General features: G+C 35.0%; 439 protein-coding genes, 9 tRNA genes, 1 other RNA gene and 30 pseudogenes (2 of these 479 cut by a window edge). 208 read left to right on the forward strand and 271 right to left on the reverse strand.

Features of this window, described 5'->3' with window-relative positions:
* Nucleotides 1-1,164, forward strand: partial view of an acetyl-CoA carboxylase biotin carboxylase subunit gene (locus tag ABWU74_RS02505; RefSeq protein WP_353289382.1) — the 3' portion only. Its footprint begins 912 nt before the window's first position; only the last 1,164 of its 2,076 coding nucleotides appear in the window; the start codon falls outside the window, past its left edge; it ends in the stop codon at nucleotides 1,162-1,164.
* Here the strand turns inward: ABWU74_RS02505 and ABWU74_RS02510 are convergent.
* The 6 genes and pseudogenes from ABWU74_RS02510 to ABWU74_RS02535 form a co-directional block, all read right to left on the reverse strand.
* A complete protein-coding gene (locus ABWU74_RS02510) occupies nucleotides 1,113-2,387 on the reverse strand; it encodes a COX15/CtaA family protein (protein ID WP_244663076.1) in 1,275 nt (424 codons plus the stop codon). The two genes, ABWU74_RS02505 and ABWU74_RS02510, sit on opposite strands and share 52 nt — an antisense overlap.
* Nucleotides 2,345-3,943, reverse strand: a pseudogene (locus ABWU74_RS02515) (glycosyltransferase family 2 protein). The gene ABWU74_RS02510 and the pseudogene ABWU74_RS02515 overlap by 43 nt, the downstream one beginning before the upstream one ends.
* Before the next feature lie 14 nt (nucleotides 3,944-3,957).
* Nucleotides 3,958-4,434, reverse strand: a complete 477-nt coding sequence (locus tag ABWU74_RS02520) for a hypothetical protein (RefSeq protein WP_065094793.1) — start codon at nucleotides 4,432-4,434, stop codon at nucleotides 3,958-3,960.
* A gap of 8 nt (nucleotides 4,435-4,442) precedes the next feature.
* On the reverse strand, nucleotides 4,443-4,922 hold the full coding sequence (locus ABWU74_RS02525; protein ID WP_010962584.1) for an ATP synthase F0 subunit B: 480 nt from the start codon (nucleotides 4,920-4,922) through the stop codon (nucleotides 4,443-4,445).
* Nucleotides 4,923-4,925: 3 nt separating this feature from the next.
* Nucleotides 4,926-5,153 (reverse strand): F0F1 ATP synthase subunit C, encoded by a 228-nt coding sequence (locus ABWU74_RS02530; protein WP_006014985.1) that lies wholly within the window; start codon nucleotides 5,151-5,153, stop codon nucleotides 4,926-4,928.
* A gap of 59 nt (nucleotides 5,154-5,212) precedes the next feature.
* On the reverse strand, nucleotides 5,213-5,938 hold the full coding sequence (locus ABWU74_RS02535) for a F0F1 ATP synthase subunit A (protein WP_155968396.1): 726 nt from the start codon (nucleotides 5,936-5,938) through the stop codon (nucleotides 5,213-5,215).
* 229 nt (nucleotides 5,939-6,167) lie between these two features.
* Here ABWU74_RS02535 and ABWU74_RS02540 point away from each other — a divergent pair, with 229 nt between their 5' ends.
* Together ABWU74_RS02540 and pheT are read left to right on the forward strand one after the other, a co-directional pair.
* Nucleotides 6,168-6,431, forward strand: coding sequence for a hypothetical protein (locus ABWU74_RS02540; RefSeq protein ID WP_010962582.1), 264 nt, complete (start codon nucleotides 6,168-6,170; stop codon nucleotides 6,429-6,431).
* A gap of 111 nt (nucleotides 6,432-6,542) precedes the next feature.
* Nucleotides 6,543-8,882 carry a phenylalanine--tRNA ligase subunit beta gene (pheT, locus tag ABWU74_RS02545; RefSeq protein ID WP_353289383.1) on the forward strand — a complete coding sequence of 780 codons (2,340 nt, stop codon included), beginning with the start codon at nucleotides 6,543-6,545 and terminating at the stop codon, nucleotides 8,880-8,882.
* Here the strand turns inward: pheT and ABWU74_RS02550 are convergent.
* Together ABWU74_RS02550 and ABWU74_RS02555 are read right to left on the reverse strand one after the other, a co-directional pair.
* Nucleotides 8,873-11,620 (reverse strand): hypothetical protein, encoded by a 2,748-nt coding sequence (locus ABWU74_RS02550; protein ID WP_209472909.1) that lies wholly within the window; start codon nucleotides 11,618-11,620, stop codon nucleotides 8,873-8,875. The two genes, pheT and ABWU74_RS02550, sit on opposite strands and share 10 nt — an antisense overlap.
* Before the next feature lie 58 nt (nucleotides 11,621-11,678).
* On the reverse strand, nucleotides 11,679-15,080 hold the full coding sequence (locus ABWU74_RS02555; RefSeq protein WP_353289384.1) for a class I tRNA ligase family protein: 3,402 nt from the start codon (nucleotides 15,078-15,080) through the stop codon (nucleotides 11,679-11,681).
* Nucleotides 15,081-15,256: 176 nt separating this feature from the next.
* On the opposite strand from ABWU74_RS02555, the gene ABWU74_RS02560 reads away from it, so the two are divergent.
* On the forward strand, nucleotides 15,257-16,723 hold the full coding sequence (locus tag ABWU74_RS02560) for a peptide MFS transporter (RefSeq protein WP_007548626.1): 1,467 nt from the start codon (nucleotides 15,257-15,259) through the stop codon (nucleotides 16,721-16,723).
* Nucleotides 16,724-16,862: 139 nt separating this feature from the next.
* Here ABWU74_RS02560 and miaB read toward each other — a convergent pair whose 3' ends face one another.
* The 3 genes from miaB to hemJ all read right to left on the reverse strand — a co-directional run bounded on the left by miaB (nucleotide 16,863) and on the right by hemJ (nucleotide 19,513).
* Nucleotides 16,863-18,182 carry a tRNA (N6-isopentenyl adenosine(37)-C2)-methylthiotransferase MiaB gene (miaB, locus tag ABWU74_RS02565; RefSeq protein WP_010962578.1) on the reverse strand — a complete coding sequence of 440 codons (1,320 nt, stop codon included), beginning with the start codon at nucleotides 18,180-18,182 and terminating at the stop codon, nucleotides 16,863-16,865.
* Between the two features lie 600 nt (nucleotides 18,183-18,782).
* Complete coding sequence (locus ABWU74_RS02575) at nucleotides 18,783-19,031, reverse strand: hypothetical protein (RefSeq protein ID WP_317586155.1); 249 nt, start codon at nucleotides 19,029-19,031, stop codon at nucleotides 18,783-18,785.
* Nucleotides 19,032-19,084: 53 nt separating this feature from the next.
* Nucleotides 19,085-19,513, reverse strand: a complete 429-nt coding sequence (hemJ, locus tag ABWU74_RS02580; protein ID WP_010082641.1) for a protoporphyrinogen oxidase HemJ — start codon at nucleotides 19,511-19,513, stop codon at nucleotides 19,085-19,087.
* A gap of 55 nt (nucleotides 19,514-19,568) precedes the next feature.
* Between hemJ and pdhA the strand changes: the two genes are divergently transcribed.
* Both pdhA and ABWU74_RS02590 read left to right on the forward strand, forming a co-directional pair.
* Nucleotides 19,569-20,549 (forward strand): pyruvate dehydrogenase (acetyl-transferring) E1 component subunit alpha, encoded by a 981-nt coding sequence (gene pdhA / locus ABWU74_RS02585; protein WP_006279887.1) that lies wholly within the window; start codon nucleotides 19,569-19,571, stop codon nucleotides 20,547-20,549.
* Nucleotides 20,550-20,957: 408 nt separating this feature from the next.
* Entirely contained in the window at nucleotides 20,958-21,881 is a 924-nt protein-coding gene (locus tag ABWU74_RS02590) for an RluA family pseudouridine synthase (protein ID WP_006279888.1), read from the forward strand.
* A gap of 7 nt (nucleotides 21,882-21,888) precedes the next feature.
* Here ABWU74_RS02590 and ABWU74_RS02595 read toward each other — a convergent pair whose 3' ends face one another.
* Together ABWU74_RS02595 and aspS are read right to left on the reverse strand one after the other, a co-directional pair.
* Nucleotides 21,889-23,151: an MFS transporter gene (locus tag ABWU74_RS02595; protein WP_006280528.1), complete on the reverse strand. Its 1,263-nt coding sequence runs from the start codon at nucleotides 23,149-23,151 to the stop codon at nucleotides 21,889-21,891.
* Nucleotides 23,152-23,212: 61 nt separating this feature from the next.
* A complete protein-coding gene (aspS, locus tag ABWU74_RS02600) occupies nucleotides 23,213-25,015 on the reverse strand; it encodes an aspartate--tRNA ligase (protein WP_209472897.1) in 1,803 nt (600 codons plus the stop codon).
* A 195-nt stretch (nucleotides 25,016-25,210) separates the two neighbouring features.
* On the opposite strand from aspS, the gene ABWU74_RS02605 reads away from it, so the two are divergent.
* The 3 genes from ABWU74_RS02605 (at nucleotide 25,211) to ABWU74_RS02615 (ending at nucleotide 28,593) form a co-directional block, all read left to right on the forward strand.
* Nucleotides 25,211-25,642, forward strand: coding sequence for a hypothetical protein (locus ABWU74_RS02605; protein WP_174515653.1), 432 nt, complete (start codon nucleotides 25,211-25,213; stop codon nucleotides 25,640-25,642).
* Nucleotides 25,643-25,645: 3 nt separating this feature from the next.
* Complete coding sequence (gene ccmA / locus ABWU74_RS02610; RefSeq protein WP_007548816.1) at nucleotides 25,646-26,269, forward strand: heme ABC exporter ATP-binding protein CcmA; 624 nt, start codon at nucleotides 25,646-25,648, stop codon at nucleotides 26,267-26,269.
* 1,028 nt (nucleotides 26,270-27,297) lie between these two features.
* A complete protein-coding gene (locus ABWU74_RS02615; RefSeq protein ID WP_353289385.1) occupies nucleotides 27,298-28,593 on the forward strand; it encodes a Na+/H+ antiporter NhaC family protein in 1,296 nt (431 codons plus the stop codon).
* A 519-nt stretch (nucleotides 28,594-29,112) separates the two neighbouring features.
* Here the strand turns inward: ABWU74_RS02615 and ABWU74_RS02620 are convergent.
* The 6 genes from ABWU74_RS02620 to ABWU74_RS02645 all read right to left on the reverse strand — a co-directional run bounded on the left by ABWU74_RS02620 (nucleotide 29,113) and on the right by ABWU74_RS02645 (nucleotide 34,114).
* Nucleotides 29,113-29,268, reverse strand: coding sequence for a hypothetical protein (locus ABWU74_RS02620; protein ID WP_167513690.1), 156 nt, complete (start codon nucleotides 29,266-29,268; stop codon nucleotides 29,113-29,115).
* A 326-nt stretch (nucleotides 29,269-29,594) separates the two neighbouring features.
* Nucleotides 29,595-29,897: a type II toxin-antitoxin system RelE family toxin gene (locus ABWU74_RS02625; RefSeq protein WP_233395579.1), complete on the reverse strand. Its 303-nt coding sequence runs from the start codon at nucleotides 29,895-29,897 to the stop codon at nucleotides 29,595-29,597.
* Complete coding sequence (locus ABWU74_RS02630; RefSeq protein WP_010962565.1) at nucleotides 29,875-30,099, reverse strand: hypothetical protein; 225 nt, start codon at nucleotides 30,097-30,099, stop codon at nucleotides 29,875-29,877. The genes ABWU74_RS02625 and ABWU74_RS02630 overlap by 23 nt, the downstream gene beginning before the upstream one ends.
* A gap of 94 nt (nucleotides 30,100-30,193) precedes the next feature.
* Complete coding sequence (gene argS, locus ABWU74_RS02635) at nucleotides 30,194-31,900, reverse strand: arginine--tRNA ligase (protein WP_010962564.1); 1,707 nt, start codon at nucleotides 31,898-31,900, stop codon at nucleotides 30,194-30,196.
* Between the two features lie 93 nt (nucleotides 31,901-31,993).
* A complete protein-coding gene (locus ABWU74_RS02640) occupies nucleotides 31,994-32,212 on the reverse strand; it encodes a hypothetical protein (protein WP_010962563.1) in 219 nt (72 codons plus the stop codon).
* A 195-nt stretch (nucleotides 32,213-32,407) separates the two neighbouring features.
* A complete protein-coding gene (locus ABWU74_RS02645; protein WP_209472893.1) occupies nucleotides 32,408-34,114 on the reverse strand; it encodes an ABC transporter ATP-binding protein in 1,707 nt (568 codons plus the stop codon).
* A gap of 1,115 nt (nucleotides 34,115-35,229) precedes the next feature.
* Here ABWU74_RS02645 and ABWU74_RS02650 point away from each other — a divergent pair.
* Nucleotides 35,230-36,093: an Rpn family recombination-promoting nuclease/putative transposase gene (locus ABWU74_RS02650; protein WP_265023279.1), complete on the forward strand. Its 864-nt coding sequence runs from the start codon at nucleotides 35,230-35,232 to the stop codon at nucleotides 36,091-36,093.
* 194 nt (nucleotides 36,094-36,287) lie between these two features.
* Here ABWU74_RS02650 and ABWU74_RS02655 read toward each other — a convergent pair whose 3' ends face one another.
* The 8 genes from ABWU74_RS02655 to rpsD form a co-directional block, all read right to left on the reverse strand.
* A complete protein-coding gene (locus ABWU74_RS02655) occupies nucleotides 36,288-37,403 on the reverse strand; it encodes an FtsW/RodA/SpoVE family cell cycle protein (protein WP_209472889.1) in 1,116 nt (371 codons plus the stop codon).
* Nucleotides 37,400-38,116 (reverse strand): bifunctional demethylmenaquinone methyltransferase/2-methoxy-6-polyprenyl-1,4-benzoquinol methylase UbiE, encoded by a 717-nt coding sequence (gene ubiE, locus ABWU74_RS02660; RefSeq protein WP_209472888.1) that lies wholly within the window; start codon nucleotides 38,114-38,116, stop codon nucleotides 37,400-37,402. Before ubiE ends, ABWU74_RS02655 begins: the two co-directional genes overlap by 4 nt.
* 53 nt (nucleotides 38,117-38,169) lie before the next feature.
* Entirely contained in the window at nucleotides 38,170-39,033 is an 864-nt protein-coding gene (gene lipA, locus ABWU74_RS02665; protein ID WP_209472886.1) for a lipoyl synthase, read from the reverse strand.
* On the reverse strand, nucleotides 39,026-39,340 hold the full coding sequence (gene rpmB / locus ABWU74_RS02670; protein ID WP_006279619.1) for a 50S ribosomal protein L28: 315 nt from the start codon (nucleotides 39,338-39,340) through the stop codon (nucleotides 39,026-39,028). Before rpmB ends, lipA begins: the two co-directional genes overlap by 8 nt.
* A gap of 37 nt (nucleotides 39,341-39,377) precedes the next feature.
* Entirely contained in the window at nucleotides 39,378-39,719 is a 342-nt protein-coding gene (locus ABWU74_RS02675; RefSeq protein ID WP_010082513.1) for a DUF721 domain-containing protein, read from the reverse strand.
* A gap of 455 nt (nucleotides 39,720-40,174) precedes the next feature.
* Nucleotides 40,175-40,375 carry a Fe-S cluster assembly protein IscX gene (gene iscX / locus ABWU74_RS02680; RefSeq protein WP_007552114.1) on the reverse strand — a complete coding sequence of 67 codons (201 nt, stop codon included), beginning with the start codon at nucleotides 40,373-40,375 and terminating at the stop codon, nucleotides 40,175-40,177.
* Nucleotides 40,376-40,405: 30 nt separating this feature from the next.
* Nucleotides 40,406-40,492: transfer RNA gene (locus tag ABWU74_RS02685), tRNA-Leu, on the reverse strand.
* Nucleotides 40,493-40,501: 9 nt separating this feature from the next.
* Entirely contained in the window at nucleotides 40,502-41,116 is a 615-nt protein-coding gene (gene rpsD, locus ABWU74_RS02690; protein WP_010962555.1) for a 30S ribosomal protein S4, read from the reverse strand.
* 113 nt (nucleotides 41,117-41,229) lie between these two features.
* On the opposite strand from rpsD, the gene tkt reads away from it, so the two are divergent.
* On the forward strand, nucleotides 41,230-43,302 hold the full coding sequence (gene tkt, locus ABWU74_RS02695) for a transketolase (RefSeq protein ID WP_353289386.1): 2,073 nt from the start codon (nucleotides 41,230-41,232) through the stop codon (nucleotides 43,300-43,302).
* 215 nt (nucleotides 43,303-43,517) lie between these two features.
* Nucleotides 43,518-43,769, forward strand: a complete 252-nt coding sequence (locus tag ABWU74_RS06690; RefSeq protein ID WP_264373793.1) for a hypothetical protein — start codon at nucleotides 43,518-43,520, stop codon at nucleotides 43,767-43,769.
* A 351-nt stretch (nucleotides 43,770-44,120) separates the two neighbouring features.
* Here the strand turns inward: ABWU74_RS06690 and ABWU74_RS02705 are convergent, their stop codons facing one another.
* The 7 genes from ABWU74_RS02705 to ABWU74_RS02735 all read right to left on the reverse strand — a co-directional run bounded on the left by ABWU74_RS02705 (nucleotide 44,121) and on the right by ABWU74_RS02735 (nucleotide 53,140).
* Complete coding sequence (locus ABWU74_RS02705; RefSeq protein ID WP_353289387.1) at nucleotides 44,121-44,294, reverse strand: hypothetical protein; 174 nt, start codon at nucleotides 44,292-44,294, stop codon at nucleotides 44,121-44,123.
* Between the two features lie 77 nt (nucleotides 44,295-44,371).
* Nucleotides 44,372-45,805 (reverse strand): ankyrin repeat domain-containing protein, encoded by a 1,434-nt coding sequence (locus ABWU74_RS02710; protein ID WP_353289388.1) that lies wholly within the window; start codon nucleotides 45,803-45,805, stop codon nucleotides 44,372-44,374.
* A gap of 142 nt (nucleotides 45,806-45,947) precedes the next feature.
* Nucleotides 45,948-46,737, reverse strand: a protein-coding gene (locus ABWU74_RS02715) for an IS5 family transposase (protein ID WP_353289218.1) whose coding sequence is annotated in 2 segments (ribosomal slippage) — nucleotides 45,948-46,475 and nucleotides 46,477-46,737 — 789 coding nt in all. Because the reading frame shifts where the segments join, the coding sequence is not laid out codon by codon here.
* 30 nt (nucleotides 46,738-46,767) lie between these two features.
* Entirely contained in the window at nucleotides 46,768-47,232 is a 465-nt protein-coding gene (locus ABWU74_RS02720; protein WP_353289389.1) for an ankyrin repeat domain-containing protein, read from the reverse strand.
* A 132-nt stretch (nucleotides 47,233-47,364) separates the two neighbouring features.
* Complete coding sequence (locus ABWU74_RS02725; RefSeq protein WP_353289443.1) at nucleotides 47,365-48,528, reverse strand: multidrug effflux MFS transporter; 1,164 nt, start codon at nucleotides 48,526-48,528, stop codon at nucleotides 47,365-47,367.
* A 394-nt stretch (nucleotides 48,529-48,922) separates the two neighbouring features.
* Nucleotides 48,923-49,738 carry a hypothetical protein gene (locus ABWU74_RS02730; protein ID WP_022626257.1) on the reverse strand — a complete coding sequence of 272 codons (816 nt, stop codon included), beginning with the start codon at nucleotides 49,736-49,738 and terminating at the stop codon, nucleotides 48,923-48,925.
* A 57-nt stretch (nucleotides 49,739-49,795) separates the two neighbouring features.
* Nucleotides 49,796-53,140, reverse strand: a complete 3,345-nt coding sequence (locus ABWU74_RS02735) for a glycoside hydrolase TIM-barrel-like domain-containing protein (RefSeq protein ID WP_353286384.1) — start codon at nucleotides 53,138-53,140, stop codon at nucleotides 49,796-49,798.
* A 281-nt stretch (nucleotides 53,141-53,421) separates the two neighbouring features.
* On the opposite strand from ABWU74_RS02735, the gene ABWU74_RS02740 reads away from it, so the two are divergent.
* The gene (locus ABWU74_RS02740) at nucleotides 53,422-54,432 is read left to right on the forward strand and encodes a hypothetical protein (protein WP_316658771.1); all 1,011 of its coding nucleotides are present in this window, start codon (nucleotides 53,422-53,424) and stop codon (nucleotides 54,430-54,432) included.
* On the opposite strand, the gene dcd is transcribed toward ABWU74_RS02740, so the two are convergent.
* On the reverse strand, nucleotides 54,433-54,990 hold the full coding sequence (dcd, locus tag ABWU74_RS02745) for a dCTP deaminase (protein WP_006280485.1): 558 nt from the start codon (nucleotides 54,988-54,990) through the stop codon (nucleotides 54,433-54,435).
* Between the two features lie 141 nt (nucleotides 54,991-55,131).
* Here dcd and ABWU74_RS02750 point away from each other — a divergent pair, with 141 nt between their 5' ends.
* Nucleotides 55,132-56,148, forward strand: a complete 1,017-nt coding sequence (locus tag ABWU74_RS02750; RefSeq protein WP_353289390.1) for a substrate-binding domain-containing protein — start codon at nucleotides 55,132-55,134, stop codon at nucleotides 56,146-56,148.
* 48 nt (nucleotides 56,149-56,196) lie between these two features.
* Here the strand turns inward: ABWU74_RS02750 and ABWU74_RS02755 are convergent, their stop codons facing one another.
* A complete protein-coding gene (locus tag ABWU74_RS02755) occupies nucleotides 56,197-57,411 on the reverse strand; it encodes a hypothetical protein (RefSeq protein ID WP_353289391.1) in 1,215 nt (404 codons plus the stop codon).
* Between the two features lie 141 nt (nucleotides 57,412-57,552).
* On the opposite strand from ABWU74_RS02755, the gene ABWU74_RS02760 reads away from it, so the two are divergent.
* Both ABWU74_RS02760 and ABWU74_RS02765 read left to right on the forward strand, forming a co-directional pair.
* Nucleotides 57,553-58,488, forward strand: coding sequence for a TrkH family potassium uptake protein (locus ABWU74_RS02760; protein WP_353289392.1), 936 nt, complete (start codon nucleotides 57,553-57,555; stop codon nucleotides 58,486-58,488).
* Nucleotides 58,461-59,012: a potassium transporter TrkG gene (locus ABWU74_RS02765; RefSeq protein ID WP_353289393.1), complete on the forward strand. Its 552-nt coding sequence runs from the start codon at nucleotides 58,461-58,463 to the stop codon at nucleotides 59,010-59,012. Before ABWU74_RS02760 ends, ABWU74_RS02765 begins: the two co-directional genes overlap by 28 nt.
* Nucleotides 59,013-59,275: 263 nt before the next feature.
* Here the strand turns inward: ABWU74_RS02765 and mgtE are convergent, their stop codons facing one another.
* Nucleotides 59,276-60,646 carry a magnesium transporter gene (gene mgtE / locus ABWU74_RS02770; protein ID WP_006280192.1) on the reverse strand — a complete coding sequence of 457 codons (1,371 nt, stop codon included), beginning with the start codon at nucleotides 60,644-60,646 and terminating at the stop codon, nucleotides 59,276-59,278.
* Nucleotides 60,647-60,799: 153 nt separating this feature from the next.
* Here mgtE and prfB point away from each other — a divergent pair.
* Nucleotides 60,800-61,904 (forward strand): peptide chain release factor 2 gene (gene prfB, locus ABWU74_RS02775; protein WP_151808105.1). Its coding sequence is split into 2 segments (ribosomal slippage): nucleotides 60,800-60,874 and nucleotides 60,876-61,904, totalling 1,104 coding nucleotides; the frame shifts between segments, so codons are not numbered across the junction.
* A 179-nt stretch (nucleotides 61,905-62,083) separates the two neighbouring features.
* Here prfB and ABWU74_RS02780 read toward each other — a convergent pair.
* The 8 genes and pseudogenes from ABWU74_RS02780 to ABWU74_RS02815 form a co-directional block, all read right to left on the reverse strand.
* On the reverse strand, nucleotides 62,084-62,248 hold the full coding sequence (locus ABWU74_RS02780) for an IS3 family transposase (RefSeq protein WP_080717614.1): 165 nt from the start codon (nucleotides 62,246-62,248) through the stop codon (nucleotides 62,084-62,086).
* Nucleotides 62,238-62,450, reverse strand: coding sequence for a DDE-type integrase/transposase/recombinase (locus ABWU74_RS02785; RefSeq protein WP_167347179.1), 213 nt, complete (start codon nucleotides 62,448-62,450; stop codon nucleotides 62,238-62,240). Before ABWU74_RS02785 ends, ABWU74_RS02780 begins: the two co-directional genes overlap by 11 nt.
* Complete coding sequence (locus ABWU74_RS02790; protein WP_353289456.1) at nucleotides 62,383-62,619, reverse strand: transposase; 237 nt, start codon at nucleotides 62,617-62,619, stop codon at nucleotides 62,383-62,385. Before ABWU74_RS02790 ends, ABWU74_RS02785 begins: the two co-directional genes overlap by 68 nt.
* A gap of 18 nt (nucleotides 62,620-62,637) precedes the next feature.
* Nucleotides 62,638-62,856: pseudogene (locus ABWU74_RS02795) on the reverse strand (IS3 family transposase); the annotation flags it as partial.
* Nucleotides 62,841-63,143 carry a transposase gene (locus tag ABWU74_RS02800; protein ID WP_209472831.1) on the reverse strand — a complete coding sequence of 101 codons (303 nt, stop codon included), beginning with the start codon at nucleotides 63,141-63,143 and terminating at the stop codon, nucleotides 62,841-62,843. The gene ABWU74_RS02800 and the pseudogene ABWU74_RS02795, both read right to left, overlap by 16 nt.
* Nucleotides 63,144-63,221: 78 nt before the next feature.
* A complete protein-coding gene (gene pstB / locus ABWU74_RS02805; protein WP_006280935.1) occupies nucleotides 63,222-63,980 on the reverse strand; it encodes a phosphate ABC transporter ATP-binding protein PstB in 759 nt (252 codons plus the stop codon).
* On the reverse strand, nucleotides 63,977-64,762 hold the full coding sequence (gene dapB, locus ABWU74_RS02810; protein WP_209472857.1) for a 4-hydroxy-tetrahydrodipicolinate reductase: 786 nt from the start codon (nucleotides 64,760-64,762) through the stop codon (nucleotides 63,977-63,979). The genes pstB and dapB overlap by 4 nt, the downstream gene beginning before the upstream one ends.
* A gap of 475 nt (nucleotides 64,763-65,237) precedes the next feature.
* The gene (locus ABWU74_RS02815; RefSeq protein ID WP_353289394.1) at nucleotides 65,238-66,872 is read right to left on the reverse strand and encodes a recombinase family protein; all 1,635 of its coding nucleotides are present in this window, start codon (nucleotides 66,870-66,872) and stop codon (nucleotides 65,238-65,240) included.
* A gap of 305 nt (nucleotides 66,873-67,177) precedes the next feature.
* Here ABWU74_RS02815 and ABWU74_RS02820 point away from each other — a divergent pair, with 305 nt between their 5' ends.
* From ABWU74_RS02820 to ABWU74_RS02840, 5 genes and pseudogenes are all read left to right on the forward strand, one after another.
* On the forward strand, nucleotides 67,178-67,573 hold the full coding sequence (locus tag ABWU74_RS02820; RefSeq protein ID WP_353289258.1) for a hypothetical protein: 396 nt from the start codon (nucleotides 67,178-67,180) through the stop codon (nucleotides 67,571-67,573).
* A gap of 37 nt (nucleotides 67,574-67,610) precedes the next feature.
* Nucleotides 67,611-68,443, forward strand: a pseudogene (locus tag ABWU74_RS02825) (IS5 family transposase).
* Nucleotides 68,444-68,682: 239 nt separating this feature from the next.
* Nucleotides 68,683-68,814 carry an ankyrin repeat domain-containing protein gene (locus ABWU74_RS02830; RefSeq protein WP_007551899.1) on the forward strand — a complete coding sequence of 44 codons (132 nt, stop codon included), beginning with the start codon at nucleotides 68,683-68,685 and terminating at the stop codon, nucleotides 68,812-68,814.
* A gap of 9 nt (nucleotides 68,815-68,823) precedes the next feature.
* Nucleotides 68,824-69,030, forward strand: a complete 207-nt coding sequence (locus tag ABWU74_RS02835) for an ankyrin repeat domain-containing protein (protein ID WP_353289444.1) — start codon at nucleotides 68,824-68,826, stop codon at nucleotides 69,028-69,030.
* 8 nt (nucleotides 69,031-69,038) lie between these two features.
* On the forward strand, nucleotides 69,039-69,164 hold the full coding sequence (locus ABWU74_RS02840; protein ID WP_410542102.1) for a hypothetical protein: 126 nt from the start codon (nucleotides 69,039-69,041) through the stop codon (nucleotides 69,162-69,164).
* Here ABWU74_RS02840 and ABWU74_RS02845 read toward each other — a convergent pair.
* Nucleotides 69,147-69,936 (reverse strand): IS5 family transposase gene (locus tag ABWU74_RS02845; protein ID WP_353289218.1). Its coding sequence is split into 2 segments (ribosomal slippage): nucleotides 69,147-69,674 and nucleotides 69,676-69,936, totalling 789 coding nucleotides; the frame shifts between segments, so codons are not numbered across the junction. The genes ABWU74_RS02840 and ABWU74_RS02845 overlap by 18 nt on opposite strands.
* Nucleotides 69,937-70,180: 244 nt before the next feature.
* On the opposite strand from ABWU74_RS02845, the pseudogene ABWU74_RS02850 reads away from it, so the two are divergent.
* Nucleotides 70,181-70,315 (forward strand): annotated as a pseudogene (locus ABWU74_RS02850) (recombinase); the annotation flags it as partial.
* Nucleotides 70,316-70,802: 487 nt separating this feature from the next.
* Here ABWU74_RS02850 and ABWU74_RS02855 read toward each other — a convergent pair.
* From ABWU74_RS02855 to ABWU74_RS02870, 4 genes are all read right to left on the reverse strand, one after another.
* Nucleotides 70,803-72,122, reverse strand: a complete 1,320-nt coding sequence (locus ABWU74_RS02855; protein ID WP_353289395.1) for a hypothetical protein — start codon at nucleotides 72,120-72,122, stop codon at nucleotides 70,803-70,805.
* Nucleotides 72,123-72,500: 378 nt separating this feature from the next.
* Nucleotides 72,501-72,815 (reverse strand): hypothetical protein, encoded by a 315-nt coding sequence (locus ABWU74_RS02860; RefSeq protein ID WP_187297709.1) that lies wholly within the window; start codon nucleotides 72,813-72,815, stop codon nucleotides 72,501-72,503.
* 789 nt (nucleotides 72,816-73,604) lie between these two features.
* Nucleotides 73,605-73,796, reverse strand: a complete 192-nt coding sequence (locus ABWU74_RS02865) for a hypothetical protein (RefSeq protein ID WP_353289396.1) — start codon at nucleotides 73,794-73,796, stop codon at nucleotides 73,605-73,607.
* A gap of 370 nt (nucleotides 73,797-74,166) precedes the next feature.
* Nucleotides 74,167-75,381, reverse strand: a complete 1,215-nt coding sequence (locus tag ABWU74_RS02870) for a hypothetical protein (protein WP_353289397.1) — start codon at nucleotides 75,379-75,381, stop codon at nucleotides 74,167-74,169.
* Nucleotides 75,382-75,458: 77 nt separating this feature from the next.
* Between ABWU74_RS02870 and ABWU74_RS02875 the strand changes: the two genes are divergently transcribed.
* Nucleotides 75,459-76,470, forward strand: a protein-coding gene (locus ABWU74_RS02875; RefSeq protein WP_094745768.1) for an IS630 family transposase whose coding sequence is annotated in 2 segments (ribosomal slippage) — nucleotides 75,459-75,920 and nucleotides 75,922-76,470 — 1,011 coding nt in all. Because the reading frame shifts where the segments join, the coding sequence is not laid out codon by codon here.
* A 2,632-nt stretch (nucleotides 76,471-79,102) separates the two neighbouring features.
* Here ABWU74_RS02875 and ABWU74_RS02880 read toward each other — a convergent pair.
* The 4 genes and pseudogenes from ABWU74_RS02880 to ABWU74_RS02895 form a co-directional block, all read right to left on the reverse strand.
* Nucleotides 79,103-79,892 (reverse strand): IS5 family transposase gene (locus ABWU74_RS02880; RefSeq protein WP_353289218.1). Its coding sequence is split into 2 segments (ribosomal slippage): nucleotides 79,103-79,630 and nucleotides 79,632-79,892, totalling 789 coding nucleotides; the frame shifts between segments, so codons are not numbered across the junction.
* A gap of 52 nt (nucleotides 79,893-79,944) precedes the next feature.
* Nucleotides 79,945-80,508 carry a hypothetical protein gene (locus ABWU74_RS02885; protein ID WP_353289398.1) on the reverse strand — a complete coding sequence of 188 codons (564 nt, stop codon included), beginning with the start codon at nucleotides 80,506-80,508 and terminating at the stop codon, nucleotides 79,945-79,947.
* A 63-nt stretch (nucleotides 80,509-80,571) separates the two neighbouring features.
* A complete protein-coding gene (locus ABWU74_RS02890) occupies nucleotides 80,572-82,029 on the reverse strand; it encodes a cytoplasmic incompatibility factor CifA (RefSeq protein ID WP_353289399.1) in 1,458 nt (485 codons plus the stop codon).
* A 153-nt stretch (nucleotides 82,030-82,182) separates the two neighbouring features.
* Nucleotides 82,183-82,299: pseudogene (locus ABWU74_RS02895) on the reverse strand (IS5/IS1182 family transposase); the annotation flags it as partial.
* Between the two features lie 51 nt (nucleotides 82,300-82,350).
* On the opposite strand from ABWU74_RS02895, the pseudogene ABWU74_RS02900 reads away from it, so the two are divergent.
* The 4 genes and pseudogenes from ABWU74_RS02900 to ABWU74_RS02915 all read left to right on the forward strand — a co-directional run.
* Nucleotides 82,351-83,176 (forward strand): annotated as a pseudogene (locus ABWU74_RS02900) (IS5 family transposase).
* A gap of 264 nt (nucleotides 83,177-83,440) precedes the next feature.
* A complete protein-coding gene (locus ABWU74_RS02905; RefSeq protein ID WP_353289400.1) occupies nucleotides 83,441-85,804 on the forward strand; it encodes a hypothetical protein in 2,364 nt (787 codons plus the stop codon).
* 513 nt (nucleotides 85,805-86,317) lie between these two features.
* Nucleotides 86,318-87,176: pseudogene (locus ABWU74_RS02910) on the forward strand (IS630 family transposase).
* A 28-nt stretch (nucleotides 87,177-87,204) separates the two neighbouring features.
* A pseudogene (locus ABWU74_RS02915) lies at nucleotides 87,205-87,403 on the forward strand (hypothetical protein); the annotation flags it as partial.
* A 723-nt stretch (nucleotides 87,404-88,126) separates the two neighbouring features.
* On the opposite strand, the gene ABWU74_RS02920 reads toward ABWU74_RS02915, so the two are convergent.
* Together ABWU74_RS02920 and ABWU74_RS02925 are read right to left on the reverse strand one after the other, a co-directional pair.
* Complete coding sequence (locus ABWU74_RS02920) at nucleotides 88,127-90,490, reverse strand: hypothetical protein (RefSeq protein WP_353289400.1); 2,364 nt, start codon at nucleotides 90,488-90,490, stop codon at nucleotides 88,127-88,129.
* 98 nt (nucleotides 90,491-90,588) lie between these two features.
* Nucleotides 90,589-91,421 (reverse strand): IS5 family transposase gene (locus ABWU74_RS02925; protein WP_353289402.1). Its coding sequence is split into 2 segments (ribosomal slippage): nucleotides 90,589-91,052 and nucleotides 91,052-91,421, totalling 834 coding nucleotides; the frame shifts between segments, so codons are not numbered across the junction.
* A 148-nt stretch (nucleotides 91,422-91,569) separates the two neighbouring features.
* Here ABWU74_RS02925 and ABWU74_RS02930 point away from each other — a divergent pair.
* The 3 genes and pseudogenes from ABWU74_RS02930 to ABWU74_RS06695 form a co-directional block, all read left to right on the forward strand.
* On the forward strand, nucleotides 91,570-95,898 hold the full coding sequence (locus ABWU74_RS02930; RefSeq protein ID WP_353289403.1) for a hypothetical protein: 4,329 nt from the start codon (nucleotides 91,570-91,572) through the stop codon (nucleotides 95,896-95,898).
* Nucleotides 95,899-96,784: 886 nt separating this feature from the next.
* Complete coding sequence (locus ABWU74_RS02935) at nucleotides 96,785-97,684, forward strand: hypothetical protein (protein WP_353289404.1); 900 nt, start codon at nucleotides 96,785-96,787, stop codon at nucleotides 97,682-97,684.
* 536 nt (nucleotides 97,685-98,220) lie between these two features.
* Nucleotides 98,221-98,475, forward strand: a pseudogene (locus ABWU74_RS06695) (AAA family ATPase); the annotation flags it as partial.
* A gap of 71 nt (nucleotides 98,476-98,546) precedes the next feature.
* On the opposite strand, the gene ABWU74_RS02945 reads toward ABWU74_RS06695, so the two are convergent.
* The 24 genes and pseudogenes from ABWU74_RS02945 to ABWU74_RS03060 all read right to left on the reverse strand — a co-directional run bounded on the left by ABWU74_RS02945 (nucleotide 98,547) and on the right by ABWU74_RS03060 (nucleotide 118,159).
* Nucleotides 98,547-99,563, reverse strand: a complete 1,017-nt coding sequence (locus tag ABWU74_RS02945) for a hypothetical protein (protein WP_353289406.1) — start codon at nucleotides 99,561-99,563, stop codon at nucleotides 98,547-98,549.
* A gap of 66 nt (nucleotides 99,564-99,629) precedes the next feature.
* Nucleotides 99,630-101,114 (reverse strand): recombinase family protein, encoded by a 1,485-nt coding sequence (locus ABWU74_RS02950; protein WP_353289407.1) that lies wholly within the window; start codon nucleotides 101,112-101,114, stop codon nucleotides 99,630-99,632.
* A 2-nt stretch (nucleotides 101,115-101,116) separates the two neighbouring features.
* Nucleotides 101,117-101,548 carry a DUF2924 domain-containing protein gene (locus ABWU74_RS02955; RefSeq protein ID WP_353289408.1) on the reverse strand — a complete coding sequence of 144 codons (432 nt, stop codon included), beginning with the start codon at nucleotides 101,546-101,548 and terminating at the stop codon, nucleotides 101,117-101,119.
* Nucleotides 101,549-101,552: 4 nt separating this feature from the next.
* On the reverse strand, nucleotides 101,553-102,017 hold the full coding sequence (locus tag ABWU74_RS02960; RefSeq protein WP_353289409.1) for an ankyrin repeat domain-containing protein: 465 nt from the start codon (nucleotides 102,015-102,017) through the stop codon (nucleotides 101,553-101,555).
* 33 nt (nucleotides 102,018-102,050) lie between these two features.
* Complete coding sequence (locus ABWU74_RS02965) at nucleotides 102,051-102,776, reverse strand: ankyrin repeat domain-containing protein (RefSeq protein WP_353289410.1); 726 nt, start codon at nucleotides 102,774-102,776, stop codon at nucleotides 102,051-102,053.
* A gap of 168 nt (nucleotides 102,777-102,944) precedes the next feature.
* Nucleotides 102,945-104,102 carry a phage tail protein gene (locus ABWU74_RS02970; protein WP_353289411.1) on the reverse strand — a complete coding sequence of 386 codons (1,158 nt, stop codon included), beginning with the start codon at nucleotides 104,100-104,102 and terminating at the stop codon, nucleotides 102,945-102,947.
* A complete protein-coding gene (locus ABWU74_RS02975; RefSeq protein ID WP_353289412.1) occupies nucleotides 104,102-104,896 on the reverse strand; it encodes a baseplate J/gp47 family protein in 795 nt (264 codons plus the stop codon). Before ABWU74_RS02975 ends, ABWU74_RS02970 begins: the two co-directional genes overlap by 1 nt.
* A gap of 2 nt (nucleotides 104,897-104,898) precedes the next feature.
* Nucleotides 104,899-105,234, reverse strand: coding sequence for a GPW/gp25 family protein (locus ABWU74_RS02980; RefSeq protein ID WP_353289413.1), 336 nt, complete (start codon nucleotides 105,232-105,234; stop codon nucleotides 104,899-104,901).
* 2 nt (nucleotides 105,235-105,236) lie between these two features.
* Complete coding sequence (locus ABWU74_RS02985) at nucleotides 105,237-105,491, reverse strand: PAAR domain-containing protein (RefSeq protein WP_353289414.1); 255 nt, start codon at nucleotides 105,489-105,491, stop codon at nucleotides 105,237-105,239.
* A gap of 8 nt (nucleotides 105,492-105,499) precedes the next feature.
* Nucleotides 105,500-105,964: a phage baseplate assembly protein V gene (locus ABWU74_RS02990; RefSeq protein ID WP_353289415.1), complete on the reverse strand. Its 465-nt coding sequence runs from the start codon at nucleotides 105,962-105,964 to the stop codon at nucleotides 105,500-105,502.
* The gene (locus ABWU74_RS02995) at nucleotides 105,951-106,430 is read right to left on the reverse strand and encodes a hypothetical protein (protein ID WP_353289416.1); all 480 of its coding nucleotides are present in this window, start codon (nucleotides 106,428-106,430) and stop codon (nucleotides 105,951-105,953) included. Before ABWU74_RS02995 ends, ABWU74_RS02990 begins: the two co-directional genes overlap by 14 nt.
* On the reverse strand, nucleotides 106,427-106,933 hold the full coding sequence (locus ABWU74_RS03000; RefSeq protein WP_353289417.1) for a phage tail protein: 507 nt from the start codon (nucleotides 106,931-106,933) through the stop codon (nucleotides 106,427-106,429). The genes ABWU74_RS02995 and ABWU74_RS03000 overlap by 4 nt, the downstream gene beginning before the upstream one ends.
* A gap of 1 nt (nucleotide 106,934) precedes the next feature.
* Nucleotides 106,935-107,240, reverse strand: coding sequence for a hypothetical protein (locus ABWU74_RS03005; RefSeq protein ID WP_353289418.1), 306 nt, complete (start codon nucleotides 107,238-107,240; stop codon nucleotides 106,935-106,937).
* 82 nt (nucleotides 107,241-107,322) lie between these two features.
* A complete protein-coding gene (locus tag ABWU74_RS03010; RefSeq protein WP_353289419.1) occupies nucleotides 107,323-108,327 on the reverse strand; it encodes a major capsid protein in 1,005 nt (334 codons plus the stop codon).
* A gap of 43 nt (nucleotides 108,328-108,370) precedes the next feature.
* Nucleotides 108,371-108,739 carry a head decoration protein gene (locus ABWU74_RS03015; RefSeq protein ID WP_353289420.1) on the reverse strand — a complete coding sequence of 123 codons (369 nt, stop codon included), beginning with the start codon at nucleotides 108,737-108,739 and terminating at the stop codon, nucleotides 108,371-108,373.
* 74 nt (nucleotides 108,740-108,813) lie between these two features.
* Nucleotides 108,814-109,858 (reverse strand): annotated as a pseudogene (locus ABWU74_RS03020) (S49 family peptidase).
* Nucleotides 109,855-111,273: a phage portal protein gene (locus ABWU74_RS03025; RefSeq protein ID WP_353289421.1), complete on the reverse strand. Its 1,419-nt coding sequence runs from the start codon at nucleotides 111,271-111,273 to the stop codon at nucleotides 109,855-109,857. Before ABWU74_RS03025 ends, ABWU74_RS03020 begins: the two are co-directional and overlap by 4 nt.
* Nucleotides 111,270-111,914, reverse strand: coding sequence for a glycoside hydrolase family 25 protein (locus ABWU74_RS03030; protein ID WP_353289422.1), 645 nt, complete (start codon nucleotides 111,912-111,914; stop codon nucleotides 111,270-111,272). Before ABWU74_RS03030 ends, ABWU74_RS03025 begins: the two co-directional genes overlap by 4 nt.
* 1 nt (nucleotide 111,915) lies before the next feature.
* Complete coding sequence (locus ABWU74_RS03035; RefSeq protein WP_353289423.1) at nucleotides 111,916-112,140, reverse strand: gpW family head-tail joining protein; 225 nt, start codon at nucleotides 112,138-112,140, stop codon at nucleotides 111,916-111,918.
* A gap of 13 nt (nucleotides 112,141-112,153) precedes the next feature.
* Nucleotides 112,154-113,497: an IS110 family transposase gene (locus tag ABWU74_RS03040; protein WP_262986668.1), complete on the reverse strand. Its 1,344-nt coding sequence runs from the start codon at nucleotides 113,495-113,497 to the stop codon at nucleotides 112,154-112,156.
* A gap of 244 nt (nucleotides 113,498-113,741) precedes the next feature.
* Nucleotides 113,742-115,585: pseudogene (locus ABWU74_RS03045) on the reverse strand (phage terminase large subunit family protein).
* Complete coding sequence (locus ABWU74_RS03050) at nucleotides 115,582-117,066, reverse strand: ankyrin repeat domain-containing protein (RefSeq protein WP_353289424.1); 1,485 nt, start codon at nucleotides 117,064-117,066, stop codon at nucleotides 115,582-115,584. The pseudogene ABWU74_RS03045 and the gene ABWU74_RS03050 overlap by 4 nt, the downstream one beginning before the upstream one ends.
* A gap of 19 nt (nucleotides 117,067-117,085) precedes the next feature.
* Nucleotides 117,086-117,556, reverse strand: a complete 471-nt coding sequence (locus ABWU74_RS03055) for a hypothetical protein (RefSeq protein WP_007549853.1) — start codon at nucleotides 117,554-117,556, stop codon at nucleotides 117,086-117,088.
* Nucleotides 117,557-117,688: 132 nt separating this feature from the next.
* On the reverse strand, nucleotides 117,689-118,159 hold the full coding sequence (locus tag ABWU74_RS03060; RefSeq protein ID WP_353289425.1) for a Holliday junction resolvase: 471 nt from the start codon (nucleotides 118,157-118,159) through the stop codon (nucleotides 117,689-117,691).
* Nucleotides 118,160-119,027: 868 nt separating this feature from the next.
* On the opposite strand from ABWU74_RS03060, the gene ABWU74_RS03065 reads away from it, so the two are divergent.
* The 6 genes and pseudogenes from ABWU74_RS03065 (at nucleotide 119,028) to ABWU74_RS03090 (ending at nucleotide 124,127) form a co-directional block, all read left to right on the forward strand.
* Complete coding sequence (locus ABWU74_RS03065; RefSeq protein ID WP_353289426.1) at nucleotides 119,028-119,519, forward strand: sigma-70 family RNA polymerase sigma factor; 492 nt, start codon at nucleotides 119,028-119,030, stop codon at nucleotides 119,517-119,519.
* A gap of 51 nt (nucleotides 119,520-119,570) precedes the next feature.
* Nucleotides 119,571-120,367: pseudogene (locus tag ABWU74_RS03070) on the forward strand (ATP-binding protein).
* Between the two features lie 23 nt (nucleotides 120,368-120,390).
* Nucleotides 120,391-120,879: a hypothetical protein gene (locus tag ABWU74_RS03075; protein ID WP_264375552.1), complete on the forward strand. Its 489-nt coding sequence runs from the start codon at nucleotides 120,391-120,393 to the stop codon at nucleotides 120,877-120,879.
* Nucleotides 120,876-121,442 carry a hypothetical protein gene (locus ABWU74_RS03080; RefSeq protein WP_353289427.1) on the forward strand — a complete coding sequence of 189 codons (567 nt, stop codon included), beginning with the start codon at nucleotides 120,876-120,878 and terminating at the stop codon, nucleotides 121,440-121,442. The genes ABWU74_RS03075 and ABWU74_RS03080 overlap by 4 nt, the downstream gene beginning before the upstream one ends.
* Nucleotides 121,443-121,489: 47 nt before the next feature.
* Nucleotides 121,490-122,089: a hypothetical protein gene (locus ABWU74_RS03085; RefSeq protein ID WP_353289428.1), complete on the forward strand. Its 600-nt coding sequence runs from the start codon at nucleotides 121,490-121,492 to the stop codon at nucleotides 122,087-122,089.
* 22 nt (nucleotides 122,090-122,111) lie between these two features.
* The gene (locus ABWU74_RS03090) at nucleotides 122,112-124,127 is read left to right on the forward strand and encodes an AAA family ATPase (protein WP_353289429.1); all 2,016 of its coding nucleotides are present in this window, start codon (nucleotides 122,112-122,114) and stop codon (nucleotides 124,125-124,127) included.
* Nucleotides 124,128-124,139: 12 nt separating this feature from the next.
* On the opposite strand, the gene ABWU74_RS03095 is transcribed toward ABWU74_RS03090, so the two are convergent.
* The 3 genes from ABWU74_RS03095 to ABWU74_RS03105 form a co-directional block, all read right to left on the reverse strand.
* Entirely contained in the window at nucleotides 124,140-125,126 is a 987-nt protein-coding gene (locus ABWU74_RS03095) for a hypothetical protein (protein ID WP_353289430.1), read from the reverse strand.
* Nucleotides 125,127-125,214: 88 nt separating this feature from the next.
* Entirely contained in the window at nucleotides 125,215-125,883 is a 669-nt protein-coding gene (locus tag ABWU74_RS03100) for a hypothetical protein (RefSeq protein ID WP_353289431.1), read from the reverse strand.
* Between the two features lie 166 nt (nucleotides 125,884-126,049).
* A protein-coding gene (locus ABWU74_RS03105) for an IS630 family transposase (RefSeq protein ID WP_094745768.1) occupies nucleotides 126,050-127,061 on the reverse strand; the annotation gives its coding sequence in 2 pieces (ribosomal slippage) (nucleotides 126,050-126,598 and nucleotides 126,600-127,061; 1,011 coding nt in all).
* Between the two features lie 145 nt (nucleotides 127,062-127,206).
* On the opposite strand from ABWU74_RS03105, the pseudogene ABWU74_RS03110 reads away from it, so the two are divergent.
* Nucleotides 127,207-128,039: pseudogene (locus ABWU74_RS03110) on the forward strand (IS5 family transposase).
* Nucleotides 128,040-128,448: 409 nt separating this feature from the next.
* Nucleotides 128,449-129,288, forward strand: coding sequence for a peptide chain release factor N(5)-glutamine methyltransferase (prmC, locus tag ABWU74_RS03115; protein WP_010962305.1), 840 nt, complete (start codon nucleotides 128,449-128,451; stop codon nucleotides 129,286-129,288).
* A 164-nt stretch (nucleotides 129,289-129,452) separates the two neighbouring features.
* On the opposite strand, the pseudogene ABWU74_RS03120 reads toward prmC, so the two are convergent.
* The 8 genes and pseudogenes from ABWU74_RS03120 to ABWU74_RS03155 form a co-directional block, all read right to left on the reverse strand.
* A pseudogene (locus ABWU74_RS03120) lies at nucleotides 129,453-130,300 on the reverse strand (P44/Msp2 family outer membrane protein).
* A 121-nt stretch (nucleotides 130,301-130,421) separates the two neighbouring features.
* A complete protein-coding gene (locus ABWU74_RS03125) occupies nucleotides 130,422-132,425 on the reverse strand; it encodes a type IV secretory system conjugative DNA transfer family protein (RefSeq protein WP_077188467.1) in 2,004 nt (667 codons plus the stop codon).
* Nucleotides 132,426-132,455: 30 nt separating this feature from the next.
* Entirely contained in the window at nucleotides 132,456-133,448 is a 993-nt protein-coding gene (gene virB11 / locus ABWU74_RS03130) for a P-type DNA transfer ATPase VirB11 (RefSeq protein WP_010962302.1), read from the reverse strand.
* 1 nt (nucleotide 133,449) lies between these two features.
* Entirely contained in the window at nucleotides 133,450-134,910 is a 1,461-nt protein-coding gene (locus ABWU74_RS03135; RefSeq protein WP_010962301.1) for a TrbI/VirB10 family protein, read from the reverse strand.
* A gap of 16 nt (nucleotides 134,911-134,926) precedes the next feature.
* Nucleotides 134,927-135,727 carry a P-type conjugative transfer protein VirB9 gene (gene virB9 / locus ABWU74_RS03140; protein WP_174515708.1) on the reverse strand — a complete coding sequence of 267 codons (801 nt, stop codon included), beginning with the start codon at nucleotides 135,725-135,727 and terminating at the stop codon, nucleotides 134,927-134,929.
* Nucleotides 135,714-136,394, reverse strand: coding sequence for a virB8 family protein (locus ABWU74_RS03145; RefSeq protein ID WP_151807683.1), 681 nt, complete (start codon nucleotides 136,392-136,394; stop codon nucleotides 135,714-135,716). Before ABWU74_RS03145 ends, virB9 begins: the two co-directional genes overlap by 14 nt.
* Before the next feature lie 72 nt (nucleotides 136,395-136,466).
* Nucleotides 136,467-137,549, reverse strand: coding sequence for a GTP cyclohydrolase II (locus ABWU74_RS03150; RefSeq protein ID WP_353289432.1), 1,083 nt, complete (start codon nucleotides 137,547-137,549; stop codon nucleotides 136,467-136,469).
* 29 nt (nucleotides 137,550-137,578) lie between these two features.
* A tRNA-Leu gene (locus tag ABWU74_RS03155) sits at nucleotides 137,579-137,666 on the reverse strand.
* A 190-nt stretch (nucleotides 137,667-137,856) separates the two neighbouring features.
* Here ABWU74_RS03155 and ABWU74_RS03160 point away from each other — a divergent pair.
* Nucleotides 137,857-139,131: a metallophosphoesterase gene (locus tag ABWU74_RS03160; protein ID WP_209473146.1), complete on the forward strand. Its 1,275-nt coding sequence runs from the start codon at nucleotides 137,857-137,859 to the stop codon at nucleotides 139,129-139,131.
* Between the two features lie 27 nt (nucleotides 139,132-139,158).
* On the opposite strand, the gene dnaA is transcribed toward ABWU74_RS03160, so the two are convergent.
* On the reverse strand, nucleotides 139,159-140,541 hold the full coding sequence (gene dnaA, locus ABWU74_RS03165) for a chromosomal replication initiator protein DnaA (protein WP_010962298.1): 1,383 nt from the start codon (nucleotides 140,539-140,541) through the stop codon (nucleotides 139,159-139,161).
* 326 nt (nucleotides 140,542-140,867) lie between these two features.
* On the opposite strand from dnaA, the gene ABWU74_RS03170 reads away from it, so the two are divergent.
* The gene (locus ABWU74_RS03170) at nucleotides 140,868-141,605 is read left to right on the forward strand and encodes a glutamine synthetase (protein ID WP_010963182.1); all 738 of its coding nucleotides are present in this window, start codon (nucleotides 140,868-140,870) and stop codon (nucleotides 141,603-141,605) included.
* A 3-nt stretch (nucleotides 141,606-141,608) separates the two neighbouring features.
* Here ABWU74_RS03170 and ABWU74_RS03175 read toward each other — a convergent pair whose 3' ends face one another.
* A complete protein-coding gene (locus ABWU74_RS03175) occupies nucleotides 141,609-142,331 on the reverse strand; it encodes a hypothetical protein (RefSeq protein ID WP_138264854.1) in 723 nt (240 codons plus the stop codon).
* Between the two features lie 175 nt (nucleotides 142,332-142,506).
* Here ABWU74_RS03175 and ABWU74_RS03180 point away from each other — a divergent pair, with 175 nt between their 5' ends.
* From ABWU74_RS03180 to ubiA, 5 genes are all read left to right on the forward strand, one after another.
* Nucleotides 142,507-145,581, forward strand: a complete 3,075-nt coding sequence (locus tag ABWU74_RS03180; RefSeq protein WP_208571588.1) for an efflux RND transporter permease subunit — start codon at nucleotides 142,507-142,509, stop codon at nucleotides 145,579-145,581.
* A gap of 88 nt (nucleotides 145,582-145,669) precedes the next feature.
* Nucleotides 145,670-147,232: a transcription termination factor NusA gene (nusA, locus tag ABWU74_RS03185; RefSeq protein ID WP_070357032.1), complete on the forward strand. Its 1,563-nt coding sequence runs from the start codon at nucleotides 145,670-145,672 to the stop codon at nucleotides 147,230-147,232.
* A 9-nt stretch (nucleotides 147,233-147,241) separates the two neighbouring features.
* Nucleotides 147,242-149,566, forward strand: a complete 2,325-nt coding sequence (gene infB, locus ABWU74_RS03190) for a translation initiation factor IF-2 (RefSeq protein WP_264705815.1) — start codon at nucleotides 147,242-147,244, stop codon at nucleotides 149,564-149,566.
* A 9-nt stretch (nucleotides 149,567-149,575) separates the two neighbouring features.
* A complete protein-coding gene (locus ABWU74_RS03195) occupies nucleotides 149,576-149,974 on the forward strand; it encodes a ribosome-binding factor A (protein ID WP_353289433.1) in 399 nt (132 codons plus the stop codon).
* Nucleotides 149,975-149,977: 3 nt separating this feature from the next.
* Nucleotides 149,978-150,835 (forward strand): 4-hydroxybenzoate octaprenyltransferase, encoded by an 858-nt coding sequence (ubiA, locus tag ABWU74_RS03200; RefSeq protein ID WP_182319897.1) that lies wholly within the window; start codon nucleotides 149,978-149,980, stop codon nucleotides 150,833-150,835.
* Between the two features lie 318 nt (nucleotides 150,836-151,153).
* Here ubiA and ABWU74_RS03205 read toward each other — a convergent pair whose 3' ends face one another.
* The 4 genes from ABWU74_RS03205 to ABWU74_RS03220 all read right to left on the reverse strand — a co-directional run bounded on the left by ABWU74_RS03205 (nucleotide 151,154) and on the right by ABWU74_RS03220 (nucleotide 154,357).
* Nucleotides 151,154-151,330 (reverse strand): hypothetical protein, encoded by a 177-nt coding sequence (locus tag ABWU74_RS03205; protein WP_353289434.1) that lies wholly within the window; start codon nucleotides 151,328-151,330, stop codon nucleotides 151,154-151,156.
* A gap of 210 nt (nucleotides 151,331-151,540) precedes the next feature.
* The gene (locus ABWU74_RS03210) at nucleotides 151,541-153,019 is read right to left on the reverse strand and encodes a UbiD family decarboxylase (RefSeq protein WP_209472400.1); all 1,479 of its coding nucleotides are present in this window, start codon (nucleotides 153,017-153,019) and stop codon (nucleotides 151,541-151,543) included.
* Nucleotides 153,020-153,114: 95 nt separating this feature from the next.
* Nucleotides 153,115-154,188 (reverse strand): Fic family protein, encoded by a 1,074-nt coding sequence (locus ABWU74_RS03215; RefSeq protein ID WP_259348578.1) that lies wholly within the window; start codon nucleotides 154,186-154,188, stop codon nucleotides 153,115-153,117.
* A gap of 16 nt (nucleotides 154,189-154,204) precedes the next feature.
* Nucleotides 154,205-154,357 (reverse strand): hypothetical protein, encoded by a 153-nt coding sequence (locus ABWU74_RS03220; protein ID WP_007548541.1) that lies wholly within the window; start codon nucleotides 154,355-154,357, stop codon nucleotides 154,205-154,207.
* Nucleotides 154,358-154,682: 325 nt separating this feature from the next.
* On the opposite strand from ABWU74_RS03220, the gene ABWU74_RS03225 reads away from it, so the two are divergent.
* Both ABWU74_RS03225 and ABWU74_RS03230 read left to right on the forward strand, forming a co-directional pair.
* Nucleotides 154,683-155,441, forward strand: coding sequence for a DsbA family protein (locus tag ABWU74_RS03225; RefSeq protein ID WP_010963174.1), 759 nt, complete (start codon nucleotides 154,683-154,685; stop codon nucleotides 155,439-155,441).
* A gap of 189 nt (nucleotides 155,442-155,630) precedes the next feature.
* Nucleotides 155,631-155,726: pseudogene (locus ABWU74_RS03230) on the forward strand (TIGR02217 family protein); the annotation flags it as partial.
* A 10-nt stretch (nucleotides 155,727-155,736) separates the two neighbouring features.
* Here ABWU74_RS03230 and ABWU74_RS03235 read toward each other — a convergent pair.
* Both ABWU74_RS03235 and ABWU74_RS03240 read right to left on the reverse strand, forming a co-directional pair.
* A protein-coding gene (locus ABWU74_RS03235; protein WP_209472412.1) for an IS5-like element ISWpi1 family transposase occupies nucleotides 155,737-156,569 on the reverse strand; the annotation gives its coding sequence in 2 pieces (ribosomal slippage) (nucleotides 155,737-156,200 and nucleotides 156,200-156,569; 834 coding nt in all).
* A gap of 71 nt (nucleotides 156,570-156,640) precedes the next feature.
* Nucleotides 156,641-157,652, reverse strand: a protein-coding gene (locus ABWU74_RS03240; protein ID WP_094745768.1) for an IS630 family transposase whose coding sequence is annotated in 2 segments (ribosomal slippage) — nucleotides 156,641-157,189 and nucleotides 157,191-157,652 — 1,011 coding nt in all. Because the reading frame shifts where the segments join, the coding sequence is not laid out codon by codon here.
* A gap of 145 nt (nucleotides 157,653-157,797) precedes the next feature.
* Between ABWU74_RS03240 and ABWU74_RS03245 the strand changes: the two are divergent.
* From ABWU74_RS03245 to ABWU74_RS03255, 3 genes and pseudogenes are all read left to right on the forward strand, one after another.
* Nucleotides 157,798-158,630, forward strand: a pseudogene (locus tag ABWU74_RS03245) (IS5 family transposase).
* Nucleotides 158,627-159,715 (forward strand): Fic family protein, encoded by a 1,089-nt coding sequence (locus tag ABWU74_RS03250; RefSeq protein ID WP_353289435.1) that lies wholly within the window; start codon nucleotides 158,627-158,629, stop codon nucleotides 159,713-159,715. Before ABWU74_RS03245 ends, ABWU74_RS03250 begins: the two are co-directional and overlap by 4 nt.
* Nucleotides 159,716-159,916: 201 nt before the next feature.
* Complete coding sequence (locus ABWU74_RS03255) at nucleotides 159,917-160,999, forward strand: efflux RND transporter periplasmic adaptor subunit (protein WP_174515936.1); 1,083 nt, start codon at nucleotides 159,917-159,919, stop codon at nucleotides 160,997-160,999.
* Between the two features lie 100 nt (nucleotides 161,000-161,099).
* Here the strand turns inward: ABWU74_RS03255 and ABWU74_RS03260 are convergent, their stop codons facing one another.
* The 7 genes from ABWU74_RS03260 to ABWU74_RS03295 form a co-directional block, all read right to left on the reverse strand.
* Nucleotides 161,100-161,264 carry an IS3 family transposase gene (locus ABWU74_RS03260; protein ID WP_084741697.1) on the reverse strand — a complete coding sequence of 55 codons (165 nt, stop codon included), beginning with the start codon at nucleotides 161,262-161,264 and terminating at the stop codon, nucleotides 161,100-161,102.
* Nucleotides 161,257-161,418, reverse strand: coding sequence for a DDE-type integrase/transposase/recombinase (locus ABWU74_RS03265; protein WP_010082071.1), 162 nt, complete (start codon nucleotides 161,416-161,418; stop codon nucleotides 161,257-161,259). Before ABWU74_RS03265 ends, ABWU74_RS03260 begins: the two co-directional genes overlap by 8 nt.
* 3 nt (nucleotides 161,419-161,421) lie before the next feature.
* Nucleotides 161,422-161,856: an IS3 family transposase gene (locus tag ABWU74_RS06700; RefSeq protein ID WP_144078574.1), complete on the reverse strand. Its 435-nt coding sequence runs from the start codon at nucleotides 161,854-161,856 to the stop codon at nucleotides 161,422-161,424.
* Nucleotides 161,841-162,143 (reverse strand): transposase, encoded by a 303-nt coding sequence (locus ABWU74_RS03280; protein WP_209472831.1) that lies wholly within the window; start codon nucleotides 162,141-162,143, stop codon nucleotides 161,841-161,843. The genes ABWU74_RS06700 and ABWU74_RS03280 overlap by 16 nt, the downstream gene beginning before the upstream one ends.
* A gap of 79 nt (nucleotides 162,144-162,222) precedes the next feature.
* On the reverse strand, nucleotides 162,223-162,537 hold the full coding sequence (locus tag ABWU74_RS03285; RefSeq protein WP_010962526.1) for an FtsB family cell division protein: 315 nt from the start codon (nucleotides 162,535-162,537) through the stop codon (nucleotides 162,223-162,225).
* A gap of 49 nt (nucleotides 162,538-162,586) precedes the next feature.
* Entirely contained in the window at nucleotides 162,587-162,715 is a 129-nt protein-coding gene (ykgO, locus tag ABWU74_RS03290) for a type B 50S ribosomal protein L36 (RefSeq protein ID WP_006279631.1), read from the reverse strand.
* A 49-nt stretch (nucleotides 162,716-162,764) separates the two neighbouring features.
* Nucleotides 162,765-163,595, reverse strand: coding sequence for a pyruvate, water dikinase regulatory protein (locus ABWU74_RS03295; protein ID WP_006280267.1), 831 nt, complete (start codon nucleotides 163,593-163,595; stop codon nucleotides 162,765-162,767).
* Between the two features lie 135 nt (nucleotides 163,596-163,730).
* On the opposite strand from ABWU74_RS03295, the gene ccmC reads away from it, so the two are divergent.
* Together ccmC and ABWU74_RS03305 are read left to right on the forward strand one after the other, a co-directional pair.
* Nucleotides 163,731-164,441: a heme ABC transporter permease CcmC gene (gene ccmC, locus ABWU74_RS03300; RefSeq protein WP_010962525.1), complete on the forward strand. Its 711-nt coding sequence runs from the start codon at nucleotides 163,731-163,733 to the stop codon at nucleotides 164,439-164,441.
* An 8-nt stretch (nucleotides 164,442-164,449) separates the two neighbouring features.
* Nucleotides 164,450-164,866, forward strand: coding sequence for a GNAT family N-acetyltransferase (locus ABWU74_RS03305; RefSeq protein ID WP_083250453.1), 417 nt, complete (start codon nucleotides 164,450-164,452; stop codon nucleotides 164,864-164,866).
* 51 nt (nucleotides 164,867-164,917) lie between these two features.
* On the opposite strand, the gene ABWU74_RS03310 is transcribed toward ABWU74_RS03305, so the two are convergent.
* On the reverse strand, nucleotides 164,918-166,522 hold the full coding sequence (locus tag ABWU74_RS03310; protein ID WP_174515883.1) for a hypothetical protein: 1,605 nt from the start codon (nucleotides 166,520-166,522) through the stop codon (nucleotides 164,918-164,920).
* Between the two features lie 180 nt (nucleotides 166,523-166,702).
* Here ABWU74_RS03310 and ABWU74_RS03315 point away from each other — a divergent pair, with 180 nt between their 5' ends.
* The 4 genes and pseudogenes from ABWU74_RS03315 to ABWU74_RS03330 all read left to right on the forward strand — a co-directional run.
* The gene (locus ABWU74_RS03315) at nucleotides 166,703-167,980 is read left to right on the forward strand and encodes an adenylosuccinate synthase (RefSeq protein ID WP_209473326.1); all 1,278 of its coding nucleotides are present in this window, start codon (nucleotides 166,703-166,705) and stop codon (nucleotides 167,978-167,980) included.
* A 139-nt stretch (nucleotides 167,981-168,119) separates the two neighbouring features.
* Nucleotides 168,120-168,371: a transposase gene (locus ABWU74_RS03320; RefSeq protein WP_240991954.1), complete on the forward strand. Its 252-nt coding sequence runs from the start codon at nucleotides 168,120-168,122 to the stop codon at nucleotides 168,369-168,371.
* Nucleotides 168,335-168,496, forward strand: coding sequence for a hypothetical protein (locus ABWU74_RS03325; RefSeq protein WP_156518068.1), 162 nt, complete (start codon nucleotides 168,335-168,337; stop codon nucleotides 168,494-168,496). The genes ABWU74_RS03320 and ABWU74_RS03325 overlap by 37 nt, the downstream gene beginning before the upstream one ends.
* A 19-nt stretch (nucleotides 168,497-168,515) precedes the next feature.
* Nucleotides 168,516-168,671 (forward strand): annotated as a pseudogene (locus tag ABWU74_RS03330) (IS5/IS1182 family transposase); the annotation flags it as partial.
* A gap of 48 nt (nucleotides 168,672-168,719) precedes the next feature.
* On the opposite strand, the gene ABWU74_RS03335 reads toward ABWU74_RS03330, so the two are convergent.
* A protein-coding gene (locus tag ABWU74_RS03335; RefSeq protein WP_094745768.1) for an IS630 family transposase occupies nucleotides 168,720-169,731 on the reverse strand; the annotation gives its coding sequence in 2 pieces (ribosomal slippage) (nucleotides 168,720-169,268 and nucleotides 169,270-169,731; 1,011 coding nt in all).
* An 83-nt stretch (nucleotides 169,732-169,814) separates the two neighbouring features.
* Between ABWU74_RS03335 and ABWU74_RS03340 the strand changes: the two are divergent.
* The 4 genes and pseudogenes from ABWU74_RS03340 to ABWU74_RS03360 form a co-directional block, all read left to right on the forward strand.
* A pseudogene (locus tag ABWU74_RS03340) lies at nucleotides 169,815-169,919 on the forward strand (IS5/IS1182 family transposase); the annotation flags it as partial.
* 251 nt (nucleotides 169,920-170,170) lie between these two features.
* Nucleotides 170,171-172,649, forward strand: a pseudogene (locus tag ABWU74_RS03345) (hypothetical protein).
* Nucleotides 172,650-172,761: 112 nt separating this feature from the next.
* A complete protein-coding gene (infA, locus tag ABWU74_RS03355; protein ID WP_007550159.1) occupies nucleotides 172,762-173,025 on the forward strand; it encodes a translation initiation factor IF-1 in 264 nt (87 codons plus the stop codon).
* On the forward strand, nucleotides 173,003-173,599 hold the full coding sequence (locus tag ABWU74_RS03360) for a Maf family nucleotide pyrophosphatase (RefSeq protein ID WP_010082554.1): 597 nt from the start codon (nucleotides 173,003-173,005) through the stop codon (nucleotides 173,597-173,599). Before infA ends, ABWU74_RS03360 begins: the two co-directional genes overlap by 23 nt.
* On the opposite strand, the gene ABWU74_RS03365 is transcribed toward ABWU74_RS03360, so the two are convergent.
* The 3 genes from ABWU74_RS03365 to ABWU74_RS03375 all read right to left on the reverse strand — a co-directional run bounded on the left by ABWU74_RS03365 (nucleotide 173,591) and on the right by ABWU74_RS03375 (nucleotide 177,959).
* Nucleotides 173,591-176,269: a hypothetical protein gene (locus ABWU74_RS03365; RefSeq protein WP_209472823.1), complete on the reverse strand. Its 2,679-nt coding sequence runs from the start codon at nucleotides 176,267-176,269 to the stop codon at nucleotides 173,591-173,593. The genes ABWU74_RS03360 and ABWU74_RS03365 overlap by 9 nt on opposite strands.
* 152 nt (nucleotides 176,270-176,421) lie before the next feature.
* Nucleotides 176,422-176,580 carry a hypothetical protein gene (locus ABWU74_RS03370; protein ID WP_153296804.1) on the reverse strand — a complete coding sequence of 53 codons (159 nt, stop codon included), beginning with the start codon at nucleotides 176,578-176,580 and terminating at the stop codon, nucleotides 176,422-176,424.
* A 35-nt stretch (nucleotides 176,581-176,615) separates the two neighbouring features.
* Complete coding sequence (locus ABWU74_RS03375) at nucleotides 176,616-177,959, reverse strand: alanine:cation symporter family protein (RefSeq protein ID WP_038198671.1); 1,344 nt, start codon at nucleotides 177,957-177,959, stop codon at nucleotides 176,616-176,618.
* A gap of 21 nt (nucleotides 177,960-177,980) precedes the next feature.
* On the opposite strand from ABWU74_RS03375, the gene ABWU74_RS03380 reads away from it, so the two are divergent.
* From ABWU74_RS03380 to ABWU74_RS03400, 5 genes and pseudogenes are all read left to right on the forward strand, one after another.
* The gene (locus ABWU74_RS03380; protein WP_353289181.1) at nucleotides 177,981-178,214 is read left to right on the forward strand and encodes a hypothetical protein; all 234 of its coding nucleotides are present in this window, start codon (nucleotides 177,981-177,983) and stop codon (nucleotides 178,212-178,214) included.
* 24 nt (nucleotides 178,215-178,238) lie between these two features.
* The gene (locus ABWU74_RS03385) at nucleotides 178,239-179,195 is read left to right on the forward strand and encodes an IS5 family transposase (protein WP_338482730.1); all 957 of its coding nucleotides are present in this window, start codon (nucleotides 178,239-178,241) and stop codon (nucleotides 179,193-179,195) included.
* Nucleotides 179,196-179,202: 7 nt separating this feature from the next.
* Nucleotides 179,203-179,349, forward strand: coding sequence for a hypothetical protein (locus ABWU74_RS03390; RefSeq protein WP_190321476.1), 147 nt, complete (start codon nucleotides 179,203-179,205; stop codon nucleotides 179,347-179,349).
* Nucleotides 179,350-179,528: 179 nt separating this feature from the next.
* Nucleotides 179,529-179,913 (forward strand): annotated as a pseudogene (locus ABWU74_RS03395) (IS110 family transposase); the annotation flags it as partial.
* Between the two features lie 252 nt (nucleotides 179,914-180,165).
* Nucleotides 180,166-180,489 carry a transposase gene (locus ABWU74_RS03400; RefSeq protein WP_182183164.1) on the forward strand — a complete coding sequence of 108 codons (324 nt, stop codon included), beginning with the start codon at nucleotides 180,166-180,168 and terminating at the stop codon, nucleotides 180,487-180,489.
* A 156-nt stretch (nucleotides 180,490-180,645) separates the two neighbouring features.
* On the opposite strand, the gene ABWU74_RS03405 is transcribed toward ABWU74_RS03400, so the two are convergent.
* From ABWU74_RS03405 to ABWU74_RS03415, 3 genes are all read right to left on the reverse strand, one after another.
* Complete coding sequence (locus ABWU74_RS03405; RefSeq protein WP_015589109.1) at nucleotides 180,646-181,149, reverse strand: protein-disulfide reductase DsbD domain-containing protein; 504 nt, start codon at nucleotides 181,147-181,149, stop codon at nucleotides 180,646-180,648.
* Nucleotides 181,150-181,454: 305 nt separating this feature from the next.
* Nucleotides 181,455-182,180, reverse strand: a complete 726-nt coding sequence (locus ABWU74_RS03410; protein WP_353289182.1) for a transposase — start codon at nucleotides 182,178-182,180, stop codon at nucleotides 181,455-181,457.
* Nucleotides 182,168-182,410 (reverse strand): transposase, encoded by a 243-nt coding sequence (locus ABWU74_RS03415; RefSeq protein WP_353289183.1) that lies wholly within the window; start codon nucleotides 182,408-182,410, stop codon nucleotides 182,168-182,170. Before ABWU74_RS03415 ends, ABWU74_RS03410 begins: the two co-directional genes overlap by 13 nt.
* Nucleotides 182,411-182,443: 33 nt before the next feature.
* Here ABWU74_RS03415 and ABWU74_RS03420 point away from each other — a divergent pair, with 33 nt between their 5' ends.
* Nucleotides 182,444-182,668, forward strand: coding sequence for a WPE palindromic element domain-containing protein (locus ABWU74_RS03420; protein WP_094189588.1), 225 nt, complete (start codon nucleotides 182,444-182,446; stop codon nucleotides 182,666-182,668).
* Here the strand turns inward: ABWU74_RS03420 and ABWU74_RS03425 are convergent.
* Nucleotides 182,660-184,258 carry a hypothetical protein gene (locus tag ABWU74_RS03425; RefSeq protein WP_264374374.1) on the reverse strand — a complete coding sequence of 533 codons (1,599 nt, stop codon included), beginning with the start codon at nucleotides 184,256-184,258 and terminating at the stop codon, nucleotides 182,660-182,662. The two genes, ABWU74_RS03420 and ABWU74_RS03425, sit on opposite strands and share 9 nt — an antisense overlap.
* A 302-nt stretch (nucleotides 184,259-184,560) precedes the next feature.
* On the opposite strand from ABWU74_RS03425, the pseudogene ABWU74_RS03430 reads away from it, so the two are divergent.
* The 4 genes and pseudogenes from ABWU74_RS03430 to lpdA (ABWU74_RS03445) all read left to right on the forward strand — a co-directional run bounded on the left by ABWU74_RS03430 (nucleotide 184,561) and on the right by lpdA (ABWU74_RS03445) (nucleotide 188,240).
* Nucleotides 184,561-185,393, forward strand: a pseudogene (locus tag ABWU74_RS03430) (IS5 family transposase).
* A 484-nt stretch (nucleotides 185,394-185,877) separates the two neighbouring features.
* On the forward strand, nucleotides 185,878-186,045 hold the full coding sequence (locus ABWU74_RS03435) for a hypothetical protein (protein ID WP_155968863.1): 168 nt from the start codon (nucleotides 185,878-185,880) through the stop codon (nucleotides 186,043-186,045).
* 323 nt (nucleotides 186,046-186,368) lie between these two features.
* Entirely contained in the window at nucleotides 186,369-186,791 is a 423-nt protein-coding gene (locus ABWU74_RS03440) for an IS110 family transposase (protein WP_049973639.1), read from the forward strand.
* A gap of 75 nt (nucleotides 186,792-186,866) precedes the next feature.
* Complete coding sequence (lpdA, locus tag ABWU74_RS03445) at nucleotides 186,867-188,240, forward strand: dihydrolipoyl dehydrogenase (protein WP_151807945.1); 1,374 nt, start codon at nucleotides 186,867-186,869, stop codon at nucleotides 188,238-188,240.
* A gap of 5 nt (nucleotides 188,241-188,245) precedes the next feature.
* Here lpdA (ABWU74_RS03445) and ABWU74_RS03450 read toward each other — a convergent pair whose 3' ends face one another.
* Complete coding sequence (locus ABWU74_RS03450; RefSeq protein ID WP_006279962.1) at nucleotides 188,246-188,638, reverse strand: hypothetical protein; 393 nt, start codon at nucleotides 188,636-188,638, stop codon at nucleotides 188,246-188,248.
* Between the two features lie 69 nt (nucleotides 188,639-188,707).
* On the opposite strand from ABWU74_RS03450, the gene murG reads away from it, so the two are divergent.
* On the forward strand, nucleotides 188,708-189,739 hold the full coding sequence (gene murG, locus ABWU74_RS03455; protein ID WP_007549072.1) for an undecaprenyldiphospho-muramoylpentapeptide beta-N-acetylglucosaminyltransferase: 1,032 nt from the start codon (nucleotides 188,708-188,710) through the stop codon (nucleotides 189,737-189,739).
* Here murG and gshB read toward each other — a convergent pair.
* Both gshB and ABWU74_RS03465 read right to left on the reverse strand, forming a co-directional pair.
* Nucleotides 189,724-190,653 carry a glutathione synthase gene (gshB, locus tag ABWU74_RS03460; RefSeq protein ID WP_038198626.1) on the reverse strand — a complete coding sequence of 310 codons (930 nt, stop codon included), beginning with the start codon at nucleotides 190,651-190,653 and terminating at the stop codon, nucleotides 189,724-189,726. The genes murG and gshB overlap by 16 nt on opposite strands.
* A 60-nt stretch (nucleotides 190,654-190,713) precedes the next feature.
* On the reverse strand, nucleotides 190,714-191,298 hold the full coding sequence (locus ABWU74_RS03465; RefSeq protein ID WP_209472974.1) for a BON domain-containing protein: 585 nt from the start codon (nucleotides 191,296-191,298) through the stop codon (nucleotides 190,714-190,716).
* A gap of 140 nt (nucleotides 191,299-191,438) precedes the next feature.
* Here ABWU74_RS03465 and ABWU74_RS03470 point away from each other — a divergent pair.
* The 10 genes from ABWU74_RS03470 to recJ all read left to right on the forward strand — a co-directional run bounded on the left by ABWU74_RS03470 (nucleotide 191,439) and on the right by recJ (nucleotide 203,081).
* A tRNA-Leu gene (locus tag ABWU74_RS03470) sits at nucleotides 191,439-191,520 on the forward strand.
* A 158-nt stretch (nucleotides 191,521-191,678) separates the two neighbouring features.
* Nucleotides 191,679-193,013, forward strand: coding sequence for a trigger factor (gene tig / locus ABWU74_RS03475; protein ID WP_155968869.1), 1,335 nt, complete (start codon nucleotides 191,679-191,681; stop codon nucleotides 193,011-193,013).
* Nucleotides 193,014-193,024: 11 nt separating this feature from the next.
* On the forward strand, nucleotides 193,025-193,651 hold the full coding sequence (gene clpP / locus ABWU74_RS03480) for an ATP-dependent Clp endopeptidase proteolytic subunit ClpP (RefSeq protein WP_006280254.1): 627 nt from the start codon (nucleotides 193,025-193,027) through the stop codon (nucleotides 193,649-193,651).
* Nucleotides 193,651-194,928 carry an ATP-dependent Clp protease ATP-binding subunit ClpX gene (gene clpX, locus ABWU74_RS03485; protein ID WP_006279985.1) on the forward strand — a complete coding sequence of 426 codons (1,278 nt, stop codon included), beginning with the start codon at nucleotides 193,651-193,653 and terminating at the stop codon, nucleotides 194,926-194,928. Before clpP ends, clpX begins: the two co-directional genes overlap by 1 nt.
* A gap of 15 nt (nucleotides 194,929-194,943) precedes the next feature.
* A complete protein-coding gene (lon, locus tag ABWU74_RS03490; protein ID WP_353289184.1) occupies nucleotides 194,944-197,397 on the forward strand; it encodes an endopeptidase La in 2,454 nt (817 codons plus the stop codon).
* Nucleotides 197,398-197,686: 289 nt separating this feature from the next.
* Entirely contained in the window at nucleotides 197,687-198,982 is a 1,296-nt protein-coding gene (locus ABWU74_RS03495) for a Na+/H+ antiporter NhaC family protein (RefSeq protein WP_010962510.1), read from the forward strand.
* A gap of 34 nt (nucleotides 198,983-199,016) precedes the next feature.
* Entirely contained in the window at nucleotides 199,017-200,276 is a 1,260-nt protein-coding gene (locus tag ABWU74_RS03500) for a cbb3-type cytochrome c oxidase subunit I (protein WP_010962509.1), read from the forward strand.
* A gap of 571 nt (nucleotides 200,277-200,847) precedes the next feature.
* The gene (locus tag ABWU74_RS03505) at nucleotides 200,848-201,051 is read left to right on the forward strand and encodes a hypothetical protein (protein WP_010962508.1); all 204 of its coding nucleotides are present in this window, start codon (nucleotides 200,848-200,850) and stop codon (nucleotides 201,049-201,051) included.
* A complete protein-coding gene (locus ABWU74_RS03510) occupies nucleotides 201,048-201,281 on the forward strand; it encodes a hypothetical protein (protein ID WP_010962507.1) in 234 nt (77 codons plus the stop codon). Before ABWU74_RS03505 ends, ABWU74_RS03510 begins: the two co-directional genes overlap by 4 nt.
* 60 nt (nucleotides 201,282-201,341) lie before the next feature.
* On the forward strand, nucleotides 201,342-203,081 hold the full coding sequence (recJ, locus tag ABWU74_RS03515) for a single-stranded-DNA-specific exonuclease RecJ (RefSeq protein WP_353289185.1): 1,740 nt from the start codon (nucleotides 201,342-201,344) through the stop codon (nucleotides 203,079-203,081).
* Between the two features lie 817 nt (nucleotides 203,082-203,898).
* Here the strand turns inward: recJ and ABWU74_RS03520 are convergent.
* On the reverse strand, nucleotides 203,899-204,705 hold the full coding sequence (locus ABWU74_RS03520) for a YgfZ/GcvT domain-containing protein (RefSeq protein ID WP_015589111.1): 807 nt from the start codon (nucleotides 204,703-204,705) through the stop codon (nucleotides 203,899-203,901).
* Between the two features lie 167 nt (nucleotides 204,706-204,872).
* Between ABWU74_RS03520 and ABWU74_RS03525 the strand changes: the two genes are divergently transcribed.
* Entirely contained in the window at nucleotides 204,873-205,154 is a 282-nt protein-coding gene (locus ABWU74_RS03525; protein WP_173862895.1) for a co-chaperone GroES, read from the forward strand.
* 100 nt (nucleotides 205,155-205,254) lie between these two features.
* Nucleotides 205,255-206,904 carry a chaperonin GroEL gene (gene groL, locus ABWU74_RS03530; protein WP_010962503.1) on the forward strand — a complete coding sequence of 550 codons (1,650 nt, stop codon included), beginning with the start codon at nucleotides 205,255-205,257 and terminating at the stop codon, nucleotides 206,902-206,904.
* 223 nt (nucleotides 206,905-207,127) lie between these two features.
* Here the strand turns inward: groL and ABWU74_RS03535 are convergent, their stop codons facing one another.
* From ABWU74_RS03535 to ABWU74_RS03585, 10 genes and pseudogenes are all read right to left on the reverse strand, one after another.
* On the reverse strand, nucleotides 207,128-207,250 hold the full coding sequence (locus ABWU74_RS03535) for a hypothetical protein (RefSeq protein WP_255703183.1): 123 nt from the start codon (nucleotides 207,248-207,250) through the stop codon (nucleotides 207,128-207,130).
* A gap of 216 nt (nucleotides 207,251-207,466) precedes the next feature.
* On the reverse strand, nucleotides 207,467-210,409 hold the full coding sequence (locus ABWU74_RS03540; RefSeq protein ID WP_353288482.1) for an AsmA-like C-terminal domain-containing protein: 2,943 nt from the start codon (nucleotides 210,407-210,409) through the stop codon (nucleotides 207,467-207,469).
* A complete protein-coding gene (gene rnhA, locus ABWU74_RS03545) occupies nucleotides 210,402-210,839 on the reverse strand; it encodes a ribonuclease HI (protein ID WP_151807582.1) in 438 nt (145 codons plus the stop codon). The genes ABWU74_RS03540 and rnhA overlap by 8 nt, the downstream gene beginning before the upstream one ends.
* Nucleotides 210,840-211,014: 175 nt before the next feature.
* Complete coding sequence (locus tag ABWU74_RS03550; protein ID WP_155968887.1) at nucleotides 211,015-211,902, reverse strand: heme o synthase; 888 nt, start codon at nucleotides 211,900-211,902, stop codon at nucleotides 211,015-211,017.
* A gap of 1 nt (nucleotide 211,903) precedes the next feature.
* Nucleotides 211,904-213,455 (reverse strand): annotated as a pseudogene (gene ctaD, locus ABWU74_RS03555) (cytochrome c oxidase subunit I).
* Between the two features lie 15 nt (nucleotides 213,456-213,470).
* Nucleotides 213,471-214,235, reverse strand: a complete 765-nt coding sequence (coxB, locus tag ABWU74_RS03560) for a cytochrome c oxidase subunit II (protein WP_010962498.1) — start codon at nucleotides 214,233-214,235, stop codon at nucleotides 213,471-213,473.
* An 852-nt stretch (nucleotides 214,236-215,087) separates the two neighbouring features.
* Entirely contained in the window at nucleotides 215,088-215,252 is a 165-nt protein-coding gene (locus tag ABWU74_RS03565; protein WP_084741697.1) for an IS3 family transposase, read from the reverse strand.
* Nucleotides 215,245-215,406 carry a DDE-type integrase/transposase/recombinase gene (locus ABWU74_RS03570; RefSeq protein ID WP_010082071.1) on the reverse strand — a complete coding sequence of 54 codons (162 nt, stop codon included), beginning with the start codon at nucleotides 215,404-215,406 and terminating at the stop codon, nucleotides 215,245-215,247. The genes ABWU74_RS03565 and ABWU74_RS03570 overlap by 8 nt, the downstream gene beginning before the upstream one ends.
* A 3-nt stretch (nucleotides 215,407-215,409) precedes the next feature.
* Entirely contained in the window at nucleotides 215,410-215,844 is a 435-nt protein-coding gene (locus ABWU74_RS06705) for an IS3 family transposase (RefSeq protein WP_144078574.1), read from the reverse strand.
* Complete coding sequence (locus tag ABWU74_RS03585) at nucleotides 215,829-216,131, reverse strand: transposase (RefSeq protein WP_209472831.1); 303 nt, start codon at nucleotides 216,129-216,131, stop codon at nucleotides 215,829-215,831. The genes ABWU74_RS06705 and ABWU74_RS03585 overlap by 16 nt, the downstream gene beginning before the upstream one ends.
* Nucleotides 216,132-216,711: 580 nt before the next feature.
* Between ABWU74_RS03585 and ABWU74_RS03590 the strand changes: the two genes are divergently transcribed.
* Nucleotides 216,712-217,623, forward strand: coding sequence for an Rpn family recombination-promoting nuclease/putative transposase (locus ABWU74_RS03590; RefSeq protein ID WP_015589128.1), 912 nt, complete (start codon nucleotides 216,712-216,714; stop codon nucleotides 217,621-217,623).
* A gap of 81 nt (nucleotides 217,624-217,704) precedes the next feature.
* On the opposite strand, the gene ABWU74_RS03595 is transcribed toward ABWU74_RS03590, so the two are convergent.
* The 6 genes and pseudogenes from ABWU74_RS03595 to ABWU74_RS03620 form a co-directional block, all read right to left on the reverse strand.
* Nucleotides 217,705-218,274 (reverse strand): hypothetical protein, encoded by a 570-nt coding sequence (locus ABWU74_RS03595; RefSeq protein WP_353289186.1) that lies wholly within the window; start codon nucleotides 218,272-218,274, stop codon nucleotides 217,705-217,707.
* 104 nt (nucleotides 218,275-218,378) lie between these two features.
* Complete coding sequence (locus tag ABWU74_RS03600) at nucleotides 218,379-219,239, reverse strand: ankyrin repeat domain-containing protein (protein WP_353289187.1); 861 nt, start codon at nucleotides 219,237-219,239, stop codon at nucleotides 218,379-218,381.
* Nucleotides 219,240-219,717: 478 nt separating this feature from the next.
* Nucleotides 219,718-219,937, reverse strand: a pseudogene (locus ABWU74_RS03605) (transposase); the annotation flags it as partial.
* Nucleotides 219,938-219,989: 52 nt separating this feature from the next.
* Nucleotides 219,990-222,722 (reverse strand): ankyrin repeat domain-containing protein, encoded by a 2,733-nt coding sequence (locus ABWU74_RS03610; protein WP_353289188.1) that lies wholly within the window; start codon nucleotides 222,720-222,722, stop codon nucleotides 219,990-219,992.
* A gap of 337 nt (nucleotides 222,723-223,059) precedes the next feature.
* A complete protein-coding gene (locus tag ABWU74_RS03615; RefSeq protein ID WP_353289189.1) occupies nucleotides 223,060-223,956 on the reverse strand; it encodes a hypothetical protein in 897 nt (298 codons plus the stop codon).
* Nucleotides 223,957-223,982: 26 nt separating this feature from the next.
* A complete protein-coding gene (locus ABWU74_RS03620) occupies nucleotides 223,983-224,816 on the reverse strand; it encodes a hypothetical protein (protein WP_353289190.1) in 834 nt (277 codons plus the stop codon).
* 613 nt (nucleotides 224,817-225,429) lie between these two features.
* Between ABWU74_RS03620 and ABWU74_RS03625 the strand changes: the two genes are divergently transcribed.
* The 5 genes and pseudogenes from ABWU74_RS03625 to ABWU74_RS03645 all read left to right on the forward strand — a co-directional run bounded on the left by ABWU74_RS03625 (nucleotide 225,430) and on the right by ABWU74_RS03645 (nucleotide 233,124).
* On the forward strand, nucleotides 225,430-225,903 hold the full coding sequence (locus ABWU74_RS03625) for an ankyrin repeat domain-containing protein (RefSeq protein WP_353289191.1): 474 nt from the start codon (nucleotides 225,430-225,432) through the stop codon (nucleotides 225,901-225,903).
* 16 nt (nucleotides 225,904-225,919) lie between these two features.
* Nucleotides 225,920-226,759, forward strand: coding sequence for an ankyrin repeat domain-containing protein (locus ABWU74_RS03630; RefSeq protein WP_353289192.1), 840 nt, complete (start codon nucleotides 225,920-225,922; stop codon nucleotides 226,757-226,759).
* A gap of 62 nt (nucleotides 226,760-226,821) precedes the next feature.
* Complete coding sequence (locus ABWU74_RS03635) at nucleotides 226,822-229,263, forward strand: ankyrin repeat domain-containing protein (RefSeq protein WP_353289193.1); 2,442 nt, start codon at nucleotides 226,822-226,824, stop codon at nucleotides 229,261-229,263.
* 125 nt (nucleotides 229,264-229,388) lie between these two features.
* Nucleotides 229,389-230,715, forward strand: a pseudogene (locus ABWU74_RS03640) (IS4-like element ISWosp9 family transposase).
* A gap of 615 nt (nucleotides 230,716-231,330) precedes the next feature.
* On the forward strand, nucleotides 231,331-233,124 hold the full coding sequence (locus tag ABWU74_RS03645; RefSeq protein ID WP_353289194.1) for a reverse transcriptase/maturase family protein: 1,794 nt from the start codon (nucleotides 231,331-231,333) through the stop codon (nucleotides 233,122-233,124).
* A 216-nt stretch (nucleotides 233,125-233,340) separates the two neighbouring features.
* On the opposite strand, the pseudogene ABWU74_RS03650 reads toward ABWU74_RS03645, so the two are convergent.
* The 4 genes and pseudogenes from ABWU74_RS03650 to ABWU74_RS03665 form a co-directional block, all read right to left on the reverse strand.
* A pseudogene (locus ABWU74_RS03650) lies at nucleotides 233,341-234,641 on the reverse strand (IS4 family transposase).
* Between the two features lie 182 nt (nucleotides 234,642-234,823).
* A complete protein-coding gene (locus ABWU74_RS03655; protein WP_182282559.1) occupies nucleotides 234,824-234,967 on the reverse strand; it encodes a hypothetical protein in 144 nt (47 codons plus the stop codon).
* Between the two features lie 143 nt (nucleotides 234,968-235,110).
* On the reverse strand, nucleotides 235,111-235,548 hold the full coding sequence (locus tag ABWU74_RS03660; protein ID WP_208571803.1) for a helix-turn-helix domain-containing protein: 438 nt from the start codon (nucleotides 235,546-235,548) through the stop codon (nucleotides 235,111-235,113).
* A gap of 86 nt (nucleotides 235,549-235,634) precedes the next feature.
* Nucleotides 235,635-235,834 (reverse strand): annotated as a pseudogene (locus ABWU74_RS03665) (DNA mismatch repair protein MutL); the annotation flags it as partial.
* A gap of 411 nt (nucleotides 235,835-236,245) precedes the next feature.
* Between ABWU74_RS03665 and ABWU74_RS03670 the strand changes: the two are divergent.
* Complete coding sequence (locus tag ABWU74_RS03670) at nucleotides 236,246-237,133, forward strand: Rpn family recombination-promoting nuclease/putative transposase (RefSeq protein ID WP_209473055.1); 888 nt, start codon at nucleotides 236,246-236,248, stop codon at nucleotides 237,131-237,133.
* 20 nt (nucleotides 237,134-237,153) lie between these two features.
* A complete protein-coding gene (locus tag ABWU74_RS03675) occupies nucleotides 237,154-237,699 on the forward strand; it encodes a pyrimidine dimer DNA glycosylase/endonuclease V (protein WP_007549769.1) in 546 nt (181 codons plus the stop codon).
* Between the two features lie 14 nt (nucleotides 237,700-237,713).
* Here the strand turns inward: ABWU74_RS03675 and ABWU74_RS03680 are convergent, their stop codons facing one another.
* From ABWU74_RS03680 to ABWU74_RS03695, 4 genes are all read right to left on the reverse strand, one after another.
* Nucleotides 237,714-239,258 (reverse strand): hydantoinase/oxoprolinase N-terminal domain-containing protein, encoded by a 1,545-nt coding sequence (locus ABWU74_RS03680; RefSeq protein ID WP_209473057.1) that lies wholly within the window; start codon nucleotides 239,256-239,258, stop codon nucleotides 237,714-237,716.
* 1 nt (nucleotide 239,259) lies between these two features.
* Complete coding sequence (locus ABWU74_RS03685; RefSeq protein WP_209473059.1) at nucleotides 239,260-240,309, reverse strand: DUF917 domain-containing protein; 1,050 nt, start codon at nucleotides 240,307-240,309, stop codon at nucleotides 239,260-239,262.
* 268 nt (nucleotides 240,310-240,577) lie between these two features.
* Complete coding sequence (locus tag ABWU74_RS03690) at nucleotides 240,578-241,456, reverse strand: cytosine permease (protein ID WP_353289445.1); 879 nt, start codon at nucleotides 241,454-241,456, stop codon at nucleotides 240,578-240,580.
* Nucleotides 241,457-241,550: 94 nt separating this feature from the next.
* On the reverse strand, nucleotides 241,551-243,647 hold the full coding sequence (locus ABWU74_RS03695; RefSeq protein WP_353289195.1) for a hypothetical protein: 2,097 nt from the start codon (nucleotides 243,645-243,647) through the stop codon (nucleotides 241,551-241,553).
* 590 nt (nucleotides 243,648-244,237) lie between these two features.
* On the opposite strand from ABWU74_RS03695, the gene ABWU74_RS03700 reads away from it, so the two are divergent.
* The 9 genes from ABWU74_RS03700 (at nucleotide 244,238) to ABWU74_RS03740 (ending at nucleotide 253,424) form a co-directional block, all read left to right on the forward strand.
* Nucleotides 244,238-245,026, forward strand: coding sequence for a hypothetical protein (locus tag ABWU74_RS03700; protein WP_353289196.1), 789 nt, complete (start codon nucleotides 244,238-244,240; stop codon nucleotides 245,024-245,026).
* Nucleotides 245,002-246,831 carry a lipase family protein gene (locus ABWU74_RS03705; RefSeq protein WP_353289197.1) on the forward strand — a complete coding sequence of 610 codons (1,830 nt, stop codon included), beginning with the start codon at nucleotides 245,002-245,004 and terminating at the stop codon, nucleotides 246,829-246,831. The genes ABWU74_RS03700 and ABWU74_RS03705 overlap by 25 nt, the downstream gene beginning before the upstream one ends.
* The gene (locus ABWU74_RS03710; RefSeq protein WP_353289198.1) at nucleotides 246,791-247,054 is read left to right on the forward strand and encodes a hypothetical protein; all 264 of its coding nucleotides are present in this window, start codon (nucleotides 246,791-246,793) and stop codon (nucleotides 247,052-247,054) included. Before ABWU74_RS03705 ends, ABWU74_RS03710 begins: the two co-directional genes overlap by 41 nt.
* 420 nt (nucleotides 247,055-247,474) lie before the next feature.
* Entirely contained in the window at nucleotides 247,475-248,197 is a 723-nt protein-coding gene (locus ABWU74_RS03715) for an ankyrin repeat domain-containing protein (protein WP_353289199.1), read from the forward strand.
* 54 nt (nucleotides 248,198-248,251) lie between these two features.
* Nucleotides 248,252-248,419, forward strand: coding sequence for an ankyrin repeat domain-containing protein (locus ABWU74_RS03720; RefSeq protein ID WP_353289446.1), 168 nt, complete (start codon nucleotides 248,252-248,254; stop codon nucleotides 248,417-248,419).
* A complete protein-coding gene (locus ABWU74_RS03725) occupies nucleotides 248,359-249,228 on the forward strand; it encodes an ankyrin repeat domain-containing protein (protein WP_353289447.1) in 870 nt (289 codons plus the stop codon). Before ABWU74_RS03720 ends, ABWU74_RS03725 begins: the two co-directional genes overlap by 61 nt.
* A 317-nt stretch (nucleotides 249,229-249,545) precedes the next feature.
* Nucleotides 249,546-250,565 (forward strand): ankyrin repeat domain-containing protein, encoded by a 1,020-nt coding sequence (locus tag ABWU74_RS03730; RefSeq protein WP_353289200.1) that lies wholly within the window; start codon nucleotides 249,546-249,548, stop codon nucleotides 250,563-250,565.
* A gap of 211 nt (nucleotides 250,566-250,776) precedes the next feature.
* Nucleotides 250,777-252,042 carry an ankyrin repeat domain-containing protein gene (locus tag ABWU74_RS03735; protein WP_353289201.1) on the forward strand — a complete coding sequence of 422 codons (1,266 nt, stop codon included), beginning with the start codon at nucleotides 250,777-250,779 and terminating at the stop codon, nucleotides 252,040-252,042.
* 65 nt (nucleotides 252,043-252,107) lie between these two features.
* Nucleotides 252,108-253,424, forward strand: coding sequence for a hypothetical protein (locus ABWU74_RS03740; RefSeq protein ID WP_353289202.1), 1,317 nt, complete (start codon nucleotides 252,108-252,110; stop codon nucleotides 253,422-253,424).
* Nucleotides 253,425-253,765: 341 nt separating this feature from the next.
* Here ABWU74_RS03740 and ABWU74_RS03745 read toward each other — a convergent pair whose 3' ends face one another.
* The 5 genes from ABWU74_RS03745 to ABWU74_RS03770 all read right to left on the reverse strand — a co-directional run bounded on the left by ABWU74_RS03745 (nucleotide 253,766) and on the right by ABWU74_RS03770 (nucleotide 256,472).
* Nucleotides 253,766-253,930, reverse strand: coding sequence for an IS3 family transposase (locus ABWU74_RS03745; protein WP_141456809.1), 165 nt, complete (start codon nucleotides 253,928-253,930; stop codon nucleotides 253,766-253,768).
* Entirely contained in the window at nucleotides 253,923-254,084 is a 162-nt protein-coding gene (locus ABWU74_RS03750; RefSeq protein ID WP_010082071.1) for a DDE-type integrase/transposase/recombinase, read from the reverse strand. Before ABWU74_RS03750 ends, ABWU74_RS03745 begins: the two co-directional genes overlap by 8 nt.
* A 3-nt stretch (nucleotides 254,085-254,087) precedes the next feature.
* Nucleotides 254,088-254,522 (reverse strand): IS3 family transposase, encoded by a 435-nt coding sequence (locus ABWU74_RS06710; RefSeq protein ID WP_144078574.1) that lies wholly within the window; start codon nucleotides 254,520-254,522, stop codon nucleotides 254,088-254,090.
* Nucleotides 254,507-254,809, reverse strand: a complete 303-nt coding sequence (locus ABWU74_RS03765) for a transposase (RefSeq protein ID WP_353289203.1) — start codon at nucleotides 254,807-254,809, stop codon at nucleotides 254,507-254,509. Before ABWU74_RS03765 ends, ABWU74_RS06710 begins: the two co-directional genes overlap by 16 nt.
* 142 nt (nucleotides 254,810-254,951) lie before the next feature.
* The gene (locus tag ABWU74_RS03770) at nucleotides 254,952-256,472 is read right to left on the reverse strand and encodes an HlyD family type I secretion periplasmic adaptor subunit (protein WP_353289204.1); all 1,521 of its coding nucleotides are present in this window, start codon (nucleotides 256,470-256,472) and stop codon (nucleotides 254,952-254,954) included.
* A gap of 266 nt (nucleotides 256,473-256,738) precedes the next feature.
* Between ABWU74_RS03770 and fabG the strand changes: the two genes are divergently transcribed.
* Nucleotides 256,739-257,473, forward strand: a complete 735-nt coding sequence (gene fabG / locus ABWU74_RS03775) for a 3-oxoacyl-[acyl-carrier-protein] reductase (protein ID WP_015589136.1) — start codon at nucleotides 256,739-256,741, stop codon at nucleotides 257,471-257,473.
* 88 nt (nucleotides 257,474-257,561) lie between these two features.
* On the forward strand, nucleotides 257,562-257,891 hold the full coding sequence (locus ABWU74_RS03780; protein ID WP_155968336.1) for a TrbC/VirB2 family protein: 330 nt from the start codon (nucleotides 257,562-257,564) through the stop codon (nucleotides 257,889-257,891).
* A gap of 27 nt (nucleotides 257,892-257,918) precedes the next feature.
* Here the strand turns inward: ABWU74_RS03780 and ABWU74_RS03785 are convergent, their stop codons facing one another.
* From ABWU74_RS03785 to carA, 36 genes are all read right to left on the reverse strand, one after another.
* The gene (locus ABWU74_RS03785; protein ID WP_174515763.1) at nucleotides 257,919-259,199 is read right to left on the reverse strand and encodes a M48 family metalloprotease; all 1,281 of its coding nucleotides are present in this window, start codon (nucleotides 259,197-259,199) and stop codon (nucleotides 257,919-257,921) included.
* 71 nt (nucleotides 259,200-259,270) lie between these two features.
* The gene (gene ribB / locus ABWU74_RS03790; protein ID WP_007549343.1) at nucleotides 259,271-259,915 is read right to left on the reverse strand and encodes a 3,4-dihydroxy-2-butanone-4-phosphate synthase; all 645 of its coding nucleotides are present in this window, start codon (nucleotides 259,913-259,915) and stop codon (nucleotides 259,271-259,273) included.
* A 6-nt stretch (nucleotides 259,916-259,921) separates the two neighbouring features.
* A complete protein-coding gene (gene greA, locus ABWU74_RS03795; protein WP_007549342.1) occupies nucleotides 259,922-260,416 on the reverse strand; it encodes a transcription elongation factor GreA in 495 nt (164 codons plus the stop codon).
* A gap of 9 nt (nucleotides 260,417-260,425) precedes the next feature.
* Nucleotides 260,426-261,967, reverse strand: a complete 1,542-nt coding sequence (atpA, locus tag ABWU74_RS03800; protein WP_182320407.1) for a F0F1 ATP synthase subunit alpha — start codon at nucleotides 261,965-261,967, stop codon at nucleotides 260,426-260,428.
* Nucleotides 261,964-262,524: an ATP synthase F1 subunit delta gene (atpH, locus tag ABWU74_RS03805; protein WP_010962742.1), complete on the reverse strand. Its 561-nt coding sequence runs from the start codon at nucleotides 262,522-262,524 to the stop codon at nucleotides 261,964-261,966. The genes atpA and atpH overlap by 4 nt, the downstream gene beginning before the upstream one ends.
* A 41-nt stretch (nucleotides 262,525-262,565) precedes the next feature.
* A complete protein-coding gene (locus ABWU74_RS03810) occupies nucleotides 262,566-262,916 on the reverse strand; it encodes a YraN family protein (RefSeq protein WP_012673177.1) in 351 nt (116 codons plus the stop codon).
* A 23-nt stretch (nucleotides 262,917-262,939) separates the two neighbouring features.
* The gene (gene rplQ, locus ABWU74_RS03815; protein ID WP_007550873.1) at nucleotides 262,940-263,368 is read right to left on the reverse strand and encodes a 50S ribosomal protein L17; all 429 of its coding nucleotides are present in this window, start codon (nucleotides 263,366-263,368) and stop codon (nucleotides 262,940-262,942) included.
* Nucleotides 263,369-263,375: 7 nt separating this feature from the next.
* On the reverse strand, nucleotides 263,376-264,443 hold the full coding sequence (locus ABWU74_RS03820; protein WP_012673178.1) for a DNA-directed RNA polymerase subunit alpha: 1,068 nt from the start codon (nucleotides 264,441-264,443) through the stop codon (nucleotides 263,376-263,378).
* A 21-nt stretch (nucleotides 264,444-264,464) separates the two neighbouring features.
* Nucleotides 264,465-264,851: a 30S ribosomal protein S11 gene (rpsK, locus tag ABWU74_RS03825; protein ID WP_353289205.1), complete on the reverse strand. Its 387-nt coding sequence runs from the start codon at nucleotides 264,849-264,851 to the stop codon at nucleotides 264,465-264,467.
* Nucleotides 264,852-264,875: 24 nt separating this feature from the next.
* Nucleotides 264,876-265,244: a 30S ribosomal protein S13 gene (gene rpsM, locus ABWU74_RS03830; RefSeq protein WP_010962745.1), complete on the reverse strand. Its 369-nt coding sequence runs from the start codon at nucleotides 265,242-265,244 to the stop codon at nucleotides 264,876-264,878.
* A gap of 59 nt (nucleotides 265,245-265,303) precedes the next feature.
* Nucleotides 265,304-265,945, reverse strand: a complete 642-nt coding sequence (locus tag ABWU74_RS03835; RefSeq protein WP_007550178.1) for an adenylate kinase family protein — start codon at nucleotides 265,943-265,945, stop codon at nucleotides 265,304-265,306.
* The gene (gene secY / locus ABWU74_RS03840) at nucleotides 265,942-267,270 is read right to left on the reverse strand and encodes a preprotein translocase subunit SecY (RefSeq protein ID WP_010962747.1); all 1,329 of its coding nucleotides are present in this window, start codon (nucleotides 267,268-267,270) and stop codon (nucleotides 265,942-265,944) included. Before secY ends, ABWU74_RS03835 begins: the two co-directional genes overlap by 4 nt.
* Nucleotides 267,271-267,273: 3 nt before the next feature.
* Entirely contained in the window at nucleotides 267,274-267,744 is a 471-nt protein-coding gene (gene rplO / locus ABWU74_RS03845) for a 50S ribosomal protein L15 (RefSeq protein WP_006279863.1), read from the reverse strand.
* Between the two features lie 3 nt (nucleotides 267,745-267,747).
* Entirely contained in the window at nucleotides 267,748-268,260 is a 513-nt protein-coding gene (gene rpsE, locus ABWU74_RS03850) for a 30S ribosomal protein S5 (RefSeq protein ID WP_353289206.1), read from the reverse strand.
* A gap of 12 nt (nucleotides 268,261-268,272) precedes the next feature.
* Nucleotides 268,273-268,644 carry a 50S ribosomal protein L18 gene (gene rplR / locus ABWU74_RS03855; protein WP_006279867.1) on the reverse strand — a complete coding sequence of 124 codons (372 nt, stop codon included), beginning with the start codon at nucleotides 268,642-268,644 and terminating at the stop codon, nucleotides 268,273-268,275.
* A gap of 5 nt (nucleotides 268,645-268,649) precedes the next feature.
* On the reverse strand, nucleotides 268,650-269,195 hold the full coding sequence (gene rplF / locus ABWU74_RS03860) for a 50S ribosomal protein L6 (protein WP_007551152.1): 546 nt from the start codon (nucleotides 269,193-269,195) through the stop codon (nucleotides 268,650-268,652).
* A gap of 16 nt (nucleotides 269,196-269,211) precedes the next feature.
* Entirely contained in the window at nucleotides 269,212-269,607 is a 396-nt protein-coding gene (rpsH, locus tag ABWU74_RS03865; protein WP_007551150.1) for a 30S ribosomal protein S8, read from the reverse strand.
* 21 nt (nucleotides 269,608-269,628) lie between these two features.
* On the reverse strand, nucleotides 269,629-269,937 hold the full coding sequence (gene rpsN, locus ABWU74_RS03870; RefSeq protein WP_006279345.1) for a 30S ribosomal protein S14: 309 nt from the start codon (nucleotides 269,935-269,937) through the stop codon (nucleotides 269,629-269,631).
* 16 nt (nucleotides 269,938-269,953) lie between these two features.
* Entirely contained in the window at nucleotides 269,954-270,487 is a 534-nt protein-coding gene (gene rplE / locus ABWU74_RS03875; RefSeq protein WP_010962750.1) for a 50S ribosomal protein L5, read from the reverse strand.
* 6 nt (nucleotides 270,488-270,493) lie between these two features.
* The gene (gene rplX, locus ABWU74_RS03880) at nucleotides 270,494-270,811 is read right to left on the reverse strand and encodes a 50S ribosomal protein L24 (RefSeq protein WP_410542100.1); all 318 of its coding nucleotides are present in this window, start codon (nucleotides 270,809-270,811) and stop codon (nucleotides 270,494-270,496) included.
* Nucleotides 270,811-271,170, reverse strand: coding sequence for a 50S ribosomal protein L14 (rplN, locus tag ABWU74_RS03885; protein WP_006279348.1), 360 nt, complete (start codon nucleotides 271,168-271,170; stop codon nucleotides 270,811-270,813). Before rplN ends, rplX begins: the two co-directional genes overlap by 1 nt.
* 13 nt (nucleotides 271,171-271,183) lie before the next feature.
* Nucleotides 271,184-271,420 carry a 30S ribosomal protein S17 gene (gene rpsQ, locus ABWU74_RS03890; protein WP_007549925.1) on the reverse strand — a complete coding sequence of 79 codons (237 nt, stop codon included), beginning with the start codon at nucleotides 271,418-271,420 and terminating at the stop codon, nucleotides 271,184-271,186.
* A complete protein-coding gene (gene rpmC, locus ABWU74_RS03895) occupies nucleotides 271,413-271,616 on the reverse strand; it encodes a 50S ribosomal protein L29 (RefSeq protein ID WP_006279350.1) in 204 nt (67 codons plus the stop codon). Before rpmC ends, rpsQ begins: the two co-directional genes overlap by 8 nt.
* Nucleotides 271,617-271,627: 11 nt before the next feature.
* On the reverse strand, nucleotides 271,628-272,041 hold the full coding sequence (gene rplP, locus ABWU74_RS03900; RefSeq protein WP_010962752.1) for a 50S ribosomal protein L16: 414 nt from the start codon (nucleotides 272,039-272,041) through the stop codon (nucleotides 271,628-271,630).
* 14 nt (nucleotides 272,042-272,055) lie between these two features.
* Nucleotides 272,056-272,670, reverse strand: coding sequence for a 30S ribosomal protein S3 (gene rpsC, locus ABWU74_RS03905; protein ID WP_010962753.1), 615 nt, complete (start codon nucleotides 272,668-272,670; stop codon nucleotides 272,056-272,058).
* A gap of 39 nt (nucleotides 272,671-272,709) precedes the next feature.
* On the reverse strand, nucleotides 272,710-273,057 hold the full coding sequence (rplV, locus tag ABWU74_RS03910) for a 50S ribosomal protein L22 (RefSeq protein ID WP_007549821.1): 348 nt from the start codon (nucleotides 273,055-273,057) through the stop codon (nucleotides 272,710-272,712).
* 5 nt (nucleotides 273,058-273,062) lie between these two features.
* Nucleotides 273,063-273,347, reverse strand: a complete 285-nt coding sequence (gene rpsS, locus ABWU74_RS03915) for a 30S ribosomal protein S19 (protein ID WP_006279181.1) — start codon at nucleotides 273,345-273,347, stop codon at nucleotides 273,063-273,065.
* 3 nt (nucleotides 273,348-273,350) lie between these two features.
* A complete protein-coding gene (gene rplB, locus ABWU74_RS03920) occupies nucleotides 273,351-274,175 on the reverse strand; it encodes a 50S ribosomal protein L2 (RefSeq protein WP_015589143.1) in 825 nt (274 codons plus the stop codon).
* 1 nt (nucleotide 274,176) lies between these two features.
* Complete coding sequence (locus ABWU74_RS03925; protein ID WP_209473095.1) at nucleotides 274,177-274,464, reverse strand: 50S ribosomal protein L23; 288 nt, start codon at nucleotides 274,462-274,464, stop codon at nucleotides 274,177-274,179.
* Nucleotides 274,461-275,075: a 50S ribosomal protein L4 gene (rplD, locus tag ABWU74_RS03930; protein WP_012673183.1), complete on the reverse strand. Its 615-nt coding sequence runs from the start codon at nucleotides 275,073-275,075 to the stop codon at nucleotides 274,461-274,463. Before rplD ends, ABWU74_RS03925 begins: the two co-directional genes overlap by 4 nt.
* A 2-nt stretch (nucleotides 275,076-275,077) precedes the next feature.
* A complete protein-coding gene (gene rplC, locus ABWU74_RS03935) occupies nucleotides 275,078-275,800 on the reverse strand; it encodes a 50S ribosomal protein L3 (RefSeq protein ID WP_006279218.1) in 723 nt (240 codons plus the stop codon).
* A gap of 9 nt (nucleotides 275,801-275,809) precedes the next feature.
* Complete coding sequence (gene rpsJ, locus ABWU74_RS03940) at nucleotides 275,810-276,130, reverse strand: 30S ribosomal protein S10 (RefSeq protein WP_012673184.1); 321 nt, start codon at nucleotides 276,128-276,130, stop codon at nucleotides 275,810-275,812.
* A 14-nt stretch (nucleotides 276,131-276,144) separates the two neighbouring features.
* Nucleotides 276,145-277,317, reverse strand: coding sequence for an elongation factor Tu (tuf, locus tag ABWU74_RS03945; protein ID WP_010962759.1), 1,173 nt, complete (start codon nucleotides 277,315-277,317; stop codon nucleotides 276,145-276,147).
* Between the two features lie 78 nt (nucleotides 277,318-277,395).
* A tRNA-Gly gene (locus ABWU74_RS03950) sits at nucleotides 277,396-277,466 on the reverse strand.
* Nucleotides 277,467-277,470: 4 nt separating this feature from the next.
* A tRNA-Tyr gene (locus ABWU74_RS03955) sits at nucleotides 277,471-277,553 on the reverse strand.
* A gap of 114 nt (nucleotides 277,554-277,667) precedes the next feature.
* Complete coding sequence (carA, locus tag ABWU74_RS03960) at nucleotides 277,668-278,867, reverse strand: glutamine-hydrolyzing carbamoyl-phosphate synthase small subunit (protein ID WP_264373989.1); 1,200 nt, start codon at nucleotides 278,865-278,867, stop codon at nucleotides 277,668-277,670.
* A 205-nt stretch (nucleotides 278,868-279,072) separates the two neighbouring features.
* On the opposite strand from carA, the gene ABWU74_RS03965 reads away from it, so the two are divergent.
* The gene (locus tag ABWU74_RS03965) at nucleotides 279,073-279,567 is read left to right on the forward strand and encodes a hypothetical protein (protein WP_209473104.1); all 495 of its coding nucleotides are present in this window, start codon (nucleotides 279,073-279,075) and stop codon (nucleotides 279,565-279,567) included.
* 420 nt (nucleotides 279,568-279,987) lie between these two features.
* On the opposite strand, the gene ABWU74_RS03970 is transcribed toward ABWU74_RS03965, so the two are convergent.
* Together ABWU74_RS03970 and glpX are read right to left on the reverse strand one after the other, a co-directional pair.
* Nucleotides 279,988-281,361: a hypothetical protein gene (locus tag ABWU74_RS03970; RefSeq protein WP_353289207.1), complete on the reverse strand. Its 1,374-nt coding sequence runs from the start codon at nucleotides 281,359-281,361 to the stop codon at nucleotides 279,988-279,990.
* 81 nt (nucleotides 281,362-281,442) lie between these two features.
* On the reverse strand, nucleotides 281,443-282,360 hold the full coding sequence (gene glpX / locus ABWU74_RS03975; RefSeq protein ID WP_264706164.1) for a class II fructose-bisphosphatase: 918 nt from the start codon (nucleotides 282,358-282,360) through the stop codon (nucleotides 281,443-281,445).
* Nucleotides 282,361-282,486: 126 nt separating this feature from the next.
* On the opposite strand from glpX, the gene ABWU74_RS03980 reads away from it, so the two are divergent.
* Complete coding sequence (locus ABWU74_RS03980; protein WP_353289208.1) at nucleotides 282,487-283,848, forward strand: ankyrin repeat domain-containing protein; 1,362 nt, start codon at nucleotides 282,487-282,489, stop codon at nucleotides 283,846-283,848.
* Between the two features lie 85 nt (nucleotides 283,849-283,933).
* On the opposite strand, the gene ppdK is transcribed toward ABWU74_RS03980, so the two are convergent.
* On the reverse strand, nucleotides 283,934-286,663 hold the full coding sequence (ppdK, locus tag ABWU74_RS03985; protein ID WP_353289449.1) for a pyruvate, phosphate dikinase: 2,730 nt from the start codon (nucleotides 286,661-286,663) through the stop codon (nucleotides 283,934-283,936).
* A 210-nt stretch (nucleotides 286,664-286,873) separates the two neighbouring features.
* Between ppdK and ABWU74_RS03990 the strand changes: the two genes are divergently transcribed.
* Complete coding sequence (locus ABWU74_RS03990; protein WP_015589151.1) at nucleotides 286,874-287,725, forward strand: Rpn family recombination-promoting nuclease/putative transposase; 852 nt, start codon at nucleotides 286,874-286,876, stop codon at nucleotides 287,723-287,725.
* Between the two features lie 106 nt (nucleotides 287,726-287,831).
* Here ABWU74_RS03990 and ABWU74_RS03995 read toward each other — a convergent pair whose 3' ends face one another.
* Nucleotides 287,832-289,187: a phosphomannomutase/phosphoglucomutase gene (locus ABWU74_RS03995; RefSeq protein ID WP_244663096.1), complete on the reverse strand. Its 1,356-nt coding sequence runs from the start codon at nucleotides 289,185-289,187 to the stop codon at nucleotides 287,832-287,834.
* A gap of 128 nt (nucleotides 289,188-289,315) precedes the next feature.
* Here ABWU74_RS03995 and ABWU74_RS04000 point away from each other — a divergent pair, with 128 nt between their 5' ends.
* From ABWU74_RS04000 to ABWU74_RS04010, 3 genes are all read left to right on the forward strand, one after another.
* Nucleotides 289,316-291,409 carry a hypothetical protein gene (locus ABWU74_RS04000; protein WP_353289209.1) on the forward strand — a complete coding sequence of 698 codons (2,094 nt, stop codon included), beginning with the start codon at nucleotides 289,316-289,318 and terminating at the stop codon, nucleotides 291,407-291,409.
* Between the two features lie 520 nt (nucleotides 291,410-291,929).
* Complete coding sequence (locus ABWU74_RS04005; protein WP_010081945.1) at nucleotides 291,930-292,181, forward strand: hypothetical protein; 252 nt, start codon at nucleotides 291,930-291,932, stop codon at nucleotides 292,179-292,181.
* Nucleotides 292,171-292,722, forward strand: coding sequence for a transposase (locus tag ABWU74_RS04010; protein WP_353289210.1), 552 nt, complete (start codon nucleotides 292,171-292,173; stop codon nucleotides 292,720-292,722). The genes ABWU74_RS04005 and ABWU74_RS04010 overlap by 11 nt, the downstream gene beginning before the upstream one ends.
* Before the next feature lie 315 nt (nucleotides 292,723-293,037).
* On the opposite strand, the gene tsaD is transcribed toward ABWU74_RS04010, so the two are convergent.
* The 7 genes from tsaD to ABWU74_RS04045 form a co-directional block, all read right to left on the reverse strand.
* Nucleotides 293,038-294,045, reverse strand: a complete 1,008-nt coding sequence (gene tsaD, locus ABWU74_RS04015) for a tRNA (adenosine(37)-N6)-threonylcarbamoyltransferase complex transferase subunit TsaD (RefSeq protein ID WP_209473117.1) — start codon at nucleotides 294,043-294,045, stop codon at nucleotides 293,038-293,040.
* A gap of 156 nt (nucleotides 294,046-294,201) precedes the next feature.
* A complete protein-coding gene (locus ABWU74_RS04020) occupies nucleotides 294,202-294,402 on the reverse strand; it encodes a hypothetical protein (RefSeq protein WP_209473119.1) in 201 nt (66 codons plus the stop codon).
* Between the two features lie 82 nt (nucleotides 294,403-294,484).
* Nucleotides 294,485-294,676, reverse strand: coding sequence for a hypothetical protein (locus ABWU74_RS04025; RefSeq protein WP_353289211.1), 192 nt, complete (start codon nucleotides 294,674-294,676; stop codon nucleotides 294,485-294,487).
* 54 nt (nucleotides 294,677-294,730) lie between these two features.
* Nucleotides 294,731-295,222 carry a hypothetical protein gene (locus tag ABWU74_RS04030; RefSeq protein WP_353289212.1) on the reverse strand — a complete coding sequence of 164 codons (492 nt, stop codon included), beginning with the start codon at nucleotides 295,220-295,222 and terminating at the stop codon, nucleotides 294,731-294,733.
* Nucleotides 295,223-295,573: 351 nt separating this feature from the next.
* A protein-coding gene (locus ABWU74_RS04035) for an IS630 family transposase (RefSeq protein WP_094745768.1) occupies nucleotides 295,574-296,585 on the reverse strand; the annotation gives its coding sequence in 2 pieces (ribosomal slippage) (nucleotides 295,574-296,122 and nucleotides 296,124-296,585; 1,011 coding nt in all).
* Entirely contained in the window at nucleotides 296,586-296,759 is a 174-nt protein-coding gene (locus ABWU74_RS04040; RefSeq protein ID WP_353289213.1) for a hypothetical protein, read from the reverse strand.
* Nucleotides 296,760-296,857: 98 nt separating this feature from the next.
* Nucleotides 296,858-297,994: a cysteine desulfurase family protein gene (locus tag ABWU74_RS04045; RefSeq protein WP_209473123.1), complete on the reverse strand. Its 1,137-nt coding sequence runs from the start codon at nucleotides 297,992-297,994 to the stop codon at nucleotides 296,858-296,860.
* 155 nt (nucleotides 297,995-298,149) lie between these two features.
* Here ABWU74_RS04045 and ABWU74_RS04050 point away from each other — a divergent pair, with 155 nt between their 5' ends.
* The gene (locus ABWU74_RS04050) at nucleotides 298,150-298,848 is read left to right on the forward strand and encodes an alpha/beta hydrolase (protein WP_209473125.1); all 699 of its coding nucleotides are present in this window, start codon (nucleotides 298,150-298,152) and stop codon (nucleotides 298,846-298,848) included.
* Between the two features lie 238 nt (nucleotides 298,849-299,086).
* Here the strand turns inward: ABWU74_RS04050 and ABWU74_RS04060 are convergent, their stop codons facing one another.
* Nucleotides 299,087-299,761 (reverse strand): ABC transporter ATP-binding protein, encoded by a 675-nt coding sequence (locus ABWU74_RS04060; protein WP_007549198.1) that lies wholly within the window; start codon nucleotides 299,759-299,761, stop codon nucleotides 299,087-299,089.
* Between the two features lie 39 nt (nucleotides 299,762-299,800).
* A complete protein-coding gene (locus ABWU74_RS04065; protein WP_010081891.1) occupies nucleotides 299,801-300,262 on the reverse strand; it encodes a HesB/IscA family protein in 462 nt (153 codons plus the stop codon).
* Between the two features lie 47 nt (nucleotides 300,263-300,309).
* Here ABWU74_RS04065 and ABWU74_RS04070 point away from each other — a divergent pair, with 47 nt between their 5' ends.
* The 3 genes and pseudogenes from ABWU74_RS04070 (at nucleotide 300,310) to tnpC (ending at nucleotide 304,039) form a co-directional block, all read left to right on the forward strand.
* Nucleotides 300,310-301,509: a deoxyguanosinetriphosphate triphosphohydrolase gene (locus ABWU74_RS04070; RefSeq protein WP_070356885.1), complete on the forward strand. Its 1,200-nt coding sequence runs from the start codon at nucleotides 300,310-300,312 to the stop codon at nucleotides 301,507-301,509.
* Entirely contained in the window at nucleotides 301,509-302,591 is a 1,083-nt protein-coding gene (ribD, locus tag ABWU74_RS04075) for a bifunctional diaminohydroxyphosphoribosylaminopyrimidine deaminase/5-amino-6-(5-phosphoribosylamino)uracil reductase RibD (protein ID WP_209473133.1), read from the forward strand. The genes ABWU74_RS04070 and ribD overlap by 1 nt, the downstream gene beginning before the upstream one ends.
* A gap of 111 nt (nucleotides 302,592-302,702) precedes the next feature.
* Nucleotides 302,703-304,039, forward strand: a pseudogene (gene tnpC, locus ABWU74_RS04080) (IS66 family transposase).
* A 152-nt stretch (nucleotides 304,040-304,191) separates the two neighbouring features.
* Here the strand turns inward: tnpC and rpe are convergent.
* Both rpe and ABWU74_RS04090 read right to left on the reverse strand, forming a co-directional pair.
* Entirely contained in the window at nucleotides 304,192-304,872 is a 681-nt protein-coding gene (gene rpe, locus ABWU74_RS04085) for a ribulose-phosphate 3-epimerase (RefSeq protein ID WP_264706008.1), read from the reverse strand.
* 94 nt (nucleotides 304,873-304,966) lie between these two features.
* Nucleotides 304,967-305,395, reverse strand: coding sequence for a zinc-ribbon domain-containing protein (locus ABWU74_RS04090; protein WP_010962781.1), 429 nt, complete (start codon nucleotides 305,393-305,395; stop codon nucleotides 304,967-304,969).
* A gap of 75 nt (nucleotides 305,396-305,470) precedes the next feature.
* On the opposite strand from ABWU74_RS04090, the gene dapD reads away from it, so the two are divergent.
* The gene (dapD, locus tag ABWU74_RS04095; protein WP_077188288.1) at nucleotides 305,471-306,301 is read left to right on the forward strand and encodes a 2,3,4,5-tetrahydropyridine-2,6-dicarboxylate N-succinyltransferase; all 831 of its coding nucleotides are present in this window, start codon (nucleotides 305,471-305,473) and stop codon (nucleotides 306,299-306,301) included.
* Nucleotides 306,302-306,307: 6 nt separating this feature from the next.
* Here the strand turns inward: dapD and ABWU74_RS04100 are convergent, their stop codons facing one another.
* Together ABWU74_RS04100 and ABWU74_RS04105 are read right to left on the reverse strand one after the other, a co-directional pair.
* Nucleotides 306,308-306,592, reverse strand: a complete 285-nt coding sequence (locus tag ABWU74_RS04100; RefSeq protein WP_010962783.1) for a DUF2610 domain-containing protein — start codon at nucleotides 306,590-306,592, stop codon at nucleotides 306,308-306,310.
* A complete protein-coding gene (locus ABWU74_RS04105; protein ID WP_022626336.1) occupies nucleotides 306,593-306,964 on the reverse strand; it encodes a hypothetical protein in 372 nt (123 codons plus the stop codon). It lies immediately after the preceding gene.
* Between the two features lie 101 nt (nucleotides 306,965-307,065).
* On the opposite strand from ABWU74_RS04105, the gene ABWU74_RS04110 reads away from it, so the two are divergent.
* On the forward strand, nucleotides 307,066-308,115 hold the full coding sequence (locus ABWU74_RS04110) for a class I SAM-dependent methyltransferase (RefSeq protein ID WP_209473138.1): 1,050 nt from the start codon (nucleotides 307,066-307,068) through the stop codon (nucleotides 308,113-308,115).
* Between the two features lie 192 nt (nucleotides 308,116-308,307).
* Here ABWU74_RS04110 and terL read toward each other — a convergent pair whose 3' ends face one another.
* The 3 genes from terL to ABWU74_RS04125 all read right to left on the reverse strand — a co-directional run bounded on the left by terL (nucleotide 308,308) and on the right by ABWU74_RS04125 (nucleotide 312,852).
* Complete coding sequence (gene terL, locus ABWU74_RS04115; RefSeq protein WP_353289439.1) at nucleotides 308,308-309,750, reverse strand: phage terminase large subunit; 1,443 nt, start codon at nucleotides 309,748-309,750, stop codon at nucleotides 308,308-308,310.
* Nucleotides 309,751-310,483: 733 nt separating this feature from the next.
* On the reverse strand, nucleotides 310,484-312,058 hold the full coding sequence (locus tag ABWU74_RS04120; protein WP_209472678.1) for a penicillin-binding transpeptidase domain-containing protein: 1,575 nt from the start codon (nucleotides 312,056-312,058) through the stop codon (nucleotides 310,484-310,486).
* A complete protein-coding gene (locus ABWU74_RS04125) occupies nucleotides 312,013-312,852 on the reverse strand; it encodes a polysaccharide deacetylase family protein (protein WP_264706004.1) in 840 nt (279 codons plus the stop codon). The genes ABWU74_RS04120 and ABWU74_RS04125 overlap by 46 nt, the downstream gene beginning before the upstream one ends.
* Before the next feature lie 122 nt (nucleotides 312,853-312,974).
* On the opposite strand from ABWU74_RS04125, the gene ABWU74_RS04130 reads away from it, so the two are divergent.
* The 4 genes from ABWU74_RS04130 to ABWU74_RS04145 all read left to right on the forward strand — a co-directional run bounded on the left by ABWU74_RS04130 (nucleotide 312,975) and on the right by ABWU74_RS04145 (nucleotide 316,859).
* Nucleotides 312,975-314,483 carry a YifB family Mg chelatase-like AAA ATPase gene (locus tag ABWU74_RS04130; RefSeq protein WP_353289214.1) on the forward strand — a complete coding sequence of 503 codons (1,509 nt, stop codon included), beginning with the start codon at nucleotides 312,975-312,977 and terminating at the stop codon, nucleotides 314,481-314,483.
* Between the two features lie 83 nt (nucleotides 314,484-314,566).
* Nucleotides 314,567-315,016, forward strand: a complete 450-nt coding sequence (locus ABWU74_RS04135; RefSeq protein ID WP_353289215.1) for a hypothetical protein — start codon at nucleotides 314,567-314,569, stop codon at nucleotides 315,014-315,016.
* A 248-nt stretch (nucleotides 315,017-315,264) separates the two neighbouring features.
* Entirely contained in the window at nucleotides 315,265-316,461 is a 1,197-nt protein-coding gene (ftsZ, locus tag ABWU74_RS04140) for a cell division protein FtsZ (RefSeq protein ID WP_010962790.1), read from the forward strand.
* A complete protein-coding gene (locus tag ABWU74_RS04145; RefSeq protein ID WP_007549395.1) occupies nucleotides 316,461-316,859 on the forward strand; it encodes an EVE domain-containing protein in 399 nt (132 codons plus the stop codon). The genes ftsZ and ABWU74_RS04145 overlap by 1 nt, the downstream gene beginning before the upstream one ends.
* A gap of 33 nt (nucleotides 316,860-316,892) precedes the next feature.
* On the opposite strand, the gene ABWU74_RS04150 is transcribed toward ABWU74_RS04145, so the two are convergent.
* Both ABWU74_RS04150 and ABWU74_RS06715 read right to left on the reverse strand, forming a co-directional pair.
* Nucleotides 316,893-317,072, reverse strand: a complete 180-nt coding sequence (locus tag ABWU74_RS04150; protein ID WP_022626337.1) for a hypothetical protein — start codon at nucleotides 317,070-317,072, stop codon at nucleotides 316,893-316,895.
* Nucleotides 317,073-317,087: 15 nt separating this feature from the next.
* A complete protein-coding gene (locus ABWU74_RS06715) occupies nucleotides 317,088-317,219 on the reverse strand; it encodes a hypothetical protein (RefSeq protein WP_255322244.1) in 132 nt (43 codons plus the stop codon).
* A gap of 24 nt (nucleotides 317,220-317,243) precedes the next feature.
* On the opposite strand from ABWU74_RS06715, the gene ybeY reads away from it, so the two are divergent.
* Both ybeY and ABWU74_RS04165 read left to right on the forward strand, forming a co-directional pair.
* A complete protein-coding gene (ybeY, locus tag ABWU74_RS04160; RefSeq protein WP_010082473.1) occupies nucleotides 317,244-317,696 on the forward strand; it encodes an rRNA maturation RNase YbeY in 453 nt (150 codons plus the stop codon).
* Nucleotides 317,697-317,782: 86 nt separating this feature from the next.
* Complete coding sequence (locus ABWU74_RS04165; RefSeq protein ID WP_353289216.1) at nucleotides 317,783-318,571, forward strand: succinate dehydrogenase iron-sulfur subunit; 789 nt, start codon at nucleotides 317,783-317,785, stop codon at nucleotides 318,569-318,571.
* 3 nt (nucleotides 318,572-318,574) lie between these two features.
* Here ABWU74_RS04165 and ABWU74_RS04170 read toward each other — a convergent pair whose 3' ends face one another.
* From ABWU74_RS04170 to ABWU74_RS04185, 4 genes are read right to left on the reverse strand one after another with little or no spacing between them, the layout of a single operon-like run.
* Nucleotides 318,575-319,711: a hypothetical protein gene (locus ABWU74_RS04170; RefSeq protein ID WP_010962793.1), complete on the reverse strand. Its 1,137-nt coding sequence runs from the start codon at nucleotides 319,709-319,711 to the stop codon at nucleotides 318,575-318,577.
* 42 nt (nucleotides 319,712-319,753) lie between these two features.
* Entirely contained in the window at nucleotides 319,754-320,533 is a 780-nt protein-coding gene (locus tag ABWU74_RS04175) for a GNAT family N-acetyltransferase (RefSeq protein ID WP_006280097.1), read from the reverse strand.
* Nucleotides 320,523-321,005 carry a phosphatidylglycerophosphatase A gene (locus tag ABWU74_RS04180; protein ID WP_006279290.1) on the reverse strand — a complete coding sequence of 161 codons (483 nt, stop codon included), beginning with the start codon at nucleotides 321,003-321,005 and terminating at the stop codon, nucleotides 320,523-320,525. Before ABWU74_RS04180 ends, ABWU74_RS04175 begins: the two co-directional genes overlap by 11 nt.
* A gap of 19 nt (nucleotides 321,006-321,024) precedes the next feature.
* The gene (locus tag ABWU74_RS04185) at nucleotides 321,025-322,008 is read right to left on the reverse strand and encodes an NAD(P)H-dependent glycerol-3-phosphate dehydrogenase (protein ID WP_010962796.1); all 984 of its coding nucleotides are present in this window, start codon (nucleotides 322,006-322,008) and stop codon (nucleotides 321,025-321,027) included.
* Nucleotides 322,009-322,333: 325 nt separating this feature from the next.
* On the opposite strand from ABWU74_RS04185, the gene ABWU74_RS04190 reads away from it, so the two are divergent.
* A complete protein-coding gene (locus ABWU74_RS04190; protein WP_010962797.1) occupies nucleotides 322,334-323,104 on the forward strand; it encodes a response regulator transcription factor in 771 nt (256 codons plus the stop codon).
* Between the two features lie 51 nt (nucleotides 323,105-323,155).
* Here ABWU74_RS04190 and rnpB read toward each other — a convergent pair.
* Both rnpB and ABWU74_RS04200 read right to left on the reverse strand, forming a co-directional pair.
* Nucleotides 323,156-323,505, reverse strand: an RNA gene (gene rnpB / locus ABWU74_RS04195) — RNase P RNA component class A.
* 157 nt (nucleotides 323,506-323,662) lie between these two features.
* The gene (locus ABWU74_RS04200) at nucleotides 323,663-324,253 is read right to left on the reverse strand and encodes a hypothetical protein (RefSeq protein ID WP_353289217.1); all 591 of its coding nucleotides are present in this window, start codon (nucleotides 324,251-324,253) and stop codon (nucleotides 323,663-323,665) included.
* Between the two features lie 322 nt (nucleotides 324,254-324,575).
* Between ABWU74_RS04200 and ABWU74_RS04205 the strand changes: the two genes are divergently transcribed.
* Nucleotides 324,576-325,365, forward strand: a protein-coding gene (locus ABWU74_RS04205) for an IS5 family transposase (protein WP_353289218.1) whose coding sequence is annotated in 2 segments (ribosomal slippage) — nucleotides 324,576-324,836 and nucleotides 324,838-325,365 — 789 coding nt in all. Because the reading frame shifts where the segments join, the coding sequence is not laid out codon by codon here.
* On the opposite strand, the gene ABWU74_RS04210 is transcribed toward ABWU74_RS04205, so the two are convergent.
* Both ABWU74_RS04210 and ABWU74_RS04215 read right to left on the reverse strand, forming a co-directional pair.
* Nucleotides 325,343-326,149 carry a hypothetical protein gene (locus tag ABWU74_RS04210; RefSeq protein WP_353289219.1) on the reverse strand — a complete coding sequence of 269 codons (807 nt, stop codon included), beginning with the start codon at nucleotides 326,147-326,149 and terminating at the stop codon, nucleotides 325,343-325,345. The genes ABWU74_RS04205 and ABWU74_RS04210 overlap by 23 nt on opposite strands.
* Nucleotides 326,150-326,269: 120 nt before the next feature.
* Nucleotides 326,270-326,629 (reverse strand): hypothetical protein, encoded by a 360-nt coding sequence (locus ABWU74_RS04215; protein ID WP_353289220.1) that lies wholly within the window; start codon nucleotides 326,627-326,629, stop codon nucleotides 326,270-326,272.
* Nucleotides 326,630-326,853: 224 nt separating this feature from the next.
* Here ABWU74_RS04215 and nuoE point away from each other — a divergent pair, with 224 nt between their 5' ends.
* The 3 genes from nuoE to ABWU74_RS04230 all read left to right on the forward strand — a co-directional run bounded on the left by nuoE (nucleotide 326,854) and on the right by ABWU74_RS04230 (nucleotide 329,078).
* Nucleotides 326,854-327,354, forward strand: a complete 501-nt coding sequence (gene nuoE, locus ABWU74_RS04220; protein ID WP_264329512.1) for an NADH-quinone oxidoreductase subunit NuoE — start codon at nucleotides 326,854-326,856, stop codon at nucleotides 327,352-327,354.
* Nucleotides 327,355-328,569 (forward strand): tRNA guanosine(34) transglycosylase Tgt, encoded by a 1,215-nt coding sequence (tgt, locus tag ABWU74_RS04225; protein ID WP_010082445.1) that lies wholly within the window; start codon nucleotides 327,355-327,357, stop codon nucleotides 328,567-328,569. It abuts the gene before it with no gap.
* 191 nt (nucleotides 328,570-328,760) lie between these two features.
* Nucleotides 328,761-329,078, forward strand: a complete 318-nt coding sequence (locus tag ABWU74_RS04230; RefSeq protein ID WP_010082444.1) for a hypothetical protein — start codon at nucleotides 328,761-328,763, stop codon at nucleotides 329,076-329,078.
* Nucleotides 329,079-329,084: 6 nt separating this feature from the next.
* Here ABWU74_RS04230 and ABWU74_RS04235 read toward each other — a convergent pair whose 3' ends face one another.
* The 3 genes from ABWU74_RS04235 to ABWU74_RS04245 all read right to left on the reverse strand — a co-directional run bounded on the left by ABWU74_RS04235 (nucleotide 329,085) and on the right by ABWU74_RS04245 (nucleotide 331,773).
* A complete protein-coding gene (locus ABWU74_RS04235) occupies nucleotides 329,085-330,356 on the reverse strand; it encodes a M16 family metallopeptidase (RefSeq protein ID WP_010962800.1) in 1,272 nt (423 codons plus the stop codon).
* Nucleotides 330,353-330,973 carry a superoxide dismutase gene (locus tag ABWU74_RS04240; protein ID WP_010082437.1) on the reverse strand — a complete coding sequence of 207 codons (621 nt, stop codon included), beginning with the start codon at nucleotides 330,971-330,973 and terminating at the stop codon, nucleotides 330,353-330,355. The genes ABWU74_RS04235 and ABWU74_RS04240 overlap by 4 nt, the downstream gene beginning before the upstream one ends.
* A 671-nt stretch (nucleotides 330,974-331,644) precedes the next feature.
* Nucleotides 331,645-331,773, reverse strand: coding sequence for a hypothetical protein (locus ABWU74_RS04245; RefSeq protein WP_341810278.1), 129 nt, complete (start codon nucleotides 331,771-331,773; stop codon nucleotides 331,645-331,647).
* A 227-nt stretch (nucleotides 331,774-332,000) separates the two neighbouring features.
* Between ABWU74_RS04245 and ABWU74_RS04250 the strand changes: the two genes are divergently transcribed.
* The 7 genes from ABWU74_RS04250 (at nucleotide 332,001) to ABWU74_RS04280 (ending at nucleotide 340,254) form a co-directional block, all read left to right on the forward strand.
* Nucleotides 332,001-333,407 (forward strand): cytochrome ubiquinol oxidase subunit I, encoded by a 1,407-nt coding sequence (locus ABWU74_RS04250; RefSeq protein ID WP_006280502.1) that lies wholly within the window; start codon nucleotides 332,001-332,003, stop codon nucleotides 333,405-333,407.
* Complete coding sequence (gene cydB / locus ABWU74_RS04255; RefSeq protein WP_010962802.1) at nucleotides 333,400-334,422, forward strand: cytochrome d ubiquinol oxidase subunit II; 1,023 nt, start codon at nucleotides 333,400-333,402, stop codon at nucleotides 334,420-334,422. Before ABWU74_RS04250 ends, cydB begins: the two co-directional genes overlap by 8 nt.
* Nucleotides 334,423-334,672: 250 nt before the next feature.
* Nucleotides 334,673-335,557, forward strand: coding sequence for a GTPase Era (gene era / locus ABWU74_RS04260; RefSeq protein ID WP_010082484.1), 885 nt, complete (start codon nucleotides 334,673-334,675; stop codon nucleotides 335,555-335,557).
* Nucleotides 335,550-336,371 carry a 3'-5' exonuclease gene (locus ABWU74_RS04265; RefSeq protein WP_006279435.1) on the forward strand — a complete coding sequence of 274 codons (822 nt, stop codon included), beginning with the start codon at nucleotides 335,550-335,552 and terminating at the stop codon, nucleotides 336,369-336,371. The genes era and ABWU74_RS04265 overlap by 8 nt, the downstream gene beginning before the upstream one ends.
* Before the next feature lie 207 nt (nucleotides 336,372-336,578).
* On the forward strand, nucleotides 336,579-338,558 hold the full coding sequence (locus ABWU74_RS04270; RefSeq protein ID WP_353289221.1) for a porin: 1,980 nt from the start codon (nucleotides 336,579-336,581) through the stop codon (nucleotides 338,556-338,558).
* A 771-nt stretch (nucleotides 338,559-339,329) separates the two neighbouring features.
* The gene (locus ABWU74_RS04275) at nucleotides 339,330-340,136 is read left to right on the forward strand and encodes a DUF2163 domain-containing protein (RefSeq protein WP_010962809.1); all 807 of its coding nucleotides are present in this window, start codon (nucleotides 339,330-339,332) and stop codon (nucleotides 340,134-340,136) included.
* Between the two features lie 31 nt (nucleotides 340,137-340,167).
* Nucleotides 340,168-340,254 (forward strand) — tRNA-Ser (locus ABWU74_RS04280).
* A 106-nt stretch (nucleotides 340,255-340,360) separates the two neighbouring features.
* Here the strand turns inward: ABWU74_RS04280 and ABWU74_RS04285 are convergent.
* The 3 genes from ABWU74_RS04285 to ABWU74_RS04295 form a co-directional block, all read right to left on the reverse strand.
* A complete protein-coding gene (locus tag ABWU74_RS04285; protein ID WP_022626339.1) occupies nucleotides 340,361-340,612 on the reverse strand; it encodes a hypothetical protein in 252 nt (83 codons plus the stop codon).
* Nucleotides 340,582-340,731, reverse strand: coding sequence for a hypothetical protein (locus tag ABWU74_RS04290; RefSeq protein ID WP_285520262.1), 150 nt, complete (start codon nucleotides 340,729-340,731; stop codon nucleotides 340,582-340,584). The genes ABWU74_RS04285 and ABWU74_RS04290 overlap by 31 nt, the downstream gene beginning before the upstream one ends.
* A gap of 262 nt (nucleotides 340,732-340,993) precedes the next feature.
* The gene (locus tag ABWU74_RS04295; protein ID WP_080717625.1) at nucleotides 340,994-341,287 is read right to left on the reverse strand and encodes a transposase; all 294 of its coding nucleotides are present in this window, start codon (nucleotides 341,285-341,287) and stop codon (nucleotides 340,994-340,996) included.
* A 359-nt stretch (nucleotides 341,288-341,646) separates the two neighbouring features.
* Between ABWU74_RS04295 and ABWU74_RS04300 the strand changes: the two genes are divergently transcribed.
* From ABWU74_RS04300 to ABWU74_RS04310, 3 genes are read left to right on the forward strand one after another with little or no spacing between them, the layout of a single operon-like run.
* A complete protein-coding gene (locus tag ABWU74_RS04300; protein WP_353289222.1) occupies nucleotides 341,647-342,756 on the forward strand; it encodes a PQQ-binding-like beta-propeller repeat protein in 1,110 nt (369 codons plus the stop codon).
* Nucleotides 342,749-344,137, forward strand: a complete 1,389-nt coding sequence (gene lpdA / locus ABWU74_RS04305) for a dihydrolipoyl dehydrogenase (RefSeq protein WP_353289223.1) — start codon at nucleotides 342,749-342,751, stop codon at nucleotides 344,135-344,137. The genes ABWU74_RS04300 and lpdA (ABWU74_RS04305) overlap by 8 nt, the downstream gene beginning before the upstream one ends.
* Before the next feature lie 2 nt (nucleotides 344,138-344,139).
* Complete coding sequence (locus ABWU74_RS04310; RefSeq protein ID WP_341820363.1) at nucleotides 344,140-345,060, forward strand: tyrosine recombinase XerC; 921 nt, start codon at nucleotides 344,140-344,142, stop codon at nucleotides 345,058-345,060.
* Here the strand turns inward: ABWU74_RS04310 and ABWU74_RS04315 are convergent.
* The 5 genes from ABWU74_RS04315 to grxC all read right to left on the reverse strand — a co-directional run bounded on the left by ABWU74_RS04315 (nucleotide 345,057) and on the right by grxC (nucleotide 350,362).
* Nucleotides 345,057-346,553 carry an ankyrin repeat domain-containing protein gene (locus ABWU74_RS04315; protein ID WP_353289224.1) on the reverse strand — a complete coding sequence of 499 codons (1,497 nt, stop codon included), beginning with the start codon at nucleotides 346,551-346,553 and terminating at the stop codon, nucleotides 345,057-345,059. The genes ABWU74_RS04310 and ABWU74_RS04315 overlap by 4 nt on opposite strands.
* Nucleotides 346,554-346,642: 89 nt before the next feature.
* Nucleotides 346,643-347,590 carry a thioredoxin-disulfide reductase gene (trxB, locus tag ABWU74_RS04320; protein ID WP_209472656.1) on the reverse strand — a complete coding sequence of 316 codons (948 nt, stop codon included), beginning with the start codon at nucleotides 347,588-347,590 and terminating at the stop codon, nucleotides 346,643-346,645.
* The gene (locus tag ABWU74_RS04325; RefSeq protein ID WP_012673206.1) at nucleotides 347,577-348,176 is read right to left on the reverse strand and encodes a peroxiredoxin; all 600 of its coding nucleotides are present in this window, start codon (nucleotides 348,174-348,176) and stop codon (nucleotides 347,577-347,579) included. The genes trxB and ABWU74_RS04325 overlap by 14 nt, the downstream gene beginning before the upstream one ends.
* A gap of 859 nt (nucleotides 348,177-349,035) precedes the next feature.
* On the reverse strand, nucleotides 349,036-349,908 hold the full coding sequence (locus ABWU74_RS04330) for a hypothetical protein (RefSeq protein WP_209472654.1): 873 nt from the start codon (nucleotides 349,906-349,908) through the stop codon (nucleotides 349,036-349,038).
* 115 nt (nucleotides 349,909-350,023) lie between these two features.
* Entirely contained in the window at nucleotides 350,024-350,362 is a 339-nt protein-coding gene (grxC, locus tag ABWU74_RS04335) for a glutaredoxin 3 (protein ID WP_007550037.1), read from the reverse strand.
* A 68-nt stretch (nucleotides 350,363-350,430) separates the two neighbouring features.
* On the opposite strand from grxC, the gene ribF reads away from it, so the two are divergent.
* The 4 genes and pseudogenes from ribF to ABWU74_RS04355 all read left to right on the forward strand — a co-directional run bounded on the left by ribF (nucleotide 350,431) and on the right by ABWU74_RS04355 (nucleotide 354,511).
* Nucleotides 350,431-351,363 carry a riboflavin biosynthesis protein RibF gene (gene ribF, locus ABWU74_RS04340; RefSeq protein ID WP_353289225.1) on the forward strand — a complete coding sequence of 311 codons (933 nt, stop codon included), beginning with the start codon at nucleotides 350,431-350,433 and terminating at the stop codon, nucleotides 351,361-351,363.
* A complete protein-coding gene (lspA, locus tag ABWU74_RS04345) occupies nucleotides 351,360-351,836 on the forward strand; it encodes a signal peptidase II (protein WP_006279329.1) in 477 nt (158 codons plus the stop codon). Before ribF ends, lspA begins: the two co-directional genes overlap by 4 nt.
* 29 nt (nucleotides 351,837-351,865) lie before the next feature.
* Nucleotides 351,866-353,205: pseudogene (locus ABWU74_RS04350) on the forward strand (M16 family metallopeptidase).
* A complete protein-coding gene (locus tag ABWU74_RS04355; RefSeq protein WP_353289226.1) occupies nucleotides 353,192-354,511 on the forward strand; it encodes a M16 family metallopeptidase in 1,320 nt (439 codons plus the stop codon). Before ABWU74_RS04350 ends, ABWU74_RS04355 begins: the two are co-directional and overlap by 14 nt.
* A gap of 9 nt (nucleotides 354,512-354,520) precedes the next feature.
* On the opposite strand, the gene purN is transcribed toward ABWU74_RS04355, so the two are convergent.
* On the reverse strand, nucleotides 354,521-355,081 hold the full coding sequence (gene purN / locus ABWU74_RS04360; RefSeq protein ID WP_010082490.1) for a phosphoribosylglycinamide formyltransferase: 561 nt from the start codon (nucleotides 355,079-355,081) through the stop codon (nucleotides 354,521-354,523).
* 304 nt (nucleotides 355,082-355,385) lie between these two features.
* On the opposite strand from purN, the gene ABWU74_RS04365 reads away from it, so the two are divergent.
* Nucleotides 355,386-355,802: a hypothetical protein gene (locus ABWU74_RS04365; protein ID WP_010082489.1), complete on the forward strand. Its 417-nt coding sequence runs from the start codon at nucleotides 355,386-355,388 to the stop codon at nucleotides 355,800-355,802.
* Here ABWU74_RS04365 and ABWU74_RS04370 read toward each other — a convergent pair.
* Nucleotides 355,795-356,325: a Na+/H+ antiporter subunit E gene (locus ABWU74_RS04370; RefSeq protein ID WP_010962821.1), complete on the reverse strand. Its 531-nt coding sequence runs from the start codon at nucleotides 356,323-356,325 to the stop codon at nucleotides 355,795-355,797. The two genes, ABWU74_RS04365 and ABWU74_RS04370, sit on opposite strands and share 8 nt — an antisense overlap.
* A 196-nt stretch (nucleotides 356,326-356,521) precedes the next feature.
* Here ABWU74_RS04370 and ABWU74_RS04375 point away from each other — a divergent pair, with 196 nt between their 5' ends.
* The 10 genes from ABWU74_RS04375 (at nucleotide 356,522) to dapA (ending at nucleotide 367,058) form a co-directional block, all read left to right on the forward strand.
* The gene (locus ABWU74_RS04375; RefSeq protein WP_353289227.1) at nucleotides 356,522-358,417 is read left to right on the forward strand and encodes an ankyrin repeat domain-containing protein; all 1,896 of its coding nucleotides are present in this window, start codon (nucleotides 356,522-356,524) and stop codon (nucleotides 358,415-358,417) included.
* A 120-nt stretch (nucleotides 358,418-358,537) separates the two neighbouring features.
* The gene (smpB, locus tag ABWU74_RS04380; RefSeq protein WP_007548863.1) at nucleotides 358,538-358,987 is read left to right on the forward strand and encodes an SsrA-binding protein SmpB; all 450 of its coding nucleotides are present in this window, start codon (nucleotides 358,538-358,540) and stop codon (nucleotides 358,985-358,987) included.
* Nucleotides 358,988-358,993: 6 nt separating this feature from the next.
* On the forward strand, nucleotides 358,994-359,785 hold the full coding sequence (gene lgt / locus ABWU74_RS04385) for a prolipoprotein diacylglyceryl transferase (RefSeq protein WP_010962823.1): 792 nt from the start codon (nucleotides 358,994-358,996) through the stop codon (nucleotides 359,783-359,785).
* 690 nt (nucleotides 359,786-360,475) lie between these two features.
* Nucleotides 360,476-362,221, forward strand: coding sequence for a type I secretion system permease/ATPase (locus tag ABWU74_RS04390; RefSeq protein ID WP_353289228.1), 1,746 nt, complete (start codon nucleotides 360,476-360,478; stop codon nucleotides 362,219-362,221).
* Nucleotides 362,222-362,582: 361 nt separating this feature from the next.
* A complete protein-coding gene (locus ABWU74_RS04395; protein ID WP_015589193.1) occupies nucleotides 362,583-364,022 on the forward strand; it encodes a hypothetical protein in 1,440 nt (479 codons plus the stop codon).
* Between the two features lie 4 nt (nucleotides 364,023-364,026).
* Complete coding sequence (locus tag ABWU74_RS04400) at nucleotides 364,027-364,635, forward strand: hypothetical protein (protein WP_209472644.1); 609 nt, start codon at nucleotides 364,027-364,029, stop codon at nucleotides 364,633-364,635.
* Nucleotides 364,636-364,639: 4 nt separating this feature from the next.
* Nucleotides 364,640-365,455, forward strand: coding sequence for a hypothetical protein (locus tag ABWU74_RS04405; RefSeq protein ID WP_209473389.1), 816 nt, complete (start codon nucleotides 364,640-364,642; stop codon nucleotides 365,453-365,455).
* 13 nt (nucleotides 365,456-365,468) lie between these two features.
* Nucleotides 365,469-365,542 (forward strand) — tRNA-Arg (locus ABWU74_RS04410).
* Between the two features lie 67 nt (nucleotides 365,543-365,609).
* Nucleotides 365,610-366,092: a single-stranded DNA-binding protein gene (gene ssb / locus ABWU74_RS04415; RefSeq protein ID WP_010082448.1), complete on the forward strand. Its 483-nt coding sequence runs from the start codon at nucleotides 365,610-365,612 to the stop codon at nucleotides 366,090-366,092.
* A gap of 9 nt (nucleotides 366,093-366,101) precedes the next feature.
* The gene (gene dapA / locus ABWU74_RS04420) at nucleotides 366,102-367,058 is read left to right on the forward strand and encodes a 4-hydroxy-tetrahydrodipicolinate synthase (RefSeq protein WP_209472642.1); all 957 of its coding nucleotides are present in this window, start codon (nucleotides 366,102-366,104) and stop codon (nucleotides 367,056-367,058) included.
* Nucleotides 367,059-367,096: 38 nt separating this feature from the next.
* On the opposite strand, the gene ligA is transcribed toward dapA, so the two are convergent.
* Nucleotides 367,097-369,085, reverse strand: a complete 1,989-nt coding sequence (gene ligA, locus ABWU74_RS04425; RefSeq protein WP_209472640.1) for an NAD-dependent DNA ligase LigA — start codon at nucleotides 369,083-369,085, stop codon at nucleotides 367,097-367,099.
* 214 nt (nucleotides 369,086-369,299) lie between these two features.
* Between ligA and gltX the strand changes: the two genes are divergently transcribed.
* The 8 genes from gltX to ABWU74_RS04465 all read left to right on the forward strand — a co-directional run bounded on the left by gltX (nucleotide 369,300) and on the right by ABWU74_RS04465 (nucleotide 377,888).
* Nucleotides 369,300-370,622, forward strand: coding sequence for a glutamate--tRNA ligase (gltX, locus tag ABWU74_RS04430; protein ID WP_353289229.1), 1,323 nt, complete (start codon nucleotides 369,300-369,302; stop codon nucleotides 370,620-370,622).
* A gap of 676 nt (nucleotides 370,623-371,298) precedes the next feature.
* On the forward strand, nucleotides 371,299-374,628 hold the full coding sequence (dnaE, locus tag ABWU74_RS04435) for a DNA polymerase III subunit alpha (RefSeq protein WP_353289230.1): 3,330 nt from the start codon (nucleotides 371,299-371,301) through the stop codon (nucleotides 374,626-374,628).
* A 48-nt stretch (nucleotides 374,629-374,676) separates the two neighbouring features.
* Nucleotides 374,677-375,450, forward strand: coding sequence for a 30S ribosomal protein S6 (locus ABWU74_RS04440; protein ID WP_010082465.1), 774 nt, complete (start codon nucleotides 374,677-374,679; stop codon nucleotides 375,448-375,450).
* Nucleotides 375,450-375,725, forward strand: coding sequence for a 30S ribosomal protein S18 (rpsR, locus tag ABWU74_RS04445; protein WP_007548890.1), 276 nt, complete (start codon nucleotides 375,450-375,452; stop codon nucleotides 375,723-375,725). Before ABWU74_RS04440 ends, rpsR begins: the two co-directional genes overlap by 1 nt.
* 7 nt (nucleotides 375,726-375,732) lie before the next feature.
* The gene (gene rplI, locus ABWU74_RS04450) at nucleotides 375,733-376,287 is read left to right on the forward strand and encodes a 50S ribosomal protein L9 (protein WP_006279792.1); all 555 of its coding nucleotides are present in this window, start codon (nucleotides 375,733-375,735) and stop codon (nucleotides 376,285-376,287) included.
* Nucleotides 376,288-376,329: 42 nt separating this feature from the next.
* Nucleotides 376,330-376,527, forward strand: a complete 198-nt coding sequence (locus tag ABWU74_RS04455) for a hypothetical protein (protein ID WP_236717745.1) — start codon at nucleotides 376,330-376,332, stop codon at nucleotides 376,525-376,527.
* Nucleotides 376,524-377,816, forward strand: coding sequence for an adenylosuccinate lyase (gene purB, locus ABWU74_RS04460; protein ID WP_010962833.1), 1,293 nt, complete (start codon nucleotides 376,524-376,526; stop codon nucleotides 377,814-377,816). The genes ABWU74_RS04455 and purB overlap by 4 nt, the downstream gene beginning before the upstream one ends.
* Nucleotides 377,816-377,888 (forward strand) — tRNA-Met (locus ABWU74_RS04465). The genes purB and ABWU74_RS04465 overlap by 1 nt, the downstream gene beginning before the upstream one ends.
* A gap of 170 nt (nucleotides 377,889-378,058) precedes the next feature.
* Here ABWU74_RS04465 and ABWU74_RS04470 read toward each other — a convergent pair.
* Nucleotides 378,059-379,315 carry an iron-containing alcohol dehydrogenase gene (locus ABWU74_RS04470; protein ID WP_010082501.1) on the reverse strand — a complete coding sequence of 419 codons (1,257 nt, stop codon included), beginning with the start codon at nucleotides 379,313-379,315 and terminating at the stop codon, nucleotides 378,059-378,061.
* A gap of 42 nt (nucleotides 379,316-379,357) precedes the next feature.
* On the opposite strand from ABWU74_RS04470, the gene dapE reads away from it, so the two are divergent.
* On the forward strand, nucleotides 379,358-380,554 hold the full coding sequence (gene dapE / locus ABWU74_RS04475; RefSeq protein ID WP_010082500.1) for a succinyl-diaminopimelate desuccinylase: 1,197 nt from the start codon (nucleotides 379,358-379,360) through the stop codon (nucleotides 380,552-380,554).
* Between the two features lie 117 nt (nucleotides 380,555-380,671).
* Here the strand turns inward: dapE and nth are convergent, their stop codons facing one another.
* From nth to icd, 3 genes are all read right to left on the reverse strand, one after another.
* Complete coding sequence (gene nth / locus ABWU74_RS04480; RefSeq protein WP_209472633.1) at nucleotides 380,672-381,310, reverse strand: endonuclease III; 639 nt, start codon at nucleotides 381,308-381,310, stop codon at nucleotides 380,672-380,674.
* A 21-nt stretch (nucleotides 381,311-381,331) separates the two neighbouring features.
* A complete protein-coding gene (locus tag ABWU74_RS04485) occupies nucleotides 381,332-382,588 on the reverse strand; it encodes a molecular chaperone DnaJ (RefSeq protein ID WP_265017749.1) in 1,257 nt (418 codons plus the stop codon).
* A gap of 82 nt (nucleotides 382,589-382,670) precedes the next feature.
* Nucleotides 382,671-384,089: an isocitrate dehydrogenase gene (icd, locus tag ABWU74_RS04490; protein WP_010082497.1), complete on the reverse strand. Its 1,419-nt coding sequence runs from the start codon at nucleotides 384,087-384,089 to the stop codon at nucleotides 382,671-382,673.
* A 145-nt stretch (nucleotides 384,090-384,234) separates the two neighbouring features.
* Here icd and ABWU74_RS04495 point away from each other — a divergent pair, with 145 nt between their 5' ends.
* Genes ABWU74_RS04495 through ABWU74_RS04505 form a run of 3 tightly spaced genes read left to right on the forward strand, consistent with a single transcriptional unit; the run spans nucleotide 384,235 to nucleotide 385,271 of the window.
* The gene (locus tag ABWU74_RS04495) at nucleotides 384,235-384,771 is read left to right on the forward strand and encodes an RDD family protein (protein ID WP_006279799.1); all 537 of its coding nucleotides are present in this window, start codon (nucleotides 384,235-384,237) and stop codon (nucleotides 384,769-384,771) included.
* 49 nt (nucleotides 384,772-384,820) lie between these two features.
* A complete protein-coding gene (locus ABWU74_RS04500; protein ID WP_256437794.1) occupies nucleotides 384,821-385,078 on the forward strand; it encodes an RDD family protein in 258 nt (85 codons plus the stop codon).
* A 22-nt stretch (nucleotides 385,079-385,100) separates the two neighbouring features.
* The gene (locus tag ABWU74_RS04505; RefSeq protein ID WP_256437783.1) at nucleotides 385,101-385,271 is read left to right on the forward strand and encodes a hypothetical protein; all 171 of its coding nucleotides are present in this window, start codon (nucleotides 385,101-385,103) and stop codon (nucleotides 385,269-385,271) included.
* 166 nt (nucleotides 385,272-385,437) lie between these two features.
* Here the strand turns inward: ABWU74_RS04505 and rho are convergent, their stop codons facing one another.
* Both rho and ABWU74_RS04515 read right to left on the reverse strand, forming a co-directional pair.
* On the reverse strand, nucleotides 385,438-386,841 hold the full coding sequence (gene rho / locus ABWU74_RS04510) for a transcription termination factor Rho (protein WP_007549497.1): 1,404 nt from the start codon (nucleotides 386,839-386,841) through the stop codon (nucleotides 385,438-385,440).
* Between the two features lie 199 nt (nucleotides 386,842-387,040).
* On the reverse strand, nucleotides 387,041-387,643 hold the full coding sequence (locus tag ABWU74_RS04515; RefSeq protein ID WP_010082495.1) for a cell cycle transcriptional regulator TrcR: 603 nt from the start codon (nucleotides 387,641-387,643) through the stop codon (nucleotides 387,041-387,043).
* Nucleotides 387,644-387,873: 230 nt separating this feature from the next.
* Here ABWU74_RS04515 and ABWU74_RS04520 point away from each other — a divergent pair.
* From ABWU74_RS04520 to trpS, 6 genes are all read left to right on the forward strand, one after another.
* A protein-coding gene (locus ABWU74_RS04520; RefSeq protein WP_353289218.1) for an IS5 family transposase occupies nucleotides 387,874-388,663 on the forward strand; the annotation gives its coding sequence in 2 pieces (ribosomal slippage) (nucleotides 387,874-388,134 and nucleotides 388,136-388,663; 789 coding nt in all).
* Between the two features lie 175 nt (nucleotides 388,664-388,838).
* Nucleotides 388,839-390,647 (forward strand): peptidylprolyl isomerase, encoded by a 1,809-nt coding sequence (locus ABWU74_RS04525; RefSeq protein ID WP_353289231.1) that lies wholly within the window; start codon nucleotides 388,839-388,841, stop codon nucleotides 390,645-390,647.
* Between the two features lie 401 nt (nucleotides 390,648-391,048).
* Nucleotides 391,049-391,369 carry a 30S ribosomal protein S16 gene (gene rpsP / locus ABWU74_RS04530; RefSeq protein ID WP_006279266.1) on the forward strand — a complete coding sequence of 107 codons (321 nt, stop codon included), beginning with the start codon at nucleotides 391,049-391,051 and terminating at the stop codon, nucleotides 391,367-391,369.
* A 10-nt stretch (nucleotides 391,370-391,379) separates the two neighbouring features.
* The gene (locus tag ABWU74_RS04535) at nucleotides 391,380-392,366 is read left to right on the forward strand and encodes a polyprenyl synthetase family protein (protein ID WP_010962840.1); all 987 of its coding nucleotides are present in this window, start codon (nucleotides 391,380-391,382) and stop codon (nucleotides 392,364-392,366) included.
* 61 nt (nucleotides 392,367-392,427) lie between these two features.
* Nucleotides 392,428-392,997 carry a nucleotide exchange factor GrpE gene (locus ABWU74_RS04540; protein WP_012673267.1) on the forward strand — a complete coding sequence of 190 codons (570 nt, stop codon included), beginning with the start codon at nucleotides 392,428-392,430 and terminating at the stop codon, nucleotides 392,995-392,997.
* 17 nt (nucleotides 392,998-393,014) lie between these two features.
* A complete protein-coding gene (gene trpS, locus ABWU74_RS04545) occupies nucleotides 393,015-394,013 on the forward strand; it encodes a tryptophan--tRNA ligase (RefSeq protein WP_353289232.1) in 999 nt (332 codons plus the stop codon).
* Nucleotides 394,014-394,188: 175 nt separating this feature from the next.
* Here the strand turns inward: trpS and ABWU74_RS04550 are convergent, their stop codons facing one another.
* The 3 genes and pseudogenes from ABWU74_RS04550 to ABWU74_RS04560 form a co-directional block, all read right to left on the reverse strand.
* Nucleotides 394,189-394,950, reverse strand: a complete 762-nt coding sequence (locus tag ABWU74_RS04550; protein ID WP_012673268.1) for an alpha/beta hydrolase — start codon at nucleotides 394,948-394,950, stop codon at nucleotides 394,189-394,191.
* 1 nt (nucleotide 394,951) lies between these two features.
* Nucleotides 394,952-395,479 (reverse strand): c-type cytochrome, encoded by a 528-nt coding sequence (locus ABWU74_RS04555; protein WP_010082469.1) that lies wholly within the window; start codon nucleotides 395,477-395,479, stop codon nucleotides 394,952-394,954.
* A gap of 440 nt (nucleotides 395,480-395,919) precedes the next feature.
* Nucleotides 395,920-397,175, reverse strand: a pseudogene (locus ABWU74_RS04560) (IS4 family transposase).
* 181 nt (nucleotides 397,176-397,356) lie between these two features.
* Between ABWU74_RS04560 and ABWU74_RS04565 the strand changes: the two are divergent.
* From ABWU74_RS04565 to ABWU74_RS04605, 9 genes are all read left to right on the forward strand, one after another.
* On the forward strand, nucleotides 397,357-397,521 hold the full coding sequence (locus tag ABWU74_RS04565; protein ID WP_162829040.1) for a hypothetical protein: 165 nt from the start codon (nucleotides 397,357-397,359) through the stop codon (nucleotides 397,519-397,521).
* Between the two features lie 412 nt (nucleotides 397,522-397,933).
* Nucleotides 397,934-398,587: a hypothetical protein gene (locus ABWU74_RS04570; protein ID WP_209472625.1), complete on the forward strand. Its 654-nt coding sequence runs from the start codon at nucleotides 397,934-397,936 to the stop codon at nucleotides 398,585-398,587.
* Complete coding sequence (locus tag ABWU74_RS04575) at nucleotides 398,584-398,931, forward strand: hypothetical protein (protein WP_353289233.1); 348 nt, start codon at nucleotides 398,584-398,586, stop codon at nucleotides 398,929-398,931. The genes ABWU74_RS04570 and ABWU74_RS04575 overlap by 4 nt, the downstream gene beginning before the upstream one ends.
* 102 nt (nucleotides 398,932-399,033) lie before the next feature.
* The gene (gene proS, locus ABWU74_RS04580; protein WP_022626352.1) at nucleotides 399,034-400,302 is read left to right on the forward strand and encodes a proline--tRNA ligase; all 1,269 of its coding nucleotides are present in this window, start codon (nucleotides 399,034-399,036) and stop codon (nucleotides 400,300-400,302) included.
* A complete protein-coding gene (locus ABWU74_RS04585) occupies nucleotides 400,299-400,670 on the forward strand; it encodes a holo-[acyl-carrier-protein] synthase (protein ID WP_010082456.1) in 372 nt (123 codons plus the stop codon). Before proS ends, ABWU74_RS04585 begins: the two co-directional genes overlap by 4 nt.
* 96 nt (nucleotides 400,671-400,766) lie before the next feature.
* Nucleotides 400,767-400,904: a hypothetical protein gene (locus ABWU74_RS04590; RefSeq protein ID WP_353289234.1), complete on the forward strand. Its 138-nt coding sequence runs from the start codon at nucleotides 400,767-400,769 to the stop codon at nucleotides 400,902-400,904.
* Nucleotides 400,897-401,556 carry a RadC family protein gene (locus ABWU74_RS04595; protein ID WP_236514289.1) on the forward strand — a complete coding sequence of 220 codons (660 nt, stop codon included), beginning with the start codon at nucleotides 400,897-400,899 and terminating at the stop codon, nucleotides 401,554-401,556. The genes ABWU74_RS04590 and ABWU74_RS04595 overlap by 8 nt, the downstream gene beginning before the upstream one ends.
* Nucleotides 401,557-401,659: 103 nt before the next feature.
* Nucleotides 401,660-401,995, forward strand: a complete 336-nt coding sequence (locus ABWU74_RS04600; protein ID WP_264375456.1) for a helix-turn-helix domain-containing protein — start codon at nucleotides 401,660-401,662, stop codon at nucleotides 401,993-401,995.
* A 1-nt stretch (nucleotide 401,996) separates the two neighbouring features.
* Nucleotides 401,997-402,359 carry a helix-turn-helix domain-containing protein gene (locus tag ABWU74_RS04605; RefSeq protein ID WP_353289235.1) on the forward strand — a complete coding sequence of 121 codons (363 nt, stop codon included), beginning with the start codon at nucleotides 401,997-401,999 and terminating at the stop codon, nucleotides 402,357-402,359.
* 180 nt (nucleotides 402,360-402,539) lie between these two features.
* Here the strand turns inward: ABWU74_RS04605 and ABWU74_RS04610 are convergent, their stop codons facing one another.
* Nucleotides 402,540-403,622, reverse strand: a complete 1,083-nt coding sequence (locus tag ABWU74_RS04610) for a hypothetical protein (RefSeq protein ID WP_353289236.1) — start codon at nucleotides 403,620-403,622, stop codon at nucleotides 402,540-402,542.
* Nucleotides 403,623-403,799: 177 nt separating this feature from the next.
* Here ABWU74_RS04610 and ABWU74_RS04615 point away from each other — a divergent pair, with 177 nt between their 5' ends.
* Genes ABWU74_RS04615 through ABWU74_RS04625 form a run of 3 tightly spaced genes read left to right on the forward strand, consistent with a single transcriptional unit; the run spans nucleotide 403,800 to nucleotide 405,522 of the window.
* A complete protein-coding gene (locus ABWU74_RS04615) occupies nucleotides 403,800-404,744 on the forward strand; it encodes a hypothetical protein (RefSeq protein ID WP_353289237.1) in 945 nt (314 codons plus the stop codon).
* 51 nt (nucleotides 404,745-404,795) lie between these two features.
* A complete protein-coding gene (locus ABWU74_RS04620) occupies nucleotides 404,796-405,125 on the forward strand; it encodes a helix-turn-helix domain-containing protein (protein WP_007549995.1) in 330 nt (109 codons plus the stop codon).
* Between the two features lie 22 nt (nucleotides 405,126-405,147).
* Nucleotides 405,148-405,522: a helix-turn-helix domain-containing protein gene (locus ABWU74_RS04625; RefSeq protein WP_264375450.1), complete on the forward strand. Its 375-nt coding sequence runs from the start codon at nucleotides 405,148-405,150 to the stop codon at nucleotides 405,520-405,522.
* A gap of 94 nt (nucleotides 405,523-405,616) precedes the next feature.
* On the opposite strand, the gene ABWU74_RS04630 is transcribed toward ABWU74_RS04625, so the two are convergent.
* Both ABWU74_RS04630 and ABWU74_RS04635 read right to left on the reverse strand, forming a co-directional pair.
* Nucleotides 405,617-406,628, reverse strand: a protein-coding gene (locus ABWU74_RS04630; RefSeq protein ID WP_094745768.1) for an IS630 family transposase whose coding sequence is annotated in 2 segments (ribosomal slippage) — nucleotides 405,617-406,165 and nucleotides 406,167-406,628 — 1,011 coding nt in all. Because the reading frame shifts where the segments join, the coding sequence is not laid out codon by codon here.
* 110 nt (nucleotides 406,629-406,738) lie between these two features.
* A protein-coding gene (locus ABWU74_RS04635; protein ID WP_209472412.1) for an IS5-like element ISWpi1 family transposase occupies nucleotides 406,739-407,571 on the reverse strand; the annotation gives its coding sequence in 2 pieces (ribosomal slippage) (nucleotides 406,739-407,202 and nucleotides 407,202-407,571; 834 coding nt in all).
* 91 nt (nucleotides 407,572-407,662) lie between these two features.
* Between ABWU74_RS04635 and ABWU74_RS04640 the strand changes: the two genes are divergently transcribed.
* The gene (locus ABWU74_RS04640; protein ID WP_353289450.1) at nucleotides 407,663-408,148 is read left to right on the forward strand and encodes a TIGR02217 family protein; all 486 of its coding nucleotides are present in this window, start codon (nucleotides 407,663-407,665) and stop codon (nucleotides 408,146-408,148) included.
* Nucleotides 408,149-408,278: 130 nt separating this feature from the next.
* Here the strand turns inward: ABWU74_RS04640 and ABWU74_RS04645 are convergent, their stop codons facing one another.
* Nucleotides 408,279-409,067: a hypothetical protein gene (locus ABWU74_RS04645; protein WP_209473248.1), complete on the reverse strand. Its 789-nt coding sequence runs from the start codon at nucleotides 409,065-409,067 to the stop codon at nucleotides 408,279-408,281.
* A gap of 244 nt (nucleotides 409,068-409,311) precedes the next feature.
* The gene (locus ABWU74_RS04650; RefSeq protein ID WP_209473250.1) at nucleotides 409,312-411,975 is read right to left on the reverse strand and encodes a 2-oxoglutarate dehydrogenase E1 component; all 2,664 of its coding nucleotides are present in this window, start codon (nucleotides 411,973-411,975) and stop codon (nucleotides 409,312-409,314) included.
* Nucleotides 411,976-412,102: 127 nt separating this feature from the next.
* Between ABWU74_RS04650 and ABWU74_RS04655 the strand changes: the two genes are divergently transcribed.
* The gene (locus tag ABWU74_RS04655; protein ID WP_255322263.1) at nucleotides 412,103-412,234 is read left to right on the forward strand and encodes a hypothetical protein; all 132 of its coding nucleotides are present in this window, start codon (nucleotides 412,103-412,105) and stop codon (nucleotides 412,232-412,234) included.
* Nucleotides 412,235-413,094: 860 nt separating this feature from the next.
* Here ABWU74_RS04655 and mutL read toward each other — a convergent pair.
* Nucleotides 413,095-414,913, reverse strand: a pseudogene (gene mutL, locus ABWU74_RS04660) (DNA mismatch repair endonuclease MutL).
* Between the two features lie 7 nt (nucleotides 414,914-414,920).
* A complete protein-coding gene (purE, locus tag ABWU74_RS04665; RefSeq protein WP_006280351.1) occupies nucleotides 414,921-415,412 on the reverse strand; it encodes a 5-(carboxyamino)imidazole ribonucleotide mutase in 492 nt (163 codons plus the stop codon).
* A 436-nt stretch (nucleotides 415,413-415,848) separates the two neighbouring features.
* On the opposite strand from purE, the gene ABWU74_RS04670 reads away from it, so the two are divergent.
* From ABWU74_RS04670 to ABWU74_RS04710, 9 genes are all read left to right on the forward strand, one after another.
* Nucleotides 415,849-416,145: a helix-turn-helix domain-containing protein gene (locus ABWU74_RS04670; protein WP_010081926.1), complete on the forward strand. Its 297-nt coding sequence runs from the start codon at nucleotides 415,849-415,851 to the stop codon at nucleotides 416,143-416,145.
* Between the two features lie 60 nt (nucleotides 416,146-416,205).
* Nucleotides 416,206-416,613 (forward strand): DNA-directed RNA polymerase subunit omega, encoded by a 408-nt coding sequence (gene rpoZ, locus ABWU74_RS04675; protein ID WP_264705819.1) that lies wholly within the window; start codon nucleotides 416,206-416,208, stop codon nucleotides 416,611-416,613.
* A 28-nt stretch (nucleotides 416,614-416,641) separates the two neighbouring features.
* Nucleotides 416,642-416,887 (forward strand): monovalent cation/H+ antiporter complex subunit F, encoded by a 246-nt coding sequence (locus tag ABWU74_RS04680; RefSeq protein WP_007548527.1) that lies wholly within the window; start codon nucleotides 416,642-416,644, stop codon nucleotides 416,885-416,887.
* A 6-nt stretch (nucleotides 416,888-416,893) separates the two neighbouring features.
* Complete coding sequence (mnhG, locus tag ABWU74_RS04685) at nucleotides 416,894-417,181, forward strand: monovalent cation/H(+) antiporter subunit G (RefSeq protein ID WP_006279703.1); 288 nt, start codon at nucleotides 416,894-416,896, stop codon at nucleotides 417,179-417,181.
* Nucleotide 417,182: 1 nt separating this feature from the next.
* Nucleotides 417,183-417,710, forward strand: a complete 528-nt coding sequence (locus ABWU74_RS04690; RefSeq protein WP_015589497.1) for a DUF4040 domain-containing protein — start codon at nucleotides 417,183-417,185, stop codon at nucleotides 417,708-417,710.
* Nucleotides 417,703-418,122 (forward strand): Na(+)/H(+) antiporter subunit B, encoded by a 420-nt coding sequence (locus tag ABWU74_RS04695; RefSeq protein ID WP_006279705.1) that lies wholly within the window; start codon nucleotides 417,703-417,705, stop codon nucleotides 418,120-418,122. Before ABWU74_RS04690 ends, ABWU74_RS04695 begins: the two co-directional genes overlap by 8 nt.
* The gene (locus ABWU74_RS04700) at nucleotides 418,119-418,430 is read left to right on the forward strand and encodes a cation:proton antiporter subunit C (RefSeq protein WP_006279706.1); all 312 of its coding nucleotides are present in this window, start codon (nucleotides 418,119-418,121) and stop codon (nucleotides 418,428-418,430) included. Before ABWU74_RS04695 ends, ABWU74_RS04700 begins: the two co-directional genes overlap by 4 nt.
* Nucleotides 418,431-418,568: 138 nt before the next feature.
* Nucleotides 418,569-420,518: an RNA polymerase sigma factor RpoD gene (gene rpoD, locus ABWU74_RS04705; RefSeq protein WP_353289451.1), complete on the forward strand. Its 1,950-nt coding sequence runs from the start codon at nucleotides 418,569-418,571 to the stop codon at nucleotides 420,516-420,518.
* Nucleotides 420,519-420,658: 140 nt separating this feature from the next.
* Nucleotides 420,659-421,639, forward strand: coding sequence for an SGNH/GDSL hydrolase family protein (locus ABWU74_RS04710; protein WP_010082050.1), 981 nt, complete (start codon nucleotides 420,659-420,661; stop codon nucleotides 421,637-421,639).
* Between the two features lie 174 nt (nucleotides 421,640-421,813).
* On the opposite strand, the gene ABWU74_RS04715 is transcribed toward ABWU74_RS04710, so the two are convergent.
* The 4 genes from ABWU74_RS04715 to carB all read right to left on the reverse strand — a co-directional run bounded on the left by ABWU74_RS04715 (nucleotide 421,814) and on the right by carB (nucleotide 426,240).
* Nucleotides 421,814-422,197, reverse strand: a complete 384-nt coding sequence (locus ABWU74_RS04715) for a hypothetical protein (RefSeq protein ID WP_227738615.1) — start codon at nucleotides 422,195-422,197, stop codon at nucleotides 421,814-421,816.
* On the reverse strand, nucleotides 422,148-422,408 hold the full coding sequence (locus tag ABWU74_RS04720) for an IS110 family transposase (RefSeq protein WP_010082049.1): 261 nt from the start codon (nucleotides 422,406-422,408) through the stop codon (nucleotides 422,148-422,150). The genes ABWU74_RS04715 and ABWU74_RS04720 overlap by 50 nt, the downstream gene beginning before the upstream one ends.
* A complete protein-coding gene (locus ABWU74_RS04725; RefSeq protein WP_080717592.1) occupies nucleotides 422,405-422,620 on the reverse strand; it encodes a hypothetical protein in 216 nt (71 codons plus the stop codon). Before ABWU74_RS04725 ends, ABWU74_RS04720 begins: the two co-directional genes overlap by 4 nt.
* Before the next feature lie 164 nt (nucleotides 422,621-422,784).
* Nucleotides 422,785-426,240, reverse strand: a complete 3,456-nt coding sequence (carB, locus tag ABWU74_RS04730; protein WP_209473264.1) for a carbamoyl-phosphate synthase large subunit — start codon at nucleotides 426,238-426,240, stop codon at nucleotides 422,785-422,787.
* Nucleotides 426,241-426,378: 138 nt separating this feature from the next.
* Between carB and ABWU74_RS04735 the strand changes: the two genes are divergently transcribed.
* The gene (locus ABWU74_RS04735) at nucleotides 426,379-426,552 is read left to right on the forward strand and encodes a hypothetical protein (RefSeq protein WP_167471214.1); all 174 of its coding nucleotides are present in this window, start codon (nucleotides 426,379-426,381) and stop codon (nucleotides 426,550-426,552) included.
* A 124-nt stretch (nucleotides 426,553-426,676) separates the two neighbouring features.
* Here the strand turns inward: ABWU74_RS04735 and ABWU74_RS04740 are convergent, their stop codons facing one another.
* Nucleotides 426,677-427,432, reverse strand: coding sequence for an SDR family oxidoreductase (locus ABWU74_RS04740; protein WP_012673418.1), 756 nt, complete (start codon nucleotides 427,430-427,432; stop codon nucleotides 426,677-426,679).
* A complete protein-coding gene (locus ABWU74_RS04745) occupies nucleotides 427,419-428,234 on the reverse strand; it encodes a YihY/virulence factor BrkB family protein (protein WP_209473266.1) in 816 nt (271 codons plus the stop codon). Before ABWU74_RS04745 ends, ABWU74_RS04740 begins: the two co-directional genes overlap by 14 nt.
* Before the next feature lie 134 nt (nucleotides 428,235-428,368).
* On the opposite strand from ABWU74_RS04745, the gene ABWU74_RS04750 reads away from it, so the two are divergent.
* The 4 genes from ABWU74_RS04750 (at nucleotide 428,369) to ABWU74_RS04765 (ending at nucleotide 429,988) form a co-directional block, all read left to right on the forward strand.
* Nucleotides 428,369-428,713 carry a TrbC/VirB2 family protein gene (locus tag ABWU74_RS04750; protein ID WP_209473268.1) on the forward strand — a complete coding sequence of 115 codons (345 nt, stop codon included), beginning with the start codon at nucleotides 428,369-428,371 and terminating at the stop codon, nucleotides 428,711-428,713.
* 95 nt (nucleotides 428,714-428,808) lie between these two features.
* The gene (locus ABWU74_RS04755) at nucleotides 428,809-429,138 is read left to right on the forward strand and encodes a TrbC/VirB2 family protein (protein WP_209473270.1); all 330 of its coding nucleotides are present in this window, start codon (nucleotides 428,809-428,811) and stop codon (nucleotides 429,136-429,138) included.
* A gap of 114 nt (nucleotides 429,139-429,252) precedes the next feature.
* Complete coding sequence (locus ABWU74_RS04760; protein ID WP_209473274.1) at nucleotides 429,253-429,600, forward strand: TrbC/VirB2 family protein; 348 nt, start codon at nucleotides 429,253-429,255, stop codon at nucleotides 429,598-429,600.
* A gap of 88 nt (nucleotides 429,601-429,688) precedes the next feature.
* Nucleotides 429,689-429,988 (forward strand): TrbC/VirB2 family protein, encoded by a 300-nt coding sequence (locus ABWU74_RS04765; RefSeq protein WP_209473357.1) that lies wholly within the window; start codon nucleotides 429,689-429,691, stop codon nucleotides 429,986-429,988.
* Nucleotides 429,989-430,656: 668 nt separating this feature from the next.
* Here ABWU74_RS04765 and recF read toward each other — a convergent pair.
* From recF to ABWU74_RS04780, 3 genes are all read right to left on the reverse strand, one after another.
* Nucleotides 430,657-431,754: a DNA replication/repair protein RecF gene (gene recF / locus ABWU74_RS04770; protein ID WP_264329605.1), complete on the reverse strand. Its 1,098-nt coding sequence runs from the start codon at nucleotides 431,752-431,754 to the stop codon at nucleotides 430,657-430,659.
* A gap of 16 nt (nucleotides 431,755-431,770) precedes the next feature.
* A complete protein-coding gene (gene bcp, locus ABWU74_RS04775) occupies nucleotides 431,771-432,238 on the reverse strand; it encodes a thioredoxin-dependent thiol peroxidase (RefSeq protein WP_209473278.1) in 468 nt (155 codons plus the stop codon).
* Nucleotides 432,239-432,427: 189 nt separating this feature from the next.
* Nucleotides 432,428-433,855, reverse strand: a complete 1,428-nt coding sequence (locus ABWU74_RS04780; RefSeq protein ID WP_353289238.1) for a sensor histidine kinase — start codon at nucleotides 433,853-433,855, stop codon at nucleotides 432,428-432,430.
* Nucleotides 433,856-433,920: 65 nt separating this feature from the next.
* Between ABWU74_RS04780 and ABWU74_RS04785 the strand changes: the two genes are divergently transcribed.
* From ABWU74_RS04785 to ABWU74_RS04800, 4 genes are all read left to right on the forward strand, one after another.
* Nucleotides 433,921-435,096, forward strand: a complete 1,176-nt coding sequence (locus tag ABWU74_RS04785; RefSeq protein WP_065094478.1) for an aspartate aminotransferase family protein — start codon at nucleotides 433,921-433,923, stop codon at nucleotides 435,094-435,096.
* A gap of 14 nt (nucleotides 435,097-435,110) precedes the next feature.
* Nucleotides 435,111-435,617 (forward strand): ribosome maturation factor RimM, encoded by a 507-nt coding sequence (gene rimM / locus ABWU74_RS04790; RefSeq protein WP_006279718.1) that lies wholly within the window; start codon nucleotides 435,111-435,113, stop codon nucleotides 435,615-435,617.
* 62 nt (nucleotides 435,618-435,679) lie between these two features.
* Complete coding sequence (gene efp / locus ABWU74_RS04795; RefSeq protein ID WP_006279719.1) at nucleotides 435,680-436,246, forward strand: elongation factor P; 567 nt, start codon at nucleotides 435,680-435,682, stop codon at nucleotides 436,244-436,246.
* A gap of 8 nt (nucleotides 436,247-436,254) precedes the next feature.
* On the forward strand, nucleotides 436,255-436,950 hold the full coding sequence (locus ABWU74_RS04800) for an inositol monophosphatase family protein (RefSeq protein ID WP_006279720.1): 696 nt from the start codon (nucleotides 436,255-436,257) through the stop codon (nucleotides 436,948-436,950).
* A 118-nt stretch (nucleotides 436,951-437,068) separates the two neighbouring features.
* Here the strand turns inward: ABWU74_RS04800 and hemA are convergent, their stop codons facing one another.
* The 6 genes from hemA to ispH all read right to left on the reverse strand — a co-directional run bounded on the left by hemA (nucleotide 437,069) and on the right by ispH (nucleotide 445,496).
* Entirely contained in the window at nucleotides 437,069-438,277 is a 1,209-nt protein-coding gene (gene hemA / locus ABWU74_RS04805) for a 5-aminolevulinate synthase (protein ID WP_353289239.1), read from the reverse strand.
* 64 nt (nucleotides 438,278-438,341) lie between these two features.
* Nucleotides 438,342-438,815 carry a hypothetical protein gene (locus tag ABWU74_RS04810; RefSeq protein ID WP_353288336.1) on the reverse strand — a complete coding sequence of 158 codons (474 nt, stop codon included), beginning with the start codon at nucleotides 438,813-438,815 and terminating at the stop codon, nucleotides 438,342-438,344.
* A gap of 71 nt (nucleotides 438,816-438,886) precedes the next feature.
* On the reverse strand, nucleotides 438,887-441,103 hold the full coding sequence (locus ABWU74_RS04815) for a hypothetical protein (protein WP_353289240.1): 2,217 nt from the start codon (nucleotides 441,101-441,103) through the stop codon (nucleotides 438,887-438,889).
* Between the two features lie 38 nt (nucleotides 441,104-441,141).
* Complete coding sequence (gene htpG, locus ABWU74_RS04820) at nucleotides 441,142-443,037, reverse strand: molecular chaperone HtpG (protein WP_264706182.1); 1,896 nt, start codon at nucleotides 443,035-443,037, stop codon at nucleotides 441,142-441,144.
* 607 nt (nucleotides 443,038-443,644) lie between these two features.
* Nucleotides 443,645-443,914 carry a hypothetical protein gene (locus tag ABWU74_RS06720; RefSeq protein ID WP_244663114.1) on the reverse strand — a complete coding sequence of 90 codons (270 nt, stop codon included), beginning with the start codon at nucleotides 443,912-443,914 and terminating at the stop codon, nucleotides 443,645-443,647.
* 652 nt (nucleotides 443,915-444,566) lie between these two features.
* Nucleotides 444,567-445,496, reverse strand: a complete 930-nt coding sequence (gene ispH / locus ABWU74_RS04830; protein ID WP_353289452.1) for a 4-hydroxy-3-methylbut-2-enyl diphosphate reductase — start codon at nucleotides 445,494-445,496, stop codon at nucleotides 444,567-444,569.
* Between the two features lie 20 nt (nucleotides 445,497-445,516).
* Between ispH and ABWU74_RS04835 the strand changes: the two genes are divergently transcribed.
* Nucleotides 445,517-447,064, forward strand: coding sequence for a peptidoglycan D,D-transpeptidase FtsI family protein (locus ABWU74_RS04835; protein WP_151807547.1), 1,548 nt, complete (start codon nucleotides 445,517-445,519; stop codon nucleotides 447,062-447,064).
* A gap of 2 nt (nucleotides 447,065-447,066) precedes the next feature.
* Here the strand turns inward: ABWU74_RS04835 and ABWU74_RS04840 are convergent, their stop codons facing one another.
* Both ABWU74_RS04840 and elbB read right to left on the reverse strand, forming a co-directional pair.
* Nucleotides 447,067-447,375 carry a hypothetical protein gene (locus ABWU74_RS04840; protein ID WP_010081942.1) on the reverse strand — a complete coding sequence of 103 codons (309 nt, stop codon included), beginning with the start codon at nucleotides 447,373-447,375 and terminating at the stop codon, nucleotides 447,067-447,069.
* A 175-nt stretch (nucleotides 447,376-447,550) separates the two neighbouring features.
* Nucleotides 447,551-448,258, reverse strand: a complete 708-nt coding sequence (elbB, locus tag ABWU74_RS04845; RefSeq protein WP_209473289.1) for an isoprenoid biosynthesis glyoxalase ElbB — start codon at nucleotides 448,256-448,258, stop codon at nucleotides 447,551-447,553.
* A gap of 136 nt (nucleotides 448,259-448,394) precedes the next feature.
* On the opposite strand from elbB, the gene ABWU74_RS04850 reads away from it, so the two are divergent.
* Genes ABWU74_RS04850 through ABWU74_RS04860 form a run of 3 tightly spaced genes read left to right on the forward strand, consistent with a single transcriptional unit; the run spans nucleotide 448,395 to nucleotide 449,427 of the window.
* Nucleotides 448,395-448,796: a hypothetical protein gene (locus ABWU74_RS04850; RefSeq protein ID WP_353289241.1), complete on the forward strand. Its 402-nt coding sequence runs from the start codon at nucleotides 448,395-448,397 to the stop codon at nucleotides 448,794-448,796.
* An 11-nt stretch (nucleotides 448,797-448,807) separates the two neighbouring features.
* The gene (locus ABWU74_RS04855) at nucleotides 448,808-449,053 is read left to right on the forward strand and encodes a hypothetical protein (protein WP_353289242.1); all 246 of its coding nucleotides are present in this window, start codon (nucleotides 448,808-448,810) and stop codon (nucleotides 449,051-449,053) included.
* Between the two features lie 8 nt (nucleotides 449,054-449,061).
* On the forward strand, nucleotides 449,062-449,427 hold the full coding sequence (locus ABWU74_RS04860) for a hypothetical protein (protein WP_259349223.1): 366 nt from the start codon (nucleotides 449,062-449,064) through the stop codon (nucleotides 449,425-449,427).
* A 36-nt stretch (nucleotides 449,428-449,463) separates the two neighbouring features.
* Here ABWU74_RS04860 and ABWU74_RS04865 read toward each other — a convergent pair whose 3' ends face one another.
* The 10 genes from ABWU74_RS04865 to ABWU74_RS04910 all read right to left on the reverse strand — a co-directional run bounded on the left by ABWU74_RS04865 (nucleotide 449,464) and on the right by ABWU74_RS04910 (nucleotide 458,827).
* Nucleotides 449,464-450,015, reverse strand: coding sequence for a 5-formyltetrahydrofolate cyclo-ligase (locus tag ABWU74_RS04865; protein ID WP_010963143.1), 552 nt, complete (start codon nucleotides 450,013-450,015; stop codon nucleotides 449,464-449,466).
* Nucleotides 449,999-450,619, reverse strand: coding sequence for an oxidoreductase (locus ABWU74_RS04870; RefSeq protein WP_209473291.1), 621 nt, complete (start codon nucleotides 450,617-450,619; stop codon nucleotides 449,999-450,001). Before ABWU74_RS04870 ends, ABWU74_RS04865 begins: the two co-directional genes overlap by 17 nt.
* Nucleotides 450,620-450,722: 103 nt before the next feature.
* On the reverse strand, nucleotides 450,723-451,868 hold the full coding sequence (locus tag ABWU74_RS04875; RefSeq protein ID WP_155968436.1) for a SurA N-terminal domain-containing protein: 1,146 nt from the start codon (nucleotides 451,866-451,868) through the stop codon (nucleotides 450,723-450,725).
* A gap of 159 nt (nucleotides 451,869-452,027) precedes the next feature.
* Nucleotides 452,028-452,118, reverse strand: a tRNA-Ser gene (locus ABWU74_RS04880).
* A gap of 92 nt (nucleotides 452,119-452,210) precedes the next feature.
* Nucleotides 452,211-452,372: a hypothetical protein gene (locus tag ABWU74_RS04885; protein WP_010963140.1), complete on the reverse strand. Its 162-nt coding sequence runs from the start codon at nucleotides 452,370-452,372 to the stop codon at nucleotides 452,211-452,213.
* A 35-nt stretch (nucleotides 452,373-452,407) separates the two neighbouring features.
* Entirely contained in the window at nucleotides 452,408-452,923 is a 516-nt protein-coding gene (gene ppa / locus ABWU74_RS04890; protein WP_209473293.1) for an inorganic diphosphatase, read from the reverse strand.
* Between the two features lie 69 nt (nucleotides 452,924-452,992).
* Complete coding sequence (locus tag ABWU74_RS04895; protein WP_209473295.1) at nucleotides 452,993-454,207, reverse strand: hypothetical protein; 1,215 nt, start codon at nucleotides 454,205-454,207, stop codon at nucleotides 452,993-452,995.
* 777 nt (nucleotides 454,208-454,984) lie between these two features.
* Complete coding sequence (mnmA, locus tag ABWU74_RS04900) at nucleotides 454,985-456,097, reverse strand: tRNA 2-thiouridine(34) synthase MnmA (RefSeq protein ID WP_209473297.1); 1,113 nt, start codon at nucleotides 456,095-456,097, stop codon at nucleotides 454,985-454,987.
* A gap of 202 nt (nucleotides 456,098-456,299) precedes the next feature.
* Entirely contained in the window at nucleotides 456,300-457,376 is a 1,077-nt protein-coding gene (locus tag ABWU74_RS04905; protein WP_209473299.1) for a rod shape-determining protein, read from the reverse strand.
* 23 nt (nucleotides 457,377-457,399) lie between these two features.
* Nucleotides 457,400-458,827 carry a carboxypeptidase gene (locus ABWU74_RS04910; protein WP_264339690.1) on the reverse strand — a complete coding sequence of 476 codons (1,428 nt, stop codon included), beginning with the start codon at nucleotides 458,825-458,827 and terminating at the stop codon, nucleotides 457,400-457,402.
* 275 nt (nucleotides 458,828-459,102) lie between these two features.
* Between ABWU74_RS04910 and ABWU74_RS04915 the strand changes: the two genes are divergently transcribed.
* The 3 genes from ABWU74_RS04915 to ftsH form a co-directional block, all read left to right on the forward strand.
* Complete coding sequence (locus tag ABWU74_RS04915; RefSeq protein WP_010081889.1) at nucleotides 459,103-459,582, forward strand: OmpA family protein; 480 nt, start codon at nucleotides 459,103-459,105, stop codon at nucleotides 459,580-459,582.
* A gap of 184 nt (nucleotides 459,583-459,766) precedes the next feature.
* Nucleotides 459,767-461,062, forward strand: coding sequence for a tRNA lysidine(34) synthetase TilS (tilS, locus tag ABWU74_RS04920; RefSeq protein ID WP_208571594.1), 1,296 nt, complete (start codon nucleotides 459,767-459,769; stop codon nucleotides 461,060-461,062).
* A gap of 12 nt (nucleotides 461,063-461,074) precedes the next feature.
* Nucleotides 461,075-461,373 carry the 5' end (the start) of an ATP-dependent zinc metalloprotease FtsH gene (gene ftsH, locus ABWU74_RS04925; protein ID WP_353289243.1) on the forward strand. It continues 1,543 nt past the right edge of the window, so the window shows 299 of its 1,842 coding nt (coding positions 1-299); the start codon lies at nucleotides 461,075-461,077; its stop codon lies off the right edge, out of view.

A 461,373-nucleotide genomic window follows, 5' to 3' on the forward strand; every position in this document is an offset into this window, starting at 1 on the left:
GAATTTATAACTGGAATAGACATAGTAGAAGAAATGATTAGAACTTCCTGTGGAGAGAAATTGAGATTCAATCAGGATGATATTAAACTTACTGGTTCTGCAATAGAAAGTAGAATTTGCGCTGAAGACCCATCGAAGAAATTTTTCCCTTCCAGCGGAAGAATAAAATATTACGATAAACCGGGTGAAAATGATTATGTAAGAATAGATGATGGAGTTGCTGCAGGTTCAGAAATTAGCATGTTCTATGATTCGATGATTGCCAAAGTGATAACATATGGAAAAGATAGAGTAGAAGCGATCAGCAGAATGCAAAAAGCATTGTCTGAATGCTATATAGAAGGAGTAACAAATAATATAGAATTTCTAGAATCCATCTTCCATCACCCAAATTTTATCGCAGCAAAGCTCCATACGAGATTCATTCCAGATCATTACCCTAGTGGGTTTCACGGCGATTTTGTTACAGAGGAGTATATTAAAATATTTATTTTCACTGCGTTATATGTTCATTTGGAAAATGAAGAAAGGTACCATCATAAAGCAGTGAATGAAACATCTCAGGTGTCATTCCAGTGCGTGACACTGGAATCTAGTAAAAAAGAAGGGGCACCAGTATCAGCTACTCGGATGGCAGGTGACCGTGCAAGAGATTTATTCATAGTGAATATAAATGACAATGAGTACTCCGTAAATGCAAAATACCAAGATAATATATTAATAACGGTATATAATCACAATAAATACTCCGTTATAGGCAAGTGGAAATCAAGTTATAGATTGCTATATATCACAATTAATGACGATACCAATATAGCACTTAAAATAGAAAGACAAGGCAGCAAGTACTTCATAAGGCATGCAGGCATGAAAGCTGAGTGTTGTATATTTAAGCCTCATGTAGCTGAATTAAGTAGGTTAATGCTAAATAATGAAACAGAAGGGATTTCAGCAGATGCTGTAAAATCCCCAATATCTGGTTTATTAGTTAAATTGCACGTAAATGTAGGAGATCAGGTGGAAATAGGACAACCTTTATTTGTGGTGGAGGGAATGAAAATGGAAAATATCATATGTGCTGAAGCAGCAATGGTGATAAAAAATATTCCCGTTCAAGAAGGAAAAAATGTGCAGATTGGTGATGTAGTCTGCTTTCTTAAATAACATAAGAAGTACAAACTTGACCCAAACAAGATAAATGAAAACACTTGATGAGCTATGGCAATGGCTATTGGTATGTGCAATAATAGAGTAATTACACCTAAAATGATCTGAATGACGACGGAGAGCAGCATAATATATACCGGTTTTATGCTAGCATTTTTTACTGTGAGTATTACTACCAAAGTTAGTATTAGCAATGCCAGTGCTCGATGTATAAATTGCACTGTCGCTCTGTTCTCAAAGATATTCAGCCATATAGGCTGTAAGAAAAATAAATCTTCTGGAACGATTTGTCCGTCCATTAGTGGAAAGGTATTGTAAATCAAACCAGCATTTAATCCCGCAACAAATGCGCCGAAAATTATTTGTATTACAATTAGAATCAGAATAAGTATTGTGTAATATATACTACTGTTAGTAGATTGAAATCCTGTCATCCGAGTAGCTGACACACAACTGTACGAACGCTTACTTTTGAAAATAAATTGCACAGCAAATGGTGTCATGAAAGTAGCTGACACTGGAATCCAGCTTTTACTATGCAGCCACTTATTTAAAGTTAAGTTTTCTGGATCCCAGTGTCTGGGCACTGGGATGACATCTTTCTTGGTGAAAATTACTCTTATACTGCAATGTTCGTATAGTTGTGTACGTAACACTGGGATCCATATTTGGTAATCAAAAAATTGATATGACAATAATGCAAAGATAATTAATGCTAATAATAAGTGAAGTGCAAGCCTATAGTGGCTAACATGAGGTTCAGTTACTAAACCACTTTTAACCATATACCAACCAGCAAAAGCTTGTAAAGCTCCAAATAATAATGCCACACATAGCTTTATTACTACCTTTTTAGATATTTTTCTTCTTAATATGAAATATATAAATGGCAGGACAAAAACTAAACCTGTTAGTCTTGCAACCAATCTGTGTACATATTCTATTAAGTATATAGCGCGAAACTCCTCCATACTAATACCATAGTTAAGTGCTTTATATTCAGGTGTAGCTTCGTATTTTAATTTTTCTTGTAGCCAGTCTTGTTCACTCAGTGGTGGTAATGTTCCAGTAATTGGTTTCCACTCCGTGATTGACAATCCTGCTTTTGAAAGTCTGGTAAATCCACCAATCCCTACCATGAGAATTACCATGACCGAGCAGAGAAAAAGCCAAATAGCTACAGGTTTTGCTTCCATAAACCATGCTGAGTTTTGTTCCATCGCTCAGGGTAAAGAATAAATTCCCATAAGGCAAGAAAAGCTGCAACACTATGTAGCAGACTATAGACCGGAAAAAATATCGATACTATATAAAAATAAAAAGGCATCTTTTGCTGTTTGACAGCTATTACCAAAAGAATCAGGTTAGTAACGTATACCACTACAAAGTAGTACAAAAATAATTCATTTAAAACTTTAGTTAATATCAATGAAAGCAGTAAAAATGGAGTAGTAAAAAATATAAAAGCTGCAGAGCCAACAAAAAGATTCAATAGCAAAATTCCCTTAAATCCAGTGTGTTTATAAAGTGACTTTATATTTTTTAAATGAACAATATAAGTTTGCATATAGCCTTTGATCCAGCGCGCTCTTTGCTTAATCCAAGCAAATACAGCAATTGGTGACTCTTCCAATGTTTCTGAGTCAATCATCCTGGTTTTATATCCCATTTGTGCAAGTCTCAAACCAAGGTCAGCATCTTCGGTAACACTATAAGCATCCCAGAAAAACACTTTTTTTAGAATTTTTACTGAAAAATGATTACTGCTACCACCCAAAGGCATCGGCATGTTCATTTTTTGGAATCCAGGCAATAAGTATTGAAACCAGTTCATATACTCCAGAGAAAAGAATTTTGTGAGAAAATTATAATCACAATTGTAGTAATTTAATTTCGCCTGTACACAGGCAAGCTTATCGTCGTCCTTATTAAATTCAATCAGTGCTTTTTTTAACTGCAATGGGTCTGGTTTATCGTCCGCATCATATATTACTGCATACTTTCCTCTAGCAAAGCTCATAGCATAATTGCATGACTTGGCTTTTGTTCTAGGCAAAGAATGAGGCACTTTTATTACTTCAAAATACTGCGGTAAAGTGTACTTTTCTATAGCTGCTAGCGTTTCTTGGTCATCACTTTCTACCTGAAGCTTCACATCTAATTTTGATTTTGGATAATCCAAACTTTCAATGCTTTCAACCAATTGCTCTATCACTGCACTTTCTTTAAAAGCAGGCAATAAAATAGTATATATAGGAAAATCTTCTTCACTCAGCTTACTATAATCCACTTTTTAGTTGGAGGTTTCACATAAGTTAAAAATTGTAGCTATAAACTTGAATAAATAGCTAGAACATCCGATTATAAATATCAACATCAAAGCAAAATATGTATATTTCTCTGTTAGTGTTAAAATTGAAGTTACAATAAAGAAAGAAGCAAAAAATATTGAGCTTAGTTTAATGCTTTTGGCTGAAAAATTAGGATTCTTGTAATATAAGTAGTTGCTTGCAAATTCTGAAATACCAAAGTGCGAGTTAAGAAGATTTAAAATCTGTTCGCTATCCACTTTTATTAATACATAGTCAATACCGTAATGAGCTTCGACCCAACGGTTGATATCTCGGCTTGTGTCTTCAACCATAAAAAAAGTAGTAGTATTTAATTTTTGCCAAGGAATTATATTAAATTTATAGTAAAAAAGTTTCTCTGGCTCTTTGCACAAACTAGAATCAAACTTAATTTTTTCTACATTATCAGCTTGAAGTATAGGCAATTGTTGCATTGAACCTAATGCAATTTTTTATTTAAGTCACGTGAAAATGAAGATATGACCTCGCTACTACGCTTATCATCTTTACGTTCATGCATTATTTTTTTTACAGCATCAGCAGCTATATTCGCTGTGTTAGCCTGTAAATCTCCAAGAGCTTTTTCAACTTGGTCAGTGACTTTCTTCAAGTTAGAATGGGCATTGTCATCTAATGTCTGATCTAGCTGCTGTCTATTGTGCTTAATGATACTATTAGCTTTATCAAGTGCTTCATTCATCATTTTATTAACTTCTGCATCTAATTCTTTGTATTTTTTAGAAGATTTTTTGTAATACTCCAACATATCTTTCCTGAATTTTTCAGTTTCTTCACTTGAAAATTTGCTTTTGTTACGCTTATTGTTAAGCGCATTTTTTATCACTTTCTTTAGCAATTTATACGAAAGGACAAAACTTACCAAGAAGGCAAGACCGATAATCAGTGATGTAGACATAAAAACCCCTAAAATTCTTTGGACACCAAGTCAGCAATAAATTCCTCTTCAATTTCAGAATTAGTCAATTTAGTATAATAAATTAAAGCAATACTAGTAGCCATTTGTTTTAACTGATCAGTATATTCAGATTTAAATTCTGCCACTTTTTTTTCAATAAGCTTGCTCTTTTTTTTATCTTCCTCTTCTAATATATTCTTAACATTAGCTCTCATTTCTTCTACCTGAGCAAGTGCATCATCTATGATTTTTTTTGCCTGTATTCTAGCTTGGGTTAAAGCTGCGTTATACTTGGTAATCTGATCTTCCGTAAGTCTTAAAAGATGAACAGAACTATTAAAAGAACCCAATACTTCTTTACTTCTAGTGCTTATTATTTCATCTAACTTTGGCAAAAATAAACAACTTACTACGAAAAAAAGTGAAGAGAAAAAAATTAAAAACCAAAAAACTTGAGAAAAGAAGGTTGAAACATCAAGCTGTGGCATCTGTTAAGCAGCAAATATTAATAACATTGCAAGTACAAACGCAAGCAATCCCATGATTTCAACCATGGCAGCACCAATATAAACATAACTTTTCATTTTACCTTCTGATTCAGGGTTTCTCGCAATCCCATTTAACATAGCAGAGAAGATATTAGCTATACCTAAACCAGCGCCGAGCATTCCAAACACAGCTAAACCAATTGCTATAAATTTTAAAGCTACTAAATCCATATATTACCTTTAATTATTTCTTTATAATATAATTGTAAAATATTCTACAAGGAAGTCAATTACTTTACTGCATCTGACAAATATACACATGTTAATATAGTAAATATATAAGCTTGTAAAATTGCAACAAATACTTCAAATCCTATCAATGCAATTATGAACAAAAACGGCGCAGGAGTGAAAAATATGTTCATATTTACAATAAACCCTGCTATCACTTTGATGATTGTATGACCAGCAATCATATTTGCTGCAAGCCTTATTGATAGGCTAACCGGCCTTACTAAATAAGCAAACAACTTAATAATAATTATTATAGGTGCAAGCCACGAAGGAGTTCCTTTTGGTAGCAATATGCGTAAAAATTCTACTCCCCTTTCTTTAAATCCAACAATCGTTATATAAATAAAAACCACCATCGATAAAGCGAAGGTGACTATCACATGACTTGTGACCGTGAAACTATAAGGAAGAACACCAACTAAATTACACGATAAAATGAAAATAAACACTGTAAATATCAATGGAATGTGCTGCAAGCCTTTGCTTCCAGTGTTATTTTCTATTATTGAAATAACAAAATCATATACATACTCAACTGCAGCTTGCAAATATCCTGGTATTACTGCCCCCTTCTTTATTCCAAAAAGCAAAAAGAGTATCACCAATATCACCGAAATCATCGTGAAAAGAGATGAATTGGTAAAGCTTACGTCATACCCAAATAACCTAGGTAACTCTATTACCGTATATACTTTAAACTGTTCCAGCGGATTTAATGCCATTTTAATCTGAATTATAAACAGTAAATAAAGTATGAATTTTATAGGACAAAGTCAAGAATTAAGATAAGGCTCTGTATTATTATAACATTAACATATTAACAAAATATGTAATTAGAATGTTAATTACAGTCAGCTCTGTATTTTAAAATTTACTAATCTTGTTAAATTATTCAATATCTTGACTTAATATCTTATTTTGATTATAATTTAATTTTTAGTGAGGTATATAATGAACGAAATAGATTTTATTAACACTAATCATCCTTTAAATTTGGAGCAGGAATTTGGTAACGGATACATCGAATCAGTAGATTGTTTCCTTGACGAAGATACTCGCGATTATTACATAGGACTCAACAATGCAATAATACACTTCTTTTTTGATGGTAACATTGATGAGGATGCCTGGGATTATGAAAGTCTTAAATTCTTTCTGGAGATAGATTTAAAAGGTGATATAGAAAAAATTCTTTCTCTTCGCAAGAAGATATAAAGTTACAAAAGCTTCTACATCATAAACAATGATGTAGAAGTATTCCACTACAACAAGCTTTAAAAGCACTACATTTTATATTACAATAACTTTTTGTTTCTTGTTAGATCGATGAAATTCACGTTATCTTGGTTACTGGAGTATTTAGAAACCAATGCTAGTTTAGAAGAAATTACCGATAAATTAACTCACATAGGGTTAGAAGTAGAAGATGTGATCGACAATACCAAATTAGCTGGTTTTATTGTTGCAGAAGTATTAGAGGTGATACAGCATCCAAATGCTGATAAATTAAAATTATGTAAAGTAGATGAAGGAAGTAAAATTCTACAAATAGTTTGCGGAGCAAACAATGTTAGAGAAGGTATGAAAACTGTGCTTGCATCTCTTGGTAGCACATTGCCAGAAAGTGATTTCACAATCAAGCCTACAAAAATACGAGGAGTGCTAAGTGAAGGGATGCTCTGCTCTGCTTCTGAACTTGCGTTGGTTCAAGAGGAAAGTGAAGGAATAATCGAGCTTTCCGATGATTATAAAGTAGGGGATAAATTTTTCAATTGTGACCCTGTAATTGATATAAATGTTACTCCAAACCGTGGAGATTGCTTAGGCATTTATGGAATAGCTCGCGACCTTGCTGCAACTGGAATTGGAACATTAAAGACTTTAAGCATTCCACAACTTACCAGCTCCATAAATTCACCAATCGATGTTGAAGTTACTGACGGAGAAAGTTTTATTAGTGGAATATACATCGCCAATGTAAAAAATCAAGAAAGCCCAAAGTGGCTAAAAGATAAATTGGAATCGATAGGAATGCGCTCCATTTCTACAATAGTTGATATCACGAACTATATTATGATATCTTTCAGCCGCCCAATGCACGCGTATGATGCAAAAAAAATAGAAGGAGAGCTCACAGTACGCAAAGCAAACGACGGAGAAAAATTTGCTGGTTTAAACGGTAAAGAATACTTATTAAACAAAGACATGAGCGTTATTGCAGGTGATAAAAATATTCATGGAGTTGCTGGAATTATAGGTGGAAAGTGCAGTGGATGTACACTTGAAACTACTGATATCTTTTTAGAGTCTGCTTGGTTTGACCCTATATCTATCGCTAAATCTGCAAGGCAAATAAACATCTCCACAGACGCTAGTTACAGATTTGCACGTTCTGTTGATCCCGAATTTACTTTTGATGGACTCAACCTTGCAGCTAAAATGATTCTGGATTTATGTGGTGGAGAAGCCTCAAGCGTAGTGTCTGCTGGCAGCTTAGATAGGGCTGACACCAAGGTGAGCTTTGATTACCAAGATGTAAACAAGTTTGGAAGTGTATCTGTATTGCCTGATGAAGTGTTCGATATCTTGACGAAACTAGGGTTTAATATTGATAAAAAAACCGAAGGCAATTGGAATGTACAAGTACCAAGCTGGAGACCGGACGTGACAATACCGGTTGACCTAATTGAAGAAGTAACAAGGATATACGGCTATGACAAAATAAAAGAAGAACCACTACCAAATAATGTTGAAGAAGTAGATAGTACATACGACAATTTGCGTATTTTGATGACAAACAGAGGGTTTCATGAAGTGCTAACCTGGTCGTTTATGAGTGAATCAACAGCTGAAAAATTTGGTTACTCGAATAAGTTATTTATCATCGATAATCCGTTTAACAATAACTTTAATATAATGAGACCAAGTATTATGCCAAATTTATTGCAAGTTACTGCTGATAATATTGCCCATGGAATATCTGATCTTGCAATCTTCGAAATCGGGCCGATTTACGATGGTGAAGCTCAGTCTAAACATGTTTTAAGTGGAATAAGAACAGGAAATAATTTACCGCGAAACCATTATAATACTAATAGGAAAGTAGATGTTTTTGACGCAAAGGCTGATTGCATAGCAGCTTTGGAGTTTTTTAACGTCAATTGCGATAATTTAACGATAGAGAGAGCAGAAAAAGAACATTACCACCCAGGAAAGTCAGGCACTCTCTCTTTTAAGAATAAAGTAGCAGGTTATTTTGGAGAGTTGCATCCTAATATATTAGATCTTTTTGACATCAAGCAAAAAGTTGTAGGTTTTGAGGTGATATTAGAAAATATTGAAAATTTACCTGTAAGTAGAAAGAAATTTATCGATTATAAATACCAAAGTGTAAAACGTGATTTTGCATTTATTGTAAATAAGGATGTGAAAGTAGGTAACATAATCAATGTGGTAAAAAAAAGCTCAGAGCTCATCACAGAAGTTTTAGTATTTGACGTATACCATGGAAATAATATAGAATCGAATAAGATGTCTATAGCATTGTCAGTTACTTTCTGCTCTCCAACTCACACTTTAACTGAAAAAGAGATCCAAAAAGAATCAAGTGCTATAGTTAATTTAGTATGTGAAAATACCGGAGGAACTTTGAGAACTTATCGTTGAGTCACAATCATAGTTTCCTGCCGTTGCTGTGTCACACTTACTTCATCCAATTTATTTCCAATATTGAATTCAATATCCTTGAAAAATCTATCCCACATTCCATGCAAATGCTCTTCTATTTTAGGCCACACATCATTTTTAAATGTTACCCCATCATCAGAAAATAAATTACCTAAAAAGGCTCCAACACCTTCATAATTTGACTGAAAACATTGAAGAAATGTCTCTCCTTCTTTATAAGTATTATGTGCCACATTTAACGCTTTTCTCTCTGTAGTCTCTTTATAAGCATTTGATGCTCCAATCTTTATTGCACCAAACATAACTTTACTCCAGTTCTTAACTTTCTGTATACAACCTTCACTATTTCCTGGTATATTATTTATTATATCTTTTGTCAAATTATCTATCAAAGGAGACAATAAACCTTGATAAAAGTGCTTGATATTATTTTTTGTTTTTATCACAGGACTTTTTATGCATTTTTCTGCCAAATAGTATTCAAGTTCCGCTTCCTCTAACAACTTCTTAACTGCTTCTTCGTTAAAAGTTTCACGCTCGAACTCCTTCAGTAAATCATCCTCTATTATTGCAAACTTTATTTTTTCGCGAGATTCTAGTTCTTCTATATAATCATTTTTTGTTTCTTCATTTATCAACAATCCTTTTTCTTCTAATTCTAACTGTTTTAATGCTTTGAGAATTTCTTGGTTATTTTTCAAATGCTTCTCTATTAATTTTGTACTTGGATGCTGTTCTCCTTTCCTATTTCGCTCACCTTCTAAATATTTGTTTAAATCCTCATTTTCTTCTATTACTTTCCTTAACGATATAGGTTGCTCTAAGCATTCTGCAATTTCCGCTCGGTGCGCATTAATCCTCTGTACTAAATCCGGCTCCTTTTCCTCTAACAGCTTACATGAATCCTCTATACCCTTTGCTTGGCCTTTGAGTACATTTTGTATTTTGCATTTCGTTATTTCTAAATATATCTTTGCTACAAAAGCATTTACTTTATCTGAAGCTTCTTTTAAATTCTCACTCAAAGAACCTTTTATCTCCTTTTCTAAATCCCGAAACTGGTCTATTAAGCTGAGCATGCCTAATAGGCCTAACTCACCCTTGGCTTTTTTCATTACTGATTTTACTAGCCTTTGCTCAACTTCTTGATCATCATACTCGAACTTAAAAAGACCTTCTAACCTTCTTCTTAAAACATCACCTGCTAAATTATTCTTTTTTACATCTCCATATATTTCTTTCAATTTTTCATGTATCCTAATATATCTTTTTTGTCCTTCTTTTTTTAAAAGATTAATCTCTTCTTTAGCATTACCTAGAGCTGTCTCTGTTTCTCTACTATGTATATATTTATAAACATCAATAATTGTTCTCTTAGCTATCTTCCCTTCTTCTTTAAGCCGCTTCCATTCTGCTTTAAATATAGGAAGCTCACTATCATCTAAAACATCCGGTACTTTTGCTCCTGCTTTTTTCAGATCTCTTATTATCACTTCTTTCTCACCTGGTAATTCCTTACCTTGACTCTCTAATTCCTGTCTCACTAAAGAATTTTTTATCTCATCTTCCAGTGAAAAACCTTCTTTCCGTCTATCCAGCTGAAACCTAACTGCTTGTATAAAGGCAACTTGATAGGCGTTGTATATTAAGTGAGTTGTCAACTTAAAATCTATGCTACTTACCACTTTTAACCTGAATTCGTCCAACAATTCCTTCAATTTATCATATGTAATCTCTTTCTTTTCTAGCTTTATCAGTTCTTCCATAGTCTTCGCAAATTCTTGAATAGAAGTTGCAAGCACATTCTTGATCTCATTACGTAAAGGCTTAAGACCATTTTTTAAGTGGATATTAGCTGATAATTTCAGTATGGTATTATGTTCTGAATCACGTGCAACATTAAACCAACTACCATCTTTATCTTCGTATAAATCTCTAAGTAGTTGTTTAAATTGCGGTGGAAACTTAACTTCCATATTCCACTTAATGTCTGCTTCAATAGCCTCTATCTCATGAAAAGACACCTCAATATTTTGGTGTTCATTTTGACATAACCCATTACTTATTTTAATAGCAGCAATCAAAAAATGAGATAATTTTTTATTTAAAAGATAAAAAGTAGCCAAAGCGAGTGTTGCAGGAATAAGTAATGCTGCAAGCACAGCGATATTAACAAGAATCACTATTGCAGCAAGAACACCATATGCCAATCTTTTTGCTGTACTTTCACTTACTTCACTTTTTTTTGTTTTATTCTCCTCTGAACTGATTTGTGTCTTATCATTTGTTTTTAATTTATTATATACGGCTAATCCTAACGCAGTGAAAACTATATAAGGAAACATTAAAACTGATAGAGCTAAATTTAATACTTTCTTCTCCGGGCAAGCTCGATTTACCTCTTTAAATATTCTACTTGATATATTATACCAAGAAGTAAAAAAATCAGAGTTATAATCTTTATAATGAAATATACTGAGTGGAACGTTAAAATTAGCTAACGGCTCTTGTTCTTCCACAGCATCAAAAAATTCTTCTTCCTCTTCTGAAGTAGCAAGACCTAAATCATTCCCTTCTTCTACATTAGAAACAGCTTCCATAGCATCAAAAGACTCTTCCTCTTCCAAAGTAACATTGGAAATAGATTCTACTTTACCTAAATCATCACTATTGTTATTTAAGTCAACAACTTTCTTACAATCTACAACAGCATGCATACCATAACCTTACCTCAAGTAACCTAAGTATAGCATAAACAATGACAACTTTCAACTACTAATAATTTAACCTAATACCAACTATCAAATTTTGGTACTCCTTAAAATAAAAGTTAGTTCCAATTTCTGTATTAATGTCCAAAGATAAGGTAAGGGTCTGCTCTTTTATATATTCAATCCACGTATTTATTGCTTCCTTAATTTTCTCATCTTCTGTTTTGATTATTACTCTGATTCTATCGGACATATGAAAATCAGCTTGTTTCCTGGTTTCCTGAATGAGCCTCACGACATCTCTTGCAAGCCCTTCTAGAATTAATTCATCATTTAGTTCAGTATTTAGAATGACAATCCCTTTATTGTTATCAAATACAGAGGAATATTCACTGTTTGCTTTTAACAATAGTTCATATTCGCCTTTTTCTATGATGCAATTTTCTGACTCATTACCTAAAAAAACTTGCTCATTTTCAACTTGCTTCCATTTTCCCTCTTTGACATATTGAACTAGTTTCTTAATTTTATCTGGTATTCTCTTTCCAAGCAGGGGAAAACTTAGCTTTAACTCTAGTGATGCAATATCTTCAAGTCTGTTTACTAACTCCAGTTTTTTTACATTTACCTCATCTTTTATCATCTCTTGATATTCATTCATGCTTGGTGTCATTCCAGCACTTTTTTCTTTCTGGATCCCAGTGTCAGCTACTCGGATGACAGGAGAGAACTCTGGGATGACAGGAGAGAACTCTGGGATGACGGGAGAGAGCTCTGGGATGACAGAAAACGGCTCACCTTCAAGAAAACTACAGGAAGACTGATGATAAATGATCATACTGCCAAGTGGCTGTCTGATACGTATGTTAAAAGTGTTTCTAATAGAGAGTGCAGAGTTGCATATCTCTCTCACCAAATCCATCTTGGCAATGAGCTGACTATCAAACTTCTCTAATTGTGGAAAATTAGCCAAATGAACAGATGTTTCTTCATACTTAAGCCCTTGCCATATATTCTCTGTTATAAGTGGCAACAAAGGAGCTGCAGCTCTTAGTATGTAATAAAAAACCGTATATAGAACATTATAAGCATCAGTTTTATCCTGATCCAAATCACTTTTCCAAAAACGCTCGCGACTGCGACGAATATACCAATTATTTAGCACTTCAAAAAAGTTCATTAAAATTTTGCAAGCCTCTTGGGAGTTATAGTTGTTCATAGAAGCTTGGATACCTTCTACAGCTTCAAAACACTTGGAAATCATGTAACGATCAATAGTGCTTTGATAATCCTTACAAACTTCAGCTTTAATTCCATCTGCATTTGCATACATAGTAAAAAAGTGATAACTGTTCCAAATAGGTTTTATTACGTTTTTCAGAACATCTCGTATTGAGTTTCCTTCTTTATCGAGTAGCAAATTACCACCACAAACAATAGATCCAGAAAGCATAAGAAAACGCAGTGCATCAGAACCGTATCTATCAAAAACCTCCATTGGATCTGCATAGTTATTCAAACGTTTGGACAATTTTTGCCCTTTTACATCCAAAACAACACCGTGGCATATGCAGTTCTTAAATGGTTCCCTATTAAACAAAGCAGTGGACAATACAAAGAGCGTATAAAACCACCCCCTGGTTTGCGCTATGTATTCAGTGATAAAATCCGCAGATTCAAACCACTCCTTATTTTCAAACGGATAGTGGATTTGCGCAAATGGCATCGAGCCAGATTCAAACCAGCAGTCAAACACGTCAGGTACACGGCGCATAACTGATTTTCCTGTTGGATCATCAGGATTTAGTCTTGTTAAAGTATCGATAAATGGTCTGTGCAAGTCGTCTATTTTAACATTAAAATCTCTCTCCAGTTCTTCTATTGAACCATATACATCTACTCTTGGATATCTCGCATCATCTGATTTCCATACAGGGATTGGCGTACCCCAGAATCGATTGCGTGAAATTGACCAGTCGTGTGCCCCTTCAAGCCATTTTCCAAATTGACCATCTCTAATGTGGTTTGGTATCCAATTAACTCTCTTATTTAGCTCTACCATTCTGCTTTTGAATTTTGTAACAGCAACATACCAAGAAGGCATAGTTCGATAGATCAAAGGAGTGTCAGTTCTCCAGCAGTGTGGATAATTGTGAATATATTGCTCAGTCTTAAACCAACTTCCCTGCCCTTTCAATTTTTTTATTACTGTATCATTGGCATCAAAAACATGAACCCCTGCCAAATCTGAAACTTCAGCAGTAAATTTTCCACTGTTATCAATTGGACAAATAACTGGAATATCATGGCTTTGGCAAAGGTAAAAATCTTCCTCACCAAATCCAGGAGCAGTATGCACAACGCCAGTACCGTCTTCTTCCGTCACATAATCAGCAATAAAAACGCGAAATGCATTTTTTGTGTCTTTAAAATAGTCAAACAGTGGTTTGTAAGAAAGACCTGCAAGATCATTCGCTTTAAGTTTTATATTGCAGTTTTCATATGGAATATTGTTTTGTTCAGAGTGGCTGATAAATTTCTCTAAGTAGCTTTCAGCAAAAATGTATATTTCACCATTCATTGAACTTCCTTCACTACTCCCTGTCATCCCAGTGCCCAGACACTGGGATCCAGAAATAGATTCCAGCGTCACGCGCTGGAATGACATCAAAGGGTGGACTGACACTGCACAATACTTAATATCTTTTCCTATTGCTAAAGCCAAGTTGCTCGGCAACGTCCAAGGAGTTGTAGTCCAAGCAAGTAATTTACACTTTCGTTTAACACTTTTAAATTGCTGTGGGTTTTCTAAAAGCTCAAATGCAACAGTTACAGCTTTGCTAACTTTTTCTCTATACGCGTTATCAAGCCTTGTTTCGAAATTAGATAATGGAGTTTCGCATGCCCAGCTATATGGTACAACGCGCACTGATTCATACACCAGACCCTTATCATAAAGCTGCTTGAATGCCCACATGACCGACTCCATGAATGATTTATCCATAGTCTTATAGTCATTGTGAAAGTCTACCCACCTTGCTTGCCTATTTACATACTTCTCCCACTCTGATGAAAATTTCATCACAGAAGTACGGCAATGATCGTTAAATTTATCTATACCAAACTTCTCTATCTCAGTTCTACCAGATATTCCAAGTTCTTTTTCTGCACCCATCTCAGCCGGCAATCCATGGCAATCCCAGCCAAATCTACGTTCAACCCTTTTTTGAAGCATAGTTTGATATCTTGCAAATGCGTCTTTGATGAAACCAGTGAGTAAATGTCCATAATGCGGAAGTCCATTTGCAAACGGAGGCCCATCGTAAAAGACAAAACAATTATCCTTGGAACGTTCTTCAACTGACCGCTCAAAAACTTTGTTTTCCTGCCAAAATTTTATGATTTCCTTTTCTAACGATAAAAAATCAGGACTACTTACTGTATCAGGATAATGCTTTGACTTCATGTTCGCTATGTAAAACTAAAGAATATAGGGCTTTCTGAAAAATTACAAATTCAAAAATATTTCCGTAGCTCACACCCCAACAAACTATTCTGCCGAGCTTCCAATACCTTTTTTTAAGTTTTACTTGCAGTTTTTATTGTTTTACTTAACATTAACCCAAGCTTTAGGGGTATTTTATGGATCAGAAGACAGATAAGTTTCCACAATTTTTAAAAATGTTGTGCTTTGTTGAAATGTGGGAACGTTTCTCTTACTATGGAATGAGGGCACTTTTGGTCCTATTTTTGACTTCTCACTTAGGTTTCACTGATGAGAGGGCCTTTACTATTTACTCATTATTTGCTGCAACAGGTTATGCTATACCAATACTTGGAGGTTTTTTAGCTGATAAGTTGATGGGATTCCGCAACATGGTGTTGCTTGGAGGGATAGTGATGATAGCAGGTCATGCTTGCATGTCATTGGTTAAGTTTGAACCAGGTTTATTATATTTAGGTTTATCTCTAATAGCCATAGGTACTGGTATGTTTAAAGGGAACGTAACTAACTTACTTAGTTCATGCTATGGCAAAGACGATCCTGAACGTAGCAGAGGCTTTACTTTATTTTACGTAGGTGTGAATATTGGAGCAATATTGGCTTCTATTTCATGTGGTTATGTAGCCCACTTGTTTGGCTGGCACTACGGCTTTGGTTTAGCTGGTATTGGGATGTCTATAGGGCTAATCTTTTTTCTCAAATTTCAGAATCTTTTAGGAGATAGCGGCCTTTCTCCTTATCCAGAGCTTATGAATAAGCGCATATTAGGGATTAAAATTTTTGGTATAGTATTGATAGGAAGCTTTCTGTCATCATCAATAATTGCTAAAATGCTTATACATAGTGAATTTTTTACTAATATGCTCATATTTATTGGAATAACAGCTCTGGGCATATTTATTTATATAATATCTAAATTATCAGCAGAACAAAGACGAAAATTAGTGGCATTATCTATTCTTGTGGTATTTTTCTTGTGTTTTTTTGCTTTAGAAATGCAGCTTGGCTCTTTGGTTAACTTATTCACCGAAAGAAACGTTATTAACAATGTATTAGGTATAACAATCCCAGCTTCAGTTTCTCAAGCCATAAATCCTTTGTCAATTATAATATTTGGCTTTCTTTTTGGAACATACATGAAGTTTAAGCAAAAATATGCAACTTCCATGTTTACCCTTGGCCTTCTGACAATGGCTATGTGTTTTTTCACACTGTACATAGGATGTTTAAACTCTAACATTGAAGGTAAAGTAGAATACTTATATTTAATAATTGCTATCTCCTTTATGGGACTGGGAGAATTATGTATTGCTCCATTAGTCCAAGAACAAGCAACTACACTAGCCCCCAAAAACCTTAGAGGAGTAGTGATGGGTATAGTAATGCTGTCATTAGCGTTTTCTAACCTAGCCGGAGTTGCAATATCAAAATTTATGTCAGTTCCTTCAGTAAATGGTAAAATAAATTATTTAGAATCTTTAGAAATATATAAAGAGGGTTTTTTAAAGGTGGGAATATTTAATTTAATGCTCGTTATTGTATTTTTATTCTTCTTCAATTTTATACATAAAGTTGTTACTAACTCATCTTGTACAAAAAATTGATATAGGTAAGCTCAAATTTGTAGGTTTAAGGTACCCGTTCAGCAGAGGTAGCAATTAAACTTTGTAACTTTTGAAAAAGATTATGATTGCATTTTTTCAATACTCTTTGCTTAAGATTTATATTTAACGCTGCTTAAAATCAGTGAAATGCACACCCCAGCAAACTACTCTGCCGAGCTTCCAACACTTTCACATTTACTATTTTGTCCCTGTATTTATCTTCAGAATCATCAATGCACACTGATTGCATATATGGGCTTTTACCAATAATTTGGTTTTGGTGTTTACCTTTTTTATCGCTAAATAGAACAGGTATAGTTTTACCTACCATACTCTGGTTAAACTCAAGTTGTTGCTTACTAATTAATTTCTGTAAACGAAGAAGGCGCTCTGTTTTAACCTCTTCTGGTACTTGATCTTTTCTTTCCGCTCCCGGTGTGCCTGGTCTTGGGCTGTATTTAAAACTATAAGCCTGAGCATATCTAACTTTTTCTACTAATTTCATAGTTTCTTCAAAATCTTTTTCGGTTTCTCCAGGAAAACCAACAATAAAATCAGAAGAAAATTCGATTTCAGGTTTCAATTTGCGAAATCTGTCTATTATTTCCAAATACTCCTCTGCAGTGTGTTTCCTGTTCATCGCGTGCAATATTTTATTCGAACCAGACTGCACAGGCAGGTGAACAAACGGCATGAGCTTTGGCTCTTCCGCATGTGCCAAGTAGAGAGATTCATGCATATCTCTTGGATGAGAAGTTGTATAACGAATCCTCTCTAGCTTTTCAATTTTAGCAATATGACTAATTAATTTTCCTAAATCCCACACTTCCCCTTCGCACTCCCCATGGTAAGCATTGACGTTCTGACCAAGCAAATTGATCTCATTTGCCCCATTTGCAACTAATTTCAATGCTTCACGAAATATTTCATTCACTGGCCGTGAATACTCAGCTCCACGAGTATAGGGCACTACACAAAACGTACAAAATTTATCACAACCCTCTTGTATGGCAAGAAACGCAGAAGACCCCTGGCTATTGCCATAGCATTCATCTGGCAATTTATCAAACTTTGCAACTTCAGGAAAATCAGTGTTTATTACATGACCTTTACTTCTGCTTGCTTTGACTATCAGCTCCGGTAAGGTAGCGATACTCTGCGGACCAACAACAATATCAACAAAAGGAGCCCTTCTGAACACTTCTTCTCCCTCTGCTTGCGCTACACACCCAGCCACCACTATAGTCATTTCTTTTCGTAACGAATGAATCTTCCCAAGCTCTGAGTAAAGTTTTTCTGCTGCCTTCTCTCTAATGTGACAAGTATTCAGTATCACTAAATCGGCTTTCCCTGCATCACTAACAACGTTGAACCCCAAAGGTTTAATTACATTTTCCATTAAAACGGAGTCATAAACGTTCATCTGACAGCCGTAAGTTTTAATATATAGGCCTTTCATATTTGGTATGTCTTTTTCAAAATTTCTTCACCCTACACGTAAATGTCTAACAGACCAGCGCGTGACGCTAGTGAACTTGCTAGCACAATAGATTTTGACAAAATTATACGAAAAACTGGATCCCAGTGTCAAGCACTGGGATGACAAGTTCTCGGCAACCCCTACGTCATACCATCACGGTATCTCTAGATCCCGCTAACAAGTAGCGGGATGACGGTTGTCATGGTGTCATGAAAGTAGCTAACACTGGCTTCCATCCAAGAGGGCAGTGCCCTCTTCTTGTCATCCCAGTGCTTGACACTGGGATGGCTTTGTTGCATCGCTACTTATGAAAGGCTAACTATAGTTAGGATTATAAGCAACCTATTGAAAATCTTGTTTTTTTGCAATCAATCTGATCAAATTTAAGAATAGTAATTTGTTATTTATATTAATAAATTTAATTCTATTGAAAATAGCTAAAGCATTGAAATTCTTGAATTTTAGCCGGATTGGTAAATGGTAGTGAAATTTCTTTTACTCAAATTTAGGTATTCACTGACCGTTCTTGTTATAAATACCAGAATAATAAGCTACTGATATTCTCTACCTTTTTTATCTTTATCCATCATAGCTAGCGATGCAACAAAGCCCACTGGGATCCAGGAAAAAGAATGGTGTCATCCGAGTAGCTTGACACTGGCATCCAGGAGACTTAATTGCAAGTAATGCATTGAGTTTGGTGAGTATGGGTTTTGCGTTATAGAATGAAGCACTTTTGGTGAATTTGTAAAGAAAGCTGGATCCCAGTGTCAAGCACTGGGATGACAAGAAAGGGAGCACTGGAATTTTTATTTCAGTATTGTACATTAGCCATGCATCTGAACAGATACGAGCTTTCTGCTTTTTTTGGGTAAGGTCAGTCAAAAAGGTTTTACAACAACCATAATAACTATAACTATTATCAATACTGTAACTGCTTCATTTAAAACGCGAAAATAAATATGTGACTTCTTATTCGAACCCATTGCAAAATTTTTCCTATATTTTGCAAGTAGCATATGAATAATTAACATCAAAAGTATTGCAAATGCTTTTACATGAAACCATCCTTCACGATATGCTTCCCTAATAACCATTAGTGTAATTCCAAGACCAAGTGAGAAAAGCATTGCAGGGTTTATGATATATCTAAGTAGCCTCTTTTCCATTGTTTGAAGCAAGCTATCATTTTCCGATCCCGGTTTTACAGTTGCATGGTAGACATAAAGCCTGGGTAAATAAAGCATACCTGCCATCCACATGATAACAGAGATAACGTGAAAAGCCTCAAGCCAGTGGTAATAGTTCATTAGCAAAAATTTAAAATTCCTGGTATTGTGTTAGTTTAATGAAAAAGAAATCGATATGAAAGCAGAAAATTTCACTAAAGAACAGATAATTGGATTCTACAGGAAAATGCTACTCATACGCAGATTTGAGGAAAAAGCAGGACAATTATATGGGATGGGATTAATAGGCGGGTTCTGTCACCTATCAATAGGACAAGAAGCAGTTGCAGTTGGAACTCAAGCTGCATCAAAATTAGGTGACGCTTTTATCACAAGTTATAGAGACCATGGCTTAATGCTCGCATGTGATTCTGATCCAAATGTTGTAATGGCAGAGCTTACCGGCAAAGAAACAGGATGCTCGAAAGGTAAAGGTGGTTCGATGCACGTATTTGACGTTGAAAAAAAATTCTTCGGCGGGCATGGAATAGTGGGAGCACAAGTTCCAATTGGCACAGGAATAGCATTTGCTAATAAATATAAGAAAAAAGATAATGTGGTATTTACATATTTTGGCGACGGTGCTGCAAATCAAGGACAAGTATATGAATCGTTTAATATGGCATCTTTGTGGGAGTTGCCTGTGGTTTACATCATAGAAAATAATGAATACGCAATGGGAACCTCCGTGCAAAGGTCAACTTTAGTAACAGAGTTATATAAAAGAGGAGAAAGTTTTGGTATTCCTGGAAAACAAGTTGATGGAATGGATTTTTTCTCTGTTTATGAGGCTACAAGCGAAGCAGCGGAACACACACGCAGCGGAAAAGGGCCTATCCTGCTTGAAATGAAGACATATCGATATCGCGGTCACTCAATGTCAGATCCTGCTACTTATCGCTTAAAAGAAGAAGTTGAAGATATGAAGCAAAATCATGACCCTATAAGCACTTTAAAGAAATACATGACAGATAATAAAATGGCTTCAGAAGAAGAGTGCAAAGTAATTGATAAGGAAATACGTGATTTAGTAAAAAAGTCGGAAGATTTTGCCAAAAATAGTAAAGAACCAAGCGTTGATGAGCTGTATACTGATGTTTATAAATTTGTTAGCTAATTTTTTTATCCAGAACTGTACAAACATTGTATAGTAAACGATGTCATCCAAATAGCTCCTTCTCCCGTCATCCAAGTGCCCTCCTTTTTTTGTCATCCCAGTGCTCTGACTACTTGGATCCAGCTGAGTTGGTGAGTATAAAAGTATAGCTAACGCAAGCTCTACGTCATGCCGCCGCGAACCGTCATACCGCGATTCATTCGCGGTATCTCTAGATCCCGCTAACAAGCAGCGGGATGACGGTTGTCAGGCTAGCTGTCATCTCAGTAGTCTCCTTCTCCTGTCATCCGAGTAGCTGACACTGGTTCCTTTATGACGGCAGTAGCCCCTTCGGTGTCATTCCAGTGCTTGACACTGGAATGACACCAATAATTGACATTTCACTAGATATTCATTATAAATAATGGAATGCTACAAAGTATAAAAACCATATTAATAGAAGACGATAACGTTAGGCTGGATAGGTACATCAGAAGAATCTTTCCTGATCTAAAGCAATCTGTAATTGAAAAATCTTTAAGGAAAGGATTAATCAAAGTTGATGATTGCAAAGCAAAGTCCAGTGATAGAGTAAATTCTGGGCAAACTATAACGCTGAAGCACTTGAATTATATTGAAAACGCTAATTCTGATCGCAAATATAATGAAAAGTTAGTGAATCTACTAAGAGAGAACATATTATATGAAGACGAATATATACTAGCTATAAACAAACCCGCAGGGGTCATCGTTCAAGGTGGCGTAAAAGTAAAGATTAGCATGAGTGATTTGCTTGACCAAATAAGAGAGGGAGAAACATTTAAAATTGTCCATAGGCTAGATAGAGATACGAGTGGAGTGATAATATTCGCACGCAACGCTAATGTTGCCAGATACCTTATGGAAGAATTTAAAGGACGAAGAGTAAAAAAAACTTATTTAGCATTAACTTCTGGCATACCGAGCAAGGATAGTGGAACAATAGACTATCCATTGGTGAAAAAATATGTTTCAGGTCAAGAAAAAGTGGTCGTTGATGAAAATTCACCTCAGAATGCCACTACGCATTTTTCAATTATAGCAAAATCCAAACACAATGTTGCTTATTTAAAATTACAACCAATTACCGGCAGAACCCATCAGTTACGTGCACATTTAGCTCATATAAATTGCCCTATTCTTGGTGACGGTAAATATGGTGGTAAAAAAGCTTTTATTGATGGGATAGCAAATAAAATTCACCTTCATTCGCATTCTTTATCTTTAAAACTGCCAAACAATAAAGAAATCACTATCACCGCTCCTATCACTAAACACATCGAAAAATCCATTGAAGCGCTATTTTTCGACTGAAACGATTTCACCAATCAACTTTTCTGTCTTTGGCTTTAATTTGAAGCACAGATATTAGGCTAATTAATGCGCAGGCAGTAAGATAAATGCCTGCTGCAAGTTTTGTTTCGGTTTTTTCTATAAGCCACATGCATATGTATGGAGAAAGGCCACCAAAAATTCCTGCAGATATATTATTTGCTAAGCTTACGCCAGTGCATCTTACTTTTGTTGGAAACAGTTCACAAATAACAGAACCATATATTCCAAAAGATGCACCTACTGGTATAGTAATCAATAAGTAAGTTATTATTACGACATAGTGGTTAACGGAAGATAATAATGGTAATACACATGTACCAATCAGAGATAGCATAATCAGTACAGGAATCATTACGCGTTTTCTTCCAACTTTATCAGATAAAATTGCAAAAAGTACCGCAGATGCTGCAAATACAACCTGTATTACTATCCTCATTAAATCTTTAACACTAATAGATAAAATAACTAGCTCTTTTATTGATATATTATAAAACATTATTGCTGCGTAGACAATTGCATTCTGAGCAATTCCCAGATTGATTGAAATAATAAGCGGTCTTTTATAGTTTCTTACTAGTTCTAACAATGGTGAATGTGCTAAATTATTAGCGTACTTATTAGTTTTATATGCTAAGCTTTCTTTTAATATGTACCTAGTTAAAAAACCTATTGTCCCCAAAAAAAAGCAAAAATAAAAAAGCAACTTCCATCCCCATATTTCATAGTTCTCACCTGTAACTCTTTTGCAGATAAATATCATTGTTATGCATAAGAGCGTTCCAAGGGCTCCGCTAAAGGGCTTCATACTTCCTAAGAAACCTAGATTTTTTTTATCTTTTGAATGCTCTATCGTAAATGCTGTATTAATGCTTGTTTCACCTCCTGCAGTTATTCCTTGCACTATTCTACAAAACACAAGCAATACAGGTGAAAGCAACCCTATTTCTTTATACCCAGGTATAATTCCCATAATTGTGGATGATATTGAAATTAATATTACTGAAGTAAGTAAAGTCTTTCTTCTGCCATACTTATCTCCCATATAACCAAAAATTACTGCACCAATTGGTCTAAACGCAAAACCAATTGCAAAAACACCAAGGAATTTGAGTGTACTCAAATAATGATCTTCTGATGGGAAAAAAACGTTGATGATTGTATCTGTTAATACTCCAAAAAGAGTGAGTTCATACCACACAATCATGTTACAGATCATGCCCGATAGTATTGCTTTTTGGATATTATTCATGGTCTTTCAATTTAACATAACCTAATATATCATTAACCGGTGCTCCTTGCTATAAAATTTTTCATTCAATAACCTTCAAGGATAATTCACGTAAATGCTTATCCTCCACCTTGGAAGGAGCACCCATTAGAACATCTTCACCTTGCTGGTTCATAGGAAAACAGATTACTTCACGAATATTTGGCTCATCAGCAAGCAGCATAACTATTCTATCAACTCCTGGTGCTATTCCACCATGAGGAGGAACACCAAATCTGAATGCACGTACAAGTGCACCGAATCTTGTATCAACTTCTCCCCGGCTATAACCTGCAATGGCAAAAGCTTTATACATGATATCCAGTTTGTTATTACGAATCGCCCCACTTGACAGTTCTATTCCATTGCAAACAAGATCATATTGGTAAGCAAGGATATCCAGTGGATTTTTGTCCTCTAAATCTTTCAGAGCACCGTGTGGCATGGAGAATGGGTTATGAAAGAAATCGATTTTTTTACTTTTATCGTCATATACAAAATATGGAAAATCAATGATCCAACAAAACTTGAAGATATTATCATCTATAAGACTGAGTTCTGACCCTAAAAGAGTGCGTACTTTTCCTGCAATGTTTGCCGCCTCATTCTCTTTGTCAGAAGCAAAAAATACACTATCTCCTGGCTCTATGTTTGTTGCTTCTCTTATGTGGTTTAGCCTATTTTCATCAAGAAATTTAGCAATTGGGCCTTTCGCAGTTCCATCTTTATCAAACGTTATATATCCGAGACCCTTAGCACCGAATTCTTTTTGCGCATGTTCTATCTTTTTATCAAAGAAGCTGCGTGGTTCCTCTGCTGTTTTAGGTGCAGGGATGGCTCTCACTACCATACCACGCTCAATATTGCTTTTGAAAATATTGAACCCTGAATCACGAAAAATTTCTGTAACATCGCTGATTAATAGTGGATTGCGCAGATCTGGCTTATCAGAACCATATTTAAGCATTGCTTCTTTATATGTAATACGTGGAAAATCTTTATCAACAGACTTACGAGAAAATTTAGCAAACACTCTATATAAGGTAGACTCAATAATCTGAAAGATGTCTTCTTGAGTTACAAAAGACATTTCAAGATCTAGCTGATAAAACTCTCCCGGAGAACGGTCAGCCCTTGCATCTTCATCACGAAAACACGGTGCGATTTGGAAATATTTATCAAACCCTGAGACCATGAGCAACTGTTTGAAAATCTGCGGAGCTTGTGGCAATGCATAGAACTTGCCAGGATTTAGCCTGCTTGGCACTAGGTAGTCGCGTGCTCCTTCAGGAGAGGAAGCAGTGAGTATTGGAGTTTGAATCTCTAAAAATCCTCGCTCTATCATGAGCTTGCGGAGTTCTGCAATAATTTGTGAGCGCAGAATAATATTGTTGCGGGCTTTTTCACGCCTTAAATCAAGAAAACGATATTTAAATCTCATATTTTCCGGATATTCTTGTTCGCCAGCAATGCTCGCTAATATACTTCTTTCTTCTTTCGCTATTTCTTCATCACGGTGGAACTCGACTTCCGATTCAACGTGCAAATTGCTAACTACAACCTCAATTTCCCCAGTTGCGATAGAGGTGTTTACCGTATCTTCAGTTCTAGCTTCAACTATTCCTGTAACAGTAATTATACTCTCCAATTTTAAATTTGATATCTCATCAAAAAAGTCTTTGTCATTATTCAATACTAGTTGAGTGATTCCATAGAAGTCTCTTAAATCAACAAAGATTAGGTTACCGTGATCGCGCTTACGGTATAACCATCCAGAGAGGGTAACTTCCTTTCCTACATCATTCTTCCTTAATTCATTGCACGTGTGAGTCTTGTAGCAGTTCATATTTGTTTCACTTCTAAATTCTTTAAAAAGTATAGAAATAAACCTTACTACATACAAGCCCATTCTCAGATATTTGTCCAATTTACGAAATAGAGCAGTATTACTTTTATACTGTCTTTACCCGCAAAAAAATTGCACAATTTCTATAATTATGGTATAATAGTAAGGGTATTTTTAATGAATTAGATACAGGAAATGCCACTTACACAGATCATATTATATAGCGTAACATTACTTGCTGTAGCTGCAGTATTTCTCTTTTTGAGAAAAATATACAAAAATCGCATTAGAAAAATCATATTTCCTAGAAAAGTTTTTAAAGAAGAGTGGGAAGAAGACAGAAAATTCAATGAATTATATCAAAAAAATAAGCAAAAAGAGTTGATGAAACAACAAGAAACGCTACGCGAGAAACAAAAAGATGTGCAAGTTTATAAAGAAGATCCAGAAATAGTTGACATAGCAAAACCGGTAGGTAAATGGACAAAGATGGTTATGATGGGTAATGGTTTAATGCAGCGTTTTGCACAATTGATACATAGAGAAGGCGGACAGAAAGGATTTTGGGAGCTGTTTGTAAAAGCTCAGGCTTCAACTCAAGGTAAACATAAGGGAAAGGGCAGATAATCCATGCTTGAATGTGAAAATTTATCCTGCACTCGTAATAATAAGGTACTATTTAAGAATCTCAGTTTTAAAGCTGAGCTAAAATCAAAGATTCTAATCACTGGTCCAAATGGTAGTGGTAAAACCAGCTTAATTAGAAGTTTATCTGGACTTTTACCGCCGGTATCAGGCAATATAAGGCACTGCGGAAAAGATATATATGATGATCCAAAATCCTATATATCTTCTATGGTCTATATAGGCCATAAGAATGCCTGTAAAGATAGCTTAACTGTTGCTCAAAACGTAGAATTCTGGGCAGGAATACGAAATACTAGAGAATTGATTGTGGCAGCTATTTGTTGCTTGCAGTTGCAACCTGTACTTAATATTAGATATGGCGAACTTTCTGCAGGCTGGAAAAGGAGAGTTGCGCTTGCTCGCCTCTTGATTTCTAATGCAAACGTTTGGCTGATAGATGAACCATTTTGTAATCTTGATAGTGCAACGTGTGAATTAGTGCTGAACCTAATCTCAATACGCTCTGAGCAAAATGGTATAGTAATTATTACAGGGCATAGCTCTACAGAGCAATTGTGTGATTTTACAACGATTGATATACGTAATTTCAATAGACTTCTTGTATAGTTTTTGGCAACAACCGCTAGAAATAAAAAACTTGCTTGACAAACTCCGCCAGCCCCCTTATCATAAACACTGAAGCTATTTATTTATCTTCTCTGTACAGATTAAATGACAAAAAAACTCACGTATCTGGCGTCTCATGTTTAATTTTTTGCACTATGTGCACCTTATGTCTTTATCAAACTTCTACCTACATAAGCTGAAACGCGCTTATAAAGCGTTTAAAACATAAAAAAACGCCAACTTAAAAAATGGATAGTGAATAACTAGCTACCCTAGGGTTTCTTTTGCCTTTTTTTCTGTTTAGTAAATTTCTTAAACATTTATAGCTAAGGTTAGTTGCATTTAAAAGCAGCTGAGTCGCGGTTATTAAGCGTTTAGAATAAAAAAACGCCATACTTGAAAGTATAATGTAAGTAATTAGCCAACTACGGGGCTTCTTTTGCCTTTTTTTCTGTTTAGTAAATTTCTTAAACATTTATAGCTAAACGACAACCGTCATCCCGCTGCTTGTTAGCGGCTAAGGGATACCGCGAAGGGATACTGCGAATGAATCGCGGTATGACGGTTAATTATTCTGCGGCGGTATGACGTAGAGCTCGCGTTAGCTATACTTTTATACTCACCAACTCAGTATCCAATCTGGATCCAAGTAGTCAGCTACTTGGATGACAACCTGTTGAGGCTGCGCTTACACATTCCACTTTCTATGCTCACCAAACAAATTTGCTTACTCGCAGCAAAATTTTCTGGATCCAAGTAGTCAGCTACTCGGATGACATCTTTGTGTTTGAGGCAAAACCAGCTATAACATTTCTTCGCAAACAAATGTTCGTACAGTTGTGCGCGTGATGCTGGAATCTAGACAACAATTAGATCCTATTGTCAAGCAATAAGCTACATGTGCTATTTATTTAGTAGATTAAATATGAAGTTTAAAACTCTGCTATTGACTTCCTGTAGAACTAGTGAAAACCAAACTTGCTTAAAACCACTTAATTAGTTATAGTTATAAGTTTAGGTACAGTAAAATGACAGCTTTTGTCCCCTTGATTATTTTTTTAATCTTGTATCTTGGAAGTGGTGCTTATTTTTCTTTTATCGGAACTGATAATCCACTTCATCAGGTTTCACCAGTAATCTGCTTATTACCAGCACTATTTTTTGCTGTCTCACGTGGTACAAATAAAATTCAGCATAACATCGATACTGTTATCAAGGGCATGGGTGACAAAAACACCCTTACTATGTGTTTAATTTTTTTATTTTCTGGAGCATTTTCTGCGGTGACTCAATCAATCGGTAGCGCAGACACTGTTGCTAATTTAATTCTTAATTTCCTTCCAGCAAGATTACTGCTGCCTGGAGTATTTTTGGCTTCTGCTTTTATTTCAACTGCAATTGGCACATCTATGGGAGTTGTTGCGCTGATGGTACCTATAGCTGTTAATCTGGCAAAAAGTGGAGCTTTTGGTCTCGAAATAGGAGCTGCAACTGTAGTAGGTGGTGCCGTGTTTGGCGATAACCTTTCGATGATATCTGATACCACCATTGCATCTGTTTCTTCACAGGAAGCTTCAGCAAAAGATAAACTTAAAATGAACTCTAAAGTTGCACTTATTGCCAGCATTATAACACTCATCTACCTAGCAGTTGCCTCAAATAGTACAAAAATTATTTCTATATCAAATTTAGATTATTATTCTATAATAAAAATTATTCCTTACATTTCTTTAATAATCATGGGGCTGCTTGAAGTCGCCACTTTAGTAACAATAACTATAAACATAATTATTGCTGGTGTGCTAGGAATAACTTTTTTTGACTATGCTATCATTCAATTTCCTCATGACGTGTATGACGGTTTCAAAAAAGTAAACGAAATAGTGATATTTGCTCTATTTATCGGTGGATTGAGCCATATAATGTACAAGCAAGGTCAAAAAGCGTTGCATAAACTCATCGATGAAAGCAATATCACAAAAACTAAAGCTGAATTTGTGATAGCAGGAATTGCGTCTATGTTTACTACCTTAGTTGCCAATAATACCATTGCTATTTTACTAAGTGGTGGCATTGCAAAAAGGCTTGCACAAAAACACAGTATTGCGCCACATCGCAGCGCATACTTATTAGATGTTTTTGCTTGTGCTACAAAAGGTATCTTACCTTATGGTTCCCAACTATTGCTAGCAGGTAGCATCGCCTCTGTATCACCTATTTCTTTATTAACACAGGTATATTATTGCTTTATTCTAGCGGCAGTTACAATAGGCGAAATAATCATCAACAGCAGAAAAGAGAAACATTGTGCGGCTGCAACTTAGAGTTTCTCTTTTTTTACCCATAAGGAACGGAATTACTTGACACCCTTCGCCAACCCCCCTATCATGAAACTGAAGCTATTTATTTATCTTCGCAATCTGTGCAGGTTAATGACAAAAAACTTAGGGTATTTGGCGTCTCATGTTTAATTTTTCGCACTACGTGCATCGCATGTCTTTAAAAATTTTTAGGTTTTTACCTATATAAGCCGAAACGCGCTTACAAAGCGTTTAAGACAGCAAAAAACGTCAAATTGACAAGGGAGAATTTGAATGCTAGCTACTACGGGGTTTCTTTGCCTTTTTTCCTGCTTAGTAAATTTCTTAAACACTTGCGATGTAGGTTAGTTGCAAGTTAAAAGCAGCTAAATCGCTCTTAATCAAGCGTTTTAGAATAAAAAAAACGCCGATATTTTAGTACATAGTAAATAGCCAACCACCATGGGGCTTCTTTTGCCTTTTTTTTCATTTGGTAAATTTCTTAAACATTTATAGTTGCAATTTAAGAGCCCGTAAAGGGTGTCATTCCAGTGCCCCTGTGATGTATTCCAGTGCTTGACACTGGAATACAGTTTTCCATATAATCTCATCGAAAATGTTGTAACCACTTTCCATGCTAGTTTGCTTGTTCACAAGCAAACTTTTCTGGATCCCAGTGTCTGGGCACTGGGATGACAAGAGAAGGTACTAGCCTGACACCCTGACAACCGTCATCCCGCTGCTTGTTAGCGGGATCTATGCTAATGCCCTTTTATTCTTTCAATTATGTTATTTCCATTTAAATCTGTCTGTTCCGCAACTTCAGTGAATACAGTTGAATACTCCCTAAAACTGATTGTCATAACTTTACCCTACTTTGAATAATATTTTGATCATTACATATTGTAACAAAAAAAAATCAACTCATTTCTTCTAACGGCTCTATATTAAAGATAGAAAGTCCAGAAGCAATGACGTGTGCTAAGGCTTGGACAAGTTGCAGCGGTGAGATCTTTCTTATATTTTTAATTGTGTAATCTTCTGTGTTTGTAAATGTTTTTTCTATACCCCACTGCAGTAATAAGTACTTTACGTTCTGAATGATTTATGATGTAAATTATACGGTAGTTGCTAACCCTTATCCTATATTGCCCTCTAAAGCTATGACATAAAGGCTTTCCTAGATTAAAAGGATCAACTGTAAGGCGTTTCTTTATGGCCTCCTGAACCATTAATTTAATCTTTGCCGGAAGAGCTGGAATTTCTTTTTCAATAACATTTTTTAAGAATTTTATAGTGTAAGTTTTATTTCCAGATGTTTTCATCATCCTCTACTTCTTCTTCACCTTCAGAGAGGCGATCGTCAGCTATTTTGGATAGCTCTACATCTTCTTCGAACTCTTCTTCCACTAAATCTACTAAAACTTCAGGAATAGTTTTATTTTGAGTCTCTGCCATTTCTGTAAGATACTGAGCCAATTTACTGTCAAAACTTACATTAACATTGAGCTTTTTTTGACTGTGAGCCATATATTAACCAGAAAATACTACTATAAACTATAACATTTTTACTTAATTTTGTCAACTTCTCTATTCGTTGAAAAAACAATCTTGCATAAAAAAATCAACTCATCTCTTCCAAAGGCTCTATATTGAAGATAGAAAGTCCAGAAGCGATGACGTGTGCTAAGGCCTGCACGAGAAACATTCTTGCAGCGGTGAGGTTTAAGTTGTCTTCCAGTATGAAACGCATGTTTAAATCACTCTTGCCATACCCCCATAAAACGTGAAACGCTTCTGCAACTTCAAGTAAGTAGAAAGTAATTCTGTGTGGCTCACAAAGCCTTGCTGCAATTTCTACCACATCTGGCCACTTTGCTAAGGTTTTTATGAGGAAGAGCTCTCCACCTGTCCTTAAAAGTGAAGGATCTGCTGTTGGGAGCTCTTTTGGAGCATTACGCATTAACGAATGAGCACGAGCATGCGCATATTGCACGTAAAAAATAGGGTTGTCTTTTGACTGTTCTTTAACTTTAGCAAAATCAAAGTCCAAGACCATATCATTCTTGCGTGTTAGCATTATAAAACGAGTTATGTCCCTGCCAACTTCTTCCACTACATCTCTTGCTGTTAGGAAGTTTCCTGATCTTTTGGACATCTTAACAGGTTTGCCGTTCTCGAAAAAATTCACAATATTATGCAGTTTTACCTCTATTTTTGCTTGATCATCACTGAGCGCAGAGACGACTGCTTTGAGTCTTTTGACATAACCGCCGTGGTCACTACCAAGCTCTACGATCATATTGTTAAAACCACGCGATATCTTATCAAAATGGTAAGCGATATCCGAGGCAAAATAAGTCCAACTGCCGTCCTCTTTCTTCAATGCACGGTCAACGTCATCACCAAATTTTGTAGAGCGAAATAGCATCTCTTTTCTGGAAGTCCAATTTTCGCTTTCTTTGCCTTTTGGTTTCTCCAGGTACCCTTCATACACTAGACCCTTGTCAGACAATATCTTTATACTCTCTTCAATTTTGCCACTTTTTTGTAGCTCATACTCTGAAGTAAAAACATCATGATTTACTCCAAGTAAGTTCATGTCTTCCTTTATGATTTCTAAGATAGAACTTAAAGTATAGTCTCTAATCACTTGATTATCTTGCTTTTCTAGAAGCTCTGCGCCATATTTTTTGGCCAGCCCAGTCCCTATTGGTTTTAAATATTCACCTGGGTATAAACCTTTTTCGATGCTGATTTTTTCTCCCAGAGCTTCCTTATACCGCAAATATACTGACCGAATTAGCGTATCTATCTGCGCTCCAGCATCATTAATATAGTATTCCTTAGTAACTTTATAACCAACTTTTTTCAATAAATTTGCCAGAACGTCACCAAATACTGCCCCTCTTGCATGACCAATATGCAGTGGACCAGTTGGATTTGCAGATACAAATTCAACATTAATGGCCTGATTGTTCCCTATATCTAGGGTGCCAAACTCTGTTTTTAGCTCATTTATTTGTTTTAAAATTCCATGCCACACTTCTATTTTTAAGTGCATGTTGATGAAACCAGAGCCTGCTATTTCCACTTTTGCAACTTCATCAAAAAGTTCAAATTCTTTGGCTAAAACCTCTGCAATTTCAATGGGATTCTTCTTTTCATGCTTTGCAAGCACCATAGCAACATTTGTGTAAATGTCTCCATGGACTCTATTGCTTGGAGGCTCTATGATAAAGTTTGCTGCACTTGTGCTTATAACACCCCTTTGTTTCAACTCATTCAATTTACTAAAGATTAGAGAAGAAATCTGCTTAAAAATGTTCATTCACTATATTGCTATAAAATCTATAGCAGTATAGTGAATAAGTGGGACTAGTTGAAGGTTTATCTTAACTATTTTATCTTCCTGGATCAGAGTTTATATTAAGTCGTTGCCGTAACCATGGTAAGAGAAAGCCATACCTTCGCTGTAACCATCATTACCAGCATCAGGCTCTTCAACATCATCAGTTACTACCTGATCTTCAGTTGTGATTTTATCCTTGATCGTCTCGTCTACACCCTCATCACTATAAGAAAATTTGTTAGTATATGAATAGCGATTATTGATTTTATCACTATAGTTATGTTTTAACATAGAGACCTCCTATACAGTCAAAATTGGAATTACATTAAGATAGAACAAGCTATGAATATAACGTGAATGAAAGAAACTACAGATCACGAAATTTCCGGATAACTATGGAACCATTATAAAATAATAAAATTAAAAATTTAATAATTTTAATTATAAATCTAGCATATCAACTAACGGTATGATTTAAATTTTCTTTCAATTCCACTGTATCTTCGCCAGTTTTGCATATAGCCCGTCTTTACTTATTAGAGAGTCATGAGTGCCTACTTCTTCTACTTTTCCATGATTAATTACTATAATCTTGTCAGTCTTGAGTGCGGTTGATAGCCTGTGTGTAATTACGATTGTTGTTCTGTTTTGCATTAACTTGCTCAATGCTTTTTGCACGAGGTTCTCACTTTTGTAATCAAGGGCAGAGGTTGCTTCATCCAGTATTAAAACCTGAGGATTGTTGAGTATGGCCCTTGCTATTACAATACGTTGTTTTTGTCCTTCAGAAAGTTTTAATCCTCTTTTTCCTACAAATGTATCAAATTTATCAGGCAGCTTATCAATAAATTCCATCGCATAAGCGCTGATGGCTGCTTGCTTCACTTCCTCATATTCGGCACCTGGTTTGCCATATAGTATATTTTCCATTATTGAGCAAGAGAATATCATGTGATCTTGTGGCACTAAGCCAAACAACGATCTGAGGTCATTTAGCGCAATTGACTTAATATTGTACCCATCGATAGTAATGCTACCTTTGTTTGGATCATGAAAACGGAGCAGAAGCTTTAAAATGGTGCTTTTACCACTGCCAGATGGTCCAACAATTGATACTGCTTGACCTGCCTCTATAGAAAATGATACGTTATCTAATGCTGGCTTATCAGCATAAAAAAATGTTACGCCATTAAACGAAATTCCCTTTTGAACACTACAAATTTTTATAGGATCATCGGGATCTGCTATAGAGCTTTTCATATTTTTAAATTCAAATAAACGCTCTACTATTCCAAGACCTCGTTGTAAATCACTGATATTATCGCTCAAATTATTTATAGCTCCTGCTGCGAGCGCTGAATAAAACACAAATGAGGAGAGTTCTCCAATAGTTATATTATTGCTTAAGACTTCTTTAATACCAAAAAAGAGCAAAACAACTAGTGAACCTATCACACACGTGATAACTAGAGTTACTAAAATAGCACGCAAGAGTACTAATTTTACGTATGATTTTGATACTGAGTTTAAATGTTCCTTAAAACGGATTTTTTCGTTTTCCTCGAGTACAAACGATTTGATAGTCACTATAGATCTAAAATTTTCCTCACTAAATGACGCAAGCTCACTTAATTTATCCTGAGCAAAGCGTGCATAGCTACGCACTTTTTTTCCAAGTGAGGTCATGATAATGAGTAGTATAGGTATTATTGCGGCTGCATACGCAGTTAGTTGTATATTTGTATATAATAACATAGCAACACTGCCAATCAGAATCACAAAATTTCGTAATATGGTTAGTAAGCTGCTGTTTATTATTGATTGCAGCACAGAGGTATCAGTAATTAACGCTGAGATAACATCTTGTACGCCTGTGTTCTCAAAGAAACTTGGTTGCAAGTTAGTGATACTGCTATATAAGTCATATCTGATTCTTGCGATAACTTTCTCGCTGCCAATGCCAATGAAATATAACCGAGTAAATGCAGTGAGAGAAATGGCTAAAACTATAAGTATTGCAACTAATAGTTTGGTAGTAAAATCGTGCTCTGTGCCAGAATCAATTATATTGCTTAAGCCTCTGCCAAAGAGGAGGATCGTTAAGGCTGAAAATAAAACTGCAATAAAAGCTATGATGAAATAAGATAGATTAGGCTTTATATAGTAAAATAACTGCCTAATATTAGATCGCATCTTATTTTAAAGTTTCTAAAGTTAAGTATATAGATTTTAGTTTCAGGGGAAAGGGGAAAGGTGTAGTATGAAGCAATTTAGGTTCTGCAGCTGTTGTGATTTTAGTCCACCAAGAAAGGGTAGTAGCTCGCAGAAACAAAAAACTTACTTGACAAACTCCGCCAGCTCCCTTATCATGATAGTGAAGCTATTGTATTTGCTTTCGCCAATCTGCAGATTAAAAGGTAAGGATTACTTAATGTATCGGCGTCTTATGTTCAATTTTTTGCAGTATATAGATACTGTATGTCTTTACAAAACTTCATCTACATCTAGATTTTTATCTAAATAAGCTGAACGCGCTTATAAAGAGTTACAAGACATCAAAAAATGCCAATACTCGACAGAGATAGTAAAAGACTAGCTAACTCGGGGATTCTTTGTCTTTTTTTCTGCTTAGTAAATTTCTTAAACATTTGCAGCGTAAGTTAGTTGCAATTAAAAGCAGCTGAATTTCGCTTTTCAAGCGTTTAAAACATAAAAAACGCCAATATTTTAAAGCGGATAATAACCACGGGGCTTCTTTTGCCTTTTTTTTCATTTGGTAAATTTCTTAATGTTTATGGCTAAACGACAACCGTCATCCCGCTACGTGTTAGCGGGATCTATGTTAAGGTATGACGGTTAAGTAAGGGATCTATGTTAAGAGATACCGCGGCGGTGTGACGGTTCGTGGCGGCGTGACGATAAGCTCGTCATCCCGCTACGTGTTAGCGGGATCTATGTTAAGGTATGACGGTTAAGTAAGGGATCTATGTTAAGAGATACCGCGGCGGTATGACGGTTCGTGGCGGCGTGACGATAAGCTCGTCATCCCACTACGTGTTAGCGGGATCTAAAGATACCACGGCGGTGTGACGGTTCGTGGCGGCGTGACGATAAGCTCGTCATCCCGCTACGTGTTAGCGGGATCTCTTGTTAGCGCCGCGGCGGTATGACGGTTCGTGGCGGCGTGACGATAAGCTCGTCATCCCGCTACGTGTTAGCGCCGCGGCGGTATAGCTATACTTAAAAATATGGTTGAATAGTTGTTAATAATAGTGTATAATTATTAATCTTTTCTCAGTATTTTTACTATGGCTCTTTCTAAATTTCTCGATCCAAAATTGGACCTAACATTTAAAAAAATATTTGGTACTGAGAGAAATAAGAATATTCTTATTCATTTTTTGAACGATATTTTAGGATGTACTGAAGTCAACACTATACAAGAAGTAGAATTCTTAAGCACCATTATGGACCCTGAAATTGCTTCTGATAAACAAAGCATTGTTGATGTTCTTTGCAGGGATTCTAGTGGGAACAGGTATATAATTGAGATGCAGCTCACTCGTGATAAAGGCTTTGAAAAACGTGCACAACTTTATGCTGCTAAGGCTTACTCAAGACAAGCTGATAAATCTGGTAAATACGTTGATTTAAAGAAGATTTTCTTTATCGCGATTTCAAATTGTACCTTATTCCCTGATAAGCTTGACTATATATCTAGCCATACCATAAGAGATGAGAAAACCAATGAACATGACTTAAAAGATTTTCAATTTATCTTCATAGAGCTGCCAAAATTTCCTAAGAGTAGAGCAGAACAACTAGAAAGTGTAGTAGACCGTTGGCTATTTTTTTTCAAATATGCAGATGAAACAACGGACGAAGATCTCAGAAAAATTGCGGAAAAATCACCAATAATAAAGCTAGCATATGATGAATTAGATAAGTTTCACTGGAATGAAAAAGATCTAATAGCTTATGAAGAAAGAATAATGGATCTGCGCAAAGAAGAAGCCATTCTTGAATACAGACTTGATCTTGCTAAAGAGGAAGGTAGAAAAGAGAGGGAAATTGAAGTCGCAAAGAATCTACTTAAAGCAGGTGTTTCTTTTAATATTATAGCTCAAACTACTGGTCTTTCTATGAGTGAGATCAAAGAATTGCAGAATTAAGTGTGAATGGTTACGAAAAATATAAGTTTTTGCGATAAACGACATAGTGATGTATTTGTTGTTCAGCATGTCAGTGGAATATTTTCTGAAAAATTTCCACATAACTCTTTCAGATTTCATAATATCTCTTGCCACTCATCTGAACAGATACCCATTTTGGAGGGATACCAATAATAGTTGTGAGCGGTACAAGTTTAGTCCATATACCTTCCAAGCATAACACGCTCACGAAACTTTAATGCGATAGCTTGGTTTCTACTAAAAGACAGCATTATGCCAAGTGCGATGCTCGAAGATAAAAGAGAAGAACCACCATAGCTAAGTAGTGGCAGGGTTATGCCGGTGGTTGGAAAAACACTCAATGTTACCCCTATGTTTATTATGAATTGTGTGATGAATTGAATTGAGATACCGAGAATCACTAACAGATTAAATAATTCATTTTCCCTATATGCAACGTAAAGCAAGCGGGCGGAAATGATACCAAATAACATCAATGTGGCTAAGCACGTAATCAAACCAAATTCTTCTGCTAAAACAGAAAACACAAAATCTGTATGACAATCAGGAAGAGAGGCTTTTACGCTACCTTCACCAGGTCCAACTCCAGTTAATTGACCTCTTTTAAATGCTTCTAATGATTTTGTGACTTGAAAGTTATCGCGCTGCGCAAAAAAGACAAAATTGTAAATCCTTTGCTTTATATGCGGGAGACATAAGTAAGCCGTGGTAATTCCAGTTGTGACCACTCCTATTATACATAGAAAGTATAAAAATGGTATACATGCAATAAACATTTGACCAATAAAAGAATATGTTAAAAGCATGGACATACTGAAATCAGGTTGCAAAAGTAACAACACAAAAACTAACAGAAATATTATGATTGATATGTGCATTTTAAACCTCATTTCGCTGGCCAAGATACTAGCTATAACAACAGAAAAAAATGGCCTTACGAACTCAGATGGTTGAACAGAAATTTTGACAATATGTAACCATCGTTTCGCACCTTTTACCTCTATACCAAGTATTATCGCAATTGCTACTAGAATAGTAAATAAAATGAAACCTGCGAATGAGAGGTTAAGTATAGTTCTTGTGTTGAGAAAAGAAAATGTCACCAAGGTAATTAGTGACAGGACTATATAAATTGTATGGCGCCGTATAAAATAATCCTGTGGCAGAAAAAGACGCTGCGCAATTACAGGGCTTGCTGAATAAACAAGAATGAAGCTTATAGTGAGCAAAAAAAACACTGGAAGGATGAGATAATAATCCAGCGTTCTATACCAGAGTTTAATATTCATTTTGTTCCAATGTGTAATGCCACTATTCCATAGCTCATATTATGAAACTCAACATTCTTAAAGCCTACCTCTTCAATTTCCATTTTAAAATCAGCCTGAGTTGGAAACTCTCTAATGCTCCTCACTAAATATTCATAAGAACTCTTGTCTTTAGCAACTATGCTGCCAATTTTAGGAATTACTTTAAATGAATATAAGTCATAAAGTTTGGTAAATATCTCATTTTGATAGTGCATAGGGGCAAATTCTAAGCAGATAAATTTCCTATGTGGTTTTAATACCCTGTGCGCCTCATTTAAAGCCTTCTTGCGGTCAGAAACATTTCGAATGCCAAAAGCTATTGTGCAATAATCAAATTCGGAGTCTTCAAATGGTAAACTTTCTGCACTTGCACATACCCAATCAAAATTAATTTGGTTTGAATTTATAGCTTTATCACGTCCTCTGTTTAGCATGTTTTGATTTATATCGCATACTGTAACCTTAGCACTTGGCTCTTTTCTTACTACTCTTATTGCTATATCTCCAGTTCCTCCAGCAACATCTAAAACCTTAGAGTTTTTTGTAAAATGCACACTATTTACCATCTTATCTTTCCATAATCTGTGCATTCCGAGGCTCATTATATCATTCATGGTGTCGTAGCGACTTGCCACGGAATCGAATACCTCTTTAACTAATTGTGATTTCTTCTCGATTTTTATAGTAGACATTACGTAAAAACTCCTTTATAATTAGTAAAAATTAATTTGAATTAACACAAATGTCAACGATAGGCCTTGAGCCTGTTAAAATCTTCTTCAGCGTGGTATGATGACCGAGTTAGTGGGCTTGATGCAACCACTAGGAACCCTTTGGAGTAAGCAATGTATTTATAATGCTCAAACTCTTCTGGGGTAACATACCTATCAAGTTTTGCATGTTTTGGAGTTGGTTGTAGATATTGACCAATTGTAATAAAATCAACCTCAGCACTGCGCAAATCGTCCATAACCTGCAGTATTTCCTCTTTTGTTTCTCCAAGACCAACCATAAGCCCTGACTTTGTGAAAACTTTAGGATTAATCTGCTTTACCATCTTCAGCAAATATAGTGAATGAAAATAGCGAGCTCGTGGTCTTATTTTTGCATACAATCTCGGCACTGTTTCAATATTGTGGTTATAGACATCAGGTGATGCAACAGCAATTGCTTCAAATGCTCCTTTCTTATTTAAAAAATCAGGAGTTAAAATCTCTATTGTTGTTTCTGAAGTTATCTTTCTAATTTCTTCTATGCACTGTATAAACTGATTTGCGCCACCATCTGGCAAATCATCACGATCAACAGAAGTAATGACAACATGTTTTAAGTTTAACTTTTTTATCGCTTTTGCTAAATTTTCTGGCTCATGAGGGTCTAGTTTATCAGGAATGCCAGTTGCAACGTTGCAAAATGCACAAGCACGAGTGCAAACAGAACCAAGAATCATCACAGTAGCATGACGTTTATTCCAACATTCACCAATATTTGGACATGCAGCCTCTTCGCACACTGTATGCAAGTTATGCAGTTTAACGATGTTTAAGGTCTCATTGAATACTTCACCGGTCGGAGCTTTTGCTCTGAGCCATTGAGGTTTGCTATGCATCTGAAACTGCTAACTCTACCTCTTGCTTTACTAAAACTTTTTTCAACCTTCTTTTTATCTTCTGCGCTTTCTCACTTAGTTTAATCGTTCTTGTGTTGAGCAAAAAAGCATCTAAATCACCTTTGTAATCTATAGTTCTCAAAGTTCTTGTTGCCACACGAAATCTAAACTTTTTATTCAATATATCACTTGTCAACGTAACCTTATGTAAATTTAAAAGAAAGGTACGCTTTGTTTTACGATTCGAATGTGATACCTTATTACCAAAAGATTTTTTTCTATTTGTTAATTCACAAACTCTACTCACTTCAATATACCAAATTATTCTATGTACTTAGATTACCTTATATAGTCAAATAGTCAATACTCTCTTGCTTAATTTTTATACCATATACTGCTTTATAACCAAAAAATATCGTAATTTTTTCTATTATAAGAGAAATCATATGCTGAATTTCCAATGCTTTACTGCCATTTGTTACTACCAGATGCAATACACCCGAATTTATATTCTGTGCATATGAGATCTTTTTCGGTTTTGTACACTCTGCTATTTCTTTCCCTACTATATTTCGCCAGTTTAAAATAAGACGTATTTCATTTTTACTAATCTTATTTTTCATGCATTTTAATGCATAGTTTTCAATTATAGACTTTAATTTTTTTGGACCGCTACGTTTGAGCATTTTTCTGTTTTTTTAGTAGGTAGATAATATAAAAGTATACATATAACTTGAGATTTTGTCATTACTGCTACATGTTTGTGAGATACCGTGACGGTATGACCATAATCGTCACTCCGCAACGCATATTGCATAGTCGTCATTCCGCGGCGTGTTCGCGGAATCTAGCTCTGGTCACGCTACTTAGATGACAACCTTCTAACTGCTTTACAAAGGCTCTACCATCTGGCCTCACACCGTAAAAGCAGTATTTTTATGCAAAACTTATCTCAACGTAGCACTTGCCAAGATCGTTCCATTTACCAAATTTTGTGCTGTCATCTTTGCCTCATAATTAACCTTATAGCTGTTTTAATTGTAATTAGTTAAATTATTATTAACTTGCCAGGCTAGATCCAAAAAATAGCATAATCAATATGCAAATTGTAATAGAAATCACGTTTGCGTATGGTTTATTGCTATGCGGTTAATCTTTCCTCAATCCAAGCTGCTTGAATAGCTTCGAGTATTTTTTCGTTACAGCGTTTTTCATCATCATCAAATTCCTCTAAACTCAAGACCTTTTTTTTAAGCTCAGTGAATCTGATACTAATTATATTCTCATTTGGAAATTTTTCCTCCAGAGCTTCCACAATATCTTCTATATCAAGCCATTTCATACTTTTTTGTATTTATCTGCTAAGTTAAATTGGTGCCCATGGGGAGACTTGAACTCCCAAGGTCGCAAAACCCACGGATTTTAAGTCCGCTGCGTCTACCGATTCCGCCACACGGGCTTTTTTTATCTATCTAGAGTAAAACTCTACTACTAAATTGACTTCCATGTCTGCTGAATAAGGAACCTCAGAATATTGAGGTGACCTCAAATACTTCACTGAATGCTCTTTACTATCTGCTTCTAAATAATCCGGAGCCTTGCGCTCTTGTTTTTGTTCAGCCTCTACTACTACAGGGATTTTTGCTGCCCTTTCTCTTATTTTTATTATATCACCTGGCTTCACTCGATAACTCGATATGTTAACCACCTTATCATTAACTGTAACGTGCTTGTGAGATATGAGCTGCTTTGCTGAGTAAATTGTTGGAACAAGACCAGAGTGGTATAAAACAGAACTTAATCTCGATTCTAAGATACCGATAAAATTATCAGCCGTATAACCCTTTCTGTTATAAGCATCTAAAAATGTACGTCTGAGCTGCTTACTTGAAATCGCATAGTAAAACTTAAATTTCTTATGCGCAGCAAACTGCTTACCAAAGTCGGATAACTTCTTGAATCCAAGAATACCGTGTTGACCTGGAGGGTATTTCCTTTTGTTTACTGGGTCTTTAGCTCTACCCCATAAATTTACACCAAGTCTACGGCTAATCCTATACTTTCTAGTGATAACAGTTGTCATATAAAAACTCTCACGATTTAACTTTAGATTATTAAGGATTTTAGCACTCAGTGTCAACTTGTTTTTGCTGATATAATCTTTTATACTTCATTTTTAAGTTTTTCTATTAACACATGAATCATTCACATTTAAAATCTATGGCAAACGCCATCCGTTTTTTATCAATTGATGCAGTACAAAAAGCAAACTCTGGACACCCAGGTATGCCACTTGGCATGGCAGATGTTGCAACTGTTTTGTTTGCTAAATATCTGAATCATAATCCTGATGATTCTAAATGGTTCAATAGAGATCGCTTTGTTTTATCAAACGGTCATGGGTCAATGTTACTATACTCAATATTATATTTGACAGGTTATATTAGCATAGATGAGCTAAAAAACTTCAGACAAATGGGATCCAAGACCCCAGGTCATCCAGAGTTCGGCTTGACTTCCGGGGTAGAGGCAACAACAGGCCCGCTCGGTCAGGGGTTTGCCGCTGCTGTTGGCATGGCACTTGCTGAATCGATACTTGAAAAGCAGTTTAGAATCAATCACTACACTTATGTGATGCTAGGGGATGGCTGTCTTATGGAAGGAATAAGCCATGAAGCAGCATCACTTGCTGGGCATCTTAAATTGAATAAGCTTATAGCTCTTTTTGATGATAATGATATTTCTATAGATGGCGCTACTTGCCTTTCCTGTTCTGATGATGTAGAGAAACGCTTCTTAGCGTATGGATGGAATGTTGACAAAATTGATGGCCATGATTTTGATGCCATATCCCTTGCAATAGAGCAAGCAAAAAAGTCTGATAAACCTACAATGATCTGCTGCAAAACTATTATCGGAAAATTTTCAAGCCGTGCTGGCACATCCTCTGTTCACAGTGGTGCTTTTTCGGAGGAAGACATAAAACAGATGAGAGAGAAATTAAACTGGAATTATGAACCATTCCATGTACCAGAAGATGTGAAAAATGCCTGGAAGAAAACTGTTGAGAGAGCAAAACAAAACTACACGATGTCATTCCAGCGCGTGACGCTGGAATCCAGGAAAGAAGAAAAAGAATGGATCCCAGTGTCAAGCACTGGGATGACAAGAGAGAGTACTGGGATGACAGAAGAGAATGCTGGGATGACATGGTATCATGCAGAACTTCAAAGACGGTTAGATAAACATCTACCAGATAATATCGCTGGTGTTTTAGCTGACCTGAAGAAACAAATATGTGAGCTAATGCCAAACGAAGCTACTCGATCTTCTTTCGGCAGAGTAATGGAACTTTTAACTGAGTCTATGCCGGAATTAATCGGCGGTTCTGCTGATCTTACCGGGTCAAATTGCACTAAATATGAGCACATGCAGGTAATAAATAGCAATAATTATAGTGGCTCTTATGTCCACTATGGAGTGAGAGAGCACGCTATGGCAGCATGTATGAATGGTATGGCACTTCACGGCGCGATTCTTCCTTATGGCGGCACTTTTTTGGTATTTTCCGACTATTGTCGTCCTGCTATACGTCTTTCAGCTCTGATGAAGCAGCAGGTTATGTATGTCATGACTCACGACTCAATTGGAGTGGGAGAAGATGGCCCGACTCATCAGCCAATAGAGCATTTAGCCTCTTTGCGTGCTATACCAAATCTATATGTTTTTAGGCCAGCCGATGCAGTTGAAACTCTGGAGTGTGTTAGCATTGCACTCGAAAAGAAAGAATCTCCAGCACTGTTTGCGCTCTCAAGGCAAAACGTAAGTTACATGCGCAAGTTCTACTCTGATATCGATCAATCTGCTAATTTATCGAAGTTTGGTGCATATATTTTGTGTGAATGTTCAAAAGAATTAAAAGTGACGATATTTGCTACGGGGTCCGAGGTTGAAATTGCAGTTGAAGCAAGGGAGAAATTGCAGGAAAAGGGTATAGGTACAAGGATTGTTTCTATGCCATGCTGGAGGCTTTTTGACGAGCAAAGCGATGAATATAAAGCGGCAATATTAAATAATGACAGCATTAAAGTTGCAATTGAAGCCGGAAGTGAAATGGGTTGGCATAAATACATAGGTTCAAACGGTATATTTATTGGCATGAAAAGCTTCGGAGAATCAGCACCTTATAAAACACTTTATGAGCATTTTAATATCAACGCTGATCATGTGGTAAAATGTGTGTGTGAGAAGTTAGGTTGCATTCAGTAAACCTCTTGCATAACCATATGAAAGCCCACTCTTCTTTGTCATTCCAGCGCGTGACGTTATTTCCATCCAAGATGGTGTCATTCCAGTGCTCCTTTTTTTGTCATCCCAGTGCGTGACACTGGGATCTAGCCTTTATTATTTGGTTGAAATTAAGTCTTCTGGATCCCAATGTCAGCTACTTTCATGACATCATCATAAAGTAAAATGAGATCCCAGTGTCACGCACTGGGATAACAGGAGAAGGAGGCTACTTAGAGAGGATGTCATTCCAGCACTTGACACTGGAATCCAGTTTTCCATCCAAGACGGTGTCATCCCAGTGCTTGACACTGGGATCCAGTTTTCTTTACAAATTCACCAAAAGTGTTTCATTCTATAACGCAAAACCCATACTCACCAAACCCAATGCATTACTTGCAATTAAGTTTCCTGGATCCCAGTGGGCTTTGTTGCATCGCTACTTATGAAAGGCTAACTATAGTTAGGATTATAAGTAACCTATTGAAAATCTTGTTTTTTTGCAATCAATCTGATCAAATTTAAGAATAGTAATTTATTATTTACATTAATAAATTTAATTCTATTGAAAATAGCTAAAGCATTGAAATTCTTGAATTTTAGCCGGATTAGTGAGTGGTAGTGAAATTTCTTTTACTCAAATTTAGGTATTCACTGACCGTTCTTGTTATAAATACCAGAATAATAAGCTACTGATATTCTCCATCTTTTTTATCTTTAATCCATCATAGCTAGCGATGCAACAAAGCCATTCCAGTGTCAAGCACTGGAATGACACCTTTTCCGGTAGAAGATCACTATCAAATCACATTGCTCTGGTCATTATGATCACCATTATTTTGTTCAACTGATTGATCGACCCCAGGTGAAGAAGAATCATCATAAGGTTGTGTGTCAGACTTTTCTTCGTCAGACCCAAACAACCATGAAAAAAAACCACCAAAAAATGATGCAATTAATGAAAAAAGCTTCATAAGTATACTAAACAAACTACCAAAAAAAGAGCTCGGCTGTTCTTCTGTTTGTGCAGGTTCTGTGGAAGCAACAGGACCTACATCGTTGTCTTGTACATCAGTTCCTTGTTCTGCACTGGTGGTGCTGGTTTTTCCCCTTCTTTGCTATTATCTGATTGTAGTTCAGTATCATCACCTACTCGTTTTTCTTCCTCTTGACCCCCTTCACTATCTGTCGATGATCCACCCGCTGAACTATCATCAGATTTTTCTGCTGGTTGCAATAGAGTTTTTATTCCTTCATCAGTGGCTAATTTGAAAGGAGTATTTCCATCTTCATTTTCTATATTAACATCTGCTCCTTTTTTTATTAAGAATTTTACTGTTTCCGCAGAGGCGTTTGCTGGACGATCTGCATAACCCATAAACACTTTATTTTTTGTAGCAAAATGTAGAGGAGTCCATAGATCGTTATCTTGTATATTAACATTCGCTCCTTTTTCTAATAAAAGTTCTGCTATATCCGTATAACCTTCTCTAGCAGCCCAATGCAAAAGAGTATGTCCATATGAATCTACTGCATCAGCATTTGCTCCCTTGTTTAATAAAGCTTTAACTATATCTTTATGGCTACTATTGTAATTATATTCCATCATACTCTGAAGAAGTGATTCCATTACTGTATCAACCTTTGCTCCATTATTTAATAAAACTTCAGTTGCATCTTTATGACCATAGAAAGCAGCTTCAAATAAAGGAACCCTTCCATCTTTATCTGCTATATTAACATCTGCCCCTGTTTGTATTAGAGCTCTTACTATTTCTACATTGCCCTTTCTAGCAGCAAAATGTAAAAGAGTTTTTCCATCGTTGTCTATTGAATTAACGTTTACTTTTTTACTTAATAGACTTTGAACTTCCTCATAATTATCACTTTTAACGGCTGAATACAAAACTTCGATGTCCTTTTGCGTTTCTTCTAGAATTTTTACTATATGTTGCCTGCCTTGTTGAGAGGCAAGATTTAAAGGAGTGCTGCGAGTATTATCTAGTGGAGTAACATAAATTCCTTTTGCTTCTAATAGAACTGTTACTATTTGCTGATTGTAACTTTTAGCAGCTTCATGTAAAGGAGTCTTTCCATCTTTATCTACTGCATTAACGTTGATTCCTTCTACTTTTAATAGAGCTTCTATTATGCTTGTATCGAGTGGTTGCGTTTTGTTGGCTTCGTCAACAGCAACATGTAAAAGAGCGCGTCCAGTTTCAGACTGTGCATTAACATCTGCTTTGCTATCAATTAAAAGCGAGACCATATCTTTGTTTCCTTTGGCAATAGCATGCCGTAAAGGAGTAAATCTGTTTCCATCTAAAGCATTAACATCTGCTCCTTCACTTATTAGACGCTTTAATCCATCAATATCACCTCTTTCAACAGCCTCAAATAAAGCAGCATTTTGTGGAACTTGGCTTTCTTCTTCATCATCTTGCAATACTGGACTAGCATCATCAGATTCTTCTGCGGATTGCAATAGAGTTTTTATTTCTTCATCAGCGGCTAAACCTAAAGGAGTATTTCCATTATCATCCTCTGCATTAACATTTGCCCTTTATCCAATAGAGCTTGCACCACCTGCTGATAACCACTTTCAGCAGCAAAGTGTAAGAACCTGTTTAAAATCTCCTCAATAGAATAGAAATGAAGGAAAGAACAACCATTTGTAAGCTAGTGTTGAGTTTCCGCTCGCAATTTTTCCACAAACGCCTACATTTTTCCAACCAAGCAAAAGATCGCTCAACAACCCATCTTTTTGGCAATACAACGAAAGAATGTAATTCACTCCGCTTTATTACCTCAACAGTTGCACCAATAGTAGCTTTTATTTGAGTTGCAAAATTTTCTCCTGTATAGCCAGCATCAACCAGTATATTTTCAACTTCAGAGAGGTTTTTTTCAGCCTTTCCCACCATTTCCACAGCACTGCTACGATCAGTTGCTTCTGCTGTTGTTATATGAATTGCGTGTGGCAAGCCTTGCGTATCAACTGCAATATGACGCTTTATGCCTGAAATCTTTTTACCTGCATCATAGCCCTTTTTTTCAGCAGTATCTGTGTTTTTAACGCTTTGGGCATCAATTATACAGAAACTGGTTTTCTCTTTCCGACCATTGCTGATACGAACCTCTCCAACTAATTTTTTTTAAGACTATTTCCAGCAAGCTTGGTTCTGCTCCATTCTTTTTATTCCACATTTGAAAATAGTAATACACGTTCTCCCACCTCGGAAAATCTTTTGGCAGCATTCTCCACTGGCAGGGGCTTTTTAGGACATATAGCACTGCACAAAATACATCATACAAATCAAGTTTCCTTGGTTTTGTTTTCTTTCTGCTACTCTCCAGTATTGGTCTAATTTTTTCAAATTGTTCTTGACTTATATCGCTTGGATAGCTTTTTTGCATAGATATACCTCTTTCTTAACTATGCTTATTTTACCTCATATTTTCGAGATCCTTAACAGGTTCTAAAGGAGTCTTTCCATCTTTATCTTGTGCATCAACATCGATCCCTTTTACTTGCAGTAGGGCTTCTGCTACTTCTTTATGGCCATTTTCAGCAACCCAATGTAAAGAAGTCTTTCCACCTTTATCTACTGCATTAACATTTGCCCCATTACTTAGTAAAATTTCTACTTCCTCTTTATGGCCATTTTCAACAGCCCAATGTAAAGGAGTCTTTTTATCTTGACCTACTGCATTAACATCTGCCCCATTATCCAATAGATCTTTTACTATCTCTGCATCGCCATTCGTAGCAGCATAATGTAAAGGAGTCCTGTTATATTCATCTACTGCATTAACCTCAGCTCCTTCACTTATTAGACGCTTTACTTTATTAGTATTACCTTTTATAACAGCAGAAAACCAATCATTATTTATACTTTGTAAATTACTCATCCCATACCTCCTGTAAAACTATATTGTTATGATAAAGTCGTTAATAATCTATGAGCTCTCACCCCCTGTAAAATTATATTATCATGATAAAGTCATTAATAACCCATGAGCTCTGGATCACGCAAATAATGGTTATTCCCTGTGTTTTTCAGTACATTTGAGCTGGCTGTACATAAGAATTGCAATTGTAGAGCATGCTATTGTTAATAGTAAATTTGGTAAAATACCATAGCGAAAAAATTTTCCTACTATATATATTCCAATAGCCCCAAACATCATATTGCAGAATGAGAGAACTGCACTACCAAGCCCTATACCTTTGATCGTTTCTAAAGCAGAAGTTACGTTATTGCTTATTATTAATGCAAGTCCGATATTAGCTGGAATCCAAGCAGTTTGAAGAATGAATATATTCAACTTGTCCGCGAAATAAAAATATACCAATAAACTATCGGATATTATCGGTAACACCAAACCTATTATTAGCATTTTGCTAACCCCTACTTTTGGTACATACCTTCTATTAATTAAAGTTCCAATTATGTAAAATATGACTATGATCGATATGAGGTAGCCAAAATACTGTACTTCAATGCCCATCGATTCAAATATGAACGGGTAGTTAGCAATGTATGCCCAAAGCCACATGAAAGTTAATCCATGAATGGCTGAAAACCCAAGGAAACGATAATTTCTAAATATTGATATATATTGCTTGAAGATATTAGTAGTTATGTTAGTTATACTGGTTTCATTTTTATTTACAGTGAGTGTTTCTTGTAACTTAAAGTAGATAAAAATAAGTATAGCAATTGCCGCGAGTGACATAATAAAAAACAAAAATTTCCAATGATACCCATGTGAAATTATATAACTGCCCACCACTGGAGCTATTCCAGGTGAGAGTGCCACAACCATATTTAATTTTGAAATTACTCTCGAGTATTCACTACCCGAGTACATATCCCTTATTGCTGCATACCCAACAACACCTGCAACACCAGCTCCTGCCCCTTGTATGAAGCGAGTTAGTATCAAGAGCATAATACTGTCGGCTATATAACACATGACACTTGCCAAAGTAAAAATTGTCATACCAATCAGCATCATTGGACGCCTACCATAATGGTCCGATAATGGACCATAAATTAAGCCAGATACCGCAAATCCAACTAGATTTAAGCTAATTGTAAGCTGCACTACACTGCCTTCTACTTTAAAATAATTGGCAATGCTTGGTAGTGCAACTGAGTATAGGTCAGTTGCCATATCGACAATTGCTACAGACAATATCATAATAAGAGAGATGATATTTTGCGAAAGAGCTGTTTTCACTTAATGATTTACTGGATTAAATATACTTAATTATAATGTATTTTTTTCATTAGTATATTAAATTAACTACTGAAATTAAGAGTAGCTATTCAAGAAAAAGCCTGTGAAGGCTCTATCCAGTAGGGCAGTGCCATGACTACTTGGATCTAGTTTCCATTATACAATTTCATCAAAGCAGTTTACTTACTTGCAATTAAGTTTCTGGATCCAAGTAGTCATGGCACTGGGATGACAGGAGAAGGAGGCTACTTAGATGACACCCTCCTAGTGGATTCAAATCACAATGTTCGTACAGTTATGTGCTTTGACACTGAAATCTTAAGCTAAAATCATGAAAAGCACGAATTTCAATATCTTACCTTTGATTATTCACTTTAAGCTTTAAGTCTTCAACAGAAGATGCATTTGCCTCACTTACTACCTTTAGTGGTTCACCAAGGCTATGTTCCACTTTTGTCTCAAATTTAAAGCCCAATTTTTCGCAAAGCTTCTGAAAATATTCAACAATAACATCAAACAAATTCTTACCACTTACTTTGTAGTTTTTTAGCTCTTTAGGAATGGTAAGAAGTACTTTACCATCTTCATATGTTACATTTTTATCTTCACATTTCAGTTTAAACTCCGCTGAACTGCAAAAACCTGGTGTTTCGATATATGTACAATCATCATAGTTAAGCATTTTTGTATATTTCATGCTAAAACTAAGCTTTATACAATTGGGTTCACGACAATCCATAATATACTCTCTTGTCATACAGTTGCTTTGCGTTGACAAATGAAAAGATCCAAGAGCTTGACTCATATCATTAGGAAGAAAATGAGTATATCCGCCCTGATAATAGTTATTTATTAACTCCTCAATAATAGAGTTATTGGGAATTGTTGCACCAACGTGTTTAAACATTTCTGTAAAAATTTGTCTGAGAAATGGACGATAATTCCCTTTTCCGTTTTCATCCCGTAGAATTAGATTTTTATGTTTTGAATACAGATTGTTAATAAATTCGTTAGTTATTTTTTGTCCGTTAATAGCAAGGCCGTGTGTTCTATTAAGATCCTTATATGTTCCCTCACCAGAAATTACTTCGTCCCAAGTGTTAGCTTTGAAATCAGCATATTTGAGCTTCTTCACTTCAGCTTTCAACGCATTGACCATTTCCTTTGACATGTTATATCTCTACCATTAATACCTGTATATTAATTCTAGCACTTACTTTATTAAATTTCAATTACTAAATGAATTTATCACTTTCACTTCCGTATTTTCCAGCGAGTCACCGTAAGTCACTGCTTTTAGGTAAAACTTTTTTCCCCTTTGCACTTCGAAAGATATTACTGAATCATCAAGCAGAGTAAATTTTTCACCTGCGGTGTGCTGATACTCTTTGGTGCCCTCTTGCCCTCTAATTAGGTTGCTAAGCTTATATTTATTTTTATCTATAAGTTCGGCACTCTGAAATTTTACTATCTCTTTTCCAACCAGTGCTAAATTGCTTACATTTATAGTACTAACATTAGTGCTTGTAAAACCCTCTTCTGTCATCCCAGTGCCCAGACACTGGGATCCAGGAGAAATATGGTCAAGCGCTGGAATGACACCATCACTTAAATAATGGTTATATGAAGAACTCAATACACCAAAACGTAACACTACTATAAGCCCCTCGTCGGTAGATTCCATTACATATCCGTAAGTAGACTGCTTGTTTGTGCTTGCGATAGGCTTATAATCCTTATCGTTGTACGAAATAAAGAGTGTTGCTCCTTTCCAATTCTTTTCCTCGCTAATTAAAGTAAAGCTTGTGGTATTATCTTTAACATGCGGTAAATCTATCATTTCTATGATGGTTTTGCTAACGTGAGAGGGAGGGTATTCCTTCAGCATAAGTGACCTTGTTGAAGGAAAAGAGAGCTTATATATAGAGCGATCATAACCAACGCCAATTACTTGAATGGACATGCTTTCAAATTTCGTTTTTATAATTCTCACCGTATGCTTTTTCTCACCGTCTAAAATCGTTATTACATCACTTGGCACAAGCCACGCATATTTTATCGACAGCTTGAAATTGTATATATTTCTCTCTTGCCACGAAGAATAAAGTAAAACCTCAGCTATATTTTGCGCCTCTCCCTCCTCCATAATGAGTGGTATTTCAACTGTTATAGCAGTGCCTTGCTTTGGCAACTCAGCATATTTAACATCAATTGGATAGCCAAAATTGCGGTTAAAGTAAACGATGTTAACTTTATTGTTTAAATCCAGTTGACTAATATTAACAAGTTGCATCGACTTTGAACTGTTATTGAAAACCATTTCACCAATTGGCATTACAGTTGTAACTCCCCTGCCCTTTTGGACAAATTTCAGTTTAGAGTCCTGTTCAACCACATCAAAAAAATAGCAACTTTGCAGCATTTTAATAATTGAACGTACCGATTGCTGGTCATTTATTACATATCCAGACAATAATCCTTTAACATCACTCGTATCGAACTGATCGCTTTTTAAACCTGCTTTTTGTAATAGATCCGATAAAACATCGGAAATATTAAGCTGTGAAAGCTTTCCCTGAATCCAATGTCCTGTCTGCCAATTATGGCAGTCAGTCCACATATCACACAAATTGGGGAAATAAGGAAATGGCCTTGCATCCCATGCCCAGAGAAACATTTTTTCTACCATTTCCGAGCTTTGCCACTTCTTTAGCGTTCCTTCAATTGCAATTTTTTGCGAAAGAAAGCTCACCTCTCCGTTTGAATATCGTGGATATTTGCTCTCTATGCTGCCTTTATCAACAAACACATTTGGCTCATTAGTGCAGCCGTTCATACTGGGAAATCCATACTCAGTAAACCATATTTTTTTCATTTTTGGTTGCCATTTCGTTTTACTACCACCTGGATTTATGTGAGTTTCACTCCACCATTTCTCTATATTTTTCCACGCATACCTGCTGTCGTTATACTTTACTTTTTCAGGTTCACTCTTTGAGTAATCATAGAAATAATCATACCCCACTCCACTGCTCCAACCACCCATTACATCTTCCGCGGAATAACCAAAAGGAGGCTCTGGACCATCAGTCAGTGGAAAATAAGCATCTATGCCAACAACGTCGATATACTCTGAAGACCACAGTTCATCCATATTATACCAACCATCATATGAATGGTATTCGCTCCAATCTGCAGCGTAGGTAACTGTTACTTCTTTTCCAAGATTAAGTTTTATCTGTTTTGCAAGTTTGACCAGCTCTATCACCACAGGATAATTACCTTGAGCATCTTTTACTCTGGTAAGCTGGACAAACTCAGACCCGATGATAAACCCTTCCACTTTAGTTTGTTTGGCAATGCTTGCATAATGCTCTATAAATTTGTTATATTGATTCTCAAAAAAATCACTTATATCCCCAGGGGTCCCGCTCAATTTTCCTCGCCACTCTTTGTTCTTTGTGTCAAGTAAGGGCATTGGATAGAGCATCACCTTGTAGCCTCTGCTGTGTAGCTCTTCTATATATCTTATCAACGCTGCATCACTAACTGTGCCACCATACCTTGGGTTTCCACTCGCATCTTTTGAAATTAGCTGAGCATTATCTCTGGTTACACCCCCTACTTGCCAATCATCAGGTAATATTGCGGAATCATCTTGAAATTCAACTGCAGGATATATTTTACAATCTTTAATGTTCAGATCATTCACAAACCAATTGACTACCACCGACACCAACTCAACATTTGGCAAATCTTCTTTTAATTGATCCAAAGAAAGCATTGCATCGCTCTTTTTAGTGTGGTTGTTGTGATTTACCCTTTGCGCCAGCCCATATGGGATATATTGGTTGCTGCTTATTTTCTCTTGCGCGATTTTCTTCTGTATTTTTGTATCATATACAAACTCACCTGAACCTGGTATGATATTGATATTCCGAATATTTTCCGCTATTGAAAACCCAACGGGCTTTAATGCAGTTCGCACTTCAAATGTAAATATCGGGACGCGATTGTTATAGTCTGCTAAAGGAAAATTCTTGATGACTATGTAAGATATTCCCCTATAAGCTGGCACATTCCCCTCTCCTTCAATTGATGACATAAATGGATCAGGATTTTGGTCTTCTCTGCCGCTGTAAAAAGTATAATCTATTTCATCAAAGCTAAGTGATGTTGTATCTGCCCAGATTCTGTTTAATTTTTCTACTTTCCCCTTGCAGATCGCAATTGCAAGCGTTGCGTAGTAATTATATGTAACGTTCATACCTCTTCCAATTTTGCTTTTGGTGGTTATCGCCTCTTCTTTTATTGGCTGTGACCAAATAATGTTCCCTGCAACACGAGCAGTGCCATAGATAATTGGAATCGTTCTGCCGTAGGTTGAGGTTTGAACTTGCAGATTTTTTAGTCTCGCACCATGCGTTACTTTTTGCTCGGCATCAAGGCCGAACATTGCCCCATCTAGCTGTGCACCAAGAAGAGCACCGAGTTCTGAGCCGATAATCCGGCCAATTGGACCAAAAATGCTGCCTGCTTGACCAAAAATTGATGATAAAATTATTGTAGACATGGTAATCCTCCTTTTGATAGATTTTTTTGAAATTGTTGAGAGAAGATCCAAGTGTCACGCTACTTGGATGACAAGAAAGTGGTACTGGGATGACAGATACTATGATAAGAAATTCAGCAGCTTACAATGGATAGTTGAAGTTTTTAATTAAGAAAAGCACACAAGTAAATCGTGTAGCTATAGTTATTGTAAGCAACAATGAAAAAGTGCGGAAGTGAAAAATTTATGTTGATTTTATATTAATTTTTAGTACAATTTAGCATTATAATCTGGGGGTACCAATGAAATTTGAAATGTCGGAAGAAAATAGTAAAAGAGTCTTGTCTGGTACAAAATGGATTACTAATGTTGGTCAAAACTATCTTACATCACTGAATAATAGCACTAAACCAACTAGTTCTGGAAAAAAATTAATCAATGCTTTTTTACTTGTTCCAATCATCGTGCCTACTGCTATAACAGCATTATCTCTTAGCTTAACTATGCTTTTTTTGAATGCTGTTAATGTTCAAAAAGATGATTCTAAATTATCTAAAGTAATAAAGTTTATAGTTAGCTCTCTAATCTATATAGCTGCTACCGTGGTTTTAATTCCGTGCATTGTATTAAATCTAATAATTTCACTGATACCTGGTCTTATTTTTTATTACATTAATAAAGACATGTTTAGTCAAAAAGACATAGAAAACAGTCAAGGTCAACCAGTAAATAAAGTTGAGATAAGTAATGATAAAGAATACAATGAGCGTGTTGAAAAAGAAGCTAGCATATTAGGAACTGACCAACATCAAAATAATGAAGAGCACGAGCAAAATGAACTAAGGAGTAATAGTCAAAGTAATTCAGAACAACACCATTCAGCATATAATCAAGCATTAGTAAGTAATGGTCAACTACATAATCAACCGACTGTAGAAGTAATATCTCGAGAAGTGGGTAATACGCGATTTGTAGACCAGACTGTTATAGCAAAGGATATAAATAATGATGGTATACGAGATGGTGGAATGATGATGCGAACAGTTGGAAATGATCGTAACTTCACTGCTTGTGGTGTTGTTACCGGAAATGCTACTAATAAACAAGAAGGTTTCGCTACTGCTATGGGGTTTTCATGTAACATTGTTGAAAATGGAATAGATTTCCAACTTGGCTGCAGTATGCGCACTGGAACTGACAAAAAGCAAGCAATTAAACATCTTAAGCAAAGTGAATCAGCGCGAACTTTGCTATCTGGTGATAGTGGAATATTGTCTATAGAGCAGTTTGGTAGCTCACAACGAAAGCAGTAATTATTTCACCAGCGGCAAAGTAATACCATGCTGATTCATATATTTTCCTTTCATATCATCATATGATTTCTCGCATTCACTTTCGCCGCTTAAAAATACGAATTGGCATGCGCCTTCATTAGCGTAAATTTTCGCAGGAAGTGGAGTGGTGTTTGAGAATTCGAGTGTGACATGACCTTCCCATCCAGGTTCTAAGGGAGTAACGTTTACTATAATTCCACATCTTGCGTAAGTTGATTTACCAACACAAATGACCAGTACATTCCTTGGTATACGAAAATATTCCACTGTACTTGCAAGCACAAAGCTATTTGGTGGAATTATACATACGTCTGTTTCCTTATCTATGAAACTATTCTCAGAAAAATTTTTAGGGTCCACGATAGCTGAATTAACATTAGTAAAAATTTTAAATTTATTATCCACTCTTGCATCGTAACCATAAGATGATAGTCCGAAAGATATAACACCTTTGCTGCTTTTGTGGTTCACAAAAGGTTCTATCATTCCAAAATTTTCAGCTTTTTCTCTTATCCATTTATCTGGCATAACTGCCATAATTGCCCCTTAAAGTTGTGTAATACTTACAATAATATAAAATAAAATTTAAATGTAAACTGTAGCTTTTGTCATGCAATTAAAGCTTTTCAGTTTGATTTTTTATTACAATAATTAGATTTATGTTCTTAACTAAAAATAATGCTTAGAAACTTTCTCCTGATTTTTGTATTCGTATTATTCACGCCGCTATCAAATGCTGATGCCAGGAAATACATCAGAATTGTTGGATCTTCAACTGTTTTTCCTTTTATCTCGTTTATAGCCGAAGAGTTCAACCGTGTATTCTCCTTTAAGACTCCAGTTGTGGAATCGATAGGAAGTGGATCAGGATTCAAAATGTTTTGCTCAGGAATAGGGGAAGACACGCCAGACATCACCACTTCATCTCGCCCTATGAAGGAAGTAGAAAGAGAACTATGTAAAAGGAATAAAATTAATGAAGTGATAGAAATCATCATTGGCTATGATGGAGTTGTCATTGCAAATTCAAATCAAAGCCATAGATTTGATTTCACAAAGAAGGACTTATTTGAAACTTTATCTGCATATTCTCAAGAAAATGATAAATTAGTAAAAAATAATAAGAAGTTTTGGTCTAATGTCAATCAAGCCTTACCAAAAACAGAAATTGAAATTTATGGTCCACATCAAAATACAGGTACATACGAAACTTTGGTTAATTCTATTATGCTTGATCAATATTCATGCATGAACTCGAGAATTTTCAAAGAGAATTATAAAGATCAGGAAGAAAGAAAGAAAGCATGTGGTAATATAAGGGATGACGGAAGGTATATAGAAGTTGGAATTAATGAAAATATAATAATACAAAAATTGAAAAGTAACAAGAACACCTTAGGGATATTTAGTTTCAGCTTTTTAATGAGGAATCAAGATAAAATACAAGGGAGCACAATTGCAGGAATTGAGCCAACTTACGAAAATATATCATCGGGAAAATATATATTAGCAAGACCTCTATACCTTTACATAAAGAGGGAACACTTGGATACTGTTGATGGATTAAGAGAATTCGTAAAAGAAATTATAGATTCAATCGGTATTGAAGGTGGGTACCTATCTAGGCTTGGTCTAATCCCACTTTCAAGTGAAGACATGAAAAAAGCTTCAGCAAAAGTTTATGATATAACGTGACGGTCTTTTATATTCTTTGTCCCAGCGCGGCGCGTTGGGATGACATTATTAACGTTGTACTTCTGTAAACGTTCTTTCTACACTTGGATCTTCTAAAACCTTAGCAATACCAACACCCATTAATACAACTGCTGCCAAAACTGTTAAAGCCAGTGCAACTACAGGATACGCTAGCACATAGGCTGCAACAGTACCAACTGCGCACAGTCCAACAACGCCCAGAGCAATTTTCCCTTTGTGTTCACTCCAGAAGGTTGTTTCGTTCTTTTCTGGGGTTTTGTTGTCTGCAGTTGGTGCAGAGTTTACGGTGTTTTGATCTAGATCAGTGTCATCTATAAAGTTAAGATCATCATTCTCAGACGGATCCTGATTGATTTCTTGTGAAAATCGAGTCGCATACTCTTTATCCCATGCTATCTGATCATTAATCTTGGCATTATCTAGTTCATTTTTACTAAGTTTTTCCTCAAATTCTTGAATCAAATCTTGAAAGCATTGCTCACCTACTCCAGGTATTTTAGCAAAACGTTTTTGTGCACATGTAAGTTTATCCATTACATAGTTATTTCCATTGGGCTCGAACCCAAGGAGCCCTGGAGAAGCAGCATCAAACATTAATTTAAAGCTTTCTTTTATCTTTTCCACATCTTCTTGGTTCAATTCTTCACTATATTCAACTTTCAGAGGATAAACTAAAAGGGCATCTACTCTTCCACTACTCCAATATACCTCTCGCTCTAAAACCCTTTCTACATCTTCACCACAATTCTCTAATGCTGCTTTAACTTGATCAATATCAAGGTTTTCTATTGCTTCTTGTAAGTTGGAATCAAGATCCTTTACCCTCTCGTGCTTTTCTATTTCTTGAATAACTCGTGCAAGAGCAAAATATTCTGTGCTATTACAGTCAATTTTTCCTTGAAAGCGTTTAAGATCATCTATTGTATCCGCAAAATATGGTTGACCTTCAAAAAATTCTATTACCTTGTAATCACACAAAAAATCATGAGTTTTTTGATCAGCTTTCTGCCAAATTAGTTCAATGATCTTTACTTGAGCTTTAATTGTAATGCTACAACACATAACAAAATCTAAAATGGTACCTTTGTCACTAGTCAAAGTCCCCTCGTGGCTCAAAACTGCTTGTATATCATTATGTTCATTATCGTCGAGTACGTTCTGGACTTCTTGAACACTGCCATTCCAGACTGCCTGTCTTAATGAACCTAGAATTTCTTCTTGTGCATCAGTTAATTCAACCATATCTTACCTCTAATAAAAATTTAATTATCACACATATTTACAAGTAAATCAAGTATATTGTTAATAACTGTTAATAAAGGCCAACAAAGTGCTTGACGTTAGAGTAGCTTTTATGGCTTTGTATAGCGAGGAAGTAACTCTATGAAAAATCATCAACGTTTACAAAATTTGCGTTCAATTGTATTTATTGTGGGAATATTCCTATTGCTGTTTAGCTTAGCAATGCTTATTCCTGCTATTACCAATAAGTATCTCAGCTACGAATGGAAAAATTTTCTCGCTGGATTCATAATTACCTGCACATCTGGCGCAATTTTTATTTTACTCGGTAAATTAAGTAGATTGCATGGAATGCCAGCAATTTTTGCGATTACTAGTTGCACCTGGATTGCCTTGTCTCTGTTTGCAGCTATTCCTTTCTATTTTGATAATCTGAGCTATGTTGATGCATTGTTTGAAACGATATCTGGCATCACAACCACAGGAGCAACTATATTTAATGATATTGAAAAGCAATCTCCGGGAATACTGCTGTGGAGAGCAATGCTACATGGCATGGGGGGTTTTGGTGTAATCACTTTAGGAATTGCAGTTTTTCCTATGTTTAAGGTTCTCAGCCTAAATAATTTACTTTATTCTGAATATTCAGATGCTACCAAAAGGAAGTTGCCGAACACGCGAAGCGTAGTAATTCATGTTACGGCAATATATTATGGCTTAATTTTGTTATGTATATTTTCCTATTATCTAGCTGGTATGCCACTATTTGATGCAATATGTCACGGAATGTCTGCTGTATCAACTGGTGGATTTGCTAACTATAATGATTCTATAGGGCACTATAATAATCCCATACTAGAAGCCATAACGATCGTTTTTATGATTTTGGGTTCTCTGCCTTTTCTTAGCTATTTAAAAATCATAAGACGGTTAGACATTTGCTATGATGAGCAGGTCTCTTACTTTTTTAAGATAGCTATTGTTTCATCTTTATTTGCTTGTTTTTGGTTGTATAAAAATGTTGATTTAGGAGTGTCATTATCATTTAGATGCAGCACATTACCATCACTTCCTTGATTACGTCAACTGGTTATGCAATCTGTAATCATATAGATTGGAGTTTCATTTCAGTCTTAGCTTTTTTTCTCACCTTTGTTGGTGGATGTAGTGGTTCTTCAAGTGGTGGTGTCAAAATCTTCCGCTTGATTGTTCTTTTAAGGTCTATAAGAAATTACTTTTACCTTTTATTAAACCCTGATGCAGACAATGGAGTAAAATTCAATGGAAAAACCCTGGAGAATGATGAAGTTCACTCTGTCTTTATATTTTTTGCAATTTTCATGTTAACGTTTACCATTTCATCAATAGTGATGTCTTACTTAAGCAATGCAGACTTTATAACTAGCATCAGTTCAGTCTCTGCAACGCTTACAAACTCTGGCCCGGGATTTAGTAATTTAATAGGTCCTTCGGGTAATTATTCCTCTTTCAGTAATGAAGTAAAATTATTTCTATCGTTTTTAATGCTGCTTGGCAGACTTGAAATATTGCCAATCTATTTTTGTATAGGCAATTTATTCTTATTTAATAGAAAGAAATAGTTGGTGAAGTTGTGAAATTTGATATTATAGCTAAACTGACTTACGACAATTTGAAAAACCGTCATTCCGCTACTCGTTAGCGGAATCTATACCGCGAATAAATCCACAGATGTACGAACATTGTGATTTGGGCACACCAGGAAGAATGTCATCCAAGTAGCCCCTTTCTCGTCATCCCGCTACTTGTTAGCGGGATCTATGCTAAGAGATACCGCGAATGAATCGCGGCATGACGGTTCGCGGCGGTATAGCTATAGATAGTATTAGCTATTTAATAAAAAGATCGTAGCTAAACCAAGAAATATAAAAGCTGAGAGAATATCAGTTGTTGCCGATGTTAGGATTGAAGAAGAAACGGCAGGGTCAGACTTTAAGCGATGAAGCATTATAGGAATGAAAGTTCCGATGAACGTTGCAATAATTGACATCATAATCATGGAGACCACAAAAATCATCTCCACTTTGAAGTTGTGAAACCTTATTGCTAACACTACTAATGAAATAGTAGATAAGATCACCCCGTTTATAAGACCTATTAAAAATTCTTTCATCAGTATTCTTTTTGCATTTTGCTCAGTTAGATATTTTGTTGCGATTGCCCGGATGGTTAGCGTTACTGTTTGGGATCCTGCATTTCCGCTCATTGATGCAATTATCGGCATGATTATTGGCAGCACTATAAAACTTTTTATTACATCATCGAAAAAGCCAACTACTATGGAACACATTGTTGCAGCTAAGAGGTTAAACAGTAACCAAGGTAGCCTTTTAATTATAGTTTTATGTATAGGGGCATTTATATCGGCTTTAGAAGATACACCGCTTATTTTGAGTACATCCTCTTCTGTTTCTTGTTGAACAACTTTTATCACATCTTCAATTAAGATCACACCAATAATTTTACCATTCTTATTTACTACCGGAGCCGATAATAGAGAGTAATCTTTAAATATTCTTGCTACTTCCTCTTGGTCTATTCCAGTTTTAATGATTTTTATGTCATGATCCATTATCTCTTTTATTATTGTGTCTCCTGAGTGAGATATTACCTTATTTAAATTAACACTGCCTATAGGCTCTAATTTTGAGTTGATAATGAATATCTGGTGAAATTTTTCTGGTATTTTTTTATAGTTGCACACAAATTCTGTCAGTTGATTTATTGTCCAATAATATGGAGCTATAACCATATCTTTATGTATTAACCTTCCTGCACTTTCTTCTGGATATGATAGCAACTCCTCTACCGATTTCTGAGTTTTGCTGGGCAAATAGTAAAGTATATTTTCTACAGACTTTCTATCTAAATCTTTCACTATGGTTACTATATCTTCTACATCAAGGAGCATTAGTAACTTTGCTGTATTTTCTATTCCCAATGTTTCTATGATCTCTATTTGTAAATCTGGCACTACATGCACTAGGGCATCACTTAACAAATGTTGATCGAGGATATTAACTAATTTCTCCCTGTGATCACTGATCGAAGTAGATAAAAAATAAGCTAACTGAACACTGTCTATCGTTTTTACAATATTACGAACATTCTCTAGCTCCTCGTTATCAAGTGACTCTATTAAGTCATCAATAGCCTTTTTGTCTAAACCATAATGGGAACTTATTTCAATATTCATTACTTTACCTTGTTTTTTAATAAATATACGCGCTTGATTTCCTTAAACATTAAAGTATAATGAAATTATTTAAATTAACTATCATATGGTTAAATTTCTATTTTGTTTACTGTTATTGTTATTGATAGTAAATATATTAAAATCTAAAGTATAATGAAAACTTATCCAGAAATTCTTGAACACTTTCAAAGCTTAAATAAAAGTATTTCTCTTATCAGGAGGTGTCTTTGACATAGAAAAATTAAAGTTGCGTCTTGAAGAGCTTGACTCCCAAGCGTCGAATGATGACCTATGGCAAGATAACCAAAAAGCACAAGAAGTTTTAAAAGAACGTTCTAAAATTAAAAATGACGTAGAGTCGTTTTTAAAGCTGGAAAGCGATTACAACGATGCCATCAGCTTAATGAAGTCTGCTATTGATGAAAATGATGAAGAATTTTTCTCTGAAGTTGAAAATGAATTAGCTAAGCTAGAGAAATTAATCAAGTATAAAGAAACAGAGTCCTTATTTACTGGTGAAGCAGATAATAATAACTGCTTTTTAGAAATCCACTCAGGAGCTGGTGGAACAGAGAGCAATGATTGGGCTGAAATGCTGATGCGCATGTATGTAAGGTGGGCAGAAATTTATCATAACTTTAAAGTTGAAGTTGTAGAAAAATTAGAAGGAGAGTCAGTTGGTATAAAGTCTGCAATGATAAAAATCGTTGGAGAAAAAGCTTATGGGTGGGCAAAAAGTGAAAGTGGAATTCACAGGCTGGTTAGAATATCGCCATTTGATGCAAATGGTAAACGTCATACCAGTTTTGCAAGTGTAGGAGTAACTCCAGTGATAGAAGATTCAATTGATATTGCTGTGGATGAAAAGGATCTAAAGATCGACACCTATCGTGCTTCCGGAGCAGGCGGTCAGCATGTGAACAAGACTGAAAGTGCGGTACGCATTACGCATATTCCAACTGGTGTTGTAGTTCAATGCCAAAATGGTCGTTCTCAACACAGAAATAAAGATGAGGCGTTAAAATTACTTAAAGGACGTTTATACCAAATTGAACTGGAAAAAAAAGAACAGAAAATGGCTGAAGAATATGGTAAAAAATGCGATATAGGCTGGGGCAATCAGATCAGATCGTACGTTATGCATCCATATCAAATGGTGAAGGATTTAAGAACCGGACATGAAGTGGGCAATATAAATTCTGTTTTTGATGGTAATATAGATTGTTTCATAGTTAGTGTGCTTACTAAGCAAAATTAGGTAGGGTTGACTTTCTTGCCATAATATATGATAATTAAAATATTGTTAAAGTAGGAGTAAAGTTATGGCGATTAAATATGATCAGTGGAAAATTGACCTTACCCAGAAAAAGTGGAGAGAAAGTTTGGAATGTTTTTCACAAAGAGAATGATGAATCAAAATGCTCAGGAATGCAATAGTTAATAGTGACGTTGTTTGTTATAAAAAATTTCTATGTATTCAAATATTGCAGTTCTAGTTTGTTGAGCAGAGTGTTGTGAAGTATCAATAAGTATTTCTCTTTTCAATGAGCTAAAGAAGCTTTCCACAACAGAATTGTCGTAACAACAACCTTTATGACTCATCTATGTTTTTTATGGATAAGAGATATTGATAACCTTGCGAAGTATATTGTGAACCTTGATCACTATGTAATAGTAGATTTTTGGCAGGTTTACGCTTGTTAACGGCCATTAATAAAGAGTCCATAACCAATTGTTTATTTATTGAACTGCTCATTGACCAGCCAACTACCATGCGTGAATATAGATCGATTATTGTTGCCAAATATAGCCATCCTTCTTTGGTTTTTATATAAGTAATCCCATACTTTATTTGGTTGATCGACAATAAAGTTTTGGTCTAATATATTGGGAGCTACAGCTCTATTATCTGTTTGTTGTTTTTTAATTTTAAACTTTCTTCTCAGTATAGCCCTGATGTCATTTTTCTGCATAATACTTTGCACCGTTTTCAAATTGCAACTTTTACCCAAAGCCTTCAATTCAGCATGAATTTTAGGAGCTCCATATCTACATTTAGAAACTTGATATATTTTTTGAATAGCTTCGAGTAGCTCTTTATTTGCTGATTCTCTACTGCTTATTTTTCTTGTGGTCCACTTATAGTAGCCACTAGCAGAAAATCCTACATAATTCCTGTACTTTATAGCAGTTACTATATAAAAAAATATTTTACTCTTTTTGACTGGCCAGGGCTTTTTTTTAAATGTCTCTTTCCCTTGTTACTCTTGCTTTGTAAATCAAACCTCTCTTTGTCGTAAGGAGCCATGTTACCTCTACCTGGAAATGCATTTGCCGCTGACTTTTTTTCGTTATATTTCTTCATCCATTTTCCTAATAAACCACCCTTTATTCCTAAATCTCTTGCTATTTTTGTAATTGTTTGACCTGCCTTTCTTTGTTCATTTGCCAGTTTAACAGCTTCCAATTTGAATTCTGCCGTATATTCTCTTACCATTTCTAATCCTCCAAAATTTTATTTTACCCGAAAAAACTCTTTTCTTTCTCTCCACTTTTTCTGGGTAAGGTCAGAAATTTAATGATCCAGGATATACTCCTTTGTTAAGGGAGATTGAGCATTTTCGAATATTTCTTGAGTGCTTCCAGACTCAACAATTCTGCCATTATGAAAGAAAATTACACTATCAGATAACTTTTTAGCTTGCTTCATTGAATGAGTCACCATAATTATAGTAAATCTTAATTTCAGCTCTTGTATAAGATTTTCGATTGCATTGGTTGCCATTGGATCAAGAGCAGAGCACGGTTCATCCATTAATAAAATAGTTGGCTTCACTGCAATTGCGCGAGCGATGCATAGCCTCTGTTGTTGGCCACCGGATAAATTGAGTGCGCTATCTTGCAATCTGTCCTTCAATTCTTCCCATAAACCAACCTTGGTTAAACTATTTTCCACCATCTCATTCAATTTTTGCTTATCCTTCGCCATACCATGCAATTTTGGCCCACAAGCAACATTATCATATATTGATTTTGGAAAAGGATTTGGCTTTTGAAATACCATACCAACTTTTGCTCTAAGTAGTACAACATCCATATCGCGTGAATATATATCACCCAGCCCATCGATATCTAATTCACCAACAGTTTTGCAACCTGGTACATAGTCATTCATACGATTAAAACAACGCAAAAATGTTGATTTACCGCACCCGGATGGTCCGATAAAAGTAGTAACTTTTCTTTTATAAATATTCAAATTTATATCGAATAAAACTTGCTTAGAGCCGTACCAGAGATTTAAATCTTTAACAGAGGCGCGTGTATTGCTCATATCACATCCTGCATTGAATAGAGCCCCGGAATTTCTCTTTTATTTTCGTATAGCCATACTGCTGCTTGAACAGCTCCTCTAGCAAATGTTGTGCGATCAATTGCTTTGTGGTTTAGTTCTATCCGTTCATCAGAATTAACAAACATCACGCTGTGATCTCCTATTACTCCACCTCCACGAGATACTGCAAAACCTATTCCCCCCTTTTTCCTTATGTTTGAACCACTATGTAAATATTGATTGGACTGAAAATCCACTTTTGAAGCGTTAGCAATTGTTTTGCCAAGTTCTATAGCTGTTCCAGATGGTGAATCCTTTTTTAAGTTATGATGCATTTCCCAAATCTCAACGTCATATTCATTACCTAAAAGCTCAGCAGCTTTTTTTACCAATTTCAGCAACACATTACCCCCAACACTCATATTTGCTGACCATAATATTGGAACTTCAGCAGCATATTCTTTCAAATCGACACCTTCTATTCCAGTTGTGCCACTAACCAGCGGTGTTTTAAATTTTACAGCTGCTTTAAGGCAGTCTAACATACATTCTTTAGTTGTAAAATCTATTACAACGTCAGATGACTCAAATATGCCACTAATAGAACTTGTAACTTTAATTCCTAGATTGGCTATAATTGGTCCAATATCTGAATCTATGTACTTACTACCTGAACGGGCAACAGCACCTGCTATTTCCACTTTGGTATTTGTAATTAATTCATTGAGTATTTTTTTGCCCATTCTGCCTAAGCAGCCTATTACTCCAACTCTGATTTTCATAAAGCTTTTTACGTTTATTAAGAATGTTAGGCCTTTTTTTAAGCTCTGTCACTTCTGATCTATATTCTATAGCTGTACGAACACTGCAATTTCAGATCCCAGTGCCTTGACCACAACTATTGCAATATGGTACATAGTGAACGATGTCATTCCAGTCTGGAATCTAGCCTTTCTGCAATCTCATCGAAAACGTTTTTCTATGCTAGTTTGCTTGCTTACAAGCAAACTTTTCTGGATCCCAGTGTCTGGGCACTGGGATGACAGGAGAAGGCACTGGGATGACACCCTGACAACCGTCATCCCGCTACTTGTTAGCGGGATCTATGCTAAGAGATACCGCGAATGAATCGCGGTATGACGTAGGACTACTGTCATTCCAGTGCTCCTTTTTTTGTCATCCCAGTGCGTGACACTGGGATCTAGCCTTTATTATTTGGTTGAAATTAAGTTTTCTGGATCCCAGTGTCAGCTACTTTCATGACATCATTATAAAGTAAAATGAGATCCCAGTGTCTGTACAACTAGTACAACATTGCATAATTTTATTATGCCCATTTTGATCGAAATTTGCAAGACTTTTTATGCGAAATACTATGTATAAGTGATTGTGGTTGATTTCAATTTGATGAATTAACATTCTAATAATATTTTGCTTAGTCTGCCAATCTACCAGATCAAGTTTTGATTCAATACTTGAGGAAAAGTTTTGCAAGCTATCTGTAACAAGGCTCAATTCTTGTTGTAACTTCTTTTGATCGAGTGTTCTTTCTTTTTCTTCTTCAATTTCTTTCAAATGCTGTTTCATTGTTGTAATTCTTGGCTCAAATTCTTCTTGGCTTATAAAACCTTTGGCATAGCTATCAATAAATTTTTTGATACTCAATCTTAACTTACTTTCCTGCTTTTCACGTGTTTGATTATGTAGAGGTTTTTTGTTCTCTGACAATCTACGTTGATATTCATTTGCAATCCTATCTGGCTCTTTTAATATACTCTTAACTTCTTCCCATATAACTGTATCGAGTACATCAGTACGTATTGATTTATTGTCACATACTCTGTTGCCATTAAACCTGGAGCCAGAACAACGGTAGTAAGAATAACGTTGATTTTTACTATATGCACCACAATAAGTATATTGGCAGCGCTGACATACTGTTAAACTCCGCAACAAAAACGTTTCTTTTCTTTCCCGTACTCTTGCTCTTTGTCTATTTTCAGTTAGCTGTACTTGCACTGAATCAAATAAATTATCACTGATTATTTTTGGCACTGAAACATAAATCCAGTTCTCTTTATCATTACTAAAATGACCATTTTTGAGTCTACCACAAGTTCCTTTTTTTGACTTTCTTACTTGTGGTTTCGAGCATGCCTTAGTTTTACCATAAGCTGCTCGTCCTATATAAGCAGGATTTTTTAACATTTTCCAGATAGTACTTCTTTTCCAACGTTCTTTTCCTGTTTGTGTTATTACCGGTATCTCGCTAAGTCTACGTATAACTTCATTGATGCTTACTCTTTCTTGGCCAATCCAATTAAATATTTTGCACACTACATCCGCTTCTTCTTGATTAATTTCAAACTGAGCACTTCCTTCACCTACATGTTTTGCTATGTAGCGATAACCATAAGGTGCATTACTCATTACGCTTATGCGACCAGTTTTAGCTGCATGAAGTTTTCCCCTGCGATTACGTTCCATAATTTTTGCACGCTCATACTCTGCTACTAATCCTTGAATTCCTAAAAACATATTAGATTCTGGGTTATCCTCAAATTTATGATTTAAGAAAATAACCTCTGATCCTGCTTTTCTAAACTCTTCGAGTAAGAGCGCTTGGTATGCAGATTTCCGTGATAGCCGATCAGGTGAATGAATGTATATCTTATCAATCTTACCTTCTGCTACTCTATCACGTAAACTCTCTAAGCCAGGACGTTCTAAATTTGATCCACTATAACCATTATCGACAAACTTATGCTCATCTAATAACTCATGTCCATCACTACTAATGCGACGCTCCAACTCTACAATCTGACTCTCTATTGTATTCTCCTGTGCCTGTTGTCTTGATGAAACTCTTGCATACAAGCTTACTGTTACCATTTTCTTCTACCTCCTTTATTTTATATTTCAATAATTGTTCATAAGCATTTGCCAAATATGTACTCGCCAATCTGTGAGGTTCATAACGGCAATAAATAGTTAAATCCCCTTTTTGCATGTTTTTCTTCCTGTGAATTTTTTTATAAGGTTAGGAGACTTCTATTAAACTAAACACCTTATTTAAGAAAGCTATCTAGTTCACACAAATTCTCCTTAATTCAATATACAAGATTTGAAAAAATTATGTCCAAAAAATCTTTGCTCGAATTGTCATATTATGTATAATATGGCTTATTTAATCTGTTATGAATATTCATCCAAGTTACAAATTTTGGGAGAGTGATTTAGAAGTTCCCGTTAATCTTTTACTAGATCGCTTTCAAGATTTAGAATTACGTAGACTATGGCTTGATTCTCTTTCTGGTAGACAATTGAGTATCATTTTTCAGCATTGCTTTAAAAATCATTTAAATGGACAACTTTTTCAAGACGGAGACTACGATGATAGATCCACTCAACAAAAACGTAAGATACTTGCCAGTTACTCTGACTCTCTTTTTAACTATTATCTCATTAGCTACTTTGATCGTACGAAACTTGAAGCTACAGTCAGTGAAGTAGCAAGATTTGCTCTGACTGAGAAGTTAATGAGATCGTATCTGATAAAAAATAATACTAAGAGGTTGTCCGGAAACAAGTAAAAGGCTATAATATCTGAAATTTTAGTACGGGGTAAAGATGAGAAAAAAGTATCCAACAGATCTAAGCGAAAGGGAATGGGCAAGAATAGAAAAACACTTCAGAGTATCATACAAGAAAGGAGGAAGGCCGCCAAAGTATAGCAAAAAAGAAATATTAGAAGCAATTTTCTATGTATTGCGTACAGGGTGTCAATGGCGGTATTTACCAAATGATTTTCCGCTATGGAAGACTGTGTATGAGCAGTTCAGGCAATGGAAGAAGCAGGGAATTTTTGAGAAAATGAATTATGAAATTACAAAATATAGTAGAAGAAAAATAGGAAGGAATGAGCAGCCGAGTGCCTGTATAGTAGATAGTCAATCTGTAAAGACTACAGAAAAGGGGGGATCAAAGGCTATGATGGAAGTAAAAAAGTAAAGGGTAGAAAAAGGCATATAATTACAGACACTCAGGGTTTTATACTAGGTTGTTACGTAGGCGCTGCTAACGAAAATGATAGAGATGGTATTAAAATAGCATTAAACAATATGAGAACAAAATATACTAAAGTTAAAAAAATGTGGGCTGACATGGGATACCAAGGAAGAAATTTAAAGAATCACATAAAGGAAGAATATGACATAGATATTGAAATTGTTAAAAGGCCTCCATGTAGATTTTGGGTGCACAAAGATACGCCACCTGAGCTACTACCAACAAGAGAACAAGGGTTTAAAGTACAGCCAAGAAGATGGGTTGTAGAAAGGACTTTTGCTTGGGTTAATAGGAATAGAAGGCTATCGAAGGAGTATGATTTACTCACAACATCCACTGAGAATTTCATATACCTAGCTATGAGTAGGGTTATGTTAAAGAGGGAATATGCTTGAATTTACTAGTTTCCGGACAACCTCTAATACCCTACACAGAGTATAATGTTTTAAAAATCAAAACCTGCACCATAAAATATTGAGATTTAGAATATTAACTTACAAAGTCTTTTCGGCAGTTTTAGTGAGGGTTTATTAGCAAGGATGTTGGAGGTTAGAAATGACTATATCTGAAGGTGTAATACAGGGTATAAGGCATAATGATAAGAACGCGATAGGGGGATGATTTTTTGGTCAAGATGGCTGTGCACCATCCAGCTAAGTTTGATAGCTTAGAAGTAACAAAATTTTTAGTAAATAATAAAGGTGTAAGTTTTAACGCTAAAACTAATGACGAAAACAAGCCTATTCATATTGCAGCTGATTTTTGAAATATCGATATTGTAAAATTTTCTCTTAATAAGGGAGTAGAAGTTGGTACAAAAGGTAAAAACAATTGGACTCCTTTGCATTATGCTACCAATAAAAGATATCTAGGAATTGTAAAGCTTCTAATGGAAAAGCAACAACAAGAATCATTTATTAATAATTCTAAAACTACAGATCAGTCTACTATGCTGCCAAGGAAGGACATTTACCATCTGTAGAATTTCTCATAGAAAAAGGAGCAAGAATTGATATTAAAAATTCCAATAATAGATCACCATTGGAACTTACAAATGATGGAGGACATGAAGAAGTTGAAAATTTACTAAGAACCTGTTTAAAATCTCCTCAATAGAATAGAAATGAAGGAAAGAACAACCATTTGTAAGCTAGTGTTGAGTTTCCGCTCGCAATTTTTCCACAAACGCCTACATTTTTCCAACCAAGCAAAAGATCGCTCAACAACCCATCTTTTTGGCAATACAACGAAAGAATGTAATTCACTCCGCTTTATTACCTCAACAGTTGCACCAATAGTAGCTTTTATTTGAGTTGCAAAATTTTCTCCTGTATAGCCAGCATCAACCAGTATATTTTCAACTTCAGAGAGGTTTTTTTCAGCCTTTCCCACCATTTCCACAGCACTGCTACGATCAGTTGCTTCTGCTGTTGTTATATGAATTGCGTGTGGCAAGCCTTGCGTATCAACTGCAATATGACGCTTTATGCCTGAAATCTTTTTACCTGCATCATAGCCCTTTTTTTCAGCAGTATCTGTGTTTTTAACGCTTTGGGCATCAATTATACAGAAACTGGTTTTCTCTTTCCGACCATTGCTGATACGAACCTCTCCAACTAATTTTTTTTAAGACTATTTCCAGCAAGCTTGGTTCTGCTCCATTCTTTTTATTCCACATTTGAAAATAGTAATACACGTTCTCCCACCTCGGAAAATCTTTTGGCAGCATTCTCCACTGGCAGGGGCTTTTTAGGACATATAGCACTGCACAAAATACATCATACAAATCAAGTTTCCTTGGTTTTGTTTTCTTTCTGCTACTCTCCAGTATTGGTCTAATTTTTTCAAATTGTTCTTGACTTATATCGCTTGGATAGCTTTTTTGCATAGATATACCTCTTTCTTAACTATGCTTATTTTACCTCATATTTTCGAGATCCTTAACAGGTTCTAAGAAATGAATTACTTCTTGATGCTGTCAAGAGAAAAGACCGCAGTGGAGTAGAAGCTCAACTTGATAAAGGGGCTAATGTTAATTATGTACGTCGAGAAGATGGCTGTGCACCATGCTGTCAATTATAACCATGAAAATCTTGAGTTTGTGAAGTTCTTAATAGGGAAAGAAAAGGTGAAATTATTTAGCACCAAAGATTAAAGAAGATATAGTAAATGGGAGGCAGCCAAGAAATTTGAAATTAGTTGATTTGAGAGAAATACCGATGCTGTGGAGTGAGCAATTAGAGAAGTTTTACGGCTTAGAATCTTAATTTACAAAAGCAATAGGCAATGGAAAAGACTATGTGCCAGAAAACCAATACTTTAAAACAAAGAATAAGAGGTAAACTAATGTTACAGGAACTGACACTTAATTATGTAATAAAAATAGTGATAATCTTAAACATATGTATGAAACGATTCCAGAACTCCCAAAGTTATTGCGTAAGAGCTAAATGTCCCTGACCGCTCTTCTCCCGCTGAATCATGTGTTGGGTCTGATAAAAGAAATTCTGTAGGTATCACAAAAGTCAATTCAATCAAACACAAAAGGCTATACCTATAAAAGAATAAGCATCAAGAGAGAAAAATAATTTCTTTAGAAGAATCTCTAAATTATTAAGTCAACACTTATCCCCCTACTATTTCTTCTCACCTTGAGAGTATGGTTTATACTTCAAAAAATCTTACTTTGAAGATACATCAATTTTTTTATCTCTCCAAGACCTTTCTTTTGTTTACTAATTTTAGTTGACTTCATTAACACACTACTATTTCTTTCGAAGCTCCCATCTTTTGCAGCTGGTCTAAACTATCGATTGGCTTCATAAGAGTAGATGGAACACCTGATTCTTTCACTACAAAATTTGATTGTTTAATAGTTTCAGCTGACTCTATAAGTATTCTACCGTTTCTTTCAAAACCTTTATCGTTAACAGCTTGTAGAACACTTTTTCCTCCTAAAAAGCAGCTTTTTCCTAGACTTGATTTATCTTTTAATTTGTCAAACTTCTCCTGGTTCTCTCCATCAAGCTTTACTTTTATTATATTACTATCACCAGGACACAGATGAATACTAATCTCTCCTACTTCAGTGGTAAAGGACATTTCAATGCTATCTCCTAAGACATCTGTATAATTTCTTTTTTTTCCTATGCTTTCAACTCTTATTATACTTTCCCCAATCTGTAAGATGCTACTTTCTATACTGAAATTTTCATTCACCTTACTATTCATAACCTTTGCAACTTCAACGATACTGTTTTGTGGCCACCTAAAAAGAACAAGATTATTATCTACTTCTACTTGCAGATCATCATCTTGAACTTGTTCATTCTTATTTATTAAACCTTCATATGCGATACTTTTCAGTTTGTCCTTAATTTTTTTACACTCTGTAAAAATAGGCTCATCATTTCCCCACATAACTTCATCTATCATATTATCATTATAAAAATCGGACTCTATTTTTGCACCTGATAACAGCAGCTTATTGACAATATTGAATAAAGGTTCTGAAGCCTCTTCCCACGGATCCATTGCCTCTTCCCCATTGTCTTTATATCGTGCTCTAGTAGTAGGCGTTATACGCATAACACTGCTAGCATTAGCAATGTCAATTATTTTTTTAAATATAAAATTCGACACAGTACATTCATAGTGATCACAGCGTAAATTTAGCTTTATTTTCCTTTTCAAATATTCATCTATTAAATGTTCCATCTTTTCTAGAGTAACCTTTGCAGAACTTTCGTATCTATTTTCATGAAACCCTTTCATTATACTTTCCATCTTGTCATGAAATTCATCAATCGAAACTTTTTCGCCCTCAGTTAATAGATTTGCTAAATTCATTAAAATTGAGTTTTCTGGAATAAAAGAACTTGTAACAGCAGTATTGTTGTCTTCAATAACGAACTTATTCCAGTCATCAACGGACTCACCCCAGTCATCAGTTTGTTCTTGACTTGACAACGATGGAATAGTTCCCGGAGTTTGCCAGCCAAAATGTTCTGTATGCTGTTTTTCAGTAGCTAACCCACAAAGTGGCTTAGTCTCTAAAATACGTTCTAATGCCATACTTATCCCTCCAAACTAAAATATATGGTATATTATATGCAATATACAACATTAAGTCAACAACCATGATCTTTTTACTATTCATATTTTTGTTAAGTTTTTATGGTGAGTAATACTAGTGTGTAGATAGGTCAAAAATTTCTTACAAATGCAAGTTTGAACCAATTTTACTATAGATTAATATAATTGAGAACTGCCACTTATATTCAATACCACTATTATAAGAATGTCATGAAAGATAGATTATGCTTTGTTGCTTAAAACCTGTTTAAAACATCCCCTACTAAAACACAAGCTATCTTATTCCCATAGTCGTTCTACCATGAATATTGTCAATCTCATCTTTAGACAATGAATCAAATTCAGTATCTGGAATAATTAGCTTTTTTGGCCTTTGAACTTCCAATCCATACTCTGTTTCTTGATCTTCTTATATGATGTTAAATACTCTGTAGCTTTATTAAGAGTAGATCTGGGAAAAATACTATCTAAAAAAGTAGTTGGAGTATCAGTACGACTATAGTAACCACTATCATTCTTCCGGTCTTTTATATTTTCTAAATTTCTTAATTCTTTTGTCATATTAGATAACTCTGAATATTTTTCGGACAATTGAGCTCTCAATACTTGAGTTATAGTATTTAGAGCTTTGTTTTTAACTTCTAACCCCTCTATCTCTCTTTTATTTTCCAAAGCTAATTTGAATTTTTCACTCTCTAAAGCATAAGGCTTTTATTCTGATTGATTACCTTATATGAAAGCGCAATTGCTACTGCAGAAAGTACAAATAAAGCAGTAGGTAACCTATACTTAAAGCTGCTACTGGAGCTAAATGGAGTATAAGGAGCTATAGCGAAGATTCCAGATGCAAGCATGTAACAGTAGCAAGAGTACCAGTAAAGAAAAAGGGGAGATTAGATTTGCTAAGTATATCTAACATCATTCCAAATAATTAACTTAAAAGGACTATATAAATTCTCAATACAACAAGCCTATACTCATAATCATAAAGTAAGGTATAGCTACCTTTGACGAAAAGAGCACTGTAAAAGCCGCTGAAGTTTGCACAGTAAACCTGCATGTTCAGCAGAATAAACAAACACATGCCAGTATTAGTAGAGAATTATTTATAAATCAACTAACTTTTTCAAAAAATATTTTAGTGAAGATACCATGCTAGTTAGTGTTATAGAGAATTGAATTATTTATTCCTTCAAAAAAGGTCGTATATTTGTGAGAACAAGCAGCATAAAAATAAGGTTGTGAAAATAAAAGCTTGAAATTATCTGCAACAAAGTTAGGCGAGTTAGTTCGTATGTAAATTTAGCGAAAGCGAGCAAATCTAGCTAGTTTTAGCGTATAGTGAAATTATTATAAAGAAAAGTTCGTATGGTACACATGGTAGACCAATCCATCCCAAAACAAACTCTTCTCACACTTACCTGTTTTGGGTTGCTAAACATGGTTATATTGCTTAAGATCTTAATAAAATATTAAGAAATTAATATTATTGAACTCGGAAATAATAGGAAAATTCATAACAGTTTTTATCCCCAATAGAATGAAATCCTTTTTATTGGTATCGTCCTTTTTGTGAAAAATATTCTTAACTTCTCTACCGCTTTTTCTGGCTAAGATTACTTCTTGATTTCTTTCTACTTCCTTTGCAGACATGTTCTTAGATTCAAGATTGCTTTTAATCCTGACCACATTAAAAATTACAGGACTAGGAGACTGAGTGAAAGTTTTAGTAATTTAAAATCAAAAAATGCTACCATCCGATCTTATGTAAAATAGTATTTTATATAAATTTATTAAATGTAATATATATATATTGATAAGTAAATTTCTAAGTATGTATAAAACCAATTTATTTATCAACATACACACTTACTATAATTTGTACACCTCTACACAGGTTGCGAATAGAAAATATTTTTTATTTCACAACACAACTTAAGATTCAATTTTTATAATCTTCTTGTTGAATTACAAGACGCCATCTTTCTGTAGATAAAATTTCACAACTTCAGAAATAAACAGATTAATATCTTTGTGACTCTTTCGGTTGACTACTTATTGTTACACTACTCAAATAATGATTAGGATTATCATCTGCTTTGCTATTATCCTCTGAAAGTTGGCTTTTCTGCCTAATTACAGCAGTCAAAAGATATTTTATTAATTGCTTCATAGAAAAGCTAAGCTCTGAGCTACGTTTTTGTTCTGCCCCCTTCACTTCTCGACTTGAACCTTTAAAAGGAATTGCTTTGGTTGCTTGTACTACCTCTTTCACATTTTTGCTATTTTGTAAGTTATCAAGGTATTCTCTAGCTGTTATGTTCACTTCTTTTTTATCTAAATAATCCAGAAATTTTTCGCTATTTAACTTCATATCAGCATTAATAAGCAATGGCACACTACCTTTTACATTAATTTTAGTCCCAAAGTCATATAATTGCACTCTGGATACTTCTTGACCATCAATTTTAATAAGACCAAGCTCTTTATCCTGTTCCGCAAGAAGTTCTCGTTCTGTTTTAATTTCTCTTGTTAGGGTTTGCTTATCTTCATCATCTAATAGACCATTAGCTTGATTAACATCAAAGTGTTCAATGAGAAAGCCTTTTTCTCCTATTTCATAGCTGGCAAACCCTATCCCTTTTTTCACAACTTGTATAAGCTGATCAACGCTTTTTAGTTCAGAAACAAATGCTGCATTGCTATCAAAATACGCGTAATTATCACTCATTCTGTAAATGGCTACAACATGATTACTTGTTACTAAGTGAAGAGCAAAATCACCATTAATTTTAGCTATATAATTTGATAAATCACTAAGCATTTTACAACTCCTACTATGAGTTAAGCTTGAAGGCAAAGTGCTTGTAACACAATCTGCCTGCTCTTCAAAATTACTAAGCAACTTACTAAAAGTAAAAGCCTCTTTTTCTTCCCTTTTCGATATCTGCTTACCTTGAGCTATACGCTCATAAATTTCAGTTGAAGTTTTTAGAGTATTCAAAAATGATTTTTCTTTGTGTAATGATAAAGCTTGAGATAAACTATGAGTAATTGCTACACATTTACCATTAACATTAACTCCTCGCTTTTCAAAAGAAGGCAAATAAAGGCCTTGTTTCACTAATTCAATAGATGCATTTGGAAAGCTGCTAGATACAAACTGCAAAAGCGCTGCTTGTTGCTCTTTATCAAAATGTAATGACTGTACATGAGATAATGTTAATTCTAATACCAATTCCCATTACACGGCAAACAGATGGACAAAGATGGAAGAAAAGCCATAATGAAGTAAGTAAAATAGTTGAGGTATAAATGGCATTAAGATCAAAATTATTGGATGAAAAAGTAGTAGAATCAGCAAAAGAAATGCTGAAGAAAGTAAGGAATAATGCATATGTTTCAAAAAAACTAAATGCTGTAATTGCAGCAAAAAAGTACAGTATAACGGCTGTAGCAAAAATATATTGCATTTCAAGAAGCGCACTAACTTCGTGGGTAAAACTCTTGAAATTTGGCAGAGAAGAAAAACTGTTTGCTCCTCCACAACGCCGTAGAAAAACTAAATTAAATCAGGTTCAACTACAGCAAATTGAAGAGTGGATAGAAGAAAATCCTAATATTACCATTAAAGAAATGAGAATAAGAATCCAGGAAAAGTTCAGATTAAATATCAGCAAATCTACAGTACACCGCTATATGCAAAAGATGAAATTCTCATATATTACACCAAGACCAGTTCATAATGGACAAGATAAAAGCAAACAAGAGGAATTCAAAAAAAAATCTCAATGGAGCTATTAGCAAGTATCCAGAAAAAGAGCTATTTTTCTTTGATGAATCACGGTTTGGCACACATTCAAAGGTTGGACATGGGTGGTTTAAAAAGGGGATTAGAACACAGGTTAAAACAAAATTAGGTAGGCAAAATTTCTATCTCTATAGTGCGGTTAATCCTAGAAATGGAGAGAGTTCTAGCTTATTTGCACCAAATGTCAACACTGATTGCATGAACATATTTCTTGAGCAGATGTCGCAATATCTAGAAACACGAGAGGCTTTTCTTGTTATGGATTGTGCTAGTTGGCATAGGTCAAAAAATTTAAAGGTACCTAAAAATATCGATATTATATACCTACCTCCGTACTCACCTGAGCTAAATCCTGTTGAGAGGCTTTGGTTATATATAAAACAGAACATTTTGCGCAATAAAATATACGATACAATTGCTCTGCTTGAGGGTGCTTTGTGCAAATTTATTACTTCTCTTGCCAGCTCCACAATTAAACAACTCTGCAATGTCTCCTATTTGACTGGCCAACAATGAGAGTTGGTATAAGTACTCTAATAGTAGTTCACGTATTCCATTTTGATTTTGAAGTCGTATAGTGCCTCTAATCAATGGATCATTGTCACGAGTTTGTCCAGCATTAGTACCAGTGTTTCGAAATTCTCTTGAGATTTCTCTTCTCAGATCTTGAAAGTACTGTTCATTTCTAAGATTGTTTTCATCAACTATATTATTCATGCCTGGAACATTTAATGTAAGAGAATTACGCATTTCATCTAACACACCTCTACCTTGGTTTCCAAGATTATTATTTCGTTGTAAAACTTCATTAATATCTCTAGCATTTTCTAATGCCCAGAAGCCGCAATTACATCCATCTCTTTGCTGTACTAACAAATTATCTTGCTGATCAGCAAGAATGTTATGGATATTATCATTATTAATACCACTACCTTCTAAAGCTAGTCTAACATCATTTGGAATACCGCCACCAGTTGAGTTAGCATAATAACAATAATAATTCTCATTTTGGTAAACAATAGTTAATGTAACCCAATGAACGTTACCTAAATTAACAATTGAAGTTAATATCCTTCTTTCACCATTTTCTCCACCACGAAGCCTTTGCAGATTTTCACGTACCCATTGATACTCTTGACGTACTACTTGCCCATCATCATCACGTCGCTCTGGCTCTGTTATCTGTGCTTGTGAAGTTATTGCAAACAATTGATCATTTTCAACATTAAAGCCATAGCTTCTTGCAGCATCAAATACATCACGGTGTTGAAGCCAATAATGATAATTAAGATTATCTGTTGCAAAATCTAATGTAAGTATATCATGTACATCTCCCAGCCGATTAAAAGCACCATTTGGATTATTTTGAATATACGCATTTATTAGTTGTAATACTTGTTCTTGATTACGAGCAGCTCTTCTTGGTTCATAATGACGATTAATTCTATGTATATAAAGATTTTCTGGAATAGTTATAAGATCTTCTGCTCTCTGTGCAGCTACATTAAGTACAACAGGACAGAAAACTATCTCATCTTCAAGAGTAATAGGTAAGTATCCTCTTTCTCTTTTCATAAGTTGCTCTATCTGACGTCTTATCTCGTTTAGTCTTTGTCCTACTTCTTCTGCATTATTAGCAAATCCTAATACATATACAATTGGGTGAGTATCTGAATCATCCTCTTTAGGTTGTCTTAATAACAGAAGATCTAATCTCTGTTCTGTAACTCTTGTATTCACTTGCTCCACTACTTCTCCTTCTATTACTGGACTATATGTTTGACCTACCTTGTACCTAGAAAGTACTTTATCAGGGTTGCTACAAATATAAAATACACCATGCAATATAGACCTAAACTTATCCTCGCTATCTACATTTATTATTGCATCACCATTCATATTTTCTGGCATTAATACTCCGGAAATAGCTGTAAATAGTTCTCCGTGCTGAGCACCATCTTGCCAGTTATCACTCATAACTTGATTTAAAGTGTTATGTATATTTTCAGCATTAAGCACTTTTATAAGATTACCATCATAAGAAGTATGTCTACTCCTACGTAGGTAACTATCAGGCGAATTAAATCTGTCTAATACAACACTCAGTCCATATTGATTATTAAGTATGAATGTAACTCTATTCACAGCACCATTATAACCTGGTGGTAGAGCGATGGCTTGTACTGACCGTATATTATGGGGATTTCTGATGTCAAGTATAACTATAGGAAAACCTTGAGCATGGAAGACCATAGTTAAAGCATCTCTTCTTAAATCCTCATTATCATATCTAAATATGTACTTTTTTAGACGTACTCGATCTCGTCCCTCTCCTAGCTTTAAATATTCTCTTGTAAAAGCACTATTACCAAAAGCAAAACCAGTTATATAATCAAGTATCCTGTCACGATTTTCTTCATTTATTGGTATTTCGGTAGGAATATATTGAAGTAAGAAATCTTTAATATTTTCCATAATTTCTTCATTTTCTACACACTCAAATAATCTTCGCACTAAAGGAAATCTATCCTGTTGAAGTTCTAATGTATCAACACTAAAAGGATCTAGATCTAAATTAAAATTTAATCCAACACAAACAGTATGTTCTGATGTGGTATGAATAGGTATAAATGAAGAAGTGAGTAACCTCCCAGCGTAGCCTATGGCAAGGTTTAGTGCAACATCTGATGGTGTGTCAAATATAGCAAGATTAATAATAATGGGAACATTGTCTCTTTCTGCTTGACGACGTACAAGAAAAGCAACATATGAATTTCCAGGAGACAAGTCAAGGTCAATATCTATTGTGTAGAGATGACTAAAATTTGCTAATAAACCTAAGAAAAATCCGTGACTCTCAAACTTTTGATTGCGATTTGCAATATTGCCTTCCACATCACCTATATATTTATAATAAGTGTCAGTTATATATGGCAAAATATCTTGCACGAGAGAATCTTCTACATACTCTAGTCTTTCGCTTGTTAACATTTCTGCGAAGTTATCTATTTCTTGTTGAACAGGTTCGACTTGTACAAAATTGATCAACCTATTAAGCTGTTCTCTCTGATTTCTTTCAAGTCGTCTTCTTTCTATTGACTTAATCGACAATCGGTGACCTATCCTTGGAAATTGCCTAAGAACCTGTTTAAAATCTCCTCAATAGAATAGAAATGAAGGAAAGAACAACCATTTGTAAGCTAGTGTTGAGTTTCCGCTCGCAATTTTTCCACAAACGCCTACATTTTTCCAACCAAGCAAAAGATCGCTCAACAACCCATCTTTTTGGCAATACAACGAAAGAATGTAATTCACTCCGCTTTATTACCTCAACAGTTGCACCAATAGTAGCTTTTATTTGAGTTGCAAAATTTTCTCCTGTATAGCCAGCATCAACCAGTATATTTTCAACTTCAGAGAGGTTTTTTTCAGCCTTTCCCACCATTTCCACAGCACTGCTACGATCAGTTGCTTCTGCTGTTGTTATATGAATTGCGTGTGGCAAGCCTTGCGTATCAACTGCAATATGACGCTTTATGCCTGAAATCTTTTTACCTGCATCATAGCCCTTTTTTTCAGCAGTATCTGTGTTTTTAACGCTTTGGGCATCAATTATACAGAAACTGGTTTTCTCTTTCCGACCATTGCTGATACGAACCTCTCCAACTAATTTTTTTTAAGACTATTTCCAGCAAGCTTGGTTCTGCTCCATTCTTTTTATTCCACATTTGAAAATAGTAATACACGTTCTCCCACCTCGGAAAATCTTTTGGCAGCATTCTCCACTGGCAGGGGCTTTTTAGGACATATAGCACTGCACAAAATACATCATACAAATCAAGTTTCCTTGGTTTTGTTTTCTTTCTGCTACTCTCCAGTATTGGTCTAATTTTTTCAAATTGTTCTTGACTTATATCGCTTGGATAGCTTTTTTGCATAGATATACCTCTTTCTTAACTATGCTTATTTTACCTCATATTTTCGAGATCCTTAACAGGTTCTAAGAAGATTAATCTCAGATGCTGAATACTTGGCAAATTTATCTCTACCTCCAAAATCCTTTTCACGAATTATTTCGAACGCTGTTGCAATTGTTTCTCCCTGACTCCTGCCCTTTCCATGCATGCATACTTTGTATTGCTCAAAACTTGGGTCACCTGCCCTTAAACTTCGATTTTGCTGTCTAATTTCTCGTACTAGAGAACCTCTTTCTCTTTCACTAAACCTTGCACCTGGACTATTATAGGTATCACAAACACTGTAACACCTGACGACTTGCTTTCCATCATGATTACGAGTTAGAACGGCAACTTTTAGGTTTCCTGTATCTCTATTATTACCACTTGTATCAATACCATGATTATCAAAACGAAAGTAGACTTTTTCACGTTCATCTAGAATTCCAGCATCACGTGCAGTAGCAAACATACTAAAAAAGAATATAGGAAGAAAACGACCTGTACCCACATGATACAAGAAAGATGGACACCGATCTAAAAAAGATTCAAATTCTCGTCTAAAACCCTCGAGATCTCCATCTACTAAACTTCTCACTAAAGACACAAAATACCTCTCTATTTACTAAGACCAGAAAAACCACTTAAATTGCTGAGTGGACTACTCATTACCACTCAGCGTAAAGATGCTTCTTTTCTTATGAGAACCAGAAACACCACTCACACTAGGAGCTTCAAACTCGGACTTCGGGCCATCACCAGAACCATCAAGCGGCAAAGATACCTTAGATTGAGACCGCAAATTATTCCAAGGACCATCACCTACAGAAGGTAAGGTTGCTTTCTCTAACTGAAGAAATAACTCTTCTGCAAACTTGCCGTAATCTACACCTTTCCTCTTTCCCTCTCTACCAACTTGCCTAAGATGCTTTATTACCATTTCTCTAAAAAATTCAAACTTTTTAGGAAAGGAATCTCCAGCAAATGACATCATACCAGATATTTCTTCTTTCTCTATTTCTTTTTCCCTATCGGACTTACAAATATCTTCTCGTTTCCAATTAACTATTAACGATCCAAGTAGAACCTTTATAGGCACTCTATTTGTCGAGGTATCAATAATAGCAGCCTTTCTGTATTCACCCAGCCTATCACACTCCCAAATCTTCATAATAAGAGATCTTGCTTGAAAGCTTGACTCAGGATTTTTCAACATCGCCTTTGCAAGTGAGGATAAAAAGATCTCATATTCTCGCTGGGAGAGTATTTTCTCTGAATGATCTCCTCGTTCTGAACCCCAGTTATAAAACCAGCACTGTACTAAATCATGCACTGTATCAAAAAAACATGAATCTATTAACGCAACAAAAAGGAAATATATCCCTTTACCCTTCTGTAGCAATTCCTTTAACAAATTATCTTTATTAGGTATGTTATTTACACAGAAGTCTAAAATAGAAGCTTCTTTCTTGATACATTGAACGCAAGACAGAGCAATAATAGCTTCTGTAAGCTTCTTCACCTTATCTTTTTCCTCTAACTGATTGTAAAAATACTCTACTCCTTCACTCCACTTAAGTTTTACAGCACTGTCAAAACCCTCTACTGCATTACTAGGTTGCTTTAATTCTCCAGATTCTTTATCGATCCAGAAACTAAATACAGGACCTTCCTCTTCAATGCCACCCAAAAGTGAATTTCTTATGTATTTGTCAGTTATAGGATTGCCACTACCATCAAGTTCATCAGAAGAAAAATGACTTTTGTAAGATTCAAATGCTTTCTGAAAGAACGGATGAATTTTACCCACCACACAGTAACTACAAGCCATCTCGTATCTGCGGAGTGGATTATCTATTCCACCTATTTTTTCTTCAGTAAACCTTTGACCTAAAACAGTATTATTTAACCTTGTACCTAACCAACAACCTTCATCTCGAAAAACATTATATAAGAATTCGAGCTTATCATCCTTAAAGGATTTAATATGCTCTATATAGGTTTCTGCCCACCTTTTAATAGCTAACTTTCTTCCAGCCGCAATGTCACGATCTGTATGTTTTATCACATCTTGTAGCTTTTTAAGCACTTCAGCTTGACGTTTTGTTTCTATTGGCATTTAAACCTCCCTATATCATAAAAACAACGCTATGGTACTAAATTTGTAGCTAAGTCACAATACCTAATTACTCCAGAAAGACCTATTTAATACACAAACGTTCTGGTCAGAATTAGAGAAATCTGTCTAGAATCATTAGACTTCTTTCAAAATTCATGTAGGGAGCTCAAAATTGTGAAATGCAGCAATCAAATTAAACCTTAAACCAAAACGTTTTCGTCGGTTTCTATACCTGTCCGAGATGATTTTAAACCTTTTCAATAAGCCAATAGACTTCTTTCAAAATTAGAAGAAGGAGTGTAAGATCAAGTATTTGAAAGCATGAAATATAAGGAAATAGAAAAGTTAGAAGGAGAAAAGTTTCGACGTTTAACAGGGTAAAAAAAGCAACATTTGAGCGAATGGTAGAAATTATGGATGAGGAAGATAAAAGAAAAAAAGCTAGAAGTGGAAGAAAAAGCAAACTTTGCATAGAAGACAGGCTACTGATGGCACTAGAATATATAAGAGAATACCGCACATATTTCCATATTGGACAAAGTTACGGCATGAGTGAAAGTAATTGTTTTAAAATAATAAGATGGGTAGAAGACACATTAATAAAATATCCAGATTTTGCATTACCAGGAAAAAAAGAACTATTAAAGAGTGATGTAGAATATGAAGTTTTAGTAATAGACGGAACTGAGACGCCAGTAGAGAGGCCAAAAAAAAGCAAAAGCCCTTCTACTCTGGAAAGAAAAAAAGACATACTATAAAAACACAAATAGTAACAGAGAAGAAAAGTAAAAAAGTCATATGCACATCTTTCTCAAATGGCAGAAAACATGATTTTCGGATCTTTAGAGAATCAAAAGTAGCAGTATTGCCGCAAACTAAAATCTTAGCTGATGCCGGCTACAGGGGAATGCAGAAGATACACAAAAATGTTGTATTACCGCACAGGAAAACGAAAAAGAATCCGTTAAGCAAAGAACAAAAAAAAGAGAACAGGACACTTATGAGCCACAGGGCAATAGTTGAAAACGTAATTGGCTTATTGAAAAGGTTTAAAATCATTTCCGATAGATATAGAAATCGACGAAAGCGTTTTGGTTTAAGATTTAATTTGATTGCTGCTATCCACAATTTTGAGCTCCTTACATGAATTTTGAAAGAAGTCTATTGAGTATTTTCTAGAAATTTTGATTTGACAGCTAACATAAGGTTTCTGGAGACTATAGGTGATGCAATTTTAACACTACCCTATTTATATTCCCAAGAATAAGGTCAGTAGATATGTTGTTTTCCAGAAGAATATTAGTAAGATTAATTGGAGAAGTGCTGATGGCTTTAACTAAGTGGGTTTTAACTTCGCCCTTAAGTTCTGTTCAGCAGTGTCTGCTCTGTTCCATTTGTGTTAGGTAAGGGTATGGTTGTAAATACAAAATTCGATCAGCAGAGGGCTGAAGATGATCTATATACTGTTTTGAGATTCAAAGGAAAAGGAGATTTTGAAAGACGGATAAGAGAACTGCTTGTTAACAATTATAAGAAACTTAAAAAACCACTGAGCAAACTCCTTGGTAAGTTAGAAAGTAAAATAAGGACTGATAAAGAGAACAACCAAGCAGCCAGAAACGTTTATGATCAAATCAAAAAATCTAGAACTAATGAAGATAAATTAAGTAATTTATTGGAATTTAAAAAACAGCTAAAAGCTTTCTTAAAAAATCAAGATGATTGTAGTATTGTGTTAAATGCAATTGACTCTGCAAGTGTTATCCCTGTTATTGAAGTTAATGGTGTGCATCCAAAAGATAGTGAGATCAAAAAGTTAAAAAAAGCTCAACCTCTCACCTCTAACAGACAAGACTTTGAAGAAGCTCTAGAATACATAGAATCACAAGAAGAAGTTATGGGGATTACATTAGAGGAACTTATGGAATACAAGCAACACTCTGTTAAGATTTTTCTACTGAACCGTGTTAATTCATGCAGAAATGGGTATTCTCAATTACATCCTGATGTAAGAGAAGCTATAGCAATATTATCAAATGATAAGCTGAGAGCTTTCTACGATGAAGAAGTAAAGAAGAAGACGCTGCAACCAATATTATCCTACAAAGAATGTGAACGATTATATGACAAAATTAACTACGAAAAAAATGAATCTCATACTATAATTGAAAGAGAAGAACTTGGAGAGAATGTTAGGACGGTAATGGGAGTGAAGCGCTTTATGAGTGAAAGCAGTGAAGAAGATCAGAAAGATTGTGCTAGTCTAACAGACATTGTTGTTGATCAGAGACAAGATCAGAAAGCTTCCGATAATAGTGAATTAATTGAAAATAGTGGCATATCTTCTCTGGGCAACTCAATTAATGTTTTAAGTGATATGAGCGTACCTTCTGGCTTTGATATAAATTTGATTAATTCGAGTACTCCGATTAAACAGATCGGTCAATCTAACCACACTTCTACGAGTGAAGATCCGTTTAATGAAGCAGATCTTAGTGGCAAGATGAATTTAAGTGGTGCAAGTAGAATGGTTGAACCTATGAAACTAATTGTAGATAGGTTGAACAAAGTGGAGGAAATACTAGAACAACAAAATTTTACGTCATTAAGTAGAGAGTTAACAGAGCTGAAGATGTTCTTGCAAGGGTTTTTCAATGTTGTAGAAGAACTTATCAGTGAAAGTGGCAAAAAATGTCTACAGAATGAGTCCGGAGGCAATTTCGAAAATTCATCTGGGGATTTTTTACAACAAATTTACAGACTTAAATTAAAATTGGAAATACAAGGAAAAATGAATTGTTCTCTAGATCAAAGAAATGAATTATTGATCGAAGAAAACCTTAAACTTGTAGAAAAGAACAAAGTTCTTCTCAATAGAAACAATTTGATTGAGAATCAACTACGTGGCGTACTCGAGGAAAGAGATAGGCTGTATGCTTCGATAGAAGAAAGAGAGAAAGATAAAAATAAGTTGATTGCAGAAAACGAGCAATTAAAATGGGAAAATGATGAGTTAAACAAGCGTGACGACTACATTTTAATAGCAAGCGAAACAAAAAGTATTGCTATACAAACAGAGAACATAAGCAAATCCGGAGAAATTACCCAATCAGATGTTAAGTGTCATGGACAGATAGAACAGGAGAAGTTGATAGAAGAGATAGATATAATGAAAGAACAAATTGAGGAACTCTTATCAGAAAGGATTATATTATTGAGCAGCGTAGAACTATTAAAGGCAGAGAATAAACGATTAGAAAACGTTGAAAAAAGCTTGAGTGCCGGGATCTCACATTTGTGCTCTGTAGAAAATTTGTATAATGAGCTTGCAGCTATTGAAAAGAGGGGGAAGCTCGATAATTCAACCCAAAATGAAATGGAGGCGGAAGTTGGCACTGAGGCGATGGTACCTACAAAGAACGTGGATCTAGTTAATGTAAAACAAGGTTATAGTAAAAGGGCTAGTAACCTATCTCAAGTTCCTGAAAAAAGTTCAGCAGTAAGATCTCAATTCTCAGCAGCAAGCACTCATGGTAGAAAGCAAATAATTTATGCCTCTGCTTCTCTTATATTATCTGGAGTATTTGCTGTTGGCACAAGTTTAACAATGTCTCATTTAGGAATATCTATTTCACTTGCTTTGACTGCATTAACTTTCCTTACATTGGGATGTTATTGTTCATATAAGGCAAGTACAACGCTTAGGAATATTGAACTTGATCAAACTTTTAAAATCGCTAATCATGAAGATGTTTTTATGGTTCCTAGTTTATAACTGTTTGGAAAAATATATTGTTTTACTCCCCAAAAGATTTAGTGAAAAAGAGGTAGAGAGAAAGATGAAAGGGTCTATCAGCTCTCGGTGCGGCAAATTAGCTGCTGACAGTGATATAGAACATTACTTGGCGCTCTAGACAATTGGCGAATAAAATTCTAGGCGTAGAAGGAGATATAGATGAAGAAAAGACCAAATTTAGTGGAAAAATTAGCAGGATTTTTTTGGGCTCTGTGCATGATGGCGAGGGAACAGCAAAGTGGTTGTATTAAGGGATTAGTTTTATGTCCTTAGCTCAACTTTTGAAATCCTAGATGATCAAAATGCTCTGCTCTCCTAAGATTAGTGATGTTAGGATACCTCTTGGTCACAGTACTAATAACCAGAATTATGGATCAAGATAAAAAAATAGTAAATAATTTGAGCATTTACAACAGGAAATTAGCATGTATAGCTCTTTTCATAGAAGTCCGGATGTGATAAGATAAGGATAGACGATGATAAGGAGGTTGAGTGCCAGCAGCATATAGTTATGACTTAAGGAAAAAAGCAATGGAAGCGCTAGACGAAGGAGAAAGCAGAGAAACAGTGGCAGCAAGATTTAAAATTGGACGAACTACTTTATGGGAGTGGCAGCAAAGAAGAAAAGAAACAGGAGACTTTCAATCAAAAAAACTTGGAAATGGAGGTTACAATCACAAAATTACCGACTGGGATGCCTTTGCTAAATTTGCCAGAGAAAACGGAGGAAAGACTCTGTCGGAAATGGCTAAACTTTGGGGCAACGTTAGTATCCAAACGATCCACCGAGCTCTCAGAAAAATTGGATTTACGCGCAAAAGAAGACATATGGATACAAGGAAAGAAACGAAGAAAAACGTGCTGAATTCTTAAAAATTATAGCAACAAAAGAACCAGAAAACTTAGTTTATATAGATGAGTCTGGCATTGATAACACAGAGGACTATCCATATGGGTATTGCCAGAAAGGACAGCGGTTTTATGGCCTAAAATCTGGAAAGAAAACTCAACGAATCAGTATGGTTCAGCCTTAAGTAGAAGAAAGATAGTTGCTCCATTAACCTTTGAAGGCCACTGTAATATGGATGTTTTTAATGGATGGTTTGAGCAATTTTTGACACCGATCTTGGAACCTGGACAGACTGTCATTCTTGACAATGCTACTTTTCATAAGTCTGGTAAGATTATCGAGCTTGCTAGAGGAGTTGGTGCAGAAATTTTGTATCTGCCGCCGTATTCTCCAGATTTCAACAAAATTGAGCATCACTGGTTTGCTATAAAAAACAGAGCTAGGAAAAACATTCCTCTATTCGAATCCTTTCGTCGTGCTGTTGATTCTGCCTTCCTATGACCTGTTCGGACTATTATGAGAAATGCTATGGTGTGATAATACTAAGGATTTGCTAATTTTTCAATTAGCTGATATACAAGCTTTTACACAAGCATTACCTGATCAGTATAAATGTAGTAATCCAATAGAATACTGTAGAGAATATTACCTAAAAGAAAAGATGGAGTTTGCTAAGTGGGAAAAAAGGTAGAGAAACACCAGATTGGTTGCTAGACAAAATACTATAGGTTATAAAATAGAGAAGCTATCCAAAACGGCAAGAAAAAAGGTAAAATGAAAGCTAAAATAGCCATAGCTAAGTCTACTTAAGACCAGTGTCTCTAACACAAATTCTGGATTATATTTTAGGTAAATTATCAAAAATCTCCACTCTTTCAACTAAGTCTGATCAAATTTAAAATGGCAGTTTTTTGCATACCTTAACATGGTCAAGCCATTGAAAATCTTGAATTCTACTGAATTGATGATAATTTGAAGATGTCTGCTGCTTAAATTTAGGTACATGCTAATTTCCTGTTGTAAATGCTCAAATTATTTACTATTTTTTTATCTTGATCCATAATTCTGGTTATTAGTACTGTGACCAAGAGGTATCCTAACATCACTAATCTTAGGAGAGCAGAGCATTTTGATCATCTAGGATTTCAAAAGTTGAGCTAAGGACATAAAACTAATCCCTTAATACAACCACTTTGCTGTTCCCTCGCCATCATGCACAGAGCCCAAAAAAATCCTGCTAATTTTTCCACTAAATTTGGTCTTTTCTTCATCTATATCTCCTTCTACGCCTAGAATTTTATTCGCCAATTGTCTAGAGCGCCAAGTAATGTTCTATATCACTGTCAGCAGCTAATTTGCCGCACCGAGAGCTGATAGACCCTTTCATCTTTCTCTCTACCTCTTTTTCACTAAATCTTTTGGGGAGTAAAACAATATATTTTTCCAAACAGTTATAAACTAGGAACCATAAAAACATCTTCATGATTAGCGATTTTAAAAGTTTGATCAAGTTCAATATTCCTAAGCGTTGTACTTGCCTTATATGAACAATAACATCCCAATGTAAGGAAAGTTAATGCAGTCAAAGCAAGTGAAATAGATATTCCTAAATGAGACATTGTTAAACTTGTGCCAACAGCAAATACTCCAGATAATATAAGAGAAGCAGAGGCATAAATTATTTGCTTTCTACCATGAGTGCTTGCTGCTGAGAATTGAGATCTTACTGCTGAACTTTTTTCAGGAACTTGAGATAGGTTACTAGCCCTTTTACTATAACCTTGTTTTACATTAACTAGATCCACGTTCTTTGTAGGTACCATCGCCTCAGTGCCAACTTCCGCCTCCATTTCATTTTGGGTTGAATTATCGAGCTTCCCCCTCTTTTCAATAGCTGCAAGCTCATTATACAAATTTTCTACAGAGCACAAATGTGAGATCCCGGCACTCAAGCTTTTTTCAACGTTTTCTAATCGTTTATTCTCTGCCTTTAATAGTTCTACGCTGCTCAATAATATAATCCTTTCTGATAAGAGTTCCTCAATTTGTTCTTTCATTATATCTATCTCTTCTATCAACTTCTCCTGTTCTATCTGTCCATGACACTTAACATCTGATTGGGTAATTTCTCCGGATTTGCTTATGTTCTCTGTTTGTATAGCAATACTTTTTGTTTCGCTTGCTATTAAAATGTAGTCGTCACGCTTGTTTAACTCATCATTTTCCCATTTTAATTGCTCGTTTTCTGCAATCAACTTATTTTTATCTTTCTCTCTTTCTTCTATCGAAGCATACAGCCTATCTCTTTCCTCGAGTACGCCACGTAGTTGATTCTCAATCAAATTGTTTCTATTGAGAAGAACTTTGTTCTTTTCTACAAGTTTAAGGTTTTCTTCGATCAATAATTCATTTCTTTGATCTAGAGAACAATTCATTTTTCCTTGTATTTCCAATTTTAATTTAAGTCTGTAAATTTGTTGTAAAAAATCCCCAGATGAATTTTCGAAATTGCCTCCGGACTCATTCTGTAGACATTTTTTGCCACTTTCACTGATAAGTTCTTCTACAACATTGAAAAACCCTTGCAAGAACATCTTCAGCTCTGTTAACTCTCTACTTAATGACGTAAAATTTTGTTGTTCTAGTATTTCCTCCACTTTGTTCAACCTATCTACAATTAGTTTCATAGGTTCAACCATTCTACTTGCACCACTTAAATTCATCTTGCCACTAAGATCTGCTTCATTAAACGGATCTTCACTCGTAGAAGTGTGGTTAGATTGACCGATCTGTTTAATCGGAGTACTCGAATTAATCAAATTTATATCAAAGCCAGAAGGTACGCTCATATCACTTAAAACATTAATTGAGTTGCCCAGAGAAGATATGCCACTATTTTCAATTAATTCACTATTATCGGAAGCTTTCTGATCTTGTCTCTGATCAACAACAATGTCTGTTAGACTAGCACAATCTTTCTGATCTTCTTCACTGCTTTCACTCATAAAGCGCTTCACTCCCATTACCGTCCTAACATTCTCTCCAAGTTCTTCTCTTTCAATTATAGTATGAGATTCATTTTTTTCGTAGTTAATTTTGTCATATAATCGTTCACATTCTTTGTAGGATAATATTGGTTGCAGCGTCTTCTTCTTTACTTCTTCATCGTAGAAAGCTCTCAGCTTATCATTTGATAATATTGCTATAGCTTCTCTTACATCAGGATGTAATTGAGAATACCCATTTCTGCATGAATTAACACGGTTCAGTAGAAAAATCTTAACAGAGTGTTGCTTGTATTCCATAAGTTCCTCTAATGTAATCCCCATAACTTCTTCTTGTGATTCTATGTATTCTAGAGCTTCTTCAAAGTCTTGTCTGTTAGAGGTGAGAGGTTGAGCTTTTTTTAACTTTTTGATCTCACTATCTTTTGGATGCACACCATTAACTTCAATAACAGGGATAACACTTGCAGAGTCAATTGCATTTAACACAATACTACAATCATCTTGATTTTTTAAGAAAGCTTTTAGCTGTTTTTTAAATTCCAATAAATTACTTAATTTATCTTCATTAGTTCTAGATTTTTTGATTTGATCATAAACGTTTCTGGCTGCTTGGTTGTTCTCTTTATCAGTCCTTATTTTACTTTCTAACTTACCAAGGAGTTTGCTCAGTGGTTTTTTAAGTTTCTTATAATTGTTAACAAGCAGTTCTCTTATCCGTCTTTCAAAATCTCCTTTTCCTTTGAATCTCAAAACAGTATATAGATCATCTTCAGCCCTCTGCTGATCGAATTTTGTATTTACAACCATACCCTTACCTAACACAAATGGAACAGAGCAGACACTGCTGAACAGAACTTAAGGGCGAAGTTAAAACCCACTTAGAGCTTGTCCGCAAACCATAAAATTCAAGCATATTCCCTCTTTAACATCAATCTATTCATAGCCAGATATATAAAATTTTCAGTAGATGTTGTCAGCAAATCATATTCTTTCGATAGTCTCCTATTCCTATTTATCCAGGCAAAAGTTCTTTCTACAACCCACCTTCTCGGCTGCACTTTAAATCCTTGCTCTCTCGCTGGCAACAATTCTGATGGTGTGTCTCGGTGTACCCAAAATCTGCATGGAGGCCTTTTAACAATCTCAATTTCTATGTTATATTCTCTCTTTATATGATCTTTTAAATCTTTTCCTTGATATCCCATATCAGCCCACATTTTCCTAACATTGGTATATTTTTTCCTCATATTATCTAATGCTATCTTAACTCCATCTCTGTCATTTTCATTTCCAGATCCCACATAACATCCCAATATAAAACCCTGAGTATCCGTGATTATATGCCTCTTTCTACCTTTAACTTTTTTTGCTCCATCGTAGCCTTTTGTCCCCCTTTTTCTGTCGTTTTTACAGATTGGCTATCTACTATACACGCACTTGGCTCCTCATTCCTTCCCATTTTTGACCTACTGTATTTACTAATATCATAGTTCATTTTCTCGAAAACTCCTTGCTTTTTCCATCTTCTAAATTGCTCATATACTGTCTTCCACGGTGGAAAATCATTTGGTAAATAGCGCCATTGGCATCCTGTACGTAGCACATAAAAAATTGCAGATAATACCTCCCTTTTGCTATGTTTCAGAGGCATTCCTCCTTTCTTGTATGATACTCTAAAGTGTTTCTCTATTAGCAACCACTCTCTTTCACTTAGATCTGTTGGATACTTCTTTCTCATTTCTAATCCCTTTTTTAAAACTCATATACTATCCCTTTTTTTGTTTGCGGACAAGCTCTGAGAAGCATTGTTAGTCATAGAAAAATATCTTGCTTTAATAAACTTTTCAACTATTATATTAGAAGTTTAATACGATTAGGGTGGTATAATGTTTCAAAGTGGTAGTACCAGAGTAAAGAGAGAGCCTATTTCTATCTTTAAACAGATAGCTCAGGAAGAAGATCAGCAAAAAAAACAAAATTTTGAAGATTTGTTAAATCAACTAAGAACGTTTTACCCTAATGACCTTAAAATAGGGGTGGCACTTAAAACAGGAGATTGCTTTTTTGACTCTGTGGCCCAAGGATTGAATGAGCTAAATATAAAATCAGGTTATCGTTTTACCGCAAAATCATTAAGAGAAGGTTGTGCAGATTATGCTAAAGCAAACAAAGGGTCGGATTCGTGGGTTTATAAAGCGGTAATAAGAGATGCTGAAGACTATTACGTACCTCAAAAAGATCCAGATGGAGAAGTAATAAGCGAAAATGGACGTAATAAGCAAGACAATGCTAAGTCCTTTTTTAAATATTTAGAAGAGATTAAGAAGATGGCTATAGGATCTGGTTCTCCGCCTATATGGGGTCGTCCAAGTATTGAAGGGAAAGTGATATGTGACAAGTACAAAGTGGAGCTTTATGTCCATTCAATAGAGGAAGATAGTAAAAAAGTTACGGTAACTAAAATTACAGCACATGGTTGTGATCCTGAAGTTTTTGTACAAGGTGTGAATCTCGATCAACTAAAGGTAGATAATAGCAAAAAAAATTTAGTACTAGTGAGTTACATGAAACATTTTGTGCCACTTCTTAAGGACCTAGAAAAAGACATTGAAGAAGCTATAGAAGTTTCTAGAGAAGAGGTTTATGGTATAGAAGATCGTGATCTTGTCGCTGCAGCTGGTGTTTACGATAAATTAAGGCAAGTGGAATTCAATGATGATGATTCAGGTAATCCACATACATGGGCAGGTATAGATCAAATAAGTTCATATGTAAATCGGGCTATTGATAATGATGGAAATGAATTAGCTTATTATATTGGCCCAAATAATTTTGGTTTTAATGATGAAGAGAGCATAAAAAGTACAGCCAAGCATATCTGTAAGAGAATTGGTAAAGATAGTGATATTGTAACTGATTATAAACCTTATAGGCCTGCTATTGTTATCTCTAACACCGTTACAGTAATTGTTGAAAGTTCTACAGATGCAAGTAAACAGGGTGGTTCTCATTGGATCGGTTGGGTGCTATTACCTAAACAATATGATAGCTTATCGGGTAAAAAAATAAACAATAAAAAATATCAACTTCTCTTTTTTGATTCATTGAGTCAGAAATCTTTTCCTGAAGGGTTAAAGAAGTTTTTAACAGAAGGTGGTGAAATTACTGAAAAAACTGATGAAGGTGAAAAACAGATAAGGCTAATGCCTTTTTGCAAAAAAGAAGAAATTGACTTTATAGATCTTAATGATTCAACTGGTCAGCAGATGAATGGAAGCGATTGTGGTTGGTGGGCAGTTTATTATGTGTTGATGACTGTGTACACCGGAGGGGTAGAATTTCTTGAGCCATTAAAAGGAAAAAAGTTATCTGCAAAGCCTCTACGTGGTATGATGGGTTTACAGGAATCTGCTGAGCAGCTGCCAGATCAGCCCAGAAATAAGCCTCTTGATGATCTTGAAAAAAAGATTGAAGGTTACCTTGGCGAATCTTTCCATTTTGCTAATATCTTTGCAGGCAGAAGAGAAATCTATTTAGGTAACAATCAAAATGACACTGAAGAAAGAAATTTAAAGTTTGCTGTTCTAACTAATAGAAAAGATTCACGTGATCGACAAATTGTAAGATGCTACACTATTTCTCGTACGCTAAACAGTCGTGGCTCAAGATTCAGTGAAAGAGAGAGGGTATTGGTAGAAAAAGAACTACCTAGTAACAATACTGGAGGGGTTAAGCAATCATTCGCATTTAAAGAGTACAAAATGTTCATGGGGGAGAAGAAAGGAAATGAGAGAGAGTTAGTCTGTAGGTCGTTTTCTGAAAAACAAGAATTTAGAAAAAAGATAAAAGATTCAGATGTATGTAACAGGTTTGAGGCATTAGATGATCATTTTTCTCCTCCACATACTTCTACACCAGTTACCAAAAGAAAGATACCTAGAGGACATGGTAAGGCTTACGCGTATCAGTTTTTAAAGGATCTACTTGATATAGAGATGAGTCCTGATGTGCTAGTAGATATTATAATTGATAGTACAGATGATACTAAAATCACTGTAGTAGGACGTCCAAAGGTATTGGGAAGTTCTACAAAGCAAATGCGTCATGTTATACCATATTCTTCGATAAAGAGTGCTATTGAAAGTGCGGTGAAAGTAGAAGAAAAAGGTGGCTACACATTATATGTGGAAAACATGGTAGAACAAGTTATGATTCCACTAATGATAAGTAAAGGAGGTATTTGTCTAACAGATGAACAATATAATGATCTCAAAAAGAAAGGGGTTATTCCTTCTGGTGAATATGATGAATCTGAACTCACAACTGAAACTAAAGAAAGGCAACGTAATAAGTATCACTTAATATATGGTAAAGAATTTATAGAAAAATTAGAAGGAGTTGGTGAGAATGTTTTATCTGAAAATGAAAAACAAAAAGCTATAAGTAATTTTCAGACAAGAATTCGTAAATATATAGAGCATGGCATTGAGCACCTTGTTAAGGAGCTAGGTCCAATGAATCTATCGGACATTATAGTAATCTGTGAAGGAGTTGCCAGAATAATATTAACTATGTTTAACCAAGACAGATATGCTGCTTTTCCTGATGAAGGTAATTCTTTATTGGAGGAAATCCGGTTATATAAAAGTAAAGATATTGAAGAAAAAGCTAGAACAATAAAGTTACAAGAACAAATAAAAGGAAAGTTATTTGAGGTACGACTACATGACGAAATTACTCAAGAGATAAATGATCAGAATATTAAAGATTATGATTCGCGTATTAGAATTGTGAATAATGAAGGATATATAGTAAAGAGAACAGTATATGCGTTAACTGTTTTAAACTCTTTACTAGATGTGACTTCTTATAGTTTTGACGTACAGGAAGCTCAGAAATATCTGAATGATTATAATAATAGATATGATTTTGCTATTAGAACACATAGTCAAGGTTTAGGTGATTATAATAAAGAGATCAGTAGAGATAATCTAAATAATGTTCTTTATCATCATATAGCAAAACATTTGTATGCAGTATTTGATTTTAAACCGTTAGAAGAAAGAGTATTAACGCCAAGACAAAAAGGAGAAGAAAACACTATAAAAGTATATCCTTCTGCTACTGAAACAGAAACAAGAATGTATTCAATACAACAAGGAAATGAATATAGAGAGTCACAAATTAATTCTGCAAAAGGTTATAATAATACGGCAGTATTTCGTTTACAAAGGGATGGTAAACAAATGGATGATAAATTAATGGGAGAAATACTATCTAGTAAGATTGTTCCCCATGTTATTATTCATCTAGTGCCATACAGGCAATTAAGGGAGGGGTTTCTAGAAAATATAGTGGAAGAAGGATTAGGGAATGGAACGCAAGAGATACTGAAGTCTTTTATAGATTTAGTACGGCAAGATTATATTGGTGCACCATTTCACGGAAGGATTGGAGAAGTACTAAGTAATGATTGGGTAAAGGAAATACTTGAAAGATACCAAGAACAAAATAAGTCTTTTTCTGAAGCAAGTAGTATCATTGTAGATGAAAGTCACACTAAAAAGCCGCCAGGAGAAGGTGGTATCGATGGAAGTGATATTATAAAACTACCAAAAGAAGGCGTTGTCAGTGATATTGAGCAACGCTTAAAAGGAAAAGGTGTTAAGGAACATATATACAAAGGAGGTTATATGAAAAAACGTAAAAGTAATTTACAAATGGTATTTGAAGATTCACACTCGCGCTTCTTAGCTCGTTCAATAGATAGGAATGATACCGGCTCAATTACACAATGGGTGGAAAATAACCTAATGAAAAGTGATGACCAAATAAGAGGTGGTAAAGTATCAAAAATTGCTTTTCATGAGGCAGAAAAATCATTAATTAGAGAGTATATTCTTAAAGGTGAGTTTGATAATATTGTCACTCTTCTTGATGCAATTCATAATGAGAAGTTCAAAAGTAAGGATAGCTATAAAGAATTAAAAATAAAAGAATGTGAAGTACTGACAGGTGCAATAGTAATGGCAAGAGGGTCTTTAGAAAGAGATGACACTATGCACAAGAATCTGAATGATTTGTTAAAAGATAAACGAGAGGAATTAAAAAAAATGGAAGGTATAGATCTTGAAAAAGATGGAGTATCTACTAGAATAACAGAAGCTCTTACCATAGTTCAGGTTAATTCTGCAGGTAGTTCTAAGGGTAAGTAGTAAATTTCAATGTTTTGTTAAGGCCTTATAAGTATGTGGTAGGCAATACTATATTAATTTCGTCTTCCTACCATGTCACTGGTAAGAGTTTATAGGTTCTGTATGGTTTTGCGGCGTTTTTATGTTGAGTGGTCATACAGTACCAGACTGATACTACTCCAATAAATAACGATCTCTTAACTATAAAAAACCTCAAGTTGTTCGTTCCATATGTATAATTATGTTTCATTAAAAATGCCTTCCTTAATTTTTGGATGTCAGATAATTTAAACGTAAGATCCACTTGAAATGTAAAATTATCATAAATTTTTCTTTTTATTCTCAAGTGAATTACTATTAATTTAGCATTATATATTGCTAATAACTTAAATAATCCAACCATTTCCAGCAACAAAAACCGCTACCCGTGAGAACAATTTTTCTTGGGATGCGTTGGCCTACCATGTGATCTATACGAACTTTTTTATATGATGATTTCATTATACACTAAAGCCAGTTATATTGGCTCACTTTAGCTAAGTTAATATATGAACTAATCTGTTTAGCTTTGTTGCAATAACTTCAAGCTTTTATTTTCATAACCCTACTTTTACGTAGCTTGTTCTCACAAAAATGTGATCTTTTTTACAAATTTGACAAGGTAAACAATTCTATCTTTTCTAACGCTGCAGGGCTAAGCATTCTCCACTAATTTTGACTTAATCTATTAACGTAATCAAGAACTGTCATAATACTAACAAACATATTTACTCCTGGAAAAATGTTGCTACAATCGACTAGGGGTTTTGTGTTAGCTTTAGTTAGGCTAGTTTTTGTTAGTTAGTTCTTGTATTAAGTTTTTCTGCAATGTCCTTTCATGTATTATATGCGTTGGGGTAAAGTTGTTATGTCAAATCAAACTTTTAAGGGAATTCTCTACAGAACTTTCGGATTCAAAAGAGATCAATCTATTGAAGAGGAGCTGAGTAAGTATTGCAGGAAGGTGGTTTGGGCAGAGTTTATTGATTGTCTAGAATTGGAAATGAGTGTTAGTACATCAAACACATGTGTTGTAACAAACATCGTTGATATGATTGCAAAGAAACATCCAAGTAGTAGTTTTAGCAAAGTTAGTCATATAATATCGAATAAGCCACAAGATGCTCAAAAAAAGAAGCTAGCAATTAAACAAGTTACTAATATCTTAAAAAAGATGGACCTTGAGGTAGCCTTTAATGAACTTGCAGAGATAAAACGAGAGGCTGAAGATATTTTAAAAAGTCCTCTCAATTTACCAGGTGGAGATGGTTTACCTGGTGTGACATCTTTCGAGAAAACCGTTCAATATATAGATGGATTGGAAAAAATGTTTGAAGCAAGGAAATCACACGAATATGAACTTCTTTTATTCTCACGTAAACCACCATATCACAAAGCGAATCACGACAAGAGTCAGTCTTACGTTACAGGGCAGAAAGCGACAGTAGGTCAAACTGATGAAAATAACAATCAAGCAACATTACAGGAAGAGGGTATAGTATCAGCGCTTGATCTTAAGATGCCTTCTGTAGGTAATGGTACGAGTAGGGTTTTGTGTGTTACAGATTACGAGCATCAGTATGGTGTTTCTCGTAAATGGACTATTAGTTCTATTGAGGCATTGAAGAGTTTGCCTAATAATGCGGTATTAAACATTGAGACTTTTTTTCTAGTCGTAAGAGTATCTTTCAACTTTTTAAAACTTCTGATCAAAAAGTTGAGCTTTCTCTCTCTGGTGGTATTACCTATAAACTTGATTTACGTATGATTAACAAAGGAGGTCTAGAAGTGCTACTTAATAAACTAGCTGATCCCATTAATAGTTTACCTACTGTTGAAATGCCAATTTTAGAACAAAGAAGTGGTAAAAATAAGAAAGCTTTCATTCAGTTAGCTGAATGTGTAGCGCAAGGGGATTCAATACAAGTATCACAGCCGGAAAGTTTAGTAAATATTAGAGATAACAATCGTCGCACACAACTTGTAGACGAAAGTAGTCAGCCGACCCAAGAGAACAGTGGTATTGATGCTATGGATGATTCCGATAATGATGAACATTTCTGTAGTGCAGTACAATATATGAATTCAGAGAAAGCGCACAGCGCTAACGTGGTATCTTCCGTTAGTAGTAATCATAGGAAAATTCAGCTAAATGAATCACCATCTGGTAGAAATCAGGTATTTGATCAATCTATCCTTTGGAATGGACTCAAAGTGCAAGAGGCTAAAAATGAAAATAATGACATGAAAGCAAGGCTGCAGGAATCTGAAAGTAAGGGTAAAGGAGTAGAGAGTCAAAAAGAAAAATTCTTTGAGGCAAGCACTAATAGTAAAAAGCAAAGTAATTACCCCTCTGTTTCTTTTATATTATCTGGAGTATTTGCCGTTGGTGCAAGTTTAACAATGTCTCATTTAGCAATATGTATTTCGCTTACCGTGGCTGCGTTAACTTTTCTTGCATTAGGGTGTTACTATTCGTATAAGGCGAATACAGCGCTTAGTAATATTGAAGTTGATCAAATCGGAAATTGTGTTAATCCTACAGCTTCAGGAACTTAGGTAGCCTAAGTTGGAAAGGGTTAAGTTGGGTTAATGGAGAGGTTCTTCTAGAGCATTGGTGTTCGTGTTTCTTAGGAATGTTCTCTTGCGTTGGATTGGAAGAGCTCTTCTACCTTTTCTAGCTTTGTACTCGGTTCTAGGGTACTATACAACACAAAGCCCATGCATGCCAATCCAGCAATCACTCCAACCGCTCCTATAGTATGCGCTTTCATGATATGTGATACAATACCACTTACCAGTAGCACCACCCCAACGACACCAACCAGAATGGCTCTTTGTTGCATTGTTTTTGTTGATGTTTCCTCATCTGCAATTTTGAAAGATTTATCGTTAACACAAGTGTTAGAAGAAAAGATTCTTAAAGCATTCAGCTCTTTTACCACCGTTCTTCCTGAGTTAGCGAAATTCCCTTGATTTTCTTCATTCCTTTCATAATCTTCACCATTATTAATCTTCTCGCACGGCTGAATGCCACCTTCTATGGTATCGGTAATTTCTTTTTGCTGTTCTGCATAAAAATTTTCTTTACACCCATCCGAAACTTCCTCAATATCTTCTGAAATATTACAAACTGATTCTTCCATAATATTCTCTATTGAAGAGTTTTTACCATCTTCTTCGCTTTTCATATTTGGATTCATCACTTCCTTATCATCCCAAGGCTCAAAACCTTCTACCTTTACTACACCATCTTTAACAGTACTATATGTACTTATTGGTTTTCCATGACTTCCTAAGTAGTTCGAGACTATTTTCCTACAGTTAAACTCCTCAAAAAGCCCATGTTTTTTAGCTTCTTCTAAAAGATCATTCTCAGCTTGCTTATTCTTGCAAAATCTAGCATAATGTAATAGTGTGAATATATCTCTTCTACGTTCATGTGTATCAACTATTAGTATCAACGGAATCTTTCGTGTATCATGAAAGGATTGACTAATTTTTTCACCGATACTTTTACCCTCTTGTATCCTTTCTAATAGCTTAAAAAGCTTCGCTTTATCCTTACTCGTTAACTGATCTTCGTAAAATGGCAAATCATAGGTTATATCTGCTTCACTAGTTTTTCCGGTAATTAGTTTTCTCATATTATTTTTTTCTTTGTATCTCTTATGTAGCTAATTTGTATTAGTAAAGTATTAATCGTGTGATTTTTAAATCGCTAATTTGCAAAATTTCTTCATCTGCTCACTCCAAAGCATTGGTATTTCCCTCAATTCAGCTAACTTCAAACCCTTTGGCTGCCTCCCATTTATTATGTCTTCCTTAATCTTTGGTGCTAAATAATTTAACCTTAAAATTTGCTGTATACGTCTTGTACCTACGTTTATTTTCTTACTCAGCTCTTTCACATTTCTATATTTTCCTTCCTCTAGATGACGTTTCCACAGATGGGCTCTCACCACTGCTTTGAGTAACGCATTATTTGTTTTGCCTTCTGGTTCTACTACCGTGCATTTGTTTCCTTTCTTTTTTATTGGTATAAATTCCACCTTATCCTCTGAACTCACCTCTATTCCATCTTCTTTTACCATTACTCCCTTTATTAACTTTTTCACTACTTCTTTTTGCTTTCCAAAACTTAAATTTTTCCACTCTTCCGCTTTTTCTCCCCATTTTTCATATAAATCTTCCGCTTTCTTCATCACTTTTTTTTCCACTTCTCCTGCTACTACTGTTCGATTTACTGATTCACAATTCTTTCCCCTTAAATGATTGTTGCATACGTAATATCGATATCTCTTATTCCCCTTTTTTGCATATGTCAGTGTCATGTTTACTTCACAGCTCTTGCACTTAATTATTCCCTTAAGTAGCGCTTCCTCATATTTTGCTTTTCTATATGGTTGATTCATTATCAATTCTTGTGCTTTTTGCCATTTTTCTTCCTCTATTATTGCCTCATGCTTTCCCTCATACTCTTTCTCATAATGTCTTATCTTTCCCATATATATTGGGTTTGTTACTATTCTCCTTACTGTCGCTTTTTTAAAGATATCAGACCTTGTTCGGTATCCTTCTCTGTTTAACTCTCTTGCCAACTCTGCCATTGACTTCAGCTCCAAATATCTTTCAAATATATGCTTCACCGTCTTTGCTTCTTTCTCATTTATTATTAATTCTTTATCTTTTACATCATACCCTAGCGGCAAAGTTCCTCCCATCCATAACCCTTGTTCTTTTGATGTTGCTATTTTGTTTTTTACTCTCTCTACTATCATCTCTCTTTCTAGTTGTGCTGCTCCTGATAACACTGTTTGCACGAACTTTCCCATTGGCGTATTATTGTCAAATATCTGCGTTACTGCTACAAAATTTACTCGATGTCTTCTAAAAAATGACGTTACTTCGATGCTGTCTTTTGTTTCTCTTGATAGTCTGTCTAATGTATATACTACTACACAATCTACTTCTCCTCCTTTAACATCTTCAAACAACTCCTTTATTGCTGGTCTTTCTAGGTTTTTTCCTGAATAGCCGCCATCATCGTACCTTTTGGCCAATACTACCCAGCCCTCTCTGCTCTTTATGTACTTCTCACATGCTACTCGCTGTGCATCAAGACTATTAAACTTTTGTTCTAGACCATCTTCATTTGATTTTCTTGTATATATCGCGCATCTTACTTCTTTCAGCATTTTCAACTCCCATTTTTATCACGCATTCCAAATAATAAAGGCCCATTGTAACTCATTCCCATTATTTTTCCTGCTACTGCTGACAATGACGTGTAAAACTCTTCTCGGTAGATTAAACCCTTATCTGTCACCATTACCGCATGCGTCTCTTCACCTCTCTCCAATATCAACTCTGTTCCTGCTACTGGCAACTTGTCACTACTTATTCTTTTTCCCTTCTCTAGCCGATCTGCCAGATACTCTAGTCTTTTTGTCCCCTTTCTTGACATTTCTCCATACGCTTCCTCCTGCATTCTATAAGCTAATCTTGGTATCAGATATTTCTTTGAGTATCTAGGCGCTTCTTTTCCAAATACCTTCTTCCACATTTTTCTCAGCTCATCCAAAGGTTTTCTCTCTAAATTCATTACTTTCTTTTCTATTTCTTTCTCCATATTTTTAGCCCTTCATAAATAGCTTTTCAATTCTGTCTGTTTCTTTCTTTAATACCTCGGTTATCTCTTTACTATTTTTCGCATAATCCATTGCTGTCATTCCAAACTTATCTTCTTGCTCTATTTCTGCTCCTGCTTTTACTAGCTCCTCCACTATTTCCACTTTCCCCACCATACATGCAAGGTGCAGCGGCGTGCATTTACTCTCATATTCCTCAGCATTTATATCTGCTCCTGATCTGATTAACTCTTTTACATTTTCTAGACGTTTCTCCGTTACCGCTAGGTGCAGTGCTGTGTATCCTTCTACATCTGCTGCATTCACATTCGCTCCTTTTTCGACTAATAACCTCACTGTTTTTGCGTCTATTGCATAATGCAGAGCTGTTCTTTCCTTCTCGTCTCTTGCATAAATATTTTTACATGAGTTCTCTAATAGAGATTTCTCTTTCTTACCAAGCTTTAACATAATCCACCTCACCTTTTCTTTAAATTTAAATCCCTAAGCCTTCTTTCTCACCACCTCATCTATCATTTCGTTCACTTTGCTCATTATCTTGCTTGCTAAATTTTGACATTCTTTCTTTATTGATGATTTGTCTCTCTTCCTTATTTCTTCTATCTCTATTATTTTTAACTCAGGTAAATAGCTCCTATCCAACATATCTGCTATTTCTCCCACTAGCCCCTCTATTCCATAGCACGTCAGTTTTCTACTTTTTGTTATTCCACCTTGCTTTCCCAGAAATTTCCTTGCCTTTTCATTCTCTCCATTATCCCATAGACCATACCTTTCACTCTCCCATATATAATACATTGGTGTTGCACCATATTTATCCAGTTGATTAACTGCAGCTCCTGCTTTTACTAGCTCTTTTATTATTGCAATTCCTGCCCCTAGCCTACATGCAGAGTGCAGTGGCGTACATCCGTTGATATATTTAGTGGCATTTACTTCTGCTCCTTCCCTTAGCAGTACTTTTACATTTTCTAAACTTCTCGCAAATACTGCGCAGTACAGTGGTGTATAACCCTTTTTATCTCTTGCATTTACCTCTGCTCCTTTTTTTATTAATAACCTTACTGTTTTGTAATCAGAGATTTCCACTGCTTGGTGTAATATCGTCTCTCCTTCTTCATTTCTTTTATTAATATTTTTAAATCCGTTACTTGATACTTCTTTAAAAAACTTACTAAAAGATTCTCTCTTTTCTTCGTTGAACCCCATTGCATACCTCACAAAATTAGCTTTTCTAGCGCCAGACAAATTTCTTATGTTTACCTGCCGCTATTCAAGTCATGTCCGTTTTAGCATAAGAAAGCAAGTCTTTTTCTTTTTATTTCATACACTTTAACCTATTATTAACATAATATATGAGGATATAAATATAAGTACTTAACTTATTATAGATATTACTTGACTATTTTTCCAATTTCTGTGCAAATGTCGATGTTCGTGCCACTTCAATACTCCCGGGTAAAACACTAAAATGTAATTTTCCGGTTCATGTATTGAATCCTTTTGCTTTGAATCCAATTCGCTTTCAAAATGAATGTTATGTTCTGCTAAGCTATATCTTGTAATCTTTTGACCAGTAAAATTCTCTACTTTGTAGTGGTGAGTAACGCTAAACCTTTCTAAAATTGGCTTGTGTTTTAAATTCCAATATTGCCCTGAAAGTTTATCGCTTCCCAATACAAATTTATTTCCTTCTTCTATGCTACCAACTGGAAAACATGTGTTTATTTCTCCTAAATTCCAACTGTCCGATAATACTATCTGTGCCTTAGCAAACTTTATTTCTGGTAATAAACTTTGTGGTAATGGATATAGTGCTTTTAAATTGTACCACTGATGACTCCTTTCATAAATGCCTTTGTAATCCTTTGTGTGAGGCTCTGTTTCCCCAAGCACTGCTACATCTAACCGATATATGTCATTACTAAATGCCTGCTCATAATGAACACGAAAAGTACTAAACTTAAAACTTGGATTTAAGATCTTTAGCTCAAATGTATTCTTCCGACCAAATGATAACACTGGTCCATCTTTTTCAACTTTTCTACCTGAATAGTCTGATAATAAGCTGCCGAATATACTTTCATCTAATATAAACCTATCAACGTTATAGTAGTCATTAAAAATCCTCATTAGCCTTGATCTTGCTGGTAATGATAGTTTTGCAAGTTCTACTACTTCATCTACAAAAAAGTCATTTGGAACATCTTTTATTCCTATTTGTAATTCAAAGAAGTGTTTACCAGGTGGTTCTTCGATGATTGTAATATCTTCTATATTTGCCCATTTTAGTGCTATTTTTAGTGATGCTGGAGTTCCTCTCAGTCTTTGAAATTTTACTCCTTCTATTACGGCTTTTCTTCTATCTTTTACCCAGCGCAGTATTTCTTCTAAACCATATTCTTCTATTATCCAAGGCAATGTTTCTTCTTTAAGACTAAACTTAAATCCTCTGATACAGCTCGGATCAACCTTATAATCTGTTGCATCAACCAGTGCTTGCTCTTGCTTTGTTGCGTTTGGGGGTAATAGCATTACTCAATCTTTAAATTTCGCAAATTTGCACACTCGTTACCTAGCACCACAATATCCTCTTTTGGCTCGATTAATTCCACATTTTCTACACCATCTACAAATAGATTCGCTATTATCCATGATTTTGTAACATTCCATCCCAGCCTTCTATTTGCTTCAAACTTCTTAATAAACTGCTTCTTGATTTCTTCCTCTGATATTACAGGACTTATGCTCATTCTGCTGTGAATATCTATTTCCGTAATATTGCAACCAATTACTGTTATCGTATCTGTTAAAACCCTTATATCATCTCTAGTAACCTGCTTTTTTACAATTTTAAGTAGCTCTTCTAACGCTATGCCAGTTGTGGATAATTGTGTTGATAAGATTGAAATTTGTACTTTCCCTGGTATAGTTAATTCCACTAGTGCATCTTTTACTCTACTATCTGCTGACAGTGCATGATATTTATAATATTCCTTACTTCCTCCTGTTGACCAACCTGCTATCTTTGCTTTTACCCTCTTTCTAAATCTTTCATCCTCTTCTTCTTTTTCTCTCTCTACTCCATAAAACTCAGCCAAATTATCAAGATCTTCTCCTGTCGCAAATTTAAGTAAGTTGCTCTTTACTGCTTCATTTATTCTTTCTCTAAGCAAAAGTTCTCTCCATGCTGCTACTTCTAATACCTTCATCGCTGGGTCACTTTCTACTAATGCTGTAAAACTTTCATCACACTTCACTAACTCTTCCTTCATCCGAGCAAAAATCTCTTCAAAGTTCAGTGGTTCGATAATATTTGGCTGCTGCATTTTTAAACAACTACTCCATTAATATTTATGAACTTACCTTCTGAAAGATAGACACCTTCTAAATTCAATGTTACTCTCCCTTCTTTTACTCCTTCAACTTTTACTTTTTCTAACTTAAATCTCTTTTCCCATTTTTCCAAAGCTTCTCCTGTTGCTGCATATATCTCAAGTGTTAAATCTCTATTTATTGGCTTATCCACCAATTCAAATAATCTTGACCCATAATCTCTCCTCATTACTCTGCTATTAATAGGGGTAGTTAAAATATCTACGACAGATTGCTTTAAGTGCTCTATTCCTTCTAACGCTTTTCCTGTTTTAGCATCCATACCCTTCATTTCTATTTTGCAAAAACGCTTTCACTGCCTTTTATTACTTTAAAACCACATGAAACTATATCTCCTACTCTTCCCGCTCCAAACCCATTTGCAAACACTGTTTTTGATCCTTGAATCATTACTTTTCCTTCACTAAAATTGTCTCCTTGTCTGCACATTGGCTTACCATTTACAAAAACATTGTTACTGCCGCTAATGCAAAAATGTGGTGCTGCTTCTGCACAATAATCTCCTACTCGCACAACTGATTTATTCATTCTTCCAATTAATTAAGTTCTATTCTATCTGCCTTCAATTTTATTCCACTTTTTGTCATCTCTATGCTCGATCCCCCAACCTTCAGTGTTATTTTATCTACTACTTCAATCTCTAAATGATGTTTATCTTTATCGTATGACAACTTTGTTCCATCTTGAAATGTTAAGCTACTCACCTCTTTTTTATCTTCTGGAGCAGAGTACTTTTGTTGATATATTCCAGGAAGTACTACTCCTAAAGATAATTCTCCCAGCGGGGAAAGTATAACTACTTGCTCATCAATATCTGGCGGAGACCAATTTCTATCTTTTCCTGCTTTGCTCGTTATCCATGGTAAATAATCTGTTAAAAATTCTCCTATTTTAACTCTTACTTTTGCTTTTTCATAATCTATTTCTTTTACCAATCCAATACGGATAATATTCGCTAATTTTCTATTTAGTTCTGAAATCGCGAAACTATGGTCTAACATGCACTTCACCTATCTCAATAACATGTGGCATTATGCCAGTTGACCATACTGATTTACCTAAATGAAGCTGATGACTCCAATCAACCATCCACACCAAATACGCATCTAACTCCGGCCTAAATCCGTCAATTTCCGCAGAGATAAATTCTCCCGGTGAAACATTTTTCACGTTCCAAGTATTTTTATTCACTACTCTTGCTACTTCTGCTGCTAATGTTCTGACAATAATAGGGGCATTTTCTATTGTGCTATCAATCACAATTCGTGCTTCAAATCTTGCTTTCAGGGCTAATTCCTCTGTTCCAGGATCTTTTCCCGATTCTAAACTCACAAGCTCTACAAATAACGCTGGTGCTATCAATTCTTTTCTTATTGCTGGATAAATTTCACATGTCTGTATTGCTGGTATTTCTTCCTTTAACGTAGTACAAATTGTTTGATGTAAATCTGTCCAGAACTTTGTCATATCTTTAAAATATAGTTTAGCTCATGCTTAAAGTATTTCTCAAACACTCTCTCACTCTCATAATCAACAAGGTCTTTTATTATTCTTGAGCCTTCAGGTTCCAGTGGTAGCTTTACTTCTTGTATTGGCAATGCTGCTCTTCCTTCACGTTTAAACATACCGCTATTTCCTTTTGGCATAACTGCTGCAAATCCTCCTATAAACTCATGCTTTCCTACTTTCGATCCTCTTCTTGTTTTTTGTATTTTACCAATTGTCGATGCTCTAATGTCATAGAGATTTGCTCTAATTAACACTTCTAATCTGCTAGTTTTCGCCTTAAAAATTCTTAATCTCTTTCTTATCAAACTTAATTTTATCTTCTTTTCCTCACTAATTTCTTTTGCTGTCTTCAATTTTAGCCATAGTGCTGTTCTGTTTAACGCTCTCACTATTGCTAATTCTATTTTTTTTCTTTTAGCATTTACACTTTCTATTACCTCAACTTCTATATGAACAGACATTTTACACCCCAGACGCTTTTATTTTCCACGTTATTCCAGACTTGTCTCTAAGTGGCGGTGAGTGTACTTTATATCTTCGATCACCTATAACAAAAACATCTCCTACTATTGGCCTTAACACATCAAACGCACTTACTTCTAACGCTAAAGTTTCTTCCACAAATTGTCCTTCACCAATCTCGTATAATTTATCTGGCTGTTGCTTTAATACTTGTACCATGTATGACTTATCCTTTGATTTATACAAAGCCACTTCTCCTAAATGGACAAAACAATCTTTTAGTAATCTCTTAATATTCTCTTGCATTCTTTCATAAGTATGCTAATAAGTTATACACTAGTAGAGTCCTCTTGTGCCTCACCAACTTGTAGTTACTCTACCAGTATTGTTATGCTGCAACGACTTTTACTAATGTTCCTGGTCTGTGGCACATTGGCAATGGATTTGACTGCGTATGTAAATCAGTTCCTCTATCAAACCTCCTTGGTTCTTGTTTTGCATAGAGTGGCTGTCCAAGAGTATTTACTGTCTCATTAAAGTCTGCTGGTGCAAAATATGTTGTAAATGTGCTCGCTGTTCCTAGTGGAAAACAGTGCCCTGTATCTTTCTCAATAAATCTTCTCACGGTTCCTTCAGGGTCAGTTGCTTGCCCTCTATATTCTTCAAATGTTATTCCACAGAATGTAAATCCTGATCTCATATCATTTCGAAGTGCTGCTCCTTCTTGCCATCTCTCATATGCTTCTTTTACTTTAGCATGAGAAGTTAGTGCATCAAAAAACTCAGGGCTTACCAAGGCATGAACTCCTGTCATATATTCACCACTTAGGTTATCTTCTATATGCCGAAGTACTTCCAGACACTTACGCTTTACATCAGTTGTTGCAGTTCCTAGTGCAAAATTTACTACTTTTGGCGTAATTTCAAATTCGTTGTACAGATTTAGTAATTCTGACCCATCAGCATCTAAAATTATTCCTTTCAGCGCTCCCATCCGCAAATGCTCCAACGTTATTGCATGTTTATTTCTCATTAGCTGCAAATGGTCAGTTATTACATCTGCCAGCGCTTTCAGTTCACTTTCTGATCCAAATGCCCTTATTCCTTGTACTTCTTCTGGCAGCACTACATCATCATGTGGAATATGCGGAATCGTAAACGTTCTTACCTTTCTTTTGCCACGTTTTCCTACTGTTGCTGGTGCTCCAGGTAACTGCGTTGGTAGTAAACTTAAAACTCCGTTATGTTCTTCTATTGTAATATGTCTAAATCTTACTGACCTATTTGGAAACAAATTTAGATTTTCAACTCGTCCATAATTTATCGGCAATATATTCATCGCATTTGTTAGTGCTGTCATACTAAATGCTGTATTTGTAAATGGATTTTGCATTTTTTCTTTTCCCCCTTTGTGTTTTTTATTGTTTAATATAGCTTTAGACCGCTTTACGGATAATGATTCCTCGTGCTTCAAGTTGGTTTATTGCTGCAGCTTTTTGCTCTTCAGTGATACCTGTTGGCCACACAATTGCATGATCTGCTAGCATTGCACCACGAGCAATAATTACTCCTTTACTATTTTCCTTTGCGTTTACATCGCTTGCTATTACACCTATCGCTGTTTGTGTCCCATCTGTGGCAGTTGGATTGATTATCCTAATCATGTTGTCTTTATCACGACTAACAACTGTTCCTAGCTTCAGATTTTGCCCCTTGGCTACTGTTATCTGATCTCTTGAATATAGACTTGATGCCTCATACTTTAATAAGTCACCTAGATTATTTTGTTCGGTTATACATGTCATATTTCCTTTTCTCCTTTTTTTATTTTTTTACCGCCATATTTGTGGTTGTTATACACGGCGGTTATACACATACTTTAAATGTTTGATTGCGCACGACTTTTCGCTACCTGCATCATCAACTCTTCTCCTGAATTCTGTGGTATTGCACTCAGTATTTCTGTCTTCTTCGTTCGTTCTGCTAGCAGTTCCATTAAAACTTCCCTTGCTTGCTCAACACTTACACCCTGCTCAATAAATTCTCCTATTTTCTCTGGCATTCGTGATAAGTTACATAAACGTATTAATTCAACAACTTCAGTACGATACTTAGTTAAATTATCAGTTTTTAGGTCAGTTGTAGTTTGTTCATTCATAGTAATACTCCTGTTTATTAATAGATGAAAGAATTGTAATTTCATCCGCAAGGCCTATCTCTACTGCATTTTTACCAAAATAAAGCCCTGCTTCAGTATTTTTTATTGCCTCTACAGAGAGGTTTCTATTCCGTGCTATTAGCTCAACCAGCATTCCATACAAACGATTCACTTCGCTTTTCAGGTTTTCTAAACTTTCAGAAGTTATTGGCTCATGCGGATTTAAATCATTTTTTCTACTTCCTGCAAATACTGTGGTATATTTTATCCCCTGTTTTTCATCAAATTCACTTTGATCTATATGACTTGCTATTACTCCTATACTCCCAACTCCTGAAGTGCGGGTGAGAAAAATCTTTTCAGCGCTAGAAGCTATAGCATATGCAGCAGAGTACGCATCATCGTTTGTTATTGCCACAATTCTCTTTTTTGCTCTTGCACTGTAGATAAAATCAGCTAAGTCGAAAATACCGTTTACCTCTCCTCCGGGACTATCTATGTCCAGTAAAATAGTCTCTATACTACTATCTTCTAATGCTTGCTTTACTTGTACTTCTATTTGCTCATATGATGTCATCCCGAGCATTTCATCAAACGCACCCGGTTTTTTAGTTAAAATGCCATGTATCGGTATTATTCCTCTTTCACTATTTCTTACTGCATGTTTTATATTTTTAAAGATAGGCTGCTTTCCTGTTTGTAGTGACAGTAACTCAAAACTCCTTGGTTCTACCATTACACATCTGTTTAGCCATTGTTGTTTCATATCACCTCTTGATTTGCAGTAACCTCAGAATCAAAACTTAAGCCCAGTTCGCTTGCACGTCTTTGATCTTCTGCTATTTCTTGGTCAATTTCTTCAACATCGTAACCCATTTCTGATACTACTTCCGATCGACTCTTAAATCCATTCCTTACTGCCATTTGCTGTGCTTGCTGGTCTTTCAGTGGATCCACCCAATCAAATCCCTGTGGTATCCATTTTACTTCTTCTTTCGCTGCTTTTACTACTTTTTCATCTATACCCAGTTCTCCACAAAGCACTGCTAATTCTAGCCATCTATTCCAAATAGGTCTACAAAACTGGAACACTATCACGTTATGCTGTAACATTGCACACCTTCTGCGAAACTCTATCAGCCCTGCTCGAATGGATGAATAATTAACACCTGTTAAATCTCCTGTTAGCTGCTCATATGTTATTCCTGTACCTATTGCTATTGCCCTCAGTTGCTGTCTCATGAATGCTTCATAACTTCCTCCTACGTCTGATGGTTCTGAAAATTTTATGTCCTCTCCTGGGTCTAAAAGCTGCATTGTTCCAGGTTCCAGGCCAGATAGTGCTACTCCTTGCTCACTTGCTTCACCTTCTCCCATGATATTTGCTTCTGGATCGAGTCTCGTAATAAATCCAGCAAACATTGCTGCAGTTTTCTTTCTCACCAGCTCTGCATCATCATATTGATCAAGCTCATAAAGCTTCAGCAGTATATTAGAAAGCCAAGGCTCCCCTCTGATTTGCCCAGGTCTTAATGGTCTATAAATATGTAAAACATCATTTGCTGGCACTCTCACTGATTCACCAAACGAGCCTTCACCAGGGTGTTCTTTAAATAGGTAATATGCTTCTCTTTGCCCAAGCTTGTTAAACTCAATCCCGTTTCTTATTACATTACCATTTCCTAAAGTTTGATTTGTTTTATTATCTAAATGTTCAGACTCAAGTACTTGCAGTTGTAATGGCACAGAAAATCTATCTTCCAGCTTTCTCGTTCTTAAACGTACAAAACATTCTCCTCCCTCTATCATACTTCTGCATACTAGAGCTTGTAATCCATAAAAATCACTTACTCCGTTACTATCTGCTTCATCTGTCCATTTTAGCCATAATTCTTGCACCTTCTTTCGAAATTCTCCATCTCTTGCTTTTGATTGCGGTTTTATTCCTGTTCCAATAGAGTTACTTACTATTGTATCAATAATATTTGCTGCATATGGATTTTTTCTCACCATGTCACGTGATCTACTACGTAAAGTTTCAAGGCTATGAGAAAGTAAACTATTTATACTTCCTAACTCTGGTTGAAAGTGAAAAAATCTTCTTCCTGAGCCTGCTCCATCCCATGCAGAACTTTTGATTTTTGGCTTGTTAAATAATTGTTTGAAATTTTTTAGCATCATACTAACCAAAATTCTCTTAATTCTTTTAATGTGCCGTTAAATTTATTTCTGTCACATTTTCCGATTCCACTTACTTCATGTGGCTCTGGACCATTTTTACCGTCGGTGTATTGCCATAAAATCCACTTATTCCAGCCTTGCGGTAAAACAGGTTGATCTCCATATCTTGCTATCCATAATGGACATTTCGTCAAAATTGGTGTGGCAAAATCTTTCAAAAAATTAGCACCTCCATACACTAAAGGTAAACGCCCTGTTTCTTCTTGAACTTTTTTAATAAAATCTTCTGCTTGTCTTGGTTCTATATTTTTTCCACTTTCGTTCTCTTCAATATCAAGAACAACAATTGTACTTTTAGTTTCACCTACTGTTTCTAAAAAATGGTTAGCTTGATCTCTTCCGTTTTCTCCTATTCCAAAATGATATGAACCCCATAAAAGTCCTTCCTCTTCAGCGGCTTTCCTTCTTTCTGTATACGTTGGATCTACGTATTTTAACCCCTGGGTTGCTTTATGAATAACTCCCAATATCCCATCTTCTCTTGCTAATTTAAAATTTATGTTTTCATTCCAGTGCGATAAATCTATTACTGCATTTATAATCATATCTGAGCTCACTTTAATCCTCTTGCTTTCTACCATCTCATATCACTCCTTTATTTGTTGCAAGAACAATTTTCCTCTTTGGCTTCATGCCTGCAATCTTGAGTTCAGCTTTAATTCGTTGTCTTAAGCTTAGCAAGTCATTTATCTGAACTTCAGCATATCTCACAACATGGTCACCATATGCAATTGATACTACTCGCTCTCCATTTTGTAGTTTCTTTATCGCTTCTTCGACTTGAATTAAATAATCTTCGTTATACATTTATTGCTTGCTTCTAAGAAACTTCCCCTATCAGCTCATCTTTTTTTATCAGGATATAACCAAATTCATTGGCTTTTTTACCCAGATTCTTTACTACTCTTTCCTTATATAACTTTTCATAATAATCCATTCCTTTTTCTACATATTCTTGTCCACATTTTAGCATTTGATAAAAAATACATGCTAATTTTCTTGCTGTAGCAGTTATTGCTTTTGGTGCTCCCAATCGATTTTTCAATCTTCTACAGTACGCACCTAATGCACTTTTACTGTGCAACATAGAATAACCAGCAAGTCGAAAAGCATTTGCAGCACGGTTAATTACTTTACGAGTTCCACTTCTAATCACTCTTTCTCCTGTAATCCTATTAAATGGACATAATCCCAACCAAGAAGTAAAATGTTTTTCTGATGGCCATTTATTAGCATTAAGACCAACTTCTGAGAGGATGGTCTGTATATTTGATGTATTAAGCCCTGGAACTTTGGTGAAATCCATGCCAGTTATTCGATACAATTCTTCGTGTGCAGCAAAGTTTGGTTTGTTTCCTGCAGACCTCTTTACTTTACTGCATTGCTTATTTTCATTTGATCTTGTTTCAAGTGTTTTATAATAGTTTTCCATACTTTTATCACATTCTTTTATTTGCTCTTGAAAAAAAGTATATGCTTCGTATTCTTGCTTTAATGTAAACAAATGCTCTTCTCTATAGTCACCTGTTAGTGCTTTTGCTATGGTTGATCTGTCATTTTTTATTCGTCTATCACTCAATTCAGCCAATCTATTAGAGTTTCTTTCACCCGCAATTATTGCTTTAATGATTCGCATACCAGTTACACCTGTAATATCACTAATAACCTTGTGTAATTGAATGTTCATTTGAATTAATGCTTTTTGCATACGTTGAGTGTGTACAGCTGCACTTTTTATCAGGTTGTCATGTTGTCTATTATAACCACGTAGTACACAAATTTGGTTATCAGGCCTAAATGATCCTTGAAGTAACCCATAGCTATGTAATTGCTGTAACCACTGGCAATCTTGAACGTCTGATTTTCTTCCAGGTACATTTTTTACATGTCGTGCATTTACCAGTTTAACTTCGAATCCATATGATTCAAGTATTTGAAACAAAGGAATCCAATATACTCCTGTTGATTCCATGGCTATCGTTCTAACTTCACACTTTTTCAACCACTTTGCTAGGTTATGAAGATCTACTGTAAAGCACCCAAATTTTTGAACGCGTTGTTTATCTCTCCCTTCTGGTACGCATGCATAATGTACAGATGAACCAATATCAATCCCTGCTGCATTAGGATTCACTACTTCTAATTTACTTTTTGCTTTTGCCATATAAAATCCCTTATATATACCTTATAGTGAAGAAGTGCTTTAGCTTGGGGCGGTTATATTACACAATCTTCTAAACGAGGTAGCTAAGAAGCTCCATCAATGGTTTGACCGTCCCTTCCAAAATCATACTGATCCACGGGCATTTATTGCACCATTGCGAACTCGATTATAACTGCAGAAGCACTTCTTCATAAAATTATATCCAAAAATTACTGCAATGTGCATTAGGACGTTTCTTTCTGGTTTAACAGATTTTGTCTGTTCCGGTGCTGATCCACTTACTTTTCACTATTTTCTTTGATTTTTTACTTTCTGGTTTTTCACTTAAACTATTCCATTTACTCTCTGGCCATCTGTCTACTCCCAGTGCTATTGATGCTGCTCTTGCGTAAATTCGGCAATCTAATACTTCATTTCTTTCTCTTACTTTTTGCCACTCTTGTTTGGTGTATCCTTTTACTACCTTGCTGACTAATTGCTCTGCCGTTAGCTGCTTAAAATACTCAGGTACATACTCGGGAAAATGACAATACCCTGCTGGCACTTTCTCTTCTTCTTTTAAAACATTAAGTAATTGAAAAAGTTCTGACTTTAATATCGATACTCCTACTGGCCATAGCTTTATTCCTCTTTTCAGCTTTTGCCCACCAACTGTTATATCTACTCTGCTTGGACTGCTAAGTGGTACTAGAGCTTTATTTACACCTTTGACTGCCATTACTCTTCCACAGCCTTGATGACCTCTTACCCAATTGTATACTTCTTGCGTTGCATATCCAGCATCTACTGCCATCATACTTATCATATATTCAAGCCCATTTTCACCGATAAAATGATGTTTAACAGCTCTGAAAGCTTTTTCCATACTTCTCCACTTCCTGTATCTCCTTCAAATACTCGGTAGTCTATTGACCAACTTTCACGGCTTTTTCCCCATGCTACAACTTCTACTTCTAACCGATCTTTTTGAACATCAACACCTGCAGTAAGTACCACTTCTCTCTTAGGTACTGTGCCTACGGGAAAAAATTCTCTTCTGTTGAATAATTGCTTCCAGTCTGGTACTTCTCCCTTATCTACCCAGGTTTCTCCAAGCGTTGTGTTGATCCAAACTTTCAGTAATTGTTCACTTTCCCTTGCATGCAGAAAATCTTCTACTGCTTGTTGCCAACTATACCACCCAACTGGGCTATAAAGACTTGAAAGGTGAAATCCTATTACTTTGCTATTGTGTACTTGATTTGTAGCTCTCCATTCTCCACGGTCTAGCATCTCTGTCTTTTGATGATTTTCTATTTTGCCGCTACATTCAGTGCAGACATAATGTGCTGTTTTTGAGTCATTATTTTCCCATTTTATTTGTGACCACTTTAATACTTGGTAATAATTACAATGCGGACAGGGAACAAAAAAGTACTGCTTATCTGTTGCTTCAAATTCCTTCTCAATTCTACTTATTCCATGAATCGTTGGTGTTGATACTAAAAAAATCTTTCGACGTGCAAATGTATTAGTTCGAGCAATACTGAGCAGTACTGGATCACCTTCTCCTCCTGAATCTCCTGGATAGGCATCTATTTCATCAAGAAAGAGATATTTTACTGGCATGGATCTAAGTCCTACACTGCTATTCGCTCCAGTTATTACTACTATTCCACCTGGAAACTCCTTACTTTGTACAGTATTGCCTGAGTCTCTTGATCTTGGGTCTTTTACTTTACTCTTTAAACATGGTGTACTCTCTATCAACGGTGCAAATCTTCCCTTCGACCAACGTTTTCCCATTTCAACTGTTGGCTGTACTACCAGCATTGGACCTGGTGTTTGATCGATGATATAGCCTATCCAATTGTTACCAGCTTCTGTTCCTCCAATCTGCGCTCCTTTCATGAATACTATTTTCTCTGCAGTTGAAGACGGAGATAGTGAATCCATGATTTCTTTAAGGTATGGCGTTCTCTCTGTTCTCCATTTTCCTGGTTCTGATGCTGCAGTTGCTGCTAAAACTCGATACTCATTCGCCCACTCTGATACTTTAAGTTGCGGATCTGGTCTTAAACCTTCAGAAAAAGATGTTGCGTATATCATTGCCTGCATCTACTCATAACTGGTTCTATCTCAACATCATTAACAGTAGAACTACACTCTTCCAATTCCATAAACATCTTTTTCTGAAATTCGTTTTCTATATATCTTTTGCTCATCTCACTTATCATTATTGCTATAACAAGCGCAAATACCCCTGTTATTGTTGCAAAAATGATTGCACTGCTTATTGCTGTTACCGTTAAACCTATATATGCTGCCATTGCTACTGCGCTAACTGTAATACAGATACAGATAATATTATTATGTTTTTTCGTCCTTTTATCTGCTATTTCTCTCTGTGCTGTATATTTATTATGAAGGGTTGGAAAATTAACAACGGTATCTTTGCAGAGCAATGCACCATTTTTTTCAGTAAACAAAACTTTAAATAACTCTAAATTGTTTGATTTGATTGCTAAATGTAAAACAGGTGTATAATTTGCTCCTTTTTTCAGCAATAACTTTACTACATGTAAATGCCCTTTTTCTGCAGCAAGGTAAATCGGTGATAGACCTTTATTATTTGAAATATCAATATCAATTTCTTCTTTTAAGATAGACTCTACAAGCTCAATTTCTCCTTTTTGTGCAGCTAAATGTAGTAGACTATTCTTTTCAGAACCGTATTTATTACTTATCAAAGCCTTTTTTATCTCAGGTTTAGCGTAATCAAATGGTGTCTTGCCGCTATCGTCTTTTACTAGAGGGTCTATATCTTCTCGCGTTAGTAAAACTTCTATTGTTTTAAGTCTTTCAGCGTAATGTAGTGGTGTTTTATTTTCGTAGTCTTGCAAATTGACTTGAGCATTAGGCTCCTTTATTAAGCATTTGAGAATATCAAGACATAAGTCTCTTTCATCGTAATTAGTATTACTTGCAGCTATATGAACAGGTGACAATTTCATTGAGTTTTGTCCTATGCGCGCGCTATTTACATCTGCTCCAAGCTTCAGCAGTAACTTTACTATCTCCAATTTTTTGTTATTAACTGCATAGTGCATTGGTGTCTGATTCCGTGCATCAAAGACATCAATTTCAGCATTTCCTTCTTCTACTAAAATTTTGACAACATTTCCATGTCCTATGCCTGCTGCTAGATGTAATGGAGTATGATGCAGAGCATTTCGTGCATTAACGTCAATACCTTTTCTGATCAAATATCTAACTGCATTAACTTCACCTATCATTGCGGCCAAATGAAGTAAGCTATCTTGTTCTGACCCGTATTTGTTATTAATTAGCGCTTGTAATATTTCTGCTTTTTTCCCTTCTTTAGCATAGTCAAGAGATGTTTTACCATCATTATCTTCTACGAAAGGATTAATGTTCTTCTTCGTGAGTAACAAATCTACCATGCTTAATTCGTCAAATTCTATAGCGCAATGTAGTGGGGTTTTTCCATTTAATCCTCTAACATTAACATCTAATCCAGGTTGATTAATGAGACACTTTATTAACTCCAAACTTAAGTTATCAGCCATTTTATATTCAAAATCTTTTTTATATTTGAAATTTAGTATTAGATAATTCTTGGAGTGAGTTTGTAATCTCTTCAGTTAGTACCATATGAATCTTTTCAGTGTCACTCAGTGATGCAAGCAGCGCTGAAACTCTATTTGGAATATTAAGTAAATTATTACGAACAACTCTTGCTACGTTAAATGCTTCAGTTTTTACCTCTTCAATTGACACAAATTTGCCTATTTCAGCTTTCACTTTAGCTTCCAAAAGTTTACCACGCTCGGTTTCATTTTTTATTCGCGTTTTTAGCAATATCGTTGAAAGTGTTTCTCCGCGCTCTTTTCTCCTCAGTGGTTGACTTGGATCTCTTATTGCTGCTACCGCTTCATTTGCTTGTTCTCGGTCAATAAGTCCATCTTCCAGCTCAACTATTCCTTTTTTTACTAAAGAACAGACATATTGCCTCGAAAATCCTTTTTCCCTTGCCCACTCTGCTTGCGTAATTCTCACCTTTTTTTCTCCTTTTTAGCACTGCTCAGCTATAATTTCGTAAGTAGTTAACATTTGAAATATCTCTGACGCTAAAGAAGGCCTGGGGTCAGGACCACCAAATCCGCCAGCATGGCCGGAAGGACCCACTTTTTATGATGTTTTTAATATATTAAAATCTTTGCTAAAATTCATAACATAGAACATTAAAGCTAAAGAGTCCGCTTCATTATCATCCATTGGACAAAAACCCTTTTCCTGTACTGCCTCAATGACATCAGCTTTACTTGCATTACCCTTGCCAGTTATAAAACGTTTAATAGTCTTAACCGAAACACCTTGATAGGAAATATTGCTTTCCTCACACCAAGCAGAAAGGTGTGCTAAAAACCCTCCATAGATATGTGCAGCATCAGTTCCTAGATGTCTTCTCACTTCTTCAAAGTACACAACTTCAATACCTGGAAATTTATACTTAAGTGCATTAAGCCAATTACGAAAGTTTAAAAACTGCACTCCACCACCACTAAACCTGCTAACATGAAAACTCTTACTTCCACTTTGTACTATTCCATCATGTAAAATAGTCCAACCAGTTTGTTTACCAAGATCTAGGGTGAGCATTTCCTTTCAATTGCCGAGTACATATATATACAAGATTTGAAAAAATTACGTCCAAAAAATCTTTAATTTTCGAAATTTTACAACTAAGAACTAACATGAAAACTCTTTTACAGCCAGTTTGTTTGCCAAATCTTTCAATTGCCGAGTACATATATATACAAGATTTGGAAAATTTTCGTCCAAAAAATCTTCAATTTTTGAAAAATTTTTTATAATTCTTGAATTTGAAAACCTTCTAAACATGATTTTTCTACTTCTAGAGGTTTTTTATTATTCTACTTTTATATTTTATATGTTTTTATATATGTGTATATTTTTATATATGTATTATATATATTATATATAAGGGTTTCAGGAAGCTAGAATCCTCCATATTGGCGGACTTCAGATATGCCGTTCCTAGGAACGGTTTTAGGAACGCATGGTGAAAACCCGCCATACAGGCTAGTTCTAGATTCCTGATTCCTAATTCCTGATTTAGGAAGCCAGTAATTAGGAACGGAACTTAAGGTTATAGAGAGCATACTTTTCCTCTTAAAAATTTAAGCTATTCTTTTAATAGCGAAATCCACATTTTTAGCTCTTTAGGTGATATTGAATTTCAAAATATGAAATTCTTATATATTTTTAATATAACTTTAGGAAGCCTGAGCTACCCATTCTTAAAAATATTGAAATCCATTCAAAATAGGTTCCAAAAACCTGAATTGTATTATTTTAAATTGTATAAGTATTATTCTCAAAAAAAAATAACAGAATATCAATAGATTAAAAATCGCATCAGTATTATTTATTTTTGCTCCTGTCCTACATAACAGCATTAATAACTCTCATCCTTAAAAGCATCAATTTGTTTTTAAGGAAAGTTATGAAATTACAAAACTACCATATAGTTATTAAAAATGTAAAATATCAAGCTTATAGACTGAAACTTGCTAAGTGCTTTATTAATGAAGCTCACGAAGATCTTGAGCAAGAACTCTTCTGTGAAATTTGGCCATGTCTTGATCAGTATAATGAAGATAAAAGTAGCTTTAACACTTTTGTAGCAAGACTAACTGAAAACAAAGCTATTAACTTGCTAAAGAAACAGCGATGTGCAAAACGCGATATCAATAACTATATTAGTATCGATGTAACAGAGCTACTTGAGAGTGAAATAACAAAACGCATTGATGTAGACTATATGATCTCGGTTTTACCAAAGGAATGGCAAAATATATGTGAGCAACTTAAGTTTTTCAACTTACATGAAGTTGCCAAAATGAACAACGTTTCAAGAACCACTTTAAACAATATTATCAAGAAGATACGTGCCAAACTTTTTTCTATTTACTACGCAGGCAAAAAGAAAAATTGAACAAAATTTTTGCCTTTCTTGTATATATACACACCGTAGCATGGATAAATAATGGTTCTTAAAATTTTGAATAATAATGAAAGATTGCAAACAATATCAACTGTAAAAATGGTCATCTTTGGTCCTTATGGTATTGGTAAAACAAGTCTCCTAAAGACCGTAGATGAACCAACACTTTGCCTTAATTTTGAAGCAGGGCTTCTTGCTGTTCAAGATTGGCAAGGAGATTCAATTAGTCTTCGCACTTGGAATGAAGCTAGAGATACTGCTTGTCTTATAGGGGGCCTAATCCTGCGCTGAAGTCTGATCAAGCATATAGCCAAAGACACTATGAACATGTATCTAGTAAGTACAAAGATTTTTCCTCTGAGTTTTCTAAATACCGATGCATTTTTGTAGATAGCATAACCGTTGCTTCACGTTTATGTCTATTATGGGCAAAAATGCAACCTGAAGCTTTTTCTGAGAGATCAGGAAAACAGGATATGAGAGCTGCCTATGGATTACTTGCTCAAGAAATGATGGCTTGGCTCAATCAATTTCAACATATCAGAGACAAAGACATCATCATAGTTGGTACTTTAGGTCAGTATTTAGACGATTTTAATCGCCCAAACTGGCTACCTCAATGTGAAGGAACTAAAACTGCCAGTGAAATTCCTGGGATAGTTGACGAAGTAATCAGTATGGTTGGAATCAAGAAAGATGATGGAACGGAGAAGCGCTCTTTTGTTTGCCACACTTTAAACCCTTGGGGATACCCAGCTAAAGACCGCAGCGGACGCCTGAGTATGGTTGAAGAACCGCATTTAGGCAAGCTGCTTACAAAGATTAAAAGCAAGTTTTAAAATTTAAACATGGAGAGTGATATATGTTACAAAACCTATTAACTGATTTTAACACTGTAAAACCGCAAAGTAGATTGATACCAAAAGGTACAATAGTAAAGGTAAAAATGACAATCAAGCCTGGAGGTTATGAGCATTGGTTTACTAAAAGCCCCACTACCGGTAGCATTTATTTAAATACAGAATTTACCGTTATTGAAGGTCTATATGAAAAGCACAAGATTTACCAAATAATTGGTATTAAAAGTAATAAAGCAGAAGATACTTGGGGAGAAATGGGTCGCTCTATGCTTCGCAGTATCTTGGAATCGGCACGCGACATTCATCCACATGACAATTCAGAAAGTGCAATCCTTGCTCGTAAGCTAAATTCAATTGCAGAATTAAATGGGTTGGAGTTTACAGTAAAGGTAGGTGTTATAACTGATGAATATGGAGAGAAGAACAAAATTGCCTCGGTAATTACTCCAGAATATCGTAAAAATTACGAGATTGACAGGATTCCATTTTGAAGTACGACGAGGAAAAGCTTTGGTCTGCCGTCGTTACTAGAGGTATTCAGGATTCAGTAGGAAAAAACCCAAAGCTAAGAAAAGAAGCAATTCATTGGCTGAATTCAAAATCTTTTGAAACTGTTTGCGAGCTAGCTAATCTCAACTTTAAACGTATGAAAAATATGTATGGGAATTTTATGTCTAAAAAGCAAGAAAAGATAAAAGCATTATTAATTGATAATATCAAGGAGTGTGTTTCTTACCTACTTCCAAATGGTGAGTTTTACCGAGAAAAAACTTATATTGGAGACTTAAATGGAAATACAATTACAGTTAAAATAGTAGGTAAGGAAGCTGGTGATTGGCGTAATTTTACCGAAGGAACTGGTGGTGATATTATTGATCTTTGGATTTTAATTAAGGGTGATATATATTCTGCTAGAAAGTGGCTCAATAAAAAATCAAAGAGTGGAGAAAAAAGAGAAGAAAAAATATTTTCTGTAAAGCAGTACTTGAGTGATCAATCACCAATACCAGAGGACATAATAGCTCCACGAATTCTCACTCCAGGTGGTCTTTAGTCATTGGTGGTACTCCAAAGGTTGGCAAAAGTTATTTTCTTCTCTCTTTGCTTGCACATCTTGCAGCAGGAGTGTCGTTTCTTAAGATGAAGTCAGCAAGGCCACTAAAAATAGTCTATCTGCAAAATGAGATGGAGTACAATTACATCAGGGAACGAATACAACAAATCATAACCAATCAAAGGCTGCCAAATCTAGCAGAAGAAAACTTGATTGTTACTACAAAGATGAGATTAACTTTAAACGATGAAGGTATAGAGAGAATAAAAGAGATCATAGGAGAAAAATTTAAAACAATAGACCTTATCGTCTTGGATTCTCTTGACTATGAAAATATGTTTTCTGGCCTGCAAAGCAGAGTAGAAAAACTACGTTCTGTAATTAATCCTATGGCTGGAATCATTATTACACGTCATACCAGAAAAGTATCGACAGCTACACTCGCAAAAAGCCCTTTTCAAGCTTTAATTGGTGCTAATGCTTTAAGAAGCTTTTATACATCTGGTATTGTAATGTTTCAACCAAGTAAACGTGCAAATGTCTTGCAAGTAGTATATGAGTTAAGAAACGGCAAATCAATACCAGCAAAATTTATTAGCAGAGTAAATGGGCGTTGGCGGAATTCTAAAATTATAGCTACGGCCTAACTTATCCGCAAAAATGGATACTATGGTAGAGTTAAAGACTCAGCTTTTGCAAAATATCAGATCTTGTCTTTTTCACCTACTACCAAGAGGAACATTTCGTGGCGATAAGTTTTATGTAGGTGATGTACAGGGTAACAAAGGCAAAAGTACTGTAATAGAGTTAACAGGCGAAAGAGCCGGATTATGGAAAGATTTTGCAACAGGAGAAGGTGGTGACATTATTGACCTTTGGGCAACGGTACATGGGAAAAATGCCAAAATAGAATTTCCTGAAGTAATGGCTTCAATAAGTGAATGGCTTGGTCTTAAGAAACAAAACAATATCAGAAATCTAGAACAATATCTGACTTGTAGTTGGAATTACTACGATGAAAATAACCAATTGATTGTAATAGTCTATCGTTATGATCCTCCTTTAGAGAAAAAACAGTTTAAACCATTTGATGTTAAAAAACAAAGATTCAAAGAGCCGGAGATAAGACCACTCTACAACATTCCAGGTATTTTAAAGTCCGATAAAGTTATTCTGGTTGAAGGAGAAAAATGCGCAGAAGCACTTATAGAGAAAGGAATAACTGCAACAACAGCAATGTTTGGAGCAAATGCGCCTATTGATAGAACAGATTGGACTCCGCTTAGAGGTAAACATGTTATCATTTGGCCAGACAACGATGAAGCAGGTAATAAATATGCCAAAAACGCTGAAAAGAAGCTTTTAGAACTTGGTGTTGCATCACTTGCTACGCTTAAGATTCCACCGAATAAACCAAGGAGTTGGGATGCTGCTGATTGTGTGTTAGAGGGAATAAATGTTTCGGAATTTATTGAAAAAAACTCAAGAAAAATAATTATTAAACCACCACTTGATATTTTTAGCTGGAGTGTAGAGCGTTTTGTAGGTCCAGTACCAAAGCAAAGATTCTTGGTTGAAGGATTATTTCCTTTGGGTGTAACCTCCATTTTGGCTGCAATGGGAGATACAGGCAAAGGTATGCTTCTTCTTGACCTAGCCCTCAAGGTTGCAAGTAGCATAGACCAGGTGTGTGGATTTGGCCCACCTGTTACTGAACATGGGTCTGTGGTGGTATTTTCCGCAGAGGATGATACAAATGAAATACATCGTCGCTTAGAACGACTTGATCCAAAATGCGAGAGATTAAAATATAAAGATAGGCTATTTATTATACCACTGCCAAATATAGGAGGATCTTTTACCATACTTAAGAATGTTCGCGGTAAAGTTGTAGAAATATCTCCAGAATTTGAGTCTGTAGTGAAACAGCTGAGCAAGGTAAAAGATTTGAAGCTCATTATATTTGATCCTCTTGCTTCTTTCATTCATGCAGATTTAAATGCTGATCCAGCAGTAGGAGATTACCTCATGTGTTTATTGTCTGATTTAGCATGTAACACTGGAGCTTCAATAATTACTGCACATCATATGAGGAAATTAAAGGGAGAAAAACCTATATCAACAGTAGAGCAAGCACGAGATGCTATTCGAGGCACTTCTGCTCTCGTCAATGGAGTCAGGTGTTCTTTTGCTTTTTGGCCTGTTGAAGATATGACTAAACCAATGATTTTTAGGTCAATTGGAAAAATCCCAAGACAAAATGCACTATTTTATGGAGCTGTTGTTAAAGCAAATGGCCTGGCTGATCGTACTGTACGTACTTATCTGAGAAATGAAGAAATAGGGCTGTTAGAAGACATTACTGAACAATTAAAAGCTCAAAATATTAGCGATAAAGATCTTAAAATATATCTTATTGATTCAATTGCGCGAGCTGCTAGTTCAGGACATCCATTTACTCATACAGGAAGTGCAGGAATACATAAACAACGACATAGATTGCCTGAAGTTTTTCATAGTATGGGAAGGGATAGACTAGAGCGTATAGTTCAAGAGCTTTTACAAGCAAAGCAAATAGTTAAAGGAATGGCTAATGGTTCAAAAGAAGATAAATGGCTTGATGTAAAAACAGGACCATTTGCACGTGGAGTTGGAAAATTTACTCATGGAGCTGAAAATTTTTAAAATCAGGAAATTCTATTTTTTTATAGTCAAAGTAAAAGGGTTAATCCGATAACCATATGATGATCTTTGCCAACCAAGGGTTTGTATTACATCATCACGTTCAATACTTAATCCTAATTTCTCAGCAAGTGTAGATTTGATTGTTCTTTGCATTTTATTTAATGGTTTTCTGATTTGTTGTTCTAAATCTGCTTCTAAACTAAGCCCCAAGAGCTTTTCTAACTGATTAATATTGAGAAGTGTATGTTTTTCAGGTGGTAATTCTTTCTCACAGTCATGTAAAAATTGCCTAAATAATATTCGAAAAATATTAAGACATGATGCAGCTTTTTTATTTATAACTTCAATACTATTAACATATACCATACCTTTAACTATTTGTAACTCCAAAAGCTTTGTTGGTACAATTGGTTCAACACGTTTAAGCGAAATATACGAAGCTGGTAAAACTTGCAAAGAAGTATTTTCTACTACCTCTGGTACTCCTCTTTTAGCTGCCTCTTGAAATATCTCAGTTAAAGTCTTAAGCTGACAAAACAGTTCTACCATTGGCACTACATATAGGCTCAACAATAGATTAGGTATATCTTTTTTTAGAGTGATGAGAGCTGTCGGATGGACTCTAAGTTTATCTATAGTTAAAAATATCGCATCAGTACAAAAATCAAGGATTATTAGATTTACAATGCGACCTTGGTTACAAATATAATAAACTCCTTTTTCTACTTTTTCCCACATAAGTCTTGAATCATTCAACTTTGTTTCAAACCAGTCTATGATTTTCTCTGTATTTAAGTATATGGATAAGAGATGAAATCTCTGTTTTTGATAAGTGTTAGGCAAAATATGACGAGAACAGTTTTCACAAATAGCGTCATCACATGCTTCATCAAAGTCTGGATCAATGAAAATCTCATTGCTACAACTTGGATCAATTACATTTGGCCAATCAAGATGATCTTCTTCACGAGAGCAAACAATATAGTATCTTTTTTGCATTTTTATCAATCCAAGATCAAATAAGTATCTTGCTGCTTTAATGTGATTTTGACTTGGATTGACCCAAGAACTATTTGAACTTAAAAGATCAGCAATTTGCTCGTGAAAGGATTTTAAGACCATAAGATTGTTCCATATGTTTCTTCAGGTCCTCTCTTTCTTTTTTATTGAGCGGATGCTCTGAATAATAAATTTCCCCACTTGATTTGAAAGAAAATGTTACCTTTTTGTTTTGGAACATTACTTTAGCTGATTGAATAGATTGTAGTATGTTGCCAATAGATGGCTTTAAAATATGTAACTCTGGTGCAATAGGATCATACGGCTTTACACTTAAAGTAAGATATGTATTACTATTTTTAAAATAATCTGACTTAAAATTTAACTCAAATATACAAATGTCAGAGTCAGAACCATCTATACATGCTTGAAGAAATTTGTGCACTTGTAGTGGAAAGTTCTTATCTTGTATATTTACAAAAGTACATTCGCAGTCAAAATACCCACTTGCAATACTATTTGCTATTTCCACAGCTTTATTAGTATTTTTAGCACAGAGATTAACCTGAGTGCCATCAAGAGAGAAATCTAAAATCATCCACTCAGGTTTATGACCATGAACAACTTTATTTGAGTTAAGCAGTAAATCCATATCACTTCCTCGACGTACAAACATATATATCCGATCTTGGTGATGGAAAAAACCCTGCAATTGGTTTTCAAACTTCAGTATCTGCTCTACAGCTTCTTGTGACATAAACTCTTTAAATGAAGTGTTTATTTGTCTTGGTGATTTCTGTAGAGCAAATGATACGAAACCTTTCTTCTGCACTTTATCAAAATGATAAACAGATTTTAAAAGTTCACAATTTATGTGAAATAGTAAAAATAACAAGGATCTTTTATCGTACTTATACCAACTCTCATTGTTGGCCAGTCAAATAGGAGACATTGCAGAGTTGTTTAATTGTGGAGCTGGCAAGAGAAGTAATAAATTTGCACAAAGCACCCTCAAGCAGAGCAATTGTATCGTATATTTTATTGCGCAAAATGTTCTGTTTTATATATAACCAAAGCCTCTCAACAGGATTTAGCTCAGGTGAGTACGGAGGTAGGTATATAATATCGATATTTTTAGGTACCTTTAAATTTTTTGACCTATGCCAACTAGCACAATCCATAACAAGAAAAGCCTCTCGTGTTTCTAGATATTGCGACATCTGCTCAAGAAATATGTTCATGCAATCAGTGTTGACATTTGGTGCAAATAAGCTAGAACTCTCTCCATTTCTAGGATTAACCGCACTATAGAGATAGAAATTTTGCCTACCTAATTTTGTTTTAACCTGTGTTCTAATCCCCTTTTTAAACCACCCATGTCCAACCTTTGAATGTGTGCCAAACCGTGATTCATCAAAGAAAAATAGCTCTTTTTCTGGATACTTGCTAATAGCTCCATTGAGATTTTTTTTTGAATTCCTCTTGTTTGCTTTTATCTTGTCCATTATGAACTGGTCTTGGTGTAATATATGAGAATTTCATCTTTTGCATATAGCGGTGTACTGTAGATTTGCTGATATTTAATCTGAACTTTTCCTGGATTCTTATTCTCATTTCTTTAATGGTAATATTAGGATTTTCTTCTATCCACTCTTCAATTTGCTGTAGTTGAACCTGATTTAATTTAGTTTTTCTACGGCGTTGTGGAGGAGCAAACAGTTTTTCTTCTCTGCCAAATTTCAAGAGTTTTACCCACGAAGTTAGTGCGCTTCTTGAAATGCAATATATTTTTGCTACAGCCGTTATACTGTACTTTTTTGCTGCAATTACAGCATTTAGTTTTTTTGAAACATATGCATTATTCCTTACTTTCTTCAGCATTTCTTTTGCTGATTCTACTACTTTTTCATCCAATAATTTTGATCTTAATGCCATTTATACCTCAACTATTTTACTTACTTCATTATGGCTTTTCTTCCATCTTTGTCCATCTGTTTGCCGTGTAATGGGAATTGGTATTAGAGGTTGTCCGGAAACAAGTAAAAGGCTATAATATCTGAAATTTTAGTACGGGGTAAAGATGAGAAAAAAGTATCCAACAGATCTAAGCGAAAGGGAATGGGCAAGAATAGAAAAACACTTCAGAGTATCATACAAGAAAGGAGGAAGGCCGCCAAAGTATAGCAAAAAAGAAATATTAGAAGCAATTTTCTATGTATTGCGTACAGGGTGTCAATGGCGGTATTTACCAAATGATTTTCCGCTATGGAAGACTGTGTATGAGCAGTTCAGGCAATGGAAGAAGCAGGGAATTTTTGAGAAAATGAATTATGAAATTACAAAATATAGTAGAAGAAAAATAGGAAGGAATGAGCAGCCGAGTGCCTGTATAGTAGATAGTCAATCTGTAAAGACTACAGAAAAGGGGGGATCAAAGGCTATGATGGAAGTAAAAAAGTAAAGGGTAGAAAAAGGCATATAATTACAGACACTCAGGGTTTTATACTAGGTTGTTACGTAGGCGCTGCTAACGAAAATGATAGAGATGGTATTAAAATAGCATTAAACAATATGAGAACAAAATATACTAAAGTTAAAAAAATGTGGGCTGACATGGGATACCAAGGAAGAAATTTAAAGAATCACATAAAGGAAGAATATGACATAGATATTGAAATTGTTAAAAGGCCTCCATGTAGATTTTGGGTGCACAAAGATACGCCACCTGAGCTACTACCAACAAGAGAACAAGGGTTTAAAGTACAGCCAAGAAGATGGGTTGTAGAAAGGACTTTTGCTTGGGTTAATAGGAATAGAAGGCTATCGAAGGAGTATGATTTACTCACAACATCCACTGAGAATTTCATATACCTAGCTATGAGTAGGGTTATGTTAAAGAGGGAATATGCTTGAATTTACTAGTTTCCGGACAACCTCTTACAAGCAAACTTTTCTGGATCTCAGTGTCTGGGCACTGGGATGACAGGGGAGGGAGGCTACTTGGATGACACCATTCTTTTTCCTGGATCCAAGTAGTCAGGGCACTGGGATGACAGGAGAAGGTACTAGGATGACACCCTGACCTCGTCGTCCCGCTACGTGTTAGCGGAATCTAGAGATACCGTGACGGTATGACGTAAAGCTCGCATTAGCTATACTTTTATGCTCACCAACTTAGCTGGATCCAAGTAGTCAAGCTACTTGGATCTGCAAATTGCAATGTTCGTACAGCTGCGTGCTTGACACTGGGATTTAGTGCAGCTACCCTAAACTGGAAGCTCATCTTGCTATTTTTGGCTGAAAGAAACATATTTTTAGAATAATGAAAACAATCAGCACTTTAATTCAAGAAGGATCGGAGTTATTATCGTCACATAAAGTTGAATCACCACATTTAGATTGTGAAATCATCATGCAGCACGTACTTGGAGTGGAAAGATCATTTATAATTGTGAACCATGCTGATCAAGTGCCGATGGAGAAAGAACTTTTATTTTGGAAATTAACAAAAAAAAGAGCGGAAAGATATCCAATATCGCAAATAATAGGTAATCGTGAATTCTGGAGTAAAAATTTTATAGTTAACCAGCATGTTTTAGATCCAAGGCCAGATAGTGAAACAATAATCCTAGCAGTGTTAAAATATTACCCAAACAAAAAACAGAAACTAAAAATTGCAGATTTTGGTACAGGCACAGGTTGTTTATTGATATCCGTACTTAGTGAGTATGAATATGCTGTTGGCGTCGGTTTTGAAAAAAGCTTGGAAGCATATAAAGTTGCCTATCAGAACACAAAAAAACATGATCTTCTCAGCAGAGCCAAAATATTTCCAAGTTCGTGGACAGAGTGCAGAGGTTCATTCGATCTTATAATCAGTAATCCTCCATATATTAAAAGAAGCAAATTGAAAGACTTGCAAGCTGAAGTGCAAAAGGAACCAAGAATTGCCCTTGATGGTGGTATTGATGGTTTGAGCTGTTACTTGAGCATTTTTCCAATATTGAGAAAGTGCCTTAAAAAAAATGGGTTTGCGATATTGGAGATAGGTGAAGATCAAAGCAATATTGACAAAATAATCCCCTCATACGAATTAGCTTTTCAGGAATATGTATATGACTTAGCGGGAATGAAGAGATGCATTGTTGTGAAAAGAACATAGCTAATGTTTTTTTGCCTTCATCCCATATTATCCTATATCATCCCAGTACCCTCTACCTAGTCATCCAAGTAGCGTGACTACTTGGATCTATATTTAACTAGATCCTATGGTCAAGCCATAGGACGACAGGAACGGTTTTATGCATTTTTTAAAGGGCAACATGTTTAAGCTTTGCTGGCAAAATGGAAAGTAAGACCAGCCTCTATACCGTGTGTGTGAAATAGTTGATTACCTATATTTATTTCCTCAGTTACTTTGCTACCTGAGCTAGGATTAAGCTTCTTTTTTTTATCATTATTAGGGTCGTCTACCACTTGTCCTAACCTTTTTGCTGTAAGCTTAATATCGCTACCAATAGCACCAAAACCTCTATATCCAATATGCATATTTACATCTTCGTTTATGCGATAGTCAAAGCCAGCTTTTAATTGACCTGCGGGTCTTATTGACGGTTTTTCAAACATCGTCATTCTTGTTGCACCGATCCCAATACCAACGTAAGGAGAAAAAGAGAAACGGTCACTTTTCCAATGATGATAAACATTTGCCATTACAGATATGTTCTCAATTTGGTCATGACTAACTGCAGCACTATAGAGATAAGTTTCTTTATTAGGATCCTCACCAGTCTCCTTTAGGTATGAAACAGTTATTTGGCTACTTGTTAAACCAATATTATCCACTTTTACAGAAGAATACATCCCTTCCAATTCAGCCCTATAGCTTTTGTTACCCAATTCTCCTGTGTAACCAAATGCCACATTTGCAGCAAAAGGTGGATTATAATCTCCTTTATACTCACTTAGTGACTGACCTTCTGTGTTCTGAGCACCCCTGTCATTTATAGACAAATTTTTGATACCTGTAGTGCTTGTTTTTAGTACGCTTGTGTTATTTAAATATTGACCGTAATACCCACACCAAAGTAAAACCCTTCTGTTTCACTTGCAAAAGATTGTTGTGACAACAATAAAGCAAATGCTGTAACCGCTAATGTTTTTTTACTAATCATTATTACTCCCCTAGTTAAAATAGCTAATCTAATACTAATTAATTAAAAATGGCTTAATATGAAAAACCTAATTATTTGCATAACTTGCACTTTTCTGAGCTAAAAATAGGCAAAGTTAACCTTACTTCTCGTCATTTTTTAATTTATCCTCATCTTCAAATTCATCCTCCTCTTCTTCGTCATCAAACCCATCATCGCTCCTATCCTCATCTTCCTCGTCATCATCTTCAAACTTATCGTCGATATCTTCATCATCAATATCTTCGTCTGCAAATTCATCTGATTCATCATATACTGCATCTTCGGTTTTAGTTTCAGCAGGATAATCAACTGAATTAGGTCCCTCAAGAACATTATTCCCCTCGTTATTAACCTTATCTTTGCTCGCAGCGGCAGAAAGAACTTTGTTTGGGTCATATGGTTCTTGTGTAGGCACACGAGTTTGTTTGAGCAGCCTTCTTGTGAAGGTGGTATCACTGTAGTACAAAATTTTCTTTGATTTAATTGGGTAAGTCGACTCTATTAAAATTATCTGATCGTCACGTGGCAACATAATAACTTCTTGAGGCAATAGCAATGCTCTCTGTATTTCAGAGATATGTAATGACCTTGAAGCAGGATTTAAATCTAAAAATTTAGGCTTATTCAACGATTCTTGTTGTACAGTTTTGTTTCCTATAAGTTGCGATATTAAATTAGCTGTTTCAATATTATTGGCTGCAAAAGTTATTCTGTAAGTCGAGTTTGACAAAAAGGAGTTCATCCCTGCTTCTTCGTATATTCCTTTGAGCTGCTCAGTATCTTGAACAATTAAGAATAACCTAACTCGATAACCACGAAAATATGCAATACCTGTTTGAAATTGCTCCATTTTTCCAAGTGTAGGAAACTCATCCATTAAAAACAATACGCCATAAGGCTCGTCATCCGATGGCAATTTTCTACATAAAAACTCAGTTGCCTGTTGGTAAAAAACCTGCATTAAAGGCCTGAGCCTAGTCAAGTTGTCAGGAGTTAAACCAACATAAACTGTAATTTTCTTCTTTTTAAAATCTAGAATATTAAAATCACTTGACGCAGTTGCAGTATCAATCAATGGGTTTGCCCACAATTCAAGTGATGAGTTCATGGTTGATACAACACCTGACCTTTCTTTATCAGCTTTTTGTAAAAAAGCTGCAATATTCATATATGCTACAGGGTGTAGTATTTTACCCATTGTATCAAGAGCAACAGCAAGATTATAAACCACGTCATCACTACGCATCGTACGCACAACTTCACCAAAAGATTTAACTTTCTCTGGTGCAGCAAGTAAGTATAATACCACTCCAACAAATAAGCTTCTTGCTTCATTCTGCCAAAAGTCTTGTTCAGGCATGATTAGGTTAGCTATTTTCTGCACATCGTCAACCATCTGCCCAGGTTTTTCACTAATCCATTGTAATGGATTGTAACAGTGACTTATTCCATCTGGCTGCGCTGGATTCCATACGTATACTTTTTGTCCTTGTCGTTCTCGCCAACCACTTGTTATTTCATAGTTTTCTAATTTTATGTCGTGTACAATTACCGAGTCAGTCCAAAATAATAAATTAGGAATTACAAAGCCAACACCCTTACCAGAACCTGTAGGTGCAAATAACAATGCATGCTGAAACCCATCAGAAATGAAGTATCCTCTTTTATCTTTACCAAGCAATAATCCCTTTTTGCTTCTTAATCCTGCTTTTCGTATGTCTTTCTCTGATGCCCACTGCGAATCTCCATGAAGTGATTCCTTCTTTTTAAATGGTCGCCACTCAATTATCCTTTCTCTTAAATTCCATAAGATAATCATTAAAACAATGATAGGCAGTGCAGAAGATATAATTAATGTGATTTTGAGCTCAAGGCTATATAACTCTGGATGATGCCAACAATATTGTATATGATCAAAAATCGTTGGCCAAAGAGCTTGAGGGAAAGGCGTCAAACTAGGATTAATTGCCTTAAAATCCACAGCATCCGGACCATCAGCAAACAGAACAAACAATATACCAGATAGATAGAAGCAAAACTCAAGTACGCTAAAAGCTACTACACCTCCTATGAGAATATTACGTAGGTGATTTCCATTACTCATAAACTACTCTTCCTTAACTTATGTATAAATTTAAGCATTTTCGCTCGCAGATCTAGTAAATAATATCTCAGAAATGCTTCTTTTGCCCCCACCGGTTCTTTTTAGCTGAATAACAATATCAATCACATTTCTAATGTATGGTATAATTTGGTCTGGAGGAATGCCAAGGTTTGCTTGCATAACCATCAGTTTTATTTGCTCAAGGGCCATTGTTGGACTATCCGCATGAAGGGTTGATATTGATCCAGGGTGACCAGTATTTATCGCCCTAAGAAAACTAAAAGCTTCCGCTCCACGGAGCTCACCAACTATTATTCTGTCTGGCCTTAAACGTAAGCACGCTTCTATCAAATCTTGAGTGGTTACTTTTGCTCTGCCCTGCCCTCCTTTAGAGGCAATTAGATGGACTTTATTGGGATGATCGTTCAAAACGATTTCCCTTGCATCCTCAACAGTAATAATTCTTTCCTCATCTGGAATAGCACGCAAAGTAGCATTAGTAAAAGTAGTCTTACCAGTGGAAGTTCCACCACTAATTATAATATTTTTCTTACTTATTACAGCGTATTCTAAAAACTCTTTTATTTTTTTTTGCCTTAACAATAAATCCAAATGACGGTCAACTGGATTATCAGTTGCTTCTGTAACAGTTTCAGAAAAAGCCCCCATTTTTTCGTAATCATCGAGTGCTAACTGCATGCTAGAAGGCTTACGAATCGACATGACTACTTTATCAGGTTCACATGCTGGCGGAAATACTATCTGTATACGATAACCATTTGGTAATGTTGCCGAAAGTAACGGCGCTTCTTCGCTAAGTTTTTGTTCTGTAGCTTGAGCAATCAGTCTGCCAAGAGATTTCAAATGGTTAAGATCGAATACTTCTAATTTTTCACACCTTATTTCACCGCGATTTTCAATCCATACTTCCTTTGGCTTATTTATTGATATTTCATTTACGCCTTCTTCTTGAAATATGCCTTGTAATGGCTCCAAATATGTATCAAGTGCAGCATAGTTCATTTCATTGATTTAATATTGCCTGTGGAGGAAATACTATATCTTGGTTAACAAATACTTTCAATGCAGTGCCTTGATCAACATAAATAGTTGGTTTTTTATCTGTATATCTGCCTACTACATCCCGCATATCTTTAGAAAAATCCTCGATTGATTTCCCGATTGCTTCATCATAAACAGACTTGCTTTTTCTTTGAATTTGTTCTAACAGTTGATTTACAATTTCCAGGCTTATATTTACCTCGTCTTCTTCAATTCCTAGTGCTTTTGCTATTTCCTCTTTCATTATTTTTAGTAAATCTTGTCTGCTTTTGGCACTCCGAATTCTTCCGATAGCCCCAAGGCCTAATTTCCATTTGTCACTAGATATCTTCTTTTCTGGGTCAATAATGAGTTGGAGAGAAGAAAAATCTATTTCGGTTGCAGTGATAGACTTTACTGCATCTCTGACAGTTAGCGTATCAACAAGATTAGAAGCCTTTTGCCCTATAACAGCAGAACCAATCGAAACACCAGCAAGTGTCACCGAAGAGAATAACGCACTTACTATTTTGTTATCAACTATTCCTGCTATTCCTGCTCTACCAAGCTCGTCAGTACTAAGTGATGAGATTGCAATATCTATTCCATGTGGCAGAATCACTCTATTCCAGTTTATATTTACACGAGATTTAGCAACATTCGAGTCAAATGAATAACTGCCTATCAATCTTGAGCCTTTAGGTATTAAAACTGTATCACCAGTTTCTGCATAAACATCTCTACTCACCATAGCACGCAGCATTCCTTGCAGATCAGAGTTTATTGCAGTTTCAAGAACAGCATCAATAATTTTACCTTGAGTAATCATTAAACCAAGCTTTCCTACTCTGGTAGCTTTGCTCGATTGTGCTGAAGTGTCGGATAAAATAGCATCAGCAGCCTTGTTCTCTCCACTACCACCTGAAATTGTCAACATCTGTGCACTACGTCTGTCTCTAGGATAACCGCCACCCCCTATTGTAGGAAACGAGGTAGGTAAATTGCCCATAACATTACTAGAAGGAAAATTTTGCTTTGGCAAAATAGGTATATTTGACACAGGAGTTTCTTTTGGTTTCTCTTCTTCTTTTTTCATCACTTCTTCTTTTCTAATTTGTTTTATTTCTGGTATGATTAGTGGTGTAGGAAGAGGAGGTAAGGGTGGTAAGGGATCAGTTATTATTCTTTCAGGAACCATTACATTATCTGGAACTTGTTCCAACTTTCCTTTCAATTCTTGAACGTTTTGCTTTGTTTCCTCTTTTTTAATAACTTCTGAACCCTCTTTAGGAGAAGGACTAAAATAGAGATAATACACTCCACCAGCCAGAAGCACTAAAATAATGACCATCAATGCCCTATGACCTTGATTAGAGCCAACTGTTACTACCTTATTCTCTATTTCTGATTCATCTTCTGAATTGTTACGCCTTTCTTTATTCATATTGCATGTACCACAGCTAAAGTGACCTATTTATAATTTCAACTTCACCATCTTCATAACGCATAAATAGCTTTTTATGTACTCCTTTTATTATAACATAATCATCAAATAACAGCCTTTTACAAGGTTTATCCTCCCCTTCTACAAAAACCTGAGGTATTTTATTATTATTTCTAAATTTTAAATAGGTTAAATAACCATCATCAAATAACTCGATCGGAACTATATCCGCATTACCACCTTCATCAATATATGTATAATTGTACTTCGTATCATTTTCTTGTATTATTTTTTCTAGCTTGTCTGTAGTATATTGCATTTGAGTAGGTAAAGAAACCTCATCTAAATCAACATCAAATTCACCTTCTTCTTGAGGATAATAAAAACGTACTACGTAAGATATATCCTTTTCAGCAGAATAATCGTGATCTACTTTCTTAGCATCAGTATCCGGGTATTTATCGTAGTTTGGCCTTGAGATTAAATCAAAAATGTAATTTCTTTTTTTAGTTGTCGTAATAATCATGTTAGTGCGACTACTAACTTCAAATGGCATGATAAGCAATTTATTGTCATAAGGATTAATTTTCCAACTTGATGCATCACCAACAGCGATATTTTTAACTTTTTCTCCTTCCGCAAATTCAATATAAGAATAGTAACCCTGACTAAAAACCACCGTAAATACTTCATTAGGGCTATACACAAAAGTCTTTATTCTACTATCTATAGAAATAGGCTCATTATAATTAATGGATGCGTTTAAATTGCCACTTACAAGTAAAGCTAAAACTAATAATATCCTATACATATTCATCATCTACTCTATATGAAATAACTTGAAATCCTAATGGGTTAATATATCTTTGCTGATCATCCATTTCAAGCGATGCATATCTATATGACATAATAACTATCTTATTTTTTCTCGTAGAACTTCCATCTTTCCGTGTAAATTCCACAAAAAATCTCACCTGAAGAGCATCGTTACCCAACTTTTGAATTGAGCGAATTTTAAATTCACTTTTGGTATCTGAATATAAATTAAAAAGATCATCCATATTCTGCGATCCTACATAATTTCTAAATTCATTATACACATTAGGTGAGGAAAACAACCTCACCTTTGTATAATAGTTATAATTATAATGATATGGATCAAAAACCTCCCTTGCTTTTATATACTCTGAAATAAAATAATCGTTTAGCGCTTCATCTGCAGAATACTGTTTTACTGTGACAGGATCAACCAATTGCACTATTCCTGATTTCTTGTCAATTTCTATAACAAATGGCTCAATAGTGCTACTTGTGCTAATTTTAAATATGACTAATATGCTGATAGAGATCGTTGCTAATAATATTAATGCAAATAAAAGTAGAATATTCCTTTGAGCAATAACTGTGCTGTAGCGGTTTGAATTCCAATTTATATCCTTATCTAAGGATTCAGTATTTTTTTCTCGCTTAAAAAATCTTAGCATTTTAGTATTCCTAAAAATCTTAACTTATGTTAATAAACATAGCAAATTAACAAAGTAGTTACAGCAAAAAAGCTAAAAAACTCTTAATCTATGGCCTAATTTACCAAACTTTGTCTCCATATATGAATCGTTATATTTATTACGTTCCACAATAAGTGGTAGACACTTTGTAACTCCTATACCACTACTTTCCAATTCTGACAATTTCCTATCATTGTTTGTAAGTAATTGGATTTTGTTAATGTTCAATTTCTTAAGCATTTTAGCTGCAACAGCAAAACTCCTTTCATCATCTTCAAAACCCAATATTCTATTTGCATCAACAGTATCAAGATTATGTCCTCTTTGCATACTGTACGCTCTTAACTTATTAGTTAAACCAATGCCTCTTCCATCTTGCATCAAATACAATATAATACCACTTCCAGAGTCAGCTATCATTTGAATTGCTTGATGTAACTGACTTCTGCAATCGCATGACAAGCTATCTAACAAGTCACCCGTATAGCACGAAGAATGAATTCTCACTAATGGTTCGTCATCTTTATCTGGATTGCCAATGATAATTGCATGATGTTCTCTTCCACCACTTTCGGTTCTATAAGATATGATATTTACTTCTTGAGTCTGTTTTAAAAATAATGATGTTTTGCACACTTCATATACATCCTGATTTTCTTGAAAATTATTTATGAATGACGTGTCCAGTGCAATAACGTCATTTTTCTCGCACCAATTTCGCATTTCATGGTTATTCTCAAAAGTTATATCAGCCACTAACGCGTATGGCAATAATTCTGAGAACTTAAGCAAGGCAATAGCACATTCATCTATTGTCTTTGAGCATTGCAACTCTTTTATGCAATCTTCCTTTGAACAGTTTATTAAATAGAGCAGTTCATCAAAATTATTCACCAACAGACGTTTGCTGTTATGTTCTTTATTCTGAGATATGTATTTTACCTTACTTGAAGTTAAAGTAACATATACATTACTTGATGTAAGCTTGTATTGATTAAATAAATCTCTTTCTAAAGCCTCAGCAGCAGCAAACAATAGGTAATTACTTTCATCATATATTACAATTGGCCGACCGCGCCTGATTTCGCTGATAGCTCTTTCTACCTTATTGCTACTCTGATTTCCTATAAACATTTTTACCCATATTAAACAGCGATAAAAACTGGTGCGGCCGAGAAGACTTGAACTTCCAAGGCCTTATGAGCCACAGCGACCTCAACGCTGCGTGTCTACCAATTCCACCACGGCCGCACTATATTCTAGTTTTTATATAATTATTTTAAATTACTTAATCATTTTAGAATTTTTCATCTAGAGTGTCAATCTGATACTAGAATAATTTAGAAATTGTTTGTATAATTTGATTATGAATTTTGTGATTATAAATTTTAATCATTTAAGATAACCTTACTACTAATTTTTAACTTAGGTTTTTATACAAATGAATATAGCTAATATCTTTATTTTTTTAGCTCTCTCTCTTATAACTAGCTTTCATTTCGTCCATGCACAAATATTATACACATGGTCTCAAGTTATCCCAGAAAATAAACTAAGCATACGCGCAATTACGGACAATGACATGTGTCCCATTGTTTATGTTGATGGCGAGGAAACAGAAATGCTGAATCGCAGCTCAATTAACAATGGTGATCATAACGAAACAGTTTGTGAACTGACAGTACAAACAAGTGCCAAAAACATTAGTATTGAGGATCTACGGGTTCCTATATTACCAAAAAAGGTTAATAAAATTGCTTTCATTGGTGACACGGGCTGTAGAATAAATATGTTATTTCAGCAGGAATGTAATTCGGTAGATAGCTGGCCTTTAAAAAAAAATTTAGATTCAATCGCCCTTCATAAACCAGATTTAATTATCCATGTTGGTGATTATCATTATAGGCAAACAAAATGTAGAAATACAAAAAAGTGTGGCGATATTTATGGATATAATAAAGAAGTTTGGTACGCTGATTGGTTTGAGCCTGCAAAGGATATTTTATCACAATCCCCTTTCCTTTTTGTTCGTGGAAACCATGAGAGTTGTGATAGAGCTTATGAAGGATGGTTCAGGTATCTAGATTCATACCCCTTTTCGTCTGAAAAATGTGGAAACTTCGTTTCTAGTTGGTCCTTAGATGCTGGACCGATGAAATTTTTTATCTTCGACTCTTCATCCGGTGAGGATATTTTTACAACCCAAAGCACAATTGATGCTTTTGAGAGGCAATTTGATAAATTGATACAAAATAGTTCTGACAAGCCCATGTGGTTTTTAACTCATAAACCGCTTTGGAGATCTCCAAAAAAAGAATTTTTGACATTAAAAAGCCATGGTAATCTTACACAAATCGAAGCTTTTGGAGATAAATTTCCAAGCAATGTTACTACCATAATTTCTGGCCACATTCATATAGCCCAGATTTTATTAATGGATAATGTTCCAGACCAAATTATAGTTGGAAACGGTGGTGCATCATTACACGCTCAAGATCAAGAATCTGTTTATCAAAATGTAGAATTTGACTATTCAAATGGTAAAAACTACTTAGCACACGAGGTTAGAAACTTTTTTGGCTTTGGCTTTGCAATACTAAATTTAGATGATCACGAATTTACCTTCTATAATCAACACAATAAGGAAATGTATTCTGCGAAGCTAACAGAAGATTTTAAACTTAAACGGATTAAAACTATAGTCGATTCATTTTAGGATTTGTTATTAGCTATTTTAAAAACGCTACTTAAACATTTTTTTTAATCGATTGATTTCATCAGCAAATTTTGAGTCGGTCTTTATAAAATTTTCTACTTGTTTTACTGCATGTATAACAGTAGCATGGTCTCTGCCACCAAAGTTTCTCCCAATATCTGGTAGGCTTTTTTGCGTAAATTTTTTGGCAAAATACATAGCTATTTGTCTTGGCCTTGCAAGACTGCGAAGCCTTCTATTGGATTGCATATCTGCAACCTTTATATTGAAAAATTCAGCTACTTTCTTTTGTATTTCTTCTATTGTGACTGACCTATGATTTGACCTAAGAAGATCGATTAGGGTTTCACTAGCTGATTCTACCGTCATACTTCTTCCAATTAATGAGGTATGGGTAACCTTATTTAATGCTCCTTCTAATTCTCTTATATTAGATTTTATGTTCCTTGCTAAAAACTCTAGGACATCTTTCGGAACATACATATTCATCTGCTCCACTTTTGCCTGCAATATACCAAGCCTTAATTCAAAAGTTGTTTCATTAATATCTGCCACCAACCCCCAACCGAGTCGTGATTTTATTCTTTCTTCCACTCCATCAAGATCACTAGGAGACCTATCAGCTGATATAACCAATTGTTTATTTTGGTCTATCAATGCATTGAAAGTGTGAAAAAATTCTTCTTGTGTACTATCTTTACCACTGATAAATTGCACATCATCTACCATCAATACATCTACTGATCTAAATTGCTCTTTAAATAACATAATATCTTTGCTTCGCAGCGCTGTAATATATTGGTACATGAATTTCTCTGCTGATAAATACACCACTTTTCTTTTTGCTGATGGGGAATTGACTATGTGCCAAGCTATAGCATGCATTAGATGTGTTTTACCAAGTCCCACTCCACCATATAGAAACAAAGGATTGCTGCCTAATATTGGATCTATAGATTCTGCCACACGCTTTGCCGCCGTAAATGCTAATTCATTTGGCTTTCCCACTACAAAATTATCAAAGGTGAACCTTGGATCCAGCGGCGAACCAAGATTATGATTACTTTCCTCTCTGTTTTTTAGTATAACATTAAAATTTGAATTCCTCTCCTCAATTACTTGAATATCAATAGAACGTATACTTTTATCTTCGCTTTGCCATAATGATAATATTTTTTTCATGTAATGAACTGTAATCCACTCTTTTATAAACCTTGTTGACACGGATAAAAGAACTTCCCCATTTCTGCTACTGACAAATTTTAGTGAACTCAGCCAGCTATTATATGTTGCTTCTCCATAAAGATTATAAAGACAATTTTGGATTTTTTCCCAAGTAACATTGTGATCCGTTACTGTAATAATCTGATCAAAAAACATAGTAGAAACCTTAGGGCTAGTTAAGTTCATATACCACACCAAGAAAAAAGCAATAATTAGAAAAATATAAGATAATCAATAGCTTACTGCAAAATGAAAAGCTAATACTACTTAATACATACTAAAAATTATGGTGATTTTTTGATGGGTTGTAAAGGGTATAAAAACATTAAAATTGATCATTTTTATTTCAAAAAAATGATCAATTTGTAAATGTCGCTTGTATCGAGGATTAGAAGCATGCTATTAAAAACAGTAATACATTATGTATAAATAAGATGTTAAATTTACTGGCAAATAAGTAAAGTATTCATATAAATATAGCTAACCTAATATAGATTTACTGAAGCAAATTTATGATTATATTAAGTAATTTGAGTTGTTATGCTGTATTCGGTATTGAACTAGAGTTTTACATTGAAGGAATAGAAAAAGAATACTTATTTCTGAATAGCATCAAAAATAAAATAGCATCTCTTGAATTTTCTTGCGAGAAGGAGAATTCTACACATCAGTATGAGATAAAAAGTGGTTGTTATACGAACTCCTACAATTTAATTAAGCATTTTGAGTTAGCAAAACAATCACTTACTGAAACAGCACAAAAACTAGGTGGGAATGTTTCTTTTAAAGCAAAGCCTTATTTGGATAGAGCAGGCAGTGCATTAAATGTGCATGTTAATCTCGTGAATTCAAATAACGGTAACTTATTTTATATCAATGAGCAAAAGTACAGTGACTATCTGATTCATAGTATTGGTGGATTATGTGCAATGATGAAAAAACATATGTTGTTTTTTGCTCCAAATGATGATTCATATTTAAGATTTCAGTATCCGGATATTCACACTCCAACTACGATTAGTTGGGGAGTAAATAACAGAACTGCTGCGATAAGAATTCCCTATTTTGGCAACGATTCCAAAAGATGCCGCCTAGAGCACCGTGTTCCTGGAACAGATTGTAACCTTGAAAAAGTACTCACAGCAATAATTGAAGGTATAGTTTTTGGTATAGAGAACAAAATTGCTCCGCCAAATAGAGTGTATGGCATTGCATCTGATCCTCAATATAAGATGGAGAGTTTGATATAGCAACTACCTGTTAAACCCTAACCCATTAAACTCCTTTGAGGTAATTGGCCATTCTAGCACTTTCCTCACATCATTATTTACATTCCCATACTGTAATAGCAAGTCTGCAGCAGATAGTTTCTGCGTACTTTTAGATGATCCAAGCCCTATATTGGTAAGGTTGCTCGGTGGCTGCTCAGGAAGTGGATTACCAGATACATCCATGTGTTCAGGGAGAGATTTCATCTGATTCTTTATAGAGCTAGAGTTATTTTGTGCAGGATTTCTATCATCTGACATGTCAAGAATAATTTTCTCAGGTACTACCATAGTTTTTGTATAATCAGCAGAATGACTGCCTTCAGTGTTCTTAAATTCATCAAGAATTGGTTCGCCAAACGCATTTATAGGGCCACCAAGTGATCCTTTCTCCATGCGCTCTTCTGCTCTTTTCCTTATTATTTCTTCTGCTAGCTCAGTTTCAGTTCTTTTTGGTTCTTTTACGGTACCTTTTTCTTCACCTTCATCTCCTGAAACACCAGTAATTTCAGCAGGCTGTTCTTTTTTAGTTCTTATTTTATGAATCAGCGAAAGTAATAAGTAAGTAACTGCAGCAGCAGAAACGATAATGGCTATCTTTGCGGCAATGTGGATTGCTGTTAAAAATATTAAAGCTGATAAAGCTCCAGCTAATCCAGACACAATAACTTTATTTTTGCCTTTTGTTATATTTAGAATTGCCACCATAATAACCTCTCAAATACTGCTCTAGAATTATTATACAGAAATTTTCTTATACTTGCAATTTTGCAAAAATTTTAATTATTTGCGTAAAGTTTTAAAGCTACACAAGGATTAATTAATATGCAATGTATCTCGACTATAATATTGTACAAACGCACATATTCAGCTAACATTCAACATGCAGAGCTTACTCATAGAGCGAAACAGGGCGGTGGTATTATTACTTATAGTAATTTTTATCTTCGGTTCATACGTTTATGTAAAAATGCCAAGGGAAAGCAATCCTGGTATACAGATTCCTATAATCAGCGTGTTTGTTGGACTTCCTGGGATTTCTGCTCAAGATAGTGAAAAGCTATTAGTGCTTCCTATAGAAAATGAACTAAGATCCATCGAAGGTGTAAGAGAATTGAGAGCTTTTGCAACTAATGATGGTGCTCACATGATACTCGAATTTGGAACAGAGTATGATAATAAAGAAGTGCTCGATAATGTCCGTTCAAAGCTTTCAAACATAAAATCGAAGTTACCTGTTGAAGCGGAATCTCCGATAATCAATGAAATAAACTTGAGCTTATTTCCGATACTCAATGTCGGCTTAATTGGTAATTTGCCAGAAAGAGCCTTAACTGAAATAGCACGCAAGCTAAAGAAAGAAATAGAATCTCTGCCAAATGTTCTCAAAGTTGAAGTGGCAGGTATGCGTAAAGAAACAGTGGAAGTGATAGTTGAGCCCACAGTTCTAACAAAATATAACATTCAATCAAACGAAATATTCCAAGCTATATCAAGCAATAACAGACTAGTGGGAGCTGGGTCACTGGAAAATGATACCGGTAAATATTCGATTAAAATATCAGGGTTATTAAAAGATATAGAAGATATTATGAATATTCCTATTAGATCTCAAGGCGATGCAGTTTTGAGAATCAAAGATATAGCAAAAGTATACCCTAGGTTTGAGGATCACCAAGGATTTGCTCGCATTAATGGATTACCTAGTGTCGTGCTAGGAATTTCAAAACGTAACGGAAAAAACATAATAGACACAGTAAATCAAGTAAAATACTTAATGGATAAGGCAAAAGATCAATTACCTGAAAATTTAAAAGTGGTGTACTTAAACGACCAGTCAAAAAACGTCCGCGATGTGCTTGATGACTTGGAAAACGGCATAATATTTGCTGTGTTGTTAATATTGATCATAATGATGCTTTCTATGGGAACAAGGATTGCTATTCTTGTGGCACTCTCGATACCCGGTTCCTTTCTCATTGGGATAATAGCTCTTTACTTTATGGGTATAACCTTAAATATCGTTGTGCTCTTCAGTTTAATTATGGCTGTTGGCATGTTGGTTGATGATGCAATTGTGATCAGCGAATATGCCGATAGAAAGATGATCTGCGGAATGGACAAAGTAGAAGCTTTTTACACTTCAGTTCGTGATATGTTTTATCCGGTTCTATCATCAACGTTAACTAAATTAGCAGTGTTTTTTCCTCTATTATTCTGGCCTGATACTGTTGGTAAATTCATGCAGTACATACCAATTACAATAATCCTAACTTTGACTGGATCGCTCATTATGGCTTTGGTTTTTATACCAACACTTGGTGCAATATTTGGTAAGCCTTCGATAACTTCAAAAAAAGAAATAAAAAAAATGAGTGCTATAGAAAGTGGTGAAATAAAAAATGCTGGGCCTATAATAAGAGCTTACGTACGCATGCTAGAGAAGGTTTTGGATCATCCTAAAAAATTCGTATGTGCTACTGTATTCGTTTTGTTTTCATTTAGTGTGCTGTACTTTACTTTTGGTCCTGGAGTAAAGTTTTTTCCGAAAGTGGATTCAGATAATATTTTAATCAGTGTTAAAGCAAAAGAAAGCTTATCAGCCAAAGAACGAGATCTGATACTCAAAGAAGTGGAAGAACGCATTTTGAGCATTGAAAAAGAAATTCATGTTTCTTATGCTAGATCAGGAGCATTTTCAGACAACGTTATCGCCAGAATACAACTAGAACTTATGGATTGGCGCTTCAGGCGCAAAGCTAAGCACATACTAAATGATATAAGGAGCAGTGTGCAAGACATGAAAGGAATAATAATTAATGTTCAAGAGGAAAAGCCAGGACCGTCGGCTGACAAGCCAATACAAATTAACCTCAGCGGGAGTGTATCCAGTTTGAATTTAGCAGCAGAGAAAATTCTAGAAATTATGAACCAACCTTCATCCGGGTTTATAAATATTCAAGATAGCAGATCAGCACCTGAAATAGAGTGGAATATGAGTGTTGATAAGAGTAAGGCTACAAGCTCTGAAGTAAGTGTTGCAACCATTGGCGATTTTATAAAGATGGTTACAAATGGAGTATTGATTGGAAAATATAGACCAAATAACACGGATGAAGAAATCGATATTGTACTCCGTTTCCCCAGAAAGGACCGCAATATGAAGACTATAGACAATCTTTTTATCAATACAGTTAATGGCCCGTATCCTATGAGCAACATAGTAAAATATGCTCCCGAAAAAAAGGTAAACAAACTAAACAGGATTGATGGATTACGCACAGTGACAATCTCTGCTGACGTTGATACTGGCTATCTTGTTGATGAAAGAGTAAAGTTCATTCAGAATTCTATTGCCCAGGATTGGGACAAGGGAGTAAAAATTGATTTTAAAGGCGACAAAGAAGATCAACAAAAATCAGGAGCATTTTTGTTAAAGGCTTTTATATTAGCGATTACACTAATGATATTGGTATTAGTGACACAGTTTAATAATGTATACCATACATTTATCGTAATGACAGCAGTGTTTTTATCCACAACATGTGTGTTTTTTGTTTTCTTTCTTATCCAACAAGTTTTCGTAGTTGTTATGTGTGGAGTGGGGATAATTGCTTTGGCAGGAATTATAGTGAATAATAACATACTATTGCTTGATGCCTTTCATCATCAAATTAAGGTACACAAAAATGACATCAAGCGATGTGTAATAAACGCTGCAATTTCTCGCGTTAGGCCAATATTGCTTACCGTTGCAACCACAGTTCTTGGTTTAATACCGATGATTACCAGGTTAAATATCAATTTTTTTACGCTACAAATCACATATGATGCTCCATCAAGCCAGTGGTGGGTTGACATTTCAACAACCATAGCAAGTGGAATATTGGCTGCAACGGTTTTAACTTTATTCTTTACTCCTGCGTTGCTTGTTATACAAAAACATGAAAAAACTTGACTTAAATTAGCAATCATTTAACATTTAAGATAGTGTTCTTTGCCCGTTGGAGCTATAATTATAACTAATTACATTGGATTTATTTATTATGATTGCTAATCGTAAAAGCAGTGTTAAGCAGAAAAGTAACAAGAATAACATAGTTGGAAGCCTTGATGTAATAAAAACAGCAGGAGAGCTTTCACTTCAAAAAGGTTTAGATTTTGATGTTGTAATAAAGGCACTAGAAAGTGCTATAGAAGCAGTGGCTCATCAAAAATATGGTAGCAAAAGTAAAATTGTAGTTGATATAGATAGAAACACAGGCAAAGTTACTTCATATAGAAAACTAAAAGTTATTGATGATGAATCAAATGAAAAAGAGAATACTGAGTGTGAATCAATTACGCTTACACAAGCTAAATTAATAAAAGGAGATGCAAAAGTTGGAGATACTGTTAGTGAATTGCTCTCTCTTAACACTGATCTTGCTTCAGCAAGAATTGCCCAGCAAAAGATTGCTCAAGTAATTAAAGATGAAGAGTCAAAAAAGCAATATGAGGAGTTTAAAGATAAAGTGGGAGAAATAAGGTATGGTATTGTTAAACAAGTAGAATATTCAGATCTTATTATAGACATAAATGGCACTAGGGCATATCTTCCATTGCGAAATTTAACTGGTGGTGAATCATTTCGTGAAGGTGATAAGGTTAAAGCTTACATACAGACTGTTAAGCGCTCTGATGATGGACGTCAAATTATTCTTTCTAGGACTCATGAAGGCTTTTTGGAGGCATTATTAAATCAAGAAATACCAGAAATTGCTGACGGATTAGTGACAATTAAAGGTATAGCTAGAGATGCTGGTTCAAGGTCTAAGGTTGCCGTTTTCTCTCCCGACAAGAACATTGATCCAGTAGGTGCTTGTGTTGGAGTTAAGGGAGATAGAATAAAAACTATTATACACGAATTAAATGGTGAAAAAATTGACGTTATAAATTACTCCTCAGATTTGGGTCAATTCGTTATTAAAGCCATTACTCCTGCAGAAGTATCGAAGGTTATTATTGATGAAAATGAAAATTGCATAGAGTTAATAGTTGCTGAAGATCAATTGAGTTTAGCGATAGGAAAAAAGGGCCAGAATGTAAGATTAGCTTCAGAGCTTGTTGGATGGAAAATTGAGATATTAAGCACTCAGCAAGAATCAGAAAGGCGAAGTAAAGAACTTAGTCAATGTTCAGCTTTATTTGCTGAAGCTTTAAACTTAGAAGAGATTATGGGTCAGCTATTGGTAACAGAAGGTTTTTCAAGTGTAGAAGACATATCTAGCGCTTCAATTAAAGAGCTTGCTTCAATAGAGGGCTTTAATGAAGATATTGCAAACGAACTTCACAATAGAGCAAATAAGTACCTGAAAGCAGAAAATGATAGAAAAATAGAAGAGCTAAAAAGTTTAGGTATGGAGGATGATGTAATCAATTTAACTTTATCAATAGACAATAAAATTGCTCTTAGTAAGCATGATATTAAGACTTTAGAGGACATAGCAGATTTATCAAGTTATGAGTTTTGCAGCATACTCTCTTCCTCATCCGATAGCAAAGAAGATCTAAAAGATACAGTAGATTCAATAATCATAGAAGCACGTAAAAAGCTTGGATTAATATAATAAAATAATATGAATAATGAAGATATCAGTGATAAAAAATTAACGCTCCAAGGTTTAAGCAAGCTTAAATTAGACCTCAATTTAAACTCTTCAGCTAGCCCAAGTACTGGAGCTACAGTAGTAAAAAAAAGAAGAAAAAAATCTCATGATGCAGAAGAACATAATTTATTTGACGAGAGTAAATTATGTTCTTTAACAGAGAAAGAACAAATTTTTCGCATTAATGCTGTGCAGAATGCTGCTTTGCTGAAAGAAAGAAATCAGAGAGAAGAAAAAGAGAAAACAGCAAAAGAAGACAGCAATAAAGAGATTGACGAGAAAAATGAAGCGGACGCTTTATCTAAGGAAATAAATAAGCAAGTTTTAAGTAATACCCACTTAGTTGAACCAAAAGAAGATAGTATTGACCATGAGGACAACGATAAAAAGTCTTTTAAAGTCAACAAAGATATATATTCTAAGCATTCTAAACTGGTAATTGCACAGGCAATAGATGAAAAAACTGAACAACCCCCTGTATTTAAGCAAAGGTTTGGTATAAGAGGTAGAAAGTCAAAGTTTACTAAGGGTAAAAATATATCAAGAGAAGTTATTATACCAGACAAAATAACTATCAGGGAGTTATCTATTCGCATGGCAGAAGATAGCAAGAGTGTGCTAAAAATGTTCAAAGAAGAAGTCGGTGAGAGTTATAGAGTAGATGATCTGGTGGATCCAGATATAGCATGTGAAATAGTGGAAAAATTTAATCATACGGCTAAACGAGTGAGCGATACCAACAGAGAAAAAGATTTATTTTTTATAGAAGGCAGAGAAAGCCTGCCTAAAAAACCTAAACCACCAATCGTCACTTTTATGGGACACGTCGATCATGGTAAAACCTCATTGCTCGATGCATTTCGTGAATCTAATGTTGCAGAAAGAGAGTCAGGTGGCATAACTCAACACATAGGTGCTTATCAAATAACGACAAAAGATAAGCAAAAAATTACCTTTATTGATACACCAGGACATGAAGCGTTCACTGCGATGCGTGCACGTGGTGCCAATATTACTAATATAGTTGTAATAGTAGTTGCAGCTGACGATGGAATCATGAAACAAACAGTTGAAGCAATAAATCATGCAAAAGCAGCAAATGTTTCTATTATAGTTGCTATTAATAAAATTGATAAATCTGAGCCTGGTGATGTGGAGAAAGTAATGAGTAGCTTACCTCAATATGATCTCATTCCTGAAGAGCTTGGTGGTGATGTTATGATTGTGCCAGTATCAGCAAAAAAGAAAACTAATTTAGATAAACTAGAAGAGACGATTTTGTTAATCGCTGAATTAATGAAGCTAGAAGCAATAGAAGATTGTCGAGCACTTGGATGGGTAATAGAATCCAAAATAGATAAAGCGAAAGGAATATCAGCTACATTGATAGTTGAGGAAGGAACGTTAAAGGTTGGTGATATATTGGTAGTTGGTACAACATACAGTAAAGTACGTAGTATGGTTAATCACCTTGGTCAAAGAGAAAAAGCAGCACTACCCTCTGCTCCAATTGAAATTACTGGTCTAAATGGTGTACCAAATGCTGGAGATAAATTTGTTGTTGTAAATTCTGAAAAGCAGGCGCGTGAAATTGTTGAATACAGGCTAGAGTTAATCAAGAAAAAGAAAGAAGATTTGGGCGACAATAATTTAGATATATTCAGTCGTAATAACAGCGAAACAGAAGAACTATCTGTAGTTTTAAAGTGCGATGTAACTGGTTCTATTGAAGCAATATCAAGTTCAATTGATAAACTCGGTAAAGACCAAGTGAAATTAAATATCCTACACAAAGCAGTAGGAGGGATAACAGATTCAGATGTGCTGCTTGCAGAAGCATCAAGTGCAGTAATTTTAGCTTTTAATGTAAAAGTGGACTCAAAAATAAGGGACTTGGCAAAACAAAAAGGTATAGAAATACATACTTATAACATAATATACGAGCTCATTGACGACATGAGAATGTATTTAACTAAAATGTTAAAGCCTGTTACACGAGAGGTTCGTGTTGGTTCTGCATCTGTAAGGCAAATATTTAATGTATCTAAAGCTGGTAATATCATTGGATGTTATGTAAGTGATGGAGTCATAAAAAAAGATTCTTTAATTAAGGTAATGCGTGGTGGCAAATTGGTGCATGAAGGAAAGTTAAAAGCACTACGTAGATTTAAAGATGATGTTAAAGAAGTAGGTGTAAACTTTGAATGCGGAGTATCACTAGAGGGTAATGTCGATATTAAAGTTGGAGATATTTTGGAAGCTTATCAATTAGTGCAAGAAGAAAGGGTGTTATAGTAGCTGGATATGAAAAAGGAAATTAGAAACCTAAAGATAGCATCGGTATTGCATAGAGCAATATCAAGAGTTCTAATGGAAGGTAAGGTGTTCAATAAAAATGTAGCGGTATCTGACGTAAAATTAAGTAAAGATTTGAAAAAAGCAGATGTATATATTGTGTTATCTTCATTGAATATTCAAGTAGCTAACTACTTAGATCCAGAAAAAAGACGCACTGGAGATCCTTCTGAGAATAATTGTGATCTTAACACCGTTGTTAATGAAATGAACCAATCTGCATGGTCAATACGTAAATCTATACTGTGTTATGTTGATTTGCGATTTATACCTGAACTAGTTTTCAAGCCTGACTTAGCGTTCGATAATTTTGTTAATGTAAGCAAAATATTACATAATCACACTTAATTAATGCATTTCAATCGTTACTTTTCATTAATGAGGTTGCACAGTTTAACGGGTTTGTGGCTTGTGCTATTTCCCAGTTTGAGCGGTATTCTTTTAGCCTCAACTTCTCTATCGTATCAGGTTCTTTTTCTCCTTGTTTTGTTTACTATAGGTGCATTTTTAATGAGACCCGCAGGGTGCATAATCAATGATATCTTCGATAGAAAAATAGATGCGCACGTTGAACGAACAAAATATAGGCCACTTGCAAGTGGTGCATTAAACATAAAGCAGGCTTTGGCTTTACTTTCACTGCTACTGTCTATTGCCCTGGTAATCTTATTATTAACTAATAAAACTACACTCATACTTGGAATAATCTCAATGTGTATGATAGCTACTTACCCTTTATTAAAGCGGTATGTTTGGTGGCCACAATTGTTCTTAGGGTTTACCTTCAATATGGGATCGCTCATGGGCTCAGCAGCAATAACAAACCAGATCAGTATAGAATCCTTGCTGTTTTATATAGGATGCGTCTTTTGGACACTTAGCTATGACACCATATACGCCCATCAAGATAAAAAAGATGATGAAAAACTCGGGATGAAATCTACCGCATTATATTTTGGTGATACAACAAAATCTTGGTTGAAAAGATTTTATTTAATATCTCTTATGACGTGGCTATATGCTGGTATCTTATCATCATTAAATAACATTTTTTATATTGCTCTACTTGCTGTAGGGTTCATATTTCACCGCCAATACAAAAATTTCAATCCTGACGATCCCAGTCAATGCATGTCCATATTTAAAAATAATTCCTACGTAGGGTTGCTTCTCTTTTTTGGCATCCTTTTAGATAGAATTATCACCTAGGTCTCAAGAGTTTTGGCTCTAATGAAGTCAATAAACTCAGGTACTCGCAGAAACGAAAATTGCTTGACACCCTCCGCCAGCCCACTTATCATGAAACTGAAGCTATTGTATTTGCTTTCGCCAATCTGCAGATTAAAAGGTAAGGATTACTTAATGTATCGGCGTCTTATGTTCAATTTTTTGCAGTATATAGATACTGTATGTCTTTACAAAACTTCATCTACATCTAGATTTTTATCTAAATAAGCTGAACGCGCTTATAAAGAGTTACAAGACATCAAAAAATGCCAATACTCGACAGAGATAGTAAAAGACTAGCTAACTCGGGGATTCTTTGTCTTTTTTTCTGCTTAGTAAATTTCTTAAACATTTGCAGCGTAAGTTAGTTGCAATTAAAAGCAGCTGAATTTCGCTTTTCAAGCGTTTAAAACATAAAAAACGCCAATATTTTAAAGCAGATAATAACCCCAGGGCTTCTTTTGCCTTTTTTTTCATTTGGTAAATTTCTTAATATTTATAGCTAAACAACAACCGTCATCCCTAAGTATCCCGCTGCTTGTTAGCGGCTAAGAGATACCGCGGCGGTATAGCTATAGGATGACAAAAAAAAGGGCACTGTGACGAACTTAAATCACAATTATCAGTTAATGCCAATCGCGGCATTATAAAAAACGCCAAACTTTTTTCTGCTTTTATGCAAGAAGTCTAGTCCATATATTCCTCCCACTTCTCCGCGACTTTCCTTACTATTTCCTCACTCATCTCAATTTTCTTTCCCCACTCTCGTTTGGTTTCAGGCGGGATTTTATTTGTCGCATCAAATCCCATTTTACCTCCAAGTCCACTTTCAGGGGAAGCAAAGTCTAAATAATCAATAGGTACACTTTCTATCATGATTGTATCACGCACAGGGTCCATCCTCGTTGACATTGCCCACATTACTTCCTTCCAATCACGTACATTTATATCATTATCAACAACGATAATAAACTTCGTGTATAAAAACTGCTTTAGAAAAGAAAGTATGCCCATAACAATTCTTTTTGCCTGCCCTGGATAGGATTTTTTTATCGACACTATCGCTATTCTATATGAGCAACCTTCCGGTGGCAGATAAAAGTCCACTATCTCTGGAAATTGATTGATAAGAATGGGCACAAAAATTTCATTGAGTGCTTCACCAAGAATCGATGGTTCATCAGGTGGCTTGCCAGTGAAAGTGCTAAGATATATCGGGTTTTTACGCATAGTAATTGCAGTAATATTAAATTCAGGAAATTGCTCAACAGAATTATAGTAGCCGGTGTGATCTCCGTATGGCCCTTCGTCTTGATATCTATCCAAACTCACATAGCCTTCCAGAACGATTTCCGCGTGAGCTGGCACTTGAAGTGGAATAGTCTTACAATTTACAAGCTCAAGCGGCTTCTTTCGCAGTAGTCCAGCAAATTGGTATTCTGACAATGTTTCTGGCACTGGAGTTACTGCAGCAATAATCGTTGCAGGATCACTACCGATCACAGCAGCAGCAGGAAATTTCATATTTTGTTCCTTCTCTTTCCATCGTTTGTGGTGACCTGCACCACCACGATGTGCAAGCCAACGCATTAGAGTCGTTTTTTTATCTATGACCTGCATACGATATATTCCAAGATTGAAATTATCTTGTTTGTCTTTCGTAGGTCCTTTTGTCACCACAATTGGCCAGGTGATAAGTGGTGCAGGTTCATTTGGCCAGCATGTTTGAATGGGCAGTAGACTTAGGTCCACTTCATCTCCGGTTAGCACTACCTCTTGACATGGAGCCTTGCTCACGACTTTACTTCGCATCGATAACACGACTTTCAACAAAGGAAACATTTTTATAGCATCCTTAAAGTTTTTTGGCGGCTCAGGTGATTGCAAAAATGCTAAAAGTTTACCAAGATCTCTTAGTTCATCAGGATTTATGTTCAACCCCAATGCAATCCTCTTAATAGTACCAAATAAATTCACCAAAACAGGAATCGAATTTTTACCATTTTCTGTGACAACATTTTCAAAAATGATCGCTGGCCCTTTGTTTGACAAAACCCTACGGTGAATTTCTGTCATTTCAAGAACTGTTGAAACTTTCTCCTTAATTCTAATCAGATTCTTTTTTTCTTCTAAGGCTTTGATGAAGTCGCGTAAGTTGTTGTACATATTCCAGTTTTTAAAATTTTAAGTTTACATTTAGTTTTCAAGCACTTTATTGAAATTTGACCTATGCACTACTTTCCTGCCTAGCGAGCTTTCAGTTAATTTGAGATCAAATCCTCATATTGCTTACTAAGTTTGTATTTCCTTCCTCTATTGGAAAAATCTACAATCTTGATAAACCCCATTTCCACCCACTTTTTACAAAGTTGCGCACTGGTACGAGGCTTAAAATTAAATAGTTCGCCAACCTGACTAGCTGTAATAGCGGAAAACTCCTGGAAGAGCTCAAGAGCTTTGCGTTGTTTAGGATCAAGCTTACGTATAAGATCAGTCTGATCAGCGTGGTATTCTTCTTTATTTATACGTTGTAAAACGTTCTCAAATGAATTTGCCATACCTTCTACGAAATACTCCACCCACTTAGTAATATCTGCTTCAGCTCGTCCCATGTAATAGTTGTGCGATGGACCTATACTGATTGCTTCATAATACGCTCCTAGATTCTTAGCATAATATTCTTCCAATGAATAAAGTCCTTTTAGGTCATACCCACCAAGGTGTAAAATTAATGTAGTCAACAATCTTGCAGTACGACCATTACCGTCATAGTAAGGGTGAATTGTTACAAATTGATAATGCGCAATACCTGCAATAATTGGGCAAGGCACTTGCTCACTGTTACGAATCCAATCAATCATACTGCTCATGAGCTTTGGTACATCCTTTGCTTCAGGTGGCATATAAATTATTGCACGTGTAAGACTATCGCGGATAACATTTTGACCATCACGATAAGGTGTTGATTTTATTTTAGATTTTCCACTTGCTATTACTAGAGCATGTAGTGTTTGAACAGCTTTCTCAGTAATGGGTATTCTCCTTGCTGCCCATTGTTCAACTTGAGTTAAAGCTGCATAATATCCTTTAACCTCATTTTCATCTCTCCTATATTTTGGAAAGTGGCTTTTACCACTTAAAACCTCTTCAATCTGTTTAGGTTCAAGTCGATTTCCTTCAATCATAGTAGAATAGTGTGTGGTATAAAGCCGTGCAGTTTCACGAAGAGACAAAAGCATTGATACAGTGAGCGGCAAATGTAACACTTTTTCTTTTGCTGCTTCAATCCTTATAAGACAACTAGCAATTTTAGAAGTAATCGTATAATTCGGCATCGGCATAATATCTGCATTACATTACTTCTATATTATGCTGATAAAATGCAGATAATACAACATTTACACGACGCCGACCATAAACAGCAATAAATTCGGCTGATTGAGAAAGAAGTTTGTCTTGTAGAATAGCTATTTCTTTTTCTCTGCCAATTATTGGTTCACTCATATGTTTATTCCGCGGAAAATTATACACAGCGGAATAAAATTATCAACTTTGTTTTACCGCCGTATTTACAGCGTGGCGGTAAAAGATAGAGCATCTCATAATTGGCTATTCTGGAGGTAGTTTTGTCACTTGCATCACCAATTCTTCTGATGAACTTTGTGGTAATGTGCTTGAGTTTTATTGTGTAAAGTTTGCATTTGAGGCAAAACTGGTTATAAAATACACTTGATACAAATGTTTTTATATATTAACATTAGATGCTTCTTTTAATATACAGATAAATGTGTACTAAAAGTTTTATGTTGTAGGTTTTTAAATAAATTGTATGTCTAGAATATCGTTTTTATTAATTTTAATAATAGCAATAGCAAGCTTGCCGATAATAAACAATTGGCTTTCAAATCGCAGCCAAATGCTAAACGATGATTATATAGGTGAGAAATTAGATAATTATATAAGCAGAAATTTTGATAAGATCGTAAAAACTCTCAAAGAGGAGTCGATTAAAAGTAGTTACGCTGCTCGAGATAATGTAACCAAAAGTAAAATTTCACAATACAAGGATCAAATATTTGACCTTACTTATCCTTACTCCGGAAATGAAAATAGTAGTGTTATAGCTGTAGGCTTCCTTGACTATTCTTGTGGACATTGCAAAGCTATAAAGAATGATATAAAGCAGTTAATTAACGACGGCAAAATTAAGTATATCTTTAGGGATGCTCCAATACTTGGTAACGCTTCTTTAAAGGCAGCAAAAAGTGCTTTAGCTGTCTATTTTCTCGATAAAGAAAAATATTTCGATTTTCACCATGCTGCTTTAAGTCACAAAGGAGAATTTTCAGACGAAAGCATATTGGATATAGTGAAAAACATAGGGATTGATGAGGACGATTTTAATGATTCCATAAAAGATAACGCGGACAAAATTGAGCAAATGATAAACAACAGTAGGCTTCTAGTAAGAGATTTGGGAGTAGGTGGTACACCTTTTTTAATAATTGGAGATAGCCTGTTTGTAGGAGCAACTGATTTGAATGTATTACGCAAAAAAGTAGATGAATTAAGTCACAAGCAAGGCTAGTTACAGTTTGCCATAAATTTTATTTTTTTGCTTGACAACTCAAATGAACCTGAGTATAGTAACTGTGGGTGTGACAGCAGTTTAACTCAGTAGTCTCATCCACTTTCCATAGCGTCATTTACTATGTGAAACGCTTTCAAATTACAACATTTTCTTCAACCAAACTATTTTACTTTCACAGGAGGGTATATGTCATTCACAGAAATTAGATTTCCAGAAAATATATCTTATGGTTCCACTGGAGGACCGGAATTTTCCACTGACGTTGTAAGAGGTTGTCCGGAAACTAGTAAATTCAAGCATATTCCCTCTTTAACATAACCCTACTCATAGCTAGGTATATGAAATTCTCAGTGGATGTTGTGAGTAAATCATACTCCTTCGATAGCCTTCTATTCCTATTAACCCAAGCAAAAGTCCTTTCTACAACCCATCTTCTTGGCTGTACTTTAAACCCTTGTTCTCTTGTTGGTAGTAGCTCAGGTGGCGTATCTTTGTGCACCCAAAATCTACATGGAGGCCTTTTAACAATTTCAATATCTATGTCATATTCTTCCTTTATGTGATTCTTTAAATTTCTTCCTTGGTATCCCATGTCAGCCCACATTTTTTTAACTTTAGTATATTTTGTTCTCATATTGTTTAATGCTATTTTAATACCATCTCTATCATTTTCGTTAGCAGCGCCTACGTAACAACCTAGTATAAAACCCTGAGTGTCTGTAATTATATGCCTTTTTCTACCCTTTACTTTTTTACTTCCATCATAGCCTTTGATCCCCCCTTTTCTGTAGTCTTTACAGATTGACTATCTACTATACAGGCACTCGGCTGCTCATTCCTTCCTATTTTTCTTCTACTATATTTTGTAATTTCATAATTCATTTTCTCAAAAATTCCCTGCTTCTTCCATTGCCTGAACTGCTCATACACAGTCTTCCATAGCGGAAAATCATTTGGTAAATACCGCCATTGACACCCTGTACGCAATACATAGAAAATTGCTTCTAATATTTCTTTTTTGCTATACTTTGGCGGCCTTCCTCCTTTCTTGTATGATACTCTGAAGTGTTTTTCTATTCTTGCCCATTCCCTTTCGCTTAGATCTGTTGGATACTTTTTTCTCATCTTTACCCCGTACTAAAATTTCAGATATTATAGCCTTTTACTTGTTTCCGGACAACCTCTAATACCAACTCTCATTGTTGGCCAGTCAAATAGGAGACATTGCAGAGTTGTTTAATTGTGGAGCTGGCAAGAGAAGTAATAAATTTGCACAAAGCACCCTCAAGCAGAGCAATTGTATCGTATATTTTATTGCGCAAAATGTTCTGTTTTATATATAACCAAAGCCTCTCAACAGGATTTAGCTCAGGTGAGTACGGAGGTAGGTATATAATATCGATATTTTTAGGTACCTTTAAATTTTTTGACCTATGCCAACTAGCACAATCCATAACAAGAAAAGCCTCTCGTGTTTCTAGATATTGCGACATCTGCTCAAGAAATATGTTCATGCAATCAGTGTTGACATTTGGTGCAAATAAGCTAGAACTCTCTCCATTTCTAGGATTAACCGCACTATAGAGATAGAAATTTTGCCTACCTAATTTTGTTTTAACCTGTGTTCTAATCCCCTTTTTAAACCACCCATGTCCAACCTTTGAATGTGTGCCAAACCGTGATTCATCAAAGAAAAATAGCTCTTTTTCTGGATACTTGCTAATAGCTCCATTGAGATTTTTTTTTGAATTCCTCTTGTTTGCTTTTATCTTGTCCATTATGAACTGGTCTTGGTGTAATATATGAGAATTTCATCTTTTGCATATAGCGGTGTACTGTAGATTTGCTGATATTTAATCTGAACTTTTCCTGGATTCTTATTCTCATTTCTTTAATGGTAATATTAGGATTTTCTTCTATCCACTCTTCAATTTGCTGTAGTTGAACCTGATTTAATTTAGTTTTTCTACGGCGTTGTGGAGGAGCAAACAGTTTTTCTTCTCTGCCAAATTTCAAGAGTTTTACCCACGAAGTTAGTGCGCTTCTTGAAATGCAATATATTTTTGCTACAGCCGTTATACTGTACTTTTTTGCTGCAATTACAGCATTTAGTTTTTTTGAAACATATGCATTATTCCTTACTTTCTTCAGCATTTCTTTTGCTGATTCTACTACTTTTTCATCCAATAATTTTGATCTTAATGCCATTTATACCTCAACTATTTTACTTACTTCATTATGGCTTTTCTTCCATCTTTGTCCATCTGTTTGCCGTGTAATGGGAATTGGTATTAGAGGTTGTCCGGAAACAAGTAAAAGGCTATAATATCTGAAATTTTAGTACGGGGTAAAGATGAGAAAAAAGTATCCAACAGATCTAAGCGAAAGGGAATGGGCAAGAATAGAAAAACACTTCAGAGTATCATACAAGAAAGGAGGAAGGCCGCCAAAGTATAGCAAAAAAGAAATATTAGAAGCAATTTTCTATGTATTGCGTACAGGGTGTCAATGGCGGTATTTACCAAATGATTTTCCGCTATGGAAGACTGTGTATGAGCAGTTCAGGCAATGGAAGAAGCAGGGAATTTTTGAGAAAATGAATTATGAAATTACAAAATATAGTAGAAGAAAAATAGGAAGGAATGAGCAGCCGAGTGCCTGTATAGTAGATAGTCAATCTGTAAAGACTACAGAAAAGGGGGGATCAAAGGCTATGATGGAAGTAAAAAAGTAAAGGGTAGAAAAAGGCATATAATTACAGACACTCAGGGTTTTATACTAGGTTGTTACGTAGGCGCTGCTAACGAAAATGATAGAGATGGTATTAAAATAGCATTAAACAATATGAGAACAAAATATACTAAAGTTAAAAAAATGTGGGCTGACATGGGATACCAAGGAAGAAATTTAAAGAATCACATAAAGGAAGAATATGACATAGATATTGAAATTGTTAAAAGGCCTCCATGTAGATTTTGGGTGCACAAAGATACGCCACCTGAGCTACTACCAACAAGAGAACAAGGGTTTAAAGTACAGCCAAGAAGATGGGTTGTAGAAAGGACTTTTGCTTGGGTTAATAGGAATAGAAGGCTATCGAAGGAGTATGATTTACTCACAACATCCACTGAGAATTTCATATACCTAGCTATGAGTAGGGTTATGTTAAAGAGGGAATATGCTTGAATTTACTAGTTTCCGGACAACCTCTTAGTACGCGTCTCAACCTAGAAGGGCCTGTAATTGAGCAAGTGTACGAGTTAATTACTGCAGTTGATAGTGTTAAAAATAGCTGGCAGATAACGAAAAAACTACTACCACAAACAATTGAAAGATTAACTCATTCAGTTATTGTTACATCTTCTGGCGCTTCTAACCGTATTGAAGGAAATCGTCTAACCGATAAAGAAGTTGAGGATCTATATAAAAACCTACGTGTCAAAAAATTTAAAAATAGAGATGAGCAAGAAATTACTGGCTACTTAGAAATGCTTAAACTAATATTTCATGATTATACGGATATTCCAATTAGTGAGTCATCAATATTGCACATTAACAACCAGATGCTACTTTATAGTGAAAAAGATTTGTATCATAGAGAAAAATACAAAGCAAGTTCTAATAGAGTTGAGGCAAAAGATCAGAATGGAAAAGTTGTTGGTATAATTTTTGATCCCACACCACCTTACCTTGTTAGAAAGGAAGTACAAGAGCTTATTGATTGGTATCACTGGTCCTTAAATAATAAATTGAAGCATCCTCTTATTATTATTGCTAACTTTGTTTTTGAGTATCTGGCAATACACCCTTTTCAAGATGGGAATGGCAGAACTAGTAGATTGATGACTAATTTAATGCTGTTGCAGCAGGGTTATGATTTTGTATCTATTGTATCACATGAAAAGATAATTGAAACTAACAAACTTGATTACTATTTAGCGCTTAATAAAACACAAAGTAGCTGGAAAAGTAGCAAAGAAGATATTTCCCCATGGTTAATATTTTTTCTTAATGTGCTCAAAACGCAAGCAAATGAGGCGCATTATATTCTTGAGAGGGAGAATACTGAATATTTATTATCAAGAAAACAATTATTCTTCTGGGAATGGGCACTTAGCCTTGCAGATAAAGAATTTAGTAGAAAAGATGCTATAGAAGCTCTAGGATTTCCTCCAAGAACAGTAGAGGCAATTACAAAGAAACTGCTAGGGATGAAATACTTACAGCGTCTTGGAGAAGGCAAAGCCACTAGATATAAAGTTATTATTTAAAAGTTTTAGTATGTTTTTCGAGATTTTTTAAAATCCAGTCTTATGCACAACTTTGTTTGCAATTTTATTCGATTAAAAATTGCATTTTAGCAATAAAAAACTTACTTATTATAGGAAAATCTTGTGTTTGTTCTCATATAAAACTATTTATGCAGTGACAATGGTACATGTATTATACTTACATTTCTGATTCGAAAATTTATGCAGTTGTTTCTAACAAGATTGGTCAACAAATTCTATTGTTTAAAGATGAGAAATAAAGTAATCATCATTTCCAGTATTGCTTTTATTCTACTGTTTTTTATCAGTAGTGCATTTTTAAAAAAAGATCAGGCGGTTCATAGCGATAATGCAACTAGTAGCTTTTCAGTAAAAACTCAAGAATGTGCGCCGCAAAACCGCACTATATATTTAAATTTTTCTGGTACAGTAAATCCCTTACATAGAGCTAGCCTTGTCTCAAAAATAAGTGGTAAGATTATTGCTATTTATTTACCTGATGGTGAAAAGGTAAAAAGAGATGATGTAGTGTTAAAGATAGAAGATTATGACAGGATTGAGCAAGCTCAGAAAGCCAAAGCTTTATTAAAGCAGCGTGAAATTGAGTATGATTCCTCTCACAAACTGAATAAAAAAGGCTATGGGGCACAAATACAAGTAGAAGCAGCTTTTACTGCGTTACAAAGTGCAAAAGCTGACCTAAAAAGGCTAGAATTGGATTTAGAAAATACTGCAGTCACATCTCCTATAGATGGTTATATTGATAAAATCAATGCAAACGAAGGGGATTTTGTTAATGCTGGGCAAAAAATAGCTGACGTGGTTAATTTCGATCAAATTCTTGTAGTGTTATACGTTTCGGAAAATGAAGTAAATAAAATAGAGCTAGGCAGCACAGCTCAAATTAATTTGCTGGACGGAAAAGAATTGGCAGGTGAAGTAAGTTTTATTAGTAAAATTGCTGAGCCTAAAACTGGGTCTTATAGGGTAGAAGTAAAGGTAACTAATAATAAAATGATATCCTTGCAGGGACTAACTGCCAACGTAAGGCTACCTTCAGGCGAAAGATTTGCATATAAAGTTCCTTCTTCAGCCCTGAGCTTAAGTGACGAGGGTGCTCTTGGAATAAAGATTGTTGATGACAATAATTATGTAGTATTTGCACCAATAGAAATTGTTGATCATGAGAGCGATGGGGTTTGGATAGTAGCAAATAACGAAGATAAACCCATAAAGTTAATAGTATTGGGCCACCTATTTGTTAAGCCTGGTGATAAGGTTTAAGACATAAGATCCTTTGACCTTACCCAGAAAAAGTGGAGAGAAAGTTTGGAATGTTTTTCACAAAAAGAATGATGCATCAAATTGTTCTGGAATGCAATAGTTAATAGTGACGTTGTTTGTTATAAAAAATTTCTATGTATTCAAATATTGCAGTTCTAGTGTGTTGAGCAGAGTGTTGTGAAGTATCAATAAGTATTTCTCTTTTCAATGAGCTAAAGAAGCTTTCTGCAACAGAATTGTCGTAACAACAGCCTTTATTACTCATCTATATTCTTTACAGCTAAGAGATATTGATACCCTTGCGCAGTATATTGTGAACCTTGGTCACTGTGCAGCAGTAGATTTTTAACAGGTTTACGCCTATTAATGGCCATTAATAAAGAGTTCATAACCAATTGTTTATTTATTGCACTACTCATTAACTACCATACGTGAGAATTATTGCTGCCAAATATAGCCATCCCTCCTTGGTTTTGATGTAAGTAATCCCATACTTTATTTGGTTGATCAACAATAAAGTTTTGATCTAGTATATTGGGAGCTACAGCTCTATTATCTGTTTGTTGTTTTTTAATTTTAAACTTTCTTCTCAGTATAGCCCTGATGTCATTTTTCTGCATAATACTTTGCACCGTTTTCAAATTGCAACTTTTACCCAAAGCCTTCAATTCAGCATGAATTTTAGGAGCTCCATATCTACATTTAGAAACTTGATATATTTTTTGAATAGCTTCGAGTAGCTCTTTATTTGCTGATTCTCTACTGCTTATTTTTCTTGTGGTCCACTTATAGTAGCCACTAGCAGAAAATCCTACATAATTCCTGTACTTTATAGCAGTTACTATATAAAAAAATATTTTACTCTTTTTGACTGGCCAGGGCTTTTTTTTAAATGTCTCTTTCCCTTGTTACTCTTGCTTTGTAAATCAAACCTCTCTTTGTCGTAAGGAGCCATGTTACCTCTACCTGGAAATGCATTTGCCGCTGACTTTTTTTCGTTATATTTCTTCATCCATTTTCCTAATAAACCACCCTTTATTCCTAAATCTCTTGCTATTTTTGTAATTGTTTGACCTGCCTTTCTTTGTTCATTTGCCAGTTTAACAGCTTCCAATTTGAATTCTGCCGTATATTCTCTTACCATTTCTAATCCTCCAAAATTTTATTTTACCCAAAAAAACTCTTTTCTTTCTCTCCACTTTTTCTGGGTAAGGTCACTACTGCTATTCCACGTCAAGAACAACCATAAGTTCATTAGGGTTCACATAACCTAAAGCATTTTTTGCTTGCTCATCAAGCAGATCTAAATCTAAGCTTTTTTCATATAAGCCAAATACTTTGTTGTCCAACTTTTCCTTTTCAGAAGAGACATCCTTTAGCAAAAGTTTATTGTACTCGATTTCTTTTTTTAAATCGATTAACGTCAATAAGCCACGTTTACCTGTAATTGTGCTAATGCTGAAATATAATGTAAGGGAAGAAATGAGTAAGGCTGCGCTTAAACACAGTAACTTTTGCTTCTTTTTAGATATAAGCACCGTACTTTCACATATAAAAAATATATAACATGAAAAGGTGAACAAAAAGCTAAGAACCTTGACGCGCTTTACACCTTGGCTTTACCTTATTTATAATGTAAATCTTACCACCCCTTTTCACAACTTTACAATTTTTATCTCTGTTACGATGAGATTTTAGCGACCCTTTGACTTTCATATCTATAGTAAGAATTAAATTACTTTACATTATAATCACTTATCAAGAGTTAGTCAATTGATAACATTTTATTAAAATATTGTATAATTGTTGCTGATACTTCTTCGATCGACTTTTGCGTGACATCGATAATTGGCCAGTTATTCTGTTTAAAGAGCTCCTCTGCTTCTTTAATTTCCTTTTCTACTTTCTCAGGGTTAGCATATATATTATTATCTTCGTTGTTAATTGAAGTAAGTCTATTTTTGCGTATTTCTATTAGCCTACTTACGTCTATTGTTACCCCTATCGTTAGTTTATTTTTTAATTTTGCCAAGTCAACATAAAAGGGTACTCCACTAACAAAAGGAATATTTGCAACTTTATAGCCTCGGTAAGCTAAATACGTACTGGTGGGAGATTTTGATGTACGTGAAACTCCAACCAAAATTATATCTGCTTTATCAATATCTTGAATATTTTGTCCATCATCATGATTAATAGTGTAGTTTATTGCCTCAATGCGCTGAAAATATTCGTTATTTATCTCAGTATGCAAGTCAAGCTTTTCGTCTTTTTCAATTTCAAGATAAGACGAAATTTCTCTAATAATATGTGATAATATTGCTCTATAGGGAATTTTCAACTTTATACAGTTATCTTTTAGATATTTTCTTAGCTCATCATCAGTAATAGTGCATATAACAAAATTATGCTCATCACTTTTCCTATTAATTTCCTCCAGAATTTTGTCAATCTGCTCTTCTCCTTTTACAAAAGACCAAACATATTCGATCGTTTCTACAGAACGAAAGTGTTTCAGAGCTGATTTTGCAACTGATATAACAGTTTCACCACTTGAATCTGATACTAAGTGTAGATTAAGCTTTTTAAGGGTCATATACTAAAAATAATAGCTAGCAATCTGCTACTGAAATTATGCTAATTTGTTGACCTACGTAAATATAGAAAAACTATCCTGTTGATAAAACTCAAACTAATTGGTAAATTCTTAACACAATTATTCTCAAAACGAATGTTTTTATTAAAGCCTACAAATTTCTCTTATTTTTCTAAGAAAGCTCTACCTTGGCTTGGGGTTATTTGTTTCGCATGTTTTTTAATTGGAATGTCTTTGGCGTTATTCTTCTCTCCAGAAGATTATAAACAAGGAGAAATTGTACGAATCATGTACATTCATGTGCCTTCTGCATGGCTTGCTCTTGGAATATATGGATTAATTGCATCACTTGGTTTCATTTCGTTGGTATGGAACAATAGCATTGCTAGTGTCTTGGCACATGCTGCTGCTCCTGCAGGGACAGTCTTTTCGGCAATATGCTTAATCACAGGCAGCATCTGGGGAAAAGGAACCTGGGGCACTTGGTGGGTATGGGATGCAAGGCTTACTTCAATGCTGATTTTATTTTTCCTATATGTTGGCTACCTTTCATTGTGGAGCGCTTTTGATAATGAAGCGAGGGCAGAAAAATCAGCAGCAGTATTTGCCATCTTTAGTGCTATAAATATTCCTATAGTAAAATTTTCCGTGAATTTATGGTCCACTCTCCATCAGCCAGCAAGCATTTTGAGAAAAGGTGGAATAGCAATAGAAAGTTCCCTGCTGTTGCCACTGGTTGCAATGTTTATGTTTTGTGCCACATTTTTTTTAGTAGTGTGGATACTGTATTCACTTTACTTAATTAATTTATATAAGATAAAGAGAGAAATCAGTATGCGGTATTAGGCCGAGAGATGAAAATAGAACACACCACATCACCAAGTAGCAAAGACATTGAATTCCTACTCAAAAAGATTAATGAAGAAACCGTTGATAAAGGTACGTGTAACCCATTTGCTTTTTTTATTCGCGATGATACTGAACAAATTATTGTAGGTTGTAGCGGTTTTGTTATCTATGGTTCAATTTACACTGACTTGCTTTGGGTGCACTCTGATTATAGAAGAAAAGGTATGGGAAAGCAGCTAATGGAAGAAGTTCATGATTATGGTCGTGAGATGCACTGTAAAATAGCAACCGTTGCAACCATGAATTTTCAAAAAGCGAAAGTATTTTATGAAAAGCTTGGGTATAAGTGTGATCTTGTACGTCCAGGGTATGTTAACATGTATATTTTTGAAGAAAGTGTTGTGAGATGCACTGTAAAATAGCAACCGTTGTAACCATGAACTCTAAAATATTTAAAGAGCCTACTAATATCTTTAAGGTAAATGTTCATGTGATTCCGCAGAATAATTCTGTTTTTTGATTCTATCTGTCCATTTATCATTTTCTATATCTTGTTTGTTGGTTGCTTTTTTTTCTTGCTCAACAATTGCCTTATCTATCTCCTTATGAATTGCATCAATTGCATTAATCGCACCTCCTTTTTTGTATACTTCGCTTTTCCCTTCAATAATTAACTTAATAAAAGTATTTACAACAGACTGCACTTGATTATGATTAACCTGACCTTTTGTCAAAGAAGGTAAAGAGCCTAATTCCATCAATACTTCTGGTGCTGTTTTATCTTGAGTGGAAAGTCCTAAATTATCTGCTACTTTACTTATTAATAACTCTCTGTGTTCTTTATTATCTTCCAATTTAGCATAATCACTCAATAAATCTATAACGGTAGATACTCTGACTTCAACAACATCATCAACATCTTCATCTTCTAGAGCAACTCCTGACCCCAATAACCTCTCTCTGAGATTTTCGCTTAAAAGATTGATAAATTCTTCATTTGCATCTGATCCTGTGGTTGATATTGTACCATCTAAATAGTTACTTTGAGCACCGAAGCCATGCTCTATTTGTATTTTTGTCTCAGGTTTAAATCCTAATTTTGCACAGAATTTCTGAAAATATTCTTTAATAATGTCAAACAAGCTCTTGCCATTATCTTTATAATTTTTTAACTCTTTAGGAATAGTAAGTGACAATTTACCATCTCTGTATGTTACAAAGTCTTCACCATTGTGAGATTCAATTGTAAATTCCAATGAACTAGACAGATTACATATCTTATCGCCATGCATAACTTGATTTTTAACAGAGAGTATTGGTAGCCTCATATCAGATCTAATTCTCACATTATTTTGGTTAGCACAATCAATATTTATTACTTTTTTAGGATTTTCTACTATGAACGACTGTCCAAGTGCAAGTTGGGTTTGTATAAATGGAGCAGCCTCATACCCTGCTTGATTACAATTGGTAACTAGCTCTTCTAAAATAGCATCACTTGGAACTTCTGCCCCAGCGTATCTGAACATTTTTTTGAAAACTTCTTTTGCAAAGGAACGGTAATCCTTGTTTTCATCTTTCTCTGTTGGTAATAGATGGATATACCTTTGGCCAGCATTGTAAAATTCTTCAAATTCTTTCTTATATGAATCGGTTTTTTGATGATTGGCAGTTTTGGAATTTTCACAGTGATTTTTCCATAGCTCACCCAATGCATTACTTACAAGCTCTTTCTCAATATCTTCGAGTACTGAAGCAACAAAAGCTTTGCCATGATCCGTATCTATTTCTCTTGTTCCTTTTTTGTTAAATATTTCGTCATTATATATATCATCACTATTAAAAAGTTCGCTTTTGCGGTGCTTAGCTCCTTCCTTAAATGCAATAATAAGATTTTTATCTATTTCTTTTCCGTTAATAATAAAATTCATCCTTTGAAAATCTAAGAACATTGTTTCACCGGAATTCGCTAATTTATTATCTTGATCTGCTCTTAATTTACTAAAATTGAACTCTTTAGCTGTGGCCTTTAATCTAACTACTGGACTCTTATTATTTTTTCCTTTTGTCTCTTTCATAAATAACACCTTACTGTAAATATGCTGTAAGTTATATCATATAATGATGAATAATTTGGTAATATATTAAGAAAATCGACAGTATATTTCTTTATTTAAGGGGTGTAGGAAAGGCGTAGATTTCTCTTTCCATTTGTAGCGTACTGCATTAATATTTATGTATTAATCTAGAAAATAATGATGAATAACATTGTAATTGTTGGTCTGCAATGGGGTGACGAAGGCAAGGGTAAAATAGTAGATTATCTTTCTGAGAATGCAGATGTAGTTGTGAGATTTCAGGGAGGAAATAATGCAGGGCACACTATAGTAGTAGATGATGAGGTTTATAAATTAAATTTACTGCCCTCTGCTGTTTTGAGGCCAGGCAAAATATCTATCATAGGAAATGGCGTTGCTCTTGATCCACACGCTCTAATCTCAGAAATAGAGTCATTGAAAGTTAAAGGAGTAGACGTAAACTATAACAACTTGATGGTATCCGAGAGCTGTCCATTAATACTTAGCATACATAAGGACAAGGAAAAGCTATTTGAAGATTTAAATGGAAATCACAAAATTGGTACAACAAACAAAGGGATAGGGCCATGTTATGAAGATAAAGTTGGAAGGAGAGCTATACGCCTTTGTGACTTAGAAAACGCAGATGAGCTCAATAAAAGAGTGGATACTCTTTTGAATTACCACAATGCTATCAGGAAAGGCCTTAACTACCAGGTGGTTAAAAAAGAAGAAATATTAAAGGAAATTCAAGAGATTTCAGAAAAAATTCTTTCATATAAAAAACCTGTGTGGAAGATATTAAATGACTTGATGAAAGAAGGTAAGAAAATAATATTTGAAGGTGCCCAAGGCGCATTTTTAGATATCGACCACGGAACTTACCCTTTTGTTACTTCAAGTAATACTGTAGCATCGCAAGCAATAACAGGCTCAGGGTTATCCTCCAATGCTTACATTATTGGTGTGGTAAAAGCTTATACAACAAGAGTGGGCAATGGCCCATTTCCTACTGAGCAGAAAAATGAAGTAGGAGATAGCTTGTTTACTATAGGTAAGGAACTTGGAACAGTGAGCAATAGAAGAAGGCGTTGCGGATGGTTCGATGCAGTTTTAGTGCGCCAGGCCGTACAACTCTCTGGAGTTTCAAGCATTGTATTAACCAAATTAGATGTGCTTAATTCTTTTGATACAATTAAAATATGCACTGGTTACAAGTATAGCGGAAAAATGTATGATTATTTACCCGCATCGCATTCAATACAAGGGGAATTAGAGCCAATATATGAAGAGTTTCCTGGCTGGAAAGAAAACACTCAAGGTAAAAGGTCGATTGAAACATTGCCTATCAATTTAATAAAATATATAGAAGGGTTAGAAAAATTAATAGGTGTACCAATTCATCTAATCTCAACTAGTCCAAAGAGAGAGGATGTTACTAAGCTTAAAGATTTCTGAAAACGTCTTTGTATCTTAGAGCCTGTACGTAATCTCAAAAAAGAGATAAAGTGAGAGGATAAAGTATATAAAGTAGGATATGCGAAGTTTATAACCAAGTGACATAAGTCGAGAAAAGTTTGAGATTATTGTAGCAGATCTGGAATCTTGCAGAAAGAAGACAAAACCAAGAACACTTGATTTACATGATATATTTTGTGGAGTGTTATACGTGTTAAAAAGTGGTTGCCAGTGGAGAATGGTATCAAAAGAGTTCCCAAAATGGCGCAATTGTTACGACTATTTTAAGAAGTGGAGTGAAAAACCAGATGTAAATAAAGAAAGTGTTCTGGAGCTGGTATTAAAAAAAAATAATTGCGACAAAACAATGGTCGGAAAAGCTTCTGCATAATTGATGCACAGAGTATAAAAAATGCAGATACTGCTGAAGCTATGATGCAGGCAAGAAGATTTCAGGGCCGTATTGCAGTAGATACGCAAGCATGCAATTTATACAACAACAGCAGAGATAACTGACCGTAGCAGTGCTGTGAGAATGGTCGAAAATGCAAAAGAAAACCTCTCGGGAGTTAAAAATGTACTGGTTGATGCAGGCTATACTGGAGAGAATTTTGTAACTCAAATAAAAACGATTATTGGTGCAACCGTTGAAGTGATCAAAAGAAATGAATTACGTTCCTTTGTTGTATTGCCCAAAAGATGGGTTGTGGAGCGATCTTTTGCTTGGTTATACCAACTCTCATTGTTGGCCAGTCAAATAGGAGACATTGCAGAGTTGTTTAATTGTGGAGCTGGCAAGAGAAGTAATAAATTTGCACAAAGCACCCTCAAGCAGAGCAATTGTATCGTATATTTTATTGCGCAAAATGTTCTGTTTTATATATAACCAAAGCCTCTCAACAGGATTTAGCTCAGGTGAGTACGGAGGTAGGTATATAATATCGATATTTTTAGGTACCTTTAAATTTTTTGACCTATGCCAACTAGCACAATCCATAACAAGAAAAGCCTCTCGTGTTTCTAGATATTGCGACATCTGCTCAAGAAATATGTTCATGCAATCAGTGTTGACATTTGGTGCAAATAAGCTAGAACTCTCTCCATTTCTAGGATTAACCGCACTATAGAGATAGAAATTTTGCCTACCTAATTTTGTTTTAACCTGTGTTCTAATCCCCTTTTTAAACCACCCATGTCCAACCTTTGAATGTGTGCCAAACCGTGATTCATCAAAGAAAAATAGCTCTTTTTCTGGATACTTGCTAATAGCTCCATTGAGATTTTTTTTTGAATTCCTCTTGTTTGCTTTTATCTTGTCCATTATGAACTGGTCTTGGTGTAATATATGAGAATTTCATCTTTTGCATATAGCGGTGTACTGTAGATTTGCTGATATTTAATCTGAACTTTTCCTGGATTCTTATTCTCATTTCTTTAATGGTAATATTAGGATTTTCTTCTATCCACTCTTCAATTTGCTGTAGTTGAACCTGATTTAATTTAGTTTTTCTACGGCGTTGTGGAGGAGCAAACAGTTTTTCTTCTCTGCCAAATTTCAAGAGTTTTACCCACGAAGTTAGTGCGCTTCTTGAAATGCAATATATTTTTGCTACAGCCGTTATACTGTACTTTTTTGCTGCAATTACAGCATTTAGTTTTTTTGAAACATATGCATTATTCCTTACTTTCTTCAGCATTTCTTTTGCTGATTCTACTACTTTTTCATCCAATAATTTTGATCTTAATGCCATTTATACCTCAACTATTTTACTTACTTCATTATGGCTTTTCTTCCATCTTTGTCCATCTGTTTGCCGTGTAATGGGAATTGGTATTAGAAAAATGTAGAAGATTGTGGAAAAATTGTGAGCGAAAACTCAATACTAGCCTACAAATGGTAGTTCTGGCTTTCACTGCCTTACTTCTGAAAAAATTATGAACAGGCTCTTACTAACTCTTATCTAATAAAAAAAATACTTGTGTAACTTTGAATAGTCTATTATGCAAGACAGCAGTATAAACATGTAGTAAGAAATGTATAATGAAAAATAAAAGCTCAAGTTTAACACTTGCAGTTATTTTTACACAATTAAGTAATCATAAAAGTTAGTGTAGGGCGAGGTTATACAGTTTGATTTCTTTTAATATATGTTAATTGGTATAATATAAATATAGTTAAGGAGGTGTATTATGATTGGAAGTTTGGCTAAAGAAGAAAAAACAGCAGAGGCAGGAAAAACAGGTGATCAACTTGAAAAGTGTATTGGACCAACTTCACTGAATAGGGAGGTTTATTACTCTACGCTTATCTACTATACATTAAAAGAGTTATATTCACAATTAGGTGATATCTCTTATGCTAATAAAACAAGATCAGAAAAAGAAATAATCAATTTTTATGTTCTACCTCAATTTGCACGTTTTAAAGAAATTATTGATGAAGATATAAAAAAAGATCCTTCGTTTGCAAATTCTGCTATTGTAAAGTTTTGCTCCTCAATTATAAAAAATAACAAATTACTTAAAGAATTAGAAGAAGTTAGTATTCCTGCCAAAAACTCTAGTGTAAAGGCAAGGGTAAGCTTTCAACTGAAAAATCTGAAAGAAAAGGTGTGGTTCTTAGGAAAACTAAAGGAAAAAAAGAATTTCACTTACGTGCAGAGGGCTTTTGGGGATAAGTGGAGTTTTTATGACCTAATAAATGATGGAGATTTTAAAAAAACGTACATAGATAAAGCAGTAACAGAGTCTGCTAATAAGAGCTTTAAGGAAGATATAGATAAATGCATAAAGTTGGCAGAGCAGGGAAAAGAAGCTGCAAGTAAATATCTTGGAGAGAAAGGCGTAGAGCTTCAAGCTTATTACACAGAAACTGATAACGCTTATAGAGTTTTGAATATCAACTCTATTAATTACAATAGAAGTGAGCCAACCAGGATTAGTGACATTTTACAGCAAGAGAAAGATATTAAAGAGCTGAATATCTATTGCAATAAAAAACATGAAATACACGCTCATCGGAAAGGTAAGGAAAGATATTATGAATTTAAAGAGGGCGCATATTATGAAATGAAAAGCACTTGGCCTGTAAAGGATGGATCCGAAATGTGTACCATGATTATGAATGTGAGTAGCGATGGCATAACTGAAGTACTAAAATTTAATGATGAAGATTTTGTGCTATCGGATGAGATCTTAGAATTAATAAAGCAAAACGATGAATTATATATTCAAGGTCTCTCCTTATATGATGCTGTACTAGAAAAAGGTAAGGCTGCTGATGTTGTACCTACTGCTAATAATAATTTTCAAAATGAGTCTATAGCGGCCTATCGCGAGGAACCAGAGGGGGAATTAGACCCTAAAGTTGATGCTGACAATAGCCTTCCTCCTTCTATTAATAGCAATGCATCAACTCAAACGGAAGTCAATTTACAACACACTGAAACTCAAACAGAAGTTGCTTCACAACAAATTGAAACTAAAACGGAAGTCAATTTACAGCACACTGGAACTCAGACAGAATTTGCTTCACAACAAATGGATGAATTGATTTTAAATAATCAGATGCTGTCCGAAAAAAACGTTGAATTGAAGCAAGAAATGTCAAATTTGAAAAAAGAAGCTGTTGAATTGAAGCAAGAAATAGAAGCAGGGTTGCAAGTGATAAATAAAAAGCACCATGAATTAATACAAGAAAATCAGCGACTACAGGAGAAACTAGAAACAACCCAAGCAGAAGCTAATCAAACAATTGTAAAGTTAGAGAAGCAGAATAGCAATTTACAAGACAGGTTTGAAAAAGAGGAGCAAAAAAACACGGAATTGCAAACTGAACTGGCACAAAAAAAATGAAGAATTAGCAGGTGTGTTAAAAGAGCTACAAGGGAAAGCACAAGAACTTAAAGGTGTATATGAAGAAAAAAGAAAGCTAAAGGAAGAGCTGAAAATTGTTAATGCAGGAAAGAAGAATTTGGAAAAAGAGCTAAATCAAGCACGAGAAGATGCGGAACAGATAATGGTTGAACGACGCCAGCAGAAAGAGCGCTTGAAAGATCAGCTAAGAGAATTAGATCAGGAATATAAGGTACAAGTAGAAATTGAGCAAAAGATTAAAGAATCAGATAGGCAGGATAGCGATTTACAAGATACACTTGGAGAAGAGAGACTAAAACTCAACATTGAAGAACTAGAAAACGAGTACGAGGAATTTCCAGGAGATAAGGTGCTTACACTTGAACTCACTAAAGATGAAGATAAAGTCGAAGAGTTAAGAAACGAGCTAGAGCGTGAGAAAGAAAAGTGTAAACAATTATTAGAAGAAGAAAATGAATGGGGTGATGAATTGGTAGGAATGCTTGATGGACTGGAAGAAAAAATTCGTGCTGATGAACAAAGGAGCTTCAACAATCAATTAACGGGAGAAATTTCTAATGAGTCTGGTAATGCTCCACGACAGAAGAAAAGGTTATCCAAATCTTCAAGCGTTGATAATGAGTCTTATGTTCCACTGAGAGAGAAGACAACATTACTCAGATCTTTAAGCGTTGATAGTGGACTTGATAGCGATGAAGAAAATTGTGATAATGATTTATCTTTCAACATAAGTCCTATAAGTTCTATTGAGAAGGTGGCAGAGAGTAGAAACGTAGGTAGGGTATCATTGTGAAGATGGTTGGGGTTAAGTTGCAACTTAAGTGGGGCGCAAAAGGTCTTTTGTGTTGATAATAATTTAAAATCTATAGTAGACTAAAAAAGATTATTAAATTATAATATAACATATGATAAAAGACGAGAAATCGAAAACAATTTTTGAAGTGGAAGGGGCAGTAACTGCTTTACTACCTGCAGCAGAATTTAGAGTGAAACTGGACAATGAACATGAGATTATCTGTCATGTATCAGGGAAAGTGAGAAGAAGTAAAATACGCATCATTATAGGGGATAGGGTGTTAGTTGAGATGAGCATTTACGATAGGAATGCGAGAAAGGGTAGGATCATTAGAAGGCTTAAAGGTACAAGTGACAGAACGATCTCTAAATAATCTTATTCTTGCTTCATCATCGAAAAGGCGTATAGCTTTACTAAAACAAATAAACATTGAGCCAGGTTTAATTTTGCCAGCAGATATAGATGAAGCCCCTTTAAAAAAGGAACTTCCGAAGGATTACTCAATCCGTATGGCAAAAAGTAAAGCTGAGAAAATACAAAGTTTAAATCCAAATTATTTTGTGCTTGGTGTTGATACAGTTGTTGCTTGTGGTAGAAGGATATTGCTCAAAGCTGAAAACGTTGAGCAAGCAGAAAAATGTATCCGCTTGTTATCAGGAAGAAGGCATAGAGTATACACCAGTGTATGTCTATTAACTCCCGATCAATCTAAACAACATATCAGGACTGTGGTTACAATAGTGAAATTTAAACGTCTCAGTGAACAAGAAATTAAGTATTATTTAGCATCAGAAGAGTGGAAAAATAGGGCGGGGGGATGCAATATACAAGGCCTAGCTGGAGTGTTCGTATTGTTCTTACGCGGCTCCTACTCTTCCGTTATAGGGTTACCATTACATGAAACCTATTGTTTGCTAAGCAATTATTTTAACTTCAATTTATATTGAAATACCTTTATTAGTATCTTTTTTTTGTTGTGACTCAGCAACCTGTTTAGCCCAATCTAGTGGTCTTTTATTTCTGTTAGCTAATGCAATTCTATTGCGATCATAACCATCAGTGTGTTCTGTTAAAGTATCTCCTCTTTCTTCTTCTATTACTCCAGCTTTCAGTTGTGCTTCATCTTTCTCTAGTAATTTATATAGTTCGCTATTTTTATCTACAGTTGGATTAGTGTCATTATTTTCTCGTTCTGCCACTGTTTTTTCTAACCACTTACGTATAGGGTCATATTGTTTACCTTCTCCTATCTTTTCTAAAATGTTTTCTGAGAATGAATCTTTAGGAATATTTTCTTTAGTAGCCTGTTGTGCCGGTTCTCTTAACCCTTTATCCGGATTTCCCAATGCTCCTTTTAACTCACTCGTATCTCCGATTTCTTTTGGTTCAATGTTTTCTAAGCTCTTCTTTAACTGTTCAGGATTTACTTGAGATTGTTCATTATTGTCATGAGTTGGAGATGAATAGCCCGAATCGTTTGCTTTTATGTCTGTTGAGCTGTCTTTTAGCAACCCAACTTCTCTCAAGCGTTTTTTAGTTTCTTCGCTAATCTGACTCTGATCAGCTGGTTTTAACCCGAGATTTTCTTGACCTAATGTATTTTTAAGTTCTTCAAATAGAGTTAGATTACTTTGTCTAATATGTTCTTCTAATTTCCTTCCTACCTGTTTTAAATCTGTTTGAGATTTACTATCACTATTAGTTGGAGATATATAGCCTGAATCACTTATACTATTTGGTGTTGAAGCAGAGACACTAATAGTTGGACCTTCCACTATTTTTACATCTGCTAAATCGTCTTTTTGCAATCCATCTTCTTTATCTTGTGACAGTTTATCAGTAGGATCAACTTGCCTTAATCCTCTATTATCCTGCTGTGATCTATCTCTGATTTCTTTAAGAAGATTTTCAGGTGGAGTTTGATCACTTTGTTCAATGTTCTCTAAGCTCTTCTTTAACTGTTCAGGATTTACTTGAGATTGTTCATTATTGTCATGAGTTGGAGATGAATAGCCCGAGTCACTTTTATTATTGAGTGCTGTAGCAGAGAGCGGCTGTTCACTTTCTTTCCACTTAGCATCACTAGCATCTTGGTTATCACTGTTATCTGGAGAAGATGAATAAGGAATTATGTCCTTTAATGTCTCTAACGGTGATGGGTTATTTTTTCTACTTCCTGCAATTGATGCTTTTCTATCATCAACATCAATGTGCCGTAAGTTGTTTTTCTTGAAATTTCTGATGTCTTGTAACAGATCGCCTTTGCTATTTCCTTCTTGTTGCTGGGTTTTAGGTTGTTGCTGATCATTAGGTGTTTGCTCACTTCTATCTGGTTTTTGGCTTCCAGGTACAGCATGTCCAAATGTAGGATTGTCATACCGTTCATCTTCTTGCCTATTATCTTGATTGTGGCTTACAGACTTGGTGAAAGTAGAACTATCTGAAGAATCAGAAGTTGCACCTTTTTGCTGATTATTAGGTGTTTGCTCATTTTCGCGCAAGTCATCTGGTTTTTGGCTTCCAGATTTGGCTCCCCCTTGCTCATCGAAAACACCTTTTTTAGGTGGTAGTGAACTAGTTCTAGGTGGAAGTGGCGGAGGAGTTTTTTTGTTCTGAGGATTCTCCTCAAAAAGCGATTGTAGGTTATAAACTTGACCTCCCGAATTTGCTTCTCGTGCTGCTTGTCTAAGCTCACGCTTTTCTTTAGCCTCCTGAGAATTAATTTTATCGTCAAAATCTTTTCCAATTCCGCTATCGTAAGACTGCCTTCTGCTGTTAGATTGTAGTCCAAAATGTGAATGGTGGTCTTCTTTTTTTTGAGTTATATCAGTAGCTTGAACGCTAACACCTCTATTAACATCAATTCTTGTTGTAGTTTCAGATGATAGCTCGTTACTGTCTTTATTATGTTGCATCTCATTCGCTTTTCCTTGTCCTTTCTCCCTGAATTGTATTTCATGCAAGAATAAACCACCTATTTTTACATCTCTGTTTACTTCTAACCGTTCTAGAGAAAAATCATCACCTTTAACAAGGTCTACACCGTTAGCATCAATCTTAATTTTGATCTTACATTCCTTCCCCTCCGCATACCACTTTAAAGTCATTTCATATGAACCATCAGTTACGACATAATGTCTTATTTTTTTCCCTTCTTCCTCGGCAACAAAACCATGCATTCCGCTCTTTCCATCACTATGCAATGTTGAAAATCCCGAGATTTCATTCTTCTCACAAAAATCACTGTTTAAAAATTCGCTGATTTTAAACTCTTTTTTGTTATTTCCCAGCGTAATACTTGCGTGATTACCGTATATTGAAACTCCTGCAACATCATCAACATACTCTTTCAACCTTTCTTTAACTTCACTTTCAAGGTCTTGTCCAGCTTTCTTTGTCTTGTCGCATTTCTGAAGAATAACTCCATATGCTTTATCTTTGTTTTCTTCTTCGTCCCAATTCCAGTTGGCGTGTTTTGTTAAAAACTTTACTGTGTTAAAATCAACTCTAGCATTATAAATTGGGTCGTCTTCCTTTTTTATTTTATCAAATAAAGGAAAAATTTCTTGAATGCGCTCATTATAAATGTGTTCTTGTTGTGTATCGTTAGTGCCCATATATCCCTCACTAATAACCCTCTGCCTTTAGTTCTAGCTAATACTAGCTAATATAATTATCACAAGCATTGGTTGAATTTTTATTAAGGAAGGTTGTGTTACTAATGTGATGACACAAGCTATTTTATGGTAACATCAAACGATTTAAGTTGTCATTCCAGTCTGGAATCCAGCCTTTCACGAACCCCATCAAAAATGTTGTGTTTTAACATAAGATTAGCTACTTTTATGCTCACTAACTTAGTGCCAATCAAGATTCCTGGATCCCAGTGTCTGGGCACTGGGATGACATCCTTCTTGGCGGAAATCACTCTTATATCACAACAGCTGCATAGCCTAAATTGCTTTAGCTATAGCTCTGTTTTTGCAACTTCAAATATCTGCTACTCATAGTAAACACTTCTGGATCTTGAGAGGTTAGCTTGAGTATAGCGAGTATGTTGATAAACAACAAAGCAGCAATCGAGATATCAGCAACATCCCATAGCAACCGGACTTTACCTATCGCACCAAGCGGAATGATCATGGTAAAAATTACAATCCAGATTTTAGTGTATTTATTATCCATAGACACATAGCGTATTGTCTGTTTTGAGCAAAAAAACCAAGTAAAAATAGTAGTAAAGGCAAAACAAAACATTATGGCCATAATTAAATAGTCAATATAGGGCCAATTCATAGCTTTTCTAAAAGCAAATATGCACATGTTAGTACTCTCTAAATCAGTGACCCAAGAATCTGTGACAAGCAGTACCATTGTTGTAATAAACACTATGAATGCAACTATAAAAGGCGATATTATTGTGATTAGGCTCTGTTCAATAATAAATTTATTATTATTTTTCTTAGGAACAATTGAAGAATGTACGATTCCTTCGAGGCCAAGCCCTATATCTGTTGCAAAAATACCTCGCAAAGTTCCAACTTGAATAATAGTCAACATTTCTAAAATCAAACCTAGAGATAAACCAGAGTTAAAGCTACTAGTTGTAAAAAAACTGCTTGTTATTAGTTTTAGAGAAGGAAGAATATTTTCACTAAATTTAAATAATATGATACCGCAAAGTGTGAGGTAACTTACCGTCATTATCGGTATCATAGCCGATATAAAAATTTTAATTTTTTTTAAGCTGAGAGCTGCAACAACAAAAAATATTATGGCCATTACAATGCCACCAACAACTACAGGCACATCTATCATATTAAGTGGTATTGATAGAGAATTTACCTGAACAAGGTTACCAACTGTTATTGAAACCATCATCATGATAACTAGAAAGACAATTGTGGCCTTCCTAGAGTTAAACGCATCAGTCATGTAGGCTACAGGGCCACCTATAAACCGTTCGTTCTTTTCCTTTCTGGTTTTTATACTTAGATAACAAGTGACATATTTTATCACAGAAGTGATAACAATAATTATTGCCATCCATAAAATAGAGCCCGGTCCTCCGGTTTTTAGAGCAACAGCAGTTCCTGAAATATTTCCTACTCCTAAATTTCCCCCTAAAATTGTAAACAGAGCGGCTATAGAAGAAAATTTATTTTCTCCTTTTTTAGCTCCAAGGAGTGAAAGGGCGTATGGTAATCTAAATACCTGTAGCCATTTTAGTTTAATCGATAGGTAAACACCAGCAACTAGCATGAGTAATATTGTTGGCAGTAATAAAACAAACTTTACTGTATCCATCTGTAAAAGTGAGATTTTTATTTGAGTATACAACAAAAATTGAAAATACCTAACCTATTTTCTATGTATGACTTCGTTTCCGTCATTCTAGAAACCTTTTCTTGTCATCCAAGTAGCGTGACACATAACTGTACGAACATTGTAATATGGTACAATGTTAAGACGATGTCATCCCAGTGCTTGACACTGGGATGGCTTTGTTGCATAGCAACTGAAAAAATCTGGTGGCTACTGACAAAATTCATTATAAAATAGCCATTTAACCTTGAAAGAAAAAATATGCCACAAAAAATGAGGGTCAGTAACCATAGCGAATATAACAAATTTCTAGAAAAAAGAGGAAATATTTTTCATTATATCAACGAAGCCATAGAAAAGTGGTACGAGAATGGTCCAAAAATACCAGGTGGCAACAATATTTATAGCGATAAAGTTGTAATTTTGGTGCACATAATAACTTGTTTATTTAGAATAGGCCTGAGGCAAACAGTTGGGTTTATAGCAGGATACCTTGAGCAAATTGGGAAAAATTTGCAAGTTATCAGCTATTCACAATCATCAAGAAGGTTTAAGAAACTCAATATTAAGATCAATGATTGCAGAATTGATAAAAATAATATGGAAGATATCGAAATTGCTATAGACAGTACAGGAATTAGTATATACAACAACACTCCTGGTCATAGCAAAGAAAATAGCGAAGATAGAAAGTATCGCAGCTATGAACAGACAAGAAAATTGCATGTAATGTTGAATACAAACAGCAAAAAAGCCATAGCTGTAAAATACAGTAACGGTGTCTACTCTGATCACTATGGAGCTTGTGATTTGCTAAAAGAAGTCGATTTTCAGTATGTCATAAAAGTACTATATGCAGATAGGGCATATGACAGAGAAAAGCTCTATAAGCTGTGTAATCAATATGGTATAAAAACGAAAATTCCTCCGAAAAACAACGCAGCAGAGCATCCAAAGTTAGACTATATGGCTGAGAGAAATTCTGCAGTCAAGCTCATAAAGTCATATGATGAAGATGGTATAAAGAAGTGGAAAAAAGAGATGAGTTATGGAAAAAGATCTTATATAGAAGGTTTTTTCTCGCGATTAAAAAAGACATTTGGATTTAGTTTTAGGAACAAATCTGAAATGAATCGTGAGAGGGAACTGCTACTCAAATGTTATTTGCTTAACAAATTTACTGAAATAGGCATGGCTAAATTTGAGATAGCTTCATAAATTTATTGTGCGTTACCTACTATCCGAAGAGAGATGCAACAAAGCCATCCCAGTGTCTGGGCACTGGGATGACATCTTTTTTCTTGGTACAAATTACTCTTATATCTCAATGTTCGTACAGTTAGTGCGTGACACTTGTATCTTTATGATGTGAGGCATTAGAGCTAAAATACCTCACAGGGAGGGTGAAGCTGATGCGACACTAATGCCATTAAGCCAGATTTTGCTTCCCTCCCATAGAGTTAAAGACTGAACAGTATCTTTTGGAATTATATCCCGTATTACAAGGTTAGTCTAAACTCTCAGTTTATTTATAGTCTTGGAGGCAATTTTATGCAAGTAAATGCTATTTTGGGTGTGGATATTTCAAAAAAGAAATTTGATGTTTGTTTGTTAGTGGACAGTAAAAAACGACACAAAGTCTTTCAAAATAATCAAGATGGTTTTGCAAAACTTGTAGTTTGGTGCAATGGCCATGGAGCAAATCTTACTCATTTATGTCTTGAAGCAACTAGTTGGTATGGAGAAGATTTGGCTACTTTTATGCACGATTTAGGACATAATGTCAGTATAGTAAACCCAGAAAGCTTTTGGCAAAAGTGAGCTGCTCAGAAATAAGACAGATAAATCAGATGCAGCTATGATAGCTAGATTTTGTATCGCCAACAAACCTGCTCTTTGGAAGCCCATTGCACCTGAAATGAGGCATTTGAGGGAGCTTTACCGTTGCATGCAATCGCTAAAAGATGATAAGGTGCAACAGACAAATCGCTTGGAAAACAAAAATATGCATTCCAGTTGCAAAGAAGCTATATCTAAAGTAATTTTGGCAATAGAGGAGCAAATTATTGTTCTCGAAAAAGAAATTAATGAGCATATAAATAACTATCCACATCTAAAAAATATGGTGGAAAACCTTAAGACTATAAAAGGTATAGGATATCTTACTGCTGTTGCTGTTGTCGCAGAAATGCCATCAGTTGATAACTTTGACAATGCTAAACAATTTACAGCTTTTGCTGGTCTAAATCCAGGACATTATCAATCGGGATCGTCAGTAAGTAAGAGAAGTTGCATATGCAAAATAGGATCTGAGCGTATTCGAAAAGCTCTTTATATGCCAGCTATAGTAGTCAAAAACCATAATAATCATTTTCAAAAGTTTTGTCAGCGTCTAGCAAGTAAAGGCAAATGTCCAAAAGTCATAGTTCTTGCGTTAATGCGAAAATTAATGCATGTCTTTTTTGGTATTCTTAAAAATAATCAACCATTTAATTGTAATTTTGTTGGATAATTTGTTTGACAGCAGAGACAGTATCTGGGATCTAAATTTTTTATGCGAAACCATTATGTTTATATACTTGTAGGCCCAAGTTCCTCACATAGTGAACAAAAAAGTAAATGAGATTCCAGTGTCACGCGCTGGAATGACACCTACCCCATGAGAACTCTATTTTTCATACCACTCATTTATAAGTTTATTGATATCAGAATCTATAAAATCCTTTAATGGTTGCCTGATTTTTATCTCAACATTTTTAGGGATGCACCTATCTTTACATATCGCATAATTTATATGGAAGTTAAGGTCAATATACCCTTGATTTAAAAATATATTCATCTTAAAGGGAAATAATACCATATCCTCATATACGTTACTTACAAACGTCTCTCTCCCTACTTTATCTTTATGTTCCTTTGGAATAGGCCAGTGAATATTTATATCTGATGCATTACCTTTGTAACTAATAGACGTGGGAAGGCCAAAATCTCCAGGATCTTTATAATATATGTGCCAGCCTGGTTCTACTGTAACCTTTATTGCACCTTTAAGAGTGAAGCTTGCTTCATTTATCTCGCCAATAAGTAAATCAAATTTTGCAATTTCCTCGTCAGCATATAGTTGAGCGCAAGAAAAAAATAAAAATAATATTAAATATATATATATTTTCATTAAGGTAAATTTCTCCTTTTATAGAGAAAGTAATTTAGATTTTAATTATTATATTTAATAGTATTATATAGATTATTTATTAATATAGCATTATGCTATAGCTAAACTGACTTACGACAATCTGAAAAACGACAAATTCGTCATTCCGCTACTTGTTAGCGGAATCTATGCCGAGATACCGCGAATGAATCCACAACTGTACGAACATTGTGATTTTGGCCCATAAGGAGGGTGTCATCCCAGTGCCCAGACACTGGGATGGCTTTGTTGCATCACACTTTATGAGATGGTGATTTATGGTAAATTCATGTAACTATCTCAAATTTAGCCATACCAATATCAGTGAACTTATTGAGCAAATAGCATTTAACAAGTAGTTCCTTCTCTCTATTTGTCTCAGATTTATTCCTAAAACTAAATCCGAATATTTGCTTTAATCTTGAGAAAAACCCTTCAATATAAGATCTTTTCCCATAATTTACTTCTTTTTTCCATTCTTTCATGCCATCTTCACCGTATAATTTTATTAACCTAATAGCAGCATTCCTGTCAGACATATAATCTATTTCTGGATGTTCTGCCGCATTGTTTATTGGTGGAATTTTTGTCTTTATATCATATTCGTTACACAACTTATAAAACTTGTGCCTATCACATGCTCTATCTGCATATAGTGCTTTTATGGCATGCTGAAAATCAACTTCTTTTAGCAAATCACAAGCTCCATAGTGATCAGAGTAGACACCGTTACTGTATTTTACAGCTATGGCTTTTTTGTTGTTTATATTCAACATTACGTGCAATTTTCTCGTTTGCTCATAGCCACGATATTTTCTGTCAGTGCTATTTTCCTTGCTGTGACCAGGAGTGTTGTTGTATATACTAATTCCTGTACTGTCTATAGCAATTTCGATATCTTCCATATTATTTTTATCAATTCTGCAATCATTTATCTTAATATTAAGTTTCTTAAACCTTCTTGATGCTTGTGAATAGCTGATAACTGCCAAATCTCTTCCTATTTGTTGCAAATACCCTTTTTAAACCCGACTGTTTGTCTTAAACCAATTCTAAAGAAACTGACGATTATATGCACCAAAATCACAACTTTATCACTATAAATATAGTTGCCGCCCTGCATTTTTGGACAATTCTCGTACCAATTTTCTATGGCGTCATTGATATAACAAAAAATGCTTCCTCTTTCTTGGAGAAATTTGTTATATTCATGGCAGTTACTGACTCTCATTTTTTGTGGCATATTTTTTCTTCAACAGTTAAATGGCTATTTATAATGAATTTTGTCAGTAACTGCCAGTTCTTTTCACTTGAGCGATGCAACAAAGCCCACTGGGATCCAGAAAATTTGATTGTGTACTATACAACATTTTCGATTAAAAGCTGGATTCCAGTGTCAAGCACTGGAATGACATCACAGGGGCACTGGAATTTTTGTTTCAATATTTGTACATTAGCCATGCATCTGAACAGATACTGTAAATTAGCTATATTACATTAGCCCATCAGATGAGTTGTAATGGTTATAATTGTCTGATAAGTGATCTCTAACATCGTGACCTAACTCATTGGCATCAGGCTTAACTTCGTGATCTAACTCATTAGCATCGAGCTTAAACAAAGAAGGATTATCATCAGATTGTTGATTAGACTCTTTCTCTTTCGACCCAAATAACCATGAAAAGAGTGATGAGATAGAATCAATAATGGATTTAATTGTTGAAAAAATATTGGATAAGAAATTACTGGGTTGCTGAGTATCCTCTTCGGCTGATTCTGGTTCAGGCTCTTTTCCTGCTGTGTCATCCACATCTTCTTCAGGTTTACTTCTGCTTATAAGTGTCTTATCTAACCATTTGAATATATTCTTGTCTAGATTATGAAAATACATTTGACTTATCTCCTTATTTTCATCAACGTAAATCACTAAAGTTGTATTCTCATTCCCCAATCCATCACATTCACTAACGAGCGATTCATGAGAGTTCTTAATGTCTTTGATAAATTGAAGTTTTTCTTCTTCTGCTGAAAGATAATCTCTGTGTTCTGCTCTATAAGTGGTGCCTTTGTATTTAAAACTAAACATTGATTCACGATCTTCATATTCATCTAGTCCAGAATTCTTGACACGTTGTATAATTTGAAATTTCTCTGCTTCTGAAAGGTCCTTGAGGTATATACTACCAGTTGTATCTTTATATTTAAATTTAAACATCCATCCATGGTCTTCATATTCATCTAGTCCAGAACTCTTGACACGTTGTATAATTTGAAATTTCTCTTCTTCTGAAAGGTTTAGGCGGTATACACTACCAGTTGTACCTATGTATTTAAAAATAAAACTCCATCCATCGTATTTATATTCATCTACACCCATCTGCTTGCAAATAGCTTTATAATTTTTTTCTTCTACTTCTCGTCCAACAACATTTGCTATGAGTTCAGTATCCAGAATACTCAAAGTTTGGACTGTTGCCGATGGTGAAAAACACAATTGAAATATGTGGCCTAGCTCATGACCTAGAACAAAATCCATGGCACTTTGCTTATATGTCAGAATATTCTGACAATCTGTTACTCCTCGTGTAATATATCCTGGACCACCATCTTCATCTAAGCCGAGAAGATTGTTATACTTTGTATAATCGCTTCTATTATTAAAAATGTGAACCGTTATATTGTAACTTGCATTACTATTTTTCAAGCAAAACTTTTCTTTAAATGCTTCATAGGCAGTTTTAATGTCTGTTTCTATTTGGTTTTGTTCCTGCTCAGATAAGTTGTCGTATTTTATAGTACAATTTATATACCCGTATTTAACGGTAAAGCTGTTAGACAAAACATCATGTATATTTGTGGAAAAATAATTGAACTGCTTTGACTCAGCTTCCTTATACAATTGATGCCCATATTTATCCCTAGAATACTTTGGTAGTTTAGGTACTTTGGCAATTAAGTTTTTGTTACTGTCAAAAAAAGAAATATCAGAATTACCAATCCTAAAATCCTTTATAGATTGCCCGCAAGTGCCATCATTTGCACAATCATGATTATCTTTCTTATTAAACCATGCGTTGGTGTATTTTTCCATTTTGATACCTCACTACCAAACCTTACTATATTATTATCTTGGTAAAAATCATAATAATTCGTTAACTTGTATTTTAAATCTGTATCAAATGTGCTTTTCTCGTAAGGTATCAATTGTGAAGTAATTAACTTTATTTGTTTAAAATTTTGCTAAAATAGCTCTTTTTATACTATGTTTTATATAGCTAAACTGACTTAGATTTACTGACAATTTGAAAAACAAAAATTCGTCATTCCGCTACTAGAGGTTGTCCGGAAACAAGTAAAAGGCTATAATATCTGAAATTTTAGTACGGGGTAAAGATGAGAAAAAAGTATCCAACAGATCTAAGCGAAAGGGAATGGGCAAGAATAGAAAAACACTTCAGAGTATCATACAAGAAAGGAGGAAGGCCGCCAAAGTATAGCAAAAAAGAAATATTAGAAGCAATTTTCTATGTATTGCGTACAGGGTGTCAATGGCGGTATTTACCAAATGATTTTCCGCTATGGAAGACTGTGTATGAGCAGTTCAGGCAATGGAAGAAGCAGGGAATTTTTGAGAAAATGAATTATGAAATTACAAAATATAGTAGAAGAAAAATAGGAAGGAATGAGCAGCCGAGTGCCTGTATAGTAGATAGTCAATCTGTAAAGACTACAGAAAAGGGGGGATCAAAGGCTATGATGGAAGTAAAAAAGTAAAGGGTAGAAAAAGGCATATAATTACAGACACTCAGGGTTTTATACTAGGTTGTTACGTAGGCGCTGCTAACGAAAATGATAGAGATGGTATTAAAATAGCATTAAACAATATGAGAACAAAATATACTAAAGTTAAAAAAATGTGGGCTGACATGGGATACCAAGGAAGAAATTTAAAGAATCACATAAAGGAAGAATATGACATAGATATTGAAATTGTTAAAAGGCCTCCATGTAGATTTTGGGTGCACAAAGATACGCCACCTGAGCTACTACCAACAAGAGAACAAGGGTTTAAAGTACAGCCAAGAAGATGGGTTGTAGAAAGGACTTTTGCTTGGGTTAATAGGAATAGAAGGCTATCGAAGGAGTATGATTTACTCACAACATCCACTGAGAATTTCATATACCTAGCTATGAGTAGGGTTATGTTAAAGAGGGAATATGCTTGAATTTACTAGTTTCCGGACAACCTCCTATAGTATTTTCTAAAACGAATGATAAACGTCTAAAATGGTATTACCAACTAAAAGGTGTAAGTTTGTACATTGATGCATTAGAGGTCTGAGGCGACTTTTGATGGTGTGCCAACAATGCTCTATCGGATTTAGATCTTACTATTACCCACAAATATAAATGTTTGTTGCATAGCTCTTAATGGCATAACTTTTGCTTGAAATAACTGTTTATATGGTGCAATTTACAGCTTTTAGTTGCTAAAATTATAACTCTTAGTTTAATAATTTTAATCTAATAAGCTTTCAGGTTAATAAAATTAAATTATTTGAGTAAATACAATACTATGTTTTTATTTGTGGGTAATAGTAAGGCTTAAAGCAAAATGTAGTACGAACGGTAGGTGGATCTAAAAGATCGAATTACAATCCTGTATACAGCATTTTGCATTATTGTTTGATTATATTTATAGGTACAAAAATGGCTAGAATAATTTTCATGGGAGTAGATGTTTCCAAGGAAGCATTGGACATCTCAATTAATGGCAAGCATAAGCGCATAGCAAACGTGAGTGATGCTATATCTAAGTTTATAGAAACAAATATAGTCGATTTACCCATCAAGTTATGTGTAAGCTGGTGGCTATGAAAAGCTCATTATAAAATTGTTGCAAGATAACTGTCCATAAAGCTCACCCGAATCGGGTATATGCATTTGCCAAAGCTTGCAATCATTTTGCAAAAACTGACAAGTTAGATGCTAAATTACTGGAAAAATACGCTGAATTTGTCAGTAAAGACGGTGAAGTAAAAGGATGTATAATTTCACAAAAGCAAGAGGAATTAAAGGAGCTGGGGGCAGTTGAGCGTAATTTAAATGATGCAATTCATGCAAACAAGTGTCGCCTGCAAAGTGCGACGGGAAAAGCTAGAGAATACATAGAAAGACAGATAGGGTTTGCTGAAAAACAATTGAAAGAAATTAGGCAAGACATAGAAGACGCAATAGCTGAATTGAAAGGAAAAAATGAGCTTTTAATCAGCTATAAAGGTATTGGATCAAAGACGGCGAGCGTTCTACTGACAGAGGTGCCTGAGCTTGGTAGATTAGAGAATAGAGAAATTGCATGCTTAGTTGGAGTTGCACCTAAAACTAGTGAAAGTGGAAGAAAAGTTGGCAAAGCTCAAATCAAAGGAGGCAGGTTTTATGCAAGGAAAGCACTATACATGTCAGCTCTTGTTGCTATGCGCCACAACAGAAAAATGAAAGCGTTTTATCAGCGTTTGGTTGATTCTGGCAAAGCTGCTAAGGTTGCATTAGTTGCTGTCATGAGAAAAATTATCGTTTGTTTAAATGCCATGATAAAAAATAACAACTTTTATCTTGACTCTTAAGACGGTAGATGACAGACCATTGATTGTATGGGTTCCATCTGTTATATATAATCTTTTTGAATACGAAGAAAACTGATGAATGAGTATGATATTACGGTTATAGGTAGCGGTCCTGGTGGTTATATAGCGGCAATTAGGGCGGCACAGCTTGGGTTTAAAACTGCAATTGTGGAAAAAGAAAAAAATTTAGGCGGTATATGCTTAAATTGGGGATGTATACCAACAAAATCACTGCTTAGAGCATCTGAGGTTTATAGGCTAATAAAAAGATCAAAAGAGTTTGGTATAGAAGTAAAGGGAGCGAATTTTGATATACAATCAATAGTGAAATACTCAAGAAACGTTGTTGATAAATTGTCAAGCGGTGTTGCATATTTGATGAAAAAAAATAATATCAAAGTTCATCAAGGTTTTGGTAAACTTGCAGGCAATGGTACTATAAAAGTCGTTAGCGATAAGGAAGAACAAGAAATTGTTTCCAAGCATATCATTTTAGCAACAGGCGTGAGGGCACGGAATCTGCCTGGAATAGAGGCAGATGGAGATTTAATATGGAATGCGCAGCACGCTATGACTCCAGAGAGATTACCAAAATCGCTACTAATTATAGGGTCTGGTGCAATTGGAATAGAATTTGCAAGTTTTTATAGTACTTTGGGTGTTGATGTAACAATCATAGAGATAAAGAGCACTATTTTGCCGCTGGAGGATAAGGACATTTCAGATTTAGCACAAGAAATATTCACAAAACAGGGGATAGAAATATATACAAGCAGTAGCGTAAAAGCTCTTACTAAAAGTAAAGACTCTGCTCAAGTGCTACTAAGTAGTGGTGAGAGCAAAGAATTTGAGAGGGTGATTGTTGCGGTTGGAATTCAAGCAAATATTGAAAATATAGGTTTAGAAAATACAAAAATTAAATTAAGCCCTTCTGGCTTTATTGAAACGAATGAATGGTATGAAACTAGTGAATCAAATGTGTATGCAATAGGTGATGTAGCTGGCCCACCATGTTTAGCACATAAAGCGAGCCATGAAGCCGTGATCTGCATTGAAAAGATTGCTGGTAAAAATGCTCATGCGTTAAAAAAAGAATGCATACCAAATTGCACTTATTCTCATCCACAAATAGCGAGCATCGGCCTTACTGAGGAACAGGCAATAAAAGGTGGGTATGATATAAAAATAGGAAAATTTCACTCTAACTTTAATGGTAAATCTGTTGCACTCAGTGAAACTGAAGGGTTAGTGAAAACGATTATAGATAAAAAAACCGGAGAAATTCTGGGTAGCCACATGATAGGTGCAGAAGTAACGGAGTTAATTAGCAATTTTGCTCTTGCAAAGCAACTAGAAGGAACAGACTTCGACATAAAATCTACGATTTTTCCTCATCCAACCATTTCAGAGATGATACATGAATCAGTGCTTGCTGCAGATGTTAAATAGTTGAACTAACGTTCCATCGTTTTAGAGTTGTCAATGTCTTGAGTAGTAGTTTGATTAGGCACTTTAGTTTCAATAGATTGATTACCACCAGCATCAGAATTCTGTAACTCTTCTTTCAATCCCTTAGCTGCTTCTTTAACTTCAAGCTTTGCCTTTGGATGAAGATCTTCTGGGCCTTTTCCTTTAGTATCCAAACCTTGTTGTAGATTAGTGCTTTTCATTTTATTATGCTGCTCGTGCTCAGGTAGGTCAACGACCGAATTGAAAAGAATTTTTATTATATTTTTTAGCAGTTCTAAAAAACCTCCGCTTCTGCCTTCTCTTTGTTCTTGAGGTTTATTTTTCTCATTAGGTTCTTTTTTACTATTACTTTTAGGCATTTTTAACTCAACTATCATAACGCTTAATAAAATTCTACGTGCAAATTGTTAAATAACAGTTAACAATCTAGGATTTATTATTTACAGATGGATATTATTTTAGCAACAGGTGGCACAGGTGGGCATATCTTTCCGGCCATAGCTTTAGCAAAAGCACTAAAGACACAAGGATACAATTGCATATTATTCACTGATAAAAAAACAAATAAAAATACCGACATAGAAAGCTACACCTTACCATTACGTAGACCAAGCAGCAACAAATTTAAGTTTTTCCTTTTCTTGATATACAGCTCTATGTTAGCACTGTATCAAGTAAGAAAATTAAAACCAAAATCGGTCATTGGTTTTGGTAGCTATGCTTCTTTTCCAACTCTTCTTGCAGCAAGAGTTCTTTCTATACCTATAATTTTACATGAACAAAACACAGTTTTAGGGAGAGTAAATAGATTCTTTTTCAAGAGTGCAAAATTAATTGCAACCAGCTTTCCGGAGACTAAATATGCAGAGGGCAATAAATGTATTTTTACAGGAAATTTTGTTGATATAAAAGCACAGAGCCATTCTAGCACTGAGAAAATCCTAAATATATTGGTCATAGCAGGCAGCCAAGGTGCAAATTTTTTTGATGATGTAGTAAGCAGCGTAATTTGTGATTTACCTATTAAAATGAAAAAGAAAATTAGAGTGACGCAGCAATGTACGAAGAAAAATGTAAACAAGGTCAAAAGTCTATACAAAAGTGAAAAGATCGATTGTGAATTGAGTGAATTTTTTGATGATATGGAGAATAGACTGGCCAATGCTCACTTGGTAATTAGCAGAGCAGGAGCAACTTCAATAGCAGAGATCACTCTTGCTAGGCGTTCTGCTATATATATTCCTTACCCTTACTCAAAAGATAATCACCAATTTTATAACGCAAAATATATTGAAGACTCGAGAGCAGCTATAATAGTTAAGCAGAATAGTGAAGCAAAAAAAAATCTAACAGAGGTACTATTTGATCTATTAAATAATTCTCAAAAATTGCGTGATATGACCAATAGTACAGAAAAAACAGGGATAAAGAATGGGACTACTGAGTTTGTTAAGGTGATTGTTCACAGGTTTAGTTGATGGCTGCTTGCTTTTTCTTCAAACACGTCCCAAAGATCCTTTTCTAGCGATATATTATACAATTTATTGATATAAACTACTCCCGTGGGTGAAGTTGTGTTAATTTCGAGCAGGAAGTCATCTATAATATCAATACCAACAAATATTAGCCCTCTTTTCTTTAATTCAGGACCAATTTTGTTACATATTTCATTGTTTCTATCGTTCATTTGAGCGGGCTCAAAACTTGCTCCAAGTCGCATGTTTGTTCTGATCTCTCCACTGATTTTTGGAATTCGTTTCATTACACCAATTGGTTGGCCATAAAGTAGCAATATTCTTTTATCTTTATCTATGTTTTTACAAAATGATTGTGCAATCACAGGGCATTCGTATTTTGCTATCATGAGATCCACTACTACTTGAATACTATTCTCATCTTGTATTCTTATCACATCGTTTCCTCCATAACTATACAATGGCTTCAGAATAATATCTTGATAGTTGTAGTAGAAATCTCTAATCATTGATATATTTTCAGTAATCAAAGTTGGCGGAATTAGTTCTGGAAATAATGAAGTTATCAATTTTTCAGGACAATTTCTTATTTCTGTTGGATTGTTAATTACCAATGCGCTAGTTTTTTCTAAGATATATGTTGTTGTAATGTAACGCATATCAAAAGGTGGATCCTGTCTGATAAATATGATGTTCATTTCATTCAAGTTGATAGCTACATCTTTTTTGGAGATAAAACTAAAATCATCAACGCTGACTTTCTGAGCAAAAGCAATTGGATAGTTTAGCTTTAGTGCTAAATTATCAGGAGTATAAACAAAAATTTCATACCCCCTCCTTTGTGCTTCTTTTATTAGCGCAAATGTAGTATCAGTTTCAAAATTTATATTTTCATCCATCTGAAAGGCAATTTTCATTTATGTTCTCTACCTATTGTCACAACTGTACAAATGTTATAATTTGAAAGCGATTTTTGCCTAATGGCGTAACTTACTGTACCTGTATCGTACATAACTTACAACTTGTTTTACTCCCTTTACTTTTCTTGCAATTGCTATTACAGCTTTTAATTCCGCTTTATTTTGGGCTATACCCATCAAATAAACAACTCTATCAACCGTATTAACGCTATAATTAATTGATTTAATATTTCTTTTCCCCAGAAGTCTTGTTCTTATTTCCGCTGTTATCATGCCATCTACAGTAGTGTCTAGCATGGAAGCCATTTGAATTGGTATTACTCTTATTTCATTTATCACTTCTTTAATTTCTTTTTGCTGCCAAGCTATTTTTTCTGCTGTAAGTTGTTTTTCAGGAGTGTCAACACTTCCAATGAGCAATACTCTTCCTTCACTTACTTTAACCTTTATGGATGAAAATAGCCCATGTTTTAAGAGCCCCTTATTAATTCTGATGACCATAGTCGTATCATCAATGATATTTCCCAAGGATTTGTCCTGCATTGTTATTGCTGTAGCCACCACACCACCTATTATAAGGGTTGTGCAACCACTTTGTGTAATCAAAAAAATTGCGAGTAAGAAGCTTGTTATTAATCTCATTATTGATTTTCAGGGTTTAGAGCTTTCATTAAGAAATGTTAATAAGCTTTTTTGATTGTGTAAATACCATAAATTAAGTAAGACTTTAAACCTTGAATATTTTTAATGGAATACCTATAATAGGGTACTGAAAATTTCTTGCGGATATGGCGGAATTGGTAGACGTGCCAGGTTTAGGTCCTGGTGAGCTTGCTCGTGGGGGTTCAAGTCCCTCTATCCGCACTTTAAAGTCATGTAACTTAGGTTTTAAGGGAAAATTTATAATCACTAAATACACTTTTGTTTGTGTAAAAACCTGTTCTTAAGGATTGTGTTTAACTTAAATTCTGGTAAAATGACTCTATTAAGATATGAATTAAAATGTTAATAAATGAATTATGATGTCTAATAATATACCTCAAAATACAGTCGAAGTAAGTAGCGTATATACCTACAAAGAGCTTAGTATAGATAAACTAAAGTATGAGTATGAAATCACAGTTGGTAGTGATTATATAAAACAAAAGGTAAATTCCAGGTTGCAAGAGATAGCAGAAAATGCAAAATCACCTGGATTTAGGGCTGGAAAGATGCCCTATGACCTTGTTGTTGCAAATTATAAAAACGAGGCTTTGGAATATGTGATAAATAATACAATTGATTATTGCTCAAGTGATTTGATGAAAAAAATTGAAGTCAAGTCTCACATTTATCCTAAGGTTGATGTTATATCATTACCAGATCTGGGCAAAGAAAATGAGGAGGGCAATTTTGTATACAAGCTATCTTTTGAGTCGATGCCTGAAGTACCGATGATAGATCTTGACAAAATAAACTTAAAGAAAATTGAAGCAAAGATTGAAGAGGAAGATATAAAAGAATTTATTGATTCTATCAAAACAAAGTTCCCCAATTTTGCCTCTGTTGATGATGCTTCTTATCAAGCGAAAGATGGGGATAAATTGATAATTGATTTTGAAGGGCGGATTAGGAATAAGCTCTTTCAAGGTGGAAGTAGCAAAGATTTTGCCGTTAATTTAGGGTCTGGCACATTTATTAATGGTTTTGAAGATCAATTAACTGGTATGAAAAAGGGAGAAACAAAGAACTTTAAGTTGAAATTTCCTGAAAATTACCAAGCCATTTCCCTTGCAGGACAGGAAGCTGATTTTTCTGTGCGAGTTAATGAGATTCAAATTGCCAAAGATTTTGAAAATGATGATGAAATAGCTAAGAGTATTGGGTTTAAAGATTATTCTTTGCTAATAAATCATGCAAAAAAAATGATTGGTGATCAGTGCACCGAAATGAGAAATCTCTTAATTAAAAAGGAGCTGTTTGATTATTTGGATGCTAATTATAGTTTTGATTTACCCACAGACATAGTAAAACAGGAGCAACAAAGAATGGAAGGAGAATTGGGTGCTCAAAATGATTCTCGTAAAGAAGCTGAAAAACGTGTAAAGCTTGCTATGTTATTTATGAAATTTAGTGCAGAACATAAAATATCATTAACTCAAAATGATGTTTTGAGTGTTATTGTAAATCAATATGTCAGTAAAGATGTGCAATTTGACAGAGTACTTAAGCATTTTGAATCAAATAAACAATTTCAAGAATTAGTTAGAGGGCAAGCGCTTGAGTATAAAGTGACAGATTATATAATAGAAAAAGTTAGTAAAGAAGAGCAGATTGTTTCTGTGAAAGAATTAAAGGAATTATTTGATAATATTTAATAGGAAAAGGTATGACTCTTATACCAATTGTAGTTGAACAAACTAGTCGCGGTGAGCGCGCTTATGACATATATTCAAGACTAGTGAAAGAAAGAATAATTTTTGTAACAGGTCCTATTGAAGACAATATGGCCAGTGTAATAGTAGCACAGCTTTTATTTTTAGAATCGGAAAATCCCGATAAAGACATTTGTATGTACATCAACTCACCAGGTGGTGTTGTAACTGCTGGTTTGTCGATCTACGATACAATGCAGTATATAAACCCAGACGTTTCAACTTTATGTATAGGTCAAGCTGCGTCTATGGGTTCTTTATTGCTTGCAGCTGGTACAAAAGGTAAGCGCTACTCTCTACCTCATTCAAGAATTATGATACATCAGCCATCTGGTGGTTATCATGGTCAAGCAACTGATATAGAAATACATGCTAATGAAATTTTGCGGGTTAAGAAAAAACTAAATCAAATTTATGAAAAACATACTGGAAATTCACTGAAGAAAATTGAAGGAATGATGGAAAGAGATAAATTCATGGATCCTGAAGAAGCAAGGAAAATTGGCTTAATTGACAGGGTGATAGCTGAGCGTACAGATATTGAAATTGAAAATATTAAAGTTAAACAAAAGGTGGGTTAATGGATAACAATAATGATTTACACTACTGTTCTTTTTGCAACAAGGCGCAAGATGAAGTAGATAAATTGATTACTAACTCTTCGGATGGTTTAAAGGTGTTTATTTGTAATGAGTGCATAGAATTATCCCATAAAGCAATAAGTCAAAAGAAAGATAGATCTTTTAATTCAGATCGTATATCTGATATGAAGCTATTACTAAAGAAACCTGAGGATATAAAAAACTTTCTCAGCAAGCATGTTGTAGGTCAAGAACACGCGCAACACGTTTTATCTGTAGCTATGTATAACCATTGTCAATCCATGGTACAATTTCATGCTATAAGTGATATTGAAATCGAGAAGTCAAATATAATGCTTATTGGTCCCACTGGTTCTGGTAAGACTTTGCTAGCCAAAACACTTGCTAAAGTTTCAGATGTGCCATTTGCTATGGCTGATGCGACAACTTTAACTGAGGCAGGTTATGTGGGTGATGATGTAGAAAGCGTGTTGTCGCGTTTATTACAAGCTGCAAATTATGACGTTGTAAAAGCACAGCGTGGTATAGTGTTTATAGATGAAATAGACAAGATTACAAGAAAATCTGAAAGCACTTCAATAACCCGTGACGTTTCAGGTGAAGGGGTCCAGCAAGCTCTGCTTAAGATTATGGAGGGTACAGTTGCTTATGTTCCGCCACAAGGAGGGCGAAAACACCCACAACAAGAGTTTATACAAGTGGATACTAGTAACATACTGTTTATTTGTGGAGGAGCTTTTGAAGGCCTCGATAAAATTATTGAAGCGAGAAAAAAGGGAACGTCAGTTGGCTTTGGAGCAGATATAAGTCAGTCTAAAGAGCAAAAGAAAAAGAATGCTTTACATGATGTTCAACCTGAAGATTTAATCAAATTCGGTTTAATACCCGAATTTGTAGGGCGGGTTCCAATAACTGCTGTTTTAGATGAGCTGGATCATGAAGATTTAATACATGTGTTGACAGAGCCAAGGAATGCACTAATAAAACAGTACAAAGCATTGCTTGCGTTTAGCAAAGTAAACCTTGAGTTTTCAGATGAAGCAATATCAGCTATTGCTAAAAAGGCTATAAGCTACAAAACAGGTGCAAGAATGTTACGTGCTATCTTGGAGTCACTTTTGCTTGACATTATGTATACATCTGGAAACGGAGGCTTTGAAGGTAGCACTATAGTAATCACTAAGAAAATGGTAGAATTAGGAAAAGCAACGGTTAATCATAATAACAATGGCAATGTTATAACGGTTAATGATTAATTTGAGGCATATATTATGAACATTGAACGTGCTGTAAGCTCTAGTTTTACTGCATTGCCAGTATTACCTTTAAGAGATGTAGTAATTTTTCCAAATATAATGGTGCCTTTATTCATAGGCAGAGAAAAATCTGTTAATGCACTAGAGTATGCAATAAGTAGTAGTAATCACCAAAATGAGATTTTTCTTGTAGCACAGAAAGATGGCTCTGTTGATAATCCAGAGCCTGAAGATCTTTATGAAGTAGGTGTGTTAGCAAGCATTGTACAACCGTTAATAAAATTACCTGACAATGCAGTAAAAGTTATAATCCGGGGGATAAGAAGGGGAAGAGTTGTAGAATATATTAGCTCTCATACTTTATTACAAGCCAGGGTAGAGTTAGACAATTATTATAAAGAAGATGAAGACAATATTGATTTAGAAGCTTTAAGGCGGTCTGTTGTAGACGCGTTCGATAGCTGGTGTAAGCTAAACAAGAAAAATCAACCCGAGGTTGCCATTAACTCCATTGATCAAATCAAAGAAGTTGATCAACTTGTAGACACGGTAGCTTCACATTTAAATATAAAAGTATCAGATAAACAAAGTATACTTGAGGCTTATGACCCAGAAGAGCGTTTAAAAAAAGCTTTTGCTTTTATTGAGAGAGAAATGAGTATTTTGAACGCACAAAACCGTTTATATAAGACAATTAAATCGCAAGTTGAAAGCACTCAGAAAGTTTACTACCTTAACGAGCAATTGAAAGCTATACAGAAAGAATTAGGCGAATTTGAGAATGGTGATGAAGGGGATATACTCAATGAATTTGAAAAAAAGATAAATGAAACAAAGCTTTCTCAGGAAGCAAGAGAGAAAGCTATAACTGATTTGAAGAGATACAAGAAAATGAATCCCATTTCTCCTGAAGCTACAGTTATATCTAGTTACTTGCATTGGTTGCTTGAGTTGCCATGGGGAAAGTACAAAGATGCAAAAATTAACTTAAATGCAGCTAAGAAAATCTTAGATGAAAATCATTATGGCATAGAGAAAGTAAAAGATAGAATAATAGAATTTTTAGCGGTATTAAAAAGAGTAAAAGAGATAAAAGGTCCTATACTTTGCTTAGTTGGACCGCCAGGTGTTGGTAAAACTTCTTTAGCTAAGTCTATGGCAAGAGCAGTAGGAAGAGATTTTGTTCGCATAGCTCTTGGTGGTGTGCGTGATGAGTCTGAGATACGAGGGCATAGGAAAACTTATATTGGCTCAATGCCTGGTAAAATCATTCAACACATGAAAAAAGCTAATTCATGCAACCCGCTTTTTCTGCTTGATGAAATAGATAAGATGGGTTCTGATTCGCGTGGCGATCCTGCGTCTGCATTACTTGAGGTTTTAGATACTGAGCACAATAAACACTTTACGGATCATTACTTGGAAGTTGAGTTTGATCTTTCAAGTGTAATGTTTGTAGCTACGGCAAACAGCTTAAATTTACCACATCCTTTGCGTGATAGGATGGAAATTATACAATTGTCCGGGTATACTGAAGATGAAAAAATCAGTATTGCTACACACCACCTTATTCCGAAGTTAAAGAAGGAGCATGGTTTGTATCAGAAGGAATGGGACATAACTAATGAGGCGTTATACGAGTTGATACGTTTATATACACGTGAAAGTGGTGTGCGGAGTATGGAAAGGGAGCTTGCAAAGCTCATGAGAAAGGCAGTTAAAGAAATATTGACTGATAAAAATAAGAAAATATCCGTAGGGGTTGACAATTTACAAGATTATTTAGGGGTACGTAAATATACCTTTGGCATTGCGGAAAATGAGAGTTTAGTAGGAATAGTAACTGGGCTCGCCTATACTGAAACAGGTGGTGATATTTTGATGATAGAATCAGTCCTAATTCCGGGCAAGGGAGAAATAAAATACACAGGAAAGCTTGGAGAGGTTATGCAAGAATCTATAAAAGCTGCGTATAGTTATATTCGATCAAATTGTTTGTTTTTTGGTATAAAGCCCGAAAAATTCCAAAATAATGATATACATTTGCATGTACCTGAGGGTGCTGTACCAAAAGATGGCCCTTCTGCTGGCGGCGCGGTATGTACGTCTATTGTTTCTCTTATGACAAATATACCAGTTAACAAAAATGTTGCTATGACAGGCGAAGTGACATTGCGTGGTAGAGTTTTAGCTATCGGGGGCTTGAGAGAAAAATTGCTTGCAGCGCTCAGAGGATCAATCAAAACTGTGATTATACCAAGTGAAAATGAGAAAGATATGCAAGAAATTCCGGCAAGCATCAAAGAGGGGATCAACGTAGTTTTTGCTAAGAATATTGATGAAGTTATGAAAGTTGCTTTAATGCACCCTACTACTCCAATTAATGGTGATGATAATCAAAATAGTGTGCCTTCCTCTATAGAAAGTAAAGATGATACTTTTCCTATGTCGGAAACATTGAAGCATTAGATTAAAAAAATATTATCAATCTCCATTTCTCTTTTATCCGGCAAAAATCCACCAACTTGTGCATCCCATAAGGATATGACTTGCTTTGTTGTTATGTCATTCATATTTTTTACTTATTCTATCTCCCAGTTTAATTCAAGTAGATGATATATTATAATAGTCCTTTTCATGGAAACCTTTTCTGGTAGATTGCTTTCTAGAAAAACCTTGGTCAAGGTGCTAACTGTGGTTTATAATAATATAAATCATATCATAGTTGATTTGCGTTTATCAGAGCTGGAGTAGAGGTATGTTTTATCTTACAAATTTTTTGCCTATTTTACTGTTCCTATTTCTTTTTGTAGGAAGTGGTATATATTTTACTATTCTTGGCGTGTCAAATGCTTTTTATCAGTTATCTCCACTGGTAGCCATTGTTCCTGCCATAGCTCTGGGTTGGGTTTTATACAAGGGCAATACTGAAGAAAAAATGTATGCCTTTCTAGATGGGGTAAGAGATCGTAATATTATCACTATGTGTATCATTTTCTTACTTGCAGGTGCATTCAGTGAAGTAACTAAAGCAATCGGTAGTGCTGATGCCACAGTTAATTTGGCTCTTTCATTTATACCAACACAATTTTTACTCATAGGATTATTTTTTGTAGCAGCTTTCATCTCCACTGCTATTGGTACATCAATGGGCACCATTGCAACAATTGCTCCTATTGCAGTTGAACTGACACAAGCTGGGATTTCTCCTTCCTTAGGAGTTGCAACCGTTGTAGGAGGAGCAATGTTTGGCGACAATTTATCTATTATCTCTGATACTACAATTGCATCTGTGATGTCTCAAAAGGCTGATATAAAGAAAAAATTAAAACTGAATGCAAAAGTGGCACTAATTGCTTCTATATTCACAATAATTATATTATTTTATAGCTCAAGCAATAGTGCTGCTATTTCAGTTAAGGAGTATTCTTTATTGCTTGTGACTCCTTACATAATACTTATATTGCTTGCAAACTTTGGAATAAATGTATTTACGGCATTGGTTTTAAGCATAACTTTTGCTGGAATCATTGGATTTATAAATAACAACAATCATGGTTTATTGTTTTTAAGCCAAAACATCACCAAAGGGTTTATGAGTATGCATGAAATTATGCTACTGTCATTGATGGTTGGCGGGCTTTCAGGACTGGTAGGTAAAAATTCTAAGGAGCTTGCAGATAAACTTTCATCTTGGGTTATGATACAACGTGGTGGACAAAAAACTGCGCAATTATTTATTGCAAAAATAGTCAGCATATTTGATATTTTACTTGCAAATAACACCATCGCTATAATTTTTAGTGGTGAAATTGCTAGAGATATTGCTAAGAAATATGAAATACCGCCTCACTATAGTGCAGCATGGCTAGGCATATTTTCTTGTGTATTTCAAGGATTAATACCGTATGGCGCTCAATTGCTTTTGGCTAGCACTATTGCTGGAGTTTCACCTTTGGCAGTCGTGCCACACGTATACTATTGCTATGTTTTAGGTATTATTGCAGTGTTATATATTGTATTGAACAAAATTGAGAAAAAAGATTGTGCTTAATATACAAGACAACGCTCCGCTCTGTAGAAAATGGATGTTCTTGGCAGTATGTGCTCTTGCTTGCTCTGGGTTACTGTCAATAATTGTTATTTTTCTACGATTGCCTTTTATCTCCTCTCTTGTTCCTTCTGCACAATATATTTTTGATAATGCGCTGGTAATACACGTGAACTTGTCAATTTTAGTGTGGATGTGCTCTATAATATCTCTGCTCTTTATCATAAACCTACAAAATACCAATAGTTGGTTTAACTTTTCATGGGTTCTATCAACCCTTTCGATGCTGCTCATGTTTATATCCGCATTCGTTCCAAACACTGAAGTTATCAAAAGTAACTATATTCCCGTATTACAAAACAAATTATTTTTACTTGGACTCAGTTTATTTATTGCCAGTATATTAGTAAATACAATGCTAGCATACACATCAAAAAAAGAGGTTTCATTTCTCTCTGTTGGGCAAATTGGGCTAGTTATTATACTTGTATCGTCATTTCTTTGCTTTGTTTTAGCATATAATAATATGCCTCCAGGTCTATATCACTCAGATAATAATTTATTTTACGAATATCTCTTTTGGGGAGGCGGACATTTATTGCAGTTTGCTTTTACTCAAGGAATGTTTTTAGTCTATTTAATAATGCTAAGTTCCAATGATATTAGTTTAGCTTCAAACAATAAAATTACTATTTTACCACTATTTATAAACACGATTTTAGCTGTAGGCGCACCGTTTGTATATTTTGTTTATCCAGTTGATAGTGCCAAGTTAATACAGTTTTTTACTTGGCATATGAGGATTGCTGGAGCAGTTTTGCCGTGCTTTTTGATAATATTAGTGTGCTACAACATCAGAACTTTTATTAATGATAAAAGCAACTATTTACTACATTCATTTTTGTTGTTCACTTATGGAGATGTGCTCGGAGTGTTGACTATTGAAGGTAATGTCACGATTCCTGCTCATTATCACGGTTCTGTAGTTGGTATCACTATAGCTTTTATGAATTTTGTCTACTGGATGTTACCTAAATTAAACTTTAAAGAGATAAAAAGTTCCATGGTAAGATTACAGATTTATGCCTACAGTATAGGGCATTTTCTCCATATCACTGGCCTTGTGTGGCTTGGTGGATATGGTGCTTTAAGGAAGGTTGCAGATCTGCCAAGTATTTCGTCAATGTTAGCACGCACGTGCTTCATTATAGGTGGCGCTATATCAGTTGTTGGTGGAATGTTGTTCGTAATAATTGTGCTTTTACATCTGTTAAAAGGCAAAGCGCGTACCAACTGACCCATAGAAACAAAAAAACTTCCTTGACAAACTCCGCCAGCCCCCTTATCATGAAACTGAAGCTATTTATTTATCTTCTCTGTACAGATTAAATGACAAAAAAACTCAACGTATCTGGCGTCTCATGTTTAATTTTTTGCACTATGTGCACCTTATGTCTTTATAAAATTTCTAGGTTTTTACCTAATATAAGCTGAAATGCGCTTATAAAGCATTTAAAACATAAAAAAACGCCAACTTAAAAAATGGATAGTGAATAACTAGCTACCCTAGGGTTTCTTTTGCCTTTTTTTCTGTTTAGTAAATTTCTTAATGTTTATAATTTAGATTAGTTGCGGCTTAAAAGCAACTGAATCGCGGTTATTAAACGTTTAGAATAAAAAAACGCCATACTTGAAAGTATAATGTAAGTAATTAGCCAACCACGGGGCTTCTTTTGCCTTTTTCTCCGCTTGGTAAATTTTTTAATATTTATACGGAAGGTAGCGCGTGACGCTGGAACCCCAAAAAAAGGATGATGTCATCCCAGTGCTCCTTTTTTTGTCATCCGAGTAGCTGACACTGTCCTCCTTTGTCATCCCAGTGCCCAGACACTGGGATCCAGCATTTCACGCAATCCCATCAAGAACGTTGTATTTTACATAACACTTTTATGCTTACCAACTTAATAAAATTCCTGGATCCCAGTGTCAGCTACTCGGATGACAAAAAAAGGAGCACTGGGATGACAGGAGAGGGAGGCTACTTGGATGACATCATAGGGGCACTGGGATGACACCATTCTTTTTCCTGGATCCAAATAGTCAAGGCACTGGAATGACAAAAAAAGGAGGCACTGGAACGACAAAGTGGAGTGTCTGCTTCTGTCATCCTATGATAGCTAAAAAGACCTGGTCACGCGCTGGAATGACACCGAAGGGGCTACTGCCCTCTTGGATGGAGACCAGTGTCAGCTACTTAGATGATACCTTTTTTCTACTTAGTTTAGGTTATGCAGAAGTCTAATACAATTATAGAACAAGCTTAAAAATTCTGGTAAAGTAGTTTTATTTACAAAGAAAGAATATGCTACTTGAAATTGAAAAGCGCAGCATAACAAATGCATTGTGGAAGTTGCAAGAAGCAGATCAAAGGCAAATCTTAACTCTTACACAGAGATTTGAGTTACCAGAAATATTAGCAAGAATATTGGTTACTCGTGGTGTTAACATAGAAAATGCAAGCGACTTCTTATATCCACTAATCAGATCGCTATTACCAGATCCCTTTCACCTTCTTGATATGGATAAAGCTGTTTCTCGTATAATACGGGCAATAAAAAATGATGAAAACCTTGCAATATTTGGTGACTATGATGTTGATGGTGCAACGTCGTCAGCATTGATTAACAGGTACCTGAGAGCAATCGATATACACTCTATAATCTACATTCCAGATCGTGTTGATGAGGGTTATGGATTAAACACAGATGCTTTATTACAACTTAAAAAGAATGGAATTGATTTATGTATTTCCGTTGATTGTGGTACGCTTGCATATCAACCAATAGAAGATGCAAAGGCTTTTGGTCTTGATATTATAGTTGTTGACCATCACCTTGGTACGGAAAAATTACCAAGCGCCGTAGCAGTTGTGAATCCAAACCGCCTTGATGAGAGCTCTCCTTATAATAACCTAGCAGCAGTTGGAGTGTCATTTCTGCTAATTGTTGCTCTTAATAAAAGCCTACGTGAGCAAGGATTTTTTACCAACAAAAAAGAACCAGATTTATTTGATCTGTTGGATTTGGTTGCCCTGGGAACTGTCTGTGATGTTATGCAGATCACAGGCCTCAATAGAGCACTTGTCTCACAAGGATTAAAAGTTATGTCAACAAGAAAAAACGTTGGCTTGCGTGTTTTATTTGATGCTTTGGGAATCCTTGAAAAACCAAGTGTTTCTCGATTAGGGTTTAGTATTGGGCCATGCATAAATGCTGGAGGAAGAATTGGAGAAGCATCGCTTGGTGCAAGGTTGCTTTCCACCGATGATGATGAAGAGGCACATTCAATCGCGCTAAAATTAATAGATTTGAATAATGCAAGAAAAGTGTTAGAAAATGAGGCTCTCTTGGAAGCTACAGCACAAGCGGAAAAGTCTGCCCAATCAGGTGCGAATTTTATAATGATAAGTGGCAATTGGCACCAGGGAATAATTGGTATAATTGCATCAAGGCTAAAGGAGCAGTTTCACTTGCCAACAGTAGTGATATCTTTAAATAATGGAATAGGAAAAGCAAGCTGTAGATCAATTTTGGGAGTTGATATCGGTGCTGCAGTCCTTTCCGCAAAGTTTATAAATTTGATTATTGAAGGTGGTGGCCATAGTATGGCGGCAGGATTTTCAATTAAAGAAGACAAAATAAATGATTTGCATGATTTTTTTACTGAAAGATTTTCAAACTCTATAAATGAGAAAACTTTAAAAGCTGATAGTATAGTAACTGCTAAAGCAATAAACTTATCTCTGTGGAACCAACTGCAACGCTTGGGACCATTTGGAGTTGGAAATCCTGAACCAAGGTTTATTATCCAAGGAGCAAAGATAAGAAAGCTTGAAGTTATAGGAGTTGACCATATAAAATGTTTTATTGCTGATGATAATGTTATGGTAAGAGCTATTGCATTTCGTTCTGCAAATACTCATCTTGGCTCTGCTATCATGCAGGGTAATGTTAAAGCTATTTTGGGTAAAATCTCTATGAATTACTGGAATGGCAATGAATTTGTACAATTTTTAATAGAAGATGTATTGACCATTAGTTGAGTGTATCTGTTCAGCAGAGTGGCAAAATAGGTAGACAAGATAAACCAAAAAATCGAGAAAAAGTGAGTTTACAACAACTGGTGTCATGAAATTATCTGACACTGATTTCCATCCAAGAGGGTGTCATCCCAGTGCTCCTATAATGTCATCCCAGTGCGTGACACTGGGATGACACCCTACTTAACCGTCATACCGCGATTCATTCGCGGTATCTCTTAGCCGCTAACAAGTAGCGGGATGACGAGCTTATCGTCATGCCACTGCGAACCGTCATACCGCCGCGAACCGTCATACCGCGATTCATTCGCGGTATCTCTAGATCCCGCTAACAAGCAGCGGGATGACGGTTGTCGTTTAGCCATAAACATTAAAAAATTTACCAAATGAAAAAAAAGGCAAAAGAAACCCTAGTCATTGTCTATTTTCAGTATTGGCGTTTTTAAGTCTTAAACACTGCAATTTAGCTGCTTTTGAATGCAACTAACCTACGCTGCAAATGTTTAAGAAATTTACTAAGCAGAAAAAAAGGCAAAAGAAACCCCGTGTTAGCTAGTTGTCACTCTCTAATCCTGCAAATTGGCGTACTATACTGTCTTAAACGACTTATAAGCGCGTTTCAGCTTATATAGGTAAAAACCCAGAAATGTTGTGAAGACATAAGGTGCACATAGTGCAAAAAATTAAAAATAAGACGCCAACTACGTTGTTTTCTTGCTGTTTAATCTGCACAGATGAAGATAACTGAATACCTTCAATACCATGATAAGGGGGCTGGCGGAGTTTGTCAAGCAAGTTTTTCGTTTCTATATGCGCTACCTTAAGACTTCAACGTCTTAACGCACCTAACTCCATCTGCATATAAATTTGCATGGCTCTTTCCAGTATTAAGCAATGCAAATCCAATGTTGTCTACACTAGAGCGCAGTTCCCCTATTTCCTCATTGTTTTCATTTGTCACTTTAGTGCCAATATCTGGAAGTGCGTTATCCCCCTCAACAAGGTAAAGTTTTCTTCTGAATATTTCTTGTCTGCTCATTCGATTTACAACTTCCTGACCTATATAACACCCCTTATTAAAGCTTATACCGTTTACTTTATCGATTAAAAATTGCAGCGGAAACGATGAATTCTGCACCATATCTTTCGCTCCATCTGGAACGAGATTTTGAATTCTGACTTTTTCATACTGAGTAAAATCCCCAACCGGCTCTTTTATTTCATCTTTATGTATGATCCTCATTCCTAGCAGCTTGTGCCTTGGATCTTGAAAAATAACTTGTGACTTACCACTACACTCCGCCAACTTAGTATTAAACAAAACTCCAACCTTATATAGTGCGCTAACGTCTTTAATCTTCACTCTCAAGTAAGTTTTAAGCAAATCCAGTTTCTCGATTATTTGCTGCAAGTGCATGTTTTCGCACTCTAAGAGGGTGTATTTACCATATTCAATAAGAAAAAAATCATATAGATATTTTCCCTGAGGGCTAAGCAATAAAGAGTAAATGGCTTTTTGGCTATCCAACTTATTAATATCATTGGTTATAATACCCTGCAGAAAATCTCTAGTGTCAGGCCCATATAGCACTATCACACCACGACTTAAAAATGGTATATAACTCATGAAATCTCTATAAATAAATCTAAATTTTATTATATAACATTAGGCTCTTTTAGAAACTGCTTTTGGCGTGCATATTTTACAAGCTCCAGCCCTTGAAATCTAACTTACGAGTATATATATATAAACTCATAAGTTAATTTGTTGATGAGGAAAAACAAATGTCAAGTATAAGTTTAAATGTATTAGATGATAGCGTGCTGATCAAGCCTATTAGCGAAGAAAAGCAAGGTGGAATTGTGCTTCCATCAAGTGCTGAAAAGAAACCTACTAAAGGTGAAGTTATAGCAATTGGTGAAGGTTCACGCAATTCAAGTGGCGAACGCGTAACTTTAACTGTGAAAGCTGGTGATAAAGTGTTCTATCGCCAATGGGCTGGTACAGAAATAGAACATAATAATGAGAAGCTTATCGTGATGAAAGAGTCCGATATACTTGCTGTCATTAAGTAGCAGTCTTTATTTTACTAAACTAAAACAAAGCACGACATAGTGCATTGTAAGTAATTTTATTATAGTTTTCTAAATTTTTTATTAACAAGAGGTGATAAAAATGACTAATGTAGTAGTATCAGGTGAGCAGTTGCAAGAAGCCTTTCGTGAAGTTGCAGCAATAGTGGATTCAACGGTAGCAATAACTGCAGGACCTAGAGGAAAAACAGTGGGGATTAATAAGCCCTATGGAGCACCAGAAATTACAAAAGATGGTTATAAGGTGATGAAGGGTATCAAGCCTGAAAAACCATTAAACGCTGCGATAGCAAGCATCTTTGCACAAAGTTGTTCTCAATGTAACGATAAAGTTGGTGATGGTACAACAACGTGCTCAATACTAACTAGCAACATGATAATGGAAGCTTCAAAATCAATTGCTGCTGGAAACGATCGTGTTGGTATTAAAAACGGAATACAGAAGGCAAAAGATGTAATATTAAAGGAAATTGCGTCAATGTCTCGTACAATTTCTCTAGAGAAAATAGACGAAGTGGCACAAGTTGCAATAATCTCTGCAAATGGTGATAAGGATATAGGTAACAGTATCGCTGATTCCGTGAAAAAAGTTGGAAAAGAGGGTGTAATAACTGTTGAAGAGAGTAAAGGTTCAAAAGAGTTAGAAGTTGAGCTGACTACTGGCATGCAATTTGATCGCGGTTATCTCTCTCCGTATTTTATTACAAATAATGAAAAAATGATCGTGGAGCTTGATAATCCTTATCTATTAATTACAGAGAAAAAATTAAATATTATTCAACCTTTACTTCCTATTCTTGAAGCTATTGTTAAATCTGGTAAACCTTTGGTTATTATTGCAGAGGATATCGAAGGTGAAGCATTAAGCACTTTAGTTATCAATAAATTGCGTGGTGGTTTAAAAGTTGCTGCAGTAAAAGCTCCAGGTTTTGGTGACAGAAGAAAGGAGATGCTCGAAGACATAGCAACTTTAACTGGTGCTAAGTACGTCATAAAAGATGAACTTGGAATCAAGATGGAAGATCTCACGCTTGATGATCTTGGTACGGCTAAAAATGTTAAAATTACTAAAGATAATACCACAGTTGTCAGCGAAAATAGCGATTCTGACAGTGTGAAAGCTAGAATCGAGCAGATTAAATCTCAAATTGAAACTTCAACTTCTGATTATGATAAAGAAAAGCTAAGAGAACGTTTAGCGAAATTATCAGGTGGCGTTGCTGTGCTCAAAGTTGGTGGAGCAACTGAAGTGGAAGTTAAAGAACGTAGAGATAGAGTCGAAGATGCGCTGCATGCAACAAGAGCTGCAATTGAAGAAGGTATAGTTCCAGGTGGTGGGGTTGCGCTTCTTTATGCTTCATCTGTTCTCGACAAATTAAAAGGTGCAAGTGACGAGGAACAAATAGGCATAAACATTATCAAGAAAGTTCTCAGTGCTCCAATTAGAAGGTTAGTCAAAAATGCTGGTCTTGAATCTGCTGTTATAATTGACTATTTGATTAAGCAGAATGATAAAGAGCTTATATACAACGTTGAGGCTATGAATTATGCTAATGCGTTTACAGCTGGTGTGATTGATCCAGCAAAAGTGGTGCGTATTGCTTTTGAAACAGCGGTATCTGTTGCGAGTGTGCTGATAACTACTGAATCTATGATAGTTGATGTACCAAGCAAAGAAAATGCTTCATCTCCTATGGGTGCAGGAGAAATGAGTGGCATGGGTGGATTCTAAGTAGAATGAAACCGTGGAGCAATTGCTCCACGGTAGTTCCAAAAAATCTCACATTTTACTATTCGTTAAAGGTAATACGTTTGGTGCAGAAATGCACTACTGTTTGCATCCGTTTCACTCCTTTATATTGTGGTTGTCTAATAACAAAAAGGCAGCATAAGAAAACTATAACCCCTAGTATATTTATACTATAGCTGACCCAAGCAACACGTCATACCGCGATTCATTCCACAACTGTACGAACATTACAATATGGCACATAGTAAACGATGTCATGAAAGTAGCTGACACTGGAATGACACCCTTTTGGATGGAAACCAGTGTCACGCACTGGCATGACACCCATTTGTTCCTATAGTTGTCTTTTCTCGTCTACCTTATTTTGCCACTCTGCTGAACAGATACAATTTACAACCACCCCCCTACCCTTTTTAGTTGTTCAGCAAATATAGAGAGGTTAAAGGGAGTGGTATTACTTAAACAACTAAATAAAAAACCAGGTAGATCATTCTGAAATTCTTGCATTTTTGTCCATAATTTTGTTAAATAACTTCCCTTTTGGTCATATCGAACCAAATTTCTTTTTCACGCCACCTTTTAAGCCACTTTCGTTAGTTTTTGTCATAATGCGATCAAACACTCCCAATAACCTCTTTAATAGGTTTGGAGTTAGCGAAGAGATAAGATCAACAGATACGTTATTGTTTTTGTCATCACCACTTGCTTTATAGTCTATTGAAACGATTCCCCTACTTTTCCCACCAGTAAGAAGTTTTCCAATTATAGGAATTTTTAACAAAGATTTATTAATTGAATATGCTGGTATTACTTGTCCTGCAACCTGGAATTTATAATCTTTAATATCGAGCTTACCACCAGTGCTAATACCTAACTCCGCCCCTTCAAGCCAAGATTCTTCAATTTCAATAGTGCCATCTTTGTATGAAAAAGGTGCATTACATTTGTAAAAGTATACACCTTCATTTTTTATGGCATTTACAATGCCAGGCAATGAAGACATCGACAATAAAGTAGTAAGTAGTGGAGCATCTTTGATGTAGAAATTGCTAATGGATAAAGTACCATAATGTTCTCCACTTTCTCTCTGAGGAGAGAGATAAAAAGACAATTTGCCGTTTTTAATTGATTTACTAATGCCTAAGGAACGCGAAAGTATACCTGCATTATCCGCATATATTTCGAGCCCTATTCCACTGTATTCCGCTAGTATGTTGCTGCTATCTTCTAGAAACTGTCCTGTAAATTGACTTCCATTGCAATTACCTTTAGTACAGGTTACATTCAGCTTAGCATTTTTGATAACGATGCCTTCTTTCATCATTACATTGTCAACATTCATACTAATCTCTATATCTTTGTTTAATCCATTACTGTTTTTACCAAGCAAGCCTAAAATATCACTTAAGTTAATTTCCTCACCATGAACAGTTATAACATTTCTCTCCTTACCTGATTCAATTTCTATACTAAAATCATTATCAGGCAATTTAAAGCTACTAGAATTTAAATATAAATTTCCATTTTCTACTCTTCCGCTGAATTTTATATCTAGGTCATCTCCTATAACATCTAATCTGTCTATTAACAATTCATCGGCACCTTTTAATTTTACAGAGAACAAAACTTTATTGTGATCTTCAAAACGATTTTTCCACCCAAAATAACTTGAACGTGATTCAAGCTCTGATAAATCCATATTACCATTAACATGTCCAGTCTTATCTTGATTTATCACCGATTCTATATTTGCATTAACATAGCCACCTATATTTTCATCAAAATTAAGTATTTGAGCGGGTAAATCTCCGGTCAAATTCCAGGCGAAGCTTTTATTCCTATTGCTACTTTTCAGGTCAAATAATAGCTGTGTGTTATTCACCATACCACTACCATTTAAATCTATAAAGTCACTGCCAAAACTAAGCTTAATATCATATTTACCAAGACTTGCATTATAGACGGCCAAATTGTCAATTTCAGAATGAAAATTTGCTGAGAAGTCTACTTTTTTGTCATCAGCATTTAGATTAAAAATGCGAAAATTAAATATAGATTTTGCCATTCCACTGACTTTATCCCTTTCAACCTTCACCACATCATCCAGCTTAAATCTTATAGGCTCATATAAACCATACGCATCACTTACAGCTTGGCCATTAATGGTTAGAACTGAATTTTCCTTATTGAGAGATTTCATTTCAATATCACCACCATTAATAGTGAAATTCTGAAACTTAGCACTATTTACAGTAATTTTAAGATTGTTATTCTTGATGATCAAATCACCCTTTAATTCCTTTACTTGCTCAAAATCTTCATCAAATTTTACGCTACCGTTTTCTATATCAGCAACAATTACAATGTCTGACAGATCGTCATCAACCAAATTGTTAATTTTGCCATTGAAACTTACAATGGTATTTAAAACATCCCCATCAATATTATCACAATACCAGCTTTTAAATTTATTATTCACTACACCATCTGGTACATAAGTACATAAATCTTTTGCAGCAAACTTACTAATATTAATTCTAAGCAAAGCATGACTTGTACTAAAGTTCATTTTGCCTATTAAAGAGAGATACGTGTCATTTAACTTAAAATGGAAGTTTTTTACACTAATAATTCCATTACTATATGTTAAATTTATATTTACATTAGTTAAGGCCAAATTTTTGTTCAAATAATTTTCTGTATTTAATACGTATATATTTCCATCTACAATTTCATCCTTTTTATTAATTTTCACTGAGAAGCTTCCTTTGAATCCTATATTTTTGTCCAAATTGTAGCTTTTAACTAATGTAGAAAACTTGCTCAATAGTCCCAATTTTAGATCATAAAATGTCCCGTACACATTTAGCAAATTGTTGCGATTTTTTATCGTAATTGATAAATCATCCAAAAATCCCTTTCCATCTTTTGTATTCACATGAATATCTAAAACATTAAAATCTTCCCCCTTCCCTATATATAATTTATCAATAAAAAATTCATCTTCTGTGCTTTTATCAATAGCGATGTTAGTAAATTCAATTTTTGAATCCGCACTTAAGTCAAAAAAAAATTCCCTTATTGTTTTTACTGAGTTTTGCAGATTAAAATTTACTGCTTTAAAGTCAGCTTCTTTCTGATTGATACATACATGCACATTATCAGCTGAAACCTGAGAGAGATTTGTGCTAGCTTTAAATAAGGAACTTAACTTAAAATGTACAAAAAGCTCAGGAACTTTTATAGTAAAATTAGGGTTTGCTATTGCCAAATCTGTAATGACTAAATACGGATCTTTGCTACCTTTCTGCCAAACAACTGAGGTATTCTCCATATTAACGCTTGAGCCAACAAATATTTTTGATATTTTATGTTTAACATAAAAATTAATATAATTAATATTGATTTCTAAAGGCTTTAAAAAAATAAAGAAGCACAATATGAACAATAAAACTACGGAAAATAATATAGTAATTTTTTTAAGCATCGATTATTGCTTTTCTCGCTAAACTATCAGCCTCCTCATTATACTTATCGCCACTGTGTGCTTTAACCCACTTCCAATCAATTTCGTGTTGTGAAGCAACGTTGTCTAGCTCTTTCCACAATTCCATATTTTTTACTGATTTTTTATTACTTGTTTTCCAGCCATTCATTTTCCACTTATTTATCCATTCTGTTATGCCATGCTTAACATAAAGACTATCCGTATATAAATTAATATTACAAGAAAATTTCAATACTTTCAGCCCATTGATCACCGCTGTTAACTCCATTTTATTGTTTGTGGTATTTTCTTCTCTACCATAAATGTCTTTTCTGTAATCTTGAAATAATATGATAGCTGCCCATCCTCCCGCTCCAGGATTACCAGAACACGCCCCATCCGTATATATTGTCACTTCTTTTTTACTCATCTTTGTTTATATCGGTTAACAAAGTATATAGTTGCTTTTATGAAAGCACAATTTCTAAAGGTAGTTTAAGCTGCACCTTTAAATTTTATTATAGAAACAAAAAAAAGTGTGACAACGAGCATTACCAAAAGGAAAAGTAAAAAATAGTTTTTATGCTTCTGCCGTTCTTTCATAACTAAAATAAATCAATAGAACAAAAAATAATACTGGCGAATAGGGAAAATAGATAAGAAATTGAATAAGAAAACATTTTTTTCTGTGAGCTGTGATTCTTGAACTTCATAACAGATACAGCGTACCAAATAAAAACGCAACCTTCAAAGGTTGCCATGCTTAGATAAAGTAAAGCCTTTTTCAAAAATAGAGCCGGAAGCAAGCTAGTTAGCACCAGCAAAACACTATAAATTAATATATATTTTCTTGTTTTTTCCGGACCATAAACAATATTGAACATTGGAATCGATGCCTTTGCATAGTCTTCAGACTTATTTAAAGATAGGGCCCAAAAGTGTGGTGGAGTCCACATAAAAATTACTAAAAATAAAATGAAACTTTCCCAACTTACAGAATTAGTCACAGCTGCCCAGCCAATCATTGGAGGGAAAGCACCTGCTGCACCACCGATAACGATATTCTGCGGAGTACGCCTTTTTAGCCAAATTGTATATATGAAAACGTAAAATAATATGCTAACAGCAAGCAAAGCAGCAGAAATATAGTTTACTGCTATTGCCATGATAAATACTGACAATATTCCAAGAGTTATACCAAATTCAAGCGCACTTTCTGCAGAAACTCTACCTGAGGGTATAGGGCGGTTTTTTGTCCTTTCCATGAGCAGATCTATGTCTCTGTCATACCACATATTTATAGCACCTGCAGATCCTGAGCCAAGAGCAACACATATAAGAGATATTAGTGCTAGAAAAGGGTGCATACTACCTGGTGCAGTAACCATACCAGCAACTGCAGTAAATACCACAAGATACATTATCCTTGGCTTCAGCAAACGCCAAAAATCCAGTATTGTTGATTCAACATTTAGCAAAACACTTGTGTACATTCTATTTTACCACTGGTGGCTTTTCGAAAGTATGAAAAGGCGGTGGTGAAGATACCGTCCATTCCAAGGTGTCACCTTCCCAAGGATTATCTCCAGCTTTCTTGCCCCATTTAAAAAGATGTATAACTATAAACACAAAAAACATAACTGAAACAAAGGACATATACGAACCAATTGAGGATATATAATTCCAAGGGATAAACGCATCAGGATAATCAGGTATACGCCTTGGCATACCAGCTAATCCTAAGAAATGTTGAGGTAAAAAAGTGATATTGGTGCTAATAAAAGTAAGCCAAAAGTGGATTTGACCTAAGCGCTCATTATATTGTTTACCCGACATTTTACCAATCCAATAATAAAAGCCAGCAAAAGCTCCAAATAATGCAGCAAGTGACATGACATAATGGAAGTGAGCAACAACATAATAGGTGTCGTGCAGGAGCTTATCTATTCCACCATGAGAAAGAATTATTCCCGTTATGCCACCGCCAACAAACATGAAAATAAAACCTAGTGCAAATAGCATAGGGGTCTTAAACTCAATTGCTCCACCCCACATAGTTGCAATCCAGCTAAAGACTTTTACACCAGTTATAACACCGATAAAAATTGTGGTAGTGCTAAAAAATGCAGCAGCGTCAGCACTAAGCCCAACAGTGAACATATGGTGAGCCCAAACCATAAAGCCAAATACTGCTATACCTATCATTGCATAAACCATCCCTATGTAACCAAATACAGGTCTGTGAGAAAAAGTTGATACAACCTGACTTATGATGCCAAATGCAGGAAAAATAATTACGTAAACTTCTGGATGACCAAAAAAACCAAAATAGATGTTGAAATAACACAGGATCGCCGCCACCGGCAGGATCAAAAAAGGAAGTACCAATATTGCGATCAGTAAGAAGCATAGTTATAGCACCGGCAAGCACTGGTAAGGCAACAATCAACATAAATGCTGTTAGCAAGACAGACCAAACAAACAGTGGCATCTTAGTTAATGACATTCCTTTTGTGCGCATGTTAAATATAGTAACTATAAAGTTGATCGCCCCAACAATTGACGACATACCAGCAACATGAAGTGCAAGTATAGCAATGTCAACTCCTGCACTTGGATGGGACATTACCTGTGATAGAGGTGGATATAAAGTCCAACCTGTACCTGGACCTTCACCAATAAACACTGAGAGAATGAGCAAAATAAAAGATGACACTAATAACCAAAAACTTAAATTATTCATACGAGGAAATGCCATATCTGGTGCGCCAATCATGAGAGGTACAAACCAGTTACCAAATCCTCCCATGAGGGCTGGCATTATCATAAAAAACACCATTATCAACGCATGCCCTGTAACCATTACGTTATATAATTGATAGTTATTGTTAAGTATATTAATGTGCATTAGCTGAGTGCGAATAATCACCGATAATAATCCACCAATAATTCCAGCTAATATGGAAAAAATAATGTACAGTGTCCCTATATCTTTATGATTGGTGGAAAACAACCAACGCTTTATGCCCTTTGGTACGTCACTCATATCTATACTCCAAATTTAACTCACTAATTTTCTATTTTCAATCCACTTATTAAAATCTTCTTTGCTTACTGCTTCAACAACAATTGGCATAAATCCATGGCCTTGACCACACAATTCGTAGCACTGCCCATAATAAACACCAGGCTTTTTGATATTAAACCACGCCTCATTCAGCCTACCTGGTATCGCATCAATTTTTACACCGAAAGCCGGTACTCCCCAACTGTGTATCACATCTCCTGCTGTAACTTGTAAACGAACGTTAGTATTAACGGGTAAAATGATGTTGTTATCAACAGAGAATAGCTTTAAATCTCCTTCGATAAAGTCTTCTTTTCCCTTAATATAACTATCAAATGACACACCTTGATATTCTGGATATTGGTAACTCCAATACCATTGATGGCCAATAACTTTCAGTGTTATATCAGCTTTCGGTATTTCTTCCTGTAGCTTCAGTAATTTAGCGTTTTCAAAGGCTAATATTCCAACAATGATAGTTGGTATAACAAACCAAATAATTTCTAAAGGAACACTATGGGTAGTTTTACTTATGTTTGTTACTTTGCTTTTACGAAAGCGAAACGCTATATAAGCAAGCAGCGCCCACACAAAAAGCATTATTGTAACCATCACAAGCATCACAAACGAATGTGACCTAACTACAGCCTCCATTACTTCAGTTGCAGGAGCAGGAAATCCAAATTGCCAGGAAGTAGGAGCAGAGGCAACAGATATATTTGAGTAAAATATTATCAATAGTGCAAATAACTTCACCATATCTTTTGTTTGTTTGCTATAAAACTAAGTGATATACTGTATAATAGTATATATAAACTTACTATGCAAATAGAGATTAGTGATGGTTAATAATTTTTTAGCATTCAACAAGTATAATAGTACAATACTAATTGAGGAAAAAAGCATTTACATAAATCTATTGTAAGTAAAAATATTATAATATTTTAAATTAAGTATTTACTTTAAGTAAATTCTATAATAAGTTTAATAGTGTCTGTTACTGCTAATAACCCTCTAGCCTCACACCTAAAAGCAGTAACAGACACTATTAAACTTTATGACAAGTTTATAATCTGTAAGATCAAAGTCTTACAAGTTTCTTTATTTCATTATACATTGCAGTTTGTTAATTAACTTTTAATGCCTATGGTGGCATTTACAGCTTGGACCAAAGGTTTATGTATTATAGAAAATAATTATAAAAAAAACACACTATTTGTATACCATACAAACTTTTTTTATTCTGCATAGCTGAGTTACTAGATTCTGTAAACGAAATCTTTAGAGAAGCCAAATGGGCAAAGTTTCATGAAGGTCTTTGGCATCTCTTAGCATAGATCCCTTACTTAACCATCATACCGCGATTCATTCGCAGTATCTCAAAGCATAGATCCCGCTAACAAGTAGCGGGATGACGATTGTCGTTTAGCCATAAACATTAAGAAATTTACCAAATAAAAAAAAGGCAAAAGAAGCCCCGTGGTGGTTGGCTATTTACTATGTACTAAAATATCGGCGTTTTTTTTGACCTTACCCAGAAAAAGTGGAGAGAAAGTGTGGAATGTTTTTTACAAAAAGAATGATGCATCAAATTGTTCTGGAATGCAATAGTTAATAGTGACGTTGTTTGTTATAAAAAATTTCTATGTATTCAAATATTGCAGTTCTAGTGTGTTGAGCAGAGTGTTGTGAAGTATCAATAAGTATTTCTCTTTTCAATGAGCTAAAGAAGCTTTCTGCAACAGAATTGTCGTAACAACAGCCTTTATTACTCATCTATATTCTTTACAGCTAAGAGATATTGATACCCTTGCGCAGTATATTGTGAACCTTGGTCACTGTGCAGCAGTAGATTTTTAACAGGTTTACGCCTATTAATGGCCATTAATAAAGAGTTCATAACCAATTGTTTATTTATTGCACTACTCATTAACTACCATACGTGAGAATTATTGCTGCCAAATATAGCCATCCCTCCTTGGTTTTGATGTAAGTAATCCCATACTTTATTTGGTTGATCAACAATAAAGTTTTGATCTAGTATATTGGGAGCTACAGCTCTATTATCTGTTTGTTGTTTTTTAATTTTAAACTTTCTTCTCAGTATAGCCCTGATGTCATTTTTCTGCATAATACTTTGCACCGTTTTCAAATTGCAACTTTTACCCAAAGCCTTCAATTCAGCATGAATTTTAGGAGCTCCATATCTACATTTAGAAACTTGATATATTTTTTGAATAGCTTCGAGTAGCTCTTTATTTGCTGATTCTCTACTGCTTATTTTTCTTGTGGTCCACTTATAGTAGCCACTAGCAGAAAATCCTACATAATTCCTGTACTTTATAGCAGTTACTATATAAAAAAATATTTTACTCTTTTTGACTGGCCAGGGCTTTTTTTTAAATGTCTCTTTCCCTTGTTACTCTTGCTTTGTAAATCAAACCTCTCTTTGTCGTAAGGAGCCATGTTACCTCTACCTGGAAATGCATTTGCCGCTGACTTTTTTTCGTTATATTTCTTCATCCATTTTCCTAATAAACCACCCTTTATTCCTAAATCTCTTGCTATTTTTGTAATTGTTTGACCTGCCTTTCTTTGTTCATTTGCCAGTTTAACAGCTTCCAATTTGAATTCTGCCGTATATTCTCTTACCATTTCTAATCCTCCAAAATTTTATTTTACCCAAAAAAACTCTTTTCTTTCTCTCCACTTTTTCTGGGTAAGGTCAATTCGGAACTCTATTTCTTTTTTACGATCTTTACTTTTATTCTTATTGTTCATATAATATACCCTTCACTAATAATAAATTATTTTTAAATGTTTACTGTTATTTTCTTAGCAGTATTGGCATAAAGCCATAGCTTTTGGGTGAAGTCAAATCAAATTTTCAATTTTTTTTTGTTTATTTTTTTATGAAAAGGTAGAAAATATTAATAGCTGCTAATTTCTTTAAACGATGTTGTCGTAGATTCGTATTTTTATACACCAAAAAGGGTATCTTTGATGTCTCCTACAGCTCCAAACTCATAGCATCCATTTGCCGGCCTTTTAAGGCGCTTTATAGAAGGGTTAATAAAAGATGTACAAAAGGACGTCTAAGGTGCGTAGTAGCATTCTAAAGCCATCTATGGGAGACATTTTTTTCATCAACGCATTCAAAACTTAAAAAAATAAAAAACTTGAACATTTCTTCAGAATTATGTATAATTATTAATGCTTTTTAAGGTTCTTTCTTATGACTTTTTCTAAGTTTCTTGATCCCAAAAATGATGTATCGTTTAAGCGTATCTTCGGTACTGAAAAAAATAGAGATATCCTTATTCACTTCCTCAATGATATTCTTGGCTTTACTGGTAAAAATGAAATAAAGGATATAGAGTTTTTAAGTACTATTCAAGACCCCGATATCGCCGCTAAAAAGCAAAGTATTGTTGATGTTCTCTGTAGAGATTCTACAGGTGCTCAATACATTTGCGAAATGCAGGTCGCTAAAACTAAAGGCTTTGAAAAACGTGCCCAATACTATGCTGCTAAAGCTTACTCAAGGCAAGCTGATAAAGGTGACCAGTATCATAACCTTAAGGAAATTATCTTCATTGCTATAGCAGATTGTGTACTGTTTCCTAATAAATCTGAGTACAAATCAAAGCATACTATTCGAGATGAAGACACTAATGAGCATGATCTAAAAGATTTCTATTTTATATTTATTGAGTTGCCAAAATTTCCAAAGAATAAGGAAGATCAGTTGGAAAATATAGTTGAAAAATGGGTTTATTTTTTTCGATATGCAGATGAGACTAGTGAAGAAGAGCTGGAAAAAATAATAGGTAGTGATGTAATAATTAAAAAGGCCTATGAAGAGCTAAATAGATTCAACTGGTCAGAAAAAGAATTTATTGCCTATGAACAGGAAATAAAACGTATTCTTGATGAACAGGCTGTCCTCGCTCAAAAACTTGATGATGCTACTGAAAAAGGTAGAGAAGAAGGTAAAGAAGAAGGCATCCAAATCGGACATGAAAAAGGCAGAAAAGCAGAGAAAATCGAAGTGGCAAAGAACTCACTTAAGGCCGGTGTCTCTATTGATGTTATCGCTCAAATTACCGGCCTTTCGATAGATGAAATTCAAAAATTAAGGAATTAATACTTTACCTTGACCTCTAGCTTGAGTTAAATGACATTGAACAGAAGTATTATTTAGATAACTTTTAGGCTCCAAGCTTATTTATTGTTCTTTTACGTCACTCACTTCTAATCTGCTTAACATTTGTTGCATTAATTGATTTATTACTGGGTCTATTCTTCTATTAAATTCAGCCATAAACTTATCAAACTTTTTCGGACTTAATCTACCGGGATCTCCGGGTTCTCTACCAGGCAATGCTTCCTCTGCGTATGATTTTAAAATCCCTGAAATTTCATTAAATTCACCACTCCTAATTTTTTCATTAATCTTCTCAAATAATTTCTCAAAATTAATATCTAAGCGGTGCATTTTTATACCACCTTTCGATTCAGCTTGCTTCTCTAATACTTCCTTGAACGACTTTATAATATCCGATGTGTAAAAAAGAGCCTTTACAGGATTAACATCAGAAAACTTAGGAAGAGGACACTTTTTATCTAGAAAAGCTTGTAACAAGAAAAACATCAAGCTAGCATTATTACTCGCACAAACTTCACGACTAAATTGGCTAGTATATTGGATATTTGGGTTTCTTACTGTATCAGAATGATTGGAGCTACTTCCTGCTGTACCAGAACGGCTAGAGCTATTTTCTGAAAATGAAGGCAACGCAGCCCTTAAAGGGGAAGAGATAAACTGAAAAACACCTTTAACAGCATCTATCCATGAAGACGGCTTACTTGCTCCGCTTGTAGCTCCTATTTTGTTATAGCCTATTTCGTCACTTTGCGATGAATTGTCTGATGCATTATCATAAGATAGATCACACTTAGCTTCTTTTGTAATACTATATTGTACATCACGCTTCTTGCGAGTAGATCCACAATCCTCAATTTTCCATTGACATGGACTATCTTTGCCCCTGGCCTCCAAGTAAATACTCTCCTTCTATCCCTATCATGGCTAAGATAATCACTAGCAGGATATAAATACTCATTAAAATAAGTGCTTTTTATATATATGTTGTTACCTTCAGGTTCAAATTTCCATTGACATGAACTATCTTTGCCCCCTGGCCTCCAAGTAAATACTCTCCTTCTATCCCTATCATGGCTAAGATAATCACTAGCAGGATATAAATACTCATTACTATAGTAAACACTTTTAATACATACCTCCGATGAAAATACTGCATTCTTTACTGACTCTGGTAATTCTCCTTTTATCCTTTCAAGCTCAGATTTTTTTTCCGAATGAACATTATGGTAATTACTCATCTCCATAATTCTTTTTACATAACGGGCTAACCTAAACTCCGCATTTTCTACACCTTTAACTTCAATACTAGCTCCAATATTGAGAAGATTTGTAACTTCACTAACATTCCCACTTTCTACAGCAGCAAATAAAAGTCTATCATACTCACTTTGCTTTGGTCCTAAAAAGTTTACTACTTCTGACTGACGAGAGGTATTTGCTACATCTAAAGGTTTTCCACCATCCTTATTTTTAGCTCCAATGTTAGCCCCCTTATCTATAAGAAATCTAATTATCTCTAAATGACCTCCTTCAGCAGCCCTATGCAAAGATGTGTAACCATCACTATCTCTAGCTTCAATATTAGCCTTTCTCAAGAAGTTCTCTAACGTCACTAAGGCGTCCTGCTCCTGCAGCACTAACTAATAAATCATCATTGTTTAAAGTCATTTGTCCCTCCACATTTATAAAAACTTACCTAACTTAACTAAGCAATCACACTATAACAAGCCACTCTTACCCTGAGCTTTTTTCTTTCCTCAAGCAACACAGAAAGGACCATCTTCCCTCAAACAAGAATTCTGGAATGCCCTCACATAACATAGCCCGCTCACAAAAGTAAAATTACCTTAGCCATCACACACTTACATACCATAAAAAATTAGTAATCTAATGTATTTCAGGAATAGTACTCCACTTTTAAAACTTGTCAACCCCTAATTTAAAATTTTTTTGAAATAATTTTTGATGAAAATTTTTAATGAATTACTATTAATTTAATATTAAATATTACTAAGAACCTAAATAATACAACCACTTTCAGCAATAAAAACCAGCTAGCATGAGAAGATTTTTTTGGAAATCGATTGGTCTTGCAAATGTGCTTAAAATCTTCGTTTCAAGCCCTGGATGTAAATTTATTTGCCTTTTTTTGACTATTTGGGGTTCCTTCTCTATCTCTTGGTGTTAAAAGTTCAAATGAATCTGCACTTGTACGTAAAGCCTTTGCATTTCTCCCATTTTTTCTATTATTTTCTTCACTTTCAGCCAATAAGTGGTTTTCTATTTCACCTTTTTATATCAATTTATTACTTTCTTTTTGATTTGACACACTTTTTTGAACATCTCTATTGTGGAACAAACTTTCTCTTGGTTCTCCAATTTAGACACATGAGCAAAGATTGTGAGCTTTCTCCTCTTACTTCAAAAACCAATATCTTCTTTAATATGATTACTTCTATGTACTTACTAAATAGGCTACTTAAATTCCTTAGGCAGGTTATAAACGGATACCTTTGCTGAGCTTTCAAAGCTCTTTTAGAGGTAGGTGATTCTAATGTTCCAGGTACGTCATCATAATCAGATAGTTGCGTAGAAATTGAATTCGTCCTAATACCCTGAGATGTACCTTCTTGAAAATGAAGTAATTTATTTTCCAACTTATCTCTTGCTTCTCTAAAACTGTCCAATTTTTTTTGCAAGCTAACACTTTCTTCTTTATACTTTGAAAGTGTTAAATCGATAAAATGATTACACAACACTATTAGACCTGTAGCACTAGAAAATAACAACAAGAGAGGATGAATGGTAACACCTGGCATATCTCCACTTCTTGCATCATGAAAATTTTTATACATATTAAGACAAGAGCCAAAAGCTGCAGAGCATACAAAAGCAAGTTTTGTTCTGCACAGGAAATACTCGACTTGCGCTAATTTTTCATTGCAATGTGCTAATTCTTTACGCAAATCATTAATTTTATCACTATAATACCTAATAAACAATTGTTTTGTTTCTTCATTATTAACATATTTCCATGCTCTGTAAGATCTTCCATCTATGAGCTCAACGTTTACATGCTCTGATTTTAGAAGCGCACTAATTGCGTTACTACTTCTAGAACGCACAGCTTCATGTAGAGGTGTGTAATCGCTTTTAACATCTTTCCTTCTGTTAATATTTTCATAAGTTAAATACTTGAAAAGAGCCGAAATACATTCTGGGTCATTACCTTCAATAGCCAGAGTAATTGCATCTTTTCCGTCTTTATCCTTAGAATTAATAACTTTAGAAAGCGGCTTTTCATTTTCTTGCTTATCTTCAAAATACTTGCACTTATACACCTTATTCGAACGATATGGCTCCTTAAGAATACACAAAAGTTCTTTTACAAGATCAACCTGATTTTCTTTAATAACCACATGCAAAAGTGTGTTTTGATTTTCCTCATCTTGTAACAGTAAAACATCATACAAATAAGCATTTTCATGTAGATAACTAATCTCTTTATTGAAACGTGTTTTATCTATACCTTCTCTTCCTCCTTTACAGATACTGAAGAGTCGTAAACTACCTTCCAAAGCATTGTGATCAATTGCAGAGGCACGTTGCCTTCTGTATAAAATTGGCGCTCCTTCTACGCAAACACTTCCGAAGTAACGAGCAATAGGGGAATGGATACATGCACTTAAAAAATTAGTAAGAGGGTTACAAGTGTTCACACCATTCCTACCTTCAAGCAGTCTAACTACATCTAATTTATTATACGAATCAGCATAATATAAAGGATCCCGATCATAACAGTCCTTAGCATCAATTATAGCATCACATTCAAGAAGAAGTTTAGCTACATCTAAATGACCTTCCCTAGCAGCATAATGTAAAGGTGTTCTAGCTTTTTCATCCATGGCCTCAACTTTAGCACCTTGGCTTATAAGAAAGCTAACCATACCCTCTCTATTGTAGTAAGCAGCATAGTGTAGAGGAGCTATACCCAAACGGTCTTTAGCATTAATTATAGAATCATGGTCAAGAAGAAGTTTAGCTGCATCTAAATGACCTTCCCCAGCAGCATAATGTAAAGGTGTTTTATCTTCTTCATCCATGGCCTCAACTTTAGCATCTCGGCTTATAAGAAAGCTAACCACATCCTCTCTATTGTAGCAAGCAGCATAGTGTAGAGGAGTCATACCAAAACGGTCTTCAGCATCAATTATAGCACCACGGTCAAGAAGAAGTTCAGCTACATCTAAATGACCTTTCCCAGCAGCATAATGTAAAGGTGTTTTAGCTTCTTTATCCACGGCCTCAATTTTGGCATCTTGTTTTATAAGAAAGCTAACCATATTTTTTCTATTGTGGTAAGCAGCATAGTGTAGAGGAGCCATACCAAAACAGTCTTCAGCATCAATCATAGTACCACGGCCAAGAAGAAGTTCAGCTACATCTGAATGACCTTCCCTAGCAGCATAATGTAAAGGTGTTTTTCTACTATCATCTTGAACGTTAACCTTAGCATTTCTACTGAGAAGAAGTCTAAGGACATACAAATTACCCTTACAAGAAGCTACACACAAAGGCGTTTGATTGTTTATACCTTTAGCCTCAATATTAGCACCTCCATCAAGAAAATCACTAACCTTTCTAATATCTTTTCTTTCTATAGCAGAAAATAAATATTTATCTAGCTTTGCTCTCAAAAAGTTTGCTACTTCTGTGTTACCAAGCTCATTTACTATGCGTAAAGGTGTCTTAACATTATTATCCTTAGCTAAAATGCTGGCACCTTGATCAACAAGAAATCTAACCATATCGTATTGACCTGCACTAACAGCATAGTGTAGAGGTGTCCAATTTTGGTCACATCTAATGTCAATATCAGCACCAATACTAAGAAGAAGTTGAGCTACATTTACACTATTTTTACAGGCAGCCCAGGACAGCAAAGGCAACTTATCTAAAAGTTCACGATTAACATTATATTTATCAATATGTTGATCAATATATTCCTCCAACCGTTTAAAGTCGTCATTTTCTATAGCATGCGTAAAATCCGTTGTAAGGCTCGTTTGATCTTTCATAAACTATATAAAAAAACTATTTTCCTACTCAGTACAATACTCCATTTTTAAAACTTATCAACCCCTATTTAGAAATTTTTTATGGAATAATTTTTGATGAAAGTCTTTAATATATTGCTACTAATTTAGCAATATATACTGTTAAAAACCTAAACAATATAACCATTTCCAGCACCCAAAACCAGCAAGCGTGAGAACAATTTTTCTTGGAATCGGTTGGTCTAGCAAAAATTACATTACTAATTCCAAGAAAGCGGAGCATTTGGATCATCTGGAATTTCATAAAAAGGCAGCCTATCAATTAACAGACTTTCTTCATCTCCACTAAGATCTCTTGTTACAATATTGCAAAATCTCTATTGCTCCCAAAATTAGCTGTTACTGCAGTCCTTAAATCTTGATTTCCTGCCACAGCTTCCTGAAAGCTGCTGTTATTGGCAAGATGAGTTTCCAGCACAGGTTTTGCGTCATTACCAAATTTGTTTTTCACATTCAGAATAGCTTGTCCCAATTTATTTGTGTTGCTACTAATTAATTTTTCTGCCACTCCTTCCTGCAAAATACGACTACCTGCTAAGATCTCTCTATTTTCATTATCCTTCACAACCGCTTTCCCTATTTCATCTACCTTGGTATTCAAAAGGTGCTGAGTTACGTTATTGACTAACGTCTTCGACTCATCTATATTATCGCCTAAGCCACTTGCATTAAACAAATATTCAGCTAATTTTTCAGGGCTAACCTTCCCTTCAGTAATTCTTTTTGCTTCACCTTTCTCTATACTGCCAGCATTAAATAACAACTCAGCTAACCTAGAAGTGCCGACATTTTTTATTATATCTTCAATAAAGCTCTTTTGATCCCACTGATAATTCTCTGCTAGTGCATTCTTAGCATCGTTAAATACTAGTTCAGAAATCTTATACGAGCTAACTTTATCTTCGGCAATCTTTTTGGCTGCAAGTTGATCTAAGTTACTTTTATTAAAAAGCAACTCAGCGAGTTTTATTGGATCAGCTTTATTTATAAAATCCTGCGAATTAAGATTTATTTTATTAGCAACATGAGTAGCAAGATTTTGACCAGTGCTATCAGTTATATCAAGTACTGTTTTTCCCAATATATCTTTATTTTCATCAGTAAGTAGCTGTACAGCGACTTCCTCAATTGATGGGCTTTTTCCATCTCTACCTGCCGGACCTTGAGGACCATCTGCACCTTTTGATCCCTGCACCCCCTTGTCTCCTAAAAAAGCTTTTGCTATCTTACCATCATAAGCATTTCGTTATCAGCAGTTTGATCAAGAAATCTGCCTAATTTCTCCACTAAAATTGATTTCTTTTTCCCATCTCCTATATCCTCTGTTGCATCAAGTATTTTTTTCGTGAATTCTAAAATTTTTATATTAGAGCCATCAGCTTTAGCAAAATTACCCTTTTCTGCCAAAAAATCTTTTGCTGTTTTATTATCACCATATATTTCATATTTTTCATCAAGAAGCTTCCCTAATGTATTAACTAAAATTGAAGTTGCATTGGGATCATGTTTATAAAATAATTCCCTTGCTAATCTATTGATTCCGTCACTGTCACGAGAAATAAATCCTCTATCTGTATCTTCCTTAGTATATACATTTTCAACATCAACCTTTTTATTTAATCCTTCATCTACTTCTTCCTTAGTATATACATTTTCAACATCAGCCTTTTTATTTAGGTAAGCAGGCAGAACATCTCGCCTAGAAAATGTACTATCTAGTATCAAGTTAGAGATTCTATCACCCTTATCAAAATCTTTTGCATAAAATATCGCCTCCACTATGGACTTTTCTGCTAACTTCTCTTCAAGTACTGTATGTTCATCATTGTTAGTACTTTTCATATCAAGTAGACTTTTAAAAGCTGCCGCTAAACCTCCTACTTTATAGCTTATTTCACCTTGACCATCTTGTTTATATTTTAATTCCAGACTACCATTGCTTGCATCTAAAGTATACTTATTACCTTTCTCATCGCTCAAGGTTATAATTTTAACATTTTCCAAATTTGATATTGATGTGCCGTGATTATCTTTAAACTCTACATTAGGTGTCATATCACTTCATATTAATTAAAACGAAAGGATACGCAAAAAAATATATTTTTTTATTAATACATGATGCAAAAAGAGCTTTATTCTATTTTAAATATAGAATTGCAATGAATTTTCCTTTTATTTCCAAATAAACTAATTTTCACTCTTTAACATTAATTACCACTAACTCAAATAACACAACCATTTCCAGCATTCAAAACCAAGGGTCGTGAGAAGAGTTTGTTTTGGGATGGATTGGACTATCACTCAATACGTGCGAACTTTTCTATATAATAATTCTACTATACCATAAAAGCAGCTATATTAGCCTACTTTTACTACATTTACATACGAACTAACTTACCTAACTTTGTTGCAAAGATTGCAAGTTCCTATTTTCATAACCCTACTTTTACGTAGCTTGTTCTCACAAAGATACGATCTTTTGGGATCTTTGAAGAAGTAAATAATTGAAATCTTTGTAATACTTGGTTGCAATGTTTTTTAGAGACAAAAGGTATTTTCCTATATCTGAATACAATAAATTTGTAATTCTGAAAAAAATATAAAACTATTGCTAATTATAATAATTGTGTAATAATTAAAACATAAGTTTTTAAGTTAAGGTAGTGTTGTGAATAATCAATTGAAAGAAGTATCTAATCCAATAAATATTCAAGCAGATTTAGAAGAGAACAGTATGGTTGATGGAATAGAAAAGCGGTCAAAAGAACAAGGTTTTTATGCAACACAGACCATACCAATTTATCAAGTTAATCAAAATATTACGTATTCATATTTAGCTACGCTCGATAGTCACTTAAAAAAAGATGAGCATTGTGTACACGAAAGTAATATACATACTGACTTACTTAATTTTGCTTTTCATGGTCACTTAGAGAAAGTTCAAGATCTATTAAACAAAGGAGCTAGCGTTGAGACAGAAGACAACGATGGTAACACGCCTTTGCATATTGCCGCTGAAATGTGTCACTTAGATGTAGTTCAATTTCTGTTAGAAAAAGGAGCCAGTGTTGAGGCACGAAACAACGAAGACTGTACTGCTTTGCATATTGCTGCTAGCGAGGGGCCACTTAGAAATAGTTAAAGCTCTATTGGGCCAAATGAATAATGCTGACATACGAAAGAATAGTTTCAAATGTGTCTTGCATATTGCTGCTCGAAAGGGTTACTTAGAAATCGTTAAAGCTCTATTAGACAAAGGTACTGATATTAATGCAACAAACTATGACGGCGATACTGCTTTAAATGAAGCTGCTGGATGTGGTCGTTTGGAAGTAGTTCAATTTTTGTTAGACAAAGGAGCTAGTTTTGAAGCACGAAACGAAGAAGGATGCACTGCTTTGCATATTGCTTGTGAGGTGGGCTGTTTAGGCATAGTTAAAGCTCTGTTAGAAAAGGGATCTGATGTTAATGTAGTAAGCGAAAAAAATGGCGATACTCCATTACATGAATCTGCTAGAATGAATTGCTACAATATAGTTGAATATCTTGTAGAGGAAGAAAAGGCTACTATTGATGTAAAAAACTTGAGAGGTGAGACTCCTTCCGATTTGGCAGATTCTAATGGTTACAAAGATATAGTTAAGTATCTTAGTCTTCGAGTAAGGGAGTGTCCCAAAACCTCGGGAAGTCTGGCTGATGATAAAAATGTGATACAGTATCAAAAAGTGACAGAAAATAAACACCTAACTATAACTAATAGAGCAATAAAGACCAGTTTCTGTGTAGGGATAATGACCATGTTGACAAGTGTGGCTATTGGATGTACTGCTATTCATCTTAGTTTATCAATATCAGCTACTGCTGCATTGATTGTTGGGGCCATTGCTGGTGGCATTACATATGCAGTATTAAAGCCTAATAGTAGGCTAAATGAATGTGAAGTGAATAGGCAAAGCTTACCTCAAATGCCTAAGGACGAATGTTGCATGTCATATTAGTTCTTGCATTTTATGTCATGCGTGTGAAAATGGTGTGTAGTATTTTTAACCGAGGTGGAGTTATGGAATTGAATAAATTGCAGGAAGTATTAAATTCTGCTAACGCTGATGTTGGTTTCAGTAAGAGTAATGTAGTTAGTAAAATAGAAGAGAGATTAAAGCAAGTAGATCCAGGTACATTGTGCCAATTAAGTTTTGCTGTTTTAAAAAACAACAAACAAATGGTAGAAACCCTTATAAAAGGAGGAGCTGATGTTAACACAATTGATGCGTACAATCGTGATCCATTATATTATGCTATCTCACAAGGGAACAAAAGAATGGTAGAGATCCTAATAAAAAATGGAGCAAGTGTTAATAAGAAGTATAATGACGGAAGCACTCCTCTACATCATGCTGTCTTGAGCCAAAAAATAAAAATAGTAGAGTATCTTATAAACAATGGAGCTGATGTTAATGCGTTAGATGAAAAACGGCGCACTCCATTATACTTAGCTGGACGAAGTACAAAAATGGTCTCGATTCTCATGAAGAAGGGGGCATTACCTTTACTGGAAAACAGAGATATTGAATTTTTAAAGGATCTAGCTAAACGCATTAAAGATGATGATACAGAGTATTTAAAGGAGGTAAAGGTAGAACAGAAGGAGGGGCGGGTAGATGATAAGTATGAGTCAATTAAATACTCGTTGCTGCTTAGTGATAACAGCTCTTTGACCTCTATTATTAAAAGGGAAAAATTCAAAAATTTAATATCTGATTGGTCTTTCAACGTACCTGATTTAAAAGATAACCAAAAAAATTTGAATAAGGCACTGTTAAATCTTCTTACAGACTTTCCATTTTGTGACATTACAAGGTTTGAGGACTTTTTACACGATAACAAAGGTGATGATCTAAAAGCTGTTCTCAATCTTCAAAGGGGAGAATCCAAATTGACAATACTACATGCAATACAAGGTATGGAGTATTTAGCAGTGGAAAAAGACATAGGTTGTGCAGTTAGTGCATTTATGACTTTACTTTTAAAATCTGGTGCTGATCCTAACATAGTTAACAGTGAAGGGCAAACACCTTTGCACTATGCTGCTTATTATAATACTTTAAATATACCTTTGCTTCTGAAAAAAGGAGCACGTGGTCAAACTGACAGACAAGGAAAAACTCCTCTAGACATTGTAATTATTAACAAAAAACCTTTTGAAGTGAATCTTTTAGAACAGATCTTTTTAACTCAGGAGCAATTGGAAGCAAAAAATGATTTAGAAGGTATTTGCGGTCATAGCTTTAACACTAATCGACTAAGAAAGTTTTTCAATCAGCACAAAGGAAATGAAGGTCTTAAAGAGATTCTCAATCTTCGTGATTGCGAAGGAAAGTCTCGAGTTTTTCAAAAGATTAGGGAGGCTTGTTATGGTAATGAAACTCATTTCAAAGAAGCAAAAAAGTTGCTGCTAGAAGCAGGAGCGATTGATTACGAAGAGTGGAAGGACAAAAAACGTTTGCCTAAGCTTAGAACTCTATGGGATGATTTAATATTAGATCAGTCGGAAAAGTTGAAAATATTTTTGGGTAGGGTAAATAAATCCAAAGATATAGATGAGTTAAAACGCGTTGTAAACGAAGCTATAGAACTTGGGGTAAGGCTGAACTTTCCTAACCAGGGTAGTATATACGGAAAGGTATATGAAAAGGAATATAGTTTTACAGATTTTGTGATAAGAAAGATTAGTGAATTAAGAAAGAGTTCCGAAGGTTCAAGGAATATAGAGGTTGCTAGTGGTATAGTATGTCAATTGATATCAAAAGGGACAATTTTGTACAACATAAGCAGTATATATGTAATTGACGAACTGGAAGAGTTTGAAAGCCACAAAGCTAATATGAAAAACGCTTATGCAGATTATGAGAATCGTGCTTTAGATTTCATAACAATCGTTCAAAGCGCAACAAGTGGTAAGGTAAGAGACGTAAAAATCGACAACTCTACTCTCTGTCTTGAATATTCACAGGATAGTAAAGTAGATGTTGCAAAGATTACAAATGGAGCAAGGGGTTTAGGTATCACTCAGGAAGGTGTACAATACGGAAGAAATATAATAAAGATAGGTAAGAGTGAGGTAGAAATTATAACGGAAAACGCTATAAGGAATTATGTAGGCCTAGCAGATGGTAGTAATATAGTATTGACTTTCGATACTGACTTGGGAGAGTTGGAAGTGAGATTATACCCTGATAAGCAAAATCTAATAAAGGTAGAAGTAGAAGATCAAGAAAAGTGGAAAAAATTACAGAATTGTGAGGAACGAATAGGGGAAAAATGTTTGCTTGGTGGGTGTTCAGTACGTGATGCTATTGAACGAGGTTTTTTTACTAGATCTGGAGAGTTGATTCGTTCTGAAACAATTAGTCAATCTGATGCAACAAAAGTGGGCCCTTGGGCAAAGCGCGAAAAAATGAGAAAAGCTTCAAGTCTTGAAGAAACAGTAGGCCGTTCTCTATAATGAAGTGAGGGAGTGTTAAATAAACCATACGCGTCAAGTTAAGGAAAAGTGTAAGTAAAGTTGATAGAGTGAAGGAAAATAATAAGGTATAAATTCTCTTGGATATATGAATGAGAGAACTTACAATGGACAGAATAGCTTGCTTATCAAAAGACCTCAATGAATTCTTTAATGAAAAAGCAGACGAAATATCAATTGCAGTAGGTTTTATAAAAAGAAAGAGAAAACTTAATGGCTCATCATTCATAAAAGCTATAGTTTTTGGTAACATAGGAGTTGATGATTGCAGCATAGAAACAATGTGCCAATTGCTAAATGAAGACTCGATAGAAATTACAAAACAGGGTTTAGATTTTAGGTTTAGTGAAGAAGCAGTTGAGTTCATGAAAAAAATGTATAACGAAGCTTTGTGTTTATTAAAAAAAAGTCTACAGATTGATTGCAAAATTTTACAGCAATTTGGAAGCGTTAAATTATTGGATAGCAGCTACATTAGCCTGCCCAGTAGCATGGAAGATATGTACAAAGGATATGGCAGTAGCTATAGAGATTGTGAGAATAATACCAAATCAGGAATAAAGCTACAGTTAGTCTTTGATTACCTGAATCAAGCGCTAGATAAGTTAAATTTTATGGAAGGAATAAGGTCGGATCAAGGTTATAGGGATTATCTGAACGGTTTATCAGCCAATGATTGCTAATATTTGACTTGGGCTACTTTGTGCCTAGTTCTTTTAAACAGATTAATGAAGCAGGTGCATATTTTGTTAGTCGTTATAAGTCTGATACCAATATATATGATATAGAAACAAATCAAAAAATAGAGCTATTGGAGTATTTAGAAGGTCAATTATCTTCAGAAAAAGAAGTATTATTAGGAAAGGAAGTAAAAATTAAGGTAAGAATTATATGTCAAAAGCTAACTGAAGAACAGTCTATGGCTAGAAGAAGAAAGGCTAATAAATTAGCAAAGTCACATGGATATACATCTTCTCAAAAGAATCAAAAGTTATTAGATTGGTCAATATTTATAACTAATGTTCCAGAGAGTAAAATTAATGCTGAACAAATATTGACGGTTTATAGAGTAAGATGGCAAATCGAATACTATTTAAACTATATAAAAGTCATATCAATCTTGATAAACTAAAAGGAAAGACAAATCCATTTAGAGTATTGTGCGAGCTATACGCAAAATTATGTGCTATTCTCGTATTTCACGAAATGATTGGCTGTGTAAAACTAAAAAAGAACACGGAGCTCAGTTTAACAAAGGCATTTATTGAATTGAAAAGGCGGGTTAGAGAGCTCTTTTTGATATTAAACAATATTGTCAATAATTTAAAAATTTTTCTAAAAAAGCTTACTATAATCTGGTCAAAGTTTTCTTTGAAAGACAGATATAGGAAGACCAGGGTATCTACTTTAAGCTCTCTACATTCCTTAACTTGACGCGTATGGTTTATTTAACACTCCCCCACTGGACATTAGGTTTGGGACAAAAGGCTGAATAATGAGAGCTGTGTGAGTCGAGAGGGTGCGCCGTGGTACGCATTAAGAAATACTTAGCGGAGCTAAGCGGGGTTCAGAATAAATGGCCTCGAGGTGAACAACTAACTTTAACCCGAAAGGGAAGGAGGACAAGAGCATGTATGTAAAGCGAGAGTTATCTGAAGATGTGTAAGGTAACGGCTTGCAACACCTGATCAATATGGTTAAAGCTAAACTGCTTGAATTCTAATCTTCAGGGGTGGGATTTCACATCCATGGGTATCACATTTAAAACCCCATGTCTACAGTAAGCACAAATTAAACTTTCGTTTGTGTGACATTCTGGCTGTAGAACGATAAGTAGTGAACTTATTTAAGAGGATGAATAGAAAACCTAAGTTGATCTAGAACAGTTCTTAGTGACGGAACATGGGATGACCTAAGGAACGCGAGTTCTATGGTTACGGAGTCATCGTAGTAGTCGTGAAAGTAACGAATCACCGGGGAGTGTGGGAAAGCCACATACAGGGCAAAGGGTGACAGATAATTGAATGTTGAAATTGGGAGGTACGCAAGATGCGGAAAGCTGAAACAATACTTAACATTATACGTGAACGTGGACAAAGAAATTTGCCGGTTAAAAACGTATATCGCCTACTCTATCAGCGTGATCTTTACCTTCGGGCGTATGGCAAACTTTGTCGTAATAAAGGTGCTATGACAGAAGGTGTGACAGTTGAAACAGTTGATGGTATGTCTTTGGAAAAGATCGATAAAATCATAGAGGGTTTACGCTATGAGCGATATCGGTGGACACCAGTAAAACGTATCTATGTTTTAAAGAAGAGTGGTAAACGCAGGCCGTTAGGGTTGCCAACATGGTCAAATAAGTTACTTCAAGAAGTAATTCGATTAATATTGGAAGCCTACTATGAGCCTAAATTTAGTGAATGTTCACATGGATTTCGACCAAAGCGTGGATGCCACACTGCATTAAGAGCAGTAATGCAAAAAGGCAGAGGTACAAAATGGTTTATAGAGGGAGATCTCAGTGCATGTTATGACTCAATTGATCATACTATGTTGTTGAAAATACTGAGTGAAAGCTTCCAAGATAACCGTTTTATTCAGCTAATCAATCGACTGCTAAAAGCAGGATATATGGAAAATTGGAAGTACAATAAGAGTCATAGTGGGGTACCACAAGGTTCTATTATTGGTCCAATTCTGAGTAACATATTACTCGATCGGTTAGATAAACATGTGGAGCATATACTAATACCAGCAAATAACCGAGGTAAGCGAAGAAGGACAAATCCAAAATATTTAAGGTTAACCATGCAAGTATCGATGATGAGAAAACAAGGGAACTGGGATCAAGCAAAACAACTGCGTCAATTAGTGCAGGGTATGCCATCTAAGGATTCTTGCGATCTAAATTATCGACGTCTTTGGTATGTTAGGTATGCTGATGATTTTCTGATAGGGTTTGCAGGACCAAAGAATGAAGCTGAACAAATTAAGAATGAGATTGCTGGGTTTCTCAATGAGGAGCTCAAACTTATGCTTAATGAAGATAAAACGTTTATTACACATGCGTGTGATAGCAAAGCCAATTTTTTGGGTTATGAAATACATGTTTTGCATGCAGATGATAAACATGATCATCGGACACAACGATGTATTAACGGTAGTATTGGGTTACGTGTACCACACCATATAAAGCAGAAAAAGTGTTCTGAATATATGCGTTGTGGTAAACCGATACATTTACCTCAACGTACAATTGATACAGCTTACAGTATTGTTGCTCAGTATCAAACTGAATATCGAGGAATTGTACAATACTACAAAATGGCCTACAACCTTCACACACTAAGTTATCTGAAATATGTGATGGAAGTATCATTAGTAAAGACTTTAGCATCTAAATACAAAACAACTTGCAGGAAAATTTATAGAAAATTTGGTGCGACGATCGAAAATGATGAAGGTGAAAAACGAAAAGTCATCCAAATCAGAGTAGATCGTTTACCATCAAAGATACCATTAATTACACACTTTGGTGCTGTGTTGCTAAAATGGAATAAATGGGTAAGCATAAGTGATAACCTTATACCAATATGGAATAAGCGTAGTGAAATAGAGCAAAGACTATTGGCACAAACTTGTGAATTATGTAAATCACAAGAGCAGATTGAAGTACATCACGTACGTAAACTTGCTGATTTGCTAGGTAAACGTAATACTGAACTACCGGAATGGAAAAAGAGAATGATTGAACGACAGAGGAAAACTCTTGTTGTTTGTCATGAATGCCATAAGAAAATCCAATATGGAAAATATGATGGTGACTCCTTAAAACGTTAGATTATTGGAGAGCCACGTGATACGGAAACGATCATGCGTGGTTCGGAGAGGGGTTGTTGGAAAAGTACTTAACAAGTAACTCGCTGGCTGCCCACTCTACCACAAGTCCGGTTTCGAAGTCGAGTGGGGAGAGGTGACTTTCCTCACTTAGATAACTCAAGTGTGTCAAATAAAACGGACTTCTTGGTTGTCGGCGAAAAACCCATACGCGTCAAGTTAAGAGATTGTGAGCAAATTTAGAGAGGTTAAAGTGGATACTCTAGCCCTTCTGCGTTTGTCTTTTAATGAAAATCGCGACCAAGTTATAGTGAGTTTTTTAAGAAATACTTTTAAACTATTAATCTTGGTTGATACTAAAATAACTCTCTAACCCGTCTTTTTAGCTCAATAAATGCCTTTGTTAAGCTAAGTTCTGTATTCTTTTTCACTTCTGTGCAACCAACTATGCCGTGAAATATAAGAATTGCGCACAATTTAGCATATAGTTCACATAATACTCTGCATGGCTTTCCTTTTAGCTTATCAAGCCTGATATGGCTTTTATACAATTTAAATAATAACTCAATTTGCCACCTTACTCTGTAAATCGTTAATACTTGCTCAGCACTAATTTTATTTTCTGGAACATTAGTTATAAATATTGACCAGTTCAACAATTTTTGATTTCTTTTAGAGGATCTGCGATCTTGCTAATCTATTAGCTTTCCTTCTTCTGGCCATAGACTGTTCTTCAGTTAGTTTCTGACATATAATTCTTACTCTAATTTTTGCTTCTTTTCCTAACAATACCTCGTTTTCTAAAAATAACTTATCCTCTAAACATTCTAATAACTCCATTTTTTGATTTGTTTCTACATCATATACGTTGGTATCGACGACTTATGAAATAAGCTCCTATTTCATTGATTTGTTTAAAAGAACTTGGCACAAAATAACCGAGATCAGATATTAGCAAATCATTGCTTGATATATTACTTAAATGTTTCCTATATCCCTGGTCTGATCTTATTCCCTCCGTTAAATTAAGTTGGTCTATTATCTGATTCATGTAATCGAAAACTAATTGTAACTTTATTCCAGACTTAGTATTGCTTTCATAGCCACTGTAGCTAGTACCATAACCTTTATACATCTCTTCCATACTGTTAGGTAGAGTAATATAGCTACTGTCCAATAATTTAACACTATTAAATTGCTGTAAGATTTTGCAATCAACTTGCAAGATATTTTTAAAGAGAATCACAGATTCATTATACATCCTTTTCATAAATTCCACTGCTTCTTCAGTAAATCTAAAATCCAAACCTTGTTTTGTTATATCTCTCGTTTAGTAATTGACACATTGTTTCTACGCTACAATTATCAACTCCTATATTACCCAAGACCATGGCTTTTACGAATGATGAACCTTTTAGCTTTCTCTTTCTTTTTATAAACCTTGTTGTAATTGAGATTTTGTCTGCTTTTTCATTAAAAAATTCTTTGAGCTTTTTTGATAAGCAAGTTATTTTATTCATTGGTTCTCTCACTAAAAGTACATCTGGGAGAACTTATACCTTATTATTCTATCTCTTTCATACCTTTATTTCCTTAACTTGACGCGTATGGTTTATTTAACACTCCCAGATTCTTTGCAATTTTGGCTTTTTCCGCCTTCTTGACCTTTCCTTCGATAATCTCCATACCTTCAGATAAGAACTCATAAAGTTCGTTGCGTATCCCTGTATTTCTCCATTAAACCACTGCTTGCTTCACTATGTTGCCTTGTAAGCAGATCTTTAATGCTGACTGATAACGCCTTTGCTATTTCATATAACTTTTCAAGTGGAACAGCAATGTTCATAGTCGCTTATTTTTTGACGCGTTGTACTAATTTTTTTTGCCAAGTCTTCCTAAGTGCATTTTCGCATTATCCTTAGCTTTTTTATCCTTTGTCCCATCCTGTAGTCTACAGAAGTAGTTTTTTCTTCTGCATTACTATATTCTTCAGTTCGTTGCTTGGAAAATTATTTCAACAGAAACTCCTACTTTAACTAGATTCTTTGCCACCTCTATTCTTGCCACTTTTCTACTATTTTCCTTGCTAACTTGTGCAGATGTAATTAATGAATAAACTACATTACGTAATTCTTGATTCTCAATTTTCTCATACTTTTCTATTAGATCTAATCCCTCACTCTCGAGATAACTGTTTTCATTTGATACAGGAATAAGATCTATAATGCTAACTGATAGTGCTTCTGCGATGCTATATAACCTTCTGATTGAAATTTTACGCTTTCCTTTTTCATACTGTAGTATGACCTGATATTTTGTACCGATTTTACTTGCTAAATCCTTTTGAGTATATCTCTTCGCTAGCCTACAACTTCTTACTTTCTGTCCTACTTTGTAGTCTAAAAAATTAGAGCAGTCACTCTTTATCTATAAAAACAAATACTTACATTCTATACTGACTCCTTAATAACCAGAAGAACTATCTCAATAAAGATCATTTCAACAAGCTTAATCTATCTTCTTTCAAGCAATTTCTCTATATCACTCAGTTTCATTTCTATATAAGTTGGTCTTCCGTGATCAGAATATGGCGTTTCCTCCATTTGCCTTAGCAACTCATTCACTTCTTCTAACCTCATTTTCTACCCGCTCTAATTGATCCATGACAAGCGATAGTTGCCAACACTTTATCTTCTACTGGCAATGTATCTTCTTTTTGTCCATGCTAATAGGATATAGATTTAACATAAAATTTGCTACTGAAATGTTGACATTAAGTTTCAAGATCTTTATCATGTAAAGGTGTGGGCTCACGATGTTAGGTAATTGAGCTTGTGGGCTCGTGTTTTTATTAGGCTCTCACACCAGAAATAAGCGTTTTTAAAGCTCTTTATAGCTACTAAATCTATGAATTCATTTGCTGGCGTTTTTAGGCGCTTTATGAGGGAGTTATAAAAAGATGTACAAAAGGACGTCTAAAGTAGAGGGTGCTATTCTAAGATGATCTCTGAAAGCCGTTTTTTTCATCAATACATTTAAAACTTTGAAAAATAAGCTAAAAATAAAAGAGTTGAACATTTCTTTAGAATTGTGTATAATTGTTAATGCTTTTTAGGTTAATTTTATGGCTCTTTCGAAGTTTCTTGATCCAAAATTAGATTTAACATTTAAGAAGATCTTCGGTACTGAGAAAAATAAGAATATCCTTATTCACTTTTTAAATGACATCTTAGGCTTTACTGGTGTTAACACTATACAAGATGTTGAGTTCCTTAGCACTATCATGAATCCTGAGATTGCTTCTGATAAACAAAGCATCGTTGATGTTCTTTGTAAGGATTCATACGGAAATAGGTATATTGCGGAAATGCAACTCGCTCGTGATAAAGGCTTTGAAAAACGCGCCCAACTCTATGCTGCTAAAGCTTACTCAAGACAATCTGGCAATTACATTGATTTTAAGAAAGTATTCTTTATTGCTATTTCTAATAGTACGCTATTTCCTACAGAGGTTGAGTATATTTCTACTCATAATATACGAGAGATAAAAACCAACGGACATTATCTAAAAGATTTTCAATTCGTTTTCATTGAGTTGCCTAAATTTACAAAAAACAGAGTAGAACAACTAGAGAACACAGTAGAAAGGTGGTGTTTTTTTTTCCGGTATGCAGAAGATACTACAGATGAAGATTTAAGAAAAATAGCAGAAAAATCACCAATAATAAAGCTAGCATATGATGAGTTAGACAAATTTCATTGGAATGAAAAAGATCTAATGGCGTACGAGGAAAGAATAATGAATCTACAGAAAGAAGAAGCCATCCTTGAATATAGGCTTGATCTTGCTAAAGACGAAGGCATCCAAATCGGTCATGAAAAAGGCAGAGAAGAGGGTGAGAAGGAAGCTAAAATAGCAGTTGCAAAGAATCTACTTAAAGCAGGTGTTTCTATTGATATTATAGCTCAAACTACTGGTCTTACAGTTGATGAAGTTAAAGACTTAAGCTGATTCTATCTTTTGACACCTAGATGAACATCTTTGTACTAGATGAAAACCCAGTAATTGCAGCACAAATGTTGTGTGATAAGCATATAGTAAAAATGCCATTAGAAACTGCTCAGTTATTAAGTAATGTTTTTTCAATAGCATTAAAAGCGCCAAATCCTTTTGTCAGTACCACAGATCAGAATATAGCAGTTCCATATAAACTCACTCACAGCAATCATCCTTGTTCTTTGTGGGCTAGGCAATCGAAAGGGAACTTTTGTTGGTTGATAGAGTACGGAAAAGAATTATGTAAAGAGTACACTTGGCGATACAAAAGAAAGCATAAATCAGAAGAAGTAATAGATTGGTGTGATAGTAATAAGGATTTACTCATTTTTCGATCAACTGATATGCAAGCTTTTATACAAGCACTGCCCGATCGGTATAAATGTACTAATCCTGTAAAAGCTTATAGGGAGTATTACCTACAGGAAAAGATGAGATTCGCTAAGTGGGAAAATGGAAGAGAAGCACCAGGTTGGATAGTAGGAAATCCTGCTACACATTTTTTCCACATCTTTTCTTGATAAGGACACAAGGTTTACGATATCCAAGGGCTAGCAGCAGTAATACGCACACGTGCAAGATTATTGGGTATATAATGATAGGGAATAATTTCTTCATATACAATGCGAATTGAACTAGGATTCACTTTATATAGCAGTGATATTTCACCCTTAGCTTCGTTTCTTATATTTTTCAACACATTTTCTCTATCAGTTAAAGAAACTACAGTATCCTTTGTTACCGAAACCTCTGCAAAAGCAGCTCCATAAGCATTTGCAACTTCAGCATATTCAGGAATGAACGCATATTTTGGTAAAAACGGTGATGCAAGCAACATAGCGCCACCACCTACAATGATAAAAGGAAGGTCAGCATGCGGTCCAGAAATTTTCTGATAAAGTTTTTCAAGCTTCAATACTATTTCGCTCATAATACGCTTTGCACACATAGCTTCCTGTTTAGTAAACTTAACAGAAGAAAAATTAACATGCCCTAAAGCTTGTGCCATATCAGTGAGAGTTATCTTGCTGCCTCCCCATAGTTTTGCATGTTGCTTTATTAGATATCCTGCACTTTCAGGTCCTATATTAACTTTATCATCTTTTGCTTCTATATAACTGCCACCTCCTAATGCAATAGACAAAATATCAGGCATAGCACAATTGAGTGTAATACCACCAATAGAAGAATTATAAAGCGAACGCCGCGGAAAATTGTTTAGCACTATACCTACGTCTGTTGATGTTCCTCCAATATCTGCAACTACACATTCATTTTTACAAGCAAGACGTGCTGCCCCCACAAAAGAATTAGTAGGGCCTGATGAAATAGTCAATATAGGGTACTGCAGTGCTTCTTCTAAAGTAATAATAGTACCGTTATTCTGAGTAATAAACAAAGGACATGTTAACCCGAAAATGCTTAATATATTTTGCAAATCTTTAAACCCTGCATTCATCGCTTTTATAAGAGCAGTATTAAGTATAGCTGAATTCTCTCTTTCGATATAACCAACTCCACCAATCTTATGTGATAACGTAAATGGAAAAGCTTTCCCTAAAATTTCTTTGATCTCATTTCCTACTATGTTCTCTTGTTCACAATATAGAGGAGAAAACACTCCCACTACTGCAAATCCTTCTGCTCCTTTATTGTGCAACTCGTATATGGCAGAGCGTACTTCAGAAATAGAAAGCTTAGTTATACAACTACCATCACAATCATACCCTCCATTAATAACTTTTTCTCCAATATACAATGTACTACGTGTCTGTGCGTTCCACGAGTATGCGGGTGGAAGTGAAGGTTTATGACCTGCAATGCGAATCACACCTACCTTGTATAGTTCAGATCCTTGCAAAACCGCATTAGTTGCGTGCGTGGTTCCTATAGATACAGCTAAAATTCTCTGTTTATCAAAAGGATGAAGCTCATACAATGTGGATAATACACGTAAAACCCCTTCAGAAATATTTTTCGTAGCAATCACTTTACAAGAAGTAACTATTGTACCATTATCCTTTACAAGTACAGCGTCAATATTTGTGCCACCAACGTCGATTCCTATTCTATAATCCATATCACCTCCTTTTTTCAGAAAGACCAAACACTTCAGGACCTACTATTGCCAGTCCTTCTGGTGTTGTCCATAACGTGGGAGAAGGAAATTTTAGCACTGATACACGTATTCCATATGTTAAAGCTTCAGAAGCTATTGGATATCCAGTATCTTTATCAAGAACAGCAATGATATCTGGTGTTGCAGCAACACAATCGGAACCATCATACACTGCAAGATATTCATTTTGATAAATGATGGTCAACATATTATTACAACCTTCTATAGATACATTTCCTGAAAGAAACCCTCCCTTAATTGACTGATCTATATCTCTTATAATTCCCTCTCCCAACAGCAATGCATGCTTATCGCATAACGCTTTTATAGGACATATTTTTCGTTCTCGTGCTTCCAGTATAATATTACCTAGAAAACATGCATAGGAGATACTGTTTCTACAAATAACTTGCTTTGCTTGTTGACCTGTTATAGGGTAACAGCTAACACCTATGCTTGAACCACATGCCACTGTCACCGCGCGCGCAACCCTTTCGAGGTGGTCACTGCTTTCAATATGCATAATTATAGTGTTACCTAAGCTATCTGCAAAAAATGCAGGACAACAAGAAATGCCATATAAATTAGGTGATACCATATTCAATGATGGAAATGCTCTGCCCATTAAGTCTCCGTCTATAACAGGAATCCCGACTTTACCTGCTGCAAGGAATGGTGTAAAAGCGTTACTTCCTCCTATTTCCGCTGGTATAAGTGCCGTAGGTTCTTTCTTATAATATAACGTAAATACATCGATTAATGAGTGACACTCTTTACTGGGTAATTTTTCTGCAGCTACAAGAGGTGCACCCATAAAACCAATGGGCATAATTAGAGCATCATCTTCCAACTCATCTATATCTGTAATAGCTACCTCGCCATGGAGTTCGATTTTATATTGTGTACTAAGCTTATTATAATAGGTATTACCTCCACCTCCTGAGCCTAATAATCCAGCCCCTAAAGAAAGAGCTTCTATATTATTGAGAGTTAGTTGGTTTATTTTTTTCACAATAGTTCTTATAAATAAACAGAAAAGTGCGTGTGCATAGAACAGCAAAAGATGATACAATTGCTGCATCGGTGTAAATAAAACCAGTTGTTATATCATGCACCTTAAGTAACGAAAGCAAACCATATATAATACCAAATATTGCACAAATGAGATTGGTTTTTTGTGCTGAAGACGTATATTGTATAGGTTGTAATTTATCCAGCACAAAACAGGTTACAATAACAGATCCTTGGCTTCCTATGACAATGGTAATTACATTAAGTAACTACTCAAATTTTAGTATTATATTAGTACATGAAAGTACTGTACCAACAATCCCTATAATTGTTATGCAGAACGGTAATGAAACTTTGGGTAACAAAAAATTAACGTTTACACCAGCAGAATACAAGTTTAAGTTATTAGTAGTCCAGCATAAAAGAATTATAGACGGAATACACAATAACTTCCACAAATCATTTCCGCTGCTCAATAATACCTCTATAAAACTTGAATCTGGCACACAAAGAGCAAAATAGACTCCTGTGCCTATAACGAAAAAATAACATATGAAAAAGGTAAGTATAACGCTTACATATGCATCGAGATTTGTTCGTGCAAAACGATAGTATGTTGGGATATCGAAAATAGCACCTAAAGATGCTGCAATTATAAGCGGTACGCCTTTTAATGTCATATTAGATGTAAGTATAATATCAGGTAAGGTGTGCTTGTAAAAAAGTTGCAATATTGCGATTATCGTAACTATGATAAGAAAAGGCGTTGCAATATTTGCAAAGCTCTTTAATGCAGTGATACCTCTGCTTACAAGAAGTGTAATAGCGAAACCAATGATACAATTAGTAGCAACGAATACATATGGTAAGCCTTTCATTTTTAATAGAGGAAATTCTATAATAGTGTTCACCATAATGTTTTGTTGAATAGAAAACCAGAACACTAAACACATTATAATACCTAATCCATATAGCCATGTACCGTGAACACCAAAATAGTGTAATACTTGTTCTATGGTATTGCATGGTCTTCTTACTGACAATACAGCAAAACACAACCCCAACATTGTCAGTATAAGATTTGCTATAATTATAGAAATTAAGCTAGAAGTAACACCATATTTGGTAGTAAGCATATACCCCAACATGAAAGCAGGTACACAAAAGACTGCACCTGCTTGAATCGCGGTAAGATCTATGTATGTTTGACTAGTATACTTCAACTTATCACCTACAAAACAATCAAAGGAGATTCATTCTTAAGTTAGTTAGTCCTCTTTGAGCTTTTGAAGTCTCAGTTTCGTCAACTTTAGTACTAGGACCTGCTCCAGTATCAGCATGCAACTGGCGAAGGACTTCCTTGGCTTTTTCAGTGGCCTTATCAACCTTTATATCCTCCTCCATGTCAACTTTGGCATCAGGAGCTAAGCTCTTTTGATACTCACGTTCCCTTGAATAGTTTGATAAACATATATGATGTATAGTAAAAAGAGCATTTTCACTTCTCCGCGTTACTTTGGCTAAATTTCCAACCTTAACATGATGTGAATAGCGTGTATCTTTTATACCAAATCTCCTCGCAAAATTAACATGCATATTATTATAACCAAGGAAATCTTTATCTATTGAATGAAAGTCATCTACTAATGGATCTTGTAATTCTACTGAGCCATCTGGGCACTTCTCATATAAGCTTTCTACGTACTTTCTAAGTTTTTCCTCATCTTTAGATGGTTTATCTTCTTCAGGAAGTTTAGTGCATAGTGGTAATTGAATATGACCTGCAGGATGGAGCATAAGAATATTTCTGATATCACAATCTTCTGTTAGAAATTTCTTTGACGGTACTTGTGTACCATCGGCATACTCCTTATATTCTTTAGAACATTCTCCATTAATCAAGCTAAAACAAAAAAAAGCAAGAGTTGGTTGTACTTTTTCATTTTCATCAACATCTTCCTCCTTTTTATAATAAAACGTTTTTTTATTTTCTGCTTGGAACTTGTAAAAAAGCACATCTTTACTATCTATACTAAGCTGATCATTTACTCTATTAATTCTCACTAACGAAATAATGATTGGCAGCCCTTTTTGTTCCATACAGCTGATTACTGCATAGACACTAATGTAACAAGGTAATACCTTGAGGGTAATATTATGTTTTGAATACAGTAGAACACCTTTACATGTGCCCAATATTTTCTGAACTCTTTCATTTGCAATATTTTTTATATATTCTATAGAATGTAAGTTAATTTCGCTTTTCATTTTGGCAATGAGTTCTTCCTCCTTATCTTTACCAAGAGAAACACCACCAAAATTATCTATCGATTCTTCCAAAACTGCAATACCAAGTTTATCTTTTTTTCTATATTTTAACAAACTGAGCAGAATTACAGGTAAAAATAGATCTTTTTCTTTCTTTGTTAAGTTTTTGACTTCATCACGAGAAAGCTTACCTTCTTTGCAGAACTTAGGCAACATAGAAAGAATAAATAAGGGACGAATTTGACATAGGCTATCTGATACAAGAGGATCTAGTAACTCAAAGATATCTTCACCTTTGTCACATTTGTCACATATGAGTTCTTCGCAACGAGCCAAGATTTCATTAAGATCTTTTTTTTCTGCTTTGGGTTTCTCTGATGTATTGGATGAAACGCCGTAAATTTTTTCTCTAGAAACTGGCATATCATCCTCTATGTCCTTTTCGATGTTACTAAGAAGTGGTACAAAATGGTTGCTGTAATTCACTATATAAACAACATTATCACCTGTGCCTACTTCATCTGTAGTAATATGTAATCCATCTACCGATTTCTCATGCAATTCTATAACTTTAATTTTCACATTATATTTCTCACATATTATTTTTCCTTCAATTTCGTTTCTTCCACATACAGCATCTTCTAACTCTAGTTTTCTCATTAATGAATTAAGGCTTAAATCTTTAACATCTTTTACAGTAAATTCAATACGTGAAACATATCTTATAATGTTATCATCTTCTTTTTTTAAAGCTTTATTCAACCATGAACTGCTCTTTGATTGTTTTGCATATTGTTTACAACTTTTCCGTAAAGACTTTACGTTAAACTCTTCACTACTTGTAATCAGACCATTACTTTTTAGTTCATTCAATCCTTGAGCAACAGAATCAAAAAAGCAATCTCCTGCACCTACAGCAGCCCCTATTTTATAGTTCCCAGGAAACTCCTTTTTTAGCTTACTTAAAAGTTCCTCGAGTTCTTTTCGCTTCTCACCTTTTGCCTTTTTTATCTGACAAAAAACGGAAATAGGCTCTCTACTAACACCTGACCCTTTACCCACTGCTAACATATTAACTCACTAAACCAAGCTACCTGCTTGATAGCAGAAAAAATAAGCAAAGTAAATTATTTTTTTATGATAAATAACAATATTTTTCAATAGATATATATTTCCATATTTTTTATTATTAAATTAATAATATGGTTCTACTTTTTGCCTAATTAACAAACAAGCGTGAGAAGAGTTTTTCTTGGAATCCGTTGGTCTATCACTCAATACGTGCGAACTTTTCTATATAATAATTCTACTATACCGTAAAACCAGCTATATTAGCCTATTTTGCCACATTTATATACGAACTAATTCGCTTAGCTTTGTTGTAATAATTTTACGTTTTTGTTTTTGAAACACCCCTTTTACGTAAAAAACTCTCACAAATATACGTACTTTTTTTGTGTTTTGTGAAGAAAGTAAATAATTGAATTGCTGTTAACGCTAGTTACTGTAATATTCCTCCCAGAAACGCTCCTGAACAAATATTGCTTGTACCGTTGAAGACGAAAAGATTTATGGTTAATCTTATTAAATTGATAACTTATTTGACTAAATAATTGCATAGTGGTATACTAAGTTAATTAAGCTTGTAGTAAGTAAGAAATATGCCAGGTGTTATTGATAATCAAAATTCTATTAGCGATGATTTTGTAAATATTAGCAATACTTTAATAAAAGAGGTCTTAATTGAAAAGCTCGGACCAATTAAGAGTGAATTAGAAGCTCGAGATGAACATGATCTCGACGCGCTTTTGAATCAAGACATTTCTAGTTTAATTAAAATATGGAAGAATATAGAGCGTTCTGAGAATAGTGAGTTAAATGATGCTTCTGACCTTACCGATCTGATAACAGGACAAATTGCAGAATTTGATAAAGAAAAATTACTAGAAATGTGTACTCTCAGTAAAATTGCCTATGGTGATGGGGACAGGAAATTAAAGAAAGATGAATATGAAACTAAAAGGCAGTTTGAAGAAGCAGGTTATCAAATAATAAAATTTTATGACAATGAACTCATTCAAGATAAATATTGCTCAGATAGTGATTATAAATTAGAACAACACAATGTCGGCTATGCTTTGACGGGTAGCAATTCATACAATCGAGATGTTGGTTATGTTTTTATTAAAGACAAGGAAGTAACTATAGCTTATCATGGTACTCGCGATTTGAATGATTTGAAGGAAGATCTTCGTGCATCTTTGACTAAGTTATCATTTTTATCTGGAGATAATTATATCCACTCTGGTTTCTACTCTTTATTCAAACGCTCTTGGCCCAGCGTACACAAGATATTACAAGGGCATGCTAATGATAAAGGATTAGAAGGAATCAAAAGTTTAAAAATAATGTTACAGGTCATAGCATGGGAGGTGCTCTTGCTACTATAGCTGCTTTATGTCTTGATAAAACAGAAGAAGCCAAAGACATTAATGTTGCAACTTTTGGCTCCCCAAGAGTTTTCTACAATGATGCTGCTGAAGTTTACAGTGAGTGTCTTGGAAAGAAGACTATTAGAGTAGCTTGTCAATCAGACCCAGTACCATGTCTGCCACACGGTAATGCTGGTGCGCATTATAAACATGTAGGTAAACCATTAAAACTAGAAACGGATAAAGTTCTAGATTATTTAGAGCCATACTATCATAAAATTGATACCTATTATAAACTTATTCGGGAAGTAAAGCAGGAAAATTTTAAATCAGACAGCAATGCATCTAGGTATTTTTATATTTCTTACGTGCTTAGTCCATTTTACCACTTAATAAATTGTCTACTTAACTTTACATGTATAGATGGCGAGAAATTCTTTGAAGAAGTCAGGGAAGAAAATAAGGATATTAAGCTTTCTGAAATACCGATTGAATATGCCCCAAAATTAGAAGAAAAATTGAAACAAGAAGAACAAGAGTGTGATGAGCTTAATGATAAAGTAGCTCAATTGACTCAAGACAAGAGTCAACTAAAAGAAACGCTAAAGAGTACACAACAAAGCTTGAATGAAAAAACTGAGGAACTTAACAGCAAGGATCAAGAGCTGAATGATGCGAACCAAAAGCTGGAAGAGTTTAAAAATACACAAGCTCAGTTTGCGCAGGAGAAGAAAAAGCTAAATCAAGGCTTGGATGCAAAAGCTAAAGAACTTAAGAGTACAGGAGCTCAGCTTGCAGAGAAGGAGGAAAAGATTAGCAAGCTAAATAATCAAGTAACTAAATTTACTGAAGAAAGCAGTAAGCTTAAAGAGCAATATAAGAACATAAAAGTTAACCTTGAAAACAGCAAGACAGGGCTGGATAATGCAAATGAAAATATTTTAAAATTAAAAGAAGATTTGGAACAAGCAAAACAAAAGATTGATGATGCAAATCAAAAGGTTTCACAATTACAAGCTCAGTTAGAACGAGAGCAAGAGAGTGCAAAGCAAGAATTGGCTAAAATAACTAGGGAATTTGAGAGCAAAGAAGCTAACCTTGAAAACAGCAAAAAAGAGCTGGATGATAAAAATAAAGCCTTGAATGCAGAAATTCAAACATTTAAGAGCACACAAACTCAGTTGGAACAGGAGCGGGATAGTGTAAAGCAAGAATTGGTTGGCAACACTAGCGAAGTAATTCAACTTGCTCAAGAACTTGAGGAAACAAAAAAACAACTCGTAGAGGGGAAGAAAGAGCTAGATGTTGCAAAGAAAAATATTTCACAATTAGAAAAAGATCTAAAGCAAGCAAAACAGCTAGAAGGGCACCTGAATAGTGCAAAGCGAGACTTAACTAACAAAACTGGTGAAGTAACTCAGCTCACTGAAGAAAACAACAAACTAAAGAATGAGCTAAAGCTGAAAAAGCCCAAAAATGAAAATAACGACCTGAAGACAAAGCTGCAGGAATCTGAAACCAAAAGTAAAGAACTAGAGAGTCAAGTTAAAAATCTACATGAACAACTTGAAAGCAAAAATAGGGTGGAAAGTCAAATCCAATGTTTGCAGGAACAACTTGAAGGTAAAAATAAAGAGCTGAATAGTACAAAGAAAAATGTTTCACAACTAAAGCATGAGACATTAAGTAAACAAGCAAGTATTGATTGTCTTACTAAAAAAGAAATTCAACTTTTATCAGAAAATAGTCGGCTCGCCAAAGAAAAAGATCTCAGCCTGGGTAATGAAAACAAAAAAACTCTCAGCAGTAAATGCTCAAAGTAGAAAGCAAGTAATCTATGCTTCTGTTTCTTTTTTGTTATCTGTGGCATTTGCTGTTGGTGCAAGTTTAACAATGTTTCATTTAGCAATGTGTATTTCACTTGCTGTAGCTGCATTAACTTTTCTTGCAGTAGGATGTTACTGTTCGTATGAAGCAAATACAGCGCTTAGCAATGTTGAAATTGATCAAACAAACGGTATCGATCTTGCAGATGCTAAAAAATAGTTTTTAAGGTTTTAAATTATACTCGTCCCACCACTTGTACCGTTTGAACTTTCTTGTATAATAGTTTGACTATATCGCAAAACCAGCTATATTAGCCTACTTTTGCCACATTTAGGTACGAACTAATTTGCCCAACTTCGTTGCAACAATTTTACGCTTTTATTTTCACAACGCCGCTTTTATTTAAATTATTCTCACAAATATACTTACTTTTTTGCGTTTTTGGGGAAAGTCAATAATTAAAAATTTTGTGATGCTGAAGAAAGGCATGTTTCTATTGAATTGCACAAATATGCTCCTTCTACCGATCAAGCAGAGCAACTAAAACAATCGCTCGTAATTTTCAGGAAGACATATAAAATTCTTGACTTTTGTATCAGGCATATAATGATTAAAGCGGTTTTAAACTAAGGTAAAATTATGAATTTAAGTGAGTTGCAAGAGATATTAAGAGCAATAATACAAGATGGTGTAGATGAGAGTAATGTTATTGATAGAATAGAAAATCAGCTAAAAGAACAAGATTTTGACATAATATTTTCCGATATGGATGTAAAGACTACTTTACTGCATGTAGCTGCTTCCATGGATCGCTTAAGAATAGTTGAATATCTTGTAGGTAAAAAAAATGTTGCTATTGATTTACAAGACAAGGATGATCATACTCCCCTACACAGTGCTGTTCGCAAGAATAATTTCAGTATAGTTGAATATCTTATAAAAAATCATGCTGATCCTAATGCAAAGAACAATCACGGCTTTACTCCTTTGTACTTTGCTGCCTTTAAGGGTTACTTAGACATAGTTAAACATCTTGTAAAAAACGGAGCTACTCTTGATCTACGAAGCAAGAAGGGTGATACTCCTTTATATGCTGCTGCTTCAGAGGGTTACTTAGATATAGTTGAATGTCTTATAAAAAAAGGAGCTAATCCGAATGTGAAGAACTATCGTGGCACTACCCCCTTACATGCTGCTGTTAAAGGTGGTTACTTAGACATAGTTAAATATCTTGTAAAAAACGGAGCTACTCTTGATCTACGAAGCAAGAAGGGTGATACTCCTTTATATGCTGCTGCTTTAAGTGGTCACTTAGATATATTTGAATGTCTTGTAGAAAACGAAGCTGCTCTTAATCTATAAGACAAGGATGATAATACTCCCTTACACGCTGCTGCTAAAGGTGGTCGCTTAGATATAGTTGAATGTCTTATAAAAAAAGGAGCTAATCCGAATGTGAAGAACTATCGTGGCACTACCCCCTTACATGCTGCTGCTAAAGGTGGTTACTTAGACATAGTTAAATATCTTGTAGAAAACAAGCTGCTCTTGATGTACAAGACAGGGATGATAATACTCCCTTAGACTCTGCTGCTTCAAAGGGTCACTTGAACATAGTTGAATATCTTGTAGAAAACGGAGCTCCTCTTAATCTACAAGACCCGATTGGTAGTATCACTTTATACTGTGCTGCTTCAAATGGTCACCTAAACATAGTTAAATATTTTATAGAAAAAGCTGATGTTGAGACAAAAAACAGTTATATCTACACTGCTTTCTATTTTGCTGTTCTAGGAGGTCACTTAAACATAGTTGAATATCTTGTAAAAAACGGAGCTGCTCTTAATGTGCAAGACTCGATTGGTAATACCCCTTTACACCATGCTGTTTTAAACAAGCACTTAGATATTGTTAAATATCTTGTAGAAAATGGAGCTGACCTTAATGCAAGGAATTATAATAATAAAACTCCTTTAGATGTTGCTAATGAAAATGGTTGCTTAGATATAGTTAAGTATTTAAATGAAAAGAAGGTTGCCGCTGATGCAAAGAATAATGCTGACAAAGCTCCTTTATATATGGCTGTTGAGAATAGTAAACAGGGTATAGTGCAAGCTACATCAAACGCGGAAGCCAAACATATCGCTAATAAAGCGGTAAAAATTGGCTTCTCTGTAGGCATAATAACCATGTTGACAGTGGCTATTGGATGTTTTGCTGCGAATGTTGGGTTATCAATGTTAGTTATAGCTGGCATAGCTGTAGCTGCTGCGTTGGCAGTTGGAACTGTTGCTGGTAGTATTACATATGTAGTATCGAAGCCTGGCAATGAACTAAATGAAATCAGTATAAACGAAAAAACATTTGTTCGCCAACCTACTTATAGTGGATAGAAAAGTTTACTAAGAAATATCAAAAACCATACAGTGTAGATATAACTGTTTTTGTCTACAGAGACTATAGCTAACACAAGAAAGGTCTACTTGGGTGCTGAGAGCGGAATCAACTTTTATTGATTAATACCGTCCCTATATTATTTCAAGTCAAGCTTCCCTTGGTTAGCTAAGAAGAATTGCAAATACGTTGCTGCCTTATGCCTACAACAAACTGAAACAATCACTTATAATTCTGGAGATGGTATATAAAATTCTTGATTTTGACATCAGTCATGTAATAATTAAGATATGAATCTTTAAGATGAGGTGAAATTATGAACTTTGGTCAGTTACTGGAATCATTAATAAGTGCTATAAATAAGGAACATATAATGAACAGAATAAAAGAAGAGTTAGAACAACAAGGTAAAGATTCAGAAGATGTATATGAAGAGTGGCTTGACAGTAAATTGGACACAGAATACGCTTCCGCCATGTTAGATTCTCAGGAGGATATAGGTGTAGAAGAGACATTTCTGTATGCAGTTGTCTGCCTTGGTAAATTAGAGACAGTTAAATATCTTGTAGATGAAAAAAAAGCTAACGTTGATGCAAAGAGCAGCTCAAGCTGCACTGCTTTACACTTTGCTGCTGAACGTGGTTACTTAGATATAGTTAAATATCTTGTAGATAAAGAAGCTAACGTTGATGCACAGGATAATAATGGCTGCACTCCTTTGCACATTGCTGCCCAAAATGGTCACTCTGACCTAGTTAAATACTTTATAAATCAAACAAAGGTTGACGTTAATATAAAATCAGGTTGTGGTTGCACTCTTTTACATTTTGCTGCTGAAGGTGGCAATTTAGAGGCAGTTGAATATCTTGTGGGTAAAGGAGCTAACGCTAATGTGAGGGATAATTGGGGTTATACTCCTTTACACTCTGCTACTGAACGTGGTTACTTAGATATAGTTAGATATTTTGTAGAGAATCTTACAGGCGAAAAAGAGGTTTACATTGATGCACAGAATGATGATGAAAGTACCCCTTTACACCTTGCTGTTGAATGTGGCTACTCAGATATAGCTAAATATCTTGTAGAAAATGGAGCTGACGTTGATGCAGTGGATGTTAACAAAAAAACTCCTTCAGATATCGTTGATGAGTATAGTCATCCAGGTGTAGTTGAGTTTCTTAATAAAAAGCGTGTTACTTCTGATGCAAACAGTAATGTTCCTTCACAGGCTGCTAAAAGAACTAAACTGGATAAAGTGCAAGAAGATAATATTGAGTTACTTATAACATCCATTTCAAAATTAAGTCGGACTGAAGGTATCACTGATAAGATGTAGCATTAAAGCCTAGTAATAGGCTAAGCGAGTCCAACGTAAGTAGGCAACATCCACTGATACATCTTGACAGTAGATGGGTTTTTGTATAGCTAATTGTGTTTAGTGACAAATTAAATATGGAAGAGCTAAAAAAATGTGGTTGTGAGACAAGTGCTGCTAGGTGTAGTGGTAAGAGCTAAATATAAACAATTCAATAGCATAGGGTAGAAATATGATACATTATAAGTGGTTAGAAATATTAAGTGCAATAAATTCTGACAATGATTTAAATAGGGATAACATAATTGAAAAAATAAAAGAGAAGTTAAAAGCAATAGATCCAACCACGTATAAAGAGTGGAAAAATTTTAATTTTAATGTGAATTATTGGATAAACAATTGCGCAGAGAGATGTACTCTATTGCATATCGCTGCTGGAAATGGTTATATAAAGGCAGTGAAGACTCTATTGGAAATAGGTGCAAAGGTCAATGCAGTAGATCTAGATAGGATGACTCCGTTACACTTAGCTGCCGAAGGAGGTCATGCAGAGGTAGTAAAAATCTTAATAAACGCAGATGCAAAGGTTAATGAAGTGGATAGAATGAAGCGTACTCCATTGCATATGGCTGCTAAAAATGGTCATATAAAGACAATGGATGCTCTATTAGAAAAAGGTGCAGAAATTAATATAATAGATAAAAAGGGGTTGACGCCATTATTTCTTGCTGCCGAAAATGGTCATAAAGAAGCAGTATGTGCTTTAATGGAAAAGGGAGTAGATTTTTTATTGGGAAATAAAAATAGAATCCTAAAGTACTTAGAAAAACTAACCAAAAGTGATAATTTAAAACAGTTTCGAAAAGAGCAAAGGGATGATGAATATGAATCACTTAAATACTCATTGCTATGTCGTGATGATCATTCTTTAGTTGATATTGTTGGAGGAGATATATTCAATAGCTTAATGCATATACGGCTTGCTGGCATATCTGGTCTAACACCAAGTCAAAGAGAATTAAATAAAGAATTATTCAGTATCCTCCAAGCATACCTGTCTTTTAGTGATGAAGGTGATTATAATGAACATGGTTATATTGTGAGACTTAGAAATTTTTTACAAGACAATGGAGATAATCAAGATCTAGAAAAAGTCCTTAATCTTAGAAGAGGAGAATCTAAATTAACAGTATTACACATAATATCAAGTATAGCTGGGGTAGAAAAAGAATATGACGATTCTGTAGCTTTACTTTTGAAGGCAGGAGCTAACCCTAATGTAAAGGATGATAGAGGAAAGACACCCTTGCATTATGCTACTGGACCTAATAGTATAGCTTCTCTTATGGAAAAAGGAACTAATCTTAATGAGCAGGATAATGAAGGAAAAACACCCTTACATTGTATTGCAAGCACTGATACAATGATCTCATCTCTTCACTTCTGGATAGTGGAGCTAGATCTGATATATGTGATAAACAAGGAAAGACCTCACTAGACATAGCAATTGATAATTGTAACTACTATGCTGAAGGTTATCTTTTAACTGAGGATCACAAAAGGTTGCAGCAAGAATTAGACTGTATTCTTGGTGGTGTTGACAAAGATAACCCTTCTTCTCTAAGTAAAGGTCTTACTGTATTAGAAAAGTTTTTGAATGAACGCAAGGGTACTCAAGACTTAAAGAGAGTTTTAAGCCTTCATAACAATAAAGGGAAGTTACGAATCTTTCAATATATCAGAGATGTTTTTCATAGTGATGAAACTTGTTGTAAAGAAGCAGAAAGATTGTTGCTGGCAGCAGGAATAAAAGATTTCAAAGGGTTAGATAGTGAAAAGCATCTGCTTAAATCTAGGACTCTATGGGATAATTTAATACTAGACCAGCAGGCAAAGTTAGAAGTGTTTTTAGATGAAGTAGGTAAAGCGCAAGACATGAATCAATTAGAACAAGTTGTAAACGAAGCTATAAAGTCTGGAATAAGGTTTAATTTTCCTCATCAAGGAAAGATGTATGAAGATAAGTATAACTTTATGGATTGTGTGATGAAAAGAATAAAAGAGATTAGTGAATTAGAAAAGAACTCCAAGGTTGCTAGTGATATAATATGTAAATTAGTATCAAAAGGAGCGGTGTGGTATGTTGTAGATAGTATGTATGTGCTCAATACACTGGAATTAGAATTTGAAGATCATGAAACTAATATGATAAAAGCTCATGGAAGTTGTGCAAATCTTACTCTCAAGTTTATGGAAGTTGTTAGAGGTGCAACTAATGGTAAGTTAAAAGATGCAAAAATGGACAACTCTACTTTCTACTTAGAGTATTCAGAGGATAGCATAATAGATGTCGCAAAGATAACAGATGGGGCAAGGAGCTTAGGGTTAACTCAAGGAAAAATAGAATACGGAAGAGATATAGTAAAGATCGGTAAAAGTGAGGTAGAAATTATAACGGAAAATGGCATAAGGCATTACACTAATCTTGCAGACAATAGTAATATAGTGTTAACTTTCTCTACTAGTTTAGGAGAATTAGAAGTTAATTTGTACCCTGACAAGCAAGATAAAATAATAGTAGAAGTTAGTAACAAAAAGGAAATACTGGAAAAGTTCAAAAATTGTAAAGAAGAATTAGGTGAGAATTGCTCGCTTGGTGGATATTGGGTCTACGATGCTATTAAACAGGGATATTTTGAAAGGTCTGGAAAACTTTGTCAATCTTTTGAAACAATTAGTCTATCTAAAAAAGTCTCAGAAGGAGTCAAAGCAGCGGTAAAAGGTTTAAAGTGTGGTGATATAGTGAGTTCTTCATCCAGTAATATATTTCCTCCAAAAGCGATTATGCAGGAAGGTAAAGCAAGAGTACCAGGAGCATGAACTCAAAGTTGCTTAGGGTCAAGTTTTGAGTATTTTACTAAAATAGCTTTAACATTTTTTGGGGAATGTTTTAAATCCTATGGTGATGTTAAGTTAATAGCTTAAGAGATATTCTAAAGGAGTTATCTTATTTAAAAAATTACTTGGACGCTTATAGTTTTTTGAGCATAGCCTTTCATGTTAGATTCAAAGAAGACTGAATAGGCTGCTCCACACTTTCTACTTTCTCGAGCTTGGTGTTGGGCTTAAAGGTATTGACCTTACCCAGAAAAAGTGGAGAGAAAGTTTGGAATGTTTTTCACAAAGAGAATGATGAATCAAAATGCTCAGGAATGCAATAGTTAATAGTGACGTTGTTTGTTATAAAAAATTTCTATATATTCAAATATAGCAGTTTTGATATGCTGTTTAGAGTGCCGAGAGGTGTCTATTGGTAACTCCCTTTTTAGAGAACTGAAGAAGCTTTCCACAACAGAATTGTCGTAACAACAGCCTTTATTACTCATCTATATTCTTTACAGCTAAGAGATATTGATACCCTTGCGCAGTATATTGTGAACCTTGGTCACTGTGCAGCAGTAGATTTTTAACAGGTTTACGCCTATTAATGGCCATTAATAAAGAGTTCATAACCAATTGTTTATTTATTGCACTACTCATTAACTACCATACGTGAGAATTATTGCTGCCAAATATAGCCATCCCTCCTTGGTTTTGATGTAAGTAATCCCATACTTTATTTGGTTGATCAACAATAAAGTTTTGATCTAGTATATTGGGAGCTACAGCTCTATTATCTGTTTGTTGTTTTTTAATTTTAAACTTTCTTCTCAGTATAGCCCTGATGTCATTTTTCTGCATAATACTTTGCACCGTTTTCAAATTGCAACTTTTACCCAAAGCCTTCAATTCAGCATGAATTTTAGGAGCTCCATATCTACATTTAGAAACTTGATATATTTTTTGAATAGCTTCGAGTAGCTCTTTATTTGCTGATTCTCTACTGCTTATTTTTCTTGTGGTCCACTTATAGTAGCCACTAGCAGAAAATCCTACATAATTCCTGTACTTTATAGCAGTTACTATATAAAAAAATATTTTACTCTTTTTGACTGGCCAGGGCTTTTTTTTAAATGTCTCTTTCCCTTGTTACTCTTGCTTTGTAAATCAAACCTCTCTTTGTCGTAAGGAGCCATGTTACCTCTACCTGGAAATGCATTTGCCGCTGACTTTTTTTCGTTATATTTCTTCATCCATTTTCCTAATAAACCACCCTTTATTCCTAAATCTCTTGCTATTTTTGTAATTGTTTGACCTGCCTTTCTTTGTTCATTTGCCAGCTTAACAGCTTCCAATTTGAATTCTGCCTTATATTCTCTTGCCATTTCTAATCCTCCAAAATTTTATTTTACCCAAAAAAACTCTTTTCTTTCTCTCCACTTTTTCTGGGTAAGGTCAAGAAGCCTATTGTCTAATTATGTACCTAAATTTTATTACGGCACTTTCACTACTACTTTAACGAGTGAGCTACCTTTCTATAAAAGACCTATCGACTGTTGCAATTATAGGCGTAAACAAGAATGATAAAAGAGTACGAGATTGAGTAACTATGTACACTTCTGCTGGCATACCAGGGTATAGGTATACGTTTTTAAACTGAGCAAGCTCTGGTTTTGGTATCACTACACGTACTGAATAATAACGCCCTAGCCTTGGATCATCAAGGGCATCGGGAGAAATATTGCTTACTATACCATTAATTAAACTTAAACGACGTGCACTGTAAGCACTTAAACGAACTTTAACCTTTAGCCCTTCTAGCCCATCAATAGAGACTATGTTGCTATCTTTCTTTTGTGCTGACAGTATCTCTTCTATGTTTCTGGTCTGAATTTTAGCATCTATTATTAGGTCATCATCCGATGGCACTACGCTCATGATCGGAACTCCAGATTGTATAACACCACCTTCAGTATGGTATCTTATATCTGTGACTATCCCATCTTGAGGCGATTTAATTATTGTACGTGCTAATGAATCTTCAGCAACCATCAGTCTCTCTTTCAAGTCTGCAATAGACGTACTAACTTCCTTAAGTTCAGCGTTTGCTCTTTCTTGAGAATCATTTCTCACGTTTATAATTTCTAATTCGTTCTCTCCAATTTTTTGCTGCACTTGAGATATTGCAGAACGGTAATATCCAACTCTGCCTTCAATTTCAGCAAACTGCTTTTCTAAAGCTAAAATGTGTGGTTTGCTTATATGGCCACTATCAAGTAATTGTCTTTTTGTTTCCAACTCCTCAGTTATCAAGTCATATTGCTTATGAGCTGCATTTAGTTGAAAGTTTAGCCCCGCTAATTCATCATTTAACTGCTTTATACGTTGTTGCAGTATGTCTGTTTTTCCCAATATGCTCTTTCTCTGAGAGTTGAACAACTTTACTTGATTCTTTATCGCTTTATTTACAAGTTCATCGTGAGATAATTTTTTAACCTCATCAGGAAACTCGAGCGTGTCCAAATCTACTCTGATTGCAAGAAGCCTTGCTTCTGTTGCTAAAAATGATAAGAGCTTCTCTTTGATGATACTTAAATTCGCCTTCTCGTTAACATCACTCAACAAAACTAGAGGCTCATCTTTTTTAACTGCTTGACCCTCTTTTACTAAAATTTTGCTTATTATTCCTCCGCCCAAGTGTTGAACTATTTTTCTATTTGAAGATACAATAACTTCTCCACTTGCATGCACCGCACCGTCAATTGGAGCTATAGCCGACCAAATACCACCTATCCCAAAAAAGATGAGTATTACTACCAGACCAAAAAATAGTGGTCCCCATGTTACTTTCAGGACTTCATTTACGTTATTACTTTCGCGTTTTAAAATAAAATTTATCACTGCATCAATCAATGCAAACGTCTTATCCAAAAATTTTGGGTACTTCTTCTTTTTATTTTTTGCTCCTTGCATATTTATATTATCACCATGGCCAATCAAGCCTGTCAAAGAAAATCCAGCGCTAAGCTTTTTTAACTTACTTATCATAATACTACTGTGAATTTGTGTTAACTCAAGATAACACACAAAAACAAAGAATCTATAATTTAAGCATTCCATTTAGACTGTAGAGCACCAGAATAAACTATTTAGTAACAATTCCTGCATCAACTATGTTTTTAAAATTTTTTGACGTTTAACTTTATTATAACTTTTTCTTTATTTTGTGAATATCTGAGTTACTTATATTATGTAAGAAATCTATTGCCAACTAGTCAATATTCTGTTAGGAATTAAGATAATATAAAGTTATTATGCTTAAATTGGAAAGCAGAAAGTTCCTGATTACTGGCGCATCAGGCGGAATAGGGCAAGCAATTGTAAAAATTATGCACAAAGCCGGAGCAACTTTATGTATTTCTGGCACAAAAAAAGAAGTGCTCGAAGAAGTTGCTAAACAATATGAAAAAAACATGCATGTACTCCCTTGTGATTTATCAAATGCTGAGGAAGTAAATCAACTAATAAATAGAGCAAGTGAGCTGATGGAAGGCTTTGACGGGCTCGTATGCAATGCGGGTATTACGCGAGACAGTTTATTATTGAGAATGACAGATGAAGCATGGCAAAAAGTAATTGATATTAACTTGAGCTCTACATTTAAGCTGAGTAGAGAAGCATGCAGAAAACTAATTAAGAATAATTGGGGAAGAATTATAAATATTTCCTCAATAATAGGGCTGACAGGAAACGCCGGGCAAGCAAATTATGCGGCGTCTAAAGCTGGAATAATAGCTATGAGCAAATCCATAGCAAAAGAAGTTGCAAGTCGTAATATAACAGTAAATTGTATTGCTCCTGGGTTTATAGATACTAAAATGACTGAAGTTTTAAATGAAGGACAAAAGGGAAAAATATTAGATAATATTCCAATGAAAAGAATGGGAACAGGGGAAGAAATAGCAGCAGGGGTCTTGTTTTTAGCAAGTGATGAAGCAAAATATATAACAGGGCATGTGCTCAATATTAATGGTGGGTTATTTATGTAGCAACACTTATGTATGGACAAATTATAATTTTTACTTTAAAATAAAAAATGTGTAGGTTTAGGTTAATTTATTACTTAGAGGCAAAAAAATGAGCTCTATAATGGAATTTTTTAGTGTTTTTTGCGTAGTATTGCTTTTCTCTTTCTCAGGTTATGCAGCTGACCCTGATATGGATGACACAACTAAAGTAATATGCAATATTATTGGTTATGTTTGGGGGATAGGCGGTCCACTTATGACGGTAGTAATAATTGGTGCAGCTTTGCTTGCAATATTTGGCAGGATGCCGTGGCCAGCCCTCTTTGCTCTTGGCATGTTCTGTGGTGTATTTTTTGGCGCTAAAACTATCATAACGAAAATTATGCCCAACGTAAGCGATGAAGCAAAAACTATGTTGGAAAAGTGTGGACAAAAATAATCCAAAAAGTGCAGAAATGCTTTTTTGTTATCCATTAAACCGCTTCATATCTTCAACTTGCAACAAATAAGGGCTATCTTTTGGTAAAGTTTTAACAGCTAGCTCAGCATATTTTGTAAATTGCTTTAAATCACCTTCAATACAAGCCTTTTTTGTCAAGGCAAAATAATGCATTGCCGTATCAGCTTCACATTTATATGCAATGCTTAAATACTTCCAGACAAAAGCGTTATCTGGTTCTACATTCAAAATCTGCTCCAGGTAAAAAATCGCCTTTTTTGCATCACCGTGTAATAATAAAGTATGAGATAATGCAAGTTTCACTAAATAACTGTTTTTCTCAGATAAATACCTAAGCGATTCCTCATACATTTTTATTGCTTCACTTAAATTTCCGGCCTTGTATAGCATTTCTGCTTTTAATTCATATAGGTATGGGTCATTGCGTGACTCTTGAATCAATGAATTAACTTTAGCAATAGCCTCTTCTATCTTTCCTTGCCTATAGCAAACTATAGCATTTACATACTCAGAATTATTTTCATATTTATTAGATAACACATGAATAGGAGCAAAGAAAGAGTCTAGCTTGGCAACCACACGCTCAAACTTTAGTAACTTATCCGCAAAAATTGGTTTTACGTTGTTTTTAACCTTATAATTTTGTACAGCAAATATACGTTTCTCACTAAGTGGGTGAGTGCGGAAATATTCCTCGGTGTTCTCATGCTCAATACTTTTAAAATAATCAAAAATCTCTTTCATACCTGAATTATCATAGCCAGATTCATCAAGATACCTTAAAGCATAGCTATCTGCTACACTTTCTTGCTCTTGAGAATAGTTAAAAAATAGCCTTGAACTAAACGCTACACCACTAAGCAAAATTGCACCAGCAACCTGAGGGTTAATGATAATACTAGAAACTAATCCTACCATATAACTAATCATTGCTATCGATTGAAAATAACCCATAGCACTACTCATTTGCAATATATGACCAGCAGATATGTGAGCAATCTCATGTGCTAATATACCAAGCAGGACATAAGGTTTAGCCGAATATTGTAAAAGTCCTAAATGAATGAAAATACTGTTATTGTTAATTACAAAAGCATTAATCGAATTGTCATTAATTATAAAAACTTTTATTTGCTCATGATCAATATCCGCAGCAGAAAATAAAGGTTGCGCTAGCTCTTTCACTATTGCTTCCACTTCACTATCTCTAATAATGTTAATAGAGTAAGCATTATTACAATATGCAAAAAAGAACAATAAGGTCAAAAACTTAGCAACTCTAAACATGAAAATTCTGTGCTTGTATAATTTATAGAAATTCTATATTTTAACACTTAAATTATACAAATTTATAAACGCTAGTTTAAATTTTTAACGTAACTGATAAGTTTGTCGATGGTAGTTAACTTAATTTTATGTTGTTCAGCAAATTTAAGTAACTGAGGTAAGCGCATCATAGAGCCATCATCATTCACTAATTCACAAATAACTGCTGAATGATCAAACCCTACTAACTTCGCCATTTCAACACTCGCTTCAGTATGACCAGCACGTTGTGCCACCCCACCTTTATGTGCAATTACAGGAAAAACATGACCTGGAGTTATGATGTCATCCTGAGTACCATCCTTGTTGATAGCAGCATGTATAGTTTTCGTTCTATCCTCTGCTGAAACACCGGTTGTAATGCCATAACGTGCATCAATTGATGTAGTAAATGCGGTATGATTTTCACCAATATTTTTCTTTTCCATGAAATTAAGGCCCAACCTTTTCATGTGAAATTTAGTCATTGCTAAGCAAACAACCCCTGTACCGTACCTAACCATAAAAGCCATATGTTCCGGCTTTATTTTCTCAGCTAAGACAATCAAATCGCCTTCATTTTCTCTATTTTCATCATCAACTAAAATGAATAATTTACCGGAACGAGCATCCTCTAATACATCTTCCACAGAAGAAATACCTGGTAGACTCATTGAAGCATAAGTGGCCTGTACCATAATAATTTACTTAAATTCAATCTTAACTATTTTATACAATTTCTCTCCATTTGGCACTGTCACTTCCACATATTCACCGACTTTTTTGCCGATTAAGGCACTCCCAAGTGGTGAACTAGTAGATATTAACTGCTTTGAAACATCAGCTTCATATTCGCCTACAACCTTATAAACATATTCCACTTCACCGTTATTATCACTTAACATGCTTAATGTCACAGTTGCACCAAACATTACTGAATCACCAGACAAATTTTTTACTTCTATTACTTCCGCATGTGAGAGCTTACTTTCTATCTCCATTATACGGCCTTCAATAAAACCTAACCTTTCCCGTGCTGCATGATACTCTGCGTTTTCAGACAAATCACCTTGATCACGAGCATCAGAAATAGCCTGTATCACAGAAGGTTTTTCTTCCTTTAATTTTTCAAGTTCGGCTTGCATATTCTCAAAACCTTCCCTCGTCATAGGAAATTTATTAATAATGGATGAAGCCATAATCACCACCTAAACGCAATTAAATTGAGTAACGAAATTACTCACAATGTTAAAAATATCACCTTTTATATCATCACTCATGTCATTTGACAACTTTTTTAAAACCCCAGGGTGTACAGTATGAAAATAATTAATAAGATCATGTTCAAATTTATTAATGTAACTTATTTGTATTTTACTTAACTGATTATATAGGTTAGAAAAAATATACATCAGCACTACTTGCTCTTCTATTGACATAGGTAAATGTTGTTTTTGCTTTAATAACTCGACAAGATATTTACCCTTATTCAAGGATAATTGAACACTAGCATCAAGATCAGAACCAAATTTTGCGAAATCTTCTAATTCTCTATACTGAGCTAAGCTTAGCTTTATAGAACCAGCAACTTTCTTCACAGACTTTAGTTGTGCAGCAGAACCAACCCGTGAAACTGACAAACCTATATTTACTGCAGGCCGAAATCCTTTATAAAATAATTCAGACTCAAGAAAGATCTGCCCATCGGTAATTGAAATAACATTTGTTGGCACATATGCAGATACATCACCAGCTTGAGTTTCGACAATTGGCAAAGCAGTTAAAGAACCCTGCCCTTTTTTATCAGACATTTTAGCAGCTCTTTCAAGCAAGCGAGAATGTACATAGAATATATCTCCAGGGTAAGCTTCACGACCAGGAGGACGTCTGAGCAATAAAGACATCTGCCTATATGCCACAGCATGCTTAGATAAATCATCATATATAATCAAACAATGCATTCCATTGTCACGGAAAAATTCCCCAATAGTGCAACCAGCATAAGGTGCTAAAAATTGCATAGGCGCGCAGTCAGATGCACTAGCCACAACTACAGTTGTATACTCTAATGCTCCGCTTTCTTTCAGCTTATTTACCACTTTTGCTACTGTTGAAATTTTTTGCCCAATAGCAACATAAACACAGTAAACTTTTTGATTTTCGTTTACCTCATCGTTAATCTTCTTCTGATTGATAATAGTATCAAGCGCAATAGTAGTTTTACCAATTTGTCTATCACCAATAATTAATTCACGCTGCCCTCTACCTATTGGAATTAGCAAATCTATAATTTTAATTCCTGTTTGCAGTGGCTCATGCACAGACTTACGATCAATAATGCCTGGCGCTTTAGATTCTATATCCATTCTGTTTTTGGCTCTAATTTCCCCACCGTCGTCCATAGGATGGCCCAACGCATTTACAACTCTCCCTAACAATTCATGCCCTACAGGCACCTGCACAACATCACCACTACATTTTACAACGTCCCCTTCTTTCACATCACGGTCATTACCAAGCACAACTATTCCAGCCGTATTATGATCTAAATCGAGAACTATTCCTTCTACACCACTTGCAAAAAATACCTTTTCACCGAATTTTGCTTTTTCCAGCCCATAAACCAATGCGATACCATCTGTTACTGAAATTACTTCACCTATATTTTCCCGCTTTATAGGATTATCAAACGTCTCAACCTTTTCTCTTATTATACTTGCTATCTCAGAAACATTCATACTGTTCTTCATACAAAATTCCTTACTTTTAATATTTCCATTTTACTTAAGTCAACTAACCTATCCAAGTAACTTTTTAGCGAAGCATCGATCAAATTAAAACCATACCTAACTACGAAGCCACCTAGTATAGAAGGGTCAACCACATTGCTTACTTTTATTATTTTACCAAGAAAGCTCAAAGATTCAGTAATTATTTTTATATCAGATTCCTTTAAAGTTTCTGCTGACTTTATAGTAATTTCGAATTCATTTTCATTTTCTCTTGCAAGACTTAAGAATTTTTCTAATATAAGGATCAATAAACTAGAGCGTTTATTTGCAAATATAACCATAATAAATTTTACTAAATTCTCACTCAAGTGCTCATTTATAGAAAGCATCACTTCTTTTTTGTGTGCAAAAGAAATCATAGGATGAGATAGGTACACAAAAACATCACGTTGATCCTTAAAAAAAGCCAACAAAAATTCTACTTCTTTCCTTATAATACCTAACCTGCTTCCTGAGACATGAAATAGCACTCTAGCGTAAGATGAAACTAAATTATTGTATTGGGTCTTTTTCATATTAAATCCAGTAAATCTAAATTAATTCAGCTACAAATCTTTCATTCTTCAATCCAAGCATTTTTTATATAAACAGGTCTTCTCTTTAAGGAAAGAAAATATAAATCATATCTGACTGAATAATCTAAAAAACTAAGGTTTTTACTTAAGAAATACTTAGAAGAATTTATAATAGACTGACATTGAAGATGAGATATCGGTATTTCTTTTCCAAGTAAACTTGTTTTAACTTCTATAAAAATCAGCTCCTTTTTTTTAGATACAATTAAGTCAATTTCACCGAACTTACAACGGTAACGGCGTTTTATAACATTATACCATTTCAGTTTTAAATATACTAAAACTAATAACTCGCCAAAGTAACCTACAAAGTAGCGTAACCTACTTACCACAAGAAGAACAATTATGATAACAATTAACTTTGTGTAACTACTTTGCCTCCTTCTTTATTTTTACTATAAACCTTACCTCTTGCTGCAATATCCCTATCAACCAGTTCTATCACTGCCATTGAAGCGCAATCACCCTTTCGAGTGCTAAATTTTATTATTCTAGAATACCCACCTTTACGATCTTGATAACGGCTGGCTAAGACGTTTAATAACTTATCAACTGCTAACTTACTATTATGAAGGCGTGAAAGCAAAAGTCTTCTACCATGTAAAGTATTCTTATTCTTAGCAATTGTAATAAACTTTTCGACATATGGACGAAGTTCCTTAGCTTTTGGTAAAGTAGTTACAATCTGCTCATGGTTAATTAATGAGATAGATAGATTCTTTAACGTCGATAATCTATGTTCAGTACAACGAGATAGTTTACGTTTTTTTATTCCATGTTTCATATATCACCTAATCTTCATCAGTATGTTGTTTAGCCAACTCATCTATATCCTTAGGTGGCCAGTTTAGCACATTCATACCCAAAGACAAGCCAAAATTAGTCAAAACTGCCTTAATCTCATTCAAAGACTTTCTGCCAAAATTAGCAGTTCTTAACATTTCACCTTCTGTCTTTTGTACAAGATCACCTATATAAGTGATGTTTTCGTTTTTCAGACAGTTATGAGACCTGACAGATAATTCCATTTCATCTACCTTACGCAATAAGACAGGGTCATAACCCAAATCTTTAGCACCACTAGACGAAGAAACCTGCGATTTTTTATAACTTACATCAGAACTAATAAAGGGCTGAAGTTGCTCCTGTAATATTCTTGCAGCAGAGTCAACAGCTTGACTCGGAGAAATTGTACCATCAGTTTCAATTGACAATATCAGCTTATCCTTATCAGTCACTTGGCCAACACGACTGTTCTCTACCCTGTACGAAACCCTGTTGACAGGGCTATACAAAGCATTAACTGGAATAAAACCAATTAAATCCTGTTCACTCATAAGCTTCAAAAGTTCATTTTCTTTATATTTAGTTACAGGAAGATAACCTTTTCCGCTAGCCACATATATGGTCATGTTAAGCTCCACATTTTGCCCCAGCGTACATATTAACAAATCTTTATTAACAATAGAGCATTGATCATCAGTTTCTATCATCCCAGCTAATACCTGGCAAGGCCCTTTAGCGTTTAAATTTAAGCATTTATTAGAAGCACCATTTAATTTACACCTCAACATACCCATATTTAATACTATATCAGTTACGTCTTCTCTCACCCCTTGAATTGAAGTGAACTCATGAGTTACACCTTCAATTTTTATTCCATAAACAGCACTACCTTTAAGAGAAGATAACATTACACGTCTTAATGCATTGCCTAATGTTAAAGCAAAACCACTTTCCAACGGTTCTAGCACTATATCACTTTTTTCACTTGAATCATCTGATATTACCTTAACTGAACTAGGTTTAATCAATTTATCTAAATTGCTACAGAGAGAAACATCATTATTATAATACATAAAACAACCTTTTCAAATATCCTATACTCTTCTTTTTTTTCTTAACCTGCACCCATTATGAGGAATTGCGGTTTTATCTGCAATTGAAGTCACAGTCAACCCACATCTCTGAAGTGCTTTAACCGCAGCTTCGGTACCAAAGCCAGGGCCGCGAATTATTACAGAGACAACCTTCATACCAAATCTCTCCATTGCGTTCTTCGCAGCAGACTCCGCAGCCTTACCTGCAGCATAAGGTGTGGATTTTCTCGAACCTGAAAAACCACATGCACCCACAGAAGTTTGACATAGCGTATTACCATGAACATCAGTTACATTTACAAAAGTATTATTAAAAGTTGCACGAATATGGACAACACCAGTAATAAACTCCTTCTTACTCTTACTAACCGTTTTGACTTTTTTCATTAAAACTCACAATAATAATAAATTTTATTTTTTCCCAGCAATAGGCAACCGAGATCTACCTTTACGAGTCTTAGCATTAGTATGAGTCCTTTGCCCTCTCACAGGTAAACCTTTTCTATGTCTCACCCCTCTATAGCATCCCATTTCCACTAAAGATTTTATGTTCATAGCCACTTCTTTTCTGAGCTCACCTTCTATAACATAATTTTGTCTAATGAAACCGCTGATCTTTTCTATATCTTCATCTCGTAATTCTGAAACACGTTTGCGCTTATCAACTTCGCAAGCGTGACAAATTACATTCGCAGTAGCAATACCTATACCATATATATAAGTTAATGCAAAAGGAACACATTTCCTCACTGGAATATTTATGCCTGCAATACGTGCCACTGGTACCTCGATACTTTATTAATAACAACTCTTAATTTATACCATAAAACAACTCAGAGTCAAACCAAATTACAAGAAATTTTACTTTCAATCTCTTGCGTTACCTCATCAACACTCAAATTAGCGTCAATTGTTAATAATTTGCCTTTATAATACTCGCGTAAACCTTTCATTTGAAGGTGATATTCACTTATTCTCTTATTAATTGCAGACATATCAGCATCATCAATTCTTTTCTCTAACCTCGTACTTTTACATTTAGCACAAGTAGTACTCTTAAAAGAAGATACACTATATATGCTTTTACAGTCCAAACACGCGAGACGATTTTTTAACCTATCGATTGCAATATTATCGTCAAGCTGCAGCTCAACTACAATGTCAACATCCCTATTATATTTTTCTTGCAAAACTTGAGTCAAAAAATGAGCCTGGTTTAAATTTCTCGGAAAACCATCTAATAAGCAATTATCATCCACTAATGCAAGCTGGTCACGTAATAATCCACATATAATTTCATCTTGAATTAAATTACCAGATTCCACGGTACCCTTTATTTTTTTACCTAACTCACTACTGCTAGATATAATATTCCTTAATAAATCCCCTACTGAAATTAATTTTAAATTATATTTTGCTATTAACAAGCTTGACTGAGTACCTTTACCAGAACCTGGAGGACCAAAAATCGTAATGATCATCTTACTTTCCTCGTTTTAGACTCATATTTCTTTATCCAGTTGTCGTACCTATTTGAAAAAATATAAGATTGTATTTGCATAATAGTATCAGTAATAACGTTCACTATAATCAGTAAGCTCGTCCCACCAAAAATAAATGGTATATCATAATAATATCTCATAACTTCAGGTACAGTACATATGACTACCAAATACGCAGAGCCAATGAATGTCAACTTAAAAACTATATCTTGAAGGTAATCAGAAGTATGTTTCCCAGGCCTTCTACCAGGTATAAAACCACCATTTTTTTTAAGAAAATCTGCGTTTTCCTCTGGATTAAATATAAAATTGGTATAGAAAAAATTAAAAAATACTATCAGCACCAAATAGGCTACAATATATACTACTTTATTTGCCATAAAGTAATTCAAAATAAAATCAGAAAAAGCGTGCCCCTTATAGAAATTTGCAATTGAAATAGGTGTCAATAAAATTGCATTAGCAAAAATGGTTGGTACTACACCAGATAAATTAATCTTCAATGGAATATAAGTAAAATCGTCATTATGTAATCTTTTAAATTGCTTTTTAGGATGTTGAACAATAACCTTTCTATAAGAAGACTCTACAAAAATGACTAAGAGTAGCAGCAAAAAAAACAATACCAAAACAAAAAGGATAATAAATAACGATACGCTACCGTTTTTATTTAACGTTAACAAAGATGACAAAGCGCTGTGTAACTCTGATATTATACCCGTGAAAATGATTAATGAGATACCATTGCCTATACCGCTAGCGCTGATTCGTTCACCAAGCCATATTAAAAGCATAGTTCCACCTAAAAGGCTGAAAACACCTATTGTACGAAACATAACACCAGGTTCGATTACAACCAATACCCCTTCCCTATTCATCCCTTCCAATCCAACCAAAATTGGAATTGATTGAAATACACAAATTACTATGGTCAGATAGCGTATATAAGAATTCATCTTTCTACGGCCTGACTCTCCATCATTCTTAACTTCCTTCATTCCTTTAATCGCAGAAGAAAGTAACTGAATAATGATAGAAGCCATTATATATGGCATAACGTTCAATGCTAGAATTGTCATTCTAGCCAATGCACCACCAGAAAATAAATTAAATACTCCAAAAACGCCTGAGCCATCTTTGGGAAATATATCATTAATTACATCAAGATTAATTCCAGGAATAGGCACATAAGTACCCAAGCGATAGCAAATTAAAGCTATTAGCGTAAAAAATATACGCTTTAATAAATCGCCTTTATATAACAACGTAGGATCCAAGCTATTAAATGCTGATTTATTGCCCATGACTTACGATAGTATTTCCACACTACCACCAACTGAAGCTACAGATTTTTTTGCAGCTTCTGACGCAAAATCAACATGAAACACAAATTTTTCGCTCAACTTACCTTTATTAAGAAGTTTAATTTTATCCTTAATAGACTTTATAAAACCTAATTTATACAGCCTCTCCTTATCTATAACAGAGTCTTTCACTATTTTTTTAGCTTCCATTAAGCGCTGTATATCGCCAACATTAATTATAGAGTATATGCTCCTACGTATAGGCTTAAAACCTCTTTTAGGCAAACGAGTATATATAGACTGTTGTCCACCCTCAAAACCATTTATAGAAACTCCACTTCTAGCCTTCTGCCCTTTATGCCCTCTACCGGATGTTTTACCTTTACCACAACCGATACCTCTACCCAGCAACTTAGGCTTCTTTTTCTTAGATAATTTAGTAAATATAGAGTTTAATTTTACAGCATTATTCATACTTTACCTGTTTCCAACTATCTCGCTAATCTTTTTGCCTCTTTTGCTTGCTACCTGACGAGGAGATAACATACTATCAAAAGCCTTAAACACCCCACATATAACGTTATGAGGATTATTTGATCTAGTGGATTTAGCTACCACATCCTTTATACCTAACACCTCAAAAACTGATCTAATCGCTCCACCAGCAATAATACCTGTTCCGGCTCTTGCGGTTCTTAAAACTATCTCACCAGAACAAAATTTAGCTTTAATATCATGATGCAAAGTTCTACCTTCACGCAAGTACACTCTAATCATTGATTTCTTTGCAGCATTTACAGCTTTGACTCTTGCTTCAGCAACTTCTGCGTGCTTACCTATTCCACACCCTACCCTACCCTTCTCATCGCCAACAACAACCAAAATTGAAAATGAAAATCTTCTACCACCTTTGGTAACCGTTGTCACTCTTCGTACCGAAACTAAAAGCTCTGATAAATCATTATTATTTTGTAAATTCTTTATAGCCATATTCAAAACCTTCTAAAATTCAAATCCAGAACTTCTTAAAGCCTCAGCAAATTGAGAAACTAATCCTGTGTATTTATACGCTCCACGATCAAACGTAAGCTGCTGCTCTAATTTCATGCCAGACAGACGCTCAACCATTAAAGAAGAAACCTGTTTTATAGTTTCAGCGTTGACTTTCCCTTTACATACATCCTTAATTTTAGCATCCAAAGTAGAAGCTGAAGTGAGAGTTATTCCTTTTACATCATTAATTAACTGGACATAAAAATGCCTATTAGATTTAAATATGGATATACGTAAACGTTCAGCGCTCTTGTCAAGCTTCGCTCTATTACGTAACTTCCTTTTTTCAGAATTACTTAAAAAATTATACGATCTTTTCATTTTTATTACTTCTTTTTACTTACAACCTTACGCAGCATAAATTTGCCTTTTATTACAACACCCTTACCTTTATAAGGATCATATTTTCTAATTTTGCATATATCAGACGCCACCATATAGACCTTCTGCTTATCCATACCACTAACTACTAAGTGAGTTGGCTTTATGCACTTAATCTCAACATCTTTAGGCACTTTATATTTAACATTATGGCTATAACCAAGATATAAAGTCAAATACTTACCATCACACTCTGCCTTATATCCCACACCGTTAATCTCAAGATTAACAGAAAAACCATCAACCATGCCGTTAATGATATTATTAATATTACTCCTATAAGTGCCCCACATAGGCTTTATTTTATCATAATTATCTTTATCTTGATCAACAGAAAGCAATAGCTGATTATCAATAATCTGACACACAACATCCCTGATCAAGCTAACTTCCTTTTCAGCCTTAGCACTCTTTATTAACATACTACCATTATTATATTCAACTGAAACACCAGCAGGAATATTGATAGGAGCAGCACCTATACGAGACATGAATTTCTCCTATTATTTAAAACACACGACACAAAACTTCTCCACCAACCTTTAATTTATGTGCATTATAATCAGTCATCACTCCTTTGGGTGTCGATATAATAAAAATACCAAGACCATTATATGCTTTAGAAATGTCCTTATACTTAGAATAACGACGACAACCAGGCTTTGACACCCTAACTATGTCACTAATTACAGGTGACTTCTCATAATACTTCAATTTTACAATGAAAGAAGGTAAATTATCTACAACTTGCTTTTCATAATCAAGGATATACCCTTCCTCTTTTAAAATCTCCAATATAGAAGAATTCATCTTAGAAAATAGTACCCTTGTTGCCCTATGCATTGCCAATTGAGCATTACGTATCCTTGTTAAAAAATCACCAATACTATCAGATAACGCCACAATATACTCCTTATATTATATTTACCAACTAGACTTTGTAACTCCTGGAATTTGCCCAAAAGAACATAAATCACGCAAAACAATTCTACATAAACCAAATTTTCTATATACTCCTCTTGGTCTCCCAGTTAAAGCACACCTATTTCTAATTTTGGTTTTAGAAGAATTTCTAGGCAATTTTTTAATTAATTTATTTTGAGCTGTAAACCTTTCTACAATAGACAGATTCTTATTATTTATTATAGATTTCAATTTTTCTCTTTTTTCTTTATATTGATCGCACAACTTTATTCTGCGAAGATTTCTTTCTATCATAGATTTTTTTGCCATATATTTCTCCTCTCAATTAATCAAAAAAAGGAAATTTAAGAGCCAGTAATAATTCCTTTGCTTCCTTATCACTAACTGCACTTGTTATAATATTAATATCCATACCTCTAATTTTACTTATTTTATCATAGTCTATTTCTAAAAACGAGATATGTTCCTTTATACCAAAGGAAAAATTACCATTACCGTCAAATTGCTTCACACTAAATCCTCTAAAATCTTTTTCCCTTGGCAAAGCAATATATATCAATCTTTCTAAAAACTCATACATTTTATCTCTACGCAAAGTTACTTTGCAACCTACTGTAGCACCTTTTCTGATCTTGAAGCCAGAAATAGATTTTTTTGCAAAAGTTGATAAAGGCTTCTGCCCAGCAATCAAATATAGGCTATCAAGTGGTTCATTTATTGCTTTACTATCTGTAGCAGCATCTCCAACGCCCATATTGATACACACCTTGACAAGTTTAGGCACTTGCATTATATTGCCGTAATTAAACTTATCCTTCAAGGACTTTACTATGCTATCTTTATACAATTCTTTAAACATATCAACCTAATCTATCACTTCTCCAGAAACTTTTGCAAAACGCACTTTTCTACCGTCTATAACCTTAAACCCCACTCTAGTTGGAGTTTTATATTTAGGGTACAATGTTGCAACGTTGGATATATCAATAGCTAACTCTTTATTTAATATACCACCACTACTACCAGCTTTTGGTTTAGTATGTCTCTTATGCACATTCACTCCAGAAACAATTACTTTCTTTTTAGCATCACGTGCTATAACTTTGATTACCTTACCAATTTTTCCCTTATCTTTACCAGTTAAAACTATAACGTCGTCACCACTTTTTATTTTAGCACTCATTATAAAACCTCAACAGCTAATGACATTATCTTCATAAAAGAACCAGATGATAACTTTTTTACCGGACCAAACACCCGAGTGCCAAGTGGTTCACCTTGATCGTTAATCAAAACTACAGCATTGCTAGAAAAACGAATTACAGAACCATCAGATTTCCTAATAGGGCTTTTCACCCTCACCACAACTGCTCTATATACTTTTCCCTTCTCAACTTTCCCTCTTGGAGTAATAGATTTAGTAGATACAATAACTGTGTCACCTATAGATGCAGACTTTCTACCACCCAATAAACCAATACAAAGCACTGCACGCGCGCCAGAATTATCAGCTACTTCCAACAATGTATTTTTTTGAATCATATAAATATCCTATTCAATGTGAGCTATTAACAATAACCCATTTTTTAGTAGTAGAAATAGGCTTGTGTTCTTGTATTAAAACCTTGTCCCCTTCTTTACAACTATTATTCTCATCATGTGCTGTATACTTCTTGTATTTTTTTATAACCTTTTTATACAGCTCATCCTTATACACTTGTAATACCGAAACCTTTACAGTCTTATCACACTTAGCCTTAGTTACAGTACCACAAAAAACCTTTTTAGGCATTCTTTTCCTCTCTTCTTCTTTTATTTAATGTAGTTAAAATACGAGCTATGCTCTTTCTTATTAAGCTAAAACGCGAAATATTGTTGCACTGGCCCAGCTTCTTTTGAAAAACCAAATTAACAAACTCTTTTCTCAAATTCACAAGAATTTCATGCAATTCTTGCGAGGACCTCGATTCAATGTCAGCTATATCCATTGCAACTCCATTTAATTATGATTAGATACAAATTTACACTTCATAGGAAGCTTAGCAGTTGCCTTTTCAAGCGCCAATCTTGCTAAATGCATGGGAACATCACTGCTAATTTCAAACAACATTCTACCGGGCTTAGCTTTAAATACCCAAAACTCAACACTACCTTTCCCTTTACCCATACGCACATCCGCCGGCTTTTTACTAACAGGGGTATCAGGAAAAATTCTTATCCACACTTTACCAGAGCGTTTTAATGTTCTAGATATTACACGCCTTGCAGTTTCAATATGCTTAGATTGAATCCTACCTGCTTCCATAGCCTTTAGACCATAATCTCCAAAAGATAATGTGCTACCACCTTTCGTGTTACCCTTAATTCGTCCTTTAAATACTTTTTTATATTTACTTTTTTTAGGAATAAACATTTCAATATACCTAATTAGTTACCAATATAAACCCAGACCTTAACTCCTATGATGCCATATATAGTTTTTGCTTCAGCAAAAGCATAATCTATATTAGCACGTAAAGTATGCAAAGGCAAACGGCCTTCTTTATACCACTCAGTACGAGCTATCTCAGCTCCGCCAAGGCGCCCAGAACAACTTACTTTAATACCTCTAGCACCCATCCTCAAACAACTTTGAATAGCTTTTTTCATCGCTCTTCTAAATGAAACCCTTTTTTCTAACTGCTGTGCAATGCTGTTTGATATTAAAACTGCATCTATTTCAGACCTTTTAACCCCTACTACATTCACTTCCACATTATTTTTTACTTTTTCAGCTATCTTTTGCTTTATCTTCTCAATATCCGAGCCTTTCTTACCTATTATCACTCCAGGTCTAGAAGAATGTATTATTACAGATACCAAATCGATCGTACGCTCTATAATTACTTTAGAAACACCAGCATGCTTAAAAGATTCATTTATATAACTGCGAATAGATAAATCTTGATGCAACCCTTGTTTATAACCCTTCTCAGCATACCAAATAGATGACCAAGTATTAATTATTTTTAACCTAAATCCTTTAGGATTAACGTTTCCCATATTTTTGCACTTTCCTTATTAATTTTCTATTTTTATGAATCATATAATTTCCCCCAATTTTACAGTTATATTACTATAACGTTTACTAACTCTATTAGCTCTACCCATAGCTTTTGGACATACCCTACGCAAAGTAAGAGACTTACCTATTAAAATTTCTTTTATATATAAATTATCGATATCCAATCCATAATTTTGAGCATTAGCAATCGCAGAATTTAATACCTTCCTTATAAGACCTGCAGCTTTCTTTTCACAAAATCTTAATTGCACAGTGGCAAAAGAAACTTTTTTATTACGTACTAAACCAGCAACCAAATTCAATTTACGAGGAGTTGATTTTAAAACCCTAGAACCAGCTTTAACTATTACATCTCTGTTTTTCATATCAATTACCTTCTTGTCGCCTTTTTATCACCACTATGCCCAGTAAATTTACGAGTGGGTGAAAACTCACCAAACTTATGACCTATCATATTCTGATCATTAACATTCACAGGAATGTAATCCTTACCATTATAAACAGCAAACTTTAAACCTAAACAATTAGGAAGAATTACAGAAGCCCTGGAATGAACTTTTATAGCCATGTTAACAAACCCCTTGTTTAAAGCATTATTCACCGACTTTAATATAGAAGGATGACAAAAAGGAGGCTTCCATGCAGATCTACTCATAAACTAACCTTTCAATTGTTTTATATACTTATCACTAGATTTATTTCTCCTTCGAGTTTTCTTTCCTTTTGTTGCAACACCCCAAGGAGTAACAGGATGACGACCACCAGAGGTTTTTCCTTCCCCGCCTCCATGAGGATGGTCAACTGGATTCATTGCAACTCCACGTACAGTAGGTCTAATCCCAAGCCACCTACTTCTCCCAGCTTTACCCAACTTTCTATTCTTATGGTCAGGGTTAGATACTACACCAATAGTAGCCTTGCAAGAAGATAAAATCAACCTAATTTGACCAGACCTGAGTCGTAATAAAACATATTGGCCATCACGACCAACGATTTGTGCATAACAACCAGCAGCTCTAGCAATCGCAGCACCATTACCTGGCTTCAGCTCAACATTATGAACGAAAGAACCAACAGGTATATGCTTGAGTAGTAAACAATTCCCTGGCAAAATATCAGCATCATTCCCAGCTGTAACAACATCACCTGGCTTCATACCTTGAGGAGCTAATATATAAGACTTAATATCATCTTCCTTATATGATATTAACGCCAAAAACCCACTTCTATTTGGGTCATACTCTATTTTTTCAACTATACCTTGACCACTTCTATTACGCTTAAAATCTATCACTCTATACTTCTTTTTGTGACCACCACCCCTATGACGAGTTGTAATTCTACCATGATTATTTCTTCCACCACTGGACTTTTTACCGGATGTAAGAGACTTTTCTGGCTCATCTTTTGATAAACCAACTTTACTTACTAACACAGTCCCACGAGAAGACGGAGTAACAGGATTAAAAAATTTCATACCCATACTAAACGCTCATTATATCTAATTTTTGACCATCCATCAAAGAAAAATAAACTTTCTTTTTCTGTTTTTCACAACCAACCACACCCCTAAAACGCCTATATTTAGGCTTAATTCTAACAACATTTATAGAAGAAATTTTAACATCAAATAGAGACTCTATTGCCAACTTTATTTGACGCTTATTTACATTTACAAAAACATACAAAGAATATTTATTAAACTTCTCCCTCAAAAAAGAGGCCTTTTCTGTAATTATAGGAGATTTTATTATATTATTATATTTGATCATAACAATCTACCTTCAAGATGCTTTAAAGTATCCTTTGTCAACATCACGCATTCGTGATTCAATATATCAAAAACATTTAACCCAATAGGTTTGATTAAGTCTACATAGTGCAAGTTTTTAGCCGCACGCAACAAATCATCTCCATAATCACCAACTATCAAAAAGGAAGAAAATTTAAAATTTTTAATACATTTACACATTTCAGACGTTTTCTTCACATCAATATTTAAATTATCCAGAATAATTACTTGATTATTTAAATACTTTAGAGATAAAGCAATTTTTAAACCAAATTTGCGTACCTTCTTATTAAGAGAATAAGTATGACTCCTCACAACAGGGCCGAAAATAATCCCACCACCTCTAAATTGAGGAGATCGCAAGCTCCCTTGTCTTGCCCTACCGGTACGTTTTTGACCATAAGGTTTAGCTGTTGTACCAGAGACATCACTAATACCTTTTGTTTTATGAGTACCAGCTCTTCTCTTCGCTAATTGCCATCTCACTATATCATGCAAAATACTCAATTTTTGCTTAGCAGAAAATATCAAAGGATTGAGCTGAGCAGTACCTACATTATCATTAGATAGATTAACTAAATTACATTCCATAACTAACTTACCAAATTACTAGCATCATCATTTACATCTAACAGTAAACCTACCGGAAAAGGAACATCTTTATGTAAAGATTTTTTAACTGCATCTCTTACAAAAACATAGGAATTTTTAAACCCAGGAACATTATTACCCTTCACAGCAATTATACTATTTTCATGATCAATGGATAATATCTTCATATTTTGTGCAGTTATCCTGCTGTTACCTAAATGACCAGCCATTTTCTTTCCTTTGAATACTCTACCAGGATCCTGACATTGGCCAGTGGAACCTTGTGATCTGTGAGCAATAGAAACACCATGAGATGCCCTAAGCCCACTGAAATTATGCCGCTTCATCACACCAGCAAATCCTTTACCTATAGAATAACCCGTAATATCAAGATATTGACCAACCACAAAATGATTGATTCCCACTTTTTTACCACATTCTATTCCCGACAGGTCATTTAATCTACTTTCGTATAACTTACATTTATTATTTATACCCTTTTTCTTTAAATATTCCAACTGAGGTTTTGCTATATTTTTAAAATCTCCTGTGCCTAAAATGACTGAATTATAGCCACATTTATCTTGTCCTTTTATATCAATAATATAAGTTTCGCTGAGATGCAATAAAGTTACAGCCATGCGACTATTGTCAGAATACATAGCAGTATGACCAATATTCATCATTAGTAAACCAATTCTCCTCAGCGAATTTATTCTCTTCATTTCCTTCTCCTAAACCTTAACTTCCTTGACTTTTAAATCCACTTCTACGCCAGCAGAAAAAGATAAACCTGTAAGCATCTGCATCATAGTAGGAGTAAGATCATGTAAAACAATCAAACGCCTAGAAGTTCTCATTTCAAACTGTTCACGAGATTTTTTATCAACGTGAGGAGATCTATTAACAATAAATTTAGAATCTTTCCTTGGCAACGCAATCGGACCAGATAATTTTGCACTGGACCGCTTTAATTCATCAACAAATTTTCGAACACACTCCTCCAATAAAGAACAATCGAAAGCCTTAATGTTAATATATATATCTTGCTTCATCTTAGTTACTACACTCACTCCAAAATTTCAGAAACAACACCAGAACCAACAGTTCTACCGCCTTCTCTTATCGCAAAACGCAATCCCTTATCCATTGCTATCGGTACTTGCAATTCTACTTCTACACTCACATTATCTCCTGGCATTACCATCTCCTTCCCATCTAGCAATTTTATGCTCCCAGTTACATCCGTTGTCCTTAAATAAAACTGTGGCTGGTAATTCGCAAAAAATGGTGTATGCCTTCCTCCTTCCTCTTTCTTTAATATATAAACCTCCGCCTTAAACTTTCTATGCGGTGTTATCGTCCCCGGTTTCGCTAATACTTGCCCTCTCTCCACTTCTTCTCTTTTTGTTCCTCTTAACAATATTCCTACATTGAGTCCTGCACTTCCCTTATCCAGCAACTTCTTAAACATCTCAACACCTGTGCATATCGTCTTTTGCGTCGCTTTCAGACCTATTATCTCTATCTCTTCTCCCGTCTTTATCTCTCCCTTCTCTATTCTTCCTGTTACCACTGTTCCTCGCCCCGATATCGAAAATACATCTTCGATTGGCAATAAAAATGGTAAATCCACAGGCCTTGGTGGAACCGCTACATATTCATCTAACTTTTCCATCAATTTATCTATTGATTTCTTTCCATATTCGCTGCTGTCATCCTCCAGCGCCTTGAGCGCTGAACCAACCACCACAGGCACTTCATCCCCTGGAAATCCGTATTTACTCAGTAATTCCCTCACTTCCATTTCTACTAAATCTATCATATCAGCATCAGCAACATCAGCTTTATTTATATACACCACGATATATCCAACACCTACCTGCTTCGCCAGCAATATATGCTCTCTCGTTTGTGGCATTGGCCCATCAACCCCCGACACTACCAATATCGCCGCATCCATCTGTGCTGCACCTACTATCATGTTCTTTACATAGTCAGCGTGTCCAGGACAATCAACGTGTGCATAATGCCTTTTTTCCGTCTGATACTCAACATGCGCTGTTGCTATCGTTATCCCCCTCTTCCTTTCTTCTGGCGCTTTATCTATCTGATCGTACGCTACAAAATTTCCATAATGCTTCGTTATCGCCGCTGTTAACGTCGTCTTCCCATGATCCACATGTCCTATTGTTCCCACATTTACATGCGGCTTTCCAAATGCTTCCACTATTGCTGTCATAATTTAAACTTTTCTACCTAAAATACAAATACATCAATAAATAATATGTTGATTTTATAAAAATACAACAAAAAAAAGAGCGGATAGTGGGAATCGAACCCACGTCACTAGCTTGGAAGGCTAGAGCTCTACCATTGAGCTATACCCGCACAATGGAGGAGGTAGGATTCGAACCTACGTACGCTCACGCGGACAGATTTACAGTCTGTTACCTTTAACCACTCGGTCACTCCTCCGCAAAAATTTGTTAAGAGAATACTATTTTAGCATCTTAACTTAAGCTCTTATTGTATTTAATACTAAACGCCTAAAATTAAAAAATCAAGCAATAAAACCTACCCTGATTAAAATCATGCAGATTTCATTTTATATAACACAATATTGCCAATAAAACGCCTAAACAAATAATGCGAATCATGCGTACCTGGCGCTTCTTCTGGATGATATTGCACAGAAAAGACTAGGTAATCCTTCATCATTATTCCCTCTACACTATTATCAAATAGAGAAATGTGAGTAATTTCAACATTACTTGGAAGAGAAGCTGAATCAACAACAAAACCATGATTTTGGCTAGTGATCTCAACTTTTCCACTAATTACATCATAAACTGGATGGTTACTCCCTCGGTGACCTATATCCATCTTGATGGTCTTTGCCCCCAAAGTAATCGCAAGTAATTGATGGCCCATGCATATGCCAAAAATTGGTATTTTAGATTTTATAATAATGTCTATTTCTGAAACTACACTTTCTCCTATTTCTTGCGGATCACCAGGACCATTTGAAAGCACTATACCATCTGGATTCATACTCAACACTTTTTGAGCAAAACCTGTGCTTGGTCTGATTAATTCAACTGTACAACCAAGTTCTATTAAGCGTGAAACTATACTGATTTTTACGCCAAAATCAACGATTACAATCCTATATTTTGCATTAAGGTCAATAGCTCTATCTGATGTCATTCCAGTGCGTGACACTGGAATCCATATATTTTTTGCTGGATCCGAGTAGTCAGCTACTTGGATGACAAAGTGCTCCGCTAGTCTATTATTTTCAAAACTGTTATTTAAACTAACCTTATTAGTTATTTCTATCCCATTTACAGGTTTGTATTCCTTCAATTTGTCTAATGCATGCGCCTTACTCGATGAGCATATCATTCCATTTTGAGATCCATGTTCTCTCAAATGTCTCGTTAAAGCTCTAGTATCAACTCCTGATATCCCAATCACGTTATTTTTCTCTAACCAATCATTTAAACTGATATATGAAGAAGGGTGGGACATAGAAGAAAGTTCACGCATAACCACACCACTTGCAAAAATTTTCTTTCCTTCATTATCCTTATGGTTTATTCCAACGTTACCAATATGAGGAAAAGTGAACGTTATAATTTGATCGGCAAAAGAAGGATCAGTTATAGTATGCTGATAACCGGTCATACCAGTGGTAAAACAGACCTCACCTATGCATTTGCCTTTTTTACCTACTGATTTTCCCCAAAAGCACTTGCCATCTTGTAAAATTAAAACTGCGTCCTGCACTTCATTATCTATTTAACTGATTCAAAACAGTATACAAGAATTTCAAATAATACGTAACTCTTTCTAAAATTCCAAATTTAACCACGAAGCAGCAAAAAATAACATGAAAAACTTTTAATACAATCTTTCATATAAAATATATAGTTGACTACCTTCATATTTCGTATTAGATATAGGTAAATCATAAGTAAAGTGGAGGGTAATAATAAACACTGGTACAAATCAATCAAAAAAAATAAATGAGAAGTGGTTAGCTGGAGGAATTGGCGCGCTATTATTTGTAATGATGCTACCGTCGATTCTTCTTTTAGCAAAAATAGCTATAGGGCTAATTATGGTTTCAGTTGCAGCAATAGCGATAAAAGTTGCCTTAAAAACAATATCGAATGCTTTAGAGGATAAACAGGCAGATCAAAGCCAAGCGATGCAACAAACAACACAAAGTAAAATTATAAACCTGGCTATTGGATTAACATCTATATTCGTAGGAGGATTATCACTATTCATTATAGCACAAACTGGCTTAATTGCAGCATGTGCAGCTATAACTGCTTTAGCTCTACACGAATATGTTAAAAATCAAGAAATAGGAAAAGAGATAAATGATAAATTCGATAAGGTAGCTGACGATACAATCAATTTTATTGTTAGCAGTGTTGAAAAACTTATTCCAACAAAGCCGCCAGGCATAACAGCCTAAACTGTCTCCGTTCAGGGCATAAGTGTTACAAGTAGCATTATATAAAGCGATTAATGGCATCCTCCTGATAATAGAATAATTGTATCTGTTCAGGGGCATCGCAAATATTGAAGCAAAAGTGGTCAGTGCTTACTATACGAATATTGTGATTTGAATCCACTAGGGAGGATGTCATCCCAGTGCCCAGACACTGGGATCCAGGAATTTTGATTAGAGATTAAATTGGTGAGTATAAAAGTAGCTAATCCTACGTTAAAATACAACGTTTTTAATGGGACTGCGTAAAAGGGCTGGATTCCAGTGTCAAGCACTGGAATGACACCTTTGTGTTTGAGGCAAAACCTGCTATAACATTTCTTCGCAAACAAACGTTCGTACAGTTATGTATCAGCTACTTTCATGGCACCATTTGTTGTAAACTCACATTTCTCTATGATTATCTTTATTTGCCGCTTTCCCGAACGGATGCTCTACAGTTATTTCCTCATTAATAGAGCGAGGTGCACCGGAACCAGGTACAACGATATTCTCGTGCGATTGCATATCCTTCTTTCCCTCACATGGTGTTTGCTTAATGAAATGTGCTGCTAAAACTTCATGTAAAGCTTTACCTTTTATAAGCACAGCCTCGTTTTGCTTAGCTAACTCTAAAATTTTCTTTGGTTCAACATCTTTACCGTCAATAGTTGATTTTTTAATACTAACTTGACCTAAATTTATATTTAGAACAACAGTACAGTTAAGGTCTTTTCCAGATTCATCTTTTGCACCCCAACTAATTTCGATGTCACATATTGCAAATTTTGTAAAGGAGTAGTTCCTCTGTTGTTTCTCATTCTTCTCAATTGTTACTATTCTTTTATCATTACTGTATATTTTTACTCTTTGTACCTCATTTTTAATTGTTTCCATCCTTTTAATCTTTTCGCTAAAAAGACGACTAGTTTCTAAACTCTGTCCAGGTTTAGTAATGTTGATACTAAGATTATCATAATGATTAACAAGATGTCCTGCCTTTTTGTCTGGCCAATAACATCCATCAAAGAAACCAATTAGATCATCTTTGTTTAGAAATTCTTTTGCATCATTCATTCCTTCGTCAATTCGAAGAAGATATCCACCCAACCTCTTTTTAAAATTTTCTTTTAACTCCTCCTGATCTTTAGAAGTAAGCTTCTTATCCAATATATCCATTATTTCTCTTTGCTTACTTAATACCACATAGTTAAAAAGGAAAATGCTCTCCTTCTCCCGTCGATAATAGTTTGCTATTTTGTCAAATGGATCCGCTGGCCGGCCGTTATTATAATTTACAGAATCAGAAGAATCTTGACATTTATTATCCTTAAAATTGAAATTCAATTTTTCAAAATCTGATAACACTTCTTCTGCCCTATCTTTAAAAGACTGAAGTCTATCTTGAAGTTCTTTTCCATAACTCATTCCTTTGTCAATTTGAAAAACATATTGACTATATTTCTTTCTAAACTCCTCCTGTTCTTCGAGAAGAGGAAGATTCCTATCTAATATATCGATTATTTCTTTCCGCTTATTCAATATCACGTAATTAAAGAGGGAACTCTTCCCCTTCTTTTCATAATCGTCTGCTATTTTGTCAAAACACTTATTATCCTTAAACTCCAATTTCTCAAAATCTGAGAGCACACTTTGTACCTGAGTCTCATCGAATTGAAGATTTGCTTGAGGAGATAGAAGAGTCAACTTTTCTTCACTTTCCTTGGTACTCGAATTTTTGTAAAAACCATTCAATAGATTTACAATACTAGAAAACATTTCACACCTCTATTGTTATAAGTAAACTTGATTATATCTTAATGCTAAATGTTGTAAAGCTAAAATTAGAAACTAAAAAAGCTAACATAAGTTCTGCATTGTTTGCAGCTTTATCAGCTTATTAGGTAGAATTATTAAAGAACTAGTTGAACATATGTTATCAACTCCATCCACAAGTTCTCCGCTTGTTACTCCAGTTGCAATAAACACTGATTCACCTCTTGCCATATCTTTTACGGTGTAGATTTTTTCTGGGTCATGGATATTTAAATTTTTTGCTCTTTCTTTTAATTGATCCGTGTCAAATATTAATCTTCCCTCCATCTGCCCACCGATTGAACTCAGCGCTGCAGCCGCAAGCACCCCTTCTGGTGCCCCTCCTATTCCGATATACATATCATGATTGCCATTTACTAGTGAAACTACGGCTGCAACATCGCCATCATCTATTAGTTTAATTTTTGCTCCTAATTTCCTGATTTTCTCTATTAATTCATTGTGCCTTTCACGTTTAAGTACAGTTACCACGAGATCATTCACTTTGCATTTTTTTGCCTTGGCTAAATTGTCTAGATTCTTTTCAATGCTATTTTTTAGTGAGACTACACCCTCTGGAAGATTTTTTCCTACTGCTATCTTTTCCATATAAACATCAGGTGCATGTAAAAAATTACCTTTTTTCGTTGCAGCAAGAACGGACATTGCCCCTGATTTGTAATGAGCACAAATCGTAGTGCCTTCAAGTGGGTCAACGGCAATGTCGATTTCAGGACCATTTCCAGTGCCAACCTTCTCGCCAATATATAGCATCGGCGCTTCATCTCTCTCACCTTCACCAATTACGATAGTACCATTTATTTCCATTGAATTTAATACTGTACGCATTGCATCAACTGCAACCTGATCAGCCCTTTTTTCATCACCAAAGCCTGCCAATTTATACGCAGCAAGTGCTGCAGCTTCGGTCACTTTAACTAATTTATAGGCTAAATCTTCCATCATTTGCTTTAAGAACTATATTCAATATGTATCATGATATATCATGCTGCTTGAAACTGCAATATGTCTTGACTGATTATTAGGGAGTTGATATAATATAAGCATTATAGTAGTGGGATTATAGTTATGGCATATAGTGATGATGATGTTAGAAATTTCTATCTAGATATAGATAGAATTACAGGACGTGATAACACAGTTACTAGTTTGGAAGAACTAAAAAAGAGGTTAAGGAAAGAAATTAATTTTCAAGATGAATGTGAAGGAGGCAATTCATTAGGGAACCTACTTCTAAAACATGCAACCGAAAATAACAACCCACGCGTTAAGGATTTTCTCCTCCAAAATGGGTGTGAACCCCTTCAACAAGAGCAAATAACCGCAGCAATAAACAAGGAAGAAGAGGCACCTAATGTGGAAGAGAATAGAGCAGACAGTAATGAAGTAGATTCTAGTAACTTCATAAACCCTGGTATGACTGCTGAAGTACTTTACGAGCAACTAATACAAGGGAAAGAAACAAATCTGGCAATTTTTGACTCGTTTGCAAATGCTGTAAGAGAGTCCAATATTACCGGCGATCGTGGCATATTTCTAGATGTTGTAAAATTGTTTACAGATTTAGATGCTGTAATCCATCTTACAGATACTGCTTCCAGAACTATATTGGGCATAGCTACAATAACAAAACAAGCTGACGTTGTTAAGGTACTTTTGGATAGTGGCAAATTTTATGAAGAAGAAAAATTTAACGCTCTGTGTCTTGCTATTACTCAGGATAATGCCCAAGAAGCTGAGCTAATTTTAGGTTACGTGAGTCCTGCAAACAGGAAAGAGGCTTTACAAGTGGCCATACAGGTAGGTAAAACTAAAATTGTTAATGCGTTCTTGAATAGAGGTAAGCTTAATGAAGAAAATAGAGCAGAACCCAGCAGCAGTAATGGAAACATTGGTAGTAGACCTGTAGCAACAGTGCCTCCAGTTAGTACTAATGGTGATAATCGCAATCACGACAATGAAATACCTGTAGTAACAGAGACTAACCAAACTACCACGCCAAATAGTGATAATGTTAATGGCCAATCAAATCATAATAACAAAAATAAAACGCCTGTAATACCAGAGGCTAAGCAAACTGCCACACCAAATAATGATAATAAAGCTAACGGCTTTGTAGATGCTCAATTTTCTGTGCCAAATGAAAAAGAAGCTAAATATAAAAAAAGCAAGGAAAATTTTTACACCTCATTAACAAAAGATGTTGTTGGAGTTGTTATTACAGGATTATTCATTACTGCTGCTGTGATGGTTCCATTTGTAACTGGTGCAGTGATTTGTGGTGTTATAGCTGCTTTGGTTGCAATAGCTACCGGGTTGCATGTAAAAAATTCTACATTACCAAGTTATAGGGAGATGAGAGAGAATGAAGTTGAACGTGTAACAGGATGTCATCCCAGTGCCCAGACACTGGGATCCAGAAGGTCATAATAAAAACTAGATTCCAGCGTCACGCGCTGGAATGACACCCTCTGGTGGGCTCAAACCATATGAGTAGCCAACACTGCCACTATACTTACCTAGCAAATTTAGATCTAACACTAAACTGTGCTGCCACTAACTTTGCAACCGGTACTCTATAGGGTGAGCATGAAACGTAATCCACCCCTGATTCGATGAGAAACTCTATGGATTTTGGATCTGCTCCATGCTCTCCACATATACCCAGTTTTATTTCTTTTCGGGTTTTTTTGCCTCTTTCAATGGCTATCTTGATTAACTCCCCTACCCCTTCGATGTCCAGCACTTCAAATGGATCATTGTCAAATATGTTGTTTTTCTTATAGGAATCGAGGAAATTAACTGAATCATCTCTTGAAAGTCCCATGGTTGTTTGCGTTAAATCATTAGTGCCAAAACTAAAGAACTCTGCATGTTTTGCTAACTTATCAGCAATCAGTGCCGCTCGTGGTAGCTCTATCATTGTTCCAATTGAGTACGCCTTGTCTGATGTCATTCCAGCGCGTGACGCTGGAATCTGCTTCTTGATCCTAGCTGAGATGACAGAGGATTCTTTCTTTGCTAGCTCGCATATCAGAATAAATTCTTTCTCATTCATTATAAAAGGGATCATGATCTCAGGCTTGATTTCTACATTTTTTTCCTTTTTTAGCTCATTTGCAGCACTAAGTATTGCCCTAATCTGCATGCAATATATTTCAGGATGAGAAATAGCAAGTCTACAACCTCGATGACCAAGCATTGGGTTCTTTTCTGATAACTGTGCTATTTTATTTTTTACTGACTCAACTGACTTACTAAGTGATTTGGCAATTTTTTCTATAGTAGACTGATCATTGGGTAAAAATTCATGCAAAGGTGGATCAAGCAACCGTATAGTGACTTCCCTGCCCTCCATAATAGAAAATATTTCTTTGAAATCAGACTTTTGCATTTCTTCTAGTTTAATGAGCGCATTTGCCCTTTCATTTTCATCGTCAGCTATTATCAATTTTTGAATGAATTCGATTCTATCACTAGCGAAAAACATATGTTCTGTGCGACATAAGCCTATACCTTCTGCACCGAATTCTTTTGCAATTTTTGCATCTTTTGGAGTATCAGCGTTCGCTCTCACTTTGACCGTTTTGATTTCATCTATCCAGTTGATTATCGTTTTGAATTCTTGCGATAATTCAGGTGAAATTGTAGGAAGAATGCCAAGCATAACCTCCCCTGTTCCTCCGTTGATGGTAATTGGTTCACCTTTATTTACTTTTGTATCCCCTACAGAAAAGAAAGTTCCATCTTTATCGATATAAAGTCCACTCACACTGCAAATGCATGGCTTACCCATTCCACGGGTTACAACAGCAGCATGCGAGGTCATCCCTCCCCGTGCTGTTACTATGCCACTTGCAGCATTCATTCCATTAATATCTTCAGGACTCGTTTCTGACCTTACTAAAATCACTTTTTTACCCTGCTCTGCAGCTTTTTCAGCATCACTTGCACTAAACACTACATATCCAGAAGCAACCCCTGGAGAAGCCGGCAGTCCCTTCCCTATTACTTTCTGGTCACCCTTAACGTCAAGAACTGGATGCAATAAATTGTCAAAGGTTTTTGGATCAATTCTCAATATTCCTTCTTCTTTTGTAATCGTTCCTTCGTTTACCATATCAACTATTATGCGAATAGCAGCTTCAGCCGTGCGCTTGCCAGACCTAGTCTGCAAAATCCATAACTTACCGTCCTGCACAGTAAATTCGATATCCTGCATGTCTTTATAATGCCTTTCAAGTTTTTCACATACCGCGCATAATTCCAGGTAGACACTTGGCAGCAACTTCTCCATGGTGTTTTTTTGCTCTCCGTCAATTGGCATAGGAGTATAAACACCAGAAACCACATCCTCACCCTGAGCATTAACCAAAAACTCACCAAAAAGCTTTTTTTTCCCAGTTGAAGGATTTCGTGTAAATATCACACCAGTTGCAGAATTATCATTTAAATTACCAAAAACCATTGCTTGCACGTTGACCGCTGTTCCAAGGTTTTCAGGAATATTATGTATTCTTCTATAGGAAACAGCCCTATCATTTTTCCAAGAGGCAAATACTGCATTAACTGAGTTTAACAATTGCTCTTCAACGTTCTGCGGGAAATGTTTCTCAGTTTTTTCATATACTATCTTTTTAAAATCGTTAACAATTCTCTTTAAAACATCAACATCAGCTAAGCTTTTTGCTCCACTCTTTTGCTGCTCATTATCAACAACATCTTGAAATAGGTGATGATCAAGCTGTAGTACAACATTGGAGTACATCATGATGAAACGGCAGTAGCTATCGTAAGCAAAACGTTCGCCACTTTTTTTTGCAAGCCCAACAACGGTTTCATCATTTAGACCAACATTTAAAATAGTATCAAGCATGCCCGGCATTGAACTAACACTACCAGAGCGTATTGAAACTAATAAAGGATTATTTAAATCCCCAAATTTACAACCGATGTCATTTTCGAGCATCGCCATGTAGTTTTTGATTCCACTACATATGTCATTCCAGTGCGTGACCACATTTTTTTCTGGATCCGAGTAGTCAGCTACTTGGATAACAGAAGATCTATTGTCTTGATAATAGACTTTGCAAGCAGAGGTGGAAATTGTGAAACCAGGTGGAACAGGAATGCCAACATTGCACATTTCTGCTAAATTTGCCCCCTTTCCTCCCAGCAGATTTTTCATTTCTGCATTGCCTTCGCATTTACCCTGGCTAAAGTAATGTATTAACTTTTCCCCCATCATTTTCTCCGGATTTTCACTGATAAACACATTGTACATATAGCTCCAATAAACCTGTGAGAACTTGAAACCTTAGGATAATAAATTTTACAAAATTTTGCAACAACGTTCCTTACAACAACATCAGTAAAGTTAACAAAAAAGACGACAAATTATTGAATTATTATTAATAAGAATATATAATATAAAGATACATTTAAAAATTTTTTTATGGCTCTTTCTAAATTTCTCGACCCCAAGAATGATGTTGCGTTCCGGCGTATTTTTGGTACTGAAAAAAATAAAGACATCCTCATTCACTTTCTCAATGATATTTTGGGGTTCACTGGCAAAGATGAAATAAAAGAAATAGAATTCCTCAGCACTATTCAAGATGCTGAAATTGCCTCTAAAAAACAAAGTATCGTTGATGTTCTTTGCAGGGATGAAAATGGGGTGCAAGTAATAGTCGAAATGCAAGTTGCCAAAACTAAAGGCTTTGAAAAACGCGCTCAATATTACGCTGCTAAAGCTTATTCAAGGCAAGCTGATAAAGGTGATCAATATCAGGGTCTTAAAGAAATCATTTTTATAGCTATTGCTGATTGTATTCTCTTTCCTAATAAATCTGAGTATAAGTCAGATCATGTAATGTTAGACAAAGATAGCTATGAACATGATTTAAAAGATTTTTATTTTACATTTATTGAGTTACCAAAATTTCCTAAAACTAAAGAAGACCAATTGGAGAGTATAGTTGAAAAATGGATCTATTATTTTAAATATGCAGATGAAACTAGCGAAGAAGAATTGGAAAAGATAATAGGTAGTGATGTAATAATTAAAAAGGCATATGAAGAACTAAATAGATTCAACTGGTCAGAGAAAGAATTTATTGCCTACGAACAGGAAATAAAACGTATTCGTGATGAACGGGCTGTTCTTGAACAAAAACTTGATGATGCTAAAAAGGAAGGAAAAATTGAAGTTGCAAAAACAATGCTGGCTAATAATGTTGATGTCACCACTATTGTTAAGTTTACTGGCCTCTCCATGAGTGAGATCAAAGAATTGCAGAATTAAGTGGACCCGCAAACGGTTACACGAAATAATGCTGCAGCCTGACCAGGTGATAAGTACATTTAGCCTATTTATCTTTATACTTTCATGTCAATTTTATAAATCAAATTTATTTCTGTGAGTAGCTACAATTTAAAGACCTTGCTTCATCAATGTAATGGAACAAAACCTTTTTAGTAAGTTCAAAACCCTCTAAAGTCTCTCCTTCGCATCTTGCTGTAATGCAGTTTTGCGTATTTGATACCCTAAGAAGCCACCAACCTTTATTATCGGTTACCTTAACACCATCAAGATCTGAAAATACAATATTTTGCTGCTCCAGTGTTTTCTTTATTGACTCAATTATTTGAAACTTTTTCTCATCTTTCACTACAATCTTCACTTCATGAGTGATATATAACTTCGGTAAATCCTCAATCACCTGAGATAGGCTTTGGTTTTTCTTAAGCAAAATGTCAACTGCTTTAACAGCAGAATATAGCCCATCATCAAAACTTAGCTCAGAAAAGAAGAAGTGCCCGCTTAATTCACCAGCAAACTTTGCCTCTTCCTCTACCATCTTCTTCTTAACTAGTGAATGTCCAGTAGCACAGGTGATAACTTGCCCTCCTAACTTTCTAACAAAATCATGCACTTTCATACTCATTTTTACGTTAGCAATAACTTTGCTTTCTGGATATTCCTCCAACACTTCACGTGCAAAAATTATAAATAAATGGTCATTGGAAACAACGTTGCCTTTATTATCAATTAAGCGCACCCTATCGCTATCGCCATCTAGCGCAATGCCAAGATCACATCCATATTCCTTCACAATGTCAATTAATTGAGCAAGATTTTTTTCCTCTATGGGATCTGGATCATGCAGTGGAAATGCCCCATCTATAGAGTTATTGGTTACGATGTGCGTATGACCAGGCAAGATCTTTTCAATATACCTTATAATTCCACTTGCTGGACTATTTCCACAATCCCAGGCTATTTTTAATTTCTGTGTAGTATTATTCTTCACTGCACTTTTCAATATGCTAATGTACTCACTATATATATTTATGTTAATTAAGCTTCCAATTCTTGTGCTGTTTTTAATTGGACTGCTTATAATTTCCTTCATTTCTTGATCTGAGAAGACTTTTTTATTACTAAAAAATTTAAAGCCATTATATTCGCTGGGGTTATGAGAGGCAGTTATTATGATACCAAGATCCGCCTGTGTGATTTGTGTTGCAGCGTAAAGCATAGGTGAAGAGCATAGTCCAACGCGTATAACATTTGCACCGGATAAAGTTAAGCCCCTAATTAATTCTCTTTCTATACCTGGTGAATCTATTCTGCTGTCGTAGCCGACACAAACACTAGCTACGGTTTGGCCAAACTTTCTACCTATCTCGTACCCATCATTAATCTGCAAATCTTTGCCTACTATACCTCTAATATCGTATTTTCTTATAATGGTATTGTCCATACTGTACTTCTTGAAGTGACTACTATATAACATTTTGGCCAAATGCTCAAGTTTATTTATCCAACAATTAGTTGATTTTTTTAAAGAAATCTGTTAATATTATAGTATATTTTTTAAAATGTAAAATTATGCCACAGGAAAACGAAAATGTATTTATAGCTGAAAGTCAAAGTTTAGATGTAGATGAACAAAAGAAAAATGATACTTTAAATGTCATTGAATCTTGCAACGATCTTCAGGATTTTATCAAAAGACTGGAGGAAGAAAATTTAATCTGGTACTTTATTGGTCCTTTACGCAAAGATGAGGACATTACAGGACAGATAAATTTAAAGTGGGAAAAGGAGTTCCAAAAATTTGAGCAATCAATAGACGCAATGCATAAAGAACTTAAGTCGTCTCTGCCTGGTCAAAATTTCTTAGTGTATCCAACAAAGGATAATGACTTCAAAATTAGATTTGAAAATGAAGAAAAACCAATAGAAATTAGCAATATTTTAAGGACCAGCAGTGAAGGTAAGGTTTATAACATATCTTTAGGGAAAGATAGTCAAATAACTGCAACCAAAAAAGGCAGCGAAAGGCACTATGATTTTACTGGTTCAAGCTCATGTGAAATGACCATTAATTGGCAGGCTAAGGATTCTGAAGGTAACAGCATAGACTGTAGCATGACCGTAAAATTGGATTCTGGTGGTATACAGAGTGTTATTGGTGAGCCAAAATTTGGAGGAATAACGAGTTCAGAAGAAGTATTAAAGTTAGTTGGACAAAATAAAGAAGTTTTTATCAACGGAAAAACTCTGTATCAAGCTTTTACTGGCATATCCAAGAGTGTAGACGATCAGCAAGTACCAGCAGAGGAAATATTTACAAAAGATCTACATATATCACCACAGTCACCTACACCAAGCAGAAGTGGGTATTCCTCTCCTAGCACACCTTCTTCACGTAGAAGTTCTATATCCACCAGCAGTGAATTTAGTGATGAAGATGAAATATTTGAGGATGATATGTCTGGTGATGAAGAAGAGTATGAGCAAGAAGGATTAAAAGATGAAGTTGAGGAATTAGAGGAAGAAAAAGAAACATTTGCTAAATATTTTGCAGTGCAGGCAAAGCAGCTTGAGGATCTAAGATTAGAACGTGACTCCTTGAGAGATAAAGTCAATGAACAACAGCGAGCGATATTTGAAAGAGGTCAAAGAATAAAGGAACAAGAGGAAGAACTACAGGATAAAAATGATGTAATAAAGAACTTAAATGATCAGTTGAAAGATAAGGAAGGTGAAACAAATGAGGCAAATAAAGAATTACAGAGAAAATTGAAGCAAAGTGAAGCTAATTTAACTGTACTAAAGGAAAAGAATGCAAATTTGGAGAATGACCTGAAGAAAATAGTGGAAGGTTTAAACGATGATCATAAAAAGCAGTTGGCAGAACAGTTAATGGAAACAAAAAAGGAAAACAATACATTGGCTGAAACGGCGAACCAATTGTCTAAAGAATTAAATGGATTACAGAGAGAAAAGGAAGACTTAGAGAGGAAAATTCGACAACTTGAACCTGGAAGATCACTTGCAGATGAGCTAAGCGAAGAAAATACGAAGAGGGAAATAGAAAAACTTCAATATCAACTTAAGGAAAAGGAAGGGATGTTAACGTGTACACAGGAAGAGCTGGCATCTGTCAAAGAGAGTCTAGAGCAACTGCAGAACATATTACAGCAGGAAAAAGGTCAGGCAGCTACATCAACTCAAACTGAAGTTGAATATGAAAGTAGAGGAACAAGCATGCAGCAGCAAGACCAAGGTATACAAGCTGTAAACAACAACTCAAGCAGAACAGCTAGTGGGTTAAGACAAGAAAACAAAAAATTGACTAGAGACAAACTAACTATATCTGAACAATTAAAACAAAAAATAAGAGAGATTGACGAGTTAAAGAAAAATTTAAAGCAACTGCAAGAAGAAAATAAACAACTAAAACAAGAAGTTACCAAAAATGCAGGAGTTGATGCATCATCTTCAACAGGTCAAAAAGAAGCTAAAGAAGCAGAAGTTATACCGCAAAACATTATGGATTGGCCTGTTCCAATTCCAGATGATAAACCGGAAGAGCAGAAAACTCCATTAGAGCCAATCAAGGTAAATACAGAATTATCAGATCCAAAATCAATCTCCGCTGAGGGTCCGGAAAAATCTCCTCCTCTTTCAAAATGATGAGTTTTGCTTCTATAGCTGACCCAAGCAACACGTTATCCCGCGATTTATTCGCGTTATCTCAGCCGCTAACACGTAGCGGGATACTTAACCGTCATACCGTGATTTATTCACAGTATCTCTTAGCCACTAACAAGCAGCGGGATGACAGCAATCCTACGTCATGCCGCCGCGGTACCTCTAGATCCCGCTAACTAGTAGCAGAATGACGAATTTTTGTTTTTCAAATTATAGCTAAACATACTGTAATTGCTATTGAATGATGGAGAGACATACTCCATTATTTTAGCACGAAGTAACAAATTCAATGAATTGGTTCTTCAAAAATAATTTAAACTTTTACAGTAGTCATGAAATATTATAGCGATCTCATTAAAAGAAACTTTTATAAGTATCGTTGATGAGAAAGGAAAAGTTGTTAAGGAAGAAGTTGTTGCAAGCGAAAGTAAGGCAATAGCAGATTAGCCAAGGCAAAAAATACGAACCCATAGGAATAGAAAGTGGATAGTTGTCAATATCAATGTGCAAAGAGTTAAGGAGTTTTGGATTACCAGTAATTTGTGTAGATGCAAGGCATATGGCAGCAGCGTTGTCTGCAAGAATCAATAAGAATGATAAAAACGATGCGAGGGGTATAGCGCAGATGATGAGAAGTGTTAGTAAAATCAGTTGTCAAATTAAAATAGCGCTTGGAAGCAGAAGACAGCTAATGTGTAGCAAACAGCAGGTTATTGGAACAATAAGAGGGTTGTTGAAGATACATGGTCGGTAAAGGATCAAAATTTGAAACTTTCGCTTTAAGAATACAAGAGGCAATAAATAATTTGGATGAAATCAGTAGGAGTTCAATTGAAGCGTTAGTTTGTAGTTTGGAAGCAATAGAAAAGTCATTAAGAAAGCTTGACAAAATGCTTTCAGAACAAGGTGAAAAAGACGATGATTGTAAATTGTTAACTACTGTTCCAGGAGTGGGGATTATAGTAGCAATGACGTATAAAGCTGCAATTGATAACCCACATAGGTTTGAGAAATCTGATACAGTTGGAGCATATATAGGGTTGACACCAAGGCAATATTCTTCTGGAGAAGTTGATCGGCATGGCAGCATATCAAAGATGGGACCAGCGGAATGTAGAAGTATGTTATATGAAGCTGCACAAACAATGCTTACAGTTACCAAGAGGACATTTAAATTAAAAACTGTGGTTGCGAAGAAAAAAGGAATGAAAAAAGCAATTGTAGCAGTAGCAAGAAAATTAGCTGTAATTATGCATAGGATGTTGGTTGATAAAACAGAATTTTATTATCAATAAACATCAAAAGAGCATAGGACAATAATTTTATTGAAAATAAAGATAGCAATGCCGATGGAAGGGACAAGCAAGAACTTAGTTAGACTTCGTGGTAAACATGTTGCCGTCCACTTCCGCCTAACAAGTATAATGCGGCTTGACAAATTTATTGTCATCTCAGACCGCGGAGAGAACCATATGCTACTTTTAACTTATGTAAAATTACCAAGGATTATGGAGAAGATATGCTGTTTTGATTTGTGTGAAAATTATTGTTGACTTATGTGCAATTAGAGAACCTAAGTCACTTTAGCTATAATTCAGAATTGAGAGCTTTTAATAACTCTCTAACTCCCACTTAGGTCTTGGTGCAAAATTGAGAGAATCTATATAGCTTTTCTGTAACATTTCAATTCCTGCCCATCCAACCATTATTGCATTATCTGTACATAGGTTGTTGGGAGGAAAAAATATGTTTAAGTTTATGTGTTGCTTTAATTTTTCTCTCAAGAAATTATTTGCTGCAACTCCGCCGGTAATCACAAAGTCATTGATTTTGATATTTAAAGATTCGGCTATAATAATCGCATTACTAACCCTGTCCAGCAGTATGTCACTAATACACTCTTGAAACGAAGCACATACATCACACACATCTTGCTCGCTCATTTTCAGTTCTTGCACTAAGTTTTTTACTGCTGTTTTAATTCCAGAAAACGAAAAGTTACATCCAGAACGTTTTATCATTGCCCTTGGCAGTTTGAATCTTGTGCCATTGCCTTTTTTAGCCAACTTTTCAATTAATGGGCCTCCTGGGTAGCTTAAACCCAGCATCTTAGCAACTTTATCGAACGCTTCACCCAGCGAGTCATCAAGCGTTTCTCCAAGTTTAACGTATTTGCCTACATCCTGTGCAATTAAAAATTGACAGTGACCACCTGATATTAATAGGACTAAAAATGGAAATTTTACCTCATGCAGTAACCTAATAACCAATGCATGCGCTTCTAAGTGATTCACTGCAATGAACGGTTTTTGTGCTACATGCGCAATTGCTTTAGCCATCATTGTACCAACTATTAATCCACCTATGAGTCCTGGTCCTGATGTTGCTGCAATTGCATTGAGGTCACAAAAGTTAAGGTTAGATTTTTTTACAGCGCTTTTTATCAGGCCACTTAAATGTTCCATATGAGCACGTGAAGCTATCTCAGGAATCACCCCACCGCGTTTTTTGTGTTCTACTTGAGAAAGAATCTTGTGAGCAAGGACTTGCTTGTCACTATTTACAATCGCTACTGCAGTTTCGTCGCAGCTTGTTTCAACAGCTAAAATGGTTTTCATGTATATTTAGTTACTGTATTACCAAAACTATACTTTGAAACGCTGTAGAAGTTAACTGCAAAGTTAACTTCTATAGCTAAAAGATTTACCGACAACCGTCATTCCGCTACGTGTTAGCTGATGAGATACCGCGCACAACTGTACGAACATTCATTCTTAAAGGTAAACTGCACAGCAAATGGTGTCATTCCAGTGCTTGACACTGGAATCCAGCCTTGCCGTAATCTCACCAAGAACGTTGTGTTTTAACATAAGATCAGCCACTTTTATGCTCACCAACTTAGTGCCCAATCCAAATTCCTGGATTCCAGTGTCAAGCACTGGAATGACACCATCTACTACTAAAATTACCTGCAAATTGCAATGTTCGTACACCAAAAGAATGAATCGCGGTATGACGGTTCGCGGCGGCATGACGTAGGAAAACCTGCACTATAAGCTAATCATCATCTCCAAATATAGAGCTAATTTTTTTGCCCCCAGGAGAAAATTTATTAGTCCAACTGCTTTGCACTTTGGTTACATCTTTAAAGACAGTTTTATTGCTGTATTCCTTGATTTCTTTATCTACTCTCTCCATTATTTGTGGATCCAGGTAGCTCTTTTTCCATTGGTCAGTAGCAAGGAACACTTTGTTTAAGTCTTGAGTGCGGATTAAGTATTCTTTATCTTTAGGGTAAACCTCCTACGCCCAAGCAAATAGCTCAAAATAGCGTGCAAATAATTCAGATGCGCGTGATTTTGCAGTTTGATAAGCCTGTATCTCCTTAAATATAACTTGGCCGATAATTTTCTGCACAAGAATATTTGCTTGCTTTAGGTTCTGCTCAATATCCTGGTAAACTTTATGGAGAAATTCCTGTTCCAAACTTAAGTTCAGTTCATTTTCAACCATGTGTGAAAGTTCATGCACTATAATGTATGGGTTTGACTTCCTCAGTACAATAACATATCTATTTACACTGGAAGACCTGATTGTCTTACACACTCCCTCTTCCATATCCACTAATCCCTCTTGGTATATTTCAAATGAGAGCCTGTTTTGCTTTATTAGTGATAAAGTGAGGTTTAATGTGTTTCTAAACTTCTCAAATTGATAGAGATATTCGACATACCGTATTGCATTTTCACTGCTTCCTACTTGAGTTGCTTGTTTTATTAAATTCCTGATTAGCATACCTTATTATTAAAGGAATTCTTTTTATACTCAAGAATTGATTGGCTACAAAGTGTTTTTAGGAAGCCTGATTGCATAGCTAAAGTAATTCATGTTTACTGATAACCGTCATACCGCTGCTTGTCAGCGGGATCTATGGTGAGATACCGCGAATGAATCCATAGCTGTACGAACATTCATTTTTGAAGGTAAATTGCACAGCAAATGGTGTCATTCCAGTGCTCTTTTTTTGTCATCCCAGTCTGGGATCTATTTTGCATGTAACTCCAATTGTGTTTTGGCATAAAACGCGACACGTATTAGACTTATTTGCAAGCAAAGCTTGCTAGATCCAAGTAGTCATACCAACTCTCATTGTTGGCCAGTCAAATAGGAGACATTGCAGAGTTGTTTAATTGTGGAGCTGGCAAGAGAAGTAATAAATTTGCACAAAGCACCCTCAAGCAGAGCAATTGTATCGTATATTTTATTGCGCAAAATGTTCTGTTTTATATATAACCAAAGCCTCTCAACAGGATTTAGCTCAGGTGAGTACGGAGGTAGGTATATAATATCGATATTTTTAGGTACCTTTAAATTTTTTGACCTATGCCAACTAGCACAATCCATAACAAGAAAAGCCTCTCGTGTTTCTAGATATTGCGACATCTGCTCAAGAAATATGTTCATGCAATCAGTGTTGACATTTGGTGCAAATAAGCTAGAACTCTCTCCATTTCTAGGATTAACCGCACTATAGAGATAGAAATTTTGCCTACCTAATTTTGTTTTAACCTGTGTTCTAATCCCCTTTTTAAACCACCCATGTCCAACCTTTGAATGTGTGCCAAACCGTGATTCATCAAAGAAAAATAGCTCTTTTTCTGGATACTTGCTAATAGCTCCATTGAGATTTTTTTTTGAATTCCTCTTGTTTGCTTTTATCTTGTCCATTATGAACTGGTCTTGGTGTAATATATGAGAATTTCATCTTTTGCATATAGCGGTGTACTGTAGATTTGCTGATATTTAATCTGAACTTTTCCTGGATTCTTATTCTCATTTCTTTAATGGTAATATTAGGATTTTCTTCTATCCACTCTTCAATTTGCTGTAGTTGAACCTGATTTAATTTAGTTTTTCTACGGCGTTGTGGAGGAGCAAACAGTTTTTCTTCTCTGCCAAATTTCAAGAGTTTTACCCACGAAGTTAGTGCGCTTCTTGAAATGCAATATATTTTTGCTACAGCCGTTATACTGTACTTTTTTGCTGCAATTACAGCATTTAGTTTTTTTGAAACATATGCATTATTCCTTACTTTCTTCAGCATTTCTTTTGCTGATTCTACTACTTTTTCATCCAATAATTTTGATCTTAATGCCATTTATACCTCAACTATTTTACTTACTTCATTATGGCTTTTCTTCCATCTTTGTCCATCTGTTTGCCGTGTAATGGGAATTGGTATCAGGACACTGGAATGACACCATAGGGGCACTGCCGTCATAAAGGAACCAGTGTCAGCTACTTGGATGACAGCTAGCCTAACAACCGTCATCCCGCTGCTTGTTAGCGGGATCTAGAGATACCGCGGGGTTGTAAAGTAATTTTTTACATCTAATGCTCGGCCAGTGCCTGCATGATACCACGTATTATCTATACCAAGGTGTTCTGCTTGTAGATATTATACCAACAATCCACTATTTTTTTTATGTCTTGTGGTTTAGTTTCTGGACCTATACTGATTCTAATTGAACACTCTGCTTGCTCTTTTGTTGCCCCCATTGCAAGCAAAACATGGGAAGGCTCAACTTTTCCAGAAGAACATGCGGAGCCATTACTAACTGCAATATGATTCAAGTCAAAATGCATAAGCTGCACATCACTCTTTACTCCTGGCATATAAATAAAACTTGTGTTTGGCAGCCTCTTAGAGTTTTTACCGAAGATTCTTATGTCACTGGCAAGATTTAATAATTCACACTCTAATTGATCACGTAGCTCCTTTACTTCATCCATTTTTGATAGAAGGTCTGGAATATTTTGCAGTGCAGCAGAAAGGCCTGCAATCGCAACAATATTTTCCGTACCACCACGAAATCCCTTCTCTTGTCCACCACCTATTATAATAGGTTCTATCGCAAGTTCTTTATTGAATATTAAAACTCCACTGCCTGCTACACCGCCAAATTTATGGGCGGATAAAGTGAGTAAATCCACTCCTAAATCTTCCATATTAACTTTAATTTTCCCAACACTTTGAGCAGTGTCAGTGTGGCAAATTGCTCCAAACTTGTGTACTATTTTAGCCATTTCCTCAATAGGTTGAATAACTCCGGTTTCGTTATTTGCCATCATAACTGAAACTATTGCTTTGTTTCCTTTAAGTTCGCTTAGAATTTTTTCTAGCTCTAAAAAGTCAACAATGCCCTCCTGATTAACAGGTATTATATATGGATTACATGCAGAATTAAGAATTGAAGGATGCTCTATAGCTGAAATTATATGCAGGTAGCCTGCTATTCCTCTCATAACAAGGTTATTCGCTTCAGTTGCACCAGACGTAAAAACTATTTCTTTATCACTTGAAACGCCAATAGCACCACGTACGTTATCTCTTGCATCCTGAAGAATCTTCCTCGCTTCTTGTCCTCTTTTATGTAGTGATGATGGATTGAGCGTTTGTTTTAACAAGACCTCAAATATACTTTTTTTTACATTTTCACTAATTGGAGCAGTTGCATTGTAATCAGCATATACGTAACCACTATTTTCTAAAGAGAATGGACTCATCTGTCACTTAAATAAGTTTACCATCAACTATAGCCATAACTATGTACGTTAGCTTTAACACGATAAAAAATTTATTGCAAAAACAGCGAAATTAATACATAATTAATAACTCACGTCATTAATACCTGTCAAGCGGGTTCTTATTAGGGGTTACCATGGTTGAAGTTTTTTTGAATAATGCAACAAGAAAGATAGAAGGTGAATACCACCAAAGCAAAGATGCCAACGCGCCGGTTGTGCTGGTTTTACATCATCATCCTCAATATGGTGGTAATATGGATAGTAAAATTGTACATAGTACATATACGTCTTTTATCGATAACAATTTTTCTGCATTGAAAATTAACTTTCGTGGTGTGGGAAAATCTACCGGAACTTTTGATAAGGGTATAGGAGAATTAACTGACGCTGCGGTAGCCATTGATTGGCTTCAGGAACATAATCCTAGCAATGTTCCAATTTGGATCGCTGGTTTTTCTTTTGGAGCATGGGTGGCTATGCAGCTAACAATGCGCCGCCCTGAGATAGTGGGTTTTATTGCTCTTTCTCTTCCGGTAACTAAGTACGATTTTTCTTTTCTTTCTCCCTGTCCAGTTTCTGGGCTTATAATACAAAGCAGTAATGATACAATCTCAGAAGAAAGCGATGTAACAGAATTAGCAAAAAGGTTGATAAATTCAGTAAGAAGTGATCACATGAAATACTATATAATAGATGATACTAATCACTTTCTAAAGGATAAAGAAGAGGAAGTGACTCAAATCGTGGACAATTATATAAAACTGCGCTTGAATAGTGCAACTATTTCTTCTCAAAAGGTCAAAAAAGAGGTAAGGGTAAAAGAATATGCCTAATCTTTACAAACAAGAGAAATGAGTGTAGTAATATAAATGAAAAGGTTTTGTTATGTTTAAAAAGCTATTATTTTTTGTTTTAGCTGTGTTTATGTTATCGGGGTGTTCCCTAAGTAAACAGCGTAAGTTAAAAAGTCCGTGTATAAAAAGCAATGAAAGCATTTCATGCGAGTTATACTCTGTTAATGATCATTGGTTAGATAAGTATAGGGCATAGAAATTGTGCTATTTTTCCTATTCACAACTTCACTAATGATCGATCTCTCAATTGGAAAATGCAGTCTGCCTTTTCTGCAAGGAGATGATTGTGTGTTACTATAAGCATAGAGCTGTTATTTTCCTTTACGTATGAATGTAGCAGTAAAAACACCTTAAAAGAATTTGTTGGATCTAAATTTCCTGTTGGCTCATCTGCAAGTAAAAGCTTTGGAGAATTTACAATGCTTCTTGCAATTGCAACTCTCTGCCTTTCCCCACCCGAAACTTCAGATACCATGCTACTTGCTTTGTTTTCCAGACCAAATTTTTCCAACATTGCTTGCGAATTTTTTTTTGCTTCAGCTTTGCTTTTTCCTGCAATGAGTTGAGGAAGCATAATATTTTCCAACACCGATAACTCTTGTAACAAATAGTGAAATTGATAAACAAAACTAAGAAAATTTCTTCTTACATGAGTTTTATGCTTATTACTGGCTTGTGTGCAATTTATTCCATCTATCGTAACTATACCTGAAGTTGGCTTGTCCAACAAGCCTGCGATTTGCAATATAGTTGTTTTCCCTGCACCTGAATCGCCAATCAGCGCTACTACTTGCCCTCTTGTGACACTTAAGTTGATATCCTTTACAACAGCAGAATTGTTCTTGAAGCTTTTATCTACGGAAGTTAGTTCTAGTGCTACATTACCACCCATGTTTAAAAGATCCAGAAGGCATCTAAGTTTTAGTAATAATTAAACCGAAAAACTGTTACCACAACCACATTGAGACTTAGCAAAGGCATTCTTTATTTGAAAACCAGAACCACTGAGATCCTCAGTATAATCTATAACTGAGTTATTTAAAAATTTTGCTGAACAATTATCAACCATTAATACAGGGTTTCCATTTTCATCATTAATTACTATATCTTTACCTTTTTCGCTAAAACTGGAGTGGCTTCTATAGTCCTCACTTTCTTCATAGTCATCATCTTCGTCTTCGTCATCAAACTCATCATCGTAATCATCGTCTTCATCATCCAAAGATAGATTTTTATTCATTTGATCCATAAGAAAATTGTATTTGAAGCCAGAACATCCACCACCTGAAACTGCAACCCGTAAAATGGAACTCTTATCCCCTTCCTGCTCTGCAAGAGAGTGGATTTTTTTTAGTGCATTATCAGTTAAGTTGATGTTGTAATTTGTTGACATAGTAACCACCGTTTATTATTGATAACTTATTATAGTAGAAATTTTACATGTCAAACAATAATTTTCTATTAAATTATGCATGTTTTCCAAGCAAAACAAAAGGGAGATACTTCAAAGAGCCAGAAGATGAGAATCGCAGCTGCTTTCAGCGTGATAGGGACCGTATCATTCACTCTAATGCGTTTAGAAAATTGGAGTACAAAACACAAGTTTTTATCAATTATGAGCACGACTACTATCGCACTCGGCTTACTCATAGCCTTGAAGTTGCACAAATTGCAAGGTCCATTGCGCGTAGACTTGGCTTAAATGAGGATATCACTGAATGCATAGCGCTCGCACATGATCTTGGTCATCCTCCATTTGGTCATGCAGGTGAAGATGCTCTAAAGAAATCAGTTCAAGATTTGAATCTTGATAACGAGAAGTATGAGTTTGATCATAATGTTCAAGCTATAAGGATTTTAACTTACCTCGAACAAAAACATGCTGATTTTGATGGTATGAATCTAAGTTGGGAGGTGATTGAAGGAGTTGCAAAACATAACGGTCCCTTGCTTGGTCAAAACGCGGAGTCTTCTACAAATAATCAGCTGTTATTAGAATACAACAAAAAATATGATCTAAAGCTTGAAGAATTTTCAAGCATTGAAGCGCAAGTTGCTTCAATTGCCGATGATATTGCTTACAGTGTTCACGATCTTGATGATGCACTCAGGGCGAATTTAGTAACCATCGAAGATTTGCTGAATGTTCCTTTAATTGAAAAAATGTTTAAAGACATAAGGAGCAGATATTCAGAATTGCCTCAGAGCAAACTCATACATGAATCACTGAGTGGAACTATAGGAACTATGATAAGTGATGTTGTTTCTCAGACTGAAAGAAATATTGAAGATCACAAAATAAAAAGCGTAGAAGACGTAAGAAGTCTAAATAAAATGCTAGTCACATTTTCACCAGAAGTTGCGAATGCTACAAAAGAAATGAAAAGATTCAACATGGAGAAAATATACAGAAGCTATAAACTGAGTAGAACGATGAACAAAGCAAAACGCATAATACAGGAACTCTTTCAATGTTTTTATGAAAACCCAGGATTACTTCCCACAGAGTGGAGCAAACTCGCTTGTGAATCTCAGCGTTCAGTAATAATATGTGACTATATCTCAGGTATGACAGATAGATTTGCTATACACGAGCACAGAAGAATTTTTGATACCTCATACGAAATGACTTCTTTCTAATGACTGATGATCATTTCATGTCAATTGCATTAAGGCTTGCAGAAAAAAATCTTGGAAATGTTGCACCAAATCCTGCTGTCGGGTGTGTTATTGTAAAAGATGGTACAATTGTTAGTGAGGGATATACAGGGATTGGTGGGCGTCCGCATGCGGAGGTAGTCGCTTTGCAAAACGCTAAAGATTCAACTCATGGCGCAACTATATATATCACTCTTGAGCCATGTTGTCATCACGGAGTCACGGGGCCTTGCACTGCAAAAATCATAAAAGCTGGCATAAAAAGAGTAGTAATTGCAACTATTGACCCAGATAGTAGAGTTTCAGGCAGAGGCATGAAAGCTCTGAAAGAAGCAGGAATTGAAGTTGAGCAAGGTATTATGCAAAAAGAGGCAAAAGAACTGAATGTCGGTTTTTTCACCACTAAAGAATTACATAGACCATTTATAGCTTGCAAAGTCGCAACAACTCTTGACGGAAAAATCGCAACATTTACAGGCGATAGCAAATGGATAACAAGTGAAAATACGAGAAACTGGGTGCATGAGCTCAGAACGAAATATGATGCAATTATGATCGGCAGCAATACTCTTATTAATGATGATCCACTCTTAACTTGCAGATTACCAGGACTCGGAAGTAGATCGCCAATAAGGCTAATTATAGATAGTCAAGGGAGATTAAAGGAAGAGCATAACATTGCAAAGACTGCAGACAAAGTAATAACTTGGGTCATCACAAATAAAGAAGTAGAGAAAAAAATAAAAAACATTAACTACTTGAAAGTCAATTCAAACGATGCAGGCAAAGCCTACCTAAAGGACATGGCATCAAAACTTGTTTCAGAAATTGGTATAACAAGATTATTAGTTGAAGGTGGAGGAGTGTTAATCACAGAACTATTAAAGTGTAATTTAATCGACAGGTTGATAATATGCCGCAGTGGTAAAATTTTAGGCAATGATGCCACTCCTTTTGTAGGAGATTTAGGGATTCAATTCATTAACAACTGTTATCAGTTTAAAAAAACAAAGATAATAGAGTTTAGTGAGGATATAGTTGAGGTTTGGGATAGGTCGTCATAATCCTTACATACTCAAACAGTAAAAAAAGGTATCCGTTCAGCGGAGCGGTAAAATAAAAAGTAGACAAGGAGTGCTAAAAACATAATATCACAAGTAGTATGTGTGGTAAATATGTCTGATCTACTAGCTAGTCTTCTCAAGCTCTGTGAAAGCTTTAAAATAGAGATAGAGCAACTAAAAGCAGAGATAAAGAGGTTAGAGATAGAAAACGAAAATTTTAGATCTGAGAATAAGGCGCTAAGAATCGAAAATGCTGAATTGAAAGAAAGACTAGGTCTGAATTCACAAAATTCATCGATACCGAGCTCAAAAGAGTTATACAAGCTAAAGAAGAAAAAGAAAAAAAGTGACAGGAAAATAGGGGCACAGATTGGGCATGAAGGAAAGTATCGCCCTAAAATGGAGGCAGATGAAGTGGTGAAAATAGAGTTCTTGCGAGTGCGGAGGAGAAATTGCGATATCGAAAGAGCCATACATTCATCAAAAAGTTGATTTGCCAGAAATTAAGCCTTATGTTGTGGAATACCAATGGCCGCTGTTGCAAGTGTGGAAAAAGAAAAAGTAGCAGGCTACCAGAAGGTGTTACTGCGGATACATTTGGTCCAAAAGTTAAGTCAACAATCGCGGCGCTGAGCGGATTTTACAAGAACTCGAAAAGAGAAGTAGCAAATATTATAAAAATATTTTCAACCTGGACATCAGTGTTGGTAGCGTGTCAAATAGCGAGGCTAGAGTTGCAGAAAAATGCCAAGAAGCATATGAGCAAATCGAGCAAGAAGTAAGTAAAAGTGAAGTTCTGCATATCGATGAAACGAGCCATTATAACAAAGGTAAACTTGGTTGGTGCTGGATGTTTGCCAGTAATACAGCAAGTTTTATAAAATTGACAGAGTCAAGAGGAATGAAGGTTTTACAAAATAGTAAGTTCTGCAATCGCAATAGCTTACGACAGGTACGCAGCATACAACTACTTTGCCGATAAGAACAGGCAAATCTGTTGGGCACATTTATCAAGAGATTTTGAAAGATTAGCACATAGTTGAAGTTAAAGTTCTGGGCTGTTACTTAAGAAACGTAGCCACTGAATTATTTGCACTAAAAAAGGCCTTGCTAAAAAATGAGATAGATGTTTTTAGATTTACCAGACGTGCCAGAAAGTTGCGAAAACGTACAAGGTATTACTTGAAGCCGCTTACCTGAAGCAATTGGAGCTTCTCGAGTTGCAAAAAATATTTTGAAATCTGAAAGAATAATGTGGAATTTTTTAGATGACCCAGAAAACATTCCGCTGACAAATAACCATGCTGAACAGCAGATACGGCATTATGTCGTTTATCGCAAAATTCATATTTTACCCAATCGAAGTGGGGAACTTGAACGGATAATTTCGTTATACTTAACATGGAAACAAATGGGCTTTCCAAAACCTTCTATCTATTGTTTCTTAAACCACTCTCCTGAACTGATACAACCCAAGAAAGGTTTCCCTACGTCATACCGCAATTCATTCGCGGTATAGATTCCGCTAACGAGTAGCGGAATGACGAATTTGTTGTTTTTCAAATTGTAGGTAAACCTAAGCCACTTTAGCTATATAGGGTCACAACAATGGATTTTTAAGATAGTTTATGGCCTTCTTAATATCTTCAGCCTTGAATATCGCCGATCCCGCAACTAAAATATCTGCACCTGCTTTTATTATATCAGCTGCGTTAGAAAAGTTAATTCCACCATCTACTGAAATTTGTGTTTTAAGGTTACGCTCTTGTATCATTTTTTTTATAGTAGATATCTTGTTCAACTGTGAATGAATGAATTCCTGCCCTCCAAAGCCAGGGTTGACTGTCATAATCAGCACAATATCTAGCTCATGTATTATGTATTCAAGCACACTTGGAGAAGTTGAAGGAACAATTGAAACTCCAACTTGAATCGGTTTTTTTTCGTCGTTTACATTTTTGTATGACTTTATCTTTCTTATCAACCTCTCAAGGTGTATCTCTGCTTCTGCATGTACAGTGATAATATCAGCACCAGCATTTATAAAGCTTTCAATGTGGTTACCAGGAGATTTGACCATTAAATGCACATCAAAAGGAAGATTGCTATATTTACGTATTGCAGAAACAACGCTAGGACCAATTGTAATATTTGGAACGAAATTCCCATCCATAACGTCTATGTGTATGTAATCCACACCTAAATCGCTAATTTTTCTTACTTCTTCCCCTAATTTTGCAAAATCTGCTGAAAGTATAGAAGGTGCAATTTTAATACTCATGAGCTGCCTTTTTTGCTAAAAAATAACTTATTTTCAAAACTCTGTCACCCTAAGCACCATCTGAGTAGCTAGAGACCGATATCGGTATGCCTATTTAACTAGATCTTAAATTAGATAAAAAAAGGTAGTCTTGATAAAACTTATTTACAGCAAGTTTTTTTACATTTGGACTTTCTGTTTGTTCTTTTTTGTACCCTAATTTATAGCTTATTGAATCCTTGTATAAACTGATCGTTTTGTATGCTTTGTTCATCTCTCTAGGAAAGATGCCGTTAGCAATTACGACGCATAACCCTGTAGCTGTTGCAAAAGCTAGAGTGGTAAATGCTAGATTTTGTAAAAAATTCCTTCCACTAACTTTTTTTTCCTGTATATTAGCAGAGTGCGATTTGTTTGACACTTCTTCTAGATATTCATGCCATATGTGATTGCAGTTCGTACATTTTACCTTTCTTCCAGACGCGCCAATTTGCTTAGGAGATACTAAGTAAGTTTTAGTACAACTATTACATTGTATTTTCATAGCACTTACATATAAAGTAGTAACAAGCTCAAATGATACAGAGCTACAAATTTAATATCAATATATATATAACAAATGGAAGGTTTGCAACTAAAAAAAACACAGAGTGAGATAGAAAATATTTGGAAAAATAGAGAAAAATTTAATGACTGTAATCTAAAGAAAACAGCAAGAATAGCAATTAAAGAGGTAATTGAGCTCCTTGATAGTGGCAAAATTAGAGTAGCAGAAAAGCTATCAAGTGGAGAATGGGTAGTACATAAGTGGATAAAGCAAGCAATATTATTACATTTTCTCACCGAAGAAAATAAAATAATAGATAATACCAATTGCTGGTTTGATAAGATCGGTAACAAGTTTAGTGAATGGAATGAGGAGAAATTTCGCCGGTTAAAAATTAGAGCAGTTCCTGGGTGTTTTGTTCGCCGATCTGCTTATATAGGTACAAATGTTGTTCTAATGCCAAGTTTTATCAACGTTGGTGCATATGTTGATTCAGGAACAATGATAGATACCTGGTCAACGATTGGTAGCTGTGCGCAAATAGGAAAAAACTGTCATATTTCCGGTGGAGTGGGAATAGGTGGAGTTCTTGAGCCTATTCAAGCTTCACCTGTCATTATAGAAGATAATTGCTTTATTGGAGCACGTAGCGAAGTGGCCGAGGGTGTGGTAGTGAGAGAAGGATCAGTCCTTGGCATAGGCGTGTTTATTGGGGCATCAACAAAGATTATTGATAGAGAAACTAGCAAGGTATTTTACGGCGAAGTGCCACCTTATTCTGTAGTGGTACCAGGGTCTATTCCATCTAAAAATAATATCTCAACCTATTGTGCAGTCATAGTAAAAAAAGTGGATGAAAAGACGAGATCGAAAATCTCTATAAATGAAATATTGAGGGATTAAACTATCTTACTCCTTGTCGTCACTTTTTTTATCATTATTACTAACCACAGTAATGGCATACGCGCATAACTCTGAGAAAGAGACTCCATTTTCTTGAGATAGTTTATATAATTTTTGTAGACTTTCTTTTACTTTATTAGGAATATTCCCTCCACGTTCTTTTACAAGCCAGGAATCTTGATGATGAATTGGATGAGCATCACTTTTTGGATTTCCTATGTATATTGCAAAAGGTGAACTTTGTCCTTTGAAGTCACATTGTACAGTAAATTTTTTTATAGATTCAGCCATCTAAAGACCTCTACTTTTCTTTTTGGTCGATTTTATAGCAGGTGGAAGAGGTGGTTTCTTTATAAAATCTTGTCTATTGACAACACTTTCTCTACCTTCCAAAGCTCGGCGAACATCAGCTCTGCTTAATTGCGACTCTTTTGCTACCTTCATTCCATGCTTTGCCATAATATTAGCACATGCTAGTACTTTTTTTACCAATTCTAGATCACCATTTAGCATTTGAACTAGCACTTGAAACACTTCCGCTAAAGTTAGCCCATCAGCATTTATAACCTTGTTTTCTATAAAATTGACAGCTTCTTCAAATTTGTATTCAATACTATCATCTTGAGGTATAAGGGCAACATAATCGGTGTTTTTGTCGTCCATAACTGAAGCACTATTACTCACAAACTTAAGTTTATACTATATATATAAATACTCTACTATTTTATATTATGGCACGCTATAGTTAAACATTTATTAATAACATGCTCACTTATATACACGAATTAATTGACAAAAGTCAAGGATCAATATCCATCAGTGATTTCATGAATGCCGTTTTGTACCATGAAAAATACGGCTATTATACAAGTAAATTACCGCTTGGTAAGGATGGTGATTTTACTACCGCACCTGAGATCAGCCAATTATTTGGTGAAGTAATTGCAGTTTGGATAATGCATACATGGGAAAAATTAGGAAAGCCATCAAAATTTTCTCTAGTTGAACTTGGGCCAGGCAAAGGAACACTCATTCACGATATAATAAGAGTCACTAAAAAATACAGCAGCTTTTTTAATTCAATGTTGATCCACTTAGTTGAAATAAGCCCTACTTTACAGAAGATACAAAAGGAAAAATTAAAGGGTTTAGGTATTAATTGGCACAAAAATATTGACAACCTACCAGAACAACCAACCATTTTTTTAGCAAATGAGTTCTTTGACGCTCTTCCGATAGATCAGTTTGTATATCATGATGAGGGGTGGTATGAAAATATGGTGACAAAACAAGATGATGGCAGTCTCTTGGTGTCATGCCAGTGCGTGACACTGGAATCCAGAAAAAAAGAATCATGGATTCCAGTGTCAGCTACTCAGATGACAAATGGAAAATTTTTTAATGGTGCAGTGGTGGAAATATGTTCAGTTGGGGTTGAAATATTAAAAAAACTTGAGAAGAAGATATATAATAATAAAGGAGCTGCTTTGATTGTAGATTACGGTTATGTATACCCCGCATATAAGAGCACTTTGCAATCGATAAAACAACATAAGTATGCTAATTTTCTTGAGAATGTTGGTAATAGTGATATTACCGCACTTGTGAACTTTCAAGCGTTAAGAGATCCATTAAAGCATGTAGATTGTGAGATTTTAACTCAAAGGGAATTTTTATATCTTTTTGGCATAAAAGAAAGAACCCAGGCTTTAATGAAAAGCGCAAGTGATGAACAAAAGAATAGGATCTTTAGTGAATTCTTAAGGTTGACTGAAAATATGGGCACTCTTTTTAAAGCAATGCTATTGATATAGCTAACCCAAGAAAGGTTTCCCTACATCATACCGCCGCGATATCTCAGCATAGATTCCGCTAACGAGTAGCGGAATGACGAGCTTATTGTCATGCCGCCGCGAACCGTCATACCGCCGCGGTATCTCAGCCGCTAACAAGCAGCGGGATGACGGTTGTCTCCTAGCTGTCATCCCAGTACTGGTAGACTCAAATCACAATGCTCGTATAGCTGCAACCCTGGAGGTACTGTTTCTCACCCACTGCAAATATTGCACGGTACTATCCACTTGATCATCGTGTCGAGTTTCAGGAAACATTAAAATCTCATACTCAAAATCGTTCAGCCATACTGCTTGGTGCGGCAGAAAAACCTTGCCAGACTCTATAATCGGAACAATTTGATGAAATCGAGTGAGCTTGTCATCATGTGGCACTATTTCAATAATCGGTAAATCACTGTTTGTCTTTAGCTCTTGCACCAATTGCTGACCACTCGTTTTTGCTTCAATCAAAATTGCGTGTGGTGACCATCTTGCAGCTAGTGACAAAACCTGTTCTTTAAGCTTTGGATACTCAAGCTTTGCGCGATATACATCAAGTAAATAGAATTTATTATCTATTTTTGCCCAGGTGGTGCAGACACTAAAGTTGCTCATGTCGCTTGTTGAAACCGCAGTATCCCAACTTTGTGTTACATGCGAGAGATTATCAGGAACATTTTTATAGCGCTTTAGCCACTCTCGTTTAATTATACCACTTGAAAGTGGCAGAGGGTTCTGTTGATATTGTGCAGCAAAAGCGTAACTCCCAAGTTCGACTTTTATCATCTTAACTTCTTTTTTTCCTCCATAGAGGGGATATAATAGCTGGCCTTCTTCTCTTGAGTATAACATCTTTGCAGGTCTAGCACGCGATGCTGTTTTATTACTGGTTGTAGTTACTTGGATGACAGAAACAGGATGCGCTGGCTTTTTGATTGAATAGATAATCTTCTTATTTTCAGAAATCATCGGTAAGCAAATATGATGCCATATATTTTTTGGCTTGGAGAGAAGGTGTCCGGTTAAGTCCTCCTGGTGTAGCCTGTGCATTACAAGAACGATGACTCCTTTTTTTCTATCGTTCAGCCTGGTTACTAAAGTCTGATCAAACCAGTTTGTGGCACGCTTTCTAAGCGTTTCACTCAAAGCTTGAGCAGAACTGAGCGGATCGTCCACAATGATAAAATCACCACCTTCACCAGTTAGTGTTCCACCAACTGATGTTGCGATTCTGTATCCTCTCTGCACTGTTTGAAATTTATATTTGGTATTCTGGTCTTTGGATAGTTCTATCTCTGGAAATAGCGCTCTATACCAACTAGACTGCATCACGCACCTGGTGTCGAGCGAGTGCTTTTCGCTGAGCCGCTGAGAATAACTTGCAACTATTATTCTCGCAGTTGGTTGGTTTCCCAGTATCCATGCGGGCCACGCAACGCTTATGCACATGGACTTCATCGAGCGCGGAGGCATATTGAATATTATTCGCCTCATTTTGCCAACATTTGCCGCTTCAAGTCTGTCTGATATGACTTTTATATACTGATAATCATTATACTCACACCCCGGCACTACCGTTTGAAAGCATAACTCAATGAATTTTAGAAAGTTCATGATATAATGTTGAAACCAGCGCGTGACGCTGGGATGACAAAAAAAGGAGCACTGGGATGACACCCTACTTAACCGTCATACCGCCGCGGTATCTCTTAACATAGATCCCGCTAACAAGCAGCGGGATGACGAATTACTTAACCATCATCTACACCGTCATACCGCGATTCATTCGCGGTATCTCAAAGCATAGATCCCGCTAACACGTAGCGGGATGACGGTTGTTGTTTAGCTATAAATATTAAGAAATTTACCAAATGAAAAAAAAGGCAAAAGAAACCCTGGGGTTATTATCCGCTTTAAAATATTGGCGTTTTTTATGTTTTAAACGCTTGACAAGCGAGATTCAGCCGCTTTTAATTGCAACTAACTTACGCTGCAAATGTTTAAGAAATTTACTAAGCAGAAAAAAAGACAAAGAATCCCCGAGTTAGCTAGTCTTTTACTATCTCTGTCGAGTATTGGCATTTTTTGATGTCTTGTAACGCTTTGTAAGCGCGTCCAGCTTATTTAGATAAAAATCTAGATGTAGATGAAGTTTTGTAAAGACATACAGTATCTATATACTGCAAAAAATTGAACATAAGACGCCGATACATTAAGTAATCCTTACCTTTTAATCTGCAGATTGGCGAAAGCAAATACAATAGCTTCACTATCATGATAAGGGCGCTGGCGAAGGGTGTCAAGTAAGTTTTTTTGTTTCTATTCCCAATAAAAGTTTGTTATATGGTTATGCAAGAAGTTTAATACTCATAGTTTCAAGCATATACTGAAATATTTCATTAGCTATAGCAACATCTTGGCGTGGGGCTTTGCCGTGTTCTATAAACACAGAGATTGCATAGCGCGGGTTATGGTAAGGGCCATAGGCGATAAATAACTTATGACTTTCGCCCTTAGAGTTTATTTCTGGTGTACCGGTTTTGCCAGCAATTTGTATACCGCTTAGCCCTTTCTTATAGGTTCCAGTTTTAGAATTCACCACATCAAACATAGCTTTTCGAACTATGCTAAGATGCTCACAATCCACATCAATATCGGGAAAATCTTGTATCGTTTCATTCATCTTAATGCGGGGAATTACCTCTTTTCCTGTTGCAATCCTCGCTGCAAGAACTGCAAGCTGTAGTGGTGTTGTAAGCATATACCCTTGTCCTATAACTAAGTTGATAGTGTCACCTAAATACCACTGCGAATATAGCTTTCGTGTACGCCAATCTCTATCTGGCAACAACCCTGGAGCTTCTTCTTTAAACGTTCCAATCAGTGGCCCACTTCCAATACCAAATTTTCTGGCCATTTCTACCAGAGAGTCTACACTTATTTTTTTCCCTATATTATAAAAGTAAGTGTTGCATGATAATGCCATTGCCTCATTTAAAGATACATACCCATGGACTTTGCTTTTCAGACAACGAAATTTCCGCTCACCTATTTTCATATAGCCCTTGCACGAGAATTTCTCTTCTGGTGTTATTATCCCGTCTTTTAAACCCGCAAGCGCAACTATTACTTTAAATATTGAACCAGGTGGAATTTGATATGATAACGCACGATTCACAAGCGGTAATGAAGGAGCATTCAAGCTCTCCCAAGTCTCATTTGATAGCCTGCTAGCAAAAAGATTATTATCGTAAGAAGGTGAATTATATAATGCTAAAATTTCTCCATTATTTACATCAATTACCACTGCGGAGCCTTGGTGATCTTTAAATACCTCTGCGGTTTTCTCTTGCAGATTAATATCAATTGTCAGTTGTACATCTTGTCCGTCTTGTTGTGGTATGCTTGATAATTCTTTTATGACGCGTTTTTTAGAATTTATTTCCTGCTCAGATTTTCCTGACTTGCCTTTCAATATATGATCATATGTATATTCAATACCGCTGATTCCTACTTCGCTTATGCCTTGCTGTCTTTTTGTATATCCGATTACATGAGAACACATTGAACCAAACGGGTAATAACGTTTATAAAGAGCAGTTATTTTTTCTGACGATTTTGCTATTTTAGACTCGACTTCTGATAATGTCTGCAAATCAACTTCCTTACCAGAACCATCAAACAAAACAACATACGAAATTTTGTTCATCGCAAGTTCAATGCTATTCCTATCTAAAATTTTGCCCCGCTTAGGCATAATAGTAGCAACTCTTATTCTATTACTATTAGATAGTGCTTCGTACTTTTGTCTGTTTCGTATTTGTAAATTATATAACCTGCAACTAAAAACCGCAGAAATGGTAAGCTGAATACCACCTAATATGAATGCTCTGCGGTTAAAGACTTTGTTTTTTGTCCACATAACATTCCTTCAAAACGCACTTTTTTCCCCTCTTTTATTGTTACACTTCTGGCTTTTACCGTATTACAAACCCTTTTTTCCCACTCACTTAAGGTCACAAACTTATAACCTGATTTTTTTAGTATTTTAATAATATGAGGTAAAGCTTCAATTGTGTTTGACCTGTTATTGTGATCATGAAACAGTATAACTGCTCCATTATGTACATTACTTAAAACTCTTTCAACTAAAGTTTCTGGCTTATCACCTTGCCAATCTAGCGAATCAACTGTCCATAATATTGAATACATATTTAATTGATCAGTATTTTCAATCAGATTATCGTCATAACATCCATATGGCGGACGAAACCATTTTACATCTTGTTTTATTGCATTTTTAATTGCTGTATTTGTCTTTTCCAATTCTTGCAATTGTTCCTCACTTGAAAGTGATGTCAACTTCCTATGCGACCAAGAGTGATTGCCTAACTCATGACCTGATTCATGAATTTTCTTTACTATTTCAGACGTTTTTTCATTTATACGTTCACCAAGCACAAAAAATGTTGCTTTTGCTTCATAGCTTTCCAGAACATTAATAATATCGTTTACTCTATTGTTAGACGGTCCATCATCAAACGTAAGCGCAACAAACTTATCGTCGTTATTCAATAATTTTTTTATATTACTTAAATTTCTATATGATAGATCTAGATTACAACTGAGCCCACAGTATGGTAAATTAAAATTACAATCACTACAAAAAGCCGTACTTGAATATAGTAAGAAAAAAGTGATTATCCTTATAAACATTTGTAATCAGCAAAGTGATAGAATACTACACTTTTTTGCTAAGTTAAGCCATCTTTAATTGCTGTAGCCTTTACTTCATCGCTTCTTTAATATATTGTATTAACAATTTTATATAATATATTATGATTGCAAATATAAATACCGTTGCGCTTCAGGGAATTAGCACAGTAAATGTCAATGCACAAATTCATATGGCAAATGGTATTCCAGCTTTTAATATTGTTGGATTGCCAGATCAAACTGTTGCGGAATCCAAAGAACGCATCAGAGCAGCGTTAAATTCAATCAATCTACTACTACCTCCAAAAAGAATTACAGTTAATCTCTCCCCTGCGGATTTACTGAAAGAAGGTAGTCATTATGACTTGGCTATTGCTATTGGACTACTTGTTGTAATGAATGTGATACCAGTTGAAAAAGTTCAGTCTTATATCATTATGGGTGAGCTTGCCCTTGATGGCAGAGTTATTCCAGTTTCAGGAGTGCTGCCAACAGCGATCAATGCAAAACAGGCAAATAAAGGAGTAATTTGCCCAAGGGGAAATGGAGTAGAGGCTTCATGGGTAAAGAATGTTTCAATTCTAGCTATAGAGAAATTAACTGATATTATCAGACACTTTAAGGGTGAGCAATTAATTCAGCCAGTAATTTTTAAATATAGTGATGCACCCAAAGAAAAAAGATTGGTTCCCGATATGAAGGATATTAAAGGCCAAGTTGTTGCAAAAAGAGCAGCTGAAATTGCAGCAGCAGGTGGGCATAATATGCTTCTTGTTGGCCCTCCTGGTACTGGAAAATCAATGCTTGCTAAGCGCTTTATAGGATTGCTGCCTGATTTAACCGAACAGGAGATGATTGATGTTAATATTATTTCCAGCATAACAAAAACTGGTAATGAAATATTCAAAGTAACTCGCCCCTTTCGTGAACCTCATCACTCATGTTCCATGCCAGCAATGATAGGAGGAGGAAAGAATGCAAAACCCGGAGAAATTACCATGGCTCACAATGGCGTGTTATTTCTTGATGAGCTACCTGAATTTCCAAGACTCGTGCTTGATTCTCTGCGCCAACCACTTGAAGATAGAAAAGTTACCGTTGCAAGGGCAAATGCTCACATAACCTACCCTGCCAATTTTCAACTGATAGCTGCAATGAACCCTTGCAGGTGCGGTTATTTAGGTGATGCAAGCAGATCGTGCAACAAAGCTCCAAAGTGTGGCACAGATTACAAAAACAAAATATCAGGCCCATTGCTTGATAGAATAGACATATGCATTGAAATGCCAAACGTTAGCATACTCTCTCCTGAAATCTCTGTGGAGGGAGAAAGTACTAAAATTATAAGAGAAAGAGTGATAGCAGCAAGAAAAGTTCAAACTGAGCGCTATAGTGAATTAAATATTCGTTGCAATTCAGAAGTAAGCGGTGAAGCATTTAATAAATTTACTGAACCAGATCAGGCAGGGTTAGAATTGCTAAAATACGTACTGAAAGAAAATTACATTTCCAATCGAGGCTACACACGCGTATTAAAAGTTGCAAGAACTATTGCAGATCTTGCAAAAAGTGAAGAAGTAAAAAGAGCACACATTGCTGAAGCGCTCAATTACAGAATAAAGGTATATTAAAAAATTAGTTTACTTGACAGGCAATTTTTTTTACTATATGCTTCCTTAATGAAATTTTAACATTCTATTTAAGGAGTAGAGTTATGGCATTAACAAATTATGAGTATAGAAAAGAGGATGGCATTTTTCATGCTATTTCAGAAGGATATATACAAGCTGAAAAATACTGGGGAATTCCTGGTGGAGCTGGTGGAGCTGGTCAGTACGCTATGCATAATAAAGGGAGAACAGCATTATTTCCGCTTGCAGTTGCAAGTGTTGTCTTTACAGCAATGCATATGAAAGCAGGCTTTGTTAGTGCAGCAGAAGCTTCTGGGTTTCTTGCTAAGACTGCCAGTTACTTTGTTGGAACAAATCAAGCAATAGCTGCTTCATTACCTGGATTTATCGGAACAGGTGTTGCTGGTCAGATAGTTGCGGGTGCCATAATGGCAATTGCTGCAGTTGCTGCTGTTTATGGAACATATCAAGTTGCCTCAAAATTAAAAGATGTTGCAGTTGAAGCATTGAAAGGGAAAGATCAGACAATATAATAATCTTCAACAAAATAAAAAGGGATAGGTTTCTGTCCCTTTTTATAAACGTTTTCTATTTTTTGCATCGGTTAAGTGATGTCATCTAAGAATCTAGTTATTATAATTAACGGCACTTATTAGTATAAATGTTAAGAATAAGTAAATCCCGTTTACTATTTACGCCTATAGAAGTGAAAAGTATTTGCATATTATTAAAAAAGCGGTAACTTATTATCAAGTGAATTCGCTAAATTTGAGTAATTTAAATGTCTATTGATCTTAGTCTGCCGGAGTTGCCTATATTACACCCAAGGATTACCGTTGTGGGAGTGGGTGGTGCTGGTGGAAATGCTGTGAATAACATGATCCAATCTAATTTGCAAGGAGTGAATTTTGTTGTCGCAAATACCGATGCTCAAGCACTAGAAAAGTCGTTATGTGATAAAAAAATTCAGCTTGGCATTAATTTAACTAAGGGGCTTGGTGCTGGTGCTTTGCCTGATGTTGGCAAAGGTGCAGCAGAAGAGTCAATTGATGAGATTATGGAGCATATAAAAGATAGTCATATGCTTTTCATCACAGCAGGAATGGGCGGTGGTACTGGAACCGGTGCAGCACCGGTAATTGCAAAAGCAGCCAGAGAAGCAAGAGCCGCAGTTAAGGATAGAGCGCCAAAAGAAAAAAAGATATTGACTGTTGGAGTTGTAACTAAACCGTTCGGTTTTGAAGGTGTGCGCCGTATGCGCATTGCAGAGCTTGGACTTGAAGAACTGCAAAAATACGTGGATACACTTATTGTCATTCCAAATCAGAATTTATTTAGAATTGCAAATGAAAAAACTACATTTTCTGATGCATTTAAACTTGCTGATAATGTTCTGCACATTGGCATCAGAGGAGTAACTGACTTGATGGTCATGCCAGGGCTTATCAATCTTGACTTCGCTGATATAGAAACAGTAATGAGCGAGATGGGCAAAGCGATGATCGGCACCGGAGAGGCAGAAGGAGAAGATAGAGCAATTAGTGCTGCAGAGGCTGCAATATCTAATCCATTGCTTGATAATGTATCAATGAAAGGTGCGCAAGGAATATTAATTAACATTACTGGTGGCGGAGATATGACTCTGTTTGAAGTTGATGCTGCAGCCAATAGAGTGCGTGAAGAAGTAGATGAAAATGCAAATATAATATTTGGTGCTACTTTTGATCAAGCGATGGAGGGAAGAGTTAGAGTTTCTGTTCTTGCAACTGGCATTGATGGTCGCAATAATAAATCAGAAACTTCACCTATAAGTCAGAGCGAAGACTCAGAGAAAGAGAAATTTAAGTGGCCATATAGTCAAAGTGAAAGTACACAAGACAAAACACTGGAAACAAAACCAGCTGAACAGGTAAGCGAAGGAGCTAAGTGGGGCAGCAATATCTATGATATACCAGCTTACTTAAGAAGAAAAAAATAATGCAATTTTGGCTACTTAAGTCAGAGCCAAGTGAATACTCATGGCAAAAAATGGAAAAGGAGCAGGTAGTTGAGTGGGATGGTGTGCGCAATTATCAAGCTCAAAATTACATGAAAATTATGAAAGCAAGCGATCTTGCGTTTTTTTATCATACAGGTAAAGAGAAAGCAATACTTGGAATCGTTGAAGTATTTAAAGAGTATTATCATGTTAATGATCCCAAGTTCGGATTAGTGAATGTAAAGTTTTTGAAACCTTTAAATAACCAAGTAACGTTAAATAATATAAAACAAAACCCACTTTTGAAAAATATGACTATATTAAAACAACCACGTTTATCAATTGCCCCAGTTTCGGAAATTGAATGGAATGAAATAATAAGGATGAGTGATGTGTAATACCTGTCATTTCAGTTCCTAAATGATGTCATCTCAGCACACAACGCACAGCTGTATGAATATTTGTCTCGAAGGCAGTGCATTAAACGTTATAGCCGATTTTGCATCAAACACAAAGGTGTCATTCCAGTGCTTGACACTGGAATCCAGCCTTAATGCAACCACATTAAAGCCGTTGTGTTTTAATATAAGATTAGCTACTTTTATATTCACTAACTTGATGTCTAATCAAAATTCCTGGATCCCAGTGCCTAGACACTGGGATGACATCCTTCTAGTGTACAATATTCGTACAGTTGTGTACATGACACAAGGGTCTATAACTCTTCTTTTTTGGATTCCAGTGTCAGCTATTTGCATGACACCCTTACTGATGTGTCACTCATGTTAGAAGTAAATATTCTTGACAAGAAATGGTGCAGCATTATAGAAAATCCTAAAAATTTTGTATTAGGTGTCATCAATGCTTCTCTAAAAGAATTAAAAATAGACCACTATAAACCAAATATATCAATAGCTCTGGCTGATGATGACTTGCTACATCAACTTAATTTAAAATTTAGAGAAATGGATAAGCCAACTAACGTACTATCATTTCCGTATGAACAATTGTCTAATGAGTGCGATTTAGGAGACATAGCAATTTCAATAGACACAATAAAAAGAGAATCGCATGAGTATTATATACCCATTCTTGCTCACATTGCACACATGTTAGTGCATGGATTACTGCATTTACTTGGTTATGATCACCAAAAAAAAGATGAAGAAATTATAATGAAAAATCTAGAAAGAGAGATTTTAGCTTCGCTTGGCTACAATATGTGTGCGATTTAAAAGGAATTTAATAAAAATATAGTAGATGATAATAAAATATGTTATCTACAAAAGGTTTTAGCTATAAACAATAAAAGGTAAGTGATATGGTTCAGTTTTCTTTGCCAAAGAATTCTAAAATTAATCAAAAGGGCAAAATTTATCCTATTCCTGCTAGAGCAAAAAACATCAGAAGATTTCAAATTTACCGTTGTTCTGCTGATGACGAGAAAAACCCTAGAATAGACACATTTTTTATTGATATGGATAGTTGTGGCCCTATGGTACTTGATGCATTAATAAAAATAAAGGATGAAATAGATTCGACTTTAACTTTCAGACGTTCTTGTAGAGAAGGCATATGTGGATCTTGTGCCATGAATATTGACGGAACCAATACTCTTGCATGTACTAGATCTATACATGATATAAAAGGTGACGTAAAAATATATCCATTACCTCACATGTATGTAATAAAGGACCTAGTCTCGGATTTGAGCCAATTTTATGAGCAATACAAATCAATTAAACCTTGGTTACAAGCAGATAAGCCTGCCCTACCAAATAAAGAATACTCTCAATCTTCTGAAGATAGAAAAAAATTAGATGGCTTGTCCGACTGTATATTATGTGCTTGCTGTTCGACTGGTTGCCCAAGCTACTGGTGGAATAGTGATAAATTTTTAGGACCAGCAATACTATTACAAGCTTACAGATGGATTGCTGACAGCCGTGATAATAAGACAGGTGAAAGACTTGATGTTTTAAACGACCCATTCAAGTTGTATCGTTGTCATACAATAATGAATTGCACAAAAACTTGTCCTAAAGGACTTAATCCAGCAAGAGCAATAGCGAAAGTAAAACAGCTCATGGTAGAGAGAGAAGGAGTTTAAGTATTATCTTTTGCATTCTTCGTAAGAGAACAGCAAACCTTCCGAAGCGTAGGGTATTGTTAATACCCTGAACGCTTTTCCGTTTGTGAAGTGCATCGTATCATCGTACGATTCAAATAATTTTTTGAACAACTCATGTCTTTGGTTACTAATAGTTTGAAAATCCTCTTTTTCTAAAAGCTTTTTAGATTCGAAGAGGTAAAGCATAACTTCGTGATAAGTTGGGTAAGATGCCAAAAATTTTGGGTCAAATTGAAAGGTTTTTATAAAAGCATTATTATAAAATTTTAGCTTTTGATTCTTACTATATATTACTATAGCAACCGGTAACCTCTCAAGCAAATTTTTCTGTGTAGCTAAATAACTGTTTAATTCAGTATATAATTTCTCTGCATCACTAACATCTTTCCCATACATTACTATGCTACCAGAACCTTGTATTGGAATTTTAACAAAATCGAAAACCTTAGGTTCGTTCTTATAAGTTATGACATGTCTTCCTGGTTTTGTGCTATGAGCGCTACCGGTAATAGCAAATTTCTTAGAACCATCTACATATTTATCATAAAACAAGTTATAAAATTCCACCTTTCTACTCTTGTTATATCTTAGTATTGGAAATGGTAAAGAGTTGAAAACGTTTTTATAGCTCTCCACTTCCTGTGTAAGCTTACTATTTTCTAACTCAAGTCCGTTAGCCTTTATCTTACAGTCTGAGACATTCCTTATCCATAACAGCACACCTATCACATTGTTAGAATCATCTATTATGCTTCTACCGTAACATATGCAATAAACCTCACTGTCTTTTGACTTTAAATCTAGAGTAAAAGATTTATTTATTTCCTTTGCCTCAACAAAATTTTTGATTAAGCTTTCTGATTGCTCAAAAAAATTCACAAACTCATTAAATGAGTAAAAAACAGTATTAAGCAAAATTAGTAAATTGGGAGAGAACTTTTCTATACGTTTTTTTGCATCCCAAATATAAAACCCATCATTCACAGTATCAATTAAATTATTTATGATAACATTTTGATGCTGTAAGTTCTTAATCTTATTACTAATTTTTAATTTAGAATAAGAGAGAAAGAATAATATTAGAATCAATATTAAAACCACTTCATACAAAAAAAACATAGCACTTTTAAAACAAATGTAAAAATTTGTAACCGCTCAGAATTATGCTGAAGAGGTATATAAGTAAAGATTGCCTAACATTTGAAAGCCCAATCTCTTATAAAGGTTCACAGAAGATTTCATACAATGTGCTACTATATATTTGCATTCAAGCTGTTTAGCTATCTTTATTCTTTCTAAAACCATTTGGGTACCTATTCCACGATTCCTGTAAATTGGTAAAACTCCATCACTATAAAAACCAGCTACGCTATCTTGAACATAAAGACCGCATGTCCCAATAATTTCATTATTTAGTGTTACAAGAAAAAATCTTAATCTTGAGTTCTTATCATCATAATTTGATAATCCGCGAAAAAATGTGCTGACAATTCCAACGCCATGATAAAAAATTTTAGAAGTGTGTAGATCTAACTGTTCTAAGAGGTTGCTACCATTCACAGCATTTAACCTCAAGTTTGGAATAACATCAGCAGGTAAAAAGTAATTTTTCATATTAAGTAAAGCTTTTTTTGGTGTGCTAACGTGTTTTATTTCACACTTTTCTAAAATATCTCTTATTTTCATATGTGAATTTATTACCCATGTTGCTTCTATATCTCTTGTTCTGAGATAATCTAGAGTTTTTTGTATAGAAAGCTCGGTACATTGATCTCCACAGAACACAAAATTAAATAATGACTCCCTGGTACCATTTATTGTAAATATGATGTTATCAAATTCATCGTGTACTTCCCACTCAGATAAATTCGCTGTGTACAGTATATAATCCTTTAGATTTTGAACAATTAAGCTTGAATAATAAATTTTTTTATCCTGCATACACCAACAATAAACAATAAAAGGCTCCTATAAGAACACAGGCTAAAATTGCAGCTATAACGTCATCTAGCATAATACCTAAAGGACCTTTGGTATTTTTATCGATTAAATTTATAGGCCACGTTTTTATTATATCAAAAAACCTAAAAGAAAAAAAGCACAACAACAATGAAGAACAATTCATCTCTTGGCTTAACAATATCGAAACTAAAAGTATCGTCAGCAATTGACCAACCACTTCGTCAATTACTACCTCTTTTGGATCACATGAAGTCTTGTAATGTTTTATATAATTACCTGTAGACCATAATCCAATTAAGAATAAAAAAGAAATAATTGCTGCACCTAAAATTTTGTTGCTCAGGATTACAGGAACAAGCGGAAAAGAAGCCAAACTACCCACAGTACCTGGCATTTTTTTTACTGTTCCAGACAGCCACCACGTTGATATTAATTTATATAAAAATTTCACAATATATCCAAATACAAAATTAACTTATAAGAACAGAAAGAGTATCCTCTATAGAGGCGCTTTCATACAATAATCTATAGACCGCTTCACATATAGGCATTTTTATCTTTAGCTTTCCTGCTAAATTAAATATGGACTCAGCAGTGCTAAAACCTTCAATCACTGACTTGCCTTCTGACAAAATCTGCTGAACATTAAAGCCATTGTCACTATTACCTATTTTAAACCCAAAAGATAAGTTTCTTGAATTCAAGGATGTGCATGTCATAATTAGGTCACCCAGACATGCTGGCCCAAGTAGTGTATTTATATCCACACTACCGTCACCAATTTTTGCTGAGTATAAAGCCTTAATTTCGCTCATACTTTTCGTAATCAATGCTGCATGAGCATTAAACCCAAGTTTACTACCTAGAACAATCCCACACGCTATAGCAAAAACGTTCTTTAACGCTGCACAAATCTGTACTCCTATAATGTCGTTACTAAACTCCAATTTAACATTTTCTTGTTGCAGCTCTGATACTAGCTTTGAACCTAATGTGTTATTTTGGCATGCAAGAACCATTGAATAGGGTAATTTTCTTGCAACTTCTACAGCAAAGCTAGGACCTGAAAAAATAGCAATAGGATTGTTAGGTAAAATTTCATTTACTATTTCACTAGGTAATTTTAATGTAGACTTTTCTATTCCCTTACAAGCTAAAATTATTGCTACATCTTTTTTCAGATTACAATTATGCAATTGCTGACATACCTTCCTCAGAGACTGAGTGGGAACAGCGAGGATTGTTACTGAAGCATTAATTATGTCTTCAATAGCCAATTTTACTGACACATTATCAGAAATTCGACAACCGGGTAGCTTGTCACTTTCTCTTTTCCCGTTGATTGATTCAAATGTAGTTTCATTGTGAGTCCACAAAATCACATCTTTCTTACTACCTAATGAAATTGCGATTGCTGTACCCCATGCACCAGCACCTAAAATTGATATTGCCACACAATATTCCTGAAAATATTACTTATACTTTAAAATAGTAGGATAAGTAAATTAAAAATATAACACAGACATATAGAATAGTTAAATATTTATTAACCGAAGTATTCTTTTAATAATAGTAACTTTAATTCAATATTTACTAAAAATATTATTACTATCATGGTATGTCTATTATATTTTAGATCTATTTATATAACTTTGGAACAATATATTTACTATTAATCAATAAGTGTAATTTTGATCATTTGTTAATAAAAATTTGATTTATTACTTTCCTTAGTTATATATATTACTAAAATTATAAATTATTTATGGGGTGTAAAATATGCGTATATTATTAATTGAAGATGATCAAGTAAGTGCAAAGACTGTAGTTAACGCCTTAACTTCTGATGGACACTTCTGTGACGTTGTTACTTCTGCACAAGATTATAACAATAATATGGTTTCCTCAAACGGAGATTACTATGACCTAGTTATTTTAGATATACACTTACCTGGTGATATTGACGGATATGATATATTGTTAAGACTAAGAAGTGCAAAAATCAAAGTTCCTGTCTTAATACTTTCATGCATATCCGCTGTCAATCACAAAGCTAAAGGACTCGGGTATGGTGCCGATGATTACTTAACCAAGCCATTTCATAAAAGCGAGTTATTAGCTCGAATTAAGGCCATAGTGCGTCGTACTAAAGGCCATCCTGAATCGGTGATAAAGATTGGTAATATAAATATCAATTTTGATCACAGGGTTGTTGAGGTGAAAGGTAAAACGGTTCACCTTACTAATAAAGAGTATTCTATGATAGAATTGCTAGCACTGCGTAAAGGAACAGTACTAACAAAAGAAATGTTCTTAAATCATCTTTACAATGGCTTGGATGAACCTTCAGATAACAAGATAGTTGATGTTTTTATGTGCAAATTACGTAAGAAACTTGAAAGTGCAAATGATGGAAAAAGCCACATAGAAACCGTTTGGGGCAGAGGGTATGTTCTGAAAGAGTATATTGATGATGATGAATATTCTAATGTTAATGTAGGCGAAAGTAGTGATGGCTATCAAGCAGAACAAGTGAAGGACAACGCATGAAATGCCTACACATTTAAATATAGCATGGCTTATATCGCACGTATCATGTGAACGCCTAGGTGAAATATAAGCCGAGTTCTGTTTATGTAGCTATTTATCTGGAGTAAATGTTACCATTTACCGCATGCGATTTACCCGAGTAGATATGAGGAAAACATAAAATCTACTTCTATTTAATCTTGCTCCTAGTGTTGGTTACTCGACTACCAATGTTGCCATTGCCATGGTGTGCTCTTACCACACCTTTTCACCCTTACCTAAAAATATTTTAGGCGGTAATTTTCTGTAGCCCTATAACTGGAGTTACCTCCGGCGGGCATTACCCGTCACTATTTTTCCTTGGAGCCCGGACTTTCCTCTGCTATGTTTATCACACAACAGCAGCTACTTATTTCACCTAGGAATTATACTTTAACATGAAAATCACAAAAGCAAAAGACAATTTCCTAACAGTCTACATATTAAAAACATTTAGACAAATAGCTAAAGGTGATATTCCGGCACATCATCACTATCCCAAGATAAGCTTTTTTCACTTTTAGACTCCGCTTCAGTTAGTCAAGAGCCTGGTCCACCGCTTGAAGACGATGAGCTACTTCTTGATCGACTACTACTTTCTACTGATATACTATTTAGCACTGTTTCAGATTGATATATAGTTCGCATTCTGTTACCAGTGGTAAAAATTTCTTCATCGCTACTTGAAGATGATCGCCTTCTATAACCCAAATCAGTTAGTTCTAATACAGGAGCAGCATTACGACCCTTAACATATCTATATGCTATGAATCCTATAATTCCAACAATACCTATTGCTCCAACCAAAGATCCCCCTATCATTCCTGCCTTATTAGACCCTATAGCAAGTTGAGTAGGTTGTGGTGAAGAAGTAGACTGAGGAAGTAAAGTCGTGGTGAATATAGGAGTTGTTGACTCTTTTGTTCTAGTACTTGGTATACTAAATACTGTTTGTGTAGTTTTCTCTGAGCTTGTTGTTGGCGCAGTTGGTTCCACTGTTACTGTGCTTGTTTGAGTCGTTGACTCTGTTGAAGATTTATTCGTTGTAGAAGTAGGTGCAACGGCTTCTGTTGTTGGCTTCACTGTTACTGTACTTGTTTGAGTCGTTGACTCTGTTGAAGGTTTACTCATCGTAGAAGTCGACGCACCAGTCGCTGCTGTAGGTTTTACAGTACTTGTCTCAGTCCCTGAAGTTACTATCGGCACACTAGTTGACGTTGTAGCAACCGTGGTCGCTTGTGAAGTAGTAGTTGTTTTTGCTACTGTCGTTGACTCCGTTGAAGGTTTACTTATTGTAGAAGTAGGTGCAACGGCTTCCGTTGTCAATTTAGTAGTCTTCACAGCGTCGGTTTCTGCTGTGCTAGTAATTGCAGCAGTCGGCGTCTTCTTAGAACCTGTTAAGGATCTCGAAAATATGAGGTAAAATAAGCATAGTTAAGAAAGAGGTATATCTATGCAAAAAAGCTATCCAAGCGATATAAGTCAAGAACAATTTGAAAAAATTAGACCAATACTGGAGAGTAGCAGAAAGAAAACAAAACCAAGGAAACTTGATTTGTATGATGTATTTTGTGCAGTGCTATATGTCCTAAAAAGCCCCTGCCAGTGGAGAATGCTGCCAAAAGATTTTCCGAGGTGGGAGAACGTGTATTACTATTTTCAAATGTGGAATAAAAAGAATGGAGCAGAACCAAGCTTGCTGGAAATAGTCTTAAAAAAAATTAGTTGGAGAGGTTCGTATCAGCAATGGTCGGAAAGAGAAAACCAGTTTCTGTATAATTGATGCCCAAAGCGTTAAAAACACAGATACTGCTGAAAAAAAGGGCTATGATGCAGGTAAAAAGATTTCAGGCATAAAGCGTCATATTGCAGTTGATACGCAAGGCTTGCCACACGCAATTCATATAACAACAGCAGAAGCAACTGATCGTAGCAGTGCTGTGGAAATGGTGGGAAAGGCTGAAAAAAACCTCTCTGAAGTTGAAAATATACTGGTTGATGCTGGCTATACAGGAGAAAATTTTGCAACTCAAATAAAAGCTACTATTGGTGCAACTGTTGAGGTAATAAAGCGGAGTGAATTACATTCTTTCGTTGTATTGCCAAAAAGATGGGTTGTTGAGCGATCTTTTGCTTGGTTGGAAAAATGTAGGCGTTTGTGGAAAAATTGCGAGCGGAAACTCAACACTAGCTTACAAATGGTTGTTCTTTCCTTCATTTCTATTCTATTGAGGAGATTTTAAACAGGTTCTTAGAAGTCACAACCGTTTCTGCAACAGTTATAGGAGCCACGGTACTACTAGAAATAATATCTGGCGTTAATCGACCGTTAATGATATTAACAAAATCACTGAGAGTTTTGATGCTATTTGCCGGTATTATTGTTGCTTCAGAAGATTTTCCAGAGCCGTTTTGATTAAAAGTTACAATATTTTCTCCACTTACCGCAGTTACGATAAAACCACCCTGACCGTTGCCTTTAATATATAATTGCTCTATAGGATCTGTAAATTGATAGATAGGAAAATCTGACACTGATCCATTTTTAAGTAGAGTTGCTATATGTAACCTCTGCTCATTAGCTGATTGGTCATTTTCAAGAAAAGCAACTAGATCATTTCCTTCCGTTTGTTCAACATACTGCAAAAAGCTTATTTCATGTTCTCTAGAAAGAGATAGTGCTTTATTATCTATTTGACCTTTTCGATTACCAAGTAAAAAGCCATTAACTCCATCCTTCAGACCCTGAATCACTTTAGCCATATCAAATTTAAAAATACGTGTTTTTCTCACCTCTTGATTTTCCTTAGTAATCCTTTTGCTCACTTGCGAATAAAGCATCGTGTTTCCATTTAATGCCAATTGCCCCTGATTATCAAAATTGAACAATTTTCTTTCTGTAACACCTTTTTCTCCAGTCAATACCTTAAATTTTCCGCTCTCGCTTGACTTTAAGTACCAAGAAACTAAAGTTTGATCCTTTAAGTTATGGGCGATTACAATTACGTCACCATTACCAACTTTCACTGCTCTTGGTTGAAAGTAACTATTGCCCACATTTGCAAGACTATTATTATCAATATTCTTTTGTAATTTTCTTTTATCTAAATGTTCAACTGAAGGAGTATTAACTGATTGTTTAATTCCCTAAGTGTTAAAAGATAAGCCTTTAACGCATTTTTCTCCTTCTTCGCTAATTCCTTCTTCAGGAAAGATAACTCCAACTTTATCTATTTCAGCTGAATCTTCTATTAATGTGAGAGATAATTGATCTTTGAATTCATTTGCTACGCTGATATTTGTACCACATTCGTATGTTTTTGATTGATATAATGGACTAATAAGTAATTTTACTTTACTGCTCCCATTACCATTATCTTGATAGCTGAGTCCGTAAGCAACTCCATTCCCCTCAATTAATTCTACGTTTGTTGGATTAAAACCTATCGCTTCTTTAATTTCCGGTGTATTTGAGTTGATCCCGAGCAATCTTCTTAATATAGACATAATTTTATTTAAAATATTAATAAAATGCTATTATGATTACTCCTGTGTGTTAATGTCAATGAAAATTTTAACTAAAATTAAAAAATTAATATAATATTTTATACTAAAAGGTAAATATAAGCTTGAAGAGGGCTAAGAAGCTTTATGCTATTTCTCAAAAAACCAACAATTGCAATCATTGGTTCTACAGGTATAATCTGTTAAAGTTTACACGAGTCTCATGAATGATAGAAAAAGAAGAGCAGTTTAGTTTTACATCAGAAAACCTCAAGAAAGCGGGAAAGTTTATAGAGATGTATCCCAAAGGTAGAGAAGGTAGTGCTGTTATGCCTTTACTATATCTGGTTCAAGAGCAATGCGGATGGGTTTCTGAATCTGCTATGCGTTATGTTGCTGATATGCTGCATATTCCACATATTCGTGTATATGAAGTGGCAAATTTTTACACCATGTATAATTTAAAACCAGTAGGCAAATATCTAATACAAATTTGTAGAACAACTCCTTGCTGGTTGTGCAATAGTGAAGAAGTTTTAAATACCTTAAAAAAAAAACTTGGAATCAATATCGGTGAGACTACTAAAGATAATTTGTTCACTTTAAAAGAAGTTGAATGCCTAGGTGCATGCGTTAATGCTCCCGTTGTGCAGATCAATAATGACTTCTATGAAAATCTTACTCCTGAGAAAGTAGAAAACATCATAACAGAACTTTCAGGCAAATAGATGAAAGAAGAATTTTCATTCAAGAGAATCAAGCAATCAGGTTCTGCAAGAGTTGGAACAATTAAAACTCCAAATGGAAGCGTAGAAACCCCCGCTTTTATATTCTGCGCAACAAAAGCTGCAATTAAAGCTGCAGATATTGAAAGAATAAGTGAAGCTGGTACCCAAATCATACTTTCCAACACCTATCACCTAATGCTTCAACCAGGAGAGAATACTGTTGCAAAACTTGGTGGTTTGCGCAAGATGATAGGATGGAATGGGCCAATGCTAACTGACTCAGGTGGATATCAGATATTTAGCTTAGGCCACGGATCAGTTTCGGAAGAGATAAAAGGAATAAGAAAAAAACAAAAAACTTTGATCAAAATTAATGAGGATGGGGCAATTTTTCGTTCTTACATTAATGGTAAAATTTATTGCTTAACTCCTGAAAAATCTGTACAAATTCAACAGAAATTAGGTGCAGATTTAATCCTAGTTTTAGATGAATGCACTCCATTTCACGTAAGCAAAGAATACACAGCAAAATCAATGCTCATGAGCCACAGATGGGCTGAACGTTCTTTAAATGAATTTGAAAAAAACAATAATGGCAAGCAGGCACTGTATGGAATTAGTCAAGGCGGAGTGTATCAAGATTTACGTAGAGAAAGTTGTGATTTTATCAACGATTTGCCATTTTTTGGTCAAGCAATAGGTGGATCACTTGGTCAAAGTAAAGAGCAGATGCATGATGTAGTTTCTTTCACTATGGACCACCTGAAAAAAGACAGGCCTACTCATTTGCTTGGTATTGGTGGAATTGTGGACATCTTTCGCGGAGTAGAGCTTGGAATTGACACGTTTGATTGCGTGCATCCAACCCGCTTAGCAAGGCATGGTGGCGCACTTGTTAAAGTAAAAAACAGAAATTCTATTTCTTCAAAGTGCAAAGAGCATATTAATTTGCGGAATCAACGATTTGAGCTGGACAACAACCCAATTGAAAGTGACTGTTTATGCTTTACCTGCAGAAAACATTCAAGAGCTTATATACACCATTTACTGAAAGCTAAAGAGCTCCTGGCTTACACGCTCGTTACCATTCATAATATTTTCTTTATGAATAAGTTAATGGCATCAATAAGGCAGGCTATATTAGATGATAGGCTAGATCGGGAGAAAAATAATTGGATTAGTGAGACACCACTACACTGTGAATTATACACCTAGTTCATATTTTTCTACGCTTATTCTATATTCCCTAAAACAGAAAAAGCCTTCCTCTTCCTACTCTTTCTTCCTTGGCTAATCCATAGTTAGCGTTTTTTGCACATGTGCGTTGCATTTTTTAATCTTCTTTAAAAACTTGACAATACATGACAACACTGGTATGTTAAAAATATAGTTTTTGTGAGGTATTTATGGTTAACAATAAAGAAAAACATCAAATAGCGTTTTGCGTTTCAGCCGTTACATTCTTAGCTGGGTTATCATTAATCGCAACTGCAATTGCAGTGGGTACCGTACCTGCTATAGCTGCTTGTCTAGTGATAGGAGGAATTTTGACTGTCTTGTCTGGTGTGCAAGCAGTAGAAAGCTATTTATTTTTACGAAACAGCGAGAAAACTTTGAATAAACTGATAAGTAATATACGCGATGAACCAGAAAGCAAACTTTTTATAGAAAGGATTTTGCAACCGTTCATTGAACTTTTTAGTGAGCTTAAGCAACATAATTAAAGTACACTAAGCTTTAAGCATAGAAACCACTTTATCGTAACTTGGCAATGATTCAATTTCTCCAATTGCAGCTAGAGTGGTTTTTTCATGCTGAGATAACAATTCTTCTGCTGCTTTTTTTACGTTAGCAGTGGTAACTGCACTAATTTTTTCTATTAATTCATTTTTACTGATGTACCTATTATAGTTACCGTAGTAGTGTCCCAATGTTTCAGCACGTGAGCTAACACTTTCGCGTGACATTAAAATTTGGGATTTTACTCGCTCTTTCACTCTATTTACTTCTTCTTCCTTCAGATCATCTGTAGACAACTTCTTCAACTCTGTCGTTATAGATTTTAAAAGCTTATCTAAGTTACTACTGTCTGTACCAGCAAAAATGGAAAACATTCCTGTATTAGTATAGCTGGAATTAAATGAATAAACAGAGTAAGCTAATCCCTGCTTTTCCCTTACTTCCTGAAATAAACGTGATGACATTCCGCTCCCTAATATAGAATCAAGCACTTGAAACGTGTGATATTTATCGTCATGGCGAGAAACACTAGGTAGACCAATTAGCAAGTGTACCTGATCTAATTTACGATGTTCTAAATACTCACCACCAGTACAGCTCGCATTTTGGCTTTTTTTCAGCTTTTTAGAATGAATCTTTGAGAGAAAATCTTTGGTTAATGCAACAACTTCTTCATGTTCAACATTTCCTGCAACGGCAAATAGCATATTCTCACCAAAGTAATGCTCATTTATGTAATTATCTAGATCTCCTCGAGTAAAAGATTTTACAGTATTTTGCGTGCCTAAGATTGACCTACCAAATGGTTGGTCTTTATAAGCTGCCTCAAAATATTTGTCGAAAATAATGTCACTTGGTGAATCATTAGTTTGAAAAATCTCTTGTATTACAACACCCTTCTCACGTTCCAATTCATCTTCTGGAAACGTGGAATTCATCAATATATCTATTAATATATCAATACCAGTTTTTATGTCTTTCTTGAGGACTTTTGCATAATAGGTGGTGCTTTCCCTACCGGTGCTAGCGTTGAAAACTCCACCTATGTCATCAAAAGCTTTTGCAATTTCAAAGGCAGTTCTTGTCTTCGTCCCTTTGAAAGCCATGTGTTCTAAAAAATGGGATATTCCATTTTGCTTTGCACTTTCTGCTCTACTGCCAACACCAACTCGTATGCTTAAAGCTACGGAATCAATATCACGCACCTGCTCAGTTATTATGCGCAGACCATTATCTAATTTTGTTACCCGGGGTATATTCATCTCATATATTCTTCTAAGTTCTCTTCTGCAAAATCCCAATTAATCAAATGATCAAGGAAAACTTTTATGTAGTCAATTCTACGGTTTTGACAATCTAAATAATAGGCGTGCTCCCACACATCCATAGTGAGTAGTGGCACTTGGCCATAAATTATTGGCAAATCTGCATTTGGAGTCTTGGTGATTTTGAGCTTTCCTAACCTACCTTTTTCGAGCACTAACCATACCCATCCACTGCCAAACTGGCTTACTCCATGACTCGAAAATTCTTCATAAAATTTATCAAAGCCACCGATATCGTCTTGAATTTTTTTTGCTAGAAGACTACCATCTTTAGGCTTACCACCACCATTTTTTTTCATTGAATTCCAATAAAAAGTATGGTTCCAAACTTGTGCTGCATTATTAAATATAGGCAAGTTGCCGCTATTACCATGCACTTTTGTTATTAATTCCTCAATTTTTACATGTTGATAATCCGTATTTTCAACTAGCTCATTGAGTTTATTTAAATATCCTTTATGGTGCTTATCATAATGAAAATCTAAGGTTTTTGCAGATATATAAGGCTCCAAAGCTGTTTTATCGTATGGTAATTCAGGTAAAGTAAAACTCATAAAAACCTCTTTATTTCTAACCTACTTGGATGGTAGGGCAATATATGCTTTTGTGCAACATATAATTAATAGCTAAAACATTTAGGTATCTATTGCATTATTCTAAATTATACTACAATAACGATTATTATATAAGCCATAGAAATGGATTAAATGCAAAAGTTACTTGACACCCTTCGCCAACCCCCTTATCATGAAACTGAAGCTATTTATTTATCTTCTCTGTACAGATTAAATGACAAAAAAACTCAACGTATCTGGCGTCTCATGTTTAATTTTTTGCACTATGTGCACCTTATGTCTTTATAAAATTTCTAGGTTTTTACCTAATATAAGCTGAAATGCGCTTATAAAGCATTTAAAACATAAAAAAACGCCAACTTAAAAAATGGATAGTGAATAACTAGCTACCCTAGGGTTTCTTTTGCCTTTTTTTCTGTTTAGTAAATTTCTTAATGTTTATAATTTAGATTAGTTGCGGCTTAAAAGCAACTGAATCGCGGTTATTAAACGTTTAGAATAAAAAAACGCCATACTTGAAAGTATAATGTAAGTAATTAGCCAACCACGGGGCTTCTTTTGCCTTTTTCTCCGCTTGGTAAATTTCTTAATGTTTATACGGAAGGTGTCATTCCAGCGCGTGACGCTGGAATCCCAAAAAAAGGATGATGTCATCCGAGTAGCTGACACTGGGATCCAGTTTTCCATATAATCTCATCGAAAACGTTGTAACCACTTTCTATGCTAGTTTGCTTGTGAGCAACCTGGATCCCAGTGTCTGGACACTGGGATGACATCATAGGGGCGCTGGCCTGACAATCGTCATTCCGCTACGTGTTAGCGGGATCTAGAGATACCGTGACGGTATGACAAGGGAGAACAGTTGTATTCCTGCACAATTTATTCTCATGACAAAAACGTCTTAACTTTCTCTCTACTTTTTCTGGGTAAGGTCAATTTTGTGAAAAAATGGATTGAATTATAGGCAGATTTGGCTATTATTTGTAATACATGGGTATTAGGTAAAATGTTTAAATTTGATCCTTTATTATTAGCTCGAATTCAGTTTGCCTTCACAATAGGCTTTCACATTATATTTCCTGCTTTCACGATCGGGCTTGCAAGTTTTCTAGCCTTTTTGGAATGGTGTTGGCTTAAGACTGGTGATACACGTTTCCGTGATGTTTATAAATTCTGGATCAAGATTTTTGCCGTTGCTTTTGGCATGGGAGTGGTATCTGGAGTTGTAATGTCATATCAACTTGGTACCAATTGGTCGATTTTTTCTGACCGCATAGCCAATGTTCTCGGCCCTCTATTTTCCTTTGAGGTTTTAACAGCCTTTTTTCTGGAGGCATCTTTTTTGAGTATTATGCTATTTGGATGGAATAGAGTAAGTTCTCGTATGCACTTTGCTTCTACTTGTATTGTTGCAGTGGGAACGCTTATTTCAGCTTTTTGGATTATTGCGGCCAACAGTTGGATGCAAACACCCGCTGGATTCACGATTGGTGAGAATGGTCTCCTATATCCAACCAATTGGTTAGAGATTATTTTTAATCCTTCTTTCCCTTATCGCTTTATTCATATGGTAACAGCAGCCTATCTTACAACAGCTTTTGTGGTTGGTGGTGTAGGAGCATTTTATCTTTGGAGAAAACGACATGCTCCTCAAGCAAGAATTATGCTTGGTATGGCAACCATTATGGTAGCTTTAGCTGCACCATTTCAGCTGTTCATGGGAGATAGGCATGGATTAAATACACTAAAGCATCAACCTGCTAAGATTGCTGCAATGGAAGGTATATGGGAAACCGAAAAAGGGGCTGGCTTACTTTTATTTGCTTATCCGGATCAGCAAAATGAAATTAATCACTACGAGATAAAAATTCCTAATCTTGCCAGCTTGATCTTAACACATGATTTTTTAGGAGAAGTAAAAGGATTAAAGGAATGGAAAAAAGAAGATAGACCACCTGTAGTATGGGTATTCTGGTCCTTCCGTATAATGGTTGGAGTTGGAATTTTAATGATCATAATTGGGTCAGTAAGTGTTATACAGTATCTTCGTGGCAAATTATTCCAAAGTTGTTTCTTACATGGATGGTGGATATCAATGATGCCGTCTGGGTTCATAGCGTTACTTGCAGGTTGGTTTACTACTGAAATTGGCCGTCAACCTTACACTGTATATGGAATTATGCGCACAATTGAATCATTTTCATCTGCGATTACCGGTCCTCAGGTTGCATGGTCTTTGATTGCATTTATCGTTATGTATACCCTTATATTTGGAGCAGGTAGTTACTATATTCTGAAACTTATATACAAAGGAATTCCTGTCATTAAAGAAGAAGAGCAATTTTATAAACACGGTATTGGAGCTTCAGTGATTGATGCTGGTACATCTGGAAAGGACAACAATCATGTTTGATTTTTCTTCCTTAATTAATTTACCCCTAATCTGGGGATTACTAATTGCCATAGCTGTTTTACTGTATATTTTAATGGATGGGTTTGATTTAGGTATTGGTATTTTACTTCCTTTTGCACCGTCAGATAAATGCCGTGATCACATGATAAGCTCAATTGCACCATTTTGGGATGGAAACGAAACATGGTTGGTATTGGGTGGTGGAGGGTTGTTTGCTGCTTTTCCTCTTGCATATTCAATATTAATGCCTGCTTTTTATATTCCAATCATTATTATGCTGCTTGGCCTTATAGTGCGCGGAGTATCCTTTGAGTTTCGTTTTAAGGCAGAAGGAAAATACAGGCGATTATGGGATTATGCCTTTCATTTTGGGTCACTTGGTGCTGCATTTTGCCAAGGCATGATTTTAGGTGCATTTATACATGGTGTAGAAGTAAACGGACGCAACTTTTCTGGTGGCCAATTTGATTGGGCAAGTGCTTTTAGTGTAATGACAGGCATTGCTGTGATATTTGGATATGCACTTTTAGGTTCTACATGGCTCATAATGAAGACAGAAAATATAACACAAGAATGGGCACGCAAGGTTGCTTCTTATACGCTTGGTTTTGTAGGTATTTTCATGGGACTAGTGAGTGTAGTGACACCATTTTTAAATGAACGTATTAAAAACTTTTGGTTTAGCATGCCAAATTTTTATTATTTATTTTCTATTCCATTACTCACATCTTGGCTATTTTTCATGCTGTGGTTTGATCTTCAGAATACTAAACGGGAGTACCGTCCATTCTTTCTCAGTATTGCTATTTTTTTTATGGGATATTTAGGTTTAGGAATTAGTATCTACCCATGGATTATACCTTTTCAATATACCATTCTGGATGCAGCCGCTTCTGGGCCAAGTTTATCTTTAATGCTCATTGTTATAATACCGCTTTTACCAATCATTTTAACTTACACTGGTTATTGCTATTATGTCTTTCGTGGAAAATCAAATTATGAACACACATATTAAGGAGTTAGTGACCTTATGGTTAAAACGTTACCCTTAAATCAAGCAGTCGTTCAGGCAATGGCGTCAACTCAAGAACCTTCATTAGCAAACCCTCCTATGGATTTTCTGAAAAGTTTTTGAGTATATTGTATTTTTAATTTGTAGAATAAGTTTTTTTCCTTTTTGCATGCTAACCAAAAAGGGTTCTGTCATCCTTCTTGTCATATAAGTAGCTTGACGCGGGCATTCAGTTTTCTTTATAATTTTCTTTGTGAAAGAACAAAAATGCTTATTTGTAACCATAGCTGGCTTACCAAATGCTGGGAAGTCTACATTAATTAACAGCATCATAGGCAAGAAAATTGCAATTGTCACCCCTAAAGTGCAAACAACAAGGACGCAAATAAGGGGTGTTGCAACATGCAACAACACACAAATTGTCTTTACTGACTCCCCAGGAATTTTCTCAGCAGAAACAAAACTTGAAAAAGCTTTAGTCAAATCTGCATGGTCGGCAGTTAAGGATAGTGACATCACTTTGTTGCTTGTTGATGTAAGCAATTATTTGAAAAATATAGAAAGAATTAAGACTATATTTATGCGGCTGCAGCGCACAAAAGGCAGATGCATTTTGGTTATCAATAAAACTGATTTGGTAAAAAGGCCTGAATTAAAGATGGCGCATGAGCATCTGAATTTGCTTTATAAATTTGAAAAGGTTTTTATGATATCAGCATTAAAGAATGATGGACTTTCTGATTTGATGAATTACTTGTCTGAAGTTGCATCGGTGAGCCCCTGGTTTTATGAAGAAGATCAAATAACCGATTCCTCGACAAATTTTTTATCAGCAGAAATTACGAGAGAAAAATTATTCTTGAACTTGCGTGAAGAATTGCCATACTCTACAGCTGTTATAACTGAACAATTTGAGGAAAAAAAAGATAAGAGTTTAGTCATCAAACAGATCATATTTGTGTTGAAAGATAGTCATAAAAAAATAGTACTAGGAAAAGATGGCAGTAATATTAAAAAAATTAATATCGAAGCGCGTGCTGAACTAGAAAAATTATTTGAGTGCAAGGTACACCTCTTTTTATTTGTGAAAGTGCGACCTTGGATCGACCGTCCGGAGGAGTATATAGGCAATGCTTAATTCTTTATTGGTATTTGATATTGAAACTATACCAGATGTAAATTCCTGCAAAAATTTACTCAATATTAGTGATGATAGTAGTGTAGAAGAGAAGAGGGATGCATTAACAAAATATCATCTTGAAATAACAAACGGGCAAAACTCTTTTCTGCGTCAGCCTTTTCACCTTGTTGTAGTTATTAGTTTTTTACTTTGCAATATAAGCTACCAGAGTGGTTATGAGGTGTTCACACTGCAAGAAATAAGATCTGGAGGCACACTAAATTCCAGTGAAAAGGAGCTAGTGAAAGGATTTTTTAACTACATATCAGAGAAAAAGCCAAGATTAGTTTCGTTCAACGGACGCACTTTTGATATACCAGTGCTGAAGTATCGTGCTATGGTCCATGGCATTCAAGCAGAATATTTTCATAAAGCTGGCGATAAGTGGAATAGTTACAATCAGAGATATAGCAGTGATTGGCATTGTGATTTGCTTGAATCCCTCTCTGATTTTGGAGCTTCTGCGAGAGTAAAAATGAACGAAGTTTGTGCAGCATTTAATCTTCCTGGTAAGATTGGAGTTGATGGGTCACAAGTTATGGACTTATACGATAGCGGCAAGATACAAGAGATTCGAGATTATTGTGAAACAGATGTAATTAACACTTATTTGATTTACTTAAGGTTCATGCATCATCAGGGAAGGATTACTACTGAAAGCTACAACAAAAGTGTGGAAGAGCTACTTTTAGAGTGCGAAAAAAAAGAATACCTAAAGAAATTTAAAGAAGAATGGCAAATAACTTGTGGTGGAAAAATTTTACTTCCATAGAATAAATAGTCGAGTTATAATGCACTAACAAGCGAACCTCTGTACTAAATTTTGGTTAATATACACGTTGAGCATATTAAGAAAGTTGCTTTTAAGGTATTGCATTTTACTTTTATTTTCGTTATAAGGTTGCTTTAAGTTGAATTTTCAACATTTTTATACTATTTACATTTAAGATATGATTTCGAAATTTTTTGGGGGCACTTCATGAAAAAGTCTATGTATACTAGAACTGCTCTAGTTTCTTTATTAACTTTATGTTCTTTCAGCAGTTTTGCAGCTGACTTTCCTGATGAGAGTATGAAGGAAATAAAAAAGCAAGAGAGCACAAAAACTTCTGGAAAAGTGGAAGTTATGAAAACATCAAATAAAAAACTGAAAGAAAAGATGGACAGAATATGTAATGCTGATCCAAGAAAAAAAGCTGAAGAGCTTAAGAAAAAAGAGGAGCTAAGATTAGCAGCCGAGCAGAAGAAAAAAGAGGAGATCAGGCTAGCAAATGAGAAAAAAGCAAAGCTTATAGAGGATTCAAAAGCGAAAGCTCTAAACGCTAAGAATTCTAATATAGAAAAAGGTAAAGTTTCAAAAACTAAGCGTTCTAAAACTAAGAATGCTAAAGTTGAAGCTAAAGATGTAAAGAAGGATATAAAAGTTGTTAACAAAAATACAGAGGAAAAAGGTAAGGCAAGTCCTGTTGTTTCAGTTGGTGGAGTTGATATTATCGATACCAATCAAGGGCAAAGTAATTTAAGAATAACTTTTGGTGGTGTTGTTGATGCTCAAGGTTATGGCAAAGCTGGACCAAGTGGCGCAGATTATAAACGTTATAACGTTATGCCAAACAGATCTACAGAGTATTATAATGCCACTCCAGATATAACAAGAGGAGCAAATCCAATATTCTATGAAGGAATAGGAAATATTGGTGATTACAGCAACGATATGGGTATGATTGCTGACGCGATATTGCACCTCAGAGCAGAAAATAAGAATGAAGATTTAGGTCTTCTTTATGGTGCTGACGTGCAGTTTCATGTTCCAGTGACCGAAGGTAAGGGAGCTTCACAGGGTGTTTATGCTGCAAAAGGCAGAAGTGCGCATGTGTTTGTTAACTCAAAATATGGTGACGTGAAGCTTGGTTACCAATTTGGTCCTGAGGCTCTGATGAGGCTTGATGCAACAAGAATTGCGACTGTTGACGGAGCTGCAGATAGTGACTGGTTCAGAAAAGTGAACTTAGAAGGAAGCGCTGCTAGCTTTCCATTTTATGTAACACCACGTCTTTACACTGAAAGTTTTTCGAGTGAAAGTGAAAAATTCTCTTTCCGCATGGCAGGGAAATATAACAAAGGCGTTATGACTACACTGCCATTTAGAGTTGCTTACTACTCACCAAATTATATGGGCGCAAGATTTGGTATCAGCTACTCACCTCGTTATGATAGTGGTTTGTTTACTGTAAAAGAAACAGTTTCAGAAGATAAAGGCGGTAAGATAGAACATAAGGAAACGATAAAGCATGTCGGCCCAGACTATGAGCACATAGTAAGTGCTGGTGCATCATATGAATATGACTTTGATAAACATAACATAAAAGTTAAAACTTCTGCAGTTGGTGAATATGGCTTTCCAAAGCAACCAAGTAAAGATAAGCATCTTTATAAGGAATTTGTGGAGTATAATGACCTGATGGGTGTTAATTTTGGTGTAAGCGCTGATTATAAGATTAATGAAGATCAAGGCGTAAAGTTTGCTGCCTCTTTTGCATACTTGGGCAAATCTGGTCAACCGAAGGGTATTAAAAAATTAATTGGTGATACCTATACGGAAATTGATAGTAAAGATGCTACTGATGGCAAAAGAGTGGAAGGGCTGAAAGCTCAATTTGGTAAAGATAGTATAGATAACATGTATTGGACTGTAGGAGCTGGGTATCAACATGAGAATATCTACACAAGTTTGACGTATTTTGGCAGCAGAATGAATGACAAAGATATGCTTCATGATGGTGCACTTGGCGTTCAATATGATCTGTCTCCTGCATGCAGTAAGAGCAAATTTGTTCCTTACGCAGCTCTCCATTATTTTATGACTAACGAAACAGGTAAGCTGAAAGATGAGTCTGATGCTGATGTACCTTCTAACCAAGGAATTCTCCTTCTTACTGGTGTGAAGTTTTCTTTCTAACCAGCCAGTACACACCACAGTTAACTGTGGTGTATTCTTGTCTGTTAGTGTTTATTTGTCGATCAAATAAACATATGGTGTCCTCTCTCCTGTCATCCCAGTGCGTGACACACAACTGTACGAACATTGTGATTTGAGGACACTCCACCAAGAAGGATGTCATCCCAGTGCCCAGACACTGGGATCCAGCTTTCCATGCAACTTCATCAAAAGCGTTTATTCAGCATAAGATCAGCCACTTTTTATGCTCACCAAATCAGTTTGCTTACTTACAAGCAAAATTTCCTGGATTCCAGTGGGCTTTGTTGCATCGCTACTTATGAAAGGCTAACTATAGTTAGGATTATAAGCAACCTATTGAAAATCTTGTTTTTTTGCAATCAATCTGATCAAATTTAAGAATAGTAATTTGTTATTTATATTAATAAATTTAATTCTATTGAAAATAGCTAAAGCATTGAAATTCTTGAATTTTAGCCGGATTGGTAAATGGTAGTGAAATTTCTTTTACTCAAATTTAGGTATTCATTGACCGTTCTTGTTATAAATACCAGAATAATAAGCTACTGATATTCCCTATCTTTTTTATCTTTAATCCATCATAGCTAGCGATGCAACAAAGCCATTCCAGTGTCAAGCACTGGAATGACACCCTATGGTCACCGGAATGACGCTTTATGGCTACTTAGATGATGAGAAAAGAACACACTGCCCTTATTCTACTGGCCGTATAGCTACTTTCAAATTTAATCAATTAAGCAGGAGGCCCCTATGCAAACCACACTAAAAAATCATTTAGCTGGAGAATTACTTACCACCGCTACGTGCTGGAAATTAAAGCTCGCAGGTGGAGAAGTAATGGGATTCACTGACTATGATGAAGATTTAAATATTGATAATATACTCTATAAATCTTCAAGTGGATTTACAGCCAGTAGTATAATATTAAACAGCGATTTGAAAACTGATAATCTAGAAATTGAAGGGATATTAAATAGTGCTGATATTAAAGAAGAAGATGTTTTATCAGGAAAGTACGACTTTGCAAATATTGAAATATTTCTTGTGAATTATAAAGACTTGACCCAGGGAACAATGAATCTACATTCAGGAATTTTTGGTAAAGTGACATTAAGTAGTGGAAGATTTATTGTTGAAATTAGAGGGCTTTCAGCAAAGCTTGAGAGAAGCATAGCAGAATTATACTCTCCTGCATGCAGAGCACAATTTTGCGATGATAAATGTAAAGCCGATACTAAAAAATTTAGTAAAATAAGTACAATCACTAAAGTAATAGACGAAAGAAGATTTGAAGACACGAATTTAACTGAGAGTGATGAATATTATAAGCACGGAGTAGTAAAATTCTTTGGCTCAATAGCGTTTGAAGGTGTAGTAAAAGAATATAAAAATAAAGTAGTTACGTTGTTTACTTCGCCTCCATACCAAATTTTTGCTGGAGATAAATATTCAATACTCGCAGGTTGCGATAAAACATTTCCAACTTGCAGAAGCAAGTTTAACAATACTGTGAATTTTCGTGGTGAACCCTATATACCAGGTTTTTATATTGTTTAGCAGTACAATTTTCAATATTATGAATAAGCATGGAAAGGTGGCTGAGTGGTCTAAAGCACACGCTTGGAAAGCGTGCACATATGAAAATATGTCGGGGGTTCGAATCCCCCCTTTTCCGTATGTTACTTCTAGAATAGTATAAAACCCCCGGTCGCGCACACAACTGTACGAACATTGTAATATGGTACAATGTTACAACTATGCGGTGGTAATTTACGATAAATTCATGTAGCCATTTCAAATTTAGCCATACCAATGTCAGTAAATTGATTAAGCAAATAACACTTGAGTAGCAGTTCCTTCCCACGATTAATTTCAGATTTGTTCCGAAAATTAAACCCGAATGTTTGTTTCAGTCGCGAGAAAAAACTTTCTACATAAGATCTTTTTCCGTAGTTTGTTTGCCTTTTCCACCTCTTCATTCCATCTTCGCTGTATGACTTTATTAGTCTAATTGCAGCATTTCTCTCTGCCATACTTTGGATGCTCTGCTGCATTGTTTTTTTGGAGGAATTTTTGTCTTTATGCCGCATTCATCACACAATTTATAGAGTTTATGTCTGTCATATGCTCTGTCTGCATATAGTGCTTTTATGGCATGCTGAAAATTAACTCCTTTAAGTAAATCGCAAGCTCCATAGTGATCAGACCGTTACTGTATTTTGCAGCTATGGCTTTTTTGCTGTTTATATTCAACATTACATGCAATTTTCTTGTCTGTTCATAACCACGATATTTTCTGTCAGCGCTATTTTCCTTGCTGTGTGTTGTTATAAATGCTGATGCTTGTGCTATCTATGGCAATTTCGATATCTTCCATATTATTTTTATCAATTCTGCAATCATTGATCTTAATATTAAGTTTTTTTTGAAGCTTGCGAATAGCTGATAACTGCCAAATCTCTTCCTATTTGTTGCAAATATCCTTTTATAAACCCGACTGTTTGTCTTAAGCCAATTCTAAAAAGATTAACGATTATATGCACTAAAATCACAACTTTATCACTATAAATATAGTTGCCGCCCTGCATTTTTGGACTATTTTCATACCAATTTTCGATAGCTTTATCGATGTAACGAAAAATATTTCCTCTTTTTTCTAGAAATTTGTTATATTCATGGCAGTTACTAACTCTCATTTTTTGTGGCATATTTTTCCTTAAGCGGTTAAATGGCTATTTTATAATGAATTTTGTCAGTAGCCACCAGATTTTTTCAGTTGCGATGCAACAGAGCCATCCCAGTGTCAAGCACTGGGATGACAGGAAAAGAGGCTATTTGGATGACATCTTTCTTCTTGGTATAAATTACTTTTATATCTCAATGTTCGTACAGCTATGCACGTTGCCGCATAGTGGATGAGGTGTACTACCTCTAAGAGTATACATTATCTCACATAATAATATAATATTTCGTTCATAAATCAACGTTTTTAACATGCAGCAAGAACATTTCCGTTGTAATTAAGGTTCTTAAGATGTATATTAATGAATCTTGTTTTCAATAAATAATGAAAGTAATAATTGTCATGATAATGTTATTGTGTAGCAGTTACACAATGGCAAGCGAGCGAATAATTCTAGTGGATAAAAAACTATCTCAAGGATATGTAGCTCCAGTGCTTACAGAAGATAGCGTTATTTTATCAGACAAGCACGGCGCTTTATATTCCTTTGATATTGATAACTCAAAGGCTATGAATTGGAAATTACACCTCTCACATAGGAAAAAAATTAGTAACATGAGCCTATTGCGTCACAGAGGAAACGTTTTCTTTATAGTGGATAACGTTCTACACACAATAGATGCAAAAACCGGCGAGATTCAGTGGGAAAAAGAATTGAGAGCTCCAGTAAGAGGGAAAGCAGCAGTAATAAATAATAAATTGGTAGTATTGACTATTGATAATTATCTGTACGTGTTTGATATAAAAGATGGCAGCTCCGTTTGGACTTATCAAAACGGTATCAATGAGGTTCGAGGTTGGTATTCCATATCGCCAGCAATTTCTAACGATAAAATAATAGCGCCATTTTCAAATGGTGAGTTAATAGCTTTTAATGAAGACGGTAAAAAATTGTGGAGCCAAAAATTGGCTACAAACCTTTTGGATACACAGCTCACAGATGTAACTACTACACCAAGAGTGCTTGGCGATACTTTAATAGCTACAAATAATTCTTATATTTATAGCATTGACGTGAAATCAGGAAATATTTTATGGTCAAAGTCACTGCAAGTAAAAAGTGTATCAGACATTGAATCATATTACAGTCCTCTCATTCCTGTAAAGAAACAAAAAGAAGGCGGAAGAATTTTTATAGTTACTAAAGACGATAAAATAATTGGCCTGGATATAAAAAATGGAGAAACAGTCTGGGCATCTGATTTAATAGAAAATACGCAATTGTTTGCTCCAATTATGCATGCCCATACACTGTGGGTGACAAGCAATAAAGGTTCAATGTTTGCTTTTCCGGGATCTGAAAGTGCAGGAAAGGTAGTCAAAGTACCTGGTAATGTGTTTCACACTCCAGTGTTTACTCGCAATAAGATATATGTAACAATTGAGGGAAAAGGTGTTTATTCTTTAGAAAATAGGTTTGTTTTTTATGACTGATTATGATTTAATTGTTATAGGTGGTGGCCCAGGAGGCTATAAGTGTGCTATCGCTGCTGCAAAACTTGGATTGAAAGTTGCCTGCATAGATAAAAATAGCATTTTTGGTGGTACGTGCCTGCGGGTTGGGTGCATACCCTCCAAAGCATTGCTCCATTCTTCCTATCAGTATGCTCACACGAAAAATGATCTGTCGAAGCTTGGCATAAAAATTAAGGACGCAAGTTTCGATTTAAAAGAAATGCTAGGCTATAAGGACGCCAGAGTTCAGGAACTTGGAAAAGGTATAGAATATCTGTTTAACCTTCACAAAATCACTAAAATCAATGAGCTTGGGAAAATTACTTCTTTTGACCAAGGTAATCTTGAAGTTTCAGTTGAAGGTAAGGTGCTGAAGACAAAAAATATAGTAATTGCAACCGGTTCTGATGTTATTTCTTTGCCAGGAATTAATATCGATGAGAAAAGTATTATTTCATCAACTGGTGCATTATCTTTAACTGAAGTACCAAAAAAACTTGTCGTAATCGGAGCTGGGGCAATAGGGCTTGAAATGTCTTCTGTATGGAGGAGGCTAGGGTCTGAAGTCACTGTAGTAGAATTTTTTGACAGAATCGCTGCAGCAATGGATGGAGAATTAAGTAAGTCTCTACTTTCTAGTCTACAAAAACAAGGAATAAAATTTTTACTTAGCACTAAAGTTGAGGAGATAAAACAAAGTAGTAATTCTTTGAGTATGAAAGTTTGCTCTGTAAAAGATAATCAAACAAACACTATAGAGGCGGATAAGGTATTGGTGGCAGCAGGACGCAAACCATGCACTGAGAATCTTGGTATTGATGAAAAAATAGAAAAAGATAATCGCGGTTTCGTTCAAGTTAACAACAGATATGAAACTAATGTGAAAGGAATATTTGCTATTGGTGATGTGATTGGTGGAGCAATGCTTGCTCATAAAGCAGAGGAAGAAGGAGTGGCAGTTGCAGAGATAATAGCAGGACAGTCACCTCACGTTGATTATGGAATCATACCATCTGTCATTTACACTCACCCTGCGGTTTCTTCGATTGGTAAAACCGAAGAGGAACTCAAAAATGCTGGCCGTAAGTACAAAGTTGGTAAATGTCAATTTGCTGCAAACGGCAGAGCAAAAATCACTGATGATGCTGAAGGATTCGTGAAAGTGCTGACTTGTAGCAGAGCAGATACAATACTAGGTGTGCATATCATAGGAGCATACGCTGATACGCTAATCAACGAAGCAGCAGTTGCAATGGCATATGGCGCAGCAGCAGAGGATATATACAGAATTTGTCACTCTCATCCTGATATAAATGAAGCCTTTCGAGATGCGTGCATCGATGCTTTCTTTAAAAAATAATTGTGGACCTCGGTTCAATCATTGAAAAATGGTATGAGTGGCTGAGGTGCAACAGATCTTATTCACCAAACACTTTAGAGTCATACATGAGGGACTTGAAGGATCTTATAAGTTTCCTAAATACTCACATTGGTGGAGAAGTAAATGTCGGCACTTTGGAAAAATTGAGCGTACCTGAGTTAAGAAGTTGGCTTACCTCTCGTTACGCAAGAGGTGTAAACGCAAGATCCAACACTCGAGCACTCTCAGTAATCAGAAATTTCTTCAAGTACATAAAAAATAACCACAATATAGACAATGAAGCTGTATTTTCCTTATCAAGGCCAATTCAGAGAAGAACTTTGCCCAAAGCATTATCAATACCTGATATAAAAACTTTATTGGAAGAAATGAAACTATCCGATCTGGGCGAATCTTGGGTGGTAAAAAGAGAAATTGCGATTATCGTCCTGCTATATAGTACAGGCTTAAGAATCAGTGAAGCGTTGAACCTTAGGGTTAGTGATATTAACAATGAAAGTTTAATAGTAACAGGTAAGGGAGATAAACAAAGGCAGGTATTCATTCTCCCAGTAGTAAAAAAATGTATACAAGAATATGTAAAAGCCTGTCCTTACCTTGATGAAGCACAACATCTTTTTGTGGGAGTAAGAGGAAAAAAATTGGGAAGAACTTATGTGGCCAATCGTTTGCAAAAAATAAGGAGAATGTTAAATTTACCAGAAATTTTATCTCCACATGCATTTCGCCATAGTTTTGCTACTCATTTGCTTCAGGAAGATATTGACATAAGATCAATACAACAACTGCTTGGTCACTCAAGCCTGGAAACTACTCAAATTTACACTCACCTCAATTATCAAGATGTTTTTAACATGTACAAAAATTTTCAGCAGGGCCTGGAGAAGAAATCAAAACTTTAACTTCGTTCTAAACCACCAAGCTGAGTGCTTTCAACATCACTAAGTATTGTGTTTGCTTTATATAAACTACAACATCCTAATAAAAAAAAAGCCAGTGCAACTGCTGTAAAGAAAGCACTTATTATCCCTGGATAATCTTCTATTACTAAACATGCAACAACAGTATATACTCCGAGCAATATAAAACATGCAGAAGCGTAGTTGCTTAGTTTTCTACCAGAAGAAATTGCTTGCGAGGATTTTTCGTTTTTATTACTACGGAGCAGTCTATTTTCTGATGAAAGCCTATCTCTTTCTTCCCTTACTTGTTCCAAATCTCTTTTTAATCGTGAAATTTCGACAGTGTCGCTTGCTCTTCCACACACAATTCTTTTAAATTCAATCAATTCACTTTGTTGAGCCGATTTTTCCTGCCTTACTTGTACTAAATCTTTTTCTAATTGTGAAATTTTGCCAGTTTTATTCGTTAGCTCTTGCTCTTTCTCTACAAGTTGAGCTTTTGTTCTTTCAAGCCCTTGTAAAAACTTCTCAAAATCTTCTGGTATATTATTCGTATTTGCAGGAAATTTTTCATTTAAATAATCTTTAATAGAGTTAACTGGATTATCAACACCCCCCAATGCAGCAGTAACAACTGCACGATTTATAAAACAATTATCTTCTACTAATTTTTTCACATCATCTAAATCTTTTCTATTAATAGTATCAGTTAATCGGCTCTGAATAGCTTGTTCAATTGTTTGCTTTAATTGTGCATACTGCTCGTAACTAAAATCTAGGTCTTTATGTTTTAAAAGTTTTGTCAATACTTCTTTTTCATCTTCTGTTATCGTTCGTAAACATAATCGAATAATTAAGCTAAGTGGTGTTTTTATTCTTCCATCTTGGATTCTTCTCCAGCAATTAGGATGAAGCTCTTGATTCAATAGTGTTTTCGCTTGGCAAATATTTCCGCTAGAAAGAGCAGCTAATAATTCTTTTCCTTTCTGTGCTTTTTGTATTTCTATTATCAAATGCCCAGCACGATTTTGTCTAGCACATCCCTCAGGATTTTGATGGTTTTTATTGGTTAGATAAGTGTTTATGTTTGGATGACTTAGTAAGAGTTGTAAAGTTTTCTTTTGTTGAAAGCACATTGCTAGATGCAAAACTGTATTGTTATTATTTTGTTCAGAAATATTAACATCTATGCTCCGGTGCAGTAGGAGCAACCCAATCATATTCTGATATTCTTTTTCTGTTTCAGAGCCTGCAGACAAATTAGTAACTATGGACATCAAAGGTGTCATGCCTTCTTTATCAAACGCATTAACATCCGCACCCTCTGCCAGAGCTTCTTTAAAATCTTCTAGGTTTCCATCATCAATAGCCTTAAATAGCTGTTTTGTTGATTCACTTAGCTGTCTTGAAGTTGTCGGATTTCGAGCTTGCGATGCCGTGTTATCACCACCTCCATAAGCTCCATAATATGCTACACCGTTTCTATAAGGCATACTAAACCCTCTTTATTAATGATTTACTAATATAATTATGTAAAAGAAAAGGAAAATTGCAAGCAATTTATCTAAAATCCTAGAATTAACTACGACTCCAAAAACTTTTCTGCATCAAGCGCAGCCATGCATCCTGTTCCTGCTGCAACTACTGCTTGACGATATACCTTATCTTGAACATCACCTGCAGCAAACACTCCTGCCCTACTAGTTAAAGTTGTTCCAGGTTTTGTAATGATGTAACCCTGCTCATCCATTTCAACAAAGCCTTTAAAAATACCCGTATTTGGTGCATGCCCGATTGCAATGAACACTCCATCCACTTTTAATTCTTGGGTTTTATCGATCTCTGCTGATTTAATCGCAATACCAGCAACCCTTTTTGGATTTTCTTCTCCAAGAATCTGCTCTACGGTATGGTTCCACATTACTTTTATTTTATCATTTTTAAAGAGCCTACCTTGCATTACTTTTTCCGCTCTTAATTTATCACGCCTGTGTATTAATATCACTTCTTTGGCAAATCGAGTTAAAAATATTGCTTCTTCAACAGCAGTGTTTCCACCACCAATCACAGCTACAACTTTATTCCTAAAAAATGCACCATCGCAAGTCGCACAAGCTGAAACCCCATAACCCTGAAATTTCTTTTCACTTTCTAAACCAAGCCACTTCGCTTGCGCACCAGATGCAATGATAATTGCATCTGAATAGTAGTCATTGATATTACCAGAAGATCTAAATCTATACTCATTAAAGTCCTCAAGTTGTTCAACGCTTTTTATCTCATCATCTATTATTTTTGCTCCAACCTTTTCTGCATGCAACCTCATTTGCTCCATTAGTTCTGGACCCTGTACTGAAACAAAACCAGGATAATTTTCAACATCTGTAGTAATTGTAAGCTGACCACCAGGCTGCATTCCCGTTACTACAATTGGCTCTAAGTTTGCACGTGCTGCATATATAGCAGCAGCATAACCCGCTGCCCCGGATCCAATAATAAGAACTTTTGTACTAAACTTATAATTCTTCACTATATGAGTTTAGATAATCAGCTACTCCTTCATCGCTTGCCTGCATTGCTGGCTTACCTTTTTTCCACCCTGCTGGACACACCTCACCATGCTCTTCATTATGTTTAATTGCATCAACGATTCTAACGAATTCATCGATATTACGCCCTAAAGGCAAATCATTTATCGATTGATGACGTACAATAAATTTATCATCAATAACGAAAGTTGCTCTCAGCGCAATTGAGTCATCATATAAGACCCCATAGTCTCTTGATATAGACTTTTTGATATCAGACACTAAAGTGTAGCTAATCTCTCCAATACCACCATCATTAACTGGAGTGTTTCGCCATTTATAATGTGAAAATTTTGAATCTACACTTATTCCTATCACTTCAACACCACGCTTTGCAAACTCATTTATTCTATTATTGAGCGATATCAATTCAGTTGGGCAAACAAAAGTAAAATCAAGTGGATAGAAAAAAAGGACAGCATACTTATTTTTTATGCGCTTACTCAGACAGAAATCATCAACAATTTCTCCGTCAGAGAGAACAGATGAAGCAGTAAAATCGATAGCAGATTTTGTTACAAGATTCATAATTAACCTATTCTTTTAAAATAACTTTAATTTTACATCTTGATAAACTTATATGCAAGTTTTCTTTGGTTTTAGTCCTATAAAAACTTCCTAAAATAGCTCTTCTTTTTTACCGATAAGATACAATCCAGGTTGGAATACTGAGTTGGTGAGTATAAAATTCTACGTCATGCCACCGCGAACCGTCATACCGCGATTCATTCGCGGTATCTCTAGATCCCGCTAACAAGTAGTGGGATGACGGTTGTTGTTTAGCTACAAACGTTAAGAAATTTACTAAGCGAAAAAAAAGGCAAAAGAAGCCCCGTGGTTGGCTAATTACTTACATTATACTTTCAAGTATGGCGTTTTTTTATTCTAAACGTTTAATAACCGCGATTCAGTTGCTTTTAAGCCGCAACTAATCTAAATTATAAACATTAAGAAATTTACTAAACAGAAAAAAAGGCAAAAGAAACCCTAGGGTAGCTAGTTATTCACTATCCATTTTTTAAGTTGGCGTTTTTTTATGTTTTAAATGCTTTATAAGCGCATTTCAGCTTATATTAGGTAAAAACCTAGAAATTTTATAAAGACATAAGGTGCACATAGTGCAAAAAATTAAACATGAGACGCCAGATACGTTGAGTTTTTTTGTCATTTAATCTGTACAGAGAAGATAAATAAATAGCTTCAGTTTCATGATAAGGGAGTTGGCGGAGTTTGTCAAGTAAGTTTTTCGCTTCTGCGGGCTACTTGAATAACGGCTACAATGTTCATACAGCTATGTACATAGCTGGAACCCAAAAAAAAGAACCAAGTAGCCAAGCTACTTGGATGACAGAAGGTAATATAAGAAGTCTATTGGCTCTCGTATACCTTAGTGAAACTTAACAAGTTTATCTATAGTTTTAGTGATGATTCTTGGAGTATCCGGAGAAACTGCTGAGCTCAGCCTATTTAGTCGCTCTATAGCAAACTCGCTGTTCTCATTTGTTATGAAATCACATAAAATATTTTCTATATCCTTAGTAACACTTTCATGCTTCCTCAGAGGATGATTATGTGGATACCTATTGATGGTTCTGATGCTAGAATACTCAACAAAAGCTTGATCCTTAAAAGCAAGTTGTCTCAATTTCTCTTTGAATTTTCCTTCTTCCTCTTTTGCTAAAAGGCGAGACTTTATCAGTGATTTTATAATCAAATTTATAGCTTGATGCATTTCAGAATGCACTATAACTTTAATGGTATTTTCTTCTGCTATACAATCATAAATACTTTTTTCGCTCTTTAGTGACTCTATAAGCGTTCTGCTATTTTGTGAATTCAATTCCAAATTCTCTTCACTCATAGGAGTTATTATGAAGGTGTTCTTATTTACTCTGATGTTAAATTGTGGAAATCCTTCAGAAAAGGAAAATGCTACATCCTTAGATTCAAGTGCGTGATTGCATGCAGAAAAAAGGGTATGTGCTATGATGCTGCTGGGCACTTCCATTCCGTGTTTACTCAGGTGATTCAATACATTTTCAATATCATGATATGTAAAGCCTGTATCTTTTAGCAATTCAACAACTTCTTTGCCGTTGTGCTGCTTGTACTCTATTTTCACTTCTTCTGTAAAAAGTGTTTTAGCTGCTATATGTTTATCAAGCACTGTGAAAATCTTGATGAAATTCTCTAAATCTTGTTTGTTAACTAATTCGATACTAATTAAGTTTCTGCTAATAATTGAAATATTTTTTGTCATTTTTTCCCACTAAAAAAACTCACTTAATGAATTGTATTTTTAATTCATTAAGAATTGTTTAAAGTGAGCATACTAGTTTTCATTTACGTATTACACGACAAAACAAGATAAAAAGTTACATAAAATCATCATGTGGTATAACACACTCTCCACATTCATCATTGCTGTTTGTGTAGGTTGTGACATCAGTGTGATTGTCATTATTATTTAGCATATCATCCAACTTTCCTTCTTTTTCAAGATCCATCAATTTGTCACACCCCCCAATGTGCTTATCGTTGATAAAAATCTGTGGAACTGTTCTAACGTTATACTTTGATTTTATGTCGTTAAATAGATCTGAGTTTTTGAGCACATCAATTTCTTCATACTTCACACCTTTTTTATCTAGTAAATCCTTTGCCCTTATGCAGTATGGACAGCCCTTCTTTACATATATCACAACATTTTTCACAATTTATCTCCGTAGCTTACTAAAATATAGTTATTATATATAAGAAACATGTAAAAACATCAAATTGTATGAAAATTATTTATAATTGTGAGCAAGGAATAGAAAATAATATAGCACTAACCTTCGGAAATTTCGATGGCATTCATTTAGGACACGAGTTTGCAATTTCTACTCTAAAGAAGGTAGTACAAGAAAGAGGATTACCCTCTGCAGTTTTAACTTTTGAGCCTCACCCATCAACTGTTTTATTTGGTAGAAACAATTTTAGGTTAATAGACCAAGAACAAAAAAAGGAACTAATCAGCAGCTATGGTATAGATTACTTATATATTATTAATTTTAATAGAGGTTTTTCTGAGGTTAGCTGCGATGACTTTATCAGTGAGATTTTAATAGATAAATATGGCGCTAAACACATAATTGTCGGAGAAAATTGCACTTTTGGTCATAAACGATTGGGTAATATATTAACTCTAGAGAAATATTCTGAAATATATGGATACTCTTTGACTAAATTAGAGCCATTAACAATTGACGGCAAAATTTGCTCTTCTTCTTCAATAAGGGAGTATGTACAAAGGGGCGAAATAGAAATTGCTAATAAATTGCTCGGCAGGCCTTATCAAGTTTCTGGTGTTGTGACAAAAGGTGCATGTAGAGGTAGAGAAATAGGATTTCCAACCATAAATATTCCTATAGAAGATTGCATGATAAAACCTAAGTTTGGCACATATTACGCTAGAGTGACTTTTCCTGATAGTAATCCAAATTGGTTATATGGAGTAGTCAATATTGGTATGAGACCTACTTTTAAGGATCTGAAAAAGCCTATAATAGAAATGCACATATTCGATTTTGATGAAGACGTATATAGTCATAAAGTCAATATACAACTTTTAAAATTCATAAGGTCAGAAAAAAAATTCCATAGTATTGAGGAGTTAACAAAACAGATAAATTATGATATACTTAAAGTTTATAGGTTAAAGGCAAATTTATGAAAAAGTTATGCTTAGTTGTTATATTAATTATAGTATTGATTGACCAAACGAGCAAATTGTACATAAACTCATTGATTGATGAAGGAGAATCAATTGAGATCGCTAGTTTTATAAAACTAGTTGAAGTTTGGAATTCAGGTATTAGTTTTGGAATGTGTAGCGCTTTACCACATGGCGGTTTCTTTTTTTCAGCATTTTCAATACTAATAATTGGTATACTTGCATATTTGATATACAAGTCTGACGATCAGTCAACTTACCTTGGTTTTTCTCTGATGATTGGTGGAGCAATCGGAAACGTAGTTGATAGGATCTATTGGGGAGCTGTATATGATTTCATATATTTTCATATTGATGATTGGTATTGGCCAGCCTTTAATTTAGCAGATTTATCTATAGTTTGTGGAATGTTTACATTGTTATATAAGTGGTATATATACGATATGCTTATTTCTAAACAAAATGAGGAATAAAATAATTGTTTTTATATTAGGTCGAAATAATGCTTCATAAGTTTTTTAGTTTTCTTATACTACCTGTACTTTTTTTTACTTACCCAATTTCTTCGAATGCTTTAAACATAGAGCACAACATAAAATATACTAAACTCAATAACGGACTAGATGTTTATGTTGTTTCTAATCATCGGATTCCAGCCGTTTTACATGCAGTAATATACAAAGTTGGGGGAATGGATGATCCAATCGGCAAAGCAGGATTGGCTCACTACTTTGAACATTTAATGTTTGAAACTACAGGAAAGTTCACAGATATAGAAGCCACTATGAGTAGCATTGGGGCTCAATTTAACGCGTTTACCACTAAAGAATATACCTGTTATTATGAGTTGGTCCCCAAAAAAGATTTACCACTGGCAATGGAAGTTGAAGCAGATAGAATGGGAAACTTTAATGTTACTCAAGACAAAATAGATAGAGAAAAAAACATTGTACTGGAAGAAAGAAAAATGAGATTTGATAACCAACCTCATAACTTGTTATGGGAAGAAATGGATAGTGCATTTTATCGTACTGGCTATGGTAGATCTGTTATTGGCTGGGAGAGCGATATCAAAACTTACAATCAGGATGACATAACGAGGTTTCATGATAACTATTATCACCCCGGCAATGCAATATTACTGATTGTGGGTGATGTGGAACTTGATGAAGTAGTGAAATTAGCAGAAGAAAAGTATGGCGAAATTAAAGCTAAGCCTATAATTAGGCATTACCCTAATCAGGACCCAGTACATAACGCAGGTCTATCGGTGACCTTAGAAAGCACTGAAGTAAAAGAACCAGTTTTATATTTTCGTTATCGTGTACCCTTATTTGAGCATATAAACGAAGCTTCCGCTGCTCATTTAGCGGTTGACATTTTAGGTGGCGGCAAATCCAGCAAACTGTATAAAGATTTGGTTTTAGATAAAGATGTGGCAGTATCAGTGTTTGCTTATTATAATAGCCTAGCTTTTAGTGATGGCTACATTGATATTATGATAATTCCAAAAAGTGGCGCTAATTTAGATATTGTTGAAAGAGAGTTAGATAATACCATTAATGGCTTCGTATCTAAAGGGGTGACGAGCGAGGAATTACAAAGCTCAAATATAGGTATAAGGCAGCACAGTTTGATAATCTATCTGACTTAACTCATATAGCGATGTTCTATGTGCCACACCTTGCACTTGGTATTCCACTTGATGAAATAGATATTTCATATAGCAAGATTAATGATGTCAATCTAGAGGATGTAAATAATAAAATCCGTGCTATTTTTTCTGCTAATAAGTTAATTGGTCGTTTATTACCAAAAGGAGATAATAATGAGAATAAGTAAAATTATATTTCTATTTTTTTTCTGTCTAGGCTTTAATTTACAAGCAAGTGGTAACCTAAATATAGAGGAGGTCACTACCCGTAAAGGATTTAAGTTTTTATTTGTAGAAAATCATGATTTGCCAAAAGTTTCACTAAATATATCGTTCAAGGATGCAGGTTATGTGTATGAGAATAAGGAAAAACAGGGGCTTGCTTGGTTTACTTCTCTTGTAATCCAAGAAGGGGCAGGAAAAAATGATGCCAAAGATTTTGCGAAAAAGCTTGAAGATAAAGGGATTAATTTAAATTTTATTGCTGATTTAGAAGCATTTAGGGTTTCATTAAATACTTTGTCTGACAATCTAGAGGAAGCAATTTCATTACTGAGCGATACTATAATGCGTCCTAAAGTTGACCCTGAAGGGTTGAATAGAGTTTTCGAGAAAGCCAAAGTTGATTTTAATAATCTTGAAAAAAATCCTTATTTTGTTGCTGGAAAAGAATTAGATACGTTATTGTTTAAAAAACATCCTTACTCAAAAAGTGTGTACGGTACTCTTGATACTATAATGAGCATTACTAGAGACGATGTTTTAACATACATAAAGCGTAATTTTGCTAAAGATAACATAGTTATCAGTGTTGCTGGTTGTACAAAAAAAGAAGAAATTATTACGCTATTAGATAAATATTTATCTAAATTGCCGTCAAAAAGATCAAAAGTTAGAAAAATACCTGTAAAAAATAATTTTGGTTCTGCAGAAAGTAAGAATATTTTTATGGATATACCACAGAGTGTGATACTTTTTGCTCAAAAAGGTATAGCTTATGAAGATCCTAATTATTATAACGCTGGTGTCTTAATTGATGCACTTGGTGGCATGAGGCTGAATTCAATATTAATGACAGAACTGAGGCAAAACTTGGGTATTACTTATGGTGTTTATGCAAGTATTATTTCCAATAAACATGGAAATATTATATCTGGATTTATAAGTACTGATAGTTCTACTGCTGGCAAAGCTATATCAGCAGTAAAAGATACATTTAGCAGAATAAAAAAGCAAGGAATTGACGAACAATTGTTCAAGGATGCAAAAATTGGCTTGGTAAATAATCTTGTCCTTTTCCTGTCCAATAACACAAATACAGCAACGCTGCTAGATAATATGCAGATAAATGATCGTGATGTTAACCGTATAAATAATTATGCGAATATCATTAATGATGTTAAATTAGAGGAAGTAAACGAACTGGCAAGTTCTTTACTGGAACCTGAAAATTTATTTTTTGTTGAAGTTGGAAAAAACGCTCAAGGTCAATAATTATTACAGTCATATATCTTCTGCTATTGACCTTACTGCTTCTACATAACACTTATGCTCCTCAGCTAGAATGCGTTCTGAGAGGCTTTGAATATCATCAGCTGGTAACACTGGTACAACAACTTGAGCAATTATGGCTCCAGCATCAACTTCAGGAGTGACATAATGTACAGTACAACCTGTAATTTTTACACCTGCTTTTAGAGCTTGCTCTTGAGCGTTTAGGCCTTTAAAAGACGGAAGTAAAGAGGGATGAATATTTATCACCTTGTTATGCCATTTACTCAGAAAATCAGCTTTGAGAATTCTCATAAACCCTGCAAGGCAAATTAAATCAACCTTATGTTGAACAAGTATTTCGTGAATTTTACCAGCATCAAGCGGTTTATCTTTAACAATAAACGCTGAGATTCCTGCTTGCTCTGCTATTTTCAGACCAGCAGCTTCGCTATTATTTGTGATAACACATGCAACTTCTGCGGAAAAATTCTGATCTTGACATGCTTCTATTAAGGCCTGCATATTCGACCCCCTACCTGAAATTAGTATTCCGAGTTTTATCTTTTTCATTATAGCACAGTTAGTTTAGAATTTAGTTAATACTAACAAAACAGCTCAAAAGGAAAACTTATTTTATAGCAAAGAAGGCAGACTAAACTCTTTATATAAGCGGACCTCTAATTTTGGACCTCACTGGACAACACAAAATAACGAATAGCCCCATGTACCCAGCTAAAACTAGCTTTAATGCTTAGATATTGTGCTATTTTTGTATAATATACTACTATAAGTATATATTTTTGTAATCGCGTTATTATTTATTTAACAAAGTATTAGTATAATTTATTACACTGGATTAAATGGAGAAAGTTCAATGAGTAAATTACCGAACAATGCAAAAATAGGTAAATCTCAGGTTACTCAGTGGGAGGTAATAAAAAATTGTGAATATGCTGATAATTGCTTGTCAAAAATAGTAACTTTGTACGTTATTAGAATAACTCAGCTATCAGATTTTTATACGAGTGACGAACCTGAAATTAACACTGTTTTAGCAAGAATAAGCGTGACAAGTGAAAATGTATTTTTAAACAAGGCTACTACTATTGAAGTTATGGAAGGTATTTTTCCGTATAAATTCAACAGCAAGAAGAGAAATAACGTATTAAGGTTAGAAGATTTGTATAATTATTTATGTTCTATTGTTAACAATAGCCTTCCAAAAGAAATGCTTGAAAGTCTTGTAAGGGAATATAAGGATGCTGTTAACTTATTTAAAGCAATTACTTAACTGAACGTAGTATTTTTAAGATTTTATTTTCTATTTCAGAAATGCCGCTTTCAAGATCTTTATCTATCAAATACATGGTAGAGAAATATGTTTTCTGCTTACTTTCAACATTGATAGTTAAAGTTCCGGGAGTGATTGTGACTGAATTGGCAAATAACGCAATGCTTTCATCATTATGCCCTTTGCATTTTCTTAGAATAATGATTGGCTCAAGCTTAGATTTGAGTTGTAGCACCTTTTTTGTTACATAAACACTTGATAAAATGATTTGGTACATTAACCATGGTATATAACTTACTAACTTATAAAACGACAGTCTACTCGTACTATTTAAAATCTGGCTAAGAGCTCTTTCAGCGTTTATCAACCTTCTAAAGATAAACGATGTGAATATAGAGGAAAACACTCCACAAAAAATAAAAAACGGCTCAAAATAACCAGACAATACAGTCCATAGAACAAATAAAATTATAAATGACAGAGAAAAAAACTTGATTTCCTTCCTAAAGTTGAGGTTTTTCATAGTCTGTAATATAACTTAAATGACTCTTTAAGGAAAGATAATAACGAATATTTAGGTTCTTGACTTCTATGTTAAAAGATATAACAACTAAGTTATGTATTTTAAGTGAGGAAGTGAGGAAGTGAGGAAGTGAGGAAGTGAGGAAGTGAGGAAGTGAGGAAGTGAGGAAGTGAGGAAGTGAGGAAGTGAGGAAGTTATGAAATATGACAAATTTATGGAAATATTAAAAAAAATAAATGACCTTTCAGATTTGAGCAAGGACAATATAGTTGAAAAAATAAAAGCTAAGTTACAAGAAGAAGATCCAGATTTATGTCAAGAGTGGGAAAAGAGTAAACCTGACAACGATAGTGGATCTGGCATAAATTACATATTTACTATATCTCGTGGTCAAAATTCTAAGGAAGTCAAATTGTTACATCTTGCTTCTTATTGGAACTGTGCAAATGTAGCAAAAGCTCTGATTGAAAACGGGGCAGATATTAATGCAGAACATGATAATAAAATTACTCCTTTACATATTGCTGCTCACTATGGCCACGAAGATGTAGTAACCATTCTAACTGGAAAAGGAGCAATTGTTGATGCAAAAAATGGTGATGGATGGACTTCTTTACATTTTGCTGTTGAAAAGAACCACGAAAATGTAGTAAACACTCTAATTGGAAAAGGAGCAAATGTTAATGCAGAAAATGATAAAGGATGGGCTCCTTTACATCTTGCTATTACAAATGGCCACAAAGAGATAGTACAAGTTCTATCAAAAGCAGAAGGAATCAACGTTGATGCAAAAAATAGTGATGGGTGGACTCCTTTACATCTTGCTGCTGCAAATGGCCGCGAAGATATAGTAGAAACTCTAATTGAAAAAGGAGCAGATGTTAATGCGAAAGATCATTATAAATGGACTCCTTTAACATTTGCTTTTCAAAAAGGCCATGAAGTGGTAAAAGGAGCTCTATTAAAGGCACAAGAGAACATCAAAGCTTTGCATTCAGCTGTTAAACATAATAATGAGGAGGAGGTGAAAAACCTATTAAATAAAGGAGTAAACGTTAATGCAAAAGATGATGATGGATGTACTCCTTTACATCTTGCTGCCAGAGAGGGCTGCGAAGATGTAGTAAAAATTCTCATTGCAAAAGGAGCAAATGTTAATGCAAAAGATGATGATGGATGTACTCCTTTACATCTTGCTGCTGAAAATAACCACATAGAGGTAGTAAAAATTCTAGTTGAGAAAGCAGATGTTAATGCAGAAGGTATTGTGGACGAGACTCCTTTACATCTTGCAGCCAGAGAGGGCCATAAAGATGTAGTAGACATTCTAATCAAAAAAGGAGCAAAGGTTAATGCAGAAAATGATGATAGATGTACTGCTTTACATCTTGCTGCTGAAAATAACCACATAGAGGTAGTAAAAATTCTAGTTGAGAAAGCAGATGTTAATATAAAGGATGCTGATAGATGGACTCCTTTGCATCTTGCTGCTGAAAATGTCCACGAAGATATAGTAAAAACTCTAATCGCAAAAGGAGCAAAGGTTAAGGCAAAAAATGGTGATAGACGTACTCCTTTACATCTTGCTGCTAAAAATGGCCACGAAGGTATAGTAAAAGTTCTGCTAGAAGCTGGAGCAGACCCTTCATTAAAAGATGTTGATGGAAAAACGCCAAGAGACCTCACTAAAGATCAAGGTATAATTCAGCTTTTAGAGGAAGCGGAAAAAAAGCAAACGTTAAAAAATGAGAATAAAAAAACGCCAAAGGATCTTACTGAAAATAAAGATGTAATGCAGCTTCCAGAGAAAAAGGAAGAAAAACAAATTGGAAAAAATGCAATTATGAAAGAAAAAGAACAGTCTGCAAAAAATGCAATTGTAAAAGGTGTTGTTGTGTGTTTTGTAACTGCAGTGATAGTTGGTGTTGCACTTGCATTTGCTACTGCCCTATCTGTACCAGCAATAATTGGGCTAGCTGCAGGATCTGCGCTCATAGTTGGTGCTGGTCAATATATAATGTCAAAGCCTAAAACTGAAATGAAAGAAGTAAAGGAACTTGTGCCTAGAGAGACAGAAAAAACACTTACTTGATTTTTGTTATCCTGTTGCTATCAGACTAGCCTGGCACCTTATATTTATTGGGATAACTGTTTTATTATGAATTAAGTCAAAAACTCTGTAATATATTGAAGCTTAAAGATATCTTTAGATATGGAAGTTATTGCAGAAAATAGGAAAGCAAGGTTTGAATATTTCATCTTAGAAGAATTTGAAGCGGGTATGGTCTTATTAAGCAGTGAAGTTAAATCGCTAAGAGAAAGAAAAGTAAATATTTCCGACGCCTACGTTGTTGAAAAGAATAGCGAAGTATGGCTGCACAATATGCATATTGCAGAATATAAAGCTGCGAACCGAAAAAATCATAAACCAAAAAGGGAACGTAAATTACTCTTGCATAAAAAGGAGATAAATAAACTAATTGGTCAAATCAAGACTGCTGGGATAACTGTTGTGCCGCTTTCGGTCTATTTTAACGATAAAGGATTTGCAAAAACTAAAATTGCCATTGTAAAAGGAAAAAAACTCTACGATAAGAGAGCAACCATAAAACAGAGAGAGTGGGATCGTGAAAAAAGTAGATTGTCTAAGAATAATTTATAGCAAAATATGTCTTTAAATCCAGTAATTTTCAGCATCGGTCCTGTTTCTATATATTGGTATTCCTTAGCCTACGTTTTGGGTATAGTGTTTGCATATTGGTATTTACATAAGCTAGATGACCAAAAAATATTTACTAAGAATTTTTACGATTCGTTATTAACAGCCACTATTGTAGGTATTATCCTTGGAGGTAGACTTGGCTACGTATTGATATATGATCCAGTTCTTTATATAAGCAACCCTATTGAGATATTGAAGACCTGGGAAGGAGGGATGTCATTTCATGGTGGTGCTATAGGAGTTTTGCTTGCAGTAATAATTTCGTGTAAAAGACATAATATCCCTACATTTTATGCACTGGACCTAGTTTCTTGCGGAGTTCCCATAGGTTTATTTTTAGGTCGCATAGGCAATTTTATAAACGGAGAGTTATTTGGCAGAGTTACAACTATGCCATGGGGTATGGTATTTCCAGAGAGTGGTGATAATTTGCTGCATCATCCAAGCCAGCTTTATGAGGCACTTTTTGAAGGACTGCTACTTTTTGCAGTTGCAAATTCACTGTTTTTCTTAACTAGAATAAGACTGTATCACGGTGCGTTAACTGGTATTGCAGTTATGTGGTATGGAATAGCACGTTTTTTCGTTGAGTTTTTTCGCGAACCAGACTATCAAATTGGCTATTTGTGGCTTGATTTAACTATGGGGCAGTTGCTTTCTATACCTATGGTTTTGCTAGGAATGCTTGTATATCTAGGCGCATTAAATTTAAAATTTAATACGAAATCTGTCACATAGAGAAAAGGTGAGTTCAATAGAAAAATGTAGCCAGAAGCCCCACATTATGCACAATTGTACGAATTTTCTGCGTTGCAGTAGAATGAATCGGTGGGCTTTGTTGCATCGCTAGCTATGATGGATTAAAGATAAAAAAGGTGGAGAATATCAGTAGCTTATTATTCTGGTATTTATAACAAGAACGGTCAGTGAATACCTAAATTTGAGTAAAAGAAATTTCACTACCACTCACTAATCTGGCTAAAATTCAAGAATTTCAATGCTTTAGCTATTTTCAATAGAATTAAATTTATTAATATAAATAACAAATTACTATTCTTAAATTTGATCAGATTGATTGCAAAAAAACAAGATTTTCAATAAGTTGCTTATAATCCTAATTATAGTTAGCCTTTCATAAGTAGCGATGCAACAAAGCCATCCCAGTGTCAGCTACTTTCATGACACCATTTGCTGTGCAGTTTACCTTCAAAAATGAATGTTCGTACAGCTATGGAATGAATCGCGGTATGACGTAGCTTCGCTATAGGCAATGAAGGAAATATTAACTATACTTCTTTTTACCATTGTTTATATTTCCTATTCACATATATTAATATTTTACTCACTTAAAGTAAGCTAACTACCGTTATTAATATTTTTGTAATAAAAATTGTATATGGTGCATGTAATCAAATTAAGAGGAAGATTGTGGAAATTACGCCATCAATAAAAAAAGAATTGAAGCAAAGTACTCTATATGTTTGCCTAGAAAAATGCAAAAGTGCATTTTGGTTTATCTTTTGGTTTAGTGCGGGAATCAATTTATTAATGTTATTCCTACCACTTTATACCTCTCAAGTGCTTGATCGGATGATATCGAGCGAAAGTGTATCAACACTAACTATGCTGACAATTATCACTTTATCTGCATTTGCATGTTCTGCAATGCTTGAAACTTGTCGATATTTAGCCATGGCAAAAATAGGTGATTGGATCGATAAAACTGCAACACCAGATCTGATAGTAAGGTCAATCAGGCTAACGTCAGTGCAGAGCTCAACTTCAAGTGGTGAAGCAATACGAGATCTCGGAGTGATAAAAAATTTCATTACAGGAAATGGTATATTCTCACTGTTTGATACTCCATGGTCGTTAATTTACCTTGTTGTGATTTTCATGATACATACCTCCACGGGGTTTATAGCTATTACTGGAATTATTATATTAGTCTCTATGGCAATATGGAATGAACTTGCCACTAAACGAATATTACAAGAAACCAACGAAGAAACTATACGGAATATCAATGCTATAGATGTTGCAACAAGAAATGCAGAAGTGGTTGAAGCTATGGGCATGTCAGAATTCATAGTCTCTGATTGGTGTAAACGAAATGATCAGAACCGAGCAATGCAAATTAAAGCACAAAATCGCTCTAATGTAATTACTGGAATCACTAAATTTTTGCGCTCAACTCTGCAAATATCAGTAATTGGAACAGGTGCATTACTTGCAATCACAGCTCATAAGACTGCCGGTAGCATCATCGCTGCTTCAATTTTAATGGGTAGAGTATTAGCACCATTTGACGCTGCGGTTCATACTTGGAAGTTTTTAAATCAGGCTAGAATGTCATATGGAAGGCTACAAAGACTTATATTAACATCGCCAAAAAGAGAGCAAACGATGGCTCTACCAGAACCTGAAGGAAAATTGGAATTTGATAGAGTATTTTTTACTCCTTATGGAAGCAATAAGCCGACAGTAAAAGGAATATCATTCATTATAGATCCTGGAGATGTAGTTGGTGTTATTGGTGCAAGTGCTTCTGGTAAATCCACTATCGCAAAATTAACTGTTGGTGTATGGAAGCCAATATCTGGTGTAGTCAGACTAGATGGCGCTGATGTATATACTTGGAATCGAGAAAATTTTGGTAATTATGTTGGCTACTTACCTCAGGATATTGAGTTATTTAACACTAGTGTCAAAGCTAATATTGCTCGCATGAGGCCAGATCCAAATCCTGAAGAAATAATCAAAGCAGCAAAAATTGCAGGAATACATGAACTAATACTAAGCTTACCAAATGGATATGATACAACAATAGGAGGTCCTGGAGGAGTAACGCTCTCTGGCGGCCAAAAACAGCTTCTTGGACTTGCCAGAGCTTTTTATGGTCACACAAAACTTTTAGTACTTGATGAACCAAACGCTAACTTAGATAGCAATGGAGAGGCATGCTTAATTAATGCAATTGGCATTGCAAGAAAACAAAATACTACTACTGTTATCATCACTCACAAGCTACCGTTATTGTCCGTAGTTGATAAGGTGATCCTCATGTCAGATGGTGTCATTTACGCTATGGGACCAAAAGATGAGATTTTGAGCAAATTAGTTGCTCCATCATCAAGTACCACAGAAGATGAGCGCTCTTCAGCAAATGGTTAGTTTACTTACAATAAATTCTGTATCTGAAATAACAACTGTTCCAGAAAAATATATATTTCTTTACCATTAGAAATAATATTACAAGAATAGTAAATAGATTAATAACTCTTATTAATTAAAGTCAATCGGCAGATATAGCTAAAGTGGCTTAGGTTTACCTACAATTTGAAAAACAACAAATTCGTCTTAATGAATTTTCTTAATTTGTTATCTAAATAACTTAATATTAGTGGTAATTTTATAAAAAAATTATAATATAAATAATGTTGCTGCGAAAATTTATAACAATATTTCCCTCTAACGTTTAATGAATTTCAATAAATTGCCTTTTTAATTCTAGATAAGTATATGCTTTGTTAATATGTTTAGTTCAAAATCCAAAAGTAAGTTTATGCTTTCTATTGGAGAAGAAGGCATAATGTTACTATATTTTAAAAATAATACTTTAAATAAAAGGTATTTTGTTAAGGGCAAAAACGATAAAGCAGTTTCCGATTTAATTTCATGTCTTTCGTCAGATAAAAAAGCACCTTTATACCTGGTGCTTAATCATGCAGATCAAAATTACTCGCTACAGTTTATTACAAGGGCAAACAAGATTAGTGCCTATCTATCAGCAAAAACAAAGATGGAGCATTTTTCTCGTAATAATGACATAAGTTCAGTTTTTTTGGTTGAGAAGCCAAACAAATTCAATCAAAACTGGTGCTATCTTCTTGTTTCATCAAAAGCAAAGCATTTAGTAGAATATTGGTTGAATGTGTTTATTGAGATAGGCTCCAACTTTAAGGGAATATTAATGTTTCCTATAGAAATAAGTAATATAACAAAAAAGATTCTACATAAAGATCCTAATAATTGGAAAATTATAGTTGCTGCAACTAAAACGGGAGGCTATAGACAAGTGGTTCTTAAAGAGAATAAAATGGTATTTACGCGCTTAACATCATTTACTAATGATAATTTACCAGGAATTATCGCTGGTGGAATATATCAGGAAGTGCAAGATACTATTCGATCCTTAACTAAGTTTGGGTTTGAAAAAAATAACCCTATCGACCTTTGTATCATAGTGTCAGAAGATATCAAAGCTAGTTTATCAGTCATAAATTTTTCAGAGAACAGTGTGAACATATTAACTCCATATGAGTTAGGCAAACTATTAGGAGCAGAACTAGCTATAAGTGAAAAAGATAACTTTTGCGATACCATAATTTTGTTTCATAGCTTTAAGAATAAATTAGCAGCTATTTTTAATACAAAGGAAACTAAAGAATTTTATCTATTCAATTACCTTTATTTAAACTCTCCTCGAATTTTTCTATACTTCGCCCTGGTTTTAGTTATAACAAACACCCTTTGTTTGCTAAATTTGTATTCAAATTTCAATGTCGCTGATAATTTATCAGCAAAGCAGAACACCTTAAATAACCAATTAACAAAACTTAGCCAAAGCTATAATGTAAAAAAAATAGATGAAATTTATGATTTTATTAATATCAATAATATTTTATCAAAAATAGAATACTCTCCTCTTACACAAGTTAAGTATGTAGAAAAGTTAAAAATACCAGGTATAGAGCTTCGATCATTTGAATGGAATTATAATGAGGCAAAAAGTTATATTACCACAACTTTAAAGTTTAATTTTCAATCCGGTAAAAATATTTCTCATCAATACGAGAAACTACGAAAAAATTTAAACGATAATTTTCGTACCTATGACATTAATATTTCTAGCTTACCTGCTGCTAAAGAGCAAAATCTATCTATTGATGTTGAAATAGGAGAGGCAATGTAGATTAATGACTATCTCTCAATTAAAAAGAAAAGCTACAATTCAGTTTATATCGTATTTGTTATTATCTGTTGGATTAATAGGGTTATTAACATATGTTGTTATCTATAACGAAAAGATTTATAATAAAAACCAAATTGCGATTAATAAAATACGTTCTATTAATTTACAGATTACTGGAATTCAAAAAAAGGAAGTTGTTCTAAATAAAAACCTAGATTTATGGAAAAAAATTTCTTCTTCAAATTTACATAGTAGCAGATACATTGCAAATTTAAATTTCGAGCTTAGCAAGTTATATAAAAAGTACTATATATTAGAACCTGAAATATCAATTTCTATACCCGAAGAAGTTGAGCTCCACAACAAAAGTGAACGCACAAAAGTAATAAAAAGTGAAGTGGTCCTAAATTTAAGCTCAATCAGCGATAAGCATATTTTTTTATTTCTACAGTCTATTCCAAATCTGCCCGGTTATGTTATGATCAAATCTCTTATTTTAAATAAGCAGAGAAATATTGATGCTGCAACTATGAATCAGATTTTGAATGGTAATATGATAGAGATAGTGAGAGCTAATATAGTCTTTGATTGGTATACTATATTAAGTAGATAAGGTGATGAACATAAAGCTGTTTTTTATTTTTACGCTACTCATTTCCAATGTTAATGCATATTGCAGTTGTGAAGATATCATAGAAAGCATAGAAATTTGTAAGGAGTATTCTTGCCGACAATATATTGGCAATGAAGATTTTATTGAGCATAAAATATTAGGATTAAATAGTGGAAATTTATGCGTATATATAGAAAAACAAGGTAATGATGAAATGGTTTGTCATCATTCTCAGTATGGAATGATGATAGAAAAAAGATATTTTGAAAGTATTCTTAAAGTTGGCAATCAAGAAATCGACGATTTTATTGATATAGCAAATTTGCGTGCAAAAGAGTGTTTCTTTATCAACAATCAAAAACTAAGCTATACAGATCGGGACGATATAATAAGAGAAGCAGTGGAAAGTGACTTTGACGTTTTGTCACAATATAGTAACGTAAAAAGCATTTTTTTTGATGAAGAGCCAGTTAATAGAATGGTCAATGAAATGGAAAAGTTCAATTTACAATCTTCAAGAGCTGCAAAAGAGGAGGTATCAGATAATTTCAACGGTAAGGTAGTGAGTTTAGACTCAATTTTATATCTTTCTCCCGATACATGGAAAATATGGGTAAATGGAAAACTGTTTATAAATACTAAGGATTTAAAAGTGCACTCAGTCACTGAAAATTATGTAACTTTTGTATGGACCGTAGATCAAAAAGCAATAAAAAAGCATGCGAATGATTCTCAAAATGTATATTTTGGATATGGGAGTATTATGTTTACGCTTTATCCAAAACAAAAATTTGACTTGGATGGCTTATCTATTAAATAACTTAAATATATATGCGCTTGTAGCTCAGTTGGATAGAGCGTTGCCCTCCGGAGGCAAAGGCCGTGGGTTCGAATCCCTCCAAGCGCACTTTTAATTAAATTTGACAATAGTATTTTCACATAAGATAATAAAAGGATTTATTTAGAGCATAATTATGTCTGGTGGTACCATAAACAAAGTCATACTAGTTGGTAATTTAGGAAAAGATCCTGAAATTAGGACTACACAAAATGGAAAAGAAATGGCAAGTTTTTCAATAGCCACGTCTGAAAGTTGGACTGACAAACTTTCCGGTATGCGCTCTGAAAAGACAGAGTGGCATAATATCGTAATTTTTAGTGAAGGATTAGTAAAAATCGTCAAAGATTTTGCACGTAAAGGCAGTAAAGTTTATGTTGAAGGTTCTTTGAGAACTAGAAAATGGACTGACCAAAACGGTGGTGAAAGATACACAACAGAGGTGGTTCTATATAATTTTAATAGCGCTCTTACTCTCTTGGATTCACGAAATAGTGCGCCAAATTCTGATTACAAGCCAAGTGAATACAAACAAGGTGAAACAGAACAAAAAGATAAACACGAAAGTTTTGACAACGATATAAAAGATGAACTACTCGACGATGAAATACCATTTTAACAATTTAAATTGAAATCTACATTTTTATGGACTGCTTGTGTTACTCCTTTTAATTGCAATGGAGATAGTATAGATTATAGCAGTTTGCAGCGTTTACTGACAATGCAAGTTAAAGCTGAAAATGGCGTAGTGTTGCTGGGTAGCACAGGTGAAGGCCTATCGCTTACTGATTCTGAAAAACGCGAGTTAGTTGAATTTGTATGTGAGCTAAAATTAAATACAAAAATTATAATTGGCGTACCAGGAGTGAATCTATATCAGACTCTTGAATGGCTTGATTTTTGCAAGGGTATGCCTATTCATGGCTATCTAATGACAACTCCCATTTATGCAAAGCCCGGAATTATGGGGCAGACTTTATGGTTTGAAAAGCTGCTTGAGAAAGCACATGTGCCGGTTATGTTTTACAATATTCCATCAAGAGCAGGAATAAATCTTCACGCTGAAACTGTACGCAACTTATCCAGCCACGAAAAATTTTGGGCTATCAAAGATTCAAGTGGCACTGTTGATACTTTAGCTCAGTATAAGAAAGTTGCACCAAATATTGAGGTCTTTTGTGGAGATGATAATATGATATCCGATATGGCCGCTTATGGTGCGGCTGGCCTGGTTTCCGTTGCTGCCAATGTTTGGCCGCGCGTAGCACATGAATACGTTAAGCAGTGTCTGAACGACGAACTTTCTTCACTGTCATTCCAGCGCGTGACGCTGGAATCCAGAAGGAAACCTGTTCAAATGACAGAAAATGACATGAAAAGTTCAACAGATATCTGGCAACAAGCCTGCAAAGCCCTATTTATTGCCAGCAACCCAATACCCACTAAAGCACTTTTGCATGATATTGGGCTCATAGAACATCAAACTGTCCGCCTACCGCTCAGCACAGAAGACTTGCCTTCTGTTGAAAAATTGAGGCAAGTCAATAAAATGATTCTTGGATGGAAAGAATTGGCTACTCTCTAAATAGTCTTGCAACTTTGATTTAATATACAATCCAAGTTTCATTTGAACACTCCCAAACTTATCACTTTATGCCACTGGTCTTCATCTAAAATTTCTACACCTAATTCCACTGCCTTTTTATATTTGGATCCTGGTTTTTCTCCTGCAATTAGGTAGTCAGTTTTAGCAGAAAGATGTGAGCTGACCTTTGCTCCTAGAGTTTTGGCTCTTACTTTTGCCTCTCCTCTACTCATAGCAAGTAGCTTACCAGTAAACACTATAATTTTATTATTTAAAACAGAGTTACTAGAGTTGGAGCTCACAGGAAGAATTTGAAGACAAGCAGTAAGATCATTTAACATTTTGATGTTATGTTCCTTAGAAAAAAATGATTCCAAAGATTCAGCTACTTTTTTTCCTATGCCGTCTATACCTACTAGCTCAGTATTATCTGATGACAGTTCAATCATCGAATTATACCAATTATAATAAGAAACATAATAATCTGCAAGCAATTCTGCTGCAACTTGGCCAATAAATCTAATACCTAAAGAAAATATAAACCTATCTAGAGTTATTACCCTTCTGCTTTGTATAGCATTTAATAAATGAGCTATTGATTTCTTGCCCCAACCAGACTGTTCTTCCAGATTAAATTCATCCAATCTTTCTTCTAAAGTAAAAATATCGGGAATTTGTTTTATCAGACCAAGGTCGTAAAAAAACTCTATCTGCTTATCACCAAGGCCAACAATGTCAAATGCATCTTTCGATACAAAATGCTTTAGTTTTTCTATTATTTGAGCTTTACAGGCAAATTCCTCAGGACATCTTACTGCAGCCTCTCCCTCAACCTGACGTACTTTACTACCACATTCAGGGCATACTTCAGGAAACACAAATTCAGGTGTATTTGGAAGACGAGAATCTCTGCTTACTTCAACGATCTGGGGAATTACATCCCCTGCCCTTTTGATTGTTACAATATCTCCCTCTCTTATGTCTTTACGTTTTATCTCATCTTGGTTATGCAGACTTGCTCTACTAACTAGCACCCCACCAACATTGACTGGCACTAAATCTGCAACTGGAGTTAAAACCCCTGTTCTGCCCACCTGTATAAATATCTTGTTTAACTTTGTTTTTGCATAAACCGCAGAAAACTTGTATGCAAGTGCTGAGCGCGGTGCTTTGTGAGTATTCCCTAGACGATTTTGTAGTACCAAATCATTTACTTTATAGACTATTCCATCAATATCATAATCCAAGTTATAGCGACAGTTATAGACTTCATTATAGAACTTCAGCATTCCATCTAAACTACTCGTTAAGGACTGATGCTCATTTACGCAAAAACCAAGTGCCTCAAGCTTATTTAGTACCTCACTTTGACTTTTCTCTGCTCCACCAATCAAAGAATAAGCAAAATATCTAAGAGGTCTGCTTGCTGTAATGTTTGCATCCAATTGCTTTAGAGAACCAGCGGCTGCATTTCGAGGATTGGCAAATTCATCGTTTTCATTTAACTTTAAAAAGTCGCTGTTACTGATGTATATTTCACCTCTTACTTCTAGTCTTCCTTGCACACCTTGCAAAAACTTAGGAAAGCCTTTTATTGTTGCAACATTGTGAGTGACATCTTCCCCTACAAAACCATCACCTCGAGTTGCAGCTTTAACAAATCTTCCATCCTCATAAATTGCAGAAAACGACAACCCATCAATTTTTGGTTCACATAATATCTCTATTTTGTCCTCAATTAAAAACCTCTTTATTTTAGACAAAAATTTCTCTACACCTTGTTCATCATAAGCATTCTCAAGGGAAAGCATAGGTTCTTGATGTTCCACCTTAGAAAACCTCTCATCAGGTGGAGCACCAACACTATCTTGTGTTGCATAAATTTCTGGCTCTATTTCAGCTAACTTTTTCTTCAGTTCATCATATTCAGCATCACTTATTTCTGGCTTATTTTTTTGGTGATACAAAACATTATGATAATTTATTTGATCTTGCAGTTTTTCTCTCATCTTTTCTAAGTTAGTCATGATACCAATATAATGCTACATTAGCCTTTGTCGTCAAGCTGTGAATTTTCTTGAATTTATCATATGGTCTTAATCCATCAAATATCAAAGGTGCCACAATGCTATAGCCATACTTATTCTTCTCTCGCTCAATTGTATTAGCAGATCTCACTTGCTTTAGCCATATATTTATATAAAATTAAAATAAATTAGAGTAAACAATATTGCTGTTTAAATGCTAACAAGATTCGCTCCAAGCCCAACTGGCTACCTCCACGTAGGAAACGTACGAACTGCCTTGGTTTGTTGGATGTACACACGCAATCAAAATGGAAAATTTTTACTCCGTTTTGATGATACTGACCTTCAGCGTTCAGATGTCAAATATATAAATGATATCATACAAGATTTGAAATGGATTGGTATCAATTGGGATGCAAGTTTCAAGCAATCAGAGCGCTTTGAGCGTTACAATGAGGTGTTTTTGCAGTTAATAAAAGAAGGGCATATTTATGCATGCTATGAAACAAGAGAAGAGTTAGACATTAAACGAAAATTGCAGTTAAAACAAGGACTTCCCCCTGTATATGACAGAAGCGCGTTACTTCTAACTGAGCAAGAGAAAATTAGTTATGAGCAAGAAGGAAGAAGACCACATTTTAGATTTAAGTTGAATAGAAATGAGGTTGTTAAATGGAATGATGAAGTTAAAGGTGAAATAAATATTGCAACCAGTAGCATAAGTGACCCTGTGGTAAAAAGAGAAGATGGAATTTACACATACATGTTACCTTCTGTTATTGATGATGTTGACTTTAATGTAACCCATGTTGTACGCGGGGAAGATCATGTAACTAATACCGCAGTTCAGCTCCAAATGATTAAAGCATTAAAAGCGAAAATCCCTACATTTGCTCACCTTTCTCTGCTACATTTTGATGATAGCAAGATATCCAAGCGAACCGGCGTGCTGGACATTAAATCTATAAAAGAAGATGAAATTGAACCGATGGCACTAGTTAGTTATTTAGTGAAGCTTGGAACATCCAATCCAATTGAAGCTTGCGCCTGTATGCAATCTTTGATTGATTCATTTGACATTAAAAAATTTAGCTCAGCATGTAAGCAATTTAGCTTGAGTGAAGCATACAAGCTAAATAGCAAAGTGCTGCAACAAATGCCATTTGAAATTATACAAGAACGTTTAAATCAAATTGGAGTGGACTCCTCAGAGTTTTGGTATTTTATAAAGAACAATATAGAAAGGTTTTCTGAGGTGGCCAAGTGGTGGAAAATATGCAAATCCGATATAGAGCCTGTGATTCTTGATAAGGAGCTTATAAAAATTGTGTTCAATGCATTGCCCCAAGGTGATTGTAATGAAAACACGTTGTCAGAATGGGTCAAAACTATTCGACAAACAGTGGATATAAAGGCAAAAAACCTATTTACGCAGTTGCGTTCAGCTTTAACAGGAACAGAAACAGGACCAGAGCTCGCTAAACTATTAATTTTTATCGGCAAAGAAAATATCATTGCAAGGTTAAAAGAAAAGTGAAAACTAAAGAATTATAGCTAATGCAATCCCTACGTCATACCGCGATTCATTCGCGGTATCCCTTAGCCGCTAACAAGAGATCCCGCTAACAAGTAGCGGGATGACGGTTGTCGTTTAGCCACAAATATTTAAGAAATTTACCAAATGAAAAAAAAGGCAAAAGAAACCCTGGGGTTATTATCCGCTTTAAAATATTGGCGTTTTTTAAGTCTTAAACACTGCAATTTAGCTGCTTTTAATTGCAACTAACTTACGCTGCAAACGTTTAAGAAATTTACTAAGCAGAAAAAAAGACAAAGAATCCCCGAGTTAGCTAGTCTTTTACTATCTCTGTCGAGTATTGGCATTTTTTGATGTCTTGTAACGCTTTATAAGCGCGTTCAGCTTATTTAGATAAAAATCTAGATGTAGATGAAGTTTTGTAAAGACATACAGTATCTATATACTGCAAAAAATTGAACATAAGACGCCGATACATTAAGTAATCCTTACCTTTTAATCTGCAGATTGGCGAAAGCAAATACAATAGCTTCAGTTTCATGATAAGGGGGCTGGCGAAGGGTGTCAAGTAAGTTTTTGTATTTTAATTTTAGAATTTTATAGGCTTTTGTTCTTATGAAAATTATGTTCTCATGAGTAAATTAATGTTATCCTTTTTGTTGATCTAAAGTTTTTTATGTTCATACACTTGCGTGTTCATAGTGTTTATTCGCTGCTTGAAAGCTCGGTTAAAATTGAGGAGCTGATCGGCCTTTGTTTGCGAAATAAAATGCCAGCGGTTGCAATTACTGATTCAGGTAACTTGTTTGGCTCACTTGAATTTGCAGAATATGCGGCAAGTAGGGGAATACAGCTAATAATAGGATGCAATATTATAGTTAAACATTCAGAACAAAATTTACCTATATTATTGCTTGCAAAAAATGAGCAAGGGTACACTAATTTAGTCACTTTGGTGAGTGAGTCTTTTAGAAAGCGCAAGAATAACAGCGATATTCCTTACGTTGATTTTGATGAGCTATTGAATTTAAGTACGGGTCTGATCGCTTTAACCGGTGGATGTTTGGCTCAACTATTGTTGAGGCAAGATAAAGAAACGGTTGAAAAACTGCTTTCAGCATTCAATGGTCATTTATATGTTGAATTGCAGCGTCATGGGTTGAATAAAGAGCTAGAGCTTGAAGAAGCTTTGATAGACTTTGCTTATCAGCGCAATATACCACTAGTTGCAACGAACGATGTGTTTTTTCCAAATAGGTCTGACTATGAGGCTTATGATATATTAACGTGTATATCGGAGGGGAGTTATGCCCTGGAGAATAACAGAAAGAAGTTAACTACCGAGCATTACTTCAAGTCTGTGGCAGAAATGGAGGAGCTGTTCAGCGACATTCCCGAAGCAATTCATAACACTTTAGTGATAGCTAAGCGGTGCTCTTACATGCCAAGAAGCAGGCAGCCTATTTTGCCTAAATTTCCTTGTCGAGAAAATAAAACTGAGAATGAAGAACTGAGGGAGCAGGCAGTTGCAGGATTAGAATTCCGTATTGCGAATGAGACAGACATAGACCTTAAACAATACTACGATCGGCTGAATTACGAACTGAGTGTGATAACTTCGATGAACTACGCTGGCTACTTTTTGATAGTTTCTGATTTCATTCGTTGGAGCAAAGCAAATGGCATTCCAGTTGGTCCAGGAAGAGGCTCTGGTGCTGGATCAATTGTTGCTTGGGGCTTGCAGATTACAGACCTTGATCCAATAAAGTTTGGCCTAATATTTGAAAGATTTTTGAATCCTGATCGTGTATCGATGCCTGACTTTGATATCGATTTCTGCCAAGAGAAAAGGGACCTGGTTATTGATTATGTTCAGAAAAAGTACGGTTATGTTGCTCAAATAATCACTTTTGGAAAATTGCAAGCAAGGGCAGTATTGCGTGATGTTGGTAGAGTATTGCAAATGCCTTACTCTCAAGTGGATAAAATATCTAAAATGGTTCCATTTAATCCAGTAAATCCTGTAACTTTATCACAAGCGATAGAGTTTGATCAAAACCTGCAGAAAGAACGAGATAGTGATGAGGTAATTGCAAAGCTTCTTGATATATCTCTTAAGCTTGAAGGAATATATCGTCACGTTTCAACCCATGCTGCTGGAATTGTAATATGTGATCAAAAGTTGGAAAATTTTGTTCCTGTGTATTATGATCCAAATTCAGCTTTGCCAATCACTCAATACAGCATGAAATATGTGGAGAAAGCTGGGCTAATAAAATTTGATTTTCTTGGACTTGGTACGCTAACGCTAATAGATCATGTATGTCGTTTAATTAATCGTGATGGAAAAAAGATTGATATTTCTTCAGTTTCTTTGAATGATCAAAAAACCTATGAGATACTCTCAAGCGGTGATTCAATTGGAGTGTTTCAGCTTGAAAGTTCGGGAATGAGAGAAGCTTTAATTAAACTAAAACCGGACTGCATTGAAGATATTATCGCTTTAATTTCCCTTTATCGTCCAGGACCTATGGATAACATTCCAACTTATGTTGCAAGAAAACATGGACTTGAAAAGCCAGATTATATTCATCCGTTACTTGAGGAAGTATTAAAAGAGACATTTGGGGTAATAATTTACCAAGAACAAGTGATGGAAATAGCCCGTATTCTTTCCGGGTATAGCTTAGCGGAAGCAGATTTGCTGAGACGTGCTATGGGTAAGAAAATCAAGGAAGAGATGGATAAACAACGTGAACTTTTCATCCAAGGGGCAACGAAGAATGGCGTTGATTACGACAGGGCAAGTTATATCTTTGACCTTGTTGCAAAATTTGCTGGTTATGGGTTCAATAAATCTCATGCTGCAGCATATGCGGTGATATCTTATCAAACGGCTTACCTTAAAGCTAATTATCCATTAGAATTTTTTACAGCACTAATGAATCTGAATATTGATGATAGAGATAAACTGAATTTATTTTATCATGCAGCAAAGTTTAGTGGCGTTACCGTTCTTTCACCTGATATAAACAAGTCTCAAGCTGAATTCTCAATAGAGGATGAACGCATACGTTATGGTATTGCTGCCTTGAGGAATGTTGGTTTTTCTATAGCGGAAGGAATAGTGAACGTACGTTCAAGCGCTTGTAAGGACATATGGGAATTCATTCAAAATTCAGGTCATATAATAAATAAGAGAGCGCTAGAAAGCCTGATTAAATCCGGAGCATTCGATAGCGTGCATAAGAACAGAAAGCAGCTATATGAGTCAATGGACACGCTGATTTACTTTGCAAATAAAAACAAACAGGATAGAGAATCAAGTCAAGCTGCTTTGTTTGGTAGTCTTGATGTCCTCAAACCGAAACTTGAGAATGTGGAAGATTTTGATGAAGAGGAAAAATTAGAACATGAGTTATTTTCACTAGGATTTTATTTAACTAATCATCCGCTTGAAAAATTTAGAACTCTTCTGGAAAAGTTAAATATTGGGTTTATCGGAGAAAATAGAACAGCAAAAACTGCTGGGGTAATATTAAATGCACGTATGAGAACTTCAGAGCGTGGAAGGTTTGTTATCCTCACACTTTCTGATCCCCATAACGTTTCTGAAATAGCATTCTATAATAATGAAATAATAGAAGAAAAAAGAGATTTATTTTCACCAGGAACATTTGTGATAATTGATCTTGAAGCTTCGGAAAATACAACAAGATTAGCAGGCAAGGATATATCTGAGTTTACAAAAAGAGTCACTTCTACAATAAAAGAATTAGTTCTCACCACTGAGTGCACGGATTCGCAAAAAGCCGCTATGGAATTAAACACAATATTGAAAGATGAAGGCAGAACCAAAATAATGCTAAAACTTCTTCTCGAAAAACATAAAGTGAGCATCTTATTACCAGGTGCATACTCAATTGCTCCTCAAGTAATTTATGAAATATCTAATTTAAGCTGGATTAAAGGCGTAGAAATTAATACAAATAACTTGCTTATATAAAAAAGCTTTATATAATGAAATATTTAATCGGTATTAAAGGAAGATATAGTGAATCTTTATGAATTTACTTTTATAGCACAACAAGGATTGTTACAGCAAGAAGTAGAGGAGATGGTCCAAGAGCTAGCTGTTTCATTGAAAAATATTAAAGCAGATATTATGTTCCAGCAAATCAGGGATATTCTGAAAAAAGGAAATGACAAGCTTACAAAACAAGAGTTAGAAGTGCGTGCTGAGGACATTAAAGAAAGTCTAGTTGCTTACTCTGATTTCTTGGAAGATCTTACAAAAATTTTATGGGTTGAATTAGAAGAAGATCTTTCAAATTTGAAAGAAGTGAAGTCAAAAATCGATAAAGAGTTGAAAGATGACCTAAAAGATTTAGGAATAACGCAAGACTTTACAAAATTTCTAGGAGGCAGTACTAAAAGTGCGTTTATCCATAACGCAGTAAATGCTTTGAAGAGAAATATTTCAGAACATCTAATAAAGATTTTTCAAGATATTTTGAAAGATTTTAGAATAAACGGTCCAACTCAATCGAGCAAAGCGTTGGAAATGCTTTTGAAAAACATTGAAGCATCAGGATTAATCAAGTATGAACATTGGGGTCTTTTGGATTTTGCATATCACAAAAATAAAATGAAGAGCGGTCATTATTGTATAATGTGCATAAGTTCTACTGCAAGCATTCTGGATGAATTTATGCGTAGAATGAAACTTAATGAGAACGTTATTCGCCACTTTCCTGTGCAGGTTGATAAAATTTTTGAAGGTAAATCTCATATGATGAATAAACAAATTGAGGAGCAAAGCGCATAATGATGAAAAGACGAAATAGTTTTAATAATTCTTACGTATCTGTAAATAATAGGACTGGCTTTAGGCGTTCTAAAGTTTGCCCTCTTGCTGCGTCTAAAGATGAAGACATAGATTATAAGAATATAGATTTATTATCCAAGTTTACCTCTGACTATGGTAGGATATTACCTAGAAGATTAACAGGCGTATGTGCAAAAAAACAAAGGAAGTTACGCTTAGCGATCATAAGGGCACGTTTTTTAGCTCTTATTCCTTACTGTACTAAAAAAGTTTAGGTAATTTATGTTGATAATTTTAAAGGAAAATATAAGGACTTTAGGTAAGCTTGGTGAAGTTGTCAAAGTTAAACCAGGTTATGCACGTAATTTTCTTTTTCCACAAAGAAAAGCGGTGAAAGCTACCAAGGAAAATTTAACAAAGCTAGAGGAGCAACGTTTATTACTGGAAGAAGAGAATATAAAAAGATTAAATGTAGCAAAAGAGCTTGCGTTGTCACTACATGATAAGTTTGTGGTATTAATAAAGCAAGCTTCAGAGGATGGTAAAATTTTTGGTTCTGTAACAACACGTGAAATTGCGAAAATTTTACTACAAGAAGGACATGTGATAGATCACCGTAGTTTATCTTTTGGTGGAGTAAGCATCAAAAACTTGGGTGAATACCAAGTAAACGTAGAATTACATAGTGAAGTAGTAGTACCAATTACTATATACGTCGTGAAATCCGAAACAGATGCAAATGAGCTAAGGCAAGTAAAATTGCAAAATCAGAAGTCTGAGCAACAAGAGGCAGAGCAAGATGCGAATAAAGAAGCTACTGATGGTGATGATAGCTGATCAAAGATGATCCCTTGTTATAGTCATAAAGAAATGTCTGCCATGGCTAAGCTGGTGTCATCCCAGTGCTTCCCTCATGTCATCCCAGTGCGTGACACTGGGATCCAGTTTATTTCATCATGGACATTATTTTATGCTTCTAGAATCCGTTGTCCATTGAATAATTTGCAAATACTTTTATATCTGGATTCCAGTGTCACGCACTGGAATGACACCATTATTGGAATAAATCAAAAATGATTCCCCGCTATAGCAGAAAAGAAATGTCTTCCATTTGGGAGGAAAATAATAAATTTAATATATGGCTTAAAATAGAAAAATTAGCGTGTGAAGCTCAAGCAAAGTTAGGAGTGATTCCGAATAATATTGCTGAGAACCTCTCTGGTGCTATTGAATTTGATGTTGAATGTATCAACGAAATTGAATCCATTGTAAAACATGATGTTATAGCTTTTCTGACATATATTGCTAAAAAAGCGGGAGTTGATGTTCGTTATCTTCATTATGGAATGACAAGTTCTGATGTTTTGGATACATGCCTTGCGGTGCAACTGAAAGAGTCCTGTGATATTTTGCTCGAGAATCTAAAAAATTTACTTGCAGCATTGAAAAAAAAAGCTGAGGACTATAAAGATATTGTTTGTGTTGGACGCAGTCACGGAATGCATGCAGAACCAACAACTCTTGGAATAAAATTTGCCAGATTTTATGCTGAATTTAAACGCAATTATCAGAGATTAATTAGCGCGCAAAAAGAGATCTCAATTTGTAAAATATCAGGTGCAGTAGGCAATTTTGCAAATGTTGATCCGTTTGTTGAAGAATATGTAGCGAAAGAAATGGGACTCATACCTGAAACCATATCATCTCAAATCATTCCTCGTGATAGACATGCCATGTTCTTTTCAGTTTTGGGAGTAATTGCAAGTTCAATAGAAAATGTTGCTGTTGAAATTCGTCATTTGCAAAGAACTGAAATCGGCGAAATTTCTGAGCATTTTTCCACTGGGCAGAAGGGAAGCTCTGCTATGCCACACAAATGTAATCCTATTTTAAGTGAAAATCTGACTGGACTCTCACGTTTAATACGCAGTTATGTTTTTCCTGCGTTAGAAAATGTTGCATTGTGGCACGAACGTGATATATCACACTCGTCTGTGGAAAGATGCATTGCTCCTGATGCTTGTATAACAATGGATTTTGCTTTAGTGCGATTAACAGATTTGATAGATAAATTGGTGATCAATAAGGAAAACATTGAAAAGAACTTAAATTCTTCAAAAGGTTTAGTTTTCTCACAGCGTGTATTGCTTGAGTTAGTAAATAGTGGTTTGGCGAGGGAAGAGGCGTATAAAATTGTTCAGAGCAATGCAATGAAAGTGAAACAAAACAACAGTGATTTTCTGGCCGAATTGAAACAAGATAAACCCTTACTTAAGGTTATTAACTCGGAAAAACTTGAATCTTTGTTTGATTTGAAGTATTATACGAAACATATAGATCGTGTGTATAATAAGGTTTTTAATTAGGCTGAGTAGCTCAGTTGGTAGAGCAGGAGGATCATAATCTCTTGGTCGGGGGTTCAAGTCCCTCCTCAGCCACTCGAACTAAACTATGTTTAGCAAAGCAGTGCTATTGGTGAAACCCAGTGTCAGTTACTTGGAATGAGTTGTATATCCACTCAGGTGAGGAGACAATGGATAAGAGATTGTGAAAAGGGTTTAGCTTTTGGCCTATGATCTCTTTAAATGACAGAATTTCACTACAAAACTTAACTTTCTTCTATGCAGTTAGCTAAGTCAAGAAAGGTGAATCTATCTCTTGTTGTAAACGCAAGATCGACCACTTTACAATATTGTTCTTTATTCCAACTGAGGTGCTCTGGTAAGTGTGGAATTGATAGATCTTCAAATATTTTTTGCAGGTGTTTTGCAGGTAGTAAATTTTGCTTAATTAAACTGGAAATATTATGCCATTCTTTACAAATAATCTCTTGGATTTTTTGCTGCATAATTTGCTTCTGTTCAAAAGTTCTTACAAATTCGATATTATCAAAGTACTGAGTTATATGTTTTACATCTAAAGTGGTCGGTTTGATAATCGGGTTTTGTATTGATAATATCTTTTCCTGTAAATTAGCCATAGTAATCGTTGTGACAGCAATTTTTTCACCATGTAGTGAGGAATAATCTTTTGTTACCATTTCCATTGCGTGAGCTATCATATGCTCTCCTTGGCTTGCAGAATAGCTGCCTTTTGACATCACCATTCCAAGTCCTGAAATTAGTAGAACTTCCATAAGTAATAGGACCTCTTTTCCACTTCTTTTAGTAAGCGCCGTATATTCTCTTAGCAAAATTTGCTCCAAATCGTGAACAAGTGTAAAAGGTAATTCATTGTATTCTGTGCTAAGCAACAAATGAGATAGTAGCCAGTCAGCCTGAACTGTTGAACGACAAATGAAATCTGCAAATCCGCTTAATGTGAGGCGCAGTGGCGCATTGGCAAGTATGTCTATATCTATATATATTGCTCTTGGAAGATGTGCTTTGAACGATTTTTTATATCCATTTACTAATATTGAAGCATTTGCGGATGTATATCCATTCATAGAAGCGGCTGTTGGAAAGGATATATAATCTTTTTTCTCGAGGTAGCTTGCATATTTGCAGATATCGTTAACGGTGCCGCTACCAAATGCAACTATTAAGTCACTGTCTTTTACTTTGTTTCTCACTAGATTTACGGTTTCAAGAGAGGCAGCTCTGCTTGGTGTCATTTCTCTACTTGATGTCATCCCAGCGCGTGACACTGGAATGGCAGGTGGGGTTGGAATAATTAAATGAGAAATTTTATTAAATACGTTTTTGTTTAAAAGTTTTGCTGTATTTTCATCTGCAACTAGAAAGATGTCATTTCCGTGTTGTGTGCATATTTCATAGATATCATCAGCAAGGTGGTAATCTGTTATTACTTCCCTTAGAAAAGTTTGTTCGGTTTGATGTAATATTTGTTTTAAATAGTGCATAGAGTGTTTACAATATAGCAGTATAAGTATTTTAAGATTGACATGAAAATTGACCCTGTAGAGCTAACTAGGAAATTGATCTCTTTTGAGAGTATAACACCAGAAGACAGCGGGGCAATAGAGTATATAGCAACAATCTTCAAGAAGAGCGGCTTTGATTGTGAGATTTTAGAATTTGGTGATAAAGTTAAAAATCTTTATGCGAAATATATAAATGGAGTACCAAATTTGTGCTTTGCTGGGCACGTTGATGTTGTACCACCGGGTCAGTTAAAAGATTGGGCATTTGGTCCATTTAAACCAGAAGTGAGGGATGGAATGCTATATGGAAGAGGGGCCGCTGATATGAAAAGCGGAGTAGCTGCATTTATTGCTGCTATGGTAAATTTGATTGCAGAGAAGTTTCAGTTCAATGGTTCAATAAGTGCATTGATTACCAGTGCTGAAGAAAGCATGGAAGAATATGGAACAAAGGCAGTTTTGGAATGGATGAAAAATAAGCAGAAAAAGATAGATTTTTGTGTGGTTGGCGAACCAACCAGTAGTGAGAAATTAGGTGATACCATAAAAATAGGCAGAAGAGGTTCTGTAACATTTGAATTAATTTGCCATGGAAAACAAGGGCACGTTGCCTACCCAGACCTAGCAGACAATCCAATATATAAGGTAATATCGATATTGAGTAAGGTAAAAAATACTACTTTTGATCATGGTAATAAATATTTTCAGCCTTCACATTGCGAAGTTACTACTATCGATGTTGGAAATAATACTAGCAATCTAATACCTGGCTCAGCAACTACACGTTTTAACATTCGATATAACAATGAACAAACACCGGGTGGCTTATATAAGCTGATTGATGAAATATGCTCCAGTGTAACTAACGATTATAAACTTTCTATGCATAGCAGCAGGGACGTTTTCCTCTCTACTCCCGATAGAAATACTGATATTATGCTTGATGCAATAAGTAAGGTTACCAACATTGATGCTATACTTAGCACAAGTGGTGGCACATCTGACGCTGCGTTTATCAAAGATGTTTGTCCAGTGATTGAATTTGGTATAATCAACAAAACTGCACATCAGATAAACGAATGCGTATCAGTAAACGATATACACAAGTTAACAGCTATATATAAGGAATTTATAGAAAATTATTTCAATCCCACTAATAAAATATTGAATCAGGTCAACGTAGTTAGTAATATATCTAGTGGTCCATTGTTAGCTTAGATGTAATCAGATCTCTTGCATAACTGTTGTTTGAATAATAACTTGTATCATTCCAGCAAAATGTGTCAAGTAAGTTTTTTCGTTTCTATAGCTACTTGGATGACAAAAAAAGAAATACTAGACTTTATACCTTTTGCACTCAAATTCACATAAATCATGAATTATGCACGTTTCACACGAAGGTTTCTGTGCTTTGCAAACATATCTACCATGCAAAACTAGCCAATGATGAGCATAAAGCAGGTATTTTTTGGGAACCACATTTAAAAGAGATTGTTCTGTTTTAAACACATCTTTTTCTTTCACAAGCCCGATTCTATTGCTCACTCTAAAAACGTGAGTATCAACTGCCAATGTTGGAATGCCAAGCCCCGAATTTAAGAACACATTAGCGCTCTTTCTTCCCACTCCCGGCAAAGACACCAAATCATCGAAATCAGTAGGCACTTTGCTATTGTACCTCTCAATCAATATTTTGCTGAGCCCGATTATGTTTTTTGCTTTGGAATTATATAAACCAATACTGCTTATGCATTTTCTTAGCTCACTCTGCCCAAAACTCAGCATTTTTTCTGGCGTATCAGTGATACTAAATAGCTCCTTTGTAATTTTATTAACGCTTATATCAGTTGTTCGCGCTGATAGAACTATCGCAACTAATAACGTAAAATCATTGGTATAATTCAGCTCTATTTTTGGTGCAGGATTTGATTGCTTGAATTTTTCAAATATCAGTTCTACTTTTTTTGAGTCCATGCATAGAGCTAAAAGCTTATACTACACTGGTTGCTGTGCAAATTCAATTCCTTTAGGCTTAGATAGTCCTTCAGCATTAACATCAGACATATCAGTTTTTACCTCATCAAAATTCCTCTCAGCAAATTCGCTTGCCACTTCCGCAAAACACTTTTTAATAAGAGGCATAACAATTGGCATTAACAGTTTTCGTGGATCATACCATCCTAACAGGTCAGTTTCCTTTTGTACCCTATCTCTTGGATCCTCTTCTAGTAAATCTTTTGTGTGCTTTTCAGCATATATTTCACAGCCTTTTGAGAAAACAGGAGCTAACATTTCAATTAATACTGCCAATAACAATAGTGAACCAAGTATGGTTCCACCAACAGTTAATCTATTAGCAATGAAATTTGTTGTAAGTAGATAAACAGAAAAAGCAGCTAAAGGATAGTTGATAAGAAGCTTACTGCCTAGCGCGATATAGTTCATTTTACTTATGAATTCATCAGTGGAAATTTCTGAATTTTTATACTTTTCCATATAATAATTCACTAATAAACCAAAGGCTCTACTAATAGCGATGTTAAATGCTATGATCCACCATGAAAAATAGCAACCTATAGTAACTGTAGTTAACAGGCCTAAGGGTAGAACACTAAGAGTCCGAATAAATAGTAAGGCATTTTTACGTTCTATAAATCTTAACGCTAATTCTTTTTTATCCTCATCTACTAGGTTCTTTTTTTCCTTTAGAGGAGAAATATAAAGAAATAGCCGTATACTAGGTTTTGATAAGCGTTTATTAAGCTCGCCAGGGTCTGACGGCCTAAAAAAACTGCCATAAATATCTCCTGAAAAACAGTATTCCACATCCTCTTCAAACGCACTATCATTCTTTTTTAATATAGAAGTCAATTCATCAAAATCTTTACCTATAGCTTCTTCACCAATCCCTAGTGTATCGAACAGCTTCTTTCTATAATGAAATTCACGTGCTGTTAAACGTCCATTACTTTCAGCACCAACACTGACTTTAACACAAGGATTTCCTGACTCTAAAGGTTCAATGTACTTTTTTAGCTCTTGATAAGCTTTATAAATCTGATCAAATCTATTTTTGTCTCCACCTTTGTCAGGATGGTTTACAAGTATCAATTTATTATATTGTTTTTTCAGAAACTTGCTAAGAGCTTGATAATCCTTACCTACAATTTGTTCAGCTTTTATCTCTAGTACGTTAAACAGATCATTATTATCATAAAACTCCTGACCAGTTAACTTAAAATGTTGACTCATTACTACACCTCACATAAATACACGATACTATTAGTATAATATATTTAATGTTTCACACAAGCATAAAAATATCAAGCAACCACTAAGAGAAGAAACCCTCTTTCCCATCATACAAATACAACTTATCCATTCTCACCACATCAAAATTATGTTCCTCAAATTTGATTAGCAAGTTATTCACATCACTATTTGTAATTTCATTATTTGCAATGAACCTGCAGGTTATTTGGTCACTTGAAGACTTTGAACTTCCTGGCCAAATCGCAAGGCCTTTTGAATATATTGCTATAATCTGCGGATTACTTGTTTCAAACAACTTCACTATTTGGTCAAAGTCAGCCGGCTTACTCCAGGCAAGCGTTATATCGCTACCCACTAGTTTTTTAATCTTATAATCCTGTTCATAATTATCCTGTATTTTATCCACTTTACTATTTGGATCACTGCCAATTATAAGCTCAGATAATGTTTTCGGTTTTTTTCCTAGATTGTCTATAACAGCTTCTGCAAATTCTTTTGTACCAACTTTCTGTTTACTTCTTTTCTCCTTATATAAATCGGCAGTGTGTATTCCATCCTCCAAAGTCTTGAGCCATGCATCGTAGATTAGTTTTGCAGTACCCACTTGACCTATGTAAATTAGCATATGCACTGCAGCATTTAAAAGACCAGAAGGATTGGCTATGTTTTTTCCTGCAATATCAGGGGCAGAACCGTGCACTGCTTCAAACATTGCGTATTCATTCCCGATGTTGCTACTTCCGGCAAGCCCCACAGATCCAGAGGTTTGTGCGACTATATCTGATAATATGTCGCCATATAAGTTCTCGGTTACTATAACATCAAAATTCTCCGGTTCTGTTGCAACACGCGCCATTCCAATATCAACTATATAATGTTCTGCCTTTATATCTGGGTATTCCTTTGCAATGCGATCAAACGCGGCATGGAAAGTTCCGTCAGTCATTTTCATGATGTTATCTTTAGTCAGGCAAGTTACTTTTTTTCTGTTGTGTTTTTTTGCATATTCAAAAGCGTACCTGCATATCTTCTCTGAGCCAGATCTAGTAATAATTTTAGTGCATTGGTAAGAGTCACCAGTGAGCCTATGCTCTATTCCGGTGTAAACGTCCTCTTCATTTTCACGTATCACTACGATATCAAACTTATCGAATTTATTTTCTATAACAGGATGATATGAAATGCATGGTCTGATATTTGCATACAACCCTAGATTTTTTCTGAGTGCAACGTTTAAGCTTTTGTGCCCTTTACCTTGAGGAGTTGTTGTCGGAGATTTTAATAATATTTTTGTCCTTTCAATTGATTCCCAACCACTTGGAGAAATTCCGTGAGACCATTCTTTACTGTAAACACGCTCCCCTATTTCAATAATATCTATTGAGATTTCCGCTTCTGCTTCGCGCAATATCGACAGCACCGCTTCCATGATTTCTGGTCCGATACCGTCGCCATATGCAACTGTGATTAGTGTTGACATAACTTCCCTAGTTATAAATGATTTAATATTAATTTAAATAATAGAGTGGCACAAGTAGCTAATATTACCCAAGTTAGTATATTTACGGTTATTTAATAACGTATTTTTATATCATATGATGATATTATGAAATATAGGTGGGGTTATGAATACTGAAATAAATGTTAAAGTAAATTATGTAGGATTTACAAGGCGTATTGTAGCAGAAATACTTGACCTCATCATATTTTCCCCTCATTTTATCTTCGGTTTTATCTATGGTGTATTCATCGTATCATTACAAGATCAAGATAAAGACTCTTTTCAGGAACTTGCACAACTAGCAACAGAAATACCATTTATAGTTTCTACAGTGGTCGCAACATTAGTACTAACAATATCCAAAATATTAATGGTAACAAAACTTGGTGGTACCCCAGGAAAACTATTGTGTGGTATGCATATTAAAGATGCTAATACATTTACAAATGTTACCCTTATGCAAGCAACAATAAGATGTATTTCTAAGGGAAGCATCTGGATTATTTTTCGCTTTTTGCTTCATCTGCATTATCATGGTTATACTTTTCTATATCTTTTAATTGTGCTAATTTTATTTTTGTTTGCAGTATTTGATCAACGCAAACAGACTTTTTACGATAAAATTGCAAAAACAGTAGTGATAGACTATAAATCTAGTTGATATTTTTCTTTATAGGTAGTACATGGATAAAAAAGTAAACTACTCAACGATGACAAGACGTACTCTAGCATTTATAGTTGATTGTATTTTATTTATCGCAATACCATTTGGTTTAATGGCGGTGGATTTCTCACTTACACACGCAATACAAGGGATCATGGGTGCAATAATTGTAATCACCACGATTGTATTTTCTTTATTTTTAATGATACCATGTATATTTCATATATTCATGCTAGTAAAATTTGGCGGCACTCCAGGACACTTGTTATTTAGCATGCGGTGTAAAAGACAAAGATACATTTGAGTCAATCACTACAATGCAAGCAATGAAAAGGACTATAGCTCTTTTTATAATTTATTGCATATCACTTTGTAATCCCATTTTATTCTTAGCTATACTAATCTTAGTTTTAGTATGTGCAGTAGGTGATGAACATAAACAAGCTTTTCACGACAAAATTGCAAACACGGTAGTGATAGATTATAAACCTAGTTGATATTTTCCTTTAGCTGTCTGCCACCAAGGGTGTCATTCCAGTGTCACGCGCTAACTTAAGGTAAATTGCCAACTTAACTATAAATATATTTTGGTAAATCCAAATTATTTTAGCTATAAGAGCGTTTTACTTTTTGCTCAGCATATCCATCATAACTGGCTTACTTTTAGTGATTCATGGAGTTAAAAAAGTCAGCATTGCTCTTTGTTAAAAGTAGTTTGTCACGTAAAAATTCCATTGCTTCAACGGGTCCCATAGGATTGAGTATCCTACGCACCACCCATATTTTATTTAGTATAGCCTTATCAACTAATAGCTCTTCCTTCCTTGTTCCGGATTTTGTAATATCAATAGCTGGAAATATACGTTTATCAGAAAGTTTTCTATCAAGTATGATCTCAGCATTTCCTGTACCTTTAAACTCTTCAAAAATAACTTCATCCATTTTTGAACCAGTCTCTATAAGAGCTGTGGCGATTATAGTTAAAGAACCCCCATTCTCAATATTACGAGCTGCTCCAAAAAAGCGTTTTGGTCTCTGCAGTGCGTTTGAATCTACACCACCAGTTAGAACTTTCCCAGACGAAGGAATAACCGCATTATAAGCACGTGCAAGTCTAGTAATATTGTCAAGTAGAATTACCACATCTTTTTTATGCTCAACCATTCTTTTAGCTTTTTCTATTACTATTTCAGCAAGCTGTACGTGACGGTAAGCAGGCTCATCGAATGTAGAACTTACTACCTCACCTTTTACAGAACGTATCATATCTGTTACTTCTTCAGGTCTTTCATCTATAAGTAACACTATTAATTCTACTTCAGGGTGATTTATAGCTATAGAGTTAGCCATTTGCTGAAGCAATACAGTTTTTCCTGTGCGAGGTGGAGCAACTACTAACGCTCTTTGCCCTTTTCCAAGAGGAGCTACTATATCTATAGCACGCATGCTTAAGCCTTTTTTATCATCACCATTATTACACTCAAGTACTATGCTTTCCTCAGGATAAAGAGGAAGCAAATTATCAAAATGGACGTACTTTCTTAATTCACTTACTTCAGTAGAGTTTATACTTTGAACCTTAGTTAAAGTAAAATATCTCTCTTTATCACCAGGTGGCCTTATTTCTCCATATGCCATATCTCCTGTACGTAAATTAAACTTCTTTATTTGCCCGTTAGAAATATAAACATCATCGGTACTTGGGGCATAATTTGCACTTGCTGAACGTAAGAAACCAAAACCATCAGGCAATATTTCCACTATTCCACTCCCTGTGGTTATGCCTCCTTCTTCACTCATTTTTTTCATTAAGCTGAATATTATTTCCTGCTTTAGCATTCTACCATTGCTTTTACCGTTAGTTGAAATTTTTCTTTCTTCAGCTAACTCTAACAATTCTTCTGCTGTTTTCTCTTTTAATTCGCTCAGATCTAATGTTTTTCTGTTTTTCTCAGTACCTTCATTGACCATCTGTTTTACTGTATCGTTATTGTAAATTTGCTCACTTTTTTCAGGTTGAGCTGTAACCTTTCCTTTTGCCAAAACATCTTCATTGATTGTTGTCATAATCCTCCAAAAATTTTAATTGATGCTTACTAACCTAAAATGTGACTATAAGATAATAAATTAGGCTGAGTTAGTTTCAGTGCGTATTAAGCTTAATTATCATTAAACCCCGTACTTTACTTACATTATACTAATAAACACTAGCAAGTCAAGTTAATTTAATGTTAACAAAACACAAAAATTTGAGGATTTTCAATAGCTATTCTTTATATTTTTTTAACCTTTCTTGCTTCTCCTCTTCTACTTTTGCTTTTTCCACTTCTGCTTCTAAATTTTCTTGACTACATAAGCCGAGTAGCACAGGATCTTGGGGTTTTATATTTTGCATGTTATGATGAGATCCATCTCTTACCTGCTCAACTGTGTAATTTGTTGTACTAATTAATTTAGCTATAACGTTATTGTCCAAGATAGGAAATTTTTTTACTAAATAATAAATCGCATCAGGTTTATCTCTACGTCTTGCCGTAGAGGCAAAGCCAAGAATGCTACCAATCGCTTTACTCCTTTTTTTTATATTTTTTATAATCAAATTTGGTACACGATTTGGATTTTTTTTGCAATCATCGATTTCTTTTTCAGTAATTATTCCAGAAATAATAGGGTTATATTTTTCTACTTCTATTTCCTCATCAGCTATGTCTTGTACTTCTTCAAGGGCCAATCTGCAACATTGTGCTATTTGATTAAAAGTTAAACCAGTGTTGTCTACTAACCAAGCAGCTATTTGCACTAGAAACTGTTTATTTCTATCGTTATTGCCCTTAGAAGATTCCATTGACATCAAAAAAGCATCTCCCATTTAAAGTATCCCTTACTGTTATACAGAGCTAAAATATAAACTATTAAAACTAAAAAAGCATTAATTTTGTCATTCAATAACTTTTTGTTTGTCACTTCCCACCTCTTAAGTTAATTAAATGCGCTTACCTTTAAGCATATTTCAAACAAAATATTTCCCCTTCCTAAGAACCTGTTAAGGATCTCGAAAATATGAGGTAAAATAAGCATAGTTAAGAAAGAGGTATATCTATGCAAAAAAGCTATCCAAGCGATATAAGTCAAGAACAATTTGAAAAAATTAGACCAATACTGGAGAGTAGCAGAAAGAAAACAAAACCAAGGAAACTTGATTTGTATGATGTATTTTGTGCAGTGCTATATGTCCTAAAAAGCCCCTGCCAGTGGAGAATGCTGCCAAAAGATTTTCCGAGGTGGGAGAACGTGTATTACTATTTTCAAATGTGGAATAAAAAGAATGGAGCAGAACCAAGCTTGCTGGAAATAGTCTTAAAAAAAATTAGTTGGAGAGGTTCGTATCAGCAATGGTCGGAAAGAGAAAACCAGTTTCTGTATAATTGATGCCCAAAGCGTTAAAAACACAGATACTGCTGAAAAAAAGGGCTATGATGCAGGTAAAAAGATTTCAGGCATAAAGCGTCATATTGCAGTTGATACGCAAGGCTTGCCACACGCAATTCATATAACAACAGCAGAAGCAACTGATCGTAGCAGTGCTGTGGAAATGGTGGGAAAGGCTGAAAAAAACCTCTCTGAAGTTGAAAATATACTGGTTGATGCTGGCTATACAGGAGAAAATTTTGCAACTCAAATAAAAGCTACTATTGGTGCAACTGTTGAGGTAATAAAGCGGAGTGAATTACATTCTTTCGTTGTATTGCCAAAAAGATGGGTTGTTGAGCGATCTTTTGCTTGGTTGGAAAAATGTAGGCGTTTGTGGAAAAATTGCGAGCGGAAACTCAACACTAGCTTACAAATGGTTGTTCTTTCCTTCATTTCTATTCTATTGAGGAGATTTTAAACAGGTTCTAAGGTATAGTATAACTCAGTTAAACATATGTTTCTATTTAAGATTAGAGAGTTAAATTTTAAGTTAATATATTGTAATATTATATATATTAGCTAATAAAGCAACAGGTTTACAAGCATTAAATTATCACTATTCTATAATTAATCATTAATTAACTGGGTTTAAAATGAATGTTAAAAATTTTTTCACTAAAGTAACCATTGTCCTTTTAGCTTGCTTGTTAATCTTCATGGGAATTGGCAACCTTTTATCAGGTGATGATGAAAAAGAAGAGGTAGCTAGGGTTGGAAAAGAAGTTATAACGTCAGATGAGTATAAGTCGCTATATCAAAATTATGGAAAACAAATTTCTGGATCTGATGCGAGTAGAGAACAAGTAAAAAAGCTGAAATATGATTTGCTTAACGCACTTATAGAGCAAAAACTATTGTTTAACCTAACTAGTGAGCTGGGGTTGACAGTTGGAGAAGAATCTATAAAAAACCATATTAAAAACACCAAATACTTTCAAAATGATAAAGGTGAATTTGACAAAAATAAATTCTATGAAACGCTAAATGACCTGCATATGACAGAGAAAGAGTATATAGCAAAGCTAGAGAAAGTCCTGCCTGCAATGATGTTCATGACTTCATTATTTAAAGATAATTATCCAGTAACTTTTGGCGAGAAAATTGATGAGCAGATATACAAAAGTCGCTACCAAACTAGAGTAGTTGATATTGTTAAAATAACTGAAGATGCAGTTACAAACATTCCTGAACCAGATGATCAAGCCTTACTTGATTTGTACGAAAGAAATAAATCCCATTTTTATTATCCTGAGTATCGAACTGCGCAATATATTTCCCTAGGCCAAAAGTATTTTGAAGATCAAATCAAGATCTCAGATGAAGAAGTTGATGGTATAATAGAACAACAAGAACTTAAAAATCAAAGAGATATATTCAATGCAATATTTTCTACCAAAGAAGAAGCTGAGACAGCAAGAAGAGCATTTGAGGAGGGTAAAACAAGCTTTGAACAGATAGTAGAAGAGTTTGGCAAAGCAAAACTTGAGGAAACTAGAGTAAATAATATAACTAAGGATTTTTTACCAGAAGACGTGAGAGAGAAGGTATTTGCTCTTAAAGTAGGTGAAGTAAGTGAAGTTTTAGCAAGCAGTTTTGGTTGGCACATAGTAAAAGTGGAAAGTGCGCATCAAATCTCTGATGAAGACTTAGTTGATTTAAAAAAAGACATAAAGTCAGTTCTAACTAACCAAAAGTCTTTTGAAAGAGTCAATGATTTCATAAACCAAGTGAACTATAAGATATACAATGGTTCAGAAATTGAAGAAATATTGAGTGAATATAATTTACCTATACAAACTATTGGTCCAGTAGATGCGAGTGGAAAAGATCAAAGCGGTAATAACGTAGGAGATTCTGGTGATTTGATTTCTTTCATTTTTTCGCGAGAAAAGGATCAGAAAGGTTATTTTAAGGGCGTTGGGGACGCCGTTGTTAGTGTAAAAATCGTCGATATCTTTCCACCCAAATTGCAAAGTTTTGAAGAAGGCAAGGCATTAGCGGTAGAGCTTTGGCGTAGTGAGTTTATAAAAGAAAGAATGTTTAAATTCGGGCAAGAGGTTGCAGTTCAACTAAGAGAAAAAACAGATTTGGAAGAAATTCAAGGTGTGGAATTAGTTAAAGGTCAGCAGATGCACCGCAATAAAGTGGATCAACAAAACTACCCCTTTTCTTTTGTAGAAGAGATTTTCAATATGAAAACAACTGGTTCAGTGACAGATCCTATTCAATACAATAATGAAATTATAATAGGTGTTCTAAAAGAAATGCATTCATCAAATGGCAAATTAAACACGCTTGACACCGGAAAACGTGTGATGATATCGCTAAAAGAGCAATTAATTAGCTATCTGGAATCAAAGTATAAAGTCGAAGTTAATCACGCTATACTTGATGATATATAATCAAAAATCTTATAAGCTGCTTCAAACGCATCCAGTGCCCAGACACACAACTGTACGAACATTGCGATTTGAGAGCAATCTTCACTAGAAAGGATGTCATCCCAGTGCCCAGACACTGGGATCCAGGAATTTTATTAAGTTGGTAAGCATAAAAGTAGCCGTTTTATGTTAAAATACAACGTTTTAATGATTAAAAAAAGGCTGGATTCCAGTGTCAAGCACTGGAATGACACCATTTGCTGTGCAATTTACCTTCAAAAATGAATGTTCGTATAGCTGTGCGCCCGGCACTGCCCTACATTATTGGTAATTATATTATAAGGTGCAAAAGCTGTATAATTCATTTGACTTAAAACGGCTCATTGTATAAAATTGTGGCTAATATATGAATAAAGGTTAACATGGCAGTTAAAATAAGGTTGGCGAGGTTTGGCGCAAAGAAACGCCCTTTTTATAGGATAGTTGTAGCTGATTCACGAGCACCAAGAGATGGGCGTTTTATTGAGAAAATAGGACAATATGATCCAATGTTACCAAAAGACAATAAAAATCGTGTTGTGGTGAAAGCTGATAGATTAAAACATTGGCTAAGTGTAGGCGCGCAGGCAACTGAAAGAGTACTGTGGTTTATCAAAAAAGGCATAGTAACTTTAGAAACAGAACCAAAGAAAACAGAAAAGAAGAAAGTAGAGAACGAGAAAGCACAAGGGCAAGAGGCATAAGTCTCTTAAAATGCTAAATACTGATTTAACAAACAGCGATAAATTAGACGATATTGTATCTTCTGATTTGTCAGCTATGAATGACTTTGTCTTCAAAAATGTCAATGATGAAGATGCTAAGCTTGCTACTGATATTATATCTCATCTTGTTAGGTCAGGTGGAAAAAAAATAAGGCCTAAACTAGTTTTTATTATATGTAAAATGCTAAACTATTCTGGGGAGAATAGGATCAACGTTGCTGCATCGGTAGAGTTTATACACAATGCTACTTTACTTCATGATGATGTGCTCGATGAAAGTGAGGCACGCCATGGAGTTAAAACAGCGAATAAGATTTGGGGAAATAAATCAAGCATTTTAGTTGGTGATCTATTGTTGACTCTAGCATTTAGATGGCTTATAGAGTGTGGAAATTTAAATATTCTCTCTATTTTATCTAAAGCATCGCATTTACTTGTGAAGGGTGAAATAAAGCAGATGACAGCACGCTTTGACCCCCACACAGTCAGGGAAAATTATTTTGATATCATTGGAGAAAAGACAGCATCTTTATTTTCTGCATGCTGTGAAGCTGCATCAACAGTATCTGGTGCAACAAATGACGAAACAGAGAGGCTAAAGAATTTTGGTTTTAATTTTGGTATGGCATTTCAAATAGTTGATGATATGCTCGATTATACTGCTAATCAAGGCACTTCTGGAAAGCAAGTCGGAAAAGACTTTTTCGAAGGTAAAGTCACCTTACCTGCTATTATAGCATACGAAAAGGGCAGTCCAGCAGAGCAAAAATTCTGGGAAAAATGCTTTTCTTCAGCTAGACACAATTTTGACCAAGCATTACACTATATTAATCACCATAATGCCATTCAGCTTTCTATGGAAAAAGCTAGACACTACATTAATATGGCACAAAATGATATTAGTACTTTTTCTGATTCTTTTTATAAAACTACTTTAATTAACTTTTTAAATGCGAGCATAGAAAGACGAATGTAGCTGGCGCTTGATATTTTCAGATTAATTGTTATATATTTATTAGATTCTTAAGGGTAATGATATGTCAGATAGCAGTAAGGAGAAAAAGAAGAAGTTTGCTGATATGGTAAGTAGGCAGAAAGGTGACGACCAACAAAGTGATAACCATAAGCAAACTGATGATTTAAATGAAGATCTCAATACATTAAAAGAACGTGCAGTTCAGCTTGAAGATCATTTACGCCGTGCTGTTGCAGATAATGAAAACGTCAAACGTATAATGCAAAAGCAAATTAGCGATGCAAGTGACTACGCAGTCACAAAACTTGCACGTGATATGATCGACTCGTGCGACAATTTAAAAAGAGTAATGGAAATTTTGAAAGACGGTGATCCTGTTCATGAGGGGATTAAAGTAGCTTATCAAAAAATTATAAATGATCTAAAAAAACATGGAATAGAGGAAGTAGATCCACTTGGTGAGCTTTTTGATAGTAATTTACACCAAGCTGTTGTGGAAAGAGAAGACAATGAAAAAAAGCCTGGCACCATTGTAGAAGTACTACAAACTGGTTATACTATCAAAAATAGGTTGCTCCGTCCTGCAATGGTTATTCTTTCTAAGAAATCTGCTGATTGTGGAAGCGATTAGCATGAGGTAAATGTATAATGACAAGTATTGTCTTTTCAGGTATCCAGCCAAGTGGCGTACTACATTTAGGTAATTATCTTGGTGCAATCAAACAGTGGATAGACTTACAGGATAAATACAAATCTCTTTTTTGTATTGTCGACCTACACGCAATCACAGCAAATAAGCTTCCCGCAAGTGAATTAAAAAGTAATATTTTCAAAACAGCAGCAGCTTATATTGCATGCGGAATAGATACAGAAAAGTCCATTATTTTTAGTCAGTCCACAGTTAGTGGTCATACAGAACTGGGCTGGCTGCTTGGATGCTATACACCAATTGGTTGGCTTAATCGCATGACTCAATTTAAAGATAAAGCTGGCAGCGATAAACAAAAAGCCTCTCTTGGATTATATAGTTATCCAGTACTTATGGCTGCAGATATATTGTTGTATCAAACTAAATACGTTCCTGTTGGTGATGATCAAAAACAGCATTTGGAGCTTGCACGTGATATTGCATCAGCTTTTAACAATCATTATAAGCTGGATTATTTCATCGTACCTGAAATCTTAACTTTGGATTGCACATCAAGGATAATGAGCTTAAGGGATGGCACAAGCAAGATGAGTAAATCTGATCCTTCAGAACATTCGTGCATTAACCTTGATGATACGGATGACTTAATTGTCAAAAAAATAGAAAAAGCAAAAACAGATTCAATTCTAGGCTTTGCTACTTTAAAGTGCCGACCAGAAATAAGCAATTTGATAAACATTTATTCAGTGCTTAGTAATGTAAATGCAGAAAAAGTATGTGAAGAAGTGAACAAACATGACATGAAGCACTTCAAAAAAGAGTTAGCTGATTTAATTATCAGTGTTATATCACCCATACGTGAGAAAATGAATGATCTTTTAAAAGACCAATTCCATTTACATGAAATATTAAAAAAAGGCACAAAGAAAGCAGCAGAAATTGCAACCCATAATATAAAAGAAATCAAGGATATTATTGGATTTGCTCAATATCTGTAAGGTTCCAAAGTGTGATGGTGCGAACCGTCATACCGCCGCGGTATCTCAGCCGCTAACACGTAGCGGGATGACGGTTTTTCAAATTGTCGGTAAATCTAAGTCAGTTTAGCTATAGGCAGCAATTTTCTGTATTTATTTTAAGTTGAAGAAAGCTCAAATGAAAAATCGTGTTTTGCTAAAAATCACAGAATGCAGTCTGGTTACAAAATTCTCTAATGGTCTTAAATAAAACTTCCAGTGAATGATTGTCAGACATATTGTGCTCTGCTGATTTTATTAAGTGTACTTCAACATCGGTTGACTTAATTTTTTCAGCTAAATTCAATGAAGTTTGATAAGGAACATCTTTATCATTAATGCTATGCAGCAAGCGCACAGGACAGTTTATATCTATTGTCTTTTTGTTTAAAAGAAGGTTCTTTCTGCCATCTTCGATCAAATTTTTAGTTATTTTGTATGTACAATGCTCTGAAGTAAAATCTATTACACCTTTAGAATCTAGTTCTTCTTTTTGCTTGCCTGACAATTGCTTGAATATCAAATCTTCAGTAAAATCGGGAGCAGACGATATACCAATTAGTGCTGCAATTTTTTCTGGAAATTGAAGGGCAGTGAGCAACATCAGCCATCCTCCCATACTTGAACCTATAATTATTTGTTTATCGCTAGTTAATTCACTCATTACTTTAGCACAATTTTTTTGCCAATCACTTATCGTGTAATCAATAAAATTACCACTTGAATGACCGTGACCAAAATAATCAAATAGCACAAGTGCTACGTCATTTTCTTGGCAAAATTTGTAAATAGCAGTTGCTTTAGTTCCATCCATATTGGATGCAAATCCACCGAAAAAAACTACAGAAGCTTTCTTTCCTTGTAGCTTTCGATATGCTATGTGACCATTATTTCCATCAAACAATTTACAATAATCCATACTACTTTGGCAAAGCAACCGGGCTATCACTCAATTGATGCAAATAACTAACTAGATCTGCAATTTCTTGTGGATTGGAAATACCTGCAAATGCCATACGTGTACCTTTTATATAGGCTTTTGGGTTCTTTAAAAAGGCAAATAGCTCCTCATACCCCCATTTTCCACCTCTTTCAAGCACTGCTTTTGAGTAATTGAATGAGTTACCAAGATGGGCCTTTTTATTTCCAACTATGTTCCATAAGTTTGGTCCTACTTTATTCATTCCACCTTTCTCAAAACTATGGCAGGCTATACATTTTTTTGCTGCTGATTTACCTTTCTCAAAGCTAGCATTCTGCATGAGCGCTCCAATATCAAGCGCCACTTGCTCGATTTTTTGCTGGAACTCATTGCTGCCAGCAGCTACTATCGTTTGGTGTTCAATCTTATATTCTTCTGGACTGTAAAGCATATCAACTACATTACTAACTATCATAATGATTAGCCCAGAAAGTAAAATCGATGCTGCAATCTTATTAAGCTCCATAGTTAATTTTTATTAAGTAATGTTACTTAAATTATGCGAATATTTTCGCAAATAGCAACCAATTACCTTGAAGCTCGCTAAAGATGAGAGTCTCTATAGCTGACCCAAGAAAGGTTTTCCTACGTCCATACCGCCGCGAACCGTCATACCGCGATTCATTCGCGGTATCTCAGCCGCTAACAAGAGATCCCGCTAACAAGTAGCGGGATGACGAGGTTCACTGCCATTAAGTTAAGGAAAGAATGGTTAAAAACTGAACTAAAAAGTCAGAAATAATTAAGGATTTATGACAAATACTGAAACAGAATAGAGTAAACTTTAAAGCAGATAAACTCTGAAGTGTAAATTACTTAAGAAATAGTTTGTTTAGAAGTCATTTTACAGGAGCTATGGCAATAAGCTACCCAGTTATTATCAGAAGATATGAATACTACCTCTAGTCAAAATATGTGTTTTCTAACCCTTTTTTGGTAATTGAACGAACGAAGATAAGGTACCTTATGACGATCAACTTTCCTTCCCTTTCTTACCGCCAAAGTGTTCATCAAAAATAGCTTTGATAATTGATCCATAATGCAGTCAGTATCTGATTCCGTAGCAAAAATGTCGAAAGCCAAGTTTTTGATCGCGTTAAATGAGACAGATTTGTTAATGCTCCTCTTAAGCTTATCATCGGTTAAGTCCATATTCAACGCTTCTTCTACATCTTCTGTCATAACACTTTCTAGGTTGCTAATAAAGATAGCTGACCAAAAATCCTGTTTAACAGACTCAACACTTTTTCCTGTAAAATTTTCTAGACTTAGTCTTCCTTTGAGTTTTGCAAAAAATGTCTCAACTCCCCAGCGTAAAAAATATAACTCCTTAAATCCTCCAGTTTGAAACTTTTGTTCATCCATTAATGATGTAGCTAACACTTCAATTTCACCAGATGGCAGTACCACTTTGAAGCGTTATTCCACTATTTTCTTGTTTTATCTTACGCTGAGCACATATGGTAACCTCAACACTAGATGGGCTTTTTTCTTCAAACATAGCATTCACTTCATTAAAAGATGATCTGGGACATCGAATGACATAAGCAATTTTTCTTTTTGTAAGGCTAGAAAGAAATTTATAAGATAAATATACAAATCAGTAAGTCATTAGTATTTACAACTTTAAGCATTTCATCTGCTAAGTTAATTTCATGAGTGTTACCTCTATCTAACACTGACCTTATGGCAACATTATTTAGCACATCTTAACAAACCGCAAAGGTTGCACTTGCATAATCACCTAAATCTTTTGGTTTTTGGTTACGTATTTTTCTTGAGCCAAATTCATTTTTTATTTCAACGCTTGTTGGTAAAATGATTTTGGAGGCATCAAGAGCTAACACTCTAAAGCCAAAACAAGTTTTAAATTTTTGGTCTTGGTAGTACAAGGAAACCACACCTTCGTTAATTTCTGAAAATGCACTGTGTTTCATTTTTTTTCTTGCTTGACTAAAAGCACTAGCAGTAACGGTATAGTCTTTTTTCCTATATAAAATAAATTCGTTTAGTATTACTTGCAGCGACTTTACACTTTTTCTTAAAATTAAGATAAATATGTCAATAAAAGATAACTTCCTCTTTCTCATAAAATCTTTTGAAGATGATTTATGGGATTCTATAAATTCTAGACTTGCCAATTCATTTTGAATAAATTTTATTACTGCCTTTTTTACTCATACTACCTTTAAACTTATTGGTATACATCATTATCCCATAAAATCTATCTTTTTTCCTTAACTTAATGGCAGTGAGACGAGGTTATCGTCATGCCGCCACGAACCGTCATACCGCGATTCATTCGCGGTATCTCTTAGCCGCTAACAAGTAGCTGGATGACGATTGTCAGGGTGTAATCCCAGTGTCCCTATGATGTCATCCCAGTGCCCAGACACTGGGATCCAGGAAAGTTTGCTTGTAAGCAAGCAAACTAGCACAGAAAGTGGTTACAACATTTTCGATGAGATTATATGGAAAACTGGATCCCAGTGTCAAGCACTGGGATGACAAAAAAAGGAGCACTGGAATGGCACCATTTGTTATGTTTAACAAAGTTCGTACTTAGCTTCATGTTAGCCATAAATATTTAAGAAATTTACCAAATGGAAAAAAAGGCAAAAGAAGCCCCATGGTTAACTAGTTCTGACACTGGTTTCCATCCAAGACGGCAGTAGCCCCTTCGGTGTCATTCCAGTGTCAAGCACTGGAATGACAAAGGAGAGCAGTGTCAGCTACTTGGATGACACCTTTTTTCTACTTAGTGTGGGTTATACAAGAAGTCTATTGTATGGCTATTGCTGGTCGTATATTACTTATAGCTTATCTATTCAAATTGCAACTTTGTTTTTCATAATTAATTATTGACAGAAATTATTAATTGGGTTATTATTAAATTATCGTTAACAAGTGAGGCAAAGAAATGATGATATCCAATAATTCTTCATTGCTAAAAGATAGTCAGGAGCTTACTAAAACTAAGCAGACTATATGGAAACCTTTAATTGCTGTTTCATTATTATCTATATTTAGTTTCATATCTGGTCAATATCTTCCTTATGTTATTATAGCAGTTTCTGGTTCTGGTCCTATTGCAGCAGTTCCTTTAGCAATTTTTGCTGTTTCTACGGTTGTTGCACTTATTTCAGTGACATATCTTGTTAAACTGGCTATTTCTAGAGATGATAATAAGAAAGAAGTAGGTCTTAATGGACAGAAATTCGGCCATACTCCATCTCAAGAACCACAAAAATTTGTGTGTAAAAATTGTACTAATCTGGAGAATAAATCAAATGTACCTACTCCTCAATCACCTCCAGTAACGTTTGGAACACAACCAAATCCAAGTGTCAGTGTACCACCGCCGCCACCTCCTCCATTGCCACAAGATGCTGCACTACCACCTCCACCTCCGCATTTTTTTACAGCTTCCAAGCGTACGGAGCAACCTAAGAATGATGCACCGAAGAAGGCTGGTGAACCTGAGAATAATAATCATTCTACTCTGTTTGAACAGATAAGAGGAGGTACTACGTTAAAAAGAGTGGGCAGCAACAAAATTTTACAAATGAATTGAAAGCAAAATTAGAAAGTAGTGGGGGCACTGACAAAAAAGAAACACCAGAAGAGTTTACTGCAAGAATAGATAGGGAGCAAGCAGAGAGAAAGAAGTCGGATGATAATGATTCAGATTGGACAAAGAGACTTAAGGAGAGAGCAGCAGTCATGCAATTCTCAGATAGTGAAGAGGAGTCACCGGTACCGCCAAGTTCGTGTGTTGATTCACCACAAGTAAATAATGTTGACTCAGTGGATAATGAGGTGCAAGATTCACCTCCTCTTTCTGTTGAGGATCGCATAGCACAGTTTGGTGGAAAAGCGTTGCGATGCCAAAAGGAAAATGTTGTACAAGGACTATGATAACTATGAAATGGTCAGCCATGCACTTCCCTTCCTTTTCAAAATAAGTTTACCTACAGGTCTGATTGTATTAAGATTACTTAATACAATCAGATCTATTATATGCGCTTATCCAAATATTACCTGCCAACTCTAAAGGAAAAGCCTGCCCATGCTAAAATTATCTCCCATCAATATTCTTTGCGTGCAGGTTTAATAAAGCAGATAGCATCTGGCATCTATACGTGGTTACCACTTGGTCTCTTAGTGCTTAAGAATATTGAAGATATTATCAGAGATGAAATGAACAAATCCGGTGCTATTGAAGCATTAATGCCTTGTGTGCAACCAGCAAGTCTTTGGCGAGAATCAGGGCGTTACGATGATTACGGTAAGGAAATGCTACGCATAAAGGATAGGCATGAGGAAGATATGCTTTTTGGTCCAACGCATGAGGAGATAGCAACTGATTTAATTAGAGATGTGGTAAAAAGTTACAAAGATTTGCCACTTTGTTTATACCAAATTCAATGGAAATTCCGTGATGAGGTAAGACCACGTTATGGTGTTATGAGGGGCAGGGAATTTTTGATGAAGGATGCATACAGTTTTGATGTAGATTACGAAGGTGCACTGAATTCATATAATTTGATGTACAAAACTTACATAAAAATCTTCAAACGCATGGGATTTACTCCAATTGGAGTTCGAGCTGATACGGGGCCAATTGGAGGAAATTTGAGCCACGAGTTTCATATATTGGCAAACACTGGTGAGAGCACTTTATATTATGACAATAAATTTTCTGAACTACTAGAGAGTGAAGATATTGAAAGTTTAAAGAGTATATACGCAGTTGCAGATGATATGCATGATCCTGAGACTTGCCCTATATCACAAGAGCAGTTAAATGTTAGTAAAGGTATTGAAATAGGGCATATTTTTTATTTTGGCGACAAATATTCAAAGCCTATGAAGGCAAGTGTTACTTCTCAAGATGGAAAAAATGTCAATATACATATGGGTTCGTATGGCATTGGGGTTTCAAGACTTGTTGGTGCGATAATAGAAGCTTTTCATGATGATAAGGGAATTATCTGGCCGGAGGAGGTAGCTCCTTTCAGAATTGGTTTAATCAATTTACAAACGAAAGTAACGGAGGCTGCAGATAAAATATACAAAGCTTTGAAGAGCGATGAAGTGCTTTACGATGATACGGAAGGGAGTGTAGGAGTAAAATTTTCTAGAATGGATCTGATAGGCTTGCCGTGGCAAATAATTGTCGGAAAGAAAGCAGTAAGTGAAAATATAGTTGAAGTAAAAAATAGAGCAACTGGAGAGGTAAAGGAAATGCAGATTGAGGAAGCAATAAATCACTTTAGCGCAAAATGATACACGGTATCGGCACTGACATAGTATATATACCAAGAATATTGAGAATATTACAAAAATACGGGGAAAAATTTCTCAATAGAATCTACACTGAAAAGGAAATAGAGCTAAGTAGAAAGTATAATAGTCAAGAAATGCGAGCAAGGTATTTTGCTAAACGCTTTGCAGCAAAAGAAGCTTTTGTTAAAGCACGAGGTAGTGGTCAGGGTATTACAATGAAAGATATAGAAATATACAATGATGTAAGAGGCAAGCCATATCTTACCGTTAGCAAGGATTTTATCTCCAAAATTCATCTTTCTTTAAGTGACGATGGAGATTACGCTACTGCATTTGTTGTAATTTGCGTCTATAGCTCACACAGATAAAGTTTACTCTTTTGTCATCTTATGGCTTACTGTATGAACATTCATTTTTAAAGGTAAACTGCACAGCAAATGGTCAGTGCTTGACACTGTCCTCCTTTGTCATCCCAGTGCCCAAGCAACAAGGACAACATTGCAAATTTAGAGTTCAAGAGGGTTATTCCTCGAGAACTACTGCGTCAGAAAGCTGGCGTTGAATTTGTATATAATGTTGATCTTGGAGGTTTTTATGAATAATAGTGAGAGAAAAGAGAAATTAGAAACTCGTATTCTATCAAGCAGAGGTAGGTCTTTGCTTGACCATGAGCTACTGGAACGTAATCTATCTGCATACACAGAAGGAAGAGAAGTTGCCAAAAAGCTAATGGAGCTCTTTAGTAGTTTAGGAAGGGTAATTAATGCTGATCTTCACGAGCTAAAAAATGTTACAGGAATGAACGATGGAGCAATAGCAAATATCTTTTGCCTGAAAGAGATTTTCGATAGGATATTGAAAGGTAAGTTAAAAAAGCTGTCGATTCTTGATAATAGAGAAGAGCTACTAAAATACTTTAAAGCAGCAATAGGACAGTCAAGAAAGGAAAGCTTACGAGTGGTATACTTAGATCGAAGTGGTCATTTAATATATGAGTATGTTCAAGACTGTGGAACTATAGATAGAGTGCCTCTATATGTGAGGGAAATAATAAAACAGGGATTACTGATTGACGCATCATCTGTTGCAATTTCACATAATCATCCAAGTGGAGATATAGAGCCATCTAAAGAGGATGAAGATAACACACTTACATTAGCTGCAACCTGTGAAAATGTAGGAATGAAATTAATAGATCATATAATCGTAACACAGAAGAGCCATTTTAGTTTTTATGACAGTGGTTTATTGTAATCTGTAGACTGAAAGGAAAGTTCTCTAGCTTTCCTTCTTTTTTTTCACTTCATAAATTAAAAAATTCAATATAAGCTTGAACAGCTAAAATTAGTAATAAAAAGTGGAATTAGGCAAAAAAATAAAGGAACTTAGGTTATACTGTGGTTTAACACAAACTGAGTTAGGAAAAAAAATAGGTGTTTCATATAGGCAGATACAAAGGTACGAAAATGGTTCAAACCACATTTTGGCTAGTAGACTATACGACTTAGCAAAAGCTCTATCAATTAATGTGGCTGATTTTTTTACTGATGTGCATGACGACTCACATGAAGCTTATGATGAGGAGATATTAAAATTAGTCAAAGGATACAATGAAATTAAGAGCAAAAGGTTACGTAGTGTAGTTTATATATTGGTAAAATCTTTTTCTCAAAGTATATTATCTGATACGTAAAATGACCATACAACATCCTATCGATAAGCAAATAGGTGAAAGAATAAGGAAAAGAAGGCTAATATGTGGTTTTAGCCAAAGGGACTTAGGAAAAAAGCTTGGAATTTCATTTCAGCATATACAAGGATATGAAACTGGAGAGGTAAGGCTTGTAGTTGATAGATTGTATAATTTAGCAGAAGCTTTGTCTGTTGATATGTCATATTTTTTTACCAAAGCCTCTGAAGACTTGCATGATAAGGCCTTTCACAGCGATGTAGGCAGCGAAGAAACATCAAGATTAGTAAGAGAATATAGAAAAATTAAAGATGAAACATTGCGTGATATTGTACATTCAGTGATAAAGGCTCTTGCTAACAAATAGTACAAATTTTAAAGTTCAGGTATTCTTTATAATATAAAACACTTCTACAAGCAATACTAATTAAAGTAAATTATTTATGGTAAATTGGATTAAGTTTTAAAAACCACTTTACTTTGTAATAGTTAACCATTTATTTCTGATATACAAGTAGCTATGTGAAACATAGCCACTTGTCTCCAATCAAGAACGTCCTACGGATGTTGTTTTGTTGTCTTTTAATTTATTCACCCAAGAAAAGGTCTCACTACTTTTAGAATTTTGGTCGCCCCACCTTCCACATCTAGTAAAACTGCCTTTTTCTACTGCTTCTTTAACAGACATTCCACCAAATAAACAACCCTTTCCTACGATTTCTCCTATTTCTTGCAACTCGTTCCACATTTCTTCATCTTCTACCTTAATTTGTACTTGATGATAGTCTGCTGTGTCATGATATACCATTAAATTTAGCTCTCCTAGGCTAGTATAAAATGTGACTGCAAAAGCACTGTTATCCGATATATCCACGTAGTCTCTTTCACCGCCTTTCCCAGTTTTGACTTCAACTTCACCATCACCTATTTTTATAATATTGCCACCAAGGTTTAAGTCTCCTTTACTTAAGCCCAAATTTTTTGCACCTTCTACAACTTTGGCAACATCAACTATGCAGCTATGTGAAAATTCCATATAGAAGGTCTTATTATCGATTTCTACATTTTCAACAGTTCCTTCTATAGTAGCGTTCTCTCCAACTTCCCTGAGTTTTGTGAGCCTACTATATATTTGTGGCTCAATTTCTTTTTGCACCTTTTGATGAATTTCAGTTATTTTCTTATCAACTTGTACATTAAAATCTGCTCCATTTAATGCTAACTTCCTGATTATATCCTCTTGTTTATTCCCTTTGAATTCATCACGATACATCTTAAACATTGTAACGTTAGCGAAGCCAAAGCCATCTTCATTGGCAGCATTTATTCTTATTCCTAAGTCCAAAGCTTCATCGATAACTTTACTTAACTCGTTTATATTTTTAGCTGCAATAGCTTTTTCCAGGAATTCATTTAGTTTCATATTTTCATACTCACTTAGTCTTGTCCTGCATAAAGCTGATCGAAATGGATTGAGCTCCTCAGGATATGTTAAGACAGGTAATTTACTAATCTTTTTATTCGCTGTTGGAGCAGCTTTTATAAAATTAGGTAATAACCCTTCTTTTGCTATTCGCTCTACCGCTTTTAACATTTTACTAGGCAATTTTTTACCATTTATTTTTTTCATTGTAACCCTCACTTAATTTCATTACTATTCGATCATATCGTGATAAATATTATTTAATTGTTAATATTGCACGACTTATTAATTTACTATATATTATAATAACAAGTTTTACGGGCATTTACACTAGAAAAACACATCTTGTAAAAATTATTTCAATTTCAATCAAAGTTGGGTATTGTGATTGTAAAACTGAAAGAAATGGATCTCTTGTCTTACTCCACTGAAAAGTTGAAGAAGCATTGTCAGCTACTTGATAATGAAGAAAAAATAATTCTATATGAGCAGCTGCTAGACAAGGCTAAAGACATACTTGAAAATTCAAGAGATAATATTTCTGAACTGAAAAAGATCAGTAAAGCTGCTGTAGCAATAGAGGAAACCACCGATAAGCAGTTACTAGAAAAGTTTAATGATGACTACCCGCTAAGAGAAGTGGACATTTTAATCTACTCTCCTCAAGGAAATACTGAATATCTATTCAGCATAGATAACTCGTCAGAGCTTTATGATTTAAAAGAAGATAAGGATAAAGCTCTTTATAATGCAGTAAAATCAAATGATGTTGAGCTTGTAAAAAAGCTGCTAATGATCCTTTTACCTACAGAAGTAGGTAATTTTGATGTAGAATACTTGGAAGAATTGAAAATATTGCTGTCAGGAATTCACAAAGAATTGCAATTATCACAAGATATGAAAAATTATCTTGTGAAGACGATAAAGTTCTATAGTTTTTTATGTAGTAATTTTAGCTTATTAGTTGCAAATCCTACTGATGTAAAAGCTATGATCAATCTATTTGCTACTCAACCAAATATTGATTACCAAATAGATAAGCTTCTGCTTTCTTTTATTGTGAGAGATGTTGAGGAAAAAAAGCTAAATTCTGAAATCAAACACATGATAGAGCTTCTTGAGCAGCATGAAAGATTTGCTGAGCTCGAATATAAGGTTAGAAGATTAAGATCAGAGTTTGCATGTGGCAAAAGCAGATACTCGGCTGAAGTAATACGAAATAGCATTGCAGAACGAGAAAAAGAGATGAGGGAAATTGAGAAAAAATACGTAAGGCCAAACGATTTAATTAGCGAGAGGCAGAAATTATTAAAGCAATTACTTTGCTAGCTTTTTTTCCACTTCATAAAATTTGTTGTAAATTTGAATAAGAGGTGAAAAGTGCAATTAGGTAAAAAAATAAAACAACTTAGGTTAGATCGTGCTTTGACACAGACCGAATTGGGAAAGAGAATAGGTGTTTCGTATAGACAGATACAAAAGTACGAAAATGGTTCAAATTGTGTTTTGGCCAGTAGATTATATGATTTAGCAAAAGCACTATCGATAGATGTTGCTAACTTTTTTACTGATATGCACACTGACTCACATGAAGCTTATGATGAAGAAATACTAAAGTTAGTCAAAGGATATAACGAAATTAAGAGCAAAAGGTTACGTAGTGCAGTTTATATATTGGTAAAATCTTTTTCTCAAAGTGACAATACATAGTTAATATTACCTGATACGTAAAATGACTATACAACATCCTATCGATAAACAAATAGGGGAAAGAATAAGGAAAAGAAGGCTAATGTGTGGTTTTAGTCAAAGAGACTTAGGAAAAAAGCTTGAAATTTCATTTCAGCATGTACAAGGATATGAAAGCGGAGAGATTAGGCTTGTAGTTGATAGGTTATATAAATTAGCAGAAGTACTATCGGTTGATATGTCGTATTTTTTTACCAAAGCCTCTGAAGACTTACATGATAAGGCCTTCCATAGCGATGTAGGCAGCGAAGAAATATCAAAGCTAGTGAGGGAATATAGAAAAATTGAGGATGAAACTCTGCGTGACATTGTTCATTTAGTGATTAAGGCTCTTGCTAATACAGGCTTTAAAGCATAAATTCTCTCCTTGAGTCGTTGAAGAAAACTTAAACTTTCATTTTCTTCATCATTTTGCTTTTCTTTCACTTTGATGCGTGTAGTCATACCAACTCTCATTGTTGGCCAGTCAAATAGGAGACATTGCAGAGTTGTTTAATTGTGGAGCTGGCAAGAGAAGTAATAAATTTGCACAAAGCACCCTCAAGCAGAGCAATTGTATCGTATATTTTATTGCGCAAAATGTTCTGTTTTATATATAACCAAAGCCTCTCAACAGGATTTAGCTCAGGTGAGTACGGAGGTAGGTATATAATATCGATATTTTTAGGTACCTTTAAATTTTTTGACCTATGCCAACTAGCACAATCCATAACAAGAAAAGCCTCTCGTGTTTCTAGATATTGCGACATCTGCTCAAGAAATATGTTCATGCAATCAGTGTTGACATTTGGTGCAAATAAGCTAGAACTCTCTCCATTTCTAGGATTAACCGCACTATAGAGATAGAAATTTTGCCTACCTAATTTTGTTTTAACCTGTGTTCTAATCCCCTTTTTAAACCACCCATGTCCAACCTTTGAATGTGTGCCAAACCGTGATTCATCAAAGAAAAATAGCTCTTTTTCTGGATACTTGCTAATAGCTCCATTGAGATTTTTTTTTGAATTCCTCTTGTTTGCTTTTATCTTGTCCATTATGAACTGGTCTTGGTGTAATATATGAGAATTTCATCTTTTGCATATAGCGGTGTACTGTAGATTTGCTGATATTTAATCTGAACTTTTCCTGGATTCTTATTCTCATTTCTTTAATGGTAATATTAGGATTTTCTTCTATCCACTCTTCAATTTGCTGTAGTTGAACCTGATTTAATTTAGTTTTTCTACGGCGTTGTGGAGGAGCAAACAGTTTTTCTTCTCTGCCAAATTTCAAGAGTTTTACCCACGAAGTTAGTGCGCTTCTTGAAATGCAATATATTTTTGCTACAGCCGTTATACTGTACTTTTTTGCTGCAATTACAGCATTTAGTTTTTTTGAAACATATGCATTATTCCTTACTTTCTTCAGCATTTCTTTTGCTGATTCTACTACTTTTTCATCCAATAATTTTGATCTTAATGCCATTTATACCTCAACTATTTTACTTACTTCATTATGGCTTTTCTTCCATCTTTGTCCATCTGTTTGCCGTGTAATGGGAATTGGTATTAGAGGTTGTCCGGAAACTAGTAAATTCAAGCATATTCCCTCTTTAACATAACCCTACTCATAGCTAGGTATATGAAATTCTCAGTGGATGTTGTGAGTAAATCATACTCCTTCGATAGCCTTCTATTCCTATTAACCCAAGCAAAAGTCCTTTCTACAACCCATCTTCTTGGCTGTACTTTAAACCCTTGTTCTCTTGTTGGTAGTAGCTCAGGTGGCGTATCTTTGTGCACCCAAAATCTACATGGAGGCCTTTTAACAATTTCAATATCTATGTCATATTCTTCCTTTATGTGATTCTTTAAATTTCTTCCTTGGTATCCCATGTCAGCCCACATTTTTTTAACTTTAGTATATTTTGTTCTCATATTGTTTAATGCTATTTTAATACCATCTCTATCATTTTCGTTAGCAGCGCCTACGTAACAACCTAGTATAAAACCCTGAGTGTCTGTAATTATATGCCTTTTTCTACCCTTTACTTTTTTACTTCCATCATAGCCTTTGATCCCCCCTTTTCTGTAGTCTTTACAGATTGACTATCTACTATACAGGCACTCGGCTGCTCATTCCTTCCTATTTTTCTTCTACTATATTTTGTAATTTCATAATTCATTTTCTCAAAAATTCCCTGCTTCTTCCATTGCCTGAACTGCTCATACACAGTCTTCCATAGCGGAAAATCATTTGGTAAATACCGCCATTGACACCCTGTACGCAATACATAGAAAATTGCTTCTAATATTTCTTTTTTGCTATACTTTGGCGGCCTTCCTCCTTTCTTGTATGATACTCTGAAGTGTTTTTCTATTCTTGCCCATTCCCTTTCGCTTAGATCTGTTGGATACTTTTTTCTCATCTTTACCCCGTACTAAAATTTCAGATATTATAGCCTTTTACTTGTTTCCGGACAACCTCTAACAACTCACAATGGTTGTGAACAGCGCAACATCAATTGGTCTCATGCACGCACTAGATACAACATAGCTTACGGGGTCAGATCAAACGAGCAACTACTGGAACTAATAACATTTTTTCATGCACGAAAAGGTAAAGCAATAGGGTTTCGTTTTAAGGATTGGTCGGATTTTATAGCCATTAATCAAGAGATTGGTATAGGAGATAACAAAAAAACGACTTTTCAGCTAATCAAAACTTATGTAAGTGGGGAAGATAAGCATATACGTATGATCAAAAAGCCAGTACATGGGACAGTAAAGATTTATTTAAATGGTAAAGAAGAGAGTGAATATTCAGTAAATTATTCAACTGGAGAAATAACATTTATGAAGCCACCAGTAAAAGATGTGATAATCACTGCGAGCTTTGAATTTGATGTGCCCGTGCGCTTTGATACAGATTACTTAAATGCTTCTATTGATGACTATGGAAGCAATAGCTGGAATAATATCCCCTTGGTGGAAGTGAAATTTTAGTTATAAGCGAGCATAGATCCACATCATAGTAGGGCTACTAGTCACCATCAATTGAAAAAATTAAGCACCACTGAGGCTCTATATTTAAATGAGCCTCAGTATATGCAATTATTTTAAACTTTATCACCAGCTATATACTACAATGTTGCTGAGCTTTGCTAACATTTACACTTGAAGCTTGGGGAGATTCTAACTCAGTGCTTTTTTCTTCCTGCAAAATAGAAAGCTTCAACAACTCCTTTAGAGTTGATTTTGCAAGTGTTGTATCATCTTTGTTTAAGATGTAGTCTAGCATGCCGTTTTTCTGTAAGAGATTAACAAAATATCTATCTCCCTCATTAAGAACCTCTATCTTGTTAATACAAGATAATACTAAATCCGAATTCTTTGTTGCTAAAATTCCATTCAAAAAGATATCTAATTTTGTTTTATCTTCAGTTAAGTCTTCAGCTAACCTATTTCTGATATTCTCATTGTCAAACACAATGTACTCGAGGTACGAGGAAGGCTCAATAAGTATAAAGTCCTCTAAAGGCACTAGTTCTGGATAGGTGCCAGCGTAATCAAGTATGCCACACTCAGTAATACACCCTCCTTTTCTTATAACACAGCAATTGAGACGACCATGATACATTGATAACAAAGAAAAAAGACGTATTATACTTGTACCTCTATCTTTCATTTCCTTGAAAAGCTTCCTATCATTTATTAATTTGTGCAAAATGTAATCCATAGCAGGACCTGGTTTGCGGAAATGAAACATATTATTCTCTTCAAAAATGGCCTCAGCTAATTCGATAGATTCTTTATCCTCATCTACAAAAGCTTTTTCATTTCTATTTAACTGTATGATCTCAGCTTTGCTATCTCTGCGTAGACCAGTTCTCCTTATTAACATCTCAAATATTTTTGTATTCATATATATCCTATATTAATTAAAGTAAATATTAATAATGTTTACTTTTTAAATAAAAATAAATGAAAATTTTAATAAAAATTAAATTTTTTTTAATAGAATAAAAATCTTTTATATTTGCTTGAGTACCAAAAGGGCTTTATTGGTGTAATGCGTTTTCTATTGCGCCTGGCTGCAGTGCCCAGCGTCAAGATCTGATGAACAATGTTCGCTTGCCAGCTTTCGCTTCAATATTTGCACAATTGTGCTAGATCCCCTGCATAACCTGCTTTAAAATCTCCTCCTGCTGCTGAGTGTGAACACTAACATAACCACATGCAGGAGATGCAGCAGCAGGTCTTGCGATACACTTAGGTCTTTTTGCTTGGATATCGAGATTAGATAACACTTCTTCTATCAATGGGTTGACAAAAAACCATCCTCCCATATTTTTTGGTTCTTCTTGACACCATATAATTTCAGCGTTTTTGTACTTTTCAAGTTCATTACTTAGTTTATCGGCAGGAAACGGATAGAATTGTTCTAAACGTATCACTGCTATATCGTTTATTTTTTGTGCTTCACATACTTCAATTATGTCGTAGTAAACTTTACCGCTGCATATTACAACTTTTCGTACTTTATCACTTGAAACTAAACCTTTTCTACATTCTGGAATCACCGTGAGGAATTTTCCTTCAAAGTCAGATAGGTTAGAAACTGCTCTTTTATGACGCAATAGTGATTTAGGTGTAAACACTACCAGAGGCTTACGAAAGTCTCTATGCATTTGTCTGCGTAAGACATGGAAGTAATTCGCCGGAGTGGAACAATTAACTACCTGCATATTATCCTCTGCGCAGAGTTGCAAAAATCTCTCTATACGTGCGGAGCTATGCTCAGGTCCCTGTCCTTCATAACCATGAGGCAGCAATAAAACTAGACCGCTTGATCGCAACCACTTTGTTTCTGCAGATGCGATAAACTGGTCGATCATAATTTGCGCACCGTTTGCAAAATCACCAAATTGTCCTTCCCAGAGCACCAGTGAATACGGAGAATCAAGACTATATCCATATTCAAAGCCCATTACAGCATACTCAGATAGTGCGCTATCTATGACCTCAAAGTGAGCTTGCTTTTCATTTATATTGTTTAGCGGAATAAATGCTTCTTCTGTTACCTGATCAACAAGCCTTGAATGACGGTGCGAGAAAGTTCCACGACCAGAGTCTTGTCCTGATAAACGCACTCCTATTCTTTCTGTGAGCAGTGATGCAAACGCAAGACTTTCGGCAGTTGCCCAGTCTATATTACTACCAAAATTTATGCTGTCTATTCTGCCATCGAGTATTTTTCTAACCTTATTGTTAATGTTAAAGTTACTTGGGATATTGCTATTTATACGCACACCTAATTTTTTCAGCTCATCTGGCGGAACACCAGAATCCGTGTAGTATTCGCTCAAATCGTTCAGCTTTGCTCTTCTTAATTTTGACCACACTCCACCGAACCAGTCAGCTTTTTTTGGAGTGTAAGCCGCTGATTCAGCAAGACTTTTATCTAATTTTGCCCTGAATTCACTGCGCAATTTATTTACTTCATCGCCATCTAATACTTTCTCTGCAGTCAATTTTTCTTCATACAATGTTCCAGGAGTTTTATGCTTTGATATCGCCTTATACATAAGTGGCTGAGTGAAATTCGGTTCATCACCTTCATTATGGCCATATTTGCGGTAGCACATTATGTCAATTACTACGTCCTTTTTAAATTTCTGCCTATATTCCATCGCCAGACTTGTAGCAAAACTCACAGCTTCCGGGTTATCTCCATTGACGTGAAACACTGGAGCTTCTATTGATTTTGCTATATCAGTGCAATAAAAAGAGGATCGTGCGCAACATGGGTTAGCAGTAAAACCAACTTGGTTATTAATGACAATGTGCACAATGCCATCCACTTTATAGCCTTCAATATTGCTTAAGGTTAAAGTTTCAGCAACCACTCCTTGACCGATGAAAGCCGCATCACCATGAATTGATATGCCAAGCACAGATCTTATATTCTGTTTTGCTCTTATTCTTCCAGCCAAAACCGGATTTACCGCTTCAAGGTGAGATGGATTAGGGCATAAACTTAAATGTATTTTTTTGCCACCTGAAAGTGCTCGATCAGAAGAGTAACCAAGGTGATATTTAACATCACCGGACACCTCAAGACCACTTGGGTATGCAAGATTGCCTTGAAATTCAGACAGCATTGCCGCATATTCTTTCCCCATCACTTTGGTTAGAACATTGAGTCGTCCGCGGTGAGCCATGCCAAGGACTATTTCTTCAATACCAAAAACCGTAGAATCACTAATGATTTTTTCAATTGCAACGATAGCTGACTCTCCACCTTCGATAGAGAAACGCTTATACCCAGGAAATTTCATATGGAGAAATTGTTCGAACATCTCAGATTCGATCAAGTGCCTCAGTATTTCTTTTTTGTCTTGTGAGCTCAGCGTATAGGTTTGATTTTCGATCTTTTCCTGCAGCCACATTTTCTCTTCATAAGAGGAGATATGCATAAATTCAAAACCGATATTCTTGCAGTAAATATCTCTATAGATTCCAGTGTCACTTGCCGGAGATAGATTCGAGTATTTTTGATAATCTACTTCCTTATTCACATTGGGTGATAACGGATTAAGATCCGCAAAAAAATGACCGTAAGATCTGAAAAAATTTGCTAAACTAGAAACTGAATCATCCACCTTAGTTACATGTTGTGCACCGCAGGTCTCCGCTTTATTAACTTCTAAATTGCTTGAAAAAATTCTATACCAATCCTCCCCGATTGATTTATCACCCTGCAAATAACGGCTATACATTTCTTCCACAAATTCTGCATTATCACCATAAAGGCAGCTTAAACTCGACATAATCACTATAAAAAGTATCAAATACTTATAAGTATAACTTAAGTTTTTTAAAAAAGAACTTTTTTAGTTTCTATACGTCATACCGCCGCGGTATCTCTTAACATAGATCCCGCTAACACGTAGCGGGATGACGATTGTCAGGGTGTCATCCCAGTGCGTGACACTGGTTCACTCTATAATGGCAGCGCCCCTATGGTGTCATCCCAGTGCCCAGACTACTTGGATCCAGAAAAAAGAATGGTGTCATCCGAGTAGCTGACACTGGGATCCAGAAGACTTAATTTCAACCAAGTGGCTGCATAATAAAGGCTAGATCCCAGTGTCACGCACTGGGATGACAAGGTATAAACCTTATCGTCACGCCGCCACGAACCGTCATACCGCGATTCATTCGCGGTATCTCTAGATCCCGCTAACAAGCAGCGGGATGACAACAATCCTACGTCATGCCGCGGTATCTCTTAGCCGCTAACACGTAGCGGGATGACGATTGTCAGGCCAGCGCCCCTATAATGTCATCCGAGTAGCCGACACTGGGATCCAGATTGGATACTGAGTTGGTGAGTATAAAAGTATAGCTTCTACGTCATACCGCCGCGAACCATCATACCGTGATTTATTCACGGTATCTCACATAGATCCCGCTAACAAGCAGCGGGATGACAACAATCCTACGTCATGCCGCGGTATCTCTTAGCCGCTAACACGCAGCGGGATGACGATTGTCGGTGAACTTAAGTTACTTTAGCCATAAATATTTAAGAAATTTACCAAACGAAAAAAAGGCAAAAGAAGCCCGGAGTAGCGAGTTTTGACTCTATATTACTGTAAGTGGCGCTGTAATAATGTGCTGACGCTTAGTTTAAGCGCGGTTTGGCTGAATGTAGAAAAAATTTAAAAGACATGCAGCCGCTATAATTTTATGTAATCCGCCAAAAAATACCCTGAGTTTTTTACTGAATTTTGTCATTGAGCCTGCAGGTCAAAAACAAGTTTTGAGTCATAAATACCCTTAATACTATAATAAGGGCGCTGGCGGAGTTTGTCAAGGAAGTTTTTTCGTTTCTATGAGCTACTTGGATGACGAGAAAGGAGCACTTACATATTTATGGCAACCTCTTACCTCCGCTCAAAAAGTTTTTCAATATCACTGAGTTTCATTTCTATATAAGTTGGTCTTCCGTGGTTGCGTTGCCCGGAATATGGGGTTTTTTCCATTTGTCTCAGCAGCTCATTCATTTCATCTAACCTCATTTTTCTACCCGCTCTAATTGATCCATGACAAGCGATAGTGGCCAATATTTTGTTCACTTTATCTTCTACTGGCAATGTATCTTCTATTTCCGTTAATCTATCAATTATGTTAATTAGCATCTCTTTCACATCTATTGCTCCCAAAATTGCAGGGATTTCTTTTACTATCACTTTATTCTCTGATTTGATTTCAATATCAAAACCCATTTCAAATAACTTATCTTTATAGATTTCAATCATCTCCATTCCGGCTTGATTTTTGATTTCAACCGTTTCAGGAAGAAGTAGTTTTTGTCTTTTTATACTTGATTTTTGTTTTAAGCATTCATATACTAGCCTTTCGTGGGCTGCATGCTGGTCGACTATAATCAATTTGTCTCTTACCTCGGCAATAATGTAAGTATTATAGACCTGACAGCGTGCAAACCCGAGCGGGTGGCTCTCTATCAAATCAACTTGCTCTAACACCTTTTTTTTCTAGAACCATAGTCTCCGCTTGTGATGGTAATTTCTGTATGCCGGTATAATCAAACGATTTTGACTGTTCTGATAAGCTTTTTACTCTTTCATTTGGAGAAGCAAATTCTTTTATTAGTTGATTTTCAAAAGGACTTGGCCTTCTTTCATTTTGAACATTAGGTTTATCAAAAGGATCTGGCAATGTTGAATCCATTTTCTGGTCATGCGCTGGAAAGGTGCCTATCCTTCTTGACAACGCTTTAATTAATCCTCTTGTCACTATCTCATATATGAGCTTCTTATTCTGAAACCTTACTTCTGACTTATTTGGATGCACATTTACATCTACTTGATCATAAGGTATCTCTAAATGTAACGCTGCAAAAGGATACCTATCGCTTGGAATAAAATCATGATATGCATACCTAACTGCGCCAATAAGTAAATTATCTTTAATTGGCCTTCCATTAACAAACGTATAGATCTGAGTTGACTTACCACGATTGACGGTTGGCTTACAGATGTGTCCCGTAAGTTTGATGCCGTCTTCTTCTTCATTGACCTCCAAAGAATTGCCCTGAAATTCTTCTTCTACTTCACACAATCTATGAAATAACGAAGTCTGCTTAGCGTATTTTAAGAGCTTTTTATTACCTGAAGTGAGAGTAAACCCTATATGATAGTTAATCATTGCTAGGTTGTTTACAATATCAACAATGCTTTGAGTTTCTGCTCTTTCGGTTTTTAGAAATTTTAGTCTATTTGGAGTAGCGAAAAACAAATCTCGTACTTCAATATGTGTCCCTTGTGATAAAGGGTAAGGAGTTAGCTCCCCTATTTTCTCTCCACCCTCATAACTTATAGACCATGCTTCATTTGCTTCTCTTGCCTTAGACGATAATTTTATCCTACTTACTGCTGCTATTGAAGGCAGAGCTTCTCCTCTAAAGCCAAGATGCTTGATTTCTATTAATTCACTATCGCTCAATTTTGAAGTAGCATGGCGCATAAACGCAAGTTCTAAATCGTTTTTTTCTACTCCGTTACCATCATCTGTCACAATAATAAGGTTACGCCCACCACTTTCTATTTTGATCTCTATTTCTAAACTTCCAGCATCTATTGCATTTTCCACTAATTCCTTTACTACACTTGCTGGCCTTTCTATCACCTCCCCCGCTGCTATACGGTTTATGGTTTTTGTGTCTAAAAGAGTTATTGCCATAGATTTATTATGAAACTGGTTTTTCTTTTACTTCTTTGGTCTGTTTCTCTCTCCACTTTTTTAACCTACCTGCAATTTCACTGTTGGAAATTGACAATATAGATACGGCAGTAATGGCAGCATTATATGCTCCATTTTCTCCTATAGACATGGTTGCAACTGGAACACCCTTTGGCATTTGAACTATAGAGAGTAGACTGTCCAGCCCATTTAATTGTTTACTATGCACAGGAACGCCGATAACTGGTAAACAAGTTAGTGACGCAACCATACCAGGTAAATGAGCTGCACCTCCTGCACCAGCTATAATAACCTTAAAACCTTCTTCTTGTGCAGATTTAGCAAAATTGAAGAGCCTTTCTGGTGTTCTATGTGCAGATATTATGAATATATCATGTGAAACTTCTAATGCTTTTAACATATCAACAGTATGGACCATAGTGGTGTAATCTGACTCACTTCCCATAATAACAGCAACATCTTTTTTTATTTTTGTCATATTCAACACAATTTTACTTACTAACTAAATAATGTTCCAGCTAAAAAGCAACAAATATTTAAGTTATATTATAAATATAATATATAGAATTCTTGTTAAAATAGAAATTTTAAAAATTTAAATAAATATCTATGTTAAGATATAGAGATATAAACTTCTTATGTAAGATAAATTTATAAAATAATTATTTTTGTATTTCAAGCTTTGTAATCTTAGCTTGTTCTTTCTATAAATGGTTTTTTCAGATAGACTGATGGTAAAATGGTAATTTAAAATTACTAGAAATTTGATAAAAATATTAATATATAATCAACTTAAAGTTTTAAATATTGATATCATATAATTATTGACAAGTTACATGATATTAATATCTTGGTATATTAAATATTATGTTATAATATTTAATAAAGTTAATTGATATGTGAGTGTAAGAATTATGGAAATAATATCGTTAAATAACTTAGACAGTGCAGGAATAAAAACAAAGTTGCTTTATATAATAAATAAAATTATAGAAAAAAATGCTTGGACTCAGGCTTTTGCAGCTGAGAAACTTGGTATTGATCAGCCAAAGGTATCGCAAATTAAAAATGGTAAAATAGATGGTTTTTCTTTAGAGCGATTGTTAGGATTTCTAAAAAAACTTGATCATGAGATAACAATCACGATGACAGAAAGCCAAGAAATAAAATCTGAGGCAGAAAAAGTAAAACATGAAGTTGAATCGCAATAGATACAAAGTTGACAACTTGTTTTTTGTGATATAGTATAAAATTTATTAAGGTAGTATCTTATGGCTGAGTCTATTGTAGAAAAGTGTATAGAACGGGTAAGTAACCGTTTCAAATTGGTTCTGTTGGCAAGTCAAAGAACACATGATTTAAATACAGGGGCAAGTAATCCAATTCAAGCAGCTAAGTTTAAAGGTCATAAAAATACCATAGTTTCCTTACATGAAATAGCAGGAAAACAGGTGGATACTCATGAGCTGTTTAGCCTTTTGGTAGGTAGATGCAAGGAATACATGAAAGGAAATATGAATAATGTTTACAGCAGTAATACAAGTAAGCTAGCGAATTTATTAAATTTTTCTGATAACACAGATCTTGATGTAAGTCAAGAAAGCCAAGATTATGAAGTGGATGGTGAAATAGATGATGAAATAAATGATCAAGATGGCGATGAAGAAGTATCCGTTTAGAAATCTACTGAAGTTACATAGTCTTTAAATGATTTGCATTGCTATCTATACACTGTTGTTCTGTATGAGTGTAATGTTGTGTTGCATAGTGTCTAAGTCAAATGATGTGTACAATAAGGTTTTAGCGTTCAATAATTTCTCAACGCAAGTAGTTGTACTTATAACAGCAATATCAATCATTCTGAATAATTTTTTTTTAATTGATATAGCATTGTTGTATGCTAGCGTTAGCTTTATATCAACTATAGCACTAATGAGATTAATGTTGTTTTGATAATTTATGATAGGATCCATTTTCATATTTTTAGGTATTTGTTTGATAATTATTTCAAATATAGGGGTGATCAGATTTCCTGATTTCTATACTAGGTTACATGCAGCAGGTATTACAGATTCTAGCGGTGCAACGTTATTGTTAATTGGTTTTGCTTTGCAGAATGGATTTTCAATCAATACTGTTAAAATAGTATTATTAATTTTTATAATATGGGTAGCTAACTCAACTAATAGCTATATTTTAGCGCGCACTCATTATAAAGTTAAGAAAAAAACTGTTAAAGAAGGCTAAGGTGTTAGAAATATTAAATGTAGTGTTACTTTTGTTGTTACTAACAGTTACGGTTTTTATAGTTTTCTCGCGACATTTAGTCGTAAGTGCTGTTCTAATGTGTGTATTTAGTTCACTGATTGCGCTTATATACTTAATTATGAATGCACCTGATGTTGCAATTACTGAAGCTTCTGTTGGTGCGGGGCTCAGTACAGTTTTTACGTTTGCAGCACTCTCCTTGATAAAGAATCATAAAGTAAATCTATCTCATAACCCTATAACGCTTTTTTTTATGTTATTTCTGGCTGTATGTTTGTCATATTTTATGATTCAATTGCCAGATTTTGGCAGCCACAATGCTCCGATCCACTTGCATGTTGCTCCTTATTATGTGGAAAATACCGAAAAAGCTACCGGTATTCCTAATATAGTGACAGCTATTTTGGCAAGCTTTCGTGGTTATGACACGTTTGGAGAAACTATAGTAGTTTTTACTGCTGCGCTTTGTATAACGTTGATATTAAAAGAAGAAAAAGAAAATGATTAAAGATCCGATATTAAATGCAGTAACATTTTTGATGATACCTTTTATCATTTTATTTGGTTTATACATACAATTTCACGGTGATTACACTCCGGGTGGAGGTTTTCAAGCAGGAATAATTATTGCCTCCGGGATAATATTATATTCAATGCTATTTGGTGTATCTACAACTCTAAAAGCAATACCTTATTCTGTGATTAGATTGACTAACGTGTTAGGTATTTTAATTTATGGAGGAACGGGCGTTGCAACAACTTTACTTGGCCAAAATTTTTTATCTTATGATATCTTGTTAACCAATAATAGAACCGGTCAAAAATTAGGTATTTTTTTGGTGGAATTAGGTGTAGCATTTACTGTCTGCTCCTCTATGTTAATTATATATATAAATTTTGCTCGTAGGAAAAAACAATGACTTTATATAATTATACGATTATTATTGTATTAATGGTGCTAGGTTTATATATTATTATAAACGATAAAAATTTAATCAAGAAAATGATAGGGGTAAGCGTCTTCCAAGCATCTGTTTTGTTATTTTACATATCTCTAGGATATATAAAAAGTTCCTTGCCTCCTATATTGGTTTCAAATTTTTATTCATATAGCAATCCTATACCCCATGTTTTAATGCTTACTGCTATAGTGGTTGGAATTGCAACATTTTCAGTTGGATTATCCATAGCAGTAAAAATGGAAGAAAAGTATGGAACAATTGATTAAGACAAGTGTACATAAATTAACAGTATCTTAAACTATATGAAGTAACAAATAGCCACAAGTTAAAAGTAAAATTATAGACTTGCTCGTTGTAAGTTTGTTTGTTAATAAGAAATAAAATTATAAACTATAAAGGTAATGATGTCAACTATTAATGATGCAGAAGATAAGAAAAAAATTATCAAAGATCTGGTAACTAAGAGTATAAAAAAGGGTGGTTTTATCACCTTTGATGATATAAATGATAAATTATCAGATGAAAATTTTTCGTCTGACTTTATAGATGATGCTATATCTTTATTGCAGGATTCCGGAATTAATGTGCTTGAAAGTAGCGAAGATGAAGAAGATATTCCTTCCAACAGTGATGATAGTAAACTTGATGATGACACATCGCCAAATGTTACTGCAACTTTAGTACAAAATGATGATCCAGTGAGGATTTATTTACAAGACATGAGCTCCGTAAAGCTTTTATCAAGGGCAGATGAAATCGAGATAGCAAAAAAAATTGAATCTGAAAAGCATAACATGTTACGTGCAATAATTGAAACATCAGTAACATTAAAGGTGATAAAAGTATGGCGTGATGATTTAAGTAATGGAGCTCTCTTACTGAGAGAAATTATAGATCTGGATGCAATTTATAACTCTGATTTTAATGTGGTACCCAAAGAAGAAAGTGAAGAGAGTGAAGAAAGTGCTGAAGATGTTGAGGATTCTGAGGATGTTTCTGAAGATGCTGAGTACTGTAGTGATGATGAGAAAGATAGTAAAAAAAGTGATGATGAGAAAGACGGTAATAATGAAGATATAAGTTCAGTCAATTTAAATGTTTCTATTCTTGAAATGGAAAGTGACTTATTGCCAAAGGTCATAGTTGCATTGGATGAGATAATTACTTTAACAAATGAAGCGTTGATATTAAGAAAAAATTCTAAAAATTTCTCTAATGAGCTAGAAAATTTGTATAATCAAATATGGTCTATAGCATTACAAATTAAGTTAAGTGATGCTGCTGTTGCCAGAATTACACAAGAACTTTATAAGATAAATAGATCCATTACGCTTGAAGAGGCTAATCTTATTGCTGAGGCTAGAAAATACGATATCGATAGAGAAAGTTTCTATAAAGTTTATGATGACGTGCTTTTAAAGCACGAATTGAAAAAGATAAGTCTTTTAAAGATCAATGAAAATCAGTCCTCTTTTACAGGTGAATTAAAAAACAAATTTTTAAGGTTTATAGACGATAACTCTGAACATATAGCTAGTACCTTGAACGGTATTAAGCAGCATATACAGGAAGATAACGTACAAGAATTTAAGGAGCTAATCAAGAGAATACAAAAACACGAACGAGAAGTCTCTGAAGCAAAGCAAGAAATGATTAAGGCTAACTTAAGGCTAGTAGTTTCCATTGCTAAGAAGTATTCAAAAAGAGGCCTTGATCTGCTTGATTTGATACAAGAAGGCAATATTGGTCTTATGAAGGCCGTGGATAAGTTTGATTACAAACGTGGATATAAATTTTCAACTTATGGCACTTGGTGGGTAAGACAATCAATCACTAGAGCAATACCTGAGCAGTCTAAAGTAGTTAGAATACCAGTTCATATGGTGGAAATTATCAGTAAAATCAACAGAGCATTAAGAAAGATGACTCATGAGATGGGAAGAGAGCCGACGTTAGAGGAATTGAGTGTAGAACTGACAATGCCACTGGAAAGAATACGCAAAGTTATGAAAATAGCAAGGGATCCAGTAAGTCTTGAAGCTCCAACAGGAAAAGATGATAGTAGTACCTTTGGTGATTGTATAGAAGACAAGCGAGTCTCCAGGCCAGAGGATGCTGCAATACTTGCTGACTTGCGTGGCATTACAACCAATGTTCTTGCAACTTTAACACCAAAGGAAGAAAGAATTTTAAGAATGCGTTTTGGCCTTGGTAAAGATGGGAAGGAACATACCTTAGAAGAAGTAGGAAAAATTTTTAATGTAACACGTGAGAGAATTAGGCAAATAGAGGCAAAAGCACTGCGCAAGTTGAAACATCCAAGCCGTGCTAGAAAACTTAGAGGGTTCTTTTAAGTATACGTGTCAAGTTAAGAAGAAGCTGATTTTGCCCGGAAAAAGTGGAGAGCAAGTTAGGCCAAAGTTGTATAATTTCACCGCTATTTTTCTTTTTCTATGAATCTAATGAAACAACATGCTAATCTACGGTAAATATTATGACAAACAAAAATGACAATTCTAATTCAAAGTATAGAAATTTTTATGTTCTGGGTGATAGCTTATCCGATAATGGCGCAATCATTGGAATTTTAAATAATTTATCCTTTGCAAAAAGCGTAAAATTTGATGATCCTTTTTATCAAGGAAGATCTTTTAGCAATGGCCCTACTGCTGTTGAATATATAGCAAAATATTTAGATTTAGATGAATTTAAACCTGGGTGGAGTTATTCATTTTTTGGGAGATGCCACGAACAGCAAGGTCAGAATTACGCAGTTTCATATGCAACAGCATCTGAAATTTTTGACCCTATTTTTTCTTATTTCTTCAATAAATTTCGTTTAGCTAACCAGCTAGATGCGGTAATTAAACATCATCCAGATATAGGTAAAGAAGATTTATTTTGCATCATAATCGGCGGAAATGATGTTATGGTTGCCACTGCTTATGACGATACTAAAGCGGAAGAAGTGTTGGAACAAGCAGTGAGTGAAATATGTAATGCACTTAAGGTTCTAAATGAACATGGTGTTAAGCATGTAGTTGTTGCAAATGCACCTGAAGTTGGCTCAATACCAGCTTTTAATAGAGATGAAGAAGCAAGGGAACTAGCTACAAAGCTCACGGAGAGTTTCAATGCAAAACTGGCTAAAGGCTTAGATTATATGAAGAAAAGTACAAATCTTGAAATAAAAGCATTTGATCTTAACTCTAAAATGAGAAGTATGTTTAGCGAATACAAGAGCAAAGGTTTAAATTGTCAAGATGCATGCACATCGAACATTGCAGACCAAGTTGGGAGATTTAAAGAAAATATAAAAATACTCTTAAAGTTGATATTTAAAGGGGAACTTGACGTTCACTATAACCCTGGGTGTAGCAAAGAAACACTAAAGGATTATTTCTTTTTTGATTATTTCCATCCAACTGCGGAACTTCATCATGAAGTTGGTAATGAAGTGTATGAGTTGATTTGACACAGTTTTTTGAACATATCCTTTTAAATAGTAACCAGACTGCATTCTGTGATTTTTAGCAAAACACGATCTTTCATTTGAGCTTTCTTCAATTTAAAATAAATACAGAAAATTGCTGCCTATAGCTAAACTGACTTAGATTTACCGATAATTTGAAAAACCGTCATCCCGCTACTATATAGTTATTGATATATATTTTCTTTTAAGCTCTTGGTTTTGATCGATAAATGTAATCATTTCATCTTCTAAAGTTTTAATTTGATTACGTAAAATTGCAAGAAGTTCCTCTATTTGTTTGATTATAGATGTATCAGTTACCTGTTGGATTTGGGTTTTTTGTATTTTTGCTATTTCTACAAGTTGGTTTCTACGAGATAATTTTTGTTTCAAGCAATCAATATTACCATTACTAACTGTTAAAGGAGTAACACGCATATCTGTATTATTAATATAACGTGAGATGATACTGCAGTCTATTTTATCAGTTTTTGTAGTAATACCAAGGCTTTTAGCATAGTCTCTCCCACCTTGGTTGAATGACGTACACCTCAAAACCATTGCTTAGTAAAGTATAGGCACATAATTTTTCGTATCCACCAGTTGCCTCAAGACCAATTTTGGTTACATTATGCAAACGTAAAAAGTCCAGCATTTCATCAATGGATTGTACATTGTTTTCAAATATTTTATAATGCTCAAGTGGGTGAATGTGGAGATCTAATTTACTTTTGCTAACATCAATGCCAGCAATAATGTTTGATGAATTCATAATTCCTCCGTAATAATAACATATACTGCATTTTCCAGCCTTATATACGAGCCTAAAAGCTCAATCAGTTGTTCGGAACTTTCAGTATAATAAACCAGAGAAGAGAACCTTGCTGAACAACGATTCTTATAATCAAGGGGCGTGACGATTCCTCTTCTCTGTGTGTCTTTAATCTCACTACTTTGATATTTATAAAGACTTGTTCTTAACATATAAGGGAAGTGTCCTCTAGGTGAGATTGTGGAGCATTCGTTGCAGCATTTGGCTGTTCAATTACGCTAGTTGATTCTTTAGGTATACTATTTCCTTCAAAATTTCCATCTTTTTATTATGTTCTCTTTAGCATTTTGAGAGTGAATTATTCTAGTTTTGATATTTAAACGTTTTGTATCTGCTGTAATGATTTCACTTCCAGTTTGCTATTCTTTACATATTGAATTGCAAGCACTAACGCTTTACTTCCGGAAGCTGTGGTGCTGTAAGCTATATTTTGCAAAATAGCAGTTCTCCTGATATCTTTGCTGTCTGAGACTGACTTTACACCTTTTGAAGTATTAATCACTAGATTTATTTTTCCATCTTTGAGCATATCAACTATGTGGGGTCTGCCTTCTCTTACTTTATTTACAGCTTGTGCAGCAATGCCGTTATTGTTCAGATACGAAGCTGTGCCTTTGGTGGCATATATTTCAAAACTCAGTTCTTTCAACATTCGTGCAACTGGCAATATATACTTTTTATCATCATCTTTTACTGAAACCAGAGCTGTTCCTTCTGTTGGTAACTTGTATCCTGCAGCCATGTGCGTTTTTGCAAGTGCAGCTTCAAATGATGAATCAATTCCCATCACTTCTCCTGTTGATTTCATTTCAGGACCAAGTAAAGTATCAACTCCTGCAAAGCGGGTAAATGGAAAAACAGCAGCTTTAACTGCAAAATGATTGAAAGGCTTGTTTTCCTGATTCAATTTTTTACCCAAAATAACCTGAGTGGCAAGCTTTGCAATAGGAATATTGATTACCTTGGAAATAAAAGGAACGGTTCGACTAGCCCTTAAATTCACTTCAAGTATGTATACATCACTAGACCTCTTGCATAACTCGATTTCTGAAGGCAATTTTGTCGTCAAAGCTTGTCTGCGCTCCTCAAATACATTCGAGTATTCTGTGGTGCTCATCTGCACTTTTCCTAAAGATTTCTCATCACAAACAGGTTCTGCAAGAGGTCTATTCTCTTGAACAGCAAACTGAATGTTTATCAGACCTTTCACTTTTAATGCTAATGCTATTCTCTCAGTTTGGAGCTCGATCTCTTTTATTACTTCGTCACTCAATGTATTTGTCGGTATTGAGCATGTTGAATCACCAGAGTGGATACCAGCTTCTTCAATATGCTCCATGACCGCTGCAATGAAAACTTTTTCCCCATCACATACAGCATCAACGTCAACCTCAACTGCATTGACTAAAAATTTATCAAGAAGCAGCGAACCATGCTCAAAGATTTTAGTTTGATCTAAGACGTACTCTTTAAAGCTCTGAGTATCGTGTCTAATCGACATAGACTGACCGCCGAGGACATATGATGGCCTGACTACTAGTGGAAACCCCACCTTTTCTGCGTTGGTTAACGCTTCTTCTACTGAATGGCAGATAGAATTTTCAGGTTGTTTTAAATTAAGTTGCAAAGCAAGGTTTTTAAACCTCATGCGATCTTCTGCAAGGTCAATAGAATCAAACGAAGTTCCCAGAATTTTGAAACCTCTCTCGTTAAGCACTTTGGCTAACTTTAAAGGTGTTTGACCGCCTATTTGAACTATTACACCAACCAGTGTGCCATTTTCTTGCTCTTTACTTAGTATTTCAAGCACATCCTCTGCAATGAGTGGTGCAAAATATAAACGATCAGCGGTATCGTAGTCAGTTGAGACAGTTTCGGGATTACAGTTGATCATTATTGTTTCATACCCCATTTCTTTGGCGGCAGAAGCTGCATGTACGCATGCATAATCAAACTCAATACCTTGACCAATGCGATTTGGACCACTTCCTAAAATGACAACCTTTTCTCGGTCAGAAATATTCGCCTCACATTCCGTTTTATTTTCAACATCACCCTCATAGCAGCCATACATATAAGCAGTGCTCGATTCAAATTCAGCTGCACAGGTGTCTACGCGTTTATAAACTTGTTTAATGCCAAATTTTTTTCTTATTTCTTCGATTTGTTTTACTCGATCTCCAGCGTGTAACGCTGGCTGGATCCCAGTGTCACGCACTGGGATGACATTAGAGGGTACTGGAATGACAGAGGTAGGTCTATTACTTAACTTTGCTAATCTTGCATCTGAAAATCCCATTTTTTTCAGCTCTAACATTTCGTACGCAGTTCCAGGAAATCCATTTTCCTTGATTTTTTGTTCAGTTAATATAATTTGCTGTATATTTTGCAGAAACCATAAGTCATATCCTGTAATCGAATTTATTTCTTCTATGCTAATTCCGTGGCGCATTGCGTCAGCAGCAATCAGTAATCTGTTTGGTAGCAATTTTGCTAATTGAGATTTTATGTGATCAATATCAATGTTCTCAGGAAATACTTCATCAAGTCCTGTAAAATCAGTTTCAAGTGAACGGAAAGCTTTCTGTAGTGACTCATTAAAAGTGCGGCCTATAGACATCACTTCTCCCACTGATTTCATGGAGGTTGATAATTCACAATTCGTCCCCTTAAATTTCTCAAACTCAAATCGAGGAATTTTAGTGACGATATAATCAATCACTGGTTCGAATGCTGCTGGTATTATTGGAGCACAGTCGTTACGTATTTCGTCGAGCGAATAGCCAATAGCAAGTTTAGTTACAACTTTTGCAATAGGATAGCCTGTTGCTTTCGAAGCAAGTGCAGAAGAGCGAGAAACCCTTGGATTCATCTCAATCACAACGAGGCTTCCATCTTCTTTAGGATTCACTGCAAATTGAACATTTGCACCACCGGCACTAACATCAATTTCTCTCAGCACTGCTATAGATGCATTTCTCATCTGTTGGTATTCTACGTCACGCAGAGTCAAAGCAGGAGCAACAGTTATGCTATCCCCAGTGTGCACTCCCATCGGATCAACATTTTCTATCGAACAGACTATTATGCAGTTATCTTTACAATCGCGGATAACTTCCATTTCATATTCTTTCCAGCCGATAATTGATTCATCTATCTGAACTTCATTTATTGGCGAAATTTTGAGAGCACTTTCTGCGATATTGAAAAACTCCTCTTTATTATATGCTATGCCGCTACCTGCACCACCAAGGGTGAATGACGAGCGGATGATTGCTGGTAATCCAATGTAATCCAAAGCCTTTTTTATTTGTTCTTGATTTTTTATAATGATACTTTTGGGGTATTTCAGTCCTATTCTATCCATGGACTGACGGAATAACTCTCTATCCTCTGCTTTTTTTATTGCTTCTCTATTTACCCCTATTAATTCTACGTTGTATTTGTCTAACACTCCATCATCTGCAAGTTTTATTGCACAATTGAGCGCTGTTTGCCCGCCCATTGTTGGCAATATTGCGTCTGGCCTCTCCTTAATTATAATTTTCTCTATGATTTCAGGCAGTACCGGCTCAATATACGTCGCATCAGAAAACTCAGGATCTGTCATTATAGTTGCGGGGTTGGAGTTAACCAAAATGACTTTATAACCTTCGCTTTTTAATACTTTACAGCTTTGCGTTCCGGAATAATCAAACTCGCATGCCTGACCTATAACTATTGGGCCTGCTCCTATTACTAATATAGATTCTATATCTGTGCGTTTCGGCATAATTACAATAACGGTCTCTATTCAAGTAATGTTACCAATCTTTCCTGTATATGTGAATTTTTATTAAACCTATTAGCTAATTACTTTTAGGCTTGACGCATAACTGTACGAACATTGCAATTTGCGTGGCAGATTCCAGTGCTTGACACACAGCTGTACAAACATTCATTTTTGAAGGTAAATTGCACAGCAAATGATGTCATTCAAGTAGCTGACACTGGTTCCTTTATGACGGCAGTGCCCAGAGGTGTCATCCCAGTCTGGGATCCAGAAAACTTAACTTTAAATAAGTGGCTGCATAATAAAGACTAGATTCCAGACTGGAATGACACCATAGAGGCACTGGGATGACATCCTTCCTAGTGGAGATTACTCTCAAATCACAATGTTTATACAATTGTGGGCTTAACGGTATCTTTGCAGATACTATGGTAATTTATTCGGGAGATTTGCTGAGCGGTAAGATTTTTCCTGATATGCTGCAGTCTTCAGAAGCTAATTCCACAAATTTATCTGTCAGTTTATCAGGTGACACCAATTCAGATCCAGGAAATGCCTGCTCACTACCCACAGGTCCTTCCGTGTATACAGCATTTACACATAATTTTGTATGTTTTGTCTCAGATGCATATATCTGCACCATTATTTCTAGTGCAACTTTACTTGCAGCATACGGCATCCAATATGGATAAGAGGAAGGAGAAAGTGTCACTTCTGAGGTCATGAATATCGCTCTTCCAGCATTAGACTTTTTTAGCATTGGATCTAAGTTTTTTAGTAAGTACCAATTGGCAGTAAAATTTGTATTCATTACGTTCTGTAGCTCTTCAATCTCACAGTCATGAATGGGGTTCAGTTTGCCTAAAATTCCAGCACACGCAACTAATATATCAAGTGCTCCAGATTCTGATAATTTCAGGCTTTCTATCATGTTTGTCAGTATCTTTACATTCTCAAAGTCTAAAAGATCAAGCTGAATTAGTTTCACAGAGCCTTCTTTAAATTCTTCAAGCTCTTCAATTTCATTATATAGTGGCTTGAGATTATCAAGAGATCTTGAAATCAGAATCACACATGCACCTTCTCTTATAAACCTTTTTGCAACAGCAGAGCCTACTCCACCTGAAGCTCCGGTGATTAAAGCTACTTTACCTTCTAACTTACCCATTTCTTTCTCCTTAGCGAGATCCATTGAAATATTTTAGCTGAAAATTGAATTTTGCTCCATATATAAAAATCAAACTTAGCATATAAAAAAATAGTAATGACACTACCACACCACCTAAACTTCCATATATCAAATCCAGTTGGTCAAAGGAAGCTTTTAAGTATTGCTTAAAAGCTGAAGCAGAAATCGTCCAAAGAATAACAGCTACACAAGATCCAGGAAATACGTCTGATAAATTTTGTTTTATGTTTGGTAACATAAAATATAGCCAAGAGACTACTGTGAAAAGTACAAATTCAATAAGTAAATACCTAGTATAACTTAGTCCCTGATAGGAAAAATCAATTAGCATTGGTACTAGTGTAGAAAACACTATAGTTAGAGTTATAATAAGCGTGATTACTAAAAATTGTAATATACTTAGTACTCTTCTTAATATATAAGGCGGCGAAACCGGAACTTTATAGGCCTTATTGAGTATTGTTCTAAGCCCTTCAATTGTCGATGAAGCGGTCCAAACAGCACCTACAATTGCTAAAGTTAGTAAGCTTTGCGGCGGGCCTGATATTATCTCTCTGATACGCGGCATCAAAGATGCCAAAATATCCTGTGGCATGTTATCAATGATAAATACCCAGCCAATGTTATACTGGTCTAAGAAATTTGCGAATGTTGATGCCACAGCCATTAAAACGATGAGAAAAGGAAATATTGATAACAGAATTAAAAATGATAGATACCCTGCATGCTCCACTCCATCATTATAAATTGTGTCAATCAAAGCACGATAAAGACAATAAACAATACCGTAAAATTTCTGTAGCATGTAATATAAACGAACCAAGAAAAGTATTCTAAATGAAATAAAGGATACTTTTAAGCAAAAAATCCTCACCATTTACTTAAATTTAATCAAAGGGATAGATAATTTAACATAGAACAGGAATTATAGGAGGCGTAATGAAAAAATTTCTTCTACTTGTGGCTTTAATTCTCTCCTTTGCGTTTGATGCAAATACTAATGAGCTAGATGCAACGTCAGCAGTGATATGCAAAATAATGAGCTATACTCACGGTATAGGTGGACCGATGATTACGATAGTGATAATAGGTGCAGCTTTGCTTGCGATATTCGGTAGAATGCCGTGGCCAGCACTTTTTGCACTCGGTGCATTTACTGCTGTGTTTTTTGGTGCTCCTGCCGTTGTTTCAAAAATAGCACCAACTACAGCAAGTAAGTGCGAGACGTGTGATGCTGGGAAAACATTGAAACCTGATGCAGATGGAAAATATACTTGTCAGTAAAAAGCATTGAGTAAATGGTACTTACTGCATCATTTACTCAAATTTAATCAAAATGATAGATAATCCAGCGTTAAATAGAAATTATCGGAGGCATAATGAAAAAATTTCTTCTACTTGTGGCTATAATTCTCTCCTTCGCATTTGATGCGCGTGCTGATGAAACGTCAACAGTGATATGCAAAATAGTACAATATACCCAAGGTATAGGCGGGCCGATGATCACGATAGTGATAATAGGTGCAGCATTGCTTGCGATATTTGGGAGAATGCCGTGGCCAGCGCTTTTTGCACTTGGTGCATTTACTGCCGTGTTCTTTGGTGCTCCTGCAGTTGTTTCAAAAATAACACCAGATGGTACGTTTTGTCAGAATGGTGCGATTGCTTGCCCTACTGGTAAAACGTTGACTAATGGTAAATGTACATAATAGGTATCACAGCCTCAAAGAAATTTTAAGTAAATGATACTTCTTGTATCATTTACTTAAATTTAATCAATGCGATAGACAATACAGCGTTAAATAGAAATTATCGGAGGCGTAATGAAAAATTTTCTTCTACTTGTAGCTTTAATTCTCTCCTTTGCGTTTGATGCGCGTGCTGATCTAGATGCAACATCAGCAGTGATATGCAAAATAATGGGTTATACTCACGGTATAGGTGGGCCGATGATCACAATAGTGATAATAGGTGCAGCTTTACTTGCAATATTTGGCAGAATGCCGTGGCCAGCACTTTTTGCACTCGGTGCATTTACTGCTGTGTTTTTTGGTGCTCCTGCCGTCGTTTCAAAAATAGCACCAGGCACAGCAAGTAGGTGCGAGACATGTACTGGTAATCAAACATTAAAAGAGGATCCTGCGGGATCAGGAATTTATAAGTGTGGTTAAAAAGTATTAGGTAAATGATGCTTCTTGTATCATTTACTTAAATTTAATCAAAGTGAAGTAGCATAAAGTAAAAATTATAGGAGGCGTAATGAAAAATTTTCTTCTACTTGTGACGTTAATTCTCTCCTTTGCGTTTGATGCAAATGCTGATGAAACGTCAACAGTGATATGCAAAATAGTACAATATACCCAAGGTATAGGTGGGCCGATGATCACGATAGTGATAATAGGTGCAGCTTTGCTTGCAATATTTGGCAGAATGCCGTGGCCAGCGCTTTTTGCACTCGGTGCATTTACTGCTGTGTTTTTTGGTGCTCCTGTAGTCGTTTCAAAAATAACACCAGGAGGTGTGATTTGTCAAAACGGTGCAGTAGTGAATAATCCATAGAAATTATAGAAGGCGTAAACGTAGTTTTCTTTACTTGAAAGTGGTAAGTTTTACCACTTTCAGTGTCTATAACTACCTAATAAATTCTCTTTCTGTAATCATATCAGTTAAAGTCTGGATTCCAGCGCCACGCGCTAGAATGACAAGGCTTATCGTCATGTCACCGCGAACCGTCATACCGCGATTCATTCGCGGTATCTTAGCCGCTAACAAGTAGCGGGATGACGGTTGTCGTTTAGCCATAAATATTTAAGAAATTTACCAAACGAAAAAAAAGGCAAAAGAAGCCCTGGTCATTGTCTATTTTCAGTATTGGCGTTTTTTAAGTCTTAAACACTGCAATTTAGCTGCTTTTGAATGCAACTCACCTTAGTTTGAATGTTTAAGAAATTTACTAAGCAGAAAAAAAGGCAAAAGAAACCGCGTGTTAGCTAGTTGTCACTCTCTAATCCTGCAAAATCGGCGTACTATACTGTCTTAAACGACTTATAAGCGCGTTTCAGCTTATATAGGTAAAAACCCAGAAATGTTGTGAAGACATAAGGTGCACATAGTGCAAAAAATTAAAAATAAGACGCCAACTACGTTGTTTTCTTGCTGTTTAATCTGCACAGATGAAGATAACTGAATACCTTCAGTATCATGATTAAGGGGGCTGGCGAGGTTTGTCAAGGAAGTTTTGCATTTAATTCATTTGATAATTCAAAAAACTTGAAAGAATAAAGATAGCTATTGAAATTATCTTGATTTACATCAGTTATCCAAGTTTGACATTGAATACTTAACACTTCCTCCATTAACGCCTTTCTGTAATGTTTATCCAGATGAGACATTATATCATCAAGTAGAAGAAGTGGTGCCTTATTGTAATGAATACACCTTGCTTTTACACTGGATAAAATAATAGAAAGCAGTAATAACTTTTGTTCTCCAGTGGAGCACAGATTTATTGGTACGTTTCTTTTTTGACAAAAAACCCGAAAATTATCGTTATGCACACCAAAGGTTACTCTACCAGTCAATGAATCTTTTTCTCTGTTTTCCTTTAGACGATTCTGAAAATATTCTGCAGTATCGTCCAAAGTTAGCTGGCTGCTGAATTTCAAACTTGCCTTCGGAAAAAACTCACTGGAATGGTTATCAATTGTGTCTTGTAGTGTCTTTAAAACAGACGATCGCATACGTAAAATACTAACTGCATTAACGGCCATTATGTTTTCAAGACTAGAGAGCCAATTTTCGTCCAAGGTGTTCTCTCTCAACAGTTTACTTCGCTCACGTTTAGCTTTTCTGTGTTTCATGTAGCAGCAAGTGTAATTTTCCTCAAACAGTGAGACTATACGGTCTAAAAATTTTAATCTGTCACTTGGAGAATTGAGAAGAACATAGTCCATTTGTGGAATCAGCCATATTACATTGGATATCTTATACAAAGATGAATAACTCGATTGCGTTTTTCCATCAATTTGTATTAGTTTCTTATCAAAACTCTTTGTGATACCAATTGAATTAAAATCCATTCCATTAAAAAAATCATAGTGCACTACCCAATCTTCATTACTGAATCTATTTTGTATCTCACTGGCTTTTGCTTTTTTCATTCCATTGCTTTTAGCAAGCAACGAGATTGCTTCAAGTATATTAGTTTTACCAATACCGTTTTTGCCAGTTATTACAACTGAGCTATCATCTGAATCCAGTTCAAAGTTTGAGTGGCTACGAAAATTATGTAATTTCAGCTTTTTTATGTAGCAATGGGTAGCCATTAACCTATTCTTTAGTTTATATTCTCTTTACTTCTTCCAGAACCTCATCAACATGTCCACTAACTTTTACATTTTTCCAGATCTTCACTATTTTACCTTTTTTATCTATTAAAAAAGTAGTGCGTTCTATTCCCATATACTTTTTGCCAAACATACTTTTCTCTACCCAAACACCATATTTTCCCAACATTTCAGCATTCTCATCAGAAACTAAAGAAAACGGCAGAGAATATTTTGCTTTGAAGTTAGTGTGGCACTTAACACTATCTTTTGATACACCAATTATCACTGTGTCAAGGAAAGAAAAATCATCTATTTTATCTCTAAAGCCTTTTGCCTCCATTGTACAACCCGGAGTATCGTCTTTAGGATAAAAATAAAGAACTACATTTTTTTTATCAAAAAATTCACTCAGTGATAAATTTTCACCAGAATCTGTTAGTAAGCTAAAATCGGGTGCATTATTTCCTACTGCTAATTCCATACCTTGCTCCATTAATAACACTTCTATCTATAGTAGTATATTGTAGTCAGAGTATCAAATTTTATATATAGCTAACAGATAAGATTCTTGATGGGGGCTTATTGATGAATTTCTGCCTACCTTCTCGGCTTGCCGCTTTTGATAAAGTGTGGTTTTCGTCTGATGTAAGGCCATATCAAATAGATCCTATTAAAAATCAATCGAATCTTCACATGTTTGTTCTTCATAAAAGAAGTTCAATGTTATCGTAGTACCAAGTTTTGCTTCACTTTTAATGTCAAAAGTTCCACCCATTAACTCTACTAATTTCTTGCTTAGCGGCAATCCGATGCCCGTACCTTCGTTTCTATACCCCGAATCTGCTTGGCCAAAAACAGACATAACTTTATATATATCCTGTTGCATTATTCCTATTCCATTGTCATGAAACTCAATAGTTAATAAGTTTTTTTCTATATTTTCTTTTATCACCATTCTTATTAAACCATCTTTGGGAGTAAACTTGATTGAGTTTGATAATAAATTTATTATAACTTGTTTCATTCTCTTGGGATCTGCAATGACTAATAATTGTTTATTAGTCATCTCTTTTTTTAAATTAATCCCGGCTTCTTTTAATTTAGGTAATAGCATATTTACGCATGAATCCATTATTTTGTTCAGGTTAAACTTCACTTTTTCTACTGTTAAACTACTTGATTCAGCTTTAGAAAAATCGAGCACATCATTAATTAAGGTAAGTAAGTGTGTTCCTGCATTATATATATCGTCTGCATACTCCTTGTATTGAGAATTATCCATTGAACCTAAAGTTTTATTTTTGATCAACTCCGCAAATCCAATAATAGCATTAAGAGGTGTGCGTAATTCATGTGTAACGCTTGCAAAAAACTTTAGCTTGTTTGCATTTTCTTGCTCTAATGTCTCTTTTATCTGCTGTAATTCAATGTTAATTTTATGTTGCTTGGCTAGCATTTGGGTATTAGAAAAGTGCAAATAGAACATTATTAATATTAAGATTATTAATAATAGGCCCAAAAATGTTAAAAACAGGCCATATGCTATAACATAAGAATTATTGTAGTTTCGAAGAATCTTCAAAAAAAACGACGGTTTAACGCTATTTTCATGGAATATAGGGAAAATAGAAGTTAATGTATTTCCTGTAGTATAAAATATTTCTTGGTTACTTAATAGTTTATCAATTTCATCGTTTGTAAGTAACTGTTCATAATCATAATCTTGAGTGTTAAAATTACTGAATATTATTCTGCCGTTTTGATCATACAGTATTAAGCTGAAATCCTTTACTTTGCTCACTGATTGTAATAATTCAGCACGTAGTTTTACTAGTTGGTTTATGTAGTCAAAATTTTTGTATTTAATGTGATGCTTTTCTATTAGTAAATAATGGTATTTTTTTATTATGCCATTTTCCAGTACGCTTTTTAAGTTTACACTTGAATCACGGTAAGAAGAAAGGAAATTACTCCTTAGTAAATGATTACAATATATCACACTGAATAAAATCATAAAGATCGATGAGAGTAATACAATAACTTTTGTGTATTTGTTTTTCTTCAACGCAGAAAACATCAATTTACCTAGCTTATACATATCCTTCTTATTGTGAAACAACGGTTTTTATGTTATTAATAATAAAATTTAGCATATAATATTTTATGACAATTTCTCCTATTTTGCCAGTTTATTCTCCTGTTAATATAAATTTTTCTCATGGCAAAGGTATCTACCTATATGATGTTGATGGTGAGCGCTACGTAGATTTTCACTCCGGAATAGCCGTTAGTAGCTTAGGTCACACTAATTCGCGATTAATTAGTGCTCTTAAATTGCAAGGAGAAAAATTATGGCATATATCAAATACCTATAATATACCTGCTGCCAATAATTTTGCAGAAAAATTAATAAACAATAGTTTCGCTGACACTGTATTTTTCTCAAATTCTGGATCAGAGGCAGTAGAATGTGGACTTAAGATTGCTAGGATCTATCAAAATGGAAAAGGCAATAAAAATCGTCACAGAATTTTAACATTTCATGGTGCATTTCATGGAAGAACCTTTTTAACTTGTGCTACAAACGATAAACAGAAATTTTCTGAATTACTAAATCCCTACATTGATTGGTGTGATAACATCGAGCCCAATATTGAGAGCGTAAAGAAAGCAATTTCAAGTGGTATAGGCGTTATATTAATAGAACCAATACAAGGGCAAGGTGGTATCAAAGTAATGAATGAAGTCTTTATGAAAGAACTAAGAAGGCTGTGTGATGAAAATGACATATTGTTATTTTTTGATTGCGTACAATGCGGTGCTGGTAGGACAGGAAAATTATTCGCATACGAACATATAGGAGTGGAACCTGATATATGTGCTCTTGCAAAGGGAATAGGCGGGGGGTTTCCGCTGGGGGCTTGTCTTGCAACTGAAAAGGCTGCTAAATATATGGCAGTTGGTATGCACGGTTCCACTTTTGGTGGCAATCCGCTTGCAACCTCAGTAGGTAATGCTGTGCTCGAAGAATTGCTCAGCCCCGGCTTTTTGAAAAATGTTGAAATTAGAGGTAAATACTTAAAAAATAAACTAGAAGACTTAGCAAGTAAATTTCCAATAATAGAGGAAGTAAGAGGGAAAGGGTTAATGCTTGGAATAAAAGTGAAAGCAGACAATCAAAAGTTTGCAGAAGAGTTAAGTCATCGCGGCTTGCTTACTGTTGGGGTAACATCAGACAACGTTGTGAGAATTTTACCTCCACTCATTATCACTGAAAAAGAGATTGATGAAGGCATCGAGATTTTGACTCAATATTTATCTGAGAAATCTTCTGATTAGATACTTGCATTAATATGAACGACAATCTGGTATGCTTAGGAATTATTACCTCTCCTCACGGAATTAAAGGAGCTGTTAAAGTAAAAACCTTTACTGAAAAGCCTGAAAATATCTCCTTATATGGTAAGCTAATAAGTGGTGATGAGAATTATAAAATAGACTCAGTATCCGTCATAGGTGATAATTTAGTAATAGCTACAATAAGCGGAGTAAATTCCCGTAATGAAGCAGAGCTTTTAAGGAATAAGAAGCTATATATAGAAAGAAGCAAGTTACCAGAGCTAAATGATGAGGATGAATTTTACCAAAGTGACCTTGTAGATATGGAAGTAAGGCTGAAAAGTAATGAATTATATGGCTATGTAAAATCTGTGTATAATTTCGGCTCAGGGGATATATTAGAAATTTTAGTTATCAGCACAAAAAAACGTATTATGCTGTCTTTCACTAAAGAGATATTTCCACATATAAATATAAAGGGGAGGTATATAGTATTAAATATACCAGAATTTATTGACTAATAAAGACTTTGATATTTATATAAAGCTATTTATAATTATAAGATCAAATTGAAAATGTAATTATGGCAGAAAGAGCTAACGATATCAGACCAGGTCAGGTGTTGGAACATAACGGCGGATTATTTTTGGTTGTAGGTATTATGCATACTCAACCTGGTAAAGGTGGTGCATACATACAAGCCGAAATGAAAAACATCAAAACCGGAGCAAAACACTATGAAAGATTTCGTTCTGATGCAACAATCAGAAGGGCAATTTTAGATGAAGAGGAATATGTTTACCTTTTCACTGAAGGAAACATTGTAAATCTTATGCATCCAAGTAATTACGAGCAAATCACTATAAATTTGGACTTATTGGGAGAAAAAAAAATTTATTTACAGGATAACATGAAAATTAAAGTTGTAGCTTATCAAGACAAAATAATTTCTGCGCATGTGCCTGATTATGTTACACTTGCTGTGAAAGAAACAGAGTCTGTTATTAAAGGACAAACTGCTACTGCTTCTTATAAGCCTGCAATTTTGGAAAACGGAATGCGCGTTAACGTGCCTCAATTTATAAAAGAAGAGGATAAAATTGTAGTATATACTCCAGGTGACAGCTATTATGAAAGAGTGAAAGAGTAAAAGGAAGAATGTCCCTCTCATCACCACGAATTAATGTGATGCTTGATTCTGTGCGTAATGCTTCCAAGCAGCTTATGCGCGATTTTAATGAATTGCAAATTTCTAATGTTAAATCAGCAGACTTTATTAATAAAACTTATTCAAAATCCAAGCAAACCATATACGATTGCTTGCACGACTACAAACGAGACTATGGTTTTATTTTTGAAGATGATACTGATCAAGAAGTAAAAGATAACACTTATACCTGGTTTATTATGCCTATAGAGGGCAGGGAGAACTTTTCTAGTTGCATGGTTTATTTTGCAGTATCAGTCTGTCTCATTCATAAAAATAAAGTTGTGGCAGCTGTAATTGATGCTCCGGCTCTTAGAGAAACTTTTTGGGCAGAAGAAAAGAAAGGTGCTTTTCTTGAGGATTTTAGATCTCGTCATGTAAAAATGCGAGTGAAAAGCCGTGAAGGGGGTCTAATAGATGTAAGTGGTAATTTGTTAAATAAATTGCTGCCTGGCAATAGTAATGTACGCTCCATAGGTTCAACAATTTTAGGCTTTGCATACCTTGCGGCAGGAAGGCACAGTGGAATAATTTACTCTGGAGTTAACAAATATAAAGCCTTGCTCGGTAGACTTTTTCTGCAAGAAAGCGGTGGAAGGCTAACGGAAGACAACGGGCTAATCATTGCTGGAGATATAAAACTATAGCTAAAGTAATTTATGTTTACCTACAATTTGATAAGCGTAAAACTCGTCATTCCGCTACTTGTTAGCGGAATCCATGCTGAGATACCGCGAATAAATCGCGGTATGACGTAGGGCTGTACTAGCTATAGCATAAACAGGCTACAGAGATAGACAACTTTTCGAAAACTTTTACAAGAGATTCTGTTAAATGCTCTATCATTTCATCGGTATGATAAGGTGTAGGGGTAATACGGAAACGCTCAGTTCCTCTTGGAACTGTCGGGTAATTTATATGTTGAACATATATTCCATACTCATCAAATAATAATTTTGATGCTTTTTTGGATAACTCTGAGTTGCCAATTATTATTGGAATTATATGAGTTTCTGTTGGAATGAAGTTAATTCCTGCATTTCTCAGTGAGTTTTTTACTTTTTCAACGACTTGCTTTTGCTTTTCCCTTTCAATGTTGCTCGATTTTAGGTGCTCAACGCTTGCCTTTGCTGCCGCTGCTAAAACAGGCGACATAGCAGTGGTAAAAATAAATCCTGGAGCGGAACTTCTTATTACATCTACCAAGCTCTTTGAAGACGCTATATACCCACCCATCACTCCAAAAGCCTTTGATAGTGTACCTTGAATAACGGTTATTCTATCCATCAGACCTTCTCTTTCTGCAATTCCGCCACCATGTGAACCATACATGCCAACTGCGTGCACCTCATCCAAATAGGTAATTGCATTATGTTGATCTGCAAGATCACATATCGCTTCAAGCGGCGCTATATCGCCATCCATTGAATATACGGATTCAAGTGCTATTATTTTTGGTGTCTTTTTGTCTATAGACTTGAGTAGCTGCTCTAGATGATTAACATCATTGTGTTTAAATATATGTTTTGGCCTTTTTCCTGATTTTATGCCTTCTATCATCGAAGAATGGTTCTTCTCGTCTGAAAAAATTACTACGCCCGGAATAACAGACGATAAAGTGCTAAGTGTTGTCTGGTTAGCGAGGTAGCCACAAGCAAAAGTTAAAGCAGCCTCTTTTTTATGCAAACAAGCTAAGGATTTTTCAAGTTCAACAACCTCTTTTGTTGTACCAGATATATTTCTTGTTCCTCCAGCACCAACAGATGAATTTTGGATAGCGGCAATTACACTCTCATTTTGTGACATTCCCAAATAGTTATTACTGCACCAGACTATTACTTCCCTATTTCTTTCATAGTCCATAATGTGGGGGAGCCTACCTGGTAATGACGCAAAGTGCGTAAATTTACGGTAGCGCCCCTCATCTTTTATATCTTTTATTTTATTCAAGAATATTTCTTCGTAGTTTACCAAGTCCTTATTTACCGATAATTAACATAATTATAATAAATTATTAAATGGTAAACTACTATATTTATTATACATGTACGGCAGTAGGTACTTTCCCCGTGTTGAAAGGTTTGTCAACCTTGTTGTTTTCAACTTGGCTTTTAGGTGTACAGCAGTATATAACTGCAGCAGCAACCAGACAACAAGCTCCAACTGCTATTCCTGCAGCTAGCATTTCCAAATAAACTGCAATAGCTACTCCTGAAACAACTCCAGCTACTGCTAACGTCCATGTAGCTATGGTAGGCCACTTACTCTTTTGCGTATTTTGTGTTGCAGTAATAGAGGTTGATTGATTGTTTATAGCACTAGTTTTTTCTACTGCTGCAGGCTTTTCCTTACTGTTAATAACACCTCCAATTGTAGACACATTGTCAGCATTCGAAGAAACTTCACTTACCCCCAACTTCTTTTCACAACCCGTAATTTCTGGAGTTGTGGTAAGTGTACTATTGCTTCCGGTATTATTAGAACTTGTAGATTGGTCTCCTGAATTTGGCAAATCGTTGTTCAGTGAAATATTAACATTACCTTGTTTTGTATTATGGTTTTTAATTTCTTTTTTAATTTCTTCTACTTTACCCTTAAAGGGACCTTCTTTATTTTTACATATTGTAGTACAAGAGTAGGAGAGTTACTTTTTAGAATATTTTCGAGTTCTTCTCTTGAGTTAGTACTGGTTTTGCTTATAAGTCCATCAATCTTTTTCTTAACAGGACTGGCAAGTTGCTTAACACCTTTTTTTCCGCTGCCTTTTTTGATTTCACCCTCCTCAAAATTATTAATTAAAGGCTCCTGCGTTGAAACCCCTGTGTTATTTAAGATAGCATTTTCTTCCTCCCCTGCAAGAACATTTTTTTCTGTCTGTTGACTGCCAGCACTTTTGGATTTTGGGTTTCTTTGACTGCTTGGTTGATTGTTATTCTCTTCATTTACTACAGCCGTATCGCCTTTTATAACAGGTGATACTGCATTATCACTGCTTCTTTTATTAACTTGTGTATTCGCTTGTGTCTGTATATTTGCTTTACTGGAAGTATTGATTAATTTACTACTTTCTAACAAATTTCTAATTAGATATAGATGACTCAAAGTATCCCTATTTTTTTGATACTCATTACGAGTCATACTTGGAGAAAGTTCCATACTTATTTTTTCAAGCTGTTCTGCAACTACTGGTAAAGCTTTCTCAAATTCTTCCTTGCATATTGCCTGAAGAGCTGCGAATTTTAGGTCAACATGCTGACATAAGGGTACAACAACTCCATAACTAGCTTCTTTTATTGCATTTCTCAGTATATTTTGTATGGTTTGCCTGACTACTTGCTGTTTATTATTGAGTATGCTTTGATAAATTTGAACATGAGCTAGAACACTGACTATAATGTCTTGACTTTCAGTATTAGACAATGCAATCAGAATTGATTCATATATTTCATCAAACTCGTTGTTTTTAGATTTATGATCAAGATAATTAATAACATCATTGCTGCATTTAGCACATTTTTCACACAAGTGCTCGATAAATGCAATATTACCAGCATCCAATGCAGTTTTCAGAATTAAATCATAAATTTCTTTTCTGCCACGAGCTCCTATGTTTTTCAGGATTTGTTGCCCTAGTATTGTAATAACTTTATCATCCGCAAATGCTTGTTCATATACATCGTAAATGGCATGATCTGCACTATTAGTGTATCGTTTGCACAGGTATTCAATGACAGATGTGTGTTCCTGGCTTATCGCAGTTTCTAATAAAGTAACAAAACTCTTTTTTAATAACTCTTCTGTTGAGGCTTTTTTAGTTAGCTTATTAATATATCTTTCAAATGCACCCAGCACTATCGTGATGAATTCTTCATTTTTGATCAGAGACGCTGTTTCAAGCACACCATACAAAGAATCAGGATTACTTGTTTTTAACACCTGTCCAAAATCTCTTAAAACGTATTCGACAAAAACTGCATTTAATAATTCTTGCTCTTTTCTTAATGCTATAACTGAGAAAAAACCAATCTTATTAGGTTCGACAAGTTGTATAGTTTGATCTTTTAATCTTCCATAAACTCCATCGGTACCATGGAATTTTTCTATAAAAGCTTCAATATATTTTTGACCACCAACAAGGAGAGGTAAAAGACTTAAATTTCCTTCAGCAAAAAGAAAATCCTGATATTGCTCTACTAGCTTGTCATTAGCTGCAATTGCCAATAGTACCAATTCTTTTACTGAATAATCATACTTGAAACCCTCTTGATCAAATTTATATTGTGATAGTACATTTGAATATATATGTTGATGGTTGCTTCCGTTTTGTAACTCCAAATTAAGTTGATTTGAACAGAAATCTTTGAGATTTTCATTATCCAGCGTAATAGACCTGCCTTCATAATCTTCAATATTTTGTACAACCTTGTCTAATTCTTCACAATTATCTTCTTGTATAGCTTGATTTAAGATATTTATAATCTCAGCAAAAGTTAAGTTTTTAGGAATGATACCATATGAATCTTCATCTTTTAACTCTACAGTAAACGACCTATCACAACCATCAGGAAAGTTTGCAAGTATTGCATTCTCTAAACTTAGATCTTCAGGGGGTGTGCTACATGGAGTAGCTGGTATCTCTTGACTTTCGCTATCTAAAACTTCAAACTCTTCTTCAATACCTGAATCTTCAGAATCTGGTTTTTCAAAACCATGCCAACTTTTGATTAATCTTTCAGAATTTGATTGGCCCTGTGAAGTTGTATCTTGTGATACAAAGTCTCTAAAATTGGAACCAAACATGTTTTACCTCCTAACTAGCAGCTAAGCTAAGTATAGCATTAAACAGAAATCTTGCCAAGCAAATTATTCAGTCTCTTAGCAAAGCTGCTCGCGTCATCCATCTCTTCGCCTTCCACGATGCAAGCTTGGTAAAACAATAAGTGAACCATGTCCTCCAATGTTGGGTTTTCACCACTTTCAGCATAAGATTTCATTATACTCTTTATTACAGGATGCTTAGTGTTAATTTCAAGCACCTTTGGCGTGCGGTAATTTAGCTGCTTTTGTTCACGCAAAAAACGCTCCATGCGAAGATCCATAGCACCTTCAGCAACCGCTAGGCATACGGGACTATCAGTCAATTTTTTGGAAATTTTTACGCTTTTTACTGAATCTCCAAGCACTGTGGTAAAATATTGCAATATAGTTTCCTCAGTTTTTTCTTCATTCGATTTGTTTTCTTCATTTTTCTTATCTTCTTCTGAAGAGAATTTTTCCAAATCAACATCAGCGCGAGTCACAGACTTAAACTTTTGATCTTTATATTCATGAATTACACTAGTCCAGAAATCATCCACTGGATCAACGAACAGAAGAACCTCCAGCCCTTTACTGACGAACCCCTCAAGTTGCGGACTGTTTTTCACTGAATCGAGGCTATTTCCGGTGAGATAATAGATATGTTCCTGCTCAGGCTTCATTCTGCTTATATAGTCATCAATGCTGACTAATTTCTCATCACCAGTACTATGAAATCTGCAAATTGAGAGTAGTGCTTCTCTCTCATCAGTTGGCATAGCTTCGCAAAGACCTTCCTTTAAAACTGCACCAAAATTGGTCCAGAATTTTGTGTACTCTTCTAAATTCTCCTTTGCCTTTTTACCGAGCTCTGATATCGCGCGTTTAGTGAGGGATTTCCTGATTTGCTCAACAACACGATTATTCTGCAGCGTTTCTCTGCTGATATTAAGAGGTAAGTCCGGTGAATCAACAATACCTTTCAAGAAACGTAAATACTGCGGTATGATCTGTACATTATCTTCAGTGATAAATACTTTATTTACATATAACTTCACAGAGCAACGTCTATCTGGATGGAATAAATCAAAAGGTTTTATAGAAGGAACATAAAGCAAATTTGTATATTCTATTGCACCTTCATTTTTATTATGCAATATCATCCAGGGCTCCCCGCCAACGTGAGCAACACTGCGGAAAAAATCGTTGTGCTCCTCTTGAGTAACGTCATTTTTTGGCTTAGTCCAAATTGCAGCCTTACTGTTTAACTTTTCACTTTTTCCTTCTTCGTCTATAAATTCAACAGGAAAATTTATGTGATCAGAGTAAGTAGTGACAATATTTTCAACACGAAATTTATCTAAAAACTCGTTTTCTTCAGGATGCATAATGAGCGTAATTTTGGTTCCGCGAGGGACTTGATTATCTGACTTGCTGATTGAATATTCCCCATCTCCTTTGGATTGCCAGATCCAAGACTCCTCTTCTCCAGCTTTTCTCGATTCTACTATTACTTCTAATGCAACCATAAAGCTTGAGTAAAAACCAACACCAAACTTCCCAATCAGCTCCACAGTTTGGCTTGAATCCTTGCTATTCTTAATCGCATCCAAGAACTTTTGCGTACCAGAGCTTGCAATTGTACCAAGATTGTCTATTAAATCCTGTCTATTCATTCCAATGCCATTATCAGTGATATATAGCTCGTTCTTATCTTTATTGGAGCTGATAGTGATTTTTAATTCGTCACTCAAATCTAGCAAATTAGGGTTTAGTTGAGATTCATAGCGCAACTTATCACATGCATCTGATGCATTTGATATTAATTCACGCAGAAAAATGTCTTTATTGGTGTAAAGTGAATGAATCACTATATTCAGTACTTTCCCTACCTCAGCGTCAAATTTTAAATTTTCAGTTTCTTGTACATTATGCATTTTGAGCTCCATTATTTGCCTACTACCCTAATAATTTAAGTATTGAATCACGATCTTTCAAGGTCACGTACACCAAAATTAATGTGGGTGTAGTTATTATGACACCCAATTTATGGGATCTCTTGCATAACAAACTTTTGGCAGCGCATTGGATGAAACGAAAAACTTCCTTGACACCCTTCGCCAGCCCCCTTATCATGAAACTGAAGCTATTTATTTATCTTCGCAATCTCTGCAGTGGATTAATGACAAAAAAACTTAATGTATTTGGCGTAAATCATGCTTAATTTTTTGCGCTATGTGCACCTCATGTCTTTATCAAATTTCTAGCTACACAAGCTGAAATACGCTATTTAAAACATCAAAAAACGCCAACTTAAAAAATGGATAGTGAATAATTAGCTACCCTAGGGTTTCTTTGCCTTTTTTTCTGTTTAGTAAATTTCTTAACGTTTATAATTTAGATTAGTTGCGGCTTAAAAGCGGCTGAGTCACGGTTATTAAGCGTTTAGAATAAAAAACGCCATACTTGAAAGTATAATGTAAGTAACTAGCCAACCATCGGGCTTTTTTTGCCTTTTTTTTCGCTTGGTAAATTTTTTAATACTTAGATTAGTTGCAATTTAAGAGACCAGAAATGGTCAGTGCTTGGCACTGGAATAACGTCCTCCTTTGTTATCCCAGTGCCCAGACACTGGGATCCAGGAAACTTAATTGCAAGTAATGCATTGGATTTGGTGAGTATGGGTTTTATGTTATAGAATGAAACACTTTTGGTGAATTTGTAAAGAAAACTGGATCCCAGTGTTTGGGCACTGGGATGACAAGGTATAAACCTTATCGTCATGCCGCCGCGAACCGTCATACCGCGATTCATTCGCGGTATCCCTTAGCCGCTAACAAGAGATCCCGCTAACAAGCAGCGGGATGACGATTGTCGTTTAGCCATAAACATTAAGGAATTTACCAAATGAAAAAAAAGGCAAAAGAAACCCTAGTCATTGTCTATTTTCAGTATTGGCGTTTTTTAAGTCTTAAACACTGCAATTTAGCTGCTTTTAATTGCAACTAACTTACGCTGCAAACGTTTAAGAAATTTACTAAGCAGAAAAAAAGACAAAGAATCCCCGAGTTAGCTAGTCTTTTACTATCTCTGTCGAGTATTGGCATTTTTTGATGTCTTGTAACGCTTTATAAGCGCGTTCAGCTTATTTAGATAAAAATCTAGATGTAGATGAAGTTTTGTAAAGACATACAGTATCTATATACTGCAAAAAATTGAACATAAGACGCCGATACATTAAGTAATCCTTACCTTTTAATCTGCAGATTGGCGAAAGCAAATACAATAGCTTCAATTTTATGATAAGAGGGCTGGCGGAGTTTGTCAAGCAAGTTTTTTCGTTTCTATTCCCAATAAAAGTTTGTTATATGGTTATGCAAGAAGTCTAATGAATCGCGGCATGACGTCTTAGCTATAGATGCTGGTTTGTGTGATTTCAAGAGAAGTTTAGTAGATAAGTTGTGTTTTAAACCAGATTCGGTATTTTAAACTGAACATTTTCAGTAATACCACCTGGCATAACTGAAATTTTTACACTCAGGTTTACTTTTAGGTAGTCTATTAATTCATCAACTAATATGTCAGGAGCGGAAGCACCTGCGGTGATTCCTATCTTTTCTACGCCCTGAAACCAGCTTTTATTCACACAGCTGTAATTATCAATCAAGTAGGCTCTTTTTCCTCTAGCAGTGCACAGATCTAATAAGCGGTTTGAATTTGAGCTATTTTTACTTCCTACAACTAATACCATGTCTACAATTTCAGCTAGCTTTTTAACAGCATTTTGTCTGTTTTGCGTTGCATAGCATATGTCCTTTAAATCTGGACCTGTTATGCCTGGAAACCTTAATTTCAGGGCAGCAATAATGTCGCGAGTATCGTCGATGCTTAACGTAGTTTGTGTAACATAAGACAAATTATCTGGATCTTTAACCTTTAAATCATATACATCCTGCAAAGTTTGCACTAAAATGATAGGATTGTTTACTCTTCCTCTAATTCCCTTAACTTCTGGATGGTTTTCATGCCCAATGAGAATTAATTCTTTACCACTGTTTTCATACCTTTTTGCTTCTTTATGCACTTTGCTGACTAAAGGACATGTTGCATCAATCACTTGAATACCCTTTCTTTTTGCCTCATCTTCTATATTTTTTGATACTCCGTGCGCGCTGAAGATCAGTATTCCTTCATTATCTTCAATTTCCTCGATACTGCTTACAAAAACCACTCCTTGTTTCTTAAAGTCCTCTACTATATATTTATTGTGAACAATTTCGTGTAGCACATAAACTTGGCGCTCGTTTTTGTATTTTTCTAAAGTAATAGCTAATATGTTCACAGCTCTTTTTACCCCGGCACAAAAACCTCGTGGTTCAGCTAAGATGATTTCCATTTTTGTCAAATCAAGTAAATATGCAAGCATTACTTAAAAATAAGCTCCGCTCACTGTGTTTTATAGTACCATTATTTATATTTTATATAATAATTATTTTTCGCATATTCTCTTTAACATTTGATCAACTTACTACTTCAGAAAATTTTAGAAAAGATAATATAGTACATAAACAACCTGATATTTTAGATAGAAATGGAGTGGTAATAGCAACAAATGTGCCCACAACATCACTATATATAGATGCAACCAAAGTAAAGAATCCGGAAAGTATAGCAGCACAACTGTGTTCTACTTTGCATGACCTCGAATACAAGAACTTATATAGAGTACTTACTTCAGAAAAGAAATTTGCTTGGATAAAGCGGCACTTGACTCCAAAAGAATTACTAGCGATCAAAAACGCTGGTGTACCAGGAGTAAATTTTTATGACGACATAAAGCGTATATATCCTCACAGTAATTTATTTTCACACGTGCTTGGTTACACTGACATAGATGGCAACGGTATTGCAGGAGTTGAGGCATATATAAGTAAAAATAATGAGCAAGAAAAGCCCATAATACTATCCTTAGATACACGAGTGCAAAGCATAGTGCATGAAGAGCTAACTAAAGCTGTAAGCAGATATCAGGCACTTGGCGGAGTAGGAATTGTTTTAAATGTGAGAAATAGTGAAGTTATCTCGATGGTCAGCCTACCTGATTTTAATCCCAACTTACAGAATAAGGCAGAAGACGTACAAAAGTTTAATCGCGCCAGTCTTGGGGTATATGAGATGGGGTCGGTATTAAAATACTTTACAATAGCCGCAGCGCTTGATGCGAACGCTACAAAAACTAGCGATTTATATGACGTATCAACACCAATCACCATCGGAAAGTATAAAATTCAGGATTTTCATAAATCTAAAATTCCAAAAATTACTGTGCAAGATATATTTGTAAAATCATCCAACATTGGTGCAGCAAAAATTGCAGTCAAACTAGGTATTGAAAAACAGGTAGAATACTTTAAAGCTATGAAGCTATTTTCTCCTTTGAAAATAGAAATACCAGAAAAATCCACACCGATAATCCCGGATAAATGGAGTGAAAACACTTTAATAACAGCATCTTATGGTTATGGCATAGCTGTAACTCCTATACATCTTGCACAAACTGCAGCAGCATTAATCAACAATGGGATATTTCATAACGCAACCTTGATGTTGAATAAAAGAAGTATAGGAGAGCAAATTATCTCAAGAAGAACTTCCAGGGAAATGAGAAAATTATTACGTGCAGCAGTAACAGATGGCACTGGCAGAAAAGCAAAAATAAAGGCATATTCAATAGGAGGAAAAACTGGATCGGCGGAAAAAGTTGTAGATGGTAAATATAGCAAAGATGCAAACATAGCATCATTTATAGGAGTGCTAACTATGCTTGACCCAAGGTACATAGTGCTAATTGCTATTGATGAGCCTCAAGGGATGCACCATACCGGGGGAATAATTGCTGCGCCTATAGTAAAGAACATTATAAATAGAATAGCGCCTATACTAAATGTTACACCTGAGATGTAAAATTATGATTGCTTTACTACAACTTCAAATTTATCATCACCAAAATCCTTATTAATATACCAAGAACCATCATCTTTAGTTACAAATTCAAGACCTTTAAGGTCTTTTTTTATTGTCTTTCCATTTTGACCATCAATAGCGATATTAATATCAAATGTAATAATGTCTAGATTTATCATAGCTTCTTTCCCGCTGCACGAATTTAGACTGAACTTGCCTAACATGACATCATTAAAACTCACTTCCCCTGTATAGACATCACACTGACCGTCCACACAACACGTAGTTTCAATATAGAAAAGATCTGACATACAAAATACCTTAAAAAAAAGAACTAAACATATATGGCCACTACACCACACCGCTAACAAGTAGTAAAGCGTCGATAAACCTAAGTTACTTTAGCTACGTAGCCATAATACAGCTAGAAATGTAAAATTCAACAGTTAATTGTGTGATTAATAGAGAAGTCTTATTTAGTACACCTTATAGGAATGGCTGTTTAGTTTTTTTGTTAATCTTTTTTACCATGCTGTCAATCATATGCTTTATCCCTTGATATACAGAGTATGTACTTTCGTCGCTACGCATATAAGCAGAACAGGAAAATACATTATGTTCTTCGTCTTCTATTGATAACTCTGTATCGCACTTTATGTGTTCGCCGCCAAGCTTTTCTATCAACTGTTCTTTGTCATCTCCTATAGTTACCTTAACCTTACTTTCTTCTTTACCTATCTTGCTACTTAAAATTGAAACAATGATGGCTGGAGATATGCATATCGCTCCTATTGGCTTTTTTGTAACAAAAAATTCTGAAACTAATCTTTCAAATTCAGGCATTACTGTCACCATGTCTTTACTTTCAGCTAAGTCAGATAAATTTTTCGCAACCCCGTATCCACCAGGTACAACTAGCATGTCAAAATTTTCAGCTTTGGCTTCTTTTAAGTCATATATTTCGCCTCTTGCGATTCTTGCTGCTTCCACAAGTACATTCCTTTTTTCTTTTGTTGCCTCTTTTGTTCTATGATTCATAACTTGTGTGATATTGATATCAGGTGCAAAGCATTTAACATCCACTTCCTGCTGATCAAGCACAAGCAAACTTAAAACCGCTTCTCTTACCTCTGCACCGTCAAGGTGACCACACCCTGATAAGACCACAGCAGCTTTTAATTTTTTTTCACCCATAAAGTACCTTGATTTCATATAATCTAGATATTTTAATACAAATTCTATATTTGGAAAGGGGTATGTTATATCAATTATAATATAATTAATGATTAGTATGTATAATTAGGCATATTTATAATCAACGAAGCTGAATATGGAATCTAGCAATAGTATGTTTTTTGACACTGACTATCCAGAACTAAGAAAAGCTATTTCAGATATAATAGAAAGTATTGCACAATCCTCACAAGAGGGGAAAAAAGAGTTATTTACAACCCTATCAGAACAAGTTAAAGGGATGAACCTCAAAGATTTAGGTTTAGCGATTAATGACCAAGGCTTGCAAAAGGAGGTCAACAAAGAATTATTTATAAAATTCATTGAAGAAGCGCTTGAAGGTTTAACTTCTGAAAATGTTGACTCAAAAATAATAGAAGAGGCGTTAAAATCTGTTAATCAGCAAGCAATAAGTAATGTTATAAATAATAATAAAGGTCCACTGGACAATCTAGTCAATTATTTTAAATCAGCATCTGCAAATAAAAAATTGGAATAGCTTCTGCCGTAATGGTATTAGGAGCAGCATTTTCTCCACTTATTGTGCTTGCTACATTAATAGCACTTGTAGGTATTGGAGCACGTTATGCAGGAATAGGTATAGTAAAGGCAGGGGAAAAAATAAAAGAAGGTGCGATTGATGCAGGAAAAGCAGTGAAAAGTTTATCTAAAAATTTAGGGGATAAATTGCCTGAGGTTGGGCCAAAAAAGATAACTTTAGTAAATTATACAACAGTTTGGCTCAAGAGATTATAGGCTATAATATGTCCGAAGAAGGTGAAAAAATAAAAAACGCCCAGAGTAAAGCAAAGGTCATAGGCATGCTTCAAAATGAAGGGCAGCGATCTGCTATACAAGAGTTAGTAAAGAATGGAACTATTCAAAATTTTTCAGAAGATGACATGAAAAAGCTTAGAGAAAAAGGTACTAGTACTTATGAAAGTGATAAGGAAGCACTTGAGGAACTTATGGAGAAATTTCAATCTAAAATTATGGCCATTGGTGAGGGTAAAATAGAGGAGGTAGAAAAAATGGTTAATGATAAAGTTAACCAAATGAAGTCACCAGTTCCTCAATTAGATAGTCCAAGTTCTGAACAAGCGAGTACAGGAGAAACCAAAACCCTCTGATGGCTTGGAGAGGGAGGGAATGGAAAAGGTAGAGATCTATTCTTTTTTATCCACTTTTTTGAGCAATCCACTTCCACATCTAACACACATCTCAGTGATTATAATATCCAATTTTTGATCATGTTTTTCTACAGGTAAATCTTTACAATATTGTTTCTCATAGGCTACACCTATAAATATTTTTCCAAGTGGCCGCAGTTTTTCTATCATTGTATCATACCAACCACCGCCAAAACCCAATCTATTAAAATGATCATCAAAAGCAATAACAGGAGTAATGATTGTGTCGGGAATTACGTCTTCATTTGTTTTGTTCCATTCCTCAAATTTTAGTAACTTATTTTTATTAGGAATTGCTACTTTATAATCTAAATCGAGTAAACTATGCATCAAAGGCACAACATCTATTTCCTCATCCATTGGAATGTAAGCTGCTATTGTTTTGCCTTTAACGTAGCTTAAGTTCTGATTAAAGAGATTAATAAGGGAATTTGCCGCATAACTGGAATAACTTTCATCAATATCTTTTCTTATAGCTCTATATTGCTCTCTTATTTCCTTTTTGTGCTGTTTAATATCTTTGAACATGATCTATCCATTTTGCGGTAAGTTTTTCTTGTAAACTATTTTGCTTCAAGCGCTCACTTAAAAAGTCAAAGTCAACACACCCCATATCCTGGTCTTGATTACTGCAACTATAAACAAAACTTCTTTCTCCTGTTTTCGCATTTATATGTTGCTGCACACACTGAGCGCAGATTTCTTTCATCATACACTGCATAGGAGAATTAACTGATGATATTGCTATGTGGCCTGATTTTAGATATGGCTTTAAAATTGTTTTTCTAGCTTCATTCACAGCTTTCATCATTTTATCAGAACCGATAGTGATAATTTTATCTATAGTGTTTAAATTAATACCTAATCTTCCTTGTTGATAAGAGACTATTGCATCAACTATATTACCATGAAAGGATTTATCTTGATCTCTGCTTGTTTCTATCAATCCTTCTTCACATGCCCAAACTACTGCATTTGATGCACGCTCTATCAGTGCTCGTTTAAATACATCACTTAACTTCTTATAGCCAGCGAAGTACAAAACCTTGTTATTATTTTCAAGACATGCCTTCCCTATCGAAAATAACACTGCATTTCCAACTCCACCACCAATTAGCATTATATTCTTCATGTGCTATTTTAACTGCATTTGTTCAAATTTTTTGAAATTTTATAGAACAAAGTAATTTATATAGTTCTATACACAAAGACAGAGACAAGGACACTCTCTGACTTCAACTATACCGATAACTGATAGCTGCATTTTTACGCATATCATCTAATAACAAGTTGCTTTGTATCATAATCTTTTGTTGGTACATTTTCTGTTTGATTGCTTCTATACCCGCTACATTACTCTTGATATCACACAACATCATCAACTTTGCAGTGCCATTTTCTCTCAATTCTACTATTTCATTCACACTTGTTTTACTAAATAAAATCTGTAAATCAGGATTTAAATCTCGCATTTTTATTTCAAATTCTTTTGCGTTTGGCAGCTTAAAATTATCTGCTAATTTATCAAAATTTAAACAATTAACTTTTTGCTCCTTGAGATTATCTAATAAACTTTCTGAACCTTCAACCACAATCTGTTTTAATTTTAAAGTGCTTTCCAGCAGTGCATGATTAAGTTGTACTTTATCTATTACTTTTATAACGGAGTAACCTTCACTGAAACTGAATGGACCTGCTATGTCGCTGGTTTCTAATCCTTCTAAAACGCTCTTGAGTTTTCCTTTTAGCTGACTTAAATTAACTGTTGCTTTACGCATCTTTATTGGAGATTCTGGGTTATTACTGTTGCGTAATTTTTTTACTAAATCTTCAGCTATACCATAAACGTCCTTGTCTTTTTGATCAGGAATTATAAACTCTTGGAACGTGATAAGATAATCCGGCTTTTCTGTTTGCCTTTTTACATCATCTACTTCTTTATCGCTTATATTAATAAATGGCACAATTCTTACTTCAATAATTTTGCTCCACAGTAACTGACATTTTATTTGTTTTCTTAAAATACCAAGATCTATATTATGCTTCTCTATGTATTGATCAACTTCATTAGCCTTAAGTTTAAAACTTTGGGTTAAAAATAACATAATAGCATTATCTAACTCCTCGTTGCTCAATTTTATATTCAGCCTCTGTGCTTCATTGATAATGATAATTTCGTCTATTAGCTCCCTAAGAATTTGAGGCTTTGCTTCTTTTTGATTAACACTTTGAGTGCCAAACAATGAATTTATAAAGTTGATGCGTTTTTCGATATCTAAATTTGAAATTGGTTCACCATTTACATCTGCAACAATTTCAATCTCGGTTGCAAGCAACCTAAGTGGCAACACTATTAACAGTAAAATTAGTATTCTATACATACAAGCAAAGTTGTTTAGTTAATGACCAATTCTATAATAAATACTGAGTCAATGCTAGCCAACTTTTTAATAGTTAAAGATGGAAATAAAAAAAACATTACAATAAGATCAGGTAAACAGGCTAATATAGCGAATTTAAACCGTGCTAAAAACAGTATACGGAAGGAGAGGGATTCGAACCCTCGATACGACTTTTGGGTCGTATAACGGTTTAGCAAACCGCCGCCTTCAGCCGCTCGGCCACCCTTCCAAATTTAGAACCTAAAGATTATATAATACCAAGACCTCTACCACCTGTCTAATGCTTTTAATTGCAATATTTGTATCTGTTCAGATGCATGGCTAATGCTGAAACAAAAATTCCAGTGCTCCCTTTCTTGTCATCCCAGTGTCACGCACTGGGATGACATCGTTTACTATGTGCCATATTGCAATGTTCGTGCAGTTGTGCGCGGTATAGATTCCGCTAACGAGTAGCGGAATGACGAATTTGTTATTTTTCAAATCGTAGAGCCACTTTAGCTATAAATCAACAAAAACTAATTTCCGCTTTTAATAGAGCTTGCAACAATTTGTTTTGCTTCTTCTACACCAACCCATTCTCCAACTGCTACCGTTTTTCCCTTTTCTAGATCTTTATAATGAGAAAAGAAATGAGTAATTTTATCTAGTAGGCTTTTAGATAAGTCAGAATAGTCCTTTATATTGTCATAATAGCTATCAACACTGGAAACAGGCACTGCTAATATTTTCTCATCTTCTCCTTTTTCATCTTTAGTGAGTAATGCGCCTATTGGACGTACCGATATTAAAACACTAGATGCTAAGGGAAATTGAGTTAGCACCAAAACATCCACAGGGTCACCATCACCTGCACAGGTATTTGGTATAAACCCATAATTGCAAGGATAAGTCATTGAGGTAGACAAAAATCTGTCAACTTGTAACAACCCAAGCTCTTTATTAAATTCATACTTTACAGGCTCAGCATTTGCACTTATTTCAATTACCACATTCACCGCATTTGGTCCCGCTGTTATTTTACTTAAATCCATAAATCACCTCTTAACTTAAGAATAAGCATTATACAATATGTGCTTTTAAGTTGCCACATTTATGTAGTTCTAAGCTTGTTTTGCATGGAGCGGTCCTAAATTTTCATTCGTCATCTTATTGACTGTTGAAAGTGGTGATTCCTGTGATAATTGAAATAAAGCATATACTATTACGATAGTAAGCACTGCAGCAATTACTAGATTAGCAAAATTATCCTGTGGTAGGACACCTTTTATTGGATTAAATAATTTTTGCTCCATAAAGAAATAATCAGCAACATATAACCCAACAGATAATACAAACATACCTAAAATAAGTTTACAGACTGTGTTTTTATGGTCTTTTTCTTTTTTCTTGCTGGTGATAGGATTTGGCCTACATTCATTCTCTTCTTGCAGCACTGAGTAGTATATATTATCAGGGCTCGTTATTAATTGTTCAAATTCATCACTATTTTGGTTTTTTAACAGTTGCTCTAGGGTGTTTTTTGTATTTATAGGATATATTAATCCATCCATTTTCAATGCTTTCTCTTGCCGATCCACATTCTCATGGTCGATTGTATATTTATCTCTACTTGATAATCCGATCATGTGTAATTTGCCAGCTAAGAACATTATATAGCTCTCTATTAACTGATTCTCACATATCTCTAATACTTCTCTTTTTACTGTTTTGTTAGATGACGAAAGTTCTTTATAGTGACCACCCAAAGAAAAGAACAATGCTATATCTTTATCTGCTTTTATGTCATGAATGGAATAATAGCTGCTGATAACGCACTTATTTAATGCAAATTCTCTGTCATATTTGTTTAATGTATTTCCTTCACTTAGTAACTTTCTAAGACCAATGAGTACTTTATTTTCAAAATCTTCTTCTGTTTTAAATATTGGTTCTCTCTTTGGATTTGCTAAGATGTTAAGTAAATCTAATTTTCTTCCATCTACTACTTCATTTATATATTCATTTAACTCAGATCCTTTAATAACTTCATATATTTTATCTATGACATCTTTAGTATTCAGGTTATTGTTTTCACTTAGAATTTGATAAGCTTGAGCATAAATTAAAAACAGCCCTTGTAGACTAAATTTTAAGTTAAAATATTTATCTAATGGTTCCTCTTTTTTTCTAATGAATTCAGACAAACCAAAATGATTTCTGTGATCCATAAAACGACCTAAGTCAGCATGTTGAAAGCTACCTAAAAAAATAAATAACGTCTCTAATAAATTACCCTTACCAACAATTTTTATTAGTTCTTCAATTTCTTTTATCATTGCTGAAACCTATAATGTTCTACTTTATAGTATAAGGGATACATGGCAAAATAGCAATAAATGTTATTAGACTTCTTGCATAACCCAAACTAAGTAGAAAAAGGTATAGCTATACCGCCGCGGCACTAACAAGAGATCCCGCTAACACGCAGCGGGATGACGAGACTTATCTTTATGCTGCCACGAACCGTCATACCGCCGCGGCGCTAACAAGAGATCCCGCTAGCGGGATGACGGTTGTCGTTTAGCCATAAATATTTAAGAAATTTACCAAACGAAAAAAAAGGCAAAAGAAGCCCCGTGGTTGGCTAATTACTTACATTATACTTTCAAGTATGGCGTTTTTTTATTCTAAACACTTAATAACCGCGATTTAGCTGCTTTTAAGCCGCAACTAATCTAAATTATAAACGTTAAGAAATTTACTAAACAGAAAAAAAGGCAAAAGAAACCCTAGGGTAGCTAGTTATTCACTATCCATTTTTTAAGTTGGCGTTTTTTAATGTTTTAAATGCTTTATAAGCGTATTTCAGCTTGTGTAGGTAAAAACCCAGAAATTTGATAAAGACATAGAGTGCACATAGTGCAAAAAATTAAACATGAGACGCCAGATACGTGAGTTTTTTTGTCATTTAATCTGTACAGAGAAGATAAATAAATAGCTTCAGTTTCATGATAAGGGGGCTGGCGAGGTTTGTCAAGGAAGTTTTTTCGTTTCTGTTATATGGTTATGCAAGAAGTCTATTGTATGTTTACACTCTGCATTAAAGCTTTTAGTTAAGAGCATATCCATCCACCGCCGATAACTTGCTCATCTTTATACGCTACACAGGCTTGACCTGGACTGATGCCAAAGTAATCGTCGTTTAAAATGACACAGGCTTTATTTTTTTCGTCAGTTGAATGTATTGTTGCTAAACTTCCCGCATGTGATGATCTCAGCTTCACAGTTACTTCCATACCTTCCTTTGGTTGTTCTAACCAATTTAACTCCTTGATCAATATTTTTTTTTGCATTAATACGTTGATCGGACCTACTATAACCTCATTATTTTCTGTATTAATTTTTATCACATAAAGAGGTTCATTGTGTGCGATACCCAAGCCCTTTCTTTGCCCCACTGTAAAATTTACTATGCCACTGTGCTCGCCTAGCACTTTTCCATTTACATCCACAATTTTACCTTTCTGTACAGATTGTGGAGCTAATTTAGCTATTGTTTTACTATAGCTTTCGGAAACAAAGCATATATCTTGACTGTCCGGCTTTTCAGAAATTTGTAAGCTGAAATACTTTGCTAATTTTCTTATATCACTTTTATAGAACCCACCTAGTGGAAATCGCAAAAGCTTCAATTGCTCTTGAGTTGTAGCAAACAAAAAATAACTTTGATCTTTACTTTTATCAATGCTTCTGCACAACTTTACCTCACCATTTTTTTCTAACCTTCTCACGTAATGTCCTGTTACGAGCACATCCGCACCAAGATTTTTTGTAACTTGCAATAGATCACGAAATTTTACCGTTTGGTTACATCTCACGCATGGTATGGGAGTTTCCCCACGCATATAGGTACTCGCAAAATCCTCTATTACTTCCTTTTTGAATATTTCCTCATAGTTTAAAATATAGTGAGGAAAGCCAACACTTTCAGCTACACGCTTAGCGTCATAAATATCCTGTCCAGCGCAGCATGCGCCCTTTCTTGCGTTAGCATTACCGTCGGTGCCATAGAGTTGAAGAGTCACACCTACCACTTTGTACCCAAGGTTATGTAGCAGTGCTGCAGCAACGGAGCTATCAACTCCCCCGGACATTGCAACAACAGCCTTGGTCTGGTGCGGAGCTTTATCTTTTAGCAGAGGTTCTATTTCAAATTCTTTTAGCATAATCGCCTTAATTTATAAACACAAACTTGGTGTCATGCAAGTAGCTGACACTGGAATCTAGTTTCTATTACACAATTTCATCGAAACAGCATACTTGTTTATAGTCAATTTTTCTGGATCCCAGTGTTGGCTACTTGGATGACATCTTTATGCTTGAGGTAAAATTTGCTATAAAATTCGATGAACTACCTTTAAAAATAATTTAATCCTGCTTAAATAAAACATGGCCAAAATAATCCATGTTTTCAAGCACTTTTCCGCTACCCAGAGCAACACAACAAAGTGGGTCATCTGCAACACGAACTGGTAGTTTTGTTGTTTCACTGATAACTTTGCCCAAGTTACGCAATAATCCGCCGCCACCGGATAAAATTATTCCTTTATCGACTATATCAGAAGAAAGTTCAGGTGGAGTGCTCTCCAGTGCAGTCCTAATAGCAGAAATTATCTGATGTACAGGCTCTATTAAACTCTCTGCAACTTGGTATTCTGATAAAAGCATTTCTTTTGGCATGCCACTCACTAAATCCCTGCCTTTAATTATCATTCCCTCTTTGTTATTTTCACCTGGCAGACTGGCTGAACCTATGCTTTTCTTAATTTTCTCAGCGGTTGTTTCACCGATTAATAACTTATGATTTTCACGAATATATGATTTTATTGCTTCATCCATAATATCGCCACCTACTCTGGCAGAACGTGAATAAACAATTCCGCCTAAAGAAATAATTGCAACTTCAGTTGTACCGCCTCCTATATCAACAATCATAGAACCCTCAGGTTCAGTAACCGGGAGCCCAGCTCCGATTGCTGCAGCCATTGGTTCTTCAATTAAAAATACTTCATTTGCACCAGCACTTTCTGCTGCATCTTGTATAGCACGCCTTTCAACTGGCGTGGATCCAGATGGAACGCATATGATAATATTAGGTTTATTAACAGTGAATTTTGTGTTTGCACTGCGTATGAAATATTTTAGCATTTCTTCCGCACTTTTAAAATCAGCAATAACTCCATCCTTTAAGGGCCTTATTGCCTCTATTTCTCCAGGCGTTTTCCCAAGCATCATTTTAGCTTTTTTACCAAAAGCATAAGGAACGTAACTTCCTTTTTCTTTTATTCTTGCTACAACTGAAGGCTCATCAAGCACTATTCCCTGATTTTTCTGATAAACTAAAGTGTTTGCAGTACCAAGGTCTATAGCAATATCGCTAGCAAACAAACCTTTGAAAGTAAAAAGGCTATAAAACTTTCCGGTTAATTTTCGAACAAAATTCATACATAACTCAAGAAAACCATTTATTAAGACAAATTATACTTTTCAGATAAGTAGTAAGTAACACACTCAACGTCTAAACCCTTACCTGTTACTTTTTTTAGCAGTTCCAGGCCACACTTTGCACTGTATATATTTTGAGATAACCAACTGATAAGTAAACTAAAATCTCCTTTTATTATAGCACTTAATGATTCGTAATGATTCTTTTTAACGCAAGAGAAAATCTGCACAGCAGCAATTAAAGCAATAATTTTTATAGGAAAGTAGCCCATAACACCGCTTGCCCAATATTCATCTTGAAAATAAGTGTTTAGCTCATTTTCAGCTTTTACTGGAATTTTATAGTGCTTCATACCTTCCAGCCACGCATCATGCAGGTCTTTGACTTCCAATGTACCATTTATTATATCTTGTTCTAACCTAGTTCTCAACATAATATGAGCTAACAGACTAAATTCATCTGCATTTTTTAAAAAAGAAGAAAGGTTTATTTCATTGAAAATCAAGTACAAATTTTCAACACTGCTAACTTTCTCGTTAGTTTTGCCTTTTATAGCAAATTTCTCTTTTATGTGTGGTTGAATAAACTCAATAAATTCTCTGGATGTTCCAATCATCCTTTCCATGAATAACCCTTGAGTTTCATACATAACATGTCTCGTAATTGGACTACTTATAGAATTTTGCGCTAAACATTTTTGATAAATTGCATAACCACTATGCCGCAAAAGTGAAAATAAACCATAACAAAAATCAGATTCATCATAATCTATAGGGTAGTAATAAGAAGTACGAATCTCATTTAGTGCAATACCCATTTGCTGTAAACATAATGAGCCAAGTTCAATCTGTTTCTGAGTAGCAACTTTTTGTATATTAGTAACCTTATCCTTATCCTTTTTCTGCTTTTCAATTATTTTATCTACATTTTCGCTAAAAAATTTGCCTACCTTGGGGAATACTTCCCTTATATTCTTTTCTGTGATATCAGAGTCATAGTCAGCAAGCAGTGAGTCGTATTTTGAGCATTTTAATTGCTGCGATTTTATAGAAGCTACTTCGCGAATGAGTGTGATTAAATCAGTAAAACGTTCTTTTAGTTTTTCTAAGTTACTGGTTTCAGAATGAGATAGCTTCCATAAATTTTGGCATTCAACCTTAGCTTTGGATAAAGACTTTACTAAATCAATAGGAACAGCACTGTTGCTTTTATGTATTCTCTCTATTAACTTTAGCTGCTGAGTATTTGCACTTTTTTTGTTACCAAGAGCATCTGCTAATGATTCCTTTATTGCGTCATGAGAGATAATTTCATGTCTGATTTCTTCTAGAAGACTCATTTGTTCAACTTTGTCCTCTATATTCAATTGGCTTTGGTTTAGTACTTTTAGCGTATTTTCGATATTCTTTACCCTATATAATACTTCCTCTAAAAACTTATAAGATTGCATATTTGTTCATTATTTTAGAAAACATCTGTTTAATACCGTAATAGATTAATAATAAAGTTAAAAGTATATTTGCTTAAAGTACAATAAAAAATTGTACTTTTTATTCTTTTATTGGATTTTTCTATTCAGAGTCCAGCATATTATAGGAAAATTAATTGTAAGGTTGTAGAAAAAGTATTTAGTATTTTATTTCTCTTGACTATATTACAATATGGAGAGATATTAGCTACTGAAATTAAAGTTACGCACTATTTAAAATTTATGGAGGTTTAGTAATGTGGAGTAGACTGGTTATAATGTGCTGTTTTTGTTTATTACTTACTGGTGTAAGTTCTTGCCCAAAAAAAGGAGCAAATACAACAAATAAAATAAATTCTGTTGTTAAGCAGATAGGTGATAAAAGAGTTTTCTTTGGTTATGATGAATCTAGTATTGCTGAAGTAAGTGCAGATGCATTACTTGACGTAATGGAGGTGTTACAAGATAACCCTGACGCGAAGGTTACTTTAACTGGTCACACTGACAACCGTGGTTCTCATGAATATAATCTTGCGCTAGGCGCTAGAAGGGCTGATGCAGCTAAAAAATTTATGGTTAGTTGTACACCCTACATAGAAAACAGAATAAAAACTGCTTCTAAAGGTGAAACTGAGCCTTTGGTTAATGTAAAAGATGATTCTAGAAATTCTAAATATGAAAAAGAGCATGCTAAAAATCGTAGAGTGGAATTTTCATTTTCTGGAATAAAGAAATAGTTTCTTGCATTAAAACCTGGATCCCAGTGTCAAACACTGGGATGACATAAAGAAAGGGCACTGGGGTAGACAAAAAAGGACAAACTTGTCATATTTCGTTGCTTGTTAGCGGGATCTATATATACCACAAATAAGTCGCGGTATGACGTAAGAGATCTGACCTGTCTGGCCATCAAGAGACATAATGGAATTAGAGTTATTATTTCAAAATGTGGTTAATAGTTTTGCTTTCTATAACAATCAAGTTGCAGTTGCAGTATCAGGTGGTGTAGATAGTATAGTCTTACTGCACTTAATGACTAACTGGGCAAAAAAAAACAAGCTTTCACTTCCTATAGCATTAACAGTAAATCATGGATTACGTCCAGAGTCTCAAAAAGAAGCTGATTTTGTTGTAAGTTATGCAAAGGAACTTGGAGCAAAGGAATCGTTCATATTAAATTGGGAGAAGCAAAATATTAAAGGCAATATTCAGTTACAGGCACGAAAAGCACGGTATAAGTTACTAGCAGAGTGGTGTAAAAATAATAATGTTAAATATTTACTTGTTGCTCATCACAAAGATGATCAAGCAGAAACGTTCTTGTTAAGATTAGAGCGAGGTAGTGGCGTAGATGGATTATCATCAATGGACTACAAGTCTTTCCTAAATGGTATTTATATATTTAGGCCATTGTTAAATTTTAGTCGTAGTGAAATAGAAAAGTACGCTAAGCTTCATCGGTTAAAATGGATCGAAGATAGAAGCAATCATGACTTAAAATACAGACGAACTTTATACCGTAACTTACTTAAAGCAAGTGATAATCAAGAGATTTTAACAGAGCGAATATGCCTCACAGCCCTTCATATGAAAAGAGCTGCAAAAGCGTTGATGCACTACACACGCCTTGCGTTTAATGACTGCGTTAATGTGCATGATCTTGGTTATATTGAAATTAAACTAAGTGAATTTTATCAATTGCCAGAGGAAATAGCCTTGAGGCTTCTTCTTTACTCTATAATGGCAATTGCCAGTAAACATTATAAACCAAGGTACAGCAGCCTCATTGCAATATTTAATAGAATATTGCAAAAGGATAGTAATGTTAACTGTACACTTTCTGGGTGTAAAATAAGAAAGTATGGAGAAAATATCTTAATAATTAGAGAATCGTCAAGGATACAAGAAATTACCGTAAACCTACCTTTAAATGAACCTACCCAATGGGATAACAGATTTAGCTGCACAATACTCGGAAATCAAGGGTGTTCAGTTATCATCGCTCCATTAAAAAAAACACAAAAAGTTCCTGAATTTCTGAAGGATTACAACTGCTGCCCTGAAGTTTTCTACTCTTTGCCTACAGTACAAAAAGATAGCAAGGTGCTTGCTTATCCTGATGTAAATTATAACGGAAAAAATACCAATGACGATAAGGTTCAATGCATTATTAATAGCACGATAAAACAAAATTTGGTAAGCTTGATTAGTATTTAGTTAGAAATAGAAATGAAAAAATTTTTAGAAGGCTTATTGATCTGGTTAGTAATTATTGTTCTTATTTCAGTTGCTTATATTCAATTCAGCGGAAATGTAGGTAAAAGTAAAACAATTATACCTTTTTCGGAATTTTTAACTAGACTAGAAGACAATGATGTAGAAAATATTGTCATAAAAAACCAGAGCATTGAAGGCAAGTTCAGGGACGGTTCAAGTTTCAATTCAAGCGGTGTCATATATAGCGACCTAATAAAAAATTTACATGATAGAAAAGTGAGATTCTCCTTTTCAACTGGAGATTCTGCCAT

It is taken from the genome of Wolbachia endosymbiont (group A) of Paraperithous gnathaulax (assembly GCF_964028485.1).
Lineage (GTDB): Bacteria > Pseudomonadota > Alphaproteobacteria > Rickettsiales > Anaplasmataceae > Wolbachia > Wolbachia pipientis.

Coding starts and splice junctions, on each gene's coding strand:
- ABWU74_RS02510 (WP_244663076.1), bottom strand. CDS start 2,387: ATGGAACAAAACTCAGCATGGTTTATGGAAGCAAAACCTGTAGCTATT.
- ABWU74_RS02520 (WP_065094793.1), bottom strand. CDS start 4,434: ATGTCTACATCACTGATTATCGGTCTTGCCTTCTTGGTAAGTTTTGTC.
- ABWU74_RS02525 (WP_010962584.1), bottom strand. CDS start 4,922: ATGCCACAGCTTGATGTTTCAACCTTCTTTTCTCAAGTTTTTTGGTTT.
- ABWU74_RS02530 (WP_006014985.1), bottom strand. CDS start 5,153: ATGGATTTAGTAGCTTTAAAATTTATAGCAATTGGTTTAGCTGTGTTT.
- ABWU74_RS02535 (WP_155968396.1), bottom strand. CDS start 5,938: ATGGCATTAAATCCGCTGGAACAGTTTAAAGTATATACGGTAATAGAG.
- ABWU74_RS02540 (WP_010962582.1), top strand. CDS start 6,168: ATGAACGAAATAGATTTTATTAACACTAATCATCCTTTAAATTTGGAG.
- pheT (WP_353289383.1), top strand. CDS start 6,543: ATGAAATTCACGTTATCTTGGTTACTGGAGTATTTAGAAACCAATGCT.
- ABWU74_RS02550 (WP_209472909.1), bottom strand. CDS start 11,620: ATGCATGCTGTTGTAGATTGTAAGAAAGTTGTTGACTTAAATAACAAT.
- ABWU74_RS02555 (WP_353289384.1), bottom strand. CDS start 15,080: ATGAAGTCAAAGCATTATCCTGATACAGTAAGTAGTCCTGATTTTTTA.
- ABWU74_RS02560 (WP_007548626.1), top strand. CDS start 15,257: ATGGATCAGAAGACAGATAAGTTTCCACAATTTTTAAAAATGTTGTGC.
- miaB (WP_010962578.1), bottom strand. CDS start 18,182: ATGAAAGGCCTATATATTAAAACTTACGGCTGTCAGATGAACGTTTAT.
- ABWU74_RS02575 (WP_317586155.1), bottom strand. CDS start 19,031: ATGTACAATACTGAAATAAAAATTCCAGTGCTCCCTTTCTTGTCATCC.
- hemJ (WP_010082641.1), bottom strand. CDS start 19,513: ATGAACTATTACCACTGGCTTGAGGCTTTTCACGTTATCTCTGTTATC.
- pdhA (WP_006279887.1), top strand. CDS start 19,569: ATGAAAGCAGAAAATTTCACTAAAGAACAGATAATTGGATTCTACAGG.
- ABWU74_RS02590 (WP_006279888.1), top strand. CDS start 20,958: ATGCTACAAAGTATAAAAACCATATTAATAGAAGACGATAACGTTAGG.
- ABWU74_RS02595 (WP_006280528.1), bottom strand. CDS start 23,151: ATGAATAATATCCAAAAAGCAATACTATCGGGCATGATCTGTAACATG.
- aspS (WP_209472897.1), bottom strand. CDS start 25,015: ATGAACTGCTACAAGACTCACACGTGCAATGAATTAAGGAAGAATGAT.
- ABWU74_RS02605 (WP_174515653.1), top strand. CDS start 25,211: ATGCCACTTACACAGATCATATTATATAGCGTAACATTACTTGCTGTA.
- ccmA (WP_007548816.1), top strand. CDS start 25,646: ATGCTTGAATGTGAAAATTTATCCTGCACTCGTAATAATAAGGTACTA.
- ABWU74_RS02615 (WP_353289385.1), top strand. CDS start 27,298: ATGACAGCTTTTGTCCCCTTGATTATTTTTTTAATCTTGTATCTTGGA.
- ABWU74_RS02625 (WP_233395579.1), bottom strand. CDS start 29,897: ATGATGAAAACATCTGGAAATAAAACTTACACTATAAAATTCTTAAAA.
- ABWU74_RS02630 (WP_010962565.1), bottom strand. CDS start 30,099: ATGGCTCACAGTCAAAAAAAGCTCAATGTTAATGTAAGTTTTGACAGT.
- argS (WP_010962564.1), bottom strand. CDS start 31,900: ATGAACATTTTTAAGCAGATTTCTTCTCTAATCTTTAGTAAATTGAAT.
- ABWU74_RS02640 (WP_010962563.1), bottom strand. CDS start 32,212: ATGTTAAAACATAACTATAGTGATAAAATCAATAATCGCTATTCATAT.
- ABWU74_RS02645 (WP_209472893.1), bottom strand. CDS start 34,114: ATGCGATCTAATATTAGGCAGTTATTTTACTATATAAAGCCTAATCTA.
- ABWU74_RS02650 (WP_265023279.1), top strand. CDS start 35,230: ATGGCTCTTTCTAAATTTCTCGATCCAAAATTGGACCTAACATTTAAA.
- ABWU74_RS02655 (WP_209472889.1), bottom strand. CDS start 37,403: ATGAATATTAAACTCTGGTATAGAACGCTGGATTATTATCTCATCCTT.
- ubiE (WP_209472888.1), bottom strand. CDS start 38,116: ATGTCTACTATAAAAATCGAGAAGAAATCACAATTAGTTAAAGAGGTA.
- lipA (WP_209472886.1), bottom strand. CDS start 39,033: ATGCATAGCAAACCTCAATGGCTCAGAGCAAAAGCTCCGACCGGTGAA.
- ABWU74_RS02675 (WP_010082513.1), bottom strand. CDS start 39,719: ATGCTCAAACGTAGCGGTCCAAAAAAATTAAAGTCTATAATTGAAAAC.
- iscX (WP_007552114.1), bottom strand. CDS start 40,375: ATGAAATGGCTTGATATAGAAGATATTGTGGAAGCTCTGGAGGAAAAA.
- rpsD (WP_010962555.1), bottom strand. CDS start 41,116: ATGACAACTGTTATCACTAGAAAGTATAGGATTAGCCGTAGACTTGGT.
- tkt (WP_353289386.1), top strand. CDS start 41,230: ATGAATCATTCACATTTAAAATCTATGGCAAACGCCATCCGTTTTTTA.
- ABWU74_RS02705 (WP_353289387.1), bottom strand. CDS start 44,294: ATGAAGCTTTTTTCATTAATTGCATCATTTTTTGGTGGTTTTTTTTCA.
- ABWU74_RS02720 (WP_353289389.1), bottom strand. CDS start 47,232: ATGAGTAATTTACAAAGTATAAATAATGATTGGTTTTCTGCTGTTATA.
- ABWU74_RS02725 (WP_353289443.1), bottom strand. CDS start 48,528: ATGATATTGTCTGTAGCAATTGTCGATATGGCAACTGACCTATACTCA.
- ABWU74_RS02730 (WP_022626257.1), bottom strand. CDS start 49,738: ATGTCAAAGGAAATGGTCAATGCGTTGAAAGCTGAAGTGAAGAAGCTC.
- ABWU74_RS02735 (WP_353286384.1), bottom strand. CDS start 53,140: ATGTCTACAATAATTTTATCATCAATTTTTGGTCAAGCAGGCAGCATT.
- ABWU74_RS02740 (WP_316658771.1), top strand. CDS start 53,422: ATGAAATTTGAAATGTCGGAAGAAAATAGTAAAAGAGTCTTGTCTGGT.
- dcd (WP_006280485.1), bottom strand. CDS start 54,990: ATGGCAGTTATGCCAGATAAATGGATAAGAGAAAAAGCTGAAAATTTT.
- ABWU74_RS02750 (WP_353289390.1), top strand. CDS start 55,132: ATGCTTAGAAACTTTCTCCTGATTTTTGTATTCGTATTATTCACGCCG.
- ABWU74_RS02755 (WP_353289391.1), bottom strand. CDS start 57,411: ATGGTTGAATTAACTGATGCACAAGAAGAAATTCTAGGTTCATTAAGA.
- ABWU74_RS02760 (WP_353289392.1), top strand. CDS start 57,553: ATGAAAAATCATCAACGTTTACAAAATTTGCGTTCAATTGTATTTATT.
- ABWU74_RS02765 (WP_353289393.1), top strand. CDS start 58,461: ATGCAGCACATTACCATCACTTCCTTGATTACGTCAACTGGTTATGCA.
- mgtE (WP_006280192.1), bottom strand. CDS start 60,646: ATGAATATTGAAATAAGTTCCCATTATGGTTTAGACAAAAAGGCTATT.
- ABWU74_RS02780 (WP_080717614.1), bottom strand. CDS start 62,248: ATGAGTCATAAAGGTTGTTGTTACGACAATTCTGTTGTGGAAAGCTTC.
- ABWU74_RS02790 (WP_353289456.1), bottom strand. CDS start 62,619: ATGCAGAAAAATGACATCAGGGCTATACTGAGAAGAAAGTTTAAAATT.
- ABWU74_RS02800 (WP_209472831.1), bottom strand. CDS start 63,143: ATGGTAAGAGAATATACGGCAGAATTCAAATTGGAAGCTGTTAAACTG.
- pstB (WP_006280935.1), bottom strand. CDS start 63,980: ATGAGCAATACACGCGCCTCTGTTAAAGATTTAAATCTCTGGTACGGC.
- dapB (WP_209472857.1), bottom strand. CDS start 64,762: ATGAAAATCAGAGTTGGAGTAATAGGCTGCTTAGGCAGAATGGGCAAA.
- ABWU74_RS02815 (WP_353289394.1), bottom strand. CDS start 66,872: ATGGTAACAGTAAGCTTGTATGCAAGAGTTTCATCAAGACAACAGGCA.
- ABWU74_RS02820 (WP_353289258.1), top strand. CDS start 67,178: ATGAATATTCATCCAAGTTACAAATTTTGGGAGAGTGATTTAGAAGTT.
- ABWU74_RS02830 (WP_007551899.1), top strand. CDS start 68,683: ATGGCTGTGCACCATCCAGCTAAGTTTGATAGCTTAGAAGTAACAAAA.
- ABWU74_RS02855 (WP_353289395.1), bottom strand. CDS start 72,122: ATGGCATTAGAACGTATTTTAGAGACTAAGCCACTTTGTGGGTTAGCT.
- ABWU74_RS02865 (WP_353289396.1), bottom strand. CDS start 73,796: ATGTCTGCAAAGGAAGTAGAAAGAAATCAAGAAGTAATCTTAGCCAGA.
- ABWU74_RS02890 (WP_353289399.1), bottom strand. CDS start 82,029: ATGCCAATAGAAACAAAACGTCAAGCTGAAGTGCTTAAAAAGCTACAA.
- ABWU74_RS02905 (WP_353289400.1), top strand. CDS start 83,441: ATGGTTGTAAATACAAAATTCGATCAGCAGAGGGCTGAAGATGATCTA.
- ABWU74_RS02920 (WP_353289400.1), bottom strand. CDS start 90,490: ATGGTTGTAAATACAAAATTCGATCAGCAGAGGGCTGAAGATGATCTA.
- ABWU74_RS02930 (WP_353289403.1), top strand. CDS start 91,570: ATGTTTCAAAGTGGTAGTACCAGAGTAAAGAGAGAGCCTATTTCTATC.
- ABWU74_RS02935 (WP_353289404.1), top strand. CDS start 96,785: ATGTCAAATCAAACTTTTAAGGGAATTCTCTACAGAACTTTCGGATTC.
- ABWU74_RS02945 (WP_353289406.1), bottom strand. CDS start 99,563: ATGAGAAAACTAATTACCGGAAAAACTAGTGAAGCAGATATAACCTAT.
- ABWU74_RS02950 (WP_353289407.1), bottom strand. CDS start 101,114: ATGCTGAAAGAAGTAAGATGCGCGATATATACAAGAAAATCAAATGAA.
- ABWU74_RS02955 (WP_353289408.1), bottom strand. CDS start 101,548: ATGGAGAAAGAAATAGAAAAGAAAGTAATGAATTTAGAGAGAAAACCT.
- ABWU74_RS02960 (WP_353289409.1), bottom strand. CDS start 102,017: ATGTTAAAGCTTGGTAAGAAAGAGAAATCTCTATTAGAGAACTCATGT.
- ABWU74_RS02965 (WP_353289410.1), bottom strand. CDS start 102,776: ATGGGGTTCAACGAAGAAAAGAGAGAATCTTTTAGTAAGTTTTTTAAA.
- ABWU74_RS02970 (WP_353289411.1), bottom strand. CDS start 104,102: ATGCTATTACCCCCAAACGCAACAAAGCAAGAGCAAGCACTGGTTGAT.
- ABWU74_RS02975 (WP_353289412.1), bottom strand. CDS start 104,896: ATGCAGCAGCCAAATATTATCGAACCACTGAACTTTGAAGAGATTTTT.
- ABWU74_RS02980 (WP_353289413.1), bottom strand. CDS start 105,234: ATGAAGGGTATGGATGCTAAAACAGGAAAAGCGTTAGAAGGAATAGAG.
- ABWU74_RS02985 (WP_353289414.1), bottom strand. CDS start 105,491: ATGAATAAATCAGTTGTGCGAGTAGGAGATTATTGTGCAGAAGCAGCA.
- ABWU74_RS02990 (WP_353289415.1), bottom strand. CDS start 105,964: ATGTTAGACCATAGTTTCGCGATTTCAGAACTAAATAGAAAATTAGCG.
- ABWU74_RS02995 (WP_353289416.1), bottom strand. CDS start 106,430: ATGACAAAGTTCTGGACAGATTTACATCAAACAATTTGTACTACGTTA.
- ABWU74_RS03000 (WP_353289417.1), bottom strand. CDS start 106,933: ATGTCTGTTCATATAGAAGTTGAGGTAATAGAAAGTGTAAATGCTAAA.
- ABWU74_RS03005 (WP_353289418.1), bottom strand. CDS start 107,240: ATGCAAGAGAATATTAAGAGATTACTAAAAGATTGTTTTGTCCATTTA.
- ABWU74_RS03010 (WP_353289419.1), bottom strand. CDS start 108,327: ATGCAAAATCCATTTACAAATACAGCATTTAGTATGACAGCACTAACA.
- ABWU74_RS03015 (WP_353289420.1), bottom strand. CDS start 108,739: ATGACATGTATAACCGAACAAAATAATCTAGGTGACTTATTAAAGTAT.
- ABWU74_RS03025 (WP_353289421.1), bottom strand. CDS start 111,273: ATGATGCTAAAAAATTTCAAACAATTATTTAACAAGCCAAAAATCAAA.
- ABWU74_RS03030 (WP_353289422.1), bottom strand. CDS start 111,914: ATGGTAGAAAGCAAGAGGATTAAAGTGAGCTCAGATATGATTATAAAT.
- ABWU74_RS03035 (WP_353289423.1), bottom strand. CDS start 112,140: ATGTATAACGAAGATTATTTAATTCAAGTCGAAGAAGCGATAAAGAAA.
- ABWU74_RS03040 (WP_262986668.1), bottom strand. CDS start 113,497: ATGGCAAAAGCAAAAAGTAAATTAGAAGTAGTGAATCCTAATGCAGCA.
- ABWU74_RS03050 (WP_353289424.1), bottom strand. CDS start 117,066: ATGGCTGATAACTTAAGTTTGGAGTTAATAAAGTGTCTCATTAATCAA.
- ABWU74_RS03060 (WP_353289425.1), bottom strand. CDS start 118,159: ATGCTCACCCTAGATCTTGGTAAACAAACTGGTTGGACTATTTTACAT.
- ABWU74_RS03065 (WP_353289426.1), top strand. CDS start 119,028: ATGAAATTACAAAACTACCATATAGTTATTAAAAATGTAAAATATCAA.
- ABWU74_RS03075 (WP_264375552.1), top strand. CDS start 120,391: ATGTTACAAAACCTATTAACTGATTTTAACACTGTAAAACCGCAAAGT.
- ABWU74_RS03090 (WP_353289429.1), top strand. CDS start 122,112: ATGGTAGAGTTAAAGACTCAGCTTTTGCAAAATATCAGATCTTGTCTT.
- ABWU74_RS03095 (WP_353289430.1), bottom strand. CDS start 125,126: ATGCAAAAAAGATACTATATTGTTTGCTCTCGTGAAGAAGATCATCTT.
- ABWU74_RS03100 (WP_353289431.1), bottom strand. CDS start 125,883: ATGTCACAAGAAGCTGTAGAGCAGATACTGAAGTTTGAAAACCAATTG.
- prmC (WP_010962305.1), top strand. CDS start 128,449: ATGAAAACAATCAGCACTTTAATTCAAGAAGGATCGGAGTTATTATCG.
- ABWU74_RS03125 (WP_077188467.1), bottom strand. CDS start 132,425: ATGAGTAATGGAAATCACCTACGTAATATTCTCATAGGAGGTGTAGTA.
- virB11 (WP_010962302.1), bottom strand. CDS start 133,448: ATGAACTATGCTGCACTTGATACATATTTGGAGCCATTACAAGGCATA.
- ABWU74_RS03135 (WP_010962301.1), bottom strand. CDS start 134,910: ATGAATAAAGAAAGGCGTAACAATTCAGAAGATGAATCAGAAATAGAG.
- virB9 (WP_174515708.1), bottom strand. CDS start 135,727: ATGAATATGTATAGGATATTATTAGTTTTAGCTTTACTTGTAAGTGGC.
- ABWU74_RS03145 (WP_151807683.1), bottom strand. CDS start 136,394: ATGCTAAGATTTTTTAAGCGAGAAAAAAATACTGAATCCTTAGATAAG.
- ABWU74_RS03150 (WP_353289432.1), bottom strand. CDS start 137,549: ATGTTTATAGGAAATCAGAGTAGCAATAAGGTAGAAAGAGCTATCAGC.
- ABWU74_RS03160 (WP_209473146.1), top strand. CDS start 137,857: ATGAATATAGCTAATATCTTTATTTTTTTAGCTCTCTCTCTTATAACT.
- dnaA (WP_010962298.1), bottom strand. CDS start 140,541: ATGAACTTAACTAGCCCTAAGGTTTCTACTATGTTTTTTGATCAGATT.
- ABWU74_RS03170 (WP_010963182.1), top strand. CDS start 140,868: ATGATTATATTAAGTAATTTGAGTTGTTATGCTGTATTCGGTATTGAA.
- ABWU74_RS03175 (WP_138264854.1), bottom strand. CDS start 142,331: ATGGTGGCAATTCTAAATATAACAAAAGGCAAAAATAAAGTTATTGTG.
- ABWU74_RS03180 (WP_208571588.1), top strand. CDS start 142,507: ATGCAGAGCTTACTCATAGAGCGAAACAGGGCGGTGGTATTATTACTT.
- nusA (WP_070357032.1), top strand. CDS start 145,670: ATGATTGCTAATCGTAAAAGCAGTGTTAAGCAGAAAAGTAACAAGAAT.
- infB (WP_264705815.1), top strand. CDS start 147,242: ATGAATAATGAAGATATCAGTGATAAAAAATTAACGCTCCAAGGTTTA.
- ABWU74_RS03195 (WP_353289433.1), top strand. CDS start 149,576: ATGAAAAAGGAAATTAGAAACCTAAAGATAGCATCGGTATTGCATAGA.
- ubiA (WP_182319897.1), top strand. CDS start 149,978: ATGCATTTCAATCGTTACTTTTCATTAATGAGGTTGCACAGTTTAACG.
- ABWU74_RS03205 (WP_353289434.1), bottom strand. CDS start 151,330: ATGAAAAAAAAGGCAAAAGAAGCCCTGGGGTTATTATCTGCTTTAAAA.
- ABWU74_RS03210 (WP_209472400.1), bottom strand. CDS start 153,019: ATGTACAACAACTTACGCGACTTCATCAAAGCCTTAGAAGAAAAAAAG.
- ABWU74_RS03215 (WP_259348578.1), bottom strand. CDS start 154,188: ATGCCGAATTATACGATTACTTCTAAAATTGCTAGTTGTCTTATAAGG.
- ABWU74_RS03220 (WP_007548541.1), bottom strand. CDS start 154,357: ATGAGTGAACCAATAATTGGCAGAGAAAAAGAAATAGCTATTCTACAA.
- ABWU74_RS03225 (WP_010963174.1), top strand. CDS start 154,683: ATGTCTAGAATATCGTTTTTATTAATTTTAATAATAGCAATAGCAAGC.
- ABWU74_RS03255 (WP_174515936.1), top strand. CDS start 159,917: ATGCAGTTGTTTCTAACAAGATTGGTCAACAAATTCTATTGTTTAAAG.
- ABWU74_RS03260 (WP_084741697.1), bottom strand. CDS start 161,264: ATGAGTAATAAAGGCTGTTGTTACGACAATTCTGTTGCAGAAAGCTTC.
- ABWU74_RS03265 (WP_010082071.1), bottom strand. CDS start 161,418: ATGAGTAGTGCAATAAATAAACAATTGGTTATGAACTCTTTATTAATG.
- ABWU74_RS03280 (WP_209472831.1), bottom strand. CDS start 162,143: ATGGTAAGAGAATATACGGCAGAATTCAAATTGGAAGCTGTTAAACTG.
- ykgO (WP_006279631.1), bottom strand. CDS start 162,715: ATGAAAGTCAAAGGGTCGCTAAAATCTCATCGTAACAGAGATAAAAAT.
- ABWU74_RS03295 (WP_006280267.1), bottom strand. CDS start 163,595: ATGACCCTTAAAAAGCTTAATCTACACTTAGTATCAGATTCAAGTGGT.
- ccmC (WP_010962525.1), top strand. CDS start 163,731: ATGTTTTTATTAAAGCCTACAAATTTCTCTTATTTTTCTAAGAAAGCT.
- ABWU74_RS03305 (WP_083250453.1), top strand. CDS start 164,450: ATGAAAATAGAACACACCACATCACCAAGTAGCAAAGACATTGAATTC.
- ABWU74_RS03310 (WP_174515883.1), bottom strand. CDS start 166,522: ATGAAAGAGACAAAAGGAAAAAATAATAAGAGTCCAGTAGTTAGATTA.
- ABWU74_RS03315 (WP_209473326.1), top strand. CDS start 166,703: ATGAATAACATTGTAATTGTTGGTCTGCAATGGGGTGACGAAGGCAAG.
- infA (WP_007550159.1), top strand. CDS start 172,762: ATGATAAAAGACGAGAAATCGAAAACAATTTTTGAAGTGGAAGGGGCA.
- ABWU74_RS03365 (WP_209472823.1), bottom strand. CDS start 176,269: ATGGGCACTAACGATACACAACAAGAACACATTTATAATGAGCGCATT.
- ABWU74_RS03375 (WP_038198671.1), bottom strand. CDS start 177,959: ATGGATACAGTAAAGTTTGTTTTATTACTGCCAACAATATTACTCATG.
- ABWU74_RS03385 (WP_338482730.1), top strand. CDS start 178,239: ATGCCACAAAAAATGAGGGTCAGTAACCATAGCGAATATAACAAATTT.
- ABWU74_RS03400 (WP_182183164.1), top strand. CDS start 180,166: ATGCCATCAGTTGATAACTTTGACAATGCTAAACAATTTACAGCTTTT.
- ABWU74_RS03405 (WP_015589109.1), bottom strand. CDS start 181,149: ATGAAAATATATATATATTTAATATTATTTTTATTTTTTTCTTGCGCT.
- ABWU74_RS03415 (WP_353289183.1), bottom strand. CDS start 182,410: ATGCCACAAAAAATGAGAGTCAGTAACTGCCATGAATATAACAAATTT.
- ABWU74_RS03420 (WP_094189588.1), top strand. CDS start 182,444: ATGAATTTTGTCAGTAACTGCCAGTTCTTTTCACTTGAGCGATGCAAC.
- ABWU74_RS03425 (WP_264374374.1), bottom strand. CDS start 184,258: ATGGAAAAATACACCAACGCATGGTTTAATAAGAAAGATAATCATGAT.
- ABWU74_RS03435 (WP_155968863.1), top strand. CDS start 185,878: ATGGCTAGAATAATTTTCATGGGAGTAGATGTTTCCAAGGAAGCATTG.
- lpdA (WP_151807945.1), top strand. CDS start 186,867: ATGAATGAGTATGATATTACGGTTATAGGTAGCGGTCCTGGTGGTTAT.
- ABWU74_RS03450 (WP_006279962.1), bottom strand. CDS start 188,638: ATGATAGTTGAGTTAAAAATGCCTAAAAGTAATAGTAAAAAAGAACCT.
- murG (WP_007549072.1), top strand. CDS start 188,708: ATGGATATTATTTTAGCAACAGGTGGCACAGGTGGGCATATCTTTCCG.
- gshB (WP_038198626.1), bottom strand. CDS start 190,653: ATGAAAATTGCCTTTCAGATGGATGAAAATATAAATTTTGAAACTGAT.
- ABWU74_RS03465 (WP_209472974.1), bottom strand. CDS start 191,298: ATGAGATTAATAACAAGCTTCTTACTCGCAATTTTTTTGATTACACAA.
- tig (WP_155968869.1), top strand. CDS start 191,679: ATGTCTAATAATATACCTCAAAATACAGTCGAAGTAAGTAGCGTATAT.
- clpP (WP_006280254.1), top strand. CDS start 193,025: ATGACTCTTATACCAATTGTAGTTGAACAAACTAGTCGCGGTGAGCGC.
- clpX (WP_006279985.1), top strand. CDS start 193,651: ATGGATAACAATAATGATTTACACTACTGTTCTTTTTGCAACAAGGCG.
- lon (WP_353289184.1), top strand. CDS start 194,944: ATGAACATTGAACGTGCTGTAAGCTCTAGTTTTACTGCATTGCCAGTA.
- ABWU74_RS03495 (WP_010962510.1), top strand. CDS start 197,687: ATGTTTTATCTTACAAATTTTTTGCCTATTTTACTGTTCCTATTTCTT.
- ABWU74_RS03500 (WP_010962509.1), top strand. CDS start 199,017: ATGTTCTTGGCAGTATGTGCTCTTGCTTGCTCTGGGTTACTGTCAATA.
- ABWU74_RS03510 (WP_010962507.1), top strand. CDS start 201,048: ATGACACCATTCTTTTTCCTGGATCCAAATAGTCAAGGCACTGGAATG.
- recJ (WP_353289185.1), top strand. CDS start 201,342: ATGCTACTTGAAATTGAAAAGCGCAGCATAACAAATGCATTGTGGAAG.
- ABWU74_RS03520 (WP_015589111.1), bottom strand. CDS start 204,705: ATGAGTTATATACCATTTTTAAGTCGTGGTGTGATAGTGCTATATGGG.
- groL (WP_010962503.1), top strand. CDS start 205,255: ATGACTAATGTAGTAGTATCAGGTGAGCAGTTGCAAGAAGCCTTTCGT.
- ABWU74_RS03535 (WP_255703183.1), bottom strand. CDS start 207,250: ATGGGTGTCATGCCAGTGCGTGACACTGGTTTCCATCCAAAAGGGTGT.
- ABWU74_RS03540 (WP_353288482.1), bottom strand. CDS start 210,409: ATGCTTAAAAAAATTACTATATTATTTTCCGTAGTTTTATTGTTCATA.
- rnhA (WP_151807582.1), bottom strand. CDS start 210,839: ATGAGTAAAAAAGAAGTGACAATATATACGGATGGGGCGTGTTCTGGT.
- ABWU74_RS03550 (WP_155968887.1), bottom strand. CDS start 211,902: ATGTACACAAGTGTTTTGCTAAATGTTGAATCAACAATACTGGATTTT.
- coxB (WP_010962498.1), bottom strand. CDS start 214,235: ATGGTGAAGTTATTTGCACTATTGATAATATTTTACTCAAATATATCT.
- ABWU74_RS03565 (WP_084741697.1), bottom strand. CDS start 215,252: ATGAGTAATAAAGGCTGTTGTTACGACAATTCTGTTGCAGAAAGCTTC.
- ABWU74_RS03570 (WP_010082071.1), bottom strand. CDS start 215,406: ATGAGTAGTGCAATAAATAAACAATTGGTTATGAACTCTTTATTAATG.
- ABWU74_RS03585 (WP_209472831.1), bottom strand. CDS start 216,131: ATGGTAAGAGAATATACGGCAGAATTCAAATTGGAAGCTGTTAAACTG.
- ABWU74_RS03590 (WP_015589128.1), top strand. CDS start 216,712: ATGACTTTTTCTAAGTTTCTTGATCCCAAAAATGATGTATCGTTTAAG.
- ABWU74_RS03610 (WP_353289188.1), bottom strand. CDS start 222,722: ATGAAAGATCAAACGAGCCTTACAACGGATTTTACGCATGCTATAGAA.
- ABWU74_RS03620 (WP_353289190.1), bottom strand. CDS start 224,816: ATGACACCTAATGTAGAGTTTAAAGATAATCACGGCACATCAATATCA.
- ABWU74_RS03630 (WP_353289192.1), top strand. CDS start 225,920: ATGAATAATGCTGACATACGAAAGAATAGTTTCAAATGTGTCTTGCAT.
- ABWU74_RS03635 (WP_353289193.1), top strand. CDS start 226,822: ATGGAATTGAATAAATTGCAGGAAGTATTAAATTCTGCTAACGCTGAT.
- ABWU74_RS03645 (WP_353289194.1), top strand. CDS start 231,331: ATGCGGAAAGCTGAAACAATACTTAACATTATACGTGAACGTGGACAA.
- ABWU74_RS03655 (WP_182282559.1), bottom strand. CDS start 234,967: ATGAACATTGCTGTTCCACTTGAAAAGTTATATGAAATAGCAAAGGCG.
- ABWU74_RS03670 (WP_209473055.1), top strand. CDS start 236,246: ATGGCTCTTTCGAAGTTTCTTGATCCAAAATTAGATTTAACATTTAAG.
- ABWU74_RS03675 (WP_007549769.1), top strand. CDS start 237,154: ATGAACATCTTTGTACTAGATGAAAACCCAGTAATTGCAGCACAAATG.
- ABWU74_RS03680 (WP_209473057.1), bottom strand. CDS start 239,258: ATGGATTATAGAATAGGAATCGACGTTGGTGGCACAAATATTGACGCT.
- ABWU74_RS03690 (WP_353289445.1), bottom strand. CDS start 241,456: ATGTTGGGGTATATGCTTACTACCAAATATGGTGTTACTTCTAGCTTA.
- ABWU74_RS03695 (WP_353289195.1), bottom strand. CDS start 243,647: ATGTTAGCAGTGGGTAAAGGGTCAGGTGTTAGTAGAGAGCCTATTTCC.
- ABWU74_RS03700 (WP_353289196.1), top strand. CDS start 244,238: ATGCCAGGTGTTATTGATAATCAAAATTCTATTAGCGATGATTTTGTA.
- ABWU74_RS03705 (WP_353289197.1), top strand. CDS start 245,002: ATGGGAGGTGCTCTTGCTACTATAGCTGCTTTATGTCTTGATAAAACA.
- ABWU74_RS03710 (WP_353289198.1), top strand. CDS start 246,791: ATGAAAACAAAAAAACTCTCAGCAGTAAATGCTCAAAGTAGAAAGCAA.
- ABWU74_RS03715 (WP_353289199.1), top strand. CDS start 247,475: ATGAATTTAAGTGAGTTGCAAGAGATATTAAGAGCAATAATACAAGAT.
- ABWU74_RS03730 (WP_353289200.1), top strand. CDS start 249,546: ATGAACTTTGGTCAGTTACTGGAATCATTAATAAGTGCTATAAATAAG.
- ABWU74_RS03735 (WP_353289201.1), top strand. CDS start 250,777: ATGATACATTATAAGTGGTTAGAAATATTAAGTGCAATAAATTCTGAC.
- ABWU74_RS03745 (WP_141456809.1), bottom strand. CDS start 253,930: ATGAGTAATAAAGGCTGTTGTTACGACAATTCTGTTGTGGAAAGCTTC.
- ABWU74_RS03750 (WP_010082071.1), bottom strand. CDS start 254,084: ATGAGTAGTGCAATAAATAAACAATTGGTTATGAACTCTTTATTAATG.
- ABWU74_RS03765 (WP_353289203.1), bottom strand. CDS start 254,809: ATGGCAAGAGAATATAAGGCAGAATTCAAATTGGAAGCTGTTAAGCTG.
- ABWU74_RS03770 (WP_353289204.1), bottom strand. CDS start 256,472: ATGATAAGTAAGTTAAAAAAGCTTAGCGCTGGATTTTCTTTGACAGGC.
- fabG (WP_015589136.1), top strand. CDS start 256,739: ATGCTTAAATTGGAAAGCAGAAAGTTCCTGATTACTGGCGCATCAGGC.
- ABWU74_RS03780 (WP_155968336.1), top strand. CDS start 257,562: ATGAGCTCTATAATGGAATTTTTTAGTGTTTTTTGCGTAGTATTGCTT.
- ABWU74_RS03785 (WP_174515763.1), bottom strand. CDS start 259,199: ATGTTTAGAGTTGCTAAGTTTTTGACCTTATTGTTCTTTTTTGCATAT.
- ribB (WP_007549343.1), bottom strand. CDS start 259,915: ATGGTACAGGCCACTTATGCTTCAATGAGTCTACCAGGTATTTCTTCT.
- greA (WP_007549342.1), bottom strand. CDS start 260,416: ATGGCTTCATCCATTATTAATAAATTTCCTATGACGAGGGAAGGTTTT.
- atpA (WP_182320407.1), bottom strand. CDS start 261,967: ATGAAGAACAGTATGAATGTTTCTGAGATAGCAAGTATAATAAGAGAA.
- atpH (WP_010962742.1), bottom strand. CDS start 262,524: ATGAAAAAGACCCAATACAATAATTTAGTTTCATCTTACGCTAGAGTG.
- rplQ (WP_007550873.1), bottom strand. CDS start 263,368: ATGAAACATGGAATAAAAAAACGTAAACTATCTCGTTGTACTGAACAT.
- ABWU74_RS03820 (WP_012673178.1), bottom strand. CDS start 264,443: ATGTATTATAATAATGATGTTTCTCTCTGTAGCAATTTAGATAAATTG.
- rpsK (WP_353289205.1), bottom strand. CDS start 264,851: ATGAAAAAAGTCAAAACGGTTAGTAAGAGTAAGAAGGAGTTTATTACT.
- ABWU74_RS03835 (WP_007550178.1), bottom strand. CDS start 265,945: ATGATCATTACGATTTTTGGTCCTCCAGGTTCTGGTAAAGGTACTCAG.
- secY (WP_010962747.1), bottom strand. CDS start 267,270: ATGGGCAATAAATCAGCATTTAATAGCTTGGATCCTACGTTGTTATAT.
- rplO (WP_006279863.1), bottom strand. CDS start 267,744: ATGAATAATGCTGTAAAATTAAACTCTATATTTACTAAATTATCTAAG.
- rpsE (WP_353289206.1), bottom strand. CDS start 268,260: ATGGCTATAAAGAATTTACAAAATAATAATGATTTATCAGAGCTTTTA.
- rplR (WP_006279867.1), bottom strand. CDS start 268,644: ATGAAAAGATCGTATAATTTTTTAAGTAATTCTGAAAAAAGGAAGTTA.
- rplF (WP_007551152.1), bottom strand. CDS start 269,195: ATGTCTCGTATAGGTGCTGCTCCTATCAATATTCCTGCTGGTGTTTCA.
- rpsN (WP_006279345.1), bottom strand. CDS start 269,937: ATGGCAAAAAAATCTATGATAGAAAGAAATCTTCGCAGAATAAAGTTG.
- rplE (WP_010962750.1), bottom strand. CDS start 270,487: ATGTTTAAAGAATTGTATAAAGATAGCATAGTAAAGTCCTTGAAGGAT.
- rplX (WP_410542100.1), bottom strand. CDS start 270,811: ATGAGTGCTAAAATAAAAAGTGGTGACGACGTTATAGTTTTAACTGGT.
- rplN (WP_006279348.1), bottom strand. CDS start 271,170: ATGATTCAAAAAAATACATTGTTGGAAGTAGCTGATAATTCTGGCGCG.
- rpsQ (WP_007549925.1), bottom strand. CDS start 271,420: ATGCCTAAAAAGGTTTTTTGTGGTACTGTAACTAAGGCTAAGTGTGAT.
- rpmC (WP_006279350.1), bottom strand. CDS start 271,616: ATGGATATAGCTGACATTGAATCGAGGTCCTCGCAAGAATTGCATGAA.
- rplP (WP_010962752.1), bottom strand. CDS start 272,041: ATGTTTATTCCTAAAAAAAGTAAATATAAAAAAGTATTTAAAGGACGA.
- rpsC (WP_010962753.1), bottom strand. CDS start 272,670: ATGGGAAACGTTAATCCTAAAGGATTTAGGTTAAAAATAATTAATACT.
- rplV (WP_007549821.1), bottom strand. CDS start 273,057: ATGAAAAACAGAGATGTAATAGTTAAAGCTGGTTCTAGGGTTTTAAAA.
- rpsS (WP_006279181.1), bottom strand. CDS start 273,347: ATGAGTAGATCTGCATGGAAGCCTCCTTTTTGTCATCCTTCTATATTA.
- rplB (WP_015589143.1), bottom strand. CDS start 274,175: ATGGGTATGAAATTTTTTAATCCTGTTACTCCGTCTTCTCGTGGGACT.
- ABWU74_RS03925 (WP_209473095.1), bottom strand. CDS start 274,464: ATGATCAAATATAATAATATAATAAAATCTCCTATAATTACAGAAAAG.
- rplD (WP_012673183.1), bottom strand. CDS start 275,075: ATGGAATGTAATTTAGTTAATCTATCTAATGATAATGTAGGTACTGCT.
- rplC (WP_006279218.1), bottom strand. CDS start 275,800: ATGAAGAGAATAAATTCGCTGAGGAGAATTGGTTTACTAATGATGAAT.
- rpsJ (WP_012673184.1), bottom strand. CDS start 276,130: ATGAAGCAAGATATATATATTAACATTAAGGCTTTCGATTGTTCTTTA.
- tuf (WP_010962759.1), bottom strand. CDS start 277,317: ATGACAGCAATAGTGGAAGCATTTGGAAAGCCGCATGTAAATGTGGGA.
- ABWU74_RS03970 (WP_353289207.1), bottom strand. CDS start 281,361: ATGTTTTCTAGTATTGTAAATCTATTGAATGGTTTTTACAAAAATTCG.
- glpX (WP_264706164.1), bottom strand. CDS start 282,360: ATGGAAGATTTAGCCTATAAATTAGTTAAAGTGACCGAAGCTGCAGCA.
- ABWU74_RS03980 (WP_353289208.1), top strand. CDS start 282,487: ATGGCATATAGTGATGATGATGTTAGAAATTTCTATCTAGATATAGAT.
- ppdK (WP_353289449.1), bottom strand. CDS start 286,663: ATGGGGGAAAAGTTAATACATTACTTTAGCCAGGGTAAATGCGAAGGC.
- ABWU74_RS03990 (WP_015589151.1), top strand. CDS start 286,874: ATGGCTCTTTCTAAATTTCTCGACCCCAAGAATGATGTTGCGTTCCGG.
- ABWU74_RS03995 (WP_244663096.1), bottom strand. CDS start 289,187: ATGGACAATACCATTATAAGAAAATACGATATTAGAGGTATAGTAGGC.
- ABWU74_RS04000 (WP_353289209.1), top strand. CDS start 289,316: ATGCCACAGGAAAACGAAAATGTATTTATAGCTGAAAGTCAAAGTTTA.
- ABWU74_RS04005 (WP_010081945.1), top strand. CDS start 291,930: ATGTGCAAAGAGTTAAGGAGTTTTGGATTACCAGTAATTTGTGTAGAT.
- ABWU74_RS04010 (WP_353289210.1), top strand. CDS start 292,171: ATGGTCGGTAAAGGATCAAAATTTGAAACTTTCGCTTTAAGAATACAA.
- tsaD (WP_209473117.1), bottom strand. CDS start 294,045: ATGAAAACCATTTTAGCTGTTGAAACAAGCTGCGACGAAACTGCAGTA.
- ABWU74_RS04030 (WP_353289212.1), bottom strand. CDS start 295,222: ATGCTAATCAGGAATTTAATAAAACAAGCAACTCAAGTAGGAAGCAGT.
- ABWU74_RS04040 (WP_353289213.1), bottom strand. CDS start 296,759: ATGACGGTTGTTAGGCTAGCTGTCATCCAAGTAGCTGACACTGGTTCC.
- ABWU74_RS04045 (WP_209473123.1), bottom strand. CDS start 297,994: ATGAGTCCATTCTCTTTAGAAAATAGTGGTTACGTATATGCTGATTAC.
- ABWU74_RS04050 (WP_209473125.1), top strand. CDS start 298,150: ATGGTTGAAGTTTTTTTGAATAATGCAACAAGAAAGATAGAAGGTGAA.
- ABWU74_RS04060 (WP_007549198.1), bottom strand. CDS start 299,761: ATGGGTGGTAATGTAGCACTAGAACTAACTTCCGTAGATAAAAGCTTC.
- ABWU74_RS04065 (WP_010081891.1), bottom strand. CDS start 300,262: ATGTCAACAAATTACAACATCAACTTAACTGATAATGCACTAAAAAAA.
- ABWU74_RS04070 (WP_070356885.1), top strand. CDS start 300,310: ATGTCAAACAATAATTTTCTATTAAATTATGCATGTTTTCCAAGCAAA.
- ribD (WP_209473133.1), top strand. CDS start 301,509: ATGACTGATGATCATTTCATGTCAATTGCATTAAGGCTTGCAGAAAAA.
- rpe (WP_264706008.1), bottom strand. CDS start 304,872: ATGAGTATTAAAATTGCACCTTCTATACTTTCAGCAGATTTTGCAAAA.
- ABWU74_RS04090 (WP_010962781.1), bottom strand. CDS start 305,395: ATGAAAATACAATGTAATAGTTGTACTAAAACTTACTTAGTATCTCCT.
- dapD (WP_077188288.1), top strand. CDS start 305,471: ATGGAAGGTTTGCAACTAAAAAAAACACAGAGTGAGATAGAAAATATT.
- ABWU74_RS04100 (WP_010962783.1), bottom strand. CDS start 306,592: ATGGCTGAATCTATAAAAAAATTTACTGTACAATGTGACTTCAAAGGA.
- ABWU74_RS04105 (WP_022626336.1), bottom strand. CDS start 306,964: ATGGACGACAAAAACACCGATTATGTTGCCCTTATACCTCAAGATGAT.
- ABWU74_RS04110 (WP_209473138.1), top strand. CDS start 307,066: ATGCTCACTTATATACACGAATTAATTGACAAAAGTCAAGGATCAATA.
- terL (WP_353289439.1), bottom strand. CDS start 309,750: ATGAACTTTCTAAAATTCATTGAGTTATGCTTTCAAACGGTAGTGCCG.
- ABWU74_RS04120 (WP_209472678.1), bottom strand. CDS start 312,058: ATGTGGACAAAAAACAAAGTCTTTAACCGCAGAGCATTCATATTAGGT.
- ABWU74_RS04125 (WP_264706004.1), bottom strand. CDS start 312,852: ATGTTTATAAGGATAATCACTTTTTTCTTACTATATTCAAGTACGGCT.
- ABWU74_RS04130 (WP_353289214.1), top strand. CDS start 312,975: ATGATTGCAAATATAAATACCGTTGCGCTTCAGGGAATTAGCACAGTA.
- ABWU74_RS04135 (WP_353289215.1), top strand. CDS start 314,567: ATGGCATTAACAAATTATGAGTATAGAAAAGAGGATGGCATTTTTCAT.
- ftsZ (WP_010962790.1), top strand. CDS start 315,265: ATGTCTATTGATCTTAGTCTGCCGGAGTTGCCTATATTACACCCAAGG.
- ABWU74_RS04145 (WP_007549395.1), top strand. CDS start 316,461: ATGCAATTTTGGCTACTTAAGTCAGAGCCAAGTGAATACTCATGGCAA.
- ABWU74_RS06715 (WP_255322244.1), bottom strand. CDS start 317,219: ATGCAAATAGCTGACACTGGAATCCAAAAAAGAAGAGTTATAGACCCT.
- ybeY (WP_010082473.1), top strand. CDS start 317,244: ATGTTAGAAGTAAATATTCTTGACAAGAAATGGTGCAGCATTATAGAA.
- ABWU74_RS04165 (WP_353289216.1), top strand. CDS start 317,783: ATGGTTCAGTTTTCTTTGCCAAAGAATTCTAAAATTAATCAAAAGGGC.
- ABWU74_RS04170 (WP_010962793.1), bottom strand. CDS start 319,711: ATGTTTTTTTTGTATGAAGTGGTTTTAATATTGATTCTAATATTATTC.
- ABWU74_RS04175 (WP_006280097.1), bottom strand. CDS start 320,533: ATGCAGGATAAAAAAATTTATTATTCAAGCTTAATTGTTCAAAATCTA.
- ABWU74_RS04190 (WP_010962797.1), top strand. CDS start 322,334: ATGCGTATATTATTAATTGAAGATGATCAAGTAAGTGCAAAGACTGTA.
- ABWU74_RS04200 (WP_353289217.1), bottom strand. CDS start 324,253: ATGAGTAAACCTTCAACAGAGTCAACGACTCAAACAAGTACAGTAACA.
- ABWU74_RS04215 (WP_353289220.1), bottom strand. CDS start 326,629: ATGTCTATATTAAGAAGATTGCTCGGGATCAACTCAAATACACCGGAA.
- nuoE (WP_264329512.1), top strand. CDS start 326,854: ATGATAGAAAAAGAAGAGCAGTTTAGTTTTACATCAGAAAACCTCAAG.
- tgt (WP_010082445.1), top strand. CDS start 327,355: ATGAAAGAAGAATTTTCATTCAAGAGAATCAAGCAATCAGGTTCTGCA.
- ABWU74_RS04230 (WP_010082444.1), top strand. CDS start 328,761: ATGGTTAACAATAAAGAAAAACATCAAATAGCGTTTTGCGTTTCAGCC.
- ABWU74_RS04235 (WP_010962800.1), bottom strand. CDS start 330,356: ATGAATATACCCCGGGTAACAAAATTAGATAATGGTCTGCGCATAATA.
- ABWU74_RS04240 (WP_010082437.1), bottom strand. CDS start 330,973: ATGAGTTTTACTTTACCTGAATTACCATACGATAAAACAGCTTTGGAG.
- ABWU74_RS04245 (WP_341810278.1), bottom strand. CDS start 331,773: ATGATGTCATCCCAGTGTCCAGACACTGGGATCCAGGTTGCTCACAAG.
- ABWU74_RS04250 (WP_006280502.1), top strand. CDS start 332,001: ATGTTTAAATTTGATCCTTTATTATTAGCTCGAATTCAGTTTGCCTTC.
- cydB (WP_010962802.1), top strand. CDS start 333,400: ATGTTTGATTTTTCTTCCTTAATTAATTTACCCCTAATCTGGGGATTA.
- ABWU74_RS04265 (WP_006279435.1), top strand. CDS start 335,550: ATGCTTAATTCTTTATTGGTATTTGATATTGAAACTATACCAGATGTA.
- ABWU74_RS04270 (WP_353289221.1), top strand. CDS start 336,579: ATGAAAAAGTCTATGTATACTAGAACTGCTCTAGTTTCTTTATTAACT.
- ABWU74_RS04275 (WP_010962809.1), top strand. CDS start 339,330: ATGCAAACCACACTAAAAAATCATTTAGCTGGAGAATTACTTACCACC.
- ABWU74_RS04285 (WP_022626339.1), bottom strand. CDS start 340,612: ATGGCAGAGAGAAATGCTGCAATTAGACTAATAAAGTCATACAGCGAA.
- ABWU74_RS04295 (WP_080717625.1), bottom strand. CDS start 341,287: ATGCCACAAAAAATGAGAGTTAGTAACTGCCATGAATATAACAAATTT.
- ABWU74_RS04300 (WP_353289222.1), top strand. CDS start 341,647: ATGAAAGTAATAATTGTCATGATAATGTTATTGTGTAGCAGTTACACA.
- lpdA (WP_353289223.1), top strand. CDS start 342,749: ATGACTGATTATGATTTAATTGTTATAGGTGGTGGCCCAGGAGGCTAT.
- ABWU74_RS04315 (WP_353289224.1), bottom strand. CDS start 346,553: ATGCCTTATAGAAACGGTGTAGCATATTATGGAGCTTATGGAGGTGGT.
- ABWU74_RS04325 (WP_012673206.1), bottom strand. CDS start 348,176: ATGAATCTTGTAACAAAATCTGCTATCGATTTTACTGCTTCATCTGTT.
- ABWU74_RS04330 (WP_209472654.1), bottom strand. CDS start 349,908: ATGACAAAAAATATTTCAATTATTAGCAGAAACTTAATTAGTATCGAA.
- ribF (WP_353289225.1), top strand. CDS start 350,431: ATGAAAATTATTTATAATTGTGAGCAAGGAATAGAAAATAATATAGCA.
- lspA (WP_006279329.1), top strand. CDS start 351,360: ATGAAAAAGTTATGCTTAGTTGTTATATTAATTATAGTATTGATTGAC.
- ABWU74_RS04355 (WP_353289226.1), top strand. CDS start 353,192: ATGAGAATAAGTAAAATTATATTTCTATTTTTTTTCTGTCTAGGCTTT.
- purN (WP_010082490.1), bottom strand. CDS start 355,081: ATGAAAAAGATAAAACTCGGAATACTAATTTCAGGTAGGGGGTCGAAT.
- ABWU74_RS04365 (WP_010082489.1), top strand. CDS start 355,386: ATGAGTAAATTACCGAACAATGCAAAAATAGGTAAATCTCAGGTTACT.
- ABWU74_RS04370 (WP_010962821.1), bottom strand. CDS start 356,325: ATGAAAAACCTCAACTTTAGGAAGGAAATCAAGTTTTTTTCTCTGTCA.
- ABWU74_RS04375 (WP_353289227.1), top strand. CDS start 356,522: ATGAAATATGACAAATTTATGGAAATATTAAAAAAAATAAATGACCTT.
- smpB (WP_007548863.1), top strand. CDS start 358,538: ATGGAAGTTATTGCAGAAAATAGGAAAGCAAGGTTTGAATATTTCATC.
- lgt (WP_010962823.1), top strand. CDS start 358,994: ATGTCTTTAAATCCAGTAATTTTCAGCATCGGTCCTGTTTCTATATAT.
- ABWU74_RS04395 (WP_015589193.1), top strand. CDS start 362,583: ATGTTTAGTTCAAAATCCAAAAGTAAGTTTATGCTTTCTATTGGAGAA.
- ABWU74_RS04400 (WP_209472644.1), top strand. CDS start 364,027: ATGACTATCTCTCAATTAAAAAGAAAAGCTACAATTCAGTTTATATCG.
- ABWU74_RS04405 (WP_209473389.1), top strand. CDS start 364,640: ATGAACATAAAGCTGTTTTTTATTTTTACGCTACTCATTTCCAATGTT.
- ssb (WP_010082448.1), top strand. CDS start 365,610: ATGTCTGGTGGTACCATAAACAAAGTCATACTAGTTGGTAATTTAGGA.
- ligA (WP_209472640.1), bottom strand. CDS start 369,085: ATGACTAACTTAGAAAAGATGAGAGAAAAACTGCAAGATCAAATAAAT.
- gltX (WP_353289229.1), top strand. CDS start 369,300: ATGCTAACAAGATTCGCTCCAAGCCCAACTGGCTACCTCCACGTAGGA.
- dnaE (WP_353289230.1), top strand. CDS start 371,299: ATGTTCATACACTTGCGTGTTCATAGTGTTTATTCGCTGCTTGAAAGC.
- rpsR (WP_007548890.1), top strand. CDS start 375,450: ATGATGAAAAGACGAAATAGTTTTAATAATTCTTACGTATCTGTAAAT.
- rplI (WP_006279792.1), top strand. CDS start 375,733: ATGTTGATAATTTTAAAGGAAAATATAAGGACTTTAGGTAAGCTTGGT.
- ABWU74_RS04455 (WP_236717745.1), top strand. CDS start 376,330: ATGGCTAAGCTGGTGTCATCCCAGTGCTTCCCTCATGTCATCCCAGTG.
- purB (WP_010962833.1), top strand. CDS start 376,524: ATGATTCCCCGCTATAGCAGAAAAGAAATGTCTTCCATTTGGGAGGAA.
- ABWU74_RS04470 (WP_010082501.1), bottom strand. CDS start 379,315: ATGCACTATTTAAAACAAATATTACATCAAACCGAACAAACTTTTCTA.
- dapE (WP_010082500.1), top strand. CDS start 379,358: ATGAAAATTGACCCTGTAGAGCTAACTAGGAAATTGATCTCTTTTGAG.
- nth (WP_209472633.1), bottom strand. CDS start 381,310: ATGGACTCAAAAAAAGTAGAACTGATATTTGAAAAATTCAAGCAATCA.
- ABWU74_RS04485 (WP_265017749.1), bottom strand. CDS start 382,588: ATGAGTCAACATTTTAAGTTAACTGGTCAGGAGTTTTATGATAATAAT.
- icd (WP_010082497.1), bottom strand. CDS start 384,089: ATGTCAACACTAATCACAGTTGCATATGGCGACGGTATCGGACCAGAA.
- ABWU74_RS04495 (WP_006279799.1), top strand. CDS start 384,235: ATGAATACTGAAATAAATGTTAAAGTAAATTATGTAGGATTTACAAGG.
- ABWU74_RS04500 (WP_256437794.1), top strand. CDS start 384,821: ATGACAAGACGTACTCTAGCATTTATAGTTGATTGTATTTTATTTATC.
- ABWU74_RS04505 (WP_256437783.1), top strand. CDS start 385,101: ATGAAAAGGACTATAGCTCTTTTTATAATTTATTGCATATCACTTTGT.
- rho (WP_007549497.1), bottom strand. CDS start 386,841: ATGACAACAATCAATGAAGATGTTTTGGCAAAAGGAAAGGTTACAGCT.
- ABWU74_RS04515 (WP_010082495.1), bottom strand. CDS start 387,643: ATGGGAGATGCTTTTTTGATGTCAATGGAATCTTCTAAGGGCAATAAC.
- ABWU74_RS04525 (WP_353289231.1), top strand. CDS start 388,839: ATGAATGTTAAAAATTTTTTCACTAAAGTAACCATTGTCCTTTTAGCT.
- rpsP (WP_006279266.1), top strand. CDS start 391,049: ATGGCAGTTAAAATAAGGTTGGCGAGGTTTGGCGCAAAGAAACGCCCT.
- ABWU74_RS04535 (WP_010962840.1), top strand. CDS start 391,380: ATGCTAAATACTGATTTAACAAACAGCGATAAATTAGACGATATTGTA.
- ABWU74_RS04540 (WP_012673267.1), top strand. CDS start 392,428: ATGTCAGATAGCAGTAAGGAGAAAAAGAAGAAGTTTGCTGATATGGTA.
- trpS (WP_353289232.1), top strand. CDS start 393,015: ATGACAAGTATTGTCTTTTCAGGTATCCAGCCAAGTGGCGTACTACAT.
- ABWU74_RS04550 (WP_012673268.1), bottom strand. CDS start 394,950: ATGGATTATTGTAAATTGTTTGATGGAAATAATGGTCACATAGCATAT.
- ABWU74_RS04555 (WP_010082469.1), bottom strand. CDS start 395,479: ATGGAGCTTAATAAGATTGCAGCATCGATTTTACTTTCTGGGCTAATC.
- ABWU74_RS04570 (WP_209472625.1), top strand. CDS start 397,934: ATGATGATATCCAATAATTCTTCATTGCTAAAAGATAGTCAGGAGCTT.
- proS (WP_022626352.1), top strand. CDS start 399,034: ATGCGCTTATCCAAATATTACCTGCCAACTCTAAAGGAAAAGCCTGCC.
- ABWU74_RS04585 (WP_010082456.1), top strand. CDS start 400,299: ATGATACACGGTATCGGCACTGACATAGTATATATACCAAGAATATTG.
- ABWU74_RS04595 (WP_236514289.1), top strand. CDS start 400,897: ATGAATAATAGTGAGAGAAAAGAGAAATTAGAAACTCGTATTCTATCA.
- ABWU74_RS04605 (WP_353289235.1), top strand. CDS start 401,997: ATGACCATACAACATCCTATCGATAAGCAAATAGGTGAAAGAATAAGG.
- ABWU74_RS04610 (WP_353289236.1), bottom strand. CDS start 403,622: ATGAAAAAAATAAATGGTAAAAAATTGCCTAGTAAAATGTTAAAAGCG.
- ABWU74_RS04625 (WP_264375450.1), top strand. CDS start 405,148: ATGACTATACAACATCCTATCGATAAACAAATAGGGGAAAGAATAAGG.
- ABWU74_RS04645 (WP_209473248.1), bottom strand. CDS start 409,067: ATGAATACAAAAATATTTGAGATGTTAATAAGGAGAACTGGTCTACGC.
- ABWU74_RS04650 (WP_209473250.1), bottom strand. CDS start 411,975: ATGTCGAGTTTAAGCTGCCTTTATGGTGATAATGCAGAATTTGTGGAA.
- ABWU74_RS04655 (WP_255322263.1), top strand. CDS start 412,103: ATGACGATTGTCAGGGTGTCATCCCAGTGCGTGACACTGGTTCACTCT.
- purE (WP_006280351.1), bottom strand. CDS start 415,412: ATGACAAAAATAAAAAAAGATGTTGCTGTTATTATGGGAAGTGAGTCA.
- ABWU74_RS04670 (WP_010081926.1), top strand. CDS start 415,849: ATGGAAATAATATCGTTAAATAACTTAGACAGTGCAGGAATAAAAACA.
- rpoZ (WP_264705819.1), top strand. CDS start 416,206: ATGGCTGAGTCTATTGTAGAAAAGTGTATAGAACGGGTAAGTAACCGT.
- ABWU74_RS04680 (WP_007548527.1), top strand. CDS start 416,642: ATGATTTGCATTGCTATCTATACACTGTTGTTCTGTATGAGTGTAATG.
- mnhG (WP_006279703.1), top strand. CDS start 416,894: ATGATAGGATCCATTTTCATATTTTTAGGTATTTGTTTGATAATTATT.
- ABWU74_RS04695 (WP_006279705.1), top strand. CDS start 417,703: ATGATTAAAGATCCGATATTAAATGCAGTAACATTTTTGATGATACCT.
- ABWU74_RS04700 (WP_006279706.1), top strand. CDS start 418,119: ATGACTTTATATAATTATACGATTATTATTGTATTAATGGTGCTAGGT.
- rpoD (WP_353289451.1), top strand. CDS start 418,569: ATGTCAACTATTAATGATGCAGAAGATAAGAAAAAAATTATCAAAGAT.
- ABWU74_RS04710 (WP_010082050.1), top strand. CDS start 420,659: ATGACAAACAAAAATGACAATTCTAATTCAAAGTATAGAAATTTTTAT.
- ABWU74_RS04715 (WP_227738615.1), bottom strand. CDS start 422,197: ATGGTTTTGAGGTGTACGTCATTCAACCAAGGTGGGAGAGACTATGCT.
- ABWU74_RS04720 (WP_010082049.1), bottom strand. CDS start 422,408: ATGAATTCATCAAACATTATTGCTGGCATTGATGTTAGCAAAAGTAAA.
- ABWU74_RS04725 (WP_080717592.1), bottom strand. CDS start 422,620: ATGTTAAGAACAAGTCTTTATAAATATCAAAGTAGTGAGATTAAAGAC.
- carB (WP_209473264.1), bottom strand. CDS start 426,240: ATGCCGAAACGCACAGATATAGAATCTATATTAGTAATAGGAGCAGGC.
- ABWU74_RS04740 (WP_012673418.1), bottom strand. CDS start 427,432: ATGGATCTCGCTAAGGAGAAAGAAATGGGTAAGTTAGAAGGTAAAGTA.
- ABWU74_RS04745 (WP_209473266.1), bottom strand. CDS start 428,234: ATGCTACAGAAATTTTACGGTATTGTTTATTGTCTTTATCGTGCTTTG.
- ABWU74_RS04750 (WP_209473268.1), top strand. CDS start 428,369: ATGAAAAAATTTCTTCTACTTGTGGCTTTAATTCTCTCCTTTGCGTTT.
- ABWU74_RS04755 (WP_209473270.1), top strand. CDS start 428,809: ATGAAAAAATTTCTTCTACTTGTGGCTATAATTCTCTCCTTCGCATTT.
- ABWU74_RS04760 (WP_209473274.1), top strand. CDS start 429,253: ATGAAAAATTTTCTTCTACTTGTAGCTTTAATTCTCTCCTTTGCGTTT.
- ABWU74_RS04765 (WP_209473357.1), top strand. CDS start 429,689: ATGAAAAATTTTCTTCTACTTGTGACGTTAATTCTCTCCTTTGCGTTT.
- recF (WP_264329605.1), bottom strand. CDS start 431,754: ATGGCTACCCATTGCTACATAAAAAAGCTGAAATTACATAATTTTCGT.
- bcp (WP_209473278.1), bottom strand. CDS start 432,238: ATGGAATTAGCAGTAGGAAATAATGCACCCGATTTTAGCTTACTAACA.
- ABWU74_RS04780 (WP_353289238.1), bottom strand. CDS start 433,855: ATGTATAAGCTAGGTAAATTGATGTTTTCTGCGTTGAAGAAAAACAAA.
- ABWU74_RS04785 (WP_065094478.1), top strand. CDS start 433,921: ATGACAATTTCTCCTATTTTGCCAGTTTATTCTCCTGTTAATATAAAT.
- rimM (WP_006279718.1), top strand. CDS start 435,111: ATGAACGACAATCTGGTATGCTTAGGAATTATTACCTCTCCTCACGGA.
- efp (WP_006279719.1), top strand. CDS start 435,680: ATGGCAGAAAGAGCTAACGATATCAGACCAGGTCAGGTGTTGGAACAT.
- ABWU74_RS04800 (WP_006279720.1), top strand. CDS start 436,255: ATGTCCCTCTCATCACCACGAATTAATGTGATGCTTGATTCTGTGCGT.
- ABWU74_RS04815 (WP_353289240.1), bottom strand. CDS start 441,103: ATGTTTGGTTCCAATTTTAGAGACTTTGTATCACAAGATACAACTTCA.
- htpG (WP_264706182.1), bottom strand. CDS start 443,037: ATGCATAATGTACAAGAAACTGAAAATTTAAAATTTGACGCTGAGGTA.
- ABWU74_RS06720 (WP_244663114.1), bottom strand. CDS start 443,914: ATGAATCGCGGTATGACGGTTCGCGGCGGCATGACGATAAGGTTTATA.
- ispH (WP_353289452.1), bottom strand. CDS start 445,496: ATGGAAATCATCTTAGCTGAACCACGAGGTTTTTGTGCCGGGGTAAAA.
- ABWU74_RS04835 (WP_151807547.1), top strand. CDS start 445,517: ATGCAAGCATTACTTAAAAATAAGCTCCGCTCACTGTGTTTTATAGTA.
- ABWU74_RS04840 (WP_010081942.1), bottom strand. CDS start 447,375: ATGTCAGATCTTTTCTATATTGAAACTACGTGTTGTGTGGACGGTCAG.
- elbB (WP_209473289.1), bottom strand. CDS start 448,258: ATGGGTGAAAAAAAATTAAAAGCTGCTGTGGTCTTATCAGGGTGTGGT.
- ABWU74_RS04850 (WP_353289241.1), top strand. CDS start 448,395: ATGGAATCTAGCAATAGTATGTTTTTTGACACTGACTATCCAGAACTA.
- ABWU74_RS04855 (WP_353289242.1), top strand. CDS start 448,808: ATGGTATTAGGAGCAGCATTTTCTCCACTTATTGTGCTTGCTACATTA.
- ABWU74_RS04860 (WP_259349223.1), top strand. CDS start 449,062: ATGTCCGAAGAAGGTGAAAAAATAAAAAACGCCCAGAGTAAAGCAAAG.
- ABWU74_RS04865 (WP_010963143.1), bottom strand. CDS start 450,015: ATGTTCAAAGATATTAAACAGCACAAAAAGGAAATAAGAGAGCAATAT.
- ABWU74_RS04870 (WP_209473291.1), bottom strand. CDS start 450,619: ATGAAGAATATAATGCTAATTGGTGGTGGAGTTGGAAATGCAGTGTTA.
- ABWU74_RS04875 (WP_155968436.1), bottom strand. CDS start 451,868: ATGTATAGAATACTAATTTTACTGTTAATAGTGTTGCCACTTAGGTTG.
- ppa (WP_209473293.1), bottom strand. CDS start 452,923: ATGGATTTAAGTAAAATAACAGCGGGACCAAATGCGGTGAATGTGGTA.
- ABWU74_RS04895 (WP_209473295.1), bottom strand. CDS start 454,207: ATGATAAAAGAAATTGAAGAACTAATAAAAATTGTTGGTAAGGGTAAT.
- mnmA (WP_209473297.1), bottom strand. CDS start 456,097: ATGCTAAAAGAATTTGAAATAGAACCTCTGCTAAAAGATAAAGCTCCG.
- ABWU74_RS04905 (WP_209473299.1), bottom strand. CDS start 457,376: ATGAATTTTGTTCGAAAATTAACCGGAAAGTTTTATAGCCTTTTTACT.
- ABWU74_RS04910 (WP_264339690.1), bottom strand. CDS start 458,827: ATGCAATCTTATAAGTTTTTAGAGGAAGTATTATATAGGGTAAAGAAT.
- ABWU74_RS04915 (WP_010081889.1), top strand. CDS start 459,103: ATGTGGAGTAGACTGGTTATAATGTGCTGTTTTTGTTTATTACTTACT.
- tilS (WP_208571594.1), top strand. CDS start 459,767: ATGGAATTAGAGTTATTATTTCAAAATGTGGTTAATAGTTTTGCTTTC.